The organism is Microbacterium sp. NPDC055903 (assembly GCF_053615555.1).
Map to the genome: position 1 here is coordinate 1,510,415 of NZ_JBSHCA010000001.1, position 357,960 is coordinate 1,868,374.

Genomic DNA, 357,960 nt, shown 5'->3' on the forward strand with positions numbered 1-357,960 from the left:
GGAGAGCAGGCCCAGCATGATGCGCATCGTCGTGGTCTTGCCCGCGCCGTTGCCCCCGACGAAGCCGGTGAGGTGCCCGCTCGCGACGGGGAACGTGATGTCGTCCAGCACCCGACGGGTGCCGAAGCTCTTGGTGATGCCGCTCAACTGCAGCGTTCCGGTGGTCATGCCTCCACGCTACGAAGGCGCATCCGATCCGGCATCCCCCCTGCGGCGGATGCCGGATCCCCCATGGGTCGCGGTCGTCAGCGACGCACGGAGAGCACGGCGCGGACGAGGAGGCCGGCGATGAGCGCCCAGAACGCCGGGCCGATGCCGAGCGCGGAGAGCCCCGAGGCCGCGATGAGGAAGGTCACGACGGCCGGCATCCGCTCCGAGGGCTCGGAGACGGCCTGCTGCACGGCAGAGCCGAAGGCCGAGAACAGTGCGACCCCGGCGACGGCCGGGATCACCGCGGCCGGCGCGAGCAGCACGAGGGCGGCGAAGACGGCCGAGAAGGCGCCGAGCACGAGGTAGGAGATGCCGGTCGACGCCCCTGCCACCCAGCGGCGCCGAGGATCGGGGTCGGCTTCCGGGCCGGCGGCCAGCGCGGCGCTGATCGCGGCGAGGTTGATGGCGTGCCCACCAGCCGGAGCGCCGAGCGCGGTGCCGATGCCGGTCACGAGCATGGCCGGTCGCCAGGGCACGTCGTAGTCGTAGCCGTGCATGATCGCGACGCCGGGGACGTTCTGCGAGGCCATCGTGACGATGAACAGCGGCAGGGCGATCCCGACCAGAGCCCCGGCGCTGAAGACGGGTGCGGTGACCTCGACACGGGGGACGAGCAGTGCGGCCTCCACCGCGGCGCCGGTGCGGACGAGATCGACGATCACGACGATCGTCGCGGCGACGAAGGCGAGCGGCACGGCCCACCGCGGGGCGAAGCGGGCGGCCACCAGCCAGGTCAGCAGCACGGGGAGCACGCCCCAGGGGTTCTCGGCGATCCCGGTGAGCGGGGCCAGGCAGAGCGGGAGGAGGACTCCGGCGAGCATGGCCTGCGCGATGGATGCCGGGATGCGCGTGATCAGCCGGCCGAAACCGCGCCAGGCGCCGGCCAGCACGATGAGGGCGGCGACGACGAGGAAGGCGCCGACCGCCGCAGGCCATCCGCCCTCGACGGCGCCCGTCGCGGCGAGCAGCGCGGCGCCCGGTGTGGACCAGGCCGAGGTGATCGGCATGCGGAACCGCCAGGACAGGACGATGCAGGCGAGGCCCATCGTCACGCACAGTGCGAGCAGTCCGCTCGCGGCCTGGGTGCTCGTCGCCCCGACCGCGCCGAGCCCGGTGAGCACGACGGCGAAAGAGCTCGTGAAACCGACGAGCGCGGTGACGATGCCGGCGGCGATCGGGCGCGAGAGCGGGGCCTGATCGGTCATGAGGCGAGAGTACCCCGTGCCTGTTCCATGCGTGGGAATACAGTTGTCGGCTCGGGTGTTCCGGTCTATGCAGGGCTCCCGCCCGCAGACCTGAAGCGAAGGAAGATCCGTGACCCGCACCATCGGCTACATCGTCGGCAGCATCTCCAGCACCTCCATCAACCGCCGGCTCGCGAGCGCGCTCGCCAAGCTCGCCCCGGAGGGCGTCGAGCTCGTCGAGATCCCGATCAAGGACCTGCCGTTCTACTCCCCCGACTACGACGCCGATTTCCCGCAGGTCGCGCGTGACTTCAAGCAGGCCATCGCCGATGTCGACGGTGTCATCATCGTCACGCCCGAGTACAGCCGCTCCATCCCCGGCGTCCTGAAGAACGCCCTGGACTGGTCGACCCGCCCCTACGGTCAGGGGTCGTTCAACGGCAAGCCCGTCGCCGTGATCGGCGGATCGGGCGGCGGCATCGCCACCGCTGCGGCGCAGCAGCACCTGCGCGCGATCCTCGGCCACTTCAACGCGATCACGCTCGGCCAGCCCGAGGGGTTCATCCAGATCACGCCCGGCCTGATCGCCGAGGACGACACGATCACCGTCGACAGCACCGCCGAGTTCCTCGCCGGCTTCCTCGGCGCGTTCAACGAGCTGATCAACCGGGTCGAGCGCTCGCGCGCCTGATCCGCTGCGAACGCCCCGGATGCCGACACCCGCATCCGGGGCGTTCGTGCGCCTAGGCTCGGGGGATGCCCTTCCATCGCATCGGCGGCGTCGACCTGTACTCGGAGGAGACCGGCGAAGGCGAGACCGTCCTGCTCCTGCACGGCGGCTTCTGCTCGCTGGAGTCGCTGCGCCCGCAGGGCCAGGCGCTCGCCGCGGATCATCGCGTGATCGCCTTCGAGCGCCCAGGCCACGGTCGTTCGGCGGACATCGACGAGGAGTATTCCTACGCGCGAGGGCTCTCCGAGACGCTCGGCTACCTCGATGCCGTCGCCACCGCGCCGGTGCACGTGATCGGCTACAGCGACGGCGCCATCCTCGGGCTCATGCTGGCGATGGAGCATCCGCAGCGGGTGCGCTCGCTCGTCACGATCAGTGCGAACATCGACCCGACCGGTTTCTCCCACGTGCCGGAGGCGGCGGAGCATCCGATGCTCTCCGCCCTCCCGGATCGCGAGCGCGAGGACGTCGAGCAGGCCCACTACGAGCGGCTCTCCCCCGACGGACCGGCGCACTCGGAGCGGGTGCTCGAGAAGCTCATCCGACTGTGGACGGCTGAACCCCGTATCCCCGCGGCAGACCTCGCACGCATCGCGGCGCCGACGCTCGTGATCGGCGCCGACCATGACACCATCCGCGTCGATCACAGCCTGCTGATCGCCGCCTCCATCCCCGGCGCGGAGCTCGCGATCGTCCCCGGCGCGTCGCACGGGCTCGTCAACGAGCGCCCTGAACTACTGCGCGTGCTCATCCGCGACTTCCTCGATCGCGTCGAGGACTAGCCGCCGGAAGTCGCGCCGCTTGCTCGTTGAGCGTCGTCTCTTTCGCTCGCTGAGCTCGTCGAAGCGCTTGCGTGCTGAGCGTGTCTGACCTCGCTCGCTGAGCCTGTCGAAGCGCTTGCGTGCTGAGTGTGTCTGACCTCGCTCGCTGAGCCTGTCGAAGCGCTTGCGTGCTGAGCGTGTCTGACCTCGCTCGCTGAGCCTGTCGAAGCGAAGCATGGACGTGCTCCCTTCGACAGGCTCAGGGAGCGGGAACAGACTCGGGGAGCGGGAACAGGCTCAGGGAGCGGAGCCCCGCGATCACGCCAGCCCGTGCCGCAGCGCCAGCACCACGGCCTGCACGCGGTCACGCGCGCCGAGCTTCTGCAGGATGCGCGACACGTGAGTCTTCACCGTGGCCTCGCCGATGTACAGCCGCGCTCCTATCTCCGCGTTGCTCAACGCCTCGACCATGAGCGCCAGTACCTCGGCCTCCCGCTCCGTGAACGGTTCGACCGGCTCGAGCGACGGCGCGCGCTCCGGCGGGGCCGCGAAGCGGTCGAGCACGCGCCTGGTGACCTCCGGCGCGAGCATCCCGTCCCCTGCGGCGAGCACGCGCACGGCGGCGACGAGATCCTCCGGGCCGGCGTTCTTCAGCAGGAATCCACTCGCTCCCGCATCGAGGGCCGCGAAGAGGTAGTCGTCGCGGTCGAACGTCGTCACGATCGCCACCGCGGCCTGCACAGCGGGGTCGGCGGTGATCCGACGTGTCGCCTCGATGCCGTCCATGTCCGGCATCTGCACGTCCATGCTGATGACGTCAGGCTGGAGAGCGGATGCCGCAGCCACCGCCTCCGCGCCCGTGGATGCCTCTCCGATGACCGTGATGTCGGGCTGAGCATCCAGGATCGTGCGGAAGCCCGCCCTGAGCATGGCGTGGTCGTCGACGAGGAGCACGCGGATCATGCCGGCACCTCCGACCCGGCATCCACGAGGGGCACGGTCGCGCGCACCCGCCACCCTCCTCTTTCGCGGGGCCCTGACTCGATCACGCCGCCGGATGCCGCGGCGCGTTCGCGCATGCCGAGCTGACCGAGACCCTGTCGTGGGGTGAGCACGGAACGCCCGGTGTTCACGACCTCGAGCTCCACCACGCCCTGGCTGTGGCGCAGGCGGACATCGGCGCTCGCCCCTGCACCCGCATGGCGCCGCGCGTTCGTGAGCGCCTCCTGCGCGATGCGGTAGAGGTTCACGGCGACGACGGGCGGCACGGGGCCCGGATCACCGAACACTTCGAAGGTCGTCGGCATCCCGGCATCCGTGGCAGCCTCGACGAGATCGGAGATGTCGGCCAGCGTGCGGGTGGAGTCGGAGTCGGCCGCCTCGTCGCCCGAGGAGCGCAGCGTCTCGAGCAGGTGACGGAGGTCGCCGATCGCCTCTCTGGCCGAGCCCTCGATCCCGGCGAGGAGCTGGCGGGCCTGCCCCGGATCCGCATCGATCACCACCCGGGCCGCGCCCGCCTGAACGCCCATCACCGAGACGTGGTGCGCGACGACGTCGTGCAGCTCACGGGCGATCCGGACGCGATCGAGCGCGACCGCCTGAGCGGCGGTGACCTCTCGCTCGCGCTCCAGGTCGGCGGTGCGCTGCTCGAGCACGGCGCGCTGCTGCGCCGCCGCCCATGCGCGCTCGCCGAAGTAGTACGCACCGCCGAAGTACAGCACGTTGAGCAGGATCTGCAGCATCATGAAGGCGATGTACGGGGACATCGCGCCCGCGACGACGTCCTCCTCGCGCGCGGTGTCGATGGCGTCGCGATACATCACGATGAGCAGCCAGGCGAACATGCCGGCGATGATCGCGGCGCGCACGATCATCGCCGCGCGCCGGTTCGTCATCCAGGCGCCGACCGTGTACAGCGCGATAAACATCGCGATGTTCCCGGCGTAGAGCTCGGGGACGCGGAAGGTGACGGCGAAGAAGTACGCCACCGAGACGATGATCGCGACCGGGGCCGGCCACACCCGTCGCACGGCGAGCGGCGCGGCCGCCACGACGAGGTAGACGAGGGCGAGCCACAGCTCGCCCTGCTCCTCGCCGTACACCTCGGAGATCGCGGAGAGCGCGGCGCTGACGACGCCGGCGACGAACACGACGACGGCGAGCAGCACGTCGGCGCGCCGCTCACGGGCGGTCAGCGGTCGGGTGGATGCGGGCATGACTCCACGCTACGGGGGTGCCGCCGACACGGCATCCGTCCTGCGGGGGATGGCGTGCGCTTCGACAGGCTCAGCGAACTCTGCGGGATGGACGTGAGCCTCCCGCTCCCTGAGCTTGTCGAAGGGGGCCATGCAGGTGCGGCGCTTCGACAAGCTCAGCGAGCGGGTGAGAGGGCGGGCATTGCGGGTGGCGCTTCGACAGGCTCAGCGAGCGGATGAGCAAAGGGGCTGACATACCGGTGCGGAATTGCGAGGATCGTCGTGCAGGTCCGGCCGCGACCGCGGCACGGCTGCTCGACGATGGAGTCCGCATGACCACTCAGATCTTCGTGAACCTCGCCACCCGCGACCTCGAGCGAAGCAAGGCGTTCTACACGGCGCTCGGCTGCACGATCAATCCGCTGTTCACCGACGAGAACGCCGCCTGCGTGGTGTGGAGCGATGACGTCTTCTTCATGGTGCTCACCCGCGAGTACTTCGCGACCTTCACCGACAAGGCCCTCGTCGAGGCCAAGGACGCCGCACAGGTGCTCATCGCTCTGAGCCGCGACTCGCGCGACGACGTCGACGCGATCCTCGCCGCCGGCCTCGCGGCGGGAGGGGCAGAGCCCCGTGAGCCGCAGGACCTCGGCTTCATGTACTCCCGCGATCTGGAGGACCCGGACGGCAACGTGCTGGAGTTCCTCTACATGGACCCGGCCGCCGCCGAGCAGGGGCCGGAGGCCTTCCTCGCCGAGGAGGGATGATGGCCGGCCGCATCGTCATCGATCTCTTCACCACCCTCGACGGCGTGGCGCAGGGCCCCGGCGGCCCGGACGAGGACACCAGCGGTGGATTCCGCTTCGGCGGCTGGCAGGCCGGTGTCCCCAGCGAGGCGGTCGGCGAGCAGGTCATGGCGGGCATGGCCGAGCTCGATGCGCTGCTGCTCGGCCGGCGCACCTACGACATCTTCGCGGGCTACTGGCCGCACCACACCGAGGGGCCGGAGGGCGAGATCGGCGTGCTCTTCAACAGGGTGCCGAAGTATGTGGCATCCAGGGATGCCGGCATCCGTCTCGACTGGGAGGGCAGTGCCCGCGTCGGCGACGACCTGGCCGCAGAACTCGCGGGCATCCGCGGGTCCCACAGCGACATCCACGTGATCGGGAGCCTGGACTTCGTGCACACGCTGCTCGAGGAGGGACTGTTCGACGAGCTGAAGCTCTGGGTCTATCCGATCCTCCTCGGGGACGGCAAGAAGGTGTTCGACGACCGTGCGACCCCGCGGATGCTGCGCCTGCTCGCGCCGGCGACGTCTGATGCGAGCGGGGTCACCCTGCTGCGCTACGGCCGCACGGATGCCGTCCCTGCCACAGGGACGATGGGCGGCTGAGGGTGCACGGCACCTCCGTGTGACGGTCATCTCTTCCTATCAGGCGGCTATGCCTCTAGGTTCGGAACAGCCGTGTGCGCATCGCTGCGGGTATCGCGGCGCCACGGCGCCGGTCACGAGGGGGAGACGATGTCGACAGCACGAGCGAATCGATCGGGCCTGCGAACGCTGCTGGCGGGGCTCGCCGTGGCGCTGCTGACGTTCGTCGGCGTGCCCAGCGCCGTGGCCGCCGAAGGCGACACCGGAAGCATCTCTGGCACGGTGCTCCACGCATCCGATGGAATCCCCGTCGAGGGAGCCACCGTCGAGCTGAGGGATGCCGCCGGGTTCGCGATCCAGACGACCTGGACGGCGTTCAACGGCACGTACACCTTCTGGGACGTGCCCGCCGACGCGATCCACTCCGTGCGATTCGACGGCGAGGACCAGGGACTCGTCGAGCAGTACTTCCCCGGCAAGCGCACCTATGGGGAGGCGGCGGACGTCGTCGTCGCCGCAGGCGAGGACCTCACCGGCATCGATGCTGAGCTCATCACCGGCGGCTCGATCTCCGGCACAGTGATCAGCGACGCGGACGGCTCTCCCGTGCCCTATGCGACGATCTCGATCCTCGGCCGCGACGGCTACTCGACCGCCACCGGCACCGATGCCGATGGGCTGTTCCATATCGATGCCGTGCATCCCGGCGATTACGATCTGCGCTTCTACGCTGACGGGTTCCTCTCCGAGTACTACAACGACGCGCTCGTCATCGAGGACGCCCAGGCGGTCACGGTCGTGGGCGGCGAGGAGACCGACGGCGTCGACATCTCGCTGGCCGTGGGAAGCGCGATCTCCGGAACGGTGACGAAGGCATCGGACGGCTCTCCGCTCGCCGGCGTCTCGGTCACGGCGTGGTCGGATACGACCTCGGAGTCCGCGGTGACGCAGGACGACGGCACGTACTTCATCTCGAACCTGCGTGCCGGCAGCTACACGGTGTCCTTCGACAGCAGCGACCCGACGCTGCTGGACGAGTACTGGGACTCCGCCACCGATGCCGGCGCGGCCACGGCGGTGGAGGTGATCGCGGGAGACGTGCATCCCGGCATCGACGCCACGCTGGACGACGCCGCTGTGATCTCCGGACACGTCACGCGAGCCGCCGACGGCGAGCCGGCGACCGGCACCGTCGCGGTGGTCGATGAGCGCGGCTTCGCCTTCACCGAGGCCGTCATCGATGAGCAGGGCGCCTACACGGCATACGTCCCGGCCGGCGCCTATGGTGTGCGGTTCTCTCCGGACGACCCTTCGCTGCTGGCGGAGTTCTGGGACGATGCCCGCTCGCTGAACGACATGACGATGGTCGCCGTGAGCGCGGGCGAGGTGCGCGACGACATCGATGCGCAGCTCGAGGCGGGCGCGCCGATCTCGGGGACCGTGACGTCCGGGGGAGTGCCGGTTTCCGGCATCACTGTGACGGCGTGGGGCGACACGGTGACGCAGGCGACGACGGATGCCCAGGGCGCCTACACGCTCTACGTCCCGTTCGGCACCTATACGGTCGAGGCAGGCGGCGTCGCCGAGGACGGCACCTACTACGCCAGGCAGTATTTCGACGGCGCGCTCTTCGAGGAAGACGCCGCCCTCGTCGAGGTCGAGGCCGCCGGGGCCGAGGATGTCGATTTCGCGCTCTCTGCCGGTGCGGACATCCGCGGCGAGGTCTTCGTCGACGGCGGCATCGACCAGGAAGGCGAGGGGCTCAGCGTGATCGCCTACCTCTGGACAGACGGAGCCTGGCGCGAGGCCGATCGCGCACCCTCATGGGGGACGTACGACTTCAGCGGCTGGGGCCAGCAGTTGCCCGGCAGGCTGCCCGCCGGCACCTACACGATCGGCGTCGAGGGCGCCGAGTGCACGACCTACCTCGGCGGCGGGACCTCGCTGGATGACGCCGAGCGCATCGAGCTCGAAGCCGGCGAGGTGCACGAGGGCGCGGACATCGCGATCGCCGAGTGCGGTCTTCCGCTGCCTGCCACGCTGACCCTGTCGGCGGACAGCGCGCGCGCCGGCGATGAGCTGACCGTCTCGGGTGGAGGCTTCGTCCCCGGCGAGAGCGTGCGCCTGGAGCTGCACTCCACGCCCATTGCGCTCACCACGCTCGTCGCCGACGAGGCGGGGGAGATCGCGGGCTCGATCACGATTCCGACCGGCGCTGCGGTCGGCGAGCACGACGTGGTCGCGATCGGAGTGTTCTCGGATCGCGAGGCGAGTGCTGCGCTCACCGTCCTCGCGACGAGCGGTGGCGGCAGCGGCGGCGAAGGCACCGACGACGGCCTGGCATCCACCGGTACGGACCTGCCGATCGCCCTGAGCGCGCTCGCCGCGATGCTCGCCGTCGCCGGAGTCGTCCTCCTCGTGCGGCGCCGGAACGGTGCCCTCTCGTGAGAGGCGCGCTACGCCAGTAGGGCCTCCACGACGAGGGCGACGCCGTCCTCGTCGTTCGTGCCTGGCGCGAGCTCGTCGGCGGCATCCCTCACGATGTCGTCGGCGTTCGCCATCGCGATGCCTCGACCTGCCCACTGCAGCATCTCGACGTCGTTCGGGGCGTCGCCGAAGGCGAGCACCTCGGATGACGCGATGCCGAGATGTGTGCAGAGCTGCTCCAGCCCCCATGCCTTCGTGACGCCGGCCGCCATGATCTCGACGAAGGGTGCCCCAGAGGTGGTGGCCTCGAACCCGGCCAGGCCGAGCTCGGCGATGACCGCGTAGATCTCGGCCGGTGTCACGTCGGGATGCCGGATGACGAGCTTCAGGCTCGGCGAACCAAGCACCTCGTCGAGCGGGAAGGCGCCCATCGTCGCCGGGTCGCGCTTGTGATCGCTCAGAGCGGCGAGAGCCGCGTATCCGGTCTGGGCGACGAAGCCCTCACCGGCATCCCTGACGCTCGCGTATCGGAGACCGGGGATCCGCGGGGCGAGGGCGGCAGCGAGCGTGCGCTGCACGTCGACGGCGACCTCGCGCTGGAAGAGCAGCTCGCCCGTCGTCAGATGGATCGCGAAGGCGCCGTTGCCACAGAGCGCCCAGCCCTCGAATCCCGCGCCCGCGGCGACGGCGCGGATACCGATCGGCTGGCGAGCCGTGACGGGCACGACGAGGATGCCGCGGGCCCTGGCCGCGTCCAGCGCCGCCCTCGTCCGTGGGGAGACGGTCGAATCATCGCCGAGGAGCGTGCCGTCGAGATCGCTCGCGATGAGGCGGGGCAGCGCCATCAGGCGAAGATCATCGGCAGGTCGTCGTCCTCCTCGGCCGCACCGAAGTCGAGGTCGACGACGACGGGCACGTGGTCGCTCGGCTGCTCTCCCTTGCGCTCCTCGCGGTGGATCGATGCGCCGGACACGGCGTCGGAGAGGGCGGGCGAGCCGAGGATGAAGTCGATGCGGATGCCCTCGTTGCGAGGGAACTTCAGGCGCTGGTAGTCCCAGTAGGTGTAGCCCTCCGGGAGCAGTGGACGGACGACGTCGGTGACGCCGGCCTCCTGCAGGGCGAAGAAGGCCTGACGCTCGGGCGGGGAGACGTGCGTCGAGACGCCCTCGACGATGTCGGGGTCGCCGTTGTCCGTGTCGAAGGGGATGATGTTGAAATCGCCGACGAGGGCGAGCGGGAGCGCGGGCTTCGCGGCGATCTCCGCGGCCGTCGCCGACCGCAGCGCCTCGAGCCAGTGCAGCTTGTACGCGTAGTGCGGGTCGTCGAGCGAGCGCCCGTTGGGCACATACAGGCTCCAGACGCGGACACCTCCGGTGGTCACGCCGAGGGCGCGCGCCTCGAGCGGAGCATCCGGGCCCTCATGCCCCTTGGCGAAGCCGGGCATGCCTGCGAAGGCGGTGGAGACATCCGTCATCGGCTCGCGGCTGATCACCGCGACCCCGTTCCACTGGTTCAGGCCATGGACCTCGACGTGGTAGCCGGCCTCTTCGAAGGGGGCGTAGGGGAACTGCTCGGGCTTGCACTTGATCTCCTGCAGCGCGAGGACGTCGATGTCCTCGCGGACGAGGAAGTCGACGGCGCGGGAGACGCGCGTGCGGATCGAGTTGATGTTCCAGGTGGCCAGGCGCATGGAACCAGCCTAATTGTGCCCTCCGACGCGGCGATCCTTCCCGCGTGCGACGGCGTCAGTGCTCCGCGGGATCCGCCGTTCCGACGAGCACGCCTCGTGCCAGGGTATGGAAGTGGCGGTGGAAGCCGAGGATGCCCGGCGTCTCCTCACCGGTGAGGCCGAGAGCCGGCACATCGAGCGCGTCCACGACGAAGAAGTAGCGGTGCACCCCGGTGCCGGCGGGAGGGGCAGCCCCGATGTAGCGCGGGAGACGGGCCTCGTTCGGCATGACCGCCGTGCCGGTGGGGAGGGTGTCGGCGCTGCCGTCCGCCGAGGGCAGCGCTGTCGTCGTGGCGGGCAGATCGAAGGCGGCCCAGTGCCAGAAGCCCGAGCCGGTCGGAGCATCCGGATCGAAGCAGCTGATCGCGATGCTCTGCGTCCCCGCCGGAGGCTGCGACCATCGCAGCGTCGGATGCCTGTCCTCGCCGCCGCGATCGGCGGACCAGGCGAACAGCGGAAGCGGGCCGCCTGCGGCGAAGTCGGGGCTGGTGAGCTTCAGCGGCGCCACCGGGCGCAGCTCGGCGAGTGCGGCGTAGGGGTCGAATGCGAACACGGCTGCTCCTTCGTTCGGGCCTCCCGTCACGATAGACGCGTCGCACTCCCCGGTCCAGATCGGAGACCGGTGTCCCGCACCTCACCTCCTACACTGGATGCCGTGACCGCACTCGACGCAGACCGCTCAGCCCTCCTCTCCCTCATCACGGATGAGGCGGTGTTCCACGGCGACTTCACCCTCTCCAGCGGCAAGAAGGCGACGTACTACGTCGACATGCGCAAGCTCACGCTCGATCACAGGGCCGCGCCCGCCATCGGGCGCATCATGCTCGACCTCATCTCCGACCTCGACGTCGTCGCCGTCGGCGGGCTCACCCTGGGCGCCGATCCGATCGCCAACTCCGTCATGCACGCATCCGTCGCGGCAGAGCGTCCGCTCGACGCCTTCGTCGTGCGCAAGGAGCCCAAGGACCACGGCCGCGGTCGCCAGATCGAGGGAGCCGATGTCGCCGGCAAGCGCGTCGTCGTGCTCGAGGACACCTCCACGACCGGCCAGTCGGCGCTGAAGGCGGTCGATGCACTCCGCCGCGAGGGTGCGGAGGTCGTCGCCGTCGCCGTGATCGTCGACCGCAAGACCGGAGCGCAGGCGGCGATCGAGGAGGCCGGCCTGGAATGGCGCGCGGCCTTCGACCTCGACGACCTCGGGCTCGACCCGCAGTGACCCGGTTTGCGCTGGCCGTCGACGTCGGCGGCACGAAGCTGGAGGCGGCGCTCGTCTCGGAGCGCGGTGTGCTCGTCCCCGGCAGCCGCAGCCGTCGTGAGACGGGCAGGGCCGCCACGGGGGCGGAACTGGACGACGCCGTGGCCGCGGTCGTCGTGCATGCGCTGGCCCGTCTCCCCGAGGGGGCGGACCTCATCGGCGGTGGCGTTGGCAGCGCCGGTCCGGTGGATCGCCGCACCGGGCAGATCTTTCCGGTGAACATGCCGCAGGCCCGGGGATATCGGCTGGCGGATGCCGTGCGCACCGCCGCATCCGGCATCCTCGGACAGGACGTACGGGTCGTCTTCGGCCACGACGGCGGCGCGCTCGCGCTCGCCGAGGCGTGGCTCGGGGCGGCGCGCGAGGCGCGCGCCTCCCTGTCGATCGTCGTGTCGACCGGTGTCGGCGGCGGCTTCGTCGTCGACGGCTCCTACGTGCCGGGAGCGAGCGGGAACGCCGGCCACCTCGGTCAGGTGCGCCGGGAGGGCGGGTTGACGCTCGAGGAGATCGCCTCGGGCCCCGCGAGCGCGGCGTGGGCGCAGGCTCAGGGCTGGACGGGGCGGACCGGCGAGGACCTCGCGAGGGATGCTGCAGCCGGAGACACCGTGGCCAGAGCCGCCATCGAGCGCTCCGCCCGCGCAGTCGGCGAGGCGCTCGCCGACGCGGCCACGCTCGTCGACCTGGACGTCGTGGCGGTCGGCGGCGGGTTTTCACGAGTCTCGGACGACTACATCGAGCTCGTCCAGGCGGCACTGACCGCGAGCGCGGCGCACGAGTACTCCCGTCGCACGCGCGTGGTCCGCTCCGGCCTCGGCGACGAGGGCCCGCTCATCGGCGCGGCCGCCTTCGTCCTCCGGTAGGGCTCGCGGAGGCTGCGGGCCACCTCGCTCTCGCTGGATGCCGTCAGGCCTCGGAAATGTAGAGTCGCCGCGGGGGGCCCTCGAGGCGCGCTACAGCGATCTTGACCTCGGTCATCTCAGCGGCGAGGGCGTCGAGGCGCTGGGTCAGCTTGTCTTCGACGGAGTCGATGCGTCGAGTGAGTTTGTCTTCGACGTCGTCGATGCGTTGAGTGAGTGTGCCTTCGACGGAGTCGATTCGATTGTTCAGTCTCGCGTCGGTGCCATCGATGCGACGGATCACCCAGGCGAAACCGCTGAACCCGGCGATCCCGAGGCTCAGCACGATCCCCAGCGCGCTCAGCACGACGGCGATGATCTCAGGCGACACGTACACGGCTCCATTCTCCTCGTGGCGGGCGGGTCTCACCAGAGAAGATACGCCCGCAATGCTCCGTCTCACGGGGACGGTGGATAACCCTGAATCCGGTGCGCCTGTGCAGGAGAACTCAGCCGAGGCGGGGGCGGCTCAGCGGCGTGCGGCCGTCCCGCTCAGCCGATCGCCGTCCACGCGCTCCCCGCGGAGGAGCTGCGCTCGACGGCATCCAGCACGCGCTGCACGTGCAGGGCATCGGCGAACGACGGTCGCGGCTGCGTCTCCTCGGCGACCGCGCGGACGAAGTCGACGACCTGGTGCGAGAAGCCGTGCTCGTAGCCGAGCATGTGCCCCGTCGGCCACCAGGACCCGGTGTAGGGGTGGTCGTGCTCGGTGACGAGGATCCGCCGGAAGCCGAGCTCCAGCCCCGGTGCGGTGGCGTCGTAGAACTCCAGCTCGTTCATCCGCTCCATGTCGAAGCTGAGGGCGCCGAGCGACCCGGAGATCTCGAAGCGGAACGCGTTCTTGCGTCCGGTGCGGAACCTGGTCGCCTCGAACGAGCCGAGCGCACCGTTCTCGAACCGGCCGTGGAAGAGCGCGACGTCGTCGACCGTCACCGGACCGCGCTGGGCGGAGGCCGTTCCCGACAGGCCGACGCCCTCAGCCATCAGAGGGCGCTCCGCGACGAGCGTCTCGAGGATGCCGGAGACGCTTGAGAGGCGGATGCCGGTGACATACTCGACCATGTCGATCGCGTGCGCTCCGATGTCGCCGAGCGAGCCGGATCCTGCCCTGTCCTTCTGCAGACGCCAGGTCAGCGGCGCCTCGGCATCGGTCAGCCAGTCCTGCAGGTACTCCGCCCTGACCTGGCGGATCTCCCCGAGGCGGCCCTCGGCGACGAGCCTCTTCGCGAAGACGGCCGCCGGCACCCGACGATAGGTGAAGCCGACCATCGACCGGACGCCGCGCTCCGCCGCGCGGTCGGCCAGCGCGGTCATCTCCTCGGCATCCGCCACGGTGTTCGCGAGCGGCTTCTCGCAGATGACGTGCTTGCCGGCCTGGAGGGCCGCGAGCGCGATCTCCGCGTGCGTATCGCCGGGCGTCACGATGTCGACGACGTCGATGTCGTCGCGTTGCACGGTCTCCCGCCAGTCGGTGGCGTGCTCGGCCCATCCCCATTGCGCGGCGGCTGCGGCAGCGCGCTCCGGATCCCTTCCCACCAGCAGCGTCATCTCGGGCTGCAGGGGCAGATCGAAGAATCGCGGGGCGGTGCGCCAGCCCTGGGAGTGGGCGGCGCCCATGAATCCGTGACCGATCATCGCGACGCGCATGTCCACCATCTCCTTCGACGGGCTTCCCCTTAAAAGTTGCTTCTGGCAACATATATCGAGGACGACCTGATGTCCAGACGAACGCGAAGGAGCAACGTGAGCAGGACGCGATCAGCACTCATCGTGCGCGGGGGGTGGGACGGGCATCACCCCGTCGAGGCGACGGAGCTCTTCGTCCCCTTCCTGCGCGAGCAGGGGTTCGAGGTGAGGATCGAAGAAGGTCCAGCCGTCTATGCGGATGCCGAGGCGATGGCCGGCGTCGACCTCATCGTGCAGAGCAACACCATGAGCACGATCGAGGCCGCGGAGCTGAAGGGCCTGCGTGCGGCGATCGAAGCGGGAACCGGCATGGCCGGTTGGCACGGCGGCATCGCCGACTCGTATCGGAACAGCTCCGACTACCTGCAGCTCGTCGGCGGACAGTTCGCGACGCATCCTGGCCGGCATCCCGATGAGCGGCCGGGCGGCGAGCAGGACAACTTCCTGCGGTACACCGTCGAGGTGACCCCGCTCGGACGGGAGCACGAGATCATGGCCGGCATCGAGGACTTCGACCTCGACACCGAGCAGTACTGGGTGCTGCACGACGATCTCATCGACGTGCTCGCCACCACCACGCATCCCGTGCAGCCGTATCATCCGTGGCACCGGCCGATCGTCTCGCCGGTGGTGTGGACGAGGCTCTGGGGCGAGGGACGCATCTTCGTCGCGACCCCCGGTCACTCCGTCGACGTGCTGCAGGACGCGAACGTGCGGACGATCATCGAACGGGGGATGCTGTGGGCCAGCCGGTGACGCCGCTGCGGGTCGGGATCATCGGATGCGGCAGCATCGTGGCCCAGTACCTCGACACCTTCTCGCGACTGGCGAGCGTCGAGCTCGTCGCCGTCGCAGACCTCGTGCCGGAGCGCGCCGCTGAGGTGGCCTCCCGCGTGCCGGGAGTCAGGGCGCTGGGGATCGACGAGCTGCTCGCCGACCCCGCCGTGCAGCTCGTCGTGAACCTCACGATCCCGGCGGCGCACGCCGAGGTCGCGCTGAAGGCGATCGCCGCGGGCAAGGAGGTCTACACCGAGAAGCCGTTGACCGCGGATGCCGCGTCCGCCGCCGCCGTGCTCGATGCGGCCGCCGCAGCCGGGCTCTGGGTGGGGTGCGCGCCCGACACGGTGCTCGGCACCGGCATCCAGACCGCTCGGAAGGCGGTGGACGACGGGCTCATCGGACGCCCGATCTCGGCCACGGCGACCATGATGACGCCGGGGCACGAGCGCTGGCATCCGAACCCCGATTTCTACTACCTGCCCGGCGGGGGCCCGCTGCTGGACATGGGGCCGTACTACGTGTCGGCGCTCGTCCAGCTCCTCGGACCGGTGTCGAGCGTGATCGGCGCGGCGAGCCGCACCAGGGATGAGCGTGTGATCGGCTCCGGCGCGCGGCAGGGGGAGCGGATCCCCGTCGAGACGCCGACGCACATCACGGGTGTCCTCACGCACGCGTCTGGTGCACTGTCGACGCTCGTGATGTCGTTCGACGCCACAGCCACCATGGCATCGAACATCGAGGTGCACGGCGAGACGGGGTCCCTCGTGGTGCCCGATCCGAACAACTTCGCCGGAGCGGTGCGCCTGAACTCCCTCGGCACGAACGCGTGGACGGATCTCGAGCCGTCTGCCGGGTACGTCGAGGCGGGGCGCGGAATCGGCATCCATGACCGTGCGATCGCCGGAGCGGATGCAGCGCGGGCATCCGGCGCGGTGGGCTCGCACGTGCTCGACGTCATGCTGTCGGTGCTGAGGGCCGCGGAGGATGGCTGCTCGGTCGTGGTGGACAGCACCTGCGAGCGCCCGGCTCTCGTGGAGCTGTCCGGCGTGTAGGCCGCTGCCAGGTGGCCATGGGCGCGCGAGGCCGCAGCGAGTCTTCGGGGCGAGAACGCATCCGTCAGCATCCCTAACAAATCCGTCGTACCCTCGGAGGAGACGACGGAAGGACGGCGCATGCGCGTACTCGGAATGCTCTCCGGAACCTCTCATGACGGCATCGACGTGAGCGTCGTGGAGTTCACCGAGTCGGACGGCGAGCTCCACGGCGAGGTGCTGCACTCCGACAGCATCCCCTACGACGCCCGGCTGCGCGCGCGCCTGGTCGCGGCTCTTCCTCCGCAGCCGACGACCCTCGCCGAGGTCTGCGAGCTCGACACCCTCATCGGGCAGGCTTTCGCGGATGCTGCGGCGGGCGCGGCGGAGGCGGTCGGCGGGGTGGATGCCGTGTGCAGCCACGGCCAGACGGTCTTCCACTGGGTCGAGGGCGACCACGCCAGAGGCACCCTGCAGATCGGCCAGCCGGCGTGGATCGCCGAGCGCGTCGGGGCGCCGGTGATCTCCGACGTCCGGATCCGCGACATCACCGCCGGCGGTCACGGCGCCCCGCTCGTGTCCTTCCTCGACGAGCTGCTCCTGCGCGGCCGCCCCGGCGTCTCCGCGGCGCTCAATCTCGGGGGCATCGCGAACATGACCGTGATCGGCGACCGCATCAGCGCGTATGACATCGGCCCCGCCAACGCCCTCATCGACGCGGCCGTGTCGGCATGGGGGCCGGACGGCCTCGGCTACGACGCGGATGCCGCGATCGCCCGCACCGGAGTCGTCGACGAGTCCCTGCTGACCGCGCTGCTCGCCGATCCGTACTACGCGCTCCCCGCGCCGAAGAGCACCGGCAAGGAGCACTTCCACCTCGACTACGTGCGCCGGCACGTCGACGGGCGGGGCCTCGGCCTGCCCGATGTGCTGCGGACCCTCACCGAGCTGACCGTGCGCACGGTGGCGCAGGACGTCCGCTCCGCCGGGGTCGGCTACCTCGCCGTCTCCGGCGGAGGATGCCGTAATCCGCTCCTCATGGCCGGGCTGCGTGCGGCACTGCCCGAGGCTCAGGTCGTGCTCGCCGATGAGCTCGGCGCCCCGGCCGACGCCAAGGAGGCGATCCTGTTCGCGCTCATCGGCTGGTGCACGATGCACGGCGTCTCCGCCGTGATCCCGGAGGCGACGGGTGCCGGCGCGGCGCGGATCCTGGGCACGATCACCCCGGGTGCGCGTCCGCTGCGGATGCCGGAGCCGGTCGAGGCGGTACGGAGCCTGCGGTTGAGCTGACGCACCCCGCCGGGTCGTGGCGGAGGCGACCGGCGCGTCGCCGATAGGTTGGAAGCGTCGATGGAGAAGGCGCGAGGTCGGAGGCTGCGGGATGGATGCGAACGCTCCAGGAGGATGCGCATGCGGATGCAGTCCTGAGCCGGTCAGGCGGACGACCGCTCCCATGCAGATCGCCATCCGGCCTGGTTCGGGGCGGCATGACATCCCCCAGGCGCTGATCCCGGCCGGCGAGTTCGCGATGGGCGACTCCTCCGGAGACCGCAACGCGGGAGACGGCGAGGCGCCAAGGCACGGGGTGCGGCTGGCGGAGTTCTCCCTCGACACGACCTCGGTGACCAATGCGGCTTTCGCCCGGTTCGTCGAGGCCACCGGCTACCGGACGGAGGCGGAGCAGTTCGGCTTCTCCGCCGTCTTCCACCTCGCCGTCGCCGCACCGGAGGCCGACATCATGAGCCGCGCGGCCGGCACGGGATGGTGGCTGGGCGTCAGAGGCGCCGACTGGGCCCACCCCGGCGGCGCGGACTCCTCGATCGAGGGCCTCGAAGACCATCCCGTCACCCACGTGAGCTGGAACGACGCCATGGCGTACTGCACCTGGGCGGGCAGGCGCCTGCCGACCGAGGCCGAGTGGGAGTACGCGGCCCGCGGCGGCCTCGCCGATGCGAAGTATCCCTGGGGTGACGCAGAGGTCGACGAGGGCGGATGGCGGGCGAACATCTGGCAGGGCGCCTTCCCCACCGAGAACACCCTCGACGACGGCTGGCTCACCACCGCACCCGTGCGCGCGTTCGAACCCAACGGCTACGGTCTGTGGCAGATGGTCGGCAACGTCTGGGAGTGGTGCTCCGACTGGTTCGGCGCCGACTACTACGCCCGCTCGCCCTCCGCATCACCGCAGGGTCCTGAGCGCGGCGCGGGTCGCGTGCTCAGAGGGGGCAGCTATCTCTGCCACATCTCCTACTGCAACCGCTACCGCAACTCCGCGCGCACCCAGAACACGCCGGACTCCTCGATGGGCAACGCCGGCTTCCGCACGGTCGCGCTCAGCTGAGCGCCGTCACTTCTTGTCCTCGTCCCAGGGGCCTTCCCACCAGTTGCCCGAGCTCTGATCGTCAGGGCCGCGGCGACGGGAGCGCACGAACTGCACGATCGTGATCGTCAAGGCGCTCAATCCGATGAGGATGAGGACGAGGAACAGCATGTCGTTCTGCGTCATGGGTGGCTCCTCTCGACGGCATCCGCTCCGCCGCTGCGGCGGTGCTCAGGCCTCGGGGAGAAGGTCGGCGACCGAGCCGACGATCTCGTCAGGACGGAACGGGTACTTCTCGATCTCGGCCTGATCGCTGATGCCGGTGAGGACGAGCACGGTGTGCAGGCCCGCCTCGATGCCGGCGACGACATCGGTGTCCATGCGGTCGCCGATCATGCCCGTGCGCTTGGAATGCGCGCCGATCTTGTTCAGCGCCGAACGGAACATCATCGGGTTCGGCTTGCCGACGACGTAGGGCTCCTTGCCCGTCGCCTTCGTGATGAGCGCGGCGATCGCGCCGGTGGCCGGAAGCGGGCCGTCGGCGCTCGGGCCGGTGGCATCGGGGTTGGTGACGATGAAGCGCGCCCCGGCGTTGATGAGACGGATCGCCTTGGTGATCGCCTCGAACGAGTAGTTGCGCGTCTCGCCGACCACGACGAAGTCGGGCGCCGTCTCGGTCATCACGAAGCCGGCCTCGTGCAGCGCGGTGAGGATGCCCGCCTCGCCGATGACGAACGCGGTGCCACCCGGCACCTGCTGCGCGAGGAAGTCGGCGGTGGCGAGCGCCGAGGTCCAGATCCGGTCCTCCGGGACGTGCAGGCCGGAGGCGCGCAGGCGAGCGGACAGGTCGCGCGCCGTGAAGATCGAGTTGTTCGTCAGCACGAGGTAGGGCGTGCCGTTCGCCTCCCAGCCCGCGAGCAGCTCGGCCGCACCGGGGATGGCGTCGTTCTCATGGACGAGCACGCCGTCCATGTCGGTGAGCCAGCATTCGATGTCATCGCGGTGTGCCATGGCAACAGCCTATTGGTCGTGCCCGTCCGCGCCTCGTCAGGCCGAGATCCAGACGACCGCGTCAGCGCCGTCGGGGAGGGTGGCGGATGCTCCGTCGAGCTCGATGCCGGATGCCGTGACCGACACCTCCCGCCCCACGCCGAGCCCGCACGCCTCCAGCGCGCGGAGCAGGTCGGGATCGCGATCGTCCACCCTGAGCACCCGGCCGGCGTGACCGGGCGCGGCATCGGCGAGCAGCACGAACGGCTCCCTGGCCACGGCGCCCGACGCATCCGGGATCGCGTCGCCGTGCGGATCGAACCGCGGGCGGCCGAGTCGCTCGTCGATGCCCTCCAGCAGCCGATCGCTGATGGTGTGCTCGAGCACCTCCGCCTCGTCGTGCACCTCGTCCCAGCCGTAGCCGAACTCCTGCACGAGCCAGGTCTCGATCAGCCGGTGACGGCGGACCATGGCCAGGGCGCGTGCGGTCCCGGCATCCGTCAGGCGCACGGCCCCGTACGGGACGTGCGAGACGAGACCCGCGGCGGCGAGCTTCTTGACCATCTCGGTCACGCTGGAGGGTGCGATGCCGAGCTTCGCGGCGAGCACCGAGGGCGTGATGGGCGCATCCTGCCATTCGGTGTGCGCGTACACCGTCTTCAAGTAGTCGTCTGCTGCCGGGGATGCCACCCGGCAAGCCTACTCAGGCGCCGCTGAGCACGAGGTAGAGCAGCGTCGCGTTCAGTGCGATGAGGAGCACGGAGGCGATGATGCCGGCGGCCGTCGTCCACCCCCGGTTCGCCCAGACGCCGAGGGTGCGCTTCTGCGCGGTCAGGGCGACGAGCGGCACGAGAGCGAAGGGGATGCCGAAGGAGAGCACGACCTGGCTGAGCACGAGGGCGAGGGTTGGGTCGACGCTCAGGCCGAGGATGACCAGGGCGGGGATGAGGGTGATGAGGCGCCGCAGGAGCAGCGGGATGCGCACGTGCAGCAGGCCGTGCATGATCTCCGCTCCGGCGTAGGCGCCGACCGAGGTGGAGGCGAGGCCGGAGGCCAGCAGCCCCACGGCGAAGAACGTCGCCACCACGGGGCCGAGGCCCTCGGCGAGCGCGGCGTGCGCCCCCTCGAGCGAATCGGTGCCCTCGACGCCGGCCAGGTTCGCCGCCGCGAGTAGCAGGATGCCGAGGTTCACCGAGCCGGCGATGACCATCGCGATGGTGACGTCCCAGCGGGTGGCGGTGAGCAGGCGTCGGATGCGGCCCTGCTCCGTGCGGGCGGCCTCGTCTGACGGAAGCGCGGCAGCCGATCCGAACCGGTCGCGGGCGAGAGAAGAGTGCGCATAGATCGCGTGCGGCATGATCGTGGCTCCGAGGATGGATGCCGCGAGCAGGACGGAGCCCGTGCCCTCGAAGCGCGGCACGATCCCGCCGGCGACGCCCGCCGGATCGGGCGGGGCGATGAACACGCCGGCGACGAACCCCACGGCGATGATCACCATCAGGCCGATGATGACGAACTCGAAGGGGCGGGCGCCGCGGCGGCTCTGCACGAGGAGCAGCGCCATCGAGACGGCGCCGGTGATGACGCCTCCAGCGAGGAGAGGGATGCCGAAGAGCAGGTTGAGGGCGACCGCGCCGCCGATGACCTCGGCGAGATCGGTGGCCATCGCGACGAGCTCGGCCTGCAGCCAGTAGGCGCGGCGCGCCAGCGGTCGGCGAAGGCGCCGGCCCAGCACCTCCGGCAGGCTCTGCCCGGTGACGACGCCGAGCTTCGCGGAGAGGTACTGGATGAGCCAGGCCATCACATTGCCGGCCAGCACCACCCAGACGAGCAGATAGCCGTACTGGGCTCCGGCCGTCATGTTGCTGGCGACGTTGCCGGGGTCCAGGTACGCGACGCCCGCGACCAGCGCGGGGCCGAGCAACCAGATCCGCGGTGGGCGGGCGGTGCGGACCGGGGTCACGTCGTCGGCCAGCAAATTTTTAGGCATGCCGAAATCGTAGCGGAGTTTTCGGTGTACCTAAAGATCGGTGCGGCTCGGATGGCGGAGGATGCCGGATAGCCTGACGGAGTGAGCGAGACCCCTGAGCGCAGCACCCACGGCCTCGGCCCCTGGGACGGGGAGTGGCCGACCGAGCCGCACTACGATCCCGAGCTGCTCGAGCACGGCGACACCCGCAATGTGATCGACCGCTACCGCTACTGGCGGATGGATGCGATCATCGCCGACCTCGATACCCGGCGGCATCCCTTCCACGTGGCGATCGAGAACTGGCAGCACGACATGAACATCGGCTCCATCGTGCGCAGCGCCAACGCCTTCCTCGCCGACACCGTGCACATCATCGGCCGCAGGCGCTGGAACAAGCGCGGAGCCATGGTCACCGACCGCTACCAGCACGTCGTGCATCACGAGGACGTCGCCTCCTTCGCCGCGTGGGCGTCGGATGCCGCGCTGCCGATCATCGCCGTCGACAACGTGGAGGGGGCGGTCCCCGTCGACAGGGCGGACCTCCCCGAGCGCTGCGTCCTGCTGTTCGGACAGGAGGGTCCTGGGCTCTCGGAAGAGGCGCTCGCGGTGGCATCCGGACACGTCGAGATCACCCAGTACGGGTCCACGCGCTCGATCAATGCCAGCGCGGCAGGAGCCGTGATCATGTACGAATGGTGCCGTCGCTGGGCCTGAGGCGTCGAGAGCTTCTGGTATCCCGGAATATTGCCACTTGTCGGGCGGGATCCGATACGTCATCCTGATCCCGAAAGGGGAGTTGGGTTGGGGGACCCGCGCATCCGAGCACTCCCCGCATGAAGGGGAGTGTCATGAAGGAGCAGTCGAGCGCGCCCTGGGGGCGCAACAGGAAGATCGCCGCCGTGGCCGTCGGGTTGCTGGTGGTCGGGGTCGGTGCGACTTACACGCTGGCGAGCTGGAACGACTCGGAATGGGTCTGGGGCGGAGCGGACGGCGATCCAGGGATCGGGACGAGCCAGTTCGAGGTGCTGCAGAACACCGATCCCGACGTCGACGCCGCGGCGTGGACCAATGAGGAGGCGAACCCCGGCGGCGAGCTGCTGTTCTCGCCCGGAGCCCTCCAGCTGACCCCCGGCGACACCGTCTACGCGCCGGTGGCGCTGCAGACGGACGCCGATTCGGTCGCCGCCACCGTCACGCTGCAGGGTGCGGTCGCCGCAGCCGGTGCCCCCGCGCCGGCCAACGACGCCGCCCTGTTCAGCGCCGTCCGCGCCACGGTGTACACCGCCGCGGGGTCGGCAGCACCCACGGCCTGCGACACGGGCTTCGACGCCACCGGCTGGACCGCCATCGTCAGCAATGCGACCCTCGCCACCGCGGCCACGGCGACGCAGGACCTGGACGCCGACGGCGCATCCACGCAGCACTACTGCTTCGCGATCACCCTGCCCGCCGGTTCGCCGGATACGCTGCAGGGCCTGGTGATCTCGCCGGCATGGCAGTTCGCCTCCGTCTCGGTGGACTGAGCCGCCTCCCGCGCTGACCGAAGACGATGACGCATCCGGCCGCATCGACCGCGCACCGGCTTCTGGCGCGCACCGTCACGACGCTCCTCGTCGTGGCGGTGCTCGCCATGGCCGGATGGTTCGCGTTCTCTGCGGCGACGGGCGCGACGATCATCGTCTTCCGCACCGGGTCGATGAGCCCGACGATGCCGCAGGGCGCGGCCGCCGTGTCCCTGCCGGTGGATGCCGCGGAGATACGCGTGGGCGACGTCGTGACCGTTCAGGGAGATCAGGGACTGCCCATCACGCACCGAGTGGTCGAGGTGCGCGAGCCCGCAGCGGCGACGGCAGGCATCCCTGACGGTGCGAGGGAGCTCGTGCTCAAGGGCGACGACAACGAGACCGTCGATGTGCGCCCCTCCGTCGTCGAGAACGCGCGACGTGTCGCGCTCGCGGTGCCGTTCGTCGGCTCCGTGATCATGCTGCTGCAGTCGCCGGTCGGGATGGGCACCCTGACGGTGCTCGCCGGTGCGATCGCGACCTGGGCGTTCTGGCCGCGGCGTCGGCCGCAGGAGGAAGCCGCGCCTGACGTGCGGGAGGACGCGGATGCTGACGCGACAGCGGAAGTCGGTGCCGAGGAGGCGCCGGCGGCTGCCGTCGACATGGAGTCGGCGCCCGCCCCGCCGCAGACCAGGCGCGAACGCCGAGAAGCGGGGATGCTCGCATGACCAGGGTGACGGTGAGCGGTGCGCGAGCGCTGACAGCGGCGTGTGCCGCGGTGTGCGTGCTGCTCGTGCTGGCCGGTTCCGCCCTGATCGCGACCCGGGCGTGGGCGGAGTGGTCGGAGGTCGCCGAGACAGGACAGCCGGGCTATCTGTCACTGCGCAGCGACCCAGGCACGCCGCAGTGGTCGAATCTGCGACCCGGCGACTCGCGCGCGTGGCTCATCGAGGCATCCCTCGCGGATGCGCCTCGCGCGAGCCTGGACATCGAGCTGCACGCCGAGGGCGAGCTCATCGATGCGGGCAGGATGACGGTCAGCGTGACCGGCTGCTCTGAGCCCTTCAGCGACGCCGGCGAGCCTCGGTGCGGTGGTGTCGAGGAGATCGTGGTGAGCGAGGAGCCTCTGGCCGCGGTCGGGGCGGCAGATGCCGCCGTCCATCCGCTCCTCGAGCTGCGCGCCGATGCGCCGCGGTACTTGCTCGTGGTCATCGCGCTCGCCGCGTCGGCATCGCAGGACGAGACGGCGGGCGCCTCGGCACGCATCGGCGTCGGCCTGCACGTGCAGGGGGAGACCGAGGACGAGGGCGGAGTGCTTCCCTCCACGGGTGGCGATCTCGGCGATCTCGTCCCGGTGGCCGTGCTGGCGGCGGGCATGACCGGGCTCGGCCTGACCGCCCTGCTCCGTCGGCGCTTCGTGACCGCGCGAGAGGTGCGTCATGGCTGAGCGGGCAAGGATGCTCCGGCGGTTCTCCGCGGTCGCGATGCTGGCGTCCGCGGCGCTGATCGTGCAGGCATCCGTGATCTCGAACGCCTCCTGGAACGATGCGGAATGGACGAGCGCTCCGCTGTCGGCCGTCGACTGCGCCGCGCCGGACGACGCCTTCGCGACGCGCGGCGAAGGACGGGCGCTCAGCGGGGCCCTCCTCGGCATCGACCTCGACAGCCTGGCCGAAGCCTCTGGTGTCGAGGTCACGAACGACGGCAGCCGCGCGGTGCATACGCCCGCAGGGGCGAACCCTGCGACCGGGCCGGATGCCTGGGCGAATCCGCTCAACGTCACCGCGCTCAGCGCGGTGAACGTGAATCTCGGCGGAGGCATCCTGCAGCTCCCGTTGAACAACAGCACGGGCGTGCTCGGGCAGTACGGACAGGCGCAGGACACCGGCGTCTCAGCCGGCGCCGGCGGATACGTGACCGACACCGGCGGCATCGGCCTCGAACCCGGCAACGGGTATCCGGAGCTCGCGGAGCTGAAGCTGTCGCAGCTCCTCGCGCAGATCAACCCGGCCGTCGCCGGCGCGCTCAGCGGAGTGACCGATGTCTCCCTCGAGGTCGGCGCCGTCGCCGGCCGAGCGATGCTCGACGGATGCGAGACGGCGTGGTCGGGCGCCTCGGCGCTGGCCTCCTCTCTGTCGCGCGAGTATCTCGTCGCCTCTGCCGACACCGTGATCACCTCGCCGACGGTCGGCGGTTTGGTCACCGGGCTGAGCGGGATCATCACCTCGCTGCAGGCGACCGTCGACACGCTCGAGACCACGTTGCGCACGACGATCAGGGACGGGATCGCAGGGCTGCTCAGCGGCGTGCTCGGAACCCTGAGCCTGGGCAGCGTCACGATCGACTCCTTCATCCTCACCATCGACACATCGGCGGTCGCGGCTCTGCTGACGACGACGATCGCGGACGACGCCGGGATCGTGAGCATCGATCTGGGAGATGGGACCATCACGGTCGACACCGCGGCGCTCCTCGGCGCGGCATACGGCGAGAGCGGACGGTCCGACCTGAACGGGCTGGATCCGAACACCGATCTGCTCTCGAACCCCGCCGTGCTCACGGCGCTCACCGACGCACTCACCTCGGCGCTGGACGACTGGGTCATGGATGTGGATGCCGCCCTGCAGGCGGCGATCGACGGCATCCGCGTGCAGCTCGGGGCGACCGTCGTGCTGCGCCTGGCCGTCGTGAACGTCGCCACGATCGCCATCGGACTCGACGCGCCTCTTGGCACGCTCGACACCGCGGTCGTCGATGTCGACGCCTCGCTCCTGGGCGGCCTCATCTCCCTGGACCTGCTGGATCCGCTCGTGGAGGCACTCGTCTCCGGTGTCGGAGGCCTCGTCGGAGGGATCATCGAGGGCGCCCTGCCGACCGTGGCGAGCCTGGTGCAGGCGCTCGACGCTCCGGTCGCGGCCGTGCTGAACGTCGTGTCCCTCGTCTACAGCACGCTCTACCTCAGCGGCGTCGTCTCGCTCGTGGTCAACGCGCAGAACGATCCGCTGACGGGGGCGGCGGAGCCGGCGGACTGGGCAGCGCTCCCCGACGGCCGCTACGACGTCGCGGCGCTGCGGATCGGCGTGCTCGGTGCTCTCGCGGCGTCGGACGTCCGCCTCTATCTCGGACGCGGGTCGGTGGGTGCGGTGTGTTCGCTCGCGCAGGCGCCCGTCGACTGCGCCGGATACTGACGGGACGACATCGGGCGCTCGCGGGGCTCTGGCGATGCGCGGCGCAGGTCAGACGACCTGGGCGAGCCATCCGCCGGTGCGCACCCGCCACCCCAGCGTGAGCAGCCGTGCGCAGAGGTACACGCCGAAGAAGACCACCGCCAGCCAGATCAGGCCGGCCGATCCGCTCACACCGGTGAGAGCGACGATCCACAGCGCGGGCAGGAACGGCACGAGATTCAGCCCGCCGGCGATGGCGAGGTACTTGGCGTCGCCGGCTCCCATCAGCACGCCGTCCAAGACGAAGACGACACCGGCGATCGGCTGAGCCACCGCGAGCACGACCAGCGCGGGCTGGATGAGGGCTGCCAGTTCGGGGTCGCCGGTGAACGCCAGCCCGATGACGGGGGAGAGCACGCCGATGACCACGCCGACGATCACTCCGAACCACGCGCCCCAGGCGACGGTGCGCGCCAGAACCCGGCGGACCAGGCGTTCGTCGCCCTCTCCGAGCCCTCGGCCGACGAGCGCCTGGGCGGCGATGGCCAGAGCATCCAGGGCGAAGGCCGCCGCGGAGAAGATCGTGAAGACGACCTGCCAGCCGGCCAGCTCGTCCGTGCCGATCCCGGTCGCGACGCCGACCGTCACGAGCAGGGCGGCGCGCAGGCTCACCGTTCGCAGGAAGAGCCACCCGCCCGACCGCGCGGAGCCCTGCACGCCCTCGCGCTGCGGGCGCACCGAGGCGTTGTGCCTGCGGGCGAGTCGGCCGACGATGAGCACGTAGGCGAGCACCATCGCCCACTGCGCGGTGACGGTGCCGGCGGCGGAGCCCGCGATGCCCCAGCCGAGGGGATAGATGAAGAGCCAGTTGAGCGCGGCGTTGGCGCCGAAGCCGCCTCCGGCGATCCACAGCGGGGTCATGGTGTCCTGCATCCCGCGCAGCAGCCCCGTCGCGGCGAAGACGATGAGCATGGCGGGCAGACCCCACATCGAGATGGTCAGATACGTCTCGGCCTGGGCGGTCACGGCATCCGTCGCACCGAACAGCGAGACGAGCCAGGGCGACGCCATCGCCCCTGCCGCGGCGAGCACGGCGCCCAGCCCGAGCGCCAGCCACATGCCGTCGATGCCGACCGAGACGGCGTCGCGGTGGTCGCCGGAGCCGAACCGGCGCGCGACGGCCGGTGTCGTCGAATAGGCGAGGAAGACCATCAGGCCGACGATCGTCTGCAGCACCGCGCTCGCGATGCCCAGGCCCGCCAGAGGTGTCGCGCCGAGGTGTCCGACGAGCGCCGCATCGACCATGAGGAAGGCGGGCTCCGCGACGAGGGCGCCGAGAGCGGGAACGGCCAGGCGCAGGATCTCGCGATTGAGGGATGCTGCGCGCGCGGTCACGCTCCGAGCCTATCCGTGGCGTCCGACACCCCCGCGCCGCGGCCGTCGGTTGCTCCTTCTCCGCGGTGCGTTCTCGATCTCCCCACCGCGCGCGTCGATGCGGGATGGAATAGGCCCCGGAGCCTGCGCTCTCGGGTGCTTATTCGATCTTGCATTTGGCAACGACTGCGTGCTCGGGTGCTTATTCGATCTCGCATCGGGAGGGTGGGGTGGGCGACGGCGGGTGAGGGGGAGAGAGCAGGTGCGGAGGGGTAGGGGCGTAGGCTGGGGGAACCGGCATCCGGAGGTGGACGATGGACGATCCTCGTGGCGCAGCGGCTCGCTACTGGGCCAGGCAGACCGGCGCGCAGGATGCCGATCCCGCGCCCTCGCCCGTGACCCTCACCGCCGAGAACAAGCACGAGTTCGTGGAGAGCGCGATCCAGGTCGCGATCCGCCGTGGTGATTTCGACGACCTCCCCGGAGCGGGCAAGCCGATCGAGGGGCTCGGCACGCATCATGACCCCGACTGGTGGATCCGGCGCAAGATCGAGACGGAGAGCCTCACCGGGCTCGGGCCTCCGGCCCTGATGCTCCGCGTCGAGGACCGCGAGCTCGACGACCAGCTCGACGGGTTGACCCGCGAGGACGATGTCCGCGCTGTGCTGGAGGACTTCAACCGCCGCGTCGTCGAGGCCAGGCGTCAGCTCCTCGGAGGCCCGCCCGTCGTCACCCGCACGCGCGACGCGGATGCCGAAGTGGAGGCGTGGCGCAGGAGAAGAGCGGCGAGGGCCGCGTCGGCCTCCTCCGACGAACAGGAGGCTCCTCGGCGGAGGAGCTTCTTCCAGCGGCGCTGACACGGACGGCGTTGCACGCGCGCGGAGCATCCGCTCTGTCGGTGCCTCGACGTAGGCTGTCACCCATGACCGATGTTCTTCCCGCAGGCCTCGCCATCGACGACTTCAGTGCAGAGATCCGACCGCAGGACGATCTCTACCGCCATGTCAACGGGGCGTGGATCGACCGCACGGAGATCCCCGACGACAAGGCCCGCTGGGGGTCGTTCCACCTGCTCGCGGAGCAGGCCGAGAAAGACGTCCGCGCGATCATCGAGGAGTCGCAGGATGCCGCCCCCGGCACCCTCGCCCGCAAGATCGGCGACATGTTCGCCAGCTTCATGGACACCGAGCGCATCGCCGCCGCCGGCGTGCAGCCGCTGTCCGAGACGCTCGCCGAGATCTCCTCGATCGACTCGATCGCGGAGTTCCTGCGCGTGATCGGCACCTACGACCGTGACGGGCGCGCCGCCGTCATCGGCGTCTACGTCGATGGCGACCCCGGCAACCCGGAGCGCTATCTGCCCGTGCTCGTGCAGGCCGGGCTGTCGCTGCCGGACGAGAGCTACTTCCGCCTGGAGAACTTCGCCGAGACACGGGATGCGTACCGTGCGCACCTCGAGCGTCTCCTCGCTCTCGCCGGTGTCGAAGACGCAGCGGGGCAGGCCGAGCGCTCGATCGCGCTCGAGAACGAGCTCGCAGGTCACCACTGGGACAACGTCCGCAGTCGCGACGCCGTCGCCACCTACAACCTCACCAGCTGGGACGAGCTCCAGGCGCTCGCCGGCGTCGATCTGACACCGTGGCGCGACGCGGTCACGCCGTCCAACGCCGCGGCGTTCGACGAGGTGGTCGTCGCGCAGCCGAGCTTCATCGAGGGCCTTGGCGCGCTCCTCGTCCCCGAGCGTCTCGACGACTGGAAGGCATGGCTCCGCGCCAAGGTCGTGCACGCCGCGGCACCGTACTTGACCGACGACCTCGTGCAGGAGAACTTCTCCTTCTACGGCACCGAGCTGACCGGCGTCCCCACGATCCGCGAGCGCTGGAAGCGCGGCGTCTCCGTGACAGAGGGCGCGCTCAGCGAGGCGATCGGCAAGGTCTACGTCGAGCGGCACTACCCCGCCGACGCGAAGGCGGCGATGGACGAGCTCGTCGCCAACCTCATCGAGGCGTACCGGCAGAGCATCACGGAGCTCGAATGGATGAGCCCTGAGACCCGCGAGAAGGCGCTCGCCAAGCTCGACGCCTTCACCCCGAAGGTCGGGCACCCCGAGGTGTGGCGCGACTACTCCACGCTCGAGATCGACGCCGCCGACCTGTTCGGCAATGTCCGCCGCGCCAACGTCTTCGAGCACGACCGCAACATGAACAAGGTCGGCCAGCCCATCGATCGCACCGAGTGGCACATGCCCCCGCAGATGGTCAACGCCTACTACAACCCGTCGATGAACGAGATCGTGTTCCCCGCGGCCATCCTGCAGTACCCCTTCTTCGACGCGTCCCGCGACGCGGCGGCCAACTACGGCGGCATCGGTGCGGTGATCGGGCACGAGATCGGGCACGGCTTCGACGACCAGGGCAGCCGCTACGACGGCGATGGCAAGCTCGAGGACTGGTGGACCGACGCCGACCGCGCCGCCTTCGAGGAGCGCACGAAGGCGCTCATCGCCCAGTACGACGCGCTCGTGCCGGTCGGGCTCGATGCGGAGAACCACGTCAACGGCGCCCTCACGATCGGCGAGAACATCGGTGACCTCGGCGGCCTCGGCATCGCCTTGAAGGCCTATGAGCTGTCGCTCGCGGGCGAGGAGGCGCCGGTCATCGACGGCTACACCGGCGTGCAGCGCCTCTTCCTCTCCTGGGCTCAAGCCTGGCAGCAGAAGAGCAGGGATGCCGAGACGATCCGTCTGCTCACGATCGACCCGCATTCGCCGAACGAGTTCCGCTGCAACCAGATCGTGCGCAACATCGACGCGTTCTACACCGCATTCGGGGTGGGTGAAGGGGATGCCCTGCACCTGCCGGCTGCGCAACGCGTGACGATCTGGTGAGCATTCGCCGAATCCGATGATCGTGACCCCCGAACGGGGGTTACGATAGCCGTGCTGCTGGGGAGCATGCTCCCCGCGGTGATCCCCCTCCACCCTTTGCTGGGAAGGAACACCCGTGGGCTCCCCCCTCCCCTCGGTCCCCGAACCCGTCGACGGCGCGCCCTCCCTGCCGTTGCGGCGTTCGCAGCGTCCGACCCGGCGCCTGCCGCGGCGCGCAGCGATCGGTCGGCGATCCTTCACCTCGACGCTGCGCGCTCTCGAGGAGCTCGTGGACGCTGGTGCGCAGGTGTCCGTGCACGTGGTCGACCTCGACAACGGCAGCCACGTGCTCTCCGGCGACGACCACGTCACGATGCCCATCGCCGGGCTCGGGGTGGTCCCGTTGCTCATCGAAGTCGCGGCGGGTTTCGAGGACGGCAGTCTCGATCCGCTCGAGATCGTCGAGCGGTCGGCTGTCGAGCAGGTGACCACGTCCGGCGTGTGGCGGCACCTGCGCGCTCCGGCGCTCCCTCTCGTCGACCTGGCCGTGCTCGCGGCGACGGCGGGAGACCCGATCGCCGTCAATGCGCTGCTGCAGCGGGTCGGTCACGATCGCGTCAGGGCCCGCATCGAAGGCCTGGGTCTCACGCGAACGGCCATGCTCGACCGCTTCCGCGATCGGCGGGGGCCGGACGACGCGCCCCAGGTGGCGGTCGGTTCGACGCGCGAACAGGCTGGGCTCTTCTCGGCGCTCGTGAACTCCGAGGTCGTCGATGCGGCCGTCAGCGCCCAGGTCTCCGAATGGCTGAGCCTCAACCACGATCTGAGCCTCGTCGCCGCACCCACCGGACTCGACCCGTTCGCGCACGATCATGATCAGCACGGGCTGCTCTTCATCAACAAGACAGGGCGCGACCGCGGCGTGCGCGCCGAGGCCGGCGTGCTCGCCGGCCCTCGCGCCGGTGTGTCCTACGCCCTCATCGTTTGCTTCGACGACCTGTCGATCGCCCATCGGCTCCGCGCCCACGACGCCTTCCGGGTGCTGGGCACCGAGCTCATGGAGTACACGCACTGATTCACGTCGTCGCGACGCGGTCCGCTTTCCTTCGTGAGACGGCGACGATTCCTGCCACGAGGATGACAACAGCGACGACGACGGCGGCGATCCCGATCGGCGTGCTCTGCGGTTCTCCGCCGATGCGGCCGACGGCCACCCAGGCGATGCCCCAGCTCGTGGCGAGCGCGGGGGTCAGCCGCTGCGTCACCAGAGCGGACACCGTGCCGATGGCGGCGACCACGACGAGCACGATGACGCCCAGAGCGTGACCCTGCGCACCGATCTCCTCCGGCAGCACCTGGGCGAGCCATGCCGCCGCGTTCGCGACCGTCGCGATCGTGACCCATCCGAAGTGCAGTCCGCTGACGCCCTCGGTCAGTGCGGTGTCGGCGAAGCCGGTGGCATCCGTGCGACCGAGCAGCACGATGATGCGGGCGAGCACCGCGAGGAGACCCGCGATCACGAGCACGGTGGAGAAGAGCGGACCGAATCGGGCCGCCACCAGCCAGAGCCCGTTGAGCACCATCGAGGCGGCGATCCACCACCCGACAGCGCGCTGACGTTCGTCGGCCCGTCGTGCCGGCAGCGCCTGCCAGATCGTGTAGGCGGCGAGGCCGACATAGATGAGAGTCCAGATCGCGAACGCCGGTCCCGCCGGCGCCAACGGCGAGCCCTGTGCCGAGAGCGCGCCGTCCTGCAGCTCCGCGACCGGCTCGCCGCCGAAGGCGCCGCCGCCGACGGCGGCTCCGATCAGCATGAACGTCGCCGCCGAGATCACGCCCGACTGCCTGAGGATGTCACCGTTTCGAGATCTCATGCTCCGACGGTAAGCGGTGATCCGATCATCCGCCCTGGCCTTGACGCGACAGAACGCCGCCGATAAGGCGCAGACGTCTCACTCGCGCTGCGGGCCGAAGCGATGCTGGGGGTCGAGCCCCGCGACGATGGGGGCGAGGGCGTCGGCGAGGGCCTCGAGCTGCTCCTCCGAGAGGTGGTCGAGCACGAGCCGGTGCACGGTGTCGAAATGTCCTGGTGTGGCGAGCACGGTCTGCCGGCGGCCCTCGCCGGTGAGCCTGATCTCGACGGTGCGCCGATCGACTGCGCTTTCCGAGCGTTCGATGAGGCCGCGTTCGCGCAGTCGGCTGACGACCTTGGATGCGCGGGGGAGTGTCGCGTTCGTCGCGGCCGCCAGGTCGCTGAGGCGCATGGCGCCGCTGCGCAGCAGAGTGCCGAGCAGCATGAACTCGTAGTGCGTGAGGTGGGCGTCACGCTGGAGCTGGGCGTCGAGCGCTGCGGGGAGCAGTTCGGCGGTGGAGATCAGCGAGATCCATGCGCGCGATTGCGCCGCTGTCATCCTGGTGAGCTTTCCGGCCATGGCTCCATTCTGCCGGGAATAGTTGTCACGGCAAGCACGTTGACATCATTAGTTGCCGAAGCAACAATGCTGCGGCTCAGACGAAAGGCAATGCAATGACTGCGATCACCGTCATCGGAACGGGGAACATGGGCCAGGCCATCGCGGGGCTCGCCCGCAAGGGCGGCGCGAGCGTGCAGATCCTGGCGCGCGACATCGAGAAGGCGGGCAGCGCCGCAGCACCCATCGGTGCGGCAGCCGGTGTCGTCGGCGACGCCATCACCGGCGAGGTCGTCGTGCTGGCCGTGCCCTATCCGGCGCTCGCGGACATCGCTGGGCAGTACGGCGAGCAGCTGACCGGCAAGGTCGTCGTCGACATCACCAACCCGGTGGACTTCGCCACCTTCGACGGGCTCGTCGTGCCGGCGGACTCCTCGGCGTCGGCCGAGCTGGCGGCATCCCTTCCCGGCGCTCGCGTCGTCAAGGCGTTCAACACGAACTTCGCCTCGTCGCTCGTGAGCGGAGAGCTCGGCGGAGAGCCGACGACGGTGCAGATCGCCGGTGATGACGACGCGGCCAAGAAGGCGCTCGCCGACGTCGTCGTCGCCGCCGGACTCCGCGTCGCGGATGCCGGAGCGCTGAAGCGTGCCCGCGAGCTCGAGGCCCTCGGGTTCCTGCAGATGGTGCTGGCCGTCCGCGAGCAGATCGGCTGGACCGGCGGCTTCGCCGTCCGCGCCTGACGCCGGGTCGGGTGCTCCACGGCATCCGTACCCCGACCGTTCCGGGGGCCGACGCGCCAACCGTCGGACGGATCCGCCCGTTCCGTCCGACATCTGGCGTGTGGGCCCCCGTACTGCGTCGCCCACGCGGCGGCGGTCGCCGGCGTGCGGCGGGGGATAGGGTCAGGGGATGATCGCATCCGAGGGGACCCCGCACCGCAGAGACGACGGGGAGCTCCTCGGCTGGATCCATCCCGCCGGCGACGCCTGGGTCGCTGTGGATGTGCTCGGCCGCCCGGCATCCGACGCCGTCGACTGGCTGGAAGCAGAGGCCGCGCTCGAGGAGCACGGTCTCGCCTGGCTCGCCGATCCGTGGATGCTGGAGGGCGAATCCGAGGCGCCGCTGCGCGTGCGGATCGTCGAGGTCACGCCCACCGAGGCCGGCCGTGCCGGTCGCATCGTGGTGAAGATCGACGATTTCGGCGACGTGAGCCGCCCGGCATCCGAGCCCTTCGTGCTGCCGTGGCCACTCCCGCCCCGTCTGCGCGTGCCGCAGCCCGGTGACCCGGATCCTCGCGTTCTCTGAGCCGTCAGGGCAGCGAGGGATGCTGCTCGGCCGCCCGCTGCTTCGGGATGAACAGCGAGAGGATCACGGCCACGATGCCGGCCGCGATCGCGAGCCAGAAGCACACCTCGAAGGCGTCGCGGGTCGGGACCGCCACGCCGTCGACGTTCACGCTCATCGCGGCGAGCACGCCGCCCATCACCGCCGACGCGCTGGAGGTCCCCACCGAGCGGAACAGGGCGTTCAGACCGTTCGACGCGCCCGTCTCGTTCGCGGGGACCGATCGCATGATGATCATCGGCATGGCGGCGAACGTGAACCCGATGCCGACGCCGATCAGCGCGTTGGCGACGAGGATGTGCCAGACCTCGGTCGACCACAGCAGCACGAACACATAGGCGAGCACGATCGCGAACGCGCCGCCGGTGAACAGCGGACGAGGGCCGATGGTGCGCTCCAGCCAGCCCGACAGTGGCGAGATCACCATCATCACGAGGCCGGCAGGCATGACGACGAAGGCCGCGGTGACCATGTCGAGCCCGAAGCCGGAGCCGGTCTCGACGGGGAGTTCCAGCATCTGCGGGAAGGTCACGTTCGAGGAGAACAGTGCGAAGCCCATCCCGATCGCGGCGATGTTCGTGAACAGCACCGCGGGGCGGGCGGCGACGCGCAGATCGAGCAGCGGGTCCTTCGTGCGCAGCTGGTACCAGCCCCAGGCGAGCAGCACGAGAACACCGCCGATGATGCAGGCGAGCGTGACCGGGGCGGTCCAGCCCCATTCCGCGCCGCGCGAGACGAAGAGCAGGATGCCGGTCAGGCCGATCGCCAGCCCGAGCGCGCCGAGGAGATCGAGTCGACCCGGTGAGCGCAGCACGTCTTCGGGGACGAACAGCCAGACGAGGACGAGACCGACGACCCCGAGGCCGGCGGCGAGCCAGAACAGCGCATGCCAGTCGGCGTTCAGCGCCAGGTAGGCGGCGAGCGGCATCCCGATCGCGCCTCCGACGCCCATCGTCGCGCTCATCAGAGCCACGGCGGTGCCGAGCCGGCGCGGCGGGAGGACGTCGCGCATGATCGCGATGCCGAGAGGGATGACGCCGGTCACGCCGCCCTGCAGGCCCCTGCCGATGATGACCCCGACGATCGAGCCCGAGACGGCGGCGATCACCGAGCCGAGCACGAGCAGCGCCATCAGCACCACGACGACCCGGCGCTTGCCGTACATGTCGCCGAGGCGGCCTGAGATGGGCGTGGCGATCGCGGCGACGAGAAGGGTGATCGTGACGACCCACGTGGTGTCCTCGCGCGAGGCGTTCAGCAGCGCGGGGAGCTCGGCCTGGAGGGGGACGACCAGGGTGAACATGAAGGACGAGCACAGCCCGGCGAAGGCGAGGACGGCGACCGTCGTCCACTTCGGAGGGGTGTGCGAGAGGCGCCTGCGTGCTCTGTCGTCGCCATCTCCCACCTGTTCAGGCTATCGGTGCAGGAGCGGGGCGGCTCCGGATCGGTGCACTTCGCCCCGCCGCTTCCCCGATTCGCGGCGGAGGCGGGCAGACTGGGAGCGTGCGAACCATACGCGATCTGGACACCGTCGAGCTGATCATCCAGGCCCAGTCCCTGCTGGACTCCATCCGCGGCCCCGAGCGGGTGATCGACGCGGGCACGCTTCGCGCGCTCCAGCAGTCCGGAAACTACGTCGTCGGCCTGTTCGACGACGCGGCGGGCGAGGAGCGGATGGTCGGCGCGTCGATCGCGTTCTTCGGTGCGCCGGCGCGGCGCACGATGCATTCCCACATCACGGCGCTGCTGCCCGAGTTCCGCGGGCGGGGTTGGGGGCGCGAGCTCAAGGAGCACCAGCGGCAGTGGGCGTTCTCCCGTGAGGCCGGGCGCATCACCTGGACGTTCGACCCGCTCGTCGCCCGCAACGCGCACTTCTTCCTCACCGTGCTGGGTGCACGCGTCACGGGCTATTCGGTGAACAACTACGGGATCTTCGGCGGCGGGGATGCAGGGGACGAGAGCGACCGGCTTGACGTCGAATGGATGCTCGCCGACATCGCCAAGCCGCCCGCCCCCGAGGCGGTCGTCGCTGCGCTTCAGATCCCCGAGGACGTCGAGGCCATGCGCGTGTCCGATCCGGATGCGGCCCATGAATGGCGTCTGCGCCTGCGCAGCGAGATGGAGGGCCTGCTCGCCCGCGGGCTCCGCCCGGTCGGCTTCGAGGCGGGGCGCGGGTACCTGTTCGCGGAGTGAGCCGGATCCTCGGCATGATCTGATTGCATGGGCGCATGAGCTCCCTCCCCGAACAGCATCCGGCAGACACGGCCTGGCACCGTTGGGCCCCCGTGGGGCAGACGCTGGACACGAGCGGTGTACCAGGGAGCGGGCCCGCCCCGAGCCTCGCGGCGTTCGAGTTGCTGCCCCTCGACCCGATGCTCGTGCCAGAGCGCCCACGGCGCGGGGAGACCGACCCCTCGGAATGCGGGCATTGTCTTCCCTCCCCGCACGTCATCTGGGAGGACGACGACTGGCGCGTGGTCTCAGGTTTCGAGGGCGGAGTGGGCCTTCCATTCGTCGGCGCTCTGTCCCCTCGGCGACATGTGCGTCTGGAGGACGCCCCCGTCGAGCTGCTCGCGGGACTCGGTCCGATGCTGCAGCGGCTGTCTGAGGCGACGAAGGCGATTCCCGCGGTCGCACGGTGCCACTTCTCTCGGTGGAATGACGGATCCGCACATCTGCACCTCTGGGCGTATGCGAGGCCGGCGGGGATGATGCAGGGACGAGGGGCGATCCTGCCGTACTGGGAGCAGTCGATGCCCGCGATGCCCGACGCGATGATGCGGGAGCACCTGGAGATCGTCGCACTGGCGCTTGCGGAAGGCGGCGGGATCGCCTTCCCCGGGGCGGGCGCGGAGTGACCGTGCCTGGCTCGGTCAGAATCGCTGCCCGGTGTCGGTGGCCTGCGGCACCATGGATGGCATGACCGATGATGTGCAGCGGGGTCGCCCCGGCGGCTCGGCGGAGAAGCCGGCCCTCTTCTTCGCAGACGCGGCCGAGTTTCGCGCCTGGCTGGAGAGCAATCACGCCACGGCTCCCGAACTGTGGATGGAGGTCCGCAAGGCGCACGTCGCAGATCGTGGGCTGACGTGGGCGGATGCCGTGCCGGAGGCGCTCTGCTTCGGATGGATCGACTCCGTCTCCCAGCCGATCGACGACGACCGGCGGCGTCAACGCTGGTCGCCGCGCAAGGCGGGGAGCACGTGGTCGGTGGTCAACGTCGCCCACGTCGAGCGGCTCCTCGCCGAGGGCCGCATGGCGCCGTCGGGCATCGCGGCTTTCGAGGCTCGCAGCGCGGCGAAGACCGGCACCTATTCGCATGAGAACGGCGAGGCGGTGCTCGAGCCCGAGGTGCAGGCGATCCTCGACGCCTCTCCGGCGACGCAGGCGTTTCTCGCGGAGGCGACGGCGGGATACCGCAAGCAGGTGCGGCACTGGATCGCCACAGCGGTGCGTGCGCAGACCCGCCTCGGCCGCGCCGAGCAGCTCGTCGCCGACAGCTCCGCCGGCCGGCTCATCCCGCTCGCGCGCCCCGGCAAGACGCCCGCCTGGCTTGCGCGCGCCGCGGAGGCCGCCGCCCGAGCCGGGTCGGCGGTCGACCAGGAGGCAGAAGGGGCGGGCGGTGCCGCGCGGATAGACTAGGGATGCCGCGGCATCGCCGCGCGCCCCCGCATTCACCCCCTTGCGACCATTGGAGCCACCGTGGCCGAACAGTCCCGCCTCGACAAGGTCATCGCCCTCGCCCGCCACCGCGGGTTCGTCTTCCAGGCGGGTGAGATCTACGGCGGTTCCCGGTCCGCATGGGACTACGGCCCCCTCGGCACGGAGCTCAAGGAGAACATCCGCCGTCAGTGGTGGCAGGCCTTCGTCCGCGGTCGCGGCGACATGGTGGGGCTGGACTCCAGCATCATCCTGCCCAAGCGCGTCTGGGAGGCATCCGGCCATGTCGCGACCTTCACCGACCCGCTGGTGGAGTGCCTGAGCTGTCACAAGCGCTTCCGCGCCGACAACCTCGTGGAGGACTTCGAGGCGCGCAAGGGCCGCAAGGCCGAGAACGGCCTCGCCGACGTGCCCTGCCCGAACTGCGGCACCAAGGGCCAGTACACCGAGCCCAAGTCGTTCTCCGGCCTGGTCAAGACCTACCTCGGCGTCGTCGACGACGAGTCCGGCCTGCACTTCCTGCGCCCGGAGACCGCGCAGGGCATCTTCGTGAACTTCACCAACGTCCTCACCGCGAGCCGCAAGAAGCCGCCGTTCGGCATCGGCCAGGTCGGCAAGGCGTTCCGCAACGAGATCACCCCCGGCAACTTCATCTTCCGCACCCGCGAGTTCGAGCAGATGGAGATCGAGTTCTTCACGCCTCCGGCCGAGGCGCAGGAGTGGTTCGAGAAGTGGGTCGAGGACTGCTGGGCGTGGTTCGTCGACCTCGGCATCGACCCGGAGAACATGCGCCAGTTCGACGTGCCAGAGGACGAGCGGGCGCACTACTCCGCGGGCACGATCGATTTCGAGTACCGCTTCGGCTTCCCCGGCAAGGAGTGGGGTGAGCTGATGGGTGTCGCCAACCGGACCGACTACGACCTCTCCAGCCACAGTGAGGCATCCGGCCAGAGCCTGACGTACTTCGACCAGGCATCCGGTGAGCGCTACACGCCGTACGTCATCGAGCCCTCGTTCGGCCTCACCCGGTCGATGATGGCGTTCCTCGTCGACGCCTACCGCGAAGAAGAGGTGCCGAACGCGAAGGGCGGCACCGATGTGCGCACCGTCCTCAAGCTCGACCCGCGCCTCGCGCCGGTGAAGGTCGCCGTGCTGCCGCTGTCGCGCAACGAGAACCTGTCGCCGCTGGCGCGCGAGGTCGCGGACGGCCTGCGCGGACGCTGGGCCATCGACTTCGACGATGCCGGCGCCATCGGCCGCCGCTACCGCCGCCAGGACGAGATCGGCACGCCGTTCTGCGTCACGGTCGACTTCGACTCGCTCGAGGATCGCGCCGTGACCGTGCGCGACCGCGACACGATGGCGCAGGAGCGCGTGCCGCTCGACGCGCTGCACGACTACCTCGCGGAGCGTCTCAAGGGCGCGTGACGCGACCCTGCGGATGGAGCGCCGCGATTCGGATCCCCGGAGCTTTCGGCTGCGGGGATCCGCTGTTTCTGGCGCCCTCTGCGGTGCTCTCGGAGCCACTCCGGGGGTCGTGCGGGCTCTCGTGCTGACCTCCGCGATCCCCTCGGTCGTGGATGGGATCCGGCGCTCGCGGCGCCCCTGAGGTGGTGACCCCCGAGCGGGGGTCATTTGCGCGGATTTGACCCGCAAAAGGGGGTCGTGAGGCGTGCTCGCGGTCGGGCACCCCGTAACCGGGCGGCTAGCGTCTTCCCTCGGGCCGTCACGCTCTTGGGGAGCGCGGCGGCCCCTTGTCACGTCAACACAGGGGAGATCCGCTTTGAACGACCAGCCGAGAAACCGTCCGATACCGAGGGGCCCGCTGGCCTTCGCCGCAGCCTCAGCCGTCGTCATCGGCTCGGTCGGGATCCCCTCGATCGCCCACGCTGCGGAGCCGCTCAGTGACGACACCTTCTACGCATCGTCCGCGAGCGGCTCGCCGAGCATCTACGCCGTCGACCCTGACACCGGTGCGCTCACCGATGCAGGCATCGGCGGGCCCGGCGCCGTCAACCAGGTCGGCGTCTCGCGCGACGGCAGCTTCCTCGTCGCGACCGACACGACCCGCGTCCACCGCTACACCGCGGCGACGGGCACCTGGGACTCCGTCGCGCGCAGCACCGGTCCGACCGTGCCGAACACGCACGGTGCGGTCGACCCGCTCACCGGTCACCTGTTCTACGGTGGTCTGAGCGGCTCCACGCTCCAGATCGCTGACTACGATCCCGCGACGAACACCATCGCGTCGACCGCGATCTCGATCACGGTGCCGGGAGCGCCGGGCGGCAACGGAGACCTCGCCTTCGACGGTGAGGGCAACATGTACGTCGTCCTCGGTTCCGCGGCAACCTCGGGCTCGTCGGCGTACTCGCGCCTGTACCGCGTTGATCGCGCCTCTATCGCCAGCGGTACGGGCACCGCGACGCAACTCGGCGGCAACATCGCCGCGACGGCGCTCAACTCGATCGCCTTCGGCAAGGACGGCTACCTCTACGTCGCCGGCGGGCTGAACGCCCAGAGCGACTACATCCAGATCGACCCGGCAACCGGTGCGACGGTCGACCGGATCACGCTCAGCACGCGCGTCACCGACCTGGCATCCATCCCGGTGCCCCGCACGATCTCGATCGGCGTTGACGGCTCGGGGCTCGTCGACGGTGACGACAGCTTCACGGTCGTCATCCGGGACTCCGACGATGTCGAGCTCCTCAGCGACGAGACCGATGCAGAGGGCGACGCGGGCGTCGGCCCCGGCCTCGTCGTTCCCGAGCGGGAGTACGAGATATCCCTCGAGCCGGGCGACACGACCAACCCCGACGACTACGACACCACCTGGGTGTGCACGGACGAAGACGGCGAGACCATCGCCGAAGGCGTCGGCACCAGCGGCAGCTTCACGTACCCCGGCGCAGCCGAGGCCATCGACTGCACGTTCATCACCGTGCCGCGCGCGCTTCCGGCCGCGGTGAACGACGAGGACCTCCGCAACATGCAGGGCTCCACCGTCACGGTGGCCGTCGTCGGCAACGACACCGGTGACGCGCTCGACCCGAGCTCGGTGCGCATCCTCGACGGAGACGACCTCGTGACCGAGCTCGTCGTCGACGGCGAGGGCACCTGGACGGTCGACGCGGAGACGGGCGCGATCACCTTCGTGCCGGAGGCCGGCTTCACCGGCAACCCGACGCCGATCACCTACGAGGTCCGTGACGACCGCGGCAATGCCGCACAGGCCGCCGTCGTGATCACGTACCTGCCGATCGCGGCCGACGACGAGGACCTCGACAACGCCTCCGGCACCGACGTGACCGTTCCCGTCGTCTCGAACGACACCGGTGAGCTCGACCCGGCATCCGTCCGCATCATCGACCCCACCACGGGCGAGCCCGTCATCGAGCTCGTCGTTGCCGGCGAGGGCACCTGGACGGTCGACCCCGAGACGGGCGACATCACGTTCTCCCCTGAAGACGGCTTCGTCAACAACCCGACACCGATCACGTACTCCGTGACCGACGCGGAGGGCGAGAAGGCCGAGGCGGAGGTCGTCGTCACCTACGTGGCCGCCGCCACGGATGACGTCTCCAGCGGCAACGAGCCCGGCACCGCCGTGGTCGTGCCGATCACGGGCAACGACTCCGAGGACCTCGACCCGTCGACCGTCGGCATCATCGACCCCGAGACGGGCGAGCCGGTTTCGGAGCTGGTCGTCGACGGCGAGGGCACCTGGACCGTCGACCCGGAGACGGGCGACATCACGTTCACTCCGGAGGACGGCTTCGACGGAAACCCGACCCCGATCACCTACACCGGTGAGGACGGCGACGGGAACCCCGTCGAGGCGACCGTCACGGTCACGTACCTGCCCACGGCGCACGACGACGAGGATCTCGGCAACGAGATCGGCTCGACGGTCACCGTCCCGGTGGCGGACAACGACAGCGCCAACGTCGCCCCCTCGACGGTCGCGATCGTCGACCCCGCCACGGGCGAGCCGGTTTCGGAGCTGGTCGTCGACGGCGAGGGCACTTGGACGGTCGACCCCGAGACGGGCGACATCGCATTCACGCCGGAGGACGGTTTCGAGAGCAGCCCGACGCCGATCGAGTACGTGATCGAGGATGCCGATGGCAACGAGACCACGGCGACGGTGACCGTCGGCTACGCGCCGCTCGCGCAGGACGACGAAGACCTCGCCAACGAGCCGGGCACGGCCGTTACAGTTCCGGTCGCGGGCAACGATCTGGGCGACGTCGACCCTTCGACGGTCGCGATCATCGATCCCGCCACGGACGAGCCGGTGACCGAGCTGGTCGTCGACGGTGAGGGCACGTGGACGGTCGATCCCGAGACGGGCGACATCACGTTCACGCCGGAGGAGGGCTTCGACGGGAACCCGACGCCGATCGACTACACGATCGCCGACGCATCCGGCCAGGCATCCGAGGCGACCGTGACGGTGACCTACCTGCCCGCCGCCGCCGCGGACGAGGACCTCGACAACGTAATCGGCACGCCCGTGATCGTCGACGTCGTCGGCAACGACAGCGCGAACGTCGACCCCTCGACGGTGGCGATCATCGATCCCGCCACCGGCGAGCCGGTGACCGAGCTCGTCGTCGACGGCGAGGGCACCTGGACGGTCGATCCCGAGACGGGCGCGATCACCTTCACCCCGGAGCCCGGATTCATCGGCGACCCGACAGTCATCGACTACACCGTGTCGGATGCCGCAGGTAACCCGACCGGTGCGACGGTGACCGTCACCTACGTGAGCGATCCTGCCGACGACGAGAACCTGGGCAACACGATCGGCGAGCCGGTCACCGTTCCCGTCGTGAGCAACGACCCCGAGGGTCTCGACCCCGAGACGGTGAAGCTCATCGACCCCGAGACCGGAGACGCGGTCACCGAGGTCGTCGTCCCCGGTGAGGGAACCTGGACGGTGAACCCGGAGACGGGTGACATCACGTTCACGCCGGAGGGTGGCTTCGAGGGCAACCCGACCCCGGTCGACTACGTGTTCGCGCCGGAAGGGCAGCCGCAGTCGGAGCCGGCGACCGTCACGGTCGGCTACCAGCCGGTCGCTGCGGACGACTCCGATCTGGACAACGCGCCGGGAAGCACCGTCGTGGTCTCCGTGATCGACAACGACCGGGGCGATCTCGTGCCGTCGACCGTCAAGATCATCGACCCGGAGACCGGCGAGGCCGTCACCGAGCTCGTCGTGCCCGGTGAGGGCACCTGGACGGTGAACCCGGAGACGGGAGAGATCACCTTCACGCCGGAGAGCGGGTTCACCGGGAACCCGACGCCGATCGAGTACTCCGTGCAGGACGTTGCAGGCGTGACCACCACCGCGACGGTCACGGTCACCTACCAGGGCGCCGTCGCAGGGGGCAACAACCCCGGTGACGGGCTCGCCACCACGGGTGGTCAGCTGCCCTGGGGCCTGGCCGGGCTGGGAGCGCTGCTGCTCGGGCTCGCAGGAGCTGCGCTGGCGTTCGCACGCCGACGCCTGAACCGCGAGGCGTGATCCGCTGAGCGAGAGCCCGGCACCGGTGATTCCGGTGCCGGGCTCTCTTCGTCTGTGCCGTGTCGTCTTCGCGCGACGTCAGGGCGTCGGCTCTGCCGGATCGGTCGCGGCAGGCGCAGTCGCGGTGATCGCGTCGGCGATGAGCTGCTCCGTGGCGGCGTCGTCGTCGAGGACTGAGAGCGACGTCTCCGCTGCGCCGTAGATGCGCTCGGCGTACTCGGCGGCGAGATCGTCCAGCGCGTCGTAGGCGTCGAACGGATCCTCGTGCGCTTCGACGACCGTCGCGAACTCATCGTTTGCCTCGGACATCACCTCGATGAGCGCATCGAAATCCGCGGCCACCACCTCGAGCATCGGCAGTTCCCGCAGTGCTTCCGCGAAATCGAGCAGCTCACCCAAGCGGATGATCGTCACCTCGTTCTCCACGTCGGAGAATCCGGCCTCGAACGTCTGGGTGTACTCGGTGATGACGGTGAGCAGGCGGCTCGCCCCCGGACGGAAATCAAGCACCGCGCCATCCTCGCGTGCTCGATTGAGCTCCTCCAGAAGCGCGGCGCGCGCCGTGGAGTAAGCGGCGTCCGGGGTGTCTTCGAGCTCGCGGATGCGCCACAGCATCCAGAGCCGACTCTCGGTGTGGACCTCGCCCTCCGCCGCGTCGCCCCACGGCAGGTAGCCCTCCAGGAGTAGCTGCCGGTAGGGATCGCCAGGATCGGGGAACGATGGATCCGCGCCTTCGCCCGCGATGGCGTCGCTGAGCGCTGCGGCGATGTCGGCCGTCTGCCGCGCGAAGGCCGGACGCAGAGCCGCAGCGTGGTCCACCGGCGTGTAGAACACCTCGTTGAGGAACTCGTGACCCCAGAGGCCATCGAAGGCGAATCCGTACGTCCAGGCTGTCGTGTGCTCCGTCGCGAGGTCCAGGAAGTCGGACTCCTCTTCGAGCCAGTCGATGATGAACGCTCCGGCGGAGGCGCCGAGGCCCTCCTCGGGGATGAGCGGATCGCCGGTGATCTCGGAGTCCGCTTGCATGGCCTCGATCGCCGTCTCCACGAGTGGGGCCCGTCCCTCGAGGTACGCGATGCTCGCGGCGTGCTTGACCTCGTAGAGCCCGGCGTATCCGTCGTCGCCCGTCGCGGCGTCGGCGGCGTCCGCGTCGGCTCCGCGGCGTTCGGCCGCCGGTCCGCCGAGGGTGTTGTAGTAGAGGTCTGCCAGTGGCCAGTAGCTCTCGTACCCGGCCAGACGCAGGTCCTGCAGCGCCTCCGGTTCCAGCGCGGAGAGCTCTGTCGTGATCGCGCCGACCCGGGATGCGGCGTCCGCAGCCACGAGATAGGCAGGAGTGGCCTGGACCTCAGCGGGGTCGAACGCTTCAAGCTCCGGAACGCGGTCGAGGATGTCGCCGATCCCCACCTCCTCGTAGGGCAGCGATTCGCCCTCACCGAGGGCATCCCATTCGTCGTGCGTCGCGGTCTTCGCGGAGGCAGTCGCCGTGCCCAGCTCTGCCGCCCACGCGGTCAGCTCGTCGGCGTACTCCTCGGCGGCAGCGATCGCGTCATCGTTCGGTCCCGGGGTGCATCCCACGAGCAGTCCGGTCGTGGTGATCACGACTCCGACCGCTGCAAGCATCCTGCGCATCGCGCCCTCCCCGGATCTCACCTGATCCCAGATCATAGGATGCGGCGGCGTGACACTTGTGCGCTGTTGCCGATTCGTGACGCTCGGGCGGTCGTCCGTCTCAGCCGGTGATCGTCAGCCGTACCTGGTCGGTGCCGCCGGCCTCGACCCACGCCATCGACCGCTCCAGGATGCCGCGAAGGACGTCGAGATCGACCTGATCGAGGTCTTTGACGTAGAGGCATCCCTTCCCCGTCGTGTGCGGGCCGAGCTGCCCAAGAGCCGCAGCGTGCGCCTCGACCCCGTCGAAGAGATAGATCGTCGATGCGGCCTTGCGGGGCGCGAAGCCCAGCACTCCGGAGTCGCCCTCCGTGCCGGTGGGGTATGCGTAATGGCAGAACCCGAAGCCGATGATCGTCCCCCAGAGTGCGGGCTCGCGGCCGGTGACCTCCTGCATGAGCGCGGTCAGGGTCTCGGCATCCCGCCGACGCCTCTCCGGTGTGACGGCTGCGATGAAGGAGGCGACGCTGCCTCCGGTCGGCTTCACTTCGCAGCCTTCGCGGCGGCCTTCATCGCCTTCTTGTGCTCGCGCACCTTGGTGAGGGATTCCGGCGAGACGATGTCGGCGACGCTGCGGAACGAGCCGTCCTCACCGTAGGGGGCGGATGCCTCGCGCCAGCCTTCGCCGGTGAATCCGTACTGCTTGCCGAGCAGCGCCAGGAAGATCTTCGCCTTCTGCTCGCCGAAGCCGGGCAGTTTCTTGAGGCGCTTCAGCACCTCGGGGCCGTCCGGGTCGCCGTTCTTCCACAGCGCCGCGGCGTCGCCGCCCCACTCGTCGACGAGGGCCTGGCAGAGCGCCTGGGTCCGCGTCGCCATCGACCCGGGGTAGCGGTGCACCGACGGGGTCTCGCGGAAGGCGGCGAGCAGAGCCTCCGGGTCGTAGCCGGCGAGCGATGCGGCATCCACGGAGCCGGTGCGCTGCTGGATCTTCAAGGGTCCGGCGAACGCGGTCTCCATCGCGACCTGCTGGTCGAGGAGCATCCCGATCAGCAGGGCGAGCGGGTTGTCGGTGAGCAGCTCGTCTGCGGCGGCGTCCGCGGTGATGTGCAATGCCATGTCTCTCATCCTCTCTTACGGGCGGGCAGCGGATTCGCAGATGCAGAGCTGGGTCGGGGAGCTCGCCTCGAAGGGGCTTCCATTCCAGTTGCCGAAACGTTCGACCAGTCGGAGCCCAGCATGCGCAAGGAGCACCGGCAGTTCCTGAGGGAAGATGCTGCGCACCTCGATCGACACCGTCTGGAAGTCGGGCTCGGAGACCGTCGAGAAGTACCACGTTCCGCGTGTCACCTGCGCGGCAGCATCGTAGGAGTCCGAGACGTCGACGTGGACGTCGCCGCGGGCTGGGTCGGTGAATGAAGTGCGCGGGCGTCGGACCCCGTCGGCGCCAGCCAGGAGTCGCAGGTCGGGATTGAAGACGTCAAATGCGAACCGTCCGCCGGGCGCGAGGTGTCGGCTGACCGTGCGGAAGCATTGCACGATGTCGTCAGCCTCGTGCAGGTGCAGCAGTGCGTTGCCCGCGATGAATACGAGGTCGAACTCGTTGTCCAGGTCGAAGGCGCACATGTCGCCTTGCCGCCACTCGACAGACACGCCACGCTCTTCAGCCTTCTGCTGCGCCTGAGCAAGCATGTCCAGCGACAGGTCGAGCCCGACGCTTGGGTGTCCATCGGCCGCGATCGGGATCAGCTTGTGACCTGTGCCGCACCCGAGCTCGAGCACGTGCCCACCACTGCGGTCGGCTTCGGCGCGGTAGAAATCGACGGCGGCGTCGCTCGCCGGAAACAGCATGTCGTACAGCCTCGCGTCCGAGTACAGATCCCGTGTCATTCGCGCCTCCTTGCGTCTCACACTCTCACTGTGGGGGTCCTCGCACGGCTAATGGATACCGCGCGCTGGTCGAGCAGGATCCACGCCATCAGCGGTTCGTGAGCAACCCGTCTGCGATGGCGTCCGCGGTGATGTGAAGGGCCATGAGGACAGTTTCGCATTCGAGCGGGTGAGGGGAAACGGCAGAGAGCATGCACTGTGCATGTGGCGTATGCTGATCGCATGACCACGATTCAAGTTCGCAACGTCTCGGAGGAGACGAGTCGTGCGCTCAAGGCGAAGGCTGCCCTTGAGGGACGTTCGCTGAGCGACTACCTGCTGCGCGAGCTCGATCGTCTCGCGACGCGTCCGAGCCGGGCTGAACTGCTGGATCGGATCGCGAACCGTGGCGTCTCGACGCTGGACCCGGCGGCACAGGTGCTCGCCGAGCAGAGACCTGGTCGATGACGCTCGTCGTCGACGCATCCGCGGTCGCCGAGATCTTGTTCGGAACCGAGGCCGGGCGGCGCGCGGCCATGCTGATCGATGGGCACGAGCTGCTGGCGCCGCAACATCTGACGGCTGAGGTGGCGTCGGTGATCCGGGGGTGGTCGCTCAGCGGGCAGATCACCGACGAGCAGGCGCTGCGCGCGTTCCGCGAGTTCGACGCGCTCGGCGTCGAAGAGGTGCCGATGATGTCGATGCTGCCTGACGTCTATGCGCTGCGGCACAACGTGAGCGCATTCGACGCCATGTACGTGGTGCTCGCCCGCGCAGTGCCGTGCTCGCTGCTGACTCTCGACGCTCGTCTCGCGGCATCCGCTCCGGATTGCGCGCTCCTGCCGTAGGACTCCGTGCGGTCAGAGGGCCAACCACTCGGGTGTCACACTGCCTTCTTCGAAGTGCCACCGCCCGTCCGTCTCTCCGTCGATGCACATGATCATCGCGCTTGCTTGATCTGCGACATCTCGAGCAACTCGGTGAGCAGCTCGTCTGCGGCGGCGTCCGCGGTGATGTGCAATGCCACGATTCCCATTCTGCATCGTCGGACGGGGCCGACGCGGGGCGATCTCGGAGAAGATGGAGGAATGAGTGCACCGAGCATCCCGCAGCGTCCGGCCGGTCGACGAGGTTCCGCACCTCAGGCGCTTGAGGTCGTCCGCAGCGAACGCATCTCGGAGCACCTCGTCCGCGTGCACCTCGGCGGTGACGGCTTCGAGGCGTGGGTTGCCGAGGCGGACCCCGAGCGCCTGGCGAAGACCGATACCTATGCGAAGCTGCTGTTCGCGAAGCCGGAGCTCGGCCTCGAGCAGCCGTACGACCTGACGGTGCTGCGGGAGACGCTGGCGCCCGAGGACCTCCCGGTGATGCGCACCTACACGATCCGCTCGATCGACACCGCGGCGCGCACCCTCGCGATCGAGTTCGTGGTGCACGGCGACGAGGGCGTCGCGGGCCCCTGGGCGGCGAACGCGCAGCCGGGCGATCTGCTCACGCTCTCCGGCCCTGGCGGACAGTACGCGCCGGCCAGCGGGGATACCTTCCATCTGCTGCTCGGTGACGAATCGGCGATCCCTGCGATCGCGGCAGCCGTCGAGGCGCTGGAGCCGTCGGCGCGCGGCTCGGTCATCGTCGAGGTGGGCGGCCCCGCGGACGAGATCGCGTTGCCCGTCCCGGAGGGCGTCGAGCTGCGCTGGCTGCACAGGGCGGATGCCGCCTACGGTGCACCCCTCGTCGACGCCGTCCGCTCGCTCACCCGCCCTGAGGGGGAGATCGACGTGTTCGCCCACGGGGAGCGCGGTGCGATGAAGGCCCTGCGCGGCATCCTGCACGGGGAGTGGGGGATCGACCGCCGTTCCCTCTCGCTCTCGGCCTATTGGGCGCTCGGCCGCACCGAGGACCGTTTCCAGGCCGAGAAGCGCGAGCCGGTGGGGCAGATCTTCGAAGACTGACCTCGCGCATCGACGGGCTCAGCGTGCTCAGGCGCTGGCCGCGTCCTCGACGGCGGGAGCCGGTGTCTGCACCGCTGCATCGGGTGATCGAGTGGCCTCGAAGAGGAGCACAGCGGCCAGGATGGCCAGGCCGACGCAGAGGAGCGCCAGACCGATGCCCGACACATCGATCAGTTGAAAGTCATCCTCGGTGTACTTGACCGGCTGCTCGATGGTTCGGATGGCCAGCAGTATCCAGCCGACGAGGATGAGGACGCCGGCTTCGAGCCATACCGCTACGCGGGCGACCATGCGCGCTGTCATACGGTCAGCGTAGACGCGGTGGGCCGTCGTGTCGACAGGAAGGCGTCAGGCGGTGGCCGCGTCCTCGCCCGCTGGCTCCGAAGGACGGATGCCGTAGAGGGTCTCCAGCGCTGCGGTGAACTCAGCGGCCCTGCCCTCGGCGGCCAGCTCGTGCGCCCTGGTGGTCGGCGTGTGCAGGATGACACCGGCGAGGTGACGAAGCGCCTGCTCGACGCGGCCGTCCTCGTCGCCGCGAGCCCTCGCCCGATCGATCTCGGACTCGAGCAGCGAGAAGATGTGCGAGCGCATCGCTACGACCGACGGTGCAACGCTCTGCCTGCGCCCGACGACATGGAAGGTGTCCGCCGCCTCGCGGACGACGCTGCGCGCAGCATCCGTCGCCTGCAGCTCCTCGAGCGGTGCGTGCAGCCGGATGGTCTCGAGATCCAGCAGCGCGACGCCTTCGAGCTGGGCGACCTCCGGATCGACGTTGCGCGGCATCCCGAGGTCGATCACCAGCTGCGAGTGCGGCCCGACGGGGCACCCCGAGACAGCAGCGCCCGCTGGGGCCTGCAGCTGCGCAGGGCCGAGAACGGGCTCTGTGGCCGTCGTGCAGGTGATCAGCAGGCTGGAGCGCCGCGCGACACGGGCGTAATCGGCTGCGGGGACCGCGACGATGTCGTGCTTGCGGGCGAAGAGCTCCGCGCGCCCCGACGGCGAGTAGACCGAGATGTTCGTCGCACCGCGCTCACGAAGAGTCGCAAGGGTGACGGCCGCGTATGCGCCCGTACCGACGAGCAGCACGCGTTCGGCGGACCAGTCCGCGATCCGGCTGTCGGCGAGCTCCAGCGAGAGGCGGACGAGGGAGCGGCCGGCGCGTCCGAGGGCCGTGACGTTCTTGACCTTGCGCTGCGCCTGGCTCGCGCGCTGGAACAGGCGCTCGAGCTCGGGAGAGGTCGTGCCCTCCTTGCGTGCGGTCTTCAGCGCGCGACGGACCTGGCCTGCGATCTCGCCCTCGCCGGGCACGACCGATTCGAGGCCGGATGCGACGGCGAAAAGGTGCTCGGGGACACGGCGACCCGAGTGCACGGTGTACGAGCCGTCCAGCTCGGATGCCGGGATGCCGGCGGACTGCTCGATCGCCTCGAGCACGGCCTCGACGCCCACGGCGCCGGCTGCCGTCACGGGCTCGTCGATGTCCACGTACGCCTCGAAGCGGTTGCACGTCGAGAGGACGACGGCACCCTGCACGCACGGGGCGAGGCGCAGAAGATTCGGCGCGAGGTCATCGGGCGTGCGGCTCAGACGTTCGAGCATGTCGAAAGAGGCGGTCTTGTGACTCGCCGTCACACACAGCAGCACATCCCCATTCTACGCCGTGTCGAAAGGGGGTTCGCCCGCTCGCCCCTGCGCCCGGCATCCGCAGAGCATCCGGATGGGAGGATGGACGCATGCCTTCCCCCTCTGCGCCCCTGCTGCGCGCGCTCGCCGGAGATCGTCCAGAGCGGACCCCGGTGTGGTTCATGCGCCAGGCCGGCCGCTCCCTGCCCGAGTACCGCGAGTTGCGGGTGGGAACGCGGATGCTGGATGCCTGCCTCACCCCGGACCTCGCAGCGGAGATCACGCTGCAGCCGGTGCGCAGGCACGGCGTCGACGCCGCCGTCTTCTTCAGCGACATCGTCATCCCGCTGCGGCTCGCAGGCGTCGACGTCGTCATCGAGCCGGGGCGAGGTCCCGTCTTCGCCGAGCCCGTGCGCACGGCGGCCGACGTCGAGCGCATCACGGCGATCGATCCGGCCGATCTGGACACCACCGCGATCTCGGATGCCGTGCGGATCGTCACCGCCGAGCTCGGCGACACCCCTCTCATCGGGTTCGCTGGCGCACCCTTCACTCTCGCCGCGTACCTCGTCGAGGGCGGGCCGTCGAAAGAGCATCTGCGCGCCCGCGCGCTGATGCACACCGACCCCGCCGCCTGGAACCGCCTGGCCGACTGGCTCTCGCGCATCTCGCGGCGATTCCTGGAGGCGCAGCGTGATGCCGGAGCCGCCACGGTGCAGCTCTTCGACTCCTGGGCTGGTTCGCTGAGCCCCGCGGACTACCGGACCTTCGTCGCCCCGCACTCCCGCGCAGCGGTCGAGGGCATCGGCATCCCGGTCATCCACTTCGGTGTCGGCACCGGGTCGTTCCTGGCCGACATGCGGCTCGGCGGCGCGGCGGATGCCGTCGGTGTCGACTGGCGTCAGCCGCTCGATGTCGCCGCAGGCATCCTCGGCCCAGACGTCACGGTGCAGGGGAACATCGATCCCGCGCTGCTGTCTGCGCCGTGGCCGGTCCTCGAGGCGCATGTCCGCGATGTGCTGTCCCGTGGTCGTGCGGCCCGCGCGCACATCCTTAACCTCGGCCACGGCGTCCCTCCGGAGACCGACCCCGATCAGCTCACGCGCATCGTCGAGCTGGCGCACTCCCTCTGACTCTCCCCTCCTCCAACGGTGCTCGGGCGGACCGCCTGGGGTGCGTCGTGTGGTCGCGTCGGGTTGCGGGAGGTGGCCGCTCAGCCGCGCCGACGGGTCCGCGACCGGCGCACGACGCGAAGGTCGTCCAGTCCGAAGCCGCCTTCCGGGAGAGCTGCGCGGATCCGCTCATCGCTGAACGGGAGCGATGGCCGGATGCCCTCGGGGGCCTCCGGCGCCCAGGGCAGCGGCTCACTCACCCCCTCTGCCAGCATCCGGGCCTGAGCCTTCGCGACGAGCGGAGTGACCATCGTCCACTCGGCGAGGTGACCAAGAACCCTGATGGCCCAGACCGGCAGGGGAAGGAAGGCGGGCCGGCGTCCGGCCACGCGCGTGATGCGTCGGATGGCCTCGCCGAGTGTGACCTCGTCGGCGCCCATCACGGCGATGGTCGGATCGGGGATGCGGCCTTCCACCGCTGCGACGAGCACCCGCACGGCATCCTCCACGGGCACCGGGCGAGCCGTGCGCTCGCGGAAGCCGACCGTTCCGAACACGGGCAGGTCCGCACGGCCTTCGTCACGTGATCGACCATGTGGTCGCCCTGGCCGTAGATCATGCCGAACTTCAGGATGGTGTGCGCGATGCCGGAGGACCGGATGATCTCCTCGGCCTGCCATTTCGACTCGTGGTAGCCCGAGCCGGATCCCGGCCTCGCCCGGAGGAAGCTCACCATCACAATGCGCTTCACGCCGGCACGCCGTGCCGCCTCGACGACATTGCTCGTTCCAGCCACGTGCACCCGGCGGAAGGTCTGCTCGCCGATCTCACGGTTGATGCCCGCGCAGTGCGCGACCGCGTCGCAGCCGGCGAAGGCGGTGGCGAGGGCGTCGACGTCGTCGAGATCGACGCCGACGCGGCGCGACAGGGGCACGGCGTCATCGAGTGCTGCGGCGAGGTGCCGGCCGACGAATCCGGTTCCTCCGGTGATCGCGACTCTCATGTCTCCCCTTCGCTCATTAGCTAGATGGCTAGATAGTATTTAGCAAGGATGCTATATTGCAACCATGGCAGATAGCGCGTCCGACATCTTCGCCGCGTTGGCCCATCCGACCCGGCGACAGATCCTGCAGGATCTGAAGGATGGCGAACTGGCCGCCGGTGAGATCGCATCCCGCTTCTCCGCGAGCGGACCGACGATCTCGCGGCACCTCGGCGTGCTCCGTCAAGCGGGGCTCATCACCGAGCGCCGCGATGGCAACCGCATCCTCTACTCGCTCGTCGGGGAGCGGCTGGCACTGTCGGTGGGCGACTTCCTCTCGACGGTGTGCCCCGAGCAGATCGTCCTCCGCGAAGTGCGCAAGCGCGGTGCCACCCGTGCAGAGCCCGCGATCTGACCGCAGAACGCGCCGCCTGGGTTCATCCGCGCGAGGCTGAAAGGATGGAGGCATGACCGATCACCCCGCCGAACTCGCCGCTCGCGCCGCGGAGCTCCACGTCGTCGTCATTGGCGGAGGGATCGCCGGTCTCGTCGCCGCGCGCGAGTGCGCCAAGGTCGGCATGCGCGTGACGCTGCTCGAGTCATCCGAGCGGCTGGGCGGGGCGATCCGCTCGGCGGAGATCGACGGCGTCGCCGTGGACGCCGGAGCCGAGAGCTACGCCACCAGGGGCGGTCATGTCCGCGCCCTCGTCGAGGAGCTGGGCCTCGCAGACCGTGTCGAGGCTCCCGCCGCAGGCGGAGCGTGGCTCGCAGGGGTTCCCGGCCAGCCTCCGGCGCCGCTGCCCAAGGGCGGGCTTCTCGGCATCCCCGCCAACCCTTTCGACGACGATGTGCGTCGCATCATCGGGTGGCGCGGAGCCTGGCGCGCGTATCTCGACAGGCTGCGTCCGCCTCTCACGATCGGGCACGAGCGCAGCCTCGGGCGACTCGTCGCCTCCCGGATGGGCGATCGCGTGCTCGATCGGCTCGTCGCGCCCGTCACCTCCGGCGTCTACTCCGCGCATCCCGACGACGTGGATGTCGAGGTCGCGGCCCCTGGTCTGAACGCGGCACTCACCAGGCTCGGCTCGCTCAGCGGTGCGGTCGGCGCGCTGCGCGGCGAGCAGGCGGCCGGTAGGAACGGCAAGGCGCCGGGGTCGGCGGTCGAAGGACTGTCCGGCGGCATGGGCACGCTGATCGATGCACTCTCCGCCGACCTCGAGAAGCTCGGCGGTGAGGTGCGCGCTTCGGCGCCGGCGCAGCGGATCGACAAGACGCAGAACGGCTGGTCGGTGCTCGTCGATGTCGCAGCCGATGGCGACAAGGATGCCGACGGCGAGCAGGAGACGATCGAGGCGGACGGCGTGATCGTCGCGACAACGGAGGATGCCGCGCACGCGCTCCTGTCCGCGCACGTTCCTCGGCTCGCCGCTCCCGCGGTCTCGCCGCGCATCGAGATCGTGACGTTGCTGCTGGACGCTCCTGAGCTCGACGCAGCCCCGAGGGGCACCGGCGTGCTCACCGTGCCGCACAGCCACACGGCCAAGGCGCTCACCCACGCGACGGCGAAGTGGTCGTGGCTGAAGGAGACCGCGGGCGGACGTCACGTCGTGCGGGTGTCCTTCGGCGCGCAGGGCGAGCCACCGGCCACCACCGGCCTGGACGACGAGGCCGCAGCGATGCTCGCACTGGACGAGGCGTCTTCGATGCTGGGTGTCGCCCTCGACCGTCGTCGGATGATCGGCGCGCACCGGGCTGCGTTCACCCAGTCGCAGCCCGCGTCCCTCATCGGGGCCGCTGAGCGCCGGATGGCAGCGCGCGCGGCCGTGAACGCGGTGCCGGGTCTCGCCGCGGTGGGCGCGTGGCTCGCGGGCACGGGGCTTGCCCAGGTGGTCCCCGACGCCGCGGCGGAGGCGGATCGTCTTCGGCACGGCCTGCTCTGGCGGTGAAACACCGGCGAAACAGGCATCCGCGATACTGATCCCGCTCCTGCTGTCAACCCCTTCCCGGAGTAGATGCCGAATTCGGAATATGGGGTTACGCTGGGTACCTGGCCGACGGGATCGACGCCTGCGGCACGACCGGAACAACGTGAGGAGACCCCATGAAGGGGAAGATCGGACTCGTCGTCGGCCTCGGCGTCGGATACGTCCTCGGAACGCGCGCCGGACGCGAGCGCTACGAGCAGATCAAGACGCAGTGGCTCAAGGTCTGGCACCTCGATCCCGTGCAGGAGCAGGTGTCCAAGGTCAAGGGCTTCGTCGGCGACAAGGCGGCAGCCATTCCCGGCGCCGTGTGGACGGGCGTCGTCAAGGTCGCCAAGTCCGCCTCGGGCGGCGGTACGCCTGGCCAGAAGCTGGACGCGACGATCGCAGCCGGCCGCGAAGCGGTCGAAGAAGTCGCCGACGCGGCCGAGGACGCCGTGGACGAGGCCAAGAAGTCGACGGCCGGGAAGGCGACGGCGAAGAAGCCTGCCGCGAAGAAGCCCGCGGCGAAGAAGAGCTCGACGGGATCCGCCCGCTCCGGGAGCGACGACTGACATGGCCCGCGGATACCGGGATCGTGCGGACGACAGCCTGCTGACCCTCATCGGGGATCTTCCGGAGCTCGTCACCAAGCTGGTCAAGGCGGAGATCGATGCCGCCAAGGCCTGGGTCTCGCGGACCGCGAAGGATGCCGGGATCGGCAGCGTCTGGTTCCTCGTCGCGCTGTTCTTCCTGTTCTGGCTCATCCCGATGCTGCTCGTGTTCGCGGTGGCCGGGCTGTCGTCGTGGTGGCCGGTCTGGCTGTCGGCGCTGGCCGTGATCGGCATCCTCCTGCTGGCCGTGGTCGTGTTCGCGCTGCTCGGCATCCTGAAGTTCCGCAAGGTCGTCGCGAGGGAGAACCCCGGCCAGGCCGTCGCGAAGGATCTCCGCCTCGGGAAGGAAGACGTCGATGACGAACTCTGAGCACCTGCCGAAGACCGCTGTGCCCGCGGGCATCACCGACCCCGTCGAGTCCGCGCGCGCGGAGCTCAAGGCCGCCCTGCTGGCGATCGAGGAGAAGGGCAACCTGCCTCGTCGCCTCGGACGCGCATCGGAGCGCGCGGCCGTCAAGGTGCGCGCCTACGCCGACCGCAATCCGGTCGGAGCGCTCGCGATCATCGCCGGCGCCGCGGCGGTGGCCGGATCGCTCGTCTGGGTGATCGCCCGCGCCGCCTCGCGCTGAACCGCCGGGGCGCGCATTAGCGACTGCCTCGCGAAAGAGGCAGACTGGTGGCATGTCCGATGTGAGCGCAGAGAACCCGTCCGGCTACACCCTCTGGGCGGTGTGGCGACGCAACCCTGATGCCCCCGTTCTCGAGAGCGACGCCACGGAGCTCGAGACGATCGCCGGCTACATCGAGGACTCCGGCGTCACCATCCGCGGGTTCTACGACGTCTCGGGTCTCAAGGCCGATGCCGATCTCATGGTCTGGCTGCACGGCGACACGGCCGAGGAGCTGCAGAAGGCGCTGCGACGTCTGCGCCGCACGGAGCTCCTTCGCACCCTGCTGCCGGTCTGGAACGTGCTCGGCGTGCACCGCGACGCGGAGTTCAACCGCTCGCACGTACCCGGCTTCCTCCGTGGTGTCGGCGCGAAGGACTGGCTGTGCCTCTACCCCTTCGTCCGCACGCCGGAGTGGTACCTCGCTCCGGAGGACGAGCGCCGCGCGATGCTCGCCGATCACGGGCGCAAGGGCGCGGCCTTCAAGGACGTCGTGGCGAACACCGTCGCGGCCTTCGCCCTGGGCGACTACGAGTGGATCCTGCCGATGGAGGCCGACGAGCTCACCGACCTCGTCGACATGATGCGCGACCTGCGCTACACCGAGGCGCGCCGCTACGTGAAGGAGGAGGTGCCCTTCTACACGGGGCGGCGCCTGCGCTTCGACGAGATCGCGGACGTCCTCCAGTAGGTCGTCATGAGCACTCCGATCCGTCTCGGCACCCGACGCAGCGCCCTCGCACAGGCGCAATCGGGACACGTCGCCGCCGCGCTGGAGAAGATCTCCGGACGCCCCGTCGAACTCGTCCCCATCGTCTCCGAGGGCGACACCAACCGTGCCTCGCTGTCCGTCATCGGCGGCATGGGGGTGTTCGCCACGCGTCTGCGCGAAGCGCTGCTGGCCAGTGAGTGCGACTTCCTCGTGCACTCGCTGAAGGACCTGCCCACCGCCGTGCCAGACGGTCTCGTGATCGCCGCGACGCCGGAGCGGGAGGATGCGCGCGACGTCGCCATCACCCGTTCGGGCCGTCCGCTCAACGAGCTCCCCGCGGGGAGCACGGTCGGCACCGGTTCGCCGCGCCGCATCGCGCAGGTGCGCAGGCGCGCTCCGCGCGCATCTGTCGTCGACATCCGCGGCAACGTCGATTCGCGCCTGGCCAGGGTCGAGTCCGGAGAGCTGGACGCCGTGATCCTCGCTGCGGCAGGGCTCTCGCGCCTCGGAACAGAGACGCGCCTGCAGCGGGAGGACCTCGGACTCGCCGAGTGGCCGACCGCCCCGGGGCAGGGATCCCTGGCCGTCGAGACGACCGCGGACGCCCCCGAGGAACTGCTCGCCGCACTCGCGGGACTCGACCACGAGCCGACCCGGCTCGCGATCACCGTGGAGCGCGGGATCCTGGAAGGCTTGGATGCCGGTTGCCAGGCGCCCATGGCGGCGCACGCCGTCGTCGACGGGTCATCCGTCAGGGTGCGCGCGGTGGTCTACGCCGCGGACGGCAGTGCCCGGATCGCCACCGACGTCACGGAAGACCTGAACGGGGGGTATATTCGTCTGAACGGCAGTGGCAATGGAGCGGATGCTGCCGATGGTGCGGACCCGAGGCATGCAGCACGACAGCTCGGGTTGTCTGTCGCCCGTCGGCTGCTCGAGCAAGGGGCGGCTGAACTCGTCTCCCGAGAGCAATCATCCTGATGAGCACATCCGAAAAGCATGAGAAGCCACTGGCCGGCTGGCGCGTCCTCGTACCGCGCGGTGGGCCATGGGGCGACGGCGTCGCCGCCTCCCTCCGCGCCCAGGGCGCCGTCCCCGTGGTCGCGCCGCTGATCAACTTCGGCCCGACCAATGATCAGGCGGCGCTTGACACCGCGCTCGAGCAGCTCGCCGCCGGGGAGTTCGACTGGCTGACGGTCACGAGCGCGACGACCGTCGACGTGATGTTCGCGCATCGCGCGGTCGTCCCCAAGAGGACGAGGATCGCTGCGGTGGGCGAGACGACGGCCGCCGCCCTGCAGGCTGCGGGCTATGAGGTCTCGCTCGTCCCCGACGAGGACAACTCCGCCGAGGGGATGGCGGCGAAGCTGATCTCCCTGGAACCTCAGCCCCGGCGCGTGCTCGCCCTGCGCAGCGAGATCGCCAAGCCCGTGCTCTCCAAGCTCCTCACCGGTGCCGGGCACGACGTGCACAGCGTGGTCGCCTACCGCACAGTGGGCGTCCCGGTGACGGACCGCATCCGCCGCGACGTCGACAGCGGACGGATCAACGCGATCCTCATCACCAGCGGTTCCGTCGCGCAGCAGGTGCGCGAGCAGTTCCCCGACATCCCGGATGAGACCCTCCTCGCCGCGATCGGACCCCGTACGGCGAAGGATGCCCGCAAGGCGGGCCTTCCGATCCAGGTCATCGCCGACAAGCAGACGGTGGAAGCGCTGATCGACGCGGTCTCGCACTTCACGCTGCCTCACGCCGCGGACGAGCTCGCGCCGTGAGCTTCCCCGATGTCCGTCCTCGTCGGCTGAGGCAGTCGGCGGCGGTCCGCGCGCTCGTCAGGGAGACCGACGTGCTGCCGCGGCAGCTCGTGCTGCCGGTGTTCGTCCGCGAAGGCGTGACGGAGGCGGTGCCGATCTCCTCGATGCCCGGTGTCGTCCAGCATTCTCTGGACTCGCTCCGCCGTGCGGCCGTCGAGGCTGCGGAAGCGGGCGTCGGCGGCGTCATGCTGTTCGGCGTGCCCGCCGTGCGCGACGCCGTCGGATCGGGCGCCGACGACCCCGACGGCATCCTGAACGTCGCCACCGCCGCCCTCGTCGCGGAGGTCGGCGACGCGCTGGTCGTGCAGACGGATCTCTGCCTCGACGAGTTCACCGACCATGGCCACTGCGGAGTCCTCGCCGACGACGGGTCGGTGGACAACGACGCGACCCTCGAGCGATACGTCTCGATGGCGCTCGCCCAGGCACGGGCGGGCTCTCACCTCCTCGGCCTCAGCGGGATGATGGACGGCCAGGTGGCGGCGATCCGCCGGGCGCTGGATGCCGGGGGCTTCTCCGACACCCTGATCCTCGCCTACGCGGCCAAGTACGCGAGCGCGTTCTACGGACCGTTCCGTGAGGCCGTCGACTCGCAGCTCACCGGCGATCGCCGCACCTATCAGCTCGATCCCGGCAACCGCAGGGAGGGCATCCGCGAGGCCCTCATCGACGAGGCGGAGGGTGCGGACGTCGTCATGGTCAAACCGGCGATGTCTTTCCTCGACATCCTGAGGGAGGTGCGCGAGGCCGTGCATATTCCCGTCTGGGCATATCAGATCTCCGGTGAGTACGCGATGATCGAGGCCGCCGCGGCGAACGGCTGGATCGACCGCAGAGCCGCGATCCTCGAATCGCTGCTGTCCATCCGCAGGGCGGGCGCCGACGCCGTGCTCACCTACTGGGCGGTCGAGGCCGCCCGCTGGCTCTCCGGATCCACGGCGCGGTGAGCGCCGGACCTGACGCAGCCGCACGCATCCCCTCATCGACTCGGAGGTCGAGCTCATGACCGATCGCAATGACGACCTCTTCGCGGCAGCGCGCGCGGTGACGCCCGGCGGGGTGAACTCGCCCGTCCGGGCCTACGGCTCGGTCGGCGGAACGCCGCGCTTCCTCGCGTCGGCGCAGGGTGCGACGGTGACGGATGCGGGCGGGAAGAGCTACGTCGACCTCGTCGCCTCGTGGGGCCCGGCCCTCCTCGGCCACGCCCACCCGGAGGTCGTCAGCGCCGTACAGGAGGCCGCGAGTCGCGGGCTCTCCTTCGGGGCGCCCACCGAGGGCGAGGTCGAACTCGCCGCGCTCATCGTCGACCGGGTCCGCGCGGGCGATCTCGCCCCCGTCGAGCGCGTGCGTCTGGTCTCGACCGGCACCGAGGCGACGATGACAGCGATCCGACTCGCGCGCGGCGCGACGGGGCGCGACCTCCTCGTGAAGTTCGCCGGTCACTACCACGGTCACTCCGACGGCCTGCTCGCGGCAGCCGGGTCCGGCGTCGCGACGCTCGCGCTCCCGGGATCGGCAGGCGTCCCCGCCCCCATCGCCGCGCAGACGCTCGTCGTGCCCTACAACGATCGTGCAGCCATCGAGACGGTGTTCGCCGAGCACGGCGATCGGATCGCCGCGATCATCGTCGAGGCCGCGGCGGCGAACATGGGCGTCGTCCCGCCGGAACCCGGCTTCAACGCCTTCCTCGCCGACACGGCGCACGCGCACGGCGCGCTGCTCATCCTCGACGAGGTGCTGACGGGCTTCCGCGTGCACCCGGCCGGATACTGGGGGCTGCAGGCCGAGGCCGGTGAGCGCTATGCGCCCGACATCATCACCTTCGGCAAGGTCGTCGGAGGAGGGATGCCGCTGGCCGCACTCGGAGGGCGCGCCGAGATCATGGATCGGCTCGCTCCGCTCGGACCGGTCTATCAGGCGGGCACCCTCTCGGGCAATCCGCTGTCCGTCGCCGCCGGCATCCGCACCCTGCAGCTCGCGACGCCGGAGGTGTACCGCGCGGTGGATGCGTCGTCCGCCCGCCTGGCTGGCGCACTGGACGCCGCGCTCACCGCAGCCGGGGTCGTGCACGCCGTGCCCCGAGCCGGAAGCCTCTTCGGGCTCGTGTTCTCGTCGACCGCCCCGAAGGACTATGCGCAGGCCCAGGCGCAGGAGGCCTTCCGCTACGCCCCGTTCTTCCACAGCATGCGGGAGCAGGGCATCGCCCTGCCGCCGAGCGTGTTCGAGGCGTGGTTCCTCACCGCCGCGCACGGCGATGCCGAGCTCGAGGCGATCGAACGGGCGCTGCCCGCTGCCGCTGCCGCAGCCGCCGCCGCTCAGGGCTGACCGCGCACGGACAGGCGACACCCCACAACGGGATCGTTGCCGTCCTGTGAGCAAGTCGCAGGCATCTTGCAGGGCGACGCTGGCAGACTGGTGGCATGGTGACGTTGCTGCTGGATCAGACGCAGCTCGAGGTCGTGCTGTCTCCGATCGAGCGCGCCGCGACGTTCCACGGTGAGAACCTGCGGATCGCACGCGACACGATCACCAAGGTGCAGTTGACCGATGACGCCTGGACGTGGTTGCGCGGAGTTCCGAGCCCCGGCACGCGCATCCCCGGTGTTCTCGCGGCCGGCACCTGGAAGGCGGCGGGCACGACGGACTTCGTGCTGATCCGGCGGCGTCGCCCCGGCGTCGTGATCGACCTGAGCGACGGCGAGTTCCAGCGTCTCATCCTCACGACACGGCACGGCCTTGCGCTGACCCAGGCTCTGCGCCTGGACGTCTCTGAGGAGGCGGCCGACGTCGTGGAGATCGTGGCGACGGCTCCGGTGCCCGTCGTGAAGGGCAAGTCCCGCCCCGTGATCAGGCCGCGCCCGGTCTGAGCCGGTTCAGCTCCAGCGCTGTTCGCCGTTCTCGACGTGCTCGTGCTCCTGCGACGCCTCGTCGGAACCGGACGCCTCTGACGCGTCATCGAAGGCCGGAACCTCGGAGATCGGCTCCTCGGAGACATCGTCGCCCTCTGGCTCGCCATCGGTCTGCTCCGCGGGCGGTGCGGACTCGTCCTCGTCCGATTCCCGGGCGCCGAGGAGGTCGTCCAGCACGCCGATGCCGTCGGTCTCCGTCTCGGGCTCGGCTTCGCTCTTCTCATCAGAGGCAACACCGAGGTCCTCGGTGGTCGCGTCGTCGTCGTTCTCCGGGGCGGCGGGCGTCTCCTCGTCCTCACCGTTCTCCGGTGCGGACGAGGCATCGTCGTTCGCGGGTTCCGGAGCAGCGCCGGGTGCGGTGACCGCTGCGGCAGCAGCGGCGAGCCCTGCGATGCCGGGGAGGGGGCGCGCCTCGACCGGCGCGAACGCCGGTTCCGCGTCGTCGACGGCGGTGGCGTCGGCATCGGTGTGATCGGCGGTCACGACGGGGATGTCGATGGTGAAGGTCGTCGTCGGGACGTCGGTGGAAAGGCTCTCCGCGGGAGCATCCTCGGTCGCCTCGGTCGCCTCGTCGGCGGCATCCGTGTCGTTCGTCGCATCCGCGTGGTCGATCGCTGCTTCAGCGTCGTCGGACACGGTGTCCGCGGCGTCCTCGATGACGGGCGCCTGCGCATCGGGGGATGGAAGCTCCTCGACGTCGACCGTGTCGACCGCCGCGGCCACCACGGGCAGGGCGACGGTGGCGTCGGGCTCAGGGCGGCGGAACTGCACGGGGCGGTCGTTGACGAGGTCGAGGAAGACGTCCTCCAGAGTCGGGCCGCGCTGCTGCAGCGTGGTGAGCGCCACACCCGCCTTGGCGGACAGGGCGCCGATGGTCGCCGCGTCGCTGCCGCGGACGGTCAGGCCGGAGCGGAGCACCTCGAATTCGAACCCCGCGGAGACGAGGGCGGCTTCGAGTGCCTCGCGGTCCAGGGCGTCGACGACGACCGGCCCGGCAGCGGGGTCGGCCAGCGTCGCGAGGGAACCGGCGAACTTGCGCTGCCCCCTGGCGATCACGAGGATGTCGTCCGCGACCTGCTCGACCTCGGAGAGCACGTGGGAGGAGACCAGCACGGTGCGTCCCTCGTCGGCGAGGCCACGGATCAGCATCCGCATCCAGCGGATCCCCTCGGGGTCCAGACCGTTCGCCGGCTCGTCGAGCACGAGCGCACCTGGATCACCCAGCAGTGCGGTTGCGGCGCTCAGGCGCTGACGCATGCCGAGCGAGAGGGTTGCGATGCGCGATTCGGCCTCTGCGCCGAGGCCGACGAAGCGGATGACCTCATCGACGCGGGAGAGCGGGATGCCGTTCGCCTTCGCCGTGGCGCTCAGGTGCCGTTCGACGGATCTGCGGGGGCGGAAACCAGGATCCTCCGGCATCGCTCCGATGACTCGGGCCGGATGCTTGAGGTCGGAGTAGTGCGCACCGGCGATCGTCGCGGAGCCGGATGACGGCTTGATCATGCCGAGCAGCATCCGCAGCGTCGTCGTCTTCCCCGCGCCGTTCGGGCCGAGGAAGCCGGTGACGACGCCTGGCTCGACGCGTCCGGAGAACTCGGAGACGGCGGTGACGTCGCCGAATCGCTTCGTGACTCGATCGAACTCGAGCACCTGTCCTTCGGGCATCCGGGACCTCTCTGCTGACGGCGGTTCTCTCTATCTTGTCGGAAAACCACGGAAATCGTGCATTACCAGGGTGGAAAGCACCAGCGGGTAACGTGTCGACCGTGACCGATTCCGCCGCCGCACCCCGTGTCCTCGTCCGCGCCGAAGGCTCGCTGGGACGCATCACCCTGAACCGGCCGGAGGCGATCAACGCGATCGACCTCGACATGATCCGCGCGATCGCCGCGGCACTCGAGGCCTGGCGCTCGGACACCGACATCCAGATCGTCGTCCTGGACGGCGAGGGGAGGGGCCTGTGCTCCGGGGGCGACGTCAGGGCGCTCTACGACCTCGTGGTGGCGGGCAGGGCCGAGGAGACGAGCACGTTCTTCCGCGAGGAGTACGCCCTCGACGCCCTCATCGCCGAGTACCCCAAGCCGGTCGTCGCCTTCGCCGATGGCATCACGATGGGAGGCGGGATCGGCCTGGCGGGTCACGCCGCCATCCGGATCGTGACGGAGCGCTCGAAGCTGGCGATGCCGGAGACGCGGATCGGCTTCACTCCTGACGTCGGGGGGACCTACCTGCTCGGGCGTGCGCCAGGCAGGCTGGGCGAGTACTTGGGGCTGACCGGAGGGGTGATGGATGCCTCTGACGCGATCTACACCGGCTTCGCCGATCACTTCGTCCCCTCAGACCGGTTGGACTCGCTTCGCGAGGCCTTGGCGAACCGCGCGGACCCAGGCACCCCGTCGGAGATCGTGCTGCTGTTCGATGAGACCCCTGAGCCGTCCTGGCTCGCCGATGAGCGGGCCTGGGTCGACGAGGTCTTCGCCGCGGACAGCATCGGAGAGATCGTCGACCGCCTCCGTGCGCGGAAGGAGCCGGCCGCCGCGCGGGCGCTGGAGACGCTCTCCGAGCTCGCCCCGACCGGTCTCGCCGTGACCCTCGAGGCGGTGCGCGAAGCGCGCGAGGGCGAACTGCGCGCGGCGCTCGTGGGGGAGTACCGTCGCGTGCTCTGGTTCGCTCATCACCATCCGGATCTCGCCGAGGGCATCAGGGCGCAGCTCGTCGACAAGGACCGCACCCCGCGGTGGCAGCCGGCGACGATCGCGGAGCTTGCTCCGGATGCCGCGGCCGGCGCACGCGCGTATGCGCCGCTCCCCGCCCTGTTCGACTGAGGACATCCTTAGCTGGCTGGCGTCCAGAAATCCCGCCCGATCTGCGGATCGTTCGCCGTGAGCGGATTGCGGCCTCCGGGGCTGGGCAATGTCCGTGGCTCGTGGCACTCTATCTCATGGCCATTTCATGGCCTGAGCCCAAAAGGATGCCCATGCTCGGAAAACTCCTCGTCCGATATCTCAAGAAATACTGGCTGTACCTCGTCGGCGTGCTGGTGTTCCAGTTCGCCAGCGCCATGGCCACTCTCTACCTCCCTTCGCTGAACGCCGACATCATCGACAAGGGCGTCGCCCAGTCCGATACCGGCTACATCTGGAGCACGGGCGCGTTCATGCTCGCCGTCTCCCTCGGCCAGATCCTCGCCTCGATCATCGCGACGTACTTCGCCGCGCGGGCGGCTATGAGCCTCGGCCGTGACATCCGCGCCGACGTGTTCGCCAGGGTGAGCGGATTCTCCGAGCGAGAGGTATCGCAGTTCGGCGCAGGCTCCCTCATCACCCGCAACACGAACGACGTCCAGCAGGTCCAGATGCTGGCGATGATGGGCGCGACGATGTTCGTCACCGCTCCGCTCCTCGCCATCGGCGGCATCATCCAGGCGGTCCGCCAGGACGTCGGCCTCAGCTGGGTCATCGCCGTCTCGGTGCCCGCCCTGCTCATCGTCGCGGTCATCGTCATCGGGCGGATGGTTCCGCTGTTCCGGCGCAACCAGGAGAAGCTCGACACCGTCAACCGCATCATGCGCGAGCAGCTCACCGGCGTCCGCGTCGTCCGCGCCTTCGGTCGCGAGCGGATCGAGGAGGAGCGCTTCCGCGGCGCCAACACCGACATCATGATCCTCGGCCGGCAGATCGGAACGCTCTTCGTGACGCTGTTCCCGCTGTTCATGCTGATCCTGAACGTCACCGTGGTCGGCGTCATCTGGTTCGGCGGCATCGAGATCGATGCGGGCAACGTGGAGGTCGGCACGCTCTTCGCCTTCATGCAGTACGTCGGTCAGATCATGGGCGGCGTCATCATGTCCAGCTTCATGGCCATGATGATCCCGCGTGCGGCGGTGTCCGCCGATCGTGTCGCAGAGGTGCTGGACGCGGAGTCCTCCATGACGAGGCCGGCCGACGGGGCGACGTCGTTCCCCGAGCGGGGCGCGGTGCGCTTCGACGGCGTCGCGTTCACCTACCCCGGAGCCGACGCCCCCGTCCTCAGGGACATCGCCTTCCACGCCGCACCAGGCGAGACGGTCGCCATCGTCGGCTCGACCGGCGCGGGCAAGACGACGCTCATCAACCTCATCCCGCGTCTCTTCGACGTCACCGGCGGCGCGGTCGGCGTCGGCGGGGTGGACGTGCGAGAGGCGGATGTCGAGGCGCTCTGGAAGGAGATCGGGCTCGTCCCGCAGCGGCCGTTCCTCTTCACCGGTTCAGTGGCGTCGAACCTCCGCTACGGACGGGAGGAAGCAACGGACGAAGAGCTCTGGCACGCGCTCGAGATCGCGCAGGGGCGCGATTTCGTCGAGGAGATGCCGGACGGCCTCGACTCGCGGATCGCACAGGGCGGCACGAACGTCTCCGGTGGTCAGCGCCAGCGCCTCGCGATCGCCAGGGCGATCGTGCACCGGCCGCAGATCCTCGTGTTCGACGACTCGTTCTCGGCGCTCGATCTCACCACCGACGCGAGACTGCGGCAAGCGCTCTGGAGGGAGCTGCCCGACGTGACCAAGATCGTCGTCGCGCAGCGCGTCTCGACCATCACCGACGCCGACCGCATCGTCGTCCTCGACGGCGGAACGATGGTGGGCGTCGGCACGCACGAAGAGCTGCTCGCGTCGAACGACACGTACCGCGAGATCGTCGAGTCGCAGCTGGGGGTGGACGCATGAGCCCGCGTGAGAAGACCGAGGCGCCGCAGGCGCCCGAGCTGACCGCAGAGGAGCAGTACGAGGCGGAGCTCGCCGAGCAGGCGCGGCAGAGCTCCGGCGACTGGGACGCCGTCGCCCCCGGCAAGGCAGACAACTTCGGCAAGAGCTTCGGTCGGATGATCGGGCTGCTCAAGCCATCGGCGATCTGGTTCGTCTTCGTCTCCGTGCTCGGCGCGATCGGCGTGGTCCTTGCCGTGGCGGCGCCCAAGGTGCTCGCCGGGGCGACGGACCTCATCTACAAGGGATTCATCTCCAACCAGCTCGCGCAGCCGAGCGGCGACTTCCCCGGATTCCCGGCCGGAACGCCGCAGGACGACGTCGTCGAGATGCTCCGCAGCGCGGGGCAGAACGACTTCGCGAACCAGGTCGCGGCCCTCGGCGACTTCCAGGTCGGCGACGGCATCGACTTCGGGGCGCTGCGCTGGATCATCATCGCCGTGCTGTCGATCTACGTCGTCTCGGCCCTGCTGAGCTGGGTCCAGGGCTATGTGATCAACGTCATCATGGTGCGCACGATGTGGCGCCTGCGGGAATCCGTCGAGGCGAAGATCAACCGCCTGCCGCTGTCGTACTTCGACAAGGTGCAGCGCGGTGAGCTGATCTCGCGCGTCACCAACGACATCGACAACATCACACAGACCATGCAGCAGTCGCTCTCCGGAGCGCTGACCTCGGTGCTCACCGTGATCGGCGTGCTGATCATGATGTTCACGATCTCGTGGCAGCTCGCGCTCGTGGCACTGGTGGCTCTTCCGCTGATGGGGGTCATCTTCGGCGTCATCGGCCCGCGCTCGCAGAAGGCGTTCGGCACGCAGTGGCGCAAGGTCGGCAGACTGAACGCCCGTGTCGAGGAGGCCTTCTCCGGCCACGCGCTCGTCAAGGTCTTCGGACGCGAGCAGGACGCGCTCGACCGCTTCCAGGCCGAGAACGAGGAGTTGTACAAGGCGAGCTTCAAGGCGCAGTTCCTCTCCGGCATCATCATGCCGGCGATGACCTTCGTCGGAAGCCTCACTTACGTGGGCATCGCGGTGCTGGGAGGGCTCATGGTCGCCAGCGGTCAGCTGCGACTGGGCGATGTGCAGGCGTTCATCCAGTACTCGCAGCAGTTCACGCAGCCGCTGAGCGAGCTGGGCGGCATGGCGGCGGTCGTGCAGTCCGGCACGGCCTCTGCCGAGCGGGTCTTCGAGCTCCTCGACGCCCCCGAGCAGGAGTCGGATGCCGAGGATGCGCCCACCGTCGAGGACGGCGAAGGCGTGATCGAGTTCCAGAACGTGTCGTTCTCGTACACGCCAGAACGGCCGCTGATCCAGGATCTCTCGTTCCGCGTCGAACCGGGGCAGACGGTCGCGATCGTCGGCCCGACCGGTGCGGGGAAGACCACGCTGGTCAACCTGATCATGCGCTTCTACGAGCTCGACTCCGGTCGGATCCTCCTCGACGGCCAGGACATCGCCGAGCTCACCCGCGCGGATCTCCGCGCCCGCACGGGCATGGTGCTGCAGGACCCCTGGCTGTTCGCGGGGTCGATCCTGGAGAACATCCGGTACGGGCGGGCGACGGCGAGCGATGACGAGGTCATCGACGCGGCGAAGGCCACGTACGTCGACCGCTTCGTGCACGCCCTGCCCGACGGCTACGAGACCGTTCTCGAGGAGGACGCGGCCAACGTGTCGGCCGGCGAGCGACAGCTCATCACGATCGCCCGCGCGTTCGTGGCCAAGCCGTCGATCCTCATCCTCGACGAGGCCACCAGCGCGGTCGACACCCGTACCGAGCTGCTCCTGCAGCACGCGATGGCGGCGCTGCGCGAGGGGCGCACCTCGTTCGTGATCGCGCACCGACTCTCGACGATCCGCGACGCCGACCTCATCCTCGTGATGGAGCACGGCGACATCGTCGAGAAGGGCAACCACGAGCAGCTCATCGCCGCTCAGGGCGCCTACTGGCGCCTGTACCAGTCGCAGTTCGAGCAGGCCGCGGCCGATATCGACGCCGAGGACGCTCTCACCGGCTCGACGCCGGTGATCGTCACGGGTGAGGCGGAGGACGCCACCGCGGAGTCCGCCTCGGAGCCGGGCAACGCCTGACGCCCGCTGTGAACGGTGATGCCCGCCGCCCGTCCCGGGCGGCGGGCATCACCGTTTCCTGACCGAGGAGCGCCTCGACGCGGCAGGAGCTCGTGCAGGAACACGGGCGGATCCACGCGCTCAGTCGACGATGCCGAAGAGCTCCAGCGGGTGGGTGATCCGCCACCACGCACTCGGAGCAGGGATCTCCTCCGCGAGCGAGACGGGCACCGTGACGGCGTCGGCGGGGCCGGTCACCGTGAGCGAGCCCACCTCCGTGCCCTCGGCCCAGGTGTCGTCGAGGTCGAAGGAGACGTCTGCGGTCGGCGCCGCGGCATTCCAGAGCAGCACGGTGGCATCGGCGTCCGAGACGATGTCGACATCCGCGCCCCAGACCGTCGTGACCTCTCCCACGACCGTGCCGGCATCGACCACCGGCTCCAGCGCGGCCAACGCCGCCTCGACCTCGGCGTACAGAGTCCGGCTGACCGCGAGGCGAGTGTCGTTGTCGGGCTGCCCGAGCACGGCCGCGTAGAGGCGCACGGTCTCATCGCCCACCGCGACGTCCTTCGCGCTGAGCAGGTTGTATCCGCCGCCGAGAGTTCCCGTCTTCAGGCCGACGATCCCTGGATCGCCGAGAAGTCCGTTGGTGTTCTCCACGAGCCCGGCACCGGGAAGCTCCACGGATGCCGTGGCGACGATCTCGGCGAAGACGGGATCGGCCAGCGCGATCTCGGCGAGGCGCGTCAACGCCTCGGGGGTGGCAACGTTGTCATCGTCGCGTCCGGCGGGCGTGACGATGCGGATGTCGTCGAGCCCCCGGGAGGTCAGCCACGCCTGCGCGGCCTCCTCGAAGGCATCCTCCGAGCCCCAGATCTCCTCGGCGAGGCGATCGATGTAGTTGTTCGCGGAGCCGAGCAGGATGCCCTGCAGCATCTGGTACTCGGTGAGCGTCCCACCGACCGGCACGTCGAGGGCCGACTGGTTGTCGCGGAGGTAGCTCCAGTACTCGCTGGAATCCGACCAGGAGAACGAGTACTCCGGCCCCTGCTCGCCTGGCTGCAGCGGCAGACGATCGAGCACGAGCATGGCCGAGACCACCTTCGTGATGCTGGCGATCGGCGCAGCCTCCGACGAGGACGCAGCCATGCCGGCATCGCCGACCCTGATCGCGGCGCTCCCCTCGGCGGGCCAGCTCAGCGTGGCCGCCGCCGCGGGCGTGACACTCAGGTCGGCGGCGGCGATCACGGGCGGGAGCTCGTGGAGCGGCCAGAGCAGCGTCGCCGTCGTGTAGGCGATGCCGAGGACGGCGAGCGCTCCGACGGGGATCAGCCAGCCGGCCCTCGGCCGACGAGGAGCATCGGCGAGGACGTCCTTCTCGACCTCGGTCTCGGCGTCCGCATCGAGGGAATCCGCCGAGACGGATGCCGGGTCCAGCCACAGCAGTGCCGTCGCGGGCGAGTTCTCGTCTGCCCAGGTCGCGGAACCGGTGGCGGGGCCGAGTGCTTCGGGCGCATCGATGTCGTCGCCGGTCCCCGTCTCCCGGTCGTCTTCGCCGGCGTCTGGGGCATCCGAGGCCACCGGGTCGTCCGATTCGTCCTCGCCGTCCGACGCGTGCGCGGCGTCTGGCTCGGTGTCGATGACCGGCGCATCCGTGAGCGGCGGCTCGGCTTCGTCGATCGGTGCGCTCGCGGATGCGGTTTCGCTGCGGAGCGCCTCGGAACCGAGCGCGTCAGAGGCGGCGCCCACCGCGACGGCGTCAGCGCCCACCGCGACGGCGTCAGCGCCTACCGGAACGGCGTCGGCGCCCACCGGAACAGCGTCGGCGTCCTCCGCCGACCGGTTGGCCCCACCACCCGCGACCTCGTCGTACGAGGGCGGAACGGCCTTGCGCCGGCGCAGCTCGCGACGGGTGCGCGCGCCGGGAGGCTCGGACGGATGGGGGCTCACCCCCGATACGCTACCGAATCCGCCCACGGCATCCCTGTATTCGCGGCGCGGAGTATGATCGTGAGCACACACCCACGGGAGTCCGGCGAGCCGGGCTGAGAGGAAGCGAACCGCGCTTCGACCGTCGAACCTGATCCGGATCATGCCGGCGCAGGGAGGAGATCAGATGAGTACGTCCACGTCCGCATCCCGCCGTACGGCACTGTTCCGCCCGGAGATCTGGCGCTGGCGCGTCGTCGATATCGTCGTCGCCAGCGTGCTCGGCGTCGCCTGCGGGTTCCTGTTCCTGGCATGGAACGTCGGCTACCTCGGCCCGAAGGCGCTGCTGGAGCCGCTGCTGCCGGGGCTGCAGGGTCTGCTCGACGGCCCGTGGCTCATCGCCGGTGTGCTCGGCGGCCTCATCATCCGCAAGGCGGGCGCCGCTGTCTACGTGGAGGTCGTCGCCGCGGTCGTGTCCGCGCTGGCCGGTGCGCAGTGGGGCGGGTTCCTCACCATCGAGGCGGGCCTCGTGCAGGGGCTCGGTGCCGAGATCGTGTTCCTGCTGTTCTTCTACAAGCGCTGGTCGCTTCCGATCGCGATCCTCGCGGGCGCCGGGGCGGCGCTGGCGGGAGGCGTCAACAACATGATCCTGTGGTTCGCCGGGTCCGACGCCGCCTTCACGGTGATCTATCTGATCAGCACGACCGTCTCGGGTGCCGTCCTCGCCGGAGCTCTCGGATGGGCGCTCGCGCGCGGCATCGCCGCGACCGGCGCGCTGGAGCGCTTCGGCTCAGGGCGAGAGGCGCGCGTGCGCGTCTGAGATGGCGAACGGCACATCGGGCCCGGCAGCCGTCGAGGCGCGGGGCTGGGGCTGGCGGCACGCGACGCGCAAGGCCTGGGCGCTCCGGGACGTCTCGTTCCGCATCGAGCCGGGCGAGCGCGTCCTGCTGCTCGGGGCATCCGGGGCGGGCAAGTCGACGCTCCTGCACGGCCTCGCCGGCGTGCTCGGAGGTGACGAGGAGGGCGAGCACGAGGGCGAGCTGCGCGTCGGCGACGGCCCGGCTGGATCGGCGAGAGGCCGCACGGGGCTGGTGCTGCAGGACCCCGACTCGCAGGTGATCCTGGCCCGCGTCGGCGATGACGTCGCCTTCGGATGCGAGAACCTGGGCGTCGCGCGGGAGGAGATCTGGCACCGCGTCGGCGGTGCGCTGGACGCCGTCGGCCTGGACGTGCCGCTGGACCGGGCGACCAAGGCCCTCTCCGGCGGGCAGAAGCAGCGCCTGGCGCTCGCCGGCGTCCTCGCGATGCGTCCAGGGCTCGTCCTCCTGGACGAGCCCACCGCCAACCTCGATCCCGCCGGCGTCGTCGAGGTCCGCGACGCGGTGCAGCGGATGCTCGAGACGCACCCCGCCACGCTCGTGGTGGTCGAGCATCGGCTGGACGTCTGGCTTCCGCTCATCGAGCGGGTGATCGTGCTCGGCGATGCAGGAGTGGTGGCAGACGGCACTCCCGACAGGGTGCTCGGCGCCCTCGGTGCGGACCTCGCCGAGGCGGGTGTCTGGGTACCGGGATTTCCGCCGCCGACCCCACCCGCGCCGCGGAGCTCCAGGGGCGAGGTGCTCCTCGCCGCGGACGACCTCTCCGTGGCCAGAGCGAAGGGCGTGCCGGTCGCCACCGGCATCCGCGCAGAGGTCCGCGCCGGTCAGGCGCTCGCGATCACCGGTCCCAACGGTGCGGGGAAGTCCACCCTCGGCCTCACCATGGCCGGGCTCATCCGACCCGAGGGCGGACGGCTCACGGCATCCCCCGCCCTCGCGGCCGGTGCGGGAGATGCGCCCATCCGCTGGTCCTCGAAGCAGCTGCTCACGCGGATCGGGATGGTCTTCCAGGAGCCGGAGCATCAGCTGCTCGCGAAGACCGTGCGCGACGAGCTCGCCGTCGGCCCTCGTGCCCTCGGGATCCCCGAGGCGGAGATCGCGCAGCGCACCGACGAGCTCCTGGCCAGGCTGCGCCTGGACCGCCTCGCGCCGGCGAACCCGTACACGCTGTCCGGAGGGGAGAAGCGTCGTCTCACGGTGGCCGCGGCGCTCGCGACCCGGCCCCGTCTGCTCGTGCTCGATGAGCCGACGTTCGGACAGGATGCCAGGACATGGGCCGAGCTCATCGCGCTGCTCGCCGGACTTCGCGACGAGGGGGCCGCGATCGTGACGGTCACGCACGACGAGGACGTGGTCCGTGCCCTGCACGCCGAGCGCCTCGAACCGGCCGGCGCACGATGACGGATGCCGCCGTGCGCACCGGGATCATCGCGCGCATCAACCCGGTCGCGAAGCTGGGGGTCAGCGCCCTCATCGCGATCCCGCTCATCCTCACACTCGACGCGGTCTCCGCGGGTGTTGCCCTGCTGCTGGAGAGCGTGCTCTTCTTCTTCGCCGGCATCGGGTGGCGGGAGTTCTGGGTGCGCACGTGGCCGGTCTGGCTCGCGGCTCCTCTGACCGCGCTCACGATCGCCCTGTACGGCGAGCAGAGCGGAACGGTCTACGCCGAGTGGTTCGTCGTGCGCATCAGCGAGGGGTCCCTGGAACTGGCGGTCGCGACGCTGTTTCGCGTGCTGGCCATCGCACTGCCCTCCGTCGTCCTCTTCATCACGGTCGATCCGACCGACCTCGCCGACGGCCTCGGCCAGGTGCTGAGACTCCCTTCGCGTTTCGTGCTCGGCGCCCTCGCCGGCCTGCGGATGGTCGGCCTGTTCCTCGACGACTGGCGTGCGCTCGAGCTCGCCCGCCGAGCGCGGGGGGTCGCCGATCGGGGCCGCGTGCGCCGGTTCCTCGGCATGGCCTTCGCGCTGCTCGTGCTGTCCATCCGCAGGGGGGCGAAGCTGTCGACGGCGATGGAGGCGCGCGGATTCGGCGCCGCAGGGCCGCGCACATGGGCGCGGGAGTCGCGCTTCGGGATGCCCGAGTGGATGCTCCTGCTCGTCGGCGCACTGATCTCGGTGCTCGCGATCACCGCCGCCGTCGCGGCGGGCAGCTGGAACTTCATCCTCGGCCCGTCCTGACCTGCGGGCTCAGCCCGCGTTCCAGAGGTCGCGGTAGTAGGCGAGTCGTTCGCGGTCGGGCTCCACCCCGTACGCCTCGATCAGCGCATCCTCCCAGCCTTGACCGACGTTCCACACCGTGCTCATCGATGCGACGGCGATGTCCGCCCAACGGTCGGCGACGCCGAGCGCCGCGAGATCGACGTGGCCGGTCACAGCCCCGTTCGCCGACAGCAGGGTGTTCGGCATGCACGCGTCGCCATGGCAGACCACGAGCCGGTCGATCTCCGGGACCGTCCCCAGTGCGTCCGGGATGACGACGCCGCGCCGGGCAGCGTTCGCGCGCCGCGCCTCGACGCCCCACGACCAGGGACACTCCGGGACGGGAAGCGCCTCGTGGAGCATCCGAAGACCCTCGCCGACCGCACGCACGGCAGTGGCCGGATCGTCGCTCCACCGGGGATCCACGGCACTGGAGCCCTCGACCGCCTCGGTGACGAGCCATTCGTGATCGGCATCCGCGCCCTGCTCCAGCACGACGGGCACGGCGATCCAGCGGGCCGCCCAGCGCATGCGCTCCGCCTCGTCGCGCATGTTCGCCTCGAGGTCGTGCGGGCCGTGCTTGATGTACCTGCCGTCGTCTGTGCGGAAGGTCAGCCCGCCGAGACCGTTGCGCCAGACCGGAGCCAGCCGAGCTCCGCGGGCGAGGTCGAGGACACGCTCCGGGATCTCGATGTCGAGACCGGGGATGCTCACAGCAGGTTCCGCAGCTCGTCCTCCAGGACGAGGGCGTGGTTGTGCTCCGGATCGTGTGCCGCGTAGACGAGCGTGACGACAGGATGCTCCCGGATGGTGTCGGCCAGCATCTGTAGGGCGGATGCGCTCTCGTGGCCGAGCTCGGCGCGGTATCGCTCGGCGAACGCCGCCCATTCGGCATCCGGCACCGCATGCCAGGCCTTTCGCAGTTCGGCGCTCGGTGCGGTGTCCTTGGCCCACAGGTCGATCGCGGCACGCTCCTTGGAGACGCCGCGCGGCCAGAGTCGATCGACGAGGATGCGGAAGCCGTCGTCGCCGGAGGGGGTGTCGTAGGCTCGCTTGCGGCGCAGTTCCATGCCTCCAGCCAACACCGCGGCAGGCCCCCACGCCAGCGTGGAACTGAATTCCGCGTAAAGTGGCACGCAGTTGCACGACGGTTCGAAGGAGAACAGCATGCAGATCCAGGGTGCAGGAGCGCTCATCACCGGCGGCGCCTCAGGGCTGGGCCTCGCCACGGCCCGCGCGCTCGCCGCGGCCGGCGCGCACGTCACGCTGCTCGACCTCCCGGCATCCGCCGGTGCGGCGCTCGCCGCAGAACTCGGCGGCGTCTTCGCCCCCGGAGATGTCACGAGCCCAGAGGATGCCGCAGCCGCCGTCGCCGCGGCGAACACGGAGGCGCCGTTGCGCATCGTGGTGAACTGCGCAGGCATCGCTCCGCCCGCCAAGGTGCTCGATCGGGAGGGCGTGCCGACGCCGCTCTCCGACTTCGAGCGACTCGTGCGCATCAACCTCGTCGGCACGTACAACGTGCTCTCTCAGGCATCCGCCGTCATCGCGACGCAGGAGCCCACGGCTTCGGGGGACCGAGGCGTCATCGTGAACACCGCCAGCGTCGCCGCCTTCGACGGCCAGATCGGGCAGCCCGCCTACGCGGCGTCCAAAGGCGGCGTGCATGCGATGACGCTGCCCGTCGCCAGGGAGCTCGCGCGTCACGGCATCCGCGTCTGCACGATCGCTCCTGGCATCATGGAGACCCCGATGCTGGCCGGTCTGCCAGAAGCCGCCCAGGCCTCGCTCGGCGAGCAGGTGCCTTACCCCGCGCGGCTCGGGAGGCCTGCCGAGTACGCCGCCCTCGTGCAGCACATCGTCGAGAACGGCTACCTCAACGGCGAGACCATCCGCCTCGACGGCGCGATCCGCATGGCGCCGAGATGATCCCCTCCCCTTCGACCGCAACGGCACTCACCGAGGAGACGACATGACGCTGGCAGGCAAGACCATCCTGATGTCGGGCGGCAGCCGAGGCATCGGCCTCGCGATCGCGCTGCGCGCCGCCCGTGACGGCGCGAACATCGCGATGCTCGCGAAGACCGACACCCCGCATCCCAAGCTCGAGGGCACGATCCACACCGCGGCGGAGCAGATCCGCGCGGCAGGCGGCCAGGCGCTGGCGATCGTGGGCGACGTGCGGGAGGACGACGACATCACCGAGGCGGTGATGAAGACCCAGGGCGAGTTCGGCGGCATCGACATCGTCATCAACAATGCGAGCGTCATCGATCTGGCCGGATCGCTCGAACTCGGCGCCAAGAAGTACGACCTCATGCAGGACGTCAACGTGCGCGGCACCTTCATGCTGTCGCGGGCGGCGATCCCGCAGCTGAAGGATGCCGCGAACCCGCACATCCTCTCGCTGTCGCCTCCGCTGAACCCCACGGCGAAGTGGCTGGGTGCGCACACGGGATACTCCCTGGCGAAGTTCGGGATGACGATGGTCACGCTCGGCATCGCCGCCGAGTTCGCGAAGGACGGGATCGCGGCGAACACCCTGTGGCCGCGGACGACGATCGCGACCGCCGCCGTGCAGAACATCCTCGGCGGGGATCGGATCATGGCCGCCAGTCGTACACCGGACATCTATGCCGACGCCGCGTATGCGGTGCTCACGCGTCCCGCGCGCGAGCTGACCGGGCAGACGCTCGTCGTCGAGGACGTGCTGGAGGCGGACGGCGTGACGGACTTCTCCGGCTACGCCGCCGTGCCTGGCACGCCGGACGACGCGCTGTTCCCCGACATCTTCCTGGACTGAGTCGCGGCATCGGCGCCCTTCGACAGGCTCAGGGAGCAGATACCGCGCGGCCGCTCGCTGAGCCTCCGGACGCCCTGTCGCTCGCTGAGCCTGTCGAAGCGTGCATGCGGACGGCCACGATGTCGCTCGCTGAGCCTGTCGAAGCGTGCGTGCGGACGGCCTCAGAACAGCAGGTACACGGCGCCGAGGATCGTCAGGGTGATCACGATGCGGTCGAAGAGTCCCTGGTCGAGGCGCTTCGCGAGCCGCAGCCCGACGAGGGCGCCGACCACCACGAGGGGCGCGAGCACGGCATCCATCAGCAGCACCTGCGCGTCGATGAGCCCGATGCCCGCCAGGAACGGAACCTTGACGAGGTTGATGATCGCGAAGAACCATGCCGAGGTGCCGAGGAACACCTGCACCGGCGTGCGCGTGGCGAGGAAGTACATCGACATCACCGGTCCGCCGGCGTTCGCGACCATCGTCGTGAATCCGCCGAGGCTCCCGTAGGCCGAGGCGAGCAGCAATCCGGACCTCTCCTCGGCGGTGCGCCGTGACCTCCGCCACAGCGTGACCGCGATCATCAGCAGCAGGATCACGCCGATCACCCGCCGGACCAGGCCGTCGTCGGAGAACGACAGGAAGAGGAACCCGACGAGCAGACCGGCGATGACGGCCGGAGCCAGCTTCAGCAGCGTCGGCCAGTGGGCGTGCCGACGATAGGCGATGAGCGCGAAGGCGTCGCCGACGATGAGCAGCAGGAGCATCGCCGCGGTCGAGGTGCGGGCGGGAAGCACCGAGGTGAACAGCACGATCGCGAGGGTGCTGCCTCCGGGCAGCGCCGTCTTCGAGACGCCGATCGTCAGGGCGGCGAGCCCAAGGAGCGCCCAGGCCCAGGGCTCGAGCCCCGGCATCAGAGCGCGCGGTCGATCTCGGCGACGATCCCGTCGTAGCCGCGATCGGCCGCGAGCTCCCTCGGCGAGACCCCGTCGCCGTCCGGGATCGTCACGTCCGCCCCTCCGGCGATGAGTGCGCGGACGACCTCGACGTAGGTCGCCGATCCGTCGCCGAGCACGATGGCCTCGTGCAGGGCGGTCCAGCCGAGGTTGTTGACATGGTCGACGTCGACTCCGGCTTCGAGGAGGATCGCGATCGTCGACAGCAGGCCGCGTTCGGACGCCGGGATCAGGGCGGTGCCGCCGAAGCGGTTCGTGCTGTCGAGGTCTGCGCCGTTGGCGAGCGCCATGATGAGGATCTCATCGTGACCCCGCGCGCCGGCGTAGAGGTATGCGGAGTCCTGGATGTCGTCCTTCGCATTGACGTCGGCGCCGGCCTCGATGAGCACACGCGCCGCGTCGACGTTGTTCGCCTTGGTCGCCGCGACGAGTGCGGTCATGCCGCCCGTGCCGCGGGCCTCGATGTCGGCTCCGGCGTCCAGGGCCGCGCGCACGGCGTCGGCATTGCCCGAGGTCGCGGCCGCGATGAGCTCGCTGTTCATGGTGTCCTCCGTGGTCGTCGGTGAGGCCGATGTCGTCGGTCCGGCGGCGCACCCGCTGAGCAGCGCCGCCGCGAGCAGCGTCAGCGCGAGCATCCGCCGCATGATCAGGAGCGGACGGCTGCCAGCGCCGCGGCGAAGCGCTCGGCTCGCGCGGTGAGGTCGGCCCAGTCGGATGCCTTGATCGCCGCGCCGTTCGCGAGATCGCCGCCGGCGCCGACCGCGACCGCTCCCGCCGCGAACCAGTCGCTCAGGTTGTCGGGGGTCACGCCGCCGGTGGGCATGAGCGGGGCATCAGGGAACGGCCCCCGCAGGGCGCCCAGGTACGAGGGGCCGCCGAGCGAGGCGGGGAAGATCTTGACGACATCGACGCCGAGCGCGAGCGCGCCCATGACCTCCGTGGGGGTCATGGCGCCGGTCATGACGACCGCACCGGTGTCGATCATGGTGCGGGTGAGATCGGGGAGGGTGCCTGGGCTCACGAGGAACGCCGCGCCCGCCTCTGCCGCCGCTGTGGCCTGTGCGGGAGTGGTGACGGTTCCGGCGCCGATGTAGGCGGCATCCCCGTGCCTGGCGACGAGCTCGCGGATGACCGCCGGGGCGTCGGGGGTGGAGTACGTGACCTCGATGCCGGTGATGCCGCCGCGGATGATCGCCTCGGATGCCTCGAGGGCGAGCTCGGGAGACGGTGCGCGCAGCACTGCGAGGACGCCCGTGGAGCGGGCGCGGTCGAGACGGTCGGTCATGGGGGCTCCTTCGTCGGCTGGCGCTTCCATTCTCGCGCACACCAGGGTCAGGGCATGCCGTCGGCGAAGGCCTCGATGGCGTCCTTCGCCTCCTTGAGACCGACGTCGGCGCGCTCCCGGAGCAGCTTGATCGCCTCGATCTTGCGTCCGGCCGCCAGATGCTGCGCGATCTCGCCCAGCACGTCCGCGGGAAGCACGTCGCCGAGGGCGGGGAGCGATGCGGGCAGCTCCGCCGCGTTCGAGCGCCAGTGGTCGATGCGTTTCTTCGCCTCCTGGAGGCCGACGCCCGTCTCCTCGCGGTACGCCTTGATCGCCTCGATGGGGTTGCCGGATGCCAGCAGGCGCTCGATCTCGGCGGAGACCTGCTCGGAGATCTGCCCCGTGTTCCCGGTGAACTCGCTGACGGCGATGGGCACCGCGGTCGTGGCCGGCGCTGATGGAGCGATCGCGGGGGCGGACGGAGGCGCGGAGGGGACGACCGCAGGTGTGCGATCGCGGTCTCCGCCTCGTCGCGGATTGCGCAGCAGGAGCAGGATGAGCCCCGCGCCGCCGAGCAGGACCAGCCCGATCAGGATCACCAGGCCCATGAGCAGAACGATCTCCATGCCCAGAGCCTATGCGCCCCGGTCGTTCCCAGCCCGGACGCCGTACCCTGGAAGCATGACCGACACCTCCCGCGCGCCCCGCAAGGCCGTCACCATCGGCGCGCCCCAGGTGCGGCCGGCGACCGAGGGCTGGACCCAGCAGAAGGATGCCTCGGGGAAGCCGCTGCTGCAGTTCGCGAGCCCGAAGCGCGGCAAGCCGCCCGTGCACCTCGCCGACCTCACCCCCGCCGAGCGGGTGGAGAAGGTGAAGGAGCTGGGGCTTCCCGGCTTCCGCGCCAAGCAGCTGGCCACGCACTACTTCACGCACTACACCTCCGACCCGGCCGAGATGACCGACCTTCCGGCATCCAGCCGTGAGGAGCTCGTCGCGGGGCTCCTGCCGCCGCTGATGACCGAGGTGCGGCGCCTGGAGACCGACAAGGGCGACACGATCAAGTTCCTGTGGCGCCTGCACGACGGCGCGCTCGTCGAGTCGGTGCTCATGCGCTACCCGGGACGCATCACGCTCTGCGTATCGAGCCAGGCCGGCTGCGGCATGAACTGCCCGTTCTGCGCCACCGGTCAGGCGGGGCTGACCCGCAACATGTCCGCGGCGGAGATCATCGAGCAGGTCGTGCGCGCCAACCGCGCGATCGCGAACGGCGAGCTGGGCGGCAAGAAGAAGGACGACCACTCCATGGAGCGGGTCAGCAACATCGTCTTCATGGGCATGGGTGAGCCGATGGCCAACTACAACCGCGTCATGCACGCCGTCCGCACGATGGTCGCCCCCCAGCCGGAGGGGCTCGGCATGAGCGCCCGCGGCATCACGGTCTCCACCGTCGGGCTGGTGCCGGCGATCAAGAAGCTCGCGGCGGAGGACATCCCGGTCACCTTCGCGCTCTCGCTACACGCCCCGGACGATGAGCTGCGCGATGAGCTGATCCCGGTGAACTCGCGCTGGAAGGTCGATGAGGCCCTCGACGCGGCCCGCGAGTACTTCGACAAGACCGGTCGCCGGGTCTCGATCGAGTACGCGCTCATCAAGGACATGAACGACCACGCCTGGCGAGCCGATCTCCTCGCCGACAAGCTCAACGCCAGGGGCCGTGGCTGGGTGCACGTGAACCCCATCCCGCTGAACCCCACGCCGGGGTCGATCTGGACCTCGTCGGAGCCTGCCGTGCAGAACGAGTTCGTCCGACGCCTCAACGATGCGGGCATCCCGACGACCCTCCGCGACACCCGTGGCAAGGAGATCGACGGCGCCTGCGGACAGCTCGTCGCGACGACGGAGGACGAGGCGGCCGCGGCGACGGTCTGAGCCGCTCCACAGGGTTCGTGCACGGGACGTCCAGGCGACGTTTCGTAGATTATGCGGATGCCCTATTCCGCTCACCGGCCAGGCCGTCTCGATTCGCAGGGGCGGATCGTCCTCGACGGCGACTCGGACGCCGAGACCGAGGAGCTCGAACTCCTGCGCGAGTTCGAGCCGACCGGCGCCGACCCCGAGGCCGCCACCGAGGTGGTCGAGCCGATCGCGGATGCGGGAGATGAGTCGACGCACGAGGCTCCCGCACCGAGGGCGCCGCGGCAGCGGAGGACGCGCGCACCGCGCACGCCCGGCTCGCGGCTGCGCACCCTCGCGATCCTCGGCGGCGCCGACGGCGAGGTGCTCGATCGCGTTCCCGGTGAGACGTCGCGGTTCGTGCAGATGTTCTTCGTGCTCGCCGGCACCGCGCTCGTCTCGGCCATCTCGATGCTGTTCGCCCTGACCACGGGTGTGCAGGCGGCGATCTGGCTGGCGGTGCCGCTCGCGATCGTGTGGGCGCTCATCATCTTCAACCTCGACCGGTTCCTCACCTCGACGATGTCGTCGACGCGCAACGTCCTGAAGCTGATCGGGCTCGCGATCCCCCGCGTGATCATGGCGGCCATCATCGGGTTCGTCGTCGCGGAGCCGCTCGTGCTGCAGATCTTCCACAACGACATCGCCCGTGAGGTGGCGGCCACGAACATCATGCAGGCGCAGTCGGATCAGGAGGCGCTGGACAGCGGTCCGGAGAAGCTGGCGCTGGACGAGGCATCCGCGCGCCTCGCCGAACTCGAGAACCAGGCGGCGACGGGGATCGTCGCCGGCACGGACTCCTCGTCGGCGAGCGAATCCGCAGCGCAGGCGACCGTGGAGGACGTGACCGCGAAGATGGCGGAGCAGCAGGGCGTGATCGACGACGCCAGGGCTCTCTACCAGTGCGAGCTCACCGGCGAAGGGGCGGGCGAGGTGCCCGGCTGCACGGGCGTCTCCGGATCCGGCGCGAGCGCGGATGCCGCACGCGCGCAGCTCGCCCAGGCGCAGCAGACCTACGACGCCCTCGCCGAGCAGCTGCGCGTCGCGAACGAGGAGCTCGCGACGGCCGGAACCGCGGCGAAGGAGAACACCGCGGCATCCGAGGCCCAGAACCGGGAGTCCGCCGAGGCGCAGTTGCCCGCCGCGCAGACGAGCTACGAGACGGCGCTCGCCGCGTACAACGCGCGCGCCGAGTCCGTGGCGCAGGGCAACGCCGGTGCGATCGGGCTGCTCAGCCAGATCAGCGGCCTGAACCGCCTGGCCGAGAAGGAGCCGACGATCTTCTGGGCGCACTGGCTCATCGCGGCGCTGTTCTTCATGATCGAGCTGCTTCCCGTGCTCGTGAAGGTGCTGACGAGCTACGGCGACCCCAGCCTCTATGAGCGTGCCGCGGCGATCCGCAAGCAGGTCGCGCTCGACAGGGTCACGGCCGAGGGCTTCCGGGATCGGGCGGCGGTGGTGACGGAGCAGTCCGCTCCGGCACAGGCGGGCTGAGTCGGCGCCGCGCGCTGCCCGAGTTGGCGGGTGTGGTCGCCAGGAGCGGCGGGTGGCGGCGACAGGCGTCGACCGAAGCGCGGATGCTCGACGCATCCGACTGCGATCAGGACTCGAGCGCCTCGGCGAGACTCATCGCGCGGGCCGCGGGGCAGCGCCGTGTGTGCAGCGCGATCGAGCGCACCAGGCTGACGATCGACGGCTCCCTGGTGAGGCGCGCGCCCTTGAGGTCCGCGTCGAGCTCGGTCGTCCACCGGGTTCCGGTGAGAGCCTCCTCGACGGCGCGGAGCGGACCGCGCAGCGCGGGGTCGCTGAGCCTCGCGTCGTCCGCCGCGATCCAGTGCAGCAGGTCCTCGACGGTCCAATCCGTGGGGAATGGATCAAGAACAGTGGCATTCGTGGTGAGAGTGGCGGTCATTGGACCATAATCGGTCGGTATGACGCGTGAAGACAGGGCCAATCTCCGGCTGGTGGACCAGGGTTCGGCCATGGTGGCATCCGATCGACTGGTCGCGCGTCTCGGCCGATGGGCACACGGCGACGGCACGCTCTCCGGCAGGCTCGCCGCAGCGATCGCGCAGCTCGCGTCGACCGGGGAGCTCCGGCCGGGGGATCGCCTTCCCGCCGAGCGCGCGCTCGCCGCGGCGGCATCCGTGTCGCGTGGCACGGTGGTCGCGGCCTATGCGGATCTCGCCGAGCGCGGAGTGCTGGAGCGCAGGCAGGGCAGCGGCACGCGGATCGCGGGAGCGGCAGCCGCCGTGCCCAGCGCCTCACGGCCGGGGCGGGGAGAGGCGCTCTTCGCCGCGCTGCCGTCAGCCGTCGATCTGCTGCGCAGCGTGCCGGAGATCCCCGCGACGGCTGCCCGGATCATCCAGGAGCGCTCCACCGGCTTCGATCCGCGCGCGCTGGCCGAGACGGACCCGGCCGGCCTCGCGGTGCTGCGGGAGCGCATCGCGGACCTCCTCACCGGGGAGGGGACGCCGACCACTCCAGAGCAGATCCTCGTGACCCACGGCGCGCAGCAGGGGCTCAATCTGCTCGTCAGCGAACTCGTCGGGCCGGGAGACGTCGTGCTCACCGAGGAGGTCACCTGGCCCGGGCTCAGCGACATGGTCCGGCGGCGCGGCGGGATCGTCTACGGTCTGTCGATGGGACCGGACGGCATGGACGTCGCGGCCCTCGAAGCGGCGATCGTGCGGATGCGCCCGGTGCTCGTCGGCGTGAACCCGCACCACCACAACCCGACGGGAACGCGGATGCCTGCGGCGGCCCGACTGCGGGTCGCGGAACTGGCCGCCCAGTACGGCGTCCCGGTGGTGGAGGACCGGGTCCTCGCGCCGGTGTCCTTCGACGGGGTGGTGCCGCCGACGCTCGCGGGGCTGCGCCCCGACGCGCCCATCATCGTCGTCGAGTCGGTGTCGAAGTGGGCGTGGGCCGGCCTGCGGATCGGATGGATGCGCGCGGATCCCGTGCTCGTGCGCCGATTGCGCGGTACACGGCAGCTCGTGGATCAGTCCACGAGCGTGCCGGCGCAGCTGCTCGCCCTCGGCCTCATCGATCAGGCTCCTGCCCTGCGTCGTGAGATCAGCGCCACGCACGCCCAGGCGCTGCGGGATCTCGTGCGCCTGCTGACCGAGCACCTGCCGGAGTGGCGGTTCACCGCGCCGCGCGGCGGACTCTCGCTGTGGCTCGAGCTGCCTGGTGGATCAGCCGAGACGTTCATCCGCACGGCGGCCGTGCACGGAGTCGCGGTCGCGGGGAGCACGGAGTTCGCTGCGACGACCTCGCCGGACGACCACGTGCGCATCCCCTACACGGCTGCCCCCGATGTTCTCAGCGAGGGCATCCGGCGTCTCGGGGAGGCATGGCGGGATTACCGCGAGCTGCTCTGACGACCTCGGATGACGCGTTTCGGACGCATCCGCCCCCGATGTCGCCGGCAGGCCCTAGCGTTGAGGCATGGTCAACTATCGCTACCTCGGCAACAGCGGTCTCAAGGTCTCGGAGATCACGTACGGCAACTGGGTCACGCACGCCTCGCAGGTGGGCGACGATGCGGCGGTGAAGACGGTGCACGCCGCGCTCGACGCCGGCATCACCACCTTCGACACGGCGGACACCTACGCCAACACGGCGGCGGAGGTCGTCCTCGGCGACGCGCTGAAGGGTCAGCGCCGCGAGGGCCTGGAGATCTTCACGAAGGTCTACTTCCCCACCGGCCCGAAGGGGCCGAACGACACCGGCCTCAGCCGCAAGCACATCCTCGAGTCCATCAACGGATCGCTGAAGCGCCTCGGCACGGACTACGTCGATCTCTACCAGGCGCACCGCTTCGACTACGAGACGCCGCTGGAGGAGACCTTCCAGGCCTTCGCGGACGTCGTCCGACAGGGCAAGGCGCTCTACATCGGCGTGAGCGAGTGGACGGCGGAGCAGCTGCGAGAGGGGCACGCGCTGGCGAAGCAGCTCGGCGTGCAGCTCATCTCCAACCAGCCGCAGTACTCGATGCTGCACCGTGTCATCGAGGGCAAGGTGGTTCCCGCCTCCGAAGAGCTCGGCATCTCGCAGATCGTCTGGTCGCCCATGGCGCAGGGCGTGCTGAGCGGCAAGTACCTGCCCGGTCAGCCCGTGCCGGACGGTTCGCGGGCGACCGACCCGCACTCCGGCGCCGAGTTCATCAAGCGGCTGCTGCAGGACGACATCCTCGAGGCCGTGCAGCGCCTGAAGCCGATCGCGGCCGAGGCGGGCCTCACCATGCCGCAGCTCGCGATCGCGTGGGTCCTGCAGAACAAGAACGTCGCTGCGGCGCTCGTGGGGGCCTCGCGGCCCGAACAGCTGGCCGACACCGTCAAGGCCTCCGGTGTGACGCTGGATGCCGACACGCTCGCCGCGATCGACACCGCCCTGGGTGGCGTCGTGAACAGCGACCCCGAGGCGACGTACTCGGTCTCGCCGAAGTCCCGTCTGGTCTGAGGACTTCGCCCGCGAGACCTCTCGTCAGCGACGAGGCCCCGTCATATCCACGCGGATACGGCGGGGTTTCGTCGCTCAGGAGAGGTTTCGCCACCGCGATCGGGAGGGGCGGGGTCGGAGAGCGGACGGGTCAGGCGAGGGTGATGTCGACCTGGAGCTCGGTCGTCAGGCGCTCGAGGTCGGCACGCACGGCGTCGAGGTCGGCGGATGCCGGGACGTCGGCCACGACCGATGCCTCGAACAGGCGTCCGCCGGCCATCGCGGCATCCCTCGTCTCGGTCGTGAGGGCGTCGATGCTGAGGCCGTGGGCGCGCAGCACGGCGGAGATCTCGCGCACGATGCCGGGCCGGTCGTTGCCCAGCACCTGCACGGCGACGGGGCGGGATGCGGGAGCATCCTCTGCCGCATCCGCACCGGTGTGCACGGACACCGTGAGCAGTCCCTCGAGCTCTTTCAGCGCCGAGGTCAGCTCGGCCCGACGGGTCTCGGGGACCCCGACCTGGATGACGCCGGCGAAGGCTCCGGCCAGCTCGGCGAGACGGCTGTTCTCCCAGTTGCCGCCGTGGGCGTCGACGACATCCGCGACGGCGGCGACGAGGCCTGGGCGATCCGTGCCGACGACGGTGAGGATGAGCGTGGTCATGCCAGAAGCGTAGCCGTGGCTCACTCCGAGGAGTAGCCGCCCTCGCCGGGAGGGTCAGGCCAGGAGCGCTTCGATCTCCTGGAGTGTCGGCAGGCTCTGCGATGCGCCTCGGCGCGTGACGGCGAGTGCACCAGCGGCCGTCGCGCGGTGGACGGCCTCCTCCATAGGGAGCCCGGACGCCAGGGCGGCCCCGAGAGCTCCGGCGTACGCGTCACCCGCAGCTGTCGTGTCCACCGCGGTCACGCTGATCGGAGCGATCAGCGTGACGCCCTCGGACGTCACCACACATGAACCGCGCTCCGCGAGGGTGATGATCGCCGTCCGTACCCCCCGATCGAGGAACCAGCGTCCGGCCTCGTGTGCGCTGGAGGCGTCGACCACGGAGATCCCGGTGAGCACGGTCGCCTCGGTCTCGTTCGGGGTGACCACGTCGACGAGTTGCCAGACCTCGTCCGGCAGGGATGCGGCCGGCGCGGGATCGAGGATCGTGAGGATGCCCTCGGCGCGGGCGGCGCGAAGGATGTGCGCGGTCAGTGCCGAGGGAGTCTCGAGCTGCGTCAGGAGCACGCCGGCGGTCGGTGCGAGAGCCGTCACAGCCGTGTCGATCTGCGCCGCATCGAGCGCCGAGTTGGCGAGCGGGATCATGACGATGTCGTTCTGGGCCGAGGCATCCACCCGGATGTGAGCGACGCCGCTCGGGCCCGCGACGGTGCGCAGATGGGTGAGGTCCACCCCCTCGGCGTCCAACGCGGAGACGATCATGTCTTTGAACGGGTCCTCCCCGACGCATCCCACGAAGGCGGTCGTCGCCCCCGCCCTGGCGGCGGCGACGGCCTGATTCGCGCCCTTGCCGCCCAACAGCAGGGTGAAGTCCTCACCGAGGATCGTCTCGCCGGGATGCGGGAGTCGCGGGGCATAGGCGGTGAGATCGGCGGAGACGCTGCCGATCACGACGACGGTACGGCGGTCTTCGGTCATGCAGGCTCCTCGCTCGATCCCTCACTCTAGGACACAGCGGCGCCGCGCCCCCTGGAGGGACGCGGCGCCGCCTGCAGATGATCTCGCCTAACCGAGCGAGAACTCCACGGTCGTGGCGTTACCGGCCATGTCGTAGACGACCAGTGTGTTCGCTCCCGCCACGGCCCCGAACGCACCCGGCTTCACGAAGTTGAGGTCGGACCACGCGTTGTCCGTGAGGTCCTTCGTCACCCCGTTCACCGTCAGACGGTCGATCTTGCCCGCGTCGTACAGCTTGAAGCTGACCTTCTCGTATCCGTCGTCAGCGGCTGTGGTGTAGGAGGATCCCTCCTTCACGGTCACCGTCGGCGCCGTCGCATCGACCGAGACCGTGAAGGTCTTGGTCTGCGCGATATTGCCCGCCAGATCCTGCGCGTTGTACCGGATCACGTAGGTGCCGTCTGGAACGGTGACGGTCGCCGCATGCGATCCGGAGACGCCTTCGACCTTGGTCTGCGTGCTCTTGATGAGAACCCCGTCGCGGTAGATGTTCGCAACGATGCGGTCGAGACCACGATCATCGCTCGCATTCACCTGAAGGGACAACGCGGAGTGCGGACCCGAGGTGGTCGGGGTGATCAGCTCGGCCACCGGTTTCGTCTCGTCGGGAGCCTCGTCGTCGGCGGCCACGACCTTCACGTCGTCGACGAACCCGGTGTTGTCACCGAGAGTGGTCGTCGCGACGAAGGAGATCGTGTGCTCACCGGCGGTCAGCTCCACGGCATCCGTCTCGTAGAACTCGTACGTGCCGCCCGCCGGCGCGTAGTGGCCCAGGAGCGTGTCATCGATGAAGACGTCCCATTCCTGCTTTCCCCCGAAGTCGGTGCGTACGGCTCCGTAGAACGTCAACGCGTACGTGCCTGCCGGGAAGACCGCCGTCTGATCGATGCGGCTGCCCAAGCCCGAGTCGGTCTTGAGATAGGCCGTGCGCTCGCCCTGCGGCGCGGGCGACGCAGGGTTGAACACGCTGTTGTTGTGCTGGATGCCCGAGCGGGCGCTGAACGTCCAGCCGTTCACCATCGGTCCGTTAGAGGTCCCGCTCGTGGCAGGGCTCTCGAATCCGGCGTTGTAGAGCGTCACCACCGGGTCGGTGTCGGGGATCTCCATGTTGAAGAAGCAGCGATTGTCCTCGGCATCCGGATTGGGGTTCTCCGGGAACGACGCGGCCGTGCAGTCCACACCGTCGGTGAACGTGGCATAGCTGAACAGTCCCTCGGACCCGAACGCGACGCTGGCCTCGCCGTCGAACGCGCAGAGCCCGCCGTCCTCGTACTGGCAGAAGGCGTAGCCGTCCGGCGCGTTCTGGATCCCCTTGACCTTGTAGAGCCTCGATGTCACCCCCGAGTCCTCCGAGCCCTCCGCGATCGCGATCGCGCGGAGGTAGGTGGTCTGGAGCGGCTTCAGCAGGATCTGGCCCGTGTACAGGGTCGAGGATGCTGTCGGCACGCTGCCGTCGGTGGTGTATCGGATCTCGGCATCGGGGGTGCCGGAGGTGATCGTGACGGCCTCGACCGAGTCGTATACGCCGGGCTCGAGGCTGAACACAGGAGCGTCGACGACTCCCTCGCGGGAGGCGGGTGTGACCGTCACCTGCGCGACGCCGTACGCGTCGTCATCGACGGTGGCTCGGATGGCGATCGTCCTCTCGGTCTCGACCTGGGGTGCGGTGAAAACGCCGTCCTCGTCGATCGAGCCGTTCCCCGACCCCACCACGGACCAGCTGACTTCGTCGTCGACGTCGCCGTCGATGACGTCGGCCTCGAGGGCGGTCTTCGCGCCGCCGACGATCGTCGACTGAGCGGGCGTCAGCGCCACCTGGGTGGCAGCCGGGGCCGTCGTGTAGACGGCGAACGTGTTCTCCTCGCCGATCTGATCGTCGGTGAACGCGTTCGCGGAGAGGGTGAGGGTTCCTGTGGAAGCCGGGAGAAGCGCGTTCTCCTCGATCTCGACACGGGAGTCGCTGAAGACGAAGCGATGGAAGTCCTCGGTGACGTCGCCGCCGGTGAACTCCACGGTGACGTCCTTGGCCGAGCCGTCCTGCGTCTCGACGAGCACGGTCAGTTCGCCATCCGCGTCGCGGAAGGCGGTCGCGCGGATGTCGTCGTCAGACACCGTCGTGCCCAGCACCGTGCTGTGCTCGGGGACGTAGCGCATGAGGAGCCCCGCCTCGTAGAACGCCGCCGTCGGCTCGAGCCCGAGAACGAGCGAGTCCCACAGGTTGTAGGACCCGTTCGTGTCGCCGGCGGGGTCGTCGGTCATCACGCCGTTGAGCTGCCAGATGAGGTTGGAGTGCACGTTGCTGTTCGCGCTGCGGATGATGTAGTTCGCGTAGCCCGTCTCCCAGACGCTGGTGCCGGGATTGGTCCATCCCATCTCCGAGAGGTTCAGCGGGGCGTCGCCGATGTACTCTCGGCGCTGGTCGATCGCCTGGCCCATGAGCTCGTAGGACTCGCCGTAGAGGTGGAAGGAGTACTGGTCGAAGACGTCGGAGGCGTGCTCGGCCATGTACTGGGTCCACTCGGGTGCGTTCACCTCTTCCGGTCCCCAGATCTCCACCTCGTCGCGGAGGCCGTCTGCGATGAGCTGATCGTGCACCTGGCGCGCCATCGCGGCGTAGTACGCCTTCTGATCGGCTGGTCCCTCGAAATCCCAGCTTCCGTTGGGCTCGTTGTAGAAGGTGAGGTAGTCGACGTTCTCGTAGCCGCGTTCGTTGATGAGCTCGTTCAGCAGCGCTGACGCCGAGTGCCCGTATGCGACGAGATCGCCCGGAGCGCTCTCGTACGGTTTGGTCACGCCCGGGTAGAGGAACCAGTCGTGCACGCTCTGCCCGACCTTCCAGCCGAAGTTGAGCTCGACCTCGGTGCCCGCTTGCTGGAAGGCGTCGAGGTAGCGGTAGAACGCCTTCATGCGGTCGCTCTCGAAGTCGTAGACGCCCTTCTCCTGCTCCATCCAGTCGATCTGGAACCAGAGGCGGACGACCTTGGGCTGCAGGGTCAGGATGCGCTCGACATCGACCTCCCAGTCCGCTTCGTCGTATCCGCGTGTCGTCGTGCCGGGCATCAGGCTCCAGGGGATGACGTTCACGCCGATCCCGAGGTAGTCCTCCTGAAGGACCTCGTCGAGGTCCACCGTGACCGTGCGCTGCTCATCGGCGGCGCTCGCGGGCAGCGCCGGGACGAGCAACGCTGCGGTGAGGGCAGTGGCGGTCGCGGCCGCCGCTCCGATTCTTCGTCGCATCTCGATCTCCTATCTCCATTGACAGGGCACGGGTGTCGGGCGAGATGCCACGGCAGCCGTGCCGCATTCGGCAGTCACTGTAGTAGAACTACAGAACTTAAGCCAGCAATGGAGGAAAACGAGGCAAAAGTCGTCAAAATAGGTGAAATTACGTAGCCTGGCTACCCGAAGGCGGGCATGGCGATGGTCCCGCACGGAATCCGCGCGGGACCATCGTCAGCGGCATCAGACCGGGAAGCCGACTCCGGCGGTCAGGAGGACGTTCGCATAGGGGGTGTCCTCGGCGGTCCGCACGGCGAATCGCACTCCCGAGGCGCTGCGCTTGAGCTCAGCGTGCGAGACGCTCGTCAGCGGCGCGCCCACGCTCCCGCGGATCACGGCGTCGACGAGCGGGTTCGCCGCCGGCAATTCGTCGGCCACGAGCACCGCTTCCACCACGATCTCGTCGAGGATTGCGCGGAGCACGGGTTCGAACCGCGGCAGGCCATAGACGACTCGGAGGTCGACGACGGGAACGCCCTCCGGTACGGGGAACCCGGAATCCACGACGAGGAATCGGTCGGTGTGGCCGAGGCCTGCCAGATGCTTCGACAGGTCGCCGTGCAGGATGCCGTTGCGCTTCATATCAGGCGTCCTGGGAGGTCGGCGCGACGACGATCTCGCGGAAACTGATGTGCTGCGGCAGTTGATACGCCGTCAGGATCGCGGCGGCGATGTCGTCAGGGGCGAGCCCGCCGCCGATGCTGCGCTTGTAATCGAGATAGCCGTCCAGGACCTCCCCATGCGTGTGCCCGAGCAATGACGTATCCACCATTCCAGGAGCGACGAGCAGCACCCGCACGCCGTGTGCGGCGTTCTCGCGCCGCAGGCCCTCGGTCATCGCGTGCACGGCGTACTTCGTCCCGTTGTAGACGGTGTGGTCGCCGTAGAGCTGCTTGCCGGCGATCGAGCCGATGTTGACGATGGTGCCGCGTCCACGTCGCTGCATCCCGCCCAGGACGAGCTGGCTGTTCTTCATCAGCGCGACGCAGTTCACGTCGAACTGCTCTTGCACGAGTGCGGGGTCCTGCTCGGCCACGGGCGAGAGCGCCATGAGACCGGCGTTGTTGATGAGGAGGTCGACCGGGCCGAAGCGCTCTTCTGCACGCGCGATCGCCGCCGCGACGGCCGGAGTGTCGTTCACGTCGACCGCGGCGAGCTCGGCCTGGGCGATGCCGAGCTCCTGCATCGGCTCGAGGCGGCGCGCGATGAGCAGAAGCGGATGGCCCGCGGCGGCGAAGGCGCGCGCGGTCGCGGCGCCGATGCCCGAGCTGGCACCGGTGATGACGACGAGCGGGAGGGGGGACATGTCTCTCCTTTGAGGGAATCGGGTCGAGCGGAGGATCAGAGGGGAGGCAGGGCCGCGATGCCGGCGACGGCTGCCTCGAACCGTGCCCTGGCGCGGGCGTACGCATCGGGATGCTTCGGGAGGATGCGTTCGGCGACGGTGTGGGCGCGATCGGTGGGCGAGTAGTCCTGCCAGGTCCCGAGGCCGACGAAGACGATCGCGGCCGCGCCCAGGGTGGCCGCCTGCTGCTCGACGTCCGTTCGAACGAGCGGCGTGCCGAGGATGTCTGCGTAGATCGCGTTCCAGACGGCCGAACGGCTGCCCCCGCCCGAGATGAGCAGGTCGTCCTCGCTCCCGCTGAGGGTTCGCATGAGCCGCAGCGATCGGTCCAGAGAGAATGCCACGCCTTCCAGACACGCACGGATGAGATCGGCGGGGGCCGTGCCCAGTTCCAGGCCGGCGAAGGCGCCGCGCGCACCGGGACCGCCTTCGGTTGGTGTCCCGCCCGCCAGCGTGGGGACGAACACGGCGCCGTTCGACCCTGGGGTGCTCGCCAGGGCCGAGTCGATGAAATCCTCGACCGCGCGGCCGGGAGCCAGAAGGCGATGCAGCCAGTCGAGGCTGGTCCCGCTGCTGAACGTGGACAGCGCGCTCACGTGCATGCCGGGAATCGCGTGACGGAACACATAGGGGCGCGTTGCGACGTCCACGACCGGCTGTGCGCTGCTGACCGTGATCCAGCTCGACGAGCCGAGGGCCGCGTAGATCCTGCCCTCCGCCGTGGCGCGGGACCCGAGTGCCATCGCCGCGTTGTCGACCGCACCGGCGAACACCGGGATGCCGGGCGGCAGGCCCAGCGCGCCGGCGGGATCGGGCAACAGTTCGCCGACGGCGTCGTGCGATTCGCGCGGGGAGGGGAACAGGCCGGCGTCGAGGTCACCGGCGTTCACGAGGTCGGCGTCGTAGTCGCCGTGCGCGAGCGAGTACGCGCCGGATCCGGATGCCATGGAATGGTCGGTGGCGGTGCGTCCGGTGAGACGCAGGTTGATCCAGTCCTTCGAGCCGAGCAGTGCTCTGGTGCGGCGCCAGCCGACCGGGTCCTCGCGGCGGAGCGTCTGCGCCTTGAAGAGCGGGTACAGGGAGGCGCCGAAGCCGTTGCCCGTGCGCCGGTACCAGTCCTCTTCGTCGATGGTTTCGAACACCGCAGTGCTGTCCCCGCGTGCATCGGACCAGATCGGCGTGGCGGCACCGATCAGGCGTCCGCCGGCGTCCACCTGGACGACCCCGAGGCTCTGCCCGGACAGAGCGATGCCGGCGATCCGGGCATCGGCGCCGGGAACCTTCGTGAGGAGGGCCCTTGTCGCGGCGATGACCGCGTCCCACCAGTCCGCTGGGCGCTGCTCGCTCCGGCCCGGTGCGGGGTGGAGCGTCGGGTAGGCGACGACCGTCTCGGCCAGCATCCTCGGCTCCGATGTCCACAGGGCGGCCTTGCAACCGCCGGTGCCGAGGTCGTATGCCAGCGCGAGATCGTCCATCATGGCCTTGCGGAACGGGCGAGGTCGCTGAGGCGCTCGAAGGATGCACCGGACGTCGGGATGTCCACCTGGAACACCTCGGCGATCACCTGCGTCCAGCCGTGCACGAAATAGATCCAACCATCTTCCACCCGCAGCGCGCGAGCGTCCTCCTGCGCGCGGGCCTGGTCGAGGAAGACGAGCTCACCGCGGTAGTTGAGATCCCACGCGACGCCGTGCTCAGGGAAGACGGCCGCGTCGGTGAGCGGCGAACCAGGCGCATCCTTGCCCAGACCCGTCGCGTTCACCACCAAGGAACGCGACGGCAGGGATGCGAGCACGCGGTCGTTGTCCTCGGGTGTCGGGGTGAGCACGTATTCGAAGGGCGTGTCGGTGTCGATCTCGGCGTGGATCTCGCGCAGATGATCGAGCCGCGCGGCGGAACGGTTCGTCACGATGATGCGCGAGGGGCGGTCCTCGGCCGACGTCCGGCGCGAGAGATACCAGCTGATCGCGATCGTCGAGCCGCCAGCCCCCATGCTCACGGCCTCGGCCGGTGCGGCGGACCAGTAGCCGGCGGGGAGGAAGGCGTCCAGTGCCAGACCGCTGGAGATCGGGTCCTTGGCGTGGCAGATCAGCTTTCCGTCGCGCTTGGAGATGCAGCTCGTCTCTCCCATCAGGCGCGCGAAAGGATCGATCTCGTCGAAGAGATCCGCGCACGCCGCGTAGAGGTCGATCTTGTGCGTCGTCACGAGCGCGCCGAGGCTCAGCGGGTCAGCGGCGATGAACTCGACGACGCGGCGATAGTCGTCGCGCGGTGCGTGCAGGGGCATGTCGATGCCCTGGAGCACCGCGCCGTCGAGGAGCAGCGCCTCTGCCCAGAGCGGGAACACGTGCTGAATCGACGAGCCTCCGGTGGTCACACCGATGAAGTACAGCGTCGGGGACTCCGCTGGGCGGAGCGTCTGTGCGGTGAGGACGGGGAGGGTCATCGTTCTCCCCCGTTCTCGATCGCGGCGACGGCGGCGACGGCTGCCTCCGCGTTCATCCCGAAGCGCGTGACGCCGAGCTCAGCCATGGTGCGGATGGTCTCGACGGTCCTGATCCCGCCTGCAGCCTTGAGCGCGGCGCGGCCGGCCGTGCGCTCCGCGATCAGCCGGATATGGTCGATGGTCGTGGGCCTCCCCGACCATCCGGTGCCGGTCTTGATCCATGGCACGCCGGCCTCCACGGCGGCGTCGACGCCGCACCGGATCTCGTCGTCGCCGAGATGCCCCACCTCGAGGATCGCCCTGAGCGGCACCCGTCCATCCACGAGCGCCACGACCTGCGAGAGCTCGCGGCGCACGTAGTCCGTCTCACCCGAGCGCAGCCGTCCGACCGCGACCACGACGTCCAGCTCCTGGACGCCGTTCTCCAACAGTTCCGTGGCTTCGGCGAGCTTGGTGGAGGTGGTCGCTCCGCCGCTGGGGAATCCCACCGGCGAACCGGCGAGCACCCCGGAGCCCTCCAGCAGGGCACGCAGCTCCGTCAGTCTGTTGGGCAGCACATGTGCGCTGACGAAGCGACCCGCCCGTGCGCGGTCGGCGAGTTCGACGATGTCCGCCCGGCTGTGCTGGGCCTGCACGCAACTGATGTCGATGTGCGCGGCGAGGTCGGCGAGGACGGGGTTCTGCTCAGGCACGATAGCCTCCGTGATCCGGGTTGGCGCGGGTCGTCCAGCCGCCGAGGCCGTCGCTGACGACGAGCCGGCTCATCCCGCCGGCACGTTCGATGATGCCGTAATCCTGACCGGCCTCGGTCGCGTAGGCGAACAGCGTGACCAGCAGCTCGTCACCGACGTTGACGCTGCGGTGAACCCATCCCCCAGGCACGTGGACGGAGATGCCCGGCCCGATCGGGACGGCGCGGGACTCGCCCTCGACGCTCTCCAGGAGCATCACCCCGGAGCCAGAGACGCCGTGGTAGAGCTCGGCGAACTCCGCCTGGGCGTGCAGGTGTCCGCGCGTCATGGCGAACTCGTCCCCGATCCGGCCGGGGCGCAGGACGCTCAGGCCGATCGTGAGCGCTCCACGTCCGGTGTCGGGCGTGCTGCTCTCCACCCAGTAGACCGGCTCGCCGTCGTCGGACGCGAGAGCATTCTGAAAGTCCTCGGTCGATCGGTAGAGACCGGCGAGGTCGGCGAGGTGCTTCTCATAGCGCTCCGTCGAGCCGGTGAACCGTCCGCGGTCGGCGTCGACGCGCAGCGCGACGGGTTCGGCCGGATGTGCAGCGGTGGGCATTCGGTATCCGTTCTGTCGTTCTGTAGTTACACTACCTGAATGACGGAGATGCACACAATCAGATCCGGTTTTAGTCTGAAAGCGTGCCCATTTAGGTAGTTGTGCTACTTCTAGATCATGAGCTTTCGTGAACTGAACACGGGATGGATCCTGCGGTCGACCTCAGCGGAGATACCGCAATCGCTGGCCCGGCCGATCGCCGACGGCGTCGAGGCCACCGTCCCTGGAGTGGTGCACACCGACCTCCTCGCGGCCGAGCTGATCCCCGATCCCTACCTCGATGACAACGAGGCCGCCCTGGCATGGATCGGACGCGCGGACTGGTCGTATCGCATGTCGTTCGAGCATGCGGCTGACGGTCATGATCGGCATGATCTCGTCGCCGACGGCCTCGACACCGTCGCCACGGTGGTCCTCAACGGGGTCGAGATCGCGCGGACGGCCAATCAGCACCGCGGTTACCGCTGGCAGGTCGACGACATCCTGCGCGAGGGCAGCAATGACCTGGAGGTGCGGTTCCGGTCGCCCATCGCGTACGCGGAAGAGCGTGAGCGGGTCCTCGGCACTCGCCCGCATTCCTATGTGCATCCGTTCAACGCGATCCGCAAGTCCGCCTGCAACTTCGGCTGGGACTGGGGGCCGGCGCTCGTCACTGCGGGGATCTGGCAACGGATCGGGATCGATGCATGGAGTGAGGCGCGCGTCGCCGCTGTTCGCCCGATCGTCGGTGTCGGGGGCGACCCCCGCACCGTGCAGGTCTGCGTCGAGATCGAGCGCTCAGCACAGGCGGGTGAGCTCCGCGTTGATGCCGCGCTCGCCGGCGCCAGTGCCGACACGATCCTCGGCCCTGGTGAGACCACGGCTGTGCTCGACCTGCACGCGGACGGTGCCGCCCTCTGGTATCCGCGCGGTCATGGTGCGCAGACCCGGCATGAGCTCAGGGTCGCTCTCGACGGAGAATCCGTCTGGGCGCGAATGATCGGGCTGAGGGCGGTGACGCTCGATACGCAGGCGGACGAGCACGGCAGCGGATTCACCCTCAGGGTCAACGGTGAGCCGGTGTACATCCGCGGCGCCAATTGGATCCCCGATGACACGTTCTTCCCGCGCGTGACGAGAGCACGGCTCGAGCAGCGCTTCGACGATGCGGTGGATGCCGGGATGAATCTCCTCCGCGTCTGGGGCGGCGGCATCTACGAGACAGAGGACTTCTACGACATCGCAGACGAGCGAGGGGTGCTCGTCTGGCAGGACTTCCTGCTGGCCTGCGCGGCGTACAGCGAGGATGCGGAGCTGTGGACCGAGTTCGAGGCGGAGGCGAGGCAGGCCGTGGGCCGGCTGTCCGCCCACCCGAGCCTCGTGCTCTGGAACGGCGGCAACGAGAACATCTGGGGCTGGGTCGACTGGCACTGGCGCGAGCGTCTGGCCGGCGCGACCTGGGGGGAGGGCTACTACCAGGAGCTCTTCCCGGAGATCGTGGCCGAGCTCTCCCCGACGACGCCCTATTCAGCAGGGAGCCCCTACGGGTTCAGCCGCTACGTGCACCCGAACGACCCCGCCCACGGCACGATGCACATCTGGGACGTCTGGAACCGCGTGGACTACACGACCTACCGCGACTACGAGCCGAGGTTCGTCTCCGAGTTCGGGTTCCAGGGCCCTCCCGCCTGGAGCACGCTGTTCTCCGTCGTCCACGACGAGCCGGCCGATCCGCACGGGACGCACATGCTCGTGCACCAGAAGGCGGTCGACGGTAACGGGAAGCTCGAACGCGGCCTCGGAGCGCACATCGCCGCCCCGCAGGGGATCGAGGACTGGCACTGGGCGACGCAGCTGAACCAGGCGCGCGCCGTGCGCTTCGGCATCGAGCACTTCCGATCCCTGCATCCGATCAACCAGGGATCGATCGTCTGGCAGCTCAACGACTGCTGGCCGGTCATCTCCTGGGCAGCCGTGGACGGCCACGGTATCCGCAAGCCGCTCTGGCACGCCCTGAGGGAGGCCTACGCGGATCGTCTCGTGACGATCCAGCCACGCGGCGATGGGCTTTCGCTGTTCCTGCACAACGACTCCGCTGAGCCATGGAGCGCTGATCTCGTCGTCCGCGCTCTGCGGCTCTCGGGGCAGGAGCGTGACCGGCGGGCGGATCGTGTCCACGTCTCACCCAGGCAGACGCTGTGCGTCCCGCTGGAGATCGCCGTCGAGGACGCTGAGGAGGAGATGCTGGTCGCCGAGCTCTCTACGGGCGAGCGCGCGTTCTGGTACCCGGAGGAGGACCCGCGGATGCGGCTCGATCCGTGCGCTGTGAGCGCCTCGGCGGAGGTGGACGAGGACGGCTACCGACTCACGGTTCGGGCGGGCTCGCTGGTCAAGGACATCGCGATCCTTGCCGACCGGGTCCACCCTGCGGCGCGCGTGGACCGGGGGCTCGTCACGCTTCTGGCGGGCGAGGAAGCTGTGTTCCGCATCCAGGCCCCGGCCGGGCTGGCCCCCGACGCCTTCACCGCGGCGCACATCGTCCGCTCTGCGAACGATCTCGTTCCCGTGCGGTGAGGCACGTGGCGGCCCGTCAGTCCACGGGCCGCCACGTGAGCCAGCGTGCGGGATTCGCCACCAGTACCTGCTCCACGAGCGCGTCACCGCCTTCGGCGCGCAGCCTCGGGAGGAACCGCTCGCCGAGATAGGCGAGCCCTGGCATCCCCCCGTAGGCGCGGTACCGGGTGCGGCGCGCGACATCGCCGCCGAGCAGGATGCGATCAGCGCCTCCTGCCGAGGCTGTCCGGATCAGGCAGTCCAGCAGCACCGAGTCGGGCCACTCCCGATGGCGTGCTGCGCCGTCGTAGCCGAGATAGGCTCCGGTCGCGGCCAACTCGGCGTGCAGACCGGGGTCGGGGGCGCGATCGGCGTGGGCGAGCGCCACCGAGGTCGGCGGGACGCCAGCCTCCTGCAGCGCGGCGAGCGCCTCGAAAGCCGCCGTCCCGTGCTCGAGGTGCACCATCACCGGTGCGCCCGTCGTGCGGTGCGCCGCCCCGATCGCGGCGATTGTCCTGGCGGCGAGGTCGTCGATGCGCCAGTATCCGAGGCCTGCCTTCAGCACGCCCGCACGTGCTGCCGAACGGCTTCCGTCCGTCTCCGCCGCCCCGTCGACGAGGTCGGCACGGAACGCCTCGGCCAGTTCCTGCTCGGACGCGCACAGCAGCGGGTGATCGTCCGCGTAGTGCTCGCGCCGATGCACCCCGGTGGTGAGGACGACGTGCATGCCGAGCCGTCGAGCGATCCGAGCGATCGCGGTGGGGCGACGACCCAGCCCGAGCGGCGTCGCATCGACCATCGCGTCGAAGCCGGAGCGCTGCAGGTCCGCGGCCTCTGCCGTGCTCCGGCTCTCATCGTCGAGGTCGTCGCCCGGCAGCAATGGCGATTGCTGGAAGAGGTGCTCGTGATAGTCCGTGCGGCCGAGCGCTTCCGGGCGGATGTCGCCGGTCGCCACGCGCACGAAGCCGCTCACGCGCGCACCACGTGCGCGGGAGTCCTGCCGGAGAGCACCGCGAGCAGGCCGTCGGTCGCCATCCGGCCCATCCCGTCCACCCCTTCGCGTGTCTGGGCGGCGAGATGCGCGGTCACGATGACCCGATCGGCGAGGTCGCCGGCGAGCAGCGGCGAACCGGCCTCTCCGGTGTTCTCGGTGGCGAGGGTGTCTGCGGCGTAGGCGAGCACCCGCCCCGTGCGCAGGGCGGAGGCGAGTGCGTGCTCGTCGACGAGATCGGCGCGCGCGGTGTTCACGATGATCACCGGGCGATCAGACGTCGCCAGCCATGCCTCGTCGACGACCCGCTGGCCGCCCGGGGCATGCAGGCTCACGATATCCGCGAGGGCTCCGACGGCGGCGAGATCCGCCCGCTCCACCACGTCGAAGAGCGGGTCCTCGTCGGTCAGCCACGGGTCGACACCGAGCAGATGAGGGTGGAAGCCGCTCAGTCGCTCGACGACCCCGCGGCCGATCCTGCCGAGCCCGACGACGCCGACGGTCAACGCACCCAGCTCGCGGGTAGACCAGCCCGTCCAGTCGCCGGAGCGGACACGGTGATCGGCGGCCGGGATGCCGCGGAGGGCGGCGAGCATGAGCGCCACGGTGTGATCCGCGACGGCGCCCGCGTTGGCGCCGGGCGTGTTCGTCACGACGATTCCGCGTCGCGCCGCCTCGGCCACGTCGACGTTGTCGACCCCGACGCCATACCGGGAGACAACCCGCAGTCGTGGTGCGCGCTCGAGGTGCTCCTTCGTGACACGGCCGGTGCCGGCCACCCACCCGTCTATGCGCGGCAGGATGTCGGCGAGGTCGTCGAGCCTGTGCGCTGAGCCGCGTCGGATGACCTCGTGTCCCGCTTCCTCGAGCTCCTCCTGCAGGGGGAGCGCTCCGGTTCCGAACGATCGGGAGGTGACGAGGACGACGCTCATTCCCCCTCGACCGCCCCGCTCGGCTCCGCGCCGTGGCGCATCGCGGCGAGCTCGCTCTTCATCCGCCTCACGGCCGCCGCGTGGTCGGTGCTGCTGCGGAGTGCGACGCCGGTGGCGAGGACGTCGATCACGACGAGTCCCGCGATACGGCTTGTCGACGGCGTGTAGACGTCTGTGTCCTCGAAGGTGCGCACGACGAGCGGCACGTCGGCGAGCTCGGACAGCGGGCTCGTGCGACCCGTGATCGAGATCACCGTCGCCCCCGCCTTCTTGGCAGCTTCGGCGACGATCATGGTCTGCTCGGTGTGGCCGGTGTTGGAGATCGCCACGGTGACGCTCTTCGGGCCGCTCATCGTGGCCGCGATGAACTGCTGGTGGAAGTCCTCCGGCGCCTGGCAGGGAACGCCGAACAGCGGGAACTTCTGCTGGGCGTCCTGGGCGATGATGCCGCTGGCGCCGAAGCCGACGAACAGGATGTCGCTCGCCTGGCCGAGCAGTCCGATCGCCTGCTCGACGGCGTCGGACGCGAGGGTGCGGCGCGCCCGATCGAGGCTGGAGATGGTGTGGTCGAAGAGCTTCTCGGCGAGATCCGCTGCGGAGTCTTCGGCGGTGATCGATGAATGGGTGACGGGCAGGCCGAGCGCGAGCGTCTGAGCGAGCTGGATGCGGAAGTCCTGGAACCCCTCGCATCCGATCGAAGCGCAGAAGCGCATCACGGTCGGCTCGCTCACCTCTGCGGCCTCCGCGAGCCCCGCCATGGTGAGCTGCGAGGCCGCCACCGGGTCGTCCAGGACGATCGCCGCGACGCGCTGCTCGGACCGCCGTAGTAGCGGAACCTGACGTGTGATGCGCTCGAGAAGCGTGTCGGTGGACTCCTCGGCGACGACGTCGTCACCCTGAGAGCTCTGGGTCGTCATGGTGACCTTCCCTCCATGTAGTATCGCTACAAACCTTAGAGCACGTTAGCAGAGAGGCACGCATGTATCGAGAGCTGCTCGACCTGGGCGGCAGGGTCGCCGTCGTCACCGGTGGATCGCGCGGCATCGGGTTCGCCGTGGTGTCAGCGCTGCACGAGTTCGGCGCCCACGTCGTCATCGCCGACCTTCTCGATGAGCAGGGCGAGGTCGCCGCCGCGTCGTTCGGAGAGCGCGCAGAGTACGTGCACCTCGACGTCACCGATGCGGGGGAGGTCGAACAGGTGTTCTCCGACATCGCGCGCAGGCTCGGCCGCATAGACGTCCTCGTCACCTCCGCTGGCATCGCCAACCACGATCCCTCCCTCGACCTCGAGCGGGAAGCGTGGGACCGCGTTCTCGCCGTCAATGCCACCGGCACCTTCTGGTGCGCGCGAGAGGCGGCGCGCCATATGCAGCACCGTGGCGGTTCGATCGTCGCGATCGGATCGATGTCGGGTGAGATCGCGAATGCGCCCCAGCGTCAGGCGGCGTACAACGCCTCGAAGGGCGCGGTGCACCTGGCGGTCAAATCGCTGGCGATCGAGTTCGCCGACGCGGGCATCCGCGTGAACGCCGTCGCGCCCGGCTATGTCGGCACCGAGCTCACCAAGCAGGGCGTTCCCGCGGACTGGTGGGACGACTGGGTGCGCCGCACCCCGCTCGGCAGGCTCGGCCGGCCCGAGGAGATCGGTTCGCTCGTCGCGTTCCTCGCCTCGGATGCCGCCTCCTACATGACCGGATCCGTCGTGCTCATCGACGGCGGCTATTCGGCCTGGTGATCACGATCGCAGGGTGTGCCGTCCTGCCTTCAGCTCGCGCCTGAGCCCCGGCAGCTCCACCTCGACGGTGATGCCGACCGGGACGACGCAGCGAAGCTCGACGCCCGATCCGACCTCTTGCCACGAGACGGCCAGCTCGCCGTAAGGCGTCCGCACCGCCGTGCTCGCGGTGCGGACGCCGCATCCCAGTATCCGCGGAGCCACCCGTGCACGACGCCAGCCCGGCTCGAGGGGGGCGAGACCCGCGACGTCGCGGTAGAGCCAGTCATCGATGGTCCCCAGGAAATAGTGCCCGCGCGATCGCGATGCCGGGTGCCAGTGCTCCCAGAGCGACGTGGCGCCTTGCGCGATCCAGAAGCCCCAGCTCGGGAACGTCGTCTGAGTGGCGATCGTCCACGCCGCCTCGGCATGCCCGAAACGCGTGAGCACGGGAAGGATGTACTTCGTCGCCAGGGCGCCCGTTCCGAGATGCCCGTCACGCTCGCGCACATCGGACGCGAGCCTGTCGGCGGCACGCGAGCGGACGTGCTCCGGGAGCACGTCAAAGGCCAGCGCCAGCACTGTGTGCGCCTGGCGGTAACCCTCGTCACCTCGACCGCGCACCGTGTCGGATGCGTCGTCCCAGAACGCCGCCACGAACGCATCGCGGCTGCGTCGGCCCGCCGCCACCCACTCCGCGGGGTCCTCGTCGAGGGCAGCGGCGATCCGCGCCGCCGCGTCGCACATGGCGATGAGATAGGCGGTGGCCGCGACGCGGGTGTCCTCGGGGGCGTTGCCGCCGCCCGGGTCGGTTTCCGGGCTCACCCAGTCGCCCAGCGTCGTCTGCGCGATCCCATCGGGACAGCGCCCGAGCTCGAAGCGCAGGTAGTCGCTCGCGTCCGGCCAGACGTCGGCGAGGATGCGCACGTCTCCGGTATGGAGGTGAATCTCCCATGGCACGAGCAGCAGCGCCGCGTGCCATGTCGGCGCCGGCGTCCAGTCCATCCGCCAACCGCCGTGCGGAGCGATGACCTCGGGTGCGCCTTCGCCGTGTCGAGAGTGCGCGATGTCCAGCGACCACTTCGCCAGCAGCTCGTGCACATCAAGGTTCTGCAGCATGAGCTGCGCGCCGAGCATCCCGTCACCCGTCCACCCGTTCTTCTCGTACTTCGGGGTATCCGTGGGAAGACCGTGCAGGTTGTTGAGCACGGTGCGCACGGTGAGTTCGTGGATGCGGTCGAGGAGTGCGGAGTCGGAGGAGAATCTTCCGGTACGCTCAGCGGTCGTGTGAACGCGTTGAGCCCTGATGCGCGGGAGCTCTTCTGCGCGGATCTCAACGTGCTGGAAGCCGTGCCAGACGAAGCGCGGGCGCCAGCGCACCGTCGAGCCGTCCAGGACGAGACGGTCCATCTGGAACCGGCCGTCGAAGTATCCCTTCTCGTCGACGCAGTTGGGAGTCCCGTCCTTCTGCAGGCTCTCGCCGAAGCGCAGCTCGACCGTCGAGCCGGACGGACCGGTGGCCGTGATATCGGCCCAGCCCGCGATCACGCGATCGAAGGACGCGACCCATCGTCCCGGGGAGAGCTCCGTGACCGTCACCGGCTCGAGCGTCTCGGCGACGCGGATGTCGGGCTGACGCTGATGCACGGCTCGGCCTCGGGGGCCGTCCACGATCGCTGCGGGCGACCAGTCCCCGTGGTCCTCTACGTTGCGGCTCCAGCAGGGGATGCGTCTGCGGGCGTCGTGGTCCTCGCCCGCGTAGAGATCGTCGAAGGTCGTCGGACCGTCCGTCACCTGCCAGTCCGCCGAGGTCGCCACGATCCGTTCGCCCGAGGAGGTGCGCACGAGGAGCAGCATCCGCACGCACGGGTCGGCGTGCCAGGGGGCGGTCTCCCAGTTCCAGGTGTTCCGCCCGCGCATCCCGTAGAAACCGCGGCCGAGCTCGGCGCCGAGCATGTGGGATCCGATGCCGAGCCGATCGGTGACGTCGACGACGGTGTACTGCGAGACCACGTCGTAGTCGGTGAAACCGGGGCCGAGCACGGTGTCGTCCAACGGCTCGCCGTCCAGCTCGACGTGGGCGAGGCCCCCTGCGCCGACGGCGAGGTACGCCTCCACGGCGGGCTCTGCGAGCGTGAACCCGTGGCGCAGGAGAGGGGCCGCCGGATCGTCGCGCCGGGGCGATCCGATCCACTCCGAGCCTCGCCAGTCGCCGTCCAGGATGCCGGTGACGAAGCTGCTCGACGAGGTGGCGGTGCCGACGCTCGTCTCCACCCGCAGCGTCCAGCTGTAGCGCCGCAGCGACTCCAGAGGAGCGCCGGCGTACTCGATCTCGCTGCACCGCTCGTCGGTGACGACGCCGCTGTTCCACGCCGTGTCCTCGCCGCACCGGACCTCGATCGACCAGGAGAGCTGGCGTGCTCCGTTCGTGCCGACTACGACGTTCCAGCCGAAGCGTGGCCGAACGTCGACGCCGACGGGTTCCCGCGCGTGCTCGACCGTGAGGGCCTGAAGCCCGATCATGCGCGTGCCCTCAGCTCTGCCAGCTCGGGGGCGCCGCCGTAGCGGCTTTCCAGTGCGGCCTCCACGTCCGGGTGCTCGGCGAGGAAGCGCGTGAGAGGAACGGGGACATCCTGCGGGCGGGTCTGCTTCTGATTGATCTCGCCGAGCAGGCTCCACCGACGATCTCCGAGCTCGGTCGGTTCCGCGGGCGCATCGTGATACGCGGTGTAGTCGAAGACGGAGACGCCATCGGAATCCGAGACCGCCCCGAGGCGGAAGTCCGCCGTCATGAACCAGGTCACGGTCTCGCCGGCGCGCGATGCCTGCACCCCGCTGCCGGTCTGCTGCAGGAGGTAAGCGAGGTCCTCGTTGTCGGCATGACTCGTCCGCCAGGTCTCACCGAACTCGGCGATCGTCGGCATCCGCAGGTCCGGCCACCGGAGCCGCAGGTCGCCGAGCCACCCCGACCACGCGTCGAGCGTCGTCGGATCGACGGCCAGCCCGCGGGCGATCTCGCTGATCTCGTAGTTCACCGTCAGCCAGCCCAGTCCATTGCGCTCGACATTGCGATCGTTCAAGTGGGCTTCGCTGGTGGCGTGCAGCTCGGTCAGCGCATCAGCGCGGGGGAGCCGATGCAGGGTCTCGATCGGTCCGAGTCCCAGACGAGAGTTGAACTCGCTCGACATCCCGGCCGTCCTCGCCGCCACGAGGTCGACGGTCCAGCCGTCCAGCTGTACGGCGTCGACCCGGTCGGCGCCGCGTCCTGGCACGAGGAAGTTCCGAGACGAGGGGTAGTACGGGTACGCGATCGAGCCGTCGCCGTCCTGGAGGTCGATGTCGAACTGGCTCCAGATGTTGCCCTGCACGGTGCGCAGACCCAAGCGCCGAGCCATGGCGATGTTCTCCGCCGAAAGGAACCCGGCGACGAGGGATCGCGTGGGGCGGTCGAAGCTCTCGTTCAGCAGCATGACCGCGTCCTCGATGTCGCGGCTGACCTCGTCCCGAGTGCCGTACAGGTTGGCGAAGAACCCGCCTGGCACGAACGCGACGTCGTCACCATGTTCGCGCGCAATGCGCGCGAGAGTACCGCGGATGTCGCGATAGCGTCGAGAGGTGTCCGTGATCGCACCCCACGAGAGCGCCCACGTCAGCCGGGCGCCGGGAACGGCCGTGCGGACGGCGTCGGAGAAGCGCTCCACGAGTGCGGCGGAGTGCAGCTCGGTCTCGTCCTCCCAGAGCGACCGGGTGCGCGTCGCCTCGATCTGATGGCGGCGGATGACGGTATTGACGGTGAGGTTGCGGCCGAGGCCCTGTTGGTCTGCGGGAGCGTTCATGAGTCGAAACACTACCTGCGGATTGGGAGATTCACGTAGTTTCACTAGCGAATTTGGCAGTGGAGAGCAGCTTTTGCCGAATCGGCCTTCCAATTTTGGGGAAAGTGTGTAGTATCGCTACCAATCACATTCCATGTCGCGGGTGCACTGCCGCGACGATCGACGGAGATAAAGGAGAAGCCATGACGAAGTGGCTCAAGAGCGCGGCACTTGCCGGGGTCGGCATCATGGCGGTCGGCGCGCTCGCCGGATGCACGAGCGGGGGCGGCGGTGACGAGAACGTCGAGCTCAGCTTCCTGATGTGGGGCGACGGCGGCGAGACGCAGACGGCATACGAGGACGTCATCGATGCCTTCGAGGAAGCCAATCCGAACATCACCGTCAACGCCGAGTTCTTCAACACCAACGACTACGACAACATCCTGAAGACCCGCCTCTCCGGCGGTGCGGGACCCGACGTGTACGGATTCGACCTCGGTAACATCGATACCTTCATCGCCGACGGGTTCGCGGCCGACCTCTCGGAAGGCGGCGAGAGCTACCTGTCCAAGCTCAACGACGAGGCCGCCGAGGACAGCCAGCGCGGCGGCGGAACCTACAACCTGCCGATCTCGGTATCCGGCAACGGCCTCATCTACAACAAGGCCGCGTTCGAGGCGGCGGGGATCACCGAGGAGCCGACGACGTACAGCGCCCTGCTGGAGGACTCCCAGAAGCTCCTCGACGCCGGCTACACGCCGTTCGCGATGAGCGCTCAGGACAACTGGTGGCCCCAGTTCATCGTCTACTACCCGCTCGCCGAGCACGGTGCGAATGAGGAACTGGGCGCCGAGATGGCAGCGGGTGAGGCTACCTTCACCGGCAACAAGGCATGGACCGACTCCCTCGACATCGTGAAGGAGCTCACGCCTTTCTACATGCCGAACCCCGTCGGAACGAACCAGACGGCAGCGCAGTCGGCGTTCCTCGCCGGTGACGCCGCGATGTTCCCGGCGACCTGGATCCTCTCGGACGCGAGGGATGCCGGGCTGGACGTGGGCTACATGAACTTCCCCACGACAGACGAGCCCACCGATGCGATCTGGGGCACCTATCAGGTGCGTTTCGGTGCGAATCCGAACAATGGCGAGGCCAAGCTCGCCGCAGCGCACAAGTTCCTCGACTTCTTCCTCCAGGACGACGTCTACGCCGACTTCCTGGCCAAGGTGAAGCTCTTCCCGACCACGACGGGCGTCGAGATCGGTGAGGACGTGGACCCGCTCTTCCCGGATATGCAGGCATCGTGGGAGGGGAAGCAGTTCATCGCCGCCTTCTCGCCGACGGACCCGAGCATCCAGGATGCGCTGCTGGTAGGCCTCCAGGACATCATCAGCGGGCAGAAGGACACCGAGCAGGTGCTCGGCGACCTCGACCGCGCGCTCGAGCAGTACATCGCGAACAACGGCTGATCGCAGAAGGGGCGGGCTGCACGCACGTGCAGTCCGCCCCTTCTTCTGTCGCGCACGCCTTCGTGCGCTCTGAGGAGAAGGAACGGACTGATGACGACGCAGAGACGGCCCGGGGCCGGGGCGACCATCGAGATCGGCGACGCGCGACTGGTCGTCGCCTTCGACGGACTCACCGGCGGCCTCGTCTCGCTTCGCGACGAGGCCGAGGCGCACTGGCTCGCAGGCATCGAGGGCGGTTCACTTTTCGTGCTGGAGGTTCCGCGCGGAGGCGACCGGACGGTCGTGGTCGCAACGGGAGACCAGCAACTCAGCGAGTCCGAGACCGACGCCGATGGACGCACCGCCGTGCTCCGCTGGCGCGATCCGATCACCTCTAGGGGTGAGCGGCTGACCGGCGTCGTCGAGGCCCGTGCCATCGTCGAGGACGGTGCACTCCGGCTCTCGCTCGCGTACAGCCTGGATCACGCGCCGGTAGAGGCCGTCCGATTCCCCTCGATCCGCGGCCTCCGTCCGAGCAGCGGCCGTCTGGAGCTGCGCGGTGTCGACTACTCGACAGGAACGCGCGTCGGTCTGCTGCCTCGCTTCGACAGCAATGCCCCCTACTGGGGCACGATGTTCCCCGACTACGCCAGCGGCAACCTCCGCCCCGAAGTCGTGGGCAATCCCACATCGCCGTTCGTGATCCTCGCCTCCGAGGAGAGCGGGCTCACGGTGCTGCCGACGCGGCCGACGTTGGACTTCATCGGGTGGCGCGCATCACTGGAGCCGGGATTCGCCGACAGCATGGTCCGATCGGCCGGTGCGGATGCGGCGGTGACCCTCGACGCCATCCACTTCCCCGCGGGCGATGGCACGGCGTCGGTGCTGCCGGACATGAGCGTCGCGCCGTATCTCGGCGGGTGGCAGGAGGGCACGCGGGTCTACCGGCGCGCGCAGCAGCCGACCCGACGTTCGGGCGCGTCGTGGCTGGAGAGTCCTCGATCGTGGCTCCAGGTCCAGCTCATGTCCACCGAAGGCGAGGTGAGGTACGACTTCGACGCGCTCGTGGGGATCATCGAGGAGTGCGCGGCCGCGGGCATCGGCGCCATCCAGATCGTCGGCTGGAACGAAGGCGGACAGGACGGTCTGGTGCCGATCCATCGCGTGTCCCGGAAGCTGGGCGGCGAGTCCGGGCTGCGCCGCGCACTGCAGCGCGCACAGGAGCTCGACGTGAAGACGGTTCTGTATGTGAAGTACGTGTGGGTGGAGAAACCGGGCCCGGTCTGGGACGAGTTCGAGCCCTTCGTCGCCCGCGACACGAACGGCCAGCCCTACGCCCAACCTGGTCCGGTCTATCATTCCTCGCGGAAGAGATACGGCATCAGCACGCCCTGGTACGTGCCGCTCTGCTTCGGTGTGCCCGAGGTGCGCGAGGGGTTCGCCGAGGAGATCGCCGGACTCGCCGCCCTGGGAGCGGACGGCGTGCTCGCCGATGAGTCGCTGTACCACGGCCGCTCGTTGCTCTGCTTCGCAGAGGGCCACGGGCATGCGCCCGGGGAGAGCTCCTTCCGTTGGGACGGGGTGTTCCTGGATGACGTTCGCCGCCGCCTCGGCGACCGTGCGGACTCGTTCGTCCTTGCCGGGGAAGGGGCGTACGACGCGCAGTTCGAGCACTACGACCTCTCATACTTCCGCAGCGCGTCGCCCGGCCACGTGCCCGTCGGGCGGATGCTGCGACCGGGAGCTGCGATCGTGACCGCACTCACGGGATTCGACGATCGCTCGATGGTGAATCAGGCGCTGATGTACGGGTACGGCCTGAGCTTCGAGCCCTACAACTTCAAGGGTCGACCCGGCGACATGCCCGACACCGTTCGCTACGGCGTCCAGATGGATGCGCTGCGTGCAGAGCTGGCCGACTGGCTGTGGCGCGGTGAGCTCGTCGAGATCGCTGACGGCGTCGACGCCGGTTTGCCCGAGGGCGTTCGACGTGCACGCTGGCGTGCTGCGAACGGATCGACGTGCCTGGTTCTCGTCAACCAGGGAGACCGACCGCAAGATGTCGCGCTGGACGACGGTGCGGAGCACGCTGAGCTTCGGCGGCCAGAGGAGCCGCGCCCGACCATCCCGGAAAGCTCGGTTCGGATCCTCCCCGGCGGAGCGGCAGTGATCAGGTAGCAGCACTAGCGCGATTCCCATCCTGCAAGGCCCTAGGGGGTTCTATCCGCCTCGGAATCGACGCCTTGTCCACATTCATGTAGTATCGCTACATACCGAGTCGAAGACGATTGGAACAGCCATGACGCAACGGACGTGCGAAAGGCGGAGCGCAGCATGAGCGCTCTCATCGATGAACGACCAGTGACCGTCACGGCGGCGCGACCGACGAAGACCTGGGCCGAGCGGCTCTGGACGGGCCAGTCGCCCACCGGGAAGTTCTGGATCGCCGTCGCACCGGCTCTGGTGCTCTACGTCGTCTTCACGATCTATCCGATGATCCAGGTCGTCGTCGCGAGCTTCACCGACGCCAAGGGGTTCAACCGCCCATGGGAGTTCGTCGGTCTCGACAACTTCGTGCGGATCTTCTCGGGTGACCCCGATCTCATGCAGGCGGTCGGCAACACGGCCATCTACGCCTTCTTCAAGATCATCGTCCAGACCGTGCTGGCGTTCCTCATCGCCGTGCTGCTTCACCGTCAGTTGCGTCTGGGCAACATCTACCGGGCGATCTTCTTCGCCCCGATGGTGATCTCGCCGGTCGCGATCGTCTTCACCTGGAGCTTCATGTACGACCCGACCTCGGGGACGTTCAACACGATCCTGAACAGCATCGGCCTGGGCGCACTCGCCCAGGACTGGCTCGGCAACTACGACCTCGCGCTGTACAGCGTCATCCTGGTGGACATGTGGAGCGGTCTCGGGTTCAACATCGTCATCTTCCTGGCCGGGCTCTCGACGATCCCCTCGGAGATCCTCGAAGCGGCGAAGGTGGACGGGGCTCGTGGCTGGAAGTCGCTGCGCTACATCACGCTGCCACTGATGATCCCCTCGATCGGTCTCGTCCTCGTCCTGGCCGTGAACGGCGCACTGCGTGCGTTCGACACGGTGTATCTCATGACCAAGGGCGGGCCCGGCAACTCGACCCAGCTCTACATGACGAAGGTGTTCCAGGAAGGGCTGGTCAACAACAACTTCGGTTACGCCTCGGCGATGGCCGTGCTGGTGATCATCGTGCTCATCGCGATCGCCGCGCTGCAGAACCGATTGAACAATCGCATCGCCGAGGAGGAGGGCAGCCGATGAACCGCCGTTCGACGGCGCGTGCACTGCGTCGTATCCCGGTCAACGTCCTGCTGATCGTGCTCAGCATCCTGATGGCCTATCCGATCGTCATCATCGTGATCACCGCGTTCAAGCCGAACCTCGAGGTGCTCACGAATCCGACGGGACTCCCCATCGAGCCGACCTTCGACAACTTCGTCACGTCATGGCAGCAGGCAGGTTTCACCAATCTGTTCGCCAACTCCATCCTTCTGACGCTCGTGAGCATGACCATCGCGACCCTCATCGCAGCTCTTGCCTCCTATGCGATCGTCCGTCAGGCGACCAAGATCGGCTCGGGCGTGTATCTGCTGATCGCCGCGGGAATCTTCCTCCCACTGCAGCTCGCTCTGGTGCCGCAGTTCCGCGTGGTCCGCGACCTCGGTCTGATCAACAACTACGCCGGTGTCATCCTCATCTACATCGCGGGGGCGATACCGTTCGGCGTGTTCCTCATGGCGGCGTTCATGAAGCAGGTCCCGAAGGAGATCGTCGAGGCGGCGATCATCGACGGTGCGGGGTACTTCCAACTGTTCTGGCGCATCTTCTTCCCGCTGGCCCGTCCGGCGGTCGCCACGTTCTGGGTGCTGCAGGGCGTGGGCGTGTGGAATGACTACCTCGTTCCGCAACTCTTCCTGACGGACCCGAGCAAGAGAACGCTCACCACGGGAGTGCTGTACTTCAAGGCGCAGTATCTGGCTGACTGGGGCAATATCATGGCGGCCGTGCTCATCATGAGCCTCCCGATCCTGCTGCTGTTCATCTTCGCGCAGCGCTACTTCGTGAGCGGCCTCTACGCGGGTGCGGTGAAGTAGCCGATGGCGCGCGGCGAGTCCCTGGACGACGTCGAGCGGGAGCGGCTGCGAGACTCTCCGCTGTGGGGCGACCGAGCGGTGGAGATCGACGCGGCACTACCCTCCCTGCCAGTCGACGCCGTGGAGGGGGAGCCTTCAGGGGTGACGTCCGCGCTCGGGCGGATCAGCCTCGACGGTGAGTGGCTCATGCGCGGTGCGCTGCCGGGTCGGGAGTTCGCGCTCGAGCGGTGGACGCCCGATCGTTCGGAGCGGGTGCGGAGGCTTCCCGTGGGGTGGCACCGCGAGGACACCGATCGCTCGGAGTGGATACCGGCGACGGTCCCGGGGACGGTGCAGGGAGCGCTCGTCGCCGCGGGGGAGATGTCGGACCCGCTTCTGGATGACAACACCTATCGGGAGCTCGTCGAGCACGGGGAACCGGCGCATCGGCCGTGGCCGTTCCGCCGTACGCGTGTCGAAGAGCAGGAGTGGTGGTTCGCCCGGCGCTTCTCCGTGCCAGAGGAGTGGCGGGGGCGCCGGGTCCGGCTCGTCTTCGACGGTATCGACTACGCATCCTCCGTGTACCTGAACGGGGAGCCCATCGCCCGTCAGGTCGGCATGTACGGCGGCCCCGAGATCGATGTGACCTCCGTCTTGCGGATCGATGCGGACAACGAGGTCGTCGTGCGCGTCGATCCGCCGCCGCAGGACTGGCACGGCATCATGAAGCCGTCGCCGGGCTGGGGCTGGCACTACGGCCACCTCATCAGCATGGGGATCTGGCGCCCGGTCCGCCTGGAGGTCGTGGAGGACGTGGAGGTCCAGGACCTCTTCGTCCACACGCTCGAGGCTTCGCGGGACCGGGCGCGGCTCCGCGTCCAGTGGGATCTCTTCTCCGAGGAGTCCCTCGATGCGTCGGTCTCGATCGTCGTGCGTGCGCCGAACGGAACCATCGTCCGCTCCCTGGTGGCGACGGTGGTCGCCGGGCGGTGCAGCCGTCATCACGTCGAGGTGGAGGTCGACGCGCCGCAGCTCTGGTGGCCGTTCGGCTACGGCGAGCAGCCGCTCTACATCGTGGAGGTCTCCTCCGGGTCGTCTTCCGCCTCGACGACGGTCGGCATCCGGACGGTCGAGTACCGTCCTCTCGGGGAGCGTCACGGTCCAGAGCTCTACGACTGGCAGTTCACGATCAACGGACGCGCCCTGTTCCTCAAGGGCGCGAACTGGTGCTGGACCGATCCGATGGCGCGGCGTGGTTTCGAGATCGATCGGCACCTGCTCGGGCTCGTCGAGCGTGCGAACCTGCAGATGCTGCGCGCGTGGGGCGGAGGGACCGTCGAAAGCGACGCGTTCTATGACGAGTGCGACCGGCGCGGCATCCTCGTTCTGCAGGAGTTCCCGCTCTCCTTCGGGCTCGACTCCACCATGGCGGATCTGGCTGCGCTCGACCAGCAGGCGTCGCGGATCATCCGCCGGCTGCGCAACCACCCTTCCCTGGTGTTGTGGGGTGGTGGCAACGAGAACCCCGAGACGATCACCTCCGATGATCTGCTTGCGGTGATCGGCAAGCGGGCCGGTCAGTACGACCCCTCCCGGCGGTTCCACCGAAGTGATCCGTGGGGCGGGAGCGAGCACTTCTACGGCGTATACCACGAGGGGATGCCTGTCGACGCGTACCGGGATCATCTCCCGATCGTCTTCGGGGAGTACGGTCTCTCCAGCCAGTGCGACCTCGACAGCATGGCGCAGTTCCTCGACCCCGCTCTGCTCCAGACATGGCCCCCGCCCGAGCACGGTGCGATCCTCCAGCATCAGTCGCAGTTCTCGCTGTTCGACCTCGTGAAGCAGGCGCGATATGCGGATTACGGGCCGCTGACGGACTGGGCGACGTTCATCGAGTACTCGCAGCTCGCCCAAGGCGATGCGCTGCGGTTCGCATCGGAGCGGATGCGTGCACACAGCGGGGTGGAGACAGCGGCGTATTGGTTCTACAAGGTGGGCGAGGTGTTTCCCGGCGCATCGTGGGCCGTCATCGACTACTACGGGCGCCCGAAGCTGTCGTACTTCCGTGCACGGCAGTTCGGGGCTGCGCTCTCGGCGTATGCGATCGCCGACCGGACCGAGTGGGAGGCGGGCGAGGCGTTCCGCGCGAGCATCCACGTCTCGAACGACCGACCGATACCGATTCAGGGGGCGACCGTGCGCGCGCGCCTCCTGAACCAGAGGTTCGAGCTGCTCGCAGAGCGGATCGCATCGGTCGATGTGGATGCCGACGGCCGTGCCGATGTCTTCGATCTGGTGGCACGGCTTCCCGAGGAGGGCATCGCTCCTCTTGTTCTGAGCGTACGACTGGAGGATGGTGCAGGAGAGCGCATCACCTCTTCCTGGTACGCCTTCAATGCGCATCCGAAGACCGAGCGCATTCGGGAACTGGAAGCGCTGCCGATGGAGGATCTCGAGGCGATGCCCGCCGGCGAGGTCCTCCTCGAATACGCGAGCGATCGACCGGCGCCTCTGAAGGAGCAGCCGGCGACGAGCCTCACGGCCACGATCGTAGACGGGGGGCTTCGCGTCTCCAACGTCGGCCCTGTCCCTGCTCCGATCGTGATCATCGACGGGTTCCCGCACGCTCCAGGTCGCTGGCTGGAGGACAACGCCTTCGGATTGGACGCGGGTGAGTCGCGAGTGGTCGGGTACGACGCCGACGGAGCCGACATCTCGTCGATCTCGGTGCGGGCGTGGAACGCGCAGGCGGTCGGGCTCAGCTGAGCGCCCTCACGCCTGCACCGCCTGACGCAGCCACCGCTCGACGCCGGCGATGTGGGCGGTGGCCAGGGAGGTCGCGAGGCTCGAGTCGCGCTGCGCGATGGCATCGGCGATCGCTCTGTGCTCGGCGAGGGTCCGCTCGACGGCGCCCTGCTCGGTGAGCCCGCGCCAGATGCGCGCCCTGACCGTCTGGCCGCTGAGGCTCTCGACAAGGCTGGCGAGGTACGCGTTGCCCGCCATCCGCACGATGTCGCGGTGGAATCGGATGTCGTGGTCGACGAGGTCGTCGATCGACACGGTGGCGTCCACGCCGTCGATCTCGGCCTGCAGCGCCTGGACCTGCTCCTCATCGCCGAGGGTGGCGGCGAGCCCCGTCGCCTGCGATTCGAGCATGCGGCGCACGGCGAAGATCTCCAGCATGGAGTCGTCGTCATGCATGTCGATGACGAAGCTGATCGCCTCGAGCAGCAGATGCGGCTCCAGGCTCGTCACATAGGTGCCGTCGCCGCGACGGACATCGAGGACGCGGATCACCTCGAGGGCCTTCACCGCCTCTCGCATGGAGTTGCGGGACAGCCCGAGCCGTTCGGAGAGCTCCTTCTCCGGGGGCAGCCGGTCGCCGGGGGCGAGCTCGCCCGAAACGATCATCGCCTTGATCTTCTCGATCGCCTCGTCTGTGACTGCCATGGGCTCATCGTAGCCAATCATCGGATGTCTGGGGCAGGATGGGGTCATGCGTGTTCTCGACTCCCACCTGCACCTCTGGGACCCCGCCGTTCTCGACTACGAATGGCTCGAAGGTCCCCTCGCCTACACGTTCGCCGGGCTCGAGCTCGACAACGCCAGGATCGAGCGGACGGACCAGGAGAGCGCCGTCTTCGTCCAGGCCGACTGCGTCGAGGCGCAGTACTTCGATGAGGTGCGATGGATCGATGGGCTGGCCGAGGAGGTGGGCATCAGCGCCATCGTCGCGGGTGCTCGATTGAACCGGGGCGAGGAGACCCTGGCCCAGCTCGACGCACTGACCGCATTCGGACGTGTGGCAGGCGTCCGGCATCTGCTTCAGGGCGAGCCGGTCGGCCTCGCCGTCTCGCCGGCGTTCCTCGACGGGGCGCGAGCGCTCGCCGAGCGCGGGCTGAGCTTCGACGCCTGCGTCAGGGGTGCGGGGCAACTCGCGGACATCGACGCCCTGGCACGTGCCGTTCCCGACCTGCGGATCGTGCTCGATCACGTCGGCAAGCCCGCGGTGGGCACGGCATCCGCCCCGCTCGCGCCGACGGCCGAGTGGGTGGCGGGGATCGACGCGCTCGCGCAGCGTCCCGAGGTGTACTGCAAGCTCTCCGGCATCCCCGCCGAAGCCGGAGGCGACTGGAGCACCGAACAGATGATCCCGTTCCTGGATGCCGCGGCCGCCGCCTTCGGCGTCGACCGGCTGATGTGGGGGAGCGACTGGCCGGTGTCGGTGATCGGTCCTGCAGAACAGGACGACCCGCACGCGCCAGCCGATGGATCTCCGACGTATCAGTACTCGGGCCGCAGTCGCTGGGCGGATGCCGTCGCGGACTGGGCCGGATCCAGGGGCCACGACGTCGAGGCGATCATGTGGGACAACGCCGCGCGCTTCTACGGCATCGGCTGACTCGGATCGTCGAGGTCACAGAAACGGTCGTCCATCCGAGCGGATGGCGACCGTTTCTGTGACGGGACGCGACGCGGGCGTCAGGCGGGGCGGACGCGCAGGGCGATCATGCCGCCGTCGACCTCGATGTAGCTGCCGGTGGTGGATCCGGCATCCGGGCTCACCAGGAACGCGACGGCGGCGGCGACCTCGGCGGGGGCGACGAGGCGGCCATGCGGCTGGCGTGCCTCGAGCGCTGCGCGCTCGGCTGCGGGGTCCTCGGCCTGACCGAGCAGGCGCCCGACCCACGGAGTGTCCGCTGTGCCGGGGTTCACGGCGTTCACGCGGATGCCGTCGCGGAGGTGGTCGGCGGCCATCGCCCTCGTGAGCGAGAGCACGGCTCCCTTCGACGCGCTGTACAGGGCTCGCTGCTGCAACCCGACGGTCGCGCCGATCGACGAGGTGTTGCAGACCGCGGCCGACGGCGAGCGCAGCAGCCAGGGCATCGCTGCGGACGTCACGCGCGCGATGCCCGTCACGTTGACGGAGAGCACCCTCGCCCATTCGTCGTCGTCGTTGGCCGTGACGTCTCCGACGGCGCCGATGCCCGCGTTGTTCACGACGATGTCGATCCGGCCGAAGCGCTCCGCGACGGCCGCGACAGCGGCATCCACGGATGCGCGATCGGAGATGTCCGCCGTGAACGCGGGGAAGGACGTGCCCTGCGGGTCGCGATCGAGCACGGCGACCTCGGCTCCGTCGGCGTGCAGGCGCTCCGCGATGGCCGCGCCGATCCCGGATGCGCCACCGGTCACGATGGCGACGAGGCCGCTCAGGCGGCGCGCTTCGACAGGCTCAGCGTGCGGGGAGGTGGGCTCAGCGTGCGGGGAGGTGGGCTCAGCGAGCGGGGAGGTGGTCACTTCGCCGCCTCCCATGCCGTGAACTCCTGGCGCTGGTGTCCGAGACCCTCGATCTCGATGTCCACCACGTCGCCGGGAGCGAGATAGGGGAACTTCCCGCCGAAGGCCACGCCCTGCGGGGTGCCGGTGAGGATGAGGTCGCCGGGCTCGAGGGTGACGTACTGCGAGAGGTGGTGCACGATCGTGCGGACGTCGAAGATCATGTCGTCGGTGCTGGAGTCCTGGCGGGGCTCTCCGTTCACCCAGCTGCGCAGCCGCAACCGGTCGACATCGACCTCGTCGGGCGTCACCAGCCAGGGGCCGGTCGGGTTGAACCCGAACGCGATCTTGCCCTTGGACCACTGGCCGCCGGACACCTCCATCTGGAAAGCGCGCTCGGAGACGTCGTTGGCCACGACGTAGCCGGCGATGTGGGCCTCTGCCTCTTCAGGGGAGTCGAGGTACGCGGCGCGCTGCCCGATCACGATGCCCAGCTCCACCTCCCAGTCGGTCTTCTCGCTGCCGCGCGGGATCGTCACGGTGTCGTTCGGGCCGACGACCGTGTTCGGCGTCTTGAGGAACATGATCGGCACGGTGGGCGGCTCGGCGCCGGACTCCCTGGCATGCGCGGCATAGTTCTGGCCGATGCAGACGACGGCGCTGGGGCGCGCGATCGGTGCCCCGATGCGCATGTCGCCCGCGTCAGTGAGCTCGCTCAGCTCTCCGGCATCCCGTGCCGCGGCGACCCGCGCGCGGAAATCGGAGGCGAGGAAATCGCCGTCCACATCGGATGTCAGCGGTCGAAGGTCGAGGTAGCCGTCGCCTTCGACGAGGACGGGGATTTCGGATCCGGGGGCGCCGAGTCGCGCGATCTTCATGTTTCTCCTGCATCGTCGGGGAGGCGCCGTCCGACGGGCGGCGTCATTGACAGTATAGACATCGGATGTTTACACTCCAAGGTGTATTCGCGCGGATTGTCCGCGACTTCGAGGAGAGGAACCCCGTGAGCAGCATCGTCGCTCTCGAGACCGCAGACGTCCGCTTCCCCACATCGCTGAGCCTGGACGGCTCGGATGCGATGAACCCCGACCCGGACTATTCGGCCGCGTACGTCGTGATCCGCACGGATGCCGGCGATGCAGGGCACGCGTTCGTCTTCACCATCGGGCGGGGCAACGACGTGCAGGTCGCCGCGATCGACGCGCTCGCCGGGCACCTCGTCGGCCGGGAGATCGAGCCGTTGCTCGACGACATGGGCGGCACCTTCCGCGACATCATCGGGGACTCCCAGCTGCGCTGGCTCGGCCCGGAGAAGGGCGTCATGCACATGGCCATCGGGGCGGTCGTCAACGCCCTGTGGGACATCAAGGCGAAGCGGGCGGGTCTTCCCCTCTGGCAGCTGCTCGCCCGCATGAGCCCCGAGGAGATCGTGGATCTCGTCGACTTCCGCTACCTCACCAACGCCCTCACCCGTGAGGAGGCGCTGGAGATCCTCCGCGCTGCAGTGCCGGGCCGGGCCGACCGAGAGGCTGAGCTGCTCGCGACCGGCTATCCGGGCTACACGACGAGTCCTGGCTGGCTGGGGTACTCGGATGAGAAGCTCGAGCGTCTCGCCAGGGAGGCCGTCGCCGACGGCTTCACACAGATCAAGCTCAAGGTCGGCGCCGACCTCGAGGACGACATCCGCCGTTTCCGCAAGGCGCGCGAGGTGGTCGGCGAGGACTTCCCCATCGCGATCGATGCGAACCAGCGGTGGGAGGTCTCCGAGGCGATCGAGTGGGTCAACGCCCTCGCCGAGTTCCGTCCGGCCTGGGTGGAGGAGCCGACGAGCCCTGACGACGTGCTCGGCCACGCGGAGATCGCCCGCGGCATCGCCCCGATCAGGGTGGCGACCGGAGAGCACGCGCAGAACAGGGTGATCTTCAAGCAGCTGCTGCAGGCCGAGGCGATCGGCGTCATGCAGATCGACGCGGTCCGGGTGGCCGGCGTCAACGAGAACATCGCCAACCTGCTCCTGGCCGCCAAGTTCGGCATCCCGGTCTGCCCGCATGCCGGCGGAGTCGGCCTGTGCGAGGCCGTGCAGCACCTGTCGATGTTCGACTTCATCGCCGTCAGCGGCACCCGTGAGGGGCGTCTCATCGAGTTCGTCGACCACCTGCATGAGCACTTCGTCGTCCCTACGGACATCCAGGGCGGCTCCTACATGGCACCCACGGCGCCGGGCGCGAGCATGGAGATGAAGCCTGAGACGATCGCGACCTACACCTGGACGGGCGCGCATGTCCTCGGCTGAGCCCGGTCCGGGCGTCAATCCGGGGGCCGACACGCCACACGTCGGACGTGCGTCGAGGATCGGTCCGACATCTGGCGTGTCGGCCACCGAAGCGGCGCGAGCAGCGGATGCTGCAGCCTTCCCCGCGCTCGGCTACGGCGCGGCGAACGTCGGCAATCTCTTCCGCCCGCTCAGCGACGACGAGGCATGGGCTGTGCTCGAGGCCGCCTGGGACGCCGGCATCCGGTACTTCGACACCGCGCCGCACTACGGACTCGGGCTGTCGGAGAAGCGACTCGGCGCGTTCCTTCGGACCAAGCCGCGCGAGGAGTTCGTCCTCTCGACCAAGGTCGGGCGCCTGCTTCGCACGAATCCCGCGCATGAGCCGGGTGGCCTCGACACGGCCAACGACTTCCACGTGCCGGATGATCTGCACCGGGTGTGGGACTTCTCGGATGCCGGGATCCGCGCCAGCCTCGATGAGTCCCGCGAACGGCTCGGCATCGAGAGGATCGACCTGCTCTACCTGCACGATCCGGAGCGGCACGACCTCGATCTCGCGCTCGCCGAGGGGCTGCCGGCGCTGGAGGCGCTGCGGTCCGACGGCGAGATCGAGCAGATCGGCGTGGGCTCGATGGTGTCCCAGGTGCTGGCGCGCTCGGTGCGCGCCGCCGATCTCGACCTCATCATGGTCGCGGGGCGCTACACGCTCCTGGAGCAGCCGGCCGCCGCCGAGGTGCTCCCCGCCTGCGCGGAGCGCGGCACGGGCATCGTCGCGGCATCCGTCTTCAACTCGGGCCTCCTCGCGCAGGCAGAGCCACGGCGTGACGGTCGCTACGAGTACGGCGCGCTGCCGGATGAGCTGTGGGAGCGGCTGCTCCGCATCGCCGCGGTGTGCGCCGAGCATAGCGTGCCGTTGCCGGCCGCCGCCGTGCAGTTCCCGCTCCGCTCCGCAGGCGTCCGCTCTGTCGTGGTCGGCGGCAGCCGCCCCGCACAGCTTGCTCAGAACGCGGAGTACGCGGCCATGGAGATCCCCCCGGCGCTGTGGGAGCAGCTCGCCGACGAGGAGCTCATCCCCGCCTGATCAGAGCTGTTCTCGAGGAGGAGAGTCGGATGCTCGAAGGAATCAACCCCCTGCTGACCGGTGAGCTGCTGCTGCACCTGGACCGCATGGGCCACTCGGATGCCGTGGTCGTCGCGGATGCGCATTTCCCCGCGTGGGCACTGGGTGAACGGGTGCTTGATCTCCCGGGGGCGACGTCTCCGGAGGTCGTCGCGGCGATCCGCAGCGTGCTGCCGCTGGACGACGCACCGGGCCTGGACCTCATGGAGACCGCGGACGCTTCCGTGCTGCCGGTTCAGGAGGAGCTCATCGCCGCGGCGCGGACGGATGCCGGCGGCACCCGGTTCGTCGAGCGCTTCGCCTATTACGAGGTCGCGAAGCGCGCGTACGTCATCGTCCGCACCGGGGAGACGCGGAAGTACGCGAACGCGCTGCTGCGCAAGGGAGTGGTGGGGCACCCCTCCACGTGAGCATCTTTCGTTAATCGATACTTGTCGCTCGATTATCGATTACGCTAAGGTCGGGTCATCACATCCCCGGCCGCACGTCGCTGTGCGGCATCCAGAGTCCGGAGACCGCAATGAAGCGTGTGACGACGACCTTGACCCTGACAGCCCTGCTGGCGACGATGCTGCCGGCCCTCATACCCGTGGCGGCGTCTGCCGCGGATGGCGATGCGATCTACATCGCGCCCGGAGGCGACGACAGCGCCGCCGGCACGATCGATGCGCCCCTGGCCAGCCTCGAGGCGGCGCGGGACCTCATCCGCGACCGAAAGGACGCCGGAGCGCTCGACCCCGACGGCACGACCGTGTACCTGCGCGAAGGAACCTATGAGCGCTCCGCATCCTTCAGCCTCGGTGCGGAGGATTCCGGCACCGAGGAAGCGCCGATCACCTACCGGTCCTACCCGGGAGAGACAGCGACGCTCACGGGCGGGCGGCCTCTCGCCTACGACGATTTCCGGCGCACGACAGACCAGGCCGTCCTGGACCGGGTCGTGGAGGAATCGGCCCGAGACGACATCCAGGAGATCGACCTCGCCGCGCTCGGCATCGAGGACTACGGCCAGCTCAGCAGGCACGGGTACTGGAAGGCGAACGACGTCAGCACGACGCCCCCGATGGAGCTGTTCATCGATGGGCAGGGCATGACGCTCGCCCGCTGGCCCAACGCGGGCGCCGCCAAGGAGACCGTGCAGATGGGCGACATCATCGATGCCGGCCCCGATCGGAACGACCCGGACCTGCAGGAGAGGGGCGGGACGTTCAGCTACACCTACGATCGTCCGCAGCACTGGAGCGATGCGGACGACATCTGGCTGGACGGCATCTTCGGCTACAGCTGGGAGTGGTCGTACAACAAGGTCGAGGCCATCGACACCGAAGCCAAGACCATCACCCTGCGATACGGCGAGATGTCGGGAATCATGAAGAGCTGGTTCCCCGACTTCCATTTCGCGCAGAACCTCCTCGAAGAGCTCGATGCGCCTGGCGAGTACTACATCGATCGCGAGGCCGGAAAGCTCTACCTCGTCCCCAATGCGGCGTTCCTCGCCGGCCGCGGCGAAGCGGTGGTCACCACCCTCGATGAGCCGATGATCCGCACAGACGGCGCCTCGCACATCGTGTTCGACGACCTCGTGCTCGAGTACGGACGGGCGACGGCCGCCGTGATCCTCGGGGGCGAGGGCGTGACGATCCAGCACAGCGACATCCGCAACTTCACCGACGGCGGCGTGCTCATCAACTCGCCCGGCCGGTACACGTACGACGGCATCCCGGTGAACCGAGGAGGCGTCGACCACGCGGTGCTCTCGAGCGAGATCAGCCACGTCGGCGGCGTCGGCGTGGTGCTGCAGGGCGGTGACAAGACCACTCTCACCGCCGGGAACAACCGCGTGGAGAACTCCGAGATCCACGACTTCGCGTACTACCACAAGGCCTACAACCCGGGCGTGATGTTCGACGGCGTCGGCAACGTCGCACGGGACAACGAGATCTACGATGCTCCGCACCCGGGGATCATCGTGCACGGCAACGATCATCTGTTCGAGCGCAACGAGGTCTACGACGTGTGCACGCTGTTCCACGACCTCGGGGCGATCTACATGAACTCCGGGATGACACCGCAGCAGAGAGGGCACGTGTTCCGGCAGAACTACTTCCACGACATCGGCAACGGCATGGCCGGCGTCGAGGGCATCTACGCCGACAACTTCACCTGGGACCTCACAATCGAGAAGAACGTGTTCGTGAACATGGGCAATAGTGCGATCAAGAGCGGCTCCGCCGACTACATCGAAGCGCGCAACAACGTGTTCGTCGATGCGCACGTGCCCTACGACAACTACGAGCTGTGGATGGGCGACCAGGAGGGGAACGTGGTCGACCGGTCGTACATGCCGGAGTGGGAGAAGGTCTTCGAGGAGAACAACGACTTCGTCGGCACCCCGTACCTGGAGAAGTACCCGGAGCTGGGGCACTTCTTCGAGGACAACCACTACTTCCCCGACCACAGCACGTTCGCGCAGAACGTCGTCTGGAATCCGAACGTCGCTCGACAGTCCCAGGTGAACGCGCAGGGCGCGCGCGACGTCAAGGAGCTGCTGAACTATGACGCCAACTGGGTGACGGATGCGGACCCCGGCTTCGTCGACGCGGCGAACGGCGACTACTCCCTGAGGGAGGACGCCGCCGTCTTCGACGAGATCCCCGGGTTCGAGGACATCGGATTCGCGGAGATCGGCACCGAAGGTCATGTCGGCCATTCGCAGTCGCCGGATGCTGTCGCACTGGAAGCGCTCGCGTTCGACGCCGAGGCCGTCGCCATCGACGTCGGCAAGGAGCGCACGGTGCGCGCCATGCCCATCCCGTGGAACGCCGACGACGCACGCATCGTCTATTCCTCGGCCGACCCGAGCATCGCGACCATCTCGGATTCCGGAATCCTGCTCGGCGTCGCACCCGGCACGACGACGGTGACCGCGTCGGCGGCATCCGACCCGAGCATCACGGATGCGCTCGAGGTGACCGTCGGCGAGGGCGACGGCGTGCTGCACTTCACCGACTTCGAGGACGGTGCCAACGGCTGGCCGACGGACCCGAACCGCAGCATCGTGACGGACGCGACCGGCGATCATGTCTACCGGATCAAGGGCGGCGCGAACGCGCAGCTGCCGCGCGACTTCACGAGCTTCGTGCTCGATGTCGACGTCACGACGCCGGCGACGATTCCGACCGGCGCCGTGATGCTCATCTACAACCGCAACGCGGCAGGCGGCGGATACATCCGCTACCGCAATGCCGAGGCGGGGCCGACCTGGACCATCTACGACAGCGCATGGCAGACGGTCAGCGAGGTCGTCCTCGATCCGGCCAGCGCACTGCCGGCCGGCGCGACAACGCACGTGCGCGTCGCCGTGCAGGACGGGCAGATCCGCATCGTCGTCGGCGGGGAGGTCGTTCTCGAGGGCGCCGACCCGGCACCGGGCGCGAGCGGCAGGGTCGGCTTCTACGCCGAGGGCTTCACGCACCTCGACGTCGACGACATCGGCTTCTCGATCTCGGCGGTTCCTGTCGAAGCCATCACGCTCGACTCCTCCGAGCTGCTCCTGCAGACGGGTGAGCGTCGAGCGCTGATCGCATCCGTCGCCCCGGAGGACGCCAGCGACATCAGGGTCACCTGGTCGAGCAGCGACGCGGCCGTGGTCTCCGTCGCGGACGGGACCGTCACCGCGCTCGCAGCGGGCGACGCGGTGATCACGGCGACCTCCGTGGCGGACCCGTCCGTCCGTGCGACGGCGACGGTGACGGTGACGGACGTCGAGCATGAGACGGTCGCGCTGGGCGGGCAGCTCTCGGATGCCGAGAACTGGACGGCCTCGGACAAGAGGGACTTCGATCAGGGCACCATCCGGGTCACCGCCGAGGGTGTACACGGCTACGAGGCCGAGCGCTTCGGCGACGGGCTGCTCGAATTCGACGCCGCGTTCGGCGGGTTCGACGGCGGCTGGTACGGCTTCCAGGTCCGCTCGGACCAGACGGGCCTCCCCGCCTGGCAGAACTCCAACACCGGCTACCTCGTGGTGATCAAGGAGGATGTCATCGAGTTCCAGAGCTGGAGCCCTGGACAGACGATGCTCGACATCGTCCCGAACACGGTGATCGAGCCCGACAGCACTCACCGGATCGCCTTCGGCGCGACGGCAGAGGGCGCCGGGACGCGCATCGTGCTCCAGGTCGATGGCCAGACGGTCTGGAACCGTCTGGACGCGAGAGAGGATCTCCGCATCGGCGCCGATGGGTTCTTCAACGTGTACCACTACGCGAAGCAGAACAGCCTCACGCTCTCCTCCGTCGTCCCCGAGGCGACGGTCGCAGGTATCGCCTGGGCGGCGGAGTCCTCGCCGAAGACGAAGTACCTCCTCGGCGAGCAGCTCGACGTCTCGGGGATGCTGCTGGATGTGACCTGGAGCGATGAGACCGTCACGCAGATTCCCGTGACGGAGGACATGGTCACCGGCTTCGACAGCCGCAAGGTCTCCCCGCATCAGCGGCTGACCGTGACGTACGAGGGGTACAGCGTCGAGCTGACCGTGTCGGTCAAGAAGAAGCACAAGAAGTAGCGCGTGGACCGGGTGGGCGAGCCGTCGCAGGCGCGCCCACCCGCTCCATTAGCGATAGTCGATAATGCACGTAGGATGGGGGCATGGCTGACGCACTGGCTCCGCAGGGTCTGCAGAGGGGGCTCCTCTCCGATCAGATCTACCTGATGATCAAGACGATGATCAAGGACTCGAGCCTCGCCCCGGGCGAGCAGCTGGTGGAGTCGCAGCTCGCCCGTCAGCTGGAGGTGAGCCAGGCCCCGGTGCGCGATGCGCTCAAGCGTCTCGCGCACGAGGGACTCGTCTCGCACGTGCGTCATCAGGGCAACTTCGTGGCGACGTACACCGAGGAAGAGGCCGAGCAGGCCAAGACGGCGAGGGTCGAGCTGGAGGGCCTGGCGGGTCGGCTGGCGAGCGGACACCTCGACGACGAGCGGCGCACGGCTCTGCTCGCCATCATCGGCGACATGCACGCCGCGGCGGACAGCGCCGATCTCCCGACCTTCCGCGAGCTGGATTTCGTCTTCCACCGCACGGTGATCGAGGCCAGCGGCAACGTCTACCTGCCGAAGATGTGGGACATCCTCGAGCCGAGCCTGAGGGTCATGCACGTGCTGGGCGACCCCACGTTCACCGGCGACTGGCACGAGGTCGCCGACTGGCACAGCGGGCTGCTCGACGTCCTCGACGCCGGGGATCCGGATGCTGCGGCCGACCTCTTCCGACGGCACGCCGCCGGCACACTGCTGGAGGATCAGAGCGCGTAGACGCGCTCCGCGGTGCGGTGCCAGACCGCGGCGGTCTCCGCAGGGGAGAGCCCGGTGATCATCGCCGACGTGCGCCCCACCACGTCGGCGTACGGCAGCGATCGCGCGGACATCGGCCAGTCGCTGCCGAACATCAGGCGGCCGGGTCCGAAGGCCTCGAGAGCGACGTCGCCGATCAGGGCCAGCTCGCCCGGTGTGCGGCCGGCGAGCACGCCGGATACCTTCGCATGCACGTTCCCCCGCCGTGCCGACTCTGCGAGATCTGCACGCCATGCGTCGGTGGGCGCCGAGCCGCCGAGACCCAGGTGACAGATCACGACGGCGAGCCGGGGGTGGCGGCCCGCGAAGGCCGACACCGCCGGAAGCTGCGCCGGCCTCACGAGGAACTCCAGCACCCGATCGGTGCGGGCAAGGCCGTCTCCGAGCGCATCGAGTCCTTCGACGTCGGAGAGATCGGCTGCCGCCTGCGGCACGGCGGCGCGGATGCCGGCGACATCCCTCCCCAGTGCCGGCGCGACGATGCCCGCCCACTCCCCGCGCGCGGCGGTGTACTGCAGAACGACCCGTCTCAGCCGCCGTTCCTGGCGCGCTTGATCCCTCAGCCACTCCGCCTCGACGAGCGAGTCGGCCGCCTGCACGGCGATCGCCGCGTCCACCGGCGCCGCGTCGAACAGTGCCGCCGGCGTCACGGCGGGTGCGAGCCCGAGGTCATCGCTGAACCACGACAGCGGATGGGCCGCGCGGTCCCAGAGATGCACGTGGGCGTCGACGATCCTCGCGCTCACGCGGCGGCGATCCGGTCGAGCTCGTCCCAGAGCCCGCCAGGGATCGGCACCGAGGTCCCGGTGGCGAAGGACGCCACCTCGGCGGGCGTGCGTGCTCCGATCACGACGCCCTCGACGCCGTGGCGGAGGGGGTACTGCGCCGCGGCGTCGGCCAGCGCGACGCCGGCCTCGAGGCAGGCGCGCTCCATCCCGAGCACCGTCTCGACCATCGCGGGGGATGCCGGGTGGTAGTCGAAGAACGGCGCGGTGCGCGGATCGACGAGCACGCCCGAGTTGAACACCCCTGCAGCGATGATCCCCACGCCGTGCGCGGCGGCGACCGGCAGGAGCTCGTCCAGCGCGGATCGATCAAGGAGGGTGAGGCGGCCGGCCTCCATGACCACGTCGACGGGCGCTTCGGCGGCGAAGCGGGTCAGCGGTGCCGTCCGGACCATGCCGACGCCCAGGGCGCGGACGACGCCCTGCTCGCGGAGCTCGACCATCGCGCGCATCGCCCCGGTGAGCCCCGCATCGACGTCGTCGGGGTCGTGCAGGTGCAGCAGATCGATCCGCGACGTCCCGAGTCGCGCGAGGCTCCCCTCGACGCTGCGCCATACGGCGTCGTAGCTCAGATCGCCGACTAGATCCGCGCCGACCGCACCGGGCGCGACCTCTGCACCTTCGGCATCCACGATCATGCGTCCGACCTTCGTCGCGATGCTGACCGTGTCGCGGTCCACTCCGGCGAGGGCGAGACCGAGACGTCGCTCGCTCTCGCCGGCACCGTAGTTCGGCGCGGTGTCGAAGAAGCGGATGCCGTGATCCAGCGCAGAAACGACGGTGTCGAGGGCATCCGCGTCGCTCACCGCGGTGTACAGGTTGCCGATGGGCGCGCAGCCCAGCCCGAGATCGTCGCGGAGACCGGCGAGCTCCGTCAGCGGGCGGAGAACTGTGCGGAACGCCATGCCTCGTACTCCTCACGGCTGTCCGGAGTCAGCGGGTAGTAGTCGCTCAGCCTGGCCCCCTCGTCGAGGCGCTGCCGGCTGAAGCCCTCCCATTCTTCATGGTCGCGCGCCGATTCCACCACGCTCGACGCCATCGCCTGCGGCACGATCACCGGGCCGTCGTCGTCCGCCACCACGAGGTCGCCCGGCATGCACAGCGCACCGCCGACGGCGACGGGGACGTCGTAGCCCCACGGCGCGAGCTCGGATTGCGAGGCGTAGTGCGGCGTCGTGCCGGTCGACCACACCGGGATGCCGAGGTCGCGGATCTTCCCCGAATCCCTGATGCGCCCGTCGACGATGATGCCGGCACCGCCCTTGCGGGCGAAGTACCGGGCGAGGATGTCGCCGATGCATCCGGAGAACCGGCTGCCGTATGCCTGGATGACGAGCACATCGCCCGGCTGCACGGCCTCGAGCACATGCCACAGCGCGGTGTGCCGCTCGGCGTACTCCTGGCCGTCGCCGGAGGCGAGGTCCTCGCGCTGCGGCATGAACTGCAGGGTGAGCGCCGAACCGACGACCCGCTGACCCGGCGAGAGGGGCACGGGGCCGTCGACGTAGCTGTGCCGGATGCCGAGCCCGTGCAGCTTCGCGCAGGCGGTCGCGGAGGAGACCTCGTCGAACGCGGACACCAGGCCGGCATCGGGGCGCGTGTAGGCGCCGCCGCGCACCGGAAGGGCGAAGTCGGGTCTGATCAGGGGGGTGTCGCTCATGATGTTCCTTCGTCGGTGCGGTGGTGCGGTGCGGAATCGGTCCGCGTGAGGGTGAGAGTCGCCCTGGCCTCGTGCGCGGGGGCGAGCTCGATCTCGAGCACGCCGTCCAGGCACTCGAGGATCTCGCTGCGCTCTTGCGCGGAGGGTGCGGCGTACGCCCCGGAGGGCCCTGGATAGCCGCCGGGGTCTTCGGCGATCAGCTCTGCGCGGCTGATGGTCTGCCGCGAGAATCGGCCGGGCAGCACCCTGACGCGCCGAGCGCGCGTCGTCGAGGTGTTCACGAGCCGGATCGCCACGGAGTCCACGTCGATCCGCTCCACGAGCGCGGCGACATCGCGTGGGAGGCCAGGGCGGCCTCTCTCCGCATCCGCGTAGTCGATCGCCGAGAACGGCAGACCGCCGTTGTAGAGCACCTGGGGCGTTCCCGTGATCTGCTGCGACAGGATCTCGGTCACCACCGGATTCACGCGTTGCCAGAAGTGCAGGTGCGCTCCGTCGGGGTCGTCGCCGTCCGTGCGCATCAGCGCCACCCGCCGCGCCACCTGACCGAGGGCCATCTCCAGCGCGCGCTCGGGATAGTCCGGCATCCGACCGGAGAGGAAATCGAGCCAGCCGGCCTCGTGCCCCGCTTCCTCCTTGTCGCGGAAGGGGGCGAGGCGATTCGCGGATGCCGGGAGCGCCTCGATGGCCTCATCGAGGAGCGCGCGGTCCTCGTCGGAGCGCGTCCACCACCAGAGCCAGGTCGGCAGGTCCAGCTGGAGAGGCCCGAAGTCGAACCAGCCCTGCGCACCATGACGGTACGGCACGAGGATGCCTTCATCATCGACGGCATCGCCCAGCCGAGCGAGCCAGCCGCCGCGCAGGCTGTAGTCGGATTCGCGCACCGAGGCTCGCCTGCCCTCGGCGAGGACCGTGCGCAGCATGACCCGGACGAGACCCACGGCATCGTCGCGGCCTGTGACCATCGCCGCGTTCATCGCACCGATCAGCGCGCTCATCGCGACGGAGTGCAGGCCGTGCGGCCAGGCCCAGCCGTAGTGCCCGCCCCACCAGCGACCGTCCTGGAGGCCGCCGACCGTGCCGTCCGGCGCCACGTTGTCCGGCAGGAGGCCGCCGTTGTCCTCGGCGCGACGGACCCAGCCCTCGACGTAGCGGGCCACCCAGGCGGCGGCGTGGGCGTCGTTGTCGTACAGCCAGGCGTTCGCGACGAGGGATGTCGCCGCGAGGTTCACGGCGACGTCTCCGGCAGCGCGCTGCTGCATCTCATCGGTCATGCGGGCGGCGAGCACGGGGTCTGCGAGGTCCTCCCAGGTGCCGATCCCTTCGATCCCGTGGATCGGCAGGCCGTAAGGGCGCATCTCGGCTCGGTCGGCGCCGTACGGCGCCGGTTCGTCGTCCAGTCCGGTCAGCGCGCCGCGCGCGCCGGTGTGCGGGGCGCGGATGATGTTGTGCGCGGGGTCGTAGTTGCCGGCGGCGGGATCGGTGTACAGGCGTGCGAAGCGTCGAGCCCGCTCGGCGAAGCGTTCGTCCGCGGGATCGGCGGCGCAGATCCCCAGGAAGAGCAGCAGCGATTCCCCCTGGTGGAACCAGTCGTACCCGTTCTCGTACTCATCGGTCAGCATCCCCGCGGCGGTCAGCTGTTCGGTCACGCCCTCCCAGTGCCTCTTGGCATCCTCGAGCACGGCGTCCGGGCCGCCCAGCAGGTAGAACGCCGGCCAGTTGAAGAAGGGCTCGTAGAGGTCGTCGACCCCGTCGCGATCGGTGAACTCGGCGATGCCGCGCAGGCTCCCGTCCCCGTTCGTGTAGCGCTCGGCGAACAGCAGGCGGGCGTCCTCGATCTCGGCGAAGAGGCGGCGCTGGAGCACGGCCCATGCGGGGATCGTCCGCAGCGGCGTCGTGTGATGTGTGCGCGTCACCGTCAGCCCTTCGTCGCCCCGGCGACGAGGCCGCCGATGATGTGCCGCTGCATGACGATGAAGAAGATGAGCGCGGGCAGGACGGCGAGCAGCAGCGTCGGGAAGACCACGGTGTAGTCCGTGGCGTACTGGCCGACGGCCGCGTACACCCCGGTCGTGACCGTGTAGATGCCGGAGCTCGGGCCCAGGATGATCTGGGGGCTCACGAAGTCGTTCCACACCGAGATCGAGTTGAGCACGACGATCGTCGCGACCACGGGCCGCATCACCGGGAAGATGCACGACCAGAAGGCGCGGATGCGTCCGGCGCCGTCGAGGGATGCCGCCTCGTCGATGTCCCGCGGGATGGTCCGCAGATAGGCCGCGAACAGGAAGATGGTCACCGGCAGGGTCGCCGCCGTCTCGTACAGGATGAATCCGGGGATCGTGTTGATGAGCCCCAGCACCCTGAGCACGAAGACGACAGGGATGAGCGTCACCTGGCCGGGGATGAACAGGCCGGAGACGAACAGGAGAAGCAGGCCCATGTGCCATTTCGACCGTCCGCGTGCGATCACGTAGGCCACCGGCGCGGCCAGGCCGATGCCGAACACGTTCACGAGAGCGACGAACAGCAGCGTGACGCCGTAGGCGGCGATGACGTTGAACCGCGAGCTCGTGATCGCGGCCCAGAGGTAGTCGAACGTGAAGGTGGCGGGGTCGATGCCGAGCGGGTTCGCGATGATCTCGGCCTGCGGCTTGAAGGCGTTGATGATCATCGTGTACAGCGGCACGATCATCAGCAGGGCGACGGCGCCGAGGATGATCCAGCGGACGGCGCGTGCGGACACGGGGGCGGCGGTGCGAGCGCTCATCAGTCGGTGACCTTCCGTTCTGCGCGTCGACGGACGAGGGTGACGCCGAGGCCGAGCACGGCCGTGACGATGAGCAGGATGACCGACTGGGCGGCGCCGAAGCCGAGGTTGGAGTTCGCGAACGAGTCCTTGAGGATCTGGTAGACGATGGTCTGCGTCGAGCCGGCCGGTCCTCCGTCGGTGAGCGAGAGGATCACGTCGTACGCCTTCAGCAGGCCCACCAGTGTCAGCACGATGTTGACGGTGAACACAGGGGCGATGAGCGGCAGCGTGATGCTGCGGAACTGCTGCCAGCGGGTCGCGCCGTCGACGGTCGCGGCCTCGTAGTACTCGGCGGGCACGGACTGGATGCCGGCGAGGAACAGGATCATGTTGAAGCCGAAGTGCGCCCACACGATCGTGAAGATCACGCTCGCCTTGGCGAAGGACGGATCGACGAGGAACGGCATCGCGGGAAGGCCCAGCGTCGTGATCAGCCCGTTCACGGCTCCCTCCGGCGCGAGCATCGCGGACCAGAGGAAGCCGATGATGAGGGAGCTGATGACGTACGGGTAGAAGAAGATCGTGCGCAGCAGCGTGTTCGAGCGACCAGGGCCGCTGATGAGGGCCGCGATCGCGAGGCCGACGACGTTGCACAGGACCGTGCCCACCACGGCGATGATCGCGGTGAAGATCGCGGCGTCGATGGATCGAGGGTTGCGGAAGGCCTTGAGGTAGTTGTCCCACTCGACGAACGTGAAGCTCAGGCTGTAGCCGTTCCAGTTCGTGAAGCTCAGCACGCAGGCGAGGATCATCGGGATGACGAACATCGCGATGAACACGATCATCGCGGGCGCGGCCATCACGAATCCAGGGAACGCCGCACGCATGCGGGCGGTGGTCGGAGGTCGGCGCCGGGGCGGCGGAGGCGTGGCCGACGTGGCGGTCTCTGGAATGCGTTCAGGGGCGATCATGGTCTGACTCATCGGTGAGTTCCTCTGTCGAGCGGGCTTCGGGCGCGGCGATCCGCCGCGCCCGAAGCGGTGCATCAGTTGGCGTTAGCCAGGAACCAGGCATCCATCGAGGCGAGCACGTCAGCCGGAGAGGTGCCGCCCATCAGGGCCTGGGTCTGGGTGTTGATCTCCCCGGAGTACTCGGTCGGGATCGTGCGCTCGCCGTATCCGCTGCCGGTCGGCGTGTACGACTCGGCGGGAGTGTCCGCCACGATGGCCAGCAGCTCCTCGCCCAGCGGCGTCATGTCGTACTCGTAGCCGTCGCGGAAGTTCCCGTCCACGGCGAGCTGGCTCGAGACGGCATCCTGATCGGTCGTGAGGAACTCGATGAGCTGCGCTGCGGCATCCTGCTGCTCGCTCGTGGTGAGGATCGAGTAGGGGCTGGCGATGTTCGCTCCCATGGCGGGCTGCACGCCCTCGTCGAAGGCCGGGGCGCGGAAGACGCCGATGTCGGCGGAGTCCGCGGCATTCGCCTGGGAGCCGGCGAACCAGCTGCCCATCGAGTAGACCGCGGTCTTGCCCGACAGGAATGCCTGCTCGGCGTCGACGTACTTGATGCCGAGGGCGTCCTTCGGGATGTACCCCTCGGCGACCCAGTCCGCGTAGGTGTCGACGGCAACCGCGTAGGTCTCGCTGAAGGTCAGCTCACCCGAGCTCATCTCCTGGAACCAGTCGGGGTGCTCGGCGATGATCGAGGGGAGGCCCAGCGCCTGCAGGACGTGACTGGACATCCAGTCGCCGCCGGTCTGGATCGGGGTCCAACCGGCATCCGCGAGCTTGCCGAGGTCCTCGGTGAGCTCGTCCACCGTGGTGGGGACCTCCTCGATGCCGGCCTCGGCGAAGGCGGTCTTGTTGTAGAAGAACAGGCTCTGCAGCTGGACGCCGATGCCGGCCATGTAGTACTTTCCGTCGATGGAGTACTGGTCTGCGAGCGGGCCGGACGTGGCCCAGTCGTAGCCGGAGAGATCGACGAGCTGCGGTGCGAGCTCCGTGGTCGGTGCGAGCGACTGCACGATGTCCGGCGCGTCCCCGGCGGCCAGCAGGCGGGGGACGGCGGCGGCGACGCCCTCGGCGCCGGGGTTCTGGATGACGACGTCGATGTTCTCGTTGGCCTCCTCGAAGGGGGCGACGAGCTCGTTCCAGAACTCCTCCGTGAGGTTGGGGGTGACGTTGACGAGCATGCTCAGGGTGATCTTGTCGTCGTCACCGCCCGAGGAGGGGGCGGACGCGGCGCATCCGGCCAGAGCGACCGATGCGACGGTCGCCAGGCTCAGCGCGGTGATGTGGCGGCCCTTGATCATCGTTGATCCTTTCGTGGTGCACGGGAGGGGGCAGGAGCGACATTACACTAATCGATAATCGTTTGTGAAGCGTTTTCCTTTGACGTGTGCGCCGAGAAGCCCTTGTCGGCGTGGGGCCGCGGGGCGAGACTATCGGCGGGAGGGGCGGGAGGAAGCGCGGTGCGCGTCTGGCCCGGCGCGTCCTCGATTCCGGATCGAATCAGCCCCGGAGCGGGAGTCGGGCGGTGCGCTTTCGATCCCGCATCCTGCCGGGAATGCCTGGTTGTATACGCTTCGATACTTCTCGTGCAGAAAGGTCGCCTGATCCGCGAATTGTGTATACACTAGCCGCATGAGCACCGCCGCCCCGAGAGCCAGCGATCGCGCCTACGCGATCCTCCTCGAGGAGATCCAGAGCGGTGAGCTCGCTCCCGGCTCGGTTCTCGCGGAGGTCGAGCAGGCCGCGCGTCTCGGCGTGAGCCGCACGCCGCTGCGCGAGGCCCTGCAGCTGCTGGCGGCCGACGGGCTGGTCGTGCAGCAGTCGCCGCGCGTGACCGTGGTATCCGATGTGGATGCGGATGACATCCGCTCCCTCTTCGAGATCCGTCGTGCCCTGGAGGAGTCCGCCGCACGCCTGGCGGCCCAGCGCGGCGATGCGGCACTGTTCGATGCGCTCGCCGCGGAGTTCGCCGACGTCGACCTCCGCGCGAAGGGCGGCAGGGATGCGTACTACGCGCTCATCGCCCGCTTCGACCGCGCGATCGACGACGCCGTCGCCAACGATTACATCGCCGCCGCGCTTCGGACCGTGCGCACCCATCTCGTGCGCGTGCGCCGGATGGCCAGGGACAAACCCGAGCGCCTGTCGGCCTCCGTCGCGGAGCATCGGCTGATCGCCCAGGCGCTCGCCGAGGGCGACGGCGATCTCGCCGCCCACGCCACCCATGTCCATCTGCGCAACGCCCTCACCGGCATCCTCGACTCCCTCACCGAAGGACTGAAATGACCGTCTCCCACCACGTCCGTGTCCATCGCAGCGAGGAGAACCTCGTCCGTGAGGAGCAGCTCGCCTGGAAGATCGCCGAGGTCGCCGCCGACCCCGTCGATGTCGAGCCCGCCGTCGTGGACATGATCATCAACCGCATCATCGACAACGCCTCGGTGGCGGCGGCATCCCTCACCCGAGCGCCCATCGTCGCGGCCCGCGCGCAGGCCTTCAGCCACCCCGTCTCGCGGGGCGGCGAGGGCGCCAACCTGTTCGGGGCGCCGCTGGACGAGCGCACGAGCCCCGAGTGGGCGGCCTGGGCGAACGGCGTCGCGGTGCGTGAGCTGGACTACCACGACACGTTCCTCGCCGCCGAGTACTCGCACCCCGGCGACAACATCCCCCCGATCCTCGCCGTGGCGCAGCACACCGGCGCCGACGGTCGCGCGCTCGTGCGGGGCATCGCCACGGGCTACGAGATCCAGATGGACCTCGTCCGCGCGATCTGCCTGCACAGGCACAAGATCGACCACGTCGCGCACCTCGGCCCCTCCGCCGCCGCGGGCATCGGAACCCTCCTCGGGCTCGACGTCGAGACGATCTACCAGGCCGTCGGCCAGGCGCTGCACACGACGACCGCCACCCGGCAGAGCCGCAAGGGCGAGATCTCCACGTGGAAGGCGCATGCGCCGGCCTTCGCGGGCAAGATGGCCGTCGAAGCCGTCGACCGCGCGATGCGAGGGCAGACCTCGCCGAGCCCGATCTACGAGGGCGAGGACGGCGTCATCGCCTGGATGCTGGACGGCAAGGACGCCTTGTACCAGGTGCCGCTGCCCGCCGCGGGCGAGCCCAAGCGGGCCATCCTCGACTCGTACACGAAGGAGCACTCGGCCGAGTACCAGGCGCAGGCCTGGATCGACCTCGCCCGCAAGCTCGGCACGGAGAACCCTGCGCTGCGCGACCCCGCGAACATCGAGCGCATCGTGCTGCACACCAGCCACCACACGCACTACGTGATCGGCTCGGGTGCGAACGACCCGCAGAAATACGACCCGAAGGCCTCCCGCGAGACGCTGGACCACTCGATCCCGTACATCTTCGCCGTCGCGCTGCAGGACGGCGGCTGGCACCACGTCGACTCGTACGCCCCTGAGCGCGCGGCACGAGCCGACACCGTCGCGCTGTGGCACAAGGTGACCACGGCGGAGGATGCCGAGTGGACCCGTCGGTACCACTCCGAGGACCCGGACGAGAAGGCCTTCGGCGGGCGCGTCGAGATCACCCTCTCCGACGGCTCCACCGTGACCGACGAGATCGCCGTGGCCGACGCGCACCCGCTCGGTGCCCGTCCGTTCGCGCGGGAGAACTACATCGCCAAGTTCCGGCTGCTCGCCGAGCCCGTGCTCGACGCCGCCGAGATCGAGCGCTTCCTCGCACTCGTGCAGCGTCTGCCTGAGCTGACCGCCGCCGAGGTCGTCGAGCTCTCGATCGTGGCGAAGCCGGGCATCCTCGCCGCCGACGCCCCGAAGGGTCTGTTCTGATGCTGTACGCGACCACGACCGCGGCCGACAAGCGCCGACTCCTGCGCGAACGGCTCGCCTCCGGCGAACTGCTGCGCTTCCCCGGCGCGTTCAATCCGCTGAGCGCCAGGCTCATCGAGCAGAAGGGCTTCGAGGGCGTGTACATCTCGGGTGCCGTGCTCTCGGCCGATCTCGGCCTGCCGGACATCGGGCTCACCACCCTCACCGAGGTCGCCGGCCGCGGGCAGCAGATCGCCCGCATGACGGAGCTGCCGGCCATCATCGACGCAGACACGGGCTTCGGCGAGCCGATGAACGTGGCACGCACGATCCAGACCCTCGAAGACGCGGGCCTTGCGGGCATGCACATCGAGGATCAGGTGAATCCGAAGCGCTGCGGGCACCTCGACGGCAAGAGCGTCGTCGACGAGGACACCGCGGTCAAGCGCATCCGCGCGGCCGCCGACGCCCGGCGCGACCCGAACTTCCTCCTCATGGCGCGCACGGACATCCGCGCGGTGGAGGGCCTCGACGCGGCGATCGACAGGGCGAAGGCGCTCGTGGATGCCGGGGCGGACGCGATCTTCCCTGAGGCGATGCGCGACCTCGCCGAGTTCGAGGCGATGGCCGAGGCGCTGGACGTGCCGATCCTCGCCAACATGACCGAGTTCGGCAAGAGCGAGCTGTTCTCGACCGACCAGCTGAGGGATGCCGGCGTGCGGATCGTGATCTGGCCGGTCTCGCTGCTGCGCACCGCGATGGGCGCGGCGGGCCGGGCCCTGGATACCCTGAACGACGAGGGGCACTTGACCTCGAAGCTCGGTGAGATGCAGCACAGGGCCGACCTCTATGAGCTCATCGACTACGAGTCGTACAACCACTTCGACTCCAGCGTCTTCAACTTCACCATCACGAAGGACTGAGCGGACGATCCCGTTCCCACCACGAAGGAGTGAGCATGGCTGACACGGACATCAAGAAGGGCCTCGCGGGGGTCGTCGCGGACGAGACGGCGATCAGCAAGGTCAACCCGGAGACCAACTCGCTGCTGTACCGCGGTTACCCGGTGCAGGAGCTCGCCGCGACGCAGCCCTTCGAGGCGGTCGCCTGCCTTCTGTGGCATGGCGAGCTGCCCACGGACGACGAGCTCGATCGGTTCCGTTCGGTGGAGCGGGCTCACCGAGCGCTGACACCCGCGGTCAAGTCGGCGATCGACGCGCTGCCGCTGGACGCGCATCCGATGGACGAGGTCCGCACGGCCGTCAGCGTCATCGGCGCCATCGAGACGGCCGGGACCGGCAACGTTCTGGATGCCGTCGGGACGCCGGAGGAGAACCTCGAGCGCAGCCTGCAGCTCTTCGCCGCCCTCCCGGCGATCGTCTCCTACGGGCAGCGGCGCAGGCGCGGCCAGGAAGCGCTGGAGTCGAGGGATGATCTGGACTACGCGGCGAACTTCCTCTGGCTGACGTTCGGTGAGGAGCCGGATGCCGTCGTCGTCGACGCCTTCAACCGATCGATGATCCTGTACGCCGAGCACTCCTTCAATGCGTCGACCTTCACCGCGCGGGTGATCACCTCCACCCTCAGCGACCTCTACTCCGCCGTCGTCGGTGCGATCGGCGCGCTGAAGGGCCCGCTGCACGGAGGAGCGAACGAGGCGGTGCTGCACATCTTCGATGAGATCGGCTCGGCCGACAGGGTCGTGCCCTGGCTCGACGAGGCACTTGCGGTGAAGCGCAAGATCATGGGGTTCGGCCACAGGGTGTACAAGCGCGGCGACTCGCGCGTGCCGACCATGAAGGCGGCGCTCGACACCCTCGTCGCGCACTACGACCGCCCGGATGTCGCCGAGCTCTACGACACCCTCGAGTCCGAGTTCGTCTCGCGCAAGGGCATCTATCCGAACCTCGACTACCCGTCGGGTCCCGCGTACAACCTCATCGGCTACGACACCGTCACCTTCACGCCGCTGTTCGTCGCTGCCCGGATCACCGGGTGGACCGCGCACATCCTCGAGCAGCAGGCGTCCAACGCCCTGATCCGACCGCTGTCGGCGTACAACGGCGAGGACGAGCGCCACATCGACGGCTATGTCGCCGACACCGCAGCGGTGGACGTGCAGGAGCGCCCCGAGGAGGCGGCCGGCTGAGCTCCGCAGCTCGCTGAGCTCGTCGAAGCGCGCGGTCGTGGTGTTCCCTTCGACAGGCTCAGGGAACGGGAAGCCGGCTCGGGGAACTCTGGTAGCTCGCTGAGCTTGTCGAAGCGTGCGGTGGTGGTGTTCCCTTCGACAGGCTCAGGGAACAGAAAGCCGGCTCAGGGAACGACTCCGGTAGCTCGCTGAGCTTGTCGAAGCGTGCGGCGGGTGAGCATGCTAGCTCGCTGAGCCTGTCGAAGCGCGCGGTGGGCTTCTCGCACGACAGGGGACGCGACCGATACGGCCGCGTCCCCTTCAGAGTGGATCCTCAGTGCACCTCGTCCGCAGGCGAATCCTGGAACAGCCGCGGGGCGAAGTCGATCAGGTTCTTCTGCCACACGTCCCATCCGTGCGGGCCGACCGTCACGCCGTCGAACTCGTACTCGATGCCGAGTTCGTCCAGAACCGGCAACGAGCTCATGACCGCCCCGTAGGTGAAGTCGGTGATGTCGCCGGTATACAGACGGTAGAGCTCCGTGCCGGCGTTGATGGCATCGGCATCCACATCCGCCGTGCCTCCGAAGCCCGCCGCGAACGTCCCGATCCACGCGAACTCGCCCGGATGCGCCTTCAGCACCGAGACCGTGCGCGCGCCTCCGGCCGAAAGCCCGGCCAGCGCACGCTCGGCGGGGTCGCTGCTGATGTTGTAGCCGGCCTCCGCGGCGGGCACCACGTTGTCGAGCAGCTCGGTCGGGTAGTCGGTCACGTTGCCGTTGGGCATCACCACGACCATCGGCTCGATCGAGCCGTCTCGCGAGAGGTTGTCCAGGATCTGGCGTGCCCGACCGACCTCGACCCAGTCTGTCCAGCTCTGTCCGCCGCCGTGGTTGAGCACGAACAGCGGGTAGGGCTGAGCACGGTCTGCGTCGTAGCCAGGCGGCGTCCAGACATAGGCGCTGCGCTCCTGTCCTGCCACGCTGCTGTCGTAGGTCATGATCTCCAGCTCGCCGCCTTCCCCTTCCGGCACATCGGTGAGGAGTCTCGAGGCCTCCCCCTCGACGAGGAACGTGCTCCACGCCGGCTCGGAGGTGACAGAGGTCGGGTTGGAGGCGTCCTTGACCGCCTGACGGTCGACGATGAGCCGGTAGTGGTAGAACCACGGATCCAGGGGGCCGATCGTCGTCTGCCAGCGGTCGCCGACCTTGCTCATCTCCGTACGCAGCCAGCTGCCGCCGGGCGCGATGTTCGCCCACACCGAGACGTACTCGGCATCCGAGAAGTCCGTCGTCGTCTCGAAGGTGACGAAGCCGTCCTCGCTGATCCACGGCGTCGGCGTGGTGCCGGACGACGGCGTCTCGAAGCGCTCGGTGAGCGCGGTGTGCCCGTCACTCATCGCGGGGTCGTGCTCCGCACCGCCGAACAGCCGCGGGGCGAAATCGATGAGGTTCTCCTGCCACGCGTTCCAGTTGTGGCCGGCATCGGGGTTCACGCCGTCGAACTGGTAGTCCAGGCCGATCTCATCGAACGCCCGGAAGGAGTCGTAGACGTCGTTGTGAGCGATGTCCGTCGGGTTGCCGACGTACACGCGGAACAGGTCGGTCTTGTTGTTCATCTTCTTGACGGGGATGTCGTCGAGATCGCCGAACCGACCTGCGCCGAACGTTCCGATGGCGGCGAACTCACCGGGGTGCTCGCTGAAGACCTCGAACGTCTGGCCGCCGCCCATCGACAGGCCGGCGAGCGCCCGCTTCTTCTTCGACGGCGACACGTTGTAGGCATCCTCGACGGCCGGGACGATGTTCTCCAGAAGCTCCGTCGAGAAATCGGAGACGTTGCCGTTGCCCATCACGACGATCATGTCGGCGAGCCGGCCGGACAACCACAGGTTGTCGAGGATCTGCTCGGCGCGACCGACCTCCACCCAGTCGCGGTAGCTCTGGCCGCCGCCGTGCTGCAGATACAGGACGGGGAACTTCTTGCCCTTGGCTTCATACGTCGGCGGCAGCCAGACGAGGGCCTCGCGCTCTTCTCCGGCGACCGCGCTGTCGTACGTCATCGTCTCGATGGTGCCCGCCTCCTCAGGAGCGTCGGCGAGCAGCGCCGCCGATTCTCCCGGGATGAAGAACGTGCTCCAGTCCGGTTCGGAGGCGACGCTCGTGGGGTTGCTCGCGTCCTTCAGCACTTTGCTGTCATCTCCCGTGACCTGGTAGTAGTACAGGCCCGGCTCGAACGGTCCGTAGGTCGCCGTCCAGTTGGCGCCGCTGCGCTGCAGGCCGATCTGCGCCCAGTTGTGCGAGGGGCCGAAGTTGCCCTCGATCACCACCTGCGATACGGGGCCGATCGCCTCCTCGACGGCGGCGTTCGGCACGCTGATGCGCAGGTAGCCGTCGTCCTGCACGCCCACCCATGGCTGTTCGATCGCGGTGGCGGGCGGTGTCGTGACCGCCAGCCCGGCGAGGGCGACGAGCGCGGCTGTGAGTGCGCCGATCACCCGCCGCCGTGCTGTGCGTCGGCCAGCGGGCCGACGCTCTGACATGATCTCCATCGATTCCTCATCTCCTGTGATTCGGCCGACTCGGAGAGACGCTCGTTCACGCAGCGACGCTGGAGCCGGATGTCGAGCACGCATATACAACGTAGTAAATGCAGTGCGGGGTCACTATCTCAGGATTTGCATCAGAAGGTCAAGCAATAGTTCTAACGTTGTAAATCACTGGTCGCGAATCAGTCGAGCAGCGCGCACCGATGCGGCGACCTCTCAGTCGCTCGAGACGGTGTCCTCCGCGCGCCCGGGGAAGCCCGTCGACTCGCGACGGACGATCCGGAACCCGGGCTTGATCGTGCGCGGCGGGCGGCGCTGGCCCTTCTCCGCGATCCTCTCGATGAGGAGCTCGACCGCTGTGACGGCGATCTCCTTGCTTCCCGCGTCGACGCTGGACATCGACGGCATCGAGAACCGTGCCTCGTCGATGTTGTCGAACCCGATCAGCGCGACCTCCTCTGGAACCCGCAGGCCCGCCTCGCCGAGAGCGCGGAGTGCGCCGAGGCCGAGCGCGTCGTTCAGCGCGAAGACCGCGTCGAAGGCGACTCCATCGGCGATGAGCTCGCGGATCGCTGCGGCGCCCGCGGCGCGGTTCCAGTGCGCGCCCGTGCGGATGAGGCGGGAATCGATCGGCAGTCCGGCTTCCTCGAACGCCTCGCGGTAGCCGGCGAGGCGCAGGCTCGCAGAGCTCGTGCCGATCGACGGGTCCTCGGCTCCGATCACGGCGATGCGCCGCCGACCGATGTCGAGCAGATGCTCGACCGCCGCGCGCGCCGAGGAGACGTTGTGCATCGTGACATGGTCGGTGGGACCGTCGAAGATCCGCTCGCCGAGCAGGACGAGAGGGAAGTCCGTGTTCAGCGCGTCGACATCCGCCTGTCCGAGCGTGAACGGGCTGAACAGGAGCCCGTCCGTCAGCCGCAGCCGCCCGCCGGTGATGGCCTGGAGCTCGCGGGTGCGATCGCCGCTCGTCTGCTCGACGACGACGCTGAGCCCGTGCGCGTCGGCTGCGCGGATGACCGCATCGGCGAGCTCGGCGAAGTAGTTCTCGCTGAGCGCCGGCACCGCGAGGCCGATGACCCCTGTGCGTCCGGATCGCAGGCCGCGGGCCGAGAGGTTCGGGCGGTAGCCCAGCTCATCGATCGCCGCCTGGACGCGCTCTCTGGTCGAGGCGCGCACGTGCGGATAGTCGTTGATGACGTTCGACACCGTCTTGATCGAGACACCGGCGACCCTGGCGACGTCGTGCATCGTCGAGTCCATCGGCCTCCCCCATCGCTGTGGCACGGTTTGACCGCGCTGTCCCTCACTCTAGCCGTGCGACCCGGACCCAGCCGATCGTGGTGACCGGAGAGGTGGGCGGGGGTGCGGACGGCGAGCCGTCCGCACCCCCGCGAGTCGAGCTACTGACCCAGCTCGTTCAGCACGGTCTCCTGCGCTTCGTCGAGCGCCTCCTGAGCGGAGGTTCCCTGCTCGTAGATCTCGTTGAGGGTGACGGTCCGGAACTGGTTGTCGACCGTGGGCAGGTTCTCGTTGGAGAACGACGAGAAGTGGCCGATGCCGTCCTTCACGGAGTTCAGCACGTCGAACAGGTTCGTCTGGAAGTACTGGTTGAACTTGTTCTCTGGGTTGTGCGTGACGGCGTCGTCCTCCCAGACCGACATGTTGACCGGGTCGAAGCCGAGCACCTCCCACACGGCGACGTTGGCCTCGAGGGAGAGCTTCGCGTAGGCGAGGAACTCGGTGGCGAGCTCCTCGTGCTCTGTGCCGCGCAGCACCGTGGTGCCGGTGCCGCCGCCGCCGATCGTGAGCACGTCAGAGCCCTCGACCTGCGGGGCGGGGGCGATGGCGATCTTGCCGGAGAGGTCGGGCATGTAGTCGACGAAGCGCGAGGTGTACCACGCCGGGTAGACGACGGCCGCGTAGTCGCCGCTGTTGATGGCTCCGTACGCCTCCTCGCTGTCCGGGCTGCCGCCGGGGATGGTCGAGAGCGCTCCGGCATCCTTCATGTCCTGGAACATCTGCATGGTCTCGACGACCTCCGGGCTGTTCACCGCGACATCGCCCATGCCGTCGTCGGTGAACAGCTGCCCGCCGTTCTGGGCGATCGCCAACGGCTCCGTGAAGAAGACGCCGGTGCTCGCGACGCTGAACGCCTTGCCGGTGTCCTGGTTGTAGGTGGTGCCGGCCGCGGCGAAGTCGTCCCAGGTCTTGATCGTCGTGTAGTCGATGCCTGCAGCCTCGAGCAACTCGGTGTTGTAGAACGCGACGAACGCGCCGACGTGCGTCGGGTAGCCGTAGATCTTGCCGTCACGGCTGTACAGGTCGAGCCGTGCCTGCACGATGTCGTCGACGTAGGGCTCGGCCGCCGCGGTGAGGTCGACGAGCGGAGGGTTGTCGCCCTTGACGAAGTTGCCGAACTTCCCCACCTCGATGTCGGCAAGGTCGGGAAGCCCCTGGCCGGAGTTCACGGCGAGCAGCAGCTTGTCGTGCATGTCCTGATAGGGGTAGACCGTGATCTCGAGGTCGACCTTGTTGTCGGGGTTCTCCTCGTTCCACTTCTCGGCCATGTCCTCGTAGACCTGGCCGTGGAGCTCGGCGAACACCCACATGTCGAGCGTCGTGGTGCCGTCGGCGGCGTCGTCGCCGCCGTCCGTCTCGCCGCTGGTGCAGCCGGACAGGGCTCCTACGGCCAAGCCTGCCGCGAGAGTCGCGGTCAGAATCCTTCGGATTCGCATGGTGTTACTCCTGACTGTGATGTGTATTGCGGATGGGAGAGGAACAGCTCGGGATCAGCCCTTCACCGCTCCTGCGGTCATGCCTTCGACGAAGAACCGCTGGAACGCGAGGAAGAGGATCAGGATCGGGATGAGGGAGAAGAACGAGCCGATGATCAGCAGCTCGTAGTTGTTGCCGTAGGGCGTCAGCAGGGTGTTCAGGCCGATCGGCAGGACGAACTTCTCCGGCGTGCGCAGAACCAGCAGCGGCCAGAGGAAGTTGTTCCAGATGGTCATGCCGTTCAGGATCGCCATGGCCGCGAAGGCGGGCTTCGCGATCGGGGCGACGAGGCGGAAGAAGATCCCGAACTCCGAGACGCCGTCGACACGACCGGCCTCGAGGATCTCCTTCGGGACGCCGAGGAAGTACTGGCGGAAGAAGAAGATCGTCACCGCTTGCGCGAGGAACGGCAGCACGACGATCCAGTACTGGTCCGCGGCGCCCATGTCGTTGACCTGGACGTACAGAGGCAGCATGAGCATCTCGAACGGGATCGTCATGAGGATGATCACGAGGATGAAGCCCAGACTCTTGCCGCGGAACTCGTACATCGCGAACCCGTAGGCCACGAAGGAGCTCACCAGCAGCGTGCCCACCACCTGCACGACGGTCAGCACCAGGCTGTTCCAGAACCACGGGAAGTACAGTCCCGAGTCGGTGAAGAGCAGGACGTAGTTGTCGAGGCTCAGCTTCGAGAAGTCGATCGAGAACGAGATGCCGTTGCGGATCACGTCGTTGCCGTCCTGGAACGTCCCCACGAAGATCGCGAGCACGGGAACCAGCGAGACGAGGGCGATCGCGATCAGGAAGGCGCTCTGGATCAGCACCGCGGTGCGGCGCTTCATCGTGCGCGGGGCAGGGTTCGTCGCCGTGCGCCCCTGAGTGATCAGCGTCCGGGTCGTGGTCATCGCAGCGACTCCTTCTTGAATGTTCCGGTGGCGATGAGCTGGGTGAGGTTGATCGCCAGCACGAGCACGAGGAGCACCACGCCGACGGCCGAGGCGAAGCCGAGGTCGTTCTCCTGGATGCCCTTGCGGTATAGGTAGCCGACGATCGTGAGGCCCTGGTTGTTCGGGGAGTTGTTGCCGGCGTAGAGCATGAAGCTCTCCAGGAACATCGCCAGCCCGCCGTAGACGCTGATCGTCGTGACATAGACGATCGTCGGCTTGAGGCCTGGCAGCGTCACGTGGAAGAACTGCTGGATCCTGCCCGCACCGTCGATCGACGCGGCCTCGTAGTACTCCGTCGGGATGGCCTGCATGCCCGCGAGGAAGTACATCGTGTTGACCCCGGCCCAGCGCCAGAGCGCCAGCAGCAGCAAGGCGATGAGGCCGGTGACGTCCTCGCGCAGCCAACGCACCGGACCGAAACCCAGGAAGTCGACGATCTGGTTCATGAGGCCGGAGTCGGTCTCGGAGAACATCAGTCGGAACACGATTCCCGCGACGACCACCGAGGTCAGCGCGGGCACGAACAGCGCCGACTTGAAGAAGTTCTTGATCCTGCTGCTGCCGATCCTGGAGTTGATGATCGCGGCCAGCACCATCGGGATCGGGACGAGGAGCACGAGAGTCAGCACCATGTAGCGGATGCTGTTGAACATCGCCTGCCAGAACACGCCATCGCGCCACAGGCGCTCGTAGTTCGCCGTGCCGATGAAGCTGGCCTGACCGTACAGGACCTCCTGGAAGCTCATGATCACCGAGCGGCCGACGGGCACGAGCCAGAAGACCAGCAGCGTCACGAGGAACGGCAGGATGAACAGGTACGGCGCGAGCCGCTGGTTGTAGAGCAGCTTCTTCATTCGGTGTGTCTTCGTCATACCGGGTTTCTTCCTCGAACCGAGCCCTCAGGGCGGGACCTCTCCGTCCTCGGTTGAGAAGGCTATCCATGTTGCGCAGAATTTACAACGTTGTATTTTCTCGGCGAGAAGTCCATGCTGGAGCAGGTCTATCGACGACGATGATCTTTTTAACGATGAAAGGGCGCACTCATGGCTGGCGAGATCTGGCGCGATCCCGAGCGCAGCGTCGCGGAACGGGTGGATGCTCTGATCGCCGTCCTCGGCGACCAGGAGAAGACGGCGCAGCTCGGCGGGTACTGGGCGGATCAGCGCACCTCCGGCGAGATCATCGCGCCCATGCAGGACGTGTTCTCCGAGGGGCGGCCCTCGTTCGAATCCGCCACGCGCCACGGGATCGGTCAGCTGACCCGCGTCTTCGGGACGGCTCCGGTGTCAGCCGCCGAGGGCATGGCACGCATCCGCGACGCCCAACGGCACCTCGTCGACCGGACACCGCACGGCATCCCCGCCGTCGTCCACGAGGAGTGCCTGACCGGATTCACCACGCTCGGGGCGACGGTCTTCCCGACCGCCCTCGCCTGGGCGGCGACCTTCGATCCCGAGCTCGTGGGGGAGATGGCCCGGGCCATCGGGCGGGACATGGCGGCTGTCGGCGTGCATCAGGGGCTGTCCCCCGTCCTCGATGTCGTCACCGACTATCGCTGGGGGAGGGTCGAGGAGACGATGGGTGAGGACCCGTACGTCGTCGCCACGCTCGCCTCGGCGTATGTGCGCGGGCTGCAGGAGGCCGGCATGATCGCGACGCTGAAGCACTTCGCGGGGCACGCGACCTCCCGCGGCGGCCGCAATCATGCTCCGGTCTCGATGGGCGAGCGCGAGCTGCGCGATCTCGTGCTGCCGCCGTTCGAGATGGCCGTGCGCAGCGCAGGCGCCAGGAGCGTCATGAACTCCTACACGGAGACCGATCGGGTGCCCGCCGCGGCCGATCGATGGCTGCTCACCGATCTCCTCCGCGACGAATGGGGGTTCGAGGGGACCGTCGTCTCGGACTACTGGGCCGTGGCCTTCCTCAAGTCCAAGCACGCCGTCGCGGCATCCATGGCCGAGGCCGGCCGGTTGGCCCTGCACGCAGGCCTCGACGTCGAGCTGCCGGACATCTCGGCGTTCCTCGCACTGTCCGAGGATGATCCTGAGCCGGAGCGGACGGCCTCCGACGTCGACACCGCGCTTCGCCGCGTGCTCAGGCAGAAGATCGAGCTCGGGCTGCTCGACGAAGGCTGGTCGCCGGCGGAGCCCGTCGATCACGACCTCGACAGCGCGGGCAACCGGGACATCGCGCGGCGGATGGCCGAGAAGTCCGTCGTGCTCCTCGACAACCCCGGAGGCCTGCTCCCCCTGCCTGCCGATCTGCGCCGCCTTGCGATCATCGGCCCCTGCGCCGATGATGCGAGCGCGATGATGGGCGCCTACTCGTTCCCCGTGCACGTGCTGCCGCGGCATCCGCAGCTCGGTCTCGGCGTCGACGCCATCGCGCTGCCCGATGCTGTGCGGGAGGCGTTCCCGCACACCGAGATCGCCCTGGAGCGGGGTTGCCCGCTCCAGCTGCCCGCCACGGAGGCGGAGCTCGATCGTGCCGTCAACGCCGCTGCGCGCTCCGATGCGGCGATCGTCGTCGTCGGCGATCACGCGGGCATGTTCGGCAAGGGCACATCGGGGGAGGGCTCGGATGCTCCTTCCCTCGAGCTCCCCGGTGACCAGGGCGAGCTCGTCGACCGCATCCTCGACACAGGGGTGCCCGTCGTGCTCGTCGTCCTTTCCGGCCGCCCCTATGCCCTCGGCCGGTTCCTCGATCGCGGCGCAGCCGTGGTGCAGTCCTTCATGCCCGGAGTCGAAGGAGCGGGTGCGCTCGCTCGCATCTTCGCCGGCGCTGTCAATCCGAGCGGCCACCTGCCGGTGCAGATCCCCGGCAGCCCGGCCGCGCTGCCGCACACCTATCTCGCCCCGCCCCTCGGGCAGGACGGCGACCGGATCAGCAACCTCTCGATCGCTCCGGCGTTCCCCTTCGGGCATGGTCTGTCCTATACGACCTTCGAGGTGCTCGACCTCTCCCTCGACAGGATCGAAATGGAGACGGATGCCGCCGTCACCGCGACCGTGACCGTGGCCAACATCGGAGATCGCAGCGGGGAGACGGTCGTCCAGCTCTACTGTGCCGACCCCGTCGCGCAGGTCACCCGGCCCGTGCAGCAGCTCGTCGGCTACGCCAGGGTCGCGCTGGACCCGGGCGAGCGCAGGTTGGTGTCCTTCGCGCTGCACGCCGATCGGTTCTCCTTCACGGGGCTCTCCCGCCGGAGGATCGTCGAGCCGGGCGAGATCATCCTCTCCGCAGGGCTCTCCGTCGGCAGACTCCCCCGGAGCGCATCCCTGCAGATCACGGGCCCCGTGCGCGAGGTCGTCGACCCCGTGCTGGAAACCGTCGTCGCATGATCACGCCTCGCCACGGCGGGCAAGAAACCGGAACAGAACAGGAACGTGCAATGCCCTCAGCCCATCTCACCGTCGACCCGCACTTCGTGACGGGACGAATCCACCGCCGACTCTTCGGCGGCTTCGTCGAGCACCTCGGGCGCCACGTCTACGACGGCATCTACGAACCCGGTCACGAGACGGCAGACGCGGAAGGGTTCCGTCAGGACGTCATCGACCTCGTCCGTGAGCTCGGCGTCACCACGATCCGCTACCCCGGCGGGAACTTCGTCTCCGGGTTCCGCTGGGAGGACTCGGTCGGCCCCCGCGAGCAGCGCCCTCGCCGTCTCGACCTCGCCTGGCACTCCACCGAGACGAACGAGGTCGGGCTGCACGAGTTCTCCTCGTGGCTCGACAAGGTCGGCAGCGACCTCATGCTGGCCGTGAACCTCGGTACCCGCGGCACGTTGGAGGCCATTGATCTTCTCGAGTACACCAACCTGCCGGGGGGAACCGAGCTCAGCGAGCGCCGGCGTGCGAACGGCCGCGACGAGCCGTTCGCCGTGGAGATGTGGTGCCTCGGCAACGAGATGGACGGCCCGTGGCAGCTGGGTCATCGCTCTGCAGATGACTACGGCAAGCTCGCATCGCAGACCGCCAAGGGCATGCGCCAGCTCGACCCCGATCTGAAGCTCGTCGTCTGCGGTTCGTCCGGAGCCCAGATGCCGACATTCGGTGAGTGGGAGCGCGTCGTGCTCCAGCACACGTACGACGACGTCGACTACATCTCCTGCCACGCGTACTACGAGGAGAAGGGCGGCGACACGGGTTCGTTCCTCGCCTCAGGCGTCGACATGGACCGCTTCATCGAGTCCGTCGTGGCGACGGCGGATCATGTCGCCGCTGTTCGCGGCAGCGACAAGCGCATCGACATCTCCTTCGACGAGTGGAACGTCTGGTACCTCGAGCGGGACAGGAGCATCGACACGATCTCCGGCATCGACAACTGGCCGGTGGCTCCGCGGATCCTCGAGAACGTGTACACGGTGCTGGACGCGGTCGTCTTCGGCGGCTTGATGATCTCGCTGCTCAAGCACGCCGACCGGGTGACGAGCGCGTCGCTCGCACAGCTGGTCAACGTCATCGCCCCGATCATGACCGAGCCCGGAGGGCCGGCCTGGCGCCAGAGCACGTTCTTCCCGTTCTCGATCACCTCGCGCCTCGCGCAGGGCGAGTCGCTGGAGCTCAAGCTCGACGCGCCCGTCTACGAGACGGAGCGCTATGGGGAGGTCTCCCTGGTGGATGCCGTCGCCACGCATGATGCCGCGACCGGCCGCTCAGCCCTGTTCCTCCTGAACCGCAGCCTGGACGAAGCCGTCACGGTGACCGTCGACATCTCCCGCCTCGGCGACGTGGCGGTGCTCGAAACCCATACATTGAGCGACGACGACATCCATGCGGCGAACACGGTCGCCGACCAAGAGCGCGTCGCGCCGGTCCCGAACGAGACCGTGTCGATCACCGACGGCGTGCTCACGATCACGCTGCCGCCGATCTCCTGGAGCGCGGTGTCCCTCGGCTGATCGCCGGGGCGTCGGCGGCTGTTCCCTTCGACAGGCTCAGGGAACGGGAAGCCGGCTCAGGGAACGACTCCGGTAGCTCGCTGAGCTTGTCGAAGCGCGCGGTGGGGCGTTCCCGTCGACAGGCTCAGGGAACGGAATGCTGGCTCAGGGAACGGAGATTGTCAGGCGCGAAAAGGGCGCCCGCTCATCGAGCGGGCGCCCTTGGCCTCTCGGCTGCGCTCAGGCGAGTTCGATCACCGACCAGGAGACGGCGGGAAGCGTCGCGCGGACAGCCCCGTCGACCACCTCGGCGGTCAGCGGCACCATGTGCACGGCATCCGGCGTCGTCTCCAGGTTGGCCGTGCGGCGGTCGCCGCCCTCGGGGATCGTCAGCACCTCGGCGTTCACGACGCGCAGCCCGGTGCCGAAGCCGCGGAGGTCGACCGTCAGATCGCTGTCCTCCTCCAGAGAGCGGTTGGCGACGAAGAGCACGACGCGGCCGGTCTCCTCGTCCCAGGTCGCGGCGGCGTCGACGGCATCCACATCGCCGTAGCGCTTCGTGGCGATCTGCGGTGCCGACACCGCGAGGCGCAGGATCCGTCCCTTCGCGAGGCGGGCGACACGCTCGAACGGCCAGAAGCTCGTCTGCCGCCAGGCAGGGCCGCCCTCCTCGGAGCGGATCGGGGCGATGACGTTCACGAGCTGCGCCTGGTTGGCGATCTTCACCCGGTCGCCGTGGCGCAGGAGGCTGTTCAGCAGGGTGCCGACGACGACGGCATCCGTCACCGAGTAGGTGTCCTCGATGAGCCGCGGATGCTCGCGCCAGCCGGCCGCCTCGATCTCGGCGGACTCCTCGGTGTTGTACTTCTTCTGATCCCACACGTTCCACTCGTCGAACGAGATGTCGACCTGCTTGGTGTGCTTTCCGGATGCCTTGACCGCGTCGATCGTGGCGATGACGCCGTCGATGAAGGCATCCATGTCGACGGCATCCGCGAGGAACGACGTCGTGTCGCCGTCGTGCTCCTGGTAGTACGCGTGCATCGAGATGTAGTCGACCTCGTCGTAGGCGTGCGTGAGCACGGTGTGCTCCCACGTGCCGAAGGTCGGCATCTGCCGGTTGGAGGAGCCGACGGCGACGAGCTCGATCGAGTTGTCGACAAGCTTCATCGCCTTGGCGGCCTCCTGCGCGAGGCGGCCGTACTCGTGTGCCGTCTTGCCGCCGATCTGCCACGGGCCATCGAGCTCGTTGCCCAGGCACCACAGCTTGATGTCGAAGGGCTCCGCCGCACCGTTCTTGCGACGCAGGTCAGACCAGTACGTACCACCGGGGTGGTTGGCGTACTCGACGAGCGAGCGGGCCTCCTCGACGCCGCGGGTGCCGAGGTTGATCGCCTCCATGATCTCCACGTCCGCCTCGCGCGCCCAGTCCACGAACTCGTGCAGGCCGAAGGCGTTGGTCTCGATCGTGTGCCAGGCGCCGTCGATGCGCACGGGTCGGTCTTCGACGGGACCGACGCCGTCCTCCCAGCGGTACCCGGAGACGAAATTGCCGCCGGGGTAGCGGATGACGGTCGGACCCATCTCCTTGACGAGGGCGAGGACGTCCTTGCGGAAGCCACGCTCGTCGGCCTGGGGATGGCCGGGCTCGTAGATGCCGGTGTACACGCAGCGACCCATGTGCTCGACGAAGGATCCGAAGAGCCTGCGGGGGACGTCGGCGATGGTGAAATCGCGGTCGATGGTGATGCGGGCCTGAGACATTGCTCTCCTTGCTGGGTGGGGATGGGTCACTGACCGCCGAAGCCGCTGGTCGCGACGCCCTTGACGATCTGCTTCTGGAAGATGATGAACACGATGATCAGCGGCAGCGCGGCGAGCACGGCCTGGGCCATGACCTGCGCGTACTGCACGCCGTAGGCGCTGATGACCGTCTGCAGCCCGACGGGCAGCGTCATCAGCGTGGTGTCGTTGATGACGAGGAACGGCCAGAGGAAGTTGTTCCATGCGCCGATGAACACGAAGATCGCGACGGATGCCAGGATCGGCCTCGACAGCGGAAGCACGATGGACCAGAAGATCCGCAGGCGCGTTGCGCCGTCCACGCGTGCCGCGTCCTCCAGCTCGATCGGGATCGCATCGAAGAAGCGCTTGAGGATGAACACCATGGCCGGAGCGACCACCTGCGGCAGGATCAGACCCCAGTGGGTGTCGATCATGTTGAAGGCGAGCATCTCGTAGAACAGCGGGATGATCAGCACCTGGGGTGGCACGACGATCGAGGCGATGACGGCGACGAAGAGCCACTTGCGTCCGGTGAAGTCCAGCCGCGAGAAGGCGTAGGCGGCCAGGGCCGAGATGGCGACCGTGATCACGGTGACGGCGGTCGCCGTCCACAGGCTGTTCCAGGCCCAGACGTAGACGTTGCCCTGCGACAGGATCGCGGCGAACGCCTCCGTGGTGGGGCCGCTCGCGCCGATCCAGCCGGGGTCGCCGGATGCGGCATCCGTCTCGGTCTTGAAGGCCGTCGCGACAGCCCAGAGAAACGGGAGCAGCCAGCCGATGGAGAGGAGCAGCAGTACGGCGAACGCGGCGATCCGCAGGGGGCCGAACGGCTTCTGGCCGGGGAGGTGCGAACGACGCGGTGCGCGGGGTGAGGCGGTGACGACCGCCTCCGTGGGGGTGAGCGTGGTCGTGGACATCAGATCTGCTCCTTCCGGCGGCGCGTGATCAGAGCCTGCGCGACGCCGACGATGACGATGAGAGCGAAGAAGACATAGGAGATGGCGGCCGAGTAGCCGAACCGGTAGCTGGTGAAACCGGCCTCGTAGATGTACTGCACGATGGATCGAGTGGTGTCGCTCGCGACCCCGCCGAGCATCTGGTACGCCTGGTCGAACAGCTTGAGAGAGGCGAGGATCTGCAGCAGCACGATGAGCACGGTCGCAGGGCCGAGCTGCGGGAGCGTGATGGAGAAGAACTGCCGCCATGCTCCTGCGCCGTCCAGCGACGCCGCCTCGTACTGCTGCGGCGGGATGTTCTGCATCGCGGCCAGGTAGAGCAGGAAGTTGAATCCGACCGTCCACCACACCGTCGCGATGACGATGGACAGCATGTTCGTCTCGGGGTTCTGCAGCCAGGCGAGCGGCTCGAGCCCGAAGAAGGCCAGGATGTTGTTGGCCGCACCGATCTGCGGGTTGAAGATCCACACCCAGATCTGCGAGATCACGGTCGACGCGAGCAGATACGGCATGAAGAACGACAGACGCCACAGCCACTGGCCGGGAAGTCCGCGGTCGACGAGCGCCGCCATGAGCAGTGCGATCACGACGAGCGGGACCGTGGACAGCAGTGTGAACCACACGGTGTTGCCCAGCGACTGCCACATGACCGGGTCGCTCAGCGCTTCGGCGTAGTTGGCGAATCCGACGAATCCTCCGCCGGCGCCGGTGAGCGACTGGTCGGTGAAGCTGAGGATGATGCCGTGGATGATCGGCCACACGAGGAAAAGGGCGAAGGCGATGAGGAACGGGGCGAGGAAGGCCCAGCTCACGAGCTGTTCGCGCCTCGGCGTCGAGGAGCGGCGGGAGCGGTGGTCGCCCGGCTTGCCGGTGACGATCGCGGTGGTGGAGCCGGTTGCGGTGGTCATGACTGCCACGTCCCTTCCGGGTCGGCCGGGTTCGGTTGCGAGAGCATCGTGTTCACGCGCGCCTCGAACCGGTCGATGGCCGCGGCGGGGTCGTCGCCGTTGAGGAGCACGCCCTGCACGGCGGCGCCGAACTCGCCCTGGAAGTTCGACCCCGACCCGGTGAACCAGGCGATCGGGTCGTAGACGACGTGCTGGGCGGCCTCGGCGTAGTGTGCCTGGGGGATGAGGTCGGCGTAGTCCGCCGACTCCGTGACAGGAAGGAACGCCGGGATGTGGCCTGCCTCGGCCCAGTCGAACGAGCCCTTGAGCATGTCGGCGACGAACTGGTAGGTGGCATCGCGCTTCGCCTCGTCGGGGCTGGACTGGTGCGGCAGGACGAACGAGTGCGAGTCGGCGTAGACGGCAGGGGTGCCGTAGATCGTCGGGATCATCGTCGCATCGAAGGGAATGCCTGCGTTCTGCATCGTTCGGAGCTCCCAGACGCCGGTCATGAACATCCCGCTCTTGCCCGTGGCGAACTCCGCCACGGCAGTGCCGTAGTCCGCCTGGGTCGCGGCGATCTCGCCGTCCAGCAGGGACTGCATGAGCGTGAGCACCTCGATCGCGGCATCCTTGTCGATGTCCGCCTTGCCGCCTGCGGGCAGCTCGATCTCGAGGCCGTGCTGCGCGTACAGGCCGTAGAACAGTCGCCACATCTGGGCGCCGTCGCCGAGGTAGCCGTAGGAGAGGGCGTGGCCTTCGGCGGAGCCGGCGACCGTGCGCAGCTGGTCGAGCCACTCCTCCGGCGAGGAGACCGGCTTCAGCGTGCCGTCGGTGGCGAGGACGCCGGCAGCGTCGCAGACGTCCGTGTTGAACATCAGCACGAAGGGGTGCGCGTCGAGTGCGACGCTGAACATGTCCTCGCCGACGAATCCCTTCTCCCAGATGGGTGTCGGGAAGGTCGATGAATCGACGCCGAGGGCGGCCAGCTTGTCGAGATCCCACGGGTCGAGAAGCCCGCCGGGAGCCCAGCCGACCGTGCGGGTCGCGTGCATGATCGCGACGTCCGGCGCGCGGCCGCCGGCGGCCGCCATGGCGAGCTTCGTGTAGTACGGCGTTCCCCAGGCGAGGACGGTCGGACGGATCCGGTAGGTGTCCTGCGCGGCGTTGGCCGCGTCGAGCAGCGCCGACATCGTGACGCCGTCGCCGCCGGAGAGCAGATGCCAGAACTGCAGTGTCTTCGCGTTCGTCGCGGCGGGGGAGCCGGGGGCGCAGCCGGCGAGCAGGGCGGCGCCTGCAGCCAGGGATGCGACGGAGAGGAACTGTCTCCTGGACAGCTCGAGCGGGGGTGTCATCGGCACTCCTTCGTGACCGGGGTGGCGCACCGGGATCGGGGCGCCTCCATCATTACATCGTGGTAATGGCGTGCGCAACCACGTTCTCCGCCCGGCGTGGCGGGCGTGAGAGCGGGGTCAGGGGCGGTGGCCCCTGGGGGTGCGCGCGGTGCTCGCGCGTTCGATCACGCGGTGGGACAGCGTGAGGGCCCGGGGGGCCGTGGTGCGGTCGTCCATCCGTGACAGGAGGAGGCCGAGTGCGGCCTCGGCGAACGCTCTGCGGTCGAAGGCGACCGTCGTCAGCGACGGCGAGGTGAAGCGCGAGAACTCCACATCGTCGAAGCCGGTGACGATCACCTGGTCGGGCACGGAGATGCCGGCGTCGTGCAGGGCGTGCAGCACGCCCGCGGCCATCGAGTCCGTGAAGGCGATGACCGCGTCGAACGCGACGCGACGGTCCAGGAGCTCGCGCACGCCTTCGGCGCCGGCAGCCATCGACCAGGGGAGCCGGTTCACCTCGAGCTCCGGGCCGTGCGGCAGCCCGGCCTCGCGCAGGGCGTCTCGGACGCCGTCCAGACGGAGGCGGCTCGTCGCGGTGGCGACGGAGGCGTCATCGTCGCCGCCGACGACGGCGATCCTGCGAGCGCCGCGGGCGATCACGTGACGGGCGGCATCCGCACCCGCCTGGCGGCTGTCGATGCGCACCTGATCCACCCGGTTCTGCTCGACCTCTCCGATCACCACGATCGGCGGCAATCGGTCGGCGTCGCGCACGACGCTGTCCTCGAGGCGGATCGGGTTCAGGATGAGCCCGTCGACGAGGTGCGCCCTGGCACGGGAGAGGAGCTCCTGCTCGCGGACCGGCTCGGCGGCGGTCTCCTCGATCTGGACGGCGAGCCCGCGGGCATGGGCGGCTTCGACGATGCGGTGCACCAGCTCGGCGGAGTACGCGGTCGCGAGGTCGGGGAGGGCGAGCGCGATCGTGCCGCTACGGCCCTGACGGAGGCCGCGCGCGTTGAGGTTCGGCACGAAGTCGAGCTCGGCCATCGCGGCCTCGACGCGGGCCCTGGTCTCCTCGCGGACGAAGACGGTGCCCGTGACCACGTTGGACACCGTCTTGGGGGAGACGCCGGCGAGGGCGGCGACGTCCTTCATCCTCGGTCTCGGCGTCAGCGTCACCCGAACAGGATAGTCCGCGGGTTTCCCTTCGACGAGCTCAGGGAACGGAGGGAGGAGCTCGCTGAGATGCTCGCTGAGCCTGTCGAAGCGTCGAGCTCGCTGAGCCTGTCGAAGCGTGCGGGGCTCCGTCCCTAGACTCGGCGTATGCCCTTCCCGCCGTCCATGCCGCACGCCGTCTTCACCGGAGCTCTGGGCGATCCCTCCTCGGGCGCCTGGTTCCCCGCGCAGGCGGTCGTGAGCGGGGGGCTCATCACGCTCTGGGTTGCGTCGGCCGGGGCGTGGACGCAGGTGTTCAGCGTTCCCGCCGGCCAGGTCCAGGTGCGCTCCGCCGCCCAGCGCATCACCCTCGTCGTCGGAGCGCAGAGCTATCCGATCCTCGCCGACCCGGCGTCGGTGTATCGGGCGCTGAATCTCACGGGGATGGGCATCGCCGGCGACCTCATGGGATCTGACCGCTTGGCCATCGCGAGCGGAGTCGGCCGCGCCGCGAACGTGGCCGGGGCCGCTCAGGCCTTCACCGCCGGCGGCGGCACGGAGTTCCTCGCCGCCGCGCGCTTCTCGGGCGCTCGCGTGTCACGCTTCGGCTACGGCGCGATCATCGCGCTCGGGTGCGGCGGCGGTCTGGCCGTCGTGATCGCCACGCTGGTCATCACCGTGCTGCTGCTCAATCTCTGAGCCGAGGATGCGGGATGCTCGCTGAGCCCCGTTGGAGCTCGCTGAGCGTGTCGAAGCGCAGAAGCGTGCGGGCGGGTTCCCTTCGACAGGCTCAGGGAACGAGAAGCGGCTCAGGGAACGGTGAGTGCAGTGCTCGCTGAGCTTGTCGAAGCGCGGTGCTCGCTGAGCTTGTCGAAGCGCAGAAGCGTGCGGGCGGGTTCCCTTCGACAGGCTCAGGGAACGAGAAGCGGATCAGGGAACGAGAAGCGGCTCTGGGAATGCCTGCCGAAGCGCGCCGCTCGGCTCAGCTCGTCGGCAACCACACCCGCATCGTCGAAGGGCCGCGCTGCGCCCAGTCGTGGTAGGCGATCAGCGGCGTCTCCGTGACCGCACCGGTGGCCCTGTTCCGCACCGGCACGACCACATGTCCATCGCGCTGCGTCGGTGTGCCGGCGATGACCGCGTCCACGACATCGGCGCCGAAGTCGATCGATTCGAGGGCCAGCACCTCCGGGCCTCGTTCGACGGCGACGGTGCCGCGCACGGCATCCACCCGCGGATCGGGCTCGGTGACGCGCGGCGCCACCGGCAGCGAGAGCTCGATGAGGTCCCCGGCCCGGAACGCTCGTCGGATGACCGCGAATCCCGGCGCGACCTGCTCCGATGAGCCTGCGACGCTCAGCGACGCTCCGCCTGCCCACCCCGGCACGCGCAGCGAGAGCGCGAACTCGGCATCCTCCACGATGGTGACGCGCACCCGCCCGTCCACCGGGTAGCCGGTCTCGATGTCGAGCGAGACCCGGCGGCCGTCGGAGAGCATTGTGCGCACCCGCGACGTGGCGTACTGATGCACCTGCACGCCGTCGTCGTCCGCCGTGGCGACGTAGGCGCCCAGACTCGCGAAGGTCCGTGCGACGTTGGGCGGACAGCAGGAGACGTCGAACCAGGGCGCCCGCAGCGACGAGGATGCTCTCGACGAGGTCGAGTCGGGATCGGCAGGCTCGCCGGGCACGCGCTGGTGCAGGGTGTTGGCGTAGTAGAACGCGCGGCCGTCGGGGGAGGGCGAGGTCGCGACGACGTTGTAGAGCGTGCGCTCAATGAGATCCGCGTACTCCGAGGAACCGGTCGCGAGCAGCAGCCGCCACGAGAACATGATCGACCCCACTCCCGCGCAGGTCTCCGAGTACGCCCGGTCGCTCGGCAGCTCCCAGTCGTCGCCGAAGGCCTCGTCCTGGTGATGCGAGCCCTGCCCGCCGGTGATGTAGGTGCGCCGTTGGACGGTCCGCTCCCACTGCCGGCGCAGCACGTCGAGCAGCTCGCGGTCGTCGGTGTCCACGGCGACGTCGGTGGCCCCCGCCGAGAGGTAGTTCGCCCGCACGGCGTGACCGCGCAGCACGTCGGCCTCCCGCACCGGGATGTCGTCCTGGTAGTACCTGCGCCCCCACTCGATGTCGCGCAGCGTCCCCCGTCCGTGCCGCTCGACGAACAGCGCGGCCTGGTCGATGTACCGCCGCTCGCCCAGCGCCCTGCCGAGCTCGGCGAGCCCCACCTCCACCTCGGCGTGGCCGCAGATGGCATCCCGTCCGTCCTCACCGAACTCGCGGCACACGAGATCGGCCGCTCGCCGAGCGATCTCGACGAGATCGGATGCCTCAGGCCGGGTCCGCGCCCTGGCGACCGCCGCCTGGAAGAGATGCCCGAGGCAGTACAGCTCGTGGCCCCACTCCAGATCCGACCAGCGCTCGCCCTGCCCTGGCCGACCGAATCGGGTGTTGAGGTACCCGTCCGCCTCCTGCGCCGCGGCGACGCGTGCGACGATCGCGCCGAAGCGCGTCCCGAGCGCCGCATCCGACGTCCTCCCGATCTCCCACGCGAGCGCCTCGAGGTACTTGTAGACCTCGGAGTCGGAGAACTCGCGGCCCCGGCGACCTTCCGGGAGCAGGCCGCGCGCCGCGAGGTCGAAGTTGGGCAGCCAGCCCTCGGACTCCAGCCGGGACTCGATGTGCGTCAACGTCGCAGCGCCGTTGACGCGTTGGCGCTCAGCCCAGAAACCGTTGGAGATGACGACCTCGTCGAGGCCGAGGGGTCGCAGGCGCCCGCGGGCGGGCACGACGGGGGCGAGGGGGGTAGAAGACATGGTCATCCCTTGAAGGCGCCGGACATGAAGCCGCGCACGTAGTGGCGTTGGAGGATCAGGAAGAGCACGATGCACGGCAGCGCGAGCACGACGACACCGGCCTCGGTCGCGCCGTAGTCGACCACGCCCTGCACCTGACCGCGGAGGTTGGCCACGGCGAGCGGCAGCGTCATCCGGTTCGAGTCGTTGATGAGGATCAGCGGCGCCATGAAGTCGTTCCAGGCGGTGAGGAAGGCGAACAGGCCGACCGTGACGAGCCCGGGCTTCACGGCGGGCAGCAGCACCCGCCAGAGCGCGCCCCAGCTCGAGCATCCGTCGACCATCGCCGCCTCGTCCATCTCGCGAGGGATCGACTCGAACGAGATCCGCATCATGAACATCGAGAACGGCAGCTGGAACATCGTGATCACGAGCGCCACTCCCACCAGGGAGTTCTGCAGGCCGACGGCGTTGAGGATGACGTACAGCGGGATCAACAGGGTCGCGTACGGCACCATGAGGATCGCCAGCGTCAGCAGGAACAGGGCGTTCTTGCCGGGGAACGAGAATCGAGCGAAGGCGTATCCACCCAGCAGCGAGATGAACAGGGTGAGCACCACGGTCAGCGTCGAGACGAACAGCGAGTTGCCCAGGTATACCCAGATGCCGGCCTGGTACTCGCCGAGAGCGGCGTAGTTGCCGAACCCCCAGCCGTCGGTCTGGCTGGTCCCCGCGACGGGGCTCACGGAGGAGACCCCGGTCCAGATGAGCGGATAGAGGAAGATCACAGCGAGGGCCGTGGTGAACACCCAGTACGGGATGCCGTAGACGAGGCGCCTCGCCGTCGAGCGGTACCGCGGAGTGCTCGGCTGGTGGTGCGGCGCGACGATCGTGCGCGTGAGGGTCTGGGACACGGATCTCAGCTCTCGTCGGGGCGCCGGAAGGCGCGCAGCTGGAAGATGTTGATCACGATGAGCGCCGCCAGCACGATCACCGAGAGGGCGCCGGCGATGCCGAGGCTGTTCTGGCCCTGGAAGGCGACGTTGTAGATGAGCTGGACCACGGTCATCGTGCTGTTGTCCGGTCCGCCCTTGGTGAGGATGTAGAACTGCTCGAACGCGAGCAGCGATCCGGTCACGCACATCACCGTCGTCAGGGCGAAAGTGGGCTTGAGCAGCGGCACGGTGATGTCCCGGAACGTCTGCCAGCGGCTCGCGCCATCGATGCGCGCCGCCTCGTAGACGTCGTCTGGGATGCCCTGCAGCCCGACGAGCATGAGGAGCATGTAGAAGCCGGCGTACCGCCACACGATGAGGAAGATCGTCGACCAGAGCGCGCCCTCCGGGGTGCCGAGGAAGGTGATCCCCCACGATTTCATCAGGTCGGCGAACGGGCCGGCGATCGGCGAGTACAGCACGTAGAACAGCAGCGAGGCGGATGCCAGCCCGAGCGCACTGGGGATGAGGAACGCCGTGCGGAGGAACCCCTTCCACCGGGTGGACTCCTGCACCAGCAGTGCCAGCCCGAGGCCGAGGCCGAGGAGGATCACGGTGGTGATCACCGTGTAGAGCAGCGTGAAGCGGATCGAGTCCCAGAACAGTCGGTGGGTGACGGCATCCGCGTAGTTCTCCGGGAAGTTCACGCCCTGATTGCCGCTGAGCAGGGGCCAGTCGGACGCCGACATCTGCAGCACGAGCACGAGGGGGACGATGAACAGCGCCGCCACGAAGATCGCGGTGGGTGCGGCGTACAGCCAGCCCTGCACGGGGCCGCCGAATCCGGTGCGGACGCGGCGGCGACGACGCAGCGGCGGTGCGGTCGAGGTCATGGATGCTTCCTTCGATGGGGTGGGGCGGCTCACGCCGCCCCACCGTGAGGTCACTGGCCGAGGATCGCGGTGATCTCGTCGTTGTCCGCGTCGACGGTGTCCGTTCCCTCGAGCACAGCGTTGCGCACGAGTGTCAGCCAGGGGCTGCCAGGAGCGTTGAACGCCTGCTGGAAGTTGATCGCGACGGGGGTGTCGCCCTGCGCCGCGACCTCGTTGATCGTCACGAGCCGGGGGTCGGCCGCGGCGTACTCGTTGTCGGCGAGGTCGCCTCGCGAGACGGCGTTGCCGTCCTGGGCGAGCACCTCGACCTGCGCCTCTTCGGACATCATCCAGTTGAGGAAGTTCCAGGCCTGCGCGGACTGCTTCGAGTCCTTCGAGATGCCGATGCCGTCTCCGCCGACGAAGGTGGATGCCCCGCCGTCGACACCGGGAAGGCCGGCGACGCCCGCGTCGAACTCGAGGGTGGGCAGCAGGGTCGCCGGGAACGGCATGATGCCGACCTTGCCCTCGCTGAAGGCGGCGGTCCAGGTGGGACCAGCCTCGTCCGTGGAGCTCGGCAGGATCGCCCCGGCCTCCTGGAGCTCCTCCCAGGTCTCGTAGACCTCCTCCGCCGCGTCGCCGGCGAGGAGCGCCTCGGTGCCGTCGTCGCTGAGGACCTCCTCACCGGATGCCCAGATCGACGGGAACCAGGTGAAGACCAGGCATCCGCCGCAGTTGAGGCCGGTGGCGGTGCCGTAGGTGTCCGGCTTGTTCAGCGCTTGCACGGCCTGAGCGGCTTCGGAGAACTCCTCGAGCGTGGCGGGTGCCTTGTCGGGGTCGAGGCCTGCCTCGGCGAAGAGCTCCTTGTTCCAGAACAGCATCGAGAGGTCCAGGACGAAGGGCAGGACGTGCTCGGCGCCCTCGTACGTGCCGGCGGAGAGGTGGCCCTGGTTGATGGAGTCCTTATAGTCCAGGCCGTCGATCTGCTCGGTGATGTCCTGGAAGAGCCCCTGCTGGACCCAGTTCGGCACGTACACGATGTCGGCCGCGAAGAGATCGGGGAGACCTCCCGAACCCGCGGCGGCACCGACCTTGGCAACGTAGTCGTCGTTGGGCACGACCGTGAGCTCGACCTGGTTCTCGTGCGAGGCGTTGTACGCGTCGACGAGGAGGTTCGCCTGGTGCTCCATGGGTGCGCGGGTCCACAGGGTGAGCGTCGAGCCGTCATCGACGCCCTCGGCCGTGATCGGCTCTTCGGGCTCTGCGGATTCGCTCGTGCCGCAGGCGGCGAGGCCGCCGAGAAGGCCTGCGAGGGCCAGGACGGTGCCGGTGCGGATCAGTGCACGGCGTCGGGGGATGTGCATGGGATTGCCTCCTTGGCTCCACTTCGAGCCGGTGTGTCGGACGGGTGCTGCCGCCGATCGACGGCGTTGTCGTTCAGAGGGCTCGCCAACGAAAACGTCGAAACCCCTTTCGGAAAGGTATAGCGCGATTCAAGGCGCGCGGTCAAGCAATCTTTTCGATAACCTTTCCGTGCGAACGAGGAGAGACATGGCCACGAATGACGCGGGCGGCAGGGCGGCGACGCTCAGCGATGTCGCGCGCCGTGCCGGGGTCTCCATCGCCACGGCATCGAAGGCGCTGAACGATCGGGGTGACGTCGCGGCGGCGACGAGGGCGCGTGTGCGCGCCGCCGCCGAGGAGCTCTCGTTCACTCCCAACGCCATGGCACGGGGCCTCCTCGCCGGACGCACCGGCACCGTCGGCCTGCTCACGAGCGACCTCGAGGGTCGGTTCATGATCCCGATCCTCATGGGCGCCGAGGATGCGTTCGGTGCGGGGCGCGTGAACGTGTTCCTCTGCGATGCGCGTGGCGATGCGATCCGCGAGCAGCACCATCTCAAGGAGCTCCTCAGTCGCCGTGTCGACGGGATCATCGTCGTCGGGCGGCAGACGGATCCCCGGCCGTCCCTCGGCCAGGACATCCCCGTCCCCGTCGTCTACGCCTATGCGCCGTCCGACGACCCCCGCGACCTCTCGCTCACACCGGACAACGAGCAGGGCGGACGCCTCGCGATCGAGCATCTGCTCGCCTGCGGACGGCGGAGGATCGCGCATATCTCCGGGGATCCCGCCTACGCGGCGGCCCAGGACCGTGTCGCAGGAGCCAGAGCCGCGCTCGCCGAGGCCGGGCTCGACTTCGTCGCAGAGCCGATGTTCTCGGAGTGGACGGAGCACTGGGGGCGCGATGCGGCTGCCCTCCTGCTGCAGCGGCATCCGGACATCGACGCGGTCTTCTGCGGCTCGGACCAGATCGCGCGCGGCGTGCTGGACTCCGCGCGCGACCTCGGCCGCATGGTGCCGGACGATCTCGCCGTGATCGGCTACGACAACTGGGAAGTGCTCGCCACCAATGCGAGGCCGGAGCTGACGAGCATCGACGCGAACCTGCAGCAGCTCGGTCGGCAGGCGGCGCAACGGGTCTTCGACGCCATCGACGGCGTCGACATCGGACAGGGCACCCGGAGGCTTCCGGTGCGGCTCGTGATCAGAGGCTCGACGATCGCGCGGCGCTGACGTCCCGACCCGCTCGCTGAGCCTCCCCACCCAGCTCGCTGAGCTTCCCCACCCAGCTCGCTGAGCTTGTCGAAGCGTGCGGGTTCCCGCTGGGAAGCTCGCTGAGCCTGTCGAAGCGTGCGGATGTGTTCCCTTCGACAGGCTCAGGGAACGAAACTCGCGCTCAGGGAATGGAGAGCTCGCTGATCTCCGCTGGGGAGCTCGCTGAGCCTGTCGAAGCGTGCGGGTTCTCACTGAGAACCTCGTTGAGCCTGTCGAGCGTGCGTGTCGCCGCTGAGAAGCTCGCTGAGCTCGTCGAAGCGTGCGGGTGTGTTCCCTTCGACAGGCTCAGGGAACGAGAAGCGTGCGGGTTCTCTCGCTCAGACCTCGTCGCGCCAGGAGTGCTGCGGATCGAACCCGAGCACGCGACGCGCCTTGTCGATCGAGAGCAGCGTCTCGTTCGGCCCGATCTCTCGGGTGACCGGGACCCCGGGGAACACTTCGGCGATGAGCTCGGCGTTCGGACGCGACATCACGGTGTCGGCGGCGGCGATGATGAACCTGTCGAATCCCGGCTCCGCGACCTCCAGGGCGCGCTGCACGGCCTGCGCGCCGTCGCGGGCGTCGATGTACCCCCAGAGGTTCCACTTGCGCAGCCGGGCATCCGCGTCGAAATCCGCGAAGGCGGCGTAGTCCTCCGGCACCATCACGTTCGAGAAGCGCAGCGCAGTGATCGACACCTCCGGATGCCAGCGGACGAGCTCGGTCGCCAGCTGCTCTTCGAGGGTCTTCACGAGCGAGTAGACCGACTCCGGGCGGGCCGGATACTCCTCGTCGACCGGGATGTAGGGCGGCGGCACGTCGAACGGCAGGCCCAGCACCGTCTCGCTCGATGCGTACACGATGCGCTGGATGCCCAGCCGCACGGCGGCCCAGAACACGTTGAACGTTGCAGGCATGTTGTTGTGGAAGGTCGCGACATCGCTGCGGATGCCCGGTGCGGGGATCGCCCCCAGGTGGACGACGGCGTCGATGCCGTCGTGGCGGTCGCCGACGGCGGCGAGAGCATCCACCACCTGGCCGTAGTCCGTGAGATCCACCTGCACGAAATCGGGGCCGCGCGTGCCCGCGACATCCATGCCGATGACCTCGTAGCCGGCGGCACGCAGTTCGCGGGCGACGACGCGGCCGAGCTTGCCCGATGATCCGGTGAGAGCGATGCGCATGGGTACATGCTGGCACGGCCGACGCCCGCGTGGCCGTACACTCGACCGCGTGAGTGCCCCGAGCCCCGATTCATCGCGCGCCGTCGGCGTGCGCGACGTCGCCGCACGCGCGGGAGTCTCCAGGCAGACGGTCTCCCGCGTGCTGAACGACCATCCAGAGGTGGCCGCCGAGACGCGCGAGCGCGTGCTCGGGGCGATGGCCGAGCTCGGCTACCGGATGAACAACGCCGCACGCGCCCTTGGCACGCGGCGCTCCCGCACGATCGGCGTGCTGGCCTCGGACGCGCTGCAGTACGGACCCTCACGGTCGATCGCGGCGATCGAGGCCTCGGCGCGCGAGGCCGGTTACTGGGTCAGCGCGGCGTTCGCGGATGCCGGTGACGCGACCGCTGTCGCGGGTGCCGTCGATCATCTCGTGGCACAGGGCGTGGAGGGCATCGTCGTCGTGGCGCCGCATGCGCGCACGCTGGAGGCACTCGACGCGGTGAGCGTCGGCATCCCGATCGTGACCCTGCACTCGGCGGGGCGCGGCCGCCGCGGCTTCACCGTCGACCAGGTCGCCGGTGCGCGGCTCGCGGTCGCCGCTCTCGCGGATGCCGGGCACACCCGCATCGCCCATCTCGCGGGACCTGCGGACTGGCTCGAGGCCGAGTCCAGGGCCGATGGCTTCGCCGCGGAACTCGCGGCCCGGAGGCTGCCCGCAGGCCCGGTGATCGTCGGCGACTGGTCGGCGGGGTCCGGATACGCCGCGGTCGCCGCGGTGCGCGCCGCCGATGTCACCGCGGTGTTCGCGGCCAACGACCAGATGGCGCTCGGGCTTCTCGGCGGACTGCACGAGGCAGGGTTGGCTGTTCCCGGGGACATCAGCGTGGTCGGCTTCGACGACGTCCCGGATGCCGCGTTCTACTGGCCGCGGCTGACGACCGTGCGGCAGGACTTCGACGAGCTCGCACGCCGCGCGGTCCTCGCCGTGGTCGGCGGTGCCGACGCATCCGCGGCGCCGGTCGCGCCGGTGCTCGTCTCGCGGGCGTCGGTCGCACCACCTCGCTGACGACGCAGGCGGCGGCGTGGCTTCGGTTGGCGGGTGTGGTCGGATGCGGGCCCGGATTGCGGCAGGTGCTGCCAGGTGGATGCTGGTTGACGCTCCATCCGCCCCGCCGGTACAATACTGTGACCGGTCACAGTGACACTCGAGAAGGTACCCGTGAGCAACGAAGCCCCTGTCTTCACCCCTGAGGTGGAGGCCGCCATCGCCACCGTCCGCGCCGACGTCGCCCGCCTGCACGGCGAGCTGGTGCGCTACAACCTCATCGTCTGGACCGGCGGCAACGTCTCCGGTCGTGTGCCGGGTGCCGACCTCTTCGTCATCAAGCCCTCCGGCGTGAGCTACGACGACCTGACGGCCGACAACATGATCCTCTGCGATCTCGACGGCAACGTCATTCCAGGCACGGCGGGCAGCGAGCGCTCACCGTCGAGCGACACGGCGGCGCACGCCTACGTCTACCGTCACATGCCAGAGGTCGGCGGCGTCGTGCACACCCACTCCGATTACGCGGTCGCCTGGGCGGCTCGCGGCGAGGAGATCCCCTGCGTGATCACCGCGATGGCCGACGAGTTCGGCGGGCCCATCCCGGTCGGCCCGTTCGCCATCATCGGCGACGACTCGATCGGCCGCGGCATCGTCGAGACGCTGACGGGCCACCGCAGCCGCGCTGTGCTCATGCAGAATCACGGCCCCTTCACGATCGGCGTGGACGCCAAGGATGCTGTGAAGGCGGCCGTCATGGTCGAGGACGTCGCCCGCACCGTGCACCTCGCCCAGCAGGCAGGGCCGGTCATCCCGATTCCGCAGGAGGCCATCGACAGCCTCTACAACCGCTACCAGAACGTCTACGGACAGAACTCGGACGCCCGCCGATGAGCGCTTCGACAGGCTCAGCGAGCGAGGAGCGGACGGGCGCGGCATCCACCGCACGCGAAGACATCCTCGCCGGCCGCACGAGCCTCGGCATCGAGTTCGGCTCCACGCGCATCAAGGCGTGCCTGATCGGATCCGACGCCTCTGACGTGCTCGCGACCGGCTCCTTCTCGTGGGAGAACCGGCTCGAGGACGGCCTCTGGACCTACGGCCTCGATGAGGTCTGGCAGGGGCTGCAGACCGCGTTCGCCGCGCTCGTCACGGATGCCGAGGAACGGCACGGCGTGCGACCTGCGACCTTCGGCGCGATCGGCGTCTCGGCGATGATGCACGGCTATCTGGCCTTCGACGCCACGGGCGAGCAGCTCGTTCCGTTCCGCACCTGGCGCAACACGAACACCGGCGTCGCGGCGGCCGAACTCACCGAGCTGCTCGGCGTGAACATCCCGCTCCGCTGGTCGATCGCGCACCTGCACCAGGCGGTCGTCGATGCCGAGCCGCACGTTCCGCAGCTCGACTTCGTGACGACGCTGGCCGGCTACGTGCACTGGCGCCTGACCGGCGAGCGGGTGCTCGGCGTCGGCGACGCCTCCGGGATGTTCCCGATCGACTCGGCGACGGGCGACTACGACGCGCGGATGCTCGGGGCCTATGACACGCTCGCGGGCGGCCGGCTCCCCGCATCCGTCTCCGCGCTGTTCCCCGCCGTGCTGTCGGCGGGCGCCGCCGCCGGGGCGCTCACCCCCGAGGGTGCTCTGCTGCTCGACCCGACGGGGACGATGCCGGCCGGCATCCCGCTCTGCCCGCCGGAGGGCGACGCCGGAACCGGCATGGTCGCGACGAACTCCGTCGCACCGCGCACCGGCAACGTGAGCGCCGGCACGAGCATCTTCGCGATGGTCGTGCTCGAGCACCCCCTCACCGAGGTGCACCACGAGCTCGACCTCGTGACGACCCCGGCGGGCGACGCCGTCGCGATGGTGCACTGCAACAACGGCGCCTCCGAGCTCGCCGCCTGGGCGGGGCTGTTCACCCGGTTCTCCGCCGCGGCTGGCCGGCCGCTGGACGACGACGCCGTCTTCGACGCCCTCTTCCGCGAGGCGCTGGAGGGCGAAGCGGATGCCGGGGGCCTCATCGCCTACAACCACCTCGCCGGCGAGCCCATCGCCGGTCTCACCGAGGGGCGCCCGCTGTTCGTCCGCACTCCTGACAGCGCCTTCACCCTCGCGAACTTCATGCGGGCGCAGCTCTACGGCGTGTTCGGCACGCTGGCGCTCGGCATGCAGGTGCTCGCCGCCGAGGGCGTGCAGCTGGATCGGATGTTCGCGCACGGCGGCATGTTCCGCACCGCCGGCGTCGCCCAGCGCTTCCTCGCCGGTGCCCTGGACGCACCCGTCGCCGTCGGCGACCTCGCGAGCGAGGGCGGGGCGTGGGGCATCGCGGTGCTCGCCTCCTACCTCGGTCGCGACGAGACACTGGGCGAGTACCTCGCCGAGCAGGTCTTCGCCACGGCATCCCTCGCCACCGCAGACCCCGACCCGGCGGACGTCGCCGGCTTCTCCTCCTACCTCACCCGCTACCGCGCAGGTCTCGCCATCGAGGCCGCCGCGACCACCGCCCTCTCTTGAACCCGCAACACCACGCCGAAACCGCTGCGACATCGCAGCGTTTCGGCGTGGTGTTGCGGGCTCGGGATGAAGAAAGGAAAGACATCCATGGCTAAGCTCACCACCTCCCTCGACGGCTACGAGGTCTGGTTCCTCACCGGCAGCCAGCACCTGTACGGCCCCGAGACGCTCGCGCAGGTCGCCGAGCAGTCCCAGGAGATCGCGCGCCTGCTGGACGAGGCGGGCGACGTGCCCGTGAGGATCGTCTGGAAGCCGGTGCTCACCGACGCCGCCGCCATCAAGCGCACAGCTCTCGAGGCGAACGCCGATGAGAAGGTCATCGGCTTGGTCGCCTGGATGCACACCTTCAGTCCGGCGAAGATGTGGATCGCGGGTCTCGACGCGCTGCAGAAGCCTCTCGCGCACCTGCACACCCAGGCGAACGTCGAGCTGCCGTGGGCCGACATCGACTTCGACTTCATGAACCTCAACCAGGCCGCGCACGGCGACCGGGAGTTCGGCTACATCCAGACCCGCCTCGGCGTCCCGCGCAAGACGATCGTCGGCCACGCCTCCGACCCGCGCGTGCAGCGCGAGCTCGGCACCTGGCAGCGCGCGGCCGCAGGCCTCGCGGCATCCCGCGACCTCAAGCTCGCCCGCTTCGGCGACAACATGCGCTTCGTCGCCGTCACCGAGGGCGACAAGACCGAGGCCGAGCTGCGCTTCGGCGTGCAGGTGAACACCTGGGGCGTGAACGAGCTGGCGGATGCGGTCGCTGCGGCATCCGAGGAGGCCATTGACGCGCTGGTCGCCGAGTACGAGGAGCTCTACGAGGTCGTCCCCGAGCTGCGCAAGGGCGGAGAACGCCACCAGTCGCTGCGCGACGGCGCCGCGATCGAGATCGGTCTGCGCTCCTTCCTCGAGGAAGGCGGCTTCGGCGCCTTCACGACCTCCTTCGAGGACCTCGGCGCGCTGAAGCAGCTGCCTGGCCTCGCCGTGCAGCGCCTCATGGCGGAGGGATACGGCTTCGGCGCCGAGGGCGACTGGAAGACCGCCGTCCTCGTGCGCATCGCGAACGTCATGGGTGCCGGCCTCCCCGGGGGTGCCAGCCTCATGGAGGACTACACCTACGACATGACGCCGGGCGATGAGCTCATCCTCGGCGCGCACATGCTCGAGGTCTCCCCGTCGCTCACGACGGCGAAGCCCACGCTGGAGATCCACCCGCTCGGCATCGGCGGCAAGGACGACCCGGTCCGTCTCGTCTTCACCGCGGATGCCGGCCCCGCCGTCGTCGTGGCGCTCAGCGACATGCGCGACCGCTTCCGCCTCACCGCGAACGTCGTCGAGAACGTCGAGCCGCGCGCGGCGCTGCCGAACCTGCCGGTGGGACGTGCGGTCTGGAAGCCCGCGCCGGACTTCACCACCAGCGCTGCGGCGTGGCTGACCGCCGGTGCCGCGCACCACACCGTCATGTCGACGGCCGTGGGGCTTGAGGCCTTCCGCGACTTCGCCGAGATGGCCGAGGTCGAGCTGCTCGTCATCGACGAGGACACCACGCTCGTCGAGTTCCAGAAGCAGGTCCGTTGGAACCAGGCCTACTACCGCCTGGCCCAGGGCCTCTGACCCCGATCGACTCCTTCCGCTGTGCGGGAGAGCAAGGAGCATCCATGACTACTCCGGTTTCGGGTCGACAGCTGACGATCGCGGCGCACGGGTACCGCGCGGTCGTCGCCAGCGTCGGGGCATCCCTGCGCGTCCTGCAGTTCGAAGGGCGCGACCTCGTCGTCCCCTTCGATGAGGACGAGGTGCGGCCCGGCTACCGCGGCGCGACGCTCGCGCCGTGGCCGAACCGCATCGTCGACGGCCGATACTCCTTCGGCGGCGCGGAGCACCAGCTGGCCCTGACCGAGCCCTCCCGCGGGCAGGCCCTGCACGGCCTGCTGGCGTGGGCGGACTTCTCCGACCGGATCGTCGAGGCGGATCGGGTCGTGCTCGCGGCCGTCATCGAGCCGCAGTCGGGATACCCCTTCCGCATCGAGGTCGAGACGGAGTACCGCGTCGACGCCGAGGGGCTCTCGCAGACCGTCACGGCGCGGAACCTCGGCGCGGATGCCGCGCCGTGGGGCACCGGACCGCATCCGTATCTCGTGGCCGGTGACGGTCACGTGGACGACTGGACGCTCGCCCTCCCGGCATCCGAGGTGCTCACCGTGACGCCGGATCGCCTGAGCCCCGTGGCCGTCGAGCCCGTGTCGGAGCATGCGGAATGGGACTTCCGCTCGCCGAGGACGATCGGTGACGTCTTCATCGATCACGCCTTCACGGCGTTGGATCGGACGGACGGCGTCGCCGAGGTGCGGCTCACCACGGCTGGCGGAACCGGTGTCGCGATGAGCTGGGACGGGCGCTGCCCCTGGATGCAGGTGCACACGGCCGACAACCCAGGCCAGGATGAGATCCACCGGATCGGGTTGGCCGTCGAGCCGATGACCTGCCCGCCGGATGCCTTCAACTCCGGCACGGACCTGGTGGTGCTGGAACCCGGTGCTGTGCACGCGGCATCCTGGAGCATCCGGGCGATCTGAGCAGGCGAGGGCGTTCGGCCGTCGCTCCGCGGGCACGGGTGTCGCCTCCTCGCTCTACGATGAGACCGTGACGAACGAGACTCCGGAATCCCCGCTCGCCTCCAACGCCGGGCAGCACGCCTTCGGTGCGACCTTCTCCTCCGCGCGCGTGTCCGGAGAGCAAGAGCCTGCGGCCGCGGCGACGTCGGTCCCGGTGGCTCCTGACGCCGTCGCGACCCCGGATGCCGCAGAAGCGAGCGGCTCCGCGTCCAGCGCTGCCCCGGCGGTGGCTCCGGAGACGACCGGACAGGTCCCGGATGCCGCGCAGCCGTCCGCCCCGTCGGTCCTTGATGCCGCAGCCGCTCCGGACTCCGTGCCTGCCCCCGAGGTGGTACAGCCCGCTCCGGAGGTGGTGCAGCCCGCGCCCGAGGTCACCGCGCCCGCAGCCTTCACCGCGCCCGGCGGGTACCCCGCGGGCGAGGCAGCCGTCGCCTACCACGCCGACCCGTCCGCCGTCGGCCACCCGGCGCAGCCTGCTACCGGCTACCCCGGCGCGCAGCCAGAGCCACAGTACGCCGCGACGGCGGCTTATCCCGGCACCGCAGGTTACCCCGGCGCCGCCGGCTATCCCGGGCCGGAGACCGCGGCGTATCCGACCGGTGCGTACGACCCGAATGCCGGACAGTACCCCGCTCCCGCGCCGAGCAAGCCGATCTCCAAGGGCCTCATCTGGGGTCTCGTCGGCGGAGGCGCGGCGCTGATCCTGCTCATCGTCGCTGCGATCGCCGTGCCGCTCGCCCTGCGCGGGCCGCAGGTGACCGCCGGTGACGCCGTCGAGAGCTACCTCACCGCCCTGCAGGACGGCGACGCCGAGGCAGCGCTGGAGTACGTCGACTCCTACGGGAACACGGATCTGCTCACCGATGAGGTGCTGCAGGCATCCCTCGATCTCGCCCCGATCTCTGACATCGTGATCGGAGAGTTCGACGAGGACCGCTACAGCGCCACCGTCCCGGTCACCTTCTCGCTCGGCGGGCAGCCGATCGAGCGCGAGTTCGACGTCTACAAGTACGACGACGACTGGGTGATCGTCGACGCCGTCGTCTCGGTCTACACGGTCAGCGGCTTCGAGGGTCTCGGCCTCACCGTGAACGGCGCCGAGCCGCCGGCCGACGAGGGCTTCGACGTCTTCCCCGGCACGTATGCCTTCGAGCTCGCCAGCGACGCCTTCGCCCTCGAGGGCGGTGAGCCCGTCGTCACGATCGCCGATGCCGACGACGCCGAGGAGCTCTGGGAGCTCAGCCCCGTGCTCAGCGAGAGCGGCAGCGCCACCTTCAAGACGCTCGTCACCGACGCGATCAACGAGTGCGTGGCGATGAAGACGCTGTCCACTCCGTGCGGCTGGGACATCTCGGACATCGACCTCTCGGGTGCGACCCCCATCGAGGGGACCGTCACCCGCACGCTCACCGATGACGGCGCGGCGACCCTCGCCGACCTGACCCCCGAGTACTACTCCGGCACCACGGTCACGAGCTACGACTCGATCTCTGTCGACATGACGCTCGAGGGCGAGTCCGACGGACAGCGCGCCACCTACGAGGTCTGGTGGGGCGGTTACATGGGCACCCCGGTGGTGGACTTCAGCACCGAGACGCCCACGCTCACCTGGGAGTGACCGAGCGAGGGGGTGGATGCTTCGGGCATCCGCCCCCTCGTCGTCAGGCCAGGGCCGCGAGCAGCGCCGCAGCCGCGGATGCCGACGACTGCGGGTTCTGTCCTGTGATGAGCAGGCCATCGGTGACCACGTGGTCGCTCCACGGCTCGGAGATGTCGAGCTGCGCCCCCTGAGCGCGCAGGGCGGATTCCAGGAGGAACGGGGCGCGGTCCGCGAGGCCGCCGATGCGCTCCTCCTCATCGGTGAACGCGGTGATGCGTCGACCGGCGACGAGCGGTGCGCCATCCGCGGTGCGCGCCGCCAGCAGTGCGGCCAGGCCGTGGCAGACTGCGGCGAGCGGACGGCCCGCGGCGACCGTCGCGGTGATCAGCGCGCCGGATGCCGTGTCGGTCGCCAAATCCTGCATGGGGCCGTGCCCGCCCGGGTAGTACACCGCGTCGAAGGCATCCGGCTCGACCTCGGCGAGCACACGGGGCGCGGCGAGGCCGGGGATCGCCGCGATCGCCTCTGTATCGCCATCCTGCAGGCTCCCGGCGTCGACGACGGGTGACGCCCCTCCCGGCGTCGCGAAGACGACCTCGTGGCCGGCCTGCGTGAGCACGCGGTACGGGGTGAGCAGCTCTTCGGCCCAGAAGCCGGTGGGGTGCTCCGTGCCATCGGTGAGCGTCCAGGTGCGGGCGCCGGTGACGACGAAGAGGACAGTGGACATGAGAGGACTCCTTGATCTCGGCGGCGGATGCCGCGGGCGTGCGCTGCTCAGGACAACGGGGTGCAAAGTGAAGAGATTCCGATAGATTCGCGATATGAACGATCGGATTTCCGATGGCTTGGCGGACCTCGCACTCTGGCGCACCTTCCTCGCCGTGCATCGCGCGGGCTCGGTCTCGGCCGCGGCCAGGGTCCTCGGCATCGCGCAGCCGACCGTGACCGGCCACCTCCAGGCGCTCGAGCGCTCGGTGGGCGAGACGCTCTTCGTCCGTGGCGCGCGCGGGGTGACGGCGACCGCGCGCGCGGATGAGCTCGCCGCGCGGCTGTCGGCGCCCTTCGAGCAACTGGCGGCGGCCCTCGGCGGAACAGGGGCCGCGATGCCGGTGGAGCCCGTGCGGATCGGCGCGGCCGCCGAGTTCACCGCATCCGTCGTGATGCCCGCTGTCGCGCCCCTGGTCGCCGCAGGGCTCAGAGTGCAGGCGACAACAGGGCTCGCCGACGAGCTCCTCGCCGCGCTGCGCGAAGGCCGGCTCGATCTGGTGGTCTCCTCGGTCCGTCCGCGCGGGCGGATGCTCGCATCCGCAGGCCTCGTCGACGAGGAGTTCGTGCTGGTGGCCTCGCCGCGCCTGGGCATCGACCCGGCTGATGTCGCGCGGCAGGGACCGGATGCGCTGGAGCGGCATCCGCTGCTCGCCTATGCGCAGGACGTCCCGATTCTGCGCCGGTACTGGCGACACGTCTTCGGCACGAGGCTCGAGCGCCGCCCCGAGCTGGTCGTCCCCGATCTCCGAGCGCTCGCCGCGGCATCCGTCGCCGGAGCAGGGGTGACCGTGCTGCCGACCTACCTCATCGCAGACGAGCTCGCCGAAGGCAGGCTGGTCCCGCTGATCGAGACGGATGATCCGCCCATCAACACGCTCTTCCTCGTGCGGCGCCCCGGCGCCCCGACGGCCGTGGACCTCGTCGAGTCGGCGCTCCGGAACGCCGTGGAGTGACGGTCAGCGGGCAAGCCAACCCCGAAGCGCCCTGGTGACCCACGGCAGCACCCAATAGGTCATCACGGGCGTGAGCACGAGCGTCGTGGCGAGGACGCGCAGCCAGATCGGCAGGTCTCCCCAGCCGGGGATGGGCGCCGTCAGATACGTGAACAGGAGGTTGACCGGGAAGAACCCGAGCCAGATCGTCACCGCCTGCTTCCACCGCGGTGGGGCGGGAGCGGGAGCGTCCTCGGCGATCACCGCCACGGAGCCGGTGGCCGGCTCCCCGAACCATCCCTCGATGCCGGTGCGGCGGCGAGTGCGCTCGCTGCGCACGAACCCCTCGCCCATCGACAGCCACCACGCCCGCTCTGACGAGTTCTCCCAGGCGTCTAGGGTGGCATCGCTCGCGAAGCGGTAGAGCATGTGCCAGACGTGAGAGCTCTCGCCGGCCCTGATCCAGCCGGAGCCGAGGAAGCCGGGGTACTTGTTCGCGAGGTTCACCCCCGTCTGCACCCAAGCGGTCGCCTCGGCGATGCGCGCGGGGTCGACCTCTCGGCGGATGGACACGGTGACGGGTTCGCTGGACATGGTGGCCCCTCGGTGGTTCGGATGCTTGTGGCGCATCCGAGTGTAGGCCGCCGATGTTTCTCCCGTGCTACGGATGTTCTCCTTCCGAGTGCGTAGGTGCTACAGCGGCACGACGAGCGGCGTCCCGGTGTGCGGATCGGGGATGACCGTGCATTCCAGACCGAACACCTCCTCGACCCGCGCGGCGGTGACGATGTCCGACGGGCTCCCCGTTGCCACGATCCTCCCGTCGCGCATCATCACCATGTGGTCGGCGAAACGGGCCGCCTGATTCAGATCGTGCAGCACTGCCACGACGGTCCGTCCCTCCCCGTGCAGGGCGCGGAAGAGCTTGAGCAGGTCGTACTGGTGCGCGATGTCGAGGAAGGTGGTCGGCTCGTCGAGCAGCATGGTCGGCGTCTCCTGCGCCAGCAGCATCGCAACCCAGACGCGCTGACGTTGCCCGCCGGAGAGCTCGTCGACGAGGCGTCCGGCGAGCTCGGTCGTCCCCGTCGCCTCGAGGGCCGCGGCGACGGCGAGCTGATCCTCGCGCGACCACTGACGAAGGATCGTCTGATGCGGATGGCGGCCACGCGCCACGAGATCGGAGACGCGGATGCCGTCCGGGGCGATCGACGTCTGCGGCAGCAGCCCCAGCTCCTGCGCGATCCGCTTGGTCGGCAGCTCCGAGATCGCGCGGCCGTCCAGCAGCATCCGCCCTTCTCTGGGGCGAAGCAGGCGCGCGAAGGCGCGCAGCAGCGTGGACTTGCCGCAGGCGTTCGGGCCCACGATCACGGTGAACGAGCCTGCCGGGATCCGCACGTCGAGGTGTTCGGAGACGACACGACCGTCGTAACCGATGGCGAGGTCCTGGGCCTCGAGCCGCGCGGTGACGGGCGGGGCGGTGAGAGCGGTCGTCGGGGTGGGTTCGGAGGAGGTCATCGTCTTCTCGCTTCCTGGATGAGCAGCCAGACCAGGTACACGCCGCCGAGGCAGACGGTGACGATGCCGACCGGGAGCTGGGTGGGGGCGAACAGGCGCTGCGCGAGCAGGTCGCTGGCGACGAGCAGCAGGGCGCCGACCGCTGCGGAGGCGGTGAGCGTGACGCTCGCCGAGCCGGTCAGACGGCGCGCGATCTGCGGAGCCGCCAGGGAGATGAAGGCGATCGGCCCCGCCATCGCGGTCACCGCGGCCGTCAACCCGACGCCGAGCACGATGAGCGCCAGCCGCACGCGTCCGGTGCGGACGCCGAGCGCGGATGCGGTGTCGTCTCCGAGCTCGAGAAGGTGCATCCGGTCGGCCAGCAGGCCGACCGCGACGGCCAGCGGGAGGATGATCGCGCTCGCGATGGCCACCTGGTCGGCGGTGACGAGATTCAGCGAGCCCGCGCCCCAGGCGCTGGCGAGGAGGGCGATGTTGAGCTCGGCGTTGAGGATGATCCAGGTGTTCACCGATGCCAGCATCGACGCGACCGCGATCCCGACGATGATCAGCCGGAACCCCTGGAACCCGCGGCGGAAGGCCAGCAAGTACACGAGCAGGGCCGTCGTCGCGCCTCCCGCGAGGGCGCCGACGGCTGTGGTCGCCGTGCCGGCGCTCACCATCGTGATCATCAGCAGAGCGCCGGTGTATGCGCCGGCGTCGAAGCCGATCACGTCGGGGCTGCCGAGCGGATTGCGCGTGAGCGACTGGAAGACGGCCCCGCCGATGCCCAGCGCAGCTCCGAAAACCACCCCGGCGAGCACCCGGGGCAGACGCCACTCCAGGATGACGAGCTCGGCCTTGGGGTCGCCGAAGCCGAGGAGGGTTAGCACCACCTCGCCGGGCGAGAACGTCGAGTCGCCCTGAGCGAGCGCGAAGACACCGACGACGACCGCGCCGAGCACTGCCGAGAGCGTCACGATCGTCGCGCGCACGCCGATCCTGCGCGAGAAGAGGGGATGCCGGGGTGCGAGGATGCGTCGGCCGGCATCCACCGCGGGCAGCGGCCCGCTCACAGTCCGCTCGCCTTCCGGCGGCGCACGAGGAGGATGAGCACGGGCGCTCCGATCAGGGCGGTGACGATGGACACCGGAAGCTCGCCGGAGCGCAGCACGACGCGGCCGACGACGTCGGAGGTGAGCAGCAGCAGCGGCGCGGCGAGGACCGTGCCGAGCAGGATCCAGCCCTGATGTGGACCGACGAACCAGCGCACCGCGTGCGGCACCATGAGCCCGACGAACGCGATCGGCCCGGCCGCCGCGGTGGCGGCGCCGCAGAGCAGGGTGACGGCGACGATGGAGAGCACACGGGTGAGGACGACTCGAGAGCCGAGGGCGGTGGCCAGATCGTCCCCCAGGGCCAGCGCGTTCAAGGAGGGGGCGAGGCAGAACGCCAGGACGAGGCCCGCGGCGAGGAACGGCAGCACCGTGTAGACGTCGGGGGTGAGGGAGGTCAGCGAGCCGGCGCTCCACGTGCGCATCGAGTCGAACGCCTTGGGGTTCAAGAGCCCGATCGCAGAGACGACACCGCCCATCACCGCCCCCAGGGCGACACCGGAGAGCGTCATCCGCATCGGGTCTGGCGCGCTTCGTCCCGCCGAGCCGATGAGGTACACGAGCACCGTGGCGGCGACCGCCCCGGCGAACGCGAACCAGATGTAGCCGCTCGCGGCCTGCAGGCCGAAGAAGCCGACGCCGATCGCGATGCCGAGGCTCGCGCCCGCGTTGACGCCGAGGATGCCCGGATCGGCGAGCGGGTTGCGCGTGAAGCCCTGGATGAGCGCGCCGGCGATGCCGAGCGCGGCGCCCACCGCCAGGCCGACGACCGTGCGGGGGATGCGCATGCCGAGCATGATGGCTCCGGCATCCCCTTCGCCGGTCGTCAGCCCGAGCCAGGCGTCCCCTGGCGCCAGGCGCTGCGAGCCCAGGAAGACGCTGGCGACGCAGGCGAGCGCGAGGGCGACGGCGAGCGCCGCGACGACCAGGCCTCGGCGCGTGGCCGAGACCCGGACGGCGGTCTCCTCTTCGACGGTGAGGGTCATGAGCGGATGCGGGTCACAGGCCGAGCTTCTCCAGCTCGCGCTCGTACTCGTCCTCGATGTCCTCCTCCGGCCGCGAGGAGTCGTCCCACATCGCCATCAGGCGCGCATGGGTGTCCTCGTCGAGGGCGTCGTACTTCTCCCGCCATGCCTCGGCGTTCTCGGTCCAGTAGCCGATGACCTTGTACGCCGTGGAGGGGAGCTTCAGCTCATGGCGCAGATGCCTGCGCACGCCGCGGGTCGCCTTGGTCTCGCCGGCGACCCAGACGTAGCCCGGCCCCTCCGGCAGCTCGGCCGCACGGAGGATCTCCTCGATCCGCGTGGGGCCGTGGCCGTTCCCGCCGTGCACCCAGTGCAGCTCGACGCCCTCCGCGACCTCGATGGGCAGCTCGTCCTCGGCGGAGGCGACCTCGATCACCACGCGGGTGCGGACGCCGGCCGGCGCGGTCTCTGCCAGGCGCGCAGCGGCGGGCAGGCCGGTGGCATCCGCGATGAGCAGCTGCCACCGGATCCCCTCCTGCGGCGCATAGAGACCCTTGGGGGTGTTGACGCCCACGACGTCGCCCCGCTGCGCTCGCAGCGCCCAGGCCGCAGCCACCCCGCCGTCGTGCACGACGAAGTCGATGGTCAGCTCGTTCGCGGCAGCATCCCATTCCCGCACCGTGTAGGTGCGCATGGGCGCCGGCTCGACGCCGTCGGGGAAGTCCCAGTAGCCGTCCTCCGTGGGGAACGGCAGGTTCGGCTCCGACTGGCCCTCCTGGGGGAAGAACACCCGGAAGTACTCGTCGCCGACTCCCGTCGAGACGAAGCCGTCGAGCCCCTCGCCGCCGAAGACGACGCGGACCATGCCGGGGCTCAGCCGCTCGACACGGCGCGCGACGATGCGGTGGATGAGATTGACGTCGGTCATCCGAGCAGCGCCTCCTCGACGACGGTGAGGAAGGCGTCCTGGCCGCTGGGCGATCCGTAGAGCATCTCGTAGTTGTACGAGTAGTACTCCCCGTCCTTCACGAACGACAGGTTCTGCCACAGCGCGTTCTGCTGCAGGGCCTCATCGTCCTCGACCCAGACGGTGCCGTCCTCGTTGGCGCTCGTGAACACGACGTCGATGCCGTCGAGCTGGCCGACCTGCTCCGGGCTCAGCTCGGCGTACTCGTCGCTGGCGGGCAGCCCCTCCTCCGTCGCGTTCATGAGCGGGGACATCTCCAGGCCGAGGTCGGCGAACACGAGGCAGGGCACGCCGTAGCAGGACGTCGTCACCTGACCCTCCCAGTAGCCGACGTCCGCGACCACGGGGTGGATGTCGGCGGCATCCAGTCGCTCGCGGATGTCCGCGACGCGCGCCTCGTACTGATCGACCCATGCCTGCCACTGCTCCTCGCGGCCGAGGTCCTTCGCCGCCTGGGCGACGACGTCGCGCCAGTCGCCGCCGTCGAAGGCGTTGTAGGTGTAGGTCGGTGCGATCTTCTGGAGCTGCCCGTCGAGGTCGGCCTCGTAACCGAGGCCGTTGAGGATGAAGTCCGGCTCCGCCTCGAGCACGGCCTCGAGGTTGAACTCGGGGAAGTTGCCGAAGGTCTCCAGGCCCTCGAGCTCCTCCTGCGGGAAGAAGTCGGGGAAGGCGGTGAAGTCATCGCGGATCGGCTGTGTGCCTGCGAGGTCGAAGCCCAGCGTGATGAGGATGTCGAGGTCGGTGGTGTAGAAGCCGAGTGCGGATTCCGGCTCAGCGGGCATCTCGATCTCGGTGCCCGTCGGGGTGGTGAGGGCGAGGGTGCCAGACCCTGCGTCGGTATCCGCATCCGCCGTTCCGGCGCAGGAGGCGAGGAGGATGCCGGACGCGAGGAGCGCGACGGCGGCGAGGGGCTTGGAGCGCATGGGAATGCCTTCCGGGAGAAAGATCGGGAACGCCAAGGAGCCAGAGTTAGGCATGGCTTACCTATTATGAGACGCCTCGATATCGAGAACCGGACGGACCATGTCGCCTTCAGGCCGAATTGCGCTCCGCGGGCGTCCGGGAGGAGGCGAACTCCCCTGGCGTGCGCCCGAGTTCGCGTCGGAAGGCCTGCACGAAGGCGCTGGGCGTCGCATAACCCGAACGGCGGCTCACGCTCGCCACCGTGTGATCAGCGGCGAGCCACTCGATCGCCCGGCGCATCCTCGCCCTGGTCCGCCAGGCGGAGAAGCTCATGCCCGTCTCCGCGACGAACAGGCGGGAGAGATTGCGACCGCTCGCTCCCACGCGGTGGCCCCAGTCATCGATCGAGCTGTCGTCCGCAGGGTCGGCGAGGAGCGCCTCGGCGACCCTGCGGGTGCGGGTGTCCTGGGGGAGCGGCAGGTCGACGGTCGCCGACTCGACGGGCTCGAGCAGGCTCAGCGCGAACTCCTCCGCATGTCGGCGGGGTGCCTGCGCGAGGTACGGCGCCGCCTCGAGTCGGTCCAGCACGGTGCGCAGAACCTCCGGCATGGCCACGGCCGTCGTCATGCCCGTCGTCTCGACGGCGTCCGCATCGACGTAGGAGCAGCGGAACCGCGTCCCGGCCGCGGCCGCCACGCGGTGGGTGATCCCGGCCGGTATCCAGAGGCCGAGGGTGCCGGGGATCGCGAAGTAGCCGTCGTCGGTCTCGGCGGTGAGGGCTCCGCGTGCGCCCCAGAGGAGCTCGTGATGCTCGGGGTGGGCGTGCGCCTCCCATTCGACGCGGTCGTCCAGCTCGAAGGTCTGGGTGCCGATCCGCCAGATCGGCTCCTCGTCGTGTCCGATCAGCGACATCATCTGTCTGCCTATCGTCTTGAAGTCATGGTTAGGTGACCCTAAGCTACCATCTCGTGTCTCTCCCTGTCTCCGCCGGGGCGCGCGGTCGCCGAGGTCGGCTCGCGCTCGCATCCCTGGGCTTCTCCCTGCATCAGGCCTGCGAGGCCGCCGTGCCGATCACCGTCGGCATCGTGATCGACATCGCGATCGTCGGCAGCGACCCGATCGGCCTCGCTCTGGGCATCGGCCTGCTCACGCTGGTGTTCCTCGTCCTCATGAACTCCTGGCGGATGGGCGAGCTCGCCGCCATGGCCCTGTACACCGAGATGGACTACTCGCTCCGCAAGACTCTGCTCTCGCGGGTGCTCGATCCGCTCGGCACGGCGTCGCGCCGCGCAGGGCAGACGCTCTCGACGCTCACGAGCGATGTCGGCGAGGTGGCCTCCATCGCCTGGATCCTGGGGCGAGCGGTCGCCTTCGTCGTGGCGATCCTCGTCGCCGCCACCGGGCTCCTGCTCATCTCCGTGCCGCTGGGGATCGCGGTGCTCATCGTCGCGCCCGTGCTCGTTCTGGTGGTGCACGTGGTCACCGGGCCCCTGGAGCGCAGGACCGGCATCGAGCAGGCCGCGCTCGCCGACTCCTCCGCGGTCGCGGCCGACCTGTTGAGCGGCCTACGGACAGTCAAGGGGCTGCACGCCGAGGAGGAGGCATCCGCGCGCTTCCGGGGTGCGAACGCCGAGACACTGCGTGCCGCCTTGCGCACCGCGCGCGCCGAGGGCGCCTTCGCAGGGGTTACCACGCTGCTCTCCGGCATCTTCCTCGTCGTGCTCGCAGGGATGTCCGCGCAGGCCGCCCTGGACGGCGAGATCACCGCCGGCCAGCTCGTGAGCGTCGTCGGTCTCGCGCAGTTCCTGCAGTGGCCGCTCGCCTCGCTCGCCTTCGTCGGGCCGGAGCTCGCCAAGGTCAGAGCATCCCGCCGCCGCATCCTCGAGCTGGCGGATGCGGCGCCGGACGGTGCGGATGCGCCCGTGGCCGCTCCGCACGGAGCCGTGCGCATCGAAGGCATCCACGACGTCGACGGGCAGACGGTGGACATCGCGCCGGGGGAGCTCGTGGGGATCGAGGCCGACGAGGAGAGCGCGATCGCGCTCGGACGGCTTCTCGCCGGGCTCGGCACGCGGTCGCAGACCGTCGCGCTCATCGACGGCGAGCCGCTGCGGCGTCCACCGCTGGCGGGACGCGCGGTCGTCGTGTCCGCCCCGCATCAGGCCGCGCTGCTGACCGGGACGGTCGCGGACAACGTCGGCGCCGCCGACAGGGACGACATCGCCGAGACCGCGGCGCTCTCCGATGTGCTCGCGGTGGGAGGGTGGGCCCGCCCCGTCGGCGAGAGGGGGCGGATGCTCTCTGGCGGGCAGCGTCAGCGCGTCGCCCTCGCCAGGGCGCTCGCCTCGGACGCGCGCGTGCTCGTGCTCCGCGAACCGACGACGGCCATCGATGCGGCGACCGAGGTGAGGGTCGCGGCAGGCATCCGCGCCGCGAGGGCGGGGCGCACCACGATCCTGCTCACCCGCAGCCGGACGCTGCTCGCAGCCTGCGACAGGGTGATCACCGTGGACGCCCGCGACGACGCCGAGGAGGTCCTCGCATGAGCGAACCGCTGCGCACCGCGGACGGCCCGCGCACTCTCAAGGCTCTGGCGGCGCTCGTCGGCCGGCACAGGGGCGGATTCATCGTGGCCGTCGTGATCCTCGCGCTCGGCGCGGCGGCAGGCGTGGCGTCGCCGTTGATCCTCGGCGGAATCATCGACGCCGCCGTCGCGGGTGACGACGGCGGCATCCGCACGCTGCTGCTCGTCCTGCTCGCCGCCGTCGTCGTGCAGGCGGCGCTCGCCGCGGCGGCGCGCATCGCCGTGGCGGGAGTGGGGGAGCGGATCCTCGCGGCGCTACGCGAGCGTCTGGTCACGCACGTGCTCCGACTGCCGGAGCGGCGTGTGGAGGCGGCCGGCCGCGGCGAGGTCGTGGCCAGGGTCTCCGGCGACGTCGCCGTGGTCGGCGAGACGGTGTCCTCCGTCGTCCCGCAGGTGGCCGCTGCGGCGTTCGCGATCGCGGCCGCCGCAGTGGGCCTCGGGGCGATCGATCTGCGGCTGACGCTCGCGGCCTGCATCGCGATCCCTGTGCAGTGGCTCGCGCTGCGGACGCATCTGCGCCGCTCCATGCCGGTCTACCGCGCGTCGCGGGCCGCGGCGGGAGAGCGTTCGCAGCGGATGCTGGAGGGCATCGACGCGCGGGAGACCCTCACCGCCTTCGGCATCACCGAGCAGGTGGAGGCGCGCGTGGACGCCTCAGCGGTCGAGGCCGCCGAGCTGGGGATGACCGCGACGCGGCTCAGCACCCGGTTCTTCCGCTGGCTGAACGCCGCTGAGCTGTTCGGTGTCGCCGCCGTGCTCGTGGTGGGGTTCCTGCTCGTGGGCGGCGGCGCCGTCACGGTCGGGGCTGCGACGGCAGCGGCGCTGATGTTCCTCAACCTCTTCGGCCCGATGGGGCAGGTGCTGAACGGCTTCGACGACCTGCAGCGGGCCTCCGCGAGTCTGTCGCGACTGGTCGGCGTGCTCGACGAGCCGACGGAGGAGGCTGCCGCCGCGCCGGTCGCAGCCCACGGAGGCCACGGTGTCGAGGTCGTCATCGATGCCCTCTCGCACGCATACGCCGATGCGCCGGTGCTCTCGGAGGTGAGTCTGCGCGTCGCACCGGGGGAGCATGTCGCCGTCGTCGGCGCGAGCGGGGCGGGCAAGTCGACGCTCGCGGCCCTGGTGTGCGGAAGGCTGGCCGTCCAGGACGGGAGCATCGAGCTGCGGGGACCGCAGAGCGCACGCGTGGCGCTCGTGACCCAGGAGAACCACGTCTTCGCGGGCACCCTGGCCGCCGACCTGAGGTTCGCCGCCCCCGCGGCGACGGACGAGCAGCTGCGCGATGCGCTCGAGCTCGTGTCCGCGCACTGGGCGATGCGGCTCGACGGCGGGCTCGATGCGGCGATCGGCGCGGGTGGCGCCGAGCTCTCCGATGTCCAGCGCCAGCAGTTGGCCCTCGCCAGGGTGGCCCTCTTCGACCCCGATCTGCTCGTCCTGGACGAAGCGGCGTCCGAAGCGGGCAGCGCCGATGGCGACGCGCTCGACCGTGCGGCGCTGGCGCTCGCCGAGGGTCGTACGACGGTGACGATCGCGCATCGGCTTGAGCAGGCCTGCATCGCCGACCGGGTCGTCGTGATGGATGCCGGCCGCATCGTCGAGGAGGGCACCCACGCCCGACTCCTCGCGGCGGACGGCGAGTACGCCAGGCTCTGGACGCTCAGCGGTCACTGAACCCGGCCTGTCGCGGCGCGGGGAAGAGAAGACCCCCGCCGACCCGATTCGGCGGGGGTCTCGCGGTGTGGGAACCGCGAGCGGAGCCACTGGCTCACGCGGCGCGGAAAGCTTCCGACTACCCGATCCGGTCTGAGTTCTTCCGCGCAAGAGCAGTGTCACCCGTGAAGGTGTCCGGTTGGTGAACGAGGGGCGAAATCGGGAAGGCGTCCTCAACGCCCGCTGTCCGCCCGACGCCCGGGAATCCGTGCGATCACGGGAGCAAGGAGGCCGCGTGCGAGGCCGACGAGGCCGAAGGGCAGGAAGAACGCGAACAGGATGAGGACGATGCCGTACGCCGCACCGGTCGCGGCGGGGCTGATGCCGGAGGTGAAGGCGGGCACGTACTGGATGAACAGTGCCCCCAGCATCGCCCCCGGCACGGTGGCCAGCCCGCCGACGACGATGAGCGTGACGAACGAGATGGACAGCGTCAGGCCGAAGTTCTCCGGTCCGACGAACTCCAGCAGCAGCGCGTAGAGCCCGCCCGCGACGCCGGCGTAGCCCGCCGACAGGGCGAACAGCCGTGTCTTCGTCTGCCAGACGTCCACGCCGAGCGTCTCCGCGACGAGCTCGGCATCCCTGACGGCGATGAAGGAGCGCCCCAGTCGTCCTCTGGCCAGCCGCCTGGTCACGAGATAGGCGGCGACGGCGACGACCAGCGCGAGGTAGTACACCCACTGGTCCTGCGCCAGCGGCACCCAGGAGGGCGGATCGCCGTCGATCGCGATCCCCCTGCTGCCGTGGGTGATCGGTTCGAGTGCGCGGATGGCCGCGGGGGTGGCCATCGCGAGCGCGAGCGTCACGAGCCCCAGCTGCAGGCCCTTCAACCGCAGTGCGGGAAGGCCGATCAGGTAGCCGATGGCGAACGGCACGACGGCGGCGAGCAGCAGTGTCGCCGGATGCGGCACGCCCGCTTCGCCGCCGACGGCCACCGCGTAGGCACCGGCCGCGAAGAAGGCGGAGTGGCCGAGGGACACTTGTCCGCCGAAGCCGACGAGCAGGTTCAGCCCGAGCCCGACGATCGTCCACACCAGCACGAGGGTCACGGTCAGATTGATGTAGCTCGGATTCACCAGCGGCAGGGCGATGAGCCCCGCTGCACCGCCGACGAGCGCGCAGACGCGCAGCCAGACCGGCAGAGCGAGCTCCTGGCGCGGCCGTCGCAGCCATTCCGCGGCGGACGATCGCGTCCTCCGCGCTGCCATCAGGCTCCGGATCGGGGTGGTCGTCGTCATGCGCGCACCAGCTCTCGTCTTCCGAACATGCCGTGTGGTCGGATGAGCAGCACGACGACGATGATCAGCAGCGCGACCACCTGCTTGATCTCCGAGCCGATCGCCGGGATGTAGGTTCCCGCCAGGTTCTCGACCACGCCGACCAGCAGCCCGCCCACGATCGCGCCGATCGGCGATTCGAGCCCGCCGAGAGTCGCCGCGGCGAAGGCGTAGATCAGCACCGGTGCCATCATTCCGGGGTGCAGGAAGAGCTCTGGGGCGATGAGGGTGCCGGCCAGAGCGCCGACGGCGCCGGCGACGCCCCAGCCGATCGCCATCGTGCGCCCTGTCGAGATCCCGCTCAGCTCGGCGGATTCCGGTGCCGACACGGCGGCCCGCATCCGAAGCCCGGCGCGCGTGAAGCCGAGCACCGCCGCGAGGGCGAGCGCTGCCAGGAGCACGGTGATCAGGATGCCGATGTCCTGACGGGAGACGGCGATGCTCCCGAACGCGAGGGAGCCATCGCCGAACAGGGCGGGGACCTCCTTGGTCTGATACGTCCAGGCCCAGCCGATCAGGGCATTGATCGAGATCATCATGCCCAGCGTGACGATGATGAGCGGCAGATGCTGATGGCGGCGCACGAGCGGGCGCACGAGCATCCGCTCCACGCCCACCGACAGGGCGGCCAGCGCGGCCATGGAGATCGCCAGCGCCACCCAGATCGGCACGTCCCATGCCGTGAGCTGCCACGAGACGTATGCGCCGAGCAGGGCGAGCTCGCCCTGGGCGAAGTTGAGCGTGCGCGAGGCGCGGTAGACGAGCACGATCGCCAGCGCGAGCGCACCGTAGATCGCGCCGGTGGCCACGCCGTCGACGAGTTGCTGCAGGAACACGGCCCCTCCTCAGACGCCCAGGTAGGCGCGACGCACGTCGTCGTCGTCGCGCAGGTCGGCGGCGGATCCGCGCACGGTGATCCGCCCGTTCTCGATGACCAGCGCATCCTCCGCGATGCCGAGGGCGAGCTGCGCGTTCTGTTCGACGACGAGCATCGCGGTGCCGGTGCGGGTGCCGAGCTCGTCGAGCACGGCGAACAGCTCGGCGGTGATCTTCGGGGCGAGGCCGAGCGATGGTTCGTCCAGCAGCACCAGTCGTGGCGCGGACATGTACGCACGTGCGATGGCGAGGAGCTGCTGCTCGCCTCCGCTCAGGCCGGACGCGGGACGATCCGCCCGAGCGGAGAGGGCGGGGAAGCGGTCCAGCCAGTCCGCTGCGGCGGCGGCGGACTCACGCCGTGGCCGTGCGATGGCCCCGACGAGGAGGTTCTCCCGCACGGTGAGATCGCCGAAGGTGCCGCGTCCCTGCGGGACGTGCGCGATGCCGGCGGCGGCGATGCGGTGCGGGGGCAGCGCGCTGATCGGCGTGCCGGCCAGACGGATGGTGCCCTCGAGCCGGCAGAACCCGGAGATGGTGCGGAGCGTCGTCGTCTTCCCTGCTCCGTTGGCCCCGAGGATGACGAGCCTGCCGCCCTCGGGGATGTCGAAGCGGACCTCGCGCAGCACGGTCACGGGCCCGTATCCCGCTTCGGCGATCTCGACGGAGAGCAGGCTCATGCGGCCGCGCTCCCGAGATACGCGCTGACGACCTCCGGGTCTCTCGCGACCGTCGCCGGGTCGCCCTCGGCGATCAGCCGCCCGAAGTTCAGCACGATCACGCGGTCGCACACCGATGTGACGAGCCCCATGTGATGCTCGACGAGGAGGATGGCCGTGCCGCGTTCGACGGCCAGGCGGCGAAGCGTGCGCCCCAGCTCTTCCACCTCGTCGTGGATGAGACCGTTCGCCGGCTCGTCGACGAGCAGCAGCCGCGGCTCGGCGAGTAGCGCGCGGGCGAGCTCGACGCGCTTGAGCGTGCCGAAGGGCAGAGTGCCGACGACGCGATCGGCGACATCGGACAGCCCGAGGTCGTCGAGCAGTGCGGCGGCGCTCTCCCGCATCCTCGTCTCGTCTCGTCGGATGCCGGGGAGGGCGAGCGCCGTCGCCCACAGGCCTCCGCGTGTGGCGTGGTAGCCGCCGGCCAGCACGTTCTCCCGCACGGTCTGCGAGGCGAGCAGCCCGAGGTTCTGGAACGTGCGCCCGATGCCCAGCGCCGCGATGCGATGCCTCGGCATCGCGGTCACGTCATGACCGTCGAACCGGATGCTCCCCGACTGCGGACGGTACAGCCCGCTGATGCAGTTGAACAGGCTCGTCTTGCCTGCACCGTTGGGGCCGATCAGGCCGACGATCTCGCCGTCTCCGACCGTGAAACCCGGCCCGTCCAGAGCCTGCAGTCCGCCGAACGACAGCCGGACGTCGACGACGTCGAGCAGAGTGCCCATGCTTCTCCTTCGCCGGTGGCCCGCCCCGGTTCCCGGGGCGGGCCACCCTCGGTCAGTCGACGGTGTACGTGCCCTCGGTGAGGTCCCAGTTCTCCCCGTTGAAGACCTGCACGCCGACCTCGCGGAACACGAACGGGTACTCGGCCGTGGTCGTGATCGTGACGGGCGCGAGATCCAGTTCGAGGGCGTCGAAGGAGGTCGCCGCCTCCACGAGTGCCTCCCTCGTGCAGCCGTCCATCTGCGCGAGCGCCGCCTCCAGCAGCTGCGCGGTCTGGTAGCCGGCGGCGGCGGGAGCGGAGAGCGCGTTGACGTCGTCCGGGTGCGCGGCGGCGAACTCCGTCCATGCGTCGAAGCCGGGGTCGCCGGCGAGCGAGGGGTCGGTGATGTCCTTCGTGTAGGCGATCGAGACGACGCCGTCTGCGGCGCCGGGGCCGGCCGGCTTCAGGAAGAAGGTGGCATCCGCCGCCGGCGCGTTGATGACCGTCGTGGCGTCCCAGCCGAGCTCGAGCTTCTTCTTCAGCGACTGCGTGGCGAACGCGCCGACCGCCCAGTTCAGGAACACGTCGGCCTCGGATGCCGCGAGGTTCGTCACCTGGCTGTCGACCGAGGCGCTCGTCAGCTCGTAGGACTCCGCCGCTACGATCTCGATGCCCGTTCCGGCGAACGCCTCCTCGAAGCCTGCTTTGATGCTCTCGCCGAAGTCGTCGTTCTGGTAGAGGATGGCGGCCTTCGCGTCGGGCTGGGTCTCCAGCAGGTACTCGGCCAGCGCCTTCACCTCGAAGCCGTACTGCGGCATGAACCCACTCGTCCACGGGGTGTCGTCCTCGTGCAGCCCGAGGATCGCGTCGCTGCCCGTACCGGTGAAGAGGTTGGGGACGCCCTCCTCCGCGACATAGGGCGCCACGCTGATCGCGGCACCTGTGCCGAGCACGCCGGCGAGGGCGAAGACCTCCTCCTGCTCGACGAGGGTGCGCACGTTCGCGGCGGTCTTCGCCGGGTCGTAGCCGTCGTCGAGCACCGAGACCGTGACGTCGCGGGTGACCCCGTCGGCGAACTCGAGCCCTCCGGCGGCGTTGATGTCGTCGAAGTAGGCCTTGATGGTCTGCCCGATCGAGCCGTAGGCGGCTGCGGCGCCGGACAGCGGGATGCTGTTGCCGATCGTCACCTCGGTGTCGCTGAACCCTGGGCTGCACTGCGCAGCGGCATCCGGATCGGGTTCTGCGCCTGGCTCATCCCCTCGCCCTGCGCAGCCGGCCAGGGCGAGGGCCGCGGCGAGCGAGCCGGCGCTGATCGCCAGCGCTCGGCGGCGTGCGGTGTGCTGTGTGGACATCATTCCTCCTTGAATGGTGCGGTTGCGTGCTCAGACGTTCAGTGCTGGTCGTCCACCTCGCGGTCGGCGACCCTCTCGAGGGCGAAGTAGTACAGGGCGCCGTCGTGCTCGGCATCCCGGCCCGTCATGACGCCGAGCAGAAGATCGTCGGAGATCCTGGTGAACAGGTCGACGATGGGTCTGCCGTCATAGGCCATGGCGGTGGTGCGCACGCCGTCGTGCTCGCCGCCGCGCAGGCTCGCACCCCCGCCGGCCACGCGGGCGTCGGCGAAGAGGGTGCCGTCGTCGGCCGTGCAGACGATGGGGAGGACGTCGTCGTCCCCGCGGAAGAGCTTGCCGAACCAGGCGCTGCGCTCGAGCATCCGATGCGCGCGATGGGCGGGGCTGAGGCCGATCCCGCGCCAGAGACCGCGCAGTTCGTCCGGTGCGACGGCGGGCAGCGAGCGCCAGAGTCCTGGCAGATCGGCGGCGGGGATGCGCGCATCGCGCACGAACGAGATGAGATCGGTGCCCGGGTCGTCGCCGCGTTCGTCGGTGTTCCCGTCCATGCGCAGCACCGGCTTGATCGCCCGGCCCGAGCGGACGTCCTCGACCGCCGTTGCCACCTCGTCGAAGCGGTACCGGCGGATGAGGCGCTCGACGGGCAGGCGGCCGGCCCGCCACAACGCCAGGAGCATCGGGATGTCCCTGTGCACGACGGCATCGCCCTCGATCACCCCGATCAGGGACCTGCCCCAGAGCAGCTGCGACTGCGAGACGGCGATCGCGTTCGCCCCTGCGCGCAGCGCCACGGTGGCGCAGACGCCTCGTGGCTCGAGAGCTGCAATGGCGGCTCCGACGGTCTCCTCCCGGCCGACCGTGTCGATCGCGTGCGTGAAGCGGCCGAGCGCGTCGCCGGGGGCGACGGCCTCGGTCGCGCCGAGCTCGACGGCCAGTGCGCGCCGCGAGGCATCCGGATCGCTCACCGCGATCCGCGTCACGCCTCGGTGCGCCGCAGCCATCACCGCCGCGAGTCCTGTCGTCCCCGCGCCGATCACGAGCAGGGCGTCGCCGGGTCCGGGCTGCAGGACGTTGATGATCGTTCCCGCGCCGGTGAGGATGCCGCAGCCGAGCGGGGCGGCGACCTCCCAGGGCACGTCCTCGCCGATGCGCACGGCGTTCGTCTGCCTGGCGATGACGAGCGTCGACCACGACGACTGCGCCATCCACCCCGTCGTCGCCGGTCCGTCCGGCGCCGAGGCATCCGAGCGGGGCCGGTAGTTCAGTTCGGCGAACCGCTCGCAGTACGCGGGGTGGCCGCCGTCGCATGCGGCGCAGGCGCCGCAGGAGTCGAAGCTCAGCACCACGCGGTCGCCCGCCGCGAGGCCGGTGACGCCCGCCCCGACGGCATCCACGACCCCCGCGCCCTCGTGCCCGAACACGGCGGGGAACCTCTCGCCAGCACCGCCTGCCATCCCGTAGAGGTCGGTCGGGCAGACGCCGGAGGCGACGATGCGGACGAGGATCTCGCCCTCGCCTGGCGAGCGCACGGTGACGTCCGTGAGCGCGACGGATCCGCCGCGCTCACGGACGAGCGCGGCTACAGCGGCATTCACGGATCAGGCCGGGGCGAGTTCGCGGTCGGCTGTGCGCAGGGCGACCTTGTTGACCTTGCCCCCGGCGTTGCGCGGCAGCGCGGGAACGATCACGAGGTCCTTGGGCTGCTTGAAGCGCGCCAGTTTGTCGCCGAGCCACTCCTGCAGCTCGCCGATCGTCAGCTCCTGTCCTTCGCGCAGCGCCACGGCGGCGACGGGCACCTCGCCCCAGCGCTCGTCCTCGCGGCCGTAGATGGCGATCTCGAGGATCTTCGGATGCGCGGCGAGGGTGTTCTCGACCTCTGCGCAGTAGACGTTCTCACCGCCGGAGATGATCATGTCCTTCTTCCGGTCGACGACCCAGACGAAGCCCTCCTCGTCCTGGCGGACCAGGTCGCCGGAGTGGAACCAGCCGCCCTCGAACGCCTCCGCCGTCTCGGCGGGCTTGCGCCAGTAGCCCTTCATGAGGTTCGGGCCGCGGTAGATGATCTCGCCGACCTGACCGGGGGCGACGTCGTTCCCCTCGTCGTCCACGACCCGCACCTGCAGAGTGGGGATGGGCTTGCCGACCGAGCCGAGCTTGCGCAGCGAGTCCTCGCCGCGCAGCACGCAGGTGATCGGGGAGAGCTCCGTCTGTCCGAACACGGCGACGTTGAGCGCGCCGGGGAAGCGATCGGACATCGTGCGGAGCAGTGTGTCGGATGCCGGCGCGGCGCCCCAGCTGATGATCCTCAGGCGAAGATCGCGCCCGGCGATCGAGGAGTCCGCGCAGATGACCTGCCACTGCTGCGGCACGTTGAACACGATCGTGGCCCGCTCGCGCTCCCAGGCGTCGAGCAGCTCGGTCGGGTTGAACGCCCCGAGGGGGTGGATCACGGTCGGGATGCCGATGATGAAGTTCGGCGCGATCGAGCCGAGGCCCGCGATGTGGAACAGCGGCGCGGTCATGAACGCGATGTCGGATTCGTCGACGACGTTGTTCGCGCGGATGCAGGTGATCGCCTGGGAGAACAGGTTGATGTGGTCGAGCATCGCGCCCTTGGGTCGCCCGGTGGTGCCCGAGGTGTACATGATGAGCGCCGTGGTGTCCTCCGGCACGTCCGGCGCCTCGAAGTCGGCCGGGTCCTCCGCGACGAGGTCGGCCCAGGACTCCTGCCCGTCGCCTGCCTCGCCGATCACGATGACGCGGCGGATGCGGTCGGTGACCTGGGCGACGGCGCCGACGAGCGGGGCGAGCGGGCCCTCGACGATGAGCACGTCGGCGTCTGCGTCGTCGACGATGTAGGCGATCTCCGGAGGCGTCAGGCGGATGTTGATCGGCACGGCGATCGCGCCGAGGGTGTTGATACCGAAGACGCTGAGCACCACCTCGGGTCGGTTGAGCGTGAGCAGCAGCACCCGGTCGCCCGAGCTCACGCCGCGGCGGGCGAGGGCCGCGGCGAACGCGAGGGTGCGCTCGTGCGCCTGCGCCCAGGTGGTGGTCTCGCCGAGGAACCGGAACGCCGCCTGGTCCGCCTTCATCACGGCGTGGGTGGCGACCTGGTTCATCCAGTGGTTCCGGCGTGCCGCGGCGGGGATGGCCGTCTGGGTCGGGTCTGACATCGTGTGGTCCCTCTCGTACGTCGTCGTATGCTGCCGCGTCTTCGCGGCTGGGCCTGGCTCCACTATGCCAGGGGCGCGGCCGGATGTCACGACTTTTGTTAATCAAGATTCACATGCGGCGATCGTCAGGATCGCGGTGCGGGATAGGATCTGCGTCATGGTCGACGACGCTGAACCGCAGGCGGCGCGCACGCGTCCGCGGGACCGCAAGCAGCGCATCGAGGAGGCCGCGGCGCTCGCCTTCGCCTCCGGCGGCTACCACGTCGTCGGCATGCAGGACATCGCCGCGGCCGTCGGCATCTCCGCTCCCGCGCTGTACCGGCACTTCCCCAACAAGTACGCCCTGTTCCTGCGGTGCGCCTTCGCGCTCGCCGACCGTCTCATCGACGACACGGAGGAGGCGGGCGCCTCGCCTGTGGAGTCGGTGTCGGATGCCAGGGCGGCACTGGACGCGCTGCTGGATGCCGTGATCGAGACGACCATCGAGCTGAGGGCGACGGGCGGCATCTACCGCTGGGAGGGGCGTTACCTCGACCGGCCCGACCGGGAGCGCTTGACCGCCCGCTTCGTGCTGCTGCGCGAGAGGTTCGAGCGGCCGCATCGCGTGTACCGGCCCGGTGTCGATGACGCCGACCGGCGCTTCCTCATCCTCGCGGCGCTCAGCGTCGTGGCGAGCATCACCGCCCACCGCACCGCGATCGCCGCCCGCACGCTGCGCGTGCTGCTGAAGGACGCCGCCTGGCGGGTGCTCGATGCAGATCCTGCGGAGTTCGAATCGATCGGGGATGCTCCGCCTGCCGTGCCAGAGGAGCCGGCGACGCGTCGGCGAGAGCAGCTCATCGACTCGGCGATCCGGCTGTTCGCCGCGCGGGGCTACAACGAGGTGACCATCGAGGACATCGCCGTGGAGGTCGACCTCACGCCCTCCGGCATCTACCGGCACTTCGACGGCAAGCCGGCCATCCTCGTCGCCGCGTGCGACCGGGGCTCCGTCGCCCTGGACCACGCCGTCCTGCGCGCGCGAGAGTCGACGACCACGCCGGAGGAGGCTCTGCGGCGGCTGTGCCGAGGATACGTCGATCACTCCTTCCGCAACCTTGCGCTCATGCGGGTGTACTTCTCCGAGCTCGGCAACCTCGCGCAGGAGGAGCAGCGTCGGCTGCGCTCGCTGCAGCGGGCGCACATCGCCGACTGGACGGCCCTGCTGCAGGCGGTGCGGCCGGAACTGGGCGGCAAGGAGGCGGCGGTGCTCGTGCACGCGGGTCTCGGCGTCGTCGCGGACGAGGTCCCGCTGCTCGCCGAGCGCGATGAGGCGGCGGCGGTGCGCCTCACCGGCCTCGTCGAGTCGGTGCTCGGCATCCGCTGACGGTGTCCGCGCGCGTCGGCGACTCTCGCGCTCCCTGAGCTTCGCCCTCCCGCTCCCTGAGCTTCACCCTCTCGCTCCCTGAGCTTCGCCCTCCCGCTCCCTGAGCTTGTCGAAGGGAGCCCGCTTCGACAGGCTCAGCGAGCTCTGGGGGACGGGTCCGCCCGCTTCGACAGACTCAGCGAGCGGGTCCTCGGCCGTGCAGCATCGGGATCATCTTCGCGACGAGGTGCATGTCCTTCTCGGTGCGGTTCATCGTGAGCAGGTTCAGCGCCGCCTTGCGGGTCTGCCGCGCGACCGACTTCGGGGTGCTGAACTCGCGCAGGCCGTCGGCGCCGTGGATGCGTCCGAAGCCAGAGCCCTTGACGCCGCCGAAGGGGAGTGCGGCGATCGCGGCGAAGCCGAGGACCGAGTTGATCGTGACGACGCCGGCCCTCAGGCGCGCCGCCACCGACTCCCCGGTCGCCGCGCTGCGGGTGAACACGGCCGCCCCGAGCCCGTACTCGGTCGCGTTCGCACGGGCCACGGCCTCGTCGAGATCGGCCACGGCGTTGATGACGACGGTCGGGCCGAAGGTCTCGTGCCGGACGGCATCCGCATCCTCCGGCACGCCGGTGAGCACGACGGGCGCAATCCGGCGCCCCGTCACGGAGTCCGCTCCGCCGAGCTCGGCGCGAGCGCCGCGTGCGAGGGCATCCGCGACGTGCCCGGCGACGACGTCGCTCTGGCTCGCCAGCGTCATGGGTCCGTACGAGGCATCCGTCAGGGCCTTGGCCCGCTCGACGACCTTGCTCACGAGTGCCGCGTGCACCTGCCGCACCGCATAGACCCGTTCGACCCCCACGCAGGTCTGACCGGCGTTGCCCATCGCGCCGAACACGATGAAGTCCGCGGCGGCGTCCAGATCGGCATCCGCGGCGACGAGGAGTGCGTCCTTGCCGCCGCACTCGGCGACGAGCGGCGTCAGCGTCTCCGCGCACGCGGCCATGACCCGCTTCGCGCTCGCGGTCGACCCCGTGAAGGCGACCTTGTCGACGCCCGAGCGCACCAGCGCGGCCCCGGTCTCGCGGTCGCCGGTCGCGACCTGCAGCACGGGCTGCGGGCAGACCTCGTTCCACCGCGCCTCGATCCAGCGGGCGGTCCCGGGGGTCAGCTCGCTCGGCTTGAAGACGATCGCGTTGCCCGCGGCGAGGGCGTAGGAGATCGAGCCCATCGGCGTGTACAGCGGATAGTTCCACGGCCCGATGACGCCGACGACGCCGTGCGGTTCGTAGCGCAGCGTCGCCTTCTGGTTGTAGTTGACCAGCCCGGCCTTGACGCCGCGCTTTCCGAGCACCTTCTTCGCGTTCTTCGCCGCCCACTCCAGGTGTCCGAGGGTGAGCATGACCTCGAGCAGGGCGTCACCCGCCGGCTTGCCCGTCTCGCGCGAGATTACCTCGGCGAGATCCTGGGCGCCGTGCGCGATGGCGGCGCGCCAGGCGGCGAGCGTCCGGCGTCGTCCGTCGAAGCCCTGCGCCCTCCACCATGCGGCGGCGTCCTGCGCGATGCGGACGCGGTCGGCCACGCGGGCGGCGTCTTCGAGCGGATGCTCGGAGATCACGGCGCCGTCGCGCGGATCGCGGGCGGGAAACGTCGGGGTTGCAGGGCCTTCGATGATCGTGCTCATGGTGGGGGTCCTTCGCTCGTCATTGAGGAGAAGTGAATGATGATTCACATTAGGCCCTTCTCGGGCGTCGGGCAAGGGGTATCGGAAGATTTTCGAATCCCGGTTAGAATGCGGGGATGGTCACCGAGACGTCGAAGTCCGCGCGCACGCGTCAGCGCATCCTCGATGCGGCGGCGCAAGTCCTCAGCCGCAAGGGCTACGCAGGCACGCGCCTCGTCGACGTCGCCGAGGTCGCCGGAGTGCAGGCGCCGGCGATCTACTACTACTTCGCGTCTCGCGACGATCTCGTCGAAGAGGTCATGTGGGCGGGCGCCCACCGCGTGCGCGCCCACGTCGAGGAGGTCCTCGCCGCGCTCCCCGAGGCGACCCCGCGGGAGCGCCTGCTCGCCGCCGTCGATGCGCATCTGCGCTACGAGCTGCAGATCTCGGACTACACGACGGCGTCCGTCCGCAACGCAGGGCAGGTGCCCGAGCATGTGCGCGTGCGGCCGGCCGCGGAGGAGGGGGCGTACAGCCGATTGTGGCTGTCGCTGTTCCGCGCGGCGCAGGATGCCGGTGAGCTGCGCGACGGCGTGGACATCAACGTCTTCCGGCTGCTGCTGCTCGGCTCGATGAACTGGGCGGTGGAGTGGTGGAACCCGCGTACGCGCTCACTCGACGACCTCGTGCGCGGCACCCAGGACATGGTGCGCTTCGGCACCTTCGCCCGCCCCTGAGCGCGGGCCGGGCGAAGGGCGCCGTCTAGGCGAACAGACCGACCCGTTCCCGCAGCGTCGCGTGCGCCTGAGCCACCGTCCGGCGCACGATCTCACCGGCGGTGGGAATGTCGCGGATGATGCCCTGCACCTGACCGACGGTCCAGATGCCGGCGTCGAGGTCGCCCTCCTCGAACACCTTGCGCCCGCGCGCCCCGGCGACGAGCGGCTGCACATCGGGGAACGTCCCGCCGTCTGCGAGGATCTGCACGACCTCGTCGGAGACCGCATTCTTCGCCACCCGCGCGGTGTTGCGCAGGCTCCGGAAGATGAGGTTGGTGTCCAGCTCGGATGCCGCGACGATCCGCTCCTTCACGACCTGCGCGATGGGCGACTCCTGGCTGGACATGAAGCGCGTCCCCATGTTCACCCCGTCGGCGCCGAGGACGAGGGCGGCCGCGAGGCCGCGTCCGTCCGCGAAGCCGCCGGAGGCGATGAAGGGGATCTCCAGCGCGTCGGCCGCCGCAGGGATCAGCACGAGGCCCGGCACGTCGTCCTCGCCCGGGTGCCCTGCGCACTCGAAGCCGTCGATCGAGACCGCCGTGACCCCGACCGCCTGCGCCTTGAGCGCGTGCCGCACCGAGGTGCACTTGTGGATGACCTTCACTCCGGCATCCCGGAACATCTCCATGTGCGGCTCGGGGCTCGACCCCGCCGTCTCGACGATCCGCACGCCGGCGTCGATGATCGCGCGCCGGTACTCGTCGTACGGCGGCGGGTTGATCGACGGCAGGATCGTGAGGTTGACCCCGAACGGCTTGTCGGTGAGTGCTCTGGCGCGCTCGATCTCGGCGACGAGATCGGCGGGCGTGGGCTGGGTGAGGGCCGTGATCATGCCGAGGCCTCCCGCTTCCGAGACGGCGGCGGCGAGCGGCGCCCGACCGACCCACATCATCCCGCCCTGGACGATCGGATGCTCGATGCCGAGCGCCTCCGTGAAGCGGGTGCGCAGGCGCGGCGCGGACGCTTCGACAGGCTCGGCGAGCTGGGATGCGGTGCTCACAGGTACTCCTCCCCGTTCTCCGCCCTCGCCACCAGCGACGCCGGCGGCTCGAAGCGCTCTCCATAGGTGGACGCGAGCTCGCGCGCCCTCGTGACGAAGCCGGTCAGGCCCCCTTCGTACTGGTTCACGTACTGCAGCACCCCGCCCGTCCACGCGGGGAATCCGATGCCGTAGATCGAGCCGATGTTCGCATCCGCCACCGAGGTGAGCACGCCCTTGTCGAGGCAATCGATGGTGTCCAGCGCCTCGGCGAACAGCATCCGCTCCTGCAGATCCTTCAGCGGCAGCACCGTCCGGCCGGAGCCGTACTTCTCGCGGAGCCCTGGCCAGATTCCTGTCCGTCGGCCGTCCTCGGAGTACTCGTAGAAGCCGCCGCCGGCCTTGCGGCCAGGGCGGTCGACGTCCTCGACCATCCAGTCCATGACGGCCTCGGATGGGTGCTCAACCCAGACGCCGCCCTCGGCCTCCTCGGCGGCGCGCGTCTCCAACCGGATCTTGCGCGACAGGGAGATGGTCAACTCGTCCAGCAGCTGCAAGGCCCCGGCCGGGTATCCCGCCTGCAGGGCCGCCTGCTCGACGGACACCGGCTCCACGCCTTCGCCCACCGCGGCCACCGCCTCGGCGATGAACCGTCCGATCACCCGTGAGGTGAAGAAGCCGCGCGAGTCGTTCACGACGATCGGCGTCTTGCGGATCTGCTGCACGTAGTCGAACGTCTTCGCGAGCACCTCGTCGCTGGTGTTCTCGCCGCGCACGATCTCGACGAGCGGCATCTTGTCGACGGGTGAGAAGAAATGGATGCCGATGAAGTCGCTCCGGCGCTTCACGCCTTCTGACAGCAGCGTGATCGGCAGGGTCGACGTGTTGGAGCCGAGCACGGCATCCGCCTCGACGACGTCCTCGATCTCCTGGAACACGCCCTGCTTGACCGGCACCGACTCGAAGACCGCCTCGATGACGAAGTCGACACCCGCGAAGTCCGCCGGGTCGCCGGTCGTCGAGATGCGTCCCAGCAGCGCCTCCGACTTCTCGGGCGTGGTCTTGCCCCTGGCGAGCGCCTTCTCCTCCAGGCTCCGCGCGTAGTCCTTGCCCTTCTCGGCGGCCTCGACGGAGACGTCCTTCAGGACGACGTCGATGCCCGCCTTCGCCGAGACATAGGCGATGGCGGCGCCCATCATGCCGGCGCCGATCACGCCCACCTTGGTCGCGGTGTACTTCGGAAGCGGTTCGCCCCCGGCCCCCGTCGATGGGCGGCTGCCGCCCGCGTTGATCTCCTGGAGGTCGAAGAAGAACGCCTTGATCATGTTCTTCGCGACCTGGCCGTGCGTCAGGCTCACGAGGTAGCGCGTCTCGACGGTGGATGCCGAGTCGAAGTCCACATAGGCGCCCTCGACGGCCGCTGCCATCGCCGCGCGCGGCGCGGGCATCGGCGAGCCCTTGAGCTGCTTGCGCAGCAGCGCGGGCATGGCGGGGAGCATCGCCGCGACCGACGGGGACGACGGCGCGCCGCCCGGGAGGCGGAAGCCCTTCTCGTCCCACGGCTTGACCGGAGCGGGGTTCGCGGCGATCCACGCGCGCGCCGCGGCGTCGAGCTCGGCCAGCGGCACGATCTCGTCGACGATCCCCACCTCGAGCGCGTCCGCCGCGCCGAACCGCGTCGCGGGGAGGATCACCTTCTGCAGGGCGTTCTGGATGCCCAGCATCCGCACGGTCCTCGTGATCCCGCCGCCACCGGGGAGCAGCCCGAGCGACACCTCGGGGAGCCCGAACTGCGCCCCCCTCGCGTCGGACGCTGCGATGCGGTGGTGTGCGGCGAGGGCCACCTCGAGCCCTCCGCCGAGCGCGGTGCCGTTGAGGGCCGCCACGACCGGGCGGCCGAGCTTCTCGAGGCGCCTGAGCAGCGACTTCACGTGCTCGATGTGCGCGGTCTCCTCCTCGGCCTTGGCCGGGTCGGCCGCGCGCAGCAGGTTCAGATCTCCGCCCGCGAACCAGCTCTTCTTCGCCGACGCCAGGATGACGCCTGCGATGTCGTCCCGTTCGGCCTCCAGTCGGTCGACGGTCGCCGCGAGCGCCGCGACGAAGTGCGGGTTCATGGTGTTGACGGCGGAGTCCGGGTCGTCCATGGTCACGGTGACGATGCCATCGGCATCCTCCGCCCACGCGTAGCCGGTGTACGTCTCGGTTGCAGTGCTCATGTTCTCCCTCACACCCGCTCGATGATGGTCGCGATGCCCATGCCCGCGCCGACGCAGAGCGTCGCCAGGCCCCTCTTCAGATCCCTGCGCTCCAGCTCGTCCAGGAGCGTCCCCAGGATCATCGCGCCCGTCGCACCGAGCGGATGCCCGAGCGCGATCGCGCCGCCGTTGACGTTGACCCTGTCGTCCGGGATGCCGAGGTCCTTCTGCCATTTCAGGACCACGGCGGCGAATGCCTCGTTGAGCTCGAACAGGTCGATGTCCGAGACGTCGAGCCCTGCGCGATCGAGCGCCTTGCGGGTCGCGGGGGTGGGTCCGGTGAGCATGATGGTCGGCTCGGAGCCCGTGACCGCGGTGGCGACGATGCGCGCCCGTGGCGTGAGGCCGGCTGCCTCGCCCGCTTCGCGCGAGCCGATCAGCATGAGGGCAGCGCCGTCGACGATGCCGGAGGAGTTGCCAGGACCGTGCACATGGTCGATCCGCTCCACGGCGTGGTACTTCTGCAGCGCGACGGCGTCGAAGCCGCCCTGCTCGCCGACGGCGGCGAAGCTCGCGGGAAGCTGGCCGAGGCTCTGCACGGTGGAGCCGGGGCGGCGGTGCTCGTCCGTGTCGAGCACGATGACGCCGTTGATGTCGCGCACGGGGACGATCGAGCGCGCGAAGCGACCCTCCTGCCAGGCGGTCTCGGCGCGGGCCTGGGAGCGAGCGGCGAAGGCGTCGACATCCTCCCGGCTGAAGCCCTCGATCGTGGCGATGAGGTCTGCCCCGATGCCCTGCGGGACGAAGTAGTTGTCGTAGGCGGTGGTCGGGTCCTGCGCGTAGGCGCCGCCGTCGGAGCCGATCGGCACGCGCGACATCGACTCGACGCCGCCGGCCAGCACGAGGTCCTCGAATCCGGAGGCGACCTTCTGCGCGGCGAGGTTCACCGCTTCCAGGCCGGAGGCGCAGAAGCGGTTGATCTGCACGCCGGCGACCGTCTCGGGCAGCCCCGCCACGAGGGCCGCGGTGCGGGCGATGTCGCCGCCCTGCTCGCCGACGGGGGAGACGACGCCCAGCACGATGTCGTCGATCCCGCTCGCGTCGAGGCTCGGGTTGCGCTCTTGGATGGCATCGATGAGGGTGACGACCAGGTCGACCGGCTTGATGGTGTGCAGCGATCCGCCCTTGTTGCGCCCTCGCGGGGTTCGCACGGCGTCATAGATGAATGCGTCAGACATGTCTTCTCCGTTCACAGGCCGAGGTCGCGGCCGACGATCTCTTTCATGATCTCCGTCGTGCCTCCGTAGATGGTGGTGATCCGCGCATCCTTGTAGTCCTGCGCGATGCGGTACTCGTTCATGTACCCGTAGCCGCCGTGCAGCTGCAGGCAGCGGCCGACGACGTCGACGTACTGCTCGGTGGTCAGGAACTTCGCCGCCGCGGCGTCCGCGGCGCTCAGCGTGCCTGCCATGTGCTGGCGGATGGCCTGGTCGACGTAGGCGCGGCTCGCGGCCACCGCCGTCGTCATCTCGGCGAGCTCGAAACGGGTGTTCTGGAAGGAGCCGACCGGCTTGCCGAACGCGGTGCGCTCGGTGACGTAGGCGAGCGTGCGCGCGAGCACGCCTTCGCTGGAGGCCACGGCCCCCACGGCGATCGAGAGGCGCTCCTGAGGCAGGTTGCGCATGAGACCGGGGAAGCCGGCGCCCTCGGGGCCGAGGAGGTTGGCGGCGGGGACGCGGACGTCCTCGAAGATCAGCTCGCTGGTGTCCTGCGCGTGCAGCCCGATCTTGTCGAGGTTCTTGCCGCGGCTGAAGCCCGGCATGCCGCGCTCGATCACGAGGAGACTGAGTCCCTTGTGCGGATCGGGCGAGGTGCGCACCGCGGTGGCGACGAGGTCTGCGTTCTGGCCGTTGGAGATGAAGATCTTCGAGCCGTTGACGATGTAGTCGTCGCCGTCGCGCACGGCCGAGGTGCGGATGCCGGAGAGGTCGCTGCCGGTGCCGGGCTCGGTCATCGCGATCGCGGTGATGAGCTCGCCCGCGGCGATGCCGGGCAGCCAGCGCTGCTTCTGCGCGTCGTCCGTCAGCTCGGTGAAGTAGGGGATGGTGATGTCGTTCGACAGGGCGATGCCCGCCATCCCCGAAGAGACGGGGTCACGGGCCAGCTCCTCGGCGAGCACGACGTTGAAGCGGAAGTCGTCCGATCCGCCTCCGTCGTATGCGTCGTCGATGCCGAAGCCGAGGATGCCCGCCTCCGCTGCCCTGGTGAACAGCTCGCGGTCGACGACCCCGGCGGCGTCCCAGCGCTCGGCGTTCGGGCGCACCTGCGCCTCGACGAAGTCCCGCACGATGCGTCGGAACTCCTCGTGGTCCTCGTCGAACAGATCCCGTGTCAGCGCCATCGCCGCTCCCGTCTCCCGGCCGCTCCTTCGCGGTCACAGTTTTTATTATGCATTCAAAATCGGCAAGGTCAAGTGAATGCGGAATCTCGCTTTCAGGGGTTGCCTCGAGGCGAAAGTTTAATCAGGATTAGACAAACTCGACTGATCGAAGGAGATCCCATGTCGGATTCCACGCGACCGCTCGACGGGCGCATCGCGCTCGTCACCGGCGCCAGCCGGGGCATCGGCCTCGCCATCGCGCAGCGCCTCGCCGCCGACGGCGCGACGGTCTGCATCACCGCCCGCCGCCGCGAGCAGTTGGACGAGGCGCTGGCGACGCTTCCCGACGGTGCGATCGCCGTCGCGGGCGGCGCGGACGACCCCGCTCACCGTGCCGCCGTCCTGGCGAGGATCGACGAGGAGCTGGGCGGCCTGGACATCCTCGTCAACAACGCCGGCATCAACTCCGTGTACGGCCCGCTCGTCGATCTCGACCTGGACGCTGCGCGCAAGATCCTCGAGGTCAACGTCATAGGAACGCTCGCCTGGACGCAGGAGGCGGTGCGCGCGGGCCTCGGCGACGGTCCGCATGGCGGGGTGGTGGTGAACCTCTCCTCCGTCACCGGCGACGTCCCGTCTGCGGGCATCGGCTGGTACGGCGTGAGCAAGGCTGCGGTGAGCCACCTCACCCGCACGCTCTCCGTCGAGCTCGCACCGCGTGTGCGCGTGAACGCGGTGGCGCCGGCCGTCGTCAAGACCCGCTTCGCCCGCGCGCTGTACGAGGGGCGCGAGGAGGAGGTCGCCTCCGCCTATCCGCTCGGGCGGCTGGGTGCGCCGGAGGACGTCGCGGATGCCGTGGCGTATCTCACGTCGGATGCGTCGTCCTGGGTGACCGGCCAGGTCCTCACCCTCGACGGCGGTCTCGGGAACGCGGGAGGAACAGCATGAACGACCTCGTCGCCAGGACGCGCGCATTCATCCGTGAGACGGTGATCCCCGCCGAGCCGGGCTGGGGCGAGGAGCTGGCTCCCGCCGTTCTCGCGTCCCTCCGCGAGCAGGCGAAGGAGGCCGGTCTGTACGCCCCTCACGTCCCGGTCGAGTACGGCGGACTCGGCCTCGCGCTGACGGACTGGTCGCCCGTGTTCCAAGAGGCCGGTTACTCCCCGATCGGTCCTGCGGTGCTGAACATCTCGGCCCCGGATGAAGGCAACATGCGTCTTCTGGAGGTCGTGGGCACCGAGGAGCAGAAGGAGCGCTGGCTGCGTCCGCTCGTGGCGGGCGAGATCCGCTCGTCGTTCGCGATGACGGAGCCGCACCCCGGTGCGGGCTCGGACCCGGACGCCCTCACCACGCACGCGGAGCGGGTAGACGGAGGCTGGCGGATCACGGGCGAGAAGCGCTTCATCTCCGGCGCCGAGGGGGCGGCCTTCGCGATCGTGATGGCGCGCACGGATGCCGTGGACGGGCATCCGGCCGGCGCGACGATGCTGCTCGCCCCGTTGGACGCCCCCGGCGTGCGCGTGGGGCCCTCGATCAGGACGATCGAGGCGGCGATCGCCGGGGGCCATCCGCACGTCGGCTTCGATGGTGTCTTCGTGCCGGACGCCGAGGTGCTCGGCGCACCGGGCGAGGGCTTCCGGTACGCCCAGGTGCGGCTGGGCCCTGCGCGTCTCACGCACTGCATGCGCTGGCTCGGGCTCGCGCGGCGTTCGCTGGACATCGCCCTCGACCGGGCGAACAGCCGCGAGCTGTTCGGCGCGCGGCTGGCCGATCTCGGCCTCGCGCAAGCGCTCATCGCCGACAGCGTCATCGACATCGAGACCTCGGCGGCGGTGATCGACCGCGCCACCGCCGCGCTCGAGTCGGATGCCAGGGCGGGAGCCGCGCTCTCCTCGATCGCGAAGGTGCACTGCTCGGAGGCCGTCTACCGCGTCATCGACCGTGCGGTGCAGCTGTGCGGCGGCGACGGGGTGAGCTCGGGTCTGCCGCTCATCCAGTACCTCAACGAGGTGCGTCCGTTCCGCATCTACGACGGGTCGAGCGAGACGCACCGCTGGGCGATCGCGCGCCGTGCCGCGAAGGCGAGAGCGCGGGAGGTGTCGGATGCGTGACATCGTGACGACCCGCGCGGAGGCGGAGGGCCTGACGCATCCGCCGCTTCTCGTCCTCGAGGCGCTGGAGGAGTACTTGGCAGATAGCCTGCTGAGCCCTTCCGGCTCGCTGAGCCTGTCGAAGCGCGCCACCCCTGATGCCCTGCTGAGCCCTTCCGGCTCGCTGAGCCTGTCGAAGCGCGCCACCACACCTCTCACCGCCGCCCGCATCGGAGAGGGCCAGTCGAACGCGACCTTCCTCCTCGCCCGCGGCGAGGAGCGCTTCGTCTTCCGCCGTGGCCCGCGGCCCCCGCTGCCGCCCTCTGCGCACGACATGCTCCGCGAGGCGCGCGTGCAGCAGGCGCTGGGGCGGGCGGGCGTCCCCGTGCCGCGGATCCTCGCGGTCTGCGAGGACGACGGCGTGCTCGGTACGCCGTTCTACATCATGGAGCACCTCGACGGTGACGTCGTCACCGATCGGATGCCGGTGCGGCTGGACGAGCCCGCAGGCAGGAGGGCGCTGGCCACGGCATCCGTCGACGCCCTCGCCGACCTGCACGCGCTCGACGTGCGCGACGGCGAGCTCGCGACCCTCGGCCGTCCGGATGGGTACCTCGCCAGGCAGGTGGACCGCTTCGCGTCGCTGTGGCCGACCGTGTCGCGGCGGTCGCTCTCCGGGGTCGACCGGCTCGCGGAGTGGCTGCGCGACAACCTCCCCCTGTCGCATCGGGCCTCCGTCGTGCACGGCGACTACCGCATCGGCAATCTCATGTTCCGCCGTGCGGGTCAGGCGGACGTGCAGGCGATCCTCGACTGGGAGATGGCGACGCTCGGCGACCCGCTCGCGGATCTCGGGTACTTCATCGCCACCTATGCCGATCCGGATGCCGCACCGACGCCGCTCGAACTGACCCCGGTGACCAGGGGTGAGGGCTTCCCGCGCCGCGCGGAGCTCGTCGCCCGGTACGTCGATCGCACGGGTGCGGACGTCTCTGCGCTCGCCTGGTACCAGGCCCTCGCACTGTGGAAGGCCGCGGTGTTCTGCGAAGCGATCTACACACGCTGGCTCGATGGCGAGCGGCCAGGCGATGACTTCGGACCGGCCCTCGAGGCCGGTGTGCCCGCCCTGCTCCGCGCGGCGGCGGATGCTGCGGCATCCTGATCCGCATCGGAATAGTAGGATGTCCTCGTAAATAATCGAGGGGCGGAGTAGACTCCCTTTGTGCCAACGACGGCGCGAAGGGATGTCGCACAATGACTCGTACCATTCCCCATTTCGTGGGCGGTTCGCTCTGGACCCCCAGCGGTGGACGCTTCGCCGACGTGTTCGACCCGAGCGCGGGCGTTGTTCAGGCGCGGGTTCCGCTGGCATCCGACGAGGAGGTCAGAGGCGTCATCGCGAACGCCGCGGCCGCGCAGCCCGCGTGGGCTGCCACCAACCCGCAGAAGCGGTCGCGCGTGCTCCTGCGGTTCCTCGATCTCGTCCAGCGCGAGATGACGCCGCTCGCCGAGCTCCTCGCGAGCGAGCACGGGAAGACCGTGGATGACGCCAGGGGAGACATCCAGCGCGGCCTCGAGGTGATCGAGTTCGCTGCAGGAGCGCCGCATCTGCTCAAGGGCGAGTACTCCACCGGGGCCGGCGCGGGAATCGACGTGTACTCGATGCGTCAGCCCCTCGGCGTCGTCGCGGCGATCACGCCGTTCAACTTCCCGGCGATGATCCCGCTGTGGAAGGCGGGGCCCGCGCTCGCCGCCGGCAACGCCGTCGTCCTCAAGCCCAGTGAGCGCGACCCCTCGGTGCCCGTGCGCCTGGCAGAGCTGTTCCTGGAGGCGGGCCTTCCGGCCGGCGTTCTCAACGTCGTGCACGGCGACAAGGAGGCCGTCGACGCCCTGCTCGAGGACGACCGCATCTCGGCGGTGGGCTTCGTCGGATCCACGCCCATCGCCGAGCACATCTACGCCACCGCGGCCGCGCACGGCAAGCGGGCGCAGTGCTTCGGCGGCGCGAAGAACCATCTGATCGTGATGCCGGACGCCGACCTCGATCAGGCCGTGGACGCCCTCATCGGTGCCGGCTACGGCTCGGCGGGCGAGCGGTGCATGGCGATCTCGGTCGCCGTCCCGGTCGGCGCGGACACGGCGGACGCGCTCGCCGCCAGGCTCGCGGAGCGTGTCGCAGGGCTGCGCGTCGGGCCGGCGCTCTCGCCGGACGTCGACTACGGCCCCCTCGTCAGCCGTGCCGCCGTCGAGCGCGTCGAGGGGTACATCCAGCAGGGCGTCGACGAGGGTGCGACCCTCCTCGCCGATGGCCGCGGCTTCTCCGTCGCCGGCTTCGAGGACGGCTTCTACCTCGGACCGACCCTGTTCGATCACGTCACCACCGACATGGCGATCTACCGCGAGGAGATCTTCGGACCCGTGCTCGTGATCGCTCGGGCGGCCGACTACGAGGAGGCGCTGCGGATGGCATCCGAGCACGAATACGGCAACGGCGTGGCGATCTTCACCCGCGACGGCGAGACCGCGCGCGACTTCGCCGCCCGTGTCGAGGTCGGCATGGTCGGGGTGAACGTGCCGATCCCAGTGCCGATCGCCTACTACACCTTCGGCGGCTGGAAGCGTTCGGGATTCGGGGACCTCAACCAGCACGGCGCTGACGCCTTCCGCTTCTACACGAAGACCAAGACGGTCACGAGCCGCTGGTTCCGCCACGACCCGCTCGCGGTGCCCGCCGAGCCGCGGGCGAGCTTCGTCATCCCGACCATGCACTGAGGCCGATCCCACAAGGAGACACCATGACACTCACCACGACCACGACGGAGGAGCGCGCTGCCATCCTGCAGGCGGTGCGGGAGTTTGCCGAGACCGAGCTCGCCCCCTTCGCCGCAGAGCGCGACGAGAAGCACCTCTTCCCCCGGGAGACTCTGCACCGCGCGGGCGAGCTGGGGCTGGGCGGCATCTACGTGCGCGAGGACCTCGGCGGCACGGGCCTCAGCCGCTCGGACACGGTGGCGATCTTCGAGGAGCTCGCCAAGGGCGATCCGACGATCGCCGCGTTCATCTCGATCCACAACATGGTCGCGTGGATGATCGACACCTACGGCGACGAGGCTCAGCGCGAGCGGTGGATGCCGGAGCTGACCGCCATGGCCCAGTTCGGCAGCTACTGCCTCACCGAACCGGGTGCCGGGTCCGACGCCGCGAACATCGCGACGAGCGCGGTCCGCGAGGGCGAGGACTATGTCCTCACCGGGGTGAAGCAGTTCATCTCGGGGGCGGGCGAAGCCGGCGTGTACATCGTGATGGCGCGAACCGGACAACCAGGTGCGCGCGGCATCAGCGCGTTCCTCATCCCCGGCGATGCCGCCGGTCTCTCGTTCGGTGTGCCGGAGAAGAAGATGGGCTGGCATGCGCAGCCCACCCGGCAGGTCATCCTGGACGGCGTGCGCGTTCCGGCATCCGCGATGCTGGGGGACGAGGGCCAGGGGTTCGCGATCGCGATGTCCGCCCTCAACGGCGGACGGCTCAACATCGCGGCGTGCTCGCTGGGCGGAGCGCAGTGGGCCCTGGATCGCGCGGTGCAGTACGTGCACGAGCGGGTCGCGTTCGGCGAGCCGCTGGCGGAGAAGCAGTCCATCCTGTTCGCCGTCGCCGATATGCGCACCGAGCTGCACGCGGCACGGCTGATGGTCGTCGACGGCGCACAGGCCGTCGACGAGCGGGCCCCTGATGCCGCCATGCGATGCGCGATGGCGAAGCGCTTCGCGACGGATGCCGGATTCGACGTCGCCAACCGGGCGCTGCAGCTGCACGGCGGCTACGGATATCTGCAGGACTACGGCATCGAGAAGGTGGTGCGGGATCTCCGCGTGCACCAGATCCTGGAGGGCACGAACGAGGTCATGCGCCTGATCGTCGGGCGCGAGATGCTGAGGCCGGCGGGGTCGGCGTCGCTGCAGCGCGGGCGCGATGCGCTGCGGAGCGCATCATGACCAGGGTGGCGTTCCTCGGCCTCGGTCACATGGGCCTGCCCATGGCGGTGAACCTCGTGAAGGCGGGGCATGAGGTGCACGGCTTCGACGTGGTGCCCGCCGCGCTCGAGGCCGCGCGCGGTGCGGGCATCCCCGTCGCTGATTCCGGAGCGGATGCCGTCGCCGACGCCGACGTCGTCATCACCATGTTCCCCGCAGGCGCCCACGTCATCGCCGCCTACCGCGAGGAGCTGCTCGCTGCGGCCCGGCCAGGGACGCTGTTCATCGAGTCGTCGACGATCGCCGTGGAGGAGGCGAGAACCGCGCACGGGCTGGCGATCGCCGCGGGGCATCGCAACATCGACGCTCCCGTGTCTGGCGGAGTCGTCGGCGCGGAGAACGGCACGCTCGCCTTCATGGTCGGCGGATCCGAGGAGGATTTCGCCGCGGCACTGCCCCTGCTGGAGGCCATGGGGAAGCGGATCGTGCACTGCGGAGGACCGGGCCTCGGTCAGGCGGCCAAGGTGTGCAACAACATGATCCTCGCGGTCTCGCAGATCGCCGTCGCCGAGGCGTTCGTGCTGGGGGAGCGGCTCGGGCTCGAGCATCAGGCGCTCTTCGACGTCGTCTCGCAGGCGTCGGGCCAGTGCTGGTCGATCACGACGAACTGCCCGGTGCCCGGCCCCGTGCCGACGAGCCCCGCGAACAGGGACTACCAGCCGGGGTTCGCCGGTGCGCTGATGGCCAAGGACCTCGGGCTCGCCCTGCAGGCGATCGAGCAGACATCGACGGATGCCAGGATGGGCCGCCTCGCCCAGGAGCTGTACGCGGCGTTCGCCGCCGGGGATGGGGCCGCGCGCGACTTCTCCGGGATCATCACCGACATCAGGGCCTCCTGAGTTCCCTGAGCCCGGGTTCTCAAGCTCGCTGAGCCTGTTCCTCTGAGCTCGCTGAGCCTGTCAAAGCGCTTCCCTTCGACAGGCTCAGGGAGCTTGTGTGGAGGAGCCCGCTGAGCCTTGTCGAAGCGGAGTCCCCGAGAGCATGTCCGATGCGTGCGGCAGACTGTTCCCGACGTGAGGAGTCATCGATGACCGAATACGAGACGATCCTGATCGAGCGGCGCGGACGCGTCGGATGGATCACGCTGAACCGCCCGCAGGCGCTCAACGCCCTCAATGCCCAGGTCGCGGAGGAGGTCACCGCCGCAGCCGTGGCCTTCGACGAGGACGAGGGTATCGGCGCGATCGTCGTCACCGGCTCGGAGAAGGCGTTCGCCGCCGGCGCGGACATCAAGGAGATGGCGTCGATGACGGCATCCGAGATGCTCTCGACCGACCACTTCGGAGCCTGGAACGACTTCGCCGCCGTGCGGACCCCGGTGATCGCGGCCGTCAGCGGCTTCGCGCTCGGCGGAGGGTGCGAGCTCGCCATGATGTGCGACATCATCCTCGCCGCCGACACCGCGACCTTCGGTCAGCCGGAGATCAATCTGGGCGTCATCCCCGGCATGGGGGGGACGCAGCGGCTGATCCGTGCGGTCGGCTACTACAAGGCGGCCGAGCTCGTCCTGTCGGGACGCATGATGGGCGCCGAGGAGGCGGAGCGCGCCGGGCTCGTGTCGCGGATCGTTCCGGCATCCGAGCTCCTCGCCGAGGCCGGCGCGCTCGCCGAGACGATCGCGGCGAAGGGGCTTCCCAGCCTGTACGCCGCCAAGGCGGCCCTGGATGCCGCGATGGAGACGAGCCTCGCCGAGGGCCTCGCGCATGAGAAGCAGGCCTTCGCCGCGCTCTTCGACACCGCCGACCAGAAGGAGGGCATGGCCGCGTTCCGCGAGAAGAGGGCGCCGCAGTTCCAGAACCGCTGACCGAGGACCTCTCGCGCAGCGGGCGGGTCAGGCGTGCGGCGGGCAGTTCATGCGGCCTCGCGGCAGCTCAGGCGCTCAGCGCGGCGAGCACTTTCTCGAGGCGGCGCGCGCGGGTGTCCTCGCCCTTCGCCTCGGCGATCTGGCGGGCCATCTCCTTGCGCTTGGAGGGGGCCAGCTGTTCGAACGCCGCCTTCGCCGTGGCATCCGCTGCCAGGGCCTCCGCGAGAGCCGGCGGGATCTCGATCTCGCGCTCTGCGCTGTCCACGCGGATGACGACATCGACCTCGTCGCCGATCTCCACGCCCGCCTCGGCGCGCGCAGCTTTGCTGAAGCCGATGAGATTCAGCCCTCCCATGCGCGCCAGCCGCAGACGGATGCTGCGGCCGGGCAGTTCGACCACGACGGGGAAGGCCTTGCCCGCGTCGAGGGATGCGACCTGCTCGTCGGTGAGGACGATCGCGGCTGCGGGGCCGTGGCCCTCGAGGACGGTGTGCAGGCGCAGTTCGCTCATGGCCGTCAGGCTACGCCGCCTCCGCCTCGCCGGCCACCACTTCGTTCCGCTTCTCGATGAGCCGGCGCATGTACGAGGCCATGAACAGGCGGTCGACGAGTGCTCCGATCGGACCGAACGGAGAGCGGAAGGTGAGGGTGTCGCGCATGAGAGTGCCCTCCGGGTGGGCCTCGAAGGCGTGCTCATGGAGGAAAGAGCGGAACGGCCCTGCGATCTGTCGGTCGCGGAAGCCGTGCGGCGGGTCGAGATCGAAGACCAGCGAGCGGAGCCGGAAGGGGATGCCGAAATGGCGAGCCCGCCAGGTGACCGTCGAGCCCTCCGTGAACGATCCGCCGACGGGCGCCTCGATCATCGTCTCGCCGTGCTCCGCCATCGAGCGCACGTGCAGCTGAGGATCCAGCGACGCGGCGTAGACGCGCGCCGGAGAGGCTCGGATGACCCTTTCCAGGGTGAACGTCGCCATCAGAGCGGATCCGGCTGCGGGCGCGGATCGATGAAGTCGCCGGCGTTCTTGCGCAGGCGCGCGACGATGGCGACGAGGTCGGCGGTGTCTCCGGCATCCAGGCCCGGGGCGGCGAACACCTCCTCGTTCAGCGCGGTGGTCGCCCGGTCGACGAGAGCGCGGCCGTCGTTCGTGAGGGCGAGGAGCGCGGCGCGACCGTCATGAGGATGGGGCTCGCGCACGACGAGCCCATCGCGCACCAGCCGCTCGGCCGTGCTCGTCACGGTGGTGGCGTGCACCTGAAGGCGCGACACCACGCTCGACAACGGCAGCCTGCCCGCTCTGCTGAACGCGAGGAGGCGCAGCACCTCGTAGCGGGCGAAGGAGAGCCCGAAGGGTTTGAGGGTGCTCTCGACCTTCGCCAGCAGCAGCTGCTGCGCCCGCATCACCGATATCACGAGGGTCATGCCGTCCGCGGCATCCGTCCACCCGTGCGCGATCCATTGCCGCTTCGCCTCGGCGAGCGGGTCGATCGGCAGGGGGCGGGGTCTGGCCACGGCTCTACCGTACCGCCGCGTTCGGACAGTACCCGGCGGGCTGCGGCGCCGAACCGCACAATGTATACAGAAAAGCCCTGTGAATCCCCCTGGAAGCGTGTGGAACCTCCACTATGGCTACATTGCGCGCCATGCCGATACACTCGAAGGGTCGTGAGGAGCATTCGATGAAGATCTTCGTCCTGGTGAAAGAAGTGCCGGACACGTACGGCGACCGGAAGCTCGATCTGGAGACCGGGCTGGCCGATCGTGCCGCGGGCGACGTGGTGCTCGACGAGATCACGGAGCGGGCTCTGGAGCTCGCGCTCTCCTTCGCCGACAAGAACGACGGCACGGAGGTCGTGGCACTGTCCATGGCTCCGGAGGGGTCGACGGCTTCTGTGCGGCGCGCGCTCGCGATCGGTGCGGCGTCGGCCGTCCATGTCGCGGATCCCGCCCTCGCCGGCGCCGATCTGGGGCTTACCGCGCGGACTCTCGCCGCCGCGATCCGGCGGGCCGAGCCCGACCTCGTGATCACCGGGAACCTCTCCACGGACGGATCCGGCGGGGTGATCCCCGCGATGCTCGCCGAGCACCTCGGCTTCGCGCAGGCGACCGCGCTCAGTGCGGTGGAGATCGGAACGGATGCCGTCACGGGAACGCGCGCGGCGGATGCCGGTGCGCAGGCTGTCACGGTGCCGCTGCCCGCGGTCATCTCCATCACCGAGGCGCTCCCCGACGCCCGGTTCCCGAACTTCAAGGGCATCATGGCGGCGAAGAAGAAGCCGCTCGAGGTGCTCTCGCTCGCCGACCTCGGTGTCTCCGCCGACCCCGGTGCGGCGCCGCAGACCATCATGACCGCTGTCGCGGAGAAGCCTCCGCGTGCGGCCGGTGTGAAGATCGTCGATGAGGGAGACGCCGGCACCCAGCTGGTCGAGTACCTCGTGCAGAACAGGCTGGTGTGAGATGTCCTATCCCGATGACGCTGTTCTCGTCCTCGTGGACGTCACCCCGACGGGCGAGGCGGCGAGCAGCACGGCGGCGCTGATCGGCGCTGCGTCGACGATCGGCTCCCCGGTCGCCGTCGTCCCCGGTGGGGCGCAGAGCGCGGTGGATGCCGCGTCCGCCGCAGGAGCATCCGTGGTGCTGACCGCGGACGTCGACGAGACGGTGCTCGTCGTCCCGCTCGTGGATGCTCTTCAGGCCGCGTTCGAGGCAGTGCATCCCGATGCTGTGCTGGTGTCGAACTCGATCACGGGACGCGATGTCGCGGGCCGGCTGGCCGTGCGCACGAACAGCGCCCTGTCCGTCGATGCGATCGGGGTCTCCCGCGACGACGAGGGCATCGTCGCGCACCACTCGGTCTACGGCGGCGCGTATCTGGTCGACTCGGCCCCTACATTCGGGACGCCGATCATCACGGTGCGCCAGGGTGCGGTGGAGGCCCGCGGCGAGGCCGTGGCGTCCCCGGTCGTCGAGGAGCTCGTCGTGACGGCGTCCGGTGCTCCGGCGGCGACGGCGGGTGCCATCGAGGCCGTCGAGCAGGCATCGTCCAGGCCGGAGCTGCGCGGCGCGACCAAGGTCGTCTCGGGCGGTCGCGGTCTGGGATCGAAAGAGCAGTTCGCGCTCGTGGAGCAGCTCGCCGACGCGCTGGGCGCCGCGGTGGGTGCGTCGCGTGCGGCGGTGGATGCCGGGTACATCCCTTACGCGCATCAGGTCGGGCAGACCGGTGTCTCGGTGTCGCCGCAGCTCTACGTCGCCCTCGGCATCTCCGGTGCGATCCAGCACCGTGCGGGCATGCAGACGGCGAAGACGATCGTCGCGATCAACAAGGACGCCGACGCGCCGATCTTCGACGTCGCCGACTTCGGCATCGTCGGCGACCTGTTCACGGTCGTCCCCCAGGTGATCTCGGCGCTCGAAGGTCGGAAGTAGCCGGATGCTGCGACGCGGACTGCCCCGGGTTCCCGGTGGCGAGCCATGGCCTCCGGCTGACGCGCTGCCCGAGGAGCCCGCTGCTGCTCCGGTGGCCGACACGCCGGATGTCGGACAGCACGCGGAGGATCGTCCTGCAGGTGACGTGTCGGCCCCCGTTGTGAACGCCGGCGACGCCGCGGGAGCGGTGGAACTCGCACCGGCGGTGGGCCGGTTGGGTGCCGTTCGGCGCGGTCTGCCCCGCATCGCGGGAGGGGAGCCATGGCCGCCCGCCGGTGCCATCGTGTCTTCTCCCGCGACCACGCGGGGGGCCGACACGCCAGATGTCGGACCGCACGCGCCAGAACGTCCTGCAGGTGGCATGTCGGCCCCCGAAACGGATGCGCCTCGTCCGGTGGACGGGGCGGCGCCCGCGGTGTCGCAGGCGGATGCCGGTGCGCAGGGCGTTCGTCGTGGGCTGCCCCGTGAGGCGGGCGGGGAGCCGTGGCCTCCGGCCACCACTGTCGTGACGGCGGCTTCGCCCGCTGAGCCCGTCGATGCGGGCGGCGCGGCATCGCCCGCTGAGCTTGTCGAAGCGCACGGCGCGATATCGCCCGCTGAGCTCGTCGAAGCGCACGGCGCGGCATCGCTCGCTGAGCTTGTCGAAGCGCGCCCTGCCGAGGTGGACCTTTCGCCGGCCGGCCCGCTTCCCTTCCGGCGCACGGTGTGGCCGGGGTCAGCGCCTCGCCGCATCTCCGCGCCCGCCGAGCAGGGCGCGAAGCGGCCGACGGCGCTTCAGGGCATCGCAGCGCTTTTCGGGCTGGCCGGTCTCGGCATCATCGCGATCGCCGGCATCGCGCTGGTGCGCACGATCATGCCGACCCCGTTCATCCAGGATTTCCTGGCTGCCTTCCCCGGCGAGTACCACCTCCCAGAGGGCTCGAAGCCCGGCATCCCCGGCTGGGTCGGCTGGCAGCACTTCTTCAACATGTTCCTCATGGTGCTGATCATCCGCACCGGGCTCACGGTGCGCACCGAGAAGCGCCCCACGGTGTTCTGGACCTCGCGCCGCAACCCCAAGCACAAGATCAGCCTGACGCTCTGGCTGCACCAGGCGCTCGACGCGCTCTGGCTGGTGAACGGCGTCGTCTTCATCGTGCTGCTGTTCAGTACCGGTCACTGGGTGCGTGTGGTCCCCACGAGCTGGGAGGTGTTCCCCAACGCCCTCTCCGCAGCCCTGCAGTACGTCTCGCTGGACTGGCCGACCGAGAACGGCTGGGCCAACTACAACAGCCTCCAGCAGCTGGCGTACTTCACCACGATCTTCATCGCCGCGCCTCTCGCCACGATCACCGGGTTCCGGATGTCGGGCTTCTGGCCGAAGAAGGCGGAGAAGCTGAACAAGCTGTACCCGGTCGAGTGGGCGAGGGCCGTGCACTTCCCGGTGATGCTCTATTTCGTGGTGTTCATCGTCGTGCACGTCATCCTCGTGATGGCGACGGGCGCCCTGCGCAACCTCAACCATATGTACGCGTCCCTCGGGTCGACGGATGGCGTGGCCTATGCGCAGGTCTGGACGGGCTTCTGGGTGTTCCTGGCATCCCTCGCCGTCATCGTCGCCGCCTGGTTCGCCGTGCGCCCGCTGGTCATCGCCCCGATGGCGAAGATCTTCGGCAACGTCTCCGGCCGCTGACCTTCGCCGGCATCCGAGACCTCTCTTCATCGACGAGACCCCGTCCCAGCGACGTTGCTAGGACGGGGTCTCGGCGGCCATGAGAGCTCTCGATGACGCGGGTGACGGGGGCTGAGCCAGGTCAGCGGACGAAGCGGACCTCGGTGAGGGTCTCGCCCAGGAACGGCTCGGTGTGCGTCGCGCCGTCGAGGGTGAAGCCGTTGCGGGTGTAGAACCGGTGTGCGCGGGGGTTGTCCTCCGCGACCCACAGGTACAGGGGCTCGTCCTTCTCGACGGCCGCGTCGAACAGCTTCTGGCCGAGGCCGGTGGAGTGCCACTCGTCGAGGAGGTAGATGAAGTAGAGCTCGCGGAACGCCGGAGCGTCCTTGTCGCGGGCAGGGCCCGAGCCGACGAAGCCGACGATCTCGCCGTCGACGAGAGCCGCGCGCATGCGGAAGTCCTCGCCCTGCGAGGCCCAGTGCGTCCACAGCTCAGCGAGGCGCCGGGGCGACACCTTCTCGAGCGCTGCCTTGCTGATCAGGTGGTCGTAGGTCTCGTGCCACGTCTGCGCGTGCACACGACCCAGAGCCTCCGCATCCACATCACGGACCGGACGGACGATGATTTCTGGCTGGGCTTCGGCGCTCATGCCGCGACTCTACGCGGGGGGCTGCGCAACCGGAAATCTACCGACTGTAGAAACCGAGCACCCCCGTTCGGAGGTCATCGGTCTTGTCTGCCCCATACAACGGAATTCGCCGGGCGTGCAGTCCTGACTACCATCGAGCATCGTGAACGTGATCTGGCGCACTCTTGTGGTGATGTGGCGGGCCAGGCGCAGGCTGAGCCGTGAGGGGCGCCTCGCGCCCACTGCGGTGAGCACCGTGCGGCTGACCACCCTTCCGACCGACATCGATCTCCTCGGCCACATGAACAACGGCCGCTACCTGTCGCTGTTCGACCTCGGTCGGTGGGATCTGCTCACGCGTACCGGGATGACCGATGTGATGAAGCGCAACGGCTGGTACGCGGTCGTCGCGGGGGAGACCATCACCTTCCGCAAATCCTTGCAGCTCTGGCAGCGTTTCGACGTCGAGTCGCGTCTGCTCGGCCACGACGACAAGTCGATCTACATGGAGCATCGGGCGGTCGTCGACGGCGAGATCTACACCAGGGCCATCGTCAGGGCCAGGATGCTGAAGCGCTCCGGCGGCACCCTCTCGCATGACGAGCTCTTCGCGGCGGTCGGCCGTCCGGAGGGGCTGCCCGACGTCGAGCCGTGGATGCACGAGTGGGCCACGGCATCCGCTCTTCCGCCGACCCGCGCGGAGGCGCCGAGCACCTGGACGTGAATTCCGCGCGGTCCAGGCGCTAGCTTTGGTCCGTGGGGAACATGTTCAAGACGCTCGGTCGCGTGCTGGCCGGGCATTGGCCGGCGCTGCTGGCGTGGTTCCTGGCCGGGCGCCTCGTGCACTACGTGCTCATCGAGGTCGCCGCGCAGGCGGGCGCGTGGACGTCCACCGGGGGCCTGCTGATCCTGCCGATCGCGGTGCTCGCGCGGCTGGTCAGCTTCGTCGCGATGTTCCTCGTCGTCCGTGACGGTCTGCGCGAACTGTCCGCCATCGCGCCGTCGCCTCCGACGCCACGGGAGCGCCGACAGACGTTCCTCACCACGCTGCTCGCCAGCATCCTGCCCTTCTTCGCCATCTATGCGGCATGGGGGTTCCTCACCGAGGACACCGACGCATACAGCGCCCGTGCGCTGGCGATCCGCTCCGGGATCGGCTGGACAGCGGTCGCGAACGGGGAAGCGGCGCCGACGGGTCCGGTCGGCACGCTCGTAGGCTTCGACGCGCTCACGATCTCCCTGATCGCGGTCGCCTTCGTCGGACGCTGGGCATGGAAGAAGTGGCAGAAGAAGGTGCCGGCCTCCCTGTCGATCGTCGCGGTGTACCTCGAGGCCGTCTGGGTCTTCCTCGCGGTCTCCCTCATCGGACAGGCGATGGCGCAGCTCACGGGCTGGGTCGACACCCGAGTCGGACTGCAGTGGGTACTGGATGCCCGCGAGTGGGTGAGCGCTCAGCTCGTCCCGGTCGCGTGGGTCTGGGACGGCGTCGAGTGGCTCATCGGCGAGATCGCCGGGCTCACCGTCGAGCCGCTTGCCTGGCTCGCCGTGGCCGGTGTGATCTACGGGCAGGCCATCGCGGCCGAGAAGCCGAGCTTCGATCACGAGGTGCTCCGTCGGGCGAGGGAGCGCTCTGCGCGCGTGCCGTCGTGGATCCGCCTCGTCGGGGGCAACCTCGCCAAGGAAGTCACCTCCCGGTTCTCCCCGCTGATCGATGCGATCGTGCTGATGTGGCGTGCGGGTCCCGTGCTCATCGCCGGGTATGTGCTGATCTACACGATCGTGCTCGCGGCGGATGCGGTCCTCGCCGGCTTCGTCACCCGCCTGATCGGTCCGCACGACCTGACCTTCTGGCGCATCGTCAGCCCTGCCATCGGCATCGCCATCGCTGCGGTCATCGAGCCGATCAGGATCGGCCTCGTCGCCTCGGCCTATGACGGATCGCTCGGCGCGCTGCGCAGACAGGCGGCTCAGGACGGGTCGATGACGAAGCGGGCGAAGGACGGGATCGCCGGGGTCGGCGAGACGTCGACCCAGAACGGACCGGCATCCTCGGGGACCACATAGGCGACGAGGATCTCGTAAGGATCGATGGGCAGCGGCTCACCGTCGTCATCCTTCTCGGGGAGGACGCAGGCGACGTGCTCGTCGACCGTCCACGGGATGCCGAGTTCGTCGCGCCGCTGCACCCATTCCCGTCCCGTCGATCGCTCGACGAGGACAGGGCTTCCGCAACCGGGCGCTACGTCGTGCGGATCGACGGGGATGGCGACGGCGATGACCTTCGTCCCCTCGGGGTTCTCAAGGCCCTCGCTGCCGGTGATGTCCACGGCACGCACGGGTCCCCAGGTCGTCTCGGCGAGTTCGACAGTCCCGTCATTCGCGACCTGAGCCGGGTAGGTCGAATCGTAGAGGAAGTACTCCTTCCACTCGTTGCCGACCACGACGACGGCGGAGAGCGGCACGAGTACGGCCACCGCGATCACTCCGACGGCATTGCGCCGCCACCACCCGCTCACGGGGTCGTCCAGTCGGTCGCGGGCAGCTCGATCTCCTCGGCGACAGACAATTCGTCGAGCGCGATGGGCAGTTCGATGACGGCCTCGCTTCTCGTATCCTGCCAGGTCGCGAGTCTCAGGATGCCTGTGCCATCGAGCGCGCCCTCCGGCAGCTCGAAAGCGATGGCGCCGCTGCGGGAAACGCCGGTGAACACCGCTTGATTGAGCAGCGAGTTCGGGCGCTCACTGGCACGGAAGCTCTGCTCTCCGATCGTGAGCGTCGCGAGCCGGAGCTGTGCATCGGCGAGGGTCGCCTCGACGTCCAGATCGACGACGATCCAGGTGCCCTCCGCGAACCATCCGTTGCTCGTGGTCACCTTCGAGGCGGCCCGTACATCGTGCACGGTGACGAGAAGGGTGCGTCCGTCCGCCGGCTCGCCGATCGTGGCGGGGATGGGGAAGGGCTCCGTGGAGGCATCGTCTGACGGGGCGAGCGCCGCGACCGTCCACGCGCCGCCGAGGAGAGCCGCGGTCAGCAGCCAGCTCATCGTCTTGTTCATTGATCCGCCCCCGCGCCCACGTCCTCCGCCACGAGATCCGCGTAGCCCGCGACCTCGATGTCGTCCCAGTACTCGCCGTAGATCACGCTCGTCCCGACGTACTCGGTCGCGGTGTGCAGGGCGATACGGATGTCGTCGCCCTCAGCGACCAGGTCCGCAGGCACGACCCAGCTCAGCACCACGGTGGCCGCAACCCCCGGCTGCAGCCACGGTGAAGCGGTCGCATCGTCGTATCGTGCGACCGAAGGAGCGACCTCGGGGAGCTCCGTCAGCCTGATTTCGCCCACCGATCCGTCTGCTGTGCTCGACCGCGCCTCGGTGTCGAGGTTGGTCACATCCAGGATGACCGCGAGCACCCGCTCCCCGTCTTCGGGGAACACACCGCTGCCGGGGAGCTCGTCGACGAGCACCGCGCGCTGCGGCGTCATCTCCAGCTCCGCGCCGGTGAAGGTCTCGCCGGCCGCGATCTCGGGAAGCGGCGGCACGGCTGCGGTGGCGAGCCCGCCGAAGGCGGCGGTGGATGCCAGCACGAGCACGGTGAAGGCACCGGCGATGGACTTGGAGGAGACGCGGTTCGCGACGACGCCCGCCCAGCGGGTCGAGCGCTTCGGGGCGGCGGAGACCGTCGTGGCAGGCGCGGGCGGCGCGGATGCCTCGGCTGACGCGGCGCGCGACGGCGCCATCGCCTCGTGCATTCCCCCCGAATCGGTCACGGCAACAGCCTAGGGTTTCCGGCATCCTCCTGGTGAACTCCGGTGCACGCGATTAGGGTCGGAGGAACGCGGTCCCCCGCAGGCGGCGGCGACCGCACGACGATCAGGAGCGGAGCATGTCCGACATTCCGAACGACGACCGGCCGCAGACGCCGCTCACCCCGCCAGCGCCCGCAGCCCCCACCGCGCACAGCGGTGCGTACGGCGCACCGGGCGGTTATCCCGACCCGAGCCTGCCCCCGGTGTACCCGGGTGCGGCCGTGCCCGATCAGCAGCCGCTCGCCCATGCGCAGCCGTATGCGGGCCAGGGGGCGCCCTCTGCCTTCGCCGGACCGCCCGCCTTCACCGGCCAGCCGGCCGCGCCCGCCATCGCCCCCGGCGCGGGTGCCCTCTCGATCACCGCGCTCATCCTCGGAATCGCGGCCTTCCTCCTCTCGGTGCTCCCCGCCGTCGGCATCGTCCTCGGCCTCGCCGGGATCGTGGTCGGCATCTTCGGCATCCGCACGGGGCGAGGCAGAGCATTGGCGATCACGGGTCTCGTGCTCTCCGGGATCGGCCTGATCGGCGGCATCGTCGCGACGCTGGGCTGGGCGTTCCTGGCGTCCTTCGCCTGATCGGTCTTCGCCGCGTCGTTGCGCCTCAGCGGGTCCTGGACCGCGCGAATCTAGGCTGAGGGCATGACGGAGCAGCAGGCCCCACCGCCCCCGAACCCGCTGGCAGAGCGCGCGATCGAGCTGGTGCGGCGCTGGGTGGCGGAGGCGGCCATCGTCGACCCCGATCCTGCGCAGGCGCGCCTGTCGGAGCTGCTGCGAGCCGACGACGGCCTGGCGTTCGCCAAGGGGCTCGTCGACGGCGTGCTGCGCCCGGAGAGCTTGACGGCTTCTGCGGCGGCACTGCAGCGCATCGCCCCGCTCGCGCCGGGGATGCTCCCGTGGCACCTTCGAGGCGCCGTCCGCCTCGGAGGAGGCATCGCGCCCGCTCTCCCGACCCCCGCGGTACCGATCGCGCGTCGTGTCGCCCGCGAACTGATCGGTCACCTCGTCGCCGACCCCCGTCCTGGCCGGCTCGGCCCCGAGATCGCGCGCATCCGTGAGTCGGGCGGCACCGTCGGCGTCCGGCTGCTGGGTCACCGGGTGCTGGGCGACGCGGGGGGCGAGCAGATGCGCCGACGCATCCTGGAGCTCATCGAGCGAGACGATGTGGAACACGTCTCGCTCGCGATCTCCGCGCTCGTCGGCGCCCCCGACCCGTGGTCGTTCGATGAGGCGGTCGCGGGTATCGCGGAGCGGATGCTCCCGATCTACCTGGCGGCCGCGTCAGACGGCGTCGCCGTCACCCTGGAGATGGAGGGGTACCGGGACCTCGATCTCACCATCGCGGTGTTCACCAGCATCCTCGAAGACCCACGGCTCAGCAGCGTCGAAGCGGGCATCACCCTGCAGACGTACCTGCCTGACGCGGGGCCTGCGCTGCGCGAGCTCACCGCCTGGGCGCAGGAGCGGGTGCAGCACGGCGGGGCGCCGATCACCGTCCGGTTGACCAAGGGCGCCCACCTCGCCATGGAGCACGTCGACGCCGTCATGCACGGCTGGCCGCAGGCCACTCTTCCGAGCCGGCCCGAGACGGATGCGAACCACCTGCGGATCCTGGACGAGGCGCTTCGGCCGGAGCGCATCGAGGCGGTCCGGATCGCCGTGGCCGGGCACAACCTCTTCGACATCGCGTATGCCCGGTTGCTGGCCGAGGAGCGCGGCGTCGCAGACGGCATCGAGGTCGAGACGCTCTACGGCATGGCAGACGACCGGGTGCGCAGAGCGGCTGAGGACGTCGGTCCGGTGCGCGTCTGGATCCCCGCGGTCGAACCCGCCGAAGCCGATGCGGCGACCGGGTACCTCGTGCGCCGTCTGGAGGAGCTCGCCGCGGGCGGCGGCCTCCTCGCCGCGCACGGCACCGAGGGCGAGCGCGTCTTCCACCGCGAAGAGGATCGCTTCCTCGACGCCGTCGACCGATCGCGCGAGGGCGCCCCGCCGCCGCTGCGGCGCACGCAGGACCGGCGGGCTCCCGTGCACGAGTCGGCCCGGCCCGTGGCCGCGCCTGTCGCGGAGACGGACCTGACCCGCATCGTGCTCGGCATCTCGCGCGGTTCATCGGATGAGCCGTTCGTGGAGACGGCCGTCTACTCGCGGATGGAGTCGGCACCGGATGCCGGGGGTGCGCCCGGCTTCGAGAACGCGGCTGACACCGACCTGTCCACGGAGGCCAACCGGGAGTGGGCCCGCGCCGTCAGGGCCGGCGTCGCAGGCTCGACGGCCGGTGCGGATGCTGCGCGAGCGGCTCGGGTGGCCGGGCAGGACGACGTCGACCGGGTGATCGCCCGCACGCGTGCGGCCGCGCCGGAGTGGGGCTCGCGTCCCGCAGGGGAGCGCGCCGATGTGCTGCTGCGCGCGGCGGCAGCGCTCGAGGGGCGTCGCGCCGAGCTCATCCAGGCCGCGGCCTCCGAGGCCGGTGTGCTCCTCGCCGAGGCGGATGCCGAGGTGAACGCGGCCGTCGATGCCGCCCGCTACTGCAGTGCACAGGCGCGCGAACTGGACGCGATCGCGGGCGCCGTGCTCATCCCCGCCGTGGTGAGCGTGGTCACCGGCTCCTCGGCATCGCCGCTCGCCGTCCCCGCAGGCGACGCGCTCGCCGCGCTCGCGGCCGGGTCGGGCGTCGTGCTCGTGCCCGACCCTCGCGCGCCGAGGACGGCGGCCGTCGTCGCCGAAGCGCTGTGGCAGGCCGGCATCCCTCGCGATGTCCTGGTGCTGGCCATCGCCGACGAGGAGACGACCGGGATGCTCGTCGAGCATCCGGATGTCGAGCAGGTGGTGCTCAGCGGGCCGCGGAGCGCGGCCGCGGCGCACCGCTCGCGCCGCTCCGATCTTCGGATGCTGGCGGAGACCGGTGGCAAGGCCACGATCATCGTCACGCCTTCCGCCGACCTCGACCAGGTCGTGGAGGACATCGTACGCAGCGCCTTCGCTCGGGCGGGACAGTCGTCTTCCTCCGCTTCGCTGGCGATCCTGGTCGGCACGGTCGGGCGTTCGAAGCGCTTCGCGCGGCAGCTCGTCGATGCCACCCGCTCGCTCGAGGTCGGTCGGCCGGAGGAGCCTGGCAGCGGCGTCGGGCCGCTGCAGGCCGGTCCATCCGGCGATGCCGCCTGGGCGCTGAGGACGCTGGAGGGCGAGGAGCAGTGGCTCGTCACGCCGGCCCCGCACCGAGGCGATGAGACGGGAAGGCTCTGGAGCCCCGGCATCCGGGTCGGAGTGCTGCCCGGTTCTCGTGCGCACCTCGAGTCCTTCGCGGCGCCCGTCCTGTCGGTCATGCACGCCCCGACGCTGGCGCGCGCGATCGAGCTGCAGAACCAGGTCGAGACCGCATCGGCGGCGGGGCTCCACACCCAGGACCCCGATGATCTCGCACTGTGGCTGGATCGGGTCGAGGCCGCGAGCCTGTTCGTGAACCGCAGAACCACGGGTGCGATGGTGCAGCGGCAGCCGTCCGGGGGTGGGCGCCGGTCTTCCGTCGGCCCCGGCGCGAAGACCGGCGGACCGAACCGGCTGATCGCCCTCGGCGGGTGGCGTGCGACGTCCGCCGGCCCTGTGTCGAGCACGCTGCACCTGCGCGGGCTCGACTCGCGCATCACGGACCTTGTCGAGTCCGCGCAGCCCTCGCTGGACTATGAACGCTTCGAATGGCTCCGGCGGGCGGCGCTGTCCGATGCGATCGCCTGGGATCGCGAGTTCGGCCAGGTGCGTGACGTCTCGCGGCTCGAGGTCGAGCGCAACCTCTTCCGGTATCGACCCGTGCCGGTCTGGATGCGTGCGGCGGATGCCGAGCTCCACGAGCTGCTGAGGGTGGTCGTCGCGGCGCTGCGCGCGGGCTCCGGTCTCTTCCTCAGTGCGACCGAGGGGCTGCCCGCCGGCGTGCGCCGTGCGCTCGGCGCGTTGGGCGTCGGCGTGGCCGTGGAATCGGATGCCGAATGGCTCAGCCGCCTCTCCGTCCCCGGCGAGGGCGAGGAGGCGTCGCGTCCGGCGCGCATCCGCCTCGTCGGGAGCGTCGAGGCCGTGCGGGAGCTTCGAGGTCGGCTGGGGGAGGTGCTGGCCGACGATCTGGACGTCGCCGTCTACGACGGCGCCGTGACCGCGGCCGGCCGCATCGAGCTGCTGGCCTTCGTCAGGGAGCAGTCGATCTCGATCACGGCGCATCGTTTCGGACGCCCAGACCCCTGGAGTGCCGCGGTCATCTGACGAATGTAAATAATTCTTGACACGTCGCCGCAGGCCGGCGCATACTCATCGTGTCAAGAATTCTTTACTTCGAGGAGGTGCGCCATGGTCTACGAGGAGCGCAACGCCTGGGCGGGGCTGATCGTCAGCGTCGTTTCGGTCACCGTGTACATCCTGCTCACGCTGCAGAGCGCCGGCGACGGCCCGCTGCACGAGGTCGACTGGTTCCCCCTCATGCTCTGGACCATCGGGCTCAGCATCGTCGCGACCATCCTCCTCAGCGTGACGTGGGGCATCCTCGCCGGAGCGCGGGACCCGGACGGCGTCGGGCGCAGCGACATCCGCGACCGCGACATCAGCCGGATGGGGGGACGCGTGGAGCAGGGCTTCGTCGTCATCGCCGGACTCGGCGTGATCGCGCTGTGCGCGATCGGCGCCGACGTGTTCTGGATCGCGAACACGATGTATCTCGGTTTCGCGGTGGCCGCCTTCGTCGGTGGCATCGCGCGCGTCATCGCGTACCGGCGGGGCCTCGCGTGATGGTGAAGCCGACCCTCGTCACGAACTCGATCCGCGTGCATCGCGAGGAGGCGGGGCTGACCCAGGCCGAGCTGGCACGCACGCTCGGCGTCACGCGGCAGACGCTCATCGCGATCGAGCAGGGGCGTTACTCGCCCACGCTCGAGCTGGCCTTCCAGATCGCCCGTGCCTTCGGCGTCCCGCTCGACGACCTGTTCCAATACCCGGAGGGATGACATGTCTCAGACCATGACCGCCTGGCTCGGCCGTGAGTACGGCGCCGCGTCGGCCACCGTTCCCGAAGAGCTGACGATCCCGGTGCCTGGACAGGGGCAGGTGCTCCTGCGCATCCATGCGACGGCCCTGAACGCGGGTGACGTCCGGATCATGCGGGGCGATCCGCTGCTGGTGCGACCCGTCTTCGGTCTCACCCGTCCCCGCCAGCCGGTCCGCGGGATGGACGTGGTCGGCACCGTCGTCGGAGTGGGCCCCGGCGTGCTCGGCGCCGAGGTCGGCGAGCGGGTCGTCGCGGAGCTCGCGGGCGGCGGTGGGCTCGCCGCGTACGCGACCGTCGATGAGCGACGGGTCGTCCCCGTGCCGCCGGGCGTCTCCTCGGAGGACGCCTCCTGCCTGCCGATCGCGGCCGGTACCGCGTGGCAGGCGCTCGATCTCGCGGGCGTCGGCATCGGCGGCGCAGCCGGCAGGGTGCTCATCATCGGGGCGTCGGGAGGCGTCGGCACCTTCGCCGTGCAGCTCGCGGCCCTGCGGGGCGCCGAGGTGTGGGCGAGCTGCGGCGACCGCAACGCGCGACTTGTCGAACGGCTGGGCGCCGGCCACGTCTTCGATCACAGGACGGCGGGCATCGAGGGGCTGGAACAGGGCGGCTTCGACGCCGTCATCGACATCGCCGGGAATCTCCCGCTGCGCAGCCTGCAACGTCTGGCCCGCGACGGCGGGACCGTCGTGCTGGCCGGTGGTGACGGAGGGCACGTCCTCGGGCCGGTGCCGCGGATGCTCAGGGCCGCGTTGCTGTCGCTGGGATCGCGTCGCCGTATCCGGCCGCTCGCGGCGACGGCGCGGCCGGAGATCCTCGCCAAGCTGCTCGAACTCGTGGGCGACCGTGCCATCGTGCCGGTCATCGAAGAGGTGGTTCCCTTCGCCGAGGCGGGGGCGGCCCTCGCGCGCATCGAGGCGGGGCACGTCGTCGGCAAGCTCGTGGTGACCTCCGCGATGTGAGCGCCGCGTCACGGCGCGCAGGATGCGGGGGCGTCGCTCTGGCGTCCCCCCGGCACGGGATGACAGAATGTGATCTGGCGTGCCCGTGTCGCTTCTTCCCCGCCTCGCAACGAGCTCCGGGTCGAAGGCCCGCCGGGCCCCTGGACAGCGTCCGCCGCATCTCGTTCCGAGGAGCACCATGTCCACGCCGGAGACCGTCGCCACGACCACCCGCATCGCCCATCGCCGCCGCTACCTGATGTGCCGTCCCGAGCACTTCACCGTGAGCTACACGATCAATCCCTGGATGGAGCCGGCGAAGCCGACCGATACCGCCAAGGCGGTTGCGCAGTGGCAGGAGCTGCACGATCTGTACCTGAAGCTGGGTCACGAGGTGGAGCTCATCGAGCCGCTGCCCGGCTACCCCGACATGGTCTACACCGCGAACGGCGGCTTCCTCATCGACGGGCGTGCCTACGTGCCGAAGTTCCGTTTCGCGGAGCGGGCCGGAGAGGCGCCCGCCTTCGCCGACTGGTTCCGCTCTGCGGGCTTCGATACGGTCGAGCCCGCAGAGGTCAACGAGGGCGAGGGGGACTTCCTGCTCGTGGGCGATGTGATCCTCGCCGGAACCGGGTTCCGCTCGACCGGCGACAGCCACCGCGAGGTCGGGGAGGTGTTCGGGCGCGAGGTCGTCTCGCTCACCCTCATCGATCCGCGCTTCTACCACCTCGACACCGCCATCGCCGTGCTCGACCCCGTCCAGGGCGTGGAGAACGGCGGCCCCGAGCGCGCCAACATCGCCTACCTGCCCGGCGCCTTCGACGCCGCGAGCCGCGCGATCCTCGAGGAGCGCTTCCCCGACGCCATCCTCGTGGCCGACGAGGACGGCGCCGTCTTCGGCCTGAACTCCGCGAGCGACGGCTACAACGTCATCATCTCCCCGCGTGCGGTCGGCTTCGAGAAGCAGCTGCGCGAGCGCGGGTACAACCCCCTGACCGTCGACCTGTCCGAGCTGCTGCTCGGCGGCGGCGGCATCAAGTGCTGCACGCTCGAACTGCGCGCCGCCTCCGGAAAGGAGCACGCATGACCACCTCCGTCGCTGTCGAGGCGCACGTCGCCGAGAACTACCACCCGCTGCCCGTCACGGTCGCCAAGGGCGAGGGCGTCTGGGTCACCGACGTCGAGGGCAAGCGCTACCTCGACCTGCTCGCGGCGTACTCCGCCGTGAACTTCGGGCACCGGCATCCCGCTCTCGTCGCCGCCGTCACCGAGCAGCTCGGACGGGTCACGCTGACCAGCCGTGCCTTCATGAACGATCGACTCGAGCCGTTCGCCGAGGCGCTCGCGCGACTGTGCGGCAAGGAGCTCGTGCTGCCGATGAACACCGGTGCGGAGGCGGTGGAGACCGGGATCAAGGTGGCCCGCGCCTGGGGCTACCGCGTCAAGGGCATCCCCGCGGATGCTGCGCGCATCGTCGTCGCGGCCGGGAACTTCCACGGGCGCACGACGACGATCGTCAGCTTCAGCGACGACGAGTCGGCGCGCAGCGGGTTCGGCCCCTTCACGACGGGGTTCGACCTCGTTCCCTACGGCGACGCCGACGCGATCGCGAGCGCGATCACCGACGAGACGGCGGCCGTGCTCGTCGAGCCGATCCAGGGCGAGGCCGGCGTGGTCATCCCGCCGGAGGGCTATCTGCGCCGCATCCGCGAGATCTGCGACGAACGCCGCGTGCTGTTCGTCGCGGATGAGATCCAGTCCGGCCTCGGAAGGGTCGGCGAGACCTTCGCCTGCGACCGCGAGGGAGTCGTGCCAGACCTCTACCTGCTGGGCAAGGCCCTCGGCGGCGGCATCCTGCCGGTGTCGGCCGTGGTCGGCGACCGCGACGTGCTCGGCGTCATCCGACCCGGAGAGCACGGCTCGACGTTCGGCGGCAACCCGCTCGCGGCGGCTGTCGGTCTCCGCGTCGTGGAGATGCTCGAGACCGGGGAGTTCCAGGAGCGCGCCCGCGCGTTGGGCGAGCACCTCGCCGCAGGCCTCGACAAGCTCCTCGGGCAGGGCGTCACGGCTGTGCGCGTCGCAGGGCTCTGGGCCGGGGTCGACATCGACCCGTCGTACGGAACCGGCCGCGTGATCGCCGAGAAGCTGCTCGAACGGGGCGTCCTCGTCAAGGACACCCACGGTCAGACGATCAGGATCGCGCCCCCGCTGGTGATCCGCGCGACGGAGATCGACTGGGCTCTGGAGCAGCTCCGGCTCGTGCTCGAGGGCTGAGCGCGGCCGGGGCCGCGCGGGAATTGCGCGGCCGGATCGCGGTGCCCTACTCTCAGACTCTGACACGCGCATGCGCCGATCCGGCCGCGCAGGGGATGGGCCGGGGCGATGCCGCTCCGTGAGGGGAGAGCAGGGCATGAGTCGTGCATTCACGCAGCGCGCAGGGCGGATGATCGCCGCCGCGACGACGGGATCGCTGATCATCGGTGCGGTGGTGCTCGCGCCGGTCGGGGCAGCAGTGGCCGCAGGGCCGGATTCCTTCGTCGATGAGACTTCGGGGCTCACGCTCGGAGCGACCTCGGCATCCGGCGACGCCTTCAGCGTGGGCGACACGATCGTCCTCACCTTCACCGCGAGCAATGAGACCGATGCGGTGATCGAGCTCGCCGAGGACGCAGTCGTCGTCACGCGTGTCAGCGGCAGGATCGGAGAGACTGCAGGAGACTGCGCGCCCAGCGGATTCGGCGGCTGGGACGAGTGGGATGCCGGGGATGCCGAGATCGCGCTCCCCTCGAGCATCCTCCCTGGTGAGACCCTCACCTGCACGCGCTCGTTCGTCGCGGACGAGGACGACCTCGCCGCCGGCGGGATCTGGGCGCAGACTTTCTCCTCCCCGGCATCAGGTCCGGGGGCGCCGTCCGGCGCCTTCTTCACGCGACTTCTCGCCCCGAACGGATCGCCGAATGCGCCTGAGGTCTCCGGCATCCCTCGCGTGGGTGAGACGCTGACTGCGGCTGCGGGTTTCTTCGGCCTGTGGAACGACGCATACGAATACCAGTGGCTGCGTGATGGCGCGGTCATCGACGGCGCCACGGAGAGCACCTACATCCCCGTCTCTGCCGACACGGGTGCGACGATCAGCGTCCGGGTGACGGGCATCGCCGCGAACGTCGACGGCTCCCGCGTGGTTCTCGAAAGCGCATCGACAGTTCCGGTGGGAACCGTCGTCCTCGTGCCCGGCACGCCCTCGATCACGGGCGCGGCCGCGGTGGGGAGCACTCTCTCCGCGGACGCCGGAGCGTGGGAGCCGTCGCCGGACGCGATCTCCTACCAGTGGCTGCGCGACGGCGTCGCGATCGAGGGGGCTACGACCGCGGAGCTCATCCTGGCGGCGGCGGATCGGGGAGCGCGGATCAGTGTCCGCGTGACGGGCTCGCTCGGCGGGGCGGAGAGCGTGACGGCCGAGTCTGCGTCGACCACGGCTGTGGCGGCCGGTTCGCTCGCTGTCGTCATCCCCACGATCTCGGGCAGCGTCGCCGTCGGCTCCGCGCTGACGGCGAAGCCGGGCTCCTGGACGCCGGGGACGGTGTTCACCTACCGCTGGTTGCGCAACGGGACGACGATCAGCGCAGCGACCTCGGCGACGTACACCCCGGTGACGGCCGACGCCGGGGCCGCCCTGAGCGTCGCCGTCACCGGGACGCTGCCGGGGTATACCAGCGCCACACGGACCTCGGCGGTGACGGCGAAGGTAGCGACGGCCGGTTCGGTGACCCGTACCGGGACGCTCTCCGTGGGTTCCGTGCAGACCGCCAAGCCAGGGACGTGGACGACCGGAACGGTGTTCGCCTACCAGTGGCTGAGGGACGGGGCATCGATCCCGGGCGCCACTGCGTCGACCTACACGCTCGTCGCGGCCGATTCAGGCAAGCGCATCAGCGTCGCCGTGACGGGGACGAAATCCGGGTACGCCACGGTGAGGAAGACCTCCTCGGCCTCGGCGATGGTGACGACGGCGCCGGTTCCCACCATCTCAGGGACCCTCGCGGTCGCATCCACGCTCACCGCCAAGCCGGGCGTGTGGGCGACGGGCACCGCGTTCACCTATCAGTGGCTGCGCAACGGCGCCAAGATCTCCGGCGCGACCGCAGCGACGTACAAGCTGACGTCGTCGGATGCGGGCAGGTCGATCACCGTGACCGTGACGGGCGCGAAATCGGGTTACGCGACGGTCGCGAAGAGCTCGGCCGCATCGGCGAAGGTGGCGACGGCGGCCACCCCGAAGATCTCAGGCACCGTGAAGGTCGGCGCGACCCTGAGCGTCGTCAGGGGTACGTGGACCGCGGGGACCGCATTCGCCTATCAGTGGCTGCGCGACGGGGTGAAGATCACCGGTGCCACGAAGGCGACATACGCGCTGACGGCCGCGGATGCGGGAAAGCGGATCACGGTCGCGATAACCGGCCGCCTGAGCGGCTTCTCGACGGTGACCAGGACGTCGGCATCGACCGCGGCCGTCGCTCTGGGAACACTGTCCGCGCCGACGCCGAAGATCACGGGGACGGTGAAGGTGGGCTCGGTGCTCACCGCATCCCCCGGGACGTGGACGAGCGGAACGTCGCTGAAGTACCAGTGGCTGCGCAACGGGACCGCGATCTTGGGCGCGACATCCAAGAGCTACACCCTGCGGCCGACGGATGCCTACGCCACCGTCACGGTGAAGGTGACGGGAACAAGGACGGGATATGTCGCCGCGGCGAAGTCGAGTGCGGCGACGGCTGCCATCGCCGGCAAGGTGTACGCGAACTGCGCGGCGTTGAACAAGGATTACCCCGACGGCATCCGCAAGGCAGGCGTCACGGTGGACCGCAAGGCGGGCGTCGCCAAGCCGCTCGTCGGCAACCCGTACGCCTCGACCTCGCTGTACAACCTGCAGTCGATCGCCAGGGATGCGGATCGCGACGGCATCATGTGCGAGCGCTGACGCGCTCGCAGCGCGGCCGCGCCGAGCCTCACGCCGGCGGATCGTCGGGGTCGAGGGTGCGCAGGGTGTCCTCCTCGACCGCGACGTCGGCATCGAGCTGCTGCTCGGTCGTCTCGTCGCCGCCGAGCGGGGCGTCGCCCTGCTCGGGTTCGGGAGTCGCCTCCGGGCCTTCCGCCGGGTCTTCCGGATGCGGGGTGCGCCCGCTCTTCTCGTTCATGACCAGGACGCTACGACCTGCCCGTCGGTGCGGGCAGGGGGTTGACACGCGGTCGCCGGCGTTGCGCGCCCGTTAGGCTCACTGCTGTGAATCGCAGCGCCATCCTGGACGGACTCTGGCGGGCCTGGCCGGTGGTGAGCTGGCTGCTGCCTGCACTGTTCAGCGTGCACGGGCTCTTCTCGACGCCTGGGGGATGGGCCTGGTCCTTCCTCCTGCTGAGCGCGCTCGTCCTCATCCCCGCGTGCGGCCTGCTCGGCACGCAGCCGTATCGGGTGCTTCGCCGCGCGGGATGGGACACCGCCCCCTGGCAGATCGGCGTCCTGCTCCTCGTGCACGTGTGGGCGGCGTTCGCGACCGTCATCCTGGCGATCGACGTGCTCAGCAGGCAGTCGACCGATGCGATCCCGTCTGTGTTGCACCTGCTCGGCGCGGCGGCGCCCTCGGTGGGCTACAGCCTCGGCGCCATGATCGGCACGGCCGTCCTCGCCGTCTCCGCCCTCGCCGCGATGGGCGTGCTCGCGAGGATGCCTGAGCGGATCGCCCCGCTCTCTCCGAGGGGCGAGATCGCGGTCATCGTCGCGGCGGTGGCTCTGCCGGTGCTACTGGTCGTCCTGATCGCGATCGGTGTCGTGCTGACCTCGGATGCCGTCCCGACCTGGCGCTAGGCTCCGACGAGGGGGGACATGTACGAGCGACACTTCACTGCAGCTCCGACGGCGGACTCCGCGCCGCCGTGGCCACGCGGCCTGCAGGGCACCGTCTGGGACGTCTGGCCATGGACGAACTGGCTGATCCCGATCTTCGTCTGCTTCCACGGATGGCTCGGCAACGGAGGCTGGGAGACACTCGCCCTCTCCCTCTTCTCGCCGATCATCGTGCCGTGTTCCGCGCTGCTCGGTGCACTGCCGCGATTCATCCTGCGCCGTCGAGGGCACGTGACCGCCCCGGCGCCCCTGATCTGGCTGCTCATCGTCAACGGCTGGGGATGGATCGTCTTCGCCGTGGCCATGAGCGGCGCCGGTGACAGCGGGTCGCTGGACTCGATCCTGCGCGTGCTGGTGCCCGCTCCGCTGTCGGTGCCCGTCGAGGCGGCGATCATGGCGGGCGGGATGCTGGCCGGCATCCTGACGTGGATCGTGATCCTCATCCTGGCGATCGTCCTGCGGCCCGTCAGCGCCGGCGCGCAGCGAGGCTGGATCGTCGTCGGGAGGACGGCCGTGTTCGCCGTCCCTGTGCTGCTGATCGTCGTCGTGCTCATCGGCGTCCAGGCGACGCAGGCGCAACGCGACGCGGAGGGGCGCGCCATGTCGGCGGTCGCGGCGATGCCGATCGAGGAGCAGGCGGCCTTCGCCGCCCAGAAGCACGAGGAGCTGCAGGCCGCTCTCGGTGGTGTGCGGGCGCTCATCGCCGCAGACGGCTGGACGGTCGATCGCTACGGCCTGGACAGCGACCACTTCACCTCGCGCACGCTGGACGGGGACTGCTACCGCATCGTCCTCGGGTACTCTCACCCGGCCGCCGAGGAGGGGACGGACGACGCCGCCCTCGACGCAGCGCTCGCCGCCGCAGGGTGGCAGCGCGAGGGGAGCGTGTTCATCGACGCGGATGGTGCAGAGCTGCGGATCGACCGCTTCGACGACGGACGAGTAGACGTGCAGCTGGAGAGCGCGATGCTCTGGGGAGACGCCTACGACATCTCGGAGCGCCTCGGGGCACCGTACGCGAACGAGTTGCCCGACCGCACCTACGCCGCGACGGAGTGGCCGTCGTTGTGATCGCCGTCAGTGCTGAGCGGGAGGACGCTCCGTGCGGATCGGCGTGGTCGCCGCGACCTCGTCGCTGAACTCGGCGGGCTCAGGCCGTACCACCGAGAGCGGTCGGGTCTCGTCCAGCGTCAGCAGGAACCGGGCATCCTCGCGCCGGTGCAGGCGGCCGGAGGCGAGCATCCAGCTCACCCCGATCGCGAACGCGAGGATCGCGGCGCAGCCGCCGAACACGATCGCGGCCCTGGGGCCCGCGACATCGGTGATCCATCCGGCGATGGGTGCGCCGATCGGCGTCGAGCCCATGATGACGGCCATGTACAGCGCGAGCACGCGGCCGCGCAGTGATGGATCGGTCGTCGTCTGCACGTAGCCGTTCGCCGTCGTCATCATCGTCACAGTGGAGAACCCGACGCAGATCAGCACCACCGCGTAGCTCCAATAGGTCGGCATGAACGACGACACAAGGGATGCCGCGCCGAATCCGGCCGCCGCGAGCACGAGCACCCGTACCCTGGCGCGGTCGCGCCGTGCGGCGAGCAGGGCTCCGGCGAGGGAGCCGATCGCGAGGACGGAGCTCAGCAGGCCGTAGCCGTCCGCCTCCCGTCCGAACTCCAGCGCCATGGTGGAGGCGTAGATGGGGAAGTTCATGCCGAACGCCCCGATGAGGAAAACCATCGCGAAGACGACCTTCAGGTCGTTCCTGCTCCACACGTAGCGGAAGCCCTCGGCGAGACCCGAGCGACCGCGGTTCTTCGTGCGGGGGATCAGCTCTCCGCGGCGCATGAGGAGCAGGGCGACGAGCATGGCGAGGAACGTCACCGCGTTGAGCACGAACACCCAGCCGGTCCCGACGGCGACGATGAGAAGGCCGCCGACGGCAGGGCCGAGCAGGCGCGCCATGTTGAACGAGGCGGCATTCAGGGCGACGGCGTTGGAGGCATCCTCCATCGACACCATGTCGGAGACGAAGGCCTGCCGGGCAGGGGCGTCGAAGGCGTTCGCGATTCCGAAGGCCAGCGCGAAGCAGAACATCAGCGGCAGCGTCATGACGCCGGTGAGCAGCAGCGCCGCGACGCCAAGGGCGAGCAGCATCAGCACGGTCTGCGTGACGAACAGGATGCGTCTGCGATCGAACCGGTCGGCGACCCAGCCGGTGAGGCTGACGAGCACGAGCGGCGGGCCGAACTGCAGCGCCATCGTCACGCCCATGGCCGTGGCGTCGTTGTCGGTGAGCTCGGTCAGCACCACCCAGTCCTGGGCGGTCGACTGCATCCAGCCGCCGACGTTCGAGACCAGCGCGCCGAGGAACCAGATGCGGTAGTTGAACGTGCTGAAGGAGCGGAACATCGCGCTCATCGCTCGGCCACCCTTCGCATGAGGGCGCTGGCTTCGCGCAGCGTTCGGAGCTCCTCGTCGGTGAAGTCCAGCTCGCTGAGGGCGTCGGCCAGCGCGGCATCGCGCTTGCGCACCGTGGCGATCACGACCGCCTCGCCCGCCTCGGTGAGCTCCACATACACCCGGCGCCGGTCGCTGTCGTCGGGCACACGGACGACGTAGCCCTTCGCCGCCAGGGCGTCCACCGTGCTGGACATCGTCGGGGCGGTCACGCGCTCGCGCTGCGCGAGCTCGCCGAGGGGGAGGCGTCCGTGCGCGCGGAGCACGGCGAGCACGGCGAAGTGGGCCTCGCCCATGCCGTCGTCGGCGCGCTCGCGGCGCAGGCGCCTGGCGAGGCGTAAGGTGGCCAGGCGCAGGTCGGTCGCGGTGGCGTGGGCGTCGTCGTCAGGGTCAGTCATTAATTAGATAGTCTAACTAAGTTTTCCCGCCATGGCGCGGGGAATCCGCGGGCACAATGGACGGATGACCATCGCGCTCGAGCTCGCCGTCCAGGATGCAGCAGGCGTCCGCATCGCCGCACAGGTCGGTGCCGCCCGCGTCGAGCTCACCCAGGCTCTGGCGCTCGGCGGTCTGACGCCATCTCCCGCCCTGCTCGCTCACGCGCTGGAGGCCGCGGCCGGCACTGTCGAGGTGCACGTGCTCGTGCGCCCGCGTGCGGGCGGCTTCCACTACGACGCGGACGAGCTCGCCGTCATCGAAGGCGACATCCGCTTCGCGGTCGGAGCGGGCGCATCCGGCGTCGTCGTCGGCGCGCTCGATGACGACGGAACGCTCGACGTCGACGCGATGGCTCGGCTCCGCGACGCCGCATCCGGGGCGTCCGTGACCCTGCACCGCGCGATCGACGTGAGCCCCGATCCGCTCGCGACGCTGCGTGCGGCACGCGAGCTCGGTCTCACCCGCGTGCTCACCTCCGGCGGAGCATCCGCCGCGATCGACGGCCTGCCCATGCTGACCGCCCTCGTCGCAGAGTCAGGGGGTGCCATCGAGGTCATGGCGGGGAGCGGAGTGGATGCGGCATCCGCGGCCGCGCTCGCTGCGACGGGCGTGGACGCGCTGCACTTCTCCGCCAAGCGGACCGTGATGGCGGCGGCGGGCGTGCGGATGGGTTCGGCGTCCGAAGGGGTCGGCGGGCATGAGGTCACCGATCGGGAGGCGGCGCTCGCCGTCCGCAGCGCGCTCGGGATCTGAACGGCTGCGGCGGCGGCATCCTCGTCCGTAGACTCGTGGTCATGACACGCACCGCGGAGTTCGCCGATGCCCACGGAGTCACCATCGTCTACGACGTCCACGAGGCAGCCGGCGACCCCAGGGGCGTGGTGCAGCTGTTGCACGGCGTCGGCGAGCACGCCGGCCGGTACGGTGCGCTGATCGCCGCCCTCACCGACGCGGGTTTCATCGTCTACGCGGACGATCACCGAGGTCATGGGCGTACAGGCATCCGCCAGCATGGAGATCCGGCGAAGCTCGGGCGGCTCGGCAAGGGCGGGCTGCGCGCCGCGAAGGATGCCGTCTGGCAGCTCACCGGGATCATCAGGGCGGAGCATCCCGACCTCCCGCTCGTGCTGATCGGGCACTCCTGGGGATCGTTCCTCGCGCAGATGCTCGTCGACGAGCATCCCGAGGCCTGGGACGCGGTGGTGCTGTCGGGTTCGGCGCTGCGCACCCCGACCATGCTCAACGCCGCGCCCCTCAACGCGCGGTGGGAGGGCAGGGACGCCACCGGCTACGAATGGCTGAGTCGCGATCCGGCGGTGGGGAAGGAGTTCGGCGACGATCCCCTCACGACGAACGTGCCGCTGCTGAAGCTGTTCGGCCCTATCGAGGCGCTCAAGCTCTACGGGCGGCCCGCCAAGGATCTCGGTCGCGACATCCCGATGCTCTTGCTCGTGGGGCGGGACGATCCCGTCGGCGGCCCGCGCAGCGTGCACCGCCTCGCGGACGAGTACCGCACCCGCTCCGGTCTGACCGACGTCACCACCCTCGTCTATCCGGATGCACGGCATGAGATCTTCAACGAGCTGCAGCAGGGGGAGGTCCGCGCAGACCTGCTGGCCTGGCTCGACAAGCACGTCCCCCGGCGCGGCTGAGCCTGTTCCGTCGCGCTCGCTGAGCCTGTCCTCTCCCGCTCGCTGGGCGCGTATCTCTCCCGCTCGCTGAGCTTGTCGAAGCGGGCCCGGCCTAAGCTGGTCTCATGCACGGTGAGTACAAGGTTCCAGGGGGAAAGCTCGTCGTCGTCGACCTCGAGGTGGACGACGGACGGATCGCCGGATTCCGCCTCGCCGGCGACTTCTTCCTCGAACCGGACAGCGCCCTGGACGACATCAACGCGGCCGTCGACGGGCTTCCCGTCGAATCCGATGCCTCCGCGATCGCCGCCGCGGTCCGCGGCGCCCTTCCCGACGGCGCGCAGCTGCTGGGCTTCACCCCGGAGGCGGTCGGCACCGCCGTGCGCCGCGCGCTCGTGACGGCTCCCGGCTGGCAGGACTTCGACTGGGAGATCATCCACGAGAAGGCGGTCTCCCCGCGCATGAACCTGGCCCTCGACGAGGTTCTCACCTCGCGCGTGGGCGAGGGGCGCCGCCGCCCGACGCTGCGGATCTGGGAGTGGGATCAGTCCGCCGTGGTGATCGGCTCGTTCCAGTCGTACCGCAACGAGGTCGACCCCGATGGCGCGGCCAGGCACGGCTTCGACGTCGTCCGCCGCATCTCCGGCGGCGGAGCGATGCTCATGGCGGCGGGACAGATCATCACGTACTCGCTGTACGTTCCCGCATCCCTCGTGCAGGGTCTGACGTTCGCCGACAGCTACGCCTTCCTCGACGACTGGGTGCTGCAGGCGCTGCGCTCGCTCGGGATCGACGCGGTCTATCAGCCGCTCAACGACATCGCCAGCCCGACGGGGAAGATCGGCGGTGCCGCGCAGAAGCGGCTTGCCAATGGCGGGGTGCTCCACCACGCCACCCTTTCCTACGACATCGACGGGCAGACGATGACCGAGGTCCTGCGCATCGGCCGCGAGAAGCTCAGCGACAAGGGCACGACGTCGGCGGCGAAGCGGGTCGATCCCCTGCGCAGCCAGACCGGACTCAGCCGCGCGGAGATCATCGATCGGTTCATCGAGACGTTCCGCTCGCTCACGCGTGCGGAGGACGGCGCGATCTCCGAGGACGAATATGCGGATGCCGAGGCCCTCGTCGCCTCGAAGTTCGCGACCGACGCCTGGCTGCACAGGGTTCCGTGACCGATCCCGCCGAGCGCGCGGCGCCCGAGGCATCCCGCGGCGCCGTGACGATCGTGGAGGGCGACAACCTCGCCGTCGCCGCCACGCTGCCGTCGGCATCCTTCGCTCTTGTCTACCTCGATCCCCCGTTCAACACGGGGCGCGCGCAGGAGCGCCAGATCGTGACGGCGAAACGCGCGCAGGGCGCCGAGCACGAGGAGCCGCGGGAGATCAGACACGGCTTCCACGGCCACGCCTATGAGCGGGTGCGCGGCATGCTGCGCGCCTACGACGACAGCTTCGACGACTACGGCGACTTCCTCATGCCGCGGCTCGAGGAGGCCTGGCGCCTGCTCGCGGACGACGGAACGCTCTATCTCCATCTCGACTACCGCGAGGCGCACTACGCCAAGGTGATGCTGGATGCCGTCTTCGGACGCGACGCGTTCCTCAACGAGCTCATCTGGGCGTACGACTACGGGGCGAAGTCCCGGCGCCGCTGGCCGACGAAGCACGACACGATCCTCGTGTACGTGAAGAGTCCCGGTGCGCACTACTTCGATTCGGATGCCGTCGACCGGGAGCCGTACATGGCGCCGGGTCTCGTGACGGCCGAGAAGGCGGCCAGGGGCAAACTCCCCACGGATGTGTGGTGGCACACCATCGTGCCGACGACGGGACGGGAGAAGACGGGGTACCCGACGCAGAAGCCGGAGGGGGTGCTCCGTCGGATCGTGCAGGCGTCGAGCAGACCGGGCGACCGCGTGCTGGACCTGTTCGCCGGATCAGGGACGACTGGGGCGGTCGCCTCGGCGCTCGGTCGCGACGCCGTGCTCGTCGACGACAATCCGGAGGCCGTCAGAGTGATGCGCGAGCGGATGCCGTTCGCGGAGGTCGTCGCGGGTTGATCGGTCGGACCGGGCTGTCGGCTGATCGCTCTGGTCGCGAGTCTCAGGATCCCGCGGATGCGGCACTCGCTCTGCACAGGGGGCGCAGTTTCGACTTCATCCACAGATTCCCTGTTCAGGAGGCACTTCTTTCCTGCTGATGTCGGTGGCCAGGTGTTGGCTGGACGCATGACGAACCGCACCGTTGAACCTCTCGACAGGGCCATGAACGCCCTGCGAGAGGTGCTGTCCGGAGAGGTAGTCGCTCGCCTTTCCGAGGCGGATCGCGCGCAGACGCTCGCGATGGTGGGGCAGGTCTTGAGGCTGTCCGAGGCGATCATCGCCGAGGCTGTCGCCGCAGCCGAGCCGGGGTTCGAGCATGCCCTCGGATGTCGAAGCGAGAACGAGCTGCTGCGGCGGGCTCTGCGCGTCGACTCCGCGCAGGCCGCCCGCTTCGGAAAGGCGGCGCGGGCCGTGCGGCGCGACGTCGCGCTGTCGACGGGAGAGCGGATGCCTGCCCGGTGGCCCGCGCTGCGCGCGGCGCTGCTCGACGGCGAGATCGGAGTGAGCGGCCTGCTGGCGGCGACAGGTCCGCTCGAAGAGGTGCATCACCGCATCGGAACGCAGGAGAGGCTGCTCGCGGATGCCGACCTGGCCGGATACGCGCGCGGGGGCGATGGTGCCGATGCTGGTGCCGGTGCTGATTCGGGCGCCGATGTCGACGCGGCCGCTGACGCCGTTGCCGCTCCTGCGGCGCTGCCCGAGGATCTGAAGCAGGCCGCCTACGAATGGGCGATGGCTCTGGACCCTGACGGAGCAGGGCCCGTCGACCGGTCCGCACAGAGGAAGCGGTCGTTCACGATCGGGCCGTTGCGGGAGGGGCTTCACCAGGCGCAGGGCGATCTGCTGCCAGAGGTCGCCGCGCAGCTGCAGCTGATCTTCGATGCGTACAACAACCCGAAGGTCGGCGGCGCGACGCCTCCCGGGGTCGCTTTCGCCGAGGTCGGTGGCGAGGTCGGCGGGGTGGGAGACGCCGTTGTCGTCGGAGATGACGGCGGTGGCGAGCCGTGGGAAGAGAGCAAAGATGAGCGACGCTTCAACAGCGATCGTCGTGGCGTCATCGACCCGCGCACGGCGGCGCAGAAACGCCATGACGCCCTCGCCGCCGCGCTGGGCATCGCCGCTCGCCATGAGGACATGCCGCGGCTCGGTGGCGCGGCCCCCACACTCGTCGTGCACGTGGACGCCCGCGACTACGCGGCCGGCGCGGGGTGGGCGAGCGTCGCCGGCAGCCAGGCTCCTGTGCCGATCTCCGTGGCGGCGCACACCGCGTGCGCCGGAGGCATCCAGAGAGTCCTCTTCGACGAGGGGCGGATCGTCGGAATCGGAGTGAGCGACCGCATCTTCACGGCCCATCAGAGGCGTGCGATCGCGATGCGCGACAAGGAGTGCCTGATCCCCGGATGCCATGTGCCGGCGTCGTGGTGCGAGATCCATCACGTCGCCGAGCACCGATACGGAGGTCCGACTCATACGGACAACGGCGTCCCGCTGTGCTGGTGGCACCATCGCAATCTCTCGAGCGCAGAGTGGGAGATTCGCATGCGGTGCGGTCTTCCTGAGATCCGCGGACCCGCCTGGTGGGATCCCGAACGACGATGGCGAACTCCGGCGCGGAGCCGCCCGGTCGCGGTGCCGGCCCGGGCCTGACGATGCGGGATCAGAGCATCTCGTGCGAGGTCGGAAGGTGCACTCGGGTGCGGGTGCGGGTGCGGGTGCGGGTGCGGAAAAAATCTCGCCGGGCTGTCCTCGACGACCCTCCTTGATCGTCCCCATGGTGAGCGTCCGAGAAGCGGGCGCCGGAAAGGAGCACAGACATGGGCAGATACCGGACGATCACGCGCCGAGGACACGTCGAGGCTGAGGCGGCGCAGATCCTCTCCTTGGTGTCGTCGACGGAGGGCTTCACATCGATCAACCCCCATCGCACAGCCGATCCGAAGCTCGAGATCACTCCGAACGGACCGCCTGCCGGGGCGGGGCAGGGGCTGGAGCAGGAGCTGGAGCAGGAGCTGCGGCAGGAGCAGGAACCGTAGCGGAGCGAGGGTCAGGCGAACCCGCGTGCCTGCCGTCCTGCAGCTCGAGCACCGCATCCACCGCACCCAACTCCCGCAGGTCATGCGTCACCGCGATGACGGCGGTGCCCGCGGACGTCATCCGTCCGATCGCGTCCGCGATGATCGTCTGCGACGCGGCATCCAGACCCGCCATCGGCTCGTCGAGGAGCACGAGGTCCGCTCGCTGCACCAGTGCTTGCGCCAGTAACGCGCGCTGCCGCTGACCGCCAGACAGCGTGCCGATGCGCCGACGCGAGAGCGCGGACAGCCCGACCGTCTCGATGGCCTCGGTGACGGCGGCACGATCCGCCCGCTGCAGGCGGCGCCACGAGCCGAGCCGACCCCAGGTGCCCATGGCGACGATGTCCCACACCGTCATCGGCAGGTGCGGCGGCAGCTGCGTCGACTGCGGCACGAGGGCGATCCGCAGACCAGGCCGCCGCACGACGTCGCCACTGCTCGCCCGCAGCAGGCCCGCCGCCACGGCGAGCAGCGTCGACTTCCCCGAGCCGTTCGGCCCGACCACCGCGGTCAGCTGGCCGGCGTGCACCTCCAGGCTGACACCGCGCAACGCCGGATGGCCCTCGATGTCCACGGTCGCCTCCTCCACGGACAGCAGGCGGGTGGTGGGCAGGAGCGGGGGAGCAGGCACCCTCCCATTATTGCAAATGAAAATCGTTCTCAATAACTGCTAAGGTCGCTCCCTGTGACCCTTCTCGACCCGTTCACCGTCGCCTTCGTGCAGCGCGCCCTGATCACCGGCATCCTCGTCGCCGTCATCTGCGGCGTCGTCGGCACCTGGGTGGTCCTGCGCGGGATGGCCTTCCTCGGCGAGGCGATGGCCCACGGCATGCTCCCCGGCATCGCGATCGCCAGCCTCACCGGCATCCCGCCCGTGCTCGGTGCGGCGACCAGTGCCGCGGCGATGTCCTTCGGGATCGGGATGCTGCAGCGCCGGGGTCGTCTCTCCGGCGACACCAGCATCGGCCTGCTCTTCGTCGCGAGCCTCTCACTGGGCGTGATCGTGATCTCGGCCTCGCGAAGCTTCGCGACGGATGCGACCGCGATCCTCTTCGGCGACATCCTCGCGGCCTCGGCGACCGACATCCTCTCGCTGGGAGCGGTCGCCGTCGTCGCGCTCGCTGCCGCCGCCCTCGGGCACCGCTCCTTCGTCGCGATAACCGTCGACCCCCGCCAGGCGCAGCTGCTGCGCCTTCGCCCGCACCTCGCGCACGTGCTGCTGGTCGGACTCATCGCCCTCGCCGTCGTCGCCGCCTATCAGGCGGTCGGCTCGCTGCTGGTCGTCGGGATGCTGCTGGGCCCCGCCGTCGCCGCAGGCAGATGGACCAGCCGCATCCCCACCACCATGGCCCTCGCCGCGCTGATCGGCGCCGCGAGCACCGCGGCGGGGCTGCTGATCTCCTGGCACGCAGGCACCGCCGCCGGCGCGACCATCGCGATGGTCGCGGTGTGCGCCGCCCTGCTCTCTTCCGCCCTCCGCCAGGCCGCCGGTGCCCTTGCCGCGGCGCGTCGGCCGTCCCCTCTCGAAAGGACCACATGAGAGCCCGAAAAGCCGCCCTCGCCGGCATCCTCCTCCTCGCTGTCACCGGATGCTCCGCGCAACCGCCGGCCGCAGCGCCGTCATCGACCGCGGTCGGTGACGGCCACGGCGAGATCGCCGGGGCGCATGAGCTGGCCGAACCCGCCCTCCACCTCGCGACCGCGAATCGGGACGGATTCATCTCGCACCTCGACCTCCTCGACGAGGAGACCTCCGTGCTCGCCGAGATCGACCCGATCGATGAGCTCGTGACCGACGGTCGATACCTGTTCGGCATCCGCGAAGGATCGGTCACCGTGATCGACAGCGGCGTCTGGACGTGGAGTCACGTCGACCACTTCCACTACTACGAGGCGCCGTCGCGGATCCTCGGCGACATCGAGGGAGCGGGCATCGCGACCGTGGTGCCCGGCGACAGCGGCATCGGCATCCTCTTCGACCACGAGGCCGTCCTCCTCGACGCCCCCGCCCTCGCCGACGGCGAGATCTCCGAGAGGTTCCGCATCGACGTCGAACCGCACGCGGGGCTCGTCGTCCCCCTCGGCGAGGGAGCGGCGATCACGGATCCCGAGAGCGGAGCGAGCGGCGCCGTGTCCTCGTTGCGCATCGTCGACGCAGATGGAACAGACGTCGGCTCCGTCCCCTGCGCGGATGCCGCGGCCACCATCACCACCGTCGTCGGCGTCGTCGTCGGCTGCGCGGACGGCGCCGTGATGGCCACGGGTGCGGACCCTGCCTCGTGGGAGCGGATCCCGTACCCCGCAGGCACCGAGAACCTCAGGGCGACCGCGTTCGCGGCCCGTGAGGCACGCCCCACCGTCGCTGCGGTCGCCGGCGACAGCGGCGTCTGGATGCTCGACACACGCGAGCGCGAGTGGACCCTGATCGACCTCGAGGAGCCGATCGTCCTCGCCGCAGCCGTCGACGACGCCGACGAACGAGTGCTGGCGCTGGCATCCGACGGGTCCGTCCTGGTGATCCAGGACGCCGCGGTCGTCTCCCGCACCGCGCCTCTCGTCGCCGCATCCCTGGCGGACGCCGCATCGGCCGAGCACGTCGAGTTCGTCGTCGATCAGACCAGGGCCTACCTGAACGGCCCGGCCGAAGGGATGATGTGGGAGATCGATCCCGCCGACGACGCCCGCCTCGCGCGGACCTTCGAGACCGAGGCCGAACCGCTCCTGCTGGCGGGAACGGGCCGATGAGCCGGGTTCGCGCCGCCGCAGCCGTCCTCGTCGCGGGGCTGGCAGCCGGCGTGCTGAGCGGGTGCACGGCCGCGGCATCCGACCGGCCCGTCGTCTACGTCACGACGAACATCCTCGGCGACGTGGTGACCGAGATCGCCGGCGACGGGATCGAGGTCGTCACCCTCATGGCGCCGGGCGCCGACCCGCACTCCTTCGAGCTCTCGGCCCAGCAGGCGGCCGGCCTGCGCAGCGCGGACCTCGTCGTCGCGAACGGCCTCGGTCTGGAGGAGGGGCTCCTCCATCACGTCGAGGCCGCGGCCGCGGAGGGAGTCGACGTCTTCGACGCAGGGGAACAGGTGGCGGTCGTCGAGTACGCCGACGACGCGGGACCGGACCCGCATTTCTGGACCGATCCGCAGCAGATGATCCGCGTCGTCGAGGCGCTCGCCCCCCGCCTCGCGGAGCTGGACGCCGGAGCGGATGCGGCGGCCTACATCGCCGAGCTCGAGGCCCTCGATGCCGATATGGCGGATGCCTTCGCCGCCGTCCCCGAGGAGAACAGGGCGCTCGTCACCAACCACCACGTGTTCGGCTATCTCGCCGTGCGCTACGACGTGCGCATCCTCGGCGCTGCGATCCCCGGTGGCACGACGCTCGCCGCGCCGAGCGCGGCGGATCTTCAGGAGCTCGTCGACGCGATCGACGCCGCGGGGGTTCGCACGATCTTCGCGGAGTCCTCGCAGCCGGACCGCCTCGTCCAGGTGCTCGCCGACGAGGCCCAGCGCGACATCGCCGTGGTGGAGCTCATCACCGAGTCGCTGACGTCGCAGGGCGAACCCGGCGACACCTATCTCGACATGATGCGCGTCAACACCGAGCGCATCGCGTCGGGGCTCAGCCCCTGACGCCGACCATCCCCCGCCCATCAGGGCGAAACCAGAAAGGAACACCATGACACAGCTGAACCGAACGGCGCGACTGGCCGCCGGAGTGGGAGTGGTCGCACTGCTGCTGGCAGGATGCGCGGCGGAGCCCGCCGCAGAGCCGTCCTCCACGGCCGATGAGGGCGCGACCACCGAGACCGCTCCGCGCATCGCGGTCGCCTACGCGGGCGGTGTCCTCGTCGTCGACGGCGAGACCCTCGAAGTGGTCGCCGACCTCCCCTCCGAGGAGTTCGTGCGGGTCAACCCCGCCGGCGACGACCGGCACGTGCTCGTGACGACGTCGCAGGGCTTCCAGTTCCTCGACGCGGATGCCGCAGAGCTCACCGACCTCGTCGTGCCCGCCGCGGCGGCCGGTCACGTCGTCCGGCATGACGGCAGGACCGTGCTCTACGACGACGCGACCAGCGACACCACGGTCTTCGACACGGCCGCCCTCGCCGCGATCGACGGCGCCCTCCCCGACGCGGAGGTCATCGCCGGCGTCGAGGCGCACCACGGCGTATCGGTGATCCTGGAGGACGGCACGTTCGTGACGACCGTGGGCGACAGCACCGGTCGCACGGGCATCAGGGCGACGGACGCCGACGGGGCGGAGATCGCCGCGAGCGCCGACTGCCCCGGCGTGCACGGCGAGGGGGCGGCCCAGGACGAGACGCTCGTCTTCGGCTGCGAGAACGGGGTGCTGGTCTACGCGGACGGCGAGATCACCAAGGTCGCCTCCCCCGATGAGTTCGGTCGGATCGGCAACGCCTACGCCTCGGAGGACAGCCCGCTGGTCGTCATGGACTACAAGGACGACCCGGACGCCGAGGGGTCCCTCCTCGCCAACATCGCGCTCGTCGACACCGAGAACAAGACGCTCGAGAAGGTCGCCCTGCCCGACGGCGTGCAGTACACCTGGCGGGGCATCGTCCGCGCCGATTCGGCCCACGCGCTCATGATCGGCACGGACGGTCAGCTGCACGTCATCGACGCGGCCACCGGCGCCATCGAAGAGTCCTACCCTGCGATCGAGGCCTGGGAGGGGCCCGCCGAGTGGCAGCAGCCGCACCCGGCGATCGCGGTCGCGGGCGACGTCGTCTACGTCACCGATTCGGCCAACAGCACGATCGTCGCGATCGACGCGGCCACCGGAGAGCAGATCGCGACCGGCGAGCTGCCCCAGGTGCCCAACGAGATCGCCGTCGCCGGCTGATCGCGCGAGGCGGGGCCCTTCGATGCGGAGGGCCCTGCCTCGACGCTCTCGCTCAGACGAGGGCGAGGGCGTCGTCGTAGGCGGTCCGGGAGACGCCCAGACCTTCGCCGCCGAACACCCTGGTCGTCCCCGGCTCCGACCGCCACGCGGGCCAGCCGGGGTCGGTCGCGGCCACGAACGCCACGGCGGCCGCGTGCATCTCGTCCGCGACCGACTGCGGCGGGCGAGGACCGGCGAGGGCATCCACCCTCTCCCGGTCCAGCCCGTCGAACCAGAACGGCACGTCGAGGCAGTGGCAGGCCCATCCCTTCGCGGGGGAGACCCAGCTGAAGGCGTACGCCCAGGTCGACGCGTCCGCTCCGGCGCGGGCCTCCGCGACGCGCGGGACGAGACTGCGGAAGACGTGATCTGTCACGAACCGGCCCACCATGGCCGGCCCGCCCTTTCGCCGCTGCGGACGGTTGGCCGCGAGATAGGCCCTGCGCACCGCCCCGTCCCGGAGGAACGGGCGCAGCAGCACGGCGGAGGGGACGGCCCGCAGCGCGCGCGGCGCGTGGTCGGCGACCATCGTGAACTCGTCGTCGACCGATCCGAGCACGAGCGGCTTGTCGGCGCCCACGCCGGCGCGCAGCGACTCCACGGTCGGCCGGGGGATGAGCTCGCCGTTGATGACCGGCCCCCAGGGCAGCCCCTGCTCGATGAGATCAGTGAGCATCCCGAGACCCTTTCGAGCACTCACCGCCTTCGACTGCAGCTTCAAGACCCTGCGTTCCGGCACCGAACGGAACCCGTCGATCGTCGGATCGACGTCGAGGATGCGGGCGAGCCGCTCGCCGCGCTCCTGAGCGGTGTCGAGCGGGACGTCGCCGAGCGCGGCGGAGAGCGCCAGCGCGCTGTGGAAGAGGTGCTGCGCCGACGGCATCCCGAGCAGCGTCAGCACGGCGCCGCCGCCGGCGGACTGACCGCCGATCGTGACGCGACCCGGATCCCCGCCGAAGGCGGCGATGTTCTCCTGCACCCACTCGAGGGCGGCGAGCCAGTCGAGCACGCCGCGGTTGTGCGGGGCGCCCTCGATCCAGCCGAAGCCATCGAAGCCCAACCGGTAGGAGATCGACACGGTCACGACGCCGTCGCGGTTGAACCGCGCCCCGTCGTACCAGGGGCTGGCGGGGGATCCCTCCGTGTAGCCGCCGCCGTGGATCCACACGAGCACGGGCAGGCTCGCGTCGAGGTCCGGCGTGAAGACGTTGACGTTCAGCGTCGCGTCGCCGGGGATGGGCGGCTCAGGGATGAGGGTGTCGCCGGGATCCCGCCGCAGGGCGGTGGCGCCGTACGCCGTCGCATCGCGCACCTCGTCCCACGGCTCGGGAGGCACGGGGGCGGCGAAGCGGAGCTCCCCGACCGGCGCCGCGGCGAACGGGATGCCGAGGAAGGCGGCCGAGGCGTTCGGCGTACCGTGCTCGCGCCAGAAGCCGCGCACCGGTCCCGCGGCGGTCACGACGAAGGGCTGCTCGGTCATGCGGCCTCCTCCGTGCGCGGTGGACGCAGAGCATCCACGAAGGCTCCGAGATGGGCCGCCATGTCGATCTCCGGATCCACCAGCCACATGCTCTGCAGTCCGTCCGACAGCGCCTGCAGGGCAGTGGCGGCCCAGTCGGGGTCGATCTCCGCGCGGATCTCGCCGCGCTCCCGCTCGAGAGCGAACGCGTCACGGAACAGACCGTGCAGGTTCGCGGTCCGTTCCTGGAAGTACGCACGGGCCGGGTGCTCGTCCTCGGCAGCCTCCGCGGAGAGCTGGGCGTACAGCTGCACGAGGCCGGGCACTGTCGCGTTGTGCCGCGCGACGGACTGCAGCATGGAGAGGTCGGGGGAGTCCCCGCCGTACGCCTGCTGGTCGACGTCGTCGCGCTTGCGGAGGATGGCCGTGAACAGCTCCTCCTTGCTGCCGAAGTAGTGCAGGAGGCCGGCGGGGCTGAGACCGACCGCCTCGGCCAGCTCGCGGACGGATGCCTTGCGGTAGCCGTGCTGGGCGATCACGCCGAGCGCCGCGTCGAGGATCTCCTCGCGCTTCACGATGCCCTTCGCATACGAACCTCGTCGAGCCATGACGCCAGCGTATCGGCGTCCTCCGCCGAAGGCCACTAAAACCGAACAACGCTTGCTTTTCGTTCGCGACGTGCTTAGGCTGTCGCTACCATCCACGGCGGATGCGGCGAAAGGCGAACGCAGATGACCGACCCCCAGGACCTCACCCTCGAAGAGAAGGCCTCGCTCACCAGCGGCGCCGACTTCTGGACCACCACCGCGATCGACAGGGCGGGCGTGCCATCGGTCATGCTCACCGACGGTCCGCACGGACTCCGCAAGCAGGCGGCCGCCAGCGACCACCTCGGCCTGAACGACAGCGTCCCGGCGACCTGCTTCCCGCCCGCCGTCGCTCTCGGCTCCTCCTTCGACCCCGCTCTCGCCGAGCGCGTCGGTGCAGCGCTGGGCGTCGAGTCCGCGATCGAGGATGTGGCGGTCATCCTCGGCCCCGGCATCAACATCAAGCGCTCGCCGCTGTGCGGCCGCAACTTCGAGTACGTCTCCGAGGATCCGATCCTCGCCGGTCGCATCGGTGCCGGCCTCGTCCGGGGCATCCAGTCGCAGGGCGTCGGCTCCTCGCTCAAGCACTTCGCGGCGAACAACCAGGAGGACGACCGGATGCGCTCCTCCAGCGACATCGACCCCCGCCCCCTGCACGAGATCTACCTCCGCGGCTTCGAGTACGTCGTCAAGGACGCCCAGCCGTGGACCGTGATGTGCTCGTACAACCGCATCAACGGCGTCTACGCCTCCGAAGATCCGTGGCTGCTCGGCGAGGTGCTCCGCGAGGACTGGGGCTTCGAGGGGCTCGTGGTCTCGGACTGGGGTGCGGTGAACGATCGCGTCACCGGACTCGCCGCCGGCCTCGACCTCGAGATGCCCTCCAGCGGCGGGGTGACCGACGCGCAGATCGTCGCCGCGGTGAAGGACGGCTCGCTCGACGAGGCCGTGCTCGACACCGCTGCCGGACGCATCCTCGACCTCGTCGCCAAGGCCGAGGCCCGCCCTGCCGTCGACGGCCCTCTCGACGTCGACGCCCACCATGCGCTCGCCCGCGAGGTCGCGGGGCGCACGATCGTCCTCCTGAAGAACGACGACGCGCTCCTGCCGCTCGACCCGTCCGCATCCATCGCGGTCATCGGCGAGTTCGCCCGCACCCCGCGCTTCCAGGGCGGCGGATCCTCGCACATCAACCCGACCCGCCTCGACACGGCGCTGGACGCCTTCGGCGACCGCGCATCCTTCGCCCCTGGCTTCACGTTCGACGGATCCGGCGACGCCGCGGCGCTGCGCGAGGAGGCCGCGGCGCTCGCCGCGCAGCGCGACATCGCCGTGCTCTTCCTCGGCCTGCCGGACGCGGACGAGTCCGAGGGCTTCGACCGCACCCACATCGACCTCCCCGCCGCGCAGCTCGAGCTCCTCGACGCCGTGCTCGCGGTGAACGAGAAGGTGGTCGTCGTGCTGTCGAACGGGTCGGTCGTCGCGCTGCCGTTCGCCGATCGGGTTCCTGCCATCGTGGAGGCGTGGCTGCTTGGCCAGGCAGGCGGATCCGCGACGGTCGACGTGCTCACCGGAGCCGTCAACCCCTCGGCCCGCTTGGCGGAGACCATCCCCCACCGCCTCGAGGACACCCCCGCCTTCGGGAGCTTCCCCGGCTCCTTCGGGCACGTCCGCTACGGCGAGGGCGTCTTCGTCGGCTACCGCTGGTACGACGCCCGACGCATGGAGGTGGCGTATCCCTTCGGGCACGGCCTGTCGTACACGACCTTCTCCTACGGTGCGCCGACCGCCCGCGTGCTCGACGACGGCGACATCGAGCTCTCCGTCGCCGTGACGAACAGCGGCGACGTCGACGGCCGCGAGGTCGTTCAGGTCTACGCCGCACCGGAGCGGTCGGCTGTTGAGCGCGCGCCCCGCGAGCTCAAGGCCTTCGCCTCCGTCGCGATCGCCGCCGGCGCCACCGAGGACGTGCGCCTCGTCGTGCGCCGCGAGGACCTCGCCTACTGGGACATCCGCGTCGACCGCTTCGTCGTCGAGGGCGGGGCCTACCGCTTCGAGGTGGCCGCCTCCAGCCGTGACGTGCGCGGCGCGGTGACCGTCGCCGTCGAGGGCGATGAGGTGCGCATCCCGCTCTCGGCGAACTCGTCGATCGGCGAGATCCTCGAGCACCCCGTGGTCGGTCCGATCGTGCGCGAGCAGCTCGGCGGCGGGATGGCCGCGGCGGACGGTGCGATGGATGCCGGGATCATGAGCGATGAGGCGATGGCCAAGATGATGGCCTCGTTCCCGATCGGTCGCCTGGCCGGTTTCCCCGGCATGGGCATCGACCGCGCACAGGTCGAGCAGCTCATCGCCCTGGGCAACGCGCCGCAGTAGGACGTCCTCGCGTCGGGGGACGCGGGCTCGTGTGCGTGCATCCCGGATAGGTATGACACAATGTGTCGTTAAGTACGACAGTTTGTGTCATACTGAACCCGACGATGCACGAGGAAGCCACGTGACACGACCTCCATCCGGTTCGCAGACCCTGCTGCGAACCTTGAACGCTCGAGCGCTCCTGGAGGCGATGGCGCGTCGGGGCCCCCTGACTCGTGCGGAGTTGATGAGTGAGACCGGGTTGTCCCGGACGGCGGTGACGCAGGTCCTCAGGATGCTGGAGGCCGGGGAGGCTGTGGTATCTGCTGGGGTGGATCGCGAGACCCGCGGTCCGGCGGCGACTCGCGTCTCACTCAACCCGAAGCTCGGCTGCGCGGCCGCGGTGCACATCGACCATCAGTCGATCCACATCGCGATCGTGGACCCGACCGGAGCGATCCGGGCCGAGCGCCAGGAATCCCTGAGCCCGGGGGAGCTCCTGGAAGATCGCATCGGCCGGATCGTGGGAATGATCTCGGCCTCGCTCACCGCGGCGCGCGCCCCCCTGCGCGCCGCGGTGGTCGCGGTCCCCGGCATCGTCGGGCGCGACGGATCCATCCGCGACGACAAGGGGCCGGACGGCGGGGCCTTCCGTTCCGCGCTGTCGCAGGCCCTGGGCTGCGAGGTCCGCGTCGAGAACGACGTCAACCTCGCCGCGGTCGCAGAGCTCGGGGGAGAGGCCGCCGCCGAGCTCGACAGCTTCGTGCTGTTCATGCTCGACGGCGGATTCGGTGCCGGCATCGTCATCGACGGCGCCCTGCACCGCGGCGCCGCTGGCATCGCCGGCGAGGTGCAGTACCTTCCGCAGCCGCCGCTGCCGATCGGCGCGCCGGTGCTCAACGACGTGGTCGTCGCCGATCTCGCGTTGCGCGAAGGGCGAGACGCTGCGCTGCGCACCATCGACCACCTCGATGCCGCAGAGGCAGGCGACGAGTCGGCGACGCGCATGGTCGCCGAGATGGCACGGCGAATCGTCCTCATGGCGGGCAGCGTCACGCTCGCCATCGACCCTGGCGCGTTCATCCTCGCAGGAGAGGCCGCCCATCCCGCCCTCGTCGAGGCCGTGCGACGCACGGCGCAGGAGTACTCCGCGCTCCTGCCGATGACGTTCCTCGTCTCGTCGTTCGGCAAGGAGGCGGTGCTGGTAGGAGCGACGGGCGAGAGCACGGCCGTGCTGCGCAGCACCCTGTTGGACGAGATCGCCGCAGAGCCGGAGAGCAGGACCCGATGACCGCACCCTCTGACCTCGTCCGACGGCTCGGACTGCCCTCTGATGCGAGGGCGATCATCCTCAACGCCGACGACTTCGGGATGTGCCACGCGGCGAACACCGCGATCTCCGAGCTGCTCCATGAGGGGATGCTGGATTCGACGACGCTCATGCTGCCGTGCGCGTGGGCGCCGGAGGCGCTCGCCTTCGCCGCCTCGAACCGGCACCTCGACGTCGGCGTGCACCTGGTGCTCACGAGCGAATGGACCCGCTATCGGTGGCGGCCGCTGACCGGCATCCGCACCTCGCTCGTCGATGGGGACGGCTTCTTCCCCGCGACGAGCCGCGCCGTCGAAGTACAGGCGGATGCGGCGGACGTCGGTCTGGAGCTCGCCGCCCAGCTGGAGGCCGCCCTCGCGGCGGGCGTGGACGTCACGCACCTCGACAATCACATGGGATCCGCCTACGGGCTGGAGACCGGGCGCCACTTCCTGGCCGAGGTGTTCGCGCTCGCGGCTGCGCATGCTCTGCCGTTCCGGCTGCCCAGGGTCGTCGACGGCTCGGACATCGACCCCTCGCTTCAGCCGGCGCTCGACCAGATGACGGCGGCGGCGGATGCTGCGGGCATCGTCATCCTCGACCGGCTGTGGACGCATCCCTTCCCGCTCGCCGGAGAGGGTACCGCCCAGGAGGAGGGCTACGAGCAGGTGCGCGAGGGCTTCCTCGACCTGCTGCGCGCCGTGCCGCCGGGCGTCACGGAGATCTACCTGCATCCCATGGTCGACGACGACGAACTGCGCTCCGCGGTGGACTTCGCAGCGGCGAAACGCGGATACGAGCGGCGCCTGCTCGCCGACCCGCTGGTGGCCACTACGATCGCCGAGGAGGGGCTCATCCGGATCGGCTGGCGCGCCCTCCGGGATGTGCAGCGCGGCGAAGCCCGCTGAGGACGCGGCCGACGGTCGCTGAGCAGATGCGGTGGGAGCCGCTGATCAGAGAGGCCGCGATGACCGCCCTTGCCCGCATCAGGGACCGCAGACTCTCCTCCGCCCCCGGTCGCGGCCAGGCCATCGCCTTCGGCGCATCGGGATTCCCCGCCCAGCTCATGGCGCAGACCTTCTCGGCCTTCGTCGTCTACTTCTACGTCGACCGCCTCGGCGTGGACGCAGGGTGGGTCGCCGCGGCGATGATCGCGCACGGCATCCTCAACGCGGTGCTCAACCCCATCGTGGGCGCGCTGTCCGACCGCGGCCGTTCGCGCTGGGGGCGGCGGATCCCGTGGATCGGTATCGGCATCATCCCCCTCGTGGTCGCCTTCGCGCTGGTGTGGATGCCGCCGGAACTGCCCGCATCCGGGCTCATCGTCTGGTTCCTCGTCGTGGTGGCGGTCTACGACGTCGCCTATGTCGTCGTCGTCCTGAACATCTCCGCGCTCTTCCCGGAGATCTTCCGCACCACCGAGGAGCGCGCCCGCGGCAACGTCCCCCGACAGATCTTCGCCATCGTCGGCATGGTGCTCGGCACGGCCGGTGCGCCGCTGCTGTACGGCTCGATCGGCTGGCCGGGGATGGCGATCGCGCTGGGTGCGGTGTGCCTCGTGATGCTGATCTGGTCGTTCGCCGGCGGCATGGTCGAACGCGAAGACGCGGTGGCCGCGGATGCCGCGCCGATGCCGTGGACGGCCCAGCTGCGGTACACCTTCGGCAACCGTGCCTTCGTGCCCTACGTGCTCGGCTCGCTGCTCGTGCAGTCGGCGATCGCCGTCATCCTCGCCGCGATCCCTTTCTACGTCCGCTACTCGCTGCATGCGCCGGAGGGCGAGGGAAGCCTCCTGCTCGGTGCGATCTTCGTCACCGCCATCCCGGCGATCGTGCTGTGGAGCGCGGTGGTGCGGCGCACTTCGCCGCGGACGGCCACGCTCTGGGCGGTCGGCGTGTTCGGGCTCGGGGTGCTCGGGTATCTGCTGCCCGCCGGAATCCTCGGCGCCGTGCTCGTCGGCGTCGCGGTCGGCGTTGGCGTCGGCGGCCTGCTGCAGCTGCTCGAAGTCGTGCTCGGGCAGATCATCGATGACGATGCCGCCCGCACGGGACACCGTCGCGAAGGCGTGTACTTCGGCGTGAACGGCTTCGTCGTGCGCGGATCCGTGGTCGTGCAGGCCGTCGTGGCCGCCTGGGTGCTCGGCGCCTCCGGTTACGACGCCGCGCTCGGCGATGCGCAGCCGGAGACCGTCGACGGGGCCATCCGGGTGATGCTGGCCGTCGTGCCGATGGTGCTCACGGCACTGGCGTGGCTGTGCTTCTGGCTGTACCCGATCCGCCGGGCGTAGCAGGACCGTTCGCGCTCGTGCCGGTCAGCCCGCGTTGCGGCGGGCCTCCCAGCCGGAGCGCACCATCTCATCGACGCTGTAGCGCATCTTCCAGTCGAGATCCCGCGCGGCGAGCTCGCCGGTCGCGACGATCCGATCGGGATCGCCGGGACGGCGGGGGCCGATCTCCGGGGTGAAGTCGATGCCGGTGACGCGCGCGACGGCATCCATGATCTGCTTCACGCTCAGGCCGTCGCCGGAGCCGAGGTTGTACGCGGGCTCGACTGGCTCGCCGGTGGCCATCCGCTGCGCCGCGGCGACGTGGGCCGCCGCGATGTCGCCGACGTGGACGTAGTCGCGCACGTTCGTGCCGTCCGGGGTGTCGTAGTCGTCGCCGAAGATCTTCGGGGTCTTCCCGGCGAGCAGCGCCTCGAACACGATCGGGAAGAGGTTGTGCGGGCTCACGTCGTAGACGGCGGGGTCGGCCGAGCCGACGACGTTGAAGTAGCGCAGCGAGGTGTGCCGCAGCGGAGCGTCGGAGTCGGCGGTCGCGACGGCCTGATCACGCAGCAGCCACTCGCCGATGAGCTTCGACTCGCCGTACGGGCTGGCCGGTCGCTTCGCGGTGTCCTCGACGACGAGCGCCGTGTCCGGCGTGCCGAAGACGGCCGCGGAGGAGGAGAAGACGATGTTCTGCACGCCGGTCGCCGCCATGGCCTCGAGCACGACGCGGGTGCCCTCGACGTTCTGCGCATAGGTGTGCAGCGGGCGCTTCACCGAGACGCCGGCGTACTTGAACCCTGCGACGTGGATGACACCCTTCGCGGCGTGCTCCCGCAACGTGCTCTCGACGAGGGCGCGGTCGAGGATGGAGCCCTTCACGAAGGGCACGCCGTCGGGGATGAAGGACGTCTGCCCGCTCGACACGTCGTCCAGCACGACCGGGCTGAGACCAGCGGCCGAGAGTGCGCGCACGACGTGCGCTCCGATGTAGCCGGCGCCGCCGGTGACGATCCAGGACATGCGTTCCTCTCCTGCCGCGGATGGCGGCGTCGTTTCATTCTCCCCGAACCTGCAACACCACGCCGAGCCATACGCGACTCGACGCGTGCTCGGCGTGGTGTTGCAGGTTCGATCAGGCGTCGCGGTGCGCGCCGAGTGACGGCGTGACCGTGAAGATGTGCGGTGCGGCGAAGCCGGATGCGTCGAACGCGGCGCGCAGGGCATCCGAGATCTGATCGACCGCAGCTTCCTCGATCAGGGCGATGGCCGCCCCGCCGAAGCCTCCGCCGGTCATCCGCGCGCCGATCGCGCCCGCGGCCATGGCCGCCTCGACCGCCGTGTCCAGCTCGGGCACGGAGATCTCGAAGTCGTCGCGCATGGAGGCGTGCGAGGCGAGCAGCAGATCGCCGATCGCGCGCGGACCCTCGGCGCGCAGCACCTCGACCGTGTCGAGCACCCGCTGGTTCTCGGTGACGACGTGCCGCACGCGGCGGAAGGTCACATCGTCCATGAGCTCCTCGGCCCGGGGGAGGTCGGCGACGGACACGTCGCGCAACGATGCCGCCCCCATGATCGATGCGCCCCGCTCGCAGGCGGCGCGGCGCTCGCCGTAGCCGCCGGTGGAGTGCGCGTGCTTGACACGGGTGTCCATCACGAGGATCGCGAGGCCCGCCTCTGCCACGGCGAGCGGGACCTGGGTCGCCTCGAGCGAGCGGCAGTCCAGGAAGATCGCGGTGTCGACGCCGCCGATCATGGACGCCATCTGATCCATGATCCCGGTGGGTGCGCCGACCGCCTCGTTCTCGGCCTTGCGGCCGATGCGCGCCAGCGCGACCTTGTCGAGGCGCCCGCCCCACAGCTCATCGAGGGCGGAGGCCGTCGCCCCCTCGATCGCGGCCGAGGAGGAGAGCCCTGCCCCGACCGGGACGTCGGAGGCGATCGCGATGTCGACGCCGGCTCCTGCGACACCCGCCTGCTGCAGCGCCCAGGCGACGCCCAGCGGGTACGCGGCCCATTCCGCGACGGCGGGGGCCGCGCCGGATGCGGTGGGGAAGAGACCGTCGAGGTCATCGAGCCCGACCTCGACCGGGGTCGGGTCGAAGGTCGATGCCACGCGGATGCGGCGGTCGTCGCGCAGCCCGACCGCCGCCACCGTGCGGTGCCCGATCGCGAAGGGCAGCACGAAGCCTTCGTTGTAGTCGGTGTGCTCTCCGATGAGGTTCACACGCCCCGGTGCCGACCACAGCCCCTGCGGGGCGTGGCCGGTGAGCTCGGTGAACAGGGCCCGTGCGGCATTCTGGGTCGCTGTGTCGGTCATGCGGATGCCTCTTCTGCTCTGGCGATGGCGTCGCGCAGTCGCGACGCGCCGTTCTCGGGGGTGACCTCCGCCGCCCAGGCCCACATGGCGGACTCCGAACCGGCGAGGAACTTCAGCTTGTCCGCCGCGCGGCGGGGGCTGGTCAGCTGCAGGTGCAGCCGCACGCTGTCGCGGCCGACGTTGACCGGCGCCTGGTGCCACGCCGCGATGTACGGGGTAGGCGTGTCGTAGAGGGCATCGACGCCCCGCAGCAGCTTCAGGTACAGCGGCGCCAGCTCGTCGCGCTCGGCGGCCGAGGTCTCGGAGAGGTCGGCGACGTGCCGGTGCGGCATGACATGAACCTCGAGCGGCCAGCGCGCGGCGAAGGGCACGAACGCGGTCCAGTGCTCGCCCTGCAGCACGACCCGCTCGGAGCCCTGCTCGCTCTCCAGGATGCGGGCGAAGAGGTCGGGCGCCGTGCGGTCGATGCTGTCGAGCACGCGCGTCGTGCGCGGCGTCACATAGGGGTAGGCGTAGATCTGTCCGTGCGGGTGCGGCAGGGTGACGCCGATCGCCTCTCCGCGGTTCTCGAAGGGGAACACCTGCTCGATGCCAGGGATCTGCGAGAGCGCCGCGGTGCGGTCGGCCCATGCCTCGATGACGGTGCGGGCGCGCGTGACGCTCTGACTGCCGAAGGACCCGGTGTGCTCGGGGCTGAAGCAGACGACCTCGCAGCGGCCGACCGAGGTGCGGGTGCGCTCCAGGCCGAGCGCGGCGAGGTCGTCGAGCCCGCGCGGCGGGTTCGACGCGGCCGGCACACCGCCGAACCCATCCGGCAAGGCGGGGCCGAACGCCGGCGATCGGTTCTCGAAGACGGCCACGTCGTAGCGCGACGGCACCTCGGAGGGGTTCGTCGGGGTCTGCGGCGCGAGCGGGTCGGCATCGGCCGAGGGCATCATCACGCGGTTCTGGCGGTTAGCGGCGACCGTGATCCAGTCGCCCGTGAGCACGTCCATGCGCATGGTCGCGGTCTCGGGGCGGGGGTCGAGGGTGCGCGCGTCGACGGCGCGCTCGGCGCCGAGCGACGTGCCGGGGTCGTCGTAGTAGAAGAGCTCGCGACCGTCGGCGAGACGGGTGGCGCGCTTGACGACGCCGGCGCCCAGGGTGGTCGTCGTGAGGGATTCCGCGTCATGCATGTTCACGTAAACACGTTAGCTCCTCGCGGATGGTAACGTCAACACGGATGCCGGATGCCGGATGCCGGATGCCGGATGCCGGATGCCGGATGCCGGGGAGGAGGAAGCCATGAGCCAGTCGCAGGAGCCCGACGATCATCGCCGCGTGCCCTCCGGACGGGTCTCCATGGCCCAGGTCGCGGCCCGCGCGGGCGTCTCCGGACAGACCGTCTCGCGCGTCGCCAACGACAGCCCGCGCGTCGACCCAGGGACGAGGGCGCGCGTGGAGCGCGCGATGGCCGAGCTGGGGTACCGCCCGCATCCGGCCGCTCGCGCGCTGCGTACCGGCCGTACTCAGACCCTCGGCCTCGTCGCCACCACGCTCGCGACCGTCGGCAACTCCCGGATGCTGCAGGCCACGGCCGAAGCGGCCGAGGAGCGCGGCTACGCCCTCACCGTCGTCACCGCCGCAGGGCGGGCCGGTGTGACCATGGCCTTCGACCGCCTTCTCGATCAGGGCGTCGACGGCGCGCTCGTGCTGAACGAGGCCTCGGCGCTCGTGCCGGAGTCGCCTCGGCCGACAGGCCTCCGGCTCGTCGTCGTCGACGCGCCGGACGGCCTTGGTCTGCGCTCCGTGCACAGCGATCACGCCGGCGGGGCGCGCACGGCGACCGCTCACCTGCTGTCTCTCGGTCATCGCACGGTCCACCACCTCGCCGGACCCGCAGACTCCTTCGCCGCGGCGGAGCGCGAGCGCGGCTGGCGGGCGACGCTCGCCGATGCCGGCATCCGCCCTCCGCTCGTCGTCCGCGGCGACTGGTCGGCGGCGTCCGGGCATGCGGCCGCTGCGGCGCTCGCCGAGGCATCCGCCGTGTTCTGCGCCAACGACCAGATGGCGCTGGGGCTCCTCCGCGGTCTCGGGGACGCAGGGCGACGCGTGCCAGAGGACGTCAGCGTGATCGGCTTCGACGACGTGCCGGATGCCGCCGACTACCGCCCGCCGCTGACGACCATCCGGCAGGATTTCACCATGCTCGCGCAGCGCGCCGTCGCCGAGCTCGTCGCGGACATCGAGGGCGACGCGCCCGCGGCATCCGACGTCGTGCCGGCGGTTCTCGTCGAACGCGCGAGCGCAGGCCGCGCCGGCGCGACCCGCGAAGGCTGAATCAGCGCCCCGAGATCACCACGTTGTCGATCTCATCCCCATCGACTCCTGGCCTGCTCGCCGCGTTCGTCAGCAGCACCCAGCAGACGCCTGCCCCGGGATGCACCCAGAACTCGCAGCCGGACCAGCCGCTGTGCCCGTAGACGTCGCGGTCGATGAGGCCGGGCGCCCTGGTCTTGAGATTCCACGTGAAGCCCCAGTCCTGACCGCGCTCCGACGGATAGGGCTCGAGGCGAGGGATGTCTCCGGTCAGTGGCCGCATGGTCATCGCCAGCGTCGAGGGGGCCAGGATGCCGTCGGCCTTTCCCGCATGGATGCGCAGCAGCTCCGTGCCGATCGCGAGCAGATCCTCCGCGCGACCCGAGAGCCCCGCTCCCGGATGCCGCCGCCGCAGGAAGGCGTCCATGTCGAGCCCGGCGTCCGCCGTGCCGACCACGTCGTGGGCATCGTCCGCGTCGAGAGCGAGCCCATCGGCGCCGATCGTCGATGCCCACCGCGCGAGCTGGGCATCCCAGGCGCCCTCGCCCACGTGCTCGACGAGCGCGGCGATCCCCTCGAAGGCGAGCGTGGAGTAGCGCGACGCGGATCCGGCCGCGAAATCCCTTCCGCGGGCGAGCAGCTCATCGCGCAGCGGCACGGAGGTGTCCAGCGGCGGCTCGGTGATGCCGGAGGTGTGCGAGACGAGGTGGCCGAGCGTCACGACGTCGTCGCGGCGGGCGCCGAACCCCTCCACGGCCGCGCTCAGCGGTGTCTTGACGGTGAGCAGTCCCCGCTCCACCGCCCTGGCCGCCGTGATGCCCAGCAGCGGTTTGGTCACCGAGAACAGCCGGTAGCGGTCGTCCGCGCGGGCTGCGCGAGCGCCGGTCGATCCGAAGGCGTCGAGTGCGACGACGCCGGATGCCGTGGCGATGCCGAGCACGGCGGACGGCAGCGCTCCCGTGTCGACGTGCGTGCGGACCCTGTCGAAGGCCGCCGGGTAGCTGCTCATGCCTCAGCGCCCATTAGCGCTGCGGATTCCGAGCGCGTGTCGTCTCGCTGTGCGAGAGGCTCGGCGAGCACGGCGACCGAGCGCGGACCGATCCGGACCGTGCCGTCGCCGGTGCGCTCGGTCGCGCCCAGTGCGCGTCCTGCCGCCGACACCTCCACGGTCTCGTCCGTGCGGTTGGCCAGGAAGACGAAGCGCTCCTCGGCGCTGCGGCGCACGATGACCTCCACGCGGCCGTCCGCCGCGAGTGGATCGGCCAGCACATCGGCATCCAGCCGCCCCAGGAGATCCCGGATGCCCTCTCGGCCGAGGTCGGCCGAGACGTAGACGGCACTGCCCTCACCCACCGCCCGCCGCGTCACCGCGGGAGAGCCGGCCAGATCGCCGTCCGCGTAGCGGTCGATGACCTCGACGTCGTCCTCCGTGCGGGAGATCCACTCGCTCCACACCTGCGCCGTGGCGCCGGAGGAGAGCCGCACCGGAGCATCCGGCAGCAACGGAGCGAACTCCTCGACCGTGATCCCGAGCAGCTCGCGCATCGCACCGGGGTATCCGCCGAGCCAGACCCGGTCGTGCTCGTCGACCGTGCCGGAGAAGTACGTCGTGATCAGCTGCGCGCCGGCCTCGACGGTCTGCACGAGGCGGTCGCGCAGCGCGGCGGACATCACGTGCAGCATGGGGGCGATGACGACGCGGTAGCCGTGCAGATCGCTCGTCGCGGGGACGACGTCGGCCCGGATGCCGAGATCCAGCAGCGCCCGGAACCACTCGCGCGCCTCGACCTCGTAGCGGAGGCGATCGCTCGGGTGCGAGTCGCGCCCGCTCACCCACCACGATTCGTAGTCGAAGAGCACGGCGACCTCGGCGCGCTCACGGTGCGAGCCCGTGACCGGGGCGAGATCCTTCAGCTGTGCGCCCAGCGAGACGACGTCGCGGAACACGCGGCTGTGCTCGCCCGCGTGCGGGAGCATGGCCGAGTGGTAGCGCTCGCCACCGGCGCGGGACTGCCGCCACTGGAAGTAGCAGATCGCGTCCGCACCGTGGGCGACATGGGTCAGCGCGTCGCGCACGAGCTCGCCGGTGCGCTTGGGGGGATTCACCTCGCGCCAGTTCACCGCACTGGTGGCGTGCTCCATGAGGAACCACGGCTCGCCGTCCGCGATGCTCCCGGTCAGGCTGGCCCAGAACGAGAGGTCGTCGCGACCGATCTCGCCGCCGAGCAGGTAGTGGTCGTTGGACACGAAGTCGACGTCCCCTGCCCAGCTCACGTAGTCGATGTCGCGCACGTTGCTGGCGACCATGAAGTTCGTCGTGCGCGGCACCCCGGGGGTCACCTCGGCGAGCAGAGCGGCCTCGGCGCGGAGGTGGTCGCGGGCGGCATCCGAGCTGAAGCGCTCGAAGTCGAGCTGCTGGCCGGGGTTGCGCTGCGCGGCGGCGACGCGCGGCGGGAGGATCTCCTCCCAGTCGCCGTAGCGCTGCGACCAGAACGCGGTGCCCCAGGCGTCGTTGAGCGCGTCGATCGAGCGATAGCGCTCCTGCAGCCAGAGGCGGAACGCGCGCGCCGCATCGTCGGAGAAGTCGTAGAGGTTGTGGCAGCCCAGCTCGTTGGAGATGTGCCACGCCACCAGTGCAGGATGCTCGGCGTAGCGCTCGGCGATCGCGCGGGTCAGGCGCAGGGCGTGCTCGCGGAACACCGGCGAGGTGGGGCGCCAGTGCTGGCGGCCGCCGGGGGACAGGACCGTGCCGTCGACGGTCTGCGGGAGCACTTCGGGATGCAGGGTCGTCAGCCATGGCGGCGGGGAAGCGGTCGCGGTGGCGAGGTCGACGTCGATGCCGTTGTCGTGGAGGAGGTCCATGATCTCGTCCATCCACGCGAAGTCCCATTCGCCGGGGCGGGGTTCGAGATGCGCCCAGGAGAAGATGCCGAGGGAGACGATGTTCACACCCGCCTCCCGCATCAGACGCACGTCATCGCGCCAGACGGCCTTCGGCCACTGCTCGGGGTTGTAGTCGGCGCCGTAGCGCAGCTGGCCTCCGCCCAGGGATCCGTTGAGCACCCAGCGCCTGTTCGTCTTCGTCGTCGTCACGATCGATACTGTAGAGCAGAATCCGAGCATGTGCACGTTTTTCGTCGAGGGTACGCTGTGAGGCATGTCCGAAGCCGGAACGGCGCCCGTGCGACGAGGCCCCTATGCCAAGACGGCCTCGCGCCGTGCGGAGATCATCGCCTCCGCCACGGCGGTGTTCAGCGCGCACGGCTATCGCGGCGGATCGCTGAGGCAGATCGCGAAGGCGCTCGACCTCGGCCTCACCACGGTCATGCATCATTTCCCGACCAAGGCCGCTCTGCTGGAGGCGGTCCTCGAGCAGGAGGACCGCTCCGATCCGGATGCCGAGGAGCGCTCGCGGCGTGACGGGTTCATCCCCATGGTGCTCGGCATCGTGGAACGCAATCTCGCCAGGCGCGAGCTCGTGCGGATGTTCTCGATCGTCGCCGCGGAGGCGACGTATCCGGAACATGAGGCGCATGCCTGGCTGGTCGGTCGGTATGCGACCGTCACGGTCTCGTACGCCGCGCTCATCGAGCACGATCGGGCCATCGGGCGCATCCGGTCAGAGCGCCCGGCCGCCCAGCTGGCCGCGCTGGTGCTCAGCGGGTGGGAGGGCATCCAGATCCGCTGGCTGGCCGACGGCACGGATCCCGTCGCCGCCATGCGCGTCCTGATGGAAGAGCTGCTGCTCCCCTCCTCTGCGGACTGACGCGCGGCCCTCTCTGGCGCGAGCCCGGTGCTGCACGCTGTGAGCTCAGGTGCAGGGTTGCGGAAAACGCATTCCCATGCCAGAGTTCTTGGTACGCAGGAAAGCGTTTACCGCTTGTTGCCTCGGCCATCCCCACAGAACGGATCAGCAATGTCACAGTCGACAACCCGCGAGATCGGGATCATCATGAACGGCGTCTCCGGGCGCATGGGCTACCGTCAGCACCTCGTGCGCTCGATCCTCGCGATCCGCGACCAGGGCGGCATCGAGCTCTCCGACGGAACCCGCGTGACCGTGAAGCCGATCCTCGTCGGGCGCAGCGCGCAGAAGCTCGCCGAGCTCGCGGCCCTGCACGGCATCGAGGACTACACCACGGATCTCGACGCGGCCCTCGCCGACCCGCAGTGGGAGATCTACGCCGACTTCCTCGTCACCAAGGCCCGCGCCACCGCGATCCGCAAGGCCATCGCCGCCGGCAAGGCGATCTACACCGAGAAGCCGACCGCCGAGTCGCTCGAGGAAGCGCTCGAGCTCGCCCGTCTCGCGAAGGATGCCGGCGTCAAGACCGGCGTCGTGCACGACAAGCTGTACCTGCCGGGCCTGCAGAAGCTCAAGCGCCTCATCGACTCCGGCTTCTTCGGCCGCATCCTCTCCGTCCGCGGCGAGTTCGGCTATTGGGTCTTCGAAGGTGACTGGCAGCCGGCGCAGCGCCCCAGCTGGAACTACCGCACCGAGGATGGCGGCGGCATCATCAGCGACATGTTCCCGCACTGGAACTACGTGCTGGAGAACCTCTTCGGCGACGTCAAGAGCGTCTACGCCCAGGCCGCCGTGCACATCGCCGACCGCTGGGACGAGAAGGGCGAGCACTACACCGCGACCGCCGAGGATGCCGCCTACGGCATCTTCGAGCTCGACGGCGGCATCATCGCCGAGATCAACTCCTCCTGGACGGTCCGGGTCAACCGTGACGAGCTCGTGGAGTTCCAGGTCGACGGCACGCACGGCTCCGCCGTCGTCGGGCTCTTCGGCGCGAAGATCCAGCCGCGCAACGCGACTCCGAAGCCGGTGTGGAACCCCGACCTGGAGGACAGCCACGACTACGACGCCGATTGGCAGCAGGTCCCCACCAACGACGTGTTCCTGAACGGCTTCCGCCAGCAGTGGGAGGAGTACCTGGAGTCGTACGTGCTCGGCACCGACTATGCCTTCGATCTCCTCGCCGGAGCACGCGGCGTGCAGTTCGCCGAGGCGGGGCTCGCCTCCAGCGCCGAGGGCCGCAAGGTCGCGATCGAGAAGCTGTCGCTCTGATGGCCGCGCTCCGCCTGCTCGCCGCCGACGGCACGCTGTCGGATGCCGCGCTGAACGACTCGGGCGGTTACGTCCGTCCGGCATCCCCGCTGCGCAGCCGCGTCGCCTATGCCGCCGCCCACGTCGTCCCCGTGGTCTGGGGCGACAACACCCCCGGCCGCCCCGCCGACATCGACTGGGACTCCACGCTCGCCTTCCGGCGCAACGTGTACTCCTGGGGGCTCGGCGTGGCGGATGCGATGGACACGGCGCAGCGCAACATGGGGCTGGATGCCGCGGCCACCCGCGAGCTCATCTCCCGCAGCGCCGAGGTGGCGCGCGAGGAGGGCGGCTCCGTGGTCGTCGGCGTCAACACGGACCACGTGCTCGATCAGTGGATCGACCTCGACGCGGTGATCGACGCCTACAAGCTGCAGCTGCACTTCACCGAGGAACAGGGCGCCGGCCCCGTGCTGATGGCCTCGCGTCATCTGGCGAGGGCGGCCTCGTCGGCCGACGACTACCGCCGCGTCTATCGGGAGGTGCTCCAGGCGGCGACCGTCCCGGTGGTGCTGCACTGGCTGGGCACGGCGTTCGATCCCGAGCTGGCCGGGTACTTCGGCGCTTCGGACTGGCAGACCGCCTCCGAGGTGCTGCTGGACATCATCGCCGAGAACCCGGACAAGGTCGCCGGCGTGAAGATGAGCCTGTTGAACGCCGAGAGCGAGATCTCGGTGCGCTCGCGCCTCCCCGAGGGCGTGCGGATGTTCACCGGCGACGACTTCAACTACGTCGGGCTCATCGGCGACTCGGGCGTCGGCACGCGTCCGTATTCCGACGCCCTGCTCGGAGCCTTCGCCGCGATCACCCCGGTCGCCTCCGCGGCCATCCAGGCGCTGGATGCCGGGGACGCCGCCGGCTATCAGCGCATCCTCGGCCCGACCGAGGAGCTCAGCCGTCAGGTGTTCGCCGCCCCGACCTTCTACTACAAGACCGGTGTCGCATTCCTCGCCTGGTTGAACGGTCACCAGCCCGCGTTCCAGATGGTGGGCGGGCTGCACTCTGCGCGCAGCCTTGTGCACCTGAGTCGCATCGTCGAGCTCGCCAACGCCTCCCTCGCCCTCGAGCAGCCGGAGCTCGCCCTCGAGCGCTGGCACGGGATGCTGCGGCTGAACGGAGTCTCCGCATGAGCGCCTCCCCGTCCGCCGCATCGTCCGTCCGGCCGGTCGACACGAAGCCGCATCCGCGCCTGTCCATCAACCAGGCCACGATCAAGTACGCGAACCTCGCCGATGCGCTCAGCGCCACCGCCGAGGCCGGTGTGGAGGCCATCGGGCTCTGGCGCGAGCCGGTGAACGAGGTGGGTCTGGCCACGGCCGCGCAGATGTTGAACGATTCGGGGCTCCGTTTCACGACGCACTGCCGCGGCGGGTTCTTCACCCTGCCGGACGGCACGGCGCGCAGCGCCGCGCTGGACGACAACCGCCGCGCCATCGAGGAGACGGCGACGCTGGCCGCTGCGGGAGCCGCAGGGTCGACCTCGATCCTCGTGCTCGTCGCCGGGGGCCTTCCGGAGGGCTCGCGCGACATCGCCGGTGCACGTGAACGCGTGCGCGATGCGATCGGCGAGCTCGTCCCCGATGCCGCAGCCGCCGGTGTCACCCTGGCCATCGAGCCGTTGCATCCGATGTACGCCACCGACCGCTGCGTGGTCTCCACCCTCGGCCAGGCGCTGGACATCGCGGCCGACTTCGACGCCGCCGCGGTGGGAGCGACGGTGGACACCTTCCACATCTTCTGGGACCCGCAGGTGCTCGACCAGATCGCCCGTGCCGGGCGCGAGGGACGCATCGCGACCTACCAGGTGTGCGACTGGAGGACGCCGCTGGCGGCGGACGTGCTGCTCAGCCGCCACTACCCCGGAGACGGCGTGATCGATTTCGGCGCGCTCACGAGGGCCGTGGTGGATGCCGGGTACACCGGCGACATCGAGGTGGAGATCTTCAACGAGGACGTCTGGGCGACCGACCCCCTCGAAGCCGTCCGCCGCACCTCGGCCGCCTTCTCGGCGTCCGTCGCGCCCCACCTCGCCTGACCGCCTCGCGATTCCGGTCGTCCTGTGCGCACCACGACCGGAATCGCGACCTGAACGGGAGAATCGAACCGTGCATCCCCGCATCGGACTCTGCTCGATCACGTTCCGCGCCCTCGACGCGCCGCAGCTGGTGGCGCTCGCGGCCGAGGCGGGGCTGGAATCGATCGAGTGGGGCGGCGATGTGCACGTGCCGGCGGGCGATGTCGTCACGGCCGCGCGGGTGGCAGGGCTCACCGCGGATGCCGGTCTCGACGTCGCCTCCTACGGCTCCTACTTCCGCGCGGGAGCGCGCGAGGCCATCGAGCCCGTGCTGGATGCCGCCGACGCCCTCGGCGCGGAACGGATCAGGGTCTGGGCAGGGGCGACGGGCTCTGCCCAGGCATCCGATGCCGAGCGCTCCGCTGTGGCCGACCGGTTGCGCGACGCGGCGATCGCGGCGGCCGAGCGCGGCATCCAACTCGCGCTGGAGTTCCACGGCGGGACGCTCGCGGACGATCCGGCGTCCACGCGGAGCCTGCTCGACGAGGTCGACCACCCTGCGCTGAGCACCTACTGGCAGCCCAGCGTCGGCGCGACGGCGGAGGTGGCGATCGGGGAGTACCTCGCGCTCGCCGATCGGGTGAGCGCGGTGCACGTGTTCTCCTGGCGGCCGCGCACCGAGCGCCTCGCGCTGGATGACAGGGCCGACCTCTGGCGGGGACTGTTCGCGGCATCCGTCGCGCATCCGCCGCGCGACGCGCTGCTGGAGTTCGTGCCGGATGACGACCCCGCGCTGCTCGGGCGGGAAGCCGCCTCGCTGCGGGCCTTCAGGGAATACGCATTCCAGATACTAGGCTCGGCATCATGACTGCTGGTGAGGCTCATGGTGGCGCCCCACGACCAGGGCGCGGCGCGCCCCCCACGCTGCACGACGTGGCCCGCGAGGCGGGGGTGTCGCTGGCGACGGCATCCAGAGCGCTGAACGGGTCGACGCGCAACGTCAAGGGCGAGAACCGTGAGCGCGTGCGCGCCGCGGCTGACAAGCTCGGATACACGACGAACATCCTCGCCCAGGCGACGGTGCGGGGGACCTCCTCGGTGATCGCCCTGCTCGTGGCGGACATCGCCGACCCGTACTTCGGTCTGATCGCCTCCGGTGTGGCGCGGGGAGCCGACGAACAGGGTCTCATCGTGACGATCGCGGTGACCGAGCGCGACGCCGGACGCGAGCTGCGGCTCATCAGGGCGCTGCGCGGTCAGCGTCCGCAGGGGCTCATCGTCGCGGCATCCCGAGGGGGAGAAGACGAGGCGCTCCGCGATGAGCTCGCCGCCTTCGCCGACCTGGGCGGTCGTGCGGTGACGTTCGGCGGGAGCATCGCCGGTGAGCGGGTGGTGCAGATCGACAACGTCGCGGGCGCGCGGATGCTGGGCGCTGCGATGGCCGAGCGTGGTTACCGACGTGCGATCGTGCTCGCCGCCGAAGAGGGCATCCGCACTTCCGACGACCGCATCGCGGGCTTCGCCGAGGGATTCGGTGCCGTGGAGCGGATCCACCGGCACGGGTTCGCGCGCGAGTCCGGCGTGCAGGGGATGACCGAGGCACTGGCGCAGGGGGTGGAGCCGGGGACGCTCGTCTTCGCGATGAGCGACGTCGTCGCGATCGGTGCGATGTCCGCCATCCGCGCGGCGGGCCGCGAGGTGGGATCGGACATCGCCGTCTGCGGCTTCGACGACGTCCCGGCGAGCGTGGACGTGTCCCCGGCGCTGACGACCGTCCGCGTGCCGCTCATCGATGTGGGGTACCAGGCGTTCCGCGCCACGGTCGACGAGGAGTGGGTGCAGGGAGCGCTTCCGCTGGAGGTCGTCGTCAGGGAGAGCACCCCGTGAGCGCCGGCGGACGACGCGTGGTCATCGCCCCCGACAGCTTCAAGGGATCGATCACGGCTGCGGACGCGGCCCGCGCGCTGGCGGACGGCTGGCGCGAGGTCGAGCCGGAGGCCGAGGTCCTGCTGCGTCCGATGGCGGACGGCGGCGAGGGCACGGTGGCGGCGTTCGCTGCGGCCGTGCCGGGCGCCACGGCGATGGCGATCGTCGTGGACGGCCCTGCGGGCGCGCCGGTGGAGAGCAGCTGGCTGCTGCTGCCGCCGACGCCGGATGCTCCGCACGGCACGGCCGTCGTGGATCTCGCATCCACCTCCGGGATCGAGCTGCTCGATGAGCTGCGGCCATGGGATGCCGACTCCACGGGTTTCGGGCAGGCGATCGCCGCCGCACTCGACCATGGGGTGTCGCGTCTGATCCTCGGCATCGGCTCCAGCGCATCGACGGACGGCGGGACGGGCCTGCTCAGCGCGCTCGGCGCGCGCTTCCTCGATCGCGACGGCGCGCCGGTCGCCTCGGGGGCGGCGGGTCTGTGCGACATCGCGGCCGTCGACCTCGCCGGCCTCTGGGGCGCCCCTGAGGTGCGCGTGCTCACGGACGTGACGAATCCGCTCTGCGGGGAGCTGGGCGCCGCCGCGGTCTTCGGTCCGCAGAAGGGGCTGACCGCGCCGAGGGACATCGCAGCCGTCGACACCGCCCTCGGACGCCTCGCCGACCTTCTCGAGCTCGACCGCGAGCTGCCTGGCACGGGGGCGGCAGGCGGCGTCGGAGCGGCCCTCGTCGCCTGGGGAGCCGCGCTCACCCCGGGTGCGGGAGCGGTGGCCGAGCTCGTCGGGCTCGCGGACGCCGTCGCTGATGCGGACGTCGTCATCACCGGGGAGGGGGCGTTCGACGGTCAATCCGGGGCCGGGAAGGTGCCCTCGTTCGTCGCGGGCCTCGCGGCGGATGCCGGAACCGCAGCGCTGCTCGTGGCCGGCCGCATCGCGGCGGAGGCAGATGCCACGGCGTTCGAGGCTACGGCGTCATTGACCGAGCTCGCCGGCTCCGGCGAGGCCGCACAGGCCGATGCGGCGCGCTGGCTGCGCGTCGCGGGCGCCGAGCTCGCCGCCCGCTGAGCTCGCCGAGCCCGTCGAAGCGCTGCGCTGTCGAGCGTCAGCCTCCGAGCGCCGCCGCGACGACGGCGCGGGCCTCCTCCTGCACCTGCGCGAGGTGCTCCGCACCGAGCAGGCTCTCGGCATAGAGCTTGTAGACGTCCTCCGTACCGGAGGGGCGCGCCGCGAACCAGGCGTGCTCGGTCTGCACCTTGAGCCCGCCGATGGCGGCGCCGTTGCCAGGGGCGTGCGACAGCCTCGCGGTGATCTCCTCGCCCGCCAGCGACGATGCCGTGACGGCATCCGGAGCCAGCTTGCCGAGCGTCGCCTTCTGGGCCGGAGTCGCGGGAGCATCCACGCGCTGGTAGGCGGATGCGCCGAAGGCCTCCTCCAGTTCGGCGTACCGCTCGGAGGGGGTCTTCCCCGTGACGGCGATGATCTCGGCGGCGAGCAGGCACAGCAGGATCCCGTCCTTGTCGGTGGACCAGACCGAGCCGTCCTTGCGCAGGAACGAGGCGCCGGCCGATTCCTCGCCGCCGAAGGCGACCGAGCCGTCGAGCAGGCCGGGGACGAACCACTTGAAGCCCACCGGCACCTCGAGCAGGCGCCGTCCGAGCGACTCCGCGACCCGGTCGATGATCATGGACGACACGAGCGTCTTGCCGATCGCGGCATCCCTCGGCCACTGCTCGCGGTGCGAGAACAGGTAGTCGATCGCGACGGCGAGGTAGTGGTTCGGGTTCATCAGCCCGGCGTCGGGGGTGACGATGCCATGTCGGTCGGCGTCCGCGTCGTTGCCCGTCAGCACATCGAAGTCGCCCTTCTTCGCGACGAGCGATGCCATGGCGGACGGCGAGGACGGGTCCATCCGGATCTTCTCGTCCCAGTCCAGCGTCATGAACCGCCAGGTGGGGTCGACCTCCGGATTGACGACGGTGAGGTCGAGGCCGTGCACCTCGGCGATGAGCGCCCAGTAGTCCACGGATGCTCCGCCCAGCGGGTCGGCGCCGATGCGAACACCCGCGCGCCTGATCGCGTCGATGTCGATGATGCTCGGCAGATCCCGCACGTAGGCGTCCCGGAAGTCGTAGCCGGTGAGGCCGTCCCAGTCGATGTCTGCGAAGCTCTCGCTCTTCACCCCGTCAAGGCCCGCTTCGAGCAGCTCGTTCGCCCGCGCGGCGATCCAGCCCGTGGCATCCGTGTCCGCGGGGCCGCCGTGCGGCGGGTTGTACTTGAATCCGCCGTCGCGCGGGGGGTTGTGCGAGGGGGTGACGACGATCCCATCCGCCCTGCCCGCCGCATTCGGCGCGAGGGAGCGGTTGTACGTCAGGATCGCGTGGCTGAGGGCCGGCGTGGGAACCCACGAGTCGCGGGCGTCCACGCGCACATCCACGCCGTTCGCGACGAGGACCTCGATCGCGGTGCGCTCGGCGGGCAACGACAGCGCATGCGTGTCGCGTCCGAGGAAGAGCGGGCCGGTGATGCCCTGCGCGGCACGGTACTCGACGATCGCCTGCGTGGTGGCGAGGATGTGGTCCTCGTTGAAGCTGCCCGACAGCGCGGATCCCCGGTGCCCGCTCGTGCCGAAGACGACGCGCTGGGCCGGGTCTGCGGGATCCGGGTGGCGATCGTAGTAGGCGGCGATCAGCTCGTCGACGTCGATGAGGTCTGTGTCCTCCGCGGGGAGGCCGGCACGGCTCGTCATGTAGACAGTCTGCCTCCGATCCGGTGTCGAGCGCATCTTCGCGACGCGCGGCGTCGTGTGCCGGAGGGCTAAGGTGAAACGCGTGACTGAACGGCGCACCTACAGCTATCTCGGCCCGGCCGGCACCTTCACGGAGGCGGCGCTCGATCAGGTCGCCGAGGCGAGAGGCCAGGAATGGCGCGCGGTGCACAACGTCGGCGAGGCGCTCGCGGACGTGCTCGAGGGGCGCAGCCATGCGGCGATGATCGCGATCGAGAACTCGGTCGAGGGCGGCGTCTCCACGACGCAGGATGCGCTCGCCGTGCTCCCCGGCCTTCGGATCGTCGGCGAGTACCTCGTGAAGGTGAACTTCGTCCTCGTCGCCCCGCGGGGAACGGCGATCGAGGATGTGCGCGTCATCGCCGCGCATCCCGTCGCCTATGCGCAGTGCCATCGCTGGCTGGGTGAGAACCTCCCGCAGCACTCGCACGTCCCTGCAGCGAGCAACGTCGCCAGTGCGATCGGGATGCTGGACGGCACTCTCCCCGCGCAGGCGGCCATCGCCGCCCCGGGGATCGTCCAGCACCACGACGTCGAGGTGCTGGCGAGCGAGATCGGCGACAACGACAACGCGGTGACCCGGTTCGTGCTCGTCACGCGCACCACCACGCCGCCGCCGCCGACCGGCGCCGACAAGACCTCGCTCATCGTCGAGCTGCCTCACGACCGCCCCGGTTCGCTGCTGGAGATGCTCGAGCAGTTCTCGACGCGCGGCATCAACCTGTCGCTGATCGAGTCGCGCCCGATCGGAGACGAGCTGGGCCGGTACCGGTTCGTCATCGACGCGGATGGCCACGTGGAGGACGAGCGGATGGCCGATGCCCTGCTCGGCATCCGCCGCTTCAGCCCGAGGGTCGTGTTCCTCGGTTCGTATCCGCGGGCCGACCGCCAGGTCGTGCACTACCCCGACCGCTACGCCGACGACATCTTCATCGAGGCGCGCGACTGGCTGCGGGGCCTGCTGTCCGGCGAGCCGGAGGCCTGAGCCGGCTCAGTGCTGCTCGTACCTCGGCCAGGCGCTGCCCGGCGTCATGTGCGAGTGCAGCGAACCCTTCGCCGCTTCCAGGCTGGGGTAGGTGCCGGTCTCGGCATCCGCTCCGGCCATGACGACGACGTAGCCGTCCTCATCGTGGCGGATGCTCCCCGTGATGCCGTTCGCCCCATACGCGACCCACAGGCCGCGGCTCTTCGTGATGCTCATCGCTGAGCTCCTTCCGACGATGCCGACGCTACGCCTCCGCGGCGCCGGGCGCCACCCTTGTCGGGCGCGCCTCGCCGAACCCGTCCCGTACCCGCACCGGTCCTCGCCCTGCGTTCACCCATATCGGATGCAAAATGCACCGGAGCGAGCGTTGCGGGGGGGGCTTTTCGATCTCCCCCGGAACGCCCGGGGTGCTTGTGATCTTGCACCTGGTGGCGCGTGTGGTGCGGGATGGAAAGTGCACCGAGAACAGCGGGGCGCCGTGGTTTTTCGATCTCGAACGATGGGGGCGAGCAAGTCAGCCTCGGGCAGCGAGTGCAGCGGTGACCGCCGAGACGAGGGGGAGCGCGCCGTGCGTGAGATCCTGTTCGGTGATCCGGATGACGATCCAGCCGAGCCGCTCCAGTTCGCGCTGTCGTGCGATGTCCGTGCGCCACTGCTCCTTGCTCGTGCGGTGGCCGTCTCCCTCGTACTCGATCGCGATCTTCGCGTCGACATAGGCGAGATCGACGCGTGCCACGAAGCGCCCTTCGGTCGTGACCTGGTGCTGCACCGCAGGCTCGGGAAGTCCCGCATCGATGAGCGCGAGGCGTGTCGTCGTCTCTTTGGGCGATTCGACGCCCTCGCGCGCGCGGTCGAGCGCGTCGCGGACGCGGCGGCATCCGGCGAACCGCCCCCATTCGTCGAGGCGCAGACGGATCTCGTCCGGCGAGACGTTCGGTCGGCCTGCGAGGAGGCCCGGGTAGTTCGGCGCTGCGCTGAGGATGGCGTCCAGCATGATCGTCAATTGATCTCTCGTGAGATCGGCTGCGCACATGAACACGGCGGCGACCGGATCGACCACGGGAGCCTCGCCGACGTTCCATCTCCGATAACGCGCGCTCCGCAGCCGCCGTCCCTCGACGCCCCTCGTTCGGGGTGGCGTCATCGAAGGGTCGACGACGATGACGAGATCTTCGGAAGGGCTCCATCTCTTCGGATGCGGCAGGCCCCACAGGCGCGCCGCGGTGCGGCCTCCGAAGCTCTGCCGCGCGCGGAGCCGCGGCAGATAGTCGAGCACCCGGTCACGGAAGGTCGATCCGGCAACCGTGGAGCGGACGCCGTGGAAGGGGCGGTGGAGGTCGCGCGCCTCGGTGCGTCTCCGAGCGATGCCGCGATCGGCCGCCTCGCGCACGGAGAACCGCGGGCCGAGGGACTCAGGGAGGCTGATTCGATGCCGCATCCACGCATCTTGACGCCGAGCCGACGGAGTTCCCGGGAATTGTGGATGAATCCACCCTTGTGGAGAACATGCGGGATCGAAGACGCCCCGGCGACGGGCCCTGGAGGTGCTTATTCGATCCCGCCTTGGAGCATCGCTAGCACCACGGACTGCGAGGCGCTACAGCGCGGCGGCGACGAGCTCGAGCGTCTGCGCCCGTCCGGGGGACGCATCCATGGGCTCTGCCTCGTAGGCGCCGGCGACAGGCGAGAGCATGACCTCGTCCACGCCGTGGCGCTCGGCGAAGGCGCGCGTCTCTGCGGCCACGGATGCCCCCGTGCCCACGAACCACCGCGACCGCGCCGCCTCGACCACCTGGTCGGTCGCCGCATCCGATGCCGCGGCGAGTGACTGCTCGACCGTCTCCAGCGCGACGAGCGGCTTGTTCAGCCGAAGCCTCGCCATCATCCGCAGCTGCGGCAAGGCCCTCGCCTCCGCCTCCTCCTGCGTGGGCGCGGCCACCGCGTTCACGGTCAGGAAGGTGCGCGGCTCCGGGTGCGCCTCGCTGGGCTGGTAGCCGGAGCGGTACAGGTCGATGGCGCGCTCCAGCCCCTGACCGGAGAAGTGGTTCGCGAACACGTAGGGCAGCCCCTGTGCGGCGGCGAGCTGCGCCGAGTAGTCGCTGGATCCGAGCAGCCAGACCTCCGGTGCGCCGGTCGCGGCCGGCGTCGAGTGCACCGCATACTCGCCGCCGGAGGTGAACTGCACCGTCGCGCCCTGAGCGCCCATCAGCAGCGTGATGTCCTGAACATGGCGGGGGAACTGCTCGACATCGCTGGTCGTGCCCGATCCGCGCAGCAGCTGGGTGATCACGGGGTCGCTTCCCGGGGCCCGTCCGAGCCCGAGGTCGATGCGCCCCGGGGCGATCGCCTCGAGTGCGGCGAACTGCTCGGCGACGATCAAGGGAGCGTGGTTGGGGAGCATCACGCCGCCGGAGCCGAGCCGGATGGACGACGTCCTCGTCGCCGCAGCCGCGATGAGCACGGGCGGGGTGGTGGATGCCACAGCGGGCATGTTGTGGTGCTCCGCGAACCAGTATCGGCGGTAGCCCAGCCGATCGGCGGTCTGTGCAAGAGCGAGCGAGGCCGCGATGGCCTGGGCGCTGGTCTGACCGGTGCGGACGGGGACGAGATCGAGGACGGAAAGCGCAGGAGAAGACATCCTCAGTGCCAACCCGGCCGCCCGACGTCGCATTCCCTGAGTAGCCTTTTGTCATGGATGCCGAGATCTTCTACGTGCTCGTCGGGTCGGTCGCCGTCGCGGCGGTCGCGCGATGGCGGGGGTGGCCTGCGCCGCTCCTGGTGACCGTGGTGGCGCTCGCGGCATCCTTCCTGCCCTTCCTCCCCGAGCTCGAGATCGACGGGCACCTGCTCCTGAACCTCGTGCTCCCTCCGCTGCTCTATTCCGCCGCTCTCGACGTCTCCTTCGTCGGATTCAAGCGCAGCCTCCCGCAGATCAGGCGCCTCGGCATCTGGCTCGTCCTCATCACCGCGCTCGCCGTCGGACTCGTCGCATGGTGGGTCTATCCCGACCTCGGGCTCATCGGCGCTCTCCTGCTCGGTGCGATCGTCGCACCGCCGGATGCCGTCTCGGCCGCCGCGATCGGACGCAGGCTTGGCCTGCCTCGCCGGGTGATGACCGTGCTGTCGGGAGAGAGCCTCATCAACGACGCCACCTCGCTGACGCTCTACCGCGTGTTCGCCGCGATCCTGGCCGGGGCGACGCTCGGCATCGGCGACGGCGTCTGGCAGTTCCTCGTCGCGGTCGCTTTCGGCGTGGGGATCGGCCTCGTCTTCGGCATCCTCCTGCATCAGCTCCGGATGCGGGTGAGCGATGCGACCGTGATCGGCACCTTCGGCCTGCTCGTGCCGTTCGGCGCGTACGCGATCAGCGAGCACATCGGCGGCTCAGGGGTGCTCGCCGTCGTCGCGATGGGGCTCTTCGTCGGCTACAACGCACCGCGCACCGATTACACGACGAGGCAGCAGGAGCGGCCGCTGTGGCTGTCGGCCGATCTGCTGCTGGAGAGCTTCGTCTTCGCCTACATCGGCCTGCAGCTGCCGCGTGTGCTGAGCGATCTCGGGAGCGAGTCGGTTGCGGAGGTGCTCATGCTCGCGGGCGTCGTGCTGCTCGTGGTGATCGTCGTGCGCCCGCTGTACATCTACCCTGCGAGCGCGTGGGTGAGGATGTGGGAGCGGCGACGGCTCGCCCGATGGGAGCGGTCACTGCGCAGCGGCGAGTGGGAGAGGCGTCGCGAGATCGCCGAGGCGCGCAGCGCGCGCTTCGCGCAGAAGCATCCTGAACGCGCAGCGCGGGGACGCCGGGAGGAACCGACCGCCGAGCAGATCCGTGCCCGCCTGACAGAGCCGGCGCTGGACTGGAAGGACAACGCCGTCATCTCCTGGGCTGGCATGCGGGGGGTCGTGACGCTCGCGACGGCGCTCGCCGCCGCCGACCTGGCCACCCTGGACGCCGAGGCGTCCCATGCGATCGTCGTCGTGGCCTTCGTCGTCACGGTGGCGACGCTTCTGCTGCAGGGGCTGACGCTGCCCGCGCTCATCACCCGGCTCGGGGTCGCGAGCGATATCGACCACGAAGAGGATGCCAAAGCGCTCGCCGCAGTCCGCGAGAAGAGCCGGGAGGCGGGCAAGGCCTACCTCGCGCAGCAGCGGGCGGAATGGGAGGCCGCGCACGGCCCCGCCGACCTTCCGCTCTTCGACGCCTTCGCGAAGCGGATGACGCGCGTCGAGAAGGACACCGATGAGGCGCAGGAGGCGGAGGATGCGGTGTCCCGCCCGTCCTACGAGGACCTCGTCGCGCTCTCGAAGGGGTGGCTGCACGTGCGGCGGGAGATCCTGCTGGAGGAGCGCGATGCGGGAAACCTCGACGAGGAACTCATGCGCGAGCTCATCACGGCGATGGATGCCGAGGAGCTCGCCATGGACACGCGGGGGGCCACCAAGCCCCAGACGAGGTGAGCGGGGTCAGCACACGAGAGACGTGATCGAGGTCACTCCGCGGTGCTGCACGTCGCGACGGCTGCCGCCATCTCGGTCTTCACGAGGTCGTAGGCCTCCTGCGAGGTCTGCTGATCCTGACCGGCGGCGAGGTTCGCGAGATCCTGGTCCGTGACATCGGAGGCGATCAGCTCATCGGCGACGCAGGTGATCTGCTCGTCGGTGAGGATCCCGCCCTGTCCGCCGTCCTCGAGGATCGCGGCGATGCCCTCGCTCAGCTCGTCGGACGTCGGACGCTCGGCGGCGGGCGCGCCGCAGGCGGCGAGAGACAGGGCCAGCACGGCCGCCGGCAGGGCTGCGGCGAGGCGGGTGCGAACGTTCCGGTCGATGGTCATGCATCAACGGTAGCCCGTTCGCGGGCCGACGTCAGCCCGCCTTGCGCTCCAGCCGCGGGACGAACATGTCTGTCGTGAGGCCCGCGATGAGCTTGCCCGGCGGCACCTTGAGCGCCTCGCTAATGCGCACGAGGGTGTGGACGCTGAGCATCGAACGGCCGGCCTCGTAGCTGCGGATGTTCGACGAATCGATGTCGCTGAGGACGGCCAACTGGTCCTGGGTCAAGCCGCGCCGCTGACGTTCCGCCGTGATCCGGCTGCCGATGAGGGCAGCGGCGGCGGACGGGGTGCGAGGCATCAGACCAGCCTTGTCGCGCCCGGTCTTCTACACCAGGGTGAGTGTCCCCGGGTACTTGTACACTCTGGCTTGTGAGTTCGAATGGGGATGCTGCGGGGCCCGAGAGGCTGGTCCGCTCGCGCAGGCGCGTGGCCGACCATGGTGAAGTCTTCACGCCGCGATGGCTGGTCGGAGACATGCTCGACCTCGTCGAAACCGAGGCGGGGCGCATCGACTCCCGCTTCCTCGAGCCGGCCTGCGGCTCGGGCAACTTCCTCGTGCCGGTGCTCGAGCGCAAGCTCGCCGCCGTGCAGGCCAGGCACGGCGGCAGCGCCTTCGAGAAGCGCAACTACGCGCTCTTCGCGCTGATGTGCATCTACGGGGTAGAGCTGCTGCCGGACAACACGCTCGAGTGCCGGCAGAACCTCCTGGGTACTTTCACCCGGTATCTGAAATCCGATGCGGAGGCCGCGAGGGCAGGCGCCTTCGTCCTCGAGGCCAACATCGTGCAGGGCGATGCGCTCGCGATGACCACGTCGATGGGCGAGGCGATCACCTTCCCCGAGTGGGGGTACCTCGGCCGCGGCAGGTTCCAGCGCCGCGACTTCCGGTACGACAGCCTCACTCAGCGCTCCGCGGCATCCGAGGGGCTGTTCTCGCACTTCGACGAGCACGACATCTTCACCCCGGCCAGGACGTATCCGCCGATGACGATCAGCGAGCTCGCCGCATGAGTGCCGCCATCCAGGCGTCCTTCGCCCTGCGCAGGCACAATCCGGACGTCCTCACCTGCATCGCCAACCTCTCCAACGATGAGGTGTTCACGCCTCCCGAGTTCGCCGATCGGATGCTCGACACTCTCGAGCTCGCCTGGGCCGAGGCGAACGACGGCGCCTCGATCTGGTCCGACCCGACGGTGACGTTCCTCGACCCGTTCACGAAGTCGGGCGTGTTCCTCCGCGAGATCACCCGTCGGCTCACGCACGGGCTCGCCGAGCAGATCCCCGACCTCGCGGAGCGGGTCGATCACATCCTCACCCGTCAGGTCTTCGGCATCGGGGTCACGCGGCTCACGACCCTGCTCGCCCGCCGGAGCGTCTACTGCTCGAAGGACGCCACGGGAGAGCACTCGATCGCGCGGAGCTTCGACAGCGAGGCGGGCAACATCTGGTTCGAGCGCACCGAGCACAGCTGGACGGGCGGCAGGCGACGACACGATCTCCTCGACGCCGAGGGGGCTCCCACGGTGACCGGGAGGCGGTGTTCGTTCTGCGGCGCGTCAGAAGAGGCGTACGCCAGAGACGACGTCCTCGAGACGCACGCCTACGCGTTCATCCACACCGAGACCATCGAGGCTCGCATCGCCGAGCTGTTCGGAGCAGACATGCAGTTCGACGTCATCATCGGCAACCCGCCCTATCAGCTCGCCGACGGCGGGCACTCCGCGAGTGCGGCGCCGATCTATCACCTCTTCGTGGAGCAGGCGAAGCGGCTCGACCCGCGGATGCTGCTCATGGTGGTGCCGGCCCGCTGGTTCGCCGGCGGCAAGGGGCTGGACGAGTTCCGCGCCGGGATGCTCGGCGACGACCGCCTGCGCACGATCGTGGACTTCCCCGACTCGGGGGACGTCTTCCCCGGCACCGAGATCAAGGGCGGCGTCTGCTATTTCGCCTGGGAGCGCGACAACCCAGGACCCGTCGAGGTCGTCACGCACGTCGGCGCCGAGATCGTTTCACGCAGCATCCGACCGCTCCTGGAGCCCGGATCGGATGTGTTCATCCGCTACAACGAGGGCGTCGAGATCCTGCGCAAGGTCGGTGTCGCCGCATCCGATTCCGACAGCCCCGGCTTCGCCGGCCTGGTCAGCGCGAGGAAGCCGTACGGTCTCGCCACCTCCTTCCGCGGGCGTTCGGACCGTAAGAAGGGCGATGTCGAGGTCTTCCGCAACGGCGGGCGCGGCTACATCGATCGCACCGAGATCACAGCGGGGCGGGCGCTGATCGACGAGTGGAAGGTCATGCTCTCGTACGCGTACGGCGCGGGTGACGGCTTCCCCCACCAGATCCTCTCCAAGCCCTTCGTCGCCGGGCCGGGCACGGTGAGCTCCGAGACCTACCTCACGGTCGGCCCCTTCTCGAGCGAGGAGGAGGCGCGCAACGTGTGCTCCTATCTCGCCACCCGCTTCGTGCGCTTCCTCGTGCTGCTGCGCAAGCCCACCCAGCACGCCACCAGGCCGGTGTACGGCTTCGTCCCGCTGCAGGACTTCTCGCGGCCGTGGACCGATGAGCAGCTCTACGAGAAGTACGGCATCTCGGATGAGGAGATCGCCTTCATCGAGAGCATGGTCCGGCCCATGGAGCTCGACGATGTCCAGGCCTGAGGCGGAGCTGCTCCCGCCGAAGCCGGATGCCCGCCTGCGCATCTACGCGTGGTCGTCCGACGAGGTCGCGGAACGCTGGCGGGGATGCCTGAAGGTGGGCCAGACGATGCGCGACGTGAACACCCGCATCCGGGAGTCTCAGGGGCAGGCACGCGTCGACTATGTGCTCGAGGTCGATGAGCCCGCCGAGCGCGTCGATGGCGGTGTCTTCACCGATCGCGATGTCCGCGACCGGCTCATCGCCAAGGGCTTCGAGAACGTGGTGTTCGAGTCGAGTCGCGAGTGGATCCGCTGCACGGCAGACGATGTCCGCACCGCGATCACCGAGCTGCGCACCGGGCAGAAGCTCGCCGGGACCCACCACTCCACGTTCCCGCCGCGCGCCGAGCAGCAGGCCGCGGTCGACAAGACGTACGAGTACTTCCACTCGATCTGGGCGGAGGACTCCGGTGCGGCGCCCGAGTTCCTCTGGAACGCCAAGATGCGTTTCGGGAAGACTTTCACGACCTACCAGTTGGCGAAGAAGCTCGCGGTGAAGCGCATCCTCGTCGTGACGTTCAAGCCCGCCGTGGAGGACGCCTGGGAGACGGATCTGGCGTCGCACGTCGATTTCGACGGCTGGCAGTACATCTCCAAGACGACCGGCGGCGATCCGGCGGAGGTCGACCCGGAGAATCCGCTCGTGTTCTTCGGCTCCTTCCAGGACCTGATGGGCCGTGACGCGGCAGGCAACTTCAAAGCCAAGCACGCCTGGCTCACCGAGCTGAGCTGGGACCTCGTCGTCTTCGATGAGTACCACTTCGGTGCGTGGCGCGATGCCGCCAAGGAGCTCTTCGAAGGCGAGGACGACAGGGCCAGGAAGACGGCGACGGATGACGAGTTCGGCGCGGATCTGGAGAAGTTCGCCGAGGAGCGCGAAGAACAGGGCCTCGACGAGGACGCCTTCGTGCCGATCAAGGCCTCGGCGTACCTCTATCTCTCTGGCACCCCGTTCAAGGTGCTGAACGAGGGGCGCTTCATCGAGGAGCAGATCTTCAACTGGACCTACTCCGACGAGCAGCGGGCGAAGGCCGCCTTCAGCGCGGAGCATCCGGACGAACCGAATCCCTACGCGGCGCTGCCGGAGATGCGGCTGCTGACCTACCAGATGCCCGACGAGCTGCTGGCGATCGCGAGTCAGGGCGAGTTCGACGAGTTCGACCTGAACGCGTTCTTCGAGGCGCGGGGCACGGGGCCGGATGCCGAGTTCGTGCACAAGGGGCACGTGCAGAGCTGGCTCGACATCATCCGGGGTGCTTACGCGTCGACGCAGGTCGACGCGCTCAAGGCCGGTGAGCGTCCGCCCTTCCCGTACTCCGACGTCCGGCTGCTCCCGTACCTGCAGCATTCGCTGTGGATGCTGCCGCGCACCTCCTCGTGTGCGGCGATGGCGAATCTGCTGGCGGAGCCGCAGAACGCGTTCTGGCACGACTACGCCGTCATCAACGTCTCCGCACCGGGCATCGGTGTGGGCCTCGCCGCGCTCCCTCCCGTGCGGGAGGCGATCGGCGGAGGCCACGACACGAAGACCATCACCCTGACCGTCGGCAAGCTGACCACCGGGGTGACGGTGCCGCAGTGGTCGTCGATCCTGATGCTCCGCAACCTGCAGTCGCCGGAGACCTATTTCCAGGCCGCGTTCCGGGTGCAGTCGCCGTGGGTGATCCGCAATCCGGAGGGCGACGATCCTTCGCGGGAGGCGATCCTCAAGCCGGTCTGCTTCGTGTTCGATTTCGCGCCCACGCGAGCGCTGCGCCAGATCAGCGAGTACGGGATCGGGCTCGACCCCCGGGCGAGGAACCCGGAGCACGCCGTGTCCGATCTGGTCGAGTTCCTCCCCGTGCTCGCCTACGACGGCATGCACATGATGCCGATCAGCGCGGCGGAGATCCTCGATCACGCGATGGCCGGCACCTCGGCGACGCTGCTCGCCCGTCGGTGGGAATCGGCGATGCTCGTGAACGTCGACAACCTGACGCTGAAGAAGATCATGGATTCCGAGGCGGCGATGCAGGCCGTCATGAACATCGAAGGGTTCCGCGCCCTGGGCGCGAGTGTGTTCGAGACGGTGGTGAACAAGAGCGAGGCGGTGTCGAAGACCAAGAAGGAGAAGGGCGACGACATCACCCAGGCGGAGAAGAAGCAGCTGTCCGCCGAGGAGAAGGAGTACAAGTCCGCGCGCAAGCAGATCCAGGAGAAGCTGATCAAGTTCGCGACTCGGATCCCGGCCTTCATGTACCTCACCGACTACCGCGAGAACACGCTGTACGACGTGATCACCAAGATCGAGCCCGACCTCTTCCAGACCGTCACCGGTCTCACGGTCGACGACTTCAACCTGCTCGTCGGTCTCGGCGTCTTCAACGCCGGTCACATGAATCAGGCCGTCTTCGCGTTCCGCCGGTACGAGGACGCCTCGCTGTCCTACACGGGGATCGAATCGCACGAGGGGCTTCGCACGTACGGGCTCTACGACACCGTGGTGGCGGTGGAGGGGTGATCATCGTCATTCATCGGGCGCGGGTCGTGCCGTACGGCTCGCTCGAACCGGTGGGCGCGTGGTCCATCGATGGCATGGATGCTCTGCCGTACTACCCGGCCTCGTTCGCGGACTACGAGCCCCGCGGGGCCGCTGCGCTGTTCGGTGGGCCGCCCTCCGCTCCCCTGGAGGAGTGGGCGCGGCACAAGGTCGAGACCTCGCCGAACTGGCAGAAGTTCGCCGTCGCGGATGTGCTCTTCGACGCGGTCCCGGATCTGGCGGAGGCATACTCTTCGACGCGGAAGGCGCATGACGCGAAGAGCGCGTTGCAGTCTGCTGTTCGTGCACCCGCTGGTGGTGCGACGGTGCGCCCGGTGGCATCCGGTCAGGATGTCGGAAGATGGGTGATCCTGCAGTCCTGGCGACTCGCGGCACGCGTCGTGCGGCAGCATCCCGAGCTGCTGGCCTACGAGATGCACCCGGGCGGTGGATCGTATGACGTGCTCTGCATCGCGCATCCACAGCAGCTCTCACCGAATGCATCGTCGACCGCGCCGCGTGCGATGCTCAATCGGGCGGGAAGCATCCAGATCCACGATGGATCCGGATTCCACACCGAGTGGCCGATGCCCGGCGACGGCGTGAGCATCGCCGCTCTGGCCGAGGATGTGCAGCGCGCCGCGGGCTGGAATCCGCCCGCGCGAACGCCAGAGGCCACGCCCAGAAGCCTCGCTTACCGCTTCCTCGCCGCGGCGCTCGAGCTCACCTTCTTTGACAAGACGCGGTGGGATGCCCGCTCGGCCTTCTACGATTCGTCCGGCGACGCGTCGTCGCGCACCGGAGTGCTGGAGGGGTTCGCGAGCGTGGGCGCTGAGGCGCAATCGGTGCCGCGTCTGGGCATCTACGGTGAGCCGGACAGCCATTTCTGGAGCCTCATGCGCGGCGGCGAAGCGGTTCTGATCGTGTCGATCGAGGGCCGCGTCCATCGCAAGGGAAAGCCGACGGTGGACCTGATGCTGGCATACGCCCAGAGCGATCGAAGCATCCGTCGTACCGCAGCGAGACTCCTGGCCGACTGGCTGTAAGAGCGTGATCGCCCGCAGGTGGCGCTCACATTCCGAGCAGCGCCAAGGGCCCGACACCGATCCCATCGGGTCGGCGATGCGCCAGCGAGAAACGCATGCCGTTCAGGCTCTCGTCGGCTTCCCGGCGGATCACTCCGCCAAGACCAGCAACTCCCCGACTTCGCACTCCAGGGCATCGCAGATCGCGCGCAGCGTCGAGTAGCGGATGGCGCGCGCCCGATCGTTCTTCAGCACCGAGAGGTTCACGATGCTGACCCCCACCCGCGCACTCAGCTCGGTGAGGGTCATGCCCCGGGCGGCGAGCAGCTCGTCCAACCGGCAGTGGATGCCCGTGAACTCGTCCTCGGATTCCGCCGGCGTCATACCAACCCCTCCGTGTCGCGCTGCAGACGGTCGCGCTCGGCCTGCAGTGCGAGTCCCTGGCGGAATACCGCAGCCAGCGCGGCGAGGCCCAAGGCGCAGACGAAGGGCAGTGGCGTCACCGTGAGCTGGAAGCCCCACGGATACCACTCCGAATCCTCGGGGAACACCTCCCGCAACGCCACCGTCGCGGCGACGGATCCGAGGAGTTCAGCAGTGATCCCGAGCAGCAGCACCCCGGCTGCGCCGATCGTCAGCACCTTCGTGATGGTCTTCGAGAAGGGCCGCCCGCGGAGCGTCTGGAAGCAGATCACGGCGAGCATCGCAGCAGGCGCGGTCGTGAACGCGAGCTGCGACAGCTGCGCGGCGCCGGCAAGTGCGCGGAGACCGAGAGATGCTCCGCCGACCGTGAATTCCGAGAGGTTCTCGTCGCGGCACGTGATCGCTCCCGCCGCCCCGAACTCCGAGCACGGCAAGGCATCCGACCACGGGATCCATACGGAAGTGGCTCCGTTCAGCTCCGCCCAATCGACCGCGAACACTTTGACGATGACGAACACCGCGCCGAGCGCCGAGAGCAGCAGCCACCAGCTCGACACGGTCAGCGCCGCATCGATGGCGATCGTCCTGCTCCCTCGGCGTCGTCCGCGCCACACGACCATGCCGACGATCGCGGCTATGACCGCCAGGGCGATGCCGATGCTCCCCAGCGATTCCCAAAGACCTCCCGAGAAGCTGATCATCAGACCAATCCCTCCGCATCCTTCTGCAGCTCTGCGCCGCGGCGGAACACGATCACCAGAGCGCCGACGGCGATCGCCGCGACGAACAGCGGGATGCGGTCGGCGAGCAGCGCCCAGCGGAACTCGTCGAACTCGCCGCCGAGAGCGGCGAACACGCCGTTGAGGCCCATGTTCTCGAACCACATCGCCACGAGCGCGGCGGCGAGAAGGCCCATCGACATGCCGAAGGTGAGGTTCGCGTTGACGCGGTCGAAGACTGCGCCTCGCAGGAGCCTCCGGCACAGCAGGACGCCCAGCACCGCCACCGTGATGAGGAAGACGGCATGCGCCACGACGGCGGTCACGAGCGATGCCACGCTGAGAGCGTTCACGTCCTCGACGACCAGGTTCGCCGACGTGACGAACGCATCAGCACCGTCGCCGATGCCCACGGTGACGTCCTGTTGCGGCACGCGCGTAGAGACCGTCACTGCACCGGGCACCGCGAACAGATCAGCGATGCGTCGGATGCCGTCGTAGAGCAGGAGCCCGATCGTGAGCGCCCCCACGCCCATCGCGGTGTTGAGGTCATTGCGATCCGCTTTCGCCCGTGTCGCCTGATCCTTGCCGAACATCACACCAGTCCTTCCGTGTCGCGCTGCAGACGTTGACCGATCGAGAAGGCGCCGGCGACGAGTGCGAGCGCGAAACCCCAGCCCACCGGCGAGAGGTCCAGGTCGAGGGAGAACGCCGGGAAGAGATCCGCCACCCCGGCGCCGGCCGTCTCGAGGTGCTCCACGATGGCCCCCCGCGCGATCGCGCCGAGGAGCTGACCGCTGACGCCGCCGACGATGACGAGGCAGGCGACGGTTGCGAGCGCAGCGGGCATCGCCCGGCGGAACGGCCGGGCCCGCATCAGCGAGACACCGAGCGCATACGCCACGACACAGACGCCGACTGTCGCGAGAGCGGGAAGGGCGACCTCGAGCAGCAGCATCCAGCGGATGCCCGCCGGTGCAGCGGCGACCGCGACATCTGCTGTCGCGTACCCGGCGCTGACGAGTCCGTCACCGCCGTCGATGTCCACGGGGGCAGCGCCGATCGTTTGCATCCGCACCTCGACGTCGTCGGCGAACACCGCGAACGCCGCCTGCCCGATCGCGATGAGCGCGGCCACCGCGACGCTCACAGCCCCGGTGGCGATGATCCCCAGGGCGATCCCGTCGCTGCGCGACGGTCGGGAGATGGTCATGTTGTTCCTCCGGTTATCGATATTCGTTGTTATCGATGTTCGTTAACATAACGACTGTCGATATGTCCGTCAAGAGGTGCCGGTGCGACCGTCTGAGGAGATGGCATGGCCCGGCTCCTATGCCCACGGCGAACACGGGCATACGGCATCCGCCACGTGGTTACTCTCGATGTATCAACGCTTCGACCCCGCGTCTTTCGAGAAGGAACGGCAACGGGGAACGAATCAAGGAGTGAACATGTTCGAGAGATTCACGGACCGAGCCCGTCGTGTGGTCGTCCTCGCCCAGGAAGAGGCGAAGATGCTCAATCACAACTACATCGGCACCGAGCACATCCTGCTCGGCCTCATCCATGAGGGCGAGGGTGTCGCCGCGAAGGCCCTGGAGTCCCTGGGGATCTCCCTCGACGCCGTGCGCGAGCAGGTGCAGGACATCATCGGCCAGGGTCAGCAGCAGCCGACCGGCCACATCCCCTTCACGCCGCGCGCCAAGAAGGTGCTCGAGCTGAGCCTGCGCGAGGCGCTGCAGCTGGGTCACAACTACATCGGCACCGAGCACATCCTGCTCGGCCTCATCCGCGAGGGCGAGGGCGTCGCCGCCCAGGTGCTCGTCAAGCTCGGCGCCGACCTCAACAAGGTCCGCCAGCAGGTCATCCAGCTGCTGTCCGGCGCCCCAGGTCGTGAGCCGGCCGCCGTCGGCGCGCAGACCAACGACTCGCCCGCCGGCAACCAGGGCGGCTCCCAGGTGCTCGACCAGTTCGGTCGCAACCTGACTCAGGCCGCGCGCGACAACAAGCTCGACCCCGTCATCGGGCGCGAGAAGGAAGCGGAGCGGGTCATGCAGATCCTCTCCCGCCGCTCCAAGAACAACCCTGTGCTGATCGGCGAGCCCGGCGTCGGCAAGACCGCCGTCGTCGAGGGCCTCGCCCAGGCCATCGTCAAGGGCGATGTTCCCGAGACGCTGAAGGACAAGCAGCTCTACTCGCTCGACCTCGGCTCGCTCATCGCCGGATCCCGCTACCGCGGTGACTTCGAGGAGCGCCTCAAGAAGGTCACCAAGGAGATCCGCACCCGCGGCGACATCATCGTCTTCATCGATGAGATCCACACCCTCGTGGGTGCGGGCGCCGCCGAGGGCGCGATCGACGCGGCAAGCATCCTGAAGCCCCTGCTCGCCCGTGGCGAGCTGCAGACGATCGGTGCGACCACGCTCGACGAGTACCGCAAGCACTTCGAGAAGGATGCTGCGCTCGAGCGCCGCTTCCAGCCGGTGCAGGTCAACGAGCCGAGCCTGCCGCATGCCATCAACATCCTGAAGGGCCTGCGCGACCGCTACGAGGCGCACCACAAGGTGCAGATCACGGACGGCGCGATCGTCGCGGCGGCGAACCTCGCCGACCGCTACGTCTCCGACCGCTTCCTCCCCGACAAGGCGATCGACCTGATCGACGAGGCGGGCGCCCGCCTGCGTCTGAGCATTCTGTCGTCGCCGCCGGAGCTGCGCGAGTTCGACGAGAAGATCGCCGCCGTGCGCGAGCAGAAGGAGCAGGCGTCCGAGGAGCAGGACTTCGAGAAGGCCGCGTCGCTGCGCGACGAGGAGAAGAGCCTGCTCGCTGAGCGACTGCGTCTCGAGAAGCAGTGGCGTTCGGGCGACGTCGCCACCAAGGCGGTCGTCGACGAGGGTCTGATCGCCGAGGTGCTCGCCCAGGCGACCGGCATCCCGGTGTTCAAGCTCACCGAGGAGGAGTCCTCGCGGCTCGTCTTCATGGAGAAGGCGCTGCACCAGCGCGTCATCGGTCAGGAGGAGGCCATCGCGGCCCTCTCCCGCACGATCCGCCGCCAGCGCGCCGGCCTCAAGGACCCGAAGCGCCCCTCGGGCTCGTTCATCTTCGCCGGCCCCACCGGCGTCGGAAAGACCGAGCTCGCCAAGGCGCTCGCGGAGTTCCTCTTCGACGACGAGGGCGCTCTCATCTCGCTCGACATGAGCGAGTTCGGTGAGAAGCACACCGTCTCGCGGCTGTTCGGCGCCCCTCCAGGGTTCGTCGGCTTCGAAGAGGGCGGCCAGCTCACCGAGAAGGTGCGCCGCAAGCCGTTCTCCGTCGTGCTCTTCGACGAGATCGAGAAGGCTCACCCCGACATCTTCAACTCGCTGCTGCAGATCCTCGAAGAAGGCCGTCTCACCGACGGCCAGGGTCGGATCGTGGACTTCAAGAACACGGTCATCATCATGACGACCAACCTCGGCTCGTCCGCGATCGCCGGAGGCCCGGTCGGATTCCAGATCGAGGGCAACGCGCAGACCAGCTACGAGCGGATGAAGGGCAAGGTCGACGAGGAGCTCAAGCGCCACTTCAAGCCCGAGTTCCTCAACCGCGTCGACGACGTCATCGTCTTCCCGCAGCTGTCGAAGACCGAGCTCGTCCAGATCGTCGACCTGTTCGTGAAGCGCCTCGGCGAGCGTCTGCTCGACCGCGACATGACGGTGGAGCTCACGCAGGCCGCCAAGGAGCGCCTCATCGAGGTCGGCTTCGACCCGGCACTCGGTGCCCGCCCGCTGCGCCGGGCGATGCAGCGGGAGATCGAGGACCAGCTGTCCGAGAAGATCCTGCACGGCGAGCTGAACGCCGGCGACCACGTCAAGGTGGATGCCGAGAACGGGAAGTTCCTCTTCGAGACCGGCCCCCGTGGCGAGAAGGTCTCGGTCGGAATCAACACCGGCGGTGCCATCTCCGGGACGCCAGACTTGGCTGTCGCCAGCGGAGAGTGACCTGAAGAAAGGCCCGGATGCTTCGGCATCCGGGCCTTTCTCGTCCCACTCGCGTGTCGGCCGATGCGCCGAACGGTCGGGCCGGGCGGGGTCGGCCGGGCCGAGTCCCGGGCGCCACGTGCGCACGGTGGCGTGTCGTGGTGCGACGCGCCGGTGCCGCAGGCATCCACCCGGGATTCGGCCCGAGGCGACGGAACCGCCAGGCGGAAGGTCAGTCGTTCCAGGACCAGATGTCGTCGCCGCGCAGCGTCGCGTCCGCGCCGCCGTCGTCGTAGATGACCTGACCGGCCATGTGGGAGTTCTCGACGCTCGTGAGCCAGATGAGCAGGTGCGCGATCGACTCCGGCGGCTGGTGACCGTTCAGCGGCATCGGCACGGATGCGTCCAGCAGTGCGCGCCCCTCGGGCGTGCTGACCAGGTCCGCCGTCATGGGTGTGAGGACGACGCCGGGGGCGACGGCGTTGACCGGGATGCCCGCACCGGCCCACTCCGGCGTGATCGAAGCGCGGCGCACCCACCGGGCGAGCGCGCGCTTGGACGAGGGATAAGAGAGATAGCCCAGCTCAGCGCTCTGCGCGGTGAGCCCCTCGGCGATCTCCAGCGCCTTGGCCTCGTCGCCGGCCAGAGCGGCCTCGACCATCTCCGCCGAATGCGCCTGCAGCGAGGCCATCGACGAGACGACGGCGACGCGCGGAGCATCCGAGGCTGCGAGCGCGGGCCGAAGAGCCTCGAGGAGCTCCGTGACGCCGAAGTAGTTCACCGAGATCGTCTTCGGGATGGGAGCCGAGATGCCCGCGCAGGCGATCACGCCGTCGATCGCGCCGCCGGCGGCCTCGATGGCGGCAGCGGCTGCATCGAGGCGGCCCTGCGGGGACGAGAGGTCGGCCTCGACGTCTGCGCCACGGAGGTCGATGCCGATCACGCGCTCACCGCGCTCCTGCAGGATCCGTGCGGTCGTCGCGCCGATACCGGATGCGGATCCGGTGACGACATAGGTGCGTGCCATGGTGTTCTCCATTCTGCGACCGCGATCGCGGTCGTCGTTCAGCGGGCGCGGATGCGCGCCCTGAGTCATCGAGGGGTGCTGTCCCCGGGGGCCGAGAGCAGCGGGTCGCGGCTGAGGGCGCCCACGAACCGGGTGAGCTGGGCCGCGAAGGCCTCGGCCTCGGCGGCGTCCCAGCCCTCGAGGGCCGCGGCGACCATGATGGTGCCTTGCTCCACGAGGCGACGGTGAACCTCGGCGCCGGCCGCCGACAGCGTGATGATCATGGCCCTGGCATCCTCCGGGTCCGCGTTCCGCTCGATGAAGCCCGCGCGCTCGAGCCGCGTGAGCTGCTTGCTCATCGTCGGACGGCTGAGCCGCAGCGCGGCGGCAAGCTCGCTCGCGCGGACAGGGCCCTCGAGGCCGAGGAAATAGAGCGGCGGGATGTCCACCGGATCAACCTCGACCTGCGCGGCGGCGGCCACCGCCGCCTGGGTTCCGGCCGAGCTCCATCGCGTCGTGAGGTGGGTGAGTGCTTCGAGCATCCGGGCATCACGCGTTCCCATGTCCGCGACCTTACGCCCCTTAGTTGCCTGAGGCAACTGTCTTCGGAATGTTCCGGGGTCTGCCGAGCCGGATCCCGGGAGGTGGATCGCTCGCGCGGCGTGTCCTTGCGCGGTGCGCGGCGGCGCGCCGCATGCGCCCGGGATCCGGCTCGCTCGACCGGCTATCGCGGCGGCGGGTACACAACCGGATGCCCGCGCCTCCGTCGCGGCGTCCAGGCAGTGCAGGGGTGCGAGTTCTAGGCTGGATGCCGTGAGCTACACCGTCCGCCCCGCGCGCAGCGCCGACGTCCTCGGCATCCACCGGCTCCTGGAGCCGATGGTCGAGCGACGCATCCTGCTCGGAAAGGACCTGGCCGTGCTGTACGGCGCGACGCAGGAGTTCGTCGTCGCCGAGCACGAGGGCGAGCTGATCGGCTGCGGCGCCCTGCACGTGATGTGGGAGGACCTCGGTGAGGTCCGCACCCTGCTCGTGCGCGAGGACTGGCTGCATCATGGCGTCGGCCGCGCGATCGTCGACGCTCTCGAGGCGCGCGCCGTCGAGCTCGGGCTGAGCCGGCTGTTCTGCCTCACCTTCGAGGTCGACTTCTTCACCCGTCGCGGCTTCTCCCCGATCGGCGAGCAGGTGGTCGATCCCGACGTCTACTCGCAGCTGCTGCGCAGCCCCGATGAGGGTGTCGCGGAGTTCCTCGACCTCGCGCACGTCAAGCCGAACACCCTCGGCAACACCCGGATGATGAAGGTGATCTGATGGCGGCGCGACAGTCCGCCGCGGTCTATCGACGCCGACGCCTCGTCGTCGCGCTCGCCGCGCTGCTCGTGCTCGCGCTCGTCGCCGCGGCGGTGTGGCTGCTCATCGCCAGGCCATGGGAGGCCGCGGAGCCGACGGCGACCCCGACGAGCACCTCCGTCGACACCCCCACCCCCTCGGGGACGCCGACGACGGATGCTCCGACGCCGAATGCCTCGGAGAGCCCCGGCGTCGTCGCCTGCGAGGCATCGGACATCCTCGTCGAGGCTGTCACGGACGCAGAGTCGTACGCAGAAGGTGCGCTGCCCGAGCTGTCGATCTCGTTGACGAACACCGGCTCGTCCGATTGCACGATCAACGTGGGCACGACGACGCAGCAGTTCGTCATCACCAGCGGCGAGGACACCTGGTGGCGCTCGACCGACTGTCAGGAGAACCCCAGCGACCAGTTCGCCACCCTCAAGGCCGGCGAGACCGTCACCAGTGCCGAGCCGGTGGTCTGGGACCGTACGCGGTCGAGCGTGGACTCCTGCGACCAGGAGAACCGTCCCCGCGCGCCGGGTGGTGGCGCCTCGTATCACGTGGCCGTCTCGATCGGCGGCTTCGACAGTACGGCGACGCGGCAGTTCATCCTCTCCTGACGCATGCTGACAGGGCGTCCGTTTTGGGATACCATTGAAAGTGGTTCTCCGGGCTAATCGGTGAGAAATGCCATCCCCAGTGGCGTCGACTTCAGCGTCCCCAGCGCTTCGACATTCGCCGGAGGAGAGCCGCAGGACCCTCTCGAGTTCCCCAGTCCCCAATGGAGTACTCGAGAGGGTCCGCCCTTTCTCTAGGCTGGATGCATGGCACGTAAGAAGACCGCGAAGCCGGCTCCGGAGGACTTCCGTTCGGAGGCGCTCGCCCTGGCCCTCGAGAAGCAGGACATGGCGGCCGTCGCGCTCGCCCTGCGCAACGGCACGACCGTCGTTCCGCTCATCAGCCCTGGTGCGCGCGACAATCCGCTCGACAGCGGCGAGGTGTGGACCTATCGGGACCCGAACTCCGGCGACGTCGCGCTGCTGCTATTCAGCGACGCCAAGAACAAGCCGGCAAACCTTCCGCCCGGTGTGGGCATCTACTCCGCCGACTGGCTGCGCGGCTTCCTGACGAAGCACGCGGACGCCATCACCACGGTGTTCCTCGACATCGCGGGTCCGCATCCCATGCAGGCCCCTCCTGCCGAGCTGCTGAAGGCGCTCGACATCGCGCGCTGAGCGGATGCCTCCGGCCTCGCTGTTCGATGACCGGACGGCGAGCGCTCAGAACGGAGGGATGTCGGTACCGCGCGGAGCGCGGCGGCCCCGAGATCGCACATCGTCGAGGGCGGCCTTGAGCGTTCCGGAGCGCTCATCCACGACCTGCGCATAGCCGAGGCGCGCGGCCTCGCTGCGTCGCTGGGTCGCCTGGGTGACAGGGCGCACCTCACCGGCGAGGCTCAGCTCGCCCACCACGGCGATCGTGCGCGGCACGGACTGATGCTGCACCGATCCCGCGACGGCGATCGCGATGGCGAGATCTGCGGCAGGCTCGGTGAACCGCACGCCGCCGACCGTGGAGACGTAGACGTCCTGGTCGCTGACCTTCACACCCGCCCGTCGCTCCAGCACCGCGAGCACCATCGCGACCCGCGAGGCGTCGAGCCCGTGCACGATGCGGCGCGGGTTCGGGCCGGAGGCCTGGATGGTCAGCGCCTGAACCTCGACGGGGAGGGCCCTGCGGCCCTCCATGGCGATCGCGACGCAGGTGCCGGGCTCCGGGGTGCCCTGAGACAGGAAGAGGCCGGATGGGTCGGGCACCTCGACGATGCCGTGCCCGGCCATCTCGAAGCAGCCGACCTCATCGGTAGGCCCGAATCTGTTCTTCAGCGCGCGCACGAAGCGCAGGGAGGTCTGGCGGTCGCCCTCGAAGTGGCAGACGACGTCGACGAGGTGCTCGAGCACCCGAGGTCCGGCGACTTGGCCGTCCTTCGTGACGTGCCCGACGAGGACGATCGGCAGATCGCGCTCCTTCGCGATGCGGATGAGCGTCGCCGCGACCTCGCGCACCTGGCTCGGCTGCCCGGCCGCTCCGTCGATGAGCCCCGAGGCGACGGTCTGCACCGAGTCGACGATGACGAGCTCCGGCTGCACCTCGTCGATGTGCCCGAGGATCGTGGCGAGGTCGGTCTCGCTGGCGAGATAGAGGTCGTCGTGCAGCGCCCCGGTGCGTTCGGCCCGCAGCCGCACCTGGCCGGGCGACTCCTCCGCGCTGGCGTAGAGCACGCGCCGCCCCGCGCGTGCGGTGGCGGCGGCGACCTCGAGCAGCAGCGTCGACTTGCCGACGCCGGGTTCTCCGCTGAGGAGGATCGCCGCGCCGGGCACGACGCCGCCGCCGAGCACGCGGTCGAACTCGCCGACGCCGCTCGTGCGGCGGGGGGCCTCTGCCGTCGAGATCTGCGTGATCGGGCGTGCGCCCACCGACGGCGCGAGCGCCGTCACCTGCGGCCGCGCGATGCCGACGGACGCTGTCTGCTCGATGACGGTGCCCCACTGCTGGCACTCCCCGCAGCGCCCGACCCACTTCGCGGCCGTCCACCCGCACTCCGTGCAGACGAAGGCGGGGGGAGCGGTGCGGGTCTTGGCCATGAAGCCAGGCTAGTCGCGGCATCCGACACCACCATGGTTATTCACGGCCCTGCGGGAGGTTGGCGTTCAGGTGCATCGGCGATCATGGGTGCATGGCCATCGGCAGGCCCGCGTACGGGCCGATCTCGAGCTACTCCCGGGTGCAGATCCTGCACCTGGTGCAGTCGCGCGCCGGCCGGTCGATCCAGGAGCTGTGCGAGGCGACCGGACTGCATCCGAACACCGTGCGGGAGCACCTGCAGCGTCTGATCGACGGCGGCTACGTGATCGCGGAGGTCGAGCGGCGCACCACGCGCGGTCGGCCCCGCACGCTGTACAGCGCGGCGACCGGTGCGCCTGGAGCATCGAGTCCTGTCGCGAAGGCCAAGGTCACCGCGGCCGCGAAGCGGGGCGACCTGCTGCGCCGGGTGATGCCCGCTGCGGCATCCGACCTCGGCGCGCAGGCCACGCACCAGCTCGACGCACTCGTCGAGCACCTCGAGGAGAGCGGCTTCGAACCCGTCGTCGATGATGCCGCCCTCACCGTCGACCTCACGCCCTGCCCGCACGCGGCGGGGCGTTCCGAGCACCGCGAGGTGCTGTGCGCCGTGCATCTGGGGCTCATGCAGGGCGTCCTCGCGGAGTCCGGAGGGCCGCTCGTCGCCGCCTGCGTGCTGGCGGCCGAGCGGCCCGAGGAGTGCACGGTGCGGCTCGCCCTGAGCCCGGCCTGACGGCTCAGCCGTAGAGCGAGGCGCGCGGCTGCATCGTGATGCCCGCCGCCTCGAACGCGCGGCGGCGCTCCTCGATGCGGCGGTGCAGCTCGACCTGCGCATCGTCGATCGTCTGCTGCGCGAGCGGGATGTTCGCCGGGTAGGCGTCGCCGTGGTGCAGGGCGATGAAGGCGTCGAGCTCTGGCCCCGACGTCCACGAGGTGATGAGCGCATAGCGCGGGGCGTCGCCGCGATGCCAGACGGCGTGCCAGAAGCGCTGGGTGTCGACGAGGATCCGCGAGCCGGCAGGCAGGGGCAGGCGCACCTCGGTGGCCGGGTCGAAGCGGTCCTCACGGAGGATGAGCAGCGAGTCGGCGTCGTCGGTGAGGTTGAGGAAGCCGCGGATCACCCAGCCGGTGCCCTCCTCGTTCAGGCGGTTGTTGTCGTCCTGGTGGAGGTTGTAGATCGCGTCGGCATAGGTGTTGGGCTGCAGCTCGATGACCCGGCAGCGGCCGATGTTCGCGCCGGGCTCGGTCGCGCGGGCCACGAGCGTCGGGGCCTTCTCGGCGTGGATGCTGACCCAGACGCCGTCCTTGTCGGTGCGCGGCGGGGTGTGGTTCCAGAAGCCGTTGCACTCGAGATCGCCGGCATAGCTGGCCAGCGGCGCGAACCGGGTGACTCCGGACGAGCGCCATCCGACGTACTCCAGCTCCCGCCACTCGGCGGGGTCGATCGACCGCTCGTCGCGGTCGAGGACGACATAGCCCGTCTCCTGCAGGGCGGATGAGGTGACGAAGTCCATGAACCCTCCTGTCGAGCATCCGTTTAGGACATCCTAACCAGCGGCGCGGACATCGGCAGAGGCCTCGGCCGGACATAACCTGCGCCGATAGCCTGGAGGCATGACCGAGCCGCAGGGCGCCCTCCTCGTGGGCAGTGTGAACTACGACGACGCAGAGAAGACCATGCGGGTCGCCGCATCGCTCCTGGGCGATCGCCTCCGGCGCATCCCCGACGGCGAGGTCGGCAAGCGATTCCACTGGATCATGTTCCAGCCGGACGTCCTCGGGCAGGCCGAGGGGATCGAGCGGATCGGCGACGAGCCCATCCCGTTCAAGGCCGGGCTCGACGCGCGGCCGCTGCGGATCGCCGAGGGGGTGGATGCCGCGAGCATCCAGCTCCCGCCGCTCGGCTACGCGGCGGCGGCGATCGAGTCGTATGCGGTGTTCACCCGGCTGAGGGCCGAGGGAGCGATCCCCGCGGGCATCCGCTTCCAGGTGTCGTTGCCGACCACCGTCGCCGTGGTCTCGTCGTTCTTCTTCGGCGAGGACCGGGCGAGGATCGACCCGGTGTACACCGCGGCACTGCTCGGCGAGGTCGAGGAGATCCTCGCCACCATCCCGCACGCCGACCTCGCGATCCAGTGGGACGTCGCCAGCGAGATGGGCGTCATCGAGGCCGCTCCCGCCTTCGGGCGCGTGATGGACGTGTGGTGGGAGGGCGATCCGTTCCCCGGCCTCGTCGAGCGGCTCGCGGCGTTCGTGGATGCCGTTCCCGCCGACGTCGAGGTGGGCATCCACCTCTGCTACGGCGACGTCGCGGAGAAGCACTTCTTCGAGCCGACGGATACGGCGACCCTCGTCCGCTATGCGAACGCCGTGATCGCCGCATCCGCACGCCCCGTCACCTGGCTGCACCTGCCGGTGCCGATCGAGCGCGACGACGAGGCGTATTTCGCCCCGCTGGCAGACCTGTCCTATGCCGGCGAGCTGTACATCGGACTCGTGCACCGCGAGGACGCAGTGGCCGGTGCGCAGCGGCGCATCGCCGTGGCGCAGCGCTTCGTGTCGACGTTCGGCGTGGCCACGGAATGCGGCATCGGCCGTGCGCCGGAGGGGACGACGGAGGGGATCCTCCAGACCCACGCAGAGGTCGCCGCTGCCTGGTGAGTGCGCGCCCGGGGGTTCCGCTCGGGCGTCCTGTTTGTTAGATTTTGGAACTAAGTAGCGCACCTGGTCCGTGGGTGCCCAAGGCGAAGGAGCCGCATGGCCGTCATCGAACTGTCCGAGAACTGGACCGTCACCGCCGTCTCAGGACCGGCTCCGGATGGCGTCGCAGGCGTGGCGATCCCCGCCCGAGTGCCGGGCGCCGTGCACCTCGATCTGCACCGTGAGGGTCTCATCGCCGAACCGTTCGACGGCGCGAACGAGACGGATCAGCAGTGGATCGGCGATGTCGACTGGTCGTTCACGACGAGCTTCGAATGGCACGAGGACGGCTCCGAGCGCCGGGACCTGGTCGCGGACGGGCTCGACACGATCGCGACGGTCACCCTGAACGGCGTGGAGGTGGGCCGCACCCAGAACCAGCACCGCTCCTACCGCTTCGACGTCGGCGCCGCGCTCGTCGACGGGCGCAACGAGCTGCGCATCGACTTCGCCGCCCCGGTGCCGGCCGCCCTCGCGCGATCCGAGGAGCACGATCCTCGTCCGCACACCAACCACCATGCCTACAACGCCCTCCGCAAGATGGCCAGCAGCTTCGGGTGGGACTGGGGCATCGACGTCGCCGCATCCGGGATCTGGAAGCCGATTCGTCTCGAGACGTGGTCCGGGGTGCGGATCGCGTCCGTCCGGCCGCTCGTCGATGTGGACGGGACCACGGGCATCCTGAACGCGCATGTGGCGATCGAGCGCGCAGACGGGCTGAAGGCGGGCCCGGTGACCGTGCAGGTCGAGGTGGACGGACGTGTCGGCGCGGTCGAGATCCCCGCGCATGAGACGGCCGCATCCGTGCGCGTCGAGGTGCCGGATGCTCAGCTGTGGTGGCCGCGCAGCCATGGCGCCCAGCCGCTGTACGACGTCGCCGTGAGCGTCGGCCAGGGCGGCGGCTCGACGATCGATTCCTGGGCGGGGCGCGTCGGCTTCCGCACGATCCGCGTCGACATCGCGCCCGACGAGCACGGCAGCCCGTACGCGGTGCACGTGAACGGCCGACTCGTGCAGATCCGCGGCGCCAACTGGATCCCTGACCACGCGTTCACCACCGAGGTCGATCGCGATCGCTACGCGCGCCGTATCGCGGATGCGACCGAGGCGAACATGAACCTGCTGCGCGTGTGGGGCGGCGGGATCTACGAGGCCGACGACTTCTACGAGATCTGCGACGAGCAGGGGGTGCTCGTCCAGCAGGACTTCCTGTTCGCGTGCGCCGCCTACGCGGAGGAGGAGTGGCTCGCCGTCGAGGTGGAGGCCGAGGCGCGCGAGGCGATCACCCGCCTCTCGGGTCACCCGTCTTTGGCGATCTGGAACGGCAACAACGAGAACATCGTCGGCTACACCGACTGGGGATGGCGGCCGCGCCTGGGCGGCAAGACGTGGGGAGAGGGGTACTACCGGCGGCTGTTCCCCCGCCTGCTGGCCGAGCTCGACCCGACCCGCTTCTACTCCGCGGGCAGCCCCTACTCGTTCTCCTCGTACGTCAGTCCCAACCTCGACACCCATGGGACGGTGCACATCTGGGACGTCTGGAACCAGAAGGACTACACCGCCTACACTGAGTGGAACCCGCGCTTCGTCGCCGAGTTCGGCTTCCAGGGGCCGCCGGCGTGGACGACGCTGGTCGGTGCCGTGCATGACAGTCCGCTCGAGCCCTACGGCGAGCAGATGCTCGTGCATCAGAAGGCGCACGAGGGCAACCTCAAGCTCGAGCGCGGGTATCTGCCGCACCTGCCGAAGCCGGCGACGATCGATGACTGGCACTGGGCGACCCAGCTGAACCAGGCGGCGGCCGTGCGCTTCGGCATCTCCCACTTCCGTTCGCTCGCCCCCTACAACACGGGTTCGATCGTGTGGCAGCTCAACGACGACTGGCCCGTCATCTCCTGGGCCGCGGTCGACTTCGAGGAGCGCCGGAAGCCGCTCTGGTACGCGCTCAAGGCCGTGTACGAGCCGCGGTTCATCACCGTGCAGCCCCGTGACGGCGTCCTGGCCGCTGTGCTGCTGAACGACCACGACGAGCCCTGGGCCGGCGAGGTCGCCGTTCGTCGTCTGGCGTTCGACGGCACGGTGCTGGCCGAGGCGTCGATCGCGGCGGACCTTCCCGCGCGCGGCGAGCAGACGCTCGCGCTTCCCGAGGGGCTGCGGGCGGCGGCGGATGCCTCCGGCGAGGTTCTCGTCGTGGATGCTCCTGGCTTCGCGCGCACCATCCACGACTTCGCCGAGGTCGTGGACCAGCGACTGGACAGGGCGCCGTTCACCACCGGGGCGACGCGCGTCGGTGCCGATATCCACGTGCGGATCTCGGCCTCCGCGTACGTGCGGGATGCTTTCGTGCTCGCCGATCGCGGTCACGCGGATGCCGCTGTCGACAGCGGTCTGGTGTCGCTGCTGCCGGGGGAGGAGCACGTCTTCGTCGTGACGGGTGCCCCGGCCGATGTCGATCCGAGCGCGTTCCTCGGCGCGCTGGTGCTGCGTCACGCGGGAGACCTGCAGGCCTGATCGTCTGCACAGGGAGAGCGCGCCCGTCGACCTCGGTCGGCGGGCGCGCTCTCGTCGTCTCCGGCCGACCCAGGGTGCAACTTAGTTTCAATTGTGACAAAGGCTCTTGACGGAGTTCGTTTCAGTGCGTAACAATGACCGGTGCGGGGAGAGCGAACTCCCCGCCCCTGCAACAGCGCAGGGAACGCGACGCCGACGGTGATGACGCCGTGGCGTGAGGAAAGGATCACCGATGCTTCTTGGCTCACCACGCGCGCGACGCGCGACGCTCGCCCTCGCCGCAGGCACCGCGGCGCTCGGGCTGGTTCTGACCGGATGCGCCCCTGGCGGCGAATCCGGCGGTTCGAGCGGGGCGTCCGGCGACGCCAGCACGCTCATCGGCTTCACCGGACAGGCCGGCGACTACCAGATCAACTTCAACCCGTACTCGCCGACCAAGATCGGCGGCCTCGGCACCATCTACGAGTCGCTGTTCTTCGTCACCAACGTCAACACGGAGGCGTTCACGCCGCTGCTCGGCACCGAGTACACGTGGAACGAGGACGGCACGCAGCTGGACATCACACTGCGCGACGACGTCTCCTGGTCGGACGGCGAGCCCTTCACCGCCGACGACGTCGTCTTCACCTTCCAGCTCATCAAGGACACCCCGGCCATCAACACCGGCGGCTTCCAGGGCGAGATCACGAAGGTCGACGACACGCACGTGAGCATCGCGTTCCCCGAGCCGGCGTTCGTGACCGGCCCTGAGGTCCTCGGCAAGACGTTCATCGTCCCCGAGCACATCTGGAGCGAGATCGACCCGGTCGCCGATGTCGTGGCCGAGCCCGTCGGCACCGGTCCCTACGTGCTCGACAACTTCAAGCCGCAGGCGTTCACCCTCGCCGCGAACGAGGACTACTGGGACGGCGCCCCGAAGGTCGAGAACATCCGCTACCTGTCGCTGTCCGGCAACACGGCAGGTGTCGACGCCCTCGCGGCCGGCACGATCGACTGGCAGACGGGCCCTGTCCCCGACATCGAGAACGTCTCCAAGAACTACCCCGGCTACGAGGCGATCACCATCGGCATGAACCAGATGGCGCTGCTGACCTGCTCGAACGCCGACCTCGGCTGCACCGGCCCGCAGACCGATCCCGCCGTCCGCAAGGCCATCTACTACGCGATCGACCGGCCGCAGGTGAACTCGCTGGCGTTCCAGAACACCGCGAGCGACATGTCGCCCACCTTCGCGCTGCTCCCCGCGCAGGAGGAGTACATCTCCGACGCGATCGAGGAGACCACCGTGCCGAGCGCACCGGACCTCGACAAGGTCGACGAGCTGCTCACCGGCGCCGGATACGAGAAGGGCGCCGACGGCATCTACGCCAAGGACGGCCAGCCGCTCACGCTCACCATCGAGGTCGTCACCGGCTGGACCGACTACATCACGGCCATCGACACCATGGCGCAGCAGCTGAAGGCGGCGGGCATCGGCGTCACCGCGGCGCAGTCCTCGTGGAACGAGTGGACAGACAAGAAGAGCAAGGGCACCTACCAGCTCGCGATCGACTCGCTCGGCCAGGGGGCCGCGAGCGATCCGTACTACCTCTACAACAACAACTTCTCGACGGCCAACACCGCCAAGGTCGGGGAGGCCGCTCCCGTGAACGTGTCGCGGTTCAGCGACCCCGCGGTCGATGAGGCCCTCGCCGTGCTGAAGCGGACGAACCCGGACGACACGGCCGCACGTCAGGCGCAGTTCGACATCATCCAGGCGGCGATCGTCGAGGAGATGCCGTACATCCCGATCCTCACCGGTGGCACCACAAGCGAGTTCAACGCCGAGAAGTTCACGGGCTGGCCGACGCTCGACAACCTCTACGCCTTCCCCGCCATCTGGGCCTCTCCGGACAACGCCCAGATCTTCAAGGCGCTGACGCCTACGGGCGAGTGACCATGACCGAGGAGGAGTTCAAGAGAACGGAAGGCCAGGACCGGTGAACTATTACCTGCGAAAAGTGGGCTTCTACATCGTCGCCCTGTGGGCGGCGCTGACGCTCAACTTCCTGATTCCGCGCCTGCTGCCGGGCAACCCCGTCGACATCCTGCTCGCCAAGCTCCAGCAGCGCGGCGGTACGGTGACGGCGGAGACCAGGCAGGCCTATGAACTCCTCCTCGGTGGGGACTCCTCTCAACCGCTGATCGCGCAGTACGGCAACTACCTCGTGAACGTCTTCAAAGGCGATCTCGGGGTGTCGGTGACGTACTTCCCCGCCCCGGTCACCGAGGTCATCGCGACTTCGCTGCCCTGGACGATCATGCTCATCGGCATCGCGACCGTGCTGTCGTTCCTCATCGGCATCACCCTGGGCGCGCTGGTGGGGTGGAAGCCGGGCACCTGGCTGGATTCCCTCGTGCCCGCGACGACGCTGCTCGCCGCCGTGCCGTACTTCTGGCTCGCGCTGATCCTGGTGTACTTCCTCTCCACGCAGCTCGGCTGGTTCCCCTCGCAGGGCGGCTACGACGTGGTCCTCGACCCCGGCTGGAACGCGGAGTTCATCCAGTCGGCCCTCTACTACGGGTTCCTTCCCGCTCTCACGATCGTCATCGCCTCCCTCGGCGGATGGCTGCTCGGCATGCGCAACATGATGGTGTCGACGCTGTCGGAGGACTACATCCTCACCGCGCACGCGAAGGGGCTGTCGAACGGGACGATCCTGCGCGGGTACGCGGCACGCAACGCGGTGCTGCCCTCCATCGCGGGCTTCGCCATCTCGCTCGGCTTCGTCGTCTCGGGCTCGGTCGTGACCGAGCAGGTGTTCTCGTATCCGGGGATCGGGTCGAAGCTGCTGTCCGCGGTCACCAACAACGACTACGCGCTGATGCAGGGGCTGTTCCTGTTCATCACCCTGGCGGTGCTCGGCGCGAACTTCATCGTCGACCTCTTCTACGGCCTCATCGATCCCCGCACGCGGGCACGGAGCTGATCGCCATGACCAACATCGCCCCCAACACGGAGCCATCGGTCGCCGAAGGCACCGCGCTCATCATCACCAGGCAGCGCGGAGGCGCGCGCCGGCGTTCGCGCTCCGCACTGCGCCAGATGCTCCCGACGATGACGCCGTGGCTCGCCACCGGCCTGATCCTCATCGGAGCCATCGCGCTGTTCGGGCTGATCGGCCCGTTCTTCGTCGGAGATCCGGCCGCCATCAGCAACATCGGGCTGACGCCGCCGTCGGCCGAACATCTCCTCGGCACGACGCAGACCGGTCAGGATGTGCTCGCCCAGCTGGCCTACGCGACGCGAGGCTCGCTCGAGATCGGCATCATCGTCGGCGTCCTCGCCACCGTGCTGTCGGCGTTCTTCGGGATCCTCGGCGCATACATCGGCGGCTTCGCCGACGAGGCGTTCTCTCTGCTGTCGAACGTGTTCCTCGTGATCCCCGGCCTTCCGCTCGTCATCGTCATCTCCGGTTTCGTGCCTGCCGAGGCCCGTGGCCTGTGGACCATCGCGGTCGTCCTGGCGATCACCAGCTGGGCGGGGTCGGCGCGGGTGCTCCGCGCGCAGACCCTGTCCATCCGCAGCCGGGATTACGTCGCGGCGAACCGCGTCGCGGGAGAGCGGGCGTGGCGCGTCATCGTCGTGGAGATCCTGCCGAACCTGCTTCCGGTGCTCGCTTCCCAGTTCGTCTTCGCCGTCATCGCCGCGATCCTCGGAGAGGCGGGGCTGTCGTTCCTCGGGCTCGGGGCATCCAACGCCTCGACGCTCGGCACGATGCTGTTCTACGCGCAGAACGGCTTCGCCCTGCCGCTCGGAGCCTGGTGGTGGTTCATCCCACCAGGGCTGCTCATCGCCCTGTTCGGCATGGGCCTGTCGCTGGTCAACTTCTCCATCGACGAGATCATCAACCCCAAGCTCAAGAACGTGCGCCTGCATGCGCGGGCAGAGCGTCGCGAGCGCCGCGCATCGCGCAGGAAGGAGCGTGCCTGATGGCTGCTGTCATCCAGGAGCGCCGACCGGTGCTGTCGGTCTCCGATCTCACCGTGGTCTACGAGGTCGACACCCCGGTCACGGCCGTGAGGAACGCCTCCTTCGAGCTCGCCGCGGGCGAGATCCTCGGGCTGGCCGGTGAGTCCGGCTGCGGCAAGACGACGCTGGCCTACGCCATCAACCGGCTGCACAAGCCGCCGGCACGGATCGCGACCGGCAGCATCGTCTTCCACGGTCGCGACGAGGACGTCGACCTGCTGGAGCTCGGCGAGGAGCGGCTGAGGGCGTTCCGGTGGTCCGAGCTGTCCATGGTCTTCCAGGGGGCGATGAACGCGCTCAACCCCGTGACGAGCATCCGGGTCCAGCTGGAGGATGTCCTGCAGGCGCACCGTCCGCAGATGTCCCGCGCCGAACGCCGGGCGCGTGCGGCCGACGTGCTCAGCCGCGTCGGGGTGGATCCTGCTCGACTGACGTCCTATCCGCATGAGCTGTCCGGCGGCATGAGGCAGCGCGTGATGATCGCGATGGCGATGATCCTCGAGCCGAAGATCATGATCATGGACGAGCCGACCACCGCGCTGGACGTGGTCGTGCAGCGCGACATCCTGCGAGAGATCGTTCGCCTTCGCGACGAGCTCGGCTTCGCCGTGATCTTCATCACGCACGACCTGCCGCTGCTGCTGGAGATCAGCGACCGCATCGCGGTGATGCTGCAGGGCGAGATCGTCGAGCTGCGCTCGGCGGACGAGATGTACCGGGATCCGCATCACGAGTACACCCGCAAGCTCCTCGGCTCCTTCCCGAGCCTGAGCGGCTCGCGGGGGTCGTTCATCCGCACCGGCATCGACACGGAGGTCACCGACACGGAAGCCACCGACACCGACACCGATTCCGATACCGACACCGAGGAGGCCCGGTCATGACCGGTGTGAAGGTCACCGACCTCGTCAAGGAGTTCAGCGTCCGCAAGGGGCTGCGCCACAATCGGTTCCGCGCCGTCGACAACGTCTCCTTCGAGCTCGTCCCCGGCCGCACCGTCGCCCTGGTGGGCGAGTCCGGATCGGGGAAGTCGACGATCGCCCGCATCCTCTCCAGGCTCGAGCGGCCGACGTCGGGGACGATCGAGGTCACGCAGCTGGATGGACGCGCCGTATCGGCGCGCGAGTACCGCAGCCACGTGCAGATGGTCTTCCAGGATCCGTTCGCCTCGCTCAATCCGTTCCACTCCATCGAGCACCACATCGCCCGTCCGCTGCGCATCCACAAGCGCACCCGCGGGGCGCAGGAGACCTATGAGCGGGTCGTCGAGATGCTGGAGCGCGTGAACCTGGACGAGTCCTTCGCGCACCGGCGGCCGCATGAGCTCTCCGGCGGCCAGCGCCAGCGCGTCGCGATCGCCCGCGCTCTCGCGCCCGGCGCTCAGGTGGTGCTGGCCGATGAGCCGGTGTCGATGCTGGATGTGTCGATCCGCCTCGGCGTGCTCAATCTGCTCGGGCGGCTGCAGCGCGAGGACGACCTCGCGGTGCTCTACATCACGCACGACCTCGCGACCGCGAGGCACTTCTCGGATGAGATCCTCGTGCTCTACAAGGGCCGTGTCGTCGAGCGTGGCCCGGCGGACGCGGTGATCCTCGATCCGCATCACGATTACACGCGGCTGCTGGCGATGGCGGCACCCGACCCCGAGCGCATCGGCAAGATCGTCAGCGGCGAGAAGGCTCCGGATCGCGCGAAGCTGGACAACTCCGTCTGCTTCAACCACTTCACCGGTGAGTGGGAGCGGGCGAAGACGGCAGACGCCTGAGAAAGGAAGCGGGAGGGCGGCCAGGGCGGCCCTCCCGCTTCGTCCTACAGCGCTCGCACCTCGAACGTGCGGGCGCTCGGCTCATCGGTCGGCGCGGTGGTCACGAGGATGCCGGTCGAGGCATCCCATCTCCATGACCAGGAACCGGCGTCGGCGGGGAAGAAGGCGCTGACGGCGAGCTCCCTGCCCTGCGCCCATGGCAGATGCAGGGATGCCGTCGCCACTCCTGATCGACGCCATACCGAGACGTACGCGTGCGCCGCGTCGTCGTCGTGCAGGCCGAGCGAGACCCAGTCCGCCTCCCAGGCGGGCAGCCCGAGCGGCCAGACGGGGCGGCGGCTGCGGACGCCGGCGAGGACGGTCTTCTGCGCCGCGACCGCGGCGCGCACTGCATCCACCTCCACCTCGGTCATGCGGTTGAGGTACCCGGAGAGGTACATGCGGCCGAGGATGCCGTTGACGAGCGCGAAGGTGCGGGCCTCTGCGCTCATCCCGGTCTGCGGATAGGCCCAGTTGCCCGCCTGCTCCGGCAGGATCGCGGCCGGCGCCCCGGCGGCGATCGAGGCGTAGGCGATCGGGTCCTGCTGGTCGGAGGTCGACTGCATGTGAAGCCGCGAGAGCAGCGCGTAGTCCATGCGCATCGCGCCGGAGGAGCAGTTCTCTATGAGGAGGTCCGGATGCCTGCTCTGCACGCCGTCGATCCAGGCCAGCAGGGCCCTGGCGTGCTCGAGATGCCCCTGGCCGGGGGCGAGCCCGCCGAGATCGCTCCCCGGCCCCGTCATGGTGTTCTCGTCCATCTTGATGAAGCCGATGCCGTACTCGCCGACGAGCCGGTCGACGACGGCATCCAGATGCGCGCGGGCGGCGGGGTGACGCAGATCGAGCAGGTGCCTGCCGTGCTCGGCGATGCGCACGCCCTGGCGCTGGAAGAACGCCTCATCAGGCAGCTGCTCGGCCAGCGGGGAGCGGATGCCGATGACCTCGGGCTCCAGCCAGAGCCCGGGGGTCAGCCCGCGTGCGCGGATGTACTCGGTGACCTCTGTGATGCCGCCAGGGAAGCGTACCGATGACGGCTCCCAGGCCCCCACGCCGTCCCACCAGTGGCCGTCGGCGTACCAGCCGGCGTCGATGCAGAAGTAGTCCGCGCCGGCCTCGGCGGCGGCATCGATGAGCGGGCGCAGCTTCTCGGTGGTCGGATCGCCCATGAGGGTGTTCATGTAGTCGTTGAACACGACGGGCAGCGCATCGTCGGCGGCCCGGGGATGCCGGATGGCACGGCGGTGGTCGGTGAGGGCGCGCAGCGCATCCGTCTCGTCGCCGAGGGCGACGGCGATCGAGACGGGGATGGAGCGGAACGTCTCCCCGCCCTGCAGTCGAACGCTCCACTGGTGCTCCTGGTCGGTGGGACCGGACAGCAGCAGGTAGGCGCCGCGACCGTTCTCGCCGAGCTCGGCGAGCCATGGGCCGTTGTGCTCGACCTGCCAGGCGATCGCGTACGGACCCGCCGCGGTCGTCGCCGTGAGGGCCGCGACCGGCACCTTCTCGCCGCTGGACCAGGAGCCCCGGTTGCCGAGGGCGATGCGGGTGCGCGGCGGCTGGTGATGGTGGGCATGCCTCCCGACGTCCACGAGACCTGCGGCGCGCAGCGGCTCGACCTTCCACCGGTTCTCGGCGATCCAATCGTTGTCGGCGTGCGCGAGGGCGAACGCGTCGACGGACGTCGCGCCCGCATCGGCGAGGAAGGAACCTGTCGCGAAGCTCGACACCGCGTCGATCACGAGGTCGGTGTCCACTGTCGCCTCTGTCCAGGTGCGAAGGGCTGCGGTGGACCCGTGGGCCTCGAAGATGCTCGTGACGCGGATGCCGCGCCGGGCATCCTCTTGGAGGATCCGCAGGCGATGCCAGCCGCCCTGCTCGTCTCTGGCCTCGGAGGCGAACCGCAGGTCGCGGCCGATGATCGTGTCGACGTGGCGGTAGCTGCCGGGGAAGCGGCCGTGCCCGAAGGCGGAGAGCTCCACCAGGGGCTGCTCGCCGTGTCCTTCCGGCAGCGCAGGCACCGGTGCGGCCGAACCGGCCGGACGCACCGCGAGCACAGAGACCGGGCCGTCCTCTGGCGCGGCGAGGACCAGCGAGAGTCCCGGTGTGTCCCAGACGATGCGGGGCTGGTCGGTGGTCATGGATGAACGCTCCTTCGCGCGGGGGTGTGGTGAAATCCTTGCAAGCGTGACCGCAGCCGCGCAAGCCACTATGTTTATTGAGGTGACAAAGATGCCCGAGATGCCCGCGCCCATGCGTGCGGCCCTGTTGGAGGTTCTCATCCACGGGGAACTGCCGCGCGCAGAGATCGCGCGGCGCCTGGCGCTCTCCAGGGCGAGCCTCACCCGCATCACGCGCCAGCTCGTCGACGGCGGGTTCCTCGCCGAGGGGGAGATCCGCCTGGTCGGTCAGACCGGCCGTCCTTCCGAGATGCTCTCCGTCCGGCCGGAGGCGCTGCATTTCCTGGGGATCAAGCTCACCGGTGACCGGCTGTACGGCGTGGTCACGGATCTGTCGGCGCAGATCGTCGCCACCGAGGAGCAGCCCATCGTGTCGGCTGATCCGGCAGACGTCGTGCGTCAGATCGCGTCCGTCGCGCAGGGCTTCGTCGAGGCGGGACATGACCTGTCGGCGGCCGGCATCGCCCTGGCGGGGCGTGCCAGCCAGGGGCCTGATGGTGCCGTCGTCGAGCGGTCGGCCTTCCTCGACTGGACGGATGTGCCGCTCGGATCCATGGTGACCGAGGCGATCGGGCTCCCGTGCGCGGTCGAGAACGATGTGCAGGCGCTCACGGCGACCGAGCACTGGTTCGGCGCCGGTGCGGGCATCGACGACATGGCGCTGATCACGGTCGGGGTCGGCATCGGATGCGGCCTGGTCGTGGGGGGTCGGGTCGTCGATGGCGCCCACGCGCGTGCCGGTCAGGTGAGCCATATGATCGTCGACGAGGCGGGACCGTACTGCGGTCTCAAGCATCGCGGATGCGTATCGAGCATGCTGGTGAACGCGGCGATCAGCAACGCGGTGCGGCGCACCGAGGACGAGTACGCCGAGGCCGTCGAGTCGGCGCGGTCCGGCGATGCGATCGCGCAGGCGGCCTTCGCCGATGCGGGGCGAGCGTTGGGAGCGCTCATCGCGGCGGTCGTGAATCTCGTGGATCCGAAGAAGGTGGTGCTCACCGGAGACGGCATCGCCGTCTATGAGCTGGGGGGTGACGCCCTGCGCGCATCCCTGGCCGAGAGACTCGACAAGGACGCCGCGGAAGTCAACCTCGAGGTGCGGGCGTGGGACTTCTCGCAGTGGGCGAGGGCGGGCGCGGGGATCGCGATCCGCGAGATGTTGACATGAGTCTTTGTTTCAACAATTGACAAAGTAAGCTCCTCGCGCCACGCTTGTCTGGACGACGACGACGTCGTCGTGACGGAGGATTCTTCATGCCAACCATTCGCCGGTTCCATGCCGCAGACACGGCGCTGATCGTCGTCTTCCGGGAGCGCGGTCTGCCCGAGGTCCTGCACTGGGGATCTGATGTCGGCGACGTCTCGGACGTGGCGCTCGCGGAGCTCGATCGCACGAACGAGCGGCAGATCCCTGCCAGCGCGCTCGATGCGGCATGGCCGCTGACGATCCTGCCGACGGAGCGCGATGGATGGGAGGGTCGCCCCGCGCTGTCCGGTGCGGTGGCCGGCGCTCCCCTCTACCCGGACTGGATCGTCGATTCGGTGGCGGAAGACGAGCAGGGGTTCTCGATCGTCGCGACGGCAGAGGGGCTGACACTGCACAGTGCGCTGCGGTTCGACGCCGCCGGTGTGCTGCGCGTCGATCACCGCCTGACGAACGACGGCGATGCGCCGCTGGGCGTCGCCGCGCTCGACGCCACGCTGCCGGTGCCGGCCCGTGCGCGGGAGCTGCTCGACTTCACAGGGAGGTGGACGCGCGAGCGCTCGCCGCAGCGTCGACCGGTCGCGATGGGGACGCATCTGCGCGAGTCGCGCCGAGGCCGCACCGGGCATGACGCACCGACGCTCGCCGTCGCAGGCACCCCCGGTTTCGGAGACCGTGCCGGCGAGTTGTGGGCGGTGCACCTGGCCTGGAGCGGGGACGCCGTCTACCGCACCGACCGGCTGCCCGAGGGGCGCAGCGTCCTGGGCGCCGGTGAACTGCTGCGCCCGGATGAGATCGTGCTCGCCCCCGGGGAGTCCTTCGCCGCGCCGGCCGCGGTCTTCGTCTGGAGCGATGCGGGGCTGGACGGGCTGTCCCGGCGGCTGCACCGCTCGCTGCGGGCTCGTGCACAGCATCCGTCGTCGCCTCGACCGGTCGTGCTGAACACGTGGGAGGCGGTGTACTTCGATCACACGCTCGCGCCGCTGACCGCCCTCGCCGACGTGGCAGCCGAGGTCGGCGTCGAACGATTCGTGCTGGACGACGGCTGGTTCCTCGGTCGCCGCAGCGATACCGCAGGCCTCGGGGACTGGCATGTGGATGGTTCGGTGTGGCTGGATGGCCTGCATCCGATCGTGGATCATGTGCGTGAGCTCGGCATGGGGTTCGGTCTGTGGGTCGAGCCCGAGATGGTCAACCCGGATTCGGAGCTCGCCGCAGCCCATCCGGACTGGATGCTGCGGATGCCGGGGCGGGATACACGCTCGTGGCGCAATCAGTTCGTGCTCGACGTCGCTCGGCCCGAGGTAGCGGGGTATCTGCTGGAGCGCCTTGATGCGCTGCTGAGCGAGTACCCGATCGAGTATCTGAAGTGGGATCACAACCGCGATCTGCTGGAAGCCGTGCACGCGGGACGTGCAGGGGTGGATGCGCAGACGCGCGCCGTCTACGCCCTGCTCGACGAGCTGCGCCGGAGGCATCCCGGGGTCGAGATCGAGTCGTGCTCGTCGGGAGGGGCTCGCGTGGACCTCGGCATCCTGGAGCGCACGGATCGCATCTGGGCCTCGGACACGAACGATCCGCTGGAGCGCACACGCATCCAGCGCTGGACCGAGCTGCTCCTGCCGCCGGAGCTTATCGGGAGCCACGTCGGGCCGGCGAGGGCGCACACGACGCAGCGGACGACCGACCTGCGGTTCCGGATCGCCGCCACCCTCTTCGCGCATGCGGGGATCGAGACCGACATCACCCGTCTCGACGCCGACGACCGCGCGGAGCTGAAGGACTGGATCGTCGAGTACAAGAGGTTGCGGCACCTGATGCACACCGGTGACCTCGTGCACGGGGACGGCGATGACGACGGACAGGTGCTGACCGGTGCCGTCTCGCCCGATCGCCGTCACGGCCTGTTCCGGCTGACCCGCGAGTCGACGGGGGAGTGGGCGGTGCCTCCCGCGCTGCGGCTGCCAGGCCTCGACCCCGAGGCGGAGTACCGCATCAGCGCGGTCCCGGCGCTGACGACGCGGAAGTTCCTGGATGCGAAGCCCGTGCCGTGGATCGCGGACGGGAGCTGCGTCCTGCCGGGGGCGCTGCTCGGCGCCGTGGGTGTGCGGGTGCCGCTGCTGGCGCCGGCGTCGGCGCTCGTCCTCGAGGTGGAGGCGGTCTGAGGCGCGCCTGTTGCTCGATTCGCGCGGATGCCGCGTCTCGCGTAAACTGATCCGCGGTGACGTGTCCGAGCGGCCGAAGGTGCAACTCTCGAAAAGTTGTGTAGGGTAACCCCCTACCGTGGGTTCAAATCCCACCGTCACCGCCACCACGAAGGCCCCGCCTCCCGTTGAAACGACTGGGATGCGGGGCCTTCGTCATTGCCTCGGAAGCGGGTGATACATGTTCTCGGTGCGGGCATGGGCTTTGTCGAAGCGAGCTTTACATAAATGATTGTTTACTTGAGCGGCTTTAAAGAAAACATTCATTGATCTAAAATGGCGTTATGTCCATGACGCCGATCCCCGTGAAGCGCTCCCTGCGTGAGATCGGGAAGAATCTTGCGAACCAGCGAAAGCTGCTGGGGTTGACCGCGAAGATGGTCGCGGAACGTGCCGGAACGACACCGCCGACGATCAGCAAGCTGGAGAACGGTGAGGGCACGACACTGGAGATCACGCTGCGGGTGATGCGCGTACTCGGACTCATGGATGCGGTCGTCGCCGCCACGGACCCATTCGCCACAGAGCGCGGTCGACTCCTCGCGGACGAGAAGCTGCCGGAGCGGGTGAGGGTGCGCGGCGATGGCTGACGTCTACGAGGTCTCAACCGTGGTGGGGCGCACCGAGGTGCTCGCCGGGCGGATCTACCGGACCCGCACGTCGGGTTCGTTCGAGTACGACTCCAACTATCTGAGGATGCGGGAGGCCTTCGCGCTGACACCAGGTCTGGGACTGTACCCCGGAGCGCAATCGTTGCGACCGGTCAACCCGTTTGGCGACTCGGCACCGGATACCTGGGGTCGAAAGGTCCAGAACAGGGCGGCCGGCCGGCGATTGGATGAGCTCACACTGATGTTCGGTGTGAACGACGAGGGGCGCCAGGGCGCGACGCGCTTCTGGGAGAACGGCGTCGCGATCGCCGCCGGTGAGGGCGTGCCCGTGGATGCGGACCTAGCTGAGATCATCAGAGTCGCCGACCAGGTGGAGCGGGGCGATACGGACATCGACGACGTGGCCGTGCGGCGTCTGTTCCGTGCGACCGGATCGCTGGGCGGTGCGCGGCCCAAGGCGAACGTCCGGATCGGCGCTGACCTGTGGCTGGCGAAGTTCCCGAAACCCGTCGGAGACGACTGGAACGTGATGGCGTGGGAAGCCGCCATGCACGACGCGATGGGCGCGGTCGGCATCGACGTCGCTTCACATGAGACCCGGCGGATCCCGGTCGACGGTACCGAACGCACGGTGCTGTTCCTGCGACGCTTCGATCGTGCCGACGGCGGCACCCGCATCCCCTACATTTCGGCCATGACCGCGCTGGAAGCCATCGACGGCGAAGGAGGCGATTGGCTCGACCTCGTCGACTTCGCGCAGGTCTCCGGTGCCGATACGAATGAGCTCTGGCGGCGGGCCGTCTTCGGAGTGCTCGTCGGAAATCTCGACGACCACCTCCGCAACCACGGCTTTCTTCGCCGAGGTGTCGCGTGGATGCTCGCCCCCGCTTTCGACGTGAACCCGGAACCGCTCGGGGATGGCAATGCGCACCAGCTCGCCCTGTTCGGGAACCACGAGCTCACGCTCGAATCGTTCATGACGCGCGACGCGCTCCGTCTGTTCCGAGTGAAGGAGCCGGACGCACAGGCGTTCCTGGCGAGAACGAAGTCCGTGTTGCCTACGCTGCCGAGACTCGCCGAATCGCGTGGCGCGGACGCCCGCTCCATCGCCGTGATGCAGGCCAGGATCGACGCCGCCATCGACGCGCTGAGCTGACGACCGCCCCGTCCGCCGCCAAGTTTCTGCTTCAGTGGCGCTTCGCTGGTAGCCGCCTCAAGGACCCGCCTCGCGATACGTTGTCGTCAAGTGCGCTTCCTGACGACGTCGTTTGCGAGCAGGGCCATGGGGAAGAGGAAAGATGACGGAGCATCCGGGCGGGATTCCCGCCGCCTGGCACGCCGATCCGGCGGGCCGACACCAGTATCGGTGTTGGGACGGTCATCGCTGGACGGACTGGGTCGCGGACGACGGCGTGCAAGCAGTTGATCCGTTGCATCCGACGAATCGAACAGCATCGACAGCTGAAGCATCCGCCGCGTCGACTGGAGCATCGCACCACCAAGGGACGCGTAGCGGCTATCTGTTGCTCGGTGCCGACGGCTACCCGAACACGGAGGTGGCGGGCGAGTTCGCTCGCGTCGACAGCATTCACCGGGCGATCTCGCGCAAGCCGAAGCGAGATGAGGAGATCGAGCTGACCGACTTGGTCGCTGCCCTCGTGCCGGAGCCGAGCAACCCCCACGATTCCAACGCGATCATGGTCCAGATCAACGGTCAGCACGTCGGCTACCTCGAGAAGGAGGATGCTGTGCGCTATCGTCCGGTCATCTCTCGGGTCTGGGACGCCGGCTTCGTCGCTGCGACCCGTGCGCGCGTGTGGGTATCCGCGCGGACTGTCTACGATTCCAAGAAGCTCAGGTACGTCGCCCGGGTGACTCTGGCGCTCAACGAGCCACATCTCCTTCTCCCGCTCAACGACCCGCCGCTGGAAGACCACAGCACCCTGCCGTGGGGCAGCGCACTACAGGTCACAGGGGAAGAGCGCCACCAGGGAGTGCTTTCGCGGTACATGAGTTCGCTCGGCGACGGCGTCGTGCTCGGAACTCTCCGGGTCATCCAGGGAGGTACTGCACGCGCTCCCAAAGACATCGTCGAGGTCTGCATCGACGATGAGCGCATCGGACAATTGACCCCGGGATCGAGCCAGCACTTCGTCCCGACGATACGACACCTGCAGGCCGAAGGTCGCTCCACTGCCGCCTGGGTTCGGATCAAGGGCAACGCGATTGCAGCGCAGGCCACCCTCCAGGCCACGAAGGCTCATGAACTCAGCGCGGAATGGTTCGCGGCGCCTGAGAGGGTGCCGCGGTTGCTCGCGCGGTGAATCGCCCAGCCGGTTAGCAGAGGCGGTTGCACGCGCGCGCCGAGGCCGCGAGTCGGGCGGGATAGCGACGTTCCCGCCCGAACCATTGCCCATCCGTGACTGGATGCGGCAGACTCCCGTCAGACGAACGATTCGAGGCGAGCATCGAGCCGCCGGCCATTCAGACTGACACCCCAAGAAGCGGCTGGACGACGGAGGCGCGACGGATGTGGACTCAGCAGATCGATCCGACCGGCATGCCGTGGCTCTCGGCCATCATCGCCGTCCTGCCCATCCTCGTCTTCCTGCTCTGTCTGATGGTGTTCAAACTCAGCGGCATCGCGTCAGGGCTCATCGCGACCGCGCTGCAGATCATCGTCGCGGTCTGGCCGTTCGGGATGCCGGCCGCCTCGATCGCCGGTGCGGGGCTCCTCGGGGTGCTCACCGCCATCTGGCCGATCGCCTTCATCATCGTGATGGCGGTGTGGCTCTACAAGCTCGCGGTGGCCAGCGGACGCTTCGACGTCGTCAGGGCGAGCATCTCGGGGATCTCACCTGACCAGCGGATTCAGGTGCTGCTCATCAGCTTCTGCTTCGGCGCTTTTCTCGAGGGTGCGGCGGGCTTCGGCGTGCCCATCGCCATCTGCGCCGCACTCCTCGTGCAACTCGGCTTCGCGCCGATCAAGGCGGCCATGCTCTGCCTCGTCGCCAACGTCGCCGCGGGGGCGTACGGCGCCATCGGCATCCCCGTCGTCGTGGGGGCGCAGGTCGGAGAGGTGCCCCTCGCGGACCTCACCGTCGACATGGTCATGGTGCTCCAGGCGCTCACCCTGCTCGTCCCCGTGATCCTCGTGATGATCCTCGACGGCTGGCGCGGCGTGCGCGAGACCTGGCCTATTCTCCTCGCGACGACCCTCGTCTACAGCGCGACGCAGGCCGGCATCCTCATCTTCCTCGGCCCCGAACTCGCCGACATCCTGCCCGGGCTCGCCGGCATGGTGGTGATCTTCGCCATCGGACGCGTCTGGCAGCCGTCCAGGGTCTATCGCGAGGACGGCGGCGAAGCCCCCGCCTCCGAGCACCATGACTTCGGCGACGTCGTCGTGGCCTGGAGCCCGTTCTACATCCTCACCGGCGTCGTCTTCGTGTGGAGCATCCCCTGGTTCAAGGCGCTCTTCGCCGACGGCGGCGCGCTCTCCTGGCTCGTGTTCGCCGCTCCGCTCCCGGGCATCACCGGCGTGGTGACTCCAGGGGCATCCGACCCCGTCGCGACGACCTGGGCCTTCACACCGGTCAACGCGACGGGAACCGCGATCCTCCTCGCCGTGCTCATCACGTTCTGGACGACGCCGCAGCTGCGAGCCTCCGACCTCTGGGCGCAGCTGCGCGCCGCGCTGCACGACCTGTGGCGGCCGATCATCCTCATCGCCTTGGTGCTGGTCATCGCCAACATCGCCAACTACTCCGGCGGCTCCGCCAGCATCGCCAACGCCCTCACTGCGGTGGGCGTCGTCTTCCCGCTGCTCGCACCGGTGATCGGCTGGTTCGGGGTCTTCATCACCGGATCCGTCGTCAACAACAACACTCTGTTCGCCCACCTGCAGACCTCGACGGCGCAGAACATCGGGGTCGATCCGACGCTCCTCGTCGCCGCCAACACGGCGGGCGGCACGGTGGCCAAGGTGGTCTCGCCGCAGTCCATCGCGATCGCGGCCGGCGCCGTGGGGCTCACCGGACGCGAGGGCGAGATCCTGCGGGCCTCGATCGGCTACAGCCTGGGGATGCTGGGCGTCGTGTGCGTCTGGGTGTTCGCGCTCTCGCTGATGTTCCCGGTCGCCGCCTGATCCCACTCACCGCCCGCGAGCGGGCCTTCAGCGCAGGGACGCCGCGACGGAGCTCAGCGCCTCGGCGGAACGGTGGAAGAGCTCGAGCTCCGCGTCCGAGAACGACGTCTCCGAGACGGGACGCGCCCCGTTCACGTCGACGATCGACGGCACGGAGAGGGCGACGCCCTCGACGCCGTGGAGGCCATGCAGCACGGTGCTGACCGGCATCACCGCGTGCTCGTCGTTCAGGATCGCCTCGACGATGCGCGCGACGGACAGCCCGATGGCGTAGTTGGTCGCGCCCTTGCCCTTGATGACCTTGTAGGCGGCATCGCGGACATCGATCGCGACGGCGTCGAGCTCCTCGGTGGTGAAGCGGCTTCCGTCGGGGTTCACCCACTCGCGGATCGGCACCGTGCCGATCGTGGCGCGCGACCACAGCGGGAACTCGGTGTCGCCGTGCTCCCCGACGATGTACGCATGCACGCTCGAGGTGGACACCCCGGCGCGCTGCGCCAGCTTCCACCGCAGTCGCGAGGTGTCGAGCACGGTGCCGGATGCGAAGATCCGCTCCACAGGGAGGCCGGACTGCTCCTGCGCGAGCACGGTGAGCACATCGCAGGGGTTGGAGACGAGCACGTAGATCGCATCGGGTGCGACCGACAGCAGCTTCGGCATCATGTCGGCGATGATGCCGGCGTTCACGGCGGCGAGCTCGATGCGGGTCTGACCCGGCTTCTGCTTCGCCCCGGCGGTGATCACGACGACGTGGGATCCGGCGACGACAGAGATGTCGCTGCCGCCCGCGATGTCGCTCGCCCCCGTGAACTGCGCGCCGTGCGCGAGGTCGAGGACCTCCGCCTCGACCCGTTCGGTGGCGATGTCGTACAGCGCGACGTGTCGCGCCGATCCGCGGATGAGACAGGCGTATGCAGCGCTCGATCCCACGCTGCCCGCTCCGACGATGGTGACCTTCGAGTTCTCGATTGCGCCCATTGCGCTAGTCTGGTGCCGCTCGCGGGCCGTGGGCAACCCTGCCTCTTCTGGGTGGGCTCGCCCGACAGGTCGGTCGAGACAGGATGGGGAGGCATGCGATGAATACGATGACGCTGAACGGGCCGGAGGGCATCGCGGTGCGGCTCGGCGTGGATGCCAAGCTGAGCGAGCATCGGCGTCGTCACCTGGTCACGCGCGAGATGCTCGCCGCACAACGCGATGTCGGGCTGAGGGACATTCGTCTCCGCCGCGAGGACTCCGGCGTGTTCGGGCATCGATCGCACCTGCGCTCGGTCATCGACGGGGAGCATCTGCCGCTGGTGATCAAGGCCGCCAGCTACGGGGACGCGACGGTCGTCGCCATCGCCGACCTCCATGTTCCGCTCGGCCTCGACCTGCGTCCCTCCGTCTCGGACGAGGCGGAGCTTGCCGAGATCCGCCGGCATTCGCACCTCTTCCCCGAAACCCGCGACGAGGAGCTGCACGACCACTGGACGCGCGTGCACGCGGTGCGCGAAGCCGACGGGCGAGGCTCGCTCATCCAGCTCGAGCGCATCCTGCTCGATCCTGAGAGCAGCACGGGGTGGCTCAGGGACAGGCGGGTGCACTATCAGATCGCCGACCTGTCGCACGGCGACTGGACGATCACGCTCGCCTACGCGAAGGGGCCGCGGTAATCCGGGTTTGAGCCTGCGTCACTCCGCCGTGCTGCGGAACCCGCGCAGTCGAAGGCTGTTGCCCACCACGAACACGCTGGAGAGCGCCATCGCCGCGCCCGCGAGCATCGGGTTGAGCAGTCCGAGCGCAGCGACGGGGATGGCCGCCACGTTGTAGGCGAACGCCCAGAACAGGTTCGAGCGGATCGTGCCGAGCGTCCTCCGGGAGAGCCGGATGGCATCGACGGCGCCGCGGAGGTCGCCGCGCACGAGCGTGATGTCGGATGCCTCGATCGCGACGTCCGTTCCCGTGCCCATCGCGATGCCCAGGTCGGCGGTGGCGAGCGCCGGCGCGTCGTTCACGCCGTCGCCGACCATCGCCACGACTCTGCCCTCGCCCTGAAGGCGGGTGATGACCTCGACCTTTCCCTCAGGGAGAACCTCCGCGACGACCTCGTCGATCCCGACCTCTGCGGCGATCCTCCGCGCCGCGGCCTCGTTGTCGCCGGTGAGCAGCACGGGCGTGAGCCCGAGGGCCTTCAGCTGAGCGACGGCCTCGGCGCTGGTCGGCTTCACGGCATCCGAGACGACGAGGATGCCGCGTGCGGCGCCGTCCCAGCCGACGGCGACGACCGTCCTGCCCTCGCCCTCCGCCTGCACCTTTGCCGCCGCGACCTCGGGGCTCAGCCGCAGCGCCCAGTCCGCCAGCAGGGAATCGCGGCCGACGACCACGGAGCGCCCCTCGACGACGCCCTGCACGCCGCGCCCCTCGATGTTCGCGAACGCCTCCACGGCGGGGAGCGCGCCGACGCGCGCGCCCGCCGCGGCGGCGATCGCCTTGGCGATCGGATGCTCAGAAGCATCCTCCAGCGCACCGGCCAGCCGCAGCAGCTCCTCGGCATCGGTGCCCGGCTCGGCTATCGCCTCGGCGAGCGTCATCCGGCCCGTGGTGACGGTTCCCGTCTTGTCGAGCACGACCGTGTCGACGCGCCGGGTGGACTCCAGCACCTCCGGCCCCTTGATGAGGATGCCCAGCTGCGCGCCCCGACCGGTGCCCACCAGCAGCGCGGTGGGGGTGGCGAGCCCGAGCGCGCACGGGCAGGCGATCACGAGCACGGCGACGGCCGCGGTGAACGCCGCAGCGGCCGGGTACCCGGCTCCGAGCCAGGCGCCGAGCGCGGCGACGGCGATGAGGATGACGATCGGGACGAACACACCGGAGACGCGGTCAGCGAGGCGCTGGACCTCGGCCTTGCCGGTCTGAGCATCCTCGACGAGCCTGGCCATCTGCGCCAGCTGCGTGTCCGCGCCGACCCTCGTCGCCTTCACCACCAGGCGTCCTCCCGCGTTCACGGTCGCGCCGGTGACGGCATCTCCCTCGCGCACCTCGACGGGCACCGACTCGCCGGTGAGCATGGATGCATCCACGGCGGAGGACCCTGAGGCGACCACGCCGTCGGTGGCGATCTTCTCCCCTGGACGCACGACGAACTCGTCGCCCTCACGCAGCTCGCCGATCGGCGTGCTCACCTCGACGCCTTCGCGGAGCACAGAGACCTCCTTCGCGCCCATCTCCAGCAGCGCGCGAAGGGCAGCCCCCGCCTGCCGCTTGGAACGCTTCTCGAAGTACCGGCCCGCGAGGAGGAACGTCGTCACCCCTGCGCCGACCTCGAGATAGATGTTCGCTGTGCCGTCGGTGCGGGCGAGGCTGAGCTCGAACCCGTGGGTCATGCCGGGGACCCCGGCCGTTCCGAGGAAGAGCGCGTACAGCGACCACAGCAAGGCTGCGAGGGTGCCCATCGAGACGAGCGTGTCCATCGTCGCCGCGCCGTGGCGGAGGTTCGTCCACGCCGCGCGGTGGAAGGGCAAGGCGCCCCAGACGATCACCGGCGCGGCCAGCGCCAGCGACGCCCACTGCCAGTACGTGAACTGCAGCGCCGGGATCATCGCCAGCGCGATGACCGGCACGGTCAGAACTGCGCTGACGATCAGACGGGTGCGCAGCGACGAGAGCTCCGGGTCGGGCGGCGTGTCGTCCTCGCCCGCCGGCTGCGGTGGTGCGGGGAGCTTCGCGGTGTATCCCGCCTTCTCCACCTCGGCGATCAGCACCTCGGCGTCGAAACCGTCTGGAACGGCGACCCTGGCCTTCTCCGTGGCGTAGTTCACCGTGGCCGATACGCCGTCGAGCCGATTGAGCTTCTTCTCGATGCGTGTCGCGCAGGAGGCGCAGGTCATGCCGCCGATCTCCAGCTCGACGCCGGCCGCCGGGGATGCTGCCGATGCTGCGGTGCTCATCGTGGGTCCTTCGCTTCTCTGTCGCGCGGCTCAGTGGCCGTGCGACTCCTCATCGGCATCCGAGTCGTCGGTGTCATCTGCCGGCGACGGGGATGCCGTGGCGGATGCCGATGCGTCCACCACGAACGATGCCGTGCGCACCTCGCCGCCGATCTGGAAGTCGAGGTACAGGAAGTAGCGCCCTGCTGTCGGGGCTTCGGCCATGAAGGCGATCTCCGGTCCGGCCGTGGTGCCAGGGGCAGGATCATCGCCCTCGGCGTGAACGTGCAAGTAGGCGAGGTCGCCCTCGCGCAGCGCGACCAGGTGTCCGAACGCGCCCAGATAGGGCTCGAGGGTCGTGACGGGCTCGCCATCGCGCGCCACGGAAAGCGTCAGATCGCTCATGCTGCCGGCCCGGAGATCGCCCGTCAGCGTCACCGTGTATCCATCGACCTCTGCCGTGCGATCCGCTACGGAGGCCACGGGCGCGTAGTCGCCGGCGACCTCGACGGTCCTGCTCAGCGTCACGCCCTCCCCGCCTGCGGCGGTGAAGTCCGCGTAGACGCGATAGGTGCCTGCCTCGTCCCATCGCCAGGGCAGCGACCACGTGCCGGTGTGCTCGTCGAGGACGGGATGCACATGCCGGAACAGTGCTCCGTCGCTGCGCACCACGATGAGGTGCAGCTGCTTCTCGTGCGCGGTCTCGAAGCGCGTCAGCGCGGTGCCCTTCCCGTCGAGGATGCGGAAGGCGAGCTCGCCGTCCTCACCTGTCGCGCCCGGGGCGGCGACGGGGGAGAGCAGGTAGCCGCCCGCGGCGAGCGACGACCCGGGCAGGGCCGACTCGCGACCGGGTGCCGAGCCCTCGTCGGTCGATTCATGCTCTGACATGCTCATCGCCTCCTCCTGGTCTGTCGTGTCGGGGGCTGGGGCGATCGCCGCCGCGAGGCCGAACGCCGCCGCGAAGACCGCGACGGCCCCCGCGGCGTACAGGCCGAGCCTGCCGGCGGCGTTCATCAGACCCGCTCCGCCGAGTATCCGGCCTCGTCGACGGCGGCGAGAACGGCGGCGTCATCGATGGGTCCGCCCGCTCGGACGATCAGCCTGCCGGTGGTGGCGCTCACCTCGATGTCCTCGACACCGGCGAGCTGCTCGACCTCTTCGCGTACCGAGAGCTCGCAGTGGCCGCAGGTCATCCCGGTCACCCGGTACTCGTTCGTCGTCGACATGGTTTTCCTCCGTGATCGTTCCCGCTCGATGTAGATACCCCAGTAGGGTATGCGATACAGTGTAACCCATACCCCAGGGGGGTATTCCATAGGGAGTGGATTTCATGTCGGAGCACATCGCGCACGAGCACCATGGCACGCCGGGTGGGCATCACAGGCACGCAGACCCTGCGCGGCACCACGGCGAGGACCACGCCGGCCACACCGGTCATGCAGGCCACGCCGATCACGCCGGTCGATTCCGCACCCTGTTCTGGATCCAACTCCTCCTCGCGGTGCCCGTGGTCGCGAGCTCGGGCATGTTCGCGATGCTCATCGGCTACCAGGTGCCCTCCTGGGCGTCCTGGATCGCCCCCGTGCTCGGCACCGTGATGTACCTCTGGGGAGGGTGGCCCTTCCTCACCGGCGCCGTGCAGGAGGTCCGCTCTCGTGCCCCGGGGATGATGCTCCTCGTCGCCCTCGCCATCACGGTCGCCTTCCTCGCCTCCTGGGGTGCCACCCTCGGGATGCTGCACCACGAGCTCGAGTTCTGGTGGGAGCTCGCGCTGCTGATCGTGATCATGCTGCTCGGGCACTGGATCGAGATGCGCTCGCTCGCCCAGACCGGGTCCGCGCTGGACGGCCTCGCGGCTCTGCTTCCCGACGAGGCCGAGCGCGTCGAGGGGGCCGAGATCGTGCGGATATCCCCCGCCGAGCTCCGCGTCGGAGATGTCGTCGTCGTCCGACCGGGCGCGAGCGTGCCCGCCGACGGCAGCATCATCGACGGACGCGCCGACATGGACGAGTCGATGATCACCGGCGAATCGCGCCCCGTGCAACGAGGGGTGGGCGATCCGGTCACCGCAGGCACCGTGGCGACCGATTCAGGGCTGCGGGTGCGGATCACGGCCGCCGGTGACGACACCGCCCTCGCCGGCATCCAGCGGCTCGTCGCCGAAGCGCAGAACTCGACGTCGCGCGCGCAGCGCATCGCCGACCGCGCCGCCGCGCTGCTGTTCTGGTTCGCGCTCGCCGCCGCGGTGCTCACGGCGGTCGTCTGGACGATCGCCGGCCGCCCAGACGACGCCGTCATCCGCACGATCACCGTGCTCGTGATCGCCTGCCCCCATGCGCTCGGCCTCGCGATCCCGCTGGTGGTATCGATCGCCACCGAGCGCGCCGCACGCGGGGGAGTGCTCGTGAAGGATCGCCTCGCGCTGGAGAGCATGCGCACCGTCGACACCGTGCTCTTCGACAAGACGGGCACGCTCACGAAGGGCGAGCCGACGCTCACCGCCGTCGCGCCCCTGGCCGGTTTCGACGAGGACGCCGTGCTGGCGCTCGCCGCCGCCGCGGAGGCGGACAGCGAGCATCCGCTCGCGAAGGCCATCGTGCGGGCCGCCGCCGACCGCGATCTGCCCGTACCGCAGGCGTCCGGCTTCCGCTCCTCGCCCGCCGTCGGTGTCACCGCGGCGGTGGACGAGGCCGAGATCCGCGTCGGAGGTCCGCGGCTGCTCGACGAGGTCGGCGTCGCCGAGGTGCCTACGGCCGCGGCATGGCGCGACGAGGGGGCGATCATCCTGCACGTGCTGCGCGACGGCGTCGTAATCGGCGGTCTGCGCCTGGCGGACGAGGTGAGGCCGGAGTCCAGGGATGCCGTCGACGCGCTGCACGCGCTCGGCGCCCAGGTCGTCATGATCACGGGCGATGCCGAGGCGGTGGCGCACGCCGTCGCCGCGCGGCTCGGCATCGACAAGGTCTATGCGCAGGTGCGTCCGGAGGACAAGGTGCACGCGGTCGCCGAGCTGCAGCGGCGGGGCCGCAGGGTGGCCATGGTCGGCGACGGCGTCAACGACGCCCCCGCCCTCGCGCAGGCGGACGTCGGCATCGCGATCGGCGCAGGCACCGACGTCGCGATCGCCTCCGCGGGGGTGATCCTCGCCGGATCCGATCCGCGCTCGGTCGTCTCGGTCATCCAGCTCTCGCGCGCCGCGTACCGCAAGATGACGCAGAACCTGTGGTGGGCGGCCGGCTACAACCTGCTGTCGGTTCCGCTGGCGGCCGGAGTGCTCGCGCCCATCGGATTCGTGCTGCCGATGTCCGTCGGGGCGATCCTCATGTCGGCGTCGACCGTGGTCGTCGCCCTCAACGCGCAGCTCCTGCGCCGCATCGACCTCGACCCCGCGGCACGCGATACCGTGAGGGCATGATCGAGGCCCTCCGCACCTTCGGGCGCATCCTCGCCGCGCACTGGCCATGGCTCATCGCCTGGTACCTCGCCGGCGAGGCCGTGCACAGGGTCACGCTCCTGCTCGCGGGGTTCGTCGGCGGGTACACGACGCTGGGCGGGCTGCTCCTCCTGCCGCTCGCGGTCGCCGCACGGCTCATCTCCTACGTCGCGATGTACCTGATCGTGCGGCCATCCCTGCCGGGTGCCGCGCTCGCCGACTCCGGCGGCTACCGCGGCTTCGCCCGTGCGGTGCTGGTCTCGATCCTGCCGTTCTTCGCGTTCTATGCCGCCTGGGGCATGCTCGACGCCGACCGCAACGAGTTCTTCACGATCGCCAGCGGGATCGCCCTGGCTGAGACCGGGTACGGGGCGGAGGCGATCGGAGACCGCGGCGGATTCGTCTCCGTCGGGGCGCTCTCGGTCAGCGTGCTCGTCATCGCCCTGGTGCTGCGGCTCGTGCTGTCGCGGTACCAGAGCAGGCTCCCGGCGTGGACGCACGCGCTCGCCGCGTACACCGAGGTGCTCTGGACGTTCATGCTGTTCACGCTGGTCGGCCAATGGTGGGCCGGGGTGCGCGAATGGCTGTCGGGCCGGGTCGGGGCGAGCTGGCTGCAGGGCATCGGCGACTGGTTCGCGGCGAACGTCGCCCCGGTCGCGGTGGTCTGGGAGATCGGCTCCTGGCTGGTCGGCATCCTGATCGCCGTCGTCATCATCCCAGCGGCATGGCTCACGGTCGCCGGCGTGATCTACGGAACGAGCTTCGGCGCCGAGACGGCGCTCGGTGAACGGTGGACGCAGGCGGAGCGCGGCGCGGCGAGCACGCTCGCGCGCACTCTGGTGCTGCGGCTGGAGTCGCTCTGGGCGGCCGTCGCGGTGATCTGGCGCGGCGGCCCCCTGCTCTTCGGCTGCACGGCGCTCGCCTACGCGCTGTGGGCGCTTCTCGAGCGCTCGGGATCGCGCCTGGTGCTGCAGCTCATCGGAGGGCGGGACGAGGCCTTCTGGGAGGCGCTGCTGCCGCTGATCCTCGTCGGCATCGCCGCGCTGGTCGAGCCGCTGCGCGTCGCCGTCGTCGCCACGGCGTACGACGCCGTGATCCGCCGCCCCGAGGCGGGGCTGGACACCGGGGCGGGGCTCGCCTCAGGGCTCGATGTCGAAGCGGGCGACGACGTCTCCCTCGCCGGGGACGTCGAGGACGAAGGGCCCGTCGGCGTCATCGGGAACCAGGAAGACGGCGAGGATCTCGTAGGGCGCTGACTCCGCGATGCACGAGGGCTCGCCCTCGTCGTACGGCACGTCGATGAGGTCGTCGGCATCCAGCCAGCTCCGGCCGCCTCCTGGCTCGCGGAGCACGAAGAGCCCGCACATCGTCGCGTCGGCGCCGCCGCTGGAGCGCATGCGGATGCTCAGCGAGCGGGACCCGTCGGCGACCTCGAACTCGTCCCACCGCGCCCCGGTGAGGCTGAGCTCCTGCCCGGCGACGGCGACGGGGCCGTCTGCCTCGATGACCGTCTTCCGCTCCGCCTCGACCACGGGCAGGACGTCGAGCCAGACGTGGACGCCGACGACGGCGACCGTCGCGACGGCGAGCGCGATGAGACCGCGGGCCTGCGGGCGCGACCGGGTCATGGCATCCCCTCCACCACCGGTTCGGCGATCTCGACGCTCGTCTCGCGGTCCGCGTCGGTCAGATCGAGCGGGATGACCACCACGTCGTCGAGATGCGGCGTCGCGTACGGCAGCGAGAGTCGCAGCTCGGCGGAGTCGGTTTCGAGCGCCGGCGGCAGCTCGAAGACGAGCATCCCGGTCGTATCGATGCCGACGCGCAGATCGGTGTTCACGAGCGTGGTGCCGGCCCGCTCGCTCGCGAGGTACTCGCGGTCGCCGATCACGAGCTTCGCCAGGCGCAACTGCGCATCCTCCTCGTCGTGCGGGGCGGACACCGAGAGCCGGAGCACCAGCCAGTTGCCGTCGGCCGACCAGCCGTCGTCCTCGACCGTGATGTGGTCGGCGAACAGCGACTCGTGCACCTGGGCGGTCAGGGTGCGCGAGGAGACCGCCTCGCCGGCGGCGCCGTGCACGAGGAAGGCCCCGGTCAGCGACTCGGGTCCAGGAGTCAGCGCGGTCGCCACCCCCGCCGCGAGCACCAGAGCGGTTCCGGCCAGCCACGGTGCGGCCCGCCTCATCCGAGGCCTCCGAGGCTTCCGAGGTCGACCCGGGCGACGAGGGCGGCCTGCTCCCACGTGATGACATCCGAGCCGAGGATGATCTGTCCGCTGCGGATCCGTGCCTCGTGCACGTCGAGCGCGATGCCCTCCACGGCATCCGCCTCGCTGACGGGCCACGCGATCGTCACCTCGGCGGGCACCTCGGGCTGGAGGACGACGGAGCCGGCCGAGCCGTCGGTGAGCCAGGTGGATGCGCTTGCGACGGGTTCCGCGCCAGACAGTGCGAGCAGGGGCTCTGCGGCGTTGACGAGACGCGAGGAGATGCGGTCGGACGTCGTGTCGAGCCCGATGGGGCGGTCCGTGAGGTTCTCCAGGCGCAGAGTGACGACGAGAAGCGCTTCGCCGGGTTCGGCCTCGAGGAACTCCTCCTCGACGGCATCCGCGAAGGTCGCATCGAGGACGGTCACCGCATGCGTCGGCAGGCGGATCTCCTCACCCAGCGCCATGTCGGCGGGGCGTGACACACTCTCGTCGAGTCCGCCGAGGGCGACGACGGCTCCCGAGGCGGATGCTGCGACGGCCACGGCGATCCAGACGGGGACCGCTCGGCGGCCGAACGCGCGGCGCAGCGGAGCCGTGGCATCGCGCAGCCGGCGGCCCGCTCCTCGCCCCTCGATCACGAGGCCAGCCTAGGGGGTGCGTGTTGTGCCGAGTGCGCAGCCCGGGGTATCGTGCTCGTGTGTCCCTGACCTGTCGTTGTTGTCGCTGAGCGCCTCCGCTCGCCATCGACCGACCCCAGAACACCTGCGCCCCGCGGCGCTCTTCCCGTGAGGAACCTCCCGTGCGTTACGCCAACCACATCGCCGAACTCGTCGGCTACACCCCGCTCGTCCGCCTGAACGCGGTCACCGCAGGCGTCCGTGCCACCGTGCTCGCCAAGGTGGAGTACTTCAACCCCGGCGGCTCCGCGAAGGACCGCATCGCGGCATCCATCATCGACGCCGCCGAGCACGACGGCCACCTGAAGCCGGGCGGCACCATCGTCGAGGCCACGAGCGGCAACACCGGCGTCGGCCTCGCCCTCATCGCCCTGCAGCGCGGATACCGGATGGTGTTCGTCGTGCCGGACAAGTTCGACGGCGCGAAGGTCGCGACGCTGCGCGCCTACGGCGCCGAGGTCGTCATCACCCCGACGAACGTTCCGCCGAGCGATCCGCGCTCGTACTACAGCGTGGCGGCTCGCCTCGCCGCCGAGATCCCCGGCGCCTTCAACCCGAACCAGTTCGCGAACCAGAACGGTCCGCGCGGGCACTTCCAGACCACGGGCCCCGAGATCTGGACCGACACCGACGGCACCGTCACGCACTTCGTCGCCGGCATCGGCACCGGCGGAACGATCAGCGGCACCGGCCGCTATCTGAAGCAAGCCAGCTCCGGCGCCGTGCGCGTGATCGGCGCCGACCCTGAGGGCTCGATCTACTCCGGCGGACCCATCCACTCGTACCACGTGGAGGGCGTCGGAGAGGACTTCATGCCCGAGACCTTCGACGCCTCGGTCGTCGACGGCTACGAGATGGTCTCGGATGCCGAGTCGTTCGCCATGACCCGCAGGCTCGCGGCGGAGGAAGGGCTGTTCGTCGGCGGCTCCAGCGGCATGGCCGTCGTCGCCGCCCTCCGGGTCGCAGAGAAGCTCAGCGAGGACGACGTGGTCGTCGTGCTGCTGCCGGATCACGGTCGCGGCTACCTCGACAAGGTCTACGACGACGCCTGGCTCGCCGAGCGAGGCTTCGCCGTGCCCGAGCCGCAGCGCTCCCAGGCCGTCGCGGACGTCGAGGCCATCCTGGCCTGACGCTTCGCCGGCACCTCCTTCGTCGAAACCCACCGCCCGCCCTGTGCGTGCGGCGGGTTTCTGCGTGTCCTCGCGCCGCGGGAAGGCAGAGTCGCTCCACGGGTTTGAAAGCGGTTTCTGAATCTCCTTCTTGACACTGCGAATCGGATGCGCGAGAGTATAAAAACCGGTTTCAAGAAAGCGTTTCCTGAGTCGTGCTGAGCACGACCTCTACGAAGGAGTAGACACATGACACAGCAGTCCTGGGTCCGCACGATCGGCCTGGTCTCCGGCCTCGTCGTCGTCGCGGCCGGCCTCTCCGCCTGTTCCCCCGGAACAGCCGACGACAACCCCACCTCCGGGGCGGGCGCGACCTGCGACCCCGAGGCCGACGTCACGATCACGGTCGGCGAGCGCCCGACCTCCGACCAGGCGGCAACGCTCGAGGCGTGGGAGAACTCCATCGCCGCCTTCGAGGATCTCCACCCCAACATCACCATCGAGGATGAGGAGACCGCCTACGACGTCTCCACCTTCTCGGCTCTCCTCGTCGGCGGAACGCTGCCGACCACGCTCCAGGTTCCCTTCACCGACATCCAGGCGCTCATCTCGCGCGGCCAGGCCGCCGACATCACCTCCTACGTCGAGGACGACGAGGTGCTCAGCCAGCTCAACCCGCAGCTGACCGCGGTCACCCAGGACGGCGACGGCAGCACCTTCGGCATCGTCCGTGCCGCGTACACGATGGGCCTCATCTACAACCGCTCGCTGTTCGCGGACGCCGGCCTCGACCCGGACGCCCCGCCCACGACCTGGGACGAGACGCTCGAAGCGGCCACGGCGATCACCGAGAAGACCGGCGAGACCGGCTTCATCATCCCGACCACCGGCAACGTCGGCGGCTGGCTGCTCACCTCGATGGCGTACTCCAACGGCGACGTCGTCCAGGAAGCAGACGGCGACACCACGACGGTGACCCTCGACACGGACGGCATGCAGGCCAGCCTGCAGTTCCTGCACGACGTGCGCTGGGACGCGAACGCCGCCGGCGCGAACTTCCTGCTCGACAACAACGGCTCCCGTGACGACATCGCCGCCGGCTACATCGGACAGACGCTCAACGGCGCCAACCTCTACAACAGCCTCGTGGTCGGTCGCGGCATGCCCAAGGACGACTTCGGGCTCGCCCCGTTCCCGGCATCCGATGACGCGGTCGGCGTCCTCGGCGGCGGCAACATCCAGTGGTACAACCCCTCCGCCACCCCCGACCAGCTCTGCGCGGCCCTGGAGTGGACCAAGTACTACTTCCTGAACCGCTACGTCGACGAGGACGCCGCCGTGGCGTGGGCCGAGTCCCAGGTCGCCGACGACCTCCCCGTCGGGCTGCCCGAGGTCCCCGTCGTCTCCGACGAGCAGTACGCCCAGTTCCTCGGCTGGATCGAGCCGTACATCAACGTCCCGCGCGAGAACTACACGGCGTACATCGACAGCCTCGCGGATGCCGTGATCGTCCCCGAACCGGCGAAGAAGGCGCAGGAGCTGTACGCGGCCCTCGACCCGGTCGTCCAGGCCGTCCTCACCCGAGAGGACGCCGACATCACCGAGCTGCTGCAGACCGCCCAGGCCCAGGTCCAGGACCTGGTCGACGCCGAGTGATCCGCTGACGCATCCGTGATCAAGAGGAGGAGCACCATGTCCGCATCCGTCGTCGAAGACGCCCCCGCGCAGGCGGTCGGGTCCGTCGAAGTCGGTGCTCCTCCTCGGCGAGCCCGCCGCACCCCCCTCGAGGCCCTCACCCGGTGGTCTCGCAGCGGCGGGTTCGCCACCCTTCTCGTCTTCGTCCCGCTGCTGGTCACCTTCGGCTACTTCGCCTGGTGGCCGATCCTGAAGAGCCTCATCCTCGCCTTCCAGAAGACCGACCTCTTCACGGAGCCGACCTGGGTCGGCCTCCGAAACTTCGAACGGGTGCTCGCCGATCCTCTGCTGTGGACGGCGGCGGGCAACACCGTGTGGTTCGCCGTGCTCGCGCTGCTGATCGGCTTCCCGCTGCCGATCCTCGGCGCCATCGCGATGGCGGAGCTCCGGCGCACACGGCAGATCGCGAGCGTGCTCGTCTACCTGCCGGTGATCATCCCGCCCGTGGTCAGCGTGCTGCTGTGGAAGACGTTCTACGAGCCGAGCGAGTCAGGCCTGTTCAACACCGTGCTCGGCTGGTTCGGGGCGGGGCCCGTCGGGTGGCTGCAGGACCCGGCGTTCGCGATGCCGGGCATCGTCATCCAGTCGACCTGGGCGACCGCGGGAACGGCCACGATCATCTACCTCGCCGCGATCATGTCGGTGCGCACCGAGCTGTACGACGCCGCCGAGGTGGACGGCGCCTCGGTCCTGCGCCGCATCTGGCACGTGACGCTCCCGCAGCTGCGCAGCGTGATCCTGCTCATGCTGCTCCTGCAGATCATCGGCACCATGCAGGTGTTCACCGACCCGTTCGTGATGACCGGCGGCGGGCCGGAGAACCGCACCGTGACCCTCCTCATGCTCATCTACAACTACGCGTTCCTGTCCGGAGATTTCGGCAAGGCCACCGCTCTCAGCCTCCTGCTCGCGCTGGTGCTCGGCGTGATCTCCGTCATCTACCTCCGCCTCACGAAGAAGTGGAGCCAGTCATGACCTCCCTCACCTCGACCGTCCGCCAGATCGCCCGCAAGCGCAGGGACGAGCAGGATGCGGAGGACCGCACCAACGTCTCCGACCTCGACCGGCGCCGCCCCGGAGTCCGGATCACGATGGTGGTCATCGCCGTCGTCGTGGTCGGCGCGCTCGCCGTGATGTCCGCCGGCCCGCTGCTCTGGCTGTTCAAGTCGGCGCTGTCCACGAGCCAGGACATCCTGCGCGATCCGTTCGGCTGGTGGCCGAGCGGCGTGCAGTGGCAGAACCTCGCGGATGCCTGGGAGAAGATCCGCATCGGGCAGTACCTGCTGAACACGATCTGGATGACCCTCGGATGCTGGTTCTTCGGCCTCCTCGTCGCCGTCACCGGCGGCTACGGCATCGCGATCCTGAAGCCGAAGTACGCCGGCGTCGTCAACGCCGCCGTGCTCGCGACGCTGTTCATCCCCGGGGTCGTCTCGCTCATCTCGCTGTACGTCACGGTGCTCGACGTGCCCCTCATCGGGGCGAACCTCGTCAACACCTTCTGGGCGGTGTGGCTGCCCAGTGCAGCGAGCGCCTTCAACGTGCTGCTCGTCGCACGGTTCTTCGACGGCCTCCCCAAGGACGTCTTCGAGGCGGCGAGGATCGACGGCGCCGGTGTGTTCCGCGTGCTCTGGTCGATCGTCCTGCCGATGTCCAGGCCCGTGCTCGGCGTCGTCTCGCTGCTCACGATCGTCGCGGCGTGGAAGGACTTCCTGTGGCCGCTGCTCGTGCTCCCCTCGCCCGAGCTGCAGCCGCTGTCGGTCGGCCTCTATCGCATCAGTGACACGGCCCCGACGAGCCTGCTCATGGCAGGGATGTTCATCTCCGTCATCATCCCCGTCCTCCTGTTCGTCCTCTTCCAGAAGCAGTTCCTCCGCAGCGCCGGCCAGGCCGGCGCGATCAAGGGCTGAGCGACGGCGCTCGGTCCGGAAAGCGAGAACCATGCGCATCCGGCGACTCATCGCGGCCTCCACGGCCGTGCTCCTCACCGCCGTCCTGTTCGCCTCGACGCCGATCGCGGCACAGGCGAGCATCGCGGAATCCGACTCCTTCGAAGGGTGGACGACGACGGTCTCCGGCTCGCCGGACTTCATCGTCTCGGCCGACGAGGAGAACGTCCATGACGGAGCGGCCTCGGCACGCATCCGATACGACACCCCGTACTCGAACAGCTACGTCGACCTGCGGCAGTCCATCAGGGCGAACGGCGGGACGACGTACGCGATGAGCGCCTGGGTGCGCACCGAGGATCTCTCCTCCTCGAGCGCGGCCTACGTCGTGCTCAGCGGCGACCACTCCCAGCGGGTCGAGCTGCCGGCCGGCACATCGGAGTGGACCAAGCTGGAGTGGAGCTACACCCAGCCCGCGGGGAGCATGACGTTCGTCATGCGACTGCTCGTCCGCGGCGTCGGCACGGTGTGGGTGGACGACGTGCGGATGGTCGCCCAGGGCGCGGATGCGAACCTCGTTATCAACGGCTCCTTCGAGGAGCACGACCCGCCGCCCGGCACTCTCGCCTTCTCGGACACCGCGCTGGTCTACACCGCCGGGGAGGCATCCCTCGGGGTCACGACGCTCGGCACGGAGGTCGACTGGGAGGTGCGGGCGGCCTCCGGGCAGCGCGTCGATGCCGGACAGGAGACCGCGTCTGCGGGGGAGGCGTCGATCGACCTCGCGGGCCTGCCGGTCGGCCACTACCGGATCAGGATGACGATCGACGAGCCGGTCGTCGCCGTGCGCGAAGCGGCGCTGTCGATCGTCTCGGCGACCGAGGCCTCCGGTGAGAGCCCCGTCGGCCTCGCCGTGCACGTCAATCGCTACTCGGTCGACCAGGTGGATGCGCTGATGGCGCCGCTGGGCGCCGGCTCGCTGCGCGAGGGGCCGTCGTGGGACACCATCGAGACCTCTCCCGGCGTCTACGAGTTCCCCGCGCTGTTCGACGCGCAGATCGCTGCGGCGAAGGCCAGAGGCGAGCGGCCGCTCGTCATCCTGGCGTACTTCAGCCGCTGGTACGACGAGGGGAAGACCCCGAGCTCCCCGGAGGGCATCCAGGCCTTCGCCGCCTACGCGGCCGCCGCGGCAGAGCACTACGGGCCGGACGTCGACTACGAGATCTACAACGAGTTCAACCACTCCTTCAACACGGGAGCGTGCGGGATGACCGCCGCGTGCTACGAGCAGCTCCTCGAACCGGCGGCGGCGGCGATCCACGCGGCGGCCCCCGGCGCGAGGGTGGTCGGTCCTGTCCTCGCCGGCGCGGACTGGACGTTCTTCGAGGAGCTCTTCGCCCTCGGCGCCCTCGAGCACCTGGATGTGGTGAGCTATCACACCTACGACTTCCCCGTCGCTCCCGAGGGCAAGACCGAGGCCGGCGTCGCGCGACTGCGCGGGCTCATCGAGGAGTACGCCCCGGAGGGCGCCGACATCCCCATCTGGCTCAGCGAGCACGGCTGGCCGACGACGACCGGCGGTACGACGGAGCAGGAGCAGGCGGCGTACTACCTGCGCTCGGCCGCGCTGCTGGAGGCCGCCGGCATCGAGAAGATCGTGTTCTACGAGCTCATCGATTCCGGCGCCAACCCGGCCGAGCAGGAACACAACTTCGGCATCGTCAGCAGGCCCACCGACGGCGGCACCGCGCTCTCGCCCAAACCGGGTTACTCGGCGCTGGCGGCGTTCATCCGGCTGACCGCCGGACGGGAGCTCGTCGGCGTCGAGACCGTGGGCGACGTGCGCATCGCGACGTGGACGGGGGATGCCTCATCCGACACCGTCAGGATGCTCTGGGCGCCGGACGGCCACGGGGTGGTGCGCACTCAGATCGGCGCGTCGGCACGGCTCGTCAACACGGACGGGCGCGAGTGGCGGGTGCGCCCGAACGGACCGCTCGAGCTCGCGCTGAGCGGCGACCCCGTCTTCGTCGTCGGGGCCTCGGGTGCGCCCGCGGCAGCCGAGGCCGCCGTCTCCGTCGCCACGCCCGCGGAGATCGCGCTGGATGCGGGAGCGGACGTCCCCGTGCAGGTGGATGGATCGGCCCTCGCGCTCACCGGGAGCGTGACCGTCGCGGGCCCCGTGGGTGCCGCAGCCGCCCTCCCCGCCACGGGCTCGCAGTACACCGGAACACTCGCCCTCGCCCCCTTCCGCGATCTCGGGCTCATGCCCCTCTCGTACACCGTGCGGCAAGGCGACGGCGTCGTCGCCTTCGTCGACGCCGAGACGGAGGTGGTGACCAATCCCGTGCTCGCCTTCGGCCCGGTGGCCGCCGGGAGCACGGTCGACCAGGTGCTGGACGTGCGCAGCCTCGCCGGCGCGGGAGACGTTGCGCTCAGCGACATGGCGTGGCGGATCGGCGGGCAGGAGGGCGTGCTCGACACGGTGACGGTGCCGGGTGGCGAGAGCCGTTCCATCCCCATCCCCGTCGACGGCATCGCCGACTGGGCGCCCGTCGACTACGAGATCACGGCGGTCGCCGAGGGCGCCACGCGCACGCTCAGCGGCACGACCGTGTCGGCCCCGATCGCGGCGACGTCCGCGGGCGCGGACAGCGTGAGCATGACCGAGCACGGTGCTTACGTCGCGATCGCCGGCCAGGCCCCGGATCAGGCGGATCTGGATCCGGAGTTCGCTCTGAGCTGGAGCTCGGAAGGCCTGCGCATCCGCGTCGACGTGCAGGACGACGACCACACGGCGGCGGCCACCGTCGATCGGCTGTGGAGCGGTGATTCCGTGCAGTTCGCCGTCGCCCGCGGGCTTCCGGGAGAGGCCACCGCATCGCGCGTGGAGTTCGGCGCGTTCCTCGGCACGGACGGACCCGGCGTCTACCGGTACACCGCGCCGGTGGGCACGCAGACCACGGTCTCGGCGGAGATCGATCGCACCGGCACGACGACGGGCTACGACCTGCTCGTGCCGTGGGGGGAGCTCGGCATCGATCCCGCAGACGGCGCGTTCTCGTTCTCCCTCCTCGTCAACGACAACGACGGCGGAGTCAGGCAGGGCTTCTACGAATGGGGTAGCGGCATCGGGTCGTCGAAGAACGCCGCGCTGTTCCTGCCCGTCGTGCCGATGCCGGCCGCCGCTGTGGCATCCGCCATCTTCGTGGACGGGCAGGAGCTCGCGGGATTCGACGCAGCGACGACCGAGTACGAGATCGGCGCGCTCGCCGGAGGGCCGCTGCCGGTCATCAGCGCCACGGCCCAGGACGGGGCCGAGATCGAGATCGTCCAGGCGGCAGCGGCGCCCGGCAGTGCGGTGGTGACCGTCTCGCAGGATGGACGGCCGAGCACCACCTACACGGTCGCCCTCCGACGTGACGTCGGCGACGACGCGGCGGCTGCGGCATCCGTCACCGGCATCTGCGTGGACGACCGCGCGGCGCTGCGCGTCGTGGTCGAGAACACCGGGCCGTTCGCAGAGGACGTCAGGGCGACGACGACGTTCGACGATCAGAAGAAGGCACGGCTCGCCGCCGGTGACACCGTCGAGCTGACCCTCGCCACGGATGATGCGGTGCTCTCGGCCGGCGACGTCCGCATCGCGGCCTACGTCCCGTACGCGGCGCCCGACCGAGCCGCCTCCTACGCGGAGTTCCGCATCCCCAGCCCCGCGGTGGATTGCACCGCGCCGAAGCCATGACCCTGCAAGGAGCGCCTGCCCCGATGTCCCATCCCACCCGCTACGCCCTCGTCGGCACCGGCTCCCGCGCACAGGTCTACCTCGACGCGATCATGCAGCGTCACGAGTCTGCCCTGCTCGTCGCCTGGGCGGACACGAACGCCGGACGCCTGGACTGGAACGAGGAGCGCTGGATCGAGGTGGATGCCGTGGTGCCGCAGCGCTTCGACGTCGCCGACCTCGAGAGCGCCGTCGGCCGGTTCGACATCGACCGCGTGATCGTCGTCGCACCCGACTTCGCGCATGCCGATCTCGTCGTCGCCGCGCTCGACGGGGGAGCGGACGTCATCGTCGAGAAGCCGCTCACGATCGATGAGGACGGTGTGCGGCGCATCGCGGATGCCGTGGAGCGCACGGGTCGGGACGTGACCGTCACTTTCAACTACCGCTACTCCCCGCGCAACAGCGCACTGCGTGAGGTCATCGCCAGCGGGGAGATCGGCGAGGTCACCTCGGTGAGCTTCGACTGGATGCTCGACACCTCGCACGGCGCGGACTACTTCCGCCGGTGGCACCGGCAGAAGACGAACTCCGGCGGGCTGCTCGTGCACAAGTCCTCCCACCACTTCGACCTCGTCGGCTGGTGGCTCGGCGATGTGCCCGAGCGGGTGTACGCCAGCGGCGGGCTGAAATTCTACGGCGCCGACAACGCGCGACGGCGGGGCCTCGGTCAGGGGCCCGCACGCGGGTCCGACGACGCCGCGGGCGGAGACCCGTTCGCGCTCGACCTGCGCGCGCACGAGGTGCTTCGCGGTCTCTACTACGACCAGGAGGGGCATGACGGCTACCTGCGTGATCGGAACGTCTTCGACGAGGGGATCACGATCGAGGACAACCTCGCCGTCATCGTCGACTACGTCGGCGGCGCGACCCTGAACTACAGCCTCAATGCCCACTCGCCCTGGGAGGGATACCGGGTCGCCGTGAACGGCACACGGGGACGCGCCGAGCTGACGGTCGTGGAGCGGGGAGCCATCCTCCTCGATGACGACGGTCGCGTGCGGGTCATCGATCCCAGCGCCACGCCGGAGGACGTCGCCCAAGAGACGGGGCGCCCCGTCGGCGAGCACCTCGTGGTCCAGGCGCATTTCGCGGCCGCGCAGGAGCGGGACATCCCGGTCGTCGAGGGCGGCCACGGCGGAGCCGACGCCGCTTTGATGTCCGATGTCTTCGACGGGGCAGGCGAGGACCCGCTCGGATGCGCCGCATCCTGGCAGGACGGCGTGCGCGCCCTCTCCGTCGGCGTCGCGGCGAACCGCTCCCTGGCGACCGGCATGCCCGTCGTCGTCCGCGAACTCGACTTCGGCCCCGCGAGCCCGCTGGTCCGGCATGCGCACGCCTAGAATCTCGAAGATGTCGACTCAACGGATCGTTCGGCTGAGCGACGTCGCCACCGTCGCCGGAGTGTCGTTGGCGACGGCGTCGAAGGCCCTCAACGACAGCCCTCTCGTGTCGGCCGCCACCAAGGCCAGGGTGCGGGAGGTCGCGGCGCGGCTCGACTTCCGTCCGAACGCCCTCGCGCAGTCCTTCGCCTCAGGGCGGAGCCAGGTGATCGGGGTGCTCACGCACCGCGCCAGCAGCAGCTTCGCTCGTCTGGTCGTGATGGGGGCCGTCGTGGAGCTCGGCGATCGCGAGCGGGCCGCGCTCGTGCTGGACGGTCGGATCCGCGTGCAGCAGGAGATGGCCGAGAGCATCCGGAAGCTCCGCGACCGACGCATCGACGGGCTCCTCGTCGTCGGCGCCGGTCATCGGCAGGCGATGCCGTCCGTGACGCATCAGTTCGAGGTGCCCGTCACCTATGCGTACACATCGTCGGATGCGCAGGACGACGTGACCTATCTGCCGGATGACGAGGCGGCGGGCTATCTCGCGACCCGGCATCTCATCGAACGAGGGCGCACCCGTATCGCGCACGTCACCGCCGAGGAGACGAACATCCCCACCGCACGTCGGGAGGTGGGGATGCGGCGCGCGCTCGAAGAGGCCGGGTTGAAGCCGGTGAGCACCGTGCACGGGAACTGGCGTCGGGAGTGGGGTGTCGCCGGTACCGAGCGCCTGCTCGATGAGGGCGTCGTGTTCGACGCGATCTTCTGCGGCAACGACCACATCGGCTTCGGCGTGCTGGAGGCGCTGGCCGCGCGTGGACTCTCCGTTCCTGACGATGTCGCCGTCGTCGGGGTGGACAACTGGGAGGAGGTGATCGTCGACCAGGAGCTGCGGCGCCTGACGACGATCGACCTCGATCTCACAGGGCTCGGTCGCAGGGCCGCCGCGAATGTGGTCGACCCCCAGGGGGAACCGGGAGAGCGACTCATCGCACCGAGCCTCGTGCTCGGTCCGTCGAGCTGATCGCTGCGACGCCGTTCAGCCGCGCAGGACTCCGGGGATCGCCGCGAGGAACCTCTCCTCGTCGAAGTCGCCGAAGATCGTCTTCTGCAGTGCGAAGCCGGGGATGAGCGACATCAAGACCGGCGCGGTCGCCCGCGCCCACGCCGCGGGGTCGGCGCCGACGGGGAGCTGCTCGGGGTTGGCCCGGCCCCACGGCTCGAGCGTCGAGGCGATGGTCTCCCGCATCCCGCCGACGGTCTCCGCGACGAGGGTCCGCAGCTCCTGATCGACCGCGGCCTCTGCCCAGACCTGCACGACCGCGGGCATCGGCGCCTGCGTCCGGACGCCGTCGATGAGCAGCCGGGCGATATCGGCGGGGGACAGTGGGCGCCGTGAGGCCGCCCCGCTGAGCTCGGACCTGCGGTCGCCGATCACGAGCAGGGCGACGCCGCGGATGAGGTCCTGCTTGCCGCTGAAGTACCCGTAGATGGCGCCGGCGGACAGCCCTGACTCCGTGATGATGTCGACCATGGAGGTCTGCTGGTACCCGTTGCGGGTGAAGCATCTCAGGGCGGCCTCGAGGATCGCACGCCGGCGCTCCTCGCGCGTGCGCTCGCTGATCTTCGGCATCCGGCCCCCTTCGATTGACAAGCCTAGGACAGGAGGAGCATTCTATAAAGAACGAATATTCGTTTTTATTGAAAGAGGCCATCATGTCAGCTTCCGAGACCGCCGCACACACCCCGTGGGGGCGCGTGGTCGGCATCGGTGTCGCCCTCTCCCTCGTTGTCGGGGTGATCCTCCTCGCCTTCGCGTGGCCGTCGATCACGGCATCCCCGACGGATCTGCCGGTGGGCATCGTCGGAACCGATGATCAGGTCGAGCAGCTGGAGGATGCCGTCGCCGAGCAGTCGGACGGCGCTGTCGCCCTGCAGCGCTACGACGATCGCGAAGACGCCGTCGCCGCCATCGAGCAGCGCGAGGCGTACGGCGCCGTCGTGCTCGGAGCGGAGATGACGGACGCGCCGGAGGTGCTCAAGGCGACCGCCGCCAGCGCCCAGGTCGCCGCGGTCATGGACGGCCTCGCACGACAGCTCCAATCGCAGATCGACGGGAAGATCCGCACGCAGATCGAGCAGACCCTGACGCAGGCCCAGGAGGGGATGGCCGCAGCCGTCCAGGCTGCCGTGCAGGCGGCGCTGTCCGGCCGGGCCCCGACGGCGCCCGGCGATGCGGCAGCCGTCGAGCTCCCCGAGGTGACGGTCGTCGTCACCGACATCGCACCGTTCTCCGAGGATGATCCCAACGGAGCCGGACTCACCGTGGCGATGTTCCCGATGCTGCTCGGCGGGATGATGGGCGGCATCGTGCTGACCCTTCTCGTGAAGGGCACGGCTCGTCGGCTGATCGGCGTCGTGGTGTACTCCGCGGCGGCGGGACTCGTGCTCAGCGGTGTGCTGCACTCATGGCTCGGTGCGCTCCCCGCCGGCTACTGGCTGAATGCCGCTGCCCTGGCGCTCACGATCGCGGCGATCTCGGCGACCATCACAGGGCTCGGCGGGCTGTTCGGCGCTGTCGGCGTCCCGATCGGCGCCGTGCTGATGATGCTCGTCGCCAACCCGATCGCCGCAGCGACCGTTCCGGTGGAGTTCCTCGTCTCGCCGTGGGGTGCGATCGGACAGCTCATGCCTCCGGGGGCGGCCGGCACGCTGCTGCGCAGCATCTCGTACTTCCCCGACGCCGACGTGACCGCGCCATGGCTGGTGCTCGGCATCTGGACCGTCGTGGGCCTCGCACTCACCGCGGTCGATCTGCCCGCGCGGCGCACCCGTGCCGCAGAGGCCGTGTCCGAGCGCGCGGGATCGACGCAGCCTGCGGTGGCCTGAGCGTCCGGGTCGTTCTGGCTCGCCCCTATGCTGATCGGGTGAGCCAGAACGCGCGGGAGAGCACGGACCCCACGCGGCGGCTTCTGCTCAGCCCGTGGCTGTGGTCTGTGATGCTGCTCGTCGCCGCGGCCGTCTGGCTGCGGGTGACCGACGACCTCGGCTTCGCCGCGTACCTCCTGATGCTCGTCGGGGGCGTGCTGGTCGGCGTCGGGTTCGTGAACGCCACCTTCCGGATGCCGCCTCGCGCCGGTCTGCTCGTGCACCTGCTGGGTGCCGTCGCGAGCGGAGCGGCGCTGGCCGTGCTCGCCTCGATCGAATCCGCGTCGATGGACGGCGCCCCGCGCCCCGTCGTCATCGTGGTCACCGTCGTGCAGTTCGCCGCGATTCCCGCCGCAGGCTGGATCCTGATCGGACTGCTCGGCCGCATCGGCTCGGCGATCAGTGCGAGGGACGCCGCGAAGGCACCGGTACGCATCGGTCCGGCGTGGGAGGAGGAGCGGGATCGAGCAGAGCTCCGCTTCGCCGCGATCCCGCTGGACATGAAGGCGCTCACGGCGGTGATCGTCGGCGTCGTCGTGGTCGGCGGGTCGATCGTCGCCGCGGTCATGATCGCCACGGGCGATCTCGCCGAACGGCTCGGGGCGCGCATCGTGATCATCGTGATCGGCGTCCTCGTCGCTCTGCCCGCGTACGCCATCGTCAGCGCGGTGCTGCGGCGTCGTACCGTCGCCGCGACGGTCGAGATATCCCGCGACCGCTTGCGCGTGGATGCCGGGGGCATCCGCGTCGATCTCGCCCTCGACGAGGTGGACGAGCTGCTCTGGCGTCCGGACAGCGACTATGCGCGCTTCGAGGTGCGCGCAGATCGGCTCCACCTCACTCTGAACGCCGGGCTCGCGAAGGTGCCCAAGAGCGTGGCGCCGCAGCTGCCGGAGCTGACGCGTCCGATACGGACGCGGCTCGAGCGAGCGGGCCTTCAGCGGCGGCGCGGGCGGCACGGTGCCACTCTCTACCGTCGTGAGGCCGGAACCGTTCACTGACGGCGGGGCCGGCCGCCTCCGGTGTCTCGGATGGTCGCCTTCGAGTCGTCGACGCGACCATCCGGGACACCGGCTGAACGACTCAGTGCGACGAGACGAGGATCTTCGCGCCGACGCCGCCGCGCAGGGCGTGGATCGCGTCGACGACGCCCTCCAGCGTCGTCTCCTGCACCCAGCCCGTGGTGTCGTAGACACCGCGTGACATCGCCTCGATGACCGCGTCGAAGTCCTCGGGCAGGTAGGCCAGAGCGCCGGCGATCTCGGTCTCCGCCATCACGAGCTGGGTGGGCAGGAAGTCCATCGTGCGCTCGTGGATGGCGACCACCACCAGGCGTCCGCCGGGGGCGAGGCTGGCGAGGCCGGACGTGATCGCGGGGCCCGCTCCGGCGGCGTCGAAGGCGACATCGACACCGTTCCCGTCGCTGAGGACGGCGACCGCCGCGGCGAGGTCTTCGTTCACAGGGTCGACGACCGTGGCGCCCAGGGCGGCGATCGTCGCGCGGCGGTCGGCGCTGGGCTCCGAGACGAGCACCTTCTCGATGCCCCGCGCCTTCAAGGCGAACCAGACGCCGATGCCGATGGGGCCGGCCCCGGCGATGAGGGCGGTGCTGCCGGCATCCGCGCCGCTGCGCGAGACGGCGTGCCAGGCGACGGACATGGGCTCGACGAGTGCGCCGAGGCGCAGGTCGACGTTCTCGGGGAGCACGTGCAGCTTGGATGCCGGGACCGTGGTGAACTCGGCCATGCCGCCGCCGTTCGAGCTCAGGCCGTGGAAGCCGATCGTCCGGCAGGCGTTGTACATGCCCTTGCGGCAGGCCGGGCACTCGCCGCAGTAGTACACCGGCCAGACGGCGACGCGGTCGCCGACGGCGACATCCGTGACGCCCTCGCCGAGCTCGACGACGGTGCCGGAGAACTCGTGTCCGAGGATCTGCGGCAGGGTGGAGCCGGTCACCGGGTGCGGGTGGTCGAAGTCGAGGCCGGCCGCCTCAGGGGAGTAGTACACGTGCAGGTCCGACCCGCAGATGCCCGCGTAGGCGTTGCGGAGCTTGACCTCGCCAGGGCCGGGGCTCGGCTCAGTGACCTCCTCGACGCGGAGGTCCTCCTGCGCGTGGAACACTGCTGCCTTCATGATTCCTTCTTTCTGTCGTGCGGCGGCTTCAGCGCAGCCACCACTCGGGGGAGGCCGCGAGGATCAGCTCGACGGCCAGGTCGATGTCCGCGGCACCGCCGCGCACCCACTCCTCGATGGCGCCGACGGTTCCGGCCGCGGCGTACGCGGTGGCGATCCGCAGGGCGGCCTCGTCGTCCGCGAACAGGGGCGGGAGGATGCCGGGGTGCAGCCGCGCCCAGAGGTCGAGGCCCGAGCGGATCGCTCCCTCGAGATTGCTGCGCACGGGAGCTGCGAGGAGCGGGCTCATCGCGCCGCGGTACACGGGGAGGCGATGCTGGATGTGCGCGAGGAGCGCCCGCTCGCCGTCGCCGATCGCGTCGGTGTCGGGTAGCACTTCCATCGCCTGCGCGATCTCGGCGGCGAGGGCATCGGCGAGAAGCTCTACAGGGCCCTGGGCGTGCCGGTAGAAGGTGTCGCGTGTGACGCCCGCTTCGACGCAGATCGCCGAGACGGTCACATCGTCGATCGGGATGCTGCTCGCGAGGGTCAGCACAGCGCTGCGGAGGCTCTCCCTGGAGCGTCGCGACCGTGCGTCCATGCTTCGATTATATCGGACACATGTCAGATAAGGAGCGTAGTGTTGTGGACGGAAGCGACGCGGAAGTCGCGTCGCGGAGAGAGAGCAATGACTGGATTCGAGAACAGCGTCGCCGTCGTCACCGGAGGGGTGTCCGGTATCGGAGCGGCGATCACTCAGCGACTCGTCGACCGCGGCGCGAAGGTCTTCGTCGCCGACATCAACGCCGACGCGGTGGCCGCGGCATCCGACACCTTCGGGCCGAACGTCGAGGGCCTCCGTACCGACGTCACCGACGAGGCCTCGATGGAGGCGCTGTTCGCGGCGGCCGTCGAGCGGTTCGGCACCATCGACGCGGTCTACAACGTCGCGGGCGGCTCGAAGCCCGCGGCTGTCGTCGACATGGACCTCGCCACCTGGGACTTCAACATCAAGCTCAATCTGTACGGCGCGTTCCTGGGCACAAAGCTCGGCGCGAAGCAGTTCATCGCCGAGGGCAAGCAGGGCGCGATCGTGAACATCGCCTCGCTGAACTCGCAGGTGCCGATGCACTTCGGTGCCGGATACTCGACGGCCAAGGCCGGTGTCGTGATGCTGACCAAGAACGCCGCGCTGGAGCTCGGCGGGAAGGGCATCCGGGTCAACGCGGTCTCTCCCGGTCTCGTCGCCACCCCGCTCACCGGCGGGCTGCTGTCGCTCGACGGCGTCATGGATGCGTACATCGACCGCATCCCGGCCGGGCGCCCGGCCGATCCCGACGAGATCGCGGGCGTCGCGCTGTTCCTCGCGTCCCCTGACGCCTCGTACGTGAACGGCGAGAACATCGTCGTCGACGGCGCATGGGCCACGACGGGCTACCCGGACCTGCGTCCGTTCATGGGCTGAGGGCTGCTGCGCCCCCCCCCGGGACGCGGGGAAACGGGCCGGGGGTGACCTGTCAAGCCGCAGGCGGGGGTGATCCGATGTCGCCCTCGCCTGCGGCCGTGGGTGTGCGGATGCCGATCCACGAGACGACCCCGCCCGCAGCGAACAGCGCCGCCGTCACCCACGCCGCGCTGTGGAACCCGGCGAGATCGAGAGTGCCGCCCACGATCGTCGAGAGCATCGCGACGACGATCAGGCCCGCGACGCGCGAGACCGCGTTGTTCACCGCGGAGGCGATCCCCGAGCGCCGCTCGTCGATCGCGCCGAGGATGGCAGAGGTGAGCGGGGCCACGGTCAGCGAGAGGCCGACGCCGAGGACGAGCATCCCTGGCAGGATCTGCCACCAGTAGTCGAACTCCGCTCCGACGAGGAGCAGCAGCAGGGCTCCGCCGGCCATGATCAGCGGGCCGGCCGTCATGAAGATCCGCGGGCCGAAGCGCCCGGCCAGTGCGCCGGCCCTCGAGCTGAGCAGGATCATGAGGATCGTGATGGGCAGGCTCGCGAGCCCTGCCGCCGTGGCACTGAGCCCCGCACCCTGTTGCAGGTACACGCCGATGACGAACCCGTTCAGCGACAGTGCGGCGTAGACGAAGAGGGTGGCGAGGTTGCCCCAGCCGAAGTTGCGTACTCGGAAGAGGGAGAGCGGCATCATGGATGCTTCCGTGCGCTGGCGGGCGAGGAATGCGGCGAGCATCACGACGCCTGCGGCGGCCGGGAGCCAGATCGCGGGGGATGTCCAGCCCAGGTTCGGCTGCTCGATCAGCGCGAACACCACGCCGCCGAGGCCCAGCGCGCACAATGCTCCGCCCAGCCAGTCGACGCGGACGCCGCTCGGGTGCTCGTCCAGCTTCAACCGTGCGAGCAGCACGAGGGTGATGGCGATGGGGATGACGTTGATGAGGAAGACGAAGCGCCAGGAGAGATAGTCGACGAAGAGCCCTCCGATGAGCGGGCCGACCAGTTGTGCCGCCGTCGTGAAGGCGGTCCATACGCCGATGGCCCTGGACTGCACGCCGGCGTGCATCGTCGCCGTGATGAGGGCGAGCGAGCTCGGGACGAGCAGCGCGCCCGCCGCGCCCTGGGCTGCGCGGGCGGCGATGAGCATCACCGGATCGAGCGATGCTGCCACGGCGATCGACGCGATGCCGAACGCGATGAGCCCGATGCGCATGATCCGCACGCGGCCGTAGGCGTCGGAGGCGGAGCCGGCGAGCAGGATCAGCGCGCTCAGGGTGATGAGATAGGCGTCGACAGCCCATTGCTGCGTGGTGATGCCGCCGCCGAGCTCCTCGCTGATCGCGGGCAGGGCGACCGTGACCACAGTGCCGTCGAGGAACGTCACGAAGGAGGCGAGCACCGCGATGGTGATCACCAGGCGCTGGGTGGGAGAGAAGGTCGCCATGGCCAGACTCTACGCCCTTGGCGTCCATCGAATCAATGTTCTATCTATTGTTGACAGAAGAGAAATGTTATTGGTATATTTGGATCATGAAGAATCCGATGCAGGGTCTCGTGGAGGCGGTCGATGCGCTCCGCTCTGCATGGGGTGACGCGCCGGACGTCTCCGGCCTCACGGGTTCGCCGCTGGTCGATCTGCTTGATGCTCTCGGTCTCGTGCACCGCCTCGCGGATGCCGCGCTCGCGGAGGTGGCGGCCCGGATCGCGGAGGAGTCCCGTCCTGAGCTGGGGGCGGAGTCGCTGGCGAAGCAGCAGGGCTACCGCAATACCGCGCACCTGGTGGCGGCGGGAACGGGAGCGTCGACGGGGGAGGCATTCCGGCTCGTGAAGACGGGCGAGGCGACGGCGCCGCGGATGACGTTCGGCGGAGAAGCGGCGCCGGCGCGGCATCCGCACGTCGCCGAGGCTCTGCGTGCGGGACGGCTCGGGATGCCTGCCGCATCCCGGATCGTGACGATGCTCGACCGTGTCGCGATCACGGCCGGCCGTGATCGGGTGGATGAGGGTGAGCGCATGCTGGCCGAGCAGGCGCCGGGTCTCAGTCTCGACCAGGTCGGCAAGCTGATCGTGCGGGTCGAGGCGTGGCTGGATCCGGACGGCATCGAGCCCCGCGCGGAGGAGGCCAGGGCGAGCAGGTCTATGACGATGTTCGAGCGCGACGGGCTGTTGCACATCAATGCCGTGCTGGACGCGATCGCCGGGGCGTCCGTGAAGACCGCGATCGATGGCTATGTCTCGGCGCAGTTCCAGGCGCGAAGGAGCGATGCTCTCGAGGAGGATCGCCGCACGGTGGCGCAGCTCCGCGCAGACGGGCTCACGGCTCTCGCCGAACACGCCCTCGGCTGCGAGCAGAAGGACGTGCCCCTGAACGGCGCGCGCGTCGTGGTGCGCATCGATCTCTCGGCGCTGGAATCAGGGACGGGGATGGGAACGGTCGACGGGGTCGACCAGCCGATCAGCGCGGCCGCGGCGCGGAGGCTCGCGGCGGGCGGAGGGGTCATCCCGTGGGTCTGCGGATCAGAGGGCGAGATCCTCGACTGGGGCAGGGAGAGGCGCCTCGTCACCCCGGCTCAGCGGCTGGCTCTGGTCGAGCGGGACGGCGGATGCGCGATGTGCGGGCTGCCGCCGGGGATGACCAAGGCGCATCATCTCCGATGGTGGCACCGGGATGCGGGAAGAACGGATCTCGCCGATGGGGTCCTGCTCTGCGAGACGTGTCACCATCGCGCCCACGACAACGGCTGGGAGATCGAGATCGAGGGTGTCGGCGTGTTCGCGAAGGTCTGGTTCATCCCGCCGCCTCATGTCGATCCCGACCGCGTTCCTCGCCTGGGCGGCCGGGCGAGATACGACCTCGCGGTCCATGCCCGTGCAGCGTGACGTCATGTTGCATCTGCGGGGAATCCTCGGCCCCGGGTCGCGGTTGACGCCCGCATGACCACTTTCGGAATCATCGGAGCAGGACACATCGGATCGCAGGTGGCGCGCGCTGTCACCGCGCTCGGCCATGAGGTCGTCATCGCGAACTCGAGGGGGCCCGAGACCCTTGCCGGCCTCGTGGCCGAGCTCGGTCCCACGGCGCGCGCCGCGACCGCGCAGGAGGCGGCGGAGGCGGGCGACGTCGTCATCGTGACCGTCCCGCTCTCCGCGTACCGGAGCATCCCCGCCGCACCGCTCTCAGGCAAGATCGTGCTCGACACGAACAACTACTACTGGGAGCGCGATGGCCACATCGCGGAGCTGGATCGTGGCGAGGCGACGACCTCGGGTCTGCTTCAGGCGCACCTGCCGGAGGCGAAGGTCGTGAAGGCCTTCAACCACATCGGCGCCGCCGACATCACGACGACGGGCAGCCCGGCCGGCACGCCCGGCCGCCGAGCGCTCGGCACGGCATCCGACCACGCCGACGCCATCGCCTTCGTGACCGACCTCTACGACCGCATCGGATTCGACACCGTCTCGGCCGGCTCTCTGGCCGATTCCTGGCGCCTCGAACGCGACCGCCCCGCTTACGTCGTCCGCCAGGACGCCGACCAGTTGCGTGAGAACCTCACGAAGGCGTTCCGCGTCCGTGCGGAGGACAACGCCTGACGCCCGCTCCCACCGGATTCATCGGATCCACCATCGACGCGCACCGGGTCGCGGGGCTACTCTGACCACAGGCGGGTCTCCTGCCCGCTTCTCACCGGCGAGAGCCGCCACGACGAGCGAGGTGCGAGATGGATTCAATGATGATGGGCGCCATGTCCAAGGACATGATGGCGATGCCCGGCATGGACATGATGGACATGTCCGTCATGCAGGCCTGCATGGATGCCTGTGCGGCGTGCGAGCAGGCCTGCACGGTGTGTTCGATGCAGATGATGGACTGCTCGCCGGCGTGCATGAACTGCGCCGACATGGCCGGCACCATGATGCGGTCGATGCTGCGGATGCAGGGCATGACGCCCGCCGTGATGATGTCGATGCTCGACGCCTGCATGGCCATGTGTCAGATGTGCATGGATGCCTGCATGGAGCACGCCGACCACAGCGAGGTCTGCAAGATGTGCGCTCAGGCCTGCAAGGCGTGCATGGATGCCTGCATGGCGATGAAGAACATGATGATGGCGGCTGCCTGAGGGCGCCCGCACTCGCGCTTGCTGAGCGCGTGACCGTCGCTCGCTGAGCCTGTTTCCCTGCTCGCTGAGCCTGTCGAAGCGTGCTGCCTGGCGGTGCTCAGGCGGCGACGTTGAACTGCGTGCGCCCCACCGCGAGCACGTGATAGCGCGGGTGCAGGGCGACGGGCGTTCCGACGGCGGCCTCGAGTGCTGCGCCCGAGCCGTTCCACAGCGTGTGCGCCGTGCCGTCGAGATCGCGCACGACGAGGTCGCCGGTGATCGCATCCGCCGACTCCACGATCCCGTCGACCCACTCCGCCGGCGTCGCGGAGGCGAGGCGCGCCTGGATGAGATGCAGCGCGTGGCCGGGTGCGAACGAGGAGCAGACATCGCCGTGGTCGCACATGCACGCCGCACGCTCACGCACCTGAAGGGGCGAGAAGGCGGGCTGCTGGCTGGACACGATGATCTCCGATCGACGGGTGTGGTGTTCAGGCAAGAGTAGGTCGGCTTCACCGGCCCGCCAAGAAACGCGAAACGGGGCGAAACAAACCGCTCTCAGCGGGGGCGATGCGCCGCGAGCGCCTCGGCCAGGGCGTCCCGCACAGCGGCGATCGCCGCGCTGTCGCGCGATCCGGAGCGCGTCGCCGCGAAGATCTCCCGCACCGGCGAGCCCGGCAGCTCCAGCAGCCTCACCGTCGACCGATCGCCGGTCCAGACCAGATCCGGCAGCATCGCGGCGGCGTGCCCCGCGGCTACGAGGCGCACGTGGGCGATGAGATCCGTCGCCTCGAACCGGACATCCGGTTCGAACCCGGCCGCACGGCACTGCTGCACGGCCCACTGGCGAACAGCCGCGCCCTGCGGCTCGAGCGCCCACGGGCGATCGGCGAGGTCGGCCAGGCCCTGAGCCGAATCCCCCGGTGGCACGGCGAGACGAATCGGATCCCGCCCCAGGAGGGTGCGGTCGACGCCCGCGGGAACCTCACGGGTGTGCCCGGGGTACTGCTCGGCGACGACGAGGTCGAAGGACCGGGCGCGCAGCTCGAACAGCGCCGTCTCCGGTGCGAGCTCGACCATCTCCAGCCGGAGCCCCGGCATCCGCTCGGCGAGCAGCGAGAGCGCCGGCGGCACGAGGCCTTCTGCGGCGGTGGGCATCACCGCGATCCGCACCGCGGCGGGTGCGTGCCGGGATCCGGCGAGCTCGGCGCGCGCCGCCTCATCGGCTTCGAGAGCACGCGCGGCGTGGTCGGCGAGGAGACGCCCCTGCGGCGTCAACCGCACCCGCCGGCCGTCGGGCTCGAGCAGGGGGGTGCCGGCCTCGCGCTCGAGCAGGGCGAGCTGCTGCGAGACGGTCGACGGGCTGTACGACAGCGCGGCGGCGACCTCGGCGATCGTGCCGCGCAGCGCCAGCTCGTGCAGCATCCTCAGGCGACGGAGCTCGAACAACAGCATCCCTCCGATCTTCGATGATCCCGAACGGTACTCATCGTAAATGCTCGCTTTTCCTGAACGATACCCGGTCGCACACTGAGAGACATGACCCAGACGACTCCCGCCCCGACCGGCCGCGCCGAGCTCGCCGCCCTCGCCGACGATGCCGTCGCGCTCGTGCGGCGCTGGCTCGTCGAGAGCCGGGACGTGCCGACCGACACCGCAGCGAAGCGCCTGGCCGGCGTCCTCAGCGACCCGCACGGCCTCGACTTCACCGTCGGCTTCGTCGACGGCGTCGTCCGTCCGGAGGATCTCGCGGTCGCCGCGGCGAACCTCCATGACCTCGTGCCGCTCACGCCGAGGTTCCTGCCCGCGCCGCTGCGGGGGCTCATCCGGCTGGGCGGAGCGCTCGCCCCCGCCTTCCCCCGCATCGTCGTGCCCATCAGCCGCCGCGTCCTGCGCGGCATGGTCCGCCATCTCATCGTCGACGCGACGGATGCGAAGCTCGGCAAGGCCATCGGTCGCATCCGCTCCACCGACGGCGTGCACCTGAACGTCAACCTCCTCGGCGAGGCCATCCTCGGCGAGGAGGAAGCCGCGCGCCGCCTCGCGGGAACCCGACGGCTCCTGGAGCGCCCCGATGTCGACTACGTCTCGATCAAGGTCTCCTCGACGGTCGCGCCGCACAGCCCATGGGCGTTCGAGGATGCCGTGGAGCATGCGGCGGAGGCGCTCATCCCGCTCTACCGGATCGCGGCGACCCGGGGGAAGTTCATCAACCTCGACATGGAGGAGTACAAGGACCTCGACCTCACGATCGCGGTGTTCACGGCCATCCTCGACCGGGACGAGTTCCTCGGGCTCTCCGCGGGGATCGTCCTGCAGGCGTACCTGCCGGATGCCCTGGGCGCGATGATCCGCCTGCAGGAGTGGTCCGCGGCGCGCGTCGCGCGCGGTGGCGCGGACATCAAGGTGCGCCTGGTCAAGGGCGCGAACCTGCCGATGGAGCGGGTGGATGCCGAAAGCCACGACTGGCCGCTCGCGACCTGGCACAGCAAGGAGGCATCGGATGCCTCCTACAAGGCGGTGCTCGACTACGCGCTGCGCCCGGAGCACGTGCGTCATATCCGACTCGGCATTGCAGGACACAACCTCTTCGACATCGCCCTCGCGTGGCTGCTCGCGAATCAGCGCGGGCTCGTCTCTCCCGGCTCGGCGCCCCAGGGCGTCGAGTTCGAGATGCTCCTCGGGATGGCCTCGGCGCAGGCCGAGGTCGTGCGCCGCACCGTTGGCTCGCTGCTGCTGTACACCCCGGTCGTGCACCCCGGTGAGTTCGACGTCGCGATCGCCTATCTCATCCGTCGGCTCGAGGAAGGCGCGTCCACGGACAACTTCATGTCCGCCGTCTTCGACCTCGATGAGGACCCCGCACTGTTCGCGCGCGAGCGCGACCGGTTCCTCGCATCCATCGCGTCGATGCCCGCGGAGGTGCCCGGGCCGAATCGCACGCAAGATCGCACGCGGCCCGCGACGCCCGCATCGAGCAGCTCCTTCGCGAACACCCCGGACACCGACCCGAGCCTCGCAGCCAACCGGGCGTGGGGCGACGGCATCCGCTCCCGCATGCGGACCTCGGAGCTCGGTGACGACACCGTCCGGCAGCACACGCTCGCGGATGCCGCAGCCCTCGACGCCGTGATCGCCGCCGCGACCGCGGCAGGGGAGTCGTGGCGCGCCCTCGGTGCCGAGGGGCGCGCGGCGATCCTGCACCGCGCCGGCGACGTGCTCGAAGCCCGGCGCGGAGACCTCCTGGAGGTGATGGGCTCCGAGGCGGGGAAGGTCCTCGAGCAGGGCGACCCCGAGGTCTCGGAGGCGATCGACTTCGCGCACTTCTACGCGGAGAGCGCGAAGCGCCTCGAGGCGATCGAGGGGGCGACTCCTCGCCCGGTCGGGCTCACCGTGGTCACGCCGCCGTGGAACTTCCCCGTCGCGATCCCGGCCGGCTCCACACTCGCGGCGCTCGCGGCCGGCTCCCCGGTCATCATCAAGCCGGCCCGTCAGGCCCGCCGCTCCGGCGCGGTCATGGTCGAGGCGCTCTGGGAGGCCGGCGTCCCTCGGGACGTGCTCCAGTACGTGCAGCTCGACGGTCGCGAGCTGGGTCAGCGGCTGATCAGCGACCCCGCCGTCGAGCGGGTCATCCTCACCGGCGGGTACGAGACGGCAGAGCTGTTCCGCGGCTTCCGTCCCGACCTTCCCCTGCTCGCCGAGACGAGCGGCAAGAACGCGATCATCGTCACCCCCTCCGCCGACCTCGACCTGGCGGCCAAGGACGTCGCGTACTCCGCCTTCGGGCATGCAGGGCAGAAGTGCTCCGCGGCATCCCTCGTCATCCTGGTGGGAACCGTCGCCGCGAGCGAGCGCTTCCGTCGACAGCTCGTCGACGCGGTCGGCTCCTACAAGGTCGGCGACCCCAGCGACGGCTCCAGCCGCATCGGCCCGCTGATCGGCCCCGCCGAGGGCAAGCTCCTGCATGCCCTCACGACGCTGGAGCCCGGCGAGAGCTGGGTGCTGAAGCCGCAGAAGCTGGACGACGATGGCCGGTTCTGGCGCCCGGGCATCCGCGACGGCGTCGCCGCCGGCAGCCCCTTCCACCTCACCGAGTACTTCGGGCCGGTGCTCGGCATCATGACCGCGAAGACGCTTCAGGAAGCGACGGCCCTCGTCAACGCCATCGACTACGGCCTCACGAGCGGTCTGCACTCGCTGGACGAGGACGAGATCGCCGCCTGGCTCGCGGACGTCCAGGCCGGGAACCTCTACGTCAACCGAGGCACCACCGGGGCGATCGTCCAGCGCCAGCCTTTCGGCGGCTGGAAGAAGGCGGCCGTCGGCGCCGGCACGAAGGCGGGAGGGCCGAGCTACCTCATCGGCCTCTCCGACTGGGACGACGCCCCGATCACTGCGGATGCTCCGACGGATGCCGTCTCGCAGGCGGCGCTCGCCGCGGCATCCGCCCTGGCGGACGAGGACCGCGCCTGGCTGCAGGGCGCCCTCGCGACGGACGTCGCCGCCTGGGATGCGGAGTTCGGCGTCGTGCGCGACGTCACAGGGCTCACGACCGAGCAGAACGCCCTGCGCTATCAGGCGGTCCCCGTCACGATCCGGTTGGAGCGGGCCACCGACGCTCAGGCGATCCGCGTGATCGCTGCGGGCATCCGCGCCGGCGCACGGCTCTCCGTCTCGACGAGCGCGCCGCTGTCGGCATCGATCGCCGGATGGGCGGGGGAGAACGGCATCGGTGTCGCGGTCGAGGATGCCGCGGGCTGGAGTGCGCGCGCAGCGCGCCTGGCCGAGTCCGACGGACGCATCAGGCTCGTCGGCGGCAGCGCGCGGGAGCTGGCCGAGGCCACGGGCGGCTCGCCAGCGGTCGCGGCGTACGCCGGTCCGGTCGTGACGGCTGGCAGGATCGAACTGCTGCCGTACCTGCGGGAGCAGGCCGTCTCGATCTCGGCGCACCGGTTCGGAACCCCGCACCGGCACGATATCCCGCTGCTCTAGGAGATGCATCCCCGATGAGGCCCAATCCCGACTACGCCTTCGAGGATGCCGAAGGCATCCGCGCCCTCGTGCGCGAGAACCCGTGGGGCACCATCGTCAGCTCCGTGCCTGGCACCGGCCTCGTCGCCTCGCACTACCCTCTGCTGCTCGAGGAGGACGAGGAGGGCATCGTCCTCCTCAGCCACGTCGGACGCCCCGACGAGCGTCTGCACGAGCTGGGCGTGCACGAGGTCATGGTGATCGTCTACGGCCCGCAGGGCTACGTGTCTCCCGGCTGGTACGACGCCTCACCCGCGGTGCCGACGTGGAACTTCGCGGTCGCGCACCTGCACGGCACCCCGGAGATCCTCTCCGACGAGGAGAACCTCGACGTGCTCGAGCGGCTCGTCGCGCACTTCGAGGCGCCGCTGCCCGAGCCCTTCCTCCTGCGCGCGACGCTCGAGAACGCCGCATACGCGGAACGCATCGTGCACGGCACCGTCGGCTTCCGCCTGCGGGTGAACCGCGTGGAGGCGAAGGAGAAGATGAGCCAGGACAAGCCGGCCGACGTCGTGCAGCGCGTGATCGATGCCCTCCGCAGACCGGGGCCCTATGAGAACCCGGCGCTCGCCGCGCGCATGACGCGCATCCACTCCGGAGGGGCGGCATGAACCTCACGCTGCGCAGCGTGCGCCCCTACGGCGCCGAGCCTGTCGACATCGTCGTGCGCGACGGCCTGATCGGCGAGATCGGGCCCGCCGGCACCGTGCTCCCCGCGGGCGAGGAGATCGACGGTGCAGGCCTGTGGATCGGCCCAGGGATGTGGGATGCGCACGTCCACTTCACCCAGCACGTCATCCGCCGTCGGCGCATCGATCTCGCAGGCACCCGTAGCGCGCGCGAGGTGATCGATACGGTCCTGCGAGCCAGGGTGGAGGGCTGGCCGCTGACCGACGGGATGCTGATGGGGTACGGCTTCCGCGACGGTCTGTGGCCGGAACCGGCTTCTCTGAACGCTCTCGATGCGGCGATCGGCGATGTGCCCGTCGTGCTCGTCAGCGGCGATCTGCACTGCGGATGGATGAACCGCGCGGCCGCGGCGCGTCTGGGCGTCGACCTCGACGAGTCGGGGCTCCTGCGCGAAGGGCCGTGGATAGAGCTCCTGCACGGCTTCGACCAGTCGGGCGACCTGCCGCTCACCGCCTACCGCGAGGCCGCGGAGGCGGCGGCGGCCAGGGGCGTCGTCGGGATCGTGGAGTACGAGAAGACCGACAACGTGACCGAGTGGGCCGCGCGTGCGGATGCCGGGATCACCGGACTGCGCGTCGAGGCCGCGGTCTGGCCGGATCGGCTCGAGCGCGTGATCGAGGACGGCTGGCGCACCGGCGACCCGATCGACGCGCAGGGGCTCGTGACCTTCGGGCGTCTCAAGGTCGTCGTGGACGGCTCGCTCAACACCAGGACGGCCTGGTGCTGGGATCCCTACCCGGGGATGGATCCCGGACATCCGCACGCGTGCGGGCTGGAGAGCGTTCCTATCCCCGAGCTGCGACGGCTGCTGGAGCGGGCCAGAGGAGCCGGCATCGAGGCCGCGGTGCATGCCATCGGCGACCGGGCGAACAGCGAGGTCCTCGAAACCTTCGCCGAGCTCGGGATGCAGGGAGTGATCGAGCATGCGCAGCTCGTGCGCAGGGACGACTTCGCCCGCTTCGCCGAGCTGGGGCTTGTCGCGAGCGTGCAGCCGGAGCATGCCATGGACGATCGCGATGTCGCGGATCATCACTGGGCGGGGCGCACGGATCGCGCCTTCGCGTTCGGTTCGCTGCACCGAGCGGGCGCTGAGCTCAGGCTCGGCTCTGACGCGCCGGTGGCGCCCCTGGATCCGTGGATCTCGCTGTCCGCGGCGACGGCCCGCAGTCGTGGCGATCGCGCCGCCTGGCATCCTGCGGAGCGTCTGCCGATGGACGTCGCCCTTGCGGCCTCCGCGCGCTCGGCGCTCGCCGTCGGTGAGCCGGCCGACCTGGTGCTGACCGAGCGGGATCCGCACACCGCCGACCGCGACGAGCTGCGTGAGATGCCCGTCGCCGCGACGCTCGTGGGCGGCCGATTCACGCACCGGAGGATCTGAGCGCCGATGACCCTGTTCACGCATGCGAAGGTGTTCACCGGAGCGTCCGAGACGTCGTTCGCCTCGGCGTTCCGCGTCGAGGACGACCGCATCACCTGGGTCGGGGATGCCGCCGACGTGATCGGCGAGGAGGGCATCGACCTCGGCGGTCGGACCGTGCTTCCCGGGCTCATCGACAGCCACACGCATCCCGCGATCATGGCGGGCTCGATCGCTGCGGTGGAGTGCTACCCGCCGACGGTGACGTCGGTCGAGGACCTCGTCGCCGTCCTGCGGCAGCACGCTGGACTGAGCCCGTCCCCCTCCCGCTCGCTGAGCCCGTCCCCCTCCCGCTCGCTGAGCCCGTCGAAGCGCGCCGACCCCGAGTGGATCGTCGGGCGCGGCTTCGACGACACGAAGTTCCCCGGCGGCCGGATGCCGACCGCCGCCGATCTCGACCGCGTCTCGACCGAGCGCCCCGTGTTCGTCTGGCGCTGCGACGCGCACTCCGCGGTCTGCAACTCCAGGGCGCTGGAGATCGCGGGCATCACCGCGGAGACGCCGGATCCAGAAGGGGCGCGTTTCGAGCGCGATGCCGAGGGCCGTCCCAACGGGATCCTCACCGAGTTCGCCGCCTCCGGAGCGGTCGCGGCGTTCATCCCCGCCCCGACGAGGCAGGAGCAGATCGCCGCGATCGTCGCGCTCGGCGACGAGCTCGCCTCGCGCGGGATCGTCGCCGTGTGCGATCTGCTCTCCGACCGCATCGATGATCCTCTGGATGCCTTCCGCGCCGCCGCCGCGCAGGGCATGAGGACGCAGGTGGCGTTGTATCCCGGCTGGCACCCTGAGCATCCGCTCGCCGACCTCGCGCCAGGCGACACCGAGGGGCAGGTGCGGATCGCGGGCGTCAAGGTCGTGCTCGACGGTGCGTACTCGAATCGCACCGCGCATGTGCACGAGGCCTATCCCGGCTCCTGCGATCACGGCCTGAGTCTCGTCGATGACGCCGACGTCCTCGCCGCGGCCGACTGGGCGCGCCGCAATCGCGTCCAGCTGGCCGTGCACGCGATGGGCGATCGCGCGCTGGACCGCATCGTCGAGCTCTTCGCCGAGGCGGAGCCGTGGCTCGACGGCGTCCCCTCGGTGCGCATCGAGCACGCGACGATCGTCAGCGAGGAGTATCTTGCGCGGCTGAACGGCGGGCGGATGCGCTTCGGCATCGCCACGCACACCGTCTTCTTCTTCGCCGAATACGACGGCTATGAGAAGGCGCTGCGTGCCGAGCAGGTGCCCGACGCCTACCCCATCGGCCGGCTCTACGCCGCGGTCGAGCCGCTGGCGCTGTCGTCCGACCGCCCCGCGACGGCGTGGAACGGTGCGGACGACGTCATGCTCTCCGTCGAGGCGGCGGTGCGTCGACGCACCTACGACGGCGTGGAGTTCGGTGCGGAGGCGGCTATCACGGTCGCGCAGGCGCTGCTGCTGTACACGGGCCGTGCACGGCTGCTCTCGCCGCTCGAGGGCGTCGGCCTGCTCGCCCCGGGGAGCGAGGGCAGCTTCGCCGTGCTGGAGCGTGACGTGTTCACGGTGCCGGTGCAGGAGATCGCCGCCGTGCGCGTGGCAGAGACCTGGATCCGCGGAGAGCGGGTCTTCGCGCGCTGAAGGCCGCTAGCGGCCGTCTCAGCCCGCGGGTGTACACTCGCCGGGTGCTGAATGCGAAGAGCGCCCTCGCGGCGTGGAAGGGAGCCGCAGGCGCGTCGAGCGCCGGCGGCAGAGGCTGAAGGCCTCACCGACGGGGGGACGCCCCTCGCCGGAAGAGCGTCGTACCCGGCATCCGATGCCGGGCCCATCCCTCCCTTCTTCACCCGCTGACCCGGGCCTCTCGAAAGCAGCTTCTGCCATGCGTCCCATCGACGAACGCGCCGTCCGCGCATCCTTCCTCAACGCCTCCCGCAAGGAGACGGCGACCCTCACCCTGCCGCCCGGCTTCGGCGACATCGACTTCGACCGTCTCGACTATCTCGGCTGGACCGACCCGAAGCTCCCTCGGCGCGCGTATGTCGTCGCCGTGGTCGACGACGCTCCCGTCGGCGTGCTGCTGCAGCGGGCCGAGCAGCGCGTCCAGATGAGGGCGCAGTGCTCGTGGTGCGATGACGTGACCCTCCGAAACGACGTGCAGTTCTACGCCGCGCGGCGCGCGGGGGCTGCCGGTCGAAACGGCGACACCATCGGCACGCTCATCTGCGCCGAGTTCGGGTGCTCCCGCACCGTGAGGATGCTTCCGCCCCTGGCCTACGAGGGCTTCGACCGCGAGGCGGCGCGCGAGCTGCGCATCCTCCGCCTGCAGGAGCACGTCAGCGCCTTCCTCAGGGAGGTCGCCGGCTGAGTCAGGCAGGCCGGAGCCGTCCAGGTCGCAGTGAACGTCATCCCGGCCGTGCCGGGGGAGCACACGCTGCGACCTGGACGCCCGCTCACTTCTTCCAGGCGGAGCGGAGACCGTCGAGGTAGGCGATGGAGGCCGGGTCGTCGATCCGGTGGACCTCGCGCCCCAGCTCCTCGAGCCAGGCCGCACCACCCGTACCGGTGGCGGCGCCGATCACGACGCGGCTGATCCCGAACTGGCGGATGAGGCCGGAGCAGTACCAGCACGGTTCGGCGGTGGTCACCATCGTCGTGCCCTCGTAGGACTCCCGGTGCGCGGCGTCGGAGAACGCCTCGGTCTCGGCGTGCGCCGAGACGTCGCCGTGCTGCACGAAGCGGTTGCGCCCGAGTCCGAGGACCTCGCCGTCCGGGCCGATGAGGACGGAGCCGATCGGCTGCCCGCCCTCCTCCGCTCCGGCGGCCGCCTCGGTGAGGGCGATGTCCATCCAGGTGCGTGCGAGCTCGGGGGTGATCGTCACGGCGGTGGCCTGTGTGATGTCGGTCATGGTGGTGCGTCCTTTCATTTCGGGGCGATGACCGACGGCGCTGTCGGGGGAGTCTCAGTGCGCGGGCGTGTACTCCGGGTCGGTGATCTCCCTGACACGATGCAGGTGCTCGAGCGTCAGCGCACCGGCGGCGTCCGCGTCCCCGCGACGCACGGCGTCCAGGATGCGCGCGTGGTCGTCGTTCGCAGCATCCCACGTCCCCGGCTTCGGCTGGAGCATGTTCGGGCGGGAGATCGAGAGCACCGGGGCGAGCATGAGCTCGAGCACGGTGTTCCCCGTCGCGCGCAGCATCTGCAGGTGGAACTCGTGGCTGTGCTCGCCCCGCGACCACCCGGTGTGGTCGTCGCGCTCGGCGTCGACGAGCGCCTGCAGCGCGTCGAGATCCTCCGGCGTGCGGCGCACGGCGGCCTGCCGCGCGCAGGGCACCTCCAGCATGATCCTGGCCTCGCTGAGCTCCTCCGGGGAGATCGAGTCGCTCCCGATGAGGAGGCCGAGACGCGACTCGAGGAACTCGCTGACGTCGTCGACGGCGATCTGGGCGACGAAGGTCCCGCCGTTCACACCGCGCTCCGTGCGGACGAGTCCCATCGAACTGAGCATCCGCAGGGCTTCGCGCACCGTGTTCCGGGAGACGCCGAAGGCGGCGGCCAGTGAGGACTCCACGGGCAGGCGCTCGCCGGGGGCCAGCGATCCGTTCAGGATCAGCAGCTTCAGCTGGCCGGCGACCTGGTCGTAGGCCGGGCGGATGCGCGCGACCTCGAAGTCGGCTTCCACAGGCATTCGTCCTCCTCGTGCGGGGTGTCATTGGGAACGATAGCGGGCACTGCATCGGGTTCGCAATGAAATGTCCAATGTTTTCGTCGCTGCGTTCTTGAGCGATGGCGAGGCGGCCGTGAAACACGTTTGAAGCTCCGATTTAACAATCCTGAAACCCATGAAGCCCGGCTGGTGCTCCAGTATCGGCAGTACCCCGAATATGTCCGATGTTTTACTTCCTGCTCGATGGCGAGCTTCGACCACCGAGAGGAGAGACATGTCGAGATACGTCGCCCGCAAGCTCGCGCAGGCCGTCATCACGGTCTTCGCCGTGCTCACGATCGGCTTCTTCCTCGGACGGCTCAGCGGCAAGCCAGGCGCGCTGATCCTTCCGGAAGGCGCGACCCAGGCCGAGATCGACGCCATGAATGCGAACCTGGGCTTCGATCGGCCGCTGCTCGTCCAGTACGGCGACTTCCTCGCCGGGCTCTTCCAGGGCACCGTCGGCGATTCCTACCGGCAGAAGGTTCCCGCGCTCGACCTGCTCATCGATCGGGTTCCGGCCACCTTCCAGCTGGCGATCACCTCCTTCGTCATCGGCCTCGGCGCGGCGCTGCTGGTCGCCCTGCTCATCTTCGTCACCCGATGGAACTGGCTGCGGCTGAGCCTGCTCTGGCTCGGCTCGCTCCGTCAGGCCGTGCCGGACTTCCTGTTCGGCGTGCTCCTCGCCTTCGTCTTCTCCGTGCTGCTGGGCCTGCTGCCCTCGCTCGGCAACCAGGGCCCGCAGAGCCTCGTGCTCCCCGTCGCGTGCCTCGCCACAGCGCAGTTCGCGCTCTATCTCCGACTGATCGGCTCCGCCCTCGGCGAGCAGCAGGGCCTCGACTACGTCAGGGCCAGCTATGCGCGCGGGCAGGGGCATCCCGTCGTGGTCGTGCGCCAGATGCTGCCGAATGCGCTGGTGCCCGTGCTCACGATCGCCGGTCTCAACCTCGGCGGGCTGCTCGGCGGCACCGTCATCGTCGAGTCGGTGTTCGCGTGGCCTGGCATGGGCCAGGTCCTCCTGCAGGCCGTGAACGGCAGGGACTTCCCCATCGTGCTCGCCGGGCTCGCGATCGTGGCCGTGTTCTTCGTCGCGGTGAACCTCGTCGTCGATCTCGTCACGGCATCCATCGACCCGAGAGTGAGGCTGTCATGACCGCCGTCGCCCCCCGGCTGCTCCGGCCCGACATCCCGCGGCGCGTGCGGGTCCGCACCCGTCGCCCCCAGGGCACCATCCCCATGCGGATCGGGATCGCGCTGCTGTCGATCATCGTGCTGCTCGTCGTCACCGTGCCGCTGCTGCCGATCTACGACCCCTTCGCGCAAAGCCTCGCCGACGCGATGCTCCCTCCGTTCGCGGACGCCGCGCATCCGCTCGGCACCGACTCCCTCGGCAGAGACGTGCTGTCTCGTCTCGCCCTGGCCGGCCTCGTCTCGGTCGGCATCGCCGCCGTGGTCGTCGCGCTGAACTTCGTGATCGGAGTGACGATCGGCCTCATCGCGGGGTACCGCGGCGGTTGGCTGGACACGGCGCTGGGATCCATCTCCGACATCCAGCTCGCGATGCCCGTGGTGATCCTGCTCATCGCCCTCTCCGCGGTCTTCGGTCCCAGCACCCAGCTCATGGTGATCACGCTCGGGCTGACCTACTGGGTCGGCTACGCGAGGGTCGCGAGAGCGATGGCCATGGGGCTGCGCGACCGCGACTTCGTCGTGGCGCCGCTGACCCAGGGCGGGTCGCACGGACGCACCGTCTTCACCCACGTGCTTCCCCAGGTGCTCCCGCAGATGGCGGTGATCGCCTCCTTCGACATCGCCGTCATCGTCGGGATCGAGTCCTCGCTCGACTACCTCGGTCTCGGCGTCCAGCCACCCATCCCCAGCTGGGGAGCGATGATCACCGAGGGCCAGAAGTACCTGCAGCTCAACCCGATGCTCGTCATCCTCCCCGGTGTCGCGCTGTTCCTCCTCGTCGCCGGCATGCAGTTCCTCAGCCAGCGGTTCACCACCGAATCCGTCGCATCCGCGAGAAAGGCCGGCCGCCGATGAGCTCCGACACCGTGCTGCGCATCACAGACCTCGTCGTCAAGGCCGAGACCGCGACGGGCGACGTCACCCTCGTCGACGGCGTCAGCCTCGATGTCTCCGAAGGCGAGGTGCTGAGCCTGGTCGGCGAATCGGGCTCCGGAAAGTCGATCACCATGCTCGCGGTGATGGGACTGCTCCCGCCGGGTGCCTGGGTGGATTCCGGCTCGATCGTGTTCCGCGGCACGGAGCTCACCGGTCTGGGCGACAGGGAGCTGAACCGGATCCGCGGCGGCGAGCTGGCCATGGTGTTCCAGGATCCGATGACGACACTGAACCCGGTTCGCCGGATCGGCGCGCAGCTGGCCGAAGGCATCCGGCTGCACGACCGCGGCATGACGCGGGCCGGGGCCCGTGATCGCGTCGTCGAGCTCCTGGACAGCGTCGGGATCCCCGACCCGGCGGCGAAGGCGAAGGACTATCCGCACCAGTGGTCCGGAGGCATGCGTCAGCGCGCGCTCATCGCCGGTGCCATGGCCCACGACCCCGCCCTGCTCATCGCGGACGAGCCCACCACGGCCCTGGACGTCACCATCCAGGCGCAGGTGATGAAGGTCCTCGCCGCGTCGCGGGCGGCATCCGGCGCTGCGATGATCCTCATCACGCACGATCTGGGCCTCGTCGCGCAGGTCGCTGACCGGGTCGCCGTGATGTACAGCGGCCGGATCGTCGAGCTGCAGGACGTCTACGGGATCTTCGAGTCGCCGAGGCATCCGTACACGGCGGGTCTCCTCGCCAGCGTGCTGAGTCTCGAGGACGACGGCGGCTCCGCGTATGCCATCCCCGGCCAGCCGCCGACGCCGGCGACGCGGGGGGAGGGGTGCGCGTTCCAGCCGCGCTGCGTCGTCGGACGCGACAGGGCGGAATGCGCGACGGCACCGCATCTCGTGGCCCTCAGAACCGCACGCACGGCCTGCCACCTCCCGCTCATCGACGGCCGTCTGCCCGTCATCGACGCGTCACCCGAACCGGTCCGCATCCCCGAGGAGGCGAAGGCATCATGACCCTCACCGCACCCCGTCGCCGGCTCCGCCGGCTCCCCGCCGCCCCGCCGTCGGCCGGCGCGGACGGCGCGCTCGCGCTGGAGGTCGTCGATGTGCGCAAGCACTTCACCAAGCGCGCCGGACTGCGCACCGAGACGTTCCGCGCGGTCGACGGAGTGTCTCTGCACATCGCCGCGGGGGAGACCCTGGGCCTCGTCGGCGAGTCCGGCTGCGGCAAATCCACGCTCGTGCGCACGATCCTCGGCCTGCACCAGCCGACGTCCGGCACCGTGCGGGTCCTCGGGGCCGATGTGAACGCCTGGGGTGCGGCCGAGCGGGCACGGGCGCGTGCGAACGCGCAGGTCGTCTTCCAGGACCCATACTCCTCGCTCGATCCCCGCATGACGGCGAAGCGCATCGTCGCCGAGCCGTTGTGGCTGAACCGCCAGTACTCCGAGAAGCGGGTGCGCGAGCTCTTCGACTGGGTCGGGCTGCCGTGGGAGTACGCGTCCCGCAAGGCATCCGCCTTCTCCGGAGGGCAGCGCCAGCGCATCGGCATCGCCAGGGCGCTCGCCCTGCACCCTCGCCTCGTGATCCTCGATGAGCCGGTCTCGGCGCTCGACGTCTCGATCCAGGCGCAGATCATCAACCTGCTCGCCCAGCTCCAGCGCGAGCTCGGCGTGTCCTACCTCTTCGTGGCGCACGACCTCTCCGTCGTCCGTCACGTCTCGCATCGCGTCGCCGTCATGCGCCGCGGGGCGATCGTCGAGCAGGGCCCCACCCGCGCCATCTTCGACGACCCGCAGGAGGAGTACACCCGCACCCTCCTCGATGCCATCCCGATCCCCGACCCACGACGTCGGGCGAGCTGACCGCTCGAACCACAGCCTCAGACCCCGCACCGCCCCCCGATAGGAGTTCCATGTCCCGCATCCGCCACCGGCGCGCCCTGGCCGTCCTCGCCTCCTTCGCCGCCGTCGTCACCCTGACCTCCTGCGCTGCAGGAGCGGACGGCCCCACGAGCACCGACGGCGAGAGGTCCGTCACCGTCGCCATCACCCAGGACCCGGAGAACCTCAACCCCGTCGTCGGCGGCTCCTTCGGCGCACTCAGCCTGGAGTACAACCTCTTCGACCAGCTCGCCGAGATCGGCGTGGACGGCAGCGTCCTGCCGCGTGCGGCATCGGAGTGGACCTCGAACGAGGACTTCACCGTCTGGGACTTCACGCTCCGCGACGACATCCTCTTCCACGACGGTTCGGCCATGACCGCATCCGATGTCGTCTTCTCCTTCGAGGAGGTGCTCGCCGATGCCGACAGCAACCGCCAGCTCTGGCTGACCGACATGGTCTCGGTCGAGGCCGTCGACGAGACGCACGTGCGCTTCACCCTCTCGACACCGTTCTCGGAGTGGCCGCGCCAGACGACGCTCATCTCGATCGTTCCTCAGGCGGTCTACGAGGAGCTCGGCGCGGACGCCTTCAACGAGGATCCGGTCGGCTCGGGCCCCTTCCGGTTCGAGAGCTGGCAGCGAGGGCAGTCCGTGGTGGTGACCGCGTTCGAGGACTACTTCGGCGGAGCCCCTGCGCTCGACTCCGTCGAGTTCGTGCCCGTTCCCGCTGACGACGCCAGGGTGACCGGAGTGCAGTCCGGCACGGTCGACATCGCGGCGATCCCGACCGCGCAGATCGCCGCCGTCGAGGGAACCGGCAGCGCCGATGTGGTCAGCATCCCGAGCCATCAGGTGGTCTACCTCGGCTTCAACACCGAGTCGGGGCCGCTCGCCGATCCCGCGATCCGACGCGCGGTCTCCGCCGCGATCGACAGGGACGCCATCGTCGAGACCATCCTCAGCGGCAACGGGCAGGGCAGCAGCCAGGTCGTCGCCCCGACCGTGGTCGGGTTCTCGGATGCCCTGGAGCCGGTCGCCTTCGATCAGGACGCGGCGAAGGCCGAGCTCGAGGCCGCGGGATACGCCGGCGAGGCGATCGCCTTCCAGTACGCGCTCGACGGCGTCATCCCGATGGGCGCGGAGGTCGCGCAGGCGATCGCCGGTCAGCTCGAGGAGGTCGGCATCACCGTGAGCCTCGAGGGCACGGACAACGCCAGCTACGACATCCTCACCCGTGAGCACGGGCTCACAGGCCTGTACCTCGGTCAGTTCTCGCCGTCGATCCTGGATGCCGGTCTTCCGCTGCGCTTCCTGTTCGCCCCCGAGGCGACCAACTACTTCGACGACGCCGCCATCGAGCAGCTGGTCGTCGATCAGAAGGCCGTTGCGGGCGACGCCCGTCTCGACGTCATCGGGCAGATCTGGCAGCTCAACCAGGACAGCTCCTACCTCGCGCCGCTCTACACCCCGGACGCCGCATACGGCGTGAACCCCGAGGTGGCCTGGGAGCCGCGTCCCGACGGCCTCTTCATCATGAAGGACGCCGACCTCCAGTGATCACCGCGGGCGGCGGCCGCGGCCGCCGCCCGCCCGGAAAGAGAGGAGCCGAACATGGCTCGCAAGACCTTCGAGGGATGGCTGGGCGGGGAGTACTCCTCGCCGGTGGACATCCCGGCATCCGACGTCGCGCTCATCGTGATCGACATGCAGAACGCCTTCCTCAAGGAGGAGTACTCGCTGGGGATCGCCGAATCGCAGCAGCCCTTCGCCTCGGCGATCCCCGGCACGGCGAAGCTCATCGAAGCGGCCCGCGCGAACGGGGTCCCTGTGATCTACACGCGGTACGCCTATCTGCCTGGCAACGAGGACCAGCTCGACCCGATGGGGCGGGCGGAGGGCTCGGCCGTCTCGCCGCGCCTGGTCGCCGACACCGTCGACATCGAGATCATCGACGAGCTGGCGCCCGTCGATGGCGACATCGTGCTCGACAAGTCGCGCCCCAGCGCGTTCTACGGGACCCGGCTGGAGCCGTTCCTCACCGCGCGGGGCATCCGCAACGTCGTGATCTGCGGCGTGACGACGAACATCTGCGTCGAGACGACGGCGCGGGACGCCAGCCAGCGCGGCTACAAGACCTACGTCATCGAGGATGCCGTCGGCGAGGCGGAGCTCAGTCGGCACTGGCACGCGCTCTACACGATCGAGTTCATCTTCGGCACCGTCGCCACGGTCGAGGACATCCAGCGCTCCTGGGGCGTCCCGGTGACCGGCGTCCCCGGGTATCCGTTCTCCCGCGGCGGCAACGTGACCGATCCGACCTGGCGAGAGCCGGTCGCGCTGTGAGCGCGGAGCGGGTGGACCTGCAGGACCTGGAAGAGAGGAAGAGACCCTTGAAGACCTTCGACAGCTGGATGAACGGCGCGGACGGAGAACCGGTGGACGTCGCGGCGAAGGATGTCGCGCTGATCGTCATCGACATGCAGAACGGATTCATCAGGGAGGAGTACTCGCTGGGGATCGCACCGACGCAGGACCCCTTCGCGATGGCGGTGCCCGGCTGCGTCGCCCTCGTCGAATCGGCGCGCGCCGCCGGGGTCCCGGTGATCTACACGCGGGCGACGAACCTGTACGACCACGCGGACGCCCTGCCTCGTCGAGGACGCTCGCTGGCCAAGCCGGCCCCCGCCCGCCGCATGCACGAGGACAGCATGGACGTGCAGATCATCGAGGAGCTGGCGCCGCTGGACACGGAGTGGGTCGTCGACAAGTCGCGCCCCGGCGCGATCTACGGCACGCGTCTCGAGCCGCTGCTGGTCGGCCTCGGCATCCGCAGCGTCGTGATCTGCGGGGTGACGACGAACATCTGCGTCGAGACGACCGCGCGCGAGGCGCACGCCAGGGGCTACGACACCTATGTCGTCGCGGATGCCACAGGCGAGGCGGAGCCCAGCCGCTATTGGCACGCACTGTACTCGATCGAGTTCCTGTTCGGGACGGTCGCGATGGTGGAGGACGTCCAGCGCTCCTGGGGCACGGAGGTGACCGGGGTGCCCGGCTTCCCGCTCCAGCGCGCGAACGTGGGATCGGCAGCGCTCGCCGCGGCCGTCTGACATGGTGAGCAGTTCCACGGGGCCGGGTCGCGGGGGGGCCCCGCCCCCCCCCCCCCCCCCCCGGGGGGGGGGGGGGGGGGGGGGGGGGGGGGGGGGGGGCGCGCCGAAATCCCGGGGGTGGCGAGTGCAGTTAGGTGGGGTGTTTTTGGGCCCCACAAAA

320 protein-coding genes, 1 tRNA gene, 1 pseudogene and 1 riboswitch (1 of these 323 running past the window's edge) are annotated in these 357,960 nt (G+C 69.7%); of the genes and pseudogenes, 181 read left to right on the plus strand and 141 right to left on the minus strand.

The window, feature by feature from the left end; genetic code table 11:
* Both ACWGJP_RS06945 and ACWGJP_RS06950 read right to left on the minus strand, forming a co-directional pair.
* Positions 1 to 168, minus strand: partial view of an ABC transporter ATP-binding protein gene (locus ACWGJP_RS06945; protein ID WP_452329017.1) — the 5' end (the start) only. Its footprint begins 729 nt before the window's first position; only the first 168 of its 897 coding nucleotides appear in the window; its start codon is at positions 166 to 168; its stop codon lies off the left edge, out of view.
* A gap of 77 nt (positions 169 to 245) precedes the next feature.
* Positions 246 to 1,415, minus strand: coding sequence for a benzoate/H(+) symporter BenE family transporter (locus tag ACWGJP_RS06950; RefSeq protein ID WP_452329018.1), 1,170 nt, complete (start codon positions 1,413 to 1,415; stop codon positions 246 to 248).
* A 109-nt stretch (positions 1,416 to 1,524) separates the two neighbouring features.
* On the opposite strand from ACWGJP_RS06950, the gene ACWGJP_RS06955 reads away from it, so the two are divergent.
* Positions 1,525 to 2,085 carry an NADPH-dependent FMN reductase gene (locus ACWGJP_RS06955; RefSeq protein WP_452329019.1) on the plus strand — a complete coding sequence of 187 codons (561 nt, stop codon included), beginning with the start codon at positions 1,525 to 1,527 and terminating at the stop codon, positions 2,083 to 2,085.
* A gap of 65 nt (positions 2,086 to 2,150) precedes the next feature.
* Positions 2,151 to 2,906 carry an alpha/beta fold hydrolase gene (locus tag ACWGJP_RS06960; RefSeq protein ID WP_452329020.1) on the plus strand — a complete coding sequence of 252 codons (756 nt, stop codon included), beginning with the start codon at positions 2,151 to 2,153 and terminating at the stop codon, positions 2,904 to 2,906.
* A gap of 297 nt (positions 2,907 to 3,203) precedes the next feature.
* Here the strand turns inward: ACWGJP_RS06960 and ACWGJP_RS06965 are convergent, their stop codons facing one another.
* The gene (locus ACWGJP_RS06965; RefSeq protein WP_452329021.1) at positions 3,204 to 3,848 is read right to left on the minus strand and encodes a response regulator; all 645 of its coding nucleotides are present in this window, start codon (positions 3,846 to 3,848) and stop codon (positions 3,204 to 3,206) included.
* Positions 3,845 to 5,101 carry a sensor histidine kinase gene (locus ACWGJP_RS06970; protein WP_452329022.1) on the minus strand — a complete coding sequence of 419 codons (1,257 nt, stop codon included), beginning with the start codon at positions 5,099 to 5,101 and terminating at the stop codon, positions 3,845 to 3,847. The genes ACWGJP_RS06965 and ACWGJP_RS06970 overlap by 4 nt, the downstream gene beginning before the upstream one ends.
* A 311-nt stretch (positions 5,102 to 5,412) precedes the next feature.
* Here ACWGJP_RS06970 and ACWGJP_RS06975 point away from each other — a divergent pair, with 311 nt between their 5' ends.
* The 3 genes from ACWGJP_RS06975 to ACWGJP_RS06985 all read left to right on the plus strand — a co-directional run bounded on the left by ACWGJP_RS06975 (position 5,413) and on the right by ACWGJP_RS06985 (position 8,900).
* Complete coding sequence (locus tag ACWGJP_RS06975; protein WP_452329023.1) at positions 5,413 to 5,847, plus strand: VOC family protein; 435 nt, start codon at positions 5,413 to 5,415, stop codon at positions 5,845 to 5,847.
* The gene (locus tag ACWGJP_RS06980) at positions 5,847 to 6,473 is read left to right on the plus strand and encodes a dihydrofolate reductase family protein (protein ID WP_452329024.1); all 627 of its coding nucleotides are present in this window, start codon (positions 5,847 to 5,849) and stop codon (positions 6,471 to 6,473) included. Before ACWGJP_RS06975 ends, ACWGJP_RS06980 begins: the two co-directional genes overlap by 1 nt.
* 129 nt (positions 6,474 to 6,602) lie before the next feature.
* On the plus strand, positions 6,603 to 8,900 hold the full coding sequence (locus tag ACWGJP_RS06985) for an MSCRAMM family protein (RefSeq protein ID WP_452329025.1): 2,298 nt from the start codon (positions 6,603 to 6,605) through the stop codon (positions 8,898 to 8,900).
* A gap of 8 nt (positions 8,901 to 8,908) precedes the next feature.
* Here the strand turns inward: ACWGJP_RS06985 and ACWGJP_RS06990 are convergent, their stop codons facing one another.
* The 3 genes from ACWGJP_RS06990 to ACWGJP_RS07000 are packed head-to-tail and all read right to left on the minus strand — an operon-like array spanning position 8,909 to position 11,161.
* Positions 8,909 to 9,724, minus strand: a complete 816-nt coding sequence (locus ACWGJP_RS06990; RefSeq protein ID WP_452329026.1) for a Cof-type HAD-IIB family hydrolase — start codon at positions 9,722 to 9,724, stop codon at positions 8,909 to 8,911.
* A complete protein-coding gene (locus ACWGJP_RS06995; RefSeq protein WP_452329027.1) occupies positions 9,724 to 10,569 on the minus strand; it encodes an exodeoxyribonuclease III in 846 nt (281 codons plus the stop codon). Before ACWGJP_RS06995 ends, ACWGJP_RS06990 begins: the two co-directional genes overlap by 1 nt.
* Positions 10,570 to 10,624: 55 nt before the next feature.
* Positions 10,625 to 11,161: a YbhB/YbcL family Raf kinase inhibitor-like protein gene (locus ACWGJP_RS07000; protein WP_452329028.1), complete on the minus strand. Its 537-nt coding sequence runs from the start codon at positions 11,159 to 11,161 to the stop codon at positions 10,625 to 10,627.
* Positions 11,162 to 11,263: 102 nt separating this feature from the next.
* On the opposite strand from ACWGJP_RS07000, the gene pyrE reads away from it, so the two are divergent.
* Positions 11,264 to 11,824: an orotate phosphoribosyltransferase gene (pyrE, locus tag ACWGJP_RS07005; protein ID WP_452329029.1), complete on the plus strand. Its 561-nt coding sequence runs from the start codon at positions 11,264 to 11,266 to the stop codon at positions 11,822 to 11,824.
* Positions 11,821 to 12,723, plus strand: coding sequence for an ROK family protein (locus tag ACWGJP_RS07010; RefSeq protein WP_452329030.1), 903 nt, complete (start codon positions 11,821 to 11,823; stop codon positions 12,721 to 12,723). Before pyrE ends, ACWGJP_RS07010 begins: the two co-directional genes overlap by 4 nt.
* A 43-nt stretch (positions 12,724 to 12,766) precedes the next feature.
* Here the strand turns inward: ACWGJP_RS07010 and ACWGJP_RS07015 are convergent, their stop codons facing one another.
* Both ACWGJP_RS07015 and ACWGJP_RS07020 read right to left on the minus strand, forming a co-directional pair.
* Positions 12,767 to 13,096, minus strand: a complete 330-nt coding sequence (locus tag ACWGJP_RS07015) for a hypothetical protein (protein ID WP_452329031.1) — start codon at positions 13,094 to 13,096, stop codon at positions 12,767 to 12,769.
* Between the two features lie 155 nt (positions 13,097 to 13,251).
* A complete protein-coding gene (locus tag ACWGJP_RS07020; RefSeq protein ID WP_452329506.1) occupies positions 13,252 to 14,394 on the minus strand; it encodes a Gfo/Idh/MocA family protein in 1,143 nt (380 codons plus the stop codon).
* Positions 14,395 to 14,475: 81 nt separating this feature from the next.
* Here ACWGJP_RS07020 and ACWGJP_RS07025 point away from each other — a divergent pair, with 81 nt between their 5' ends.
* The 4 genes from ACWGJP_RS07025 (at position 14,476) to ACWGJP_RS07040 (ending at position 18,597) form a co-directional block, all read left to right on the plus strand.
* Positions 14,476 to 15,201: a ThuA domain-containing protein gene (locus ACWGJP_RS07025; RefSeq protein ID WP_452329032.1), complete on the plus strand. Its 726-nt coding sequence runs from the start codon at positions 14,476 to 14,478 to the stop codon at positions 15,199 to 15,201.
* The gene (locus ACWGJP_RS07030) at positions 15,186 to 16,277 is read left to right on the plus strand and encodes a Gfo/Idh/MocA family protein (RefSeq protein ID WP_452329033.1); all 1,092 of its coding nucleotides are present in this window, start codon (positions 15,186 to 15,188) and stop codon (positions 16,275 to 16,277) included. The genes ACWGJP_RS07025 and ACWGJP_RS07030 overlap by 16 nt, the downstream gene beginning before the upstream one ends.
* Before the next feature lie 120 nt (positions 16,278 to 16,397).
* Entirely contained in the window at positions 16,398 to 17,546 is a 1,149-nt protein-coding gene (locus ACWGJP_RS07035) for an anhydro-N-acetylmuramic acid kinase (protein ID WP_452329034.1), read from the plus strand.
* A 91-nt stretch (positions 17,547 to 17,637) separates the two neighbouring features.
* On the plus strand, positions 17,638 to 18,597 hold the full coding sequence (locus ACWGJP_RS07040; protein WP_452329035.1) for a formylglycine-generating enzyme family protein: 960 nt from the start codon (positions 17,638 to 17,640) through the stop codon (positions 18,595 to 18,597).
* Between the two features lie 6 nt (positions 18,598 to 18,603).
* Here ACWGJP_RS07040 and ACWGJP_RS07045 read toward each other — a convergent pair whose 3' ends face one another.
* From ACWGJP_RS07045 to ACWGJP_RS07060, 4 genes are read right to left on the minus strand one after another with little or no spacing between them, the layout of a single operon-like run.
* Positions 18,604 to 18,762 carry a hypothetical protein gene (locus tag ACWGJP_RS07045; RefSeq protein WP_452329036.1) on the minus strand — a complete coding sequence of 53 codons (159 nt, stop codon included), beginning with the start codon at positions 18,760 to 18,762 and terminating at the stop codon, positions 18,604 to 18,606.
* Positions 18,763 to 18,807: 45 nt separating this feature from the next.
* Positions 18,808 to 19,587 carry an HAD-IIA family hydrolase gene (locus ACWGJP_RS07050; protein WP_452329037.1) on the minus strand — a complete coding sequence of 260 codons (780 nt, stop codon included), beginning with the start codon at positions 19,585 to 19,587 and terminating at the stop codon, positions 18,808 to 18,810.
* Between the two features lie 36 nt (positions 19,588 to 19,623).
* A complete protein-coding gene (locus ACWGJP_RS07055; RefSeq protein WP_452329038.1) occupies positions 19,624 to 20,256 on the minus strand; it encodes a metal-dependent transcriptional regulator in 633 nt (210 codons plus the stop codon).
* Between the two features lie 13 nt (positions 20,257 to 20,269).
* Positions 20,270 to 21,556: an Nramp family divalent metal transporter gene (locus tag ACWGJP_RS07060; protein WP_452329039.1), complete on the minus strand. Its 1,287-nt coding sequence runs from the start codon at positions 21,554 to 21,556 to the stop codon at positions 20,270 to 20,272.
* Positions 21,557 to 21,637: 81 nt separating this feature from the next.
* Here ACWGJP_RS07060 and ACWGJP_RS07065 point away from each other — a divergent pair, with 81 nt between their 5' ends.
* The 5 genes from ACWGJP_RS07065 to ACWGJP_RS07085 all read left to right on the plus strand — a co-directional run bounded on the left by ACWGJP_RS07065 (position 21,638) and on the right by ACWGJP_RS07085 (position 26,228).
* A complete protein-coding gene (locus ACWGJP_RS07065) occupies positions 21,638 to 22,252 on the plus strand; it encodes a TrmH family RNA methyltransferase (RefSeq protein WP_452329040.1) in 615 nt (204 codons plus the stop codon).
* Between the two features lie 134 nt (positions 22,253 to 22,386).
* On the plus strand, positions 22,387 to 23,061 hold the full coding sequence (locus ACWGJP_RS07070; protein WP_452329041.1) for a SipW-dependent-type signal peptide-containing protein: 675 nt from the start codon (positions 22,387 to 22,389) through the stop codon (positions 23,059 to 23,061).
* Between the two features lie 26 nt (positions 23,062 to 23,087).
* A complete protein-coding gene (locus ACWGJP_RS07075; protein ID WP_452329042.1) occupies positions 23,088 to 23,768 on the plus strand; it encodes a signal peptidase I in 681 nt (226 codons plus the stop codon).
* Positions 23,765 to 24,487 (plus strand): hypothetical protein, encoded by a 723-nt coding sequence (locus tag ACWGJP_RS07080; RefSeq protein WP_452329043.1) that lies wholly within the window; start codon positions 23,765 to 23,767, stop codon positions 24,485 to 24,487. Before ACWGJP_RS07075 ends, ACWGJP_RS07080 begins: the two co-directional genes overlap by 4 nt.
* Positions 24,480 to 26,228: a choice-of-anchor G family protein gene (locus tag ACWGJP_RS07085; protein ID WP_452329044.1), complete on the plus strand. Its 1,749-nt coding sequence runs from the start codon at positions 24,480 to 24,482 to the stop codon at positions 26,226 to 26,228. The genes ACWGJP_RS07080 and ACWGJP_RS07085 overlap by 8 nt, the downstream gene beginning before the upstream one ends.
* A 48-nt stretch (positions 26,229 to 26,276) precedes the next feature.
* On the opposite strand, the gene ACWGJP_RS07090 is transcribed toward ACWGJP_RS07085, so the two are convergent.
* On the minus strand, positions 26,277 to 27,602 hold the full coding sequence (locus ACWGJP_RS07090) for an MATE family efflux transporter (protein WP_452329045.1): 1,326 nt from the start codon (positions 27,600 to 27,602) through the stop codon (positions 26,277 to 26,279).
* Positions 27,603 to 27,895: 293 nt separating this feature from the next.
* On the opposite strand from ACWGJP_RS07090, the gene ACWGJP_RS07095 reads away from it, so the two are divergent.
* The 3 genes from ACWGJP_RS07095 to ACWGJP_RS07105 all read left to right on the plus strand — a co-directional run bounded on the left by ACWGJP_RS07095 (position 27,896) and on the right by ACWGJP_RS07105 (position 31,522).
* The gene (locus ACWGJP_RS07095; protein WP_452329046.1) at positions 27,896 to 28,438 is read left to right on the plus strand and encodes a DnaJ family domain-containing protein; all 543 of its coding nucleotides are present in this window, start codon (positions 27,896 to 27,898) and stop codon (positions 28,436 to 28,438) included.
* Positions 28,439 to 28,503: 65 nt separating this feature from the next.
* Positions 28,504 to 30,468: a M13 family metallopeptidase gene (locus tag ACWGJP_RS07100; RefSeq protein WP_452329047.1), complete on the plus strand. Its 1,965-nt coding sequence runs from the start codon at positions 28,504 to 28,506 to the stop codon at positions 30,466 to 30,468.
* A 115-nt stretch (positions 30,469 to 30,583) separates the two neighbouring features.
* Positions 30,584 to 31,522, plus strand: coding sequence for a serine hydrolase (locus tag ACWGJP_RS07105; protein WP_452329048.1), 939 nt, complete (start codon positions 30,584 to 30,586; stop codon positions 31,520 to 31,522).
* A gap of 1 nt (position 31,523) precedes the next feature.
* Here ACWGJP_RS07105 and ACWGJP_RS07110 read toward each other — a convergent pair whose 3' ends face one another.
* Both ACWGJP_RS07110 and ACWGJP_RS07115 read right to left on the minus strand, forming a co-directional pair.
* On the minus strand, positions 31,524 to 32,321 hold the full coding sequence (locus ACWGJP_RS07110; protein WP_452329049.1) for a TspO/MBR family protein: 798 nt from the start codon (positions 32,319 to 32,321) through the stop codon (positions 31,524 to 31,526).
* 78 nt (positions 32,322 to 32,399) lie between these two features.
* Positions 32,400 to 32,879: a MarR family winged helix-turn-helix transcriptional regulator gene (locus tag ACWGJP_RS07115; protein ID WP_452329050.1), complete on the minus strand. Its 480-nt coding sequence runs from the start codon at positions 32,877 to 32,879 to the stop codon at positions 32,400 to 32,402.
* A 95-nt stretch (positions 32,880 to 32,974) separates the two neighbouring features.
* On the opposite strand from ACWGJP_RS07115, the gene ACWGJP_RS07120 reads away from it, so the two are divergent.
* Complete coding sequence (locus ACWGJP_RS07120) at positions 32,975 to 33,598, plus strand: NADPH-dependent F420 reductase (protein WP_452329051.1); 624 nt, start codon at positions 32,975 to 32,977, stop codon at positions 33,596 to 33,598.
* A 169-nt stretch (positions 33,599 to 33,767) separates the two neighbouring features.
* Positions 33,768 to 34,163 (plus strand): hypothetical protein, encoded by a 396-nt coding sequence (locus ACWGJP_RS07125; RefSeq protein WP_452329052.1) that lies wholly within the window; start codon positions 33,768 to 33,770, stop codon positions 34,161 to 34,163.
* A gap of 4 nt (positions 34,164 to 34,167) precedes the next feature.
* On the opposite strand, the gene ACWGJP_RS07130 is transcribed toward ACWGJP_RS07125, so the two are convergent.
* Positions 34,168 to 35,607 carry an MFS transporter gene (locus tag ACWGJP_RS07130; RefSeq protein WP_452329053.1) on the minus strand — a complete coding sequence of 480 codons (1,440 nt, stop codon included), beginning with the start codon at positions 35,605 to 35,607 and terminating at the stop codon, positions 34,168 to 34,170.
* Positions 35,608 to 35,705: 98 nt separating this feature from the next.
* Here ACWGJP_RS07130 and ACWGJP_RS07135 point away from each other — a divergent pair, with 98 nt between their 5' ends.
* The 5 genes from ACWGJP_RS07135 to ACWGJP_RS07155 all read left to right on the plus strand — a co-directional run bounded on the left by ACWGJP_RS07135 (position 35,706) and on the right by ACWGJP_RS07155 (position 43,395).
* Positions 35,706 to 36,395: a GNAT family N-acetyltransferase gene (locus ACWGJP_RS07135; RefSeq protein WP_452329054.1), complete on the plus strand. Its 690-nt coding sequence runs from the start codon at positions 35,706 to 35,708 to the stop codon at positions 36,393 to 36,395.
* A gap of 35 nt (positions 36,396 to 36,430) precedes the next feature.
* Positions 36,431 to 37,060: a hypothetical protein gene (locus ACWGJP_RS07140; RefSeq protein ID WP_452329055.1), complete on the plus strand. Its 630-nt coding sequence runs from the start codon at positions 36,431 to 36,433 to the stop codon at positions 37,058 to 37,060.
* A 61-nt stretch (positions 37,061 to 37,121) separates the two neighbouring features.
* Positions 37,122 to 37,841, plus strand: coding sequence for a YdeI/OmpD-associated family protein (locus ACWGJP_RS07145; RefSeq protein WP_452329056.1), 720 nt, complete (start codon positions 37,122 to 37,124; stop codon positions 37,839 to 37,841).
* A gap of 60 nt (positions 37,842 to 37,901) precedes the next feature.
* The gene (locus ACWGJP_RS07150; RefSeq protein WP_452329057.1) at positions 37,902 to 39,287 is read left to right on the plus strand and encodes a glycine--tRNA ligase; all 1,386 of its coding nucleotides are present in this window, start codon (positions 37,902 to 37,904) and stop codon (positions 39,285 to 39,287) included.
* A 355-nt stretch (positions 39,288 to 39,642) separates the two neighbouring features.
* Complete coding sequence (locus ACWGJP_RS07155; RefSeq protein ID WP_452329058.1) at positions 39,643 to 43,395, plus strand: Ig-like domain-containing protein; 3,753 nt, start codon at positions 39,643 to 39,645, stop codon at positions 43,393 to 43,395.
* 78 nt (positions 43,396 to 43,473) lie between these two features.
* Here the strand turns inward: ACWGJP_RS07155 and ACWGJP_RS07160 are convergent, their stop codons facing one another.
* The 4 genes from ACWGJP_RS07160 to ACWGJP_RS07175 all read right to left on the minus strand — a co-directional run bounded on the left by ACWGJP_RS07160 (position 43,474) and on the right by ACWGJP_RS07175 (position 46,890).
* A complete protein-coding gene (locus ACWGJP_RS07160; protein WP_452329059.1) occupies positions 43,474 to 45,024 on the minus strand; it encodes a hypothetical protein in 1,551 nt (516 codons plus the stop codon).
* A 100-nt stretch (positions 45,025 to 45,124) separates the two neighbouring features.
* A complete protein-coding gene (locus ACWGJP_RS07165) occupies positions 45,125 to 45,550 on the minus strand; it encodes a DUF1801 domain-containing protein (protein ID WP_452329060.1) in 426 nt (141 codons plus the stop codon).
* Positions 45,547 to 46,119, minus strand: a complete 573-nt coding sequence (locus ACWGJP_RS07170) for an HhH-GPD-type base excision DNA repair protein (protein ID WP_452329061.1) — start codon at positions 46,117 to 46,119, stop codon at positions 45,547 to 45,549. Before ACWGJP_RS07170 ends, ACWGJP_RS07165 begins: the two co-directional genes overlap by 4 nt.
* A gap of 15 nt (positions 46,120 to 46,134) precedes the next feature.
* Positions 46,135 to 46,890: a class I SAM-dependent methyltransferase gene (locus ACWGJP_RS07175; RefSeq protein ID WP_452329062.1), complete on the minus strand. Its 756-nt coding sequence runs from the start codon at positions 46,888 to 46,890 to the stop codon at positions 46,135 to 46,137.
* A 222-nt stretch (positions 46,891 to 47,112) separates the two neighbouring features.
* Here ACWGJP_RS07175 and ACWGJP_RS07180 point away from each other — a divergent pair, with 222 nt between their 5' ends.
* The 3 genes from ACWGJP_RS07180 to ACWGJP_RS07190 all read left to right on the plus strand — a co-directional run bounded on the left by ACWGJP_RS07180 (position 47,113) and on the right by ACWGJP_RS07190 (position 48,821).
* The gene (locus tag ACWGJP_RS07180; protein WP_452329063.1) at positions 47,113 to 47,337 is read left to right on the plus strand and encodes a FitA-like ribbon-helix-helix domain-containing protein; all 225 of its coding nucleotides are present in this window, start codon (positions 47,113 to 47,115) and stop codon (positions 47,335 to 47,337) included.
* A complete protein-coding gene (locus ACWGJP_RS07185; protein ID WP_452329064.1) occupies positions 47,334 to 47,717 on the plus strand; it encodes a type II toxin-antitoxin system VapC family toxin in 384 nt (127 codons plus the stop codon). Before ACWGJP_RS07180 ends, ACWGJP_RS07185 begins: the two co-directional genes overlap by 4 nt.
* A gap of 240 nt (positions 47,718 to 47,957) precedes the next feature.
* A complete protein-coding gene (locus ACWGJP_RS07190; RefSeq protein ID WP_452329065.1) occupies positions 47,958 to 48,821 on the plus strand; it encodes a siderophore-interacting protein in 864 nt (287 codons plus the stop codon).
* 27 nt (positions 48,822 to 48,848) lie between these two features.
* On the opposite strand, the gene ACWGJP_RS07195 is transcribed toward ACWGJP_RS07190, so the two are convergent.
* Both ACWGJP_RS07195 and ACWGJP_RS07200 read right to left on the minus strand, forming a co-directional pair.
* The gene (locus ACWGJP_RS07195) at positions 48,849 to 49,124 is read right to left on the minus strand and encodes a hypothetical protein (RefSeq protein ID WP_452329066.1); all 276 of its coding nucleotides are present in this window, start codon (positions 49,122 to 49,124) and stop codon (positions 48,849 to 48,851) included.
* Between the two features lie 45 nt (positions 49,125 to 49,169).
* On the minus strand, positions 49,170 to 50,465 hold the full coding sequence (locus ACWGJP_RS07200; protein ID WP_452329067.1) for a glutamyl-tRNA reductase: 1,296 nt from the start codon (positions 50,463 to 50,465) through the stop codon (positions 49,170 to 49,172).
* Between the two features lie 89 nt (positions 50,466 to 50,554).
* On the opposite strand from ACWGJP_RS07200, the gene hemE reads away from it, so the two are divergent.
* Positions 50,555 to 51,577, plus strand: coding sequence for a uroporphyrinogen decarboxylase (gene hemE / locus ACWGJP_RS07205; protein ID WP_452329068.1), 1,023 nt, complete (start codon positions 50,555 to 50,557; stop codon positions 51,575 to 51,577).
* Positions 51,578 to 51,657: 80 nt separating this feature from the next.
* Here hemE and ACWGJP_RS07210 read toward each other — a convergent pair whose 3' ends face one another.
* Both ACWGJP_RS07210 and ACWGJP_RS07215 read right to left on the minus strand, forming a co-directional pair.
* On the minus strand, positions 51,658 to 52,047 hold the full coding sequence (locus ACWGJP_RS07210) for a hypothetical protein (protein WP_452329069.1): 390 nt from the start codon (positions 52,045 to 52,047) through the stop codon (positions 51,658 to 51,660).
* Positions 51,996 to 52,559 carry an SDR family oxidoreductase gene (locus tag ACWGJP_RS07215; RefSeq protein WP_452329070.1) on the minus strand — a complete coding sequence of 188 codons (564 nt, stop codon included), beginning with the start codon at positions 52,557 to 52,559 and terminating at the stop codon, positions 51,996 to 51,998. Before ACWGJP_RS07215 ends, ACWGJP_RS07210 begins: the two co-directional genes overlap by 52 nt.
* A 64-nt stretch (positions 52,560 to 52,623) precedes the next feature.
* Here ACWGJP_RS07215 and ACWGJP_RS07220 point away from each other — a divergent pair, with 64 nt between their 5' ends.
* From ACWGJP_RS07220 to ACWGJP_RS07270, 11 genes are all read left to right on the plus strand, one after another.
* Positions 52,624 to 52,953, plus strand: a complete 330-nt coding sequence (locus ACWGJP_RS07220; RefSeq protein WP_452329071.1) for a metalloregulator ArsR/SmtB family transcription factor — start codon at positions 52,624 to 52,626, stop codon at positions 52,951 to 52,953.
* Positions 52,954 to 53,005: 52 nt separating this feature from the next.
* The gene (gene hemG, locus ACWGJP_RS07225) at positions 53,006 to 54,484 is read left to right on the plus strand and encodes a protoporphyrinogen oxidase (RefSeq protein WP_452329072.1); all 1,479 of its coding nucleotides are present in this window, start codon (positions 53,006 to 53,008) and stop codon (positions 54,482 to 54,484) included.
* A gap of 155 nt (positions 54,485 to 54,639) precedes the next feature.
* Positions 54,640 to 55,074 carry a hypothetical protein gene (locus ACWGJP_RS07230; protein ID WP_452329073.1) on the plus strand — a complete coding sequence of 145 codons (435 nt, stop codon included), beginning with the start codon at positions 54,640 to 54,642 and terminating at the stop codon, positions 55,072 to 55,074.
* Position 55,075: 1 nt separating this feature from the next.
* Positions 55,076 to 55,483, plus strand: coding sequence for a phage holin family protein (locus tag ACWGJP_RS07235; RefSeq protein ID WP_452329074.1), 408 nt, complete (start codon positions 55,076 to 55,078; stop codon positions 55,481 to 55,483).
* Positions 55,470 to 55,742 (plus strand): hypothetical protein, encoded by a 273-nt coding sequence (locus ACWGJP_RS07240; protein WP_452329075.1) that lies wholly within the window; start codon positions 55,470 to 55,472, stop codon positions 55,740 to 55,742. Before ACWGJP_RS07235 ends, ACWGJP_RS07240 begins: the two co-directional genes overlap by 14 nt.
* A 52-nt stretch (positions 55,743 to 55,794) precedes the next feature.
* Positions 55,795 to 56,472 (plus strand): hydrogen peroxide-dependent heme synthase, encoded by a 678-nt coding sequence (gene hemQ / locus ACWGJP_RS07245; RefSeq protein WP_452329076.1) that lies wholly within the window; start codon positions 55,795 to 55,797, stop codon positions 56,470 to 56,472.
* Between the two features lie 6 nt (positions 56,473 to 56,478).
* Positions 56,479 to 57,474, plus strand: a complete 996-nt coding sequence (hemC, locus tag ACWGJP_RS07250; RefSeq protein ID WP_452329077.1) for a hydroxymethylbilane synthase — start codon at positions 56,479 to 56,481, stop codon at positions 57,472 to 57,474.
* Positions 57,474 to 58,268, plus strand: a complete 795-nt coding sequence (locus tag ACWGJP_RS07255) for a uroporphyrinogen-III synthase (RefSeq protein WP_452329078.1) — start codon at positions 57,474 to 57,476, stop codon at positions 58,266 to 58,268. Before hemC ends, ACWGJP_RS07255 begins: the two co-directional genes overlap by 1 nt.
* Positions 58,265 to 59,254 (plus strand): porphobilinogen synthase, encoded by a 990-nt coding sequence (gene hemB, locus ACWGJP_RS07260; protein ID WP_452329079.1) that lies wholly within the window; start codon positions 58,265 to 58,267, stop codon positions 59,252 to 59,254. Before ACWGJP_RS07255 ends, hemB begins: the two co-directional genes overlap by 4 nt.
* Positions 59,255 to 59,309: 55 nt before the next feature.
* On the plus strand, positions 59,310 to 60,632 hold the full coding sequence (gene hemL, locus ACWGJP_RS07265) for a glutamate-1-semialdehyde 2,1-aminomutase (protein ID WP_452329080.1): 1,323 nt from the start codon (positions 59,310 to 59,312) through the stop codon (positions 60,630 to 60,632).
* A gap of 95 nt (positions 60,633 to 60,727) precedes the next feature.
* On the plus strand, positions 60,728 to 61,174 hold the full coding sequence (locus tag ACWGJP_RS07270; protein ID WP_452329081.1) for a hypothetical protein: 447 nt from the start codon (positions 60,728 to 60,730) through the stop codon (positions 61,172 to 61,174).
* Between the two features lie 6 nt (positions 61,175 to 61,180).
* On the opposite strand, the gene ACWGJP_RS07275 is transcribed toward ACWGJP_RS07270, so the two are convergent.
* Positions 61,181 to 62,881 carry an ATP-binding cassette domain-containing protein gene (locus ACWGJP_RS07275; RefSeq protein ID WP_452329082.1) on the minus strand — a complete coding sequence of 567 codons (1,701 nt, stop codon included), beginning with the start codon at positions 62,879 to 62,881 and terminating at the stop codon, positions 61,181 to 61,183.
* Positions 62,882 to 62,982: 101 nt separating this feature from the next.
* On the opposite strand from ACWGJP_RS07275, the gene ACWGJP_RS07280 reads away from it, so the two are divergent.
* The 3 genes from ACWGJP_RS07280 to ACWGJP_RS07290 all read left to right on the plus strand — a co-directional run bounded on the left by ACWGJP_RS07280 (position 62,983) and on the right by ACWGJP_RS07290 (position 68,047).
* Complete coding sequence (locus tag ACWGJP_RS07280) at positions 62,983 to 64,041, plus strand: enoyl-CoA hydratase/isomerase family protein (protein ID WP_452329083.1); 1,059 nt, start codon at positions 62,983 to 62,985, stop codon at positions 64,039 to 64,041.
* Between the two features lie 152 nt (positions 64,042 to 64,193).
* Positions 64,194 to 65,921: an ABC transporter ATP-binding protein gene (locus ACWGJP_RS07285; protein ID WP_452329084.1), complete on the plus strand. Its 1,728-nt coding sequence runs from the start codon at positions 64,194 to 64,196 to the stop codon at positions 65,919 to 65,921.
* Positions 65,918 to 68,047 carry an ABC transporter ATP-binding protein gene (locus tag ACWGJP_RS07290; protein WP_452329085.1) on the plus strand — a complete coding sequence of 710 codons (2,130 nt, stop codon included), beginning with the start codon at positions 65,918 to 65,920 and terminating at the stop codon, positions 68,045 to 68,047. Before ACWGJP_RS07285 ends, ACWGJP_RS07290 begins: the two co-directional genes overlap by 4 nt.
* A 120-nt stretch (positions 68,048 to 68,167) precedes the next feature.
* On the opposite strand, the gene ACWGJP_RS07295 is transcribed toward ACWGJP_RS07290, so the two are convergent.
* Complete coding sequence (locus ACWGJP_RS07295; RefSeq protein WP_452329086.1) at positions 68,168 to 69,976, minus strand: D-alanyl-D-alanine carboxypeptidase; 1,809 nt, start codon at positions 69,974 to 69,976, stop codon at positions 68,168 to 68,170.
* Positions 69,977 to 70,040: 64 nt separating this feature from the next.
* A riboswitch (TPP riboswitch) is annotated at positions 70,041 to 70,150 on the plus strand.
* On the opposite strand from ACWGJP_RS07295, the gene ACWGJP_RS07300 reads away from it, so the two are divergent.
* The 3 genes from ACWGJP_RS07300 to ACWGJP_RS07310 all read left to right on the plus strand — a co-directional run bounded on the left by ACWGJP_RS07300 (position 70,143) and on the right by ACWGJP_RS07310 (position 73,013).
* Positions 70,143 to 70,775: an ECF transporter S component gene (locus tag ACWGJP_RS07300; protein ID WP_452329087.1), complete on the plus strand. Its 633-nt coding sequence runs from the start codon at positions 70,143 to 70,145 to the stop codon at positions 70,773 to 70,775. Its footprint overlaps the riboswitch before it by 8 nt.
* A 1-nt stretch (position 70,776) precedes the next feature.
* On the plus strand, positions 70,777 to 72,234 hold the full coding sequence (locus ACWGJP_RS07305) for an ABC transporter ATP-binding protein (RefSeq protein ID WP_452329088.1): 1,458 nt from the start codon (positions 70,777 to 70,779) through the stop codon (positions 72,232 to 72,234).
* On the plus strand, positions 72,231 to 73,013 hold the full coding sequence (locus ACWGJP_RS07310; RefSeq protein ID WP_452329089.1) for an energy-coupling factor transporter transmembrane component T family protein: 783 nt from the start codon (positions 72,231 to 72,233) through the stop codon (positions 73,011 to 73,013). The genes ACWGJP_RS07305 and ACWGJP_RS07310 overlap by 4 nt, the downstream gene beginning before the upstream one ends.
* A gap of 9 nt (positions 73,014 to 73,022) precedes the next feature.
* Here ACWGJP_RS07310 and ACWGJP_RS07315 read toward each other — a convergent pair whose 3' ends face one another.
* Positions 73,023 to 73,748 carry a phosphotransferase gene (locus ACWGJP_RS07315; RefSeq protein WP_452329090.1) on the minus strand — a complete coding sequence of 242 codons (726 nt, stop codon included), beginning with the start codon at positions 73,746 to 73,748 and terminating at the stop codon, positions 73,023 to 73,025.
* Complete coding sequence (locus ACWGJP_RS07320) at positions 73,745 to 74,104, minus strand: DUF488 domain-containing protein (RefSeq protein ID WP_452329091.1); 360 nt, start codon at positions 74,102 to 74,104, stop codon at positions 73,745 to 73,747. The genes ACWGJP_RS07315 and ACWGJP_RS07320 overlap by 4 nt, the downstream gene beginning before the upstream one ends.
* 97 nt (positions 74,105 to 74,201) lie before the next feature.
* Between ACWGJP_RS07320 and ACWGJP_RS07325 the strand changes: the two genes are divergently transcribed.
* Together ACWGJP_RS07325 and ACWGJP_RS07330 are read left to right on the plus strand one after the other, a co-directional pair.
* A complete protein-coding gene (locus ACWGJP_RS07325) occupies positions 74,202 to 74,963 on the plus strand; it encodes an SDR family NAD(P)-dependent oxidoreductase (RefSeq protein WP_452329092.1) in 762 nt (253 codons plus the stop codon).
* Positions 74,964 to 75,006: 43 nt separating this feature from the next.
* Positions 75,007 to 75,837, plus strand: coding sequence for an SDR family oxidoreductase (locus ACWGJP_RS07330; protein ID WP_452329093.1), 831 nt, complete (start codon positions 75,007 to 75,009; stop codon positions 75,835 to 75,837).
* 161 nt (positions 75,838 to 75,998) lie between these two features.
* Here ACWGJP_RS07330 and ACWGJP_RS07335 read toward each other — a convergent pair whose 3' ends face one another.
* From ACWGJP_RS07335 to ACWGJP_RS07350, 4 genes are read right to left on the minus strand one after another with little or no spacing between them, the layout of a single operon-like run.
* Entirely contained in the window at positions 75,999 to 76,733 is a 735-nt protein-coding gene (locus tag ACWGJP_RS07335; protein WP_452329094.1) for a sulfite exporter TauE/SafE family protein, read from the minus strand.
* Positions 76,733 to 77,410, minus strand: a complete 678-nt coding sequence (locus tag ACWGJP_RS07340) for an ankyrin repeat domain-containing protein (protein ID WP_452329095.1) — start codon at positions 77,408 to 77,410, stop codon at positions 76,733 to 76,735. The genes ACWGJP_RS07335 and ACWGJP_RS07340 overlap by 1 nt, the downstream gene beginning before the upstream one ends.
* An 11-nt stretch (positions 77,411 to 77,421) precedes the next feature.
* The gene (locus ACWGJP_RS07345) at positions 77,422 to 78,060 is read right to left on the minus strand and encodes a bifunctional 4-hydroxy-2-oxoglutarate aldolase/2-dehydro-3-deoxy-phosphogluconate aldolase (protein ID WP_452329096.1); all 639 of its coding nucleotides are present in this window, start codon (positions 78,058 to 78,060) and stop codon (positions 77,422 to 77,424) included.
* Between the two features lie 47 nt (positions 78,061 to 78,107).
* The gene (locus ACWGJP_RS07350; RefSeq protein WP_452329097.1) at positions 78,108 to 78,665 is read right to left on the minus strand and encodes a hypothetical protein; all 558 of its coding nucleotides are present in this window, start codon (positions 78,663 to 78,665) and stop codon (positions 78,108 to 78,110) included.
* A gap of 55 nt (positions 78,666 to 78,720) precedes the next feature.
* On the opposite strand from ACWGJP_RS07350, the gene rlmN reads away from it, so the two are divergent.
* Positions 78,721 to 79,968, plus strand: a complete 1,248-nt coding sequence (gene rlmN, locus ACWGJP_RS07355) for a 23S rRNA (adenine(2503)-C(2))-methyltransferase RlmN (protein ID WP_452329098.1) — start codon at positions 78,721 to 78,723, stop codon at positions 79,966 to 79,968.
* A gap of 57 nt (positions 79,969 to 80,025) precedes the next feature.
* The gene (locus ACWGJP_RS07360; RefSeq protein WP_452329099.1) at positions 80,026 to 81,486 is read left to right on the plus strand and encodes a DUF4407 domain-containing protein; all 1,461 of its coding nucleotides are present in this window, start codon (positions 80,026 to 80,028) and stop codon (positions 81,484 to 81,486) included.
* A 106-nt stretch (positions 81,487 to 81,592) separates the two neighbouring features.
* Here ACWGJP_RS07360 and ACWGJP_RS07365 read toward each other — a convergent pair whose 3' ends face one another.
* A complete protein-coding gene (locus tag ACWGJP_RS07365) occupies positions 81,593 to 81,904 on the minus strand; it encodes a hypothetical protein (protein ID WP_452329100.1) in 312 nt (103 codons plus the stop codon).
* Between the two features lie 19 nt (positions 81,905 to 81,923).
* Between ACWGJP_RS07365 and ACWGJP_RS07370 the strand changes: the two genes are divergently transcribed.
* Both ACWGJP_RS07370 and ACWGJP_RS07375 read left to right on the plus strand, forming a co-directional pair.
* Positions 81,924 to 83,378 carry an aminotransferase-like domain-containing protein gene (locus ACWGJP_RS07370; RefSeq protein ID WP_452329101.1) on the plus strand — a complete coding sequence of 485 codons (1,455 nt, stop codon included), beginning with the start codon at positions 81,924 to 81,926 and terminating at the stop codon, positions 83,376 to 83,378.
* A 67-nt stretch (positions 83,379 to 83,445) separates the two neighbouring features.
* The gene (locus ACWGJP_RS07375) at positions 83,446 to 84,459 is read left to right on the plus strand and encodes an aldo/keto reductase family protein (RefSeq protein ID WP_452329102.1); all 1,014 of its coding nucleotides are present in this window, start codon (positions 83,446 to 83,448) and stop codon (positions 84,457 to 84,459) included.
* A 130-nt stretch (positions 84,460 to 84,589) separates the two neighbouring features.
* Here ACWGJP_RS07375 and ACWGJP_RS07380 read toward each other — a convergent pair whose 3' ends face one another.
* The 9 genes from ACWGJP_RS07380 to ACWGJP_RS07420 all read right to left on the minus strand — a co-directional run bounded on the left by ACWGJP_RS07380 (position 84,590) and on the right by ACWGJP_RS07420 (position 94,479).
* Positions 84,590 to 85,102 carry a glycine cleavage system protein R gene (locus ACWGJP_RS07380; protein ID WP_452329103.1) on the minus strand — a complete coding sequence of 171 codons (513 nt, stop codon included), beginning with the start codon at positions 85,100 to 85,102 and terminating at the stop codon, positions 84,590 to 84,592.
* 54 nt (positions 85,103 to 85,156) lie between these two features.
* A complete protein-coding gene (gene rbsK / locus ACWGJP_RS07385) occupies positions 85,157 to 86,080 on the minus strand; it encodes a ribokinase (protein ID WP_452329104.1) in 924 nt (307 codons plus the stop codon).
* Positions 86,081 to 86,167: 87 nt separating this feature from the next.
* Positions 86,168 to 89,356, minus strand: coding sequence for a chitobiase/beta-hexosaminidase C-terminal domain-containing protein (locus tag ACWGJP_RS07390; RefSeq protein WP_452329105.1), 3,189 nt, complete (start codon positions 89,354 to 89,356; stop codon positions 86,168 to 86,170).
* A 225-nt stretch (positions 89,357 to 89,581) separates the two neighbouring features.
* Entirely contained in the window at positions 89,582 to 89,980 is a 399-nt protein-coding gene (gene rbsD / locus ACWGJP_RS07395; RefSeq protein ID WP_452329106.1) for a D-ribose pyranase, read from the minus strand.
* A gap of 1 nt (position 89,981) precedes the next feature.
* The gene (locus tag ACWGJP_RS07400) at positions 89,982 to 90,704 is read right to left on the minus strand and encodes an SDR family oxidoreductase (RefSeq protein ID WP_452329107.1); all 723 of its coding nucleotides are present in this window, start codon (positions 90,702 to 90,704) and stop codon (positions 89,982 to 89,984) included.
* A gap of 35 nt (positions 90,705 to 90,739) precedes the next feature.
* The gene (locus ACWGJP_RS07405; RefSeq protein ID WP_452329108.1) at positions 90,740 to 92,221 is read right to left on the minus strand and encodes a xylulokinase; all 1,482 of its coding nucleotides are present in this window, start codon (positions 92,219 to 92,221) and stop codon (positions 90,740 to 90,742) included.
* Positions 92,218 to 93,189, minus strand: a complete 972-nt coding sequence (locus ACWGJP_RS07410; protein ID WP_452329109.1) for a shikimate dehydrogenase family protein — start codon at positions 93,187 to 93,189, stop codon at positions 92,218 to 92,220. The genes ACWGJP_RS07405 and ACWGJP_RS07410 overlap by 4 nt, the downstream gene beginning before the upstream one ends.
* The gene (gene deoC / locus ACWGJP_RS07415; RefSeq protein ID WP_452329110.1) at positions 93,186 to 93,881 is read right to left on the minus strand and encodes a deoxyribose-phosphate aldolase; all 696 of its coding nucleotides are present in this window, start codon (positions 93,879 to 93,881) and stop codon (positions 93,186 to 93,188) included. Before deoC ends, ACWGJP_RS07410 begins: the two co-directional genes overlap by 4 nt.
* A complete protein-coding gene (locus tag ACWGJP_RS07420) occupies positions 93,874 to 94,479 on the minus strand; it encodes a glucose-6-phosphate isomerase family protein (protein ID WP_452329111.1) in 606 nt (201 codons plus the stop codon). Before ACWGJP_RS07420 ends, deoC begins: the two co-directional genes overlap by 8 nt.
* A gap of 117 nt (positions 94,480 to 94,596) precedes the next feature.
* Between ACWGJP_RS07420 and ACWGJP_RS07425 the strand changes: the two genes are divergently transcribed.
* Entirely contained in the window at positions 94,597 to 97,032 is a 2,436-nt protein-coding gene (locus ACWGJP_RS07425; protein WP_452329112.1) for a glycoside hydrolase family 2 protein, read from the plus strand.
* A 16-nt stretch (positions 97,033 to 97,048) separates the two neighbouring features.
* Here the strand turns inward: ACWGJP_RS07425 and ACWGJP_RS07430 are convergent, their stop codons facing one another.
* From ACWGJP_RS07430 to ACWGJP_RS07440, 3 genes are read right to left on the minus strand one after another with little or no spacing between them, the layout of a single operon-like run.
* Complete coding sequence (locus ACWGJP_RS07430) at positions 97,049 to 97,984, minus strand: phosphotriesterase family protein (protein ID WP_452329113.1); 936 nt, start codon at positions 97,982 to 97,984, stop codon at positions 97,049 to 97,051.
* Positions 97,981 to 98,934, minus strand: coding sequence for an NAD(P)-dependent oxidoreductase (locus ACWGJP_RS07435; protein WP_452329114.1), 954 nt, complete (start codon positions 98,932 to 98,934; stop codon positions 97,981 to 97,983). Before ACWGJP_RS07435 ends, ACWGJP_RS07430 begins: the two co-directional genes overlap by 4 nt.
* Positions 98,931 to 99,851 carry an SIS domain-containing protein gene (locus ACWGJP_RS07440; RefSeq protein ID WP_452329115.1) on the minus strand — a complete coding sequence of 307 codons (921 nt, stop codon included), beginning with the start codon at positions 99,849 to 99,851 and terminating at the stop codon, positions 98,931 to 98,933. Before ACWGJP_RS07440 ends, ACWGJP_RS07435 begins: the two co-directional genes overlap by 4 nt.
* A gap of 62 nt (positions 99,852 to 99,913) precedes the next feature.
* On the opposite strand from ACWGJP_RS07440, the gene ACWGJP_RS07445 reads away from it, so the two are divergent.
* Positions 99,914 to 100,669, plus strand: coding sequence for an SDR family NAD(P)-dependent oxidoreductase (locus ACWGJP_RS07445; protein ID WP_452329116.1), 756 nt, complete (start codon positions 99,914 to 99,916; stop codon positions 100,667 to 100,669).
* Here the strand turns inward: ACWGJP_RS07445 and ACWGJP_RS07450 are convergent, their stop codons facing one another.
* Positions 100,670 to 103,171, minus strand: a complete 2,502-nt coding sequence (locus tag ACWGJP_RS07450) for a family 78 glycoside hydrolase catalytic domain (RefSeq protein ID WP_452329117.1) — start codon at positions 103,169 to 103,171, stop codon at positions 100,670 to 100,672.
* Entirely contained in the window at positions 103,168 to 104,484 is a 1,317-nt protein-coding gene (locus ACWGJP_RS07455) for a DUF3863 domain-containing protein (protein WP_452329118.1), read from the minus strand. Before ACWGJP_RS07455 ends, ACWGJP_RS07450 begins: the two co-directional genes overlap by 4 nt.
* 182 nt (positions 104,485 to 104,666) lie before the next feature.
* Between ACWGJP_RS07455 and ACWGJP_RS07460 the strand changes: the two genes are divergently transcribed.
* The 5 genes from ACWGJP_RS07460 (at position 104,667) to ACWGJP_RS07480 (ending at position 112,795) form a co-directional block, all read left to right on the plus strand.
* Positions 104,667 to 105,932, plus strand: a complete 1,266-nt coding sequence (locus ACWGJP_RS07460; protein ID WP_452329119.1) for an ABC transporter substrate-binding protein — start codon at positions 104,667 to 104,669, stop codon at positions 105,930 to 105,932.
* Positions 105,933 to 106,022: 90 nt separating this feature from the next.
* Positions 106,023 to 108,089, plus strand: a complete 2,067-nt coding sequence (locus tag ACWGJP_RS07465) for a hypothetical protein (RefSeq protein WP_452329120.1) — start codon at positions 106,023 to 106,025, stop codon at positions 108,087 to 108,089.
* A gap of 156 nt (positions 108,090 to 108,245) precedes the next feature.
* The gene (locus ACWGJP_RS07470; protein WP_452329121.1) at positions 108,246 to 109,214 is read left to right on the plus strand and encodes a carbohydrate ABC transporter permease; all 969 of its coding nucleotides are present in this window, start codon (positions 108,246 to 108,248) and stop codon (positions 109,212 to 109,214) included.
* The gene (locus tag ACWGJP_RS07475; protein ID WP_452329122.1) at positions 109,211 to 110,047 is read left to right on the plus strand and encodes a carbohydrate ABC transporter permease; all 837 of its coding nucleotides are present in this window, start codon (positions 109,211 to 109,213) and stop codon (positions 110,045 to 110,047) included. The genes ACWGJP_RS07470 and ACWGJP_RS07475 overlap by 4 nt, the downstream gene beginning before the upstream one ends.
* Before the next feature lie 3 nt (positions 110,048 to 110,050).
* Positions 110,051 to 112,795, plus strand: a complete 2,745-nt coding sequence (locus ACWGJP_RS07480) for a glycosyl hydrolase 2 galactose-binding domain-containing protein (protein WP_452329123.1) — start codon at positions 110,051 to 110,053, stop codon at positions 112,793 to 112,795.
* A gap of 6 nt (positions 112,796 to 112,801) precedes the next feature.
* Here the strand turns inward: ACWGJP_RS07480 and ACWGJP_RS07485 are convergent, their stop codons facing one another.
* Entirely contained in the window at positions 112,802 to 113,479 is a 678-nt protein-coding gene (locus ACWGJP_RS07485) for a FadR/GntR family transcriptional regulator (protein ID WP_452329124.1), read from the minus strand.
* Between the two features lie 46 nt (positions 113,480 to 113,525).
* Here ACWGJP_RS07485 and ACWGJP_RS07490 point away from each other — a divergent pair, with 46 nt between their 5' ends.
* Positions 113,526 to 114,431 (plus strand): amidohydrolase family protein, encoded by a 906-nt coding sequence (locus tag ACWGJP_RS07490; RefSeq protein ID WP_452329125.1) that lies wholly within the window; start codon positions 113,526 to 113,528, stop codon positions 114,429 to 114,431.
* An 80-nt stretch (positions 114,432 to 114,511) separates the two neighbouring features.
* On the opposite strand, the gene ACWGJP_RS07495 is transcribed toward ACWGJP_RS07490, so the two are convergent.
* A complete protein-coding gene (locus tag ACWGJP_RS07495; protein WP_452329507.1) occupies positions 114,512 to 115,246 on the minus strand; it encodes an SDR family NAD(P)-dependent oxidoreductase in 735 nt (244 codons plus the stop codon).
* 80 nt (positions 115,247 to 115,326) lie between these two features.
* The gene (locus tag ACWGJP_RS07500) at positions 115,327 to 116,187 is read right to left on the minus strand and encodes a fumarylacetoacetate hydrolase family protein (RefSeq protein ID WP_452329126.1); all 861 of its coding nucleotides are present in this window, start codon (positions 116,185 to 116,187) and stop codon (positions 115,327 to 115,329) included.
* A gap of 125 nt (positions 116,188 to 116,312) precedes the next feature.
* Here ACWGJP_RS07500 and ACWGJP_RS07505 point away from each other — a divergent pair, with 125 nt between their 5' ends.
* From ACWGJP_RS07505 to ACWGJP_RS07525, 5 genes are all read left to right on the plus strand, one after another.
* Positions 116,313 to 117,602, plus strand: coding sequence for an L-fuconate dehydratase (locus tag ACWGJP_RS07505; RefSeq protein ID WP_452329127.1), 1,290 nt, complete (start codon positions 116,313 to 116,315; stop codon positions 117,600 to 117,602).
* Positions 117,603 to 117,678: 76 nt separating this feature from the next.
* Entirely contained in the window at positions 117,679 to 118,665 is a 987-nt protein-coding gene (locus ACWGJP_RS07510; protein ID WP_452329128.1) for an aldo/keto reductase, read from the plus strand.
* A gap of 29 nt (positions 118,666 to 118,694) precedes the next feature.
* A complete protein-coding gene (locus tag ACWGJP_RS07515; protein ID WP_452329129.1) occupies positions 118,695 to 119,114 on the plus strand; it encodes an RbsD/FucU family protein in 420 nt (139 codons plus the stop codon).
* A 110-nt stretch (positions 119,115 to 119,224) separates the two neighbouring features.
* On the plus strand, positions 119,225 to 123,271 hold the full coding sequence (locus ACWGJP_RS07520; RefSeq protein WP_452329130.1) for an Ig-like domain-containing protein: 4,047 nt from the start codon (positions 119,225 to 119,227) through the stop codon (positions 123,269 to 123,271).
* Positions 123,272 to 123,354: 83 nt separating this feature from the next.
* Positions 123,355 to 124,017, plus strand: a complete 663-nt coding sequence (locus tag ACWGJP_RS07525; RefSeq protein ID WP_452329131.1) for a GntR family transcriptional regulator — start codon at positions 123,355 to 123,357, stop codon at positions 124,015 to 124,017.
* Here ACWGJP_RS07525 and ACWGJP_RS07530 read toward each other — a convergent pair.
* The 7 genes from ACWGJP_RS07530 to ACWGJP_RS07560 form a co-directional block, all read right to left on the minus strand.
* Positions 124,005 to 124,802 carry an amidohydrolase family protein gene (locus ACWGJP_RS07530; protein WP_452329132.1) on the minus strand — a complete coding sequence of 266 codons (798 nt, stop codon included), beginning with the start codon at positions 124,800 to 124,802 and terminating at the stop codon, positions 124,005 to 124,007. The genes ACWGJP_RS07525 and ACWGJP_RS07530 overlap by 13 nt on opposite strands.
* A complete protein-coding gene (locus ACWGJP_RS07535; protein ID WP_452329133.1) occupies positions 124,799 to 125,746 on the minus strand; it encodes an aldo/keto reductase in 948 nt (315 codons plus the stop codon). The genes ACWGJP_RS07530 and ACWGJP_RS07535 overlap by 4 nt, the downstream gene beginning before the upstream one ends.
* Positions 125,716 to 126,501 carry an RraA family protein gene (locus ACWGJP_RS07540; RefSeq protein ID WP_452329134.1) on the minus strand — a complete coding sequence of 262 codons (786 nt, stop codon included), beginning with the start codon at positions 126,499 to 126,501 and terminating at the stop codon, positions 125,716 to 125,718. The genes ACWGJP_RS07535 and ACWGJP_RS07540 overlap by 31 nt, the downstream gene beginning before the upstream one ends.
* Positions 126,498 to 128,417 (minus strand): hypothetical protein, encoded by a 1,920-nt coding sequence (locus ACWGJP_RS07545; RefSeq protein ID WP_452329135.1) that lies wholly within the window; start codon positions 128,415 to 128,417, stop codon positions 126,498 to 126,500. The genes ACWGJP_RS07540 and ACWGJP_RS07545 overlap by 4 nt, the downstream gene beginning before the upstream one ends.
* Before the next feature lie 2 nt (positions 128,418 to 128,419).
* A complete protein-coding gene (locus ACWGJP_RS07550) occupies positions 128,420 to 129,271 on the minus strand; it encodes a carbohydrate ABC transporter permease (protein ID WP_452329136.1) in 852 nt (283 codons plus the stop codon).
* Positions 129,271 to 130,236, minus strand: a complete 966-nt coding sequence (locus ACWGJP_RS07555) for a carbohydrate ABC transporter permease (protein ID WP_452329137.1) — start codon at positions 130,234 to 130,236, stop codon at positions 129,271 to 129,273. Before ACWGJP_RS07555 ends, ACWGJP_RS07550 begins: the two co-directional genes overlap by 1 nt.
* Before the next feature lie 62 nt (positions 130,237 to 130,298).
* A complete protein-coding gene (locus ACWGJP_RS07560; RefSeq protein WP_452329138.1) occupies positions 130,299 to 131,564 on the minus strand; it encodes an ABC transporter substrate-binding protein in 1,266 nt (421 codons plus the stop codon).
* A gap of 331 nt (positions 131,565 to 131,895) precedes the next feature.
* Between ACWGJP_RS07560 and ACWGJP_RS07565 the strand changes: the two genes are divergently transcribed.
* The 4 genes from ACWGJP_RS07565 to ACWGJP_RS07580 are packed head-to-tail and all read left to right on the plus strand — an operon-like array spanning position 131,896 to position 136,197.
* Positions 131,896 to 132,549 (plus strand): GntR family transcriptional regulator, encoded by a 654-nt coding sequence (locus tag ACWGJP_RS07565; RefSeq protein WP_452329139.1) that lies wholly within the window; start codon positions 131,896 to 131,898, stop codon positions 132,547 to 132,549.
* On the plus strand, positions 132,546 to 134,069 hold the full coding sequence (locus ACWGJP_RS07570) for an MmgE/PrpD family protein (protein WP_452329140.1): 1,524 nt from the start codon (positions 132,546 to 132,548) through the stop codon (positions 134,067 to 134,069). The genes ACWGJP_RS07565 and ACWGJP_RS07570 overlap by 4 nt, the downstream gene beginning before the upstream one ends.
* A complete protein-coding gene (prpB, locus tag ACWGJP_RS07575) occupies positions 134,069 to 134,971 on the plus strand; it encodes a methylisocitrate lyase (protein ID WP_452329141.1) in 903 nt (300 codons plus the stop codon). The genes ACWGJP_RS07570 and prpB overlap by 1 nt, the downstream gene beginning before the upstream one ends.
* 35 nt (positions 134,972 to 135,006) lie before the next feature.
* Positions 135,007 to 136,197, plus strand: coding sequence for a bifunctional 2-methylcitrate synthase/citrate synthase (locus ACWGJP_RS07580; protein ID WP_452329142.1), 1,191 nt, complete (start codon positions 135,007 to 135,009; stop codon positions 136,195 to 136,197).
* A 313-nt stretch (positions 136,198 to 136,510) separates the two neighbouring features.
* On the opposite strand, the gene ACWGJP_RS07585 is transcribed toward ACWGJP_RS07580, so the two are convergent.
* The 5 genes from ACWGJP_RS07585 to ACWGJP_RS07605 form a co-directional block, all read right to left on the minus strand.
* Positions 136,511 to 138,727 (minus strand): alpha/beta hydrolase, encoded by a 2,217-nt coding sequence (locus tag ACWGJP_RS07585; RefSeq protein ID WP_452329143.1) that lies wholly within the window; start codon positions 138,725 to 138,727, stop codon positions 136,511 to 136,513.
* A gap of 213 nt (positions 138,728 to 138,940) precedes the next feature.
* Positions 138,941 to 139,987 (minus strand): LacI family DNA-binding transcriptional regulator, encoded by a 1,047-nt coding sequence (locus ACWGJP_RS07590; protein ID WP_452329144.1) that lies wholly within the window; start codon positions 139,985 to 139,987, stop codon positions 138,941 to 138,943.
* Between the two features lie 140 nt (positions 139,988 to 140,127).
* Positions 140,128 to 141,462 carry an ABC transporter substrate-binding protein gene (locus ACWGJP_RS07595; protein ID WP_452329145.1) on the minus strand — a complete coding sequence of 445 codons (1,335 nt, stop codon included), beginning with the start codon at positions 141,460 to 141,462 and terminating at the stop codon, positions 140,128 to 140,130.
* A gap of 54 nt (positions 141,463 to 141,516) precedes the next feature.
* Entirely contained in the window at positions 141,517 to 142,410 is an 894-nt protein-coding gene (locus ACWGJP_RS07600; protein WP_452329146.1) for a carbohydrate ABC transporter permease, read from the minus strand.
* Positions 142,407 to 143,324, minus strand: a complete 918-nt coding sequence (locus tag ACWGJP_RS07605) for a carbohydrate ABC transporter permease (protein WP_452329147.1) — start codon at positions 143,322 to 143,324, stop codon at positions 142,407 to 142,409. The genes ACWGJP_RS07600 and ACWGJP_RS07605 overlap by 4 nt, the downstream gene beginning before the upstream one ends.
* A gap of 171 nt (positions 143,325 to 143,495) precedes the next feature.
* Between ACWGJP_RS07605 and ACWGJP_RS07610 the strand changes: the two genes are divergently transcribed.
* Complete coding sequence (locus ACWGJP_RS07610) at positions 143,496 to 145,793, plus strand: glycoside hydrolase family 3 N-terminal domain-containing protein (protein WP_452329148.1); 2,298 nt, start codon at positions 143,496 to 143,498, stop codon at positions 145,791 to 145,793.
* A 50-nt stretch (positions 145,794 to 145,843) separates the two neighbouring features.
* The gene (gene arfA / locus ACWGJP_RS07615; protein WP_452329149.1) at positions 145,844 to 147,355 is read left to right on the plus strand and encodes an arabinosylfuranosidase ArfA; all 1,512 of its coding nucleotides are present in this window, start codon (positions 145,844 to 145,846) and stop codon (positions 147,353 to 147,355) included.
* Between the two features lie 219 nt (positions 147,356 to 147,574).
* On the opposite strand, the gene arfA (ACWGJP_RS07620) is transcribed toward arfA (ACWGJP_RS07615), so the two are convergent.
* From arfA (ACWGJP_RS07620) to ACWGJP_RS07640, 5 genes are all read right to left on the minus strand, one after another.
* Positions 147,575 to 149,098 carry an arabinosylfuranosidase ArfA gene (gene arfA, locus ACWGJP_RS07620; protein WP_452329150.1) on the minus strand — a complete coding sequence of 508 codons (1,524 nt, stop codon included), beginning with the start codon at positions 149,096 to 149,098 and terminating at the stop codon, positions 147,575 to 147,577.
* A 26-nt stretch (positions 149,099 to 149,124) separates the two neighbouring features.
* The gene (locus tag ACWGJP_RS07625) at positions 149,125 to 150,036 is read right to left on the minus strand and encodes a carbohydrate ABC transporter permease (RefSeq protein WP_452329151.1); all 912 of its coding nucleotides are present in this window, start codon (positions 150,034 to 150,036) and stop codon (positions 149,125 to 149,127) included.
* Positions 150,036 to 150,983 carry a carbohydrate ABC transporter permease gene (locus ACWGJP_RS07630; protein ID WP_452329152.1) on the minus strand — a complete coding sequence of 316 codons (948 nt, stop codon included), beginning with the start codon at positions 150,981 to 150,983 and terminating at the stop codon, positions 150,036 to 150,038. The genes ACWGJP_RS07625 and ACWGJP_RS07630 overlap by 1 nt, the downstream gene beginning before the upstream one ends.
* Positions 150,980 to 152,317 (minus strand): extracellular solute-binding protein, encoded by a 1,338-nt coding sequence (locus ACWGJP_RS07635; RefSeq protein WP_452329153.1) that lies wholly within the window; start codon positions 152,315 to 152,317, stop codon positions 150,980 to 150,982. The genes ACWGJP_RS07630 and ACWGJP_RS07635 overlap by 4 nt, the downstream gene beginning before the upstream one ends.
* A gap of 117 nt (positions 152,318 to 152,434) precedes the next feature.
* Positions 152,435 to 153,475, minus strand: a complete 1,041-nt coding sequence (locus ACWGJP_RS07640; RefSeq protein WP_452329154.1) for a LacI family DNA-binding transcriptional regulator — start codon at positions 153,473 to 153,475, stop codon at positions 152,435 to 152,437.
* Positions 153,476 to 153,619: 144 nt separating this feature from the next.
* Here ACWGJP_RS07640 and ACWGJP_RS07645 point away from each other — a divergent pair, with 144 nt between their 5' ends.
* Positions 153,620 to 154,150: a hypothetical protein gene (locus ACWGJP_RS07645; protein ID WP_452329155.1), complete on the plus strand. Its 531-nt coding sequence runs from the start codon at positions 153,620 to 153,622 to the stop codon at positions 154,148 to 154,150.
* Positions 154,151 to 154,433: 283 nt separating this feature from the next.
* Here ACWGJP_RS07645 and ACWGJP_RS07650 read toward each other — a convergent pair whose 3' ends face one another.
* The 4 genes from ACWGJP_RS07650 to ACWGJP_RS07665 are packed head-to-tail and all read right to left on the minus strand — an operon-like array spanning position 154,434 to position 159,416.
* Positions 154,434 to 156,272: a glycoside hydrolase family 127 protein gene (locus ACWGJP_RS07650; RefSeq protein WP_452329156.1), complete on the minus strand. Its 1,839-nt coding sequence runs from the start codon at positions 156,270 to 156,272 to the stop codon at positions 154,434 to 154,436.
* On the minus strand, positions 156,269 to 157,159 hold the full coding sequence (locus tag ACWGJP_RS07655; protein WP_452329157.1) for a carbohydrate ABC transporter permease: 891 nt from the start codon (positions 157,157 to 157,159) through the stop codon (positions 156,269 to 156,271). Before ACWGJP_RS07655 ends, ACWGJP_RS07650 begins: the two co-directional genes overlap by 4 nt.
* A 5-nt stretch (positions 157,160 to 157,164) precedes the next feature.
* The gene (locus ACWGJP_RS07660) at positions 157,165 to 158,073 is read right to left on the minus strand and encodes a carbohydrate ABC transporter permease (protein ID WP_452329158.1); all 909 of its coding nucleotides are present in this window, start codon (positions 158,071 to 158,073) and stop codon (positions 157,165 to 157,167) included.
* Between the two features lie 50 nt (positions 158,074 to 158,123).
* Positions 158,124 to 159,416, minus strand: coding sequence for an ABC transporter substrate-binding protein (locus ACWGJP_RS07665; RefSeq protein WP_452329159.1), 1,293 nt, complete (start codon positions 159,414 to 159,416; stop codon positions 158,124 to 158,126).
* Positions 159,417 to 159,603: 187 nt separating this feature from the next.
* Here ACWGJP_RS07665 and ACWGJP_RS07670 point away from each other — a divergent pair, with 187 nt between their 5' ends.
* Entirely contained in the window at positions 159,604 to 160,629 is a 1,026-nt protein-coding gene (locus ACWGJP_RS07670) for a LacI family DNA-binding transcriptional regulator (RefSeq protein WP_452329160.1), read from the plus strand.
* A gap of 359 nt (positions 160,630 to 160,988) precedes the next feature.
* Here the strand turns inward: ACWGJP_RS07670 and ACWGJP_RS07675 are convergent, their stop codons facing one another.
* A complete protein-coding gene (locus tag ACWGJP_RS07675; protein WP_452329161.1) occupies positions 160,989 to 161,834 on the minus strand; it encodes an NAD-dependent epimerase/dehydratase family protein in 846 nt (281 codons plus the stop codon).
* Positions 161,835 to 161,883: 49 nt separating this feature from the next.
* On the opposite strand from ACWGJP_RS07675, the gene ACWGJP_RS07680 reads away from it, so the two are divergent.
* The 6 genes from ACWGJP_RS07680 to ACWGJP_RS07705 all read left to right on the plus strand — a co-directional run bounded on the left by ACWGJP_RS07680 (position 161,884) and on the right by ACWGJP_RS07705 (position 169,607).
* Entirely contained in the window at positions 161,884 to 162,885 is a 1,002-nt protein-coding gene (locus tag ACWGJP_RS07680; RefSeq protein WP_452329162.1) for a LacI family DNA-binding transcriptional regulator, read from the plus strand.
* Positions 162,886 to 163,038: 153 nt separating this feature from the next.
* Positions 163,039 to 163,758, plus strand: coding sequence for an L-ribulose-5-phosphate 4-epimerase (locus ACWGJP_RS07685; RefSeq protein ID WP_452329163.1), 720 nt, complete (start codon positions 163,039 to 163,041; stop codon positions 163,756 to 163,758).
* A complete protein-coding gene (locus tag ACWGJP_RS07690) occupies positions 163,755 to 165,383 on the plus strand; it encodes a xylulokinase (protein WP_452329164.1) in 1,629 nt (542 codons plus the stop codon). Before ACWGJP_RS07685 ends, ACWGJP_RS07690 begins: the two co-directional genes overlap by 4 nt.
* Before the next feature lie 87 nt (positions 165,384 to 165,470).
* Complete coding sequence (gene araA / locus ACWGJP_RS07695) at positions 165,471 to 166,988, plus strand: L-arabinose isomerase (protein ID WP_452329165.1); 1,518 nt, start codon at positions 165,471 to 165,473, stop codon at positions 166,986 to 166,988.
* A gap of 44 nt (positions 166,989 to 167,032) precedes the next feature.
* Entirely contained in the window at positions 167,033 to 167,950 is a 918-nt protein-coding gene (locus tag ACWGJP_RS07700; protein ID WP_452329166.1) for an aldose 1-epimerase family protein, read from the plus strand.
* A gap of 67 nt (positions 167,951 to 168,017) precedes the next feature.
* A complete protein-coding gene (locus tag ACWGJP_RS07705; RefSeq protein ID WP_452329167.1) occupies positions 168,018 to 169,607 on the plus strand; it encodes a hypothetical protein in 1,590 nt (529 codons plus the stop codon).
* A gap of 43 nt (positions 169,608 to 169,650) precedes the next feature.
* Here ACWGJP_RS07705 and ACWGJP_RS07710 read toward each other — a convergent pair whose 3' ends face one another.
* Positions 169,651 to 170,316 carry a type 1 glutamine amidotransferase domain-containing protein gene (locus tag ACWGJP_RS07710; protein WP_452329168.1) on the minus strand — a complete coding sequence of 222 codons (666 nt, stop codon included), beginning with the start codon at positions 170,314 to 170,316 and terminating at the stop codon, positions 169,651 to 169,653.
* Positions 170,317 to 170,410: 94 nt separating this feature from the next.
* Between ACWGJP_RS07710 and ACWGJP_RS07715 the strand changes: the two genes are divergently transcribed.
* Positions 170,411 to 171,310: a LysR family transcriptional regulator gene (locus ACWGJP_RS07715; RefSeq protein WP_452329169.1), complete on the plus strand. Its 900-nt coding sequence runs from the start codon at positions 170,411 to 170,413 to the stop codon at positions 171,308 to 171,310.
* A 3-nt stretch (positions 171,311 to 171,313) separates the two neighbouring features.
* Here the strand turns inward: ACWGJP_RS07715 and ACWGJP_RS07720 are convergent, their stop codons facing one another.
* From ACWGJP_RS07720 to ACWGJP_RS07750, 7 genes are all read right to left on the minus strand, one after another.
* Positions 171,314 to 171,883 carry an antibiotic biosynthesis monooxygenase gene (locus ACWGJP_RS07720; protein ID WP_452329170.1) on the minus strand — a complete coding sequence of 190 codons (570 nt, stop codon included), beginning with the start codon at positions 171,881 to 171,883 and terminating at the stop codon, positions 171,314 to 171,316.
* 99 nt (positions 171,884 to 171,982) lie between these two features.
* A complete protein-coding gene (locus ACWGJP_RS07725; protein ID WP_452329171.1) occupies positions 171,983 to 172,804 on the minus strand; it encodes an ABC transporter ATP-binding protein in 822 nt (273 codons plus the stop codon).
* On the minus strand, positions 172,801 to 173,859 hold the full coding sequence (locus ACWGJP_RS07730; protein ID WP_452329172.1) for a FecCD family ABC transporter permease: 1,059 nt from the start codon (positions 173,857 to 173,859) through the stop codon (positions 172,801 to 172,803). Before ACWGJP_RS07730 ends, ACWGJP_RS07725 begins: the two co-directional genes overlap by 4 nt.
* Complete coding sequence (locus ACWGJP_RS07735; protein WP_452329173.1) at positions 173,856 to 174,884, minus strand: FecCD family ABC transporter permease; 1,029 nt, start codon at positions 174,882 to 174,884, stop codon at positions 173,856 to 173,858. Before ACWGJP_RS07735 ends, ACWGJP_RS07730 begins: the two co-directional genes overlap by 4 nt.
* 13 nt (positions 174,885 to 174,897) lie before the next feature.
* Entirely contained in the window at positions 174,898 to 175,791 is an 894-nt protein-coding gene (locus tag ACWGJP_RS07740; RefSeq protein ID WP_452329174.1) for a siderophore-interacting protein, read from the minus strand.
* Positions 175,788 to 176,753, minus strand: coding sequence for an ABC transporter substrate-binding protein (locus ACWGJP_RS07745; RefSeq protein WP_452329175.1), 966 nt, complete (start codon positions 176,751 to 176,753; stop codon positions 175,788 to 175,790). Before ACWGJP_RS07745 ends, ACWGJP_RS07740 begins: the two co-directional genes overlap by 4 nt.
* A gap of 109 nt (positions 176,754 to 176,862) precedes the next feature.
* A complete protein-coding gene (locus ACWGJP_RS07750) occupies positions 176,863 to 177,648 on the minus strand; it encodes a helix-turn-helix domain-containing protein (protein ID WP_452329176.1) in 786 nt (261 codons plus the stop codon).
* A 53-nt stretch (positions 177,649 to 177,701) separates the two neighbouring features.
* On the opposite strand from ACWGJP_RS07750, the gene ACWGJP_RS07755 reads away from it, so the two are divergent.
* Positions 177,702 to 179,279: an ABC transporter transmembrane domain-containing protein gene (locus ACWGJP_RS07755; protein ID WP_452329177.1), complete on the plus strand. Its 1,578-nt coding sequence runs from the start codon at positions 177,702 to 177,704 to the stop codon at positions 179,277 to 179,279.
* Positions 179,276 to 180,988 carry an ABC transporter ATP-binding protein gene (locus ACWGJP_RS07760; RefSeq protein ID WP_452329178.1) on the plus strand — a complete coding sequence of 571 codons (1,713 nt, stop codon included), beginning with the start codon at positions 179,276 to 179,278 and terminating at the stop codon, positions 180,986 to 180,988. Before ACWGJP_RS07755 ends, ACWGJP_RS07760 begins: the two co-directional genes overlap by 4 nt.
* 212 nt (positions 180,989 to 181,200) lie before the next feature.
* Here the strand turns inward: ACWGJP_RS07760 and ACWGJP_RS07765 are convergent, their stop codons facing one another.
* From ACWGJP_RS07765 to ACWGJP_RS07795, 7 genes are read right to left on the minus strand one after another with little or no spacing between them, the layout of a single operon-like run.
* On the minus strand, positions 181,201 to 182,265 hold the full coding sequence (locus ACWGJP_RS07765; RefSeq protein WP_452329179.1) for a branched-chain amino acid ABC transporter permease: 1,065 nt from the start codon (positions 182,263 to 182,265) through the stop codon (positions 181,201 to 181,203).
* On the minus strand, positions 182,262 to 183,140 hold the full coding sequence (locus ACWGJP_RS07770) for a branched-chain amino acid ABC transporter permease (RefSeq protein ID WP_452329180.1): 879 nt from the start codon (positions 183,138 to 183,140) through the stop codon (positions 182,262 to 182,264). Before ACWGJP_RS07770 ends, ACWGJP_RS07765 begins: the two co-directional genes overlap by 4 nt.
* A gap of 9 nt (positions 183,141 to 183,149) precedes the next feature.
* On the minus strand, positions 183,150 to 183,857 hold the full coding sequence (locus ACWGJP_RS07775; RefSeq protein ID WP_452329181.1) for an ABC transporter ATP-binding protein: 708 nt from the start codon (positions 183,855 to 183,857) through the stop codon (positions 183,150 to 183,152).
* Positions 183,854 to 184,624 (minus strand): ABC transporter ATP-binding protein, encoded by a 771-nt coding sequence (locus tag ACWGJP_RS07780; RefSeq protein ID WP_452329182.1) that lies wholly within the window; start codon positions 184,622 to 184,624, stop codon positions 183,854 to 183,856. The genes ACWGJP_RS07775 and ACWGJP_RS07780 overlap by 4 nt, the downstream gene beginning before the upstream one ends.
* 52 nt (positions 184,625 to 184,676) lie before the next feature.
* A complete protein-coding gene (locus tag ACWGJP_RS07785; RefSeq protein ID WP_452329183.1) occupies positions 184,677 to 185,954 on the minus strand; it encodes an ABC transporter substrate-binding protein in 1,278 nt (425 codons plus the stop codon).
* Between the two features lie 38 nt (positions 185,955 to 185,992).
* On the minus strand, positions 185,993 to 187,549 hold the full coding sequence (locus tag ACWGJP_RS07790) for an alcohol dehydrogenase catalytic domain-containing protein (RefSeq protein ID WP_452329184.1): 1,557 nt from the start codon (positions 187,547 to 187,549) through the stop codon (positions 185,993 to 185,995).
* A gap of 3 nt (positions 187,550 to 187,552) precedes the next feature.
* Positions 187,553 to 189,130: a long-chain-fatty-acid--CoA ligase gene (locus tag ACWGJP_RS07795; protein ID WP_452329185.1), complete on the minus strand. Its 1,578-nt coding sequence runs from the start codon at positions 189,128 to 189,130 to the stop codon at positions 187,553 to 187,555.
* A 157-nt stretch (positions 189,131 to 189,287) separates the two neighbouring features.
* On the opposite strand from ACWGJP_RS07795, the gene ACWGJP_RS07800 reads away from it, so the two are divergent.
* A complete protein-coding gene (locus ACWGJP_RS07800; protein ID WP_452329186.1) occupies positions 189,288 to 190,496 on the plus strand; it encodes a TetR/AcrR family transcriptional regulator in 1,209 nt (402 codons plus the stop codon).
* 175 nt (positions 190,497 to 190,671) lie between these two features.
* Here ACWGJP_RS07800 and ACWGJP_RS07805 read toward each other — a convergent pair whose 3' ends face one another.
* Entirely contained in the window at positions 190,672 to 192,159 is a 1,488-nt protein-coding gene (locus ACWGJP_RS07805) for an aldehyde dehydrogenase family protein (protein WP_452329187.1), read from the minus strand.
* 116 nt (positions 192,160 to 192,275) lie between these two features.
* On the opposite strand from ACWGJP_RS07805, the gene ACWGJP_RS07810 reads away from it, so the two are divergent.
* The gene (locus ACWGJP_RS07810; RefSeq protein ID WP_452329188.1) at positions 192,276 to 192,875 is read left to right on the plus strand and encodes a TetR/AcrR family transcriptional regulator; all 600 of its coding nucleotides are present in this window, start codon (positions 192,276 to 192,278) and stop codon (positions 192,873 to 192,875) included.
* 25 nt (positions 192,876 to 192,900) lie between these two features.
* On the opposite strand, the gene ACWGJP_RS07815 is transcribed toward ACWGJP_RS07810, so the two are convergent.
* From ACWGJP_RS07815 to ACWGJP_RS07830, 4 genes are read right to left on the minus strand one after another with little or no spacing between them, the layout of a single operon-like run.
* A complete protein-coding gene (locus tag ACWGJP_RS07815; RefSeq protein WP_452329189.1) occupies positions 192,901 to 193,917 on the minus strand; it encodes an NAD(P)H-dependent flavin oxidoreductase in 1,017 nt (338 codons plus the stop codon).
* On the minus strand, positions 193,914 to 196,112 hold the full coding sequence (locus ACWGJP_RS07820; protein ID WP_452329190.1) for a 3-hydroxyacyl-CoA dehydrogenase NAD-binding domain-containing protein: 2,199 nt from the start codon (positions 196,110 to 196,112) through the stop codon (positions 193,914 to 193,916). The genes ACWGJP_RS07815 and ACWGJP_RS07820 overlap by 4 nt, the downstream gene beginning before the upstream one ends.
* An 8-nt stretch (positions 196,113 to 196,120) precedes the next feature.
* Entirely contained in the window at positions 196,121 to 197,329 is a 1,209-nt protein-coding gene (locus tag ACWGJP_RS07825) for an acetyl-CoA C-acetyltransferase (RefSeq protein ID WP_452329191.1), read from the minus strand.
* Positions 197,330 to 197,340: 11 nt separating this feature from the next.
* A complete protein-coding gene (locus ACWGJP_RS07830) occupies positions 197,341 to 198,492 on the minus strand; it encodes an acyl-CoA dehydrogenase family protein (RefSeq protein WP_452329192.1) in 1,152 nt (383 codons plus the stop codon).
* Positions 198,493 to 198,651: 159 nt separating this feature from the next.
* On the opposite strand from ACWGJP_RS07830, the gene ACWGJP_RS07835 reads away from it, so the two are divergent.
* The 7 genes from ACWGJP_RS07835 to ACWGJP_RS07865 all read left to right on the plus strand — a co-directional run bounded on the left by ACWGJP_RS07835 (position 198,652) and on the right by ACWGJP_RS07865 (position 206,396).
* Positions 198,652 to 199,419: an SDR family oxidoreductase gene (locus ACWGJP_RS07835; protein WP_452329193.1), complete on the plus strand. Its 768-nt coding sequence runs from the start codon at positions 198,652 to 198,654 to the stop codon at positions 199,417 to 199,419.
* Positions 199,416 to 200,582: an acyl-CoA dehydrogenase family protein gene (locus ACWGJP_RS07840; protein ID WP_452329194.1), complete on the plus strand. Its 1,167-nt coding sequence runs from the start codon at positions 199,416 to 199,418 to the stop codon at positions 200,580 to 200,582. The genes ACWGJP_RS07835 and ACWGJP_RS07840 overlap by 4 nt, the downstream gene beginning before the upstream one ends.
* Complete coding sequence (locus ACWGJP_RS07845) at positions 200,575 to 201,723, plus strand: phosphotransferase family protein (protein ID WP_452329195.1); 1,149 nt, start codon at positions 200,575 to 200,577, stop codon at positions 201,721 to 201,723. Before ACWGJP_RS07840 ends, ACWGJP_RS07845 begins: the two co-directional genes overlap by 8 nt.
* Positions 201,724 to 201,815: 92 nt before the next feature.
* Entirely contained in the window at positions 201,816 to 203,333 is a 1,518-nt protein-coding gene (locus tag ACWGJP_RS07850; protein WP_452329196.1) for a CoA-acylating methylmalonate-semialdehyde dehydrogenase, read from the plus strand.
* Positions 203,334 to 203,356: 23 nt separating this feature from the next.
* Positions 203,357 to 204,553 (plus strand): acyl-CoA dehydrogenase family protein, encoded by a 1,197-nt coding sequence (locus ACWGJP_RS07855; RefSeq protein ID WP_452329197.1) that lies wholly within the window; start codon positions 203,357 to 203,359, stop codon positions 204,551 to 204,553.
* Positions 204,550 to 205,431 carry a 3-hydroxyisobutyrate dehydrogenase gene (gene mmsB / locus ACWGJP_RS07860; RefSeq protein WP_452329198.1) on the plus strand — a complete coding sequence of 294 codons (882 nt, stop codon included), beginning with the start codon at positions 204,550 to 204,552 and terminating at the stop codon, positions 205,429 to 205,431. The genes ACWGJP_RS07855 and mmsB overlap by 4 nt, the downstream gene beginning before the upstream one ends.
* 188 nt (positions 205,432 to 205,619) lie before the next feature.
* Entirely contained in the window at positions 205,620 to 206,396 is a 777-nt protein-coding gene (locus ACWGJP_RS07865) for an enoyl-CoA hydratase-related protein (protein ID WP_452329199.1), read from the plus strand.
* 67 nt (positions 206,397 to 206,463) lie between these two features.
* On the opposite strand, the gene ACWGJP_RS07870 is transcribed toward ACWGJP_RS07865, so the two are convergent.
* Genes ACWGJP_RS07870 through ACWGJP_RS07880 form a run of 3 tightly spaced genes read right to left on the minus strand, consistent with a single transcriptional unit; the run spans position 206,464 to position 207,906 of the window.
* Positions 206,464 to 206,907, minus strand: coding sequence for a YdeI/OmpD-associated family protein (locus ACWGJP_RS07870; protein ID WP_452329200.1), 444 nt, complete (start codon positions 206,905 to 206,907; stop codon positions 206,464 to 206,466).
* Between the two features lie 10 nt (positions 206,908 to 206,917).
* Positions 206,918 to 207,370 carry an SRPBCC family protein gene (locus ACWGJP_RS07875; protein WP_452329201.1) on the minus strand — a complete coding sequence of 151 codons (453 nt, stop codon included), beginning with the start codon at positions 207,368 to 207,370 and terminating at the stop codon, positions 206,918 to 206,920.
* Entirely contained in the window at positions 207,370 to 207,906 is a 537-nt protein-coding gene (locus tag ACWGJP_RS07880; protein ID WP_452329202.1) for a MarR family winged helix-turn-helix transcriptional regulator, read from the minus strand. Before ACWGJP_RS07880 ends, ACWGJP_RS07875 begins: the two co-directional genes overlap by 1 nt.
* A 167-nt stretch (positions 207,907 to 208,073) precedes the next feature.
* Between ACWGJP_RS07880 and ACWGJP_RS07885 the strand changes: the two genes are divergently transcribed.
* The 3 genes from ACWGJP_RS07885 (at position 208,074) to ACWGJP_RS07895 (ending at position 211,492) form a co-directional block, all read left to right on the plus strand.
* The gene (locus ACWGJP_RS07885) at positions 208,074 to 208,850 is read left to right on the plus strand and encodes an electron transfer flavoprotein subunit beta/FixA family protein (RefSeq protein WP_452329203.1); all 777 of its coding nucleotides are present in this window, start codon (positions 208,074 to 208,076) and stop codon (positions 208,848 to 208,850) included.
* A 1-nt stretch (position 208,851) separates the two neighbouring features.
* Positions 208,852 to 209,820 (plus strand): electron transfer flavoprotein subunit alpha/FixB family protein, encoded by a 969-nt coding sequence (locus ACWGJP_RS07890; protein WP_452329204.1) that lies wholly within the window; start codon positions 208,852 to 208,854, stop codon positions 209,818 to 209,820.
* 361 nt (positions 209,821 to 210,181) lie between these two features.
* On the plus strand, positions 210,182 to 211,492 hold the full coding sequence (locus ACWGJP_RS07895) for a cytochrome b/b6 domain-containing protein (protein WP_452329205.1): 1,311 nt from the start codon (positions 210,182 to 210,184) through the stop codon (positions 211,490 to 211,492).
* A 121-nt stretch (positions 211,493 to 211,613) separates the two neighbouring features.
* Here the strand turns inward: ACWGJP_RS07895 and ACWGJP_RS07900 are convergent, their stop codons facing one another.
* Positions 211,614 to 212,120 (minus strand): N-acetyltransferase family protein, encoded by a 507-nt coding sequence (locus tag ACWGJP_RS07900; RefSeq protein WP_452329206.1) that lies wholly within the window; start codon positions 212,118 to 212,120, stop codon positions 211,614 to 211,616.
* Positions 212,121 to 212,262: 142 nt separating this feature from the next.
* Here ACWGJP_RS07900 and ACWGJP_RS07905 point away from each other — a divergent pair, with 142 nt between their 5' ends.
* Both ACWGJP_RS07905 and ACWGJP_RS07910 read left to right on the plus strand, forming a co-directional pair.
* On the plus strand, positions 212,263 to 212,823 hold the full coding sequence (locus ACWGJP_RS07905) for an acyl-CoA thioesterase (RefSeq protein ID WP_452329207.1): 561 nt from the start codon (positions 212,263 to 212,265) through the stop codon (positions 212,821 to 212,823).
* A 32-nt stretch (positions 212,824 to 212,855) separates the two neighbouring features.
* Entirely contained in the window at positions 212,856 to 214,163 is a 1,308-nt protein-coding gene (locus ACWGJP_RS07910; protein ID WP_452329208.1) for a hypothetical protein, read from the plus strand.
* On the opposite strand, the gene ACWGJP_RS07915 is transcribed toward ACWGJP_RS07910, so the two are convergent.
* Genes ACWGJP_RS07915 through ACWGJP_RS07925 form a run of 3 tightly spaced genes read right to left on the minus strand, consistent with a single transcriptional unit; the run spans position 214,067 to position 215,867 of the window.
* Positions 214,067 to 214,615, minus strand: a complete 549-nt coding sequence (locus ACWGJP_RS07915) for a hypothetical protein (protein WP_452329209.1) — start codon at positions 214,613 to 214,615, stop codon at positions 214,067 to 214,069. The genes ACWGJP_RS07910 and ACWGJP_RS07915 overlap by 97 nt on opposite strands.
* Complete coding sequence (locus ACWGJP_RS07920) at positions 214,612 to 215,154, minus strand: hypothetical protein (protein WP_452329210.1); 543 nt, start codon at positions 215,152 to 215,154, stop codon at positions 214,612 to 214,614. The genes ACWGJP_RS07915 and ACWGJP_RS07920 overlap by 4 nt, the downstream gene beginning before the upstream one ends.
* On the minus strand, positions 215,151 to 215,867 hold the full coding sequence (locus ACWGJP_RS07925) for a hypothetical protein (RefSeq protein WP_452329211.1): 717 nt from the start codon (positions 215,865 to 215,867) through the stop codon (positions 215,151 to 215,153). The genes ACWGJP_RS07920 and ACWGJP_RS07925 overlap by 4 nt, the downstream gene beginning before the upstream one ends.
* Before the next feature lie 116 nt (positions 215,868 to 215,983).
* Here ACWGJP_RS07925 and ACWGJP_RS07930 point away from each other — a divergent pair, with 116 nt between their 5' ends.
* The 8 genes from ACWGJP_RS07930 to ACWGJP_RS07965 all read left to right on the plus strand — a co-directional run bounded on the left by ACWGJP_RS07930 (position 215,984) and on the right by ACWGJP_RS07965 (position 226,844).
* A complete protein-coding gene (locus ACWGJP_RS07930; RefSeq protein WP_452329212.1) occupies positions 215,984 to 216,481 on the plus strand; it encodes a DUF4190 domain-containing protein in 498 nt (165 codons plus the stop codon).
* Between the two features lie 63 nt (positions 216,482 to 216,544).
* A complete protein-coding gene (locus tag ACWGJP_RS07935; RefSeq protein WP_452329213.1) occupies positions 216,545 to 220,153 on the plus strand; it encodes a proline dehydrogenase family protein in 3,609 nt (1,202 codons plus the stop codon).
* An 84-nt stretch (positions 220,154 to 220,237) separates the two neighbouring features.
* A complete protein-coding gene (locus ACWGJP_RS07940; RefSeq protein ID WP_452329214.1) occupies positions 220,238 to 220,672 on the plus strand; it encodes a hypothetical protein in 435 nt (144 codons plus the stop codon).
* Positions 220,672 to 220,887, plus strand: a complete 216-nt coding sequence (locus ACWGJP_RS07945; RefSeq protein WP_452329215.1) for a helix-turn-helix transcriptional regulator — start codon at positions 220,672 to 220,674, stop codon at positions 220,885 to 220,887. The genes ACWGJP_RS07940 and ACWGJP_RS07945 overlap by 1 nt, the downstream gene beginning before the upstream one ends.
* 1 nt (position 220,888) lies before the next feature.
* Entirely contained in the window at positions 220,889 to 221,887 is a 999-nt protein-coding gene (locus ACWGJP_RS07950; RefSeq protein WP_452329216.1) for an NAD(P)-dependent alcohol dehydrogenase, read from the plus strand.
* Positions 221,888 to 222,065: 178 nt separating this feature from the next.
* Positions 222,066 to 222,953 (plus strand): dimethylargininase, encoded by an 888-nt coding sequence (gene ddaH / locus ACWGJP_RS07955; RefSeq protein WP_452329217.1) that lies wholly within the window; start codon positions 222,066 to 222,068, stop codon positions 222,951 to 222,953.
* Positions 222,950 to 224,140, plus strand: a complete 1,191-nt coding sequence (gene rocD, locus ACWGJP_RS07960; RefSeq protein ID WP_452329218.1) for an ornithine--oxo-acid transaminase — start codon at positions 222,950 to 222,952, stop codon at positions 224,138 to 224,140. The genes ddaH and rocD overlap by 4 nt, the downstream gene beginning before the upstream one ends.
* Positions 224,141 to 224,276: 136 nt before the next feature.
* A complete protein-coding gene (locus ACWGJP_RS07965) occupies positions 224,277 to 226,844 on the plus strand; it encodes a hypothetical protein (protein WP_452329219.1) in 2,568 nt (855 codons plus the stop codon).
* Positions 226,845 to 226,872: 28 nt separating this feature from the next.
* Here the strand turns inward: ACWGJP_RS07965 and ACWGJP_RS07970 are convergent, their stop codons facing one another.
* On the minus strand, positions 226,873 to 227,061 hold the full coding sequence (locus tag ACWGJP_RS07970) for a hypothetical protein (protein ID WP_452329220.1): 189 nt from the start codon (positions 227,059 to 227,061) through the stop codon (positions 226,873 to 226,875).
* Positions 227,062 to 227,147: 86 nt separating this feature from the next.
* Here ACWGJP_RS07970 and ACWGJP_RS07975 point away from each other — a divergent pair, with 86 nt between their 5' ends.
* Together ACWGJP_RS07975 and ACWGJP_RS07980 are read left to right on the plus strand one after the other, a co-directional pair.
* Complete coding sequence (locus ACWGJP_RS07975) at positions 227,148 to 227,726, plus strand: hypothetical protein (protein WP_452329221.1); 579 nt, start codon at positions 227,148 to 227,150, stop codon at positions 227,724 to 227,726.
* An 18-nt stretch (positions 227,727 to 227,744) separates the two neighbouring features.
* A complete protein-coding gene (locus ACWGJP_RS07980) occupies positions 227,745 to 228,836 on the plus strand; it encodes a hypothetical protein (RefSeq protein ID WP_452329222.1) in 1,092 nt (363 codons plus the stop codon).
* A 6-nt stretch (positions 228,837 to 228,842) separates the two neighbouring features.
* On the opposite strand, the gene ACWGJP_RS07985 is transcribed toward ACWGJP_RS07980, so the two are convergent.
* On the minus strand, positions 228,843 to 230,174 hold the full coding sequence (locus tag ACWGJP_RS07985) for an MFS transporter (protein ID WP_452329508.1): 1,332 nt from the start codon (positions 230,172 to 230,174) through the stop codon (positions 228,843 to 228,845).
* A 5-nt stretch (positions 230,175 to 230,179) separates the two neighbouring features.
* Complete coding sequence (locus tag ACWGJP_RS07990; RefSeq protein ID WP_452329223.1) at positions 230,180 to 230,620, minus strand: MarR family winged helix-turn-helix transcriptional regulator; 441 nt, start codon at positions 230,618 to 230,620, stop codon at positions 230,180 to 230,182.
* A gap of 64 nt (positions 230,621 to 230,684) precedes the next feature.
* Between ACWGJP_RS07990 and ACWGJP_RS07995 the strand changes: the two genes are divergently transcribed.
* The 5 genes from ACWGJP_RS07995 (at position 230,685) to ACWGJP_RS08015 (ending at position 236,042) form a co-directional block, all read left to right on the plus strand.
* Entirely contained in the window at positions 230,685 to 231,413 is a 729-nt protein-coding gene (locus ACWGJP_RS07995; protein ID WP_452329224.1) for a copper homeostasis protein CutC, read from the plus strand.
* 41 nt (positions 231,414 to 231,454) lie between these two features.
* Positions 231,455 to 232,312, plus strand: a complete 858-nt coding sequence (locus tag ACWGJP_RS08000; RefSeq protein ID WP_452329225.1) for an alpha/beta fold hydrolase — start codon at positions 231,455 to 231,457, stop codon at positions 232,310 to 232,312.
* Positions 232,313 to 232,416: 104 nt separating this feature from the next.
* The gene (locus ACWGJP_RS08005) at positions 232,417 to 233,466 is read left to right on the plus strand and encodes a lipoate--protein ligase family protein (RefSeq protein ID WP_452329226.1); all 1,050 of its coding nucleotides are present in this window, start codon (positions 232,417 to 232,419) and stop codon (positions 233,464 to 233,466) included.
* The gene (locus ACWGJP_RS08010; protein ID WP_452329227.1) at positions 233,463 to 234,353 is read left to right on the plus strand and encodes a DNA-methyltransferase; all 891 of its coding nucleotides are present in this window, start codon (positions 233,463 to 233,465) and stop codon (positions 234,351 to 234,353) included. Before ACWGJP_RS08005 ends, ACWGJP_RS08010 begins: the two co-directional genes overlap by 4 nt.
* Positions 234,354 to 234,521: 168 nt before the next feature.
* Positions 234,522 to 236,042 carry a DUF222 domain-containing protein gene (locus ACWGJP_RS08015; protein ID WP_452329228.1) on the plus strand — a complete coding sequence of 507 codons (1,521 nt, stop codon included), beginning with the start codon at positions 234,522 to 234,524 and terminating at the stop codon, positions 236,040 to 236,042.
* Positions 236,043 to 236,342: 300 nt separating this feature from the next.
* Here the strand turns inward: ACWGJP_RS08015 and aztA are convergent, their stop codons facing one another.
* Entirely contained in the window at positions 236,343 to 237,101 is a 759-nt protein-coding gene (gene aztA, locus ACWGJP_RS08020; RefSeq protein WP_452329229.1) for a zinc ABC transporter ATP-binding protein AztA, read from the minus strand.
* 54 nt (positions 237,102 to 237,155) lie between these two features.
* On the opposite strand from aztA, the gene aztB reads away from it, so the two are divergent.
* The 4 genes from aztB to aztD are packed head-to-tail and all read left to right on the plus strand — an operon-like array spanning position 237,156 to position 241,336.
* Positions 237,156 to 238,010, plus strand: a complete 855-nt coding sequence (gene aztB / locus ACWGJP_RS08025; protein ID WP_452329230.1) for a zinc ABC transporter permease AztB — start codon at positions 237,156 to 237,158, stop codon at positions 238,008 to 238,010.
* Positions 238,007 to 239,215, plus strand: coding sequence for a hypothetical protein (locus ACWGJP_RS08030; protein WP_452329231.1), 1,209 nt, complete (start codon positions 238,007 to 238,009; stop codon positions 239,213 to 239,215). The genes aztB and ACWGJP_RS08030 overlap by 4 nt, the downstream gene beginning before the upstream one ends.
* Positions 239,212 to 240,102: a metal ABC transporter solute-binding protein, Zn/Mn family gene (locus ACWGJP_RS08035; protein ID WP_452329232.1), complete on the plus strand. Its 891-nt coding sequence runs from the start codon at positions 239,212 to 239,214 to the stop codon at positions 240,100 to 240,102. The genes ACWGJP_RS08030 and ACWGJP_RS08035 overlap by 4 nt, the downstream gene beginning before the upstream one ends.
* Before the next feature lie 46 nt (positions 240,103 to 240,148).
* Positions 240,149 to 241,336: a zinc metallochaperone AztD gene (aztD, locus tag ACWGJP_RS08040; RefSeq protein WP_452329233.1), complete on the plus strand. Its 1,188-nt coding sequence runs from the start codon at positions 240,149 to 240,151 to the stop codon at positions 241,334 to 241,336.
* A gap of 52 nt (positions 241,337 to 241,388) precedes the next feature.
* Here the strand turns inward: aztD and ACWGJP_RS08045 are convergent, their stop codons facing one another.
* On the minus strand, positions 241,389 to 242,855 hold the full coding sequence (locus ACWGJP_RS08045; protein WP_452329234.1) for a carboxylesterase/lipase family protein: 1,467 nt from the start codon (positions 242,853 to 242,855) through the stop codon (positions 241,389 to 241,391).
* Positions 242,852 to 243,442 carry a TetR/AcrR family transcriptional regulator gene (locus ACWGJP_RS08050; protein WP_452329235.1) on the minus strand — a complete coding sequence of 197 codons (591 nt, stop codon included), beginning with the start codon at positions 243,440 to 243,442 and terminating at the stop codon, positions 242,852 to 242,854. Before ACWGJP_RS08050 ends, ACWGJP_RS08045 begins: the two co-directional genes overlap by 4 nt.
* Positions 243,443 to 243,565: 123 nt before the next feature.
* Here ACWGJP_RS08050 and ACWGJP_RS08055 point away from each other — a divergent pair, with 123 nt between their 5' ends.
* From ACWGJP_RS08055 to ACWGJP_RS08070, 4 genes are all read left to right on the plus strand, one after another.
* Positions 243,566 to 245,797 carry a glycoside hydrolase family 3 C-terminal domain-containing protein gene (locus ACWGJP_RS08055; protein ID WP_452329236.1) on the plus strand — a complete coding sequence of 744 codons (2,232 nt, stop codon included), beginning with the start codon at positions 243,566 to 243,568 and terminating at the stop codon, positions 245,795 to 245,797.
* A gap of 310 nt (positions 245,798 to 246,107) precedes the next feature.
* Entirely contained in the window at positions 246,108 to 247,067 is a 960-nt protein-coding gene (locus ACWGJP_RS08060) for an ROK family protein (RefSeq protein WP_452329237.1), read from the plus strand.
* Positions 247,064 to 247,993, plus strand: coding sequence for a polysaccharide deacetylase family protein (locus ACWGJP_RS08065; protein ID WP_452329238.1), 930 nt, complete (start codon positions 247,064 to 247,066; stop codon positions 247,991 to 247,993). The genes ACWGJP_RS08060 and ACWGJP_RS08065 overlap by 4 nt, the downstream gene beginning before the upstream one ends.
* A 59-nt stretch (positions 247,994 to 248,052) precedes the next feature.
* Positions 248,053 to 249,372 carry an MFS transporter gene (locus tag ACWGJP_RS08070; RefSeq protein WP_452329239.1) on the plus strand — a complete coding sequence of 440 codons (1,320 nt, stop codon included), beginning with the start codon at positions 248,053 to 248,055 and terminating at the stop codon, positions 249,370 to 249,372.
* Between the two features lie 24 nt (positions 249,373 to 249,396).
* Here the strand turns inward: ACWGJP_RS08070 and galE are convergent, their stop codons facing one another.
* From galE to galT, 3 genes are all read right to left on the minus strand, one after another.
* Entirely contained in the window at positions 249,397 to 250,374 is a 978-nt protein-coding gene (galE, locus tag ACWGJP_RS08075; RefSeq protein WP_452329240.1) for a UDP-glucose 4-epimerase GalE, read from the minus strand.
* A 112-nt stretch (positions 250,375 to 250,486) separates the two neighbouring features.
* On the minus strand, positions 250,487 to 251,671 hold the full coding sequence (galK, locus tag ACWGJP_RS08080; RefSeq protein ID WP_452329241.1) for a galactokinase: 1,185 nt from the start codon (positions 251,669 to 251,671) through the stop codon (positions 250,487 to 250,489).
* Positions 251,668 to 252,846, minus strand: coding sequence for a galactose-1-phosphate uridylyltransferase (gene galT, locus ACWGJP_RS08085; protein WP_452329509.1), 1,179 nt, complete (start codon positions 252,844 to 252,846; stop codon positions 251,668 to 251,670). Before galT ends, galK begins: the two co-directional genes overlap by 4 nt.
* Positions 252,847 to 252,955: 109 nt before the next feature.
* Between galT and ACWGJP_RS08090 the strand changes: the two genes are divergently transcribed.
* Entirely contained in the window at positions 252,956 to 253,990 is a 1,035-nt protein-coding gene (locus ACWGJP_RS08090) for a LacI family DNA-binding transcriptional regulator (RefSeq protein WP_452329242.1), read from the plus strand.
* A 1-nt stretch (position 253,991) separates the two neighbouring features.
* On the opposite strand, the gene ACWGJP_RS08095 is transcribed toward ACWGJP_RS08090, so the two are convergent.
* Together ACWGJP_RS08095 and ACWGJP_RS08100 are read right to left on the minus strand one after the other, a co-directional pair.
* On the minus strand, positions 253,992 to 254,978 hold the full coding sequence (locus ACWGJP_RS08095) for a serine hydrolase domain-containing protein (protein ID WP_452329243.1): 987 nt from the start codon (positions 254,976 to 254,978) through the stop codon (positions 253,992 to 253,994).
* Positions 254,975 to 257,062: a beta-galactosidase gene (locus tag ACWGJP_RS08100; protein ID WP_452329244.1), complete on the minus strand. Its 2,088-nt coding sequence runs from the start codon at positions 257,060 to 257,062 to the stop codon at positions 254,975 to 254,977. The genes ACWGJP_RS08095 and ACWGJP_RS08100 overlap by 4 nt, the downstream gene beginning before the upstream one ends.
* Positions 257,063 to 257,126: 64 nt before the next feature.
* Between ACWGJP_RS08100 and ACWGJP_RS08105 the strand changes: the two genes are divergently transcribed.
* The 7 genes from ACWGJP_RS08105 (at position 257,127) to ACWGJP_RS08135 (ending at position 264,095) form a co-directional block, all read left to right on the plus strand.
* On the plus strand, positions 257,127 to 257,735 hold the full coding sequence (locus tag ACWGJP_RS08105; protein ID WP_452329245.1) for a TetR/AcrR family transcriptional regulator: 609 nt from the start codon (positions 257,127 to 257,129) through the stop codon (positions 257,733 to 257,735).
* Between the two features lie 150 nt (positions 257,736 to 257,885).
* Positions 257,886 to 259,046, plus strand: coding sequence for a Gfo/Idh/MocA family protein (locus tag ACWGJP_RS08110; protein ID WP_452329246.1), 1,161 nt, complete (start codon positions 257,886 to 257,888; stop codon positions 259,044 to 259,046).
* Positions 259,046 to 260,215 (plus strand): dihydrodipicolinate synthase family protein, encoded by a 1,170-nt coding sequence (locus ACWGJP_RS08115; protein ID WP_452329247.1) that lies wholly within the window; start codon positions 259,046 to 259,048, stop codon positions 260,213 to 260,215. The genes ACWGJP_RS08110 and ACWGJP_RS08115 overlap by 1 nt, the downstream gene beginning before the upstream one ends.
* Positions 260,212 to 261,120 carry a sugar phosphate isomerase/epimerase family protein gene (locus ACWGJP_RS08120; RefSeq protein WP_452329248.1) on the plus strand — a complete coding sequence of 303 codons (909 nt, stop codon included), beginning with the start codon at positions 260,212 to 260,214 and terminating at the stop codon, positions 261,118 to 261,120. Before ACWGJP_RS08115 ends, ACWGJP_RS08120 begins: the two co-directional genes overlap by 4 nt.
* Positions 261,121 to 261,190: 70 nt before the next feature.
* Positions 261,191 to 261,967, plus strand: a complete 777-nt coding sequence (locus ACWGJP_RS08125; RefSeq protein ID WP_452329249.1) for a sugar phosphate isomerase/epimerase family protein — start codon at positions 261,191 to 261,193, stop codon at positions 261,965 to 261,967.
* Positions 261,964 to 262,986, plus strand: a complete 1,023-nt coding sequence (locus ACWGJP_RS08130) for a LacI family DNA-binding transcriptional regulator (protein ID WP_452329250.1) — start codon at positions 261,964 to 261,966, stop codon at positions 262,984 to 262,986. Before ACWGJP_RS08125 ends, ACWGJP_RS08130 begins: the two co-directional genes overlap by 4 nt.
* A complete protein-coding gene (locus tag ACWGJP_RS08135; RefSeq protein WP_452329251.1) occupies positions 262,983 to 264,095 on the plus strand; it encodes a glycerate kinase in 1,113 nt (370 codons plus the stop codon). Before ACWGJP_RS08130 ends, ACWGJP_RS08135 begins: the two co-directional genes overlap by 4 nt.
* A gap of 37 nt (positions 264,096 to 264,132) precedes the next feature.
* On the opposite strand, the gene pgm is transcribed toward ACWGJP_RS08135, so the two are convergent.
* Positions 264,133 to 265,776, minus strand: a complete 1,644-nt coding sequence (gene pgm / locus ACWGJP_RS08140; protein WP_452329252.1) for a phosphoglucomutase (alpha-D-glucose-1,6-bisphosphate-dependent) — start codon at positions 265,774 to 265,776, stop codon at positions 264,133 to 264,135.
* A gap of 73 nt (positions 265,777 to 265,849) precedes the next feature.
* Between pgm and pheA the strand changes: the two genes are divergently transcribed.
* On the plus strand, positions 265,850 to 266,800 hold the full coding sequence (pheA, locus tag ACWGJP_RS08145) for a prephenate dehydratase (RefSeq protein ID WP_452329253.1): 951 nt from the start codon (positions 265,850 to 265,852) through the stop codon (positions 266,798 to 266,800).
* Between the two features lie 6 nt (positions 266,801 to 266,806).
* Here pheA and ACWGJP_RS08150 read toward each other — a convergent pair whose 3' ends face one another.
* The 3 genes from ACWGJP_RS08150 to ACWGJP_RS08160 form a co-directional block, all read right to left on the minus strand.
* The gene (locus ACWGJP_RS08150; protein ID WP_452329254.1) at positions 266,807 to 267,016 is read right to left on the minus strand and encodes a methyltransferase; all 210 of its coding nucleotides are present in this window, start codon (positions 267,014 to 267,016) and stop codon (positions 266,807 to 266,809) included.
* A 298-nt stretch (positions 267,017 to 267,314) separates the two neighbouring features.
* Complete coding sequence (locus tag ACWGJP_RS08155) at positions 267,315 to 268,238, minus strand: endonuclease domain-containing protein (RefSeq protein ID WP_452329255.1); 924 nt, start codon at positions 268,236 to 268,238, stop codon at positions 267,315 to 267,317.
* A 159-nt stretch (positions 268,239 to 268,397) separates the two neighbouring features.
* Positions 268,398 to 269,438 (minus strand): LLM class flavin-dependent oxidoreductase, encoded by a 1,041-nt coding sequence (locus ACWGJP_RS08160; protein WP_452329256.1) that lies wholly within the window; start codon positions 269,436 to 269,438, stop codon positions 268,398 to 268,400.
* Between the two features lie 53 nt (positions 269,439 to 269,491).
* Here ACWGJP_RS08160 and ACWGJP_RS08165 point away from each other — a divergent pair, with 53 nt between their 5' ends.
* Complete coding sequence (locus ACWGJP_RS08165) at positions 269,492 to 271,255, plus strand: cation:proton antiporter (protein ID WP_452329257.1); 1,764 nt, start codon at positions 269,492 to 269,494, stop codon at positions 271,253 to 271,255.
* Between the two features lie 32 nt (positions 271,256 to 271,287).
* On the opposite strand, the gene ACWGJP_RS08170 is transcribed toward ACWGJP_RS08165, so the two are convergent.
* Positions 271,288 to 271,629, minus strand: coding sequence for a hypothetical protein (locus tag ACWGJP_RS08170; RefSeq protein ID WP_452329258.1), 342 nt, complete (start codon positions 271,627 to 271,629; stop codon positions 271,288 to 271,290).
* 31 nt (positions 271,630 to 271,660) lie between these two features.
* Positions 271,661 to 271,927, minus strand: a complete 267-nt coding sequence (locus ACWGJP_RS08175) for a helix-turn-helix domain-containing protein (protein WP_452329259.1) — start codon at positions 271,925 to 271,927, stop codon at positions 271,661 to 271,663.
* A gap of 71 nt (positions 271,928 to 271,998) precedes the next feature.
* Here ACWGJP_RS08175 and ACWGJP_RS08180 point away from each other — a divergent pair, with 71 nt between their 5' ends.
* The 4 genes from ACWGJP_RS08180 to ACWGJP_RS08195 are packed head-to-tail and all read left to right on the plus strand — an operon-like array spanning position 271,999 to position 277,889.
* Positions 271,999 to 272,640 (plus strand): N-6 DNA methylase, encoded by a 642-nt coding sequence (locus ACWGJP_RS08180; RefSeq protein WP_452329260.1) that lies wholly within the window; start codon positions 271,999 to 272,001, stop codon positions 272,638 to 272,640.
* A complete protein-coding gene (locus tag ACWGJP_RS08185) occupies positions 272,637 to 274,286 on the plus strand; it encodes an Eco57I restriction-modification methylase domain-containing protein (protein WP_452329261.1) in 1,650 nt (549 codons plus the stop codon). The genes ACWGJP_RS08180 and ACWGJP_RS08185 overlap by 4 nt, the downstream gene beginning before the upstream one ends.
* Positions 274,273 to 276,825, plus strand: coding sequence for a restriction endonuclease (locus tag ACWGJP_RS08190; RefSeq protein ID WP_452329262.1), 2,553 nt, complete (start codon positions 274,273 to 274,275; stop codon positions 276,823 to 276,825). Before ACWGJP_RS08185 ends, ACWGJP_RS08190 begins: the two co-directional genes overlap by 14 nt.
* Positions 276,822 to 277,889 (plus strand): TY-Chap2 family putative peptide chaperone, encoded by a 1,068-nt coding sequence (locus ACWGJP_RS08195; RefSeq protein WP_452329263.1) that lies wholly within the window; start codon positions 276,822 to 276,824, stop codon positions 277,887 to 277,889. The genes ACWGJP_RS08190 and ACWGJP_RS08195 overlap by 4 nt, the downstream gene beginning before the upstream one ends.
* Positions 277,890 to 278,018: 129 nt before the next feature.
* On the opposite strand, the gene ACWGJP_RS08200 is transcribed toward ACWGJP_RS08195, so the two are convergent.
* The 4 genes from ACWGJP_RS08200 to ACWGJP_RS08215 are packed head-to-tail and all read right to left on the minus strand — an operon-like array spanning position 278,019 to position 280,223.
* Positions 278,019 to 278,252: a helix-turn-helix domain-containing protein gene (locus tag ACWGJP_RS08200; protein WP_452329264.1), complete on the minus strand. Its 234-nt coding sequence runs from the start codon at positions 278,250 to 278,252 to the stop codon at positions 278,019 to 278,021.
* On the minus strand, positions 278,249 to 278,992 hold the full coding sequence (locus ACWGJP_RS08205) for a hypothetical protein (protein WP_452329265.1): 744 nt from the start codon (positions 278,990 to 278,992) through the stop codon (positions 278,249 to 278,251). Before ACWGJP_RS08205 ends, ACWGJP_RS08200 begins: the two co-directional genes overlap by 4 nt.
* Entirely contained in the window at positions 278,992 to 279,606 is a 615-nt protein-coding gene (locus ACWGJP_RS08210; RefSeq protein ID WP_452329266.1) for a hypothetical protein, read from the minus strand. Before ACWGJP_RS08210 ends, ACWGJP_RS08205 begins: the two co-directional genes overlap by 1 nt.
* A complete protein-coding gene (locus tag ACWGJP_RS08215; RefSeq protein ID WP_452329267.1) occupies positions 279,606 to 280,223 on the minus strand; it encodes a hypothetical protein in 618 nt (205 codons plus the stop codon). Before ACWGJP_RS08215 ends, ACWGJP_RS08210 begins: the two co-directional genes overlap by 1 nt.
* A 238-nt stretch (positions 280,224 to 280,461) precedes the next feature.
* Here ACWGJP_RS08215 and ACWGJP_RS08220 point away from each other — a divergent pair, with 238 nt between their 5' ends.
* On the plus strand, positions 280,462 to 282,990 hold the full coding sequence (locus ACWGJP_RS08220) for an ATP-dependent Clp protease ATP-binding subunit (protein ID WP_452329268.1): 2,529 nt from the start codon (positions 280,462 to 280,464) through the stop codon (positions 282,988 to 282,990).
* 211 nt (positions 282,991 to 283,201) lie between these two features.
* Here the strand turns inward: ACWGJP_RS08220 and ACWGJP_RS08225 are convergent, their stop codons facing one another.
* A complete protein-coding gene (locus ACWGJP_RS08225; protein WP_452329269.1) occupies positions 283,202 to 283,996 on the minus strand; it encodes an SDR family oxidoreductase in 795 nt (264 codons plus the stop codon).
* A gap of 65 nt (positions 283,997 to 284,061) precedes the next feature.
* The gene (locus ACWGJP_RS08230) at positions 284,062 to 284,538 is read right to left on the minus strand and encodes a MarR family winged helix-turn-helix transcriptional regulator (protein WP_452329270.1); all 477 of its coding nucleotides are present in this window, start codon (positions 284,536 to 284,538) and stop codon (positions 284,062 to 284,064) included.
* Positions 284,539 to 284,788: 250 nt separating this feature from the next.
* On the opposite strand from ACWGJP_RS08230, the gene ACWGJP_RS08235 reads away from it, so the two are divergent.
* The 3 genes from ACWGJP_RS08235 to ACWGJP_RS08245 all read left to right on the plus strand — a co-directional run bounded on the left by ACWGJP_RS08235 (position 284,789) and on the right by ACWGJP_RS08245 (position 286,542).
* The gene (locus tag ACWGJP_RS08235) at positions 284,789 to 285,286 is read left to right on the plus strand and encodes an amino-acid N-acetyltransferase (RefSeq protein WP_452329271.1); all 498 of its coding nucleotides are present in this window, start codon (positions 284,789 to 284,791) and stop codon (positions 285,284 to 285,286) included.
* Entirely contained in the window at positions 285,286 to 285,927 is a 642-nt protein-coding gene (locus tag ACWGJP_RS08240; RefSeq protein ID WP_452329272.1) for a hypothetical protein, read from the plus strand. The genes ACWGJP_RS08235 and ACWGJP_RS08240 overlap by 1 nt, the downstream gene beginning before the upstream one ends.
* Positions 285,928 to 286,131: 204 nt before the next feature.
* A complete protein-coding gene (locus ACWGJP_RS08245; RefSeq protein WP_452329273.1) occupies positions 286,132 to 286,542 on the plus strand; it encodes a dehydrogenase in 411 nt (136 codons plus the stop codon).
* Between the two features lie 45 nt (positions 286,543 to 286,587).
* Here ACWGJP_RS08245 and radA read toward each other — a convergent pair whose 3' ends face one another.
* Positions 286,588 to 287,952, minus strand: coding sequence for a DNA repair protein RadA (gene radA / locus ACWGJP_RS08250; RefSeq protein WP_452329274.1), 1,365 nt, complete (start codon positions 287,950 to 287,952; stop codon positions 286,588 to 286,590).
* 92 nt (positions 287,953 to 288,044) lie between these two features.
* Here radA and ACWGJP_RS08255 point away from each other — a divergent pair, with 92 nt between their 5' ends.
* The gene (locus ACWGJP_RS08255) at positions 288,045 to 288,662 is read left to right on the plus strand and encodes a winged helix-turn-helix transcriptional regulator (RefSeq protein WP_452329275.1); all 618 of its coding nucleotides are present in this window, start codon (positions 288,045 to 288,047) and stop codon (positions 288,660 to 288,662) included.
* 4 nt (positions 288,663 to 288,666) lie between these two features.
* Here the strand turns inward: ACWGJP_RS08255 and ACWGJP_RS08260 are convergent, their stop codons facing one another.
* Positions 288,667 to 289,443: a hypothetical protein gene (locus ACWGJP_RS08260; RefSeq protein ID WP_452329276.1), complete on the minus strand. Its 777-nt coding sequence runs from the start codon at positions 289,441 to 289,443 to the stop codon at positions 288,667 to 288,669.
* A 100-nt stretch (positions 289,444 to 289,543) separates the two neighbouring features.
* Between ACWGJP_RS08260 and ACWGJP_RS08265 the strand changes: the two genes are divergently transcribed.
* The 7 genes from ACWGJP_RS08265 to ACWGJP_RS08295 all read left to right on the plus strand — a co-directional run bounded on the left by ACWGJP_RS08265 (position 289,544) and on the right by ACWGJP_RS08295 (position 298,917).
* Entirely contained in the window at positions 289,544 to 290,590 is a 1,047-nt protein-coding gene (locus tag ACWGJP_RS08265; RefSeq protein WP_452329277.1) for a hypothetical protein, read from the plus strand.
* A 96-nt stretch (positions 290,591 to 290,686) separates the two neighbouring features.
* The gene (locus tag ACWGJP_RS08270) at positions 290,687 to 293,140 is read left to right on the plus strand and encodes a glycoside hydrolase family 2 protein (RefSeq protein ID WP_452329278.1); all 2,454 of its coding nucleotides are present in this window, start codon (positions 290,687 to 290,689) and stop codon (positions 293,138 to 293,140) included.
* A gap of 232 nt (positions 293,141 to 293,372) precedes the next feature.
* Positions 293,373 to 295,076 (plus strand): ABC transporter substrate-binding protein, encoded by a 1,704-nt coding sequence (locus ACWGJP_RS08275; RefSeq protein WP_452329279.1) that lies wholly within the window; start codon positions 293,373 to 293,375, stop codon positions 295,074 to 295,076.
* A gap of 43 nt (positions 295,077 to 295,119) precedes the next feature.
* Positions 295,120 to 296,109 carry an ABC transporter permease gene (locus ACWGJP_RS08280; RefSeq protein ID WP_452329280.1) on the plus strand — a complete coding sequence of 330 codons (990 nt, stop codon included), beginning with the start codon at positions 295,120 to 295,122 and terminating at the stop codon, positions 296,107 to 296,109.
* Between the two features lie 5 nt (positions 296,110 to 296,114).
* A complete protein-coding gene (locus ACWGJP_RS08285) occupies positions 296,115 to 297,113 on the plus strand; it encodes an ABC transporter permease (protein WP_452329281.1) in 999 nt (332 codons plus the stop codon).
* Complete coding sequence (locus ACWGJP_RS08290; protein WP_452329282.1) at positions 297,113 to 298,036, plus strand: ABC transporter ATP-binding protein; 924 nt, start codon at positions 297,113 to 297,115, stop codon at positions 298,034 to 298,036. The genes ACWGJP_RS08285 and ACWGJP_RS08290 overlap by 1 nt, the downstream gene beginning before the upstream one ends.
* Positions 298,033 to 298,917 carry an ABC transporter ATP-binding protein gene (locus ACWGJP_RS08295; RefSeq protein WP_452329283.1) on the plus strand — a complete coding sequence of 295 codons (885 nt, stop codon included), beginning with the start codon at positions 298,033 to 298,035 and terminating at the stop codon, positions 298,915 to 298,917. The genes ACWGJP_RS08290 and ACWGJP_RS08295 overlap by 4 nt, the downstream gene beginning before the upstream one ends.
* 44 nt (positions 298,918 to 298,961) lie before the next feature.
* Here ACWGJP_RS08295 and ACWGJP_RS08300 read toward each other — a convergent pair whose 3' ends face one another.
* Entirely contained in the window at positions 298,962 to 301,094 is a 2,133-nt protein-coding gene (locus ACWGJP_RS08300) for a glycoside hydrolase family 36 protein (protein ID WP_452329284.1), read from the minus strand.
* A 91-nt stretch (positions 301,095 to 301,185) separates the two neighbouring features.
* Between ACWGJP_RS08300 and ACWGJP_RS08305 the strand changes: the two genes are divergently transcribed.
* The 7 genes from ACWGJP_RS08305 (at position 301,186) to ACWGJP_RS08335 (ending at position 309,299) form a co-directional block, all read left to right on the plus strand.
* Positions 301,186 to 302,301: an ROK family protein gene (locus tag ACWGJP_RS08305; RefSeq protein ID WP_452329285.1), complete on the plus strand. Its 1,116-nt coding sequence runs from the start codon at positions 301,186 to 301,188 to the stop codon at positions 302,299 to 302,301.
* Between the two features lie 86 nt (positions 302,302 to 302,387).
* Entirely contained in the window at positions 302,388 to 304,502 is a 2,115-nt protein-coding gene (locus ACWGJP_RS08310) for an alpha-galactosidase (protein ID WP_452329286.1), read from the plus strand.
* Positions 304,503 to 304,557: 55 nt separating this feature from the next.
* Positions 304,558 to 304,648 (plus strand) — tRNA-Ser (locus ACWGJP_RS08315).
* Positions 304,649 to 304,825: 177 nt separating this feature from the next.
* Entirely contained in the window at positions 304,826 to 305,131 is a 306-nt protein-coding gene (locus ACWGJP_RS08320) for a helix-turn-helix domain-containing protein (protein WP_452329287.1), read from the plus strand.
* Positions 305,124 to 306,308, plus strand: coding sequence for a type II toxin-antitoxin system HipA family toxin (locus ACWGJP_RS08325; protein ID WP_452329288.1), 1,185 nt, complete (start codon positions 305,124 to 305,126; stop codon positions 306,306 to 306,308). Before ACWGJP_RS08320 ends, ACWGJP_RS08325 begins: the two co-directional genes overlap by 8 nt.
* A 142-nt stretch (positions 306,309 to 306,450) precedes the next feature.
* The gene (locus tag ACWGJP_RS08330; RefSeq protein WP_452329289.1) at positions 306,451 to 307,476 is read left to right on the plus strand and encodes an HIRAN domain-containing protein; all 1,026 of its coding nucleotides are present in this window, start codon (positions 306,451 to 306,453) and stop codon (positions 307,474 to 307,476) included.
* 206 nt (positions 307,477 to 307,682) lie between these two features.
* On the plus strand, positions 307,683 to 309,299 hold the full coding sequence (locus ACWGJP_RS08335) for an L-lactate permease (protein ID WP_452329290.1): 1,617 nt from the start codon (positions 307,683 to 307,685) through the stop codon (positions 309,297 to 309,299).
* 27 nt (positions 309,300 to 309,326) lie between these two features.
* Here ACWGJP_RS08335 and ACWGJP_RS08340 read toward each other — a convergent pair whose 3' ends face one another.
* Positions 309,327 to 310,277 carry an L-lactate dehydrogenase gene (locus tag ACWGJP_RS08340; RefSeq protein ID WP_452329291.1) on the minus strand — a complete coding sequence of 317 codons (951 nt, stop codon included), beginning with the start codon at positions 310,275 to 310,277 and terminating at the stop codon, positions 309,327 to 309,329.
* Positions 310,278 to 310,375: 98 nt separating this feature from the next.
* Between ACWGJP_RS08340 and ACWGJP_RS08345 the strand changes: the two genes are divergently transcribed.
* Complete coding sequence (locus ACWGJP_RS08345) at positions 310,376 to 310,954, plus strand: hypothetical protein (RefSeq protein WP_452329292.1); 579 nt, start codon at positions 310,376 to 310,378, stop codon at positions 310,952 to 310,954.
* 18 nt (positions 310,955 to 310,972) lie between these two features.
* On the opposite strand, the gene ACWGJP_RS08350 is transcribed toward ACWGJP_RS08345, so the two are convergent.
* Genes ACWGJP_RS08350 through ACWGJP_RS08360 form a run of 3 tightly spaced genes read right to left on the minus strand, consistent with a single transcriptional unit; the run spans position 310,973 to position 314,433 of the window.
* Entirely contained in the window at positions 310,973 to 313,228 is a 2,256-nt protein-coding gene (locus ACWGJP_RS08350; RefSeq protein ID WP_452329293.1) for a heavy metal translocating P-type ATPase, read from the minus strand.
* Positions 313,229 to 313,258: 30 nt separating this feature from the next.
* Entirely contained in the window at positions 313,259 to 314,221 is a 963-nt protein-coding gene (locus tag ACWGJP_RS08355) for a heavy-metal-associated domain-containing protein (RefSeq protein ID WP_452329294.1), read from the minus strand.
* A complete protein-coding gene (locus ACWGJP_RS08360; protein ID WP_452329295.1) occupies positions 314,221 to 314,433 on the minus strand; it encodes a heavy-metal-associated domain-containing protein in 213 nt (70 codons plus the stop codon). Before ACWGJP_RS08360 ends, ACWGJP_RS08355 begins: the two co-directional genes overlap by 1 nt.
* Positions 314,434 to 314,537: 104 nt before the next feature.
* Here ACWGJP_RS08360 and ACWGJP_RS08365 point away from each other — a divergent pair, with 104 nt between their 5' ends.
* Both ACWGJP_RS08365 and ACWGJP_RS08370 read left to right on the plus strand, forming a co-directional pair.
* On the plus strand, positions 314,538 to 316,622 hold the full coding sequence (locus ACWGJP_RS08365; protein ID WP_452329296.1) for a heavy metal translocating P-type ATPase: 2,085 nt from the start codon (positions 314,538 to 314,540) through the stop codon (positions 316,620 to 316,622).
* A complete protein-coding gene (locus ACWGJP_RS08370; RefSeq protein WP_452329297.1) occupies positions 316,619 to 317,896 on the plus strand; it encodes a hypothetical protein in 1,278 nt (425 codons plus the stop codon). The genes ACWGJP_RS08365 and ACWGJP_RS08370 overlap by 4 nt, the downstream gene beginning before the upstream one ends.
* Here ACWGJP_RS08370 and ACWGJP_RS08375 read toward each other — a convergent pair.
* From ACWGJP_RS08375 to ACWGJP_RS08385, 3 genes are read right to left on the minus strand one after another with little or no spacing between them, the layout of a single operon-like run.
* Positions 317,780 to 318,268 (minus strand): hypothetical protein, encoded by a 489-nt coding sequence (locus ACWGJP_RS08375; RefSeq protein WP_452329298.1) that lies wholly within the window; start codon positions 318,266 to 318,268, stop codon positions 317,780 to 317,782. The two genes, ACWGJP_RS08370 and ACWGJP_RS08375, sit on opposite strands and share 117 nt — an antisense overlap.
* Complete coding sequence (locus tag ACWGJP_RS08380) at positions 318,265 to 318,825, minus strand: hypothetical protein (protein WP_452329299.1); 561 nt, start codon at positions 318,823 to 318,825, stop codon at positions 318,265 to 318,267. The genes ACWGJP_RS08375 and ACWGJP_RS08380 overlap by 4 nt, the downstream gene beginning before the upstream one ends.
* Positions 318,822 to 319,487, minus strand: a complete 666-nt coding sequence (locus ACWGJP_RS08385) for a hypothetical protein (protein WP_452329300.1) — start codon at positions 319,485 to 319,487, stop codon at positions 318,822 to 318,824. Before ACWGJP_RS08385 ends, ACWGJP_RS08380 begins: the two co-directional genes overlap by 4 nt.
* Before the next feature lie 161 nt (positions 319,488 to 319,648).
* Between ACWGJP_RS08385 and ACWGJP_RS08390 the strand changes: the two genes are divergently transcribed.
* The 7 genes from ACWGJP_RS08390 (at position 319,649) to ACWGJP_RS08420 (ending at position 330,352) form a co-directional block, all read left to right on the plus strand.
* Entirely contained in the window at positions 319,649 to 320,656 is a 1,008-nt protein-coding gene (locus ACWGJP_RS08390; RefSeq protein WP_452329301.1) for a PLP-dependent cysteine synthase family protein, read from the plus strand.
* A gap of 228 nt (positions 320,657 to 320,884) precedes the next feature.
* Positions 320,885 to 322,291 (plus strand): extracellular solute-binding protein, encoded by a 1,407-nt coding sequence (locus ACWGJP_RS08395; protein WP_452329302.1) that lies wholly within the window; start codon positions 320,885 to 320,887, stop codon positions 322,289 to 322,291.
* Positions 322,292 to 322,327: 36 nt separating this feature from the next.
* Positions 322,328 to 323,305 carry a carbohydrate ABC transporter permease gene (locus ACWGJP_RS08400; RefSeq protein ID WP_452329303.1) on the plus strand — a complete coding sequence of 326 codons (978 nt, stop codon included), beginning with the start codon at positions 322,328 to 322,330 and terminating at the stop codon, positions 323,303 to 323,305.
* Positions 323,302 to 324,240, plus strand: a complete 939-nt coding sequence (locus ACWGJP_RS08405; RefSeq protein ID WP_452329304.1) for a carbohydrate ABC transporter permease — start codon at positions 323,302 to 323,304, stop codon at positions 324,238 to 324,240. The genes ACWGJP_RS08400 and ACWGJP_RS08405 overlap by 4 nt, the downstream gene beginning before the upstream one ends.
* A 31-nt stretch (positions 324,241 to 324,271) precedes the next feature.
* Complete coding sequence (locus ACWGJP_RS08410) at positions 324,272 to 327,964, plus strand: hypothetical protein (protein WP_452329305.1); 3,693 nt, start codon at positions 324,272 to 324,274, stop codon at positions 327,962 to 327,964.
* Between the two features lie 23 nt (positions 327,965 to 327,987).
* Positions 327,988 to 329,346: a Gfo/Idh/MocA family protein gene (locus tag ACWGJP_RS08415; RefSeq protein ID WP_452329306.1), complete on the plus strand. Its 1,359-nt coding sequence runs from the start codon at positions 327,988 to 327,990 to the stop codon at positions 329,344 to 329,346.
* A 10-nt stretch (positions 329,347 to 329,356) separates the two neighbouring features.
* Positions 329,357 to 330,352, plus strand: coding sequence for a LacI family DNA-binding transcriptional regulator (locus ACWGJP_RS08420; protein ID WP_452329307.1), 996 nt, complete (start codon positions 329,357 to 329,359; stop codon positions 330,350 to 330,352).
* A gap of 15 nt (positions 330,353 to 330,367) precedes the next feature.
* Here the strand turns inward: ACWGJP_RS08420 and ACWGJP_RS08425 are convergent, their stop codons facing one another.
* Positions 330,368 to 330,961 carry a TetR/AcrR family transcriptional regulator gene (locus ACWGJP_RS08425; protein ID WP_452329308.1) on the minus strand — a complete coding sequence of 198 codons (594 nt, stop codon included), beginning with the start codon at positions 330,959 to 330,961 and terminating at the stop codon, positions 330,368 to 330,370.
* An 83-nt stretch (positions 330,962 to 331,044) separates the two neighbouring features.
* Between ACWGJP_RS08425 and ACWGJP_RS08430 the strand changes: the two genes are divergently transcribed.
* On the plus strand, positions 331,045 to 332,217 hold the full coding sequence (locus ACWGJP_RS08430; protein ID WP_452329309.1) for a hypothetical protein: 1,173 nt from the start codon (positions 331,045 to 331,047) through the stop codon (positions 332,215 to 332,217).
* 38 nt (positions 332,218 to 332,255) lie between these two features.
* Positions 332,256 to 333,257, plus strand: coding sequence for a hypothetical protein (locus ACWGJP_RS08435; RefSeq protein ID WP_452329310.1), 1,002 nt, complete (start codon positions 332,256 to 332,258; stop codon positions 333,255 to 333,257).
* 82 nt (positions 333,258 to 333,339) lie between these two features.
* Here the strand turns inward: ACWGJP_RS08435 and ACWGJP_RS08440 are convergent, their stop codons facing one another.
* Together ACWGJP_RS08440 and ACWGJP_RS08445 are read right to left on the minus strand one after the other, a co-directional pair.
* Positions 333,340 to 334,389, minus strand: a complete 1,050-nt coding sequence (locus ACWGJP_RS08440) for a 2,3-butanediol dehydrogenase (RefSeq protein ID WP_452329311.1) — start codon at positions 334,387 to 334,389, stop codon at positions 333,340 to 333,342.
* A 28-nt stretch (positions 334,390 to 334,417) separates the two neighbouring features.
* Entirely contained in the window at positions 334,418 to 334,969 is a 552-nt protein-coding gene (locus ACWGJP_RS08445; protein WP_452329312.1) for a hypothetical protein, read from the minus strand.
* Positions 334,970 to 335,056: 87 nt separating this feature from the next.
* Between ACWGJP_RS08445 and ACWGJP_RS08450 the strand changes: the two genes are divergently transcribed.
* Positions 335,057 to 335,833: an SDR family NAD(P)-dependent oxidoreductase gene (locus tag ACWGJP_RS08450; RefSeq protein ID WP_452329313.1), complete on the plus strand. Its 777-nt coding sequence runs from the start codon at positions 335,057 to 335,059 to the stop codon at positions 335,831 to 335,833.
* 52 nt (positions 335,834 to 335,885) lie between these two features.
* Here the strand turns inward: ACWGJP_RS08450 and ACWGJP_RS08455 are convergent, their stop codons facing one another.
* Complete coding sequence (locus ACWGJP_RS08455) at positions 335,886 to 337,274, minus strand: MFS transporter (protein ID WP_452329314.1); 1,389 nt, start codon at positions 337,272 to 337,274, stop codon at positions 335,886 to 335,888.
* Between the two features lie 86 nt (positions 337,275 to 337,360).
* Here ACWGJP_RS08455 and ACWGJP_RS08460 point away from each other — a divergent pair, with 86 nt between their 5' ends.
* From ACWGJP_RS08460 to ACWGJP_RS08470, 3 genes and pseudogenes are all read left to right on the plus strand, one after another.
* Positions 337,361 to 338,710, plus strand: coding sequence for a DUF222 domain-containing protein (locus tag ACWGJP_RS08460; protein ID WP_452329315.1), 1,350 nt, complete (start codon positions 337,361 to 337,363; stop codon positions 338,708 to 338,710).
* Positions 338,711 to 338,749: 39 nt separating this feature from the next.
* Positions 338,750 to 339,421 (plus strand): annotated as a pseudogene (locus tag ACWGJP_RS08465) (NADPH-dependent F420 reductase); the annotation flags it as partial.
* Positions 339,422 to 339,573: 152 nt separating this feature from the next.
* Positions 339,574 to 339,951, plus strand: a complete 378-nt coding sequence (locus ACWGJP_RS08470) for a hypothetical protein (protein WP_452329316.1) — start codon at positions 339,574 to 339,576, stop codon at positions 339,949 to 339,951.
* A gap of 97 nt (positions 339,952 to 340,048) precedes the next feature.
* Here ACWGJP_RS08470 and ACWGJP_RS08475 read toward each other — a convergent pair whose 3' ends face one another.
* Together ACWGJP_RS08475 and ACWGJP_RS08480 are read right to left on the minus strand one after the other, a co-directional pair.
* Positions 340,049 to 340,393, minus strand: coding sequence for a hypothetical protein (locus ACWGJP_RS08475; protein ID WP_452329317.1), 345 nt, complete (start codon positions 340,391 to 340,393; stop codon positions 340,049 to 340,051).
* 95 nt (positions 340,394 to 340,488) lie between these two features.
* Entirely contained in the window at positions 340,489 to 341,379 is an 891-nt protein-coding gene (locus ACWGJP_RS08480) for a LysR family transcriptional regulator (protein ID WP_452329510.1), read from the minus strand.
* 90 nt (positions 341,380 to 341,469) lie between these two features.
* Here ACWGJP_RS08480 and ACWGJP_RS08485 point away from each other — a divergent pair, with 90 nt between their 5' ends.
* The 5 genes from ACWGJP_RS08485 to ACWGJP_RS08505 all read left to right on the plus strand — a co-directional run bounded on the left by ACWGJP_RS08485 (position 341,470) and on the right by ACWGJP_RS08505 (position 349,394).
* Complete coding sequence (locus tag ACWGJP_RS08485) at positions 341,470 to 344,922, plus strand: bifunctional proline dehydrogenase/L-glutamate gamma-semialdehyde dehydrogenase (RefSeq protein WP_452329318.1); 3,453 nt, start codon at positions 341,470 to 341,472, stop codon at positions 344,920 to 344,922.
* Between the two features lie 14 nt (positions 344,923 to 344,936).
* Entirely contained in the window at positions 344,937 to 345,572 is a 636-nt protein-coding gene (locus ACWGJP_RS08490) for an FMN-binding negative transcriptional regulator (RefSeq protein WP_452329319.1), read from the plus strand.
* Positions 345,569 to 347,029, plus strand: a complete 1,461-nt coding sequence (locus tag ACWGJP_RS08495; protein ID WP_452329320.1) for an amidohydrolase — start codon at positions 345,569 to 345,571, stop codon at positions 347,027 to 347,029. Before ACWGJP_RS08490 ends, ACWGJP_RS08495 begins: the two co-directional genes overlap by 4 nt.
* 6 nt (positions 347,030 to 347,035) lie before the next feature.
* On the plus strand, positions 347,036 to 348,670 hold the full coding sequence (locus ACWGJP_RS08500; RefSeq protein WP_452329321.1) for an amidohydrolase: 1,635 nt from the start codon (positions 347,036 to 347,038) through the stop codon (positions 348,668 to 348,670).
* 238 nt (positions 348,671 to 348,908) lie between these two features.
* Positions 348,909 to 349,394 (plus strand): FBP domain-containing protein, encoded by a 486-nt coding sequence (locus tag ACWGJP_RS08505; protein WP_452329322.1) that lies wholly within the window; start codon positions 348,909 to 348,911, stop codon positions 349,392 to 349,394.
* Between the two features lie 85 nt (positions 349,395 to 349,479).
* Here the strand turns inward: ACWGJP_RS08505 and ACWGJP_RS08510 are convergent, their stop codons facing one another.
* Positions 349,480 to 349,935 carry a nucleoside deaminase gene (locus ACWGJP_RS08510; RefSeq protein WP_452329323.1) on the minus strand — a complete coding sequence of 152 codons (456 nt, stop codon included), beginning with the start codon at positions 349,933 to 349,935 and terminating at the stop codon, positions 349,480 to 349,482.
* A gap of 54 nt (positions 349,936 to 349,989) precedes the next feature.
* A complete protein-coding gene (locus ACWGJP_RS08515) occupies positions 349,990 to 350,715 on the minus strand; it encodes a FadR/GntR family transcriptional regulator (RefSeq protein WP_452329324.1) in 726 nt (241 codons plus the stop codon).
* 253 nt (positions 350,716 to 350,968) lie between these two features.
* On the opposite strand from ACWGJP_RS08515, the gene ACWGJP_RS08520 reads away from it, so the two are divergent.
* Genes ACWGJP_RS08520 through ACWGJP_RS08550 form a run of 7 tightly spaced genes read left to right on the plus strand, consistent with a single transcriptional unit; the run spans position 350,969 to position 357,800 of the window.
* Positions 350,969 to 351,886 carry an ABC transporter permease gene (locus tag ACWGJP_RS08520; protein WP_452329325.1) on the plus strand — a complete coding sequence of 306 codons (918 nt, stop codon included), beginning with the start codon at positions 350,969 to 350,971 and terminating at the stop codon, positions 351,884 to 351,886.
* Positions 351,883 to 352,779: an ABC transporter permease gene (locus ACWGJP_RS08525; RefSeq protein WP_452329326.1), complete on the plus strand. Its 897-nt coding sequence runs from the start codon at positions 351,883 to 351,885 to the stop codon at positions 352,777 to 352,779. Before ACWGJP_RS08520 ends, ACWGJP_RS08525 begins: the two co-directional genes overlap by 4 nt.
* The gene (locus ACWGJP_RS08530; protein ID WP_452329327.1) at positions 352,776 to 353,819 is read left to right on the plus strand and encodes an ABC transporter ATP-binding protein; all 1,044 of its coding nucleotides are present in this window, start codon (positions 352,776 to 352,778) and stop codon (positions 353,817 to 353,819) included. The genes ACWGJP_RS08525 and ACWGJP_RS08530 overlap by 4 nt, the downstream gene beginning before the upstream one ends.
* The gene (locus tag ACWGJP_RS08535) at positions 353,816 to 354,670 is read left to right on the plus strand and encodes an ATP-binding cassette domain-containing protein (RefSeq protein WP_452329328.1); all 855 of its coding nucleotides are present in this window, start codon (positions 353,816 to 353,818) and stop codon (positions 354,668 to 354,670) included. The genes ACWGJP_RS08530 and ACWGJP_RS08535 overlap by 4 nt, the downstream gene beginning before the upstream one ends.
* A gap of 50 nt (positions 354,671 to 354,720) precedes the next feature.
* A complete protein-coding gene (locus ACWGJP_RS08540; RefSeq protein WP_452329329.1) occupies positions 354,721 to 356,247 on the plus strand; it encodes an ABC transporter substrate-binding protein in 1,527 nt (508 codons plus the stop codon).
* A 54-nt stretch (positions 356,248 to 356,301) separates the two neighbouring features.
* Positions 356,302 to 357,033: a cysteine hydrolase family protein gene (locus ACWGJP_RS08545; protein ID WP_452329330.1), complete on the plus strand. Its 732-nt coding sequence runs from the start codon at positions 356,302 to 356,304 to the stop codon at positions 357,031 to 357,033.
* A gap of 47 nt (positions 357,034 to 357,080) precedes the next feature.
* Positions 357,081 to 357,800 (plus strand): cysteine hydrolase family protein, encoded by a 720-nt coding sequence (locus ACWGJP_RS08550; protein ID WP_452329331.1) that lies wholly within the window; start codon positions 357,081 to 357,083, stop codon positions 357,798 to 357,800.
* Positions 357,801 to 357,960 lie beyond the last annotated feature (160 nt).

Excerpts from the sequence above, each read along its gene's own strand:
- ACWGJP_RS06950 (WP_452329018.1), bottom strand. The coding sequence starts at position 1,415 with ATGACCGATCAGGCCCCGCTCTCGCGCCCGATCGCCGCCGGCATCGTC.
- ACWGJP_RS06960 (WP_452329020.1), top strand. The coding sequence starts at position 2,151 with ATGCCCTTCCATCGCATCGGCGGCGTCGACCTGTACTCGGAGGAGACC.
- ACWGJP_RS06965 (WP_452329021.1), bottom strand. The coding sequence starts at position 3,848 with ATGATCCGCGTGCTCCTCGTCGACGACCACGCCATGCTCAGGGCGGGC.
- ACWGJP_RS06970 (WP_452329022.1), bottom strand. The coding sequence starts at position 5,101 with ATGCCCGCATCCACCCGACCGCTGACCGCCCGTGAGCGGCGCGCCGAC.
- ACWGJP_RS06975 (WP_452329023.1), top strand. The coding sequence starts at position 5,413 with ATGACCACTCAGATCTTCGTGAACCTCGCCACCCGCGACCTCGAGCGA.
- ACWGJP_RS06980 (WP_452329024.1), top strand. The coding sequence starts at position 5,847 with ATGGCCGGCCGCATCGTCATCGATCTCTTCACCACCCTCGACGGCGTG.
- ACWGJP_RS06985 (WP_452329025.1), top strand. The coding sequence starts at position 6,603 with ATGTCGACAGCACGAGCGAATCGATCGGGCCTGCGAACGCTGCTGGCG.
- ACWGJP_RS06990 (WP_452329026.1), bottom strand. The coding sequence starts at position 9,724 with ATGGCGCTGCCCCGCCTCATCGCGAGCGATCTCGACGGCACGCTCCTC.
- ACWGJP_RS06995 (WP_452329027.1), bottom strand. The coding sequence starts at position 10,569 with ATGCGCCTGGCCACCTGGAACATCAACTCGATCCGCACGCGCGTCTCC.
- ACWGJP_RS07020 (WP_452329506.1), bottom strand. The coding sequence starts at position 14,394 with ATGATCGGTCACGGATTCATGGGCGCCGCCCACTCCCAGGGCTGGCGC.
- ACWGJP_RS07025 (WP_452329032.1), top strand. The coding sequence starts at position 14,476 with ATGTCCAGACGAACGCGAAGGAGCAACGTGAGCAGGACGCGATCAGCA.
- ACWGJP_RS07035 (WP_452329034.1), top strand. The coding sequence starts at position 16,398 with ATGCGCGTACTCGGAATGCTCTCCGGAACCTCTCATGACGGCATCGAC.
- ACWGJP_RS07040 (WP_452329035.1), top strand. The coding sequence starts at position 17,638 with ATGGATGCGAACGCTCCAGGAGGATGCGCATGCGGATGCAGTCCTGAG.
- ACWGJP_RS07045 (WP_452329036.1), bottom strand. The coding sequence starts at position 18,762 with ATGACGCAGAACGACATGCTGTTCCTCGTCCTCATCCTCATCGGATTG.
- ACWGJP_RS07050 (WP_452329037.1), bottom strand. The coding sequence starts at position 19,587 with ATGGCACACCGCGATGACATCGAATGCTGGCTCACCGACATGGACGGC.
- ACWGJP_RS07060 (WP_452329039.1), bottom strand. The coding sequence starts at position 21,556 with ATGCCTAAAAATTTGCTGGCCGACGACGTGACCCCGGTCCGCACCGCC.
- ACWGJP_RS07070 (WP_452329041.1), top strand. The coding sequence starts at position 22,387 with ATGAAGGAGCAGTCGAGCGCGCCCTGGGGGCGCAACAGGAAGATCGCC.
- ACWGJP_RS07075 (WP_452329042.1), top strand. The coding sequence starts at position 23,088 with ATGACGCATCCGGCCGCATCGACCGCGCACCGGCTTCTGGCGCGCACC.
- ACWGJP_RS07080 (WP_452329043.1), top strand. The coding sequence starts at position 23,765 with ATGACCAGGGTGACGGTGAGCGGTGCGCGAGCGCTGACAGCGGCGTGT.
- ACWGJP_RS07085 (WP_452329044.1), top strand. The coding sequence starts at position 24,480 with ATGGCTGAGCGGGCAAGGATGCTCCGGCGGTTCTCCGCGGTCGCGATG.
- ACWGJP_RS07095 (WP_452329046.1), top strand. The coding sequence starts at position 27,896 with ATGGACGATCCTCGTGGCGCAGCGGCTCGCTACTGGGCCAGGCAGACC.
- ACWGJP_RS07100 (WP_452329047.1), top strand. The coding sequence starts at position 28,504 with ATGACCGATGTTCTTCCCGCAGGCCTCGCCATCGACGACTTCAGTGCA.
- ACWGJP_RS07110 (WP_452329049.1), bottom strand. The coding sequence starts at position 32,321 with ATGAGATCTCGAAACGGTGACATCCTCAGGCAGTCGGGCGTGATCTCG.
- ACWGJP_RS07115 (WP_452329050.1), bottom strand. The coding sequence starts at position 32,879 with ATGGCCGGAAAGCTCACCAGGATGACAGCGGCGCAATCGCGCGCATGG.
- ACWGJP_RS07120 (WP_452329051.1), top strand. The coding sequence starts at position 32,975 with ATGACTGCGATCACCGTCATCGGAACGGGGAACATGGGCCAGGCCATC.
- ACWGJP_RS07125 (WP_452329052.1), top strand. The coding sequence starts at position 33,768 with ATGATCGCATCCGAGGGGACCCCGCACCGCAGAGACGACGGGGAGCTC.
- ACWGJP_RS07140 (WP_452329055.1), top strand. The coding sequence starts at position 36,431 with ATGAGCTCCCTCCCCGAACAGCATCCGGCAGACACGGCCTGGCACCGT.
- ACWGJP_RS07145 (WP_452329056.1), top strand. The coding sequence starts at position 37,122 with ATGACCGATGATGTGCAGCGGGGTCGCCCCGGCGGCTCGGCGGAGAAG.
- ACWGJP_RS07160 (WP_452329059.1), bottom strand. The coding sequence starts at position 45,024 with ATGCGCAGGATGCTTGCAGCGGTCGGAGTCGTGATCACCACGACCGGA.
- ACWGJP_RS07170 (WP_452329061.1), bottom strand. The coding sequence starts at position 46,119 with ATGGCATTGCACATCACCGCGGACGCCGCCGCAGACGAGCTGCTCACC.
- ACWGJP_RS07175 (WP_452329062.1), bottom strand. The coding sequence starts at position 46,890 with ATGACACGGGATCTGTACTCGGACGCGAGGCTGTACGACATGCTGTTT.
- ACWGJP_RS07180 (WP_452329063.1), top strand. The coding sequence starts at position 47,113 with ATGACCACGATTCAAGTTCGCAACGTCTCGGAGGAGACGAGTCGTGCG.
- ACWGJP_RS07185 (WP_452329064.1), top strand. The coding sequence starts at position 47,334 with ATGACGCTCGTCGTCGACGCATCCGCGGTCGCCGAGATCTTGTTCGGA.
- ACWGJP_RS07190 (WP_452329065.1), top strand. The coding sequence starts at position 47,958 with ATGAGTGCACCGAGCATCCCGCAGCGTCCGGCCGGTCGACGAGGTTCC.
- ACWGJP_RS07195 (WP_452329066.1), bottom strand. The coding sequence starts at position 49,124 with ATGACAGCGCGCATGGTCGCCCGCGTAGCGGTATGGCTCGAAGCCGGC.
- hemE (WP_452329068.1), top strand. The coding sequence starts at position 50,555 with ATGCCTTCCCCCTCTGCGCCCCTGCTGCGCGCGCTCGCCGGAGATCGT.
- ACWGJP_RS07215 (WP_452329070.1), bottom strand. The coding sequence starts at position 52,559 with ATGAGAGTCGCGATCACCGGAGGAACCGGATTCGTCGGCCGGCACCTC.
- ACWGJP_RS07220 (WP_452329071.1), top strand. The coding sequence starts at position 52,624 with ATGGCAGATAGCGCGTCCGACATCTTCGCCGCGTTGGCCCATCCGACC.
- hemG (WP_452329072.1), top strand. The coding sequence starts at position 53,006 with ATGACCGATCACCCCGCCGAACTCGCCGCTCGCGCCGCGGAGCTCCAC.
- ACWGJP_RS07230 (WP_452329073.1), top strand. The coding sequence starts at position 54,640 with ATGAAGGGGAAGATCGGACTCGTCGTCGGCCTCGGCGTCGGATACGTC.
- ACWGJP_RS07235 (WP_452329074.1), top strand. The coding sequence starts at position 55,076 with ATGGCCCGCGGATACCGGGATCGTGCGGACGACAGCCTGCTGACCCTC.
- ACWGJP_RS07240 (WP_452329075.1), top strand. The coding sequence starts at position 55,470 with ATGACGAACTCTGAGCACCTGCCGAAGACCGCTGTGCCCGCGGGCATC.
- hemQ (WP_452329076.1), top strand. The coding sequence starts at position 55,795 with ATGTCCGATGTGAGCGCAGAGAACCCGTCCGGCTACACCCTCTGGGCG.
- hemC (WP_452329077.1), top strand. The coding sequence starts at position 56,479 with ATGAGCACTCCGATCCGTCTCGGCACCCGACGCAGCGCCCTCGCACAG.
- ACWGJP_RS07255 (WP_452329078.1), top strand. The coding sequence starts at position 57,474 with ATGAGCACATCCGAAAAGCATGAGAAGCCACTGGCCGGCTGGCGCGTC.
- hemL (WP_452329080.1), top strand. The coding sequence starts at position 59,310 with ATGACCGATCGCAATGACGACCTCTTCGCGGCAGCGCGCGCGGTGACG.
- ACWGJP_RS07270 (WP_452329081.1), top strand. The coding sequence starts at position 60,728 with ATGGTGACGTTGCTGCTGGATCAGACGCAGCTCGAGGTCGTGCTGTCT.
- ACWGJP_RS07275 (WP_452329082.1), bottom strand. The coding sequence starts at position 62,881 with ATGCCCGAAGGACAGGTGCTCGAGTTCGATCGAGTCACGAAGCGATTC.
- ACWGJP_RS07285 (WP_452329084.1), top strand. The coding sequence starts at position 64,194 with ATGCTCGGAAAACTCCTCGTCCGATATCTCAAGAAATACTGGCTGTAC.
- ACWGJP_RS07290 (WP_452329085.1), top strand. The coding sequence starts at position 65,918 with ATGAGCCCGCGTGAGAAGACCGAGGCGCCGCAGGCGCCCGAGCTGACC.
- ACWGJP_RS07300 (WP_452329087.1), top strand. The coding sequence starts at position 70,143 with ATGAGTACGTCCACGTCCGCATCCCGCCGTACGGCACTGTTCCGCCCG.
- ACWGJP_RS07305 (WP_452329088.1), top strand. The coding sequence starts at position 70,777 with ATGGCGAACGGCACATCGGGCCCGGCAGCCGTCGAGGCGCGGGGCTGG.
- ACWGJP_RS07310 (WP_452329089.1), top strand. The coding sequence starts at position 72,231 with ATGACGGATGCCGCCGTGCGCACCGGGATCATCGCGCGCATCAACCCG.
- ACWGJP_RS07320 (WP_452329091.1), bottom strand. The coding sequence starts at position 74,104 with ATGGAACTGCGCCGCAAGCGAGCCTACGACACCCCCTCCGGCGACGAC.
- ACWGJP_RS07325 (WP_452329092.1), top strand. The coding sequence starts at position 74,202 with ATGCAGATCCAGGGTGCAGGAGCGCTCATCACCGGCGGCGCCTCAGGG.
- ACWGJP_RS07330 (WP_452329093.1), top strand. The coding sequence starts at position 75,007 with ATGACGCTGGCAGGCAAGACCATCCTGATGTCGGGCGGCAGCCGAGGC.
- ACWGJP_RS07335 (WP_452329094.1), bottom strand. The coding sequence starts at position 76,733 with ATGCCGGGGCTCGAGCCCTGGGCCTGGGCGCTCCTTGGGCTCGCCGCC.
- ACWGJP_RS07340 (WP_452329095.1), bottom strand. The coding sequence starts at position 77,410 with ATGCTCGCGCTGACGCTGCTCGCGGCGGCGCTGCTCAGCGGGTGCGCC.
- ACWGJP_RS07345 (WP_452329096.1), bottom strand. The coding sequence starts at position 78,060 with ATGACCGACCGTCTCGACCGCGCCCGCTCCACGGGCGTCCTCGCAGTG.
- ACWGJP_RS07350 (WP_452329097.1), bottom strand. The coding sequence starts at position 78,665 with ATGGAGATCGTTCTGCTCATGGGCCTGGTGATCCTGATCGGGCTGGTC.
- rlmN (WP_452329098.1), top strand. The coding sequence starts at position 78,721 with ATGACCGACACCTCCCGCGCGCCCCGCAAGGCCGTCACCATCGGCGCG.
- ACWGJP_RS07360 (WP_452329099.1), top strand. The coding sequence starts at position 80,026 with ATGCCCTATTCCGCTCACCGGCCAGGCCGTCTCGATTCGCAGGGGCGG.
- ACWGJP_RS07365 (WP_452329100.1), bottom strand. The coding sequence starts at position 81,904 with ATGACCGCCACTCTCACCACGAATGCCACTGTTCTTGATCCATTCCCC.
- ACWGJP_RS07370 (WP_452329101.1), top strand. The coding sequence starts at position 81,924 with ATGACGCGTGAAGACAGGGCCAATCTCCGGCTGGTGGACCAGGGTTCG.
- ACWGJP_RS07375 (WP_452329102.1), top strand. The coding sequence starts at position 83,446 with ATGGTCAACTATCGCTACCTCGGCAACAGCGGTCTCAAGGTCTCGGAG.
- ACWGJP_RS07380 (WP_452329103.1), bottom strand. The coding sequence starts at position 85,102 with ATGACCACGCTCATCCTCACCGTCGTCGGCACGGATCGCCCAGGCCTC.
- rbsK (WP_452329104.1), bottom strand. The coding sequence starts at position 86,080 with ATGACCGAAGACCGCCGTACCGTCGTCGTGATCGGCAGCGTCTCCGCC.
- ACWGJP_RS07390 (WP_452329105.1), bottom strand. The coding sequence starts at position 89,356 with ATGCGACGAAGAATCGGAGCGGCGGCCGCGACCGCCACTGCCCTCACC.
- rbsD (WP_452329106.1), bottom strand. The coding sequence starts at position 89,980 with ATGAAGCGCAACGGCATCCTGCACGGCGACCTGTCGAAGCATCTGGCA.
- ACWGJP_RS07400 (WP_452329107.1), bottom strand. The coding sequence starts at position 90,704 with ATGTCCCCCCTCCCGCTCGTCGTCATCACCGGTGCCAGCTCGGGCATC.
- ACWGJP_RS07405 (WP_452329108.1), bottom strand. The coding sequence starts at position 92,221 with ATGATGGACGATCTCGCGCTGGCATACGACCTCGGCACCGGCGGTTGC.
- ACWGJP_RS07410 (WP_452329109.1), bottom strand. The coding sequence starts at position 93,189 with ATGACCCTCCCCGTCCTCACCGCACAGACGCTCCGCCCAGCGGAGTCC.
- ACWGJP_RS07420 (WP_452329111.1), bottom strand. The coding sequence starts at position 94,479 with ATGCCCACCGCTGCACATCCGGCCGAACCCGTCGCGCTGCGCGTCGAC.
- ACWGJP_RS07425 (WP_452329112.1), top strand. The coding sequence starts at position 94,597 with ATGAGCTTTCGTGAACTGAACACGGGATGGATCCTGCGGTCGACCTCA.
- ACWGJP_RS07435 (WP_452329114.1), bottom strand. The coding sequence starts at position 98,934 with ATGAGCGTCGTCCTCGTCACCTCCCGATCGTTCGGAACCGGAGCGCTC.
- ACWGJP_RS07440 (WP_452329115.1), bottom strand. The coding sequence starts at position 99,851 with ATGACGACCCAGAGCTCTCAGGGTGACGACGTCGTCGCCGAGGAGTCC.
- ACWGJP_RS07445 (WP_452329116.1), top strand. The coding sequence starts at position 99,914 with ATGTATCGAGAGCTGCTCGACCTGGGCGGCAGGGTCGCCGTCGTCACC.
- ACWGJP_RS07450 (WP_452329117.1), bottom strand. The coding sequence starts at position 103,171 with ATGATCGGGCTTCAGGCCCTCACGGTCGAGCACGCGCGGGAACCCGTC.
- ACWGJP_RS07455 (WP_452329118.1), bottom strand. The coding sequence starts at position 104,484 with ATGAACGCTCCCGCAGACCAACAGGGCCTCGGCCGCAACCTCACCGTC.
- ACWGJP_RS07460 (WP_452329119.1), top strand. The coding sequence starts at position 104,667 with ATGACGAAGTGGCTCAAGAGCGCGGCACTTGCCGGGGTCGGCATCATG.
- ACWGJP_RS07465 (WP_452329120.1), top strand. The coding sequence starts at position 106,023 with ATGACGACGCAGAGACGGCCCGGGGCCGGGGCGACCATCGAGATCGGC.
- ACWGJP_RS07470 (WP_452329121.1), top strand. The coding sequence starts at position 108,246 with ATGAGCGCTCTCATCGATGAACGACCAGTGACCGTCACGGCGGCGCGA.
- ACWGJP_RS07475 (WP_452329122.1), top strand. The coding sequence starts at position 109,211 with ATGAACCGCCGTTCGACGGCGCGTGCACTGCGTCGTATCCCGGTCAAC.
- ACWGJP_RS07480 (WP_452329123.1), top strand. The coding sequence starts at position 110,051 with ATGGCGCGCGGCGAGTCCCTGGACGACGTCGAGCGGGAGCGGCTGCGA.
- ACWGJP_RS07485 (WP_452329124.1), bottom strand. The coding sequence starts at position 113,479 with ATGGCAGTCACAGACGAGGCGATCGAGAAGATCAAGGCGATGATCGTT.
- ACWGJP_RS07490 (WP_452329125.1), top strand. The coding sequence starts at position 113,526 with ATGCGTGTTCTCGACTCCCACCTGCACCTCTGGGACCCCGCCGTTCTC.
- ACWGJP_RS07500 (WP_452329126.1), bottom strand. The coding sequence starts at position 116,187 with ATGAAGATCGCGCGACTCGGCGCCCCCGGATCCGAAATCCCCGTCCTC.
- ACWGJP_RS07515 (WP_452329129.1), top strand. The coding sequence starts at position 118,695 with ATGCTCGAAGGAATCAACCCCCTGCTGACCGGTGAGCTGCTGCTGCAC.
- ACWGJP_RS07520 (WP_452329130.1), top strand. The coding sequence starts at position 119,225 with ATGAAGCGTGTGACGACGACCTTGACCCTGACAGCCCTGCTGGCGACG.
- ACWGJP_RS07525 (WP_452329131.1), top strand. The coding sequence starts at position 123,355 with ATGGCTGACGCACTGGCTCCGCAGGGTCTGCAGAGGGGGCTCCTCTCC.
- ACWGJP_RS07535 (WP_452329133.1), bottom strand. The coding sequence starts at position 125,746 with ATGGCGTTCCGCACAGTTCTCCGCCCGCTGACGGAGCTCGCCGGTCTC.
- ACWGJP_RS07540 (WP_452329134.1), bottom strand. The coding sequence starts at position 126,501 with ATGAGCGACACCCCCCTGATCAGACCCGACTTCGCCCTTCCGGTGCGC.
- ACWGJP_RS07550 (WP_452329136.1), bottom strand. The coding sequence starts at position 129,271 with ATGAGCGCTCGCACCGCCGCCCCCGTGTCCGCACGCGCCGTCCGCTGG.
- ACWGJP_RS07555 (WP_452329137.1), bottom strand. The coding sequence starts at position 130,236 with ATGAGTCAGACCATGATCGCCCCTGAACGCATTCCAGAGACCGCCACG.
- ACWGJP_RS07560 (WP_452329138.1), bottom strand. The coding sequence starts at position 131,564 with ATGATCAAGGGCCGCCACATCACCGCGCTGAGCCTGGCGACCGTCGCA.
- ACWGJP_RS07565 (WP_452329139.1), top strand. The coding sequence starts at position 131,896 with ATGAGCACCGCCGCCCCGAGAGCCAGCGATCGCGCCTACGCGATCCTC.
- ACWGJP_RS07570 (WP_452329140.1), top strand. The coding sequence starts at position 132,546 with ATGACCGTCTCCCACCACGTCCGTGTCCATCGCAGCGAGGAGAACCTC.
- prpB (WP_452329141.1), top strand. The coding sequence starts at position 134,069 with ATGCTGTACGCGACCACGACCGCGGCCGACAAGCGCCGACTCCTGCGC.
- ACWGJP_RS07580 (WP_452329142.1), top strand. The coding sequence starts at position 135,007 with ATGGCTGACACGGACATCAAGAAGGGCCTCGCGGGGGTCGTCGCGGAC.
- ACWGJP_RS07585 (WP_452329143.1), bottom strand. The coding sequence starts at position 138,727 with ATGGAGATCATGTCAGAGCGTCGGCCCGCTGGCCGACGCACAGCACGG.
- ACWGJP_RS07590 (WP_452329144.1), bottom strand. The coding sequence starts at position 139,987 with ATGGACTCGACGATGCACGACGTCGCCAGGGTCGCCGGTGTCTCGATC.
- ACWGJP_RS07595 (WP_452329145.1), bottom strand. The coding sequence starts at position 141,462 with ATGCGAATCCGAAGGATTCTGACCGCGACTCTCGCGGCAGGCTTGGCC.
- ACWGJP_RS07600 (WP_452329146.1), bottom strand. The coding sequence starts at position 142,410 with ATGACCACGACCCGGACGCTGATCACTCAGGGGCGCACGGCGACGAAC.
- ACWGJP_RS07605 (WP_452329147.1), bottom strand. The coding sequence starts at position 143,324 with ATGACGAAGACACACCGAATGAAGAAGCTGCTCTACAACCAGCGGCTC.
- ACWGJP_RS07610 (WP_452329148.1), top strand. The coding sequence starts at position 143,496 with ATGGCTGGCGAGATCTGGCGCGATCCCGAGCGCAGCGTCGCGGAACGG.
- arfA (WP_452329149.1), top strand. The coding sequence starts at position 145,844 with ATGCCCTCAGCCCATCTCACCGTCGACCCGCACTTCGTGACGGGACGA.
- arfA (WP_452329150.1), bottom strand. The coding sequence starts at position 149,098 with ATGTCTCAGGCCCGCATCACCATCGACCGCGATTTCACCATCGCCGAC.
- ACWGJP_RS07625 (WP_452329151.1), bottom strand. The coding sequence starts at position 150,036 with ATGTCCACGACCACGCTCACCCCCACGGAGGCGGTCGTCACCGCCTCA.
- ACWGJP_RS07630 (WP_452329152.1), bottom strand. The coding sequence starts at position 150,983 with ATGACCACCGCAACCGGCTCCACCACCGCGATCGTCACCGGCAAGCCG.
- ACWGJP_RS07635 (WP_452329153.1), bottom strand. The coding sequence starts at position 152,317 with ATGACACCCCCGCTCGAGCTGTCCAGGAGACAGTTCCTCTCCGTCGCA.
- ACWGJP_RS07645 (WP_452329155.1), top strand. The coding sequence starts at position 153,620 with ATGCCCTTCCCGCCGTCCATGCCGCACGCCGTCTTCACCGGAGCTCTG.
- ACWGJP_RS07650 (WP_452329156.1), bottom strand. The coding sequence starts at position 156,272 with ATGACCATGTCTTCTACCCCCCTCGCCCCCGTCGTGCCCGCCCGCGGG.
- ACWGJP_RS07660 (WP_452329158.1), bottom strand. The coding sequence starts at position 158,073 with ATGACCTCGACCGCACCGCCGCTGCGTCGTCGCCGCCGCGTCCGCACC.
- ACWGJP_RS07665 (WP_452329159.1), bottom strand. The coding sequence starts at position 159,416 with ATGCACATCCCCCGACGCCGTGCACTGATCCGCACCGGCACCGTCCTG.
- ACWGJP_RS07670 (WP_452329160.1), top strand. The coding sequence starts at position 159,604 with ATGGCCACGAATGACGCGGGCGGCAGGGCGGCGACGCTCAGCGATGTC.
- ACWGJP_RS07675 (WP_452329161.1), bottom strand. The coding sequence starts at position 161,834 with ATGCGCATCGCTCTCACCGGATCATCGGGCAAGCTCGGCCGCGTCGTC.
- ACWGJP_RS07690 (WP_452329164.1), top strand. The coding sequence starts at position 163,755 with ATGAGCGCTTCGACAGGCTCAGCGAGCGAGGAGCGGACGGGCGCGGCA.
- araA (WP_452329165.1), top strand. The coding sequence starts at position 165,471 with ATGGCTAAGCTCACCACCTCCCTCGACGGCTACGAGGTCTGGTTCCTC.
- ACWGJP_RS07700 (WP_452329166.1), top strand. The coding sequence starts at position 167,033 with ATGACTACTCCGGTTTCGGGTCGACAGCTGACGATCGCGGCGCACGGG.
- ACWGJP_RS07710 (WP_452329168.1), bottom strand. The coding sequence starts at position 170,316 with ATGTCCACTGTCCTCTTCGTCGTCACCGGCGCCCGCACCTGGACGCTC.
- ACWGJP_RS07715 (WP_452329169.1), top strand. The coding sequence starts at position 170,411 with ATGAACGATCGGATTTCCGATGGCTTGGCGGACCTCGCACTCTGGCGC.
- ACWGJP_RS07720 (WP_452329170.1), bottom strand. The coding sequence starts at position 171,883 with ATGTCCAGCGAACCCGTCACCGTGTCCATCCGCCGAGAGGTCGACCCC.
- ACWGJP_RS07725 (WP_452329171.1), bottom strand. The coding sequence starts at position 172,804 with ATGACCTCCTCCGAACCCACCCCGACGACCGCTCTCACCGCCCCGCCC.
- ACWGJP_RS07735 (WP_452329173.1), bottom strand. The coding sequence starts at position 174,884 with ATGACCCTCACCGTCGAAGAGGAGACCGCCGTCCGGGTCTCGGCCACG.
- ACWGJP_RS07740 (WP_452329174.1), bottom strand. The coding sequence starts at position 175,791 with ATGACCGACGTCAATCTCATCCACCGCATCGTCGCGCGCCGTGTCGAG.
- ACWGJP_RS07745 (WP_452329175.1), bottom strand. The coding sequence starts at position 176,753 with ATGCGCTCCAAGCCCCTCGCCGCCGTCGCGCTCCTCGCGTCCGGCATC.
- ACWGJP_RS07750 (WP_452329176.1), bottom strand. The coding sequence starts at position 177,648 with ATGATGTCGCTGATCGGACACGACGAGGAGCCGATCTGGCGGATCGGC.
- ACWGJP_RS07760 (WP_452329178.1), top strand. The coding sequence starts at position 179,276 with ATGAGCGAACCGCTGCGCACCGCGGACGGCCCGCGCACTCTCAAGGCT.
- ACWGJP_RS07765 (WP_452329179.1), bottom strand. The coding sequence starts at position 182,265 with ATGACGACGACCACCCCGATCCGGAGCCTGATGGCAGCGCGGAGGACG.
- ACWGJP_RS07775 (WP_452329181.1), bottom strand. The coding sequence starts at position 183,857 with ATGAGCCTGCTCTCCGTCGAGATCGCCGAAGCGGGATACGGGCCCGTG.
- ACWGJP_RS07780 (WP_452329182.1), bottom strand. The coding sequence starts at position 184,624 with ATGGGCACTCTGCTCGACGTCGTCGACGTCCGGCTGTCGTTCGGCGGA.
- ACWGJP_RS07785 (WP_452329183.1), bottom strand. The coding sequence starts at position 185,954 with ATGTCCACACAGCACACCGCACGCCGCCGAGCGCTGGCGATCAGCGCC.
- ACWGJP_RS07795 (WP_452329185.1), bottom strand. The coding sequence starts at position 189,130 with ATGTCAGACCCGACCCAGACGGCCATCCCCGCCGCGGCACGCCGGAAC.
- ACWGJP_RS07800 (WP_452329186.1), top strand. The coding sequence starts at position 189,288 with ATGGTCGACGACGCTGAACCGCAGGCGGCGCGCACGCGTCCGCGGGAC.
- ACWGJP_RS07805 (WP_452329187.1), bottom strand. The coding sequence starts at position 192,159 with ATGAGCACGATCATCGAAGGCCCTGCAACCCCGACGTTTCCCGCCCGC.
- ACWGJP_RS07810 (WP_452329188.1), top strand. The coding sequence starts at position 192,276 with ATGGTCACCGAGACGTCGAAGTCCGCGCGCACGCGTCAGCGCATCCTC.
- ACWGJP_RS07820 (WP_452329190.1), bottom strand. The coding sequence starts at position 196,112 with ATGAGCACTGCAACCGAGACGTACACCGGCTACGCGTGGGCGGAGGAT.
- ACWGJP_RS07825 (WP_452329191.1), bottom strand. The coding sequence starts at position 197,329 with ATGTCTGACGCATTCATCTATGACGCCGTGCGAACCCCGCGAGGGCGC.
- ACWGJP_RS07830 (WP_452329192.1), bottom strand. The coding sequence starts at position 198,492 with ATGGCGCTGACACGGGATCTGTTCGACGAGGACCACGAGGAGTTCCGA.
- ACWGJP_RS07835 (WP_452329193.1), top strand. The coding sequence starts at position 198,652 with ATGTCGGATTCCACGCGACCGCTCGACGGGCGCATCGCGCTCGTCACC.
- ACWGJP_RS07840 (WP_452329194.1), top strand. The coding sequence starts at position 199,416 with ATGAACGACCTCGTCGCCAGGACGCGCGCATTCATCCGTGAGACGGTG.
- ACWGJP_RS07845 (WP_452329195.1), top strand. The coding sequence starts at position 200,575 with ATGCGTGACATCGTGACGACCCGCGCGGAGGCGGAGGGCCTGACGCAT.
- ACWGJP_RS07850 (WP_452329196.1), top strand. The coding sequence starts at position 201,816 with ATGACTCGTACCATTCCCCATTTCGTGGGCGGTTCGCTCTGGACCCCC.
- ACWGJP_RS07855 (WP_452329197.1), top strand. The coding sequence starts at position 203,357 with ATGACACTCACCACGACCACGACGGAGGAGCGCGCTGCCATCCTGCAG.
- mmsB (WP_452329198.1), top strand. The coding sequence starts at position 204,550 with ATGACCAGGGTGGCGTTCCTCGGCCTCGGTCACATGGGCCTGCCCATG.
- ACWGJP_RS07865 (WP_452329199.1), top strand. The coding sequence starts at position 205,620 with ATGACCGAATACGAGACGATCCTGATCGAGCGGCGCGGACGCGTCGGA.
- ACWGJP_RS07870 (WP_452329200.1), bottom strand. The coding sequence starts at position 206,907 with ATGAGCGAACTGCGCCTGCACACCGTCCTCGAGGGCCACGGCCCCGCA.
- ACWGJP_RS07875 (WP_452329201.1), bottom strand. The coding sequence starts at position 207,370 with ATGGCGACGTTCACCCTGGAAAGGGTCATCCGAGCCTCTCCGGCGCGC.
- ACWGJP_RS07885 (WP_452329203.1), top strand. The coding sequence starts at position 208,074 with ATGAAGATCTTCGTCCTGGTGAAAGAAGTGCCGGACACGTACGGCGAC.
- ACWGJP_RS07890 (WP_452329204.1), top strand. The coding sequence starts at position 208,852 with ATGTCCTATCCCGATGACGCTGTTCTCGTCCTCGTGGACGTCACCCCG.
- ACWGJP_RS07895 (WP_452329205.1), top strand. The coding sequence starts at position 210,182 with ATGTCGGCCCCCGAAACGGATGCGCCTCGTCCGGTGGACGGGGCGGCG.
- ACWGJP_RS07900 (WP_452329206.1), bottom strand. The coding sequence starts at position 212,120 with ATGAGCGCCGAAGCCCAGCCAGAAATCATCGTCCGTCCGGTCCGTGAT.
- ACWGJP_RS07920 (WP_452329210.1), bottom strand. The coding sequence starts at position 215,154 with ATGAACAAGACGATGAGCTGGCTGCTGACCGCGGCTCTCCTCGGCGGC.
- ACWGJP_RS07930 (WP_452329212.1), top strand. The coding sequence starts at position 215,984 with ATGTCCGACATTCCGAACGACGACCGGCCGCAGACGCCGCTCACCCCG.
- ACWGJP_RS07935 (WP_452329213.1), top strand. The coding sequence starts at position 216,545 with ATGACGGAGCAGCAGGCCCCACCGCCCCCGAACCCGCTGGCAGAGCGC.
- ACWGJP_RS07940 (WP_452329214.1), top strand. The coding sequence starts at position 220,238 with ATGGTCTACGAGGAGCGCAACGCCTGGGCGGGGCTGATCGTCAGCGTC.
- ACWGJP_RS07945 (WP_452329215.1), top strand. The coding sequence starts at position 220,672 with ATGGTGAAGCCGACCCTCGTCACGAACTCGATCCGCGTGCATCGCGAG.
- ACWGJP_RS07950 (WP_452329216.1), top strand. The coding sequence starts at position 220,889 with ATGTCTCAGACCATGACCGCCTGGCTCGGCCGTGAGTACGGCGCCGCG.
- ddaH (WP_452329217.1), top strand. The coding sequence starts at position 222,066 with ATGTCCACGCCGGAGACCGTCGCCACGACCACCCGCATCGCCCATCGC.
- rocD (WP_452329218.1), top strand. The coding sequence starts at position 222,950 with ATGACCACCTCCGTCGCTGTCGAGGCGCACGTCGCCGAGAACTACCAC.
- ACWGJP_RS07965 (WP_452329219.1), top strand. The coding sequence starts at position 224,277 with ATGAGTCGTGCATTCACGCAGCGCGCAGGGCGGATGATCGCCGCCGCG.
- ACWGJP_RS07970 (WP_452329220.1), bottom strand. The coding sequence starts at position 227,061 with ATGAACGAGAAGAGCGGGCGCACCCCGCATCCGGAAGACCCGGCGGAA.
- ACWGJP_RS07980 (WP_452329222.1), top strand. The coding sequence starts at position 227,745 with ATGTACGAGCGACACTTCACTGCAGCTCCGACGGCGGACTCCGCGCCG.
- ACWGJP_RS07985 (WP_452329508.1), bottom strand. The coding sequence starts at position 230,174 with ATGTTCCGCTCCTTCAGCACGTTCAACTACCGCATCTGGTTCCTCGGC.
- ACWGJP_RS07990 (WP_452329223.1), bottom strand. The coding sequence starts at position 230,620 with ATGACTGACCCTGACGACGACGCCCACGCCACCGCGACCGACCTGCGC.
- ACWGJP_RS07995 (WP_452329224.1), top strand. The coding sequence starts at position 230,685 with ATGACCATCGCGCTCGAGCTCGCCGTCCAGGATGCAGCAGGCGTCCGC.
- ACWGJP_RS08000 (WP_452329225.1), top strand. The coding sequence starts at position 231,455 with ATGACACGCACCGCGGAGTTCGCCGATGCCCACGGAGTCACCATCGTC.
- ACWGJP_RS08005 (WP_452329226.1), top strand. The coding sequence starts at position 232,417 with ATGCACGGTGAGTACAAGGTTCCAGGGGGAAAGCTCGTCGTCGTCGAC.
- ACWGJP_RS08015 (WP_452329228.1), top strand. The coding sequence starts at position 234,522 with ATGACGAACCGCACCGTTGAACCTCTCGACAGGGCCATGAACGCCCTG.
- ACWGJP_RS08030 (WP_452329231.1), top strand. The coding sequence starts at position 238,007 with ATGAGAGCCCGAAAAGCCGCCCTCGCCGGCATCCTCCTCCTCGCTGTC.
- ACWGJP_RS08035 (WP_452329232.1), top strand. The coding sequence starts at position 239,212 with ATGAGCCGGGTTCGCGCCGCCGCAGCCGTCCTCGTCGCGGGGCTGGCA.
- aztD (WP_452329233.1), top strand. The coding sequence starts at position 240,149 with ATGACACAGCTGAACCGAACGGCGCGACTGGCCGCCGGAGTGGGAGTG.
- ACWGJP_RS08045 (WP_452329234.1), bottom strand. The coding sequence starts at position 242,855 with ATGACCGAGCAGCCCTTCGTCGTGACCGCCGCGGGACCGGTGCGCGGC.
- ACWGJP_RS08050 (WP_452329235.1), bottom strand. The coding sequence starts at position 243,442 with ATGGCTCGACGAGGTTCGTATGCGAAGGGCATCGTGAAGCGCGAGGAG.
- ACWGJP_RS08055 (WP_452329236.1), top strand. The coding sequence starts at position 243,566 with ATGACCGACCCCCAGGACCTCACCCTCGAAGAGAAGGCCTCGCTCACC.
- ACWGJP_RS08065 (WP_452329238.1), top strand. The coding sequence starts at position 247,064 with ATGACCGCACCCTCTGACCTCGTCCGACGGCTCGGACTGCCCTCTGAT.
- ACWGJP_RS08070 (WP_452329239.1), top strand. The coding sequence starts at position 248,053 with ATGACCGCCCTTGCCCGCATCAGGGACCGCAGACTCTCCTCCGCCCCC.
- galE (WP_452329240.1), bottom strand. The coding sequence starts at position 250,374 with ATGTCCTGGATCGTCACCGGCGGCGCCGGCTACATCGGAGCGCACGTC.
- galK (WP_452329241.1), bottom strand. The coding sequence starts at position 251,671 with ATGACCGACACAGCGACCCAGAATGCCGCACGGGCCCTGTTCACCGAG.
- galT (WP_452329509.1), bottom strand. The coding sequence starts at position 252,846 with ATGCATGACGCGGAATCCCTCACGACGACCACCCTGGGCGCCGGCGTC.
- ACWGJP_RS08090 (WP_452329242.1), top strand. The coding sequence starts at position 252,956 with ATGAGCCAGTCGCAGGAGCCCGACGATCATCGCCGCGTGCCCTCCGGA.
- ACWGJP_RS08095 (WP_452329243.1), bottom strand. The coding sequence starts at position 254,978 with ATGAGCAGCTACCCGGCGGCCTTCGACAGGGTCCGCACGCACGTCGAC.
- ACWGJP_RS08105 (WP_452329245.1), top strand. The coding sequence starts at position 257,127 with ATGTCCGAAGCCGGAACGGCGCCCGTGCGACGAGGCCCCTATGCCAAG.
- ACWGJP_RS08110 (WP_452329246.1), top strand. The coding sequence starts at position 257,886 with ATGTCACAGTCGACAACCCGCGAGATCGGGATCATCATGAACGGCGTC.
- ACWGJP_RS08115 (WP_452329247.1), top strand. The coding sequence starts at position 259,046 with ATGGCCGCGCTCCGCCTGCTCGCCGCCGACGGCACGCTGTCGGATGCC.
- ACWGJP_RS08120 (WP_452329248.1), top strand. The coding sequence starts at position 260,212 with ATGAGCGCCTCCCCGTCCGCCGCATCGTCCGTCCGGCCGGTCGACACG.
- ACWGJP_RS08130 (WP_452329250.1), top strand. The coding sequence starts at position 261,964 with ATGACTGCTGGTGAGGCTCATGGTGGCGCCCCACGACCAGGGCGCGGC.
- pgm (WP_452329252.1), bottom strand. The coding sequence starts at position 265,776 with ATGACGAGCCGTGCCGGCCTCCCCGCGGAGGACACAGACCTCATCGAC.
- ACWGJP_RS08150 (WP_452329254.1), bottom strand. The coding sequence starts at position 267,016 with ATGAGCATCACGAAGAGCCGCGGCCTGTGGGTCGCGTATGGGGCGAAC.
- ACWGJP_RS08155 (WP_452329255.1), bottom strand. The coding sequence starts at position 268,238 with ATGCGGCATCGAATCAGCCTCCCTGAGTCCCTCGGCCCGCGGTTCTCC.
- ACWGJP_RS08160 (WP_452329256.1), bottom strand. The coding sequence starts at position 269,438 with ATGTCTTCTCCTGCGCTTTCCGTCCTCGATCTCGTCCCCGTCCGCACC.
- ACWGJP_RS08165 (WP_452329257.1), top strand. The coding sequence starts at position 269,492 with ATGGATGCCGAGATCTTCTACGTGCTCGTCGGGTCGGTCGCCGTCGCG.
- ACWGJP_RS08170 (WP_452329258.1), bottom strand. The coding sequence starts at position 271,629 with ATGACCATCGACCGGAACGTTCGCACCCGCCTCGCCGCAGCCCTGCCG.
- ACWGJP_RS08175 (WP_452329259.1), bottom strand. The coding sequence starts at position 271,927 with ATGCCTCGCACCCCGTCCGCCGCCGCTGCCCTCATCGGCAGCCGGATC.
- ACWGJP_RS08185 (WP_452329261.1), top strand. The coding sequence starts at position 272,637 with ATGAGTGCCGCCATCCAGGCGTCCTTCGCCCTGCGCAGGCACAATCCG.
- ACWGJP_RS08190 (WP_452329262.1), top strand. The coding sequence starts at position 274,273 with ATGTCCAGGCCTGAGGCGGAGCTGCTCCCGCCGAAGCCGGATGCCCGC.
- ACWGJP_RS08200 (WP_452329264.1), bottom strand. The coding sequence starts at position 278,252 with ATGACGCCGGCGGAATCCGAGGACGAGTTCACGGGCATCCACTGCCGG.
- ACWGJP_RS08205 (WP_452329265.1), bottom strand. The coding sequence starts at position 278,992 with ATGATCAGCTTCTCGGGAGGTCTTTGGGAATCGCTGGGGAGCATCGGC.
- ACWGJP_RS08210 (WP_452329266.1), bottom strand. The coding sequence starts at position 279,606 with ATGTTCGGCAAGGATCAGGCGACACGGGCGAAAGCGGATCGCAATGAC.
- ACWGJP_RS08215 (WP_452329267.1), bottom strand. The coding sequence starts at position 280,223 with ATGACCATCTCCCGACCGTCGCGCAGCGACGGGATCGCCCTGGGGATC.
- ACWGJP_RS08220 (WP_452329268.1), top strand. The coding sequence starts at position 280,462 with ATGTTCGAGAGATTCACGGACCGAGCCCGTCGTGTGGTCGTCCTCGCC.
- ACWGJP_RS08225 (WP_452329269.1), bottom strand. The coding sequence starts at position 283,996 with ATGGCACGCACCTATGTCGTCACCGGATCCGCATCCGGTATCGGCGCG.
- ACWGJP_RS08230 (WP_452329270.1), bottom strand. The coding sequence starts at position 284,538 with ATGGGAACGCGTGATGCCCGGATGCTCGAAGCACTCACCCACCTCACG.
- ACWGJP_RS08240 (WP_452329272.1), top strand. The coding sequence starts at position 285,286 with ATGGCGGCGCGACAGTCCGCCGCGGTCTATCGACGCCGACGCCTCGTC.
- ACWGJP_RS08245 (WP_452329273.1), top strand. The coding sequence starts at position 286,132 with ATGGCACGTAAGAAGACCGCGAAGCCGGCTCCGGAGGACTTCCGTTCG.
- radA (WP_452329274.1), bottom strand. The coding sequence starts at position 287,952 with ATGGCCAAGACCCGCACCGCTCCCCCCGCCTTCGTCTGCACGGAGTGC.
- ACWGJP_RS08255 (WP_452329275.1), top strand. The coding sequence starts at position 288,045 with ATGGCCATCGGCAGGCCCGCGTACGGGCCGATCTCGAGCTACTCCCGG.
- ACWGJP_RS08260 (WP_452329276.1), bottom strand. The coding sequence starts at position 289,443 with ATGGACTTCGTCACCTCATCCGCCCTGCAGGAGACGGGCTATGTCGTC.
- ACWGJP_RS08265 (WP_452329277.1), top strand. The coding sequence starts at position 289,544 with ATGACCGAGCCGCAGGGCGCCCTCCTCGTGGGCAGTGTGAACTACGAC.
- ACWGJP_RS08270 (WP_452329278.1), top strand. The coding sequence starts at position 290,687 with ATGGCCGTCATCGAACTGTCCGAGAACTGGACCGTCACCGCCGTCTCA.
- ACWGJP_RS08275 (WP_452329279.1), top strand. The coding sequence starts at position 293,373 with ATGCTTCTTGGCTCACCACGCGCGCGACGCGCGACGCTCGCCCTCGCC.
- ACWGJP_RS08285 (WP_452329281.1), top strand. The coding sequence starts at position 296,115 with ATGACCAACATCGCCCCCAACACGGAGCCATCGGTCGCCGAAGGCACC.
- ACWGJP_RS08290 (WP_452329282.1), top strand. The coding sequence starts at position 297,113 with ATGGCTGCTGTCATCCAGGAGCGCCGACCGGTGCTGTCGGTCTCCGAT.
- ACWGJP_RS08295 (WP_452329283.1), top strand. The coding sequence starts at position 298,033 with ATGACCGGTGTGAAGGTCACCGACCTCGTCAAGGAGTTCAGCGTCCGC.
- ACWGJP_RS08300 (WP_452329284.1), bottom strand. The coding sequence starts at position 301,094 with ATGACCACCGACCAGCCCCGCATCGTCTGGGACACACCGGGACTCTCG.
- ACWGJP_RS08305 (WP_452329285.1), top strand. The coding sequence starts at position 301,186 with ATGCCCGAGATGCCCGCGCCCATGCGTGCGGCCCTGTTGGAGGTTCTC.
- ACWGJP_RS08310 (WP_452329286.1), top strand. The coding sequence starts at position 302,388 with ATGCCAACCATTCGCCGGTTCCATGCCGCAGACACGGCGCTGATCGTC.
- ACWGJP_RS08320 (WP_452329287.1), top strand. The coding sequence starts at position 304,826 with ATGTCCATGACGCCGATCCCCGTGAAGCGCTCCCTGCGTGAGATCGGG.
- ACWGJP_RS08325 (WP_452329288.1), top strand. The coding sequence starts at position 305,124 with ATGGCTGACGTCTACGAGGTCTCAACCGTGGTGGGGCGCACCGAGGTG.
- ACWGJP_RS08330 (WP_452329289.1), top strand. The coding sequence starts at position 306,451 with ATGACGGAGCATCCGGGCGGGATTCCCGCCGCCTGGCACGCCGATCCG.
- ACWGJP_RS08335 (WP_452329290.1), top strand. The coding sequence starts at position 307,683 with ATGTGGACTCAGCAGATCGATCCGACCGGCATGCCGTGGCTCTCGGCC.
- ACWGJP_RS08340 (WP_452329291.1), bottom strand. The coding sequence starts at position 310,277 with ATGGGCGCAATCGAGAACTCGAAGGTCACCATCGTCGGAGCGGGCAGC.
- ACWGJP_RS08345 (WP_452329292.1), top strand. The coding sequence starts at position 310,376 with ATGAATACGATGACGCTGAACGGGCCGGAGGGCATCGCGGTGCGGCTC.
- ACWGJP_RS08350 (WP_452329293.1), bottom strand. The coding sequence starts at position 313,228 with ATGAGCACCGCAGCATCGGCAGCATCCCCGGCGGCCGGCGTCGAGCTG.
- ACWGJP_RS08355 (WP_452329294.1), bottom strand. The coding sequence starts at position 314,221 with ATGAACGCCGCCGGCAGGCTCGGCCTGTACGCCGCGGGGGCCGTCGCG.
- ACWGJP_RS08360 (WP_452329295.1), bottom strand. The coding sequence starts at position 314,433 with ATGTCGACGACGAACGAGTACCGGGTGACCGGGATGACCTGCGGCCAC.
- ACWGJP_RS08365 (WP_452329296.1), top strand. The coding sequence starts at position 314,538 with ATGTCGGAGCACATCGCGCACGAGCACCATGGCACGCCGGGTGGGCAT.
- ACWGJP_RS08370 (WP_452329297.1), top strand. The coding sequence starts at position 316,619 with ATGATCGAGGCCCTCCGCACCTTCGGGCGCATCCTCGCCGCGCACTGG.
- ACWGJP_RS08375 (WP_452329298.1), bottom strand. The coding sequence starts at position 318,268 with ATGACCCGGTCGCGCCCGCAGGCCCGCGGTCTCATCGCGCTCGCCGTC.
- ACWGJP_RS08380 (WP_452329299.1), bottom strand. The coding sequence starts at position 318,825 with ATGAGGCGGGCCGCACCGTGGCTGGCCGGAACCGCTCTGGTGCTCGCG.
- ACWGJP_RS08395 (WP_452329302.1), top strand. The coding sequence starts at position 320,885 with ATGACACAGCAGTCCTGGGTCCGCACGATCGGCCTGGTCTCCGGCCTC.
- ACWGJP_RS08400 (WP_452329303.1), top strand. The coding sequence starts at position 322,328 with ATGTCCGCATCCGTCGTCGAAGACGCCCCCGCGCAGGCGGTCGGGTCC.
- ACWGJP_RS08405 (WP_452329304.1), top strand. The coding sequence starts at position 323,302 with ATGACCTCCCTCACCTCGACCGTCCGCCAGATCGCCCGCAAGCGCAGG.
- ACWGJP_RS08410 (WP_452329305.1), top strand. The coding sequence starts at position 324,272 with ATGCGCATCCGGCGACTCATCGCGGCCTCCACGGCCGTGCTCCTCACC.
- ACWGJP_RS08415 (WP_452329306.1), top strand. The coding sequence starts at position 327,988 with ATGTCCCATCCCACCCGCTACGCCCTCGTCGGCACCGGCTCCCGCGCA.
- ACWGJP_RS08420 (WP_452329307.1), top strand. The coding sequence starts at position 329,357 with ATGTCGACTCAACGGATCGTTCGGCTGAGCGACGTCGCCACCGTCGCC.
- ACWGJP_RS08425 (WP_452329308.1), bottom strand. The coding sequence starts at position 330,961 with ATGCCGAAGATCAGCGAGCGCACGCGCGAGGAGCGCCGGCGTGCGATC.
- ACWGJP_RS08430 (WP_452329309.1), top strand. The coding sequence starts at position 331,045 with ATGTCAGCTTCCGAGACCGCCGCACACACCCCGTGGGGGCGCGTGGTC.
- ACWGJP_RS08440 (WP_452329311.1), bottom strand. The coding sequence starts at position 334,389 with ATGAAGGCAGCAGTGTTCCACGCGCAGGAGGACCTCCGCGTCGAGGAG.
- ACWGJP_RS08445 (WP_452329312.1), bottom strand. The coding sequence starts at position 334,969 with ATGGACGCACGGTCGCGACGCTCCAGGGAGAGCCTCCGCAGCGCTGTG.
- ACWGJP_RS08450 (WP_452329313.1), top strand. The coding sequence starts at position 335,057 with ATGACTGGATTCGAGAACAGCGTCGCCGTCGTCACCGGAGGGGTGTCC.
- ACWGJP_RS08455 (WP_452329314.1), bottom strand. The coding sequence starts at position 337,274 with ATGGCGACCTTCTCTCCCACCCAGCGCCTGGTGATCACCATCGCGGTG.
- ACWGJP_RS08460 (WP_452329315.1), top strand. The coding sequence starts at position 337,361 with ATGAAGAATCCGATGCAGGGTCTCGTGGAGGCGGTCGATGCGCTCCGC.
- ACWGJP_RS08470 (WP_452329316.1), top strand. The coding sequence starts at position 339,574 with ATGTCCAAGGACATGATGGCGATGCCCGGCATGGACATGATGGACATG.
- ACWGJP_RS08485 (WP_452329318.1), top strand. The coding sequence starts at position 341,470 with ATGACCCAGACGACTCCCGCCCCGACCGGCCGCGCCGAGCTCGCCGCC.
- ACWGJP_RS08490 (WP_452329319.1), top strand. The coding sequence starts at position 344,937 with ATGAGGCCCAATCCCGACTACGCCTTCGAGGATGCCGAAGGCATCCGC.
- ACWGJP_RS08495 (WP_452329320.1), top strand. The coding sequence starts at position 345,569 with ATGAACCTCACGCTGCGCAGCGTGCGCCCCTACGGCGCCGAGCCTGTC.
- ACWGJP_RS08500 (WP_452329321.1), top strand. The coding sequence starts at position 347,036 with ATGACCCTGTTCACGCATGCGAAGGTGTTCACCGGAGCGTCCGAGACG.
- ACWGJP_RS08505 (WP_452329322.1), top strand. The coding sequence starts at position 348,909 with ATGCGTCCCATCGACGAACGCGCCGTCCGCGCATCCTTCCTCAACGCC.
- ACWGJP_RS08510 (WP_452329323.1), bottom strand. The coding sequence starts at position 349,935 with ATGACCGACATCACACAGGCCACCGCCGTGACGATCACCCCCGAGCTC.
- ACWGJP_RS08515 (WP_452329324.1), bottom strand. The coding sequence starts at position 350,715 with ATGCCTGTGGAAGCCGACTTCGAGGTCGCGCGCATCCGCCCGGCCTAC.
- ACWGJP_RS08520 (WP_452329325.1), top strand. The coding sequence starts at position 350,969 with ATGTCGAGATACGTCGCCCGCAAGCTCGCGCAGGCCGTCATCACGGTC.
- ACWGJP_RS08525 (WP_452329326.1), top strand. The coding sequence starts at position 351,883 with ATGACCGCCGTCGCCCCCCGGCTGCTCCGGCCCGACATCCCGCGGCGC.
- ACWGJP_RS08530 (WP_452329327.1), top strand. The coding sequence starts at position 352,776 with ATGAGCTCCGACACCGTGCTGCGCATCACAGACCTCGTCGTCAAGGCC.
- ACWGJP_RS08535 (WP_452329328.1), top strand. The coding sequence starts at position 353,816 with ATGACCCTCACCGCACCCCGTCGCCGGCTCCGCCGGCTCCCCGCCGCC.
- ACWGJP_RS08540 (WP_452329329.1), top strand. The coding sequence starts at position 354,721 with ATGTCCCGCATCCGCCACCGGCGCGCCCTGGCCGTCCTCGCCTCCTTC.
- ACWGJP_RS08545 (WP_452329330.1), top strand. The coding sequence starts at position 356,302 with ATGGCTCGCAAGACCTTCGAGGGATGGCTGGGCGGGGAGTACTCCTCG.